403 protein-coding genes, 6 tRNA genes, 26 pseudogenes and 1 riboswitch (2 of these 436 running past the window's edge) are annotated in these 453,620 nt (G+C 71.3%); of the genes and pseudogenes, 256 read left to right on the forward strand and 179 right to left on the reverse strand.

Annotation, left to right across the window (positions count from 1 at the left end; translation table 11 throughout):
• From ACXKR8_RS30000 to ACXKR8_RS30020, 5 genes and pseudogenes are all read right to left on the reverse strand, one after another.
• Window positions 1–545: the start of a Mu transposase C-terminal domain-containing protein gene (locus ACXKR8_RS30000; protein WP_458275111.1), read on the reverse strand. It extends 1,444 nt beyond the left edge of the window; the window shows 545 of its 1,989 coding nt (coding positions 1–545); the start codon lies at window positions 543–545; the stop codon falls past the left edge of the window.
• A 68-nt stretch (window positions 546–613) separates the two neighbouring features.
• Window positions 614–1,366 (reverse strand): TnsA-like heteromeric transposase endonuclease subunit, encoded by a 753-nt coding sequence (locus ACXKR8_RS30005; protein WP_458267694.1) that lies wholly within the window; start codon window positions 1,364–1,366, stop codon window positions 614–616.
• A gap of 479 nt (window positions 1,367–1,845) precedes the next feature.
• Entirely contained in the window at window positions 1,846–2,880 is a 1,035-nt protein-coding gene (locus tag ACXKR8_RS30010) for an IS3 family transposase (protein ID WP_458275112.1), read from the reverse strand.
• On the reverse strand, window positions 2,877–3,275 hold the full coding sequence (locus ACXKR8_RS30015; protein ID WP_458266979.1) for a transposase: 399 nt from the start codon (window positions 3,273–3,275) through the stop codon (window positions 2,877–2,879). Before ACXKR8_RS30015 ends, ACXKR8_RS30010 begins: the two co-directional genes overlap by 4 nt.
• Before the next feature lie 53 nt (window positions 3,276–3,328).
• Window positions 3,329–4,375: pseudogene (locus ACXKR8_RS30020) on the reverse strand (IS630 family transposase).
• A gap of 114 nt (window positions 4,376–4,489) precedes the next feature.
• On the opposite strand from ACXKR8_RS30020, the gene ACXKR8_RS30025 reads away from it, so the two are divergent.
• The gene (locus ACXKR8_RS30025) at window positions 4,490–5,404 is read left to right on the forward strand and encodes a DUF6891 domain-containing protein (RefSeq protein ID WP_458267695.1); all 915 of its coding nucleotides are present in this window, start codon (window positions 4,490–4,492) and stop codon (window positions 5,402–5,404) included.
• A 256-nt stretch (window positions 5,405–5,660) separates the two neighbouring features.
• Here ACXKR8_RS30025 and ACXKR8_RS30030 read toward each other — a convergent pair whose 3' ends face one another.
• A complete protein-coding gene (locus ACXKR8_RS30030) occupies window positions 5,661–6,293 on the reverse strand; it encodes a formyl transferase (RefSeq protein WP_458267696.1) in 633 nt (210 codons plus the stop codon).
• 145 nt (window positions 6,294–6,438) lie between these two features.
• Between ACXKR8_RS30030 and ACXKR8_RS30035 the strand changes: the two genes are divergently transcribed.
• Window positions 6,439–7,641, forward strand: coding sequence for a UDP-N-acetylglucosamine--N-acetylmuramyl-(pentapeptide) pyrophosphoryl-undecaprenol N-acetylglucosamine transferase (locus ACXKR8_RS30035; RefSeq protein WP_458267697.1), 1,203 nt, complete (start codon window positions 6,439–6,441; stop codon window positions 7,639–7,641).
• Here the strand turns inward: ACXKR8_RS30035 and ACXKR8_RS30040 are convergent.
• From ACXKR8_RS30040 to ACXKR8_RS30055, 4 genes and pseudogenes are all read right to left on the reverse strand, one after another.
• Complete coding sequence (locus tag ACXKR8_RS30040; RefSeq protein WP_458267698.1) at window positions 7,569–8,792, reverse strand: DegT/DnrJ/EryC1/StrS family aminotransferase; 1,224 nt, start codon at window positions 8,790–8,792, stop codon at window positions 7,569–7,571. The genes ACXKR8_RS30035 and ACXKR8_RS30040 overlap by 73 nt on opposite strands.
• Before the next feature lie 5 nt (window positions 8,793–8,797).
• Window positions 8,798–9,804: pseudogene (gene rfbB / locus ACXKR8_RS30045) on the reverse strand (dTDP-glucose 4,6-dehydratase).
• Window positions 9,805–9,921: 117 nt separating this feature from the next.
• Window positions 9,922–10,419 (reverse strand): ATP-binding protein, encoded by a 498-nt coding sequence (locus ACXKR8_RS30050; protein ID WP_458267700.1) that lies wholly within the window; start codon window positions 10,417–10,419, stop codon window positions 9,922–9,924.
• Window positions 10,416–10,592, reverse strand: a complete 177-nt coding sequence (locus tag ACXKR8_RS30055) for a hypothetical protein (RefSeq protein WP_458267701.1) — start codon at window positions 10,590–10,592, stop codon at window positions 10,416–10,418. Before ACXKR8_RS30055 ends, ACXKR8_RS30050 begins: the two co-directional genes overlap by 4 nt.
• Before the next feature lie 215 nt (window positions 10,593–10,807).
• On the opposite strand from ACXKR8_RS30055, the gene ACXKR8_RS30060 reads away from it, so the two are divergent.
• Entirely contained in the window at window positions 10,808–12,145 is a 1,338-nt protein-coding gene (locus ACXKR8_RS30060) for a hypothetical protein (protein WP_458267702.1), read from the forward strand.
• Between the two features lie 441 nt (window positions 12,146–12,586).
• Here ACXKR8_RS30060 and ACXKR8_RS30065 read toward each other — a convergent pair whose 3' ends face one another.
• Window positions 12,587–13,087: a hypothetical protein gene (locus ACXKR8_RS30065; protein ID WP_380516577.1), complete on the reverse strand. Its 501-nt coding sequence runs from the start codon at window positions 13,085–13,087 to the stop codon at window positions 12,587–12,589.
• 308 nt (window positions 13,088–13,395) lie between these two features.
• Here ACXKR8_RS30065 and hemL point away from each other — a divergent pair, with 308 nt between their 5' ends.
• From hemL to ccsB, 5 genes are all read left to right on the forward strand, one after another.
• Window positions 13,396–14,727 (forward strand): glutamate-1-semialdehyde 2,1-aminomutase, encoded by a 1,332-nt coding sequence (hemL, locus tag ACXKR8_RS30070; protein WP_458267703.1) that lies wholly within the window; start codon window positions 13,396–13,398, stop codon window positions 14,725–14,727.
• A 221-nt stretch (window positions 14,728–14,948) separates the two neighbouring features.
• Entirely contained in the window at window positions 14,949–15,599 is a 651-nt protein-coding gene (locus ACXKR8_RS30075; protein WP_458275113.1) for a histidine phosphatase family protein, read from the forward strand.
• A gap of 110 nt (window positions 15,600–15,709) precedes the next feature.
• Window positions 15,710–16,366 carry a TlpA family protein disulfide reductase gene (locus ACXKR8_RS30080; protein WP_458267704.1) on the forward strand — a complete coding sequence of 219 codons (657 nt, stop codon included), beginning with the start codon at window positions 15,710–15,712 and terminating at the stop codon, window positions 16,364–16,366.
• Window positions 16,363–18,180 carry a cytochrome c biogenesis protein ResB gene (gene resB / locus ACXKR8_RS30085; RefSeq protein WP_458267705.1) on the forward strand — a complete coding sequence of 606 codons (1,818 nt, stop codon included), beginning with the start codon at window positions 16,363–16,365 and terminating at the stop codon, window positions 18,178–18,180. The genes ACXKR8_RS30080 and resB overlap by 4 nt, the downstream gene beginning before the upstream one ends.
• Before the next feature lie 5 nt (window positions 18,181–18,185).
• Window positions 18,186–19,340, forward strand: a complete 1,155-nt coding sequence (gene ccsB / locus ACXKR8_RS30090) for a c-type cytochrome biogenesis protein CcsB (protein WP_458267706.1) — start codon at window positions 18,186–18,188, stop codon at window positions 19,338–19,340.
• A gap of 33 nt (window positions 19,341–19,373) precedes the next feature.
• Here the strand turns inward: ccsB and ACXKR8_RS30095 are convergent, their stop codons facing one another.
• Complete coding sequence (locus tag ACXKR8_RS30095) at window positions 19,374–19,649, reverse strand: hypothetical protein (protein WP_458267707.1); 276 nt, start codon at window positions 19,647–19,649, stop codon at window positions 19,374–19,376.
• Window positions 19,650–20,061: 412 nt separating this feature from the next.
• Between ACXKR8_RS30095 and ACXKR8_RS30100 the strand changes: the two genes are divergently transcribed.
• From ACXKR8_RS30100 to ACXKR8_RS30115, 4 genes are all read left to right on the forward strand, one after another.
• Window positions 20,062–20,673 (forward strand): hypothetical protein, encoded by a 612-nt coding sequence (locus ACXKR8_RS30100; protein ID WP_458267708.1) that lies wholly within the window; start codon window positions 20,062–20,064, stop codon window positions 20,671–20,673.
• Window positions 20,670–21,704, forward strand: coding sequence for a hypothetical protein (locus ACXKR8_RS30105; protein ID WP_462099914.1), 1,035 nt, complete (start codon window positions 20,670–20,672; stop codon window positions 21,702–21,704). The genes ACXKR8_RS30100 and ACXKR8_RS30105 overlap by 4 nt, the downstream gene beginning before the upstream one ends.
• A 183-nt stretch (window positions 21,705–21,887) precedes the next feature.
• Window positions 21,888–22,967, forward strand: a complete 1,080-nt coding sequence (locus ACXKR8_RS30110; protein ID WP_458275114.1) for an acyltransferase family protein — start codon at window positions 21,888–21,890, stop codon at window positions 22,965–22,967.
• Between the two features lie 117 nt (window positions 22,968–23,084).
• Entirely contained in the window at window positions 23,085–26,432 is a 3,348-nt protein-coding gene (locus ACXKR8_RS30115) for a sacsin N-terminal ATP-binding-like domain-containing protein (protein WP_458267710.1), read from the forward strand.
• A 30-nt stretch (window positions 26,433–26,462) separates the two neighbouring features.
• On the opposite strand, the gene ACXKR8_RS30120 is transcribed toward ACXKR8_RS30115, so the two are convergent.
• The 3 genes from ACXKR8_RS30120 to ACXKR8_RS30130 form a co-directional block, all read right to left on the reverse strand.
• Window positions 26,463–27,926 carry a DUF2079 domain-containing protein gene (locus ACXKR8_RS30120; protein WP_458267711.1) on the reverse strand — a complete coding sequence of 488 codons (1,464 nt, stop codon included), beginning with the start codon at window positions 27,924–27,926 and terminating at the stop codon, window positions 26,463–26,465.
• 102 nt (window positions 27,927–28,028) lie between these two features.
• Window positions 28,029–30,542, reverse strand: coding sequence for an HAD-IC family P-type ATPase (locus ACXKR8_RS30125; protein WP_458267712.1), 2,514 nt, complete (start codon window positions 30,540–30,542; stop codon window positions 28,029–28,031).
• Between the two features lie 42 nt (window positions 30,543–30,584).
• A complete protein-coding gene (locus tag ACXKR8_RS30130) occupies window positions 30,585–30,866 on the reverse strand; it encodes a DUF2530 domain-containing protein (protein WP_458267713.1) in 282 nt (93 codons plus the stop codon).
• A gap of 213 nt (window positions 30,867–31,079) precedes the next feature.
• Between ACXKR8_RS30130 and ACXKR8_RS30135 the strand changes: the two genes are divergently transcribed.
• From ACXKR8_RS30135 to ACXKR8_RS30150, 4 genes are all read left to right on the forward strand, one after another.
• Window positions 31,080–32,543 carry an NCS2 family permease gene (locus tag ACXKR8_RS30135; protein WP_458267714.1) on the forward strand — a complete coding sequence of 488 codons (1,464 nt, stop codon included), beginning with the start codon at window positions 31,080–31,082 and terminating at the stop codon, window positions 32,541–32,543.
• Window positions 32,544–32,693: 150 nt separating this feature from the next.
• On the forward strand, window positions 32,694–34,331 hold the full coding sequence (locus ACXKR8_RS30140; RefSeq protein ID WP_458267715.1) for a COG1361 family protein: 1,638 nt from the start codon (window positions 32,694–32,696) through the stop codon (window positions 34,329–34,331).
• A gap of 169 nt (window positions 34,332–34,500) precedes the next feature.
• Window positions 34,501–34,935, forward strand: coding sequence for a MarR family winged helix-turn-helix transcriptional regulator (locus ACXKR8_RS30145; protein WP_458267716.1), 435 nt, complete (start codon window positions 34,501–34,503; stop codon window positions 34,933–34,935).
• Window positions 34,936–35,042: 107 nt separating this feature from the next.
• Entirely contained in the window at window positions 35,043–36,476 is a 1,434-nt protein-coding gene (locus ACXKR8_RS30150; RefSeq protein ID WP_458275115.1) for an MFS transporter, read from the forward strand.
• A 96-nt stretch (window positions 36,477–36,572) separates the two neighbouring features.
• Here the strand turns inward: ACXKR8_RS30150 and ACXKR8_RS30155 are convergent, their stop codons facing one another.
• Entirely contained in the window at window positions 36,573–37,091 is a 519-nt protein-coding gene (locus ACXKR8_RS30155; protein WP_458267717.1) for a GNAT family N-acetyltransferase, read from the reverse strand.
• A gap of 59 nt (window positions 37,092–37,150) precedes the next feature.
• Here ACXKR8_RS30155 and thpR point away from each other — a divergent pair, with 59 nt between their 5' ends.
• On the forward strand, window positions 37,151–37,738 hold the full coding sequence (thpR, locus tag ACXKR8_RS30160) for an RNA 2',3'-cyclic phosphodiesterase (protein ID WP_458267718.1): 588 nt from the start codon (window positions 37,151–37,153) through the stop codon (window positions 37,736–37,738).
• A 13-nt stretch (window positions 37,739–37,751) separates the two neighbouring features.
• On the opposite strand, the gene ACXKR8_RS30165 is transcribed toward thpR, so the two are convergent.
• Window positions 37,752–38,963, reverse strand: coding sequence for a thiolase C-terminal domain-containing protein (locus tag ACXKR8_RS30165; protein ID WP_458267719.1), 1,212 nt, complete (start codon window positions 38,961–38,963; stop codon window positions 37,752–37,754).
• Window positions 38,964–39,160: 197 nt separating this feature from the next.
• Here ACXKR8_RS30165 and ACXKR8_RS30170 point away from each other — a divergent pair, with 197 nt between their 5' ends.
• Window positions 39,161–40,450, forward strand: a complete 1,290-nt coding sequence (locus ACXKR8_RS30170; RefSeq protein WP_458267720.1) for an acyl-CoA dehydrogenase family protein — start codon at window positions 39,161–39,163, stop codon at window positions 40,448–40,450.
• A 5-nt stretch (window positions 40,451–40,455) separates the two neighbouring features.
• Complete coding sequence (locus ACXKR8_RS30175; protein ID WP_458267721.1) at window positions 40,456–41,103, forward strand: nitroreductase family deazaflavin-dependent oxidoreductase; 648 nt, start codon at window positions 40,456–40,458, stop codon at window positions 41,101–41,103.
• A 134-nt stretch (window positions 41,104–41,237) separates the two neighbouring features.
• Here ACXKR8_RS30175 and ACXKR8_RS30180 read toward each other — a convergent pair.
• Both ACXKR8_RS30180 and ACXKR8_RS30185 read right to left on the reverse strand, forming a co-directional pair.
• Window positions 41,238–41,884, reverse strand: a pseudogene (locus ACXKR8_RS30180) (TetR/AcrR family transcriptional regulator).
• Between the two features lie 152 nt (window positions 41,885–42,036).
• The gene (locus ACXKR8_RS30185) at window positions 42,037–43,371 is read right to left on the reverse strand and encodes a class I SAM-dependent methyltransferase (protein WP_458267723.1); all 1,335 of its coding nucleotides are present in this window, start codon (window positions 43,369–43,371) and stop codon (window positions 42,037–42,039) included.
• 218 nt (window positions 43,372–43,589) lie between these two features.
• On the opposite strand from ACXKR8_RS30185, the gene ACXKR8_RS30190 reads away from it, so the two are divergent.
• The gene (locus ACXKR8_RS30190; RefSeq protein WP_458267724.1) at window positions 43,590–46,013 is read left to right on the forward strand and encodes an outer membrane protein assembly factor BamB family protein; all 2,424 of its coding nucleotides are present in this window, start codon (window positions 43,590–43,592) and stop codon (window positions 46,011–46,013) included.
• 53 nt (window positions 46,014–46,066) lie between these two features.
• On the opposite strand, the gene galE (ACXKR8_RS30195) is transcribed toward ACXKR8_RS30190, so the two are convergent.
• The 3 genes from galE (ACXKR8_RS30195) to ACXKR8_RS30205 are packed head-to-tail and all read right to left on the reverse strand — an operon-like array spanning window position 46,067 to window position 48,729.
• Window positions 46,067–47,047 carry a UDP-glucose 4-epimerase GalE gene (gene galE / locus ACXKR8_RS30195; RefSeq protein ID WP_458267725.1) on the reverse strand — a complete coding sequence of 327 codons (981 nt, stop codon included), beginning with the start codon at window positions 47,045–47,047 and terminating at the stop codon, window positions 46,067–46,069.
• Window positions 47,048–47,088: 41 nt separating this feature from the next.
• Window positions 47,089–47,574, reverse strand: a complete 486-nt coding sequence (locus ACXKR8_RS30200) for a Zn-ribbon domain-containing OB-fold protein (protein ID WP_458267726.1) — start codon at window positions 47,572–47,574, stop codon at window positions 47,089–47,091.
• A gap of 12 nt (window positions 47,575–47,586) precedes the next feature.
• Entirely contained in the window at window positions 47,587–48,729 is a 1,143-nt protein-coding gene (locus ACXKR8_RS30205) for a lipid-transfer protein (protein WP_458267727.1), read from the reverse strand.
• A 148-nt stretch (window positions 48,730–48,877) separates the two neighbouring features.
• Between ACXKR8_RS30205 and ACXKR8_RS30210 the strand changes: the two are divergent.
• From ACXKR8_RS30210 to ACXKR8_RS30250, 9 genes and pseudogenes are all read left to right on the forward strand, one after another.
• A pseudogene (locus tag ACXKR8_RS30210) lies at window positions 48,878–50,508 on the forward strand (FadD3 family acyl-CoA ligase).
• A 275-nt stretch (window positions 50,509–50,783) separates the two neighbouring features.
• Window positions 50,784–52,163, forward strand: a complete 1,380-nt coding sequence (locus tag ACXKR8_RS30215) for a nucleotide sugar dehydrogenase (RefSeq protein WP_458267729.1) — start codon at window positions 50,784–50,786, stop codon at window positions 52,161–52,163.
• Window positions 52,160–54,163 carry a glycosyltransferase family 2 protein gene (locus ACXKR8_RS30220; protein ID WP_458267730.1) on the forward strand — a complete coding sequence of 668 codons (2,004 nt, stop codon included), beginning with the start codon at window positions 52,160–52,162 and terminating at the stop codon, window positions 54,161–54,163. Before ACXKR8_RS30215 ends, ACXKR8_RS30220 begins: the two co-directional genes overlap by 4 nt.
• Window positions 54,164–54,269: 106 nt before the next feature.
• Entirely contained in the window at window positions 54,270–56,387 is a 2,118-nt protein-coding gene (locus ACXKR8_RS30225; protein ID WP_458267731.1) for a polysaccharide deacetylase family protein, read from the forward strand.
• 2 nt (window positions 56,388–56,389) lie between these two features.
• The gene (locus ACXKR8_RS30230) at window positions 56,390–57,217 is read left to right on the forward strand and encodes a hypothetical protein (protein ID WP_458267732.1); all 828 of its coding nucleotides are present in this window, start codon (window positions 56,390–56,392) and stop codon (window positions 57,215–57,217) included.
• Window positions 57,218–57,394: 177 nt separating this feature from the next.
• Window positions 57,395–58,690 carry a bifunctional glycosyltransferase family 2/GtrA family protein gene (locus ACXKR8_RS30235; protein ID WP_458267733.1) on the forward strand — a complete coding sequence of 432 codons (1,296 nt, stop codon included), beginning with the start codon at window positions 57,395–57,397 and terminating at the stop codon, window positions 58,688–58,690.
• A 286-nt stretch (window positions 58,691–58,976) separates the two neighbouring features.
• Window positions 58,977–60,863, forward strand: coding sequence for a phosphocholine-specific phospholipase C (locus tag ACXKR8_RS30240; RefSeq protein WP_462099915.1), 1,887 nt, complete (start codon window positions 58,977–58,979; stop codon window positions 60,861–60,863).
• A gap of 361 nt (window positions 60,864–61,224) precedes the next feature.
• Entirely contained in the window at window positions 61,225–62,196 is a 972-nt protein-coding gene (locus ACXKR8_RS30245) for a sigma-70 family RNA polymerase sigma factor (protein ID WP_458267735.1), read from the forward strand.
• A gap of 20 nt (window positions 62,197–62,216) precedes the next feature.
• Window positions 62,217–62,408 carry a hypothetical protein gene (locus ACXKR8_RS30250; RefSeq protein WP_458267736.1) on the forward strand — a complete coding sequence of 64 codons (192 nt, stop codon included), beginning with the start codon at window positions 62,217–62,219 and terminating at the stop codon, window positions 62,406–62,408.
• A 101-nt stretch (window positions 62,409–62,509) separates the two neighbouring features.
• Here ACXKR8_RS30250 and mscL read toward each other — a convergent pair whose 3' ends face one another.
• The 5 genes from mscL to ACXKR8_RS30275 all read right to left on the reverse strand — a co-directional run bounded on the left by mscL (window position 62,510) and on the right by ACXKR8_RS30275 (window position 66,769).
• Window positions 62,510–62,941: a large conductance mechanosensitive channel protein MscL gene (gene mscL, locus ACXKR8_RS30255; RefSeq protein ID WP_458267737.1), complete on the reverse strand. Its 432-nt coding sequence runs from the start codon at window positions 62,939–62,941 to the stop codon at window positions 62,510–62,512.
• A 195-nt stretch (window positions 62,942–63,136) separates the two neighbouring features.
• Complete coding sequence (locus ACXKR8_RS30260; protein WP_462099916.1) at window positions 63,137–63,526, reverse strand: hypothetical protein; 390 nt, start codon at window positions 63,524–63,526, stop codon at window positions 63,137–63,139.
• Between the two features lie 381 nt (window positions 63,527–63,907).
• On the reverse strand, window positions 63,908–64,759 hold the full coding sequence (locus ACXKR8_RS30265; protein ID WP_458267739.1) for an S-methyl-5'-thioadenosine phosphorylase: 852 nt from the start codon (window positions 64,757–64,759) through the stop codon (window positions 63,908–63,910).
• An 18-nt stretch (window positions 64,760–64,777) separates the two neighbouring features.
• Window positions 64,778–65,146, reverse strand: a complete 369-nt coding sequence (locus tag ACXKR8_RS30270) for an FmdB family zinc ribbon protein (protein WP_458267740.1) — start codon at window positions 65,144–65,146, stop codon at window positions 64,778–64,780.
• A gap of 129 nt (window positions 65,147–65,275) precedes the next feature.
• A complete protein-coding gene (locus ACXKR8_RS30275; protein ID WP_458267741.1) occupies window positions 65,276–66,769 on the reverse strand; it encodes a potassium/proton antiporter in 1,494 nt (497 codons plus the stop codon).
• A 175-nt stretch (window positions 66,770–66,944) separates the two neighbouring features.
• On the opposite strand from ACXKR8_RS30275, the pseudogene ACXKR8_RS30280 reads away from it, so the two are divergent.
• Window positions 66,945–69,754: pseudogene (locus tag ACXKR8_RS30280) on the forward strand (penicillin acylase family protein).
• A gap of 49 nt (window positions 69,755–69,803) precedes the next feature.
• Here ACXKR8_RS30280 and ACXKR8_RS30285 read toward each other — a convergent pair.
• Window positions 69,804–70,409, reverse strand: a complete 606-nt coding sequence (locus ACXKR8_RS30285; protein ID WP_458267743.1) for a 5-formyltetrahydrofolate cyclo-ligase — start codon at window positions 70,407–70,409, stop codon at window positions 69,804–69,806.
• Between the two features lie 89 nt (window positions 70,410–70,498).
• Here ACXKR8_RS30285 and ACXKR8_RS30290 point away from each other — a divergent pair, with 89 nt between their 5' ends.
• The 7 genes and pseudogenes from ACXKR8_RS30290 (at window position 70,499) to ACXKR8_RS30320 (ending at window position 77,170) form a co-directional block, all read left to right on the forward strand.
• Window positions 70,499–71,362, forward strand: a complete 864-nt coding sequence (locus tag ACXKR8_RS30290; RefSeq protein WP_458267744.1) for a GGDEF domain-containing protein — start codon at window positions 70,499–70,501, stop codon at window positions 71,360–71,362.
• A gap of 31 nt (window positions 71,363–71,393) precedes the next feature.
• Window positions 71,394–72,363 (forward strand): annotated as a pseudogene (locus tag ACXKR8_RS30295) (UTP--glucose-1-phosphate uridylyltransferase).
• A gap of 129 nt (window positions 72,364–72,492) precedes the next feature.
• A pseudogene (gene glp, locus ACXKR8_RS30300) lies at window positions 72,493–73,861 on the forward strand (molybdotransferase-like divisome protein Glp).
• A gap of 94 nt (window positions 73,862–73,955) precedes the next feature.
• Window positions 73,956–74,405, forward strand: coding sequence for a cyclic pyranopterin monophosphate synthase MoaC (gene moaC, locus ACXKR8_RS30305; protein WP_458275117.1), 450 nt, complete (start codon window positions 73,956–73,958; stop codon window positions 74,403–74,405).
• Window positions 74,402–74,992 carry a MogA/MoaB family molybdenum cofactor biosynthesis protein gene (locus ACXKR8_RS30310; RefSeq protein ID WP_458267746.1) on the forward strand — a complete coding sequence of 197 codons (591 nt, stop codon included), beginning with the start codon at window positions 74,402–74,404 and terminating at the stop codon, window positions 74,990–74,992. Before moaC ends, ACXKR8_RS30310 begins: the two co-directional genes overlap by 4 nt.
• Window positions 74,989–75,609 (forward strand): GNAT family N-acetyltransferase, encoded by a 621-nt coding sequence (locus ACXKR8_RS30315; RefSeq protein WP_458275118.1) that lies wholly within the window; start codon window positions 74,989–74,991, stop codon window positions 75,607–75,609. Before ACXKR8_RS30310 ends, ACXKR8_RS30315 begins: the two co-directional genes overlap by 4 nt.
• A gap of 1,487 nt (window positions 75,610–77,096) precedes the next feature.
• Window positions 77,097–77,170, forward strand: a tRNA-Ala gene (locus ACXKR8_RS30320).
• Between the two features lie 258 nt (window positions 77,171–77,428).
• Here the strand turns inward: ACXKR8_RS30320 and ACXKR8_RS30325 are convergent.
• Window positions 77,429–77,677: a hypothetical protein gene (locus tag ACXKR8_RS30325; RefSeq protein WP_458267748.1), complete on the reverse strand. Its 249-nt coding sequence runs from the start codon at window positions 77,675–77,677 to the stop codon at window positions 77,429–77,431.
• 164 nt (window positions 77,678–77,841) lie between these two features.
• On the opposite strand from ACXKR8_RS30325, the gene istA reads away from it, so the two are divergent.
• Entirely contained in the window at window positions 77,842–79,482 is a 1,641-nt protein-coding gene (gene istA / locus ACXKR8_RS30330) for an IS21 family transposase (RefSeq protein ID WP_458275119.1), read from the forward strand.
• A gap of 16 nt (window positions 79,483–79,498) precedes the next feature.
• Window positions 79,499–80,299: an IS21-like element helper ATPase IstB gene (gene istB / locus ACXKR8_RS30335; RefSeq protein ID WP_458267749.1), complete on the forward strand. Its 801-nt coding sequence runs from the start codon at window positions 79,499–79,501 to the stop codon at window positions 80,297–80,299.
• Here the strand turns inward: istB and ACXKR8_RS30340 are convergent.
• Window positions 80,284–80,517, reverse strand: a complete 234-nt coding sequence (locus tag ACXKR8_RS30340) for a hypothetical protein (RefSeq protein ID WP_458267750.1) — start codon at window positions 80,515–80,517, stop codon at window positions 80,284–80,286. The two genes, istB and ACXKR8_RS30340, sit on opposite strands and share 16 nt — an antisense overlap.
• A gap of 89 nt (window positions 80,518–80,606) precedes the next feature.
• Between ACXKR8_RS30340 and ACXKR8_RS30345 the strand changes: the two genes are divergently transcribed.
• Complete coding sequence (locus ACXKR8_RS30345; protein ID WP_458267751.1) at window positions 80,607–80,849, forward strand: hypothetical protein; 243 nt, start codon at window positions 80,607–80,609, stop codon at window positions 80,847–80,849.
• Between the two features lie 356 nt (window positions 80,850–81,205).
• Entirely contained in the window at window positions 81,206–81,451 is a 246-nt protein-coding gene (locus ACXKR8_RS30350) for a hypothetical protein (RefSeq protein ID WP_458267752.1), read from the forward strand.
• Window positions 81,452–81,458: 7 nt separating this feature from the next.
• Here ACXKR8_RS30350 and ACXKR8_RS30355 read toward each other — a convergent pair whose 3' ends face one another.
• The 3 genes from ACXKR8_RS30355 to ACXKR8_RS30365 all read right to left on the reverse strand — a co-directional run bounded on the left by ACXKR8_RS30355 (window position 81,459) and on the right by ACXKR8_RS30365 (window position 84,402).
• Window positions 81,459–81,767, reverse strand: a complete 309-nt coding sequence (locus ACXKR8_RS30355; RefSeq protein ID WP_458267753.1) for a hypothetical protein — start codon at window positions 81,765–81,767, stop codon at window positions 81,459–81,461.
• A 62-nt stretch (window positions 81,768–81,829) separates the two neighbouring features.
• A complete protein-coding gene (locus ACXKR8_RS30360; protein WP_458267754.1) occupies window positions 81,830–83,452 on the reverse strand; it encodes a hypothetical protein in 1,623 nt (540 codons plus the stop codon).
• Window positions 83,449–84,402 (reverse strand): hypothetical protein, encoded by a 954-nt coding sequence (locus ACXKR8_RS30365; protein WP_458267755.1) that lies wholly within the window; start codon window positions 84,400–84,402, stop codon window positions 83,449–83,451. The genes ACXKR8_RS30360 and ACXKR8_RS30365 overlap by 4 nt, the downstream gene beginning before the upstream one ends.
• Window positions 84,403–84,417: 15 nt before the next feature.
• On the opposite strand from ACXKR8_RS30365, the gene ACXKR8_RS30370 reads away from it, so the two are divergent.
• Window positions 84,418–84,768 (forward strand): helix-turn-helix domain-containing protein, encoded by a 351-nt coding sequence (locus ACXKR8_RS30370; protein ID WP_458267756.1) that lies wholly within the window; start codon window positions 84,418–84,420, stop codon window positions 84,766–84,768.
• A 179-nt stretch (window positions 84,769–84,947) separates the two neighbouring features.
• On the opposite strand, the gene ACXKR8_RS30375 is transcribed toward ACXKR8_RS30370, so the two are convergent.
• Window positions 84,948–85,436: a hypothetical protein gene (locus tag ACXKR8_RS30375; protein WP_458267757.1), complete on the reverse strand. Its 489-nt coding sequence runs from the start codon at window positions 85,434–85,436 to the stop codon at window positions 84,948–84,950.
• Between the two features lie 320 nt (window positions 85,437–85,756).
• Here ACXKR8_RS30375 and ACXKR8_RS30380 point away from each other — a divergent pair, with 320 nt between their 5' ends.
• Both ACXKR8_RS30380 and ACXKR8_RS30385 read left to right on the forward strand, forming a co-directional pair.
• Window positions 85,757–86,752 (forward strand): DUF6192 family protein, encoded by a 996-nt coding sequence (locus ACXKR8_RS30380; RefSeq protein WP_458267758.1) that lies wholly within the window; start codon window positions 85,757–85,759, stop codon window positions 86,750–86,752.
• Window positions 86,753–86,754: 2 nt separating this feature from the next.
• Window positions 86,755–87,174 (forward strand): RacP protein, encoded by a 420-nt coding sequence (locus ACXKR8_RS30385; RefSeq protein ID WP_458267759.1) that lies wholly within the window; start codon window positions 86,755–86,757, stop codon window positions 87,172–87,174.
• Window positions 87,175–87,198: 24 nt separating this feature from the next.
• On the opposite strand, the gene ACXKR8_RS30390 is transcribed toward ACXKR8_RS30385, so the two are convergent.
• Entirely contained in the window at window positions 87,199–87,825 is a 627-nt protein-coding gene (locus ACXKR8_RS30390; RefSeq protein ID WP_458267760.1) for a hypothetical protein, read from the reverse strand.
• A gap of 469 nt (window positions 87,826–88,294) precedes the next feature.
• Between ACXKR8_RS30390 and ACXKR8_RS30395 the strand changes: the two genes are divergently transcribed.
• Window positions 88,295–88,522, forward strand: coding sequence for a helix-turn-helix transcriptional regulator (locus ACXKR8_RS30395; protein WP_458267761.1), 228 nt, complete (start codon window positions 88,295–88,297; stop codon window positions 88,520–88,522).
• 179 nt (window positions 88,523–88,701) lie between these two features.
• Here the strand turns inward: ACXKR8_RS30395 and ACXKR8_RS30400 are convergent, their stop codons facing one another.
• A complete protein-coding gene (locus tag ACXKR8_RS30400; protein WP_458267762.1) occupies window positions 88,702–88,995 on the reverse strand; it encodes a hypothetical protein in 294 nt (97 codons plus the stop codon).
• A gap of 345 nt (window positions 88,996–89,340) precedes the next feature.
• On the opposite strand from ACXKR8_RS30400, the gene ACXKR8_RS30405 reads away from it, so the two are divergent.
• Entirely contained in the window at window positions 89,341–89,949 is a 609-nt protein-coding gene (locus tag ACXKR8_RS30405) for a DUF6461 domain-containing protein (RefSeq protein WP_458267763.1), read from the forward strand.
• A 90-nt stretch (window positions 89,950–90,039) separates the two neighbouring features.
• Here ACXKR8_RS30405 and ACXKR8_RS30410 read toward each other — a convergent pair whose 3' ends face one another.
• On the reverse strand, window positions 90,040–91,404 hold the full coding sequence (locus ACXKR8_RS30410) for an MFS transporter (protein WP_458267764.1): 1,365 nt from the start codon (window positions 91,402–91,404) through the stop codon (window positions 90,040–90,042).
• Window positions 91,405–91,563: 159 nt separating this feature from the next.
• On the opposite strand from ACXKR8_RS30410, the gene ACXKR8_RS30415 reads away from it, so the two are divergent.
• The 5 genes from ACXKR8_RS30415 to ACXKR8_RS30435 all read left to right on the forward strand — a co-directional run bounded on the left by ACXKR8_RS30415 (window position 91,564) and on the right by ACXKR8_RS30435 (window position 97,254).
• On the forward strand, window positions 91,564–91,953 hold the full coding sequence (locus ACXKR8_RS30415; protein ID WP_458267765.1) for a hypothetical protein: 390 nt from the start codon (window positions 91,564–91,566) through the stop codon (window positions 91,951–91,953).
• A gap of 134 nt (window positions 91,954–92,087) precedes the next feature.
• Window positions 92,088–92,828, forward strand: coding sequence for a DUF5819 family protein (locus tag ACXKR8_RS30420; protein ID WP_458267766.1), 741 nt, complete (start codon window positions 92,088–92,090; stop codon window positions 92,826–92,828).
• Complete coding sequence (locus ACXKR8_RS30425; protein WP_458267767.1) at window positions 92,828–93,841, forward strand: hypothetical protein; 1,014 nt, start codon at window positions 92,828–92,830, stop codon at window positions 93,839–93,841. The genes ACXKR8_RS30420 and ACXKR8_RS30425 overlap by 1 nt, the downstream gene beginning before the upstream one ends.
• 122 nt (window positions 93,842–93,963) lie before the next feature.
• Window positions 93,964–95,148, forward strand: coding sequence for a M23 family metallopeptidase (locus ACXKR8_RS30430; RefSeq protein WP_458267768.1), 1,185 nt, complete (start codon window positions 93,964–93,966; stop codon window positions 95,146–95,148).
• Window positions 95,149–95,277: 129 nt separating this feature from the next.
• Window positions 95,278–97,254, forward strand: coding sequence for a S53 family peptidase (locus ACXKR8_RS30435; protein WP_458267769.1), 1,977 nt, complete (start codon window positions 95,278–95,280; stop codon window positions 97,252–97,254).
• 77 nt (window positions 97,255–97,331) lie between these two features.
• Here the strand turns inward: ACXKR8_RS30435 and ACXKR8_RS30440 are convergent, their stop codons facing one another.
• The 4 genes from ACXKR8_RS30440 to ACXKR8_RS30455 form a co-directional block, all read right to left on the reverse strand.
• Window positions 97,332–98,789, reverse strand: coding sequence for a phytoene desaturase family protein (locus ACXKR8_RS30440; protein ID WP_458267770.1), 1,458 nt, complete (start codon window positions 98,787–98,789; stop codon window positions 97,332–97,334).
• Between the two features lie 35 nt (window positions 98,790–98,824).
• Window positions 98,825–98,971, reverse strand: a complete 147-nt coding sequence (locus ACXKR8_RS30445; RefSeq protein ID WP_458267771.1) for a hypothetical protein — start codon at window positions 98,969–98,971, stop codon at window positions 98,825–98,827.
• Window positions 98,972–99,082: 111 nt separating this feature from the next.
• Window positions 99,083–99,583: a SigE family RNA polymerase sigma factor gene (locus ACXKR8_RS30450; protein WP_458267772.1), complete on the reverse strand. Its 501-nt coding sequence runs from the start codon at window positions 99,581–99,583 to the stop codon at window positions 99,083–99,085.
• A 191-nt stretch (window positions 99,584–99,774) separates the two neighbouring features.
• Window positions 99,775–100,293, reverse strand: coding sequence for an ArsR/SmtB family transcription factor (locus tag ACXKR8_RS30455; RefSeq protein WP_458267773.1), 519 nt, complete (start codon window positions 100,291–100,293; stop codon window positions 99,775–99,777).
• Between the two features lie 88 nt (window positions 100,294–100,381).
• On the opposite strand from ACXKR8_RS30455, the pseudogene ACXKR8_RS30460 reads away from it, so the two are divergent.
• Window positions 100,382–100,480 (forward strand): annotated as a pseudogene (locus ACXKR8_RS30460) (GNAT family N-acetyltransferase); the annotation flags it as partial.
• Between the two features lie 628 nt (window positions 100,481–101,108).
• On the forward strand, window positions 101,109–103,031 hold the full coding sequence (locus ACXKR8_RS30465) for a tetratricopeptide repeat protein (protein ID WP_458267774.1): 1,923 nt from the start codon (window positions 101,109–101,111) through the stop codon (window positions 103,029–103,031).
• Here ACXKR8_RS30465 and ACXKR8_RS30470 read toward each other — a convergent pair.
• Together ACXKR8_RS30470 and ACXKR8_RS30475 are read right to left on the reverse strand one after the other, a co-directional pair.
• Window positions 102,991–104,823 (reverse strand): hypothetical protein, encoded by a 1,833-nt coding sequence (locus tag ACXKR8_RS30470; RefSeq protein ID WP_458267775.1) that lies wholly within the window; start codon window positions 104,821–104,823, stop codon window positions 102,991–102,993. The genes ACXKR8_RS30465 and ACXKR8_RS30470 overlap by 41 nt on opposite strands.
• Window positions 104,824–104,950: 127 nt before the next feature.
• Entirely contained in the window at window positions 104,951–105,157 is a 207-nt protein-coding gene (locus tag ACXKR8_RS30475) for a hypothetical protein (RefSeq protein ID WP_458267776.1), read from the reverse strand.
• Here ACXKR8_RS30475 and ACXKR8_RS30480 point away from each other — a divergent pair.
• From ACXKR8_RS30480 to ACXKR8_RS30495, 4 genes and pseudogenes are all read left to right on the forward strand, one after another.
• The gene (locus ACXKR8_RS30480) at window positions 105,132–105,422 is read left to right on the forward strand and encodes an aldo/keto reductase (RefSeq protein WP_458267777.1); all 291 of its coding nucleotides are present in this window, start codon (window positions 105,132–105,134) and stop codon (window positions 105,420–105,422) included. The two genes, ACXKR8_RS30475 and ACXKR8_RS30480, sit on opposite strands and share 26 nt — an antisense overlap.
• 119 nt (window positions 105,423–105,541) lie before the next feature.
• Entirely contained in the window at window positions 105,542–106,114 is a 573-nt protein-coding gene (locus ACXKR8_RS30485; protein ID WP_458267778.1) for a MarR family winged helix-turn-helix transcriptional regulator, read from the forward strand.
• Window positions 106,111–107,429: pseudogene (locus ACXKR8_RS30490) on the forward strand (aldehyde dehydrogenase family protein). Before ACXKR8_RS30485 ends, ACXKR8_RS30490 begins: the two are co-directional and overlap by 4 nt.
• Window positions 107,430–107,522: 93 nt before the next feature.
• Complete coding sequence (locus ACXKR8_RS30495; RefSeq protein ID WP_458267780.1) at window positions 107,523–108,404, forward strand: SCO6745 family protein; 882 nt, start codon at window positions 107,523–107,525, stop codon at window positions 108,402–108,404.
• A 33-nt stretch (window positions 108,405–108,437) separates the two neighbouring features.
• On the opposite strand, the gene ACXKR8_RS30500 is transcribed toward ACXKR8_RS30495, so the two are convergent.
• The 5 genes from ACXKR8_RS30500 to ACXKR8_RS30520 all read right to left on the reverse strand — a co-directional run bounded on the left by ACXKR8_RS30500 (window position 108,438) and on the right by ACXKR8_RS30520 (window position 112,459).
• Window positions 108,438–108,989: an adenylate kinase gene (locus ACXKR8_RS30500; RefSeq protein ID WP_458267781.1), complete on the reverse strand. Its 552-nt coding sequence runs from the start codon at window positions 108,987–108,989 to the stop codon at window positions 108,438–108,440.
• 170 nt (window positions 108,990–109,159) lie between these two features.
• Window positions 109,160–109,867 (reverse strand): hypothetical protein, encoded by a 708-nt coding sequence (locus ACXKR8_RS30505; protein ID WP_458267782.1) that lies wholly within the window; start codon window positions 109,865–109,867, stop codon window positions 109,160–109,162.
• Window positions 109,868–109,908: 41 nt separating this feature from the next.
• Window positions 109,909–111,813 carry a zinc metalloprotease gene (locus tag ACXKR8_RS30510; RefSeq protein WP_458267783.1) on the reverse strand — a complete coding sequence of 635 codons (1,905 nt, stop codon included), beginning with the start codon at window positions 111,811–111,813 and terminating at the stop codon, window positions 109,909–109,911.
• A 116-nt stretch (window positions 111,814–111,929) separates the two neighbouring features.
• Window positions 111,930–112,148 carry a hypothetical protein gene (locus tag ACXKR8_RS30515; protein ID WP_458267784.1) on the reverse strand — a complete coding sequence of 73 codons (219 nt, stop codon included), beginning with the start codon at window positions 112,146–112,148 and terminating at the stop codon, window positions 111,930–111,932.
• A 95-nt stretch (window positions 112,149–112,243) separates the two neighbouring features.
• On the reverse strand, window positions 112,244–112,459 hold the full coding sequence (locus ACXKR8_RS30520) for a hypothetical protein (RefSeq protein ID WP_458267785.1): 216 nt from the start codon (window positions 112,457–112,459) through the stop codon (window positions 112,244–112,246).
• A gap of 283 nt (window positions 112,460–112,742) precedes the next feature.
• Here ACXKR8_RS30520 and ACXKR8_RS30525 point away from each other — a divergent pair, with 283 nt between their 5' ends.
• From ACXKR8_RS30525 to ACXKR8_RS30580, 12 genes are all read left to right on the forward strand, one after another.
• The gene (locus tag ACXKR8_RS30525) at window positions 112,743–113,156 is read left to right on the forward strand and encodes a helix-turn-helix domain-containing protein (protein ID WP_458267786.1); all 414 of its coding nucleotides are present in this window, start codon (window positions 112,743–112,745) and stop codon (window positions 113,154–113,156) included.
• 172 nt (window positions 113,157–113,328) lie between these two features.
• Window positions 113,329–113,589: a hypothetical protein gene (locus ACXKR8_RS30530; protein WP_458267787.1), complete on the forward strand. Its 261-nt coding sequence runs from the start codon at window positions 113,329–113,331 to the stop codon at window positions 113,587–113,589.
• 46 nt (window positions 113,590–113,635) lie between these two features.
• Window positions 113,636–114,355 carry a response regulator transcription factor gene (locus ACXKR8_RS30535; protein ID WP_458267788.1) on the forward strand — a complete coding sequence of 240 codons (720 nt, stop codon included), beginning with the start codon at window positions 113,636–113,638 and terminating at the stop codon, window positions 114,353–114,355.
• Window positions 114,352–115,866 carry a sensor histidine kinase gene (locus ACXKR8_RS30540; protein WP_458267789.1) on the forward strand — a complete coding sequence of 505 codons (1,515 nt, stop codon included), beginning with the start codon at window positions 114,352–114,354 and terminating at the stop codon, window positions 115,864–115,866. Before ACXKR8_RS30535 ends, ACXKR8_RS30540 begins: the two co-directional genes overlap by 4 nt.
• A gap of 44 nt (window positions 115,867–115,910) precedes the next feature.
• Window positions 115,911–116,402: a DUF1269 domain-containing protein gene (locus ACXKR8_RS30545; protein WP_458267790.1), complete on the forward strand. Its 492-nt coding sequence runs from the start codon at window positions 115,911–115,913 to the stop codon at window positions 116,400–116,402.
• Window positions 116,403–116,634: 232 nt separating this feature from the next.
• Window positions 116,635–118,011, forward strand: coding sequence for an FtsW/RodA/SpoVE family cell cycle protein (locus ACXKR8_RS30550; protein WP_458267791.1), 1,377 nt, complete (start codon window positions 116,635–116,637; stop codon window positions 118,009–118,011).
• Window positions 118,008–119,549 (forward strand): peptidoglycan D,D-transpeptidase FtsI family protein, encoded by a 1,542-nt coding sequence (locus ACXKR8_RS30555; RefSeq protein WP_458267792.1) that lies wholly within the window; start codon window positions 118,008–118,010, stop codon window positions 119,547–119,549. Before ACXKR8_RS30550 ends, ACXKR8_RS30555 begins: the two co-directional genes overlap by 4 nt.
• Before the next feature lie 96 nt (window positions 119,550–119,645).
• Window positions 119,646–120,572, forward strand: a complete 927-nt coding sequence (rbsK, locus tag ACXKR8_RS30560) for a ribokinase (protein WP_458267793.1) — start codon at window positions 119,646–119,648, stop codon at window positions 120,570–120,572.
• A 30-nt stretch (window positions 120,573–120,602) separates the two neighbouring features.
• Window positions 120,603–121,919, forward strand: a complete 1,317-nt coding sequence (locus tag ACXKR8_RS30565; protein ID WP_458267794.1) for a sensor histidine kinase — start codon at window positions 120,603–120,605, stop codon at window positions 121,917–121,919.
• Between the two features lie 103 nt (window positions 121,920–122,022).
• A complete protein-coding gene (locus tag ACXKR8_RS30570; RefSeq protein ID WP_458267795.1) occupies window positions 122,023–122,709 on the forward strand; it encodes a response regulator in 687 nt (228 codons plus the stop codon).
• Window positions 122,710–122,824: 115 nt separating this feature from the next.
• Complete coding sequence (locus ACXKR8_RS30575) at window positions 122,825–124,273, forward strand: glycosyltransferase 87 family protein (RefSeq protein WP_458267796.1); 1,449 nt, start codon at window positions 122,825–122,827, stop codon at window positions 124,271–124,273.
• Window positions 124,230–124,724, forward strand: a complete 495-nt coding sequence (locus ACXKR8_RS30580) for a VOC family protein (RefSeq protein WP_458267797.1) — start codon at window positions 124,230–124,232, stop codon at window positions 124,722–124,724. The genes ACXKR8_RS30575 and ACXKR8_RS30580 overlap by 44 nt, the downstream gene beginning before the upstream one ends.
• Before the next feature lie 16 nt (window positions 124,725–124,740).
• On the opposite strand, the gene ACXKR8_RS30585 is transcribed toward ACXKR8_RS30580, so the two are convergent.
• The 4 genes from ACXKR8_RS30585 to ACXKR8_RS30600 all read right to left on the reverse strand — a co-directional run bounded on the left by ACXKR8_RS30585 (window position 124,741) and on the right by ACXKR8_RS30600 (window position 128,414).
• On the reverse strand, window positions 124,741–126,417 hold the full coding sequence (locus ACXKR8_RS30585; RefSeq protein WP_458267798.1) for a penicillin-binding transpeptidase domain-containing protein: 1,677 nt from the start codon (window positions 126,415–126,417) through the stop codon (window positions 124,741–124,743).
• Between the two features lie 85 nt (window positions 126,418–126,502).
• Entirely contained in the window at window positions 126,503–127,105 is a 603-nt protein-coding gene (locus ACXKR8_RS30590) for a dolichyl-phosphate-mannose--protein mannosyltransferase (RefSeq protein WP_462099917.1), read from the reverse strand.
• Window positions 127,102–127,773 (reverse strand): phospholipid carrier-dependent glycosyltransferase, encoded by a 672-nt coding sequence (locus tag ACXKR8_RS30595; RefSeq protein ID WP_462099918.1) that lies wholly within the window; start codon window positions 127,771–127,773, stop codon window positions 127,102–127,104. The genes ACXKR8_RS30590 and ACXKR8_RS30595 overlap by 4 nt, the downstream gene beginning before the upstream one ends.
• A complete protein-coding gene (locus ACXKR8_RS30600; protein WP_462099919.1) occupies window positions 127,740–128,414 on the reverse strand; it encodes a hypothetical protein in 675 nt (224 codons plus the stop codon). Before ACXKR8_RS30600 ends, ACXKR8_RS30595 begins: the two co-directional genes overlap by 34 nt.
• 66 nt (window positions 128,415–128,480) lie before the next feature.
• On the opposite strand from ACXKR8_RS30600, the gene rsmI reads away from it, so the two are divergent.
• The 3 genes from rsmI to ACXKR8_RS30615 all read left to right on the forward strand — a co-directional run bounded on the left by rsmI (window position 128,481) and on the right by ACXKR8_RS30615 (window position 131,630).
• Window positions 128,481–129,326 carry a 16S rRNA (cytidine(1402)-2'-O)-methyltransferase gene (gene rsmI, locus ACXKR8_RS30605; RefSeq protein WP_458267800.1) on the forward strand — a complete coding sequence of 282 codons (846 nt, stop codon included), beginning with the start codon at window positions 128,481–128,483 and terminating at the stop codon, window positions 129,324–129,326.
• A gap of 122 nt (window positions 129,327–129,448) precedes the next feature.
• Window positions 129,449–130,849, forward strand: a complete 1,401-nt coding sequence (locus ACXKR8_RS30610) for an IS1380 family transposase (RefSeq protein WP_458266600.1) — start codon at window positions 129,449–129,451, stop codon at window positions 130,847–130,849.
• Between the two features lie 382 nt (window positions 130,850–131,231).
• Window positions 131,232–131,630, forward strand: coding sequence for a hypothetical protein (locus ACXKR8_RS30615; protein ID WP_462099920.1), 399 nt, complete (start codon window positions 131,232–131,234; stop codon window positions 131,628–131,630).
• 21 nt (window positions 131,631–131,651) lie between these two features.
• Here the strand turns inward: ACXKR8_RS30615 and ACXKR8_RS30620 are convergent, their stop codons facing one another.
• On the reverse strand, window positions 131,652–133,649 hold the full coding sequence (locus ACXKR8_RS30620) for a serine/threonine-protein kinase (protein WP_462099921.1): 1,998 nt from the start codon (window positions 133,647–133,649) through the stop codon (window positions 131,652–131,654).
• A 188-nt stretch (window positions 133,650–133,837) separates the two neighbouring features.
• Between ACXKR8_RS30620 and metG the strand changes: the two genes are divergently transcribed.
• The 19 genes and pseudogenes from metG (at window position 133,838) to galK (ending at window position 153,423) form a co-directional block, all read left to right on the forward strand.
• On the forward strand, window positions 133,838–135,592 hold the full coding sequence (gene metG / locus ACXKR8_RS30625; RefSeq protein WP_458267803.1) for a methionine--tRNA ligase: 1,755 nt from the start codon (window positions 133,838–133,840) through the stop codon (window positions 135,590–135,592).
• Window positions 135,592–136,490, forward strand: a pseudogene (locus ACXKR8_RS30630) (TatD family hydrolase). The gene metG and the pseudogene ACXKR8_RS30630 overlap by 1 nt, the downstream one beginning before the upstream one ends.
• 498 nt (window positions 136,491–136,988) lie before the next feature.
• Window positions 136,989–137,222 (forward strand): annotated as a pseudogene (locus ACXKR8_RS30635) (transglycosylase family protein); the annotation flags it as partial.
• A gap of 171 nt (window positions 137,223–137,393) precedes the next feature.
• Entirely contained in the window at window positions 137,394–138,248 is an 855-nt protein-coding gene (gene rsmA, locus ACXKR8_RS30640; protein WP_458275120.1) for a 16S rRNA (adenine(1518)-N(6)/adenine(1519)-N(6))-dimethyltransferase RsmA, read from the forward strand.
• A gap of 39 nt (window positions 138,249–138,287) precedes the next feature.
• The gene (locus ACXKR8_RS30645) at window positions 138,288–139,232 is read left to right on the forward strand and encodes a 4-(cytidine 5'-diphospho)-2-C-methyl-D-erythritol kinase (RefSeq protein ID WP_458267805.1); all 945 of its coding nucleotides are present in this window, start codon (window positions 138,288–138,290) and stop codon (window positions 139,230–139,232) included.
• Window positions 139,233–139,382: 150 nt separating this feature from the next.
• Complete coding sequence (locus ACXKR8_RS30650) at window positions 139,383–139,973, forward strand: SUKH-4 family immunity protein (RefSeq protein ID WP_458267806.1); 591 nt, start codon at window positions 139,383–139,385, stop codon at window positions 139,971–139,973.
• Entirely contained in the window at window positions 139,967–140,806 is an 840-nt protein-coding gene (locus ACXKR8_RS30655; protein WP_458267807.1) for a WXG100-like domain-containing protein, read from the forward strand. The genes ACXKR8_RS30650 and ACXKR8_RS30655 overlap by 7 nt, the downstream gene beginning before the upstream one ends.
• Window positions 140,803–141,735, forward strand: a complete 933-nt coding sequence (locus ACXKR8_RS30660) for a nucleic acid/nucleotide deaminase domain-containing protein (protein WP_458267808.1) — start codon at window positions 140,803–140,805, stop codon at window positions 141,733–141,735. The genes ACXKR8_RS30655 and ACXKR8_RS30660 overlap by 4 nt, the downstream gene beginning before the upstream one ends.
• Window positions 141,736–141,793: 58 nt before the next feature.
• Window positions 141,794–142,375 carry an SUKH-4 family immunity protein gene (locus tag ACXKR8_RS30665; protein ID WP_458267809.1) on the forward strand — a complete coding sequence of 194 codons (582 nt, stop codon included), beginning with the start codon at window positions 141,794–141,796 and terminating at the stop codon, window positions 142,373–142,375.
• Window positions 142,376–142,396: 21 nt separating this feature from the next.
• On the forward strand, window positions 142,397–143,284 hold the full coding sequence (locus tag ACXKR8_RS30670; RefSeq protein ID WP_458267810.1) for a nucleic acid/nucleotide deaminase domain-containing protein: 888 nt from the start codon (window positions 142,397–142,399) through the stop codon (window positions 143,282–143,284).
• Window positions 143,281–145,014 (forward strand): ATP-binding protein, encoded by a 1,734-nt coding sequence (locus ACXKR8_RS30675; RefSeq protein ID WP_458267811.1) that lies wholly within the window; start codon window positions 143,281–143,283, stop codon window positions 145,012–145,014. The genes ACXKR8_RS30670 and ACXKR8_RS30675 overlap by 4 nt, the downstream gene beginning before the upstream one ends.
• A 93-nt stretch (window positions 145,015–145,107) precedes the next feature.
• Window positions 145,108–146,898 (forward strand): ABC-F family ATP-binding cassette domain-containing protein, encoded by a 1,791-nt coding sequence (locus ACXKR8_RS30680; protein WP_458267812.1) that lies wholly within the window; start codon window positions 145,108–145,110, stop codon window positions 146,896–146,898.
• A gap of 155 nt (window positions 146,899–147,053) precedes the next feature.
• On the forward strand, window positions 147,054–147,380 hold the full coding sequence (locus tag ACXKR8_RS30685; RefSeq protein WP_458267813.1) for a hypothetical protein: 327 nt from the start codon (window positions 147,054–147,056) through the stop codon (window positions 147,378–147,380).
• Window positions 147,380–149,029 (forward strand): alpha/beta hydrolase, encoded by a 1,650-nt coding sequence (locus ACXKR8_RS30690; protein ID WP_458267814.1) that lies wholly within the window; start codon window positions 147,380–147,382, stop codon window positions 149,027–149,029. The genes ACXKR8_RS30685 and ACXKR8_RS30690 overlap by 1 nt, the downstream gene beginning before the upstream one ends.
• A gap of 82 nt (window positions 149,030–149,111) precedes the next feature.
• A tRNA-Thr gene (locus tag ACXKR8_RS30695) sits at window positions 149,112–149,184 on the forward strand.
• Window positions 149,185–149,330: 146 nt separating this feature from the next.
• Window positions 149,331–149,993, forward strand: coding sequence for a response regulator transcription factor (locus tag ACXKR8_RS30700; protein ID WP_458267815.1), 663 nt, complete (start codon window positions 149,331–149,333; stop codon window positions 149,991–149,993).
• Between the two features lie 95 nt (window positions 149,994–150,088).
• Entirely contained in the window at window positions 150,089–151,198 is a 1,110-nt protein-coding gene (gene galT / locus ACXKR8_RS30705) for a galactose-1-phosphate uridylyltransferase (RefSeq protein WP_458267816.1), read from the forward strand.
• 92 nt (window positions 151,199–151,290) lie between these two features.
• Window positions 151,291–152,262, forward strand: coding sequence for a UDP-glucose 4-epimerase GalE (gene galE / locus ACXKR8_RS30710; protein ID WP_458275121.1), 972 nt, complete (start codon window positions 151,291–151,293; stop codon window positions 152,260–152,262).
• Between the two features lie 3 nt (window positions 152,263–152,265).
• The gene (galK, locus tag ACXKR8_RS30715; RefSeq protein ID WP_458267817.1) at window positions 152,266–153,423 is read left to right on the forward strand and encodes a galactokinase; all 1,158 of its coding nucleotides are present in this window, start codon (window positions 152,266–152,268) and stop codon (window positions 153,421–153,423) included.
• A gap of 63 nt (window positions 153,424–153,486) precedes the next feature.
• Here galK and ACXKR8_RS30720 read toward each other — a convergent pair whose 3' ends face one another.
• A complete protein-coding gene (locus ACXKR8_RS30720) occupies window positions 153,487–153,861 on the reverse strand; it encodes a hypothetical protein (protein ID WP_462100759.1) in 375 nt (124 codons plus the stop codon).
• Window positions 153,862–153,974: 113 nt separating this feature from the next.
• On the opposite strand from ACXKR8_RS30720, the pseudogene ACXKR8_RS30725 reads away from it, so the two are divergent.
• Window positions 153,975–154,511, forward strand: a pseudogene (locus ACXKR8_RS30725) (LuxR C-terminal-related transcriptional regulator); the annotation flags it as partial.
• Here the strand turns inward: ACXKR8_RS30725 and ACXKR8_RS30730 are convergent.
• The 4 genes and pseudogenes from ACXKR8_RS30730 to ACXKR8_RS30745 all read right to left on the reverse strand — a co-directional run bounded on the left by ACXKR8_RS30730 (window position 154,508) and on the right by ACXKR8_RS30745 (window position 158,634).
• The gene (locus ACXKR8_RS30730; RefSeq protein ID WP_462099922.1) at window positions 154,508–155,176 is read right to left on the reverse strand and encodes a hypothetical protein; all 669 of its coding nucleotides are present in this window, start codon (window positions 155,174–155,176) and stop codon (window positions 154,508–154,510) included. The pseudogene ACXKR8_RS30725 and the gene ACXKR8_RS30730 overlap by 4 nt on opposite strands.
• 66 nt (window positions 155,177–155,242) lie before the next feature.
• Window positions 155,243–157,005, reverse strand: a pseudogene (locus ACXKR8_RS30735) (phosphatidylglycerol lysyltransferase domain-containing protein).
• 119 nt (window positions 157,006–157,124) lie between these two features.
• The gene (locus ACXKR8_RS30740) at window positions 157,125–158,015 is read right to left on the reverse strand and encodes an SGNH/GDSL hydrolase family protein (RefSeq protein WP_458267821.1); all 891 of its coding nucleotides are present in this window, start codon (window positions 158,013–158,015) and stop codon (window positions 157,125–157,127) included.
• 121 nt (window positions 158,016–158,136) lie between these two features.
• On the reverse strand, window positions 158,137–158,634 hold the full coding sequence (locus tag ACXKR8_RS30745; RefSeq protein WP_458267822.1) for a MarR family winged helix-turn-helix transcriptional regulator: 498 nt from the start codon (window positions 158,632–158,634) through the stop codon (window positions 158,137–158,139).
• A gap of 107 nt (window positions 158,635–158,741) precedes the next feature.
• Between ACXKR8_RS30745 and ACXKR8_RS30750 the strand changes: the two genes are divergently transcribed.
• Together ACXKR8_RS30750 and ACXKR8_RS30755 are read left to right on the forward strand one after the other, a co-directional pair.
• Window positions 158,742–159,551 (forward strand): trans-aconitate 2-methyltransferase, encoded by an 810-nt coding sequence (locus ACXKR8_RS30750; protein WP_458267823.1) that lies wholly within the window; start codon window positions 158,742–158,744, stop codon window positions 159,549–159,551.
• Window positions 159,548–159,922: a VOC family protein gene (locus ACXKR8_RS30755; RefSeq protein WP_458267824.1), complete on the forward strand. Its 375-nt coding sequence runs from the start codon at window positions 159,548–159,550 to the stop codon at window positions 159,920–159,922. The genes ACXKR8_RS30750 and ACXKR8_RS30755 overlap by 4 nt, the downstream gene beginning before the upstream one ends.
• On the opposite strand, the gene ACXKR8_RS30760 is transcribed toward ACXKR8_RS30755, so the two are convergent.
• Window positions 159,919–160,641, reverse strand: a complete 723-nt coding sequence (locus tag ACXKR8_RS30760; RefSeq protein ID WP_458267825.1) for a TetR family transcriptional regulator — start codon at window positions 160,639–160,641, stop codon at window positions 159,919–159,921. The two genes, ACXKR8_RS30755 and ACXKR8_RS30760, sit on opposite strands and share 4 nt — an antisense overlap.
• A gap of 7 nt (window positions 160,642–160,648) precedes the next feature.
• Window positions 160,649–161,629: an acyl-CoA desaturase gene (locus ACXKR8_RS30765; RefSeq protein WP_458267826.1), complete on the reverse strand. Its 981-nt coding sequence runs from the start codon at window positions 161,627–161,629 to the stop codon at window positions 160,649–160,651.
• 207 nt (window positions 161,630–161,836) lie between these two features.
• Between ACXKR8_RS30765 and ACXKR8_RS30770 the strand changes: the two genes are divergently transcribed.
• From ACXKR8_RS30770 to ACXKR8_RS30800, 7 genes are all read left to right on the forward strand, one after another.
• Entirely contained in the window at window positions 161,837–162,526 is a 690-nt protein-coding gene (locus ACXKR8_RS30770; RefSeq protein ID WP_458267827.1) for a hypothetical protein, read from the forward strand.
• 45 nt (window positions 162,527–162,571) lie between these two features.
• Window positions 162,572–162,644: transfer RNA gene (locus tag ACXKR8_RS30775), tRNA-Gln, on the forward strand.
• Window positions 162,645–162,763: 119 nt separating this feature from the next.
• The gene (gene glmU, locus ACXKR8_RS30780; protein WP_458267828.1) at window positions 162,764–164,215 is read left to right on the forward strand and encodes a bifunctional UDP-N-acetylglucosamine diphosphorylase/glucosamine-1-phosphate N-acetyltransferase GlmU; all 1,452 of its coding nucleotides are present in this window, start codon (window positions 162,764–162,766) and stop codon (window positions 164,213–164,215) included.
• Window positions 164,216–164,421: 206 nt separating this feature from the next.
• Window positions 164,422–165,399, forward strand: a complete 978-nt coding sequence (locus tag ACXKR8_RS30785) for a ribose-phosphate diphosphokinase (protein ID WP_380516239.1) — start codon at window positions 164,422–164,424, stop codon at window positions 165,397–165,399.
• Between the two features lie 257 nt (window positions 165,400–165,656).
• Window positions 165,657–166,241 (forward strand): 50S ribosomal protein L25/general stress protein Ctc, encoded by a 585-nt coding sequence (locus ACXKR8_RS30790; RefSeq protein WP_458267829.1) that lies wholly within the window; start codon window positions 165,657–165,659, stop codon window positions 166,239–166,241.
• Window positions 166,242–166,319: 78 nt separating this feature from the next.
• Entirely contained in the window at window positions 166,320–166,916 is a 597-nt protein-coding gene (pth, locus tag ACXKR8_RS30795; protein WP_458267830.1) for an aminoacyl-tRNA hydrolase, read from the forward strand.
• Between the two features lie 316 nt (window positions 166,917–167,232).
• The gene (locus ACXKR8_RS30800) at window positions 167,233–167,871 is read left to right on the forward strand and encodes a sortase-dependent protein (protein ID WP_458267831.1); all 639 of its coding nucleotides are present in this window, start codon (window positions 167,233–167,235) and stop codon (window positions 167,869–167,871) included.
• Window positions 167,872–167,957: 86 nt separating this feature from the next.
• Here ACXKR8_RS30800 and ppc read toward each other — a convergent pair whose 3' ends face one another.
• Entirely contained in the window at window positions 167,958–170,789 is a 2,832-nt protein-coding gene (gene ppc, locus ACXKR8_RS30805) for a phosphoenolpyruvate carboxylase (RefSeq protein WP_458267832.1), read from the reverse strand.
• A gap of 126 nt (window positions 170,790–170,915) precedes the next feature.
• Here ppc and ACXKR8_RS30810 point away from each other — a divergent pair, with 126 nt between their 5' ends.
• From ACXKR8_RS30810 to ACXKR8_RS30820, 3 genes are all read left to right on the forward strand, one after another.
• A complete protein-coding gene (locus tag ACXKR8_RS30810) occupies window positions 170,916–172,217 on the forward strand; it encodes a sensor histidine kinase (protein ID WP_458275122.1) in 1,302 nt (433 codons plus the stop codon).
• Between the two features lie 84 nt (window positions 172,218–172,301).
• Entirely contained in the window at window positions 172,302–173,255 is a 954-nt protein-coding gene (locus tag ACXKR8_RS30815) for a hypothetical protein (RefSeq protein WP_458267833.1), read from the forward strand.
• A complete protein-coding gene (locus ACXKR8_RS30820) occupies window positions 173,249–173,620 on the forward strand; it encodes a GntR family transcriptional regulator (protein WP_458267834.1) in 372 nt (123 codons plus the stop codon). Before ACXKR8_RS30815 ends, ACXKR8_RS30820 begins: the two co-directional genes overlap by 7 nt.
• Window positions 173,621–173,659: 39 nt before the next feature.
• Here the strand turns inward: ACXKR8_RS30820 and ACXKR8_RS30825 are convergent, their stop codons facing one another.
• Both ACXKR8_RS30825 and ACXKR8_RS30830 read right to left on the reverse strand, forming a co-directional pair.
• Window positions 173,660–174,154, reverse strand: coding sequence for an SUKH-3 domain-containing protein (locus ACXKR8_RS30825; RefSeq protein WP_458275123.1), 495 nt, complete (start codon window positions 174,152–174,154; stop codon window positions 173,660–173,662).
• 5 nt (window positions 174,155–174,159) lie between these two features.
• The gene (locus ACXKR8_RS30830) at window positions 174,160–174,654 is read right to left on the reverse strand and encodes a YwqJ-related putative deaminase (protein WP_458267835.1); all 495 of its coding nucleotides are present in this window, start codon (window positions 174,652–174,654) and stop codon (window positions 174,160–174,162) included.
• A 267-nt stretch (window positions 174,655–174,921) separates the two neighbouring features.
• Here ACXKR8_RS30830 and ACXKR8_RS30835 point away from each other — a divergent pair, with 267 nt between their 5' ends.
• From ACXKR8_RS30835 to ACXKR8_RS30875, 9 genes and pseudogenes are all read left to right on the forward strand, one after another.
• On the forward strand, window positions 174,922–175,917 hold the full coding sequence (locus ACXKR8_RS30835) for an HNH endonuclease (RefSeq protein ID WP_458267836.1): 996 nt from the start codon (window positions 174,922–174,924) through the stop codon (window positions 175,915–175,917).
• Window positions 175,918–176,090: 173 nt separating this feature from the next.
• Window positions 176,091–178,299: pseudogene (locus ACXKR8_RS30840) on the forward strand (SUKH-4 family immunity protein).
• A gap of 109 nt (window positions 178,300–178,408) precedes the next feature.
• A complete protein-coding gene (locus tag ACXKR8_RS30845; RefSeq protein ID WP_458267838.1) occupies window positions 178,409–179,320 on the forward strand; it encodes a hypothetical protein in 912 nt (303 codons plus the stop codon).
• 158 nt (window positions 179,321–179,478) lie between these two features.
• Window positions 179,479–183,057, forward strand: a complete 3,579-nt coding sequence (mfd, locus tag ACXKR8_RS30850; RefSeq protein ID WP_458267839.1) for a transcription-repair coupling factor — start codon at window positions 179,479–179,481, stop codon at window positions 183,055–183,057.
• Window positions 183,058–183,115: 58 nt separating this feature from the next.
• Window positions 183,116–184,003, forward strand: coding sequence for a hypothetical protein (locus ACXKR8_RS30855; protein WP_458267840.1), 888 nt, complete (start codon window positions 183,116–183,118; stop codon window positions 184,001–184,003).
• Window positions 184,004–184,133: 130 nt separating this feature from the next.
• On the forward strand, window positions 184,134–184,766 hold the full coding sequence (locus ACXKR8_RS30860) for a hypothetical protein (RefSeq protein ID WP_458267841.1): 633 nt from the start codon (window positions 184,134–184,136) through the stop codon (window positions 184,764–184,766).
• Between the two features lie 27 nt (window positions 184,767–184,793).
• Window positions 184,794–185,822, forward strand: coding sequence for a nucleoside triphosphate pyrophosphohydrolase (locus ACXKR8_RS30865; protein WP_458267842.1), 1,029 nt, complete (start codon window positions 184,794–184,796; stop codon window positions 185,820–185,822).
• The gene (locus ACXKR8_RS30870; protein ID WP_458267843.1) at window positions 185,822–186,559 is read left to right on the forward strand and encodes an endonuclease V; all 738 of its coding nucleotides are present in this window, start codon (window positions 185,822–185,824) and stop codon (window positions 186,557–186,559) included. The genes ACXKR8_RS30865 and ACXKR8_RS30870 overlap by 1 nt, the downstream gene beginning before the upstream one ends.
• A gap of 48 nt (window positions 186,560–186,607) precedes the next feature.
• Window positions 186,608–187,642, forward strand: a complete 1,035-nt coding sequence (locus ACXKR8_RS30875; protein ID WP_458267844.1) for an LLM class F420-dependent oxidoreductase — start codon at window positions 186,608–186,610, stop codon at window positions 187,640–187,642.
• On the opposite strand, the gene ACXKR8_RS30880 is transcribed toward ACXKR8_RS30875, so the two are convergent.
• The gene (locus ACXKR8_RS30880) at window positions 187,626–188,420 is read right to left on the reverse strand and encodes an SDR family NAD(P)-dependent oxidoreductase (RefSeq protein WP_458275124.1); all 795 of its coding nucleotides are present in this window, start codon (window positions 188,418–188,420) and stop codon (window positions 187,626–187,628) included. The two genes, ACXKR8_RS30875 and ACXKR8_RS30880, sit on opposite strands and share 17 nt — an antisense overlap.
• 123 nt (window positions 188,421–188,543) lie before the next feature.
• Between ACXKR8_RS30880 and ACXKR8_RS30885 the strand changes: the two genes are divergently transcribed.
• Window positions 188,544–189,806 carry a cytochrome P450 family protein gene (locus ACXKR8_RS30885; RefSeq protein WP_458267845.1) on the forward strand — a complete coding sequence of 421 codons (1,263 nt, stop codon included), beginning with the start codon at window positions 188,544–188,546 and terminating at the stop codon, window positions 189,804–189,806.
• On the opposite strand, the gene ACXKR8_RS30890 is transcribed toward ACXKR8_RS30885, so the two are convergent.
• On the reverse strand, window positions 189,803–190,018 hold the full coding sequence (locus ACXKR8_RS30890; protein ID WP_458267846.1) for a hypothetical protein: 216 nt from the start codon (window positions 190,016–190,018) through the stop codon (window positions 189,803–189,805). The two genes, ACXKR8_RS30885 and ACXKR8_RS30890, sit on opposite strands and share 4 nt — an antisense overlap.
• Before the next feature lie 144 nt (window positions 190,019–190,162).
• Between ACXKR8_RS30890 and ACXKR8_RS30895 the strand changes: the two genes are divergently transcribed.
• The 8 genes from ACXKR8_RS30895 to ACXKR8_RS30930 all read left to right on the forward strand — a co-directional run bounded on the left by ACXKR8_RS30895 (window position 190,163) and on the right by ACXKR8_RS30930 (window position 197,978).
• Window positions 190,163–191,047 (forward strand): winged helix-turn-helix domain-containing protein, encoded by an 885-nt coding sequence (locus ACXKR8_RS30895; protein WP_458267847.1) that lies wholly within the window; start codon window positions 190,163–190,165, stop codon window positions 191,045–191,047.
• Between the two features lie 16 nt (window positions 191,048–191,063).
• Window positions 191,064–191,798, forward strand: a complete 735-nt coding sequence (locus tag ACXKR8_RS30900) for an HAD family hydrolase (protein WP_458267848.1) — start codon at window positions 191,064–191,066, stop codon at window positions 191,796–191,798.
• A gap of 106 nt (window positions 191,799–191,904) precedes the next feature.
• Window positions 191,905–192,059: riboswitch (cyclic di-AMP (ydaO/yuaA leader) on the forward strand.
• Between the two features lie 3 nt (window positions 192,060–192,062).
• Window positions 192,063–192,830 carry a transglycosylase family protein gene (locus ACXKR8_RS30905; protein WP_458267849.1) on the forward strand — a complete coding sequence of 256 codons (768 nt, stop codon included), beginning with the start codon at window positions 192,063–192,065 and terminating at the stop codon, window positions 192,828–192,830.
• A 157-nt stretch (window positions 192,831–192,987) separates the two neighbouring features.
• Entirely contained in the window at window positions 192,988–194,277 is a 1,290-nt protein-coding gene (gene eno, locus ACXKR8_RS30910; protein WP_458267850.1) for a phosphopyruvate hydratase, read from the forward strand.
• Window positions 194,278–194,373: 96 nt separating this feature from the next.
• Window positions 194,374–194,808: an FtsB family cell division protein gene (locus ACXKR8_RS30915; protein ID WP_458267851.1), complete on the forward strand. Its 435-nt coding sequence runs from the start codon at window positions 194,374–194,376 to the stop codon at window positions 194,806–194,808.
• Window positions 194,809–194,876: 68 nt separating this feature from the next.
• Window positions 194,877–195,425: a DUF501 domain-containing protein gene (locus tag ACXKR8_RS30920; RefSeq protein WP_458267852.1), complete on the forward strand. Its 549-nt coding sequence runs from the start codon at window positions 194,877–194,879 to the stop codon at window positions 195,423–195,425.
• Window positions 195,422–196,357: a Ppx/GppA phosphatase family protein gene (locus ACXKR8_RS30925; protein ID WP_458267853.1), complete on the forward strand. Its 936-nt coding sequence runs from the start codon at window positions 195,422–195,424 to the stop codon at window positions 196,355–196,357. Before ACXKR8_RS30920 ends, ACXKR8_RS30925 begins: the two co-directional genes overlap by 4 nt.
• A 247-nt stretch (window positions 196,358–196,604) precedes the next feature.
• Entirely contained in the window at window positions 196,605–197,978 is a 1,374-nt protein-coding gene (locus ACXKR8_RS30930) for an NAD(P)/FAD-dependent oxidoreductase (RefSeq protein ID WP_458267854.1), read from the forward strand.
• Window positions 197,979–198,128: 150 nt separating this feature from the next.
• Here ACXKR8_RS30930 and ACXKR8_RS30935 read toward each other — a convergent pair whose 3' ends face one another.
• From ACXKR8_RS30935 to ACXKR8_RS30950, 4 genes are all read right to left on the reverse strand, one after another.
• On the reverse strand, window positions 198,129–200,678 hold the full coding sequence (locus ACXKR8_RS30935) for an ABC transporter permease (RefSeq protein ID WP_458267855.1): 2,550 nt from the start codon (window positions 200,676–200,678) through the stop codon (window positions 198,129–198,131).
• Between the two features lie 16 nt (window positions 200,679–200,694).
• The gene (locus ACXKR8_RS30940) at window positions 200,695–201,489 is read right to left on the reverse strand and encodes an ABC transporter ATP-binding protein (RefSeq protein WP_462099923.1); all 795 of its coding nucleotides are present in this window, start codon (window positions 201,487–201,489) and stop codon (window positions 200,695–200,697) included.
• Window positions 201,490–201,672: 183 nt separating this feature from the next.
• Window positions 201,673–201,906 carry a hypothetical protein gene (locus ACXKR8_RS30945; protein WP_458267857.1) on the reverse strand — a complete coding sequence of 78 codons (234 nt, stop codon included), beginning with the start codon at window positions 201,904–201,906 and terminating at the stop codon, window positions 201,673–201,675.
• A 61-nt stretch (window positions 201,907–201,967) separates the two neighbouring features.
• Window positions 201,968–202,228: a hypothetical protein gene (locus ACXKR8_RS30950; protein ID WP_458267858.1), complete on the reverse strand. Its 261-nt coding sequence runs from the start codon at window positions 202,226–202,228 to the stop codon at window positions 201,968–201,970.
• A 42-nt stretch (window positions 202,229–202,270) separates the two neighbouring features.
• Here ACXKR8_RS30950 and ACXKR8_RS30955 point away from each other — a divergent pair.
• Window positions 202,271–202,363 (forward strand): annotated as a pseudogene (locus ACXKR8_RS30955) (IS982 family transposase); the annotation flags it as partial.
• A 170-nt stretch (window positions 202,364–202,533) separates the two neighbouring features.
• A tRNA-Leu gene (locus ACXKR8_RS30960) sits at window positions 202,534–202,615 on the forward strand.
• A 10-nt stretch (window positions 202,616–202,625) separates the two neighbouring features.
• On the opposite strand, the gene ACXKR8_RS30965 is transcribed toward ACXKR8_RS30960, so the two are convergent.
• The gene (locus tag ACXKR8_RS30965) at window positions 202,626–202,850 is read right to left on the reverse strand and encodes a DUF4287 domain-containing protein (RefSeq protein ID WP_458275125.1); all 225 of its coding nucleotides are present in this window, start codon (window positions 202,848–202,850) and stop codon (window positions 202,626–202,628) included.
• 104 nt (window positions 202,851–202,954) lie between these two features.
• Between ACXKR8_RS30965 and ACXKR8_RS30970 the strand changes: the two genes are divergently transcribed.
• Window positions 202,955–203,353, forward strand: coding sequence for a hypothetical protein (locus ACXKR8_RS30970; protein ID WP_458267859.1), 399 nt, complete (start codon window positions 202,955–202,957; stop codon window positions 203,351–203,353).
• Here the strand turns inward: ACXKR8_RS30970 and ACXKR8_RS30975 are convergent.
• The 3 genes from ACXKR8_RS30975 to ACXKR8_RS30985 all read right to left on the reverse strand — a co-directional run bounded on the left by ACXKR8_RS30975 (window position 203,317) and on the right by ACXKR8_RS30985 (window position 206,765).
• On the reverse strand, window positions 203,317–204,087 hold the full coding sequence (locus ACXKR8_RS30975; protein ID WP_458267860.1) for a hypothetical protein: 771 nt from the start codon (window positions 204,085–204,087) through the stop codon (window positions 203,317–203,319). The genes ACXKR8_RS30970 and ACXKR8_RS30975 overlap by 37 nt on opposite strands.
• A gap of 295 nt (window positions 204,088–204,382) precedes the next feature.
• Window positions 204,383–205,606: an acetyl-CoA C-acetyltransferase gene (locus ACXKR8_RS30980; protein WP_458267861.1), complete on the reverse strand. Its 1,224-nt coding sequence runs from the start codon at window positions 205,604–205,606 to the stop codon at window positions 204,383–204,385.
• A 46-nt stretch (window positions 205,607–205,652) separates the two neighbouring features.
• Complete coding sequence (locus ACXKR8_RS30985) at window positions 205,653–206,765, reverse strand: SGNH/GDSL hydrolase family protein (RefSeq protein WP_458267862.1); 1,113 nt, start codon at window positions 206,763–206,765, stop codon at window positions 205,653–205,655.
• A gap of 121 nt (window positions 206,766–206,886) precedes the next feature.
• Here ACXKR8_RS30985 and ACXKR8_RS30990 point away from each other — a divergent pair, with 121 nt between their 5' ends.
• Window positions 206,887–208,296 (forward strand): cystathionine beta-synthase, encoded by a 1,410-nt coding sequence (locus tag ACXKR8_RS30990; protein WP_458267863.1) that lies wholly within the window; start codon window positions 206,887–206,889, stop codon window positions 208,294–208,296.
• A gap of 436 nt (window positions 208,297–208,732) precedes the next feature.
• On the opposite strand, the gene ACXKR8_RS30995 is transcribed toward ACXKR8_RS30990, so the two are convergent.
• Window positions 208,733–209,011, reverse strand: a complete 279-nt coding sequence (locus ACXKR8_RS30995) for an LPXTG cell wall anchor domain-containing protein (RefSeq protein ID WP_458267864.1) — start codon at window positions 209,009–209,011, stop codon at window positions 208,733–208,735.
• Window positions 209,012–209,083: 72 nt separating this feature from the next.
• Here ACXKR8_RS30995 and ACXKR8_RS31000 point away from each other — a divergent pair, with 72 nt between their 5' ends.
• The 4 genes from ACXKR8_RS31000 to ACXKR8_RS31015 all read left to right on the forward strand — a co-directional run bounded on the left by ACXKR8_RS31000 (window position 209,084) and on the right by ACXKR8_RS31015 (window position 212,448).
• Window positions 209,084–209,419, forward strand: a complete 336-nt coding sequence (locus ACXKR8_RS31000) for a hypothetical protein (protein ID WP_458267865.1) — start codon at window positions 209,084–209,086, stop codon at window positions 209,417–209,419.
• Window positions 209,420–209,669: 250 nt separating this feature from the next.
• Window positions 209,670–210,869: a L,D-transpeptidase gene (locus ACXKR8_RS31005; RefSeq protein ID WP_458275126.1), complete on the forward strand. Its 1,200-nt coding sequence runs from the start codon at window positions 209,670–209,672 to the stop codon at window positions 210,867–210,869.
• Window positions 210,870–210,933: 64 nt separating this feature from the next.
• Window positions 210,934–211,803 carry an alpha/beta fold hydrolase gene (locus ACXKR8_RS31010; RefSeq protein WP_458267866.1) on the forward strand — a complete coding sequence of 290 codons (870 nt, stop codon included), beginning with the start codon at window positions 210,934–210,936 and terminating at the stop codon, window positions 211,801–211,803.
• Between the two features lie 99 nt (window positions 211,804–211,902).
• Entirely contained in the window at window positions 211,903–212,448 is a 546-nt protein-coding gene (locus ACXKR8_RS31015) for an FHA domain-containing protein (RefSeq protein ID WP_458267867.1), read from the forward strand.
• Window positions 212,449–212,522: 74 nt separating this feature from the next.
• On the opposite strand, the gene ACXKR8_RS31020 is transcribed toward ACXKR8_RS31015, so the two are convergent.
• The gene (locus tag ACXKR8_RS31020; RefSeq protein WP_458267868.1) at window positions 212,523–212,957 is read right to left on the reverse strand and encodes a hypothetical protein; all 435 of its coding nucleotides are present in this window, start codon (window positions 212,955–212,957) and stop codon (window positions 212,523–212,525) included.
• A gap of 192 nt (window positions 212,958–213,149) precedes the next feature.
• Between ACXKR8_RS31020 and ACXKR8_RS31025 the strand changes: the two genes are divergently transcribed.
• A complete protein-coding gene (locus ACXKR8_RS31025; RefSeq protein WP_458267869.1) occupies window positions 213,150–213,716 on the forward strand; it encodes a DinB family protein in 567 nt (188 codons plus the stop codon).
• 14 nt (window positions 213,717–213,730) lie between these two features.
• Here the strand turns inward: ACXKR8_RS31025 and ACXKR8_RS31030 are convergent, their stop codons facing one another.
• Window positions 213,731–214,261, reverse strand: coding sequence for a GNAT family N-acetyltransferase (locus ACXKR8_RS31030; protein WP_458267870.1), 531 nt, complete (start codon window positions 214,259–214,261; stop codon window positions 213,731–213,733).
• Between the two features lie 127 nt (window positions 214,262–214,388).
• Here ACXKR8_RS31030 and ACXKR8_RS31035 point away from each other — a divergent pair, with 127 nt between their 5' ends.
• A complete protein-coding gene (locus ACXKR8_RS31035) occupies window positions 214,389–214,838 on the forward strand; it encodes a hypothetical protein (RefSeq protein WP_458267871.1) in 450 nt (149 codons plus the stop codon).
• Between the two features lie 11 nt (window positions 214,839–214,849).
• Here ACXKR8_RS31035 and ACXKR8_RS31040 read toward each other — a convergent pair whose 3' ends face one another.
• From ACXKR8_RS31040 to ACXKR8_RS31060, 5 genes and pseudogenes are all read right to left on the reverse strand, one after another.
• The gene (locus ACXKR8_RS31040) at window positions 214,850–215,590 is read right to left on the reverse strand and encodes an SDR family NAD(P)-dependent oxidoreductase (protein ID WP_458267872.1); all 741 of its coding nucleotides are present in this window, start codon (window positions 215,588–215,590) and stop codon (window positions 214,850–214,852) included.
• A gap of 135 nt (window positions 215,591–215,725) precedes the next feature.
• Window positions 215,726–216,541 (reverse strand): hypothetical protein, encoded by an 816-nt coding sequence (locus ACXKR8_RS31045; RefSeq protein ID WP_458267873.1) that lies wholly within the window; start codon window positions 216,539–216,541, stop codon window positions 215,726–215,728.
• A gap of 100 nt (window positions 216,542–216,641) precedes the next feature.
• Complete coding sequence (msrA, locus tag ACXKR8_RS31050) at window positions 216,642–217,301, reverse strand: peptide-methionine (S)-S-oxide reductase MsrA (RefSeq protein ID WP_458267874.1); 660 nt, start codon at window positions 217,299–217,301, stop codon at window positions 216,642–216,644.
• Window positions 217,302–217,380: 79 nt separating this feature from the next.
• Window positions 217,381–217,866 (reverse strand): hypothetical protein, encoded by a 486-nt coding sequence (locus ACXKR8_RS31055; protein WP_458275291.1) that lies wholly within the window; start codon window positions 217,864–217,866, stop codon window positions 217,381–217,383.
• A 202-nt stretch (window positions 217,867–218,068) separates the two neighbouring features.
• Window positions 218,069–218,722 (reverse strand): annotated as a pseudogene (locus ACXKR8_RS31060) (M48 family metallopeptidase); the annotation flags it as partial.
• A gap of 131 nt (window positions 218,723–218,853) precedes the next feature.
• On the opposite strand from ACXKR8_RS31060, the gene ACXKR8_RS31065 reads away from it, so the two are divergent.
• Window positions 218,854–220,026, forward strand: a complete 1,173-nt coding sequence (locus ACXKR8_RS31065; protein ID WP_458267875.1) for a cystathionine gamma-synthase — start codon at window positions 218,854–218,856, stop codon at window positions 220,024–220,026.
• A 45-nt stretch (window positions 220,027–220,071) separates the two neighbouring features.
• On the opposite strand, the gene ACXKR8_RS31070 is transcribed toward ACXKR8_RS31065, so the two are convergent.
• Window positions 220,072–220,599: a MarR family winged helix-turn-helix transcriptional regulator gene (locus ACXKR8_RS31070; RefSeq protein WP_458267876.1), complete on the reverse strand. Its 528-nt coding sequence runs from the start codon at window positions 220,597–220,599 to the stop codon at window positions 220,072–220,074.
• Window positions 220,600–220,667: 68 nt separating this feature from the next.
• Between ACXKR8_RS31070 and ilvA the strand changes: the two genes are divergently transcribed.
• The 3 genes from ilvA (at window position 220,668) to ACXKR8_RS31085 (ending at window position 223,828) form a co-directional block, all read left to right on the forward strand.
• Window positions 220,668–221,885, forward strand: a complete 1,218-nt coding sequence (ilvA, locus tag ACXKR8_RS31075; RefSeq protein ID WP_458267877.1) for a threonine ammonia-lyase — start codon at window positions 220,668–220,670, stop codon at window positions 221,883–221,885.
• A gap of 96 nt (window positions 221,886–221,981) precedes the next feature.
• A complete protein-coding gene (locus tag ACXKR8_RS31080; RefSeq protein ID WP_458267878.1) occupies window positions 221,982–222,968 on the forward strand; it encodes an ATP-binding cassette domain-containing protein in 987 nt (328 codons plus the stop codon).
• Window positions 222,968–223,828, forward strand: a complete 861-nt coding sequence (locus tag ACXKR8_RS31085; protein WP_458267879.1) for an ABC transporter permease — start codon at window positions 222,968–222,970, stop codon at window positions 223,826–223,828. The genes ACXKR8_RS31080 and ACXKR8_RS31085 overlap by 1 nt, the downstream gene beginning before the upstream one ends.
• 36 nt (window positions 223,829–223,864) lie before the next feature.
• On the opposite strand, the gene greA is transcribed toward ACXKR8_RS31085, so the two are convergent.
• Window positions 223,865–224,362 (reverse strand): transcription elongation factor GreA, encoded by a 498-nt coding sequence (gene greA, locus ACXKR8_RS31090; RefSeq protein ID WP_458267880.1) that lies wholly within the window; start codon window positions 224,360–224,362, stop codon window positions 223,865–223,867.
• Window positions 224,363–224,493: 131 nt separating this feature from the next.
• Window positions 224,494–224,889, reverse strand: coding sequence for a DUF4307 domain-containing protein (locus tag ACXKR8_RS31095; RefSeq protein ID WP_458267881.1), 396 nt, complete (start codon window positions 224,887–224,889; stop codon window positions 224,494–224,496).
• A gap of 116 nt (window positions 224,890–225,005) precedes the next feature.
• On the opposite strand from ACXKR8_RS31095, the gene mca reads away from it, so the two are divergent.
• The 3 genes from mca to nicT all read left to right on the forward strand — a co-directional run bounded on the left by mca (window position 225,006) and on the right by nicT (window position 227,370).
• The gene (gene mca, locus ACXKR8_RS31100; RefSeq protein ID WP_458267882.1) at window positions 225,006–225,890 is read left to right on the forward strand and encodes a mycothiol conjugate amidase Mca; all 885 of its coding nucleotides are present in this window, start codon (window positions 225,006–225,008) and stop codon (window positions 225,888–225,890) included.
• An 80-nt stretch (window positions 225,891–225,970) separates the two neighbouring features.
• Complete coding sequence (locus ACXKR8_RS31105; protein WP_458267883.1) at window positions 225,971–226,183, forward strand: hypothetical protein; 213 nt, start codon at window positions 225,971–225,973, stop codon at window positions 226,181–226,183.
• Between the two features lie 92 nt (window positions 226,184–226,275).
• Window positions 226,276–227,370, forward strand: a complete 1,095-nt coding sequence (gene nicT / locus ACXKR8_RS31110) for a Nickel transporter NicT (RefSeq protein ID WP_458267884.1) — start codon at window positions 226,276–226,278, stop codon at window positions 227,368–227,370.
• A gap of 33 nt (window positions 227,371–227,403) precedes the next feature.
• Here the strand turns inward: nicT and ACXKR8_RS31115 are convergent, their stop codons facing one another.
• The 4 genes and pseudogenes from ACXKR8_RS31115 to ACXKR8_RS31130 all read right to left on the reverse strand — a co-directional run bounded on the left by ACXKR8_RS31115 (window position 227,404) and on the right by ACXKR8_RS31130 (window position 232,353).
• Window positions 227,404–228,120: a PspA/IM30 family protein gene (locus tag ACXKR8_RS31115; protein ID WP_458267885.1), complete on the reverse strand. Its 717-nt coding sequence runs from the start codon at window positions 228,118–228,120 to the stop codon at window positions 227,404–227,406.
• Between the two features lie 59 nt (window positions 228,121–228,179).
• Window positions 228,180–230,280 (reverse strand): annotated as a pseudogene (locus ACXKR8_RS31120) (TPM domain-containing protein).
• Window positions 230,281–230,380: 100 nt separating this feature from the next.
• The gene (locus ACXKR8_RS31125; protein ID WP_458267887.1) at window positions 230,381–231,088 is read right to left on the reverse strand and encodes a response regulator; all 708 of its coding nucleotides are present in this window, start codon (window positions 231,086–231,088) and stop codon (window positions 230,381–230,383) included.
• Window positions 231,085–232,353, reverse strand: coding sequence for a sensor histidine kinase (locus ACXKR8_RS31130; protein WP_458267888.1), 1,269 nt, complete (start codon window positions 232,351–232,353; stop codon window positions 231,085–231,087). Before ACXKR8_RS31130 ends, ACXKR8_RS31125 begins: the two co-directional genes overlap by 4 nt.
• Window positions 232,354–232,498: 145 nt before the next feature.
• Here ACXKR8_RS31130 and ACXKR8_RS31135 point away from each other — a divergent pair, with 145 nt between their 5' ends.
• Genes ACXKR8_RS31135 through ACXKR8_RS31145 form a run of 3 tightly spaced genes read left to right on the forward strand, consistent with a single transcriptional unit; the run spans window position 232,499 to window position 235,805 of the window.
• Window positions 232,499–233,443 carry an ABC transporter ATP-binding protein gene (locus ACXKR8_RS31135; RefSeq protein ID WP_458267889.1) on the forward strand — a complete coding sequence of 315 codons (945 nt, stop codon included), beginning with the start codon at window positions 232,499–232,501 and terminating at the stop codon, window positions 233,441–233,443.
• On the forward strand, window positions 233,440–234,996 hold the full coding sequence (locus tag ACXKR8_RS31140) for an ABC transporter permease subunit (RefSeq protein ID WP_458267890.1): 1,557 nt from the start codon (window positions 233,440–233,442) through the stop codon (window positions 234,994–234,996). Before ACXKR8_RS31135 ends, ACXKR8_RS31140 begins: the two co-directional genes overlap by 4 nt.
• Window positions 234,997–235,028: 32 nt before the next feature.
• On the forward strand, window positions 235,029–235,805 hold the full coding sequence (locus tag ACXKR8_RS31145; RefSeq protein WP_458267891.1) for an ABC transporter permease: 777 nt from the start codon (window positions 235,029–235,031) through the stop codon (window positions 235,803–235,805).
• A 20-nt stretch (window positions 235,806–235,825) separates the two neighbouring features.
• On the opposite strand, the gene ACXKR8_RS31150 is transcribed toward ACXKR8_RS31145, so the two are convergent.
• Window positions 235,826–237,094 carry an RNA polymerase sigma factor gene (locus ACXKR8_RS31150; protein WP_458267892.1) on the reverse strand — a complete coding sequence of 423 codons (1,269 nt, stop codon included), beginning with the start codon at window positions 237,092–237,094 and terminating at the stop codon, window positions 235,826–235,828.
• Between the two features lie 70 nt (window positions 237,095–237,164).
• Entirely contained in the window at window positions 237,165–237,521 is a 357-nt protein-coding gene (locus ACXKR8_RS31155) for a YciI family protein (protein ID WP_458267893.1), read from the reverse strand.
• Window positions 237,522–237,638: 117 nt separating this feature from the next.
• Here ACXKR8_RS31155 and ACXKR8_RS31160 point away from each other — a divergent pair, with 117 nt between their 5' ends.
• From ACXKR8_RS31160 to ACXKR8_RS31175, 4 genes are all read left to right on the forward strand, one after another.
• Window positions 237,639–238,205, forward strand: coding sequence for a DUF4166 domain-containing protein (locus ACXKR8_RS31160; RefSeq protein WP_458267894.1), 567 nt, complete (start codon window positions 237,639–237,641; stop codon window positions 238,203–238,205).
• The gene (locus tag ACXKR8_RS31165; protein WP_458267895.1) at window positions 238,192–238,842 is read left to right on the forward strand and encodes a hypothetical protein; all 651 of its coding nucleotides are present in this window, start codon (window positions 238,192–238,194) and stop codon (window positions 238,840–238,842) included. The genes ACXKR8_RS31160 and ACXKR8_RS31165 overlap by 14 nt, the downstream gene beginning before the upstream one ends.
• 153 nt (window positions 238,843–238,995) lie before the next feature.
• Window positions 238,996–239,250: a hypothetical protein gene (locus ACXKR8_RS31170; RefSeq protein ID WP_462099924.1), complete on the forward strand. Its 255-nt coding sequence runs from the start codon at window positions 238,996–238,998 to the stop codon at window positions 239,248–239,250.
• A 47-nt stretch (window positions 239,251–239,297) separates the two neighbouring features.
• On the forward strand, window positions 239,298–239,891 hold the full coding sequence (locus tag ACXKR8_RS31175; protein ID WP_458267897.1) for a helix-turn-helix domain-containing protein: 594 nt from the start codon (window positions 239,298–239,300) through the stop codon (window positions 239,889–239,891).
• 1 nt (window position 239,892) lies between these two features.
• On the opposite strand, the gene ACXKR8_RS31180 is transcribed toward ACXKR8_RS31175, so the two are convergent.
• Together ACXKR8_RS31180 and ACXKR8_RS31185 are read right to left on the reverse strand one after the other, a co-directional pair.
• A complete protein-coding gene (locus ACXKR8_RS31180) occupies window positions 239,893–240,822 on the reverse strand; it encodes an aldo/keto reductase (RefSeq protein WP_458267898.1) in 930 nt (309 codons plus the stop codon).
• A 213-nt stretch (window positions 240,823–241,035) separates the two neighbouring features.
• Window positions 241,036–241,728, reverse strand: a complete 693-nt coding sequence (locus ACXKR8_RS31185; protein WP_458267899.1) for a TetR family transcriptional regulator — start codon at window positions 241,726–241,728, stop codon at window positions 241,036–241,038.
• 72 nt (window positions 241,729–241,800) lie between these two features.
• Here ACXKR8_RS31185 and ACXKR8_RS31190 point away from each other — a divergent pair, with 72 nt between their 5' ends.
• Window positions 241,801–242,244 carry an SRPBCC family protein gene (locus ACXKR8_RS31190; protein ID WP_458267900.1) on the forward strand — a complete coding sequence of 148 codons (444 nt, stop codon included), beginning with the start codon at window positions 241,801–241,803 and terminating at the stop codon, window positions 242,242–242,244.
• A gap of 32 nt (window positions 242,245–242,276) precedes the next feature.
• Here ACXKR8_RS31190 and ACXKR8_RS31195 read toward each other — a convergent pair whose 3' ends face one another.
• Window positions 242,277–242,654: a MerR family transcriptional regulator gene (locus ACXKR8_RS31195; RefSeq protein WP_458267901.1), complete on the reverse strand. Its 378-nt coding sequence runs from the start codon at window positions 242,652–242,654 to the stop codon at window positions 242,277–242,279.
• 131 nt (window positions 242,655–242,785) lie between these two features.
• Here ACXKR8_RS31195 and ACXKR8_RS31200 point away from each other — a divergent pair, with 131 nt between their 5' ends.
• The gene (locus ACXKR8_RS31200) at window positions 242,786–243,859 is read left to right on the forward strand and encodes an alkene reductase (RefSeq protein WP_458267902.1); all 1,074 of its coding nucleotides are present in this window, start codon (window positions 242,786–242,788) and stop codon (window positions 243,857–243,859) included.
• A gap of 221 nt (window positions 243,860–244,080) precedes the next feature.
• A complete protein-coding gene (locus ACXKR8_RS31205) occupies window positions 244,081–245,244 on the forward strand; it encodes a copper resistance D family protein (RefSeq protein WP_458267903.1) in 1,164 nt (387 codons plus the stop codon).
• A gap of 163 nt (window positions 245,245–245,407) precedes the next feature.
• On the opposite strand, the gene ACXKR8_RS31210 is transcribed toward ACXKR8_RS31205, so the two are convergent.
• Window positions 245,408–245,935 carry a MarR family winged helix-turn-helix transcriptional regulator gene (locus ACXKR8_RS31210; protein ID WP_458267904.1) on the reverse strand — a complete coding sequence of 176 codons (528 nt, stop codon included), beginning with the start codon at window positions 245,933–245,935 and terminating at the stop codon, window positions 245,408–245,410.
• 45 nt (window positions 245,936–245,980) lie between these two features.
• Between ACXKR8_RS31210 and ACXKR8_RS31215 the strand changes: the two genes are divergently transcribed.
• Window positions 245,981–246,706, forward strand: coding sequence for an SDR family NAD(P)-dependent oxidoreductase (locus ACXKR8_RS31215; protein ID WP_458267905.1), 726 nt, complete (start codon window positions 245,981–245,983; stop codon window positions 246,704–246,706).
• Between the two features lie 250 nt (window positions 246,707–246,956).
• Here the strand turns inward: ACXKR8_RS31215 and ACXKR8_RS31220 are convergent, their stop codons facing one another.
• From ACXKR8_RS31220 to ACXKR8_RS31230, 3 genes are all read right to left on the reverse strand, one after another.
• The gene (locus ACXKR8_RS31220; RefSeq protein ID WP_458267906.1) at window positions 246,957–247,499 is read right to left on the reverse strand and encodes an NUDIX hydrolase; all 543 of its coding nucleotides are present in this window, start codon (window positions 247,497–247,499) and stop codon (window positions 246,957–246,959) included.
• A 5-nt stretch (window positions 247,500–247,504) separates the two neighbouring features.
• Window positions 247,505–248,626, reverse strand: coding sequence for an adenosylhomocysteinase (locus tag ACXKR8_RS31225; RefSeq protein WP_458267907.1), 1,122 nt, complete (start codon window positions 248,624–248,626; stop codon window positions 247,505–247,507).
• 153 nt (window positions 248,627–248,779) lie between these two features.
• On the reverse strand, window positions 248,780–249,274 hold the full coding sequence (locus ACXKR8_RS31230) for an ATP-binding protein (RefSeq protein WP_458267908.1): 495 nt from the start codon (window positions 249,272–249,274) through the stop codon (window positions 248,780–248,782).
• A gap of 199 nt (window positions 249,275–249,473) precedes the next feature.
• Here ACXKR8_RS31230 and ACXKR8_RS31235 point away from each other — a divergent pair, with 199 nt between their 5' ends.
• A complete protein-coding gene (locus ACXKR8_RS31235) occupies window positions 249,474–250,784 on the forward strand; it encodes a hypothetical protein (RefSeq protein ID WP_458267909.1) in 1,311 nt (436 codons plus the stop codon).
• Here ACXKR8_RS31235 and ACXKR8_RS31240 read toward each other — a convergent pair.
• Window positions 250,777–251,319, reverse strand: a complete 543-nt coding sequence (locus ACXKR8_RS31240; protein ID WP_458267910.1) for an NUDIX hydrolase — start codon at window positions 251,317–251,319, stop codon at window positions 250,777–250,779. The genes ACXKR8_RS31235 and ACXKR8_RS31240 overlap by 8 nt on opposite strands.
• Before the next feature lie 174 nt (window positions 251,320–251,493).
• Window positions 251,494–252,678, reverse strand: a complete 1,185-nt coding sequence (locus ACXKR8_RS31245) for a hypothetical protein (protein WP_458267911.1) — start codon at window positions 252,676–252,678, stop codon at window positions 251,494–251,496.
• A 174-nt stretch (window positions 252,679–252,852) separates the two neighbouring features.
• On the opposite strand from ACXKR8_RS31245, the gene ACXKR8_RS31250 reads away from it, so the two are divergent.
• Entirely contained in the window at window positions 252,853–253,584 is a 732-nt protein-coding gene (locus ACXKR8_RS31250) for a site-specific integrase (protein WP_458267912.1), read from the forward strand.
• A gap of 12 nt (window positions 253,585–253,596) precedes the next feature.
• Here the strand turns inward: ACXKR8_RS31250 and ACXKR8_RS31255 are convergent, their stop codons facing one another.
• The 3 genes from ACXKR8_RS31255 to ACXKR8_RS31265 all read right to left on the reverse strand — a co-directional run bounded on the left by ACXKR8_RS31255 (window position 253,597) and on the right by ACXKR8_RS31265 (window position 256,091).
• Window positions 253,597–254,250 (reverse strand): vitamin K epoxide reductase family protein, encoded by a 654-nt coding sequence (locus ACXKR8_RS31255; RefSeq protein ID WP_458267913.1) that lies wholly within the window; start codon window positions 254,248–254,250, stop codon window positions 253,597–253,599.
• Window positions 254,251–254,332: 82 nt separating this feature from the next.
• Window positions 254,333–255,136: a thioredoxin domain-containing protein gene (locus ACXKR8_RS31260; protein WP_458267914.1), complete on the reverse strand. Its 804-nt coding sequence runs from the start codon at window positions 255,134–255,136 to the stop codon at window positions 254,333–254,335.
• A gap of 283 nt (window positions 255,137–255,419) precedes the next feature.
• On the reverse strand, window positions 255,420–256,091 hold the full coding sequence (locus tag ACXKR8_RS31265; RefSeq protein WP_458267915.1) for a hypothetical protein: 672 nt from the start codon (window positions 256,089–256,091) through the stop codon (window positions 255,420–255,422).
• Window positions 256,092–256,219: 128 nt separating this feature from the next.
• Between ACXKR8_RS31265 and ACXKR8_RS31270 the strand changes: the two genes are divergently transcribed.
• Window positions 256,220–256,957, forward strand: a complete 738-nt coding sequence (locus tag ACXKR8_RS31270) for a dienelactone hydrolase family protein (protein WP_458267916.1) — start codon at window positions 256,220–256,222, stop codon at window positions 256,955–256,957.
• A gap of 93 nt (window positions 256,958–257,050) precedes the next feature.
• On the opposite strand, the gene ACXKR8_RS31275 is transcribed toward ACXKR8_RS31270, so the two are convergent.
• Window positions 257,051–257,683: an SMI1/KNR4 family protein gene (locus ACXKR8_RS31275; protein WP_458267917.1), complete on the reverse strand. Its 633-nt coding sequence runs from the start codon at window positions 257,681–257,683 to the stop codon at window positions 257,051–257,053.
• A gap of 137 nt (window positions 257,684–257,820) precedes the next feature.
• Window positions 257,821–258,330: a hypothetical protein gene (locus ACXKR8_RS31280; protein ID WP_458267918.1), complete on the reverse strand. Its 510-nt coding sequence runs from the start codon at window positions 258,328–258,330 to the stop codon at window positions 257,821–257,823.
• Window positions 258,331–258,589: 259 nt separating this feature from the next.
• On the opposite strand from ACXKR8_RS31280, the gene ACXKR8_RS31285 reads away from it, so the two are divergent.
• From ACXKR8_RS31285 to ACXKR8_RS31295, 3 genes are all read left to right on the forward strand, one after another.
• Complete coding sequence (locus tag ACXKR8_RS31285) at window positions 258,590–259,852, forward strand: FG-GAP repeat domain-containing protein (protein ID WP_458267919.1); 1,263 nt, start codon at window positions 258,590–258,592, stop codon at window positions 259,850–259,852.
• A gap of 190 nt (window positions 259,853–260,042) precedes the next feature.
• Complete coding sequence (locus ACXKR8_RS31290) at window positions 260,043–262,124, forward strand: thioredoxin domain-containing protein (RefSeq protein ID WP_458267920.1); 2,082 nt, start codon at window positions 260,043–260,045, stop codon at window positions 262,122–262,124.
• A 70-nt stretch (window positions 262,125–262,194) separates the two neighbouring features.
• Window positions 262,195–263,046, forward strand: coding sequence for a GNAT family N-acetyltransferase (locus ACXKR8_RS31295; RefSeq protein WP_458267921.1), 852 nt, complete (start codon window positions 262,195–262,197; stop codon window positions 263,044–263,046).
• 37 nt (window positions 263,047–263,083) lie between these two features.
• On the opposite strand, the gene ACXKR8_RS31300 is transcribed toward ACXKR8_RS31295, so the two are convergent.
• The 3 genes from ACXKR8_RS31300 to trhA form a co-directional block, all read right to left on the reverse strand.
• On the reverse strand, window positions 263,084–263,764 hold the full coding sequence (locus tag ACXKR8_RS31300; protein ID WP_458267922.1) for a TetR family transcriptional regulator: 681 nt from the start codon (window positions 263,762–263,764) through the stop codon (window positions 263,084–263,086).
• Complete coding sequence (locus tag ACXKR8_RS31305) at window positions 263,761–265,320, reverse strand: MFS transporter (protein ID WP_458267923.1); 1,560 nt, start codon at window positions 265,318–265,320, stop codon at window positions 263,761–263,763. The genes ACXKR8_RS31300 and ACXKR8_RS31305 overlap by 4 nt, the downstream gene beginning before the upstream one ends.
• Before the next feature lie 86 nt (window positions 265,321–265,406).
• The gene (gene trhA / locus ACXKR8_RS31310) at window positions 265,407–266,075 is read right to left on the reverse strand and encodes a PAQR family membrane homeostasis protein TrhA (protein ID WP_458267924.1); all 669 of its coding nucleotides are present in this window, start codon (window positions 266,073–266,075) and stop codon (window positions 265,407–265,409) included.
• Window positions 266,076–266,328: 253 nt separating this feature from the next.
• Here trhA and ACXKR8_RS31315 point away from each other — a divergent pair, with 253 nt between their 5' ends.
• Complete coding sequence (locus ACXKR8_RS31315) at window positions 266,329–268,152, forward strand: phosphoenolpyruvate carboxykinase (GTP) (RefSeq protein WP_458267925.1); 1,824 nt, start codon at window positions 266,329–266,331, stop codon at window positions 268,150–268,152.
• Between the two features lie 38 nt (window positions 268,153–268,190).
• Here ACXKR8_RS31315 and ACXKR8_RS31320 read toward each other — a convergent pair whose 3' ends face one another.
• The 3 genes and pseudogenes from ACXKR8_RS31320 to ACXKR8_RS31330 form a co-directional block, all read right to left on the reverse strand.
• Window positions 268,191–268,652, reverse strand: a complete 462-nt coding sequence (locus ACXKR8_RS31320; RefSeq protein WP_458267926.1) for an SCO4983 family protein — start codon at window positions 268,650–268,652, stop codon at window positions 268,191–268,193.
• Between the two features lie 96 nt (window positions 268,653–268,748).
• Window positions 268,749–269,962, reverse strand: a pseudogene (locus ACXKR8_RS31325) (pyridoxal phosphate-dependent aminotransferase).
• Between the two features lie 11 nt (window positions 269,963–269,973).
• Entirely contained in the window at window positions 269,974–270,723 is a 750-nt protein-coding gene (locus ACXKR8_RS31330) for a hypothetical protein (RefSeq protein WP_462099925.1), read from the reverse strand.
• A 166-nt stretch (window positions 270,724–270,889) separates the two neighbouring features.
• Here ACXKR8_RS31330 and ACXKR8_RS31335 point away from each other — a divergent pair, with 166 nt between their 5' ends.
• Window positions 270,890–272,347 carry a cellulase family glycosylhydrolase gene (locus ACXKR8_RS31335; protein WP_458267929.1) on the forward strand — a complete coding sequence of 486 codons (1,458 nt, stop codon included), beginning with the start codon at window positions 270,890–270,892 and terminating at the stop codon, window positions 272,345–272,347.
• Window positions 272,348–272,376: 29 nt separating this feature from the next.
• Here ACXKR8_RS31335 and ACXKR8_RS31340 read toward each other — a convergent pair.
• Together ACXKR8_RS31340 and ACXKR8_RS31345 are read right to left on the reverse strand one after the other, a co-directional pair.
• A pseudogene (locus ACXKR8_RS31340) lies at window positions 272,377–274,040 on the reverse strand (N-acyl-D-amino-acid deacylase family protein).
• Window positions 274,040–275,305, reverse strand: a complete 1,266-nt coding sequence (locus tag ACXKR8_RS31345) for an alanine racemase (RefSeq protein ID WP_458267931.1) — start codon at window positions 275,303–275,305, stop codon at window positions 274,040–274,042. Before ACXKR8_RS31345 ends, ACXKR8_RS31340 begins: the two are co-directional and overlap by 1 nt.
• Before the next feature lie 95 nt (window positions 275,306–275,400).
• On the opposite strand from ACXKR8_RS31345, the gene ACXKR8_RS31350 reads away from it, so the two are divergent.
• On the forward strand, window positions 275,401–275,796 hold the full coding sequence (locus ACXKR8_RS31350) for a RidA family protein (RefSeq protein WP_458267932.1): 396 nt from the start codon (window positions 275,401–275,403) through the stop codon (window positions 275,794–275,796).
• A gap of 41 nt (window positions 275,797–275,837) precedes the next feature.
• Window positions 275,838–276,461: a prepilin peptidase gene (locus tag ACXKR8_RS31355; RefSeq protein WP_458267933.1), complete on the forward strand. Its 624-nt coding sequence runs from the start codon at window positions 275,838–275,840 to the stop codon at window positions 276,459–276,461.
• 18 nt (window positions 276,462–276,479) lie between these two features.
• On the opposite strand, the gene ACXKR8_RS31360 is transcribed toward ACXKR8_RS31355, so the two are convergent.
• The 3 genes from ACXKR8_RS31360 to mgrA form a co-directional block, all read right to left on the reverse strand.
• Complete coding sequence (locus ACXKR8_RS31360) at window positions 276,480–277,379, reverse strand: chitinase (RefSeq protein ID WP_462100707.1); 900 nt, start codon at window positions 277,377–277,379, stop codon at window positions 276,480–276,482.
• Window positions 277,376–278,047, reverse strand: coding sequence for a carbohydrate binding domain-containing protein (locus ACXKR8_RS31365; RefSeq protein ID WP_462099926.1), 672 nt, complete (start codon window positions 278,045–278,047; stop codon window positions 277,376–277,378). The genes ACXKR8_RS31360 and ACXKR8_RS31365 overlap by 4 nt, the downstream gene beginning before the upstream one ends.
• A 220-nt stretch (window positions 278,048–278,267) precedes the next feature.
• On the reverse strand, window positions 278,268–279,323 hold the full coding sequence (gene mgrA, locus ACXKR8_RS31370) for an L-glyceraldehyde 3-phosphate reductase (protein ID WP_458267935.1): 1,056 nt from the start codon (window positions 279,321–279,323) through the stop codon (window positions 278,268–278,270).
• Between the two features lie 151 nt (window positions 279,324–279,474).
• Between mgrA and ACXKR8_RS31375 the strand changes: the two genes are divergently transcribed.
• The 4 genes from ACXKR8_RS31375 to ACXKR8_RS31390 all read left to right on the forward strand — a co-directional run bounded on the left by ACXKR8_RS31375 (window position 279,475) and on the right by ACXKR8_RS31390 (window position 284,593).
• On the forward strand, window positions 279,475–280,269 hold the full coding sequence (locus ACXKR8_RS31375; protein ID WP_458267936.1) for an isoprenyl transferase: 795 nt from the start codon (window positions 279,475–279,477) through the stop codon (window positions 280,267–280,269).
• A gap of 151 nt (window positions 280,270–280,420) precedes the next feature.
• Window positions 280,421–281,752, forward strand: coding sequence for a PhoH family protein (locus tag ACXKR8_RS31380; RefSeq protein WP_458267937.1), 1,332 nt, complete (start codon window positions 280,421–280,423; stop codon window positions 281,750–281,752).
• A 396-nt stretch (window positions 281,753–282,148) separates the two neighbouring features.
• On the forward strand, window positions 282,149–282,838 hold the full coding sequence (locus ACXKR8_RS31385) for an aggregation-promoting factor C-terminal-like domain-containing protein (RefSeq protein WP_458267938.1): 690 nt from the start codon (window positions 282,149–282,151) through the stop codon (window positions 282,836–282,838).
• Window positions 282,839–283,207: 369 nt separating this feature from the next.
• Complete coding sequence (locus tag ACXKR8_RS31390; RefSeq protein WP_458267939.1) at window positions 283,208–284,593, forward strand: AI-2E family transporter; 1,386 nt, start codon at window positions 283,208–283,210, stop codon at window positions 284,591–284,593.
• Between the two features lie 7 nt (window positions 284,594–284,600).
• Here ACXKR8_RS31390 and ACXKR8_RS31395 read toward each other — a convergent pair whose 3' ends face one another.
• Complete coding sequence (locus tag ACXKR8_RS31395; RefSeq protein ID WP_458267940.1) at window positions 284,601–285,131, reverse strand: alkyl hydroperoxide reductase; 531 nt, start codon at window positions 285,129–285,131, stop codon at window positions 284,601–284,603.
• 13 nt (window positions 285,132–285,144) lie between these two features.
• Complete coding sequence (locus ACXKR8_RS31400; RefSeq protein ID WP_458267941.1) at window positions 285,145–285,699, reverse strand: peroxiredoxin; 555 nt, start codon at window positions 285,697–285,699, stop codon at window positions 285,145–285,147.
• A 130-nt stretch (window positions 285,700–285,829) separates the two neighbouring features.
• On the opposite strand from ACXKR8_RS31400, the gene ACXKR8_RS31405 reads away from it, so the two are divergent.
• The 4 genes from ACXKR8_RS31405 to ACXKR8_RS31420 are packed head-to-tail and all read left to right on the forward strand — an operon-like array spanning window position 285,830 to window position 289,833.
• Window positions 285,830–286,759, forward strand: coding sequence for a LysR substrate-binding domain-containing protein (locus ACXKR8_RS31405; protein WP_458267942.1), 930 nt, complete (start codon window positions 285,830–285,832; stop codon window positions 286,757–286,759).
• Between the two features lie 21 nt (window positions 286,760–286,780).
• Window positions 286,781–288,133 (forward strand): AAA family ATPase, encoded by a 1,353-nt coding sequence (locus ACXKR8_RS31410; protein WP_458267943.1) that lies wholly within the window; start codon window positions 286,781–286,783, stop codon window positions 288,131–288,133.
• Complete coding sequence (locus ACXKR8_RS31415) at window positions 288,130–288,858, forward strand: HNH endonuclease family protein (protein ID WP_458267944.1); 729 nt, start codon at window positions 288,130–288,132, stop codon at window positions 288,856–288,858. Before ACXKR8_RS31410 ends, ACXKR8_RS31415 begins: the two co-directional genes overlap by 4 nt.
• 9 nt (window positions 288,859–288,867) lie before the next feature.
• Window positions 288,868–289,833 (forward strand): pirin family protein, encoded by a 966-nt coding sequence (locus ACXKR8_RS31420; RefSeq protein ID WP_458267945.1) that lies wholly within the window; start codon window positions 288,868–288,870, stop codon window positions 289,831–289,833.
• 30 nt (window positions 289,834–289,863) lie between these two features.
• Here the strand turns inward: ACXKR8_RS31420 and ACXKR8_RS31425 are convergent, their stop codons facing one another.
• A complete protein-coding gene (locus ACXKR8_RS31425) occupies window positions 289,864–290,301 on the reverse strand; it encodes a MarR family winged helix-turn-helix transcriptional regulator (protein ID WP_458267946.1) in 438 nt (145 codons plus the stop codon).
• Between the two features lie 100 nt (window positions 290,302–290,401).
• Here ACXKR8_RS31425 and ACXKR8_RS31430 point away from each other — a divergent pair, with 100 nt between their 5' ends.
• Window positions 290,402–291,514: an FAD-dependent oxidoreductase gene (locus ACXKR8_RS31430; protein ID WP_458267947.1), complete on the forward strand. Its 1,113-nt coding sequence runs from the start codon at window positions 290,402–290,404 to the stop codon at window positions 291,512–291,514.
• A gap of 29 nt (window positions 291,515–291,543) precedes the next feature.
• Here ACXKR8_RS31430 and ACXKR8_RS31435 read toward each other — a convergent pair whose 3' ends face one another.
• Entirely contained in the window at window positions 291,544–292,182 is a 639-nt protein-coding gene (locus ACXKR8_RS31435) for a TetR/AcrR family transcriptional regulator (RefSeq protein WP_458267948.1), read from the reverse strand.
• A 75-nt stretch (window positions 292,183–292,257) separates the two neighbouring features.
• Here ACXKR8_RS31435 and ACXKR8_RS31440 point away from each other — a divergent pair, with 75 nt between their 5' ends.
• On the forward strand, window positions 292,258–293,067 hold the full coding sequence (locus ACXKR8_RS31440) for a group II truncated hemoglobin (protein ID WP_458267949.1): 810 nt from the start codon (window positions 292,258–292,260) through the stop codon (window positions 293,065–293,067).
• A gap of 4 nt (window positions 293,068–293,071) precedes the next feature.
• Here ACXKR8_RS31440 and ACXKR8_RS31445 read toward each other — a convergent pair whose 3' ends face one another.
• Window positions 293,072–293,788, reverse strand: coding sequence for a hypothetical protein (locus tag ACXKR8_RS31445; protein ID WP_458267950.1), 717 nt, complete (start codon window positions 293,786–293,788; stop codon window positions 293,072–293,074).
• 47 nt (window positions 293,789–293,835) lie between these two features.
• Entirely contained in the window at window positions 293,836–294,309 is a 474-nt protein-coding gene (locus ACXKR8_RS31450; RefSeq protein ID WP_458267951.1) for a group II truncated hemoglobin, read from the reverse strand.
• Window positions 294,310–294,504: 195 nt separating this feature from the next.
• Here ACXKR8_RS31450 and ACXKR8_RS31455 point away from each other — a divergent pair, with 195 nt between their 5' ends.
• Window positions 294,505–296,184 (forward strand): esterase-like activity of phytase family protein, encoded by a 1,680-nt coding sequence (locus tag ACXKR8_RS31455; protein ID WP_458267952.1) that lies wholly within the window; start codon window positions 294,505–294,507, stop codon window positions 296,182–296,184.
• A 107-nt stretch (window positions 296,185–296,291) separates the two neighbouring features.
• On the opposite strand, the gene ACXKR8_RS31460 is transcribed toward ACXKR8_RS31455, so the two are convergent.
• The 3 genes from ACXKR8_RS31460 to ACXKR8_RS31470 all read right to left on the reverse strand — a co-directional run bounded on the left by ACXKR8_RS31460 (window position 296,292) and on the right by ACXKR8_RS31470 (window position 299,256).
• A complete protein-coding gene (locus tag ACXKR8_RS31460; RefSeq protein WP_458267953.1) occupies window positions 296,292–297,239 on the reverse strand; it encodes a TauD/TfdA dioxygenase family protein in 948 nt (315 codons plus the stop codon).
• A 68-nt stretch (window positions 297,240–297,307) separates the two neighbouring features.
• On the reverse strand, window positions 297,308–298,681 hold the full coding sequence (locus ACXKR8_RS31465) for an LLM class flavin-dependent oxidoreductase (protein ID WP_458267954.1): 1,374 nt from the start codon (window positions 298,679–298,681) through the stop codon (window positions 297,308–297,310).
• Window positions 298,678–299,256, reverse strand: a complete 579-nt coding sequence (locus ACXKR8_RS31470; RefSeq protein WP_458267955.1) for a flavin reductase family protein — start codon at window positions 299,254–299,256, stop codon at window positions 298,678–298,680. The genes ACXKR8_RS31465 and ACXKR8_RS31470 overlap by 4 nt, the downstream gene beginning before the upstream one ends.
• Window positions 299,257–299,770: 514 nt before the next feature.
• On the opposite strand from ACXKR8_RS31470, the gene ACXKR8_RS31475 reads away from it, so the two are divergent.
• The gene (locus tag ACXKR8_RS31475) at window positions 299,771–301,801 is read left to right on the forward strand and encodes a glycosyl hydrolase family 18 protein (RefSeq protein WP_458267956.1); all 2,031 of its coding nucleotides are present in this window, start codon (window positions 299,771–299,773) and stop codon (window positions 301,799–301,801) included.
• A gap of 118 nt (window positions 301,802–301,919) precedes the next feature.
• On the forward strand, window positions 301,920–302,513 hold the full coding sequence (locus tag ACXKR8_RS31480) for a hypothetical protein (RefSeq protein ID WP_458267957.1): 594 nt from the start codon (window positions 301,920–301,922) through the stop codon (window positions 302,511–302,513).
• Window positions 302,514–302,597: 84 nt separating this feature from the next.
• Here the strand turns inward: ACXKR8_RS31480 and ACXKR8_RS31485 are convergent, their stop codons facing one another.
• On the reverse strand, window positions 302,598–303,998 hold the full coding sequence (locus tag ACXKR8_RS31485) for a class II fumarate hydratase (RefSeq protein ID WP_458267958.1): 1,401 nt from the start codon (window positions 303,996–303,998) through the stop codon (window positions 302,598–302,600).
• A gap of 675 nt (window positions 303,999–304,673) precedes the next feature.
• Between ACXKR8_RS31485 and ACXKR8_RS31490 the strand changes: the two genes are divergently transcribed.
• Together ACXKR8_RS31490 and ACXKR8_RS31495 are read left to right on the forward strand one after the other, a co-directional pair.
• Window positions 304,674–305,420: an XRE family transcriptional regulator gene (locus tag ACXKR8_RS31490; protein ID WP_458267959.1), complete on the forward strand. Its 747-nt coding sequence runs from the start codon at window positions 304,674–304,676 to the stop codon at window positions 305,418–305,420.
• A gap of 4 nt (window positions 305,421–305,424) precedes the next feature.
• Complete coding sequence (locus ACXKR8_RS31495; RefSeq protein WP_458267960.1) at window positions 305,425–305,895, forward strand: NUDIX domain-containing protein; 471 nt, start codon at window positions 305,425–305,427, stop codon at window positions 305,893–305,895.
• 128 nt (window positions 305,896–306,023) lie between these two features.
• Here ACXKR8_RS31495 and ACXKR8_RS31500 read toward each other — a convergent pair whose 3' ends face one another.
• Window positions 306,024–307,058, reverse strand: coding sequence for an IS3 family transposase (locus ACXKR8_RS31500; RefSeq protein ID WP_458274906.1), 1,035 nt, complete (start codon window positions 307,056–307,058; stop codon window positions 306,024–306,026).
• On the reverse strand, window positions 307,055–307,453 hold the full coding sequence (locus ACXKR8_RS31505) for a transposase (protein ID WP_458266979.1): 399 nt from the start codon (window positions 307,451–307,453) through the stop codon (window positions 307,055–307,057). The genes ACXKR8_RS31500 and ACXKR8_RS31505 overlap by 4 nt, the downstream gene beginning before the upstream one ends.
• 262 nt (window positions 307,454–307,715) lie before the next feature.
• Here ACXKR8_RS31505 and ACXKR8_RS31510 point away from each other — a divergent pair, with 262 nt between their 5' ends.
• A complete protein-coding gene (locus tag ACXKR8_RS31510) occupies window positions 307,716–309,245 on the forward strand; it encodes a recombinase family protein (RefSeq protein WP_458267961.1) in 1,530 nt (509 codons plus the stop codon).
• 979 nt (window positions 309,246–310,224) lie between these two features.
• On the opposite strand, the gene ACXKR8_RS31515 is transcribed toward ACXKR8_RS31510, so the two are convergent.
• The 3 genes from ACXKR8_RS31515 to ACXKR8_RS31525 form a co-directional block, all read right to left on the reverse strand.
• Complete coding sequence (locus tag ACXKR8_RS31515) at window positions 310,225–310,764, reverse strand: helix-turn-helix domain-containing protein (protein ID WP_458267962.1); 540 nt, start codon at window positions 310,762–310,764, stop codon at window positions 310,225–310,227.
• A 687-nt stretch (window positions 310,765–311,451) separates the two neighbouring features.
• Window positions 311,452–311,811 carry a hypothetical protein gene (locus ACXKR8_RS31520; RefSeq protein ID WP_458267963.1) on the reverse strand — a complete coding sequence of 120 codons (360 nt, stop codon included), beginning with the start codon at window positions 311,809–311,811 and terminating at the stop codon, window positions 311,452–311,454.
• 646 nt (window positions 311,812–312,457) lie between these two features.
• The gene (locus ACXKR8_RS31525; protein WP_458267964.1) at window positions 312,458–313,465 is read right to left on the reverse strand and encodes a hypothetical protein; all 1,008 of its coding nucleotides are present in this window, start codon (window positions 313,463–313,465) and stop codon (window positions 312,458–312,460) included.
• Window positions 313,466–313,739: 274 nt separating this feature from the next.
• Between ACXKR8_RS31525 and ACXKR8_RS31530 the strand changes: the two genes are divergently transcribed.
• From ACXKR8_RS31530 to ACXKR8_RS31540, 3 genes are all read left to right on the forward strand, one after another.
• Entirely contained in the window at window positions 313,740–314,318 is a 579-nt protein-coding gene (locus tag ACXKR8_RS31530; protein ID WP_458267965.1) for a recombinase family protein, read from the forward strand.
• A 590-nt stretch (window positions 314,319–314,908) separates the two neighbouring features.
• Window positions 314,909–315,712, forward strand: coding sequence for a hypothetical protein (locus tag ACXKR8_RS31535; RefSeq protein WP_458267966.1), 804 nt, complete (start codon window positions 314,909–314,911; stop codon window positions 315,710–315,712).
• Entirely contained in the window at window positions 315,703–316,035 is a 333-nt protein-coding gene (locus tag ACXKR8_RS31540) for a PCC domain-containing protein (protein ID WP_458267967.1), read from the forward strand. Before ACXKR8_RS31535 ends, ACXKR8_RS31540 begins: the two co-directional genes overlap by 10 nt.
• A gap of 60 nt (window positions 316,036–316,095) precedes the next feature.
• Here ACXKR8_RS31540 and ACXKR8_RS31545 read toward each other — a convergent pair whose 3' ends face one another.
• The gene (locus ACXKR8_RS31545) at window positions 316,096–317,751 is read right to left on the reverse strand and encodes a fumarate hydratase (RefSeq protein ID WP_458267968.1); all 1,656 of its coding nucleotides are present in this window, start codon (window positions 317,749–317,751) and stop codon (window positions 316,096–316,098) included.
• Window positions 317,752–317,844: 93 nt separating this feature from the next.
• Here ACXKR8_RS31545 and ACXKR8_RS31550 point away from each other — a divergent pair, with 93 nt between their 5' ends.
• The 3 genes and pseudogenes from ACXKR8_RS31550 to ACXKR8_RS31560 all read left to right on the forward strand — a co-directional run bounded on the left by ACXKR8_RS31550 (window position 317,845) and on the right by ACXKR8_RS31560 (window position 320,850).
• Complete coding sequence (locus tag ACXKR8_RS31550; protein WP_458267969.1) at window positions 317,845–318,561, forward strand: DUF1707 SHOCT-like domain-containing protein; 717 nt, start codon at window positions 317,845–317,847, stop codon at window positions 318,559–318,561.
• A 176-nt stretch (window positions 318,562–318,737) separates the two neighbouring features.
• Window positions 318,738–320,138, forward strand: coding sequence for an IS1380 family transposase (locus ACXKR8_RS31555; protein WP_458266600.1), 1,401 nt, complete (start codon window positions 318,738–318,740; stop codon window positions 320,136–320,138).
• 363 nt (window positions 320,139–320,501) lie between these two features.
• Window positions 320,502–320,850: pseudogene (locus ACXKR8_RS31560) on the forward strand (WhiB family transcriptional regulator).
• Between the two features lie 55 nt (window positions 320,851–320,905).
• On the opposite strand, the pseudogene glpX reads toward ACXKR8_RS31560, so the two are convergent.
• A pseudogene (gene glpX / locus ACXKR8_RS31565) lies at window positions 320,906–321,947 on the reverse strand (class II fructose-bisphosphatase).
• A gap of 171 nt (window positions 321,948–322,118) precedes the next feature.
• Here glpX and ACXKR8_RS31570 point away from each other — a divergent pair.
• Complete coding sequence (locus ACXKR8_RS31570; RefSeq protein WP_458267972.1) at window positions 322,119–322,688, forward strand: DUF4245 domain-containing protein; 570 nt, start codon at window positions 322,119–322,121, stop codon at window positions 322,686–322,688.
• 63 nt (window positions 322,689–322,751) lie between these two features.
• Here the strand turns inward: ACXKR8_RS31570 and ACXKR8_RS31575 are convergent, their stop codons facing one another.
• The 3 genes from ACXKR8_RS31575 to xseA all read right to left on the reverse strand — a co-directional run bounded on the left by ACXKR8_RS31575 (window position 322,752) and on the right by xseA (window position 324,995).
• Window positions 322,752–323,348, reverse strand: a complete 597-nt coding sequence (locus ACXKR8_RS31575) for a malonic semialdehyde reductase (RefSeq protein WP_458267973.1) — start codon at window positions 323,346–323,348, stop codon at window positions 322,752–322,754.
• Between the two features lie 113 nt (window positions 323,349–323,461).
• Window positions 323,462–323,743, reverse strand: coding sequence for an exodeoxyribonuclease VII small subunit (locus ACXKR8_RS31580; RefSeq protein WP_458267974.1), 282 nt, complete (start codon window positions 323,741–323,743; stop codon window positions 323,462–323,464).
• A 40-nt stretch (window positions 323,744–323,783) separates the two neighbouring features.
• Window positions 323,784–324,995 (reverse strand): exodeoxyribonuclease VII large subunit, encoded by a 1,212-nt coding sequence (xseA, locus tag ACXKR8_RS31585; protein ID WP_458267975.1) that lies wholly within the window; start codon window positions 324,993–324,995, stop codon window positions 323,784–323,786.
• Between the two features lie 97 nt (window positions 324,996–325,092).
• Here xseA and ACXKR8_RS31590 point away from each other — a divergent pair, with 97 nt between their 5' ends.
• Both ACXKR8_RS31590 and ppgK read left to right on the forward strand, forming a co-directional pair.
• Window positions 325,093–326,082 (forward strand): 4-hydroxy-3-methylbut-2-enyl diphosphate reductase, encoded by a 990-nt coding sequence (locus ACXKR8_RS31590; protein ID WP_458267976.1) that lies wholly within the window; start codon window positions 325,093–325,095, stop codon window positions 326,080–326,082.
• 68 nt (window positions 326,083–326,150) lie between these two features.
• Window positions 326,151–326,891, forward strand: coding sequence for a polyphosphate--glucose phosphotransferase (gene ppgK / locus ACXKR8_RS31595; protein WP_458267977.1), 741 nt, complete (start codon window positions 326,151–326,153; stop codon window positions 326,889–326,891).
• A 24-nt stretch (window positions 326,892–326,915) separates the two neighbouring features.
• Here the strand turns inward: ppgK and ACXKR8_RS31600 are convergent, their stop codons facing one another.
• Window positions 326,916–327,488, reverse strand: coding sequence for a DUF6542 domain-containing protein (locus ACXKR8_RS31600; protein WP_458267978.1), 573 nt, complete (start codon window positions 327,486–327,488; stop codon window positions 326,916–326,918).
• A gap of 230 nt (window positions 327,489–327,718) precedes the next feature.
• Between ACXKR8_RS31600 and ychF the strand changes: the two genes are divergently transcribed.
• Window positions 327,719–328,792, forward strand: a complete 1,074-nt coding sequence (gene ychF / locus ACXKR8_RS31605) for a redox-regulated ATPase YchF (RefSeq protein ID WP_458267979.1) — start codon at window positions 327,719–327,721, stop codon at window positions 328,790–328,792.
• Window positions 328,793–328,853: 61 nt separating this feature from the next.
• Here the strand turns inward: ychF and ACXKR8_RS31610 are convergent, their stop codons facing one another.
• Entirely contained in the window at window positions 328,854–329,861 is a 1,008-nt protein-coding gene (locus ACXKR8_RS31610; RefSeq protein WP_458267980.1) for a methyltransferase domain-containing protein, read from the reverse strand.
• 471 nt (window positions 329,862–330,332) lie between these two features.
• On the opposite strand from ACXKR8_RS31610, the gene ACXKR8_RS31615 reads away from it, so the two are divergent.
• From ACXKR8_RS31615 to ACXKR8_RS31625, 3 genes are all read left to right on the forward strand, one after another.
• On the forward strand, window positions 330,333–331,055 hold the full coding sequence (locus ACXKR8_RS31615) for a GntR family transcriptional regulator (protein ID WP_458267981.1): 723 nt from the start codon (window positions 330,333–330,335) through the stop codon (window positions 331,053–331,055).
• 230 nt (window positions 331,056–331,285) lie between these two features.
• Complete coding sequence (locus ACXKR8_RS31620) at window positions 331,286–331,426, forward strand: hypothetical protein (RefSeq protein WP_458267982.1); 141 nt, start codon at window positions 331,286–331,288, stop codon at window positions 331,424–331,426.
• A gap of 41 nt (window positions 331,427–331,467) precedes the next feature.
• On the forward strand, window positions 331,468–331,830 hold the full coding sequence (locus tag ACXKR8_RS31625; RefSeq protein ID WP_458267983.1) for a VOC family protein: 363 nt from the start codon (window positions 331,468–331,470) through the stop codon (window positions 331,828–331,830).
• Window positions 331,831–331,958: 128 nt separating this feature from the next.
• Here the strand turns inward: ACXKR8_RS31625 and ACXKR8_RS31630 are convergent, their stop codons facing one another.
• From ACXKR8_RS31630 to ACXKR8_RS31645, 4 genes and pseudogenes are all read right to left on the reverse strand, one after another.
• Window positions 331,959–332,381: a hypothetical protein gene (locus ACXKR8_RS31630; RefSeq protein WP_462099927.1), complete on the reverse strand. Its 423-nt coding sequence runs from the start codon at window positions 332,379–332,381 to the stop codon at window positions 331,959–331,961.
• 773 nt (window positions 332,382–333,154) lie between these two features.
• A pseudogene (locus ACXKR8_RS31635) lies at window positions 333,155–333,743 on the reverse strand (Uma2 family endonuclease).
• 26 nt (window positions 333,744–333,769) lie between these two features.
• On the reverse strand, window positions 333,770–335,014 hold the full coding sequence (locus ACXKR8_RS31640; protein ID WP_458267985.1) for an MFS transporter: 1,245 nt from the start codon (window positions 335,012–335,014) through the stop codon (window positions 333,770–333,772).
• 9 nt (window positions 335,015–335,023) lie between these two features.
• Window positions 335,024–335,695, reverse strand: a complete 672-nt coding sequence (locus tag ACXKR8_RS31645) for a helix-turn-helix domain-containing protein (RefSeq protein ID WP_458267986.1) — start codon at window positions 335,693–335,695, stop codon at window positions 335,024–335,026.
• A 202-nt stretch (window positions 335,696–335,897) separates the two neighbouring features.
• On the opposite strand from ACXKR8_RS31645, the gene ACXKR8_RS31650 reads away from it, so the two are divergent.
• The 4 genes from ACXKR8_RS31650 (at window position 335,898) to ACXKR8_RS31665 (ending at window position 343,997) form a co-directional block, all read left to right on the forward strand.
• Window positions 335,898–337,619: a purine-cytosine permease family protein gene (locus ACXKR8_RS31650; protein ID WP_458267987.1), complete on the forward strand. Its 1,722-nt coding sequence runs from the start codon at window positions 335,898–335,900 to the stop codon at window positions 337,617–337,619.
• Between the two features lie 197 nt (window positions 337,620–337,816).
• On the forward strand, window positions 337,817–338,242 hold the full coding sequence (locus ACXKR8_RS31655; protein WP_458267988.1) for a (deoxy)nucleoside triphosphate pyrophosphohydrolase: 426 nt from the start codon (window positions 337,817–337,819) through the stop codon (window positions 338,240–338,242).
• 94 nt (window positions 338,243–338,336) lie between these two features.
• Complete coding sequence (locus ACXKR8_RS31660) at window positions 338,337–341,162, forward strand: SpoIIE family protein phosphatase (protein ID WP_458267989.1); 2,826 nt, start codon at window positions 338,337–338,339, stop codon at window positions 341,160–341,162.
• 333 nt (window positions 341,163–341,495) lie between these two features.
• On the forward strand, window positions 341,496–343,997 hold the full coding sequence (locus tag ACXKR8_RS31665; protein WP_458267990.1) for a SpoIIE family protein phosphatase: 2,502 nt from the start codon (window positions 341,496–341,498) through the stop codon (window positions 343,995–343,997).
• Between the two features lie 66 nt (window positions 343,998–344,063).
• Here ACXKR8_RS31665 and ACXKR8_RS31670 read toward each other — a convergent pair whose 3' ends face one another.
• The 5 genes from ACXKR8_RS31670 to ACXKR8_RS31690 form a co-directional block, all read right to left on the reverse strand.
• Window positions 344,064–344,828: a succinate dehydrogenase/fumarate reductase iron-sulfur subunit gene (locus tag ACXKR8_RS31670; RefSeq protein WP_458267991.1), complete on the reverse strand. Its 765-nt coding sequence runs from the start codon at window positions 344,826–344,828 to the stop codon at window positions 344,064–344,066.
• On the reverse strand, window positions 344,825–346,798 hold the full coding sequence (locus tag ACXKR8_RS31675) for a fumarate reductase/succinate dehydrogenase flavoprotein subunit (RefSeq protein WP_458267992.1): 1,974 nt from the start codon (window positions 346,796–346,798) through the stop codon (window positions 344,825–344,827). Before ACXKR8_RS31675 ends, ACXKR8_RS31670 begins: the two co-directional genes overlap by 4 nt.
• A 12-nt stretch (window positions 346,799–346,810) precedes the next feature.
• On the reverse strand, window positions 346,811–347,596 hold the full coding sequence (locus tag ACXKR8_RS31680) for a hypothetical protein (protein ID WP_458275127.1): 786 nt from the start codon (window positions 347,594–347,596) through the stop codon (window positions 346,811–346,813).
• A 97-nt stretch (window positions 347,597–347,693) separates the two neighbouring features.
• A complete protein-coding gene (locus ACXKR8_RS31685; RefSeq protein WP_458267993.1) occupies window positions 347,694–348,044 on the reverse strand; it encodes a hypothetical protein in 351 nt (116 codons plus the stop codon).
• 335 nt (window positions 348,045–348,379) lie between these two features.
• Window positions 348,380–348,622: a hypothetical protein gene (locus ACXKR8_RS31690; protein WP_462099928.1), complete on the reverse strand. Its 243-nt coding sequence runs from the start codon at window positions 348,620–348,622 to the stop codon at window positions 348,380–348,382.
• A 79-nt stretch (window positions 348,623–348,701) separates the two neighbouring features.
• Between ACXKR8_RS31690 and ACXKR8_RS31695 the strand changes: the two are divergent.
• The 12 genes and pseudogenes from ACXKR8_RS31695 to ACXKR8_RS31750 form a co-directional block, all read left to right on the forward strand.
• Window positions 348,702–349,091, forward strand: a pseudogene (locus ACXKR8_RS31695) (ABC transporter substrate-binding protein); the annotation flags it as partial.
• Window positions 349,092–349,155: 64 nt separating this feature from the next.
• Window positions 349,156–350,205 carry an ABC transporter substrate-binding protein gene (locus ACXKR8_RS31700; protein ID WP_462100708.1) on the forward strand — a complete coding sequence of 350 codons (1,050 nt, stop codon included), beginning with the start codon at window positions 349,156–349,158 and terminating at the stop codon, window positions 350,203–350,205.
• A 258-nt stretch (window positions 350,206–350,463) separates the two neighbouring features.
• Window positions 350,464–352,326: a translational GTPase TypA gene (typA, locus tag ACXKR8_RS31705; RefSeq protein ID WP_458267995.1), complete on the forward strand. Its 1,863-nt coding sequence runs from the start codon at window positions 350,464–350,466 to the stop codon at window positions 352,324–352,326.
• A gap of 336 nt (window positions 352,327–352,662) precedes the next feature.
• On the forward strand, window positions 352,663–354,312 hold the full coding sequence (locus ACXKR8_RS31710; RefSeq protein WP_458267996.1) for a peptide ABC transporter substrate-binding protein: 1,650 nt from the start codon (window positions 352,663–352,665) through the stop codon (window positions 354,310–354,312).
• 96 nt (window positions 354,313–354,408) lie between these two features.
• On the forward strand, window positions 354,409–355,332 hold the full coding sequence (locus ACXKR8_RS31715) for an ABC transporter permease (RefSeq protein ID WP_458267997.1): 924 nt from the start codon (window positions 354,409–354,411) through the stop codon (window positions 355,330–355,332).
• Window positions 355,325–356,353 (forward strand): ABC transporter permease, encoded by a 1,029-nt coding sequence (locus ACXKR8_RS31720; RefSeq protein ID WP_458267998.1) that lies wholly within the window; start codon window positions 355,325–355,327, stop codon window positions 356,351–356,353. The genes ACXKR8_RS31715 and ACXKR8_RS31720 overlap by 8 nt, the downstream gene beginning before the upstream one ends.
• A gap of 11 nt (window positions 356,354–356,364) precedes the next feature.
• The gene (locus ACXKR8_RS31725; RefSeq protein WP_458267999.1) at window positions 356,365–357,411 is read left to right on the forward strand and encodes an ABC transporter ATP-binding protein; all 1,047 of its coding nucleotides are present in this window, start codon (window positions 356,365–356,367) and stop codon (window positions 357,409–357,411) included.
• The gene (locus ACXKR8_RS31730) at window positions 357,404–358,465 is read left to right on the forward strand and encodes an ABC transporter ATP-binding protein (RefSeq protein ID WP_458268000.1); all 1,062 of its coding nucleotides are present in this window, start codon (window positions 357,404–357,406) and stop codon (window positions 358,463–358,465) included. Before ACXKR8_RS31725 ends, ACXKR8_RS31730 begins: the two co-directional genes overlap by 8 nt.
• Before the next feature lie 526 nt (window positions 358,466–358,991).
• Window positions 358,992–359,957, forward strand: coding sequence for an ABC transporter permease (locus ACXKR8_RS31735; RefSeq protein WP_458268001.1), 966 nt, complete (start codon window positions 358,992–358,994; stop codon window positions 359,955–359,957).
• A complete protein-coding gene (locus tag ACXKR8_RS31740) occupies window positions 359,950–361,011 on the forward strand; it encodes an ABC transporter permease (protein WP_458268002.1) in 1,062 nt (353 codons plus the stop codon). Before ACXKR8_RS31735 ends, ACXKR8_RS31740 begins: the two co-directional genes overlap by 8 nt.
• The gene (locus ACXKR8_RS31745) at window positions 361,008–363,080 is read left to right on the forward strand and encodes an ABC transporter ATP-binding protein (protein ID WP_458268003.1); all 2,073 of its coding nucleotides are present in this window, start codon (window positions 361,008–361,010) and stop codon (window positions 363,078–363,080) included. Before ACXKR8_RS31740 ends, ACXKR8_RS31745 begins: the two co-directional genes overlap by 4 nt.
• 202 nt (window positions 363,081–363,282) lie before the next feature.
• Window positions 363,283–364,866, forward strand: a complete 1,584-nt coding sequence (locus ACXKR8_RS31750) for an ABC transporter family substrate-binding protein (protein ID WP_458268004.1) — start codon at window positions 363,283–363,285, stop codon at window positions 364,864–364,866.
• Between the two features lie 74 nt (window positions 364,867–364,940).
• Here ACXKR8_RS31750 and ACXKR8_RS31755 read toward each other — a convergent pair whose 3' ends face one another.
• The 4 genes from ACXKR8_RS31755 to ACXKR8_RS31770 form a co-directional block, all read right to left on the reverse strand.
• Window positions 364,941–367,163, reverse strand: coding sequence for a hypothetical protein (locus tag ACXKR8_RS31755; protein WP_458268005.1), 2,223 nt, complete (start codon window positions 367,161–367,163; stop codon window positions 364,941–364,943).
• Between the two features lie 364 nt (window positions 367,164–367,527).
• Window positions 367,528–367,998: a DUF6113 family protein gene (locus ACXKR8_RS31760; protein WP_458268006.1), complete on the reverse strand. Its 471-nt coding sequence runs from the start codon at window positions 367,996–367,998 to the stop codon at window positions 367,528–367,530.
• Between the two features lie 4 nt (window positions 367,999–368,002).
• Window positions 368,003–368,938 carry an N-acetyl-1-D-myo-inositol-2-amino-2-deoxy-alpha-D-glucopyranoside deacetylase gene (mshB, locus tag ACXKR8_RS31765; protein WP_458268007.1) on the reverse strand — a complete coding sequence of 312 codons (936 nt, stop codon included), beginning with the start codon at window positions 368,936–368,938 and terminating at the stop codon, window positions 368,003–368,005.
• A gap of 83 nt (window positions 368,939–369,021) precedes the next feature.
• Entirely contained in the window at window positions 369,022–369,216 is a 195-nt protein-coding gene (locus tag ACXKR8_RS31770; protein ID WP_458268008.1) for a hypothetical protein, read from the reverse strand.
• A 257-nt stretch (window positions 369,217–369,473) separates the two neighbouring features.
• Between ACXKR8_RS31770 and ACXKR8_RS31775 the strand changes: the two genes are divergently transcribed.
• From ACXKR8_RS31775 to ACXKR8_RS31795, 5 genes are all read left to right on the forward strand, one after another.
• A complete protein-coding gene (locus ACXKR8_RS31775) occupies window positions 369,474–371,600 on the forward strand; it encodes a S9 family peptidase (RefSeq protein WP_458268009.1) in 2,127 nt (708 codons plus the stop codon).
• A gap of 149 nt (window positions 371,601–371,749) precedes the next feature.
• Entirely contained in the window at window positions 371,750–372,739 is a 990-nt protein-coding gene (locus ACXKR8_RS31780) for an ABC transporter ATP-binding protein (protein WP_458268010.1), read from the forward strand.
• Complete coding sequence (locus tag ACXKR8_RS31785; RefSeq protein ID WP_458268011.1) at window positions 372,736–373,458, forward strand: ABC transporter permease; 723 nt, start codon at window positions 372,736–372,738, stop codon at window positions 373,456–373,458. The genes ACXKR8_RS31780 and ACXKR8_RS31785 overlap by 4 nt, the downstream gene beginning before the upstream one ends.
• 93 nt (window positions 373,459–373,551) lie before the next feature.
• A complete protein-coding gene (locus ACXKR8_RS31790; RefSeq protein WP_458268012.1) occupies window positions 373,552–374,781 on the forward strand; it encodes a sensor histidine kinase in 1,230 nt (409 codons plus the stop codon).
• The gene (locus ACXKR8_RS31795; RefSeq protein WP_458268013.1) at window positions 374,778–375,383 is read left to right on the forward strand and encodes a response regulator; all 606 of its coding nucleotides are present in this window, start codon (window positions 374,778–374,780) and stop codon (window positions 375,381–375,383) included. The genes ACXKR8_RS31790 and ACXKR8_RS31795 overlap by 4 nt, the downstream gene beginning before the upstream one ends.
• A gap of 33 nt (window positions 375,384–375,416) precedes the next feature.
• Here the strand turns inward: ACXKR8_RS31795 and ACXKR8_RS31800 are convergent, their stop codons facing one another.
• Window positions 375,417–376,268 (reverse strand): transglutaminase family protein, encoded by an 852-nt coding sequence (locus ACXKR8_RS31800; protein ID WP_458268014.1) that lies wholly within the window; start codon window positions 376,266–376,268, stop codon window positions 375,417–375,419.
• 71 nt (window positions 376,269–376,339) lie between these two features.
• Window positions 376,340–377,353, reverse strand: coding sequence for a GNAT family N-acetyltransferase (locus tag ACXKR8_RS31805; RefSeq protein ID WP_458268015.1), 1,014 nt, complete (start codon window positions 377,351–377,353; stop codon window positions 376,340–376,342).
• 111 nt (window positions 377,354–377,464) lie between these two features.
• Here ACXKR8_RS31805 and fdxA point away from each other — a divergent pair, with 111 nt between their 5' ends.
• Together fdxA and dapC are read left to right on the forward strand one after the other, a co-directional pair.
• Window positions 377,465–377,785, forward strand: a complete 321-nt coding sequence (fdxA, locus tag ACXKR8_RS31810) for a ferredoxin (RefSeq protein WP_370147204.1) — start codon at window positions 377,465–377,467, stop codon at window positions 377,783–377,785.
• Window positions 377,782–378,879, forward strand: a complete 1,098-nt coding sequence (gene dapC / locus ACXKR8_RS31815; RefSeq protein ID WP_458268016.1) for a succinyldiaminopimelate transaminase — start codon at window positions 377,782–377,784, stop codon at window positions 378,877–378,879. Before fdxA ends, dapC begins: the two co-directional genes overlap by 4 nt.
• A gap of 77 nt (window positions 378,880–378,956) precedes the next feature.
• On the opposite strand, the gene ACXKR8_RS31820 is transcribed toward dapC, so the two are convergent.
• A complete protein-coding gene (locus ACXKR8_RS31820; RefSeq protein WP_458268017.1) occupies window positions 378,957–379,682 on the reverse strand; it encodes a hypothetical protein in 726 nt (241 codons plus the stop codon).
• A 279-nt stretch (window positions 379,683–379,961) separates the two neighbouring features.
• A complete protein-coding gene (locus ACXKR8_RS31825) occupies window positions 379,962–380,957 on the reverse strand; it encodes a hypothetical protein (RefSeq protein ID WP_458268018.1) in 996 nt (331 codons plus the stop codon).
• A 98-nt stretch (window positions 380,958–381,055) separates the two neighbouring features.
• Here ACXKR8_RS31825 and dapE point away from each other — a divergent pair, with 98 nt between their 5' ends.
• Both dapE and ACXKR8_RS31835 read left to right on the forward strand, forming a co-directional pair.
• Complete coding sequence (dapE, locus tag ACXKR8_RS31830; protein WP_458268019.1) at window positions 381,056–382,156, forward strand: succinyl-diaminopimelate desuccinylase; 1,101 nt, start codon at window positions 381,056–381,058, stop codon at window positions 382,154–382,156.
• Window positions 382,157–382,199: 43 nt separating this feature from the next.
• Window positions 382,200–382,991, forward strand: coding sequence for an LOG family protein (locus ACXKR8_RS31835; RefSeq protein WP_458268020.1), 792 nt, complete (start codon window positions 382,200–382,202; stop codon window positions 382,989–382,991).
• Between the two features lie 24 nt (window positions 382,992–383,015).
• Here the strand turns inward: ACXKR8_RS31835 and folP are convergent.
• Window positions 383,016–383,878, reverse strand: a pseudogene (folP, locus tag ACXKR8_RS31840) (dihydropteroate synthase).
• A 94-nt stretch (window positions 383,879–383,972) separates the two neighbouring features.
• Here folP and ACXKR8_RS31845 point away from each other — a divergent pair.
• Both ACXKR8_RS31845 and ACXKR8_RS31850 read left to right on the forward strand, forming a co-directional pair.
• Complete coding sequence (locus tag ACXKR8_RS31845; RefSeq protein WP_458268022.1) at window positions 383,973–384,410, forward strand: DivIVA domain-containing protein; 438 nt, start codon at window positions 383,973–383,975, stop codon at window positions 384,408–384,410.
• Window positions 384,407–384,991 carry a DNA-3-methyladenine glycosylase I gene (locus tag ACXKR8_RS31850; RefSeq protein ID WP_458268023.1) on the forward strand — a complete coding sequence of 195 codons (585 nt, stop codon included), beginning with the start codon at window positions 384,407–384,409 and terminating at the stop codon, window positions 384,989–384,991. The genes ACXKR8_RS31845 and ACXKR8_RS31850 overlap by 4 nt, the downstream gene beginning before the upstream one ends.
• A gap of 23 nt (window positions 384,992–385,014) precedes the next feature.
• Here ACXKR8_RS31850 and ACXKR8_RS31855 read toward each other — a convergent pair whose 3' ends face one another.
• Complete coding sequence (locus tag ACXKR8_RS31855) at window positions 385,015–385,815, reverse strand: enoyl-CoA hydratase-related protein (RefSeq protein WP_458268024.1); 801 nt, start codon at window positions 385,813–385,815, stop codon at window positions 385,015–385,017.
• A gap of 331 nt (window positions 385,816–386,146) precedes the next feature.
• On the opposite strand from ACXKR8_RS31855, the gene ACXKR8_RS31860 reads away from it, so the two are divergent.
• Complete coding sequence (locus ACXKR8_RS31860; RefSeq protein ID WP_107101321.1) at window positions 386,147–386,314, forward strand: DUF3117 domain-containing protein; 168 nt, start codon at window positions 386,147–386,149, stop codon at window positions 386,312–386,314.
• 124 nt (window positions 386,315–386,438) lie between these two features.
• Here the strand turns inward: ACXKR8_RS31860 and ACXKR8_RS31865 are convergent, their stop codons facing one another.
• A complete protein-coding gene (locus ACXKR8_RS31865) occupies window positions 386,439–387,062 on the reverse strand; it encodes an O-methyltransferase (RefSeq protein WP_458275128.1) in 624 nt (207 codons plus the stop codon).
• Between the two features lie 328 nt (window positions 387,063–387,390).
• Here ACXKR8_RS31865 and sigE point away from each other — a divergent pair, with 328 nt between their 5' ends.
• The 5 genes from sigE (at window position 387,391) to ACXKR8_RS31890 (ending at window position 391,752) form a co-directional block, all read left to right on the forward strand.
• Window positions 387,391–388,098, forward strand: coding sequence for an RNA polymerase sigma factor SigE (gene sigE, locus ACXKR8_RS31870; RefSeq protein WP_458268025.1), 708 nt, complete (start codon window positions 387,391–387,393; stop codon window positions 388,096–388,098).
• Entirely contained in the window at window positions 388,095–389,147 is a 1,053-nt protein-coding gene (locus ACXKR8_RS31875) for an anti-sigma factor family protein (protein ID WP_458268026.1), read from the forward strand. The genes sigE and ACXKR8_RS31875 overlap by 4 nt, the downstream gene beginning before the upstream one ends.
• A gap of 87 nt (window positions 389,148–389,234) precedes the next feature.
• Window positions 389,235–390,500, forward strand: coding sequence for a S1C family serine protease (locus ACXKR8_RS31880; RefSeq protein ID WP_458268027.1), 1,266 nt, complete (start codon window positions 389,235–389,237; stop codon window positions 390,498–390,500).
• 101 nt (window positions 390,501–390,601) lie between these two features.
• Window positions 390,602–391,060, forward strand: a complete 459-nt coding sequence (locus ACXKR8_RS31885; RefSeq protein ID WP_458268028.1) for a sec-independent translocase — start codon at window positions 390,602–390,604, stop codon at window positions 391,058–391,060.
• Window positions 391,061–391,140: 80 nt separating this feature from the next.
• Window positions 391,141–391,752 carry a hypothetical protein gene (locus ACXKR8_RS31890; protein WP_458268029.1) on the forward strand — a complete coding sequence of 204 codons (612 nt, stop codon included), beginning with the start codon at window positions 391,141–391,143 and terminating at the stop codon, window positions 391,750–391,752.
• A gap of 139 nt (window positions 391,753–391,891) precedes the next feature.
• On the opposite strand, the gene ACXKR8_RS31895 is transcribed toward ACXKR8_RS31890, so the two are convergent.
• From ACXKR8_RS31895 to ACXKR8_RS31910, 4 genes are all read right to left on the reverse strand, one after another.
• Window positions 391,892–393,046, reverse strand: coding sequence for an Mrp/NBP35 family ATP-binding protein (locus ACXKR8_RS31895; protein WP_458268030.1), 1,155 nt, complete (start codon window positions 393,044–393,046; stop codon window positions 391,892–391,894).
• Between the two features lie 32 nt (window positions 393,047–393,078).
• Window positions 393,079–393,594: a DUF1003 domain-containing protein gene (locus tag ACXKR8_RS31900; protein ID WP_458268031.1), complete on the reverse strand. Its 516-nt coding sequence runs from the start codon at window positions 393,592–393,594 to the stop codon at window positions 393,079–393,081.
• Entirely contained in the window at window positions 393,584–394,930 is a 1,347-nt protein-coding gene (locus ACXKR8_RS31905) for a magnesium transporter MgtE N-terminal domain-containing protein (RefSeq protein WP_458268032.1), read from the reverse strand. Before ACXKR8_RS31905 ends, ACXKR8_RS31900 begins: the two co-directional genes overlap by 11 nt.
• 135 nt (window positions 394,931–395,065) lie before the next feature.
• Entirely contained in the window at window positions 395,066–395,623 is a 558-nt protein-coding gene (locus ACXKR8_RS31910) for a hypothetical protein (protein ID WP_458268033.1), read from the reverse strand.
• A 146-nt stretch (window positions 395,624–395,769) separates the two neighbouring features.
• Here ACXKR8_RS31910 and ACXKR8_RS31915 point away from each other — a divergent pair, with 146 nt between their 5' ends.
• Both ACXKR8_RS31915 and ACXKR8_RS31920 read left to right on the forward strand, forming a co-directional pair.
• Window positions 395,770–396,663, forward strand: a complete 894-nt coding sequence (locus ACXKR8_RS31915) for a DMT family transporter (RefSeq protein ID WP_462099929.1) — start codon at window positions 395,770–395,772, stop codon at window positions 396,661–396,663.
• Between the two features lie 55 nt (window positions 396,664–396,718).
• Window positions 396,719–397,305: pseudogene (locus ACXKR8_RS31920) on the forward strand (suppressor of fused domain protein).
• A gap of 35 nt (window positions 397,306–397,340) precedes the next feature.
• Here the strand turns inward: ACXKR8_RS31920 and ACXKR8_RS31925 are convergent.
• Together ACXKR8_RS31925 and ACXKR8_RS31930 are read right to left on the reverse strand one after the other, a co-directional pair.
• On the reverse strand, window positions 397,341–398,186 hold the full coding sequence (locus ACXKR8_RS31925) for a PHP domain-containing protein (protein ID WP_458268036.1): 846 nt from the start codon (window positions 398,184–398,186) through the stop codon (window positions 397,341–397,343).
• Between the two features lie 71 nt (window positions 398,187–398,257).
• On the reverse strand, window positions 398,258–398,896 hold the full coding sequence (locus ACXKR8_RS31930) for a DUF6758 family protein (protein WP_458268037.1): 639 nt from the start codon (window positions 398,894–398,896) through the stop codon (window positions 398,258–398,260).
• A 218-nt stretch (window positions 398,897–399,114) separates the two neighbouring features.
• Here ACXKR8_RS31930 and ACXKR8_RS31935 point away from each other — a divergent pair, with 218 nt between their 5' ends.
• The gene (locus ACXKR8_RS31935) at window positions 399,115–400,296 is read left to right on the forward strand and encodes an MFS transporter (protein ID WP_458275129.1); all 1,182 of its coding nucleotides are present in this window, start codon (window positions 399,115–399,117) and stop codon (window positions 400,294–400,296) included.
• Window positions 400,297–400,786: 490 nt separating this feature from the next.
• Here ACXKR8_RS31935 and ACXKR8_RS31940 read toward each other — a convergent pair whose 3' ends face one another.
• Window positions 400,787–401,689 carry an alpha/beta fold hydrolase gene (locus tag ACXKR8_RS31940; RefSeq protein ID WP_462099930.1) on the reverse strand — a complete coding sequence of 301 codons (903 nt, stop codon included), beginning with the start codon at window positions 401,687–401,689 and terminating at the stop codon, window positions 400,787–400,789.
• A gap of 163 nt (window positions 401,690–401,852) precedes the next feature.
• Window positions 401,853–404,231 (reverse strand): DEAD/DEAH box helicase, encoded by a 2,379-nt coding sequence (locus ACXKR8_RS31945; protein WP_458268040.1) that lies wholly within the window; start codon window positions 404,229–404,231, stop codon window positions 401,853–401,855.
• 372 nt (window positions 404,232–404,603) lie between these two features.
• On the opposite strand from ACXKR8_RS31945, the gene ACXKR8_RS31950 reads away from it, so the two are divergent.
• Window positions 404,604–405,323 carry a ferritin-like fold-containing protein gene (locus tag ACXKR8_RS31950; protein ID WP_458268041.1) on the forward strand — a complete coding sequence of 240 codons (720 nt, stop codon included), beginning with the start codon at window positions 404,604–404,606 and terminating at the stop codon, window positions 405,321–405,323.
• Between the two features lie 36 nt (window positions 405,324–405,359).
• Here ACXKR8_RS31950 and ACXKR8_RS31955 read toward each other — a convergent pair whose 3' ends face one another.
• The 3 genes from ACXKR8_RS31955 to ACXKR8_RS31965 all read right to left on the reverse strand — a co-directional run bounded on the left by ACXKR8_RS31955 (window position 405,360) and on the right by ACXKR8_RS31965 (window position 406,885).
• Entirely contained in the window at window positions 405,360–405,641 is a 282-nt protein-coding gene (locus ACXKR8_RS31955) for a hypothetical protein (RefSeq protein ID WP_458268042.1), read from the reverse strand.
• Window positions 405,642–405,890: 249 nt separating this feature from the next.
• Window positions 405,891–406,118, reverse strand: coding sequence for a DUF3107 domain-containing protein (locus ACXKR8_RS31960; RefSeq protein ID WP_458268043.1), 228 nt, complete (start codon window positions 406,116–406,118; stop codon window positions 405,891–405,893).
• Between the two features lie 107 nt (window positions 406,119–406,225).
• Window positions 406,226–406,885, reverse strand: a complete 660-nt coding sequence (locus ACXKR8_RS31965; RefSeq protein WP_458268044.1) for a TetR/AcrR family transcriptional regulator — start codon at window positions 406,883–406,885, stop codon at window positions 406,226–406,228.
• Between the two features lie 243 nt (window positions 406,886–407,128).
• On the opposite strand from ACXKR8_RS31965, the gene ACXKR8_RS31970 reads away from it, so the two are divergent.
• The 4 genes and pseudogenes from ACXKR8_RS31970 to ACXKR8_RS31985 all read left to right on the forward strand — a co-directional run bounded on the left by ACXKR8_RS31970 (window position 407,129) and on the right by ACXKR8_RS31985 (window position 410,130).
• Window positions 407,129–408,082 carry an alpha/beta fold hydrolase gene (locus tag ACXKR8_RS31970; RefSeq protein ID WP_458268045.1) on the forward strand — a complete coding sequence of 318 codons (954 nt, stop codon included), beginning with the start codon at window positions 407,129–407,131 and terminating at the stop codon, window positions 408,080–408,082.
• 250 nt (window positions 408,083–408,332) lie between these two features.
• Window positions 408,333–408,461, forward strand: a pseudogene (locus ACXKR8_RS31975) (DUF3492 domain-containing protein); the annotation flags it as partial.
• Between the two features lie 134 nt (window positions 408,462–408,595).
• Entirely contained in the window at window positions 408,596–409,153 is a 558-nt protein-coding gene (locus ACXKR8_RS31980; protein WP_462099931.1) for a DUF3492 domain-containing protein, read from the forward strand.
• A gap of 68 nt (window positions 409,154–409,221) precedes the next feature.
• Window positions 409,222–410,130 carry a glycosyltransferase gene (locus ACXKR8_RS31985; protein ID WP_462099932.1) on the forward strand — a complete coding sequence of 303 codons (909 nt, stop codon included), beginning with the start codon at window positions 409,222–409,224 and terminating at the stop codon, window positions 410,128–410,130.
• A gap of 313 nt (window positions 410,131–410,443) precedes the next feature.
• On the opposite strand, the gene ACXKR8_RS31990 is transcribed toward ACXKR8_RS31985, so the two are convergent.
• Window positions 410,444–410,719: a hypothetical protein gene (locus tag ACXKR8_RS31990; protein WP_462099933.1), complete on the reverse strand. Its 276-nt coding sequence runs from the start codon at window positions 410,717–410,719 to the stop codon at window positions 410,444–410,446.
• A gap of 171 nt (window positions 410,720–410,890) precedes the next feature.
• On the opposite strand from ACXKR8_RS31990, the gene ACXKR8_RS31995 reads away from it, so the two are divergent.
• The 3 genes from ACXKR8_RS31995 (at window position 410,891) to moeZ (ending at window position 413,526) form a co-directional block, all read left to right on the forward strand.
• Window positions 410,891–411,217, forward strand: a complete 327-nt coding sequence (locus tag ACXKR8_RS31995; protein ID WP_462099934.1) for a hypothetical protein — start codon at window positions 410,891–410,893, stop codon at window positions 411,215–411,217.
• A gap of 86 nt (window positions 411,218–411,303) precedes the next feature.
• A complete protein-coding gene (locus tag ACXKR8_RS32000) occupies window positions 411,304–412,218 on the forward strand; it encodes an NAD-dependent epimerase/dehydratase family protein (protein ID WP_458268048.1) in 915 nt (304 codons plus the stop codon).
• A gap of 129 nt (window positions 412,219–412,347) precedes the next feature.
• Window positions 412,348–413,526, forward strand: a complete 1,179-nt coding sequence (gene moeZ / locus ACXKR8_RS32005) for an adenylyltransferase/sulfurtransferase MoeZ (RefSeq protein ID WP_458268049.1) — start codon at window positions 412,348–412,350, stop codon at window positions 413,524–413,526.
• Between the two features lie 62 nt (window positions 413,527–413,588).
• Here moeZ and ACXKR8_RS32010 read toward each other — a convergent pair whose 3' ends face one another.
• On the reverse strand, window positions 413,589–414,131 hold the full coding sequence (locus ACXKR8_RS32010; RefSeq protein WP_462099935.1) for a lysylphosphatidylglycerol synthase transmembrane domain-containing protein: 543 nt from the start codon (window positions 414,129–414,131) through the stop codon (window positions 413,589–413,591).
• Entirely contained in the window at window positions 414,044–416,344 is a 2,301-nt protein-coding gene (locus ACXKR8_RS32015; RefSeq protein ID WP_462099936.1) for a lysylphosphatidylglycerol synthase domain-containing protein, read from the reverse strand. The genes ACXKR8_RS32010 and ACXKR8_RS32015 overlap by 88 nt, the downstream gene beginning before the upstream one ends.
• 252 nt (window positions 416,345–416,596) lie before the next feature.
• Between ACXKR8_RS32015 and ACXKR8_RS32020 the strand changes: the two genes are divergently transcribed.
• From ACXKR8_RS32020 to ACXKR8_RS32040, 5 genes are all read left to right on the forward strand, one after another.
• A complete protein-coding gene (locus tag ACXKR8_RS32020; protein ID WP_458268051.1) occupies window positions 416,597–416,971 on the forward strand; it encodes an MGMT family protein in 375 nt (124 codons plus the stop codon).
• Window positions 416,972–417,109: 138 nt separating this feature from the next.
• Complete coding sequence (locus ACXKR8_RS32025) at window positions 417,110–420,547, forward strand: ATP-dependent helicase (RefSeq protein ID WP_458268052.1); 3,438 nt, start codon at window positions 417,110–417,112, stop codon at window positions 420,545–420,547.
• Window positions 420,548–420,640: 93 nt separating this feature from the next.
• Entirely contained in the window at window positions 420,641–421,423 is a 783-nt protein-coding gene (locus ACXKR8_RS32030) for a hypothetical protein (RefSeq protein ID WP_458268053.1), read from the forward strand.
• A gap of 48 nt (window positions 421,424–421,471) precedes the next feature.
• The gene (locus ACXKR8_RS32035) at window positions 421,472–424,825 is read left to right on the forward strand and encodes a UvrD-helicase domain-containing protein (RefSeq protein ID WP_458268054.1); all 3,354 of its coding nucleotides are present in this window, start codon (window positions 421,472–421,474) and stop codon (window positions 424,823–424,825) included.
• Between the two features lie 134 nt (window positions 424,826–424,959).
• Entirely contained in the window at window positions 424,960–426,168 is a 1,209-nt protein-coding gene (locus tag ACXKR8_RS32040) for a PP2C family protein-serine/threonine phosphatase (protein WP_458268055.1), read from the forward strand.
• Window positions 426,169–426,187: 19 nt separating this feature from the next.
• On the opposite strand, the gene ACXKR8_RS32045 is transcribed toward ACXKR8_RS32040, so the two are convergent.
• Window positions 426,188–427,204, reverse strand: coding sequence for an endonuclease/exonuclease/phosphatase family protein (locus tag ACXKR8_RS32045; protein ID WP_458268056.1), 1,017 nt, complete (start codon window positions 427,202–427,204; stop codon window positions 426,188–426,190).
• 88 nt (window positions 427,205–427,292) lie between these two features.
• Here ACXKR8_RS32045 and ACXKR8_RS32050 point away from each other — a divergent pair, with 88 nt between their 5' ends.
• The 5 genes from ACXKR8_RS32050 to nudC all read left to right on the forward strand — a co-directional run bounded on the left by ACXKR8_RS32050 (window position 427,293) and on the right by nudC (window position 433,962).
• On the forward strand, window positions 427,293–427,892 hold the full coding sequence (locus tag ACXKR8_RS32050; protein ID WP_458268057.1) for a PadR family transcriptional regulator: 600 nt from the start codon (window positions 427,293–427,295) through the stop codon (window positions 427,890–427,892).
• On the forward strand, window positions 427,892–428,677 hold the full coding sequence (locus ACXKR8_RS32055) for an ABC transporter ATP-binding protein (protein ID WP_462099937.1): 786 nt from the start codon (window positions 427,892–427,894) through the stop codon (window positions 428,675–428,677). The genes ACXKR8_RS32050 and ACXKR8_RS32055 overlap by 1 nt, the downstream gene beginning before the upstream one ends.
• The gene (locus tag ACXKR8_RS32060; RefSeq protein ID WP_458268059.1) at window positions 428,674–431,517 is read left to right on the forward strand and encodes an FtsX-like permease family protein; all 2,844 of its coding nucleotides are present in this window, start codon (window positions 428,674–428,676) and stop codon (window positions 431,515–431,517) included. The genes ACXKR8_RS32055 and ACXKR8_RS32060 overlap by 4 nt, the downstream gene beginning before the upstream one ends.
• 70 nt (window positions 431,518–431,587) lie before the next feature.
• Window positions 431,588–433,009 (forward strand): dipeptidase, encoded by a 1,422-nt coding sequence (locus tag ACXKR8_RS32065; RefSeq protein ID WP_458268060.1) that lies wholly within the window; start codon window positions 431,588–431,590, stop codon window positions 433,007–433,009.
• A 2-nt stretch (window positions 433,010–433,011) separates the two neighbouring features.
• On the forward strand, window positions 433,012–433,962 hold the full coding sequence (gene nudC / locus ACXKR8_RS32070; RefSeq protein ID WP_458275130.1) for an NAD(+) diphosphatase: 951 nt from the start codon (window positions 433,012–433,014) through the stop codon (window positions 433,960–433,962).
• Between the two features lie 66 nt (window positions 433,963–434,028).
• Here the strand turns inward: nudC and ACXKR8_RS32075 are convergent, their stop codons facing one another.
• Entirely contained in the window at window positions 434,029–434,547 is a 519-nt protein-coding gene (locus tag ACXKR8_RS32075) for an ATP-binding protein (protein ID WP_458268061.1), read from the reverse strand.
• 200 nt (window positions 434,548–434,747) lie between these two features.
• On the opposite strand from ACXKR8_RS32075, the gene ACXKR8_RS32080 reads away from it, so the two are divergent.
• A complete protein-coding gene (locus ACXKR8_RS32080) occupies window positions 434,748–435,530 on the forward strand; it encodes a GntR family transcriptional regulator (protein ID WP_458268062.1) in 783 nt (260 codons plus the stop codon).
• An 80-nt stretch (window positions 435,531–435,610) separates the two neighbouring features.
• On the opposite strand, the gene ACXKR8_RS32085 is transcribed toward ACXKR8_RS32080, so the two are convergent.
• Window positions 435,611–435,868, reverse strand: a complete 258-nt coding sequence (locus tag ACXKR8_RS32085) for a mycoredoxin (protein ID WP_458268063.1) — start codon at window positions 435,866–435,868, stop codon at window positions 435,611–435,613.
• 141 nt (window positions 435,869–436,009) lie between these two features.
• Here ACXKR8_RS32085 and ACXKR8_RS32090 point away from each other — a divergent pair, with 141 nt between their 5' ends.
• From ACXKR8_RS32090 to ACXKR8_RS32105, 4 genes are all read left to right on the forward strand, one after another.
• A complete protein-coding gene (locus ACXKR8_RS32090; RefSeq protein WP_458268064.1) occupies window positions 436,010–438,265 on the forward strand; it encodes an ATP-dependent DNA helicase UvrD2 in 2,256 nt (751 codons plus the stop codon).
• A 180-nt stretch (window positions 438,266–438,445) separates the two neighbouring features.
• Window positions 438,446–438,772: a hypothetical protein gene (locus ACXKR8_RS32095; RefSeq protein ID WP_458268065.1), complete on the forward strand. Its 327-nt coding sequence runs from the start codon at window positions 438,446–438,448 to the stop codon at window positions 438,770–438,772.
• A gap of 128 nt (window positions 438,773–438,900) precedes the next feature.
• Complete coding sequence (locus ACXKR8_RS32100) at window positions 438,901–439,260, forward strand: WhiB family transcriptional regulator (RefSeq protein ID WP_458268066.1); 360 nt, start codon at window positions 438,901–438,903, stop codon at window positions 439,258–439,260.
• Window positions 439,257–439,619: a hypothetical protein gene (locus ACXKR8_RS32105; protein ID WP_458268067.1), complete on the forward strand. Its 363-nt coding sequence runs from the start codon at window positions 439,257–439,259 to the stop codon at window positions 439,617–439,619. The genes ACXKR8_RS32100 and ACXKR8_RS32105 overlap by 4 nt, the downstream gene beginning before the upstream one ends.
• Before the next feature lie 85 nt (window positions 439,620–439,704).
• On the opposite strand, the gene ACXKR8_RS32110 is transcribed toward ACXKR8_RS32105, so the two are convergent.
• Together ACXKR8_RS32110 and ACXKR8_RS32115 are read right to left on the reverse strand one after the other, a co-directional pair.
• A complete protein-coding gene (locus ACXKR8_RS32110; protein WP_458268068.1) occupies window positions 439,705–441,054 on the reverse strand; it encodes an ABC1 kinase family protein in 1,350 nt (449 codons plus the stop codon).
• Window positions 441,051–442,181 carry a ThiF family adenylyltransferase gene (locus tag ACXKR8_RS32115; RefSeq protein ID WP_458268069.1) on the reverse strand — a complete coding sequence of 377 codons (1,131 nt, stop codon included), beginning with the start codon at window positions 442,179–442,181 and terminating at the stop codon, window positions 441,051–441,053. Before ACXKR8_RS32115 ends, ACXKR8_RS32110 begins: the two co-directional genes overlap by 4 nt.
• A 294-nt stretch (window positions 442,182–442,475) precedes the next feature.
• On the opposite strand from ACXKR8_RS32115, the gene ACXKR8_RS32120 reads away from it, so the two are divergent.
• The gene (locus tag ACXKR8_RS32120) at window positions 442,476–443,072 is read left to right on the forward strand and encodes a M48 metallopeptidase family protein (RefSeq protein ID WP_458268070.1); all 597 of its coding nucleotides are present in this window, start codon (window positions 442,476–442,478) and stop codon (window positions 443,070–443,072) included.
• 24 nt (window positions 443,073–443,096) lie between these two features.
• On the opposite strand, the gene ACXKR8_RS32125 is transcribed toward ACXKR8_RS32120, so the two are convergent.
• Window positions 443,097–443,666 carry an NUDIX hydrolase gene (locus ACXKR8_RS32125; RefSeq protein WP_458268071.1) on the reverse strand — a complete coding sequence of 190 codons (570 nt, stop codon included), beginning with the start codon at window positions 443,664–443,666 and terminating at the stop codon, window positions 443,097–443,099.
• Window positions 443,663–445,177, reverse strand: coding sequence for a zinc-dependent metalloprotease (locus ACXKR8_RS32130; protein ID WP_458268072.1), 1,515 nt, complete (start codon window positions 445,175–445,177; stop codon window positions 443,663–443,665). The genes ACXKR8_RS32125 and ACXKR8_RS32130 overlap by 4 nt, the downstream gene beginning before the upstream one ends.
• Before the next feature lie 217 nt (window positions 445,178–445,394).
• Here ACXKR8_RS32130 and ACXKR8_RS32135 point away from each other — a divergent pair, with 217 nt between their 5' ends.
• The 3 genes from ACXKR8_RS32135 (at window position 445,395) to ACXKR8_RS32145 (ending at window position 448,524) form a co-directional block, all read left to right on the forward strand.
• On the forward strand, window positions 445,395–446,579 hold the full coding sequence (locus tag ACXKR8_RS32135) for an NAD-dependent epimerase/dehydratase family protein (RefSeq protein ID WP_458268073.1): 1,185 nt from the start codon (window positions 445,395–445,397) through the stop codon (window positions 446,577–446,579).
• 123 nt (window positions 446,580–446,702) lie between these two features.
• Window positions 446,703–447,137 (forward strand): molybdenum cofactor biosynthesis protein MoaE, encoded by a 435-nt coding sequence (locus tag ACXKR8_RS32140; RefSeq protein ID WP_458268074.1) that lies wholly within the window; start codon window positions 446,703–446,705, stop codon window positions 447,135–447,137.
• 319 nt (window positions 447,138–447,456) lie between these two features.
• Entirely contained in the window at window positions 447,457–448,524 is a 1,068-nt protein-coding gene (locus ACXKR8_RS32145) for a YlbL family protein (protein ID WP_458268076.1), read from the forward strand.
• Window positions 448,525–448,578: 54 nt separating this feature from the next.
• Here the strand turns inward: ACXKR8_RS32145 and ACXKR8_RS32150 are convergent, their stop codons facing one another.
• The gene (locus ACXKR8_RS32150) at window positions 448,579–449,142 is read right to left on the reverse strand and encodes a PPA1309 family protein (protein WP_458268077.1); all 564 of its coding nucleotides are present in this window, start codon (window positions 449,140–449,142) and stop codon (window positions 448,579–448,581) included.
• Window positions 449,143–449,249: 107 nt separating this feature from the next.
• Here ACXKR8_RS32150 and ACXKR8_RS32155 point away from each other — a divergent pair, with 107 nt between their 5' ends.
• From ACXKR8_RS32155 to ACXKR8_RS32170, 4 genes are all read left to right on the forward strand, one after another.
• Window positions 449,250–451,586: a UPF0182 family protein gene (locus ACXKR8_RS32155; protein ID WP_458268078.1), complete on the forward strand. Its 2,337-nt coding sequence runs from the start codon at window positions 449,250–449,252 to the stop codon at window positions 451,584–451,586.
• Between the two features lie 40 nt (window positions 451,587–451,626).
• Window positions 451,627–451,700 (forward strand) — tRNA-Met (locus tag ACXKR8_RS32160).
• Between the two features lie 114 nt (window positions 451,701–451,814).
• A tRNA-Met gene (locus tag ACXKR8_RS32165) sits at window positions 451,815–451,888 on the forward strand.
• A 293-nt stretch (window positions 451,889–452,181) separates the two neighbouring features.
• On the forward strand, window positions 452,182–453,620 hold the 5' portion of the coding sequence (locus tag ACXKR8_RS32170) for a tetratricopeptide repeat protein (protein WP_458268079.1). It continues 460 nt past the right edge of the window; only the first 1,439 of its 1,899 coding nucleotides appear in the window; it begins with the start codon at window positions 452,182–452,184; its stop codon lies beyond the right edge, outside the window.

A 453,620-nucleotide genomic window follows, 5' to 3' on the forward strand; every position in this document is an offset into this window, starting at 1 on the left:
TGCTCAGTGCGCCACAACGCGTGACCGGCGGTGCGCGAGGACGCCTCGGCAGTCTCCGCGATCGCCTCGCGCATCGCCGCCACCACCCGCTCATCGACCCGACCGGCCGGCGACGCCGGCTTGGTCAAACGGCGGTCCACCAGCGCGCGCACCCCGCCGGCCTCGTAGCGCTGCCGCTGACGCTTGACCCGGCTGACGCTCACCTGGTGTCCGGCGTCCGCCAGCTCACGGGCCTTGGCTGCCTCACGCTGGGTCAGCGTGGTGCCAAGCGGATCGTAGCCGGGTCGCGCCGACGCCCCCGGCAGCGCGTCGGGGCCCACCCCGTAGATGACCTCCAGGACGTGACGCTCCCACCACAGCGCCTCCTCGACCAGGTGCGTCGGCAGCTCATCCAGCAGCCCCGACGCCGGAAGCTTCGCGCGCCCGCGCGCCCCGACGATCGAGAAGCTGGCGTCGGCCTGCAGGTCGCTCAGGTGCACGGCCAGGTCGGGACCGCGCCGGAACTCCTCGGCCAACCGCACCAGCGTGCCCGACAAACCCAGCACCGTATAGGAAGCACCCCGGTAGCTGATCCGGTCGCCGCGGTGCAACACCCCCGGCCTGCGCGGCGCGCTCACCGCGCCTGCCCCCGGGCCCCGACGCCCACCGGCGTCGATGCGTCGAGGACCCGCGCGTGCAGGTCCGCGGACAGATGCCCGCACCACAGCAGGTGATAGAGCACCGGGAGGACCAGCAGCCGTTCCCCGACCATCCCCGCCCCCTCGAACAGGGGCTGGGCCTGCGCAAAGACCTCAAGCAGCCGCTCGGCGACGCCCGCCGGGCCCCGGCATCGCGGATGCCGGTAGCGTGAGATCCAGCGCAGATTGCGCACGAATACCGGTGTCATCGTCCCCAACCGACGAAACTCCCAGCCGACCAGCCCGCACGCCCGCCGTGTCGCCTCGAACGCCTGCGCATCGCGGGGCTCGATGCGATCGTCCGCCCGCACGTCGAGCACCACCCCGGTACCGTCCGCCTTGCGGACGAAGTAGTCAGGGGCATGGCGTCGGCGCTCGGCCTCCACCGTCCAGTGCAGCCAAAACGGCTGCGAGGCCAACCCCACCACCTGCGGATCGAAGTCGAGAAGCATCGCGTGATCACGCTCAAGCCACGACTCGAAGCCCACATGACGCCCCGTCGTCACCGCGTAATACCACCCGGGGAAGTGCCGCTGCCCCTTGCGCGAGAAGAACGCTCGCACCGGCCCAACGTCCTCGAACGCCACACTCCAGCAACGCGACAGCCCCTCACGCCGCTCAACACCCTCGGCGTCGAAAAACCCCAGCTCAAACCCCTCGGCGTCCGCAACGGCAAGCACCGCGCTCATCGGCCCCTCCGGATCTCCCCAGGGGCAACTGTAGTGAGACAGAACAGTCAGTAGGGGCAGAACGAGTGGAACCGGGGCACTTCAAGAGGGACAGGACATCAACGAAGGACCCATCTCCCTCGCTCCTGTAAAGCTCCCGATCAATCTCATCGAAAGTTGGCCAAGCGTTGTTCTTCGTGAACCACGACCAGATGGCGTTGAGCAGGCGGAATCCTCGGGGTCCAGAGGGGCTTGGCATTCCGTCCGGCCGGGCTACGGGCAAGTGAAAAGTCATCAACTGTCCTATTGAGAAGTACCGTTCGCGCTAGTGCGAGAGTACGCCGTTCCACTCGCTCCGCCGGGGGATTTGACCCGAGGCCAACTGCTGAGGTTGAAAGTGTGGTGGCCTGCGCTGGTGTCACCGGGGTTCGATGATCAGTCCGGTCTCGGTGAGGCAGCCCTCGACGGAACGTGTCAAGTCAAATGAGACGTTCGTACGGTTATGCGCTCTGTTGTGCTGATTCGGGTTCTCTGCGTTTGGCGGGGTCGTTGATCCACGCCTGATCGGGGATCTTGGGCGGGCGGGGGCGGTGGGCGAAGCGTTCGGGGTGGCGGGCGTATGCCTCGTTGAGCGTGACGGCGCGCTGGTCCTGGACTTGGCCGGCGGTGCCGAAGTGCACGGACGCAGGCGTGTGCAGCCCGATGCCCGAATGGCGATGCTCATGGTTGTAATAGGCAATGAATGAGTCGAACCACTCGCGTGCGTGGTTCAGGGAGTCGAACCGCGCCGGGTAGTCGGCCATGTACTTCGTGGTTTTGAACTGGCTTTCGCTGTACGGGTTGTCATTCGAGACCTTGGGGCGCGAGTGCGAGCGCGTCACGCCCAGATCGATGAGCAACTGCGAGACTTTCTTGCTGGTCATCGAGGTGCCGCGGTCCGCGTGCAGGTGCTCGGGGGCGATGCCGTTGCGTTCGACGGTCTCGCTGATCAACTCCTCGGCGCGCTCGGCCGATTCGGCCATCTCCACGGTGTAGCCGACGACGTAGCGGCTGAAGATGTCGATGATGACGTAGGCGTGGTACCAGATGCCCTTGTCTGGTCCGGCCAGTTTGGTGATGTCCCAACTGAAGACCTGCGAGGGGGCGGTGGCCACGAGTTCGGGGATGGACTTGGCGGCGTGGGTGGCCTGGCGGCGGCGCTCGCCGGTCTGGCCCTGGGCCTCCAGGATCCGGTACATCGTGCGCACTGAGCAGTAGTAGCGGCCCTCGTCCAGTTCGCGCGCCCAGATCTGGGCAGGTGCCAGTTCGGCATAGGCCGGGCTGTTCATCAGTGCCAGGATCCGCGCGCGCTCCGCCGGAGCCAGAGCTGAGGGCGGCGAGGGGCGCGGAGCGCGCTCGCGCGGCGGGGGCGGGTTGAGCCGACGGTAGTGCGTGGCCCGTGAGCGACCGGTCAGCCGGCAGGCCGCAGTGGTGTTCAACTCCCGCTCCAGCGACTGGAAGAGCTCGTCGGCGACCTGCTCGGCCTCGGCTTTCAGCCCGCACTCTTGGAGAGCAGTTCCAAGAGTGCGGAAGCTTTTCCCAGCAGCTCCAGGGCGGCGTCCTTCTGCGCCAGCTCCCGTTCCACGACGGCCAGCCTCTTGCGCAGCCGCTCGGCCTCGGCTGCTTCGGCGGGCCTCTTGGGGCGTGCGGGCGAGGTCCGCCGGTCGGCGAGCGTGGCCATCGCTCCGGCGTCTCGCGCGGCCCGCCACTCGATGATGTGCGAGTGGTACAACCGCTCGCGGCGCAGGACCGCGCCCTTCTCCCCGCTGGGGGCGGCATCGTACTCAGCGACGATCCGCAGCTTGTATTCCGCCGTGAACGTGCGCCGCTTCGGCCGCGGGGCCGGGTCGGGCTCGGGGGCTGTGCGTGAGGTGGTGGTATTGGAAGCCATGCCGGGAATCTCCTGTCTCGCCCATCCAGACTAACCCGGACGAACCGGACGTCTCAGTCGAGACTGTCAGAGAGGGCGATGAGGTGGGGGCGGTACTGGATCTGCTTCAGCTTGCGTTTGACGACCTGGACGAGGTGGTTGAGGTCGGCGGCGGCGAAGTTCGCCAGGCCACGCTTGACCAGCGACCAGATCCCTTCCTGCGGGTTGAGGTCCGGCGCGTAGGAGGGGAACTGGAACACCTCCAGCCACTCGCGGTGCTCGATGGCGTACTCGGTCAGGCCGTCGGTCAGGTGGGTGCTGAGGTTGTCCCGGCACCAGACCACCGGGCCGCCGAGCTGGGTGTGCGTCATCGCGGTGAAGTCGCGGTAGTCCTGCCAGGTGAAGCTCTTCCCCTCGCGCTTGCGGCCCCGGTAGACGTGCAGCTTGTAGAAGAACCGGGGCCGGTGGCCGGGCTTGAAGCAGACCACGCCGGCCATGGTCACCCGGCCCCGGCTGCCGACCACCACCCGCACCTCGGGGGTGCGCCCGCGTGGTGCCCAGGTCCGGCCCCTGGGCGGCCTCATGCCCTGGCCGGCCTCGTCAGCGAAGCAGATCCAGGCGTCACGGGCCCGCCGTCCTTTTGGCTGCGGCCAGACCTCCGCCTTTCAGACCTCGCCCGCCGCGTCGTCGCGCTCCAGCGCCCGACGTACCGGCACCTGCACGGACCAGCCGTGACGCCGCAGCAGGTGCCACACGCCCTGCACGGTGTAGCCGACGTGGAACCGGCGCGCGATCACCAGCCGGATCCGGCCCAGCGTCCAGCACCGGTCCTCACTCCAGCCGTGCGCCATCGGACCGTGCTCCAATTCACGCACCAGCACCAGCCACTGATCCGAGCCCAGCCGCTCCACCGAGTGCGGACCCCTCGACCGCAACGCGTCCGCGCCGCCCTGGCGCCAGGCCTGACGCCACTTGCGCACCTGCCGCTCACCCACCCGCAGCGCGGCCGCGACCACCGCCGTCGACTCCCCGGCAGCGAACCGCTCCGCCGCCTCCAACCGCACCAGCTCCCGCTGCACCTGTCCCTTCGGTGACAGGCCGCCACCCTGCGCGTACCTCATGCAACCGGCGTACCGCAGGGATCAAGAACCGTCAGCCACCGGAACCGGCCAACACGCTTTCAACCTCAGCGAGCGGCGGAATCCACTGTCAGTGGGCTGTGCCAAAGTCTGTACATGGTAGAGATCATGGTGGCGACCAACCAGGAACGGCACGTCCGCCCGTCTGCCGAGAAACTGGCCGAGCTGGTTCACCGCATCGGTGCCCGCGACGACCGGTTCCTGGTGCTCGAGCGGATACCCGATCTGCCCGACGTTTTCGCTCAGGTGCTGCACGAGCCGGGTGACGGATACACCCTGGAGCACCGCGACGGTGCTGCCGACCGGCACTTTGAAACGACAGTCATCGAGCCCGAGGAAGCGGTCAGAGTGCTTACCGCCTGGGCGCGGCAGCAGCCGGGCTGGCAGAACGGGTTGGCCTGGTCGCTGCTGGACCTGGGACCCGTCGTGGAGGCACCCCCGCTCGACCTCGGTGACGCCGAGCGTGCGGAGTTGGAGGCCGAAGTCCGGGAGGTGCTGATCGGTGGCTATGCCTCCCGCGTGGAACTCGCCGAACTGGCGGAGGAGTACCTGGTCACCAAGGACCGCCGACCCGTCTCGCGCCAGCAGGCCCTGGCCTTGGCCGACCGGCTGTGGCTCGAACGCGTCGAGGAGCAGTCCAGCTGGGAGGGCGAGACCGACCCCGAACGCCTCACCCGCGCGTTCGCCCTCCTGGAGGCAGCCGGCATCACGGCCCGCGAGAACTTCACCTGCTGCCGCAACTGCGGACAGACCGAGATCGGCGGCGAAGCCGCCCCCGGCTCCTGCGGCTTCGTCTACTTCCATAACCAGTGCACCGCCGCCGCCGCACGGGGCCAGGGGCTGACGCTCCTCTACGGCGGCTTCGACGACTCGGCGGAAACCACCCGAGCCGTCGGCGACGAGGTCGTGGCGGCCCTTGAGGCAACCGGGCTCCACTCCAACTGGGGCCGCGACCCGAGCCGCGCCATCAGAGTCACTCCGCTGGACTGGCGCCACCGCCTGACACGCTGAACAGAGCGATGCGTTGAGGACGGGAGACGGCGCTACCGCGAGAACCGAAGTCGGCAACTTCAGCGCAGAGCCACTGCCCAGCACCTGGCCGGAGAACCGCTCGCAGACGGCGGCCAGGGTGGGGGGCGAAGTAGCTACCGACGTGCGGCACCATCAAGTCCTCACCGGCAGCTCGGGACTCCAGGTAGCCCAGCGCGGCGTCCGGGTCGGCGAGCAGCTCGCGTGTCCTGCACTTGCGGGCGGACTTCGGGAGTGGTCACCGTGACGTCTGTCGGGTCCAGTCGCTGCGGTCGCCGAGCTGGTAGTTGTCTCGGCTGTGGTGGGTTACTGCGGCGGTCTCGTCCTGGGGGCGGGGGGTGATGTGGTCGAGGTGGACCAGTGTGTGGGTGATGAGGAGGCGGCCGTGTTCCATGGAGCGCTGCCAGACGTCGCACACCTCGTCGGTGTCGGGCCAGATGGAGAACAGGGCTTCGGCGATGACCGGTCCGGTGTCGACGCCGGTCTCGATGGCGTGGATGGTGACGCCGTGGAGGGTCTCCCGGTTGCGAAGGGCCCAGTTGACGGGGCGGACACCTCGGTACTGAGGCAGGCGGCCGGGGTGGAGGTTGATGATGCGCTCGGCGCGATTGATCAGGTCGGGGCCGATGATCTGGTCGTAGAGCACGCTGAAGACGAGGTCGAAGCGGCCGTCGAGGTCGCGCCAGTCGCCTGAGCGCAGGACACGTGTCGCTGGCCAGTTCTTGGTCACGTAACCGGACAAGGGGATGTCCCAATCGGGTTCTTGGGCGACGGGGACCACGGTGTCCAGGGCCATGCCGGGCAGTGCCGCGATGGTTTCGCAGGCGTGGGCGGCGAGGCTGCCCTTCCCGAGTACGGCTGCACGTTTCATGTTCGAGCCTCCTGTTCTCAAGTGCGTTCAGTGGATGGTTGGTTCACTTCATGCGGTGGGTGAAAAGCCTGCTATCGTCCCGTAATCTCCCGATCCTTCGTCGGCCAGGGCTCGGTTCTGGCACCGTCAGACAGGAAGTCCCGCTATGGCCAGCGACCTCGTCAGCGCCCTGCCGTTCGGCCCGGAGCGGGCGTTGCGCCTGATCGTGTCGGGGGGCGGGACCGGTGGGCACACCTATCCCGCGCTGACTGCGGTGCGCGCTCTGGCGGCCCGGCTGGCCGGACACGGTCGGACGCTGGAGGTGCTGTGGGTCGGCACTGCCGGGAGCCTTGAGGAGCGCGTCGCCACCAGCGAGGGCATCGCCTTCGCCCCGGTGGCCACGGGCAAGATCCGGCGTTCCAGCAACCCGCTGAGGATGCTGTCGGTGGCCAACGCGAAGGACATGGGCCGGGTACCGCTGGGTGCGGCCCAGGCGCGGTCGATCGTCGCCGACTTCCGCCCCGACGTGGTGCTGGGCACCGGTGGATATGTCGCCGTCCCCATCGGCCTGGCGGCGAAGGTGTGCCGCGTACCGCTGGTCATTCACGAGCAGACCGTGCGGCTCGGGCTGGCGAACAAAGCGCTGGCCCGTGCGGCGGCGCGGGTGGCGGTCTCTTCGGAGGCTTCGCTGCCGCTGCTGCCCGATTCGGCTCGGCGTACTGCCGTGGTGACCGGCAACCCGGTGCGCCCGCAGGTGCTCGCTGGAAGTGCGGACAAGGCGGTCACGGCTCTGGGTCTGGACGGGTTCGACCGCAGGCTGCCGACTGTCTACGTCACCGGCGGCGCCCAGGGGGCCCGGCAGATCAACCAGGCCGTGGTCGCCATCCTGCCGTGGCTGCTGGAGCAGGCCAACGTGATCCACCAGTGCGGGCCGACCGCCGTGGAGGAACTGGCGGCCCGCGCCGCCGCTCTCCCCGCCCAGTTGGTGGGCCGCTACTTCCTGACTGGGTTCGTCGGATCTGAGCTGCCCGACGTGCTCGCCCTGGCCGACGTGGTGGTCTCGCGCAGCGGCGCGGGCACCATCGCGGAGATCACCGCTCTGGGTAAGGCCTCGGTGCTGGTGCCGCTGGTCACCTCGGCCGGCAACGAGCAGGCCCACAACGCCGCCCACCTGCAGCAGGCCGGGGCCGCTGTGGCACTCCTCGGCGAGGTGACCCCCGAGACGCTGCGGGAGGCGGTCGCCCCGCTGCTTGCCGACCCGGTGCGGCGTGACGAGGTGGCGCGGCAGGCACGTGCTCACGGCCGTCCCGAAGCGGCGGAGCTGCTGGTCGACGTGCTGCTGTCGGTGGTGGCCGAGGGCCGCTCGTAGCAGGGCTGGGAGGGTCGCTCGTCGGCTCGGCTGATGGACAGTGCCTGGCCGAGCACGGTGACGACGTGGACCACGTCCGCGCTGGTCATGGCCGGATGGAAAGGCAGGCTCAGAATTTCCCTGGCCGCCTGCTCGGTGGCGGGCAGGTCCCGGTGCCAGCGGGCGAAGGCCGGCTGGAGGTGGTTGGGCGGGTAGTGCACGCCGACGGCGACGCCCTCGGCGTGCATCAGCTGGAAGACGGCGTCGCGCCTCGGGACGCGGACCACGCAGTTGAACGGGAGCGTGCTGTCGATGCCGACGTCGACCAGGGTTGCGTCGTCGAGGTTGAGCAACGCGGCCTGGTAGGCCCGCCACAGGGACTTGCGGTGGCCCTCCAGCGCCGCGAAGTGACGTAGTTGGACCCGGCCGATCGCGGCGTTGATGCCCGACAGCGGGGCACGCAGACCGGCGCTCTCGACCGTGTACGTGGTGGTGCGCACGCGCTCGTGCTGCGGCTGGACGATGCCCAGCAGCCGCAGGCTCCTGGCCACGTCGGCCGCCTGGTCGGTGCGCGGCACGATCGCTCCGCCCTGGCCGCAGGTCAGTTGCTTGATCGGGCCGAAGGAGAAGCACGTGGTCACCTGAGGGCGGGCTCCGACGCGCTGCGGGCCGCACCAGGAGCCGAACGCCTGGGCGGCGTCCTCCACGATCGCGATGCCCATGGCCGCCAGGGTGTCGTGGACGCCGCCCAGGTCCACGGCACGTCCGCCGTACAGGACCGGCATCACGGCGCGGGTTGCCGGGGTGAGCGCCTCCATGACGGTGCGTTCGGTGACGCACAGGGTGTCCGGGTCGACCTCGGCGAAGTGCGGGACGGCGCCGCACATGAGGATGGCCTGCACGCTCGCGCAGAAGGTCAGCGAGGGCACGACCACCTCATCCCCTGCTCGGATGCCTGCGGCGAGCAGGGCGATGTGGAGCGCGTCGGTACCCGAAGCGACCGCCACGACCTGGGGGACGCCCAGGTACTGCGCCAGCTCCCGCTCGAATGCCTCGGTCTCGCGGCTGTGCCCGTACTGGCCCTCGGCCAGTACCGCAGCCACGGCACCGGCCTCGGGACCGTGGATGAAGGGCTTGGCATTGACGCTCGACTGCATGGTCCGGCTGATCATCCGGCTCAACCCTCCAGAGCTGCGGGGGAGGCCAGTTCGAGCTGGGCGGCGGGCTTGCGCAGCAGCGGCGCCCATCGGTCGGGGTTGGTGCGGTACCACTCGACGGTCTGCGCCAGCCCCTCCTGCAGGTCGTGCTGGGGTCGGTAGCCGAGTGTCTGCACGGCCTTGGAGCAGTCCATCGAGTAGCGCAGGTCGTTGGCGGGCCGGTCGGGGATGTAGGTGACCGCCTCCCAGGTGGCACCGCAGGCTTCCAACAGCATCGAGGTCAGCTCGCGGCCGGTCAGGTCAGTTCCGCCACCGAGGTTGTAGACCTCGCCGGGAGTGCCGTAGCGCAGGACCAACTCGACGCCGGCGCAGTGGTCGGCGACGTGCAGCCAGTTGCGCACGTGCTGGCCCTGGCCGTGCAGGGTGACCGGTTCGCCCTTCAGTAACCGGGTCACGAACAGCGGGATGATCTTCTCGGGGTGCTGGTGGGGGCCGTAGTTGTTGCTGGAGCGGGTCACGCACACCGGCACCCCGCTGGTCTGCCAGTACGAGAGGGCGATCAGGTCGGAGGCGGCCTTGGACGCGGCGTAGGGGACCGACGGTCGCAGCGGAGCGTCCTCGGCGGCCGAGCCGGTCAGCAGTGGACCGTAGACCTCGTCGGTGGAGACGTGGACGAAGCGGTCGACGCCGTGGCGCTGGGCTGCGTCCAGCAGGGTCTGGGTGCCCATGACGTTGGTGGCCAGGAAGGTGCCGGCCGTGTAGAAGCTGCGGTCTACGTGTGACTCGGCGGCGAAGTGCACCACCGCGTCGTGCTGCTGGACCAACTGGTCGACCAGTGGGCGGGCGAGGATGTTGCCTTCGACGAAGGTCAGCTTGGGGAGAGGAACGCTTCGCCCAGGTTGTGGATGTGCCCGGCGTAGGTGAGGGCGTCCAGGACGGTGACCTGGCCGATGTCGTCGGCGGTCAGGAGGCGCTTGACGAAGTGAGAACCGATGAACCCGGCTCCACCGGTGACGAGTACGTCCATGATGGTGAGCCAATCTGACAGGGCCGGAGATCGTCCGGCCGACTGTGGTGCAGCGATAGAAGGTCCGGAGGATGGGCCGGAGTCGGTCCCGCGGGATGTTGGCTCTGGTCTCCTGGCTCAGATCGCGGCGTTGACCCGGTGGGGGTTGGGGCGCGCGGCACGGATCAGAGAGTCGAGCAGTTGGCGGCGTCGGGCAGCTCGCGGTTGGTCGGGCAACGGCAGCGCGCCCCAGACCCGCTTTCCCTTCACGGTTGGGCCTGTGCCCCAACGGCCTGCGGTCAGCGCGTCGACCAGGAACAGGCCCCGACCGCCTTCCGCTTGCTCACCTGCACGGCGCACCGAGGGCTGGTCCCGGTTGCCGTCCAGGACCTTGACCATCACCGTCTGCTCGTTGATTCCGACGTACAGACCCACCGTTACCAGCGGTCCGGGGTCGTGCAGCACCGCGTTGGTGACCAACTCCAAGACCAGCAGCCTGATGCTGTCCTCGCAATCCGGATCCAGGTAGATGCCCCAAAGCCGCAGCGAGGCCACCGCCCGGTCCCGGGCGATGCCCACCGCGGCCGGGGTCGACGGCAGGAGCCACCGGGTCCCGTGCGTCGCCGGGCCGCTCATGAAGTCGGCTCGCTGGCGGCCTCGGATGCCTCGGCTCCCATCCCGTCCGCTGCTTCCGGAGACTCCTCCCAAGGCGACCAGGTGACAGCAGCCAGCCGCTCCCGCGCCTGGCAGACCTGGTCGTTGTGCTCACGTCGCGGCAACGGATCGAGGGAGATGATCGGTGGGTACATGCGCGCTCCTGGCGGACGTCTTTCCTCGGCTTGGGTGCGATGCTGGAAGGGACGAGTCGCTGTCTTCGCCGCTTCCGCACCGCACGCCTGGGGCTGTCGCCCGGCCAGGGGGTTATCCCTCGGAGGGCTGACACCCATTGAACGGGGGTACACAGAGCGGGAGAACGGAGGAGACTGCGGAGATCCTTGAAAGCGTTGAAAGTTCGGGGGTTGTCATGGCAGCACGAACCCGCACGCCCAACACGGGACTGGCCCGCCTCATGTCCGAAGCAGGCTGGGGCAATGGGCAGTTGGCCCGCGCCGTCAACCGCGCCGGACTGGAATCAGGGCTCGACCTCAACTACGACGAGTCGGCCGTCTCGCACTGGCTGACCGGCACCATGCCCCGCCGGCCGGCCCAACCGGTCATCGTGGAAGCCCTCTCCCGCAAACTCGGCCGACCGGTCACCCCCTACGAGGCGGGCTTCGGCAGTCGCGCCGACGCCATGCCTGAGACCGACGCCGTGGCCGGGGTGATGGACCTCGGCCAGGCCGACATGGACCCCTCCCGCCGAAGCGTGCTGGCAGCCGGGATGTACTCGGCAGCGCTCATGGTCCCCGACTACAGCGAGCTCTCCGGCCGCCTGGAGGCGTCGCGGACCGGGCGCACCACCCACATCGGGGCCGGCGAGGTCACCACGGTCCGCACCATGACCGACCGCATCGCCGACATCCTCGACGAGCTCGGCGGTGCCCACGCCCGCCCGATGGCTGCTGCCTTCCTGGTCAACACCGTCGGCCCCTACCTGAAGGCCTCCGCTACCGAGCAGGTCAAGGCCGACATGCTCGCCGCCGCCTCCGACCTGGTCTACCTCACCGGCTGGATGGCCATGTACGAGAAGGCCCACGGCCTGGGCCAGCAGTACTACGTCCAGGCCCTCAAGCTGGCAGCCGCCGCAAAGGACCACGTCACCTACTGCCGCACCCTGCGCGGGATGGCCCTGCAGGCGTCCAACCTCGGCTACGGCAGCAAGGCCCTCCAACTCGCCGACTCCGCCGCCGAAGCAGCTCCCGCCGCCGGTCCCCGCCTCCAAGCGTTCCTGTCCGGACAGCAGGCCCACGGCGCCGCCATGGTCAAGGACCGCCACCAGGCATTCGCCCGGCTCAGCGAAACAGAGACCGCCCTGTCCAAGGCCGACTCCCGGCGCGACGCGGTCGGTGGCTACGACGAGTCCGCCTTCCAGTTCCACACCGCCCACGTGCTGTACGAACTCGGCGACCTCCCCGGCTCCATCACGGCCCTCCAGCAGTCCAACCGGGTCCGCCCCGCCCAGGAGCGCCAAGGCCGGGTCCACGCCAACGGCCTCCTCGCCCAACGCCAGCTCGAACTCGGCCACGTCGAGGCTGCCTGCGCCACCTGGCAGACGTTCCTCGACGACTACGCCTTCGTCTCCTCGGTCCGCGGCGACGACCACTTCCAGACCATGCGCAGCAGCCTGCGGCCGTACCGGCAGAACCGCGCCGTCCGCGACCTCAACGAGCGCGCCCGCACCGTAGCCCAGCAAAAGGCGTAGCAGCCGCTTCTACGTCGGCGGGGGCCTGGGTGTGACTGAGCGGCTTCAGTTGGCGGCTCTGAGCGCCGCGGTTGACGGAGGGTTGCCCACCTTGGAACCCTCAGTCACAGGTGACTCGGGTGCGTTTCAGCTGACGCGTTGAGCATGGGCCGGGCAGGGTGTCTGCAAGGGTCTCCGCGTGGGCGCTCCGCAGGAGGCGTAGCAGAGGCTCCCAGGTCGCAAAGTCGTGAAGCGAGGACAACAGCGGCCTCCGTCGGTGCAGTGATCGTGACGGTGGCGATTATGGCCTCCGCTACCGACAGTCTCGAGAAGCGACCGGGCCAGGCCGAGGGAGAAGGCTCCGTCATCTGCACGCACAGTGCGCCGCGACCTGAGCAGCCCTCCCCGGACGGCCTGCCGGGCGACCCGCTGACGATCATCGCCCGGCAGCGAACCCGCAGCTCAGGGCCACATCAGGCAGTACAGCTGGTGTCCCGCGTCGTGCAGTCGGTTGGCGAAGTCCTGCCACTCGTGGAGCATCTGGTAGATGACGAAGGCGTCCCGCGGCCCGCGGCGGTCGGGGACGGTGGACCAGATGAAGGCGGCGGTGCCGAGTTCGGCCTCGTCGGCCTTGCGGAGGGGTTCGACGACGGTGTGGGGGAGCTGGAAGACCGCGTAGTCCGGGTGGAGCACGATCAGTTCCAGCGGGGGGACGGCGGAGAGCGGGATGCCCTGGATGCCGGTGAGCACCATCGCGCTCATCGTCTCGGGCTTGATCTTGGTGGAGAGCCCGCCGCTGAAGGTCTCCTCGGAGCCCTCGCGGCCGTCCTGGCCGAACAGCTCGCCCAGGCGGCCGAGCGTGCCCAGCTCTCCGGCGTCCAGGCCGAGGCCGTCGCGGCCCAGCGCGGTGGGCACGCGGGCGGCGGTGGCACGGTCGGGAGCGCCGAAGTACTTGTACGTCACCCCCACGCCGCCACCACCTCTGTTTCCACCACGGCCGCTGCCACCACGCCTACGCGAAGCCCTCGCTGCACCCTCGGACCCTTCGCGCGCCTCGGACACCACGACCATCCTTACTGGCAGTCATCGATTTGCCAACAGGCAAAAGGTGCGCGGCCGTCTGATCCCACGCGAAACGCCGTCCGCCGAGTCCCTTCGGCGGGCGGTTGAGCACTGCGGCCCGATCATCGTCCCAGATGATTGGGCGGGACATGCCGAAGGACAGGCTGCGGTTTGGTGAAGATGGCGTTTGAAGATGGTGGTTTGAGACCATGTGCTCTGTGAGCTATCCGTACGAAGCACCCGAGTCCCAGTCGTTGTTCGAGCGCGCCTCCGCGGTGACCCCTGGCGGCGTCAACTCCCCGGTCCGAGCCTTCCGGGCGGTGGGCGGCACCCCCCGCTTCATGGTGTCCGGCCAGGGCCCCTACCTCACCGACGCCGACGGTCGCGAGTACGTCGACCTGGTCTGCTCCTGGGGCCCGATGATCCTCGGCCATGCGCATCCCGACGTGATCGACGCCGTGCAGGCGGCGGTCGTCCGGGGCACTTCCTTCGGCACCCCGGGTCTGGGGGAGGTGGAACTGGCCGAGGAAATTGTGAGCAGGGTCACTCCGGTTGAGCAGGTTCGCCTGGTCTCCTCGGGCACCGAGGCGACCATGTCGGCGATCCGCCTCGCCCGCGGCTTCACCGGGCGCGCCAAGATCGTGAAATTCGCGGGCTGCTACCACGGGCATGTGGACGCACTGCTCGCCGCCGCCGGTTCCGGCCTGGCCACTTTCGCTCTCCCTGACACTCCGGGCGTCACCGGCGCCACCGCCGCCGACACCATTGTCCTGCCCTACAACGACCTGGACGCGGTCCGGGCCGCCTTCGCCGCCCACCCCGGCGAGATCGCCTGCGTGATCACTGAGGCGTCGCCCGGCAACATGGGCGTCGTCCCGCCGCTGCCCGGCTTCAACGGCGGCCTGGCCCGGCTCTGCCAGGACAACGGCGCGCTGTTCATCTCCGACGAGGTGATGACCGGCTTCCGGGTGTCCAGGGCAGGGTGGTACGGCCTCGAGGCAGCCGCCGAGGGCTGGGCCCCCGACCTGCTGACCTTCGGCAAGGTCATGGGTGGCGGCTTCCCGGCCGCGGCCTTCGGCGGACGCGCGGACGTGATGGGCCACCTCGCCCCCGTAGGACCGGTCTACCAGGCCGGGACGCTCTCCGGGAACCCGATCGCGACGGCGGCCGGCCTGGCCCAACTCCGGGGCTGCACCGACGAGGTGTACGCGACCGTGAACCGGGTCGCCGACGAGGTGTCCGGGCTGGTCGGCGCGGCCCTCGCCAAGGAGGGGGTGGCGCACCGGGTGCAGAAGGCCGGAAACATGTTCTCGGTGTTCTTCACCGCCGACGAGGTGACGAACTACGACCTGGCGCGGAGCCAGGAGTCCTTCCGCTTCACCCCCTTCTTCCACGCGATGCTGGCCGCCGGGGTCTACCTGCCGCCGTCGGCGTTCGAGTCCTGGTTCGTGTCGGCGGCGCACGACGCCCGCGCGATCGAGCGGATCGCCGACGCGCTGCCGGCCGCGGCCCGCGCGGCGGCGGAGGCGACGGCTCCGTAAGCAGAGGCAGGCGGAGGCAGGCGGGAGCAGGCGGGAGCAGGCAGAGGCAGGCAGAGTCACGCGGAGGCAGGCAGGACAGACAGAGAGCGGTGTCGCCCGGTCCCGGGAAACCGGGCTGGGCGATACTGGCAGCACGTCCGTCCGAGTCCGAGCGGTCATGCGCAGGGGTACGAAGAGGAGCAGCACAGGTGAGCAGTCCCGAGACCACCGTCGTCCACCTCATGCGGCACGGCGAGGTGCACAACCCGAAGGGCGTGCTCTACGGGCGGCTGCCCGACTACCACCTCTCCGAGCTGGGCCGGAAGATGGCGGACCGGGTCGCCGACCACCTCAGTGGCCGGGACATCACCCATGTCGTGGCCTCCCCGCTGGAGCGCGCCCAGGAGACCGCCGCGCCGATCTCCGCGATCCTGGGCCTGGAGACCGCGACCGACGAGCGGCTGATCGAAGCCGAGAACATCTTCGAGGGCAAGACCTTCGGGGTGGGCGACGGCGCCCTGTACAAGCCCGAGTACTGGAAGTACCTGACCAACCCGTTCCGCCCGTCCTGGGGTGAGCCGTACATCGAGCAGGTGGTGCGGATGATGGGCGCGCTGGGCGCGGCCAGGGACGCGGCGCGCGGGCACGAGGCGGTGTGCGTCAGCCACCAGCTGCCGGTCTGGATCACCCGCAGCTTCGTCGAGCACCGCCGGCTGGCCCACGACCCGCGCAAGCGGCAGTGCTCGCTGGCGAGCCTGACCAGCTTCACCTACCACGGGGACAAGATCGTATCGATCGGCTACAGCGAGCCCGCCCGTGACCTGCTGCCGGCCCACCTCACCGGCAAGGGCCGGAGGGGCGACTTCCCGGTCGCAAAGAGCTACGGCGCCTGACGGTTCGTTCGATTGTGACGGGTTTACTGTCGCGGCAGGTCAGAGGGCCTGCCGCGGCGCGATCTCGGGGCCGGTGAAACCCCTCAAAACACCCATGCGAAACTCTTCACATGCGTCTCCGCCAGAGCCCCCACCGGTCCTCAAGCCGGTCGTCCGGTCGGTCCTCCGACCAGATCTCCCACCGGTCCGCCCGCACCGCGGTCGCCGTGCTGGCCGCCGCCTCGGCTCTCGCCCTGGCCGGCTGCTCCGCCTCGGGGGGCTCCAGCGACAGCGCCAACACCAACTTCGTCAAGGGCACCGGGCTGGTCGACACGGTTCCGGCGAAGGACCGGTCCGCCGCGATCGACCTTTCCGGCAAGGACCTGGACGGCAAGCCGCTCAGCCTCTCCGCGTACAAGGGCCAGGTCGTGGTCCTGAACGTGTGGGGATCGTGGTGTGCGCCCTGCCGTGCCGAGGCGGCCGACTTCGAGTCCGTCTTCAAGGCCAACCAGGCCAAGGGCGTGCAGTTCGTCGGCCTCGACTCCCGGGATCTGCAGATCACCCAGGCGCAGTACTTCGCCAAGGACCACAAGCTGACCTACCCGAGCTTCTATGACTCCTCCGGTGAGCTGCTGCTGAAGTTCCCACCCGGGACGCTGAACCCGCAGAGCATCCCCTCGACGCTGATCCTGGACCGTCAGGGCCGGGTCGCGGTGCGGGCGCTGACCGCGCTGACCGGCGAGCAGCTCACCAAGATCCTCAACCCGGTAGTCGCGGAGAAGCCGTGAGCCACGAGCAGGGCCCGCAGAACGAACAGCACGAGCAGAACGAACAGAACGAGCAGCGGGAGCAGCACGAGCAGCGGGAGCTCGCCGCCGCCGGGCGGCTCAGCAGCGCGCCGATCGAGGAGCGCGGCGACGGGCAGGGCGCGGACGGCGCCCAGCCGGGCGCGGTCGTCGGCATCGGCCTCGTCGGCTGGCTGCGCTGGGGCTGGCGCCAGCTCACCTCCATGCGGATCGCGCTGGTGCTGCTGTTCCTGCTGTCGCTCGCCGCGGTCCCCGGCTCACTGGTGCCGCAGACCTCGGCCTCGCCCGCCAATGTCGAGACCTGGCACAAGGCGCACCCCGGCTGGGCGCCGCTGTTCGACAAGCTCGACATGTTCAACGTCTACAGCTCGTTCTGGTTCTCGGCGATCTACCTGCTGCTGTTCATCTCCCTGGTCGGCTGCATCATCCCGCGCACCTGGCAGTTCGTCGGCGTGCTGCGGGCGAAGCCGCCGACCGCTCCGCGCCACCTCGGCCGGCTCCCGGTGTACGCGACCTGGCGCAGCAGCACGGACGCGGACGCGGTGCTGGCGGAGTCGGGCCGGCTGCTCGGCCGCCGCCGGTTCCGGGTCGCGGCGCAGGGCGGCGCGGTCAGCTCGGAGAAGGGCTATCTGCGCGAGGTCGGCAATCTGCTGTTCCACATCTCGCTGGTGGCGATGCTGATCGCCTTCGCCTTCACCAAGCTGGCCGGCGGCATGGGCACGGTGATCGTGGTGGAGGGGGACAAGTTCAGCAACACCGTCACCCAGTACGACGACTTCGAGCCCAGCGCCTTCTACACCGCCAACGACCTGAAGCCCTTCCAGTTCCGGCTGGACAACTTCCAGGCCACCTGGCAGACCACCGGCAGCCAGCTGGGTACCGCCAGGACCTTCGCCGCGCACGTCACCTACTGGAACGGCAGCGGTGACGGCAACGGGACCAAGGGCACCATCGAGGTCAACCACCCGCTGGAGATCGGCGGCAGCAACGTCTATCTGACCGCGCACGGCTATGCGCCGGTGCTCCAGGTGACCAACGCCAAGGGCGAGGTCATCTTCAACGGGCCGACGCCCTGCCTGCCGCAGGACGCCAACATCACCTCGATGTGCGCCTTCAAGGTGAGCGACGGCTATGTCGACGACAAGGGTGCGTCGACGCAGGTCGGACTCACCGCGATCTTCGCGCCGACGATGGCGGCCGAGTCGACCTTCACCACCCAGGGCCCGCACTCGATCTTCCCCGACCTGCTGAACCCGGAGTTGGCCCTCTCCGCCTTCCACGGCGACCTGGGCAACAACGCGGGTGACCCGCAGAGCGTCTACGCCCTCGACACCACGCATATGAAGCCGTACATGGTGACCAATGCCAGCGGCAAGTCCGAGCAGCTGAAGGTGCTGCTGAAGCCCGGGCAGCACTTCGCGCTGCCGAGCGGCGGCACCGTCACCCTGACCGGCGTCAAGCAGTGGGTGAACTTCACCGTCTCCAGCAACCCCGGGACGACGGAAGCGCTGGTGGCCGCGATGCTGGCGATCCTCGGCCTGGTCGGCTCGCTGTTCGTGCAGCGCCGCCGGATCTGGGTGCGCGCGGTGACCGGCCCGGACGGGGTGACCACCGTCGAGCTGGCCGGACTGGCCCGCAGCGAGTCCTCGCGGATCGCGGAGGAACTGGCCGAGCTGGCCCTGGCCCTCCAGGACGTGGCCCCGGCCGACCACGAAGACGCCGATGCTGACGCTGACGCTGACGAAGCGTCCGACGACCCTGAACTCACCTCCACCTCCCTCTCCAAGGAACGATGAGTGTGATGAACCTCGCAGCCGCAGCGGCGATCAACACCAACCTCGCCACCATCTCCAACGTCCTCATCTACTCCGCGATGGCGGTGTACCTGTTCGCGTTCCTCGCCTACACCACCGAGTGGACCTTCGGCGGTCGCGGCCGGGTCGCCCGTGAGTCGGCCGCGCTGACGGTCGATTCCACCGCGACCGAGACCGCGACCGAGGCCGCGACCGAGACGGCCAAGACGGCCGCCGCGCCCAAGGTCGCGGTCACCGTCACCCGGGCGAACGGCGGCACGGCGACGCTCACCCGCACCGTCGCCGCCAGGGCCGGCAAGGTCGAGGTGCTCGCCCGCGGCGACGAGGCCCCGCCGGTCGACGGCGTGGGCGCGGCCGGCGGCGACGAGCGGGCGGACCGGCTGGGCCGGATCGCGGTCAGCTTCACCGGCCTCGCGGCGCTGCTCCAGTTCGGCGGCGTGGTCGCCCGCGGCGTCTCGGCGGGACGCCCGCCGTGGGGCAACCTCTACGAGTTCACCTGCGCGCTGACCCTGGTCGCGGCGCTGCTCTTCCTCGGCCTGCTGTTCAGCGGACGCGACGTCCGCTGGCTCGGCCTGCCGCTGACCTTCGGCATCCTGCTCGGGCTCGGACTGGCCGTCACCGTCCTCTACACCGCCTCCGAGCAGCTCGTCCCGGCCCTGCACTCGTACTGGCTGTGGATCCACGTCTCCGGGGCGATGATCTGCGGCGGCGCCCTCTACGCGGGCGCGCTCACCACGGTGATGTACCTCTGCCGGGACTTCCACGAGAAGGCCGTCGCCGAGGGCCGCAGCAAGGGCGGCCGCTGGGCCGACATCTGCGAGCGGATGCCCGCGGCGGCGACCCTGGACAAGCTGTCCTACCGGATCAACGCCTTCACCTTCCCGCTGTGGACCTTCACGATCATCGCGGGCGCGATCTGGGCCGAGGCCGCCTGGGGCCACTACTGGCAGTGGGACCCGACCGAGACCTGGGCCTTCATCACCTGGGTCGCCTACGCCTGCTACCTGCACGCGCGGGCGACGGCGGGCTGGAAGGGGCGGAAGGCGGCGGTGCTGGTGCTGATCGCCTTCGCGTGCTTCCTGTTCAACTCCTACGGCGTGAGCATCTTCATCAACGGCATGCACTCGTACGCTGGGCTGTAGCGCCTCTCAGCACGGAGTCAGGGGCTGCGGCGCTCACTGCTGGCGGCCCCGGCTCCGGTGCCGGATCCCGAAGGCCAGCGCGACCCCGGTCGCGGTGAACGCCAGCGCCCCGCCGGCCAACGCCCCGGTGTCCTCCCCGGCATCGCCTCCACGCGCGGTCGGCTGGGCCTCCACCGGGGCCGCGGCATGGGCGCTGCGCGGCTCCGCGGCGTGCGCTGCCGAGGGCAGCAGGGCGGTTCCGCCGGTTATCGCGGCCGTGAGGAGCACGGACGCGACGGTGATGGCACGGGTGCGGGTGCGGGTGGACAAGACGAACCCCCTGGGCCTGGGTGCGGTGAACAGCAGCGTCGGTGCTGAGGTCTGTTGTAGTGGGTTCAAGCACTACAGGAGAAGCCTGTCAGACGAAGATCCTGGGCCGATCCTTCCGCTGTCACGGCCAGGCAACAGCGGAGCGGCCCGGCAGGGGAGCGGTTGGCGTGTTCGAGCCCTGGTGTCGGGCGGCTCGTTCGTGCGACCATTTTTGCGGGACGGCGGAGGCGCGAGGGTGCCGAGTTCCGCCGGTACGGTGGCCCTGGGTCCCAGGGTAGCCGTGTGAAGCACAAGGCTGGTGTGTTCACTCCGCACAGCCGGGGGGAGTAGGCGCCGCAGGCGGTCGTACCGGGGGGTCGACCGTCCGCTGACTGGGCCACCAGCCATACCGGAACCCCTGGTGTGCGACGACATGAGTGCGTTCAGGAACCTCCGCGATCACTTACGACTCCAGGTCCTGAGGGGCCTGGCCACGCTCGCACATGCCGAGATCAGCGATGTGTACGCGCTCGCCTTCCTCGTCGACAACGAGGACGACGATCCGCGCTGCCCTGTTCTGACCGTCCGCCACAACACCCATGCCCAGGTGGGAATCGCCCTGCCCGCGGCCGACGATCCGTTGGACGCCCGCTGGAACCTCGCGTACTGGCTCCCCGGCGAACTCGCGGTGATCGCCGACCGCGCCCGCGACCCGGCCGGAGCCGCCCTGCGCGAGTCCTGGGTCAGGGGGCTCGGGCTCTGGTACGAGGGCGGCCTCGGCGCCGACGGCAACCCCGCCGCCATCGGGCTGCTCGCCCTGGAGATCGAGAGCTGCTTCAACGGGGAATGCGTCCGGCTGGCCCGGGCCCTGCACTCCACCGGCTCGCTGGAGGGCGCGGTGGGGCGGCAGGTGCCCATCCTCGTCCCCGAGTGGGAGCACGCCGCTGGAGGCTCCGGGAAGACCCGGGCCGCCAACCCGGACTGGCTGGTCCGCGACTACCTCGCCTGGACAAGGCTTTCACGAGAGGACGGGTCGGTTCGATGAGGTGGACCTTCGGTCGGTTATGGGGCGTGGGAGTACTGCTGGTGCTCCTGGCGCTGACAGCCGCCGCCTGTACGGGAGTTGCCGGCAAGCAGGCCGGTTGCGGCGGGTCCGACTGCGGCGCCGGCGGCGCCGGCGGAACGGCAACTGCGACCGCGACTGCGACCACGAGCTCGACCGCCGCGCCCGGCCCCAGCGCCGGCCGGCCGGCCCCGGACCTCGCCTCCTGCCACACGCCCACAGCCTGCGGCTTTCCCGACGCGAGCAGCACCGGTCCACGGATCAAGCTGACCCCGCACCGCACCGGGGCGCTCTCCATCGCCAAGGACGGCATGGTGATCAAGGGCTGGGACATCACCGGCTCGCTCGACATCTACGCGAACAACGTCACCGTCATCGACAGCCGGATCACCTCCACCAACTGGTGGGGCATCAACCTCCGGCCCGGCTTCCACGGTCTGCGGATCCTGCACAGCACGGTGACCGGGGTGCCAGGACAGGGCCCGGACAACGGCGGTGAGGACTACGCGGTCTCCAACATGGGCGGCAGTTCCATCGAGGTCGACTCCTGTGACATCTCGGTGTTCAGCGACGCCCTGTCGATGGGTCAGGGAAATCTGCACGACAACTATGTGCACGACCTCGTCCCCTTCGTCGACCTGGGCGGGGAGTGGGCCCACACCGATGCCGTGATCAGCGACGGCGCGGGCTCCGGACAGTTGACCATCCATCACAACACGCTGCTGAACCCGACTCCGGTCGGCAAGGGCGGCACCGCCAGCGTCGGCCTCTACGCGGACACCGGCGCGGTGCTGAACACCGTCGTGGACGACAACTGGCTGGCCGGGGGCGCCTACGCGCTCTACGGCGGCGGCGACGGCGCGAGCGGGATCCAGGTCACCGACAACGTCTTCTCGGCCGAGTACCACCCCGGCAGCGGTTACTACGGGGCGGTCGCGCACTGGAACGCCAAGGGGATCGGGAACATCTGGCGCGGCAACCGGATGTCGAACGGCAAGCCTGTGAAGCCCTGAGAAAGGGACATTTCTGCACCAGGTGACCGACCGGGGGGTTGGCATGACCGAGGCATTGCCTGACACGGGTGCACCATCCACACCATCCAACACACCAACACTGTCCACCACACCACACCAGCACCAACACCGGCGCCGCCGGACTCCGGCCCGCGCCGGGAGCGGCTGCCCTCGCTCACCGGCCTGCGCTTCGCCGCCGCGTTCCTGGTGTTCGGCTTCCATCTGCAGATCGCCCACCTCTTCCCGGCCGGGTCCCGGGGCGACCATGTGCTCTCGCTGCTGTTCGGGCACGGGGCGATCGGGGTGTCGTTCTTCTTCATCCTCAGCGGTTTTGTGCTCACCTGGTCCGCGGACCCCACGGGCCCGGTCCGCCGGGTCTGGCGCAACCGGGCCGCGAAGATCCTGCCGAACCACCTGGTGACGGCGCTGGCCGCGCTGGCCGCCGTGGCGGCCGGTGCGGGGGCGGCGGCGAGCGCGGCGGGCGGCCGGGGCGCGGCCTCGCCTGGGGTGGTCGTCCCCAACCTGCTGCTGGTGCAGTCCTGGAGCCCGAACCCGGACGTCTACTTCGGGCTGAACACCGTCTCCTGGTCGCTGTCCTGCGAGGTGTTCTTCTACCTGCTCTTCCCGTTCCTGCTGCGCGGCCTGACCCGGCTGGACACCCGGGCGCTGTGGCCGGCCGCGATCGCGCTGACCGCGGTGGTCTGGGGCCTGCCGCTGGTCACCACCGGCTGGTCCGGGCCGACCGCCTACTGGTTCCTCTATGTGCTGCCGGCCACCCGGCTGGTGGAATTCTGCCTCGGCATGGCGCTGGCCAGGATCGTCGCCACCGGCCAGTGGGTCCACTTCCCGGCCTGGGCGGCCGGACTGCTGCTGGTCGCGGCGTATGCGTCGATCGGCTACCTCCCGGTGCGCCTCGGCTATGTGGCGGTGACGGTCGCCCCGCTGGCCCTGCTGATCCCCGCGCTCGCCTCGGCCGACGTCTTCGGGCGGCGCACGCTGTGGTCCACCCGCCGGGCGGTGCTGCTCGGCGAGGTCTCCTTCGCCTTCTACATGGTCCACCAACTGGTGATCCGCTTCGCCGTCAAAGCCCTGCACGTTCCCGTCACCGGCGCCCGGGACTGGTCCGTCCCGGTGGCGCTCGCCGTCCAGATCGCGCTCCTGGGCGCGGCCCTGACGGCGGCGGCGCTGCTCTGGCGGATCGTCGAACGGCCGCTCAACAACCGGCTCCGCAGCGCCCCGGCCAGGCCGTCCGCGCAGGTGTAGGAGGGCGCCGACCGGGCCGCGTGGCGCGCGATGTCGGTGGCAGCAGGGAGAATGCCCGCGTACGGTTCACAGCCTCGCCGGTCGGGTGGGGGTGGCGAGAGCGGGGAGACGACGGCCATGGATGCGCGGATTGTGGGGATCGTGGCGGACGGCAGCGGAGCGGCGGACCCGTTCCGGACGACCGGGCTGCGGCGACGGGTGCTGGAGGCCTGGGCGGCGTCACCGGCCCGGTTCCGCGAGGACGCCAACGCCGAGGAGGAGCTGGCGCTCGGCGGCTACCGGGACCGGCTGGTCGTCGAGCTGGCCCAGAACGCCGCCGACGCGGCGGCCCGGGCCGGTGTGCCCGGGCGGCTGCGGCTGACCCTGCGCGACGGGGTGCTCTGCGCCGCGAACACCGGTACCCCGCTGGACGCGCAGGGCGTCGAGTCGCTGTCCACGCTGCGGGCCTCGTCCAAGCGGGAGGAGGCCTCCCAGGTCGGCCGGTTCGGGGTCGGCTTCGCCGCGGTGCTGGCGGTGTCGGACGAGCCCGCGGTGCTCAGCGTGCCCGGCGGGGTGCGCTGGTCGCTGGTGGAGGCCCGCGATCTGGCCGCCGAGCAGCCCGCGCTGGCCGAGGAGCTGCGCCGCCGGGACGGCCATGTGCCGCTGCTGCGGCTGCCGCTGCCCGCCGAGGGCCGGCCGCCGGCCGGCTACGACACGGTCGTGGTGCTGCCGCTGCGCGACGCGGCGGCCGAGGATCTGACCCGCCGTCTGCTGGACGAGGTGGACGACGCGCTGCTGCTGACGCTGTCAGGCCTGGTCGAGGTGGCCGTCGAGACCGACAGCGGGACCAGGACCCTGACCCGGCGTGAGGAACTCGCCGCGCACGACCAGGACGGCCCCGGCGTGGTCGTCATCGCGAGCGAGGCGGGGGAGAGCCGCTGGCAGGTCGCCGCCGCCGGCGGCGCCTTGGCCGCCGAGCTGCTGCAGGACCGGACGGTCGAGGAGCGGCACCGCCCGCAGTGGTCGGTGACCTGGGCCGTCCCGGTGGACCCGGCCGGTCGTCCGACCAGCCCCAGGACCGCCCCGGTGGTGCACGCACCGACGCCGACCGACGAGCCGCTCGGCGTCCCGGCGCTGCTGATCGCCTCCTTCCCGCTGGACTCGACCCGCCGTCATATCGCCCCCGGCGCGCTGACCGACTTCCTGGTCGAGCAGGCGGGGGAGGTCTATGCGACGCTGCTGCGGCAGCGCGGGGCGGATGTCTCCTCGCTCGACCTGGTGCCGGGGCCGCTGGGCCAGGGCGAGATCGACGCCAAGCTGCGCCGCGCGGTCGTCTCCCGGCTCCCGGAGGTCCCCTTCCTGCCGCTGGCAGGACCCGACCGGCTCACCCAGCCGGAGGACGACTTCGGACTGCCTGAGTTGGGCGACGCGGGCCAGGAGCGTGAGGAGCGCACCGCCCTGCGCCCCCGTGACGCGGTGCTGCTGGAGGGGGCGGACGCGGAGATCGTGCGCGCCCTCGCCGACGTCCTGCCGGGTCTGCTGCCCGCAGGGCTGGAGCGGCGGCAGGAGCTGCGGACCCTCGGCGTGCGCCGGATCGCGCTGGCCGAGACCGTCGACCAGCTGGCCAACCTGGAGAAGGAACCCGCCTGGTGGCGCAACCTCTACGGCGCGCTGGCCGGCGCCGAGGCGGAGACGCTGGGCGCACTGCCGGTGCCGCTCGCGGACGGGCGGATGGTGACCGGCCCGCGCCGGGTGCTGGTCCCGGCCGGGGGAGAGGTCGCCGCGGAGGATCTGGCGCTGCTGGGCCTGCGCCTGGTGCACCCGGACGCGGCGCACCCGCTGCTGGAGAAGCTCGGCGCGGGCGTCGCCACCCCGCTCGGGCTGCTGGAGACCGCCGAGCTGCAGGCCGCCGTTCAGCGGTCGACCGACCTGGACGACCTCGACGAGGCCGAGGACGTCGCCGAGGCCGTGCTACGGATCGTCAGGGCGGCGCAGACCAGCCCCGGCGCCTATCCGTGGCTGGCCAGGCTGGCCCTGCCGGACGACGAGGGCGAGCTGGTCGCGGCGGGCGAACTGGTGCTGCCGGGCAGCCCGCTGGCCGCGATCGTGGACGAGGAGGACGCGGTCTTCCTGGACGACGACTGGGTGGAGCGCTGGGGCGCGGACGTGCTCCGCGCGGTCGGCGTCGGCTACGCGCTCGGCCTGGTCCGCGCCGAGGAGGTGGTGCTCGACCCGGACGACCTGGAGCGTCTTGACCCGACCGTCCCGGCCGACCGCGCGGCCGGCGGCGAGCCCACCGGACTGCTGGACGAGGCGCCCGAGGGCCTGGCGGACTGGGCCGAGGAGGTCGCCGAGCTGGTCGGCAAGAACGACGAATCCCGCGACGGCCGCGACCATGAACGGCAGGACTACGACCGCGGGGTGCCCGAGGTCCCGCCGGTCGCCGCCGAGCTGCTGGTCGTACGCGATCTCGACCTGGTCGCGGACGACGCCTGGCCGCAGGCCTTGGCCATGCTGGCCGCCCCGCCGCTGCGCGACGCCGTGGTCAACCCGGTCCGGGTGCTGCTCCCCGACGGCCGCAGCGCGCAGGTCCCCCCGTACGCGGCCTGGTGGCTGCGAGACCACCCGGTGCTGGACGGCCGCCGCCCGGCCGGGCTGCGCGCCGCCGGGGCCGACCCGCTGCTCCGCGGCCTCTACGAGGAGGCGCGGACCCGCCTGGACGCCGTCTTCCTGCACGCCCTGGGCGTGCGGACGACGCTGACCGCGCTGCTCGCCGAGCCCGACGGCCCGGACGAGGTGCTGTACCGGATGACCGACCCGGAGAGCGAGGTGTCGCACCGTCAGCTGCACGGCCTCTACACCGCGCTGGCCTCGGTCGACCTCAGCCGGGTCGCCCTGCCCGAGGAGGTGCGCGCGCTGCCCCCGATGGAGCCCGAATCTCACCGTCGCCCGGCCGGCACGGTCGTGGTCGACGTCTCCGAGGCGGTCGTCGCCGACGCCCCGGACCTGGTCCAGCTGCTGGACGCCTTCCCGCTGATCATCGTCGCTCCGGCGCTGGCCGGGCCGCTGGCCGAGCGGCTGCATGTCTCGCTGGCCAGCGAGGTGGCCGGCGGCCGGGTGCTGAGCGAGGGCACGGTGCACCTGGTGCCCGAGGTGGTCCGGGAGCTGCTGCCCGGCTGCCCCGAGGTCTACGAGGAGCACGACGAGCTGCTGGTGGTCGGCCCGGACGGGCAGGACGCCGCGGTGGACTGGCGCTGGGACGCGGACAGCGAGGCCCCGGAGCACCCGGACCCGGCCGAGCAAGGCAGCGCGGACGAGTTCGCCGCGCCGGTCCCGCACGGTGCGCTGCACGCGGCGACCCCGGAGGGCCTGGCGGCCGGTCTGGCCTGGGCGGCGGGGCAGTGGCACCGCCGGTTCGAGGTCCTGGCCGTGCTCTCCGACCCCGACCGCGCCTATGAGCTGAGCGCGGCCAGGGACTTCGAATAGGCCGTCCAGATCCAGGTGCGGGCCGGCCGGTCAGCCGCTGACCAGCTGGGCCACCTGGAACTGCCCCTCGTTGAAGATCACCTTGTAGGTGGCGTTGGGGTACTGCTGCTTGGCGTACGCGGCCACGTCCGAGGGCGGGTCGGACCAGCCGTAGGAGAGGTCCAGCGCGAAGTACTGGGCCGGCTGGACCGGTCCCGTGCCGACCCAGTACAGCTTGGTGCGGGTGGCCAGGTGGTCCATCAGCGTGATGTTGGCCTCGACCGTCGCCCCGTCCGGGACGGTCGCGGCCGCGCGCTTCAGCATGGCGACGCGGTCGGCGGAGTTGAGCACGGACGGGTCGGTGGCATTGGTGATCGGTAGCGCCCAGACCACACACAGCGTCACCGAGATCGCGGTGACCACGGGGATCACCGCCTTGGTGGCATAGGAGCGCAGCCATTCGATCCTTCCGGCGTCGGCCCGCCCGATGCCGTCGATCACGGCCAGGAACAGGATCGGCATCAGCACCGCGTTGTAGTGCCAGTTGGTGTCCCAGTAGAACTCGACCGAGCCGGTGAAGCGCCAGAACAGCGTCGGCAGCACCACGATCACCAGCGGCGAGCGCAGCGCCATGAAGCCGGTGATGGCGAGCAGGTAGCCGGTGGTGTGCAGCTTGACCACCGGGTTGACCAGCGTGTTCAGGGTGTGCAGCGGCTGGCCGAACAGCGTCTGCACGATCGAGCCGCCGGGCAGGTTCGACGCGTAGTCGTAGTGGTCGTGGATGTTGAAGTGCGGGATCACCACATTGAGGGTGAGCAGGAACATCAGCGGGCCGAAGACCGCCAGCAGCAGCCCGACGGTCCACTGCCGGTTCAGCAGCAGCACCACGCCGATGGCGGCCACGGTCAGCCCCATGTCCTCCTTGACCAGGACCAGCGGCAGCGCCCAGAACGCCGCCGCGTACCAGCGCTTCAGCACCAGGTTGCGCATCACCATGGCCAGCAGCGGCACCCCGAAGGCGATCTCGTGGAAGCCGGCGTCGGCGGCCCGCTGCAGTCCGAAGGACAGCCCGTAGGCGGCGCCGAAGGCCAGGCCCTTGGCGCGGCTGCTGACCTCGGCCACCGTCTTGGAGACGATGCCGACCGACCAGGCGAACAGCGCGGCCTGCCCGATCAGCAGCGTGGTGGTGGAGGGGAACAGCAGGTAGAACGGGCCGAGCAGGGCGATGATCGGGCTGAAGTGGTCGCCGAGGATGTTGTAGCCGACGCCCTTGATGGTGACGATCGGCGCGTGCAGGTGCGCGTACTGCTGCACTTCCTGGACGAAGATCGAGTTGTCCCAGGACATCGACGCGTAGTGGGTGTAGCGCATGATCGAGATCGTCGAGTAGACGACCAGGAACAGCGCCGCGAGCACCAGGTGCGGCCACAGGCCGCTGCCGGGGACGAAGCGCCGGAACCGGGATTCGGCCGGAACGCCGATGTCCGCCGCGGGCGCATCGGTGTCGGTGGTCATGGTCTCCCCTGGGCGCGACTCGTACGGATCTGCCAGCACGGTACAGGGGATAACTGTGCCGCAAGGAGACCCGGGCCGGAATTTGAGACCTGACATGTCAGATCAGTCATGCTCCCCGGTGGGACGCATCAGCCGCCAGGTCAGTTCCAGGGCCAGCCCGGCGGCCAGGGCGATGCCCACTGCCGTCCAGGGGTCGCGGTAGCCGTGCAGGTCGAGCTGGAAGAAGTCCTGGAGCCAGGGGACGACCAGGACGATCCCGAAGCAGACGGCCATCCCGATCACCAGGACCACCCGCCACCAGGTGTAGGGACGCGCGATGATCGCCAGCGCCCACAGCGCCACCAGGAACAGCGTCACCGTGGTCGAGCTGGTGTCGGCGACCTGCCCGGTCGCATGGTCGGCCCGCGCCAGCATGTAACAGGTGAACGAGGCGGCGCCGGCGATCAGCCCGGCCGGGATGGCGAAGCGCAGCACCCGCCGGACGAAGCCCTCCCTGGCCCGCTCGGTGTTGGGCGCCAGCGCCAGGAAGAAGCCGGGGACGCCGATGGTCAGCGCGCTGAGCACGGTGGAGTGCCGGGGCAGGAACGGGTACGGCACCCGGCAGACGATCACCGCCAGCGCCAGCAGCACCGAGTAGACCGTCTTGACCAGGAACAGGTTGGCGACCCGCTCGATGTTGCCGATCACCCGGCGCCCCTCGGCGACCACCAGCGGCAGCGTCGAGAAGCTGTTGTCCAGCAGCACGATCTGGGCCACCGCCCGGGTCGCCTCGCTGCCCGCGCCCATGGCGACGCCGATGTCGGCGTCCTTGAGCGCGAGCACGTCGTTGACGCCGTCGCCGGTCATCGCCACATGGTGGCCGCGCGACTGCAGCGCCCCGACCATGTCCCGCTTCTGCTGCGGGGTGACCCGGCCGAAGACCGAGTGCTGCTCGACCACGTCGGCGAGCAGCTCGGGGTCGGTCGGCAGGGTACGGGCGTCCACCGGGTCGTCGGCGCCGGGCAGGCCCAGCGAGGCGGCGACCGCGCCGACCGAGACTGCGTTGTCGCCGGAGATGACCTTGGCGGCGACGTTCTGCTCCGCGAAGTAGGCCAGGGTCTGCGCTGCGTCCGGACGTAGCCGCTGCCGCAGCACCACCAGCGCCAGCGGGACCAGGCCCAGCGCGGGGTCGGGCGCGTCCAGGGTGGTTCCGCTGCGGCCGAGCAGCAGCACCCGCAGGCCCTGCGCCCCCAGCTGGTCCACCTCGGCCAGGGCCGGGTGCCCGGCCGGCAGCAGCACGTCGGGCGCGCCCAGCAGCCAGGTCGACTCCTGGCCGTCGGAGTCCCCGCCGTCCGAGTCTCCGCCGTCCGACTCTCCACAGGCCGGCCCCTGCAGGGTCGCGCCGGACCACTTGCGGGCGGAGGAGAAGGGGGCGGCCTGCAGCAGCCGCGGGCCGCCCGCGCCGACCGGGTAGGTGTCGATGATCGCCTTCAGGCTGGCGTTGGGCCTGGCATCGGCGGTGCCCAGCACCCCCAGCACCTGCTCCGCCAACGCGCGGTCCGCCGCCCTGCGGTCGGCTGCCCCGGCCTCCGCGTCGGCCTCCGTTCCGGCCACCACGTCTGCTGCTGTGCCGTCCGGCGTCAGGACCCGCAGCTCGGTGATGTCCATGCCGCCCTCGGTGAGGGTGCCGGTCTTGTCCAGGCAGACGGTGTCCACCCGGGCCAGCCCCTCGATCGCGGGCAGCTCCTGGACCAGGCACTGCCGCCGTCCCAGCCGGACCACGCCGATGGCGAAGGCCATCGAGGTCAGCAGCACCAGGCCCTCCGGGACCATCGGGACGATCCCGGCCACCATCCGCCGTACGGCCTCCGCCACGTCCTGCTTGTTGACGTACAGCTGACTGAGGATCAGGCCGATCGCGGTGGGGATCAGCAGCCAGGTGATGTAGCGCAGGATCGTGTCGATGCCGGTGCGCAGCTCCGAGGAGACCAGGGTGAACCTGCTCGCCTCCTCGGCCAGCTGCGCCGCGTACGCCTCGCGGCCGACCCTGGTGGTGGTGAAGGAGCCCGAGCCGGCGACCACGAAGCTGCCGGACAGCGCCGCGTCCCCCGGGTGCTTCAGCACCGGATCGGCCTCGCCGGTCAGCAGCGACTCGTCGATCTCCAGCCCGTCGGCCGCGCTGACCTGGCCGTCCACGCTGATCCGGTCGCCGGAGCCCAGCTCGACCAGGTCGCCGAGGACGATCTCGGCATTGGTCAGCTCCACGCTCACGCCGTCCCGGCGGACCCGGGGGTGGGCCTCGCCGACCACGGCGAGGTTGTCCAGGGTGCGCTTGGCGCGCAGCTCCTGGAAGATCCCGATGCCGGTGTTGGCGACGATGATGAAGCCGAAGAGGCTGTCCTGGAGCGGTCCGACCACCACGATCACGGCGAACAGGCAGCCGATGATGGCGTTGAACCGGGTCAGCACATTGGCCCGGACGATCTCCGTGGTGGAGCGGCTGGAGCGCACCGGAACGTCGTTGACCTCGCCGCGGGCGACCCGTTCGGCGACCTCCGCGCTGGTCAGACCGGTGGGCGGCGCCCCTGCGGCCAGGTCGGATGCGGCGGCTGCTGCGGGTCCGGCCGGTGAGGTCATGCTGCTGAGCCTAGGCGGGCGGCTGCCGCCGTGCTGCCGGGCTTACGCCGACGGGGTCTCCGCGGCCCCGGCGGCTTCCGCCTCCGCCGCCCTGGAACGGGCGATGGCGTCCCGCCGGGCGCGGCAGTACCAGATGCCGATCAGCCCGAGCGCGGTCCCGGTCAGGCAGGTCCAGAGCCACTTGATGTCGTGGTGCGAGGACAGCCGGCTGTGGAAGGGGAGCAGCACCAGGAAGGCGACCAGCCACAGCACGGTGCCGCCGGTCACGATGGCGACGTCATTGGCCTCCATGGGAGGCGCGGCGGGCAGCTTGGTCGTCTTCACGGGGACAAGAGTACGGGGGGTGCTCAGGAGCGGAGGGCGACACCCCTGTTCGAGTGAGTTTTAGAGGATCGCACAGTCTACGCGCGCAGATAGCCGATCTCCTTTAGGCGATTCATACTGACCGTTCCGGATCGAGCGGCGAGCCCTCTTGACGTTTCGTGCTCGGACTTTGATCCATCTGTACGTCCAGCACTGTGCACAAAGGAACTACACATGTCATCCGTGGCCACGGCCAAGGCCGAGCAGTCCGAGCCCGGCGGCGGCAGCACCCCGCCCCGCAACGCCCTCGACCGCTACTTCAGGGTCTCGGAGCGCGGCTCCTCGTTCGCCCGGGAGATCCGCGGCGGTGCCGCCACCTTCTTTACGATGGCGTACATCATCGTGCTGAACCCGATCATCCTGTCCTCGGCTGTGGACAAGTTCGGTCATCACCTGAATGGCGGTCAACTGGTCACTGCCACGGTGATCACAGCGGCCTTCACCACCCTGCTGATGGGGGTCATCGGCAACATCCCGCTCGCCCTCGCGGCCGGCCTCGGCACCAACAGCATCGTCGCCCTGCAGCTCGCGCCCAAGATGAGCTGGCCGGACGCGATGGGCATGGTGGTGCTGGCCGGGCTCGCGATCATGCTGCTGGTCGCCACCGGGCTGCGCGAGCGGGTCATGAGCGCGGTCCCGCTGGGGCTGCGCAAGGCCATCGCCATCGGCATCGGCCTGTTCATCGCGCTGATCGGCCTGGTCGACGGCGGTTTTGTGACCCGGCTGCCGGATGCCGCGCACACCACCGTCCCGCTGCAGCTCGGCAACGACGGCCACCTCAACGGCTGGCCGGTGCTGATCTTCATCGTCGCCGCGCTGCTCACCGTGGTGCTGATGGCCCGCAAGGTCCCCGGCGCCATCCTGATCAGCATCGTCGCCGCGACCGTGCTCGCCGTGGTGATCGACCGGATCGCGCACGTCCCGGCCGCGCAGTGGGGGCTGACCGTCCCGGAGATCCCGCACAGCATCGTCGCCACCCCGGACTTCGGCCTGATCGGCAAGGTCAGCCTGTTCGGCGGCTTCCACCAGGTCGGCGTCCTCACCGGCGTGCTGTTCGTCTTCACGGTGCTGCTGTCCTGCTTCTTCGACGCGATGGGCACCATCCTCGGCGTCAGCGACGAGGCCCACCTGCTGGACAAGCAGGGCAACCTGCCCGGCATGAGCAAGGTGCTGATGGTGGACGGCATCGCCACCGCCGTCGGCGGCGCGACCTCCAGCTCGGCCAACACCTGCTTCGTGGAGTCCACGGCCGGTGTCGGCGAGGGCGCCCGCACCGGTCTGGCCAGCGTCGTCACCGGCCTGTTCTTCGTGGTGGCGCTGTTCCTCACCCCGCTGGCCACCATGGTCCCGACCCAGGCGGCGACCCCGGTCCTGGTCGTGGTCGGCTTCCTGATCCTGTCGAACAGCATCCGCGACATCGACTGGTCCGATTTCACCCTGGCGGTCCCGGCCTTCCTGACCATGGTGATCATGCCGTTCACCTATTCGATCACCAACGGCATCGGCATCGGCTTCCTGGTCTTCTGCGTCCTGAAGATCGCCACCGGCCGCGTCCGCGAGGTCCCGGTCGCCCTCTACGTGGTCGCCGCGGTGTTCGCCTTCTACTACCTGATGCCCGCGCTGGGCCTGGGACAGTAGGCACACCGCTGGCATCAGTTGGATAACGGTTCCCTGGGATTGGTCGGTGAATGTCCGAATCCCGCATGTCTGCACCCTGGTTGACCGGCCCCGGCAATTCACCCGTGTCCTTATGCTCCGCAGGATTACTCCTGTGAACGAAGGATCCTGATGGGACGCATGCACATGCGGCGGGCCGCCGCTGGGGCGGTTGCCGTGCTCACGGCTACGACCGGTCTGTTCGTCGGCCTGACGGTCGCTCCGGCGACGGCGGCCGGGACGCGCTTCGTGGTCGAGCCAGGTTTCGACCGCACGGTGCCGGTCCGGGCGGACGGCAGCGGCGCGGCATACCGCCCGCTGAATGTGTCCATCGCGGCATTCGGCCATGAACTGCTGGGCGTGAAGGTCGCGGTGGACGGTTCGGCGCTGAAGGGCTTCGCCGAACTCGCGCTGCCGCAAGGCTGTGCCTACACCACGGACCACCTGCACGAGCTGTGCTCGCTCGGGGATGCGCAGGCGGGCTTCTACACCCTGGATGTGGGCGTCCGGGCGACGACCGGCGCGGTCGCGGGCCGCCACGGCGACGTGCGGTTCAAGGTGACGGCCGGCAATGCGACCGAGGAGTCGTCCGGTGAGCCCGACAGCGTCGGCGTCACCGTGGGGAACGGGCCGGACCTGGCGATCAACGACCTGGGCAGTGAGATCAAGGCTCCGGCCGGGGCCACCACCGAGCTGCCGATCCAGGTGACCAACCTCGGCAGCAGCGACGCCAAGGGCGTCACCGTGTATGTGCACGACGACTACGAGATCGCGACCGTTCCCGGCAACTTCAACAACTGCACCTACGAGACCGAGGCAGGCGCCCACCGCGGCGTGGAGTGCACCTTCCCCGACGCCGTGGTGAAGCCGGGGGAGAGCTATGCCCTGGCCACTCCCTTCGCGGTGACCGTTCCCGCGGGCGGACACGCCGACGCGATCAGCTACGGCGACGGCCCGCTCAGTGACAGCCCCCCCGGCGACGGGAGCGGGACCAAGGGCACCGGCGGGGTACTGGCGCTGGTCAAGGTCGTCCACCCGCAGGGCAACGCGGCGGTTCCCGACCCCGGCACGGACATTGACGAGTACAACAACTACAACACGACCGGCCTCGACACCGGGATCGTGGCGGACGCTTCGGGCATCGGCGGCACGGTCAACGGGACCGTGGGCAAGGTCAGCAGCGCGACCGTCGGCGTGCGCAACACCGGGACCGTCCCGCTCAGCGTGCTGCGCCAGATCGGCGAGCAGGGCAAGGGCACGGTCGGGGTCTATGTGGACTTCCCCGGCGAGGTGGCGGTCACCAGTGTCCCCAGCGCCTGCAAGACGGTGCAGGCCGGCCCCGATGGCATGGTCGCGTCCGGCGACAGCGTGCCCCACGCCTACGCCTGTCAGACCAGTCGGGTCCTCAAGCCCGGGCAGCAGGCCACCTTCACCTTCGGCATCAAGCCGCTCAAGATTCTGAGCCGGGCGTACGCGGGTGTGGTGGCGCTGGCTGCCGAGGACAACGGCGCCAACTTCGACAACAACGTGACCAAGCTCTACCTCAACGCGGCCAAGGCCGGTGCGAAGCCCACGGCTCCGACGGGCGGCTCGGGTTCCACGGCCACGGCCACGGCCTCTGCCTCCGCCTCGTCCGGAGGGTCGCTGGCCACCACCGGTGGCGGCAGTGACGCGATGCCGATGATGCTGGCCGGCGCGGCGGCGATCGCGCTCGGCGCCGGCGCGGTGGCCGCGGTCCGTCGCCGTAGGGCCGGCGGCAGCCACAGCTGACGACGCCGCCGCATTGCGGCAAGCCGCACCGCAGTAACGCGCGTGGGCGCCCGCCTCACCCCGGTCGGGGGAGGCGGGCGCCCACGCCCGTTTCCCGTGGTGCTGGGGGGCCGGGGGCTCATGGGCAAAGGATTTTACTTAGGCTGGGTAATGAGTTAGGCTAACAATCATGCCTGAGTTCTCCGAGAGCGACGCCGCGGCGGTCAGTACGCTGCGGTCCGCCGTGATGCGACTCTCCCGACGCCTGCGGAACCAGCGGGTCGAGGAGTCGCTGACGCCTACCGAGATGCAGGTGCTGGCGACCCTCGCCCGCTGCGGTAGCGCGTCCCCGGGTGAGCTGGCCCGCAAGGAGCACGTCCAGCCGCCGTCGATGACACGGATCATCGCGATGCTGGAGGAGAAGGGCCTGGTGCGGCGGGAGCCGCACCCCGACGACCGGCGCCAGGTCGTCGTCAGCAGTACCGAGCAGGCTGAGAGCATTCTCGACCAGAGCCGGGCCAAGCGGGACGCCTGGCTCGCCGAGCTCGCCGGGGGCCTCGACGAGGAGGAGTGGGCGCTGCTGCGTGCCGCCGCTCCGGTACTGGAGCGCCTCGCGCAACTGTGAGCCGCTGAACTGCACCACTGATTCACCACAAGCCAGGGGACGAGCTATTGCCTGCACAAACCGGAGACACCACGCGCCGCAACCACAGCACTGACACCACCAGCAACATCAGCCCCGCGACCGAGGCCGACACGGCCGACGCCCCGCTGCTGAACGACACCGTCGTCCCCGGTGACGACGACCCCGACGAACGCAACGGCGAACGCAACGGCGGCCCCGCGGCCGATGCCGCTGCCGAGCCCAAGCGCGGCATGTTCTCCGCGCTGGGCAACCGCAACTACCGCTACTTCTTCATCGGCCAGGTCGTCTCCAACTCCGGCACCTGGGTCCAGCGAATCGCGCAGGACTGGCTCGTCCTCAGCATCACCGGCAGCGCCTTCGCGGTCGGTGTCACCACCGCGATGCAGTTCCTGCCGATGCTGCTGTTCGGGCTGTTCGGCGGAGTCCTCGCCGACCGCTTCCCCAAGCGCCAGCTGCTGATCGCCACCCAGGCCGCGATGGGCCTGCTCGCCGCCGGCCTCGCCGCGCTGACCCTCACCGGCAACATCCAGGTCTGGCACATCTACATGTTCGCCTTCCTGCTCGGCCTGGTGACCGTGGTCGACAACCCGACCCGGCAGACCTTCGTCTCCGAGATGGTCGGCAAGAAGGACCTCGGCAACGCGGTCAGCCTCAACGCCGCCAACTTCCAGACCGCCCGGCTGATCGGCCCGGCCGTGGCCGGCCTGCTGATGGCCGCGGTCGGCGCCGGGTACGCCTTCGCGGTGAACTCGGTCTCCTTCGGCGCGGTGATCCTCGGCCTGCTCGCCATGCGCAGCTCCGAACTCCACCGCACCCCGCGCATCCCGCGTGAGAAGGGCCAGCTCAGAGCGGGTCTGCACTATGTCGCCGGACGGCCCGACCTGATCTGGCCGATCGTGCTGATCGGCTTCATCGGCACCTTCGGCTTCAACTTCGCGACCATCCTGTCCGCCTTCTCGTACTCGGTGTTCCATGTCGGCCCCGGCCTCTACGGGCTGCTGAACACCGCGATGGCGGTCGGCTCACTGGCCGGAGCGCTGCTGGCGGCCCGCCGTAGCAGGCCCCGGCTGCGGCTGCTGGTCGGTGCGGCGCTGGCCTTCGGCGTACTGGAGTCGGTATCGGCGCTCTCGCCCGACTACTGGACCTTCGCGGCGCTGCTCACCCTGGTCGGACTGTTCGGCGTCAGCCTGAACACGGCGGCGAACTCGCTGATCCAGCTGCGTACCGACCCGGCGATGCGGGGCCGGGTGATGAGCCTGTTCATGATGGTCTTCACCGGCGGCACCCCGCTGGGCGCACCGCTGGTCGGCTGGATCACCGAGCAGTACGGGCCCCGGATCGGCCTGCTGGTCTGCGGCCTGGTCTCGGCGGCGGCGGCCGGAGCCATCGGCCTGGTCCTGGCCCGGATCGGCAACCTCCGGCTGCAGCTCGACCTGCACCGCGGGCCTGAGCACCAGCTGGTGACCTTCGTCCCGCGCCAGCGGGTGGGCCTGGACGTCGAGGTCGCCACCGCGGCGTGACGTGATCTCAGAGCGGGGCGGGGCGGGGGCTTGAACGGAACCCCGAGGGGGCCCGCCCCGCCCCGGCCCCCGAGGGGCCCCGCCCCGCTCCGCTGTTCAGTCCAGCCGCTGCGCCAGCAGCATGCCGGGCCAGTCCGGCTCGCCCGGCCTGGACACGGTGAACGGCTCCACCTCGGTGAATCCCTGGCCGCGGTAGTAGGACTTGAGCTTGCCGTCGTCCCCGGCGTAGCAGTCCACCCGCAGCAGGCCGATGCCCCGGCTCCGCGCCTCCGCGCGGGCCCGGTCCAGCAGGGCGCCACCGACACCCTGGCTCCTGAGCCGGCGTTCGGTGGCGAGCAGGTTCACATACAGCTCGGGCTCCCCGGCCGGACGCACATAGGACGCGGCTGCCTCGGACACCGAGACCACCCCGGCGAGTGCCCCGTCCAGCACGGCGACCAGGGCCTCGCCGCGTTCGATCCGTCCGGCCACCCGTTCCACCAGGGCGGGACGGGTGGACCAGGGCTCGCTGCCCCACTGGCCGGTGCGCCCCTGGGCGACCAGCCATTCGACGGTGCCGTCCATCATTGCCAGCACGCCGGGGAGGTCCCCGGGCTCAGCCTTGCGTATCTCCATACGATCTTTCTATCCGTCCGGCCTTCCACTGCGGAAGGGCGATGGCCGAGACTGCCCGGATGAGACTCTTCGCCGCCGTCGTGCCGCCCCAGGCAGCGATCAAGGAACTGGCCGCCGCCGTCACCTCGCTGCAGGCGCTGCCGCAGGCCGCCGCGCTGCGCTGGACCGCCAAGCCGACCTGGCACCTCACCCTCGCCTTCCTCGGCCAGGTGGACGCCGCCGACCTGGACGCCCTGGGCGGACGCCTGGCCGCGGCCGCCGCGACCGTCGACCGGGCCCCCGAGCTGCGGCTGGCGGGCGGCGGGCGCTTCGGCGAGCGCGCGCTCTGGGCCGATGTGCGCGGTGACGTCCGCCCGCTCGGCCGCCTCGCCGAGGAGGTCGCGGACGCCGCCCGGGCGACCGGGATAGCCGTCGACGAGCGGCCGTTCCGGGCCCATCTGACCCTGGCCCGCAGCGGTGCCAGCCGCGCCGGGGGTCCGGCCCCGGCCGGGACGGACCTGGCGCCGCTGGCCGCCGCCCTCGCCGACTTCTCCGGGGTGGCCTGGCCGGCCGGGGAGCTGCGGCTGATGCGGAGTCATCTCGGCGTGGGCCCGGCCCACTACGAGACGGTGGCGTCCTGGCCGCTGGGAGGGCATGAATCCGCCTAGCGGGTGCGACGCCTCAGCGCCCCAGCACCATCGTGGCGGAGGAGCAGAACCAGCCGCCGGTGCCGCTGACCAGCGCAAGCGCGGGTACGGAGCCGTCCGGGCGGCGGACCTGGCGGTCGGCCGGGTACTCGCCGCGCAGCTGGCGGACGGCCTCGGTGATCAGGAAGAGCCCGCGCATCCCGGGGTGGCAGGCGCTGAGGCCGCCGCCGTCGGTGTTGACCGGCAACTCGCCGTCCCGGAGCAGCCGGCCGTGCTTGGCGTCGACGAAGGGGCCGCCGTCCCCCTTGGCGCAGAAGCCCAGGTCTTCCAGGGCGACCAGCGGCATATAGCTGAAGGCGTCGTAGATCTCGGCGAGGTCGATGTCGGCGGGGGTGACCCCGGCCCGTCGGTAGGCGAGGCGGCCGGAGACCGCGGCGGGGGAGACGGTGAAGTCCTCCCACTCGGACATCAGGCTGTGGCTGAGGTGCTCGCCGGTGCCGAGCACCCACACCGGGTCGTGCAGCGTGTCCGGCACGTACTCCTCGGCGGCGAGCAGCACCGCACAGCCGCCGTCCGAGCGGATGCAGCAGTGCAGCTTGGTGAAGGGGGAGGCGATCTCCGGTCCGGCCAGCACCTCGTCCACGGTCAGCGGGCTGCGGTACATCGCCTCGGGGTTGCTCGCCGCGTTGGCCCGGGCCTGGACCGCGACGCCCGCGAGCTGTTCCAGGGTGGTGCCGTACTCGTGCATATGGCGGCGGGCGGCCATCGCGTACTTGGCGATCAGGGTGTGCCCGTACGGGGCCTCGAACTGCTGCGGGCCACGGGCGCCGAGGGCGATGCCGGCGGTGCGGCGGCCGGCCTTGAGGTCGGCGCGGGCGGTGGAGCCGTAGACCAGCAGCACGGCGTTGGCGTGTCCGGCGGCTATCGCGTCGGCGGCGTGGGCGGCCATCACCTCCCAGGTGGAGCCGCCGACCGAGGTGGAGTCGGTCCAGGTGGGGCGCAGTCCGAGGTACTCGGAGACCTCGACCGGGGCGAGGATGCCGAGCCCGGCCGAGGCCACCCCGTCGACGACCGAGCGAGGCAGCCCGGAGTCGGCGAGGGCCCGGCGCGCGGCCTGGGCGTGCAGGTCGAACGGGGTGGCCCGGTCCACCCGTCCGCAGTCGGAGTGGGCGACGCCGACGACGGCCACCCGGCGGCGGCGCGGCGAGTCTTCCGGGACCGGGGAGTGCAGCGACGGTGCGGGCACGGGTGGATCAACTCCCTTGGGGGACTTCGGGGGGCGTCGGGGGGCGTCGGGGGATGTCAGGGGGCGTCGCGGAACAAGAATCTGACGGTACATCAGATTTGCTGTGCTGCGCCCCTGTGCCCGGTCGGCCGGTCCTTCTAGGATGACGATTCGTCAGATCCAAGCAGCAGGCTCGCAAGCAGAAGGCTGGAGACGTCATGGATCCCGCGCTCACCCCGGAACAGGACGCCGTCCGCCGCACCCTTCGCGAGGCCCTGGCGAAGAACTGCGGCACCGAGCAGGTACGTGCGGCGGCGTCAGGCCCCGAGGGCTACGACCGGGCGCTGTGGCAGCAGCTCTCGGAGCAGCTCGGCCTGCCCGGCCTCACCCTCCCCGCCGAGCACGGCGGGGCCGGCCTCGGCCCGGTGGAGCTGGCCCTGGCCTGCGAGGAGACCGGGCGGGTGCTGCTGCCGTCCCCGCTGCTGGCCTCCTCGGTGCTGGCCGCCGCCCTGATCGACGCCCTCGGTACGGACGAGCAGCGGGCCGTCCTGCTGCCCGACCTCGCGGTCGGCGCGCGCACCGCCGCGCTGGTCCTCGCCGCCTCCCCGGCGCTGGCGCTGGGCCTGGCCCCGACCGGCCCGGGCGACGGCCTGCCCGACGGCACCACCGCCGGCGGCGGCCGAGCGGGCGGCATCCAGGCCCGACCGGCCCCGAACAGCGAGGAGGACGGAGCCGACGCCGGCTGGCTGCTCTACGGCGAGGCCGGGCAGGTGCTGGACGGGGCCCGCGCCGACCTGCTGCTCGTCGCCGCCCACACCGGCGGCTTCCCGCGCAGCCGCACCGTCCTGTTCCTGGTCCAGGGGGACGCGGCCGAGGTGCAGCGGAGCAGGCTCGCCGCGCTGGACGACACCCGCGCCCTCGGCCGAATCGAACTGCGCGACGCCCCCGCCGTGCCGCTGGGCGACCCGGCCCGTGACGCCGGGCCCGCGCTGGCCCGCACCGGGCTGCTCGCGGCCCTCGCGGTGGCCGCCGAGGCGGTCGGCGCGGCGGCCCAGTGCCTGGCTAGAACGGTGGAGTATGTGCAGGTCAGAAAGCAGTACGGGCGCGCGATCGGCTCCTTCCAGGCGGTGAAGCACCGGCTCGCGGACGTCTATGTCGCGGTGGAGACGGCGCGCTCGGCGGTCTACTACGCCGCCTGGGCGCTGGAGCAGCAGGCCGAGGACACCGGCGCGGCGGTGCCGCTGGCGCTGGCCCATGCGCTGGACAGCCTCCGTACCGCCGCCGCCGAGGCGATCCAGCTGCACGGCGGGATCGCCATCACCTGGGAGCACGACGCCCACCTCTACTTCAAACGCGCCGCCGCCGACGAGCTGCTGTTCGGGCCGCCGCACCTGCTGCGCGCCCTGGCCGCCGAGCGCGCGGCCCTGTTCGCGCGCCCCCGAACCGGCCCCCAACCCGGCTCCCGACCCCGCCCGCGCGCCCGCGCGCACGCCTCGACGAAGGGATGAGCCCGATGGCCGCGGCACCGACCCCCCGCCCGCCCCGGTCCCGGCAGGAGGCCCTGGTCCAGAGGCTGTCCTCGACCGTGCTCTTCGCCCGGATCGCCCCGCACCTGCTGCCGCCGCTGGACAAGGCGGTGCACCGGCTCAGCGGCGGAAAGGTGATGCTCAGCCAGTACATGCTGCCGTCGGTGTTCCTGACCACCACCGGGCGCCGCAGCGGCGAGCCGAGGGTGGCGCCGCTGGCCTGCCTGCCGGAGCGCGGCGGCAGCTTCCTGGTCGTCGGCAGCAACTTCGGCCGCACCGACCATCCGGCCTGGACCGGCAACCTGATCGCCGAGCCCACCGCGCTGGTCGAGCACCGGGGCCGTACGGTGCAGGTCACCGCGGGGCTGCTGGACGGCGCGGAGCGGGAGGCGGCCTGGGCCGCGCTGCTGCGGATGTGGCCCCCGTACGCCGTCTACCAGGCCCGGATCGACCGGCAGATCCGGGTCTTCCGGCTGACGCCCGCCGACACCGGCACCGACACCGACACCGGCACCGACGCCGAGGCCGAGGCCGCTGACGGTGCCGAGGCCGACGCCGCCGGGCAGGCCGATGACGCCGGGCGGGCCGACGCCGCCGGGCAGAGCGAAGGGCGGTCAGCTCCGGTGAAGGAGTGACCGCCCTTGAGGTGGACGTGGGTGCGGGACTCGAACCGGGGTACCTCCCCCGAGGCACGCCCGGAGGCTCAACCCGGCCGGACAGGCGGCCGGGGCCCGCTGGACCCAGGACTGGTGCTGCGGCCGTCCGAACGCTACTTCGGCGGCTTCTTTCCGGTCATGCCCAGGTAGACCAGGAGCGCCAGGTTGGGCTTGAGCTCCTTGGCCTTCACGCCCAGGAGTCGAATCCCTTCTGGTGCTCGGCGACGGCGGCCAGCATGGCCACCAGGGAGCCGGCGATGGCCGGTGCACTGACCGACTTGTCCGCCTTCCCGGTGTCCTGCATGACCTTGAGGGAGTCCGTGAGTGAGTTGGTCACGGCGTTGAGGATTTTCATGCGGATCTTGAAGAACCGCTTGTCCCCTTCCGCCGATCCCAGGGTCACCACGCGGAGAATGGCCTCGTTGTCGCGCCAGAAGTTGAGGAAGCCTTCTACAAGCTCCTCAGCCGTCTGGTAGCCGGACTTGCCGGCCCACGACTTCTCGGCGACCAGATCCTTGAGGGCGGCGCCTTCCCGAGCCATTCCGTCCGCGATTTCGAGGACAGCGCCCTCGACGTCGGGGAAGTACTGGTAGAACGTTGCGGGGGAGGTACCGGCCATCCGGGCGACGTCGATGACCTTGACGTCCCGGTAGGGCGATGTGCTGAGCATCTCGCTAAGGCATTCGAGCAGCTTCTGCCGCGTCGCCTGCCCGCGTCGCCCGGCGACACGCCCGTCGACGGTGCGAACTTGTCCTGTCATGCCGTCAGTTTACCGTGGCAAGATCCCCGCGCTATTCGGCGGTGTGCCAAATGGTCCGTCAGGCTGACGGGGCGCCGGTTTCCGGGGCCCGAACCGCCCCTGAAAACCGCCGCCCCGTCAGTTCACCAACCGGTCGCCGACCGCCCCGCCCGTCAGCTCACGGCCCCGGCCCGGTCCGCCCCCAGCCACTCCGCCCGGGTCGCCGGGAGCCTGCTGTCGCCGTCGGATCCGGTGCGCACCGCCAGGATCTGGTTCACCCCGATCCGGTTCTCCTCGAATGCCAGCGCCGAGGCCGCCATGTAGAGCCGCCAGACCCGGGCCCGGCCCACGCTGGTCAGTTCCAGCACCCGGTCCCAGTCCTGCTCCAGGTTGTCGACCCAGCAGCGCAGGGTCTTGGCGTAGTGCTCGCGCAGCGACTCCACGTCCCTTATCTCGAAGCCCGCCTCCTCCAGCAGGCTGACGGTGTTCCCGACCGGCGAGAGGTCCCCGTCCGGGAACACATAGGCCTCGATGAAGGGGCTGGTCCGGTAGGGCTCGCCGGGCAGGTTGGGCCGCCGGGCGATCTGGTGGTTCAACAGCCGGCCGCCGGGGGCGAGCAGCCCGTAGAGGTTCTTGCCGTAGCCGCGGAACTGGTCCGGGCCGACGTGCTCGCCCATGCCGATGCTGGAGATCGCGTCGTACGGGCCGTCGTCCACCTCGCGGTAGTCCTGCAGCCTGACCGTGAGCCGGTCGCTGAGCCCGGCCTCGGCGATCCGGGCCCTGGCCCCCTCCGCCTGCTCGGTGGAGAGGGTGATGCCGACCCCCTCGACCCCGTAGTGCCGGGCGGCGTGCAGCAGCATCGAGCCCCAGCCGCAGCCCACGTCCAGCAGCCGCATCCCCGGCTGCAGCCCCAGCTTGCGGCAGACCAGGTCGAGCTTGGCGTCCTGGGCGTCCTCCAGCGTGGTCGTCCCGGTCGGCCAGTAGGCGCAGGAGTAGACCAGGGAGGGGCCGAGGACCAGCCGGTAGAAGTCGTTGCCGACGTCGTAGTGGTGGCTGATCGCCTTGCGGTCCCGGCGCAGCGAGTGCCGGCTGCCGGCCTCCTTGACCTTGACCGCCTCCTCCGGCGGCAGCGGCGGCCGGGGGCCGATCACCCCGGCGCCGGCCACCGTGCGCAGCAGCCTGCGGCCCTGCGGGCCGAAGAGGTCGCGCGGGTTCGGCCGCAGCGTCACCGTGTGGGTCTGCTCGACCAGCCGGGCCAGCGTGGTGAGCAGGTCGTAGAGGTCGCTGCCGGGGTCGAGCTCCAGATCGCCCGCGACATAGGCGCGGGCCAGCCCCAGCTCGTCCGGGCGCCAGAGCAGGTGCCGCAGCGCGCGGCGGTTGCGCAGCACCAGCAGCGGGGCGTCCGGGGGGCCCGCCTCCGTTCCGTCCCAGGTCCGGATTCTGATCGGCAGCTTCGTCCCGAGCAGATCCTCCAGGACCTGGACCAGTTGTTCGGCCGTTCCACTCATACCGTGCCTCCACCTTCGCCGGACAGGTCAATCTAACTCTCTTGCAACGTTTCTCAGATCCGCCGGATGCGTTGCCCGGAAGGTGTCCACACCCATGGGGTACTGGTGCGTACTGGATATCGAGCCTGAATTTGTCCGGCCTGGTTGGCCCTGGCACGGGTCGGCGTTGGACAATCAGGCACAGCGGGCTGCTGACGCACGCGGTACCAAACGGGGAGGTGGCTGACGACGTGGACCAGCTGACGGCGCACGATCCCAGGCGGATCGGCGCCTTCGAGGTGCTAGGGCGCCTCGGCGCGGGCGGAATGGGCCTGGTGTACCTGGCCAGATCCTCCGCGGGGCGGCGCGTCGCGATCAAGACCGTGCGCGCGGAACTGGCCGAGGACCAGCTGTTCCGGGTGCGCTTCGCCCGTGAGATCGCGGCGGCCCGCACCGTCAGCGGCTTCTACACGGCCGCCGTGGTCGACGCCGACGCGGACGCCCCGGTGCCGTGGCTCGCCACCGCCTACATCCCGGCGCCCTCGCTGGAGGACCTGGTCGCCGAGTGCGGCCCGATGCCGGTGGACGCGGTGCGCTGGCTGATCGCCGGGATCGCCGAGGCGCTGCAGTCGATCCACGCCGCCGGGCTGGTCCACCGCGACCTCAAGCCCTCCAATGTCCTGGTCACCGAGGACGGCCCGCGCGTGATCGATTTCGGCATCGCCGCCGGGGTCTCCCACACCAGGCTGACCATGACCAATGTCGCCGTCGGCACCCCCGCCTACATGTCGCCCGAGCAGGCCAGGGACAGCCGCAGCGTGACCGGGGCCAGCGATGTGTTCTCGCTCGGCTCACTGCTGGTCTACTCCTCGACCGGGCACGCGCCGTACCACGGGTCCAACCCGGTGGAGACGGTGTTCATGCTGCTCCGCGAGTCCCCCGACCTGTCCGGGCTGGCACCGGAGCTGGCCCCGCTGGTCAAGGCCTGCATGCGGCCCGCGCCGGAGCGGCGGCCGACCCCGGCCCAGATCCAGGCCGAGCTGGCCCCGCACCTGTTCTCCAACGGGGACGGCGGCGACGACGACCGCGACTGGCTGCCGCCGGTGGCGCTGGAGCTGATCGACCGCAAGCGGGGACGGCGGCCCAGCGGGGGCCTGGTGGGCGCGGCCTCGGCGGCGTTCGTACCGGCGCCGGCTCCCTCGCCCGCTCCGCTGCCCGCGCCGGTCTCCGCGCCGTTCGACCCGCGGACCTCGCACCCGGTCCAGGCGCTGCCCTCCGGTTTCCCCGGTTCCGCAGCCGCGGCCGCGCCCTCGTCGCTGGACGACCATCCGCCGACCCGGCGGGTCCAGCCGGCCGGCGGCGGCGCCCGCCGGCACGCCGGGGCGCCCGACGTCGAGGCCTCCGCCCCGGTGGTGCAGCTGGTCGGCGGCTCGGTCTCGATCGGGCCGGGGGTCAAGGCGGGCGACCCGGCCAACGGCGATCCGGTGCCGCACCCCGGCACCGGCTGGGTCCGCCGCGTCCCGGCGCAGCCCGAGGCCGCGGCGCTGCCGCTGCCGCCCACCGCGGAGGCCCGCTGGCGGCCCTGGCGGTTCCGGATGTCCAACGACGTCTGGGGGGTGCCCCAGGTCAGCGACGGTGTGCTCTACGTCACCAGCTTCGAGGTGCACGCCTTCACCATCGCCACCGGACGCCGCCGCTTCAAGACCCGCGACGTGGCCTGGGCGATGGCCGTCGCCGACGGCCAGGTGCACGCGGCGGACGGCCCGGCCCTGTTCACCCTCTCCGCCGACGAGGGCGCGGAGCGCTGGCGGGTGGCCCTGGACGGCTGGACCTACTCGCTGGACGCGGGCGGCGGCGTGGTGGTCGCGGGCACCCGCGGCGGCGGCGTCCAGGTCCGCTCGGCGATCGACGGCAGCCAGATGTGGCAGGCCGCGGACGCCCAGCAGGACTACGAGAGCCAGCAGTCCGGCCCCTGTGTGGTCGGCGACTCGGTCTACTACTACGGCGGCGGACGGCTCCGGGCCATGGACCTGACCACGGGCCGGCTGCGCTGGACCCACCCGGTCGGCGAGGACGTGCCGTCCCGCCCGGTGCTGCGGCACGGGCTGCTGCACCTCACCTCGGGCAGCCGGATCCTGGCCCTGGACGAGGAGACCGGCGCGGAGCGCTGGCGCTTCGACGCCCCGGTGGTCCTCTTCACCCCGCCGACGCTGGACGAGCAGGGCGGCCTCTACGCCGCCGACTACCTCGGCGCGGTCTTCGCCCTGGACGCGGCCACCGGCACGCAGCGCTGGCGGGCTCGTACCGGCGGACGCCAGGGTGTGGACCCGGTGGTGGTGGTCGACGGCACGGTGCTGGTCGGCAGCGGGGACACGGTCTATGCCTTCGACGCCCGCCAGGGCGAGGAGCGCTGGCGCTACAGCGCCCGCGGGGACCTCGCCGGCGCCCCGGCGGCGGCGGGCAGCCTGGTCCACATCGGCAGCAGGGACCACTCGGTGCACACCCTGGACCTGCTGACCGGGCGGCTCCGCTGGAAGCTGGACACCGGCGGCGAGATCACCGGCTCCCCGGTCGCCGTGGACGGGCGGGTCTTCGCCTGCAGCAAGGACCGCTGCGTCTACGCCCTGGACGCGGCGCTCGGCACCGCCACCTCCACCGGCTGAGGGGGCGGCGCTCGGGCCTGCTCCTGCCCGCTGGGCTCCGGTGGCTGCCGGGGTCAGGCCCGGGCCGGGGGGTGGCGGTGCTGCCAGCCGGACCAGGCGGAGCTGACCATCGACTCCAGGTCGTACTCGGCGGTCCAGCCGAGCTCCTTGGCGATCAGGTCGGCGGAGGCCACCACCCGGGCCGGGTCGCCGGCCCGGCGGGCGACGACCTCGCCGGTCGCGTCCAGCCCGGTGACCCGGCCGATGGCGTCCAGCATCTCCCGGACCGAGACGCCCTCGCCGCGGCCGATGTTGAGCACCAGCTCGGTGCCGTCCGGATCCGCCTCCAGCCGCCGCACCGCGGCCACGTGCGCGGTGGCGACGTCGGCGATGTGGATGTAGTCGCGGACGCAGGTGCCGTCGGGGGTGGGGTAGTCCGCGCCGAAGACCAGCGGGGGCAGCCCGGCCGCCAGCCGTTCGAAGACCATCGGCACCAGGTTGAAGACCCCCGGGTCGCCCAGCTCGGGCGTCGCCGCGCCGGCCACGTTGAAGTAGCGCAGCGACACCGTGCCCATGCCGTGCGCCCGCCCGGTCGCCTTGACCAGCCACTCGCCGGCCAGTTTGGTCTCGCCGTAGGGGCTCATCGGCAGGCAGGGGGTGTCCTCGGTGACCACCTCCACGTCCGGCATGCCGTAGACCGCGGCGGAGGAGGACAGCAGGAAGCGGCGCACCCCCGCCCCGGCCGCGGCCTCCAGCACGGTGCGCAGGCCCTCGACGTTCTCCAGGTAGTAGCGCAGCGGCTGCTGGACCGACTCGCCGACCTGCTTCTTGCCGGCGATGTGCAGCACCCCGGTGATCTGATGCTCCGTCATGAGCCGTTCCAGCAGCGGCCGGTCCAGGGTGGATCCGGTGACCAGCGGGATCCCCGGCGGGAGCCGGGAGGGGTCGCCGGTGCTGAGGTCGTCCAGGACCACGACGGCGCGCCCGTCCGCCGCCATGGCGCGTACGACATGCGCCCCGATGAAGCCTGCACCGCCTGTGATCAGCCACGTCATGCGCCCAGACTAACGGCGGCCGGGCCCGGGGGACCGCCCGCTCACCCCGTGAGGAGGGCCCAGCGGGGAACCGCCACCCCGGGGATCAGGGTCTGGTATACGGCCTGGACCGGGGCTCCGATCCGCAGCCGCGCGGGCGGTACCGCGTTCCAGGGCGCGTCCGGGCGGCGGACCGAGGGGGTGACCGTGCCGACCAGCCGGATGGCCGGGTCGTCGTCCAGCTCGACCAGCACCACCGGGTAGGGGGCGCGCTCCGCGTAGGCGGGGAGGAGTGGCGGATGGGCGATGACAAATGACCATATCCGTCCGCGCCCGGATGTCAGCTGCCAGGTGTCGGCGAAACTGTGGCAGCGCGGGCAGGCGGGCCGGGGCGGGAACCGCCGCAGCCCGCAGTCGGCGCAGGCCTGCACCCGCAGCTCGCCGCGCAGCGCGTACTCCCAGAAGGGCGCCCCGTCGGCGTCCGGCCAGGGCAGCAGCAGGCCCTCGGCGAGCCCGCCGGCGGCGTTCACCGCGTCGGTGACAGACATGGTCCGGTCCTCTCAGTTGCGCAGCAGCAGGGCCGAGGTGGGGACGCCCTCCCCGGCGGTGACCAGGCAGGTCGCGGCGTCGGGCACCTGGGAGGTGGAGCTGCCGCGGAGCTGCCGCACCCCCTCGTTGATCAGGTTGAAGCCGTGCACATAGCCCTCGGAGAGCCCTCCGCCCGCGGTGTTGATGGGGAGCCGCCCGCCCAGCTCCAGGGCGCCGCCCTCGGTGAAGGCGGCGCCCTCGCCGCGTCCGCAGAAGCCGTAGCCCTCCAGCGAGAGCGGGATCAGCGGGGTGAAGGCGTCATAGATCTGGGCGGTGTCCACATCCTGTGGACCGAGGTCGGCGGTCTTCCACAGCTGCCGCGCGGCGGTCCAGGCGGGTCCGGTCAGCGGGTCGTCGTTCCAGTAGTTGACCATCCCGTGGTGCTGGGCCGGCAGCCCCTGCGCGACGGAGTGGATGTAGGCGGGCCGCTGCGGGCAGTCGCGGGCCCGTTCGGCGCTGACGATGACGCAGGCCAGCGCCCCGTCCGTCTCCAGGCAGTTGTCGTAGAGGCAGAGCGGCTCGGAGATCCAGCGGGCGTCCATGTACATCTCCCGGGTCAGCGGGCGGTCGTACATCACCGCGTCGGGGTTCTGGTTGGCGCGGTTGCGGCAGGCCAGGGCGACATTGAAGAGGTGGTCCCGGGTGGCCCCGTACTCGTGCATGTAGCGCCGGGCCAGCATCCCGATCTCGTCGGCCGGTCTGAGCAGCCCGAACGGGCGGGTCCACTGGGCCGGGGTGGGCAGTTGGACGCTGGTGCTGGTCCACGGGCGGATCCCGGAGCCGCGTTTGCGGGAGCGCCAGGCGACGCCGACGCTGGCCTGCCCGGTGGCGACGGCCATGGCGAGGTGGGCCACGGTGGCGCAGGAGCCGCCGCCGCCGAAGCCGGTGCGGCTGAAGAAGGTGATGTCGCCGGCCCCGATGGACTTGGCGAGCTCGACCTCGTCGGTCTCCTCCATGGTGTAGGAGGCGAGGCCGTCCACCTCGGCCGGGTCGATGCCGGCGTCGGCCAGGGCGGCCAGGACGGCCCGGGCGGCGAGGGTCTTCTCGGGTTCGTCCAGGTGTTTGGCGAAGCGGGTCTGTCCGATGCCGACGATCGCCGTGCGGTCCTTGAGCATGGGTTCTCCCGACCGGTCCCAGATCTGACGTCCCGTCAGAATAGGTGGCCGCGGGTCTGGCCGGAAGGCCGCCGTCGATCTAATCTGACGAGGCGTCATAAATGGCTCGGCGGAATCAATTTGGCCGACCGTACGAGCGGAGGATCCGGTGCGCGGAGATCTGGAGTGGGGCACCGTCCCGCGGCTGGTGCGGATCGCGGCCGAGCGGTACGGCGAGCGCGAGGCCGTGGTCGGGCCGCGCACCAGGATCAGCTACCGAGAGCTGGGGGAGCGGGTCGAGCGCGCGGCGGCGGCGGTGCTGGCGGCCGGGATCAGCCCCGGTGACCGGGTGGCGATCTGGGCGCCCAACACCCCCGACTACGTGGTCGCCGCGCTGGGCGCGGTCAGTGCCGGGGGCGTGCTGGTGCCGCTGGGCACCAGGCTCAAGGGGGCCGAGGCGGTGGACCTGCTCCGCCGCACCCGCGCGGCGCTGCTGTTCGTCACCGACGCCTTTCTGGGCGTCAGCTATGTCTCCGCACTGCGGGCGGCGGCCGGGGCGCCGGCCCGAGCGGCTCACGCCCGCTGCGCGACCTGCCGCACCTGCGCACGGCCGTGGTCCTCGGCGACCGGGGCGAGGCGGGGGAGGGGTTCCAGTACTGGCGCGGCTTCCTGGCCGCCGCCGCGCAGGTCCCCGACCGCGCGGTGCGCGAACGGGCCGACGGGATCCGCCCGGAGGACCCGGCCGACATCATGTTCACCTCCGGCACCACCGGGCTGCCCAAGGGCGCCGTCACCACCCACGCCCAGTCCCTGCGGGCCTTCTCCACCTGGGCCGATCTGGCCGGCCTGGCCGAGGGCGACCGCTACCTGGTGGTCAACCCGTTCACCCACACCTTCGGTTGGAAGGCCGGGGTGCTCGCCTCGCTGATGCGCGGCGCGGTGATCCTGCCACAGCCGGTGTTCGACGCCGAGGCGGTACTCGCCAAGATCTCCAGTGAACGGGTCACCGTGCTGCCCGGCGCGCCCACGGTCTACCAGTCGCTGCTGGACCACCCCGGCCGGAGCGGCTACGACCTGGGCTCGCTGCGGCTGGCGGTCACCGGCGCGGCGGTGGTCCCGCTGGAGCTGGTCACCAGGATCCGCGAGGAGCTGGGCTTCGGCACGGTCCTCACCGCCTACGGGCTCACCGAGTCCTGCGGGCTGGTCACCATGGGCCGCCGCGGCGACGACCCGGGGCTGATCGCCGCCACCTCGGGCCGCGCCGTCCCCGGCGTCACCGTCCGGATCGCGGACGCGGAGCCCGGGTCGGGGTCCGGGTCCGATGCGGCGCAGCCGCCCGGCACTCCGGGTGAGGTGCAGGTGCGCGGCTACACCGTGATGCGCGAGTACTTCGAGGATCCGCAGGGCACCGAGGAGACCTTCACCGACGACGGCTGGCTGCGCACCGGGGACATCGGGGTGCTCGACGAGGACGGTAATCTGCGGATCACCGACCGGCTGAAGGACATGTTCACGGTCGGCGGCTTCAACGCCTATCCGGCCGAGATCGAGCAGGTGCTGGCCCGGCATCCACTGGTCGCGGACGTCGCCGTGGTCGGCATGGCCGACCCGAGGCTGGGCGAGGTCGGCAAGGCCTTCGTGGTCGCCTCCGGCAGTCTGGACGGCGCGGAGCTGATCGCCTGGTCGCGGCGGGAGATGGCCAACTACAAGGTCCCGCGCCAGGTCGAGTTCGTCGCCGAGCTGCCCCGGAACGCCTCGGGGAAGGTGCTCAAGGGCGCGCTGCGGGCCGGGTCCTGGTAGACGGATCAACCATCACAACTCCATCACACAATTAGCACGGGTAATTAAGCTTTACGCAGTTCATATCCCGCTGAACCGGGATAAATCGGGCTTCACATGGGGCATTTGTGCCGGTTTCTATTGATCGAACACCAGATTGACCATGTGGGACTTAACGAACAAGCTTGCCCGGCTTGGTGACAGTGCACGGGCGTGCGTCGGCGCATGAGCCGTGAAGACGATGCCCGAGCGCCCGTTGGCCGGCATTCTTCACTTCGTCCGTCTGCGGAGCAATTATGTCACTGCACTATCTCCACCCTGCTGCTGCCCCCGCGCTCGGGATCGAAACGGCTGTCGGGGTCGAGGCCGCTGTCGGCACCGGCCAGGCTGTCGGGACCGAGCCGGCCTTCGGGGCCGATCCGGCTGAGGGGACGGTCGCCGTCGTCGGCCTCGGCTACGTGGGCCTGCCCACCGCCCTGGCCTTGCTGTCCGCCGGCAACGAGGTCATCGGCCTCGATGTGAGCGAGCACCGCCTCGACGCCATCCGCGGCGGTGACGTGGACCTGCTTCCCAGCGACCACGCGCGGCTCGCGGTCCACGCCGAGGACCCGCTGTTCACCCTCACCGCCGACCCGTCCGCACTGGGCCGCGCCAGCACGGTGCTGGTCTGCGTGCCGACCCCGGTCGACAAGCACCTGGTGCCGGACCTCGGGGCCCTCGCCGCGGCCTGCGCCACGGTCGTCCAGCACGCGGTCCCCGGCCAGCTGCTGATGCTGACCTCGACCACCTATGTCGGCACCACCCGCGACCTGCTGGTGGAGCCGCTGACGGCGCGTGGGTTCACCGTCGGCGAGGACATCTTCGTGGCCTTCTCCCCGGAGCGGATCGACCCCGGGAACTCCCGCCACACCCAGGACACCACCCCGCGCGTGGTCGGCGGCACCGGCGAGGAGACCACCCGCAGGGCCGCCGCGGTGCTCAGCCGCACCGCCCCCTCGGTGCACGTGCTGTCCTCGCCGGAGGCCGCCGAGATGACCAAGCTCATGGAGAACACCTTCCGGGCCGTCAACATCGCGCTGGCCAACGAGTTCGCCGAGAACTGCCGCACCCTCGGCCTGGACCCGATCCCGGTGATCGAGGCGGCCGCCACCAAGCCCTACGGCTTCATGCCGTTCTACCCGGGCCCCGGCGTCGGCGGCCACTGCATCCCCTGCGACCCGCACTACCTGCTCTGGCAGCTGCGCGCGGAGCGCACCTCCTCGCCGCTGATCGAGGCCGCGATGACCGCCATCGCCACCCGGCCGCGGCAGGTCGTCCGCCGGGTCCGCGAGCTGCTGGGCGAGCGCGGTCTCGCCACCTCCGGCGCGCGCGTCCTGGTCGTCGGCGTGGCCTACAAGCCGGGCGTCGCCGACCTGCGCGAGTCGCCCGCGCTGGAGATCATCGAGGAGCTGATGGCGGACGGCGCCACGGTCCGCTTCACCGACCCGCTGGTCCGCACCGCGAAGCTGGGCGGGACGGTCCAGGAGAGCGTGGCCGCACCCGAGGACCAGCAGTGGGACCTGGTCCTGGTGCACACCGTCCACCCCGGTCTCGACCTCGGCTGGCTGTCGGGCCTGGACAACGTCCTCGACGCGACCTACCGGCTTGCCTCCGTCCCGACCAAGGCTGTTGTGTGAGCGATCCCTGGTTCAACGAACCGCAGCAGCAGCAGCCGGCGGCACCGGTGCCGGTTCCGGTCCCGGGGCCGGGGCCGGGGCCGGGGCCGTACGACTGGGACTCGGTCGCCGCGTACGGCGCGGAGCCCGAGCCGGTGCAGGCGCCGGTGCAGGCGCCCGAGCTGGCTGAGCCGGTCTACACCCGGCTCGCCCAGGAGCACGACTGGCCGGTCCAGCAGCAGCAGCCCTATCAGCCGCCGCCGCAGCCGCAGTACGCGCAGCCCCAGGCCCACCCCCAGGCCAACCCCCAGCCCCAGTACCAGGAGCAGGGGTACGTCCAGCACGGGTACCTCGCCGAGCCCCAGGTCCCGGCCTGGACCGAGGTCCACGAGCCGGTCGAGATCAGGACCCAGGCCCTGCGCCAGATCCCGTTCCCGGCCGCGTTCCCTGCCGAGTTCCCGGCGGAGCACCCCGTCGAGTACCCGGCGGAACACCCCGCCGATCCCAGCGGGCCTACCCAGCCGACCCAGCCGACCCCGCCGATCCCGCGGGTCCGGACGTCGCGGGTGCCGCGTCCGCTCCCTGACCTGCGTTCGGCCCGGGCCTCGGTCCGTCCGCACGGCCCGCTGCGCCGCGCCCTGGACCGGATGCACCCCTCGGTACGCCACGGCGTCCGCCGGGTGCTGACCCTGCTCTGTCTGCTGCCGCTGCTGCTGGTGCTGGCCCGCGAGGCGCCCCGGCTGTTGCAGAGCCCGCTGATCCTCGGCTACGGCTTCACCGTCCTGGTCGGCACCATCGCCATGCTGTTCATCGCCTACAGCCGGTATGACGACCCGTCGACCCGGGTGCTGCGCAAGCGGCCCCGCGACCTGGACTCGTTCCCCTCGCTGCCGAAGGTCCCCCGGGTGAGCTTCCTGCTCGCGGTCAAGGACGAGGCCGAGTGCATCGAGGACTGCGTCCGGTCGATGGCCGACAGCGACTACCCCGACCTGCAGATCATCGTGGTCGACGACCTCTCGGTGGACGGCACCAGGGAGATCCTGCAGCGGCTGTCGCTGGAGCTCGGCATCACCGTGATCAACCTGGAGAAGAACCTCGGCAAGAAGCACGCCCTGGTCCGGGCCTGCGAGGAAGCCGACGGCGACGTCATCGCCTTCACCGACTCCGACTGCATCCTGGCCCCGGACGCGCTGCGCAAGTGCGTCCAGTCCCTGGTGGACCACCCGGAGCTGGGCGCGGTCAGCGGCCACTGCCGGGCGCTCAACGTCACCGCGTCGATCTTCACCAAGGCGCAGGACGTCTGGTACGAGGGCCAGTTCCGGGTCGCCAAGGCGGCCGAGTCCACCTTCGGCTCGGTGACCTGCGTGTCCGGGCCGCTGGCGGTGTTCCGCCGGGACGCCATCTACAACTACCTCCCGGCCTGGGCCGGCGACCGCTTCATGGGCGCGCCGTTCCGCTTCGCCACCGACCGCCAGCTGACCGGCTACGTGCTGGGCCAGAAGTGGCGCGGCCAGAAGCTGAAGAAGCAGTACGCGACCTCCCCCTTCGTCACCGCGCAGGACTACCCCGAGCGCAAGTGGCGGATCGGCTACGTCCAGTCGGCCAAGGTGTGGACCAACGTCCCCGAGCACTTCAAGCCGTTCATGAAGCAGCAGATCCGGTGGAAGAAGAGCTTCATCCGGAACATGTTCTTCACCGGCTCGTTCATGTGGCGCCGCGGTCCCGGCCCGGCGGCCCTCTACTACGGGCACGCCCTCTGGGTGGTCGCGGCGCCGTTCATGGCGTTCCGTCACATCATCTGGGCCCCGCTGCACGGCGCCGCGTTCCTGACCCTGCTCTACCTCTGCGGCGTGGTGCTCAAGGGCTGCGTCTGGGGCCTGGCTTTCAAGATCGACAACCCTGGTGACACCCGCTGGCGCTACCGGCCGCTGATGAGCCTGCTCTCGGCGCTGCTGCTGGCCTGGCTGCTGCCGTACTCCTTCGCGACCATCCGGCGCGGTGTCTGGTCGAGGACCCTCTGATGATCAATCTGCTGCGCCGGTTCGGCCGGCTGCTCGCCGCCCTGCTGTCCATCGCCGTGGTGTGCGGCGTGTACGCCATCGTCCTCTCCCGGGGGAGCATCCTGCCGTGACCGCCACGCTCGACTCCGTCGTCCCCCTCGGCGGGGGCCCCCGCCGGCGCGCCACCCACTGGCCGGTGCGGATCGGCCTGGTGCTGCTGGCCATGGCGGTGCTCGCGCTGCCGTTCTTCGCGGCGACCGAGTACTACGGCTACCAGAAGTACATGAGCCCGCAGGCCGCGCTGGTCCCCGAGCACATCGACGGCTCCCAGGCGGCGGCGTGGACGAAGTCGGCCGCGGCGCTGCCGGCCACCGGCGCGCCGGTGGTGCTGACCTACCACGACATCAGTCCCATCAGCACCAGCCCCTATGTGGTCACCCCCAAGGCGTTCGACGCCCAGCTGGCCGCCCTGGAGCAGGCCGGGTACCGCACCCTCACTGCCGACGAGTTCGCCACCTACCTCCGCGGCGGGGTCGCCCCGCCGCGCTCGGTGCTGATCACCTTCGACGACGGCACCAACGGCCTGTGGGTCTACGCCGACCGCATCCTGGCCCGGCACCACATGCACGCCACCTCGTTCCTGATCACCGGCCGGGTGGACCACGACCGCCCGTACTACCTGACCTGGAACGAGATCCAGCGGATGGCGGACTCTGGCCGCTGGGACTTCCAGGACCACACCCATGACTCGCACCGCCGCGAGCCGGTGGACGCCGCCGGGCACCTCGGGTCGATGCTCGCCAACCGGCTGTGGCTGCCCGACCAGAACCGCCTGGAGACCCTGGCCGAGTACCAGGCCCGGGTCGAGGGCGACATCACCGAGTCCATCCACGACATCACCAGCCACGGCCTGCCCAAGCCGCTGCTGTTCGCCTTCCCCTTCTCCGAGGCGACCGACCGCGCCAATGTCGCCGCCCCCGGGCCGACCGTGCAGAACATGCTGGAGAAGTACTTCCTCACCACCATGACGGACGTCTCCAGCCGGCCGCTCACGGCCAGCCGCCGGGCCGCCGCCGCACACACCGTGCAGCGCCTCGAGGTCCTCAAGACCACCACCCCGGCCCAGCTGCTCGGCGAGGTCGCGGCCTGGGTGCAGGTGCCTCCCAGCGTCAAGAAGCCGCTGTCGACGCCCAGTCTGTGGGTGAACAACGACCGCAGCCCGGCCACCTCGCTCAGCGCCTTCACCGGCGGGGGTTCCCACCCGGCGGGATCCCGCTACGCCGGAGCCGACTACCGGCCCAACAACAGCCTGGACTGGACCGGCTACCAGGTCACCGCGAAGATCCACGACCTGGGCAACGGCACCAACCAGGGGGCCGTCATCGTCCGCGCGGGCAGCCTGGAACCGGTGACCGCCAGCGTCAGCCAGGGCACCCTGAGCATGCTCGCCGACGGCAAGCACGTGGGCGCCAAGTCCATCCCGGTCAAGGCCGAGCACACCCTCAAGGTGATCGTCAGCGGCCCGACCACCACGGCGATCGTCGACGGCACCACCAAGCTCAGCTGGACCTCCAAGCTGGCCGGCGGGGACCTCACCGGCGGCGTCGGCATCCGGGTCGGCATCAACCAGGCCAAGGCGGCCTGGCCGTCCTTCCAGTCGCTCAGCATCGCCCCGGCGCAGAGCGGTGGCACGAAGGCCGCCGGCAACGCGAACGCGCAGAAGGTCGACGGATCGGTGCTGCTCGACCCCTCCTCGGAGTGGCTCAGCGCCCCCGGCGTCAAGGCGCCGTTCCGGGTCGGCCACAGCGGGATCGAGCCGCAGAACGGCCGCAACCTCGCCGTCTACGGCGCGTACCAGCCGGACACCACCGGGGCCTGGACCGACTACACCGTGAGCGGCACGGTCTCCCGGCTCGCCACGAGCGGGGTCAGCGGTGCCGTCTGGGTCCGGGTGGGCAGCGCGCTGGCGATCAGCGTGCAGGTGTCACGGGGCCAGCTCCAGGTCTTCTCCGGGGACGCCGACGAGCAGGACCTGGTGGGCAAGCGAACGCTGAACCCCAGCTCCTCCCACAAGGTGACGGTCGCGGTGACCGCCGACTCCACCGTGATCACCGTGGACGGCAGCGTGACCATGAGCCTGCTCGCCAAGGGGGAGACCGGCGGGGTGGCCTTCTCCGCGTACCGGGACCTCACCCGGCGGACCTGGCCGGAACTGACCGACGCCGCCGTGACAGCGAGGGACTGACCATGACCACGGCGGACGAGCCACAGCAGCGGAGCATGTCCAGGCGGGTGCTGCTCGGCGGTATCGGCGGCCTGGTGGTCGGGGCCGCCGGAGTCGCCACGGCGCTGGAGCTGTCCCAGCGCGGGGGGCCCGCGCAGCCCCCGGCGGCCCCGTTCGCGGCGCACTTCGGGCAGTCGGGGCTGGTCACCAATGAGTACGCCTACCGCAGCCCGCACGCCGCCGACGCCCGTACCGACCCGGACTGGTCGGTCACCAGCGGCTCGCTGTTCGCCAAGGACGGCGACGGCTGGACCGGTCTCCCGGACAGCGGCGAGACCGGCACCGACTCGCAGCGGTACACCGACTCCGCGGTGTTCCGCCTGGTCACCCACCGCCGCGACTTCGGCGACGCCGAGGTCCGCTGCTCGGTCCTGGTCGGTCGTCCGGTCACCACCGCGCGGACACCGCTGCAGGACTACGACGGCGGCCACGTCTGGCTCCGTTACCACAGCCCCGAGGAGCTGTACGCGCTGAGCTTCCGCCGTCGGGACGGCCTGGTGGTCATCAAGCGCAAGGTTCCCGCCGACGACCCCAGCGCCGCCAACGGCGGCGACTACGCCACGCTGGTCCAGGCCGAACACGCCTTCGCCTACGACACCTGGCACGACATCAGGGCGAGCGCGGAGAACCGGGGCTCGGGCGTGGTGCGGCTGCGGCTGGAGATCGACGGCAGGACCGTCCTCAGCACCGACGACCGCACCCCCGGCCCGCTGCGGGCCCCGGGCGGGGTCGGCCTCCGCGGTGACAACAGCGAGCTGACCTTCAAGGCCTTCACCGCGACCGCGCTGTAGGTCGGCGACCCGCTGTAGGCCTGCGGTCGCGCGGCAGGCCGGCGACCGAGGTGTAGGCCGGCGACTGAGGTGTAGGCCGGCGACCCGCTGTGCGCCGGCGGCCGCGCCGCAGGACTCTCACGCCTGGCCTACGTCCGCCACAGCCTCCGCACATGCCGGTGCCGAACCGTGGGGGACATGAGCCAACCGACAGTGCTGGCAGGGCAGCCCGCAGCCCCGGTCCCGGTCGGGCCCGGGGCGCCGTCAGACCCCGAGGCGCGACCAGGCCCCGACCCGCACGCCGGGGCCGCGCCCGGCACCCGCAGGGTCGAGATCGTCGTCCCGGTCTACAACGAGGAGCGCGTCCTCGCCGACAGCGTCCGGCGGCTGCACGGCTATCTGCTGGCGACCTTCCCCTACCGCTTCAGCATCACCGTCGCCGACAACGCCAGCACCGACGCGACCTGGCAGATCGCCTCCCGACTCAGCACCGAGCTGGCCGAGGTGCAGGCCGTCCACCTGGACCAGAAGGGGCGCGGACGCGCCCTGCGCCACGTCTGGAGCCGCAGCGACGCCGACGTGGTCAGCTACATGGACGTGGACCTCTCCACCGGCCTCGACGCCTTCCTGCCCCTGGTCGCCCCGCTGCTGTCCGGCCACAGCGACCTCGCCATCGGCAGCAGGCTGCACCGCGGCTCGGCCGTGGTCCGCGGCCCCAAGCGCGAACTCATCTCCCGCACCTACAACCTGATGCTGCGCACCACCATGGCCGCCAGGTTCTCCGACGCCCAGTGCGGCTTCAAAGCGGCCAGGACCGAGGTGGTCAAGGCCCTGCTCGACTCGGTCGAGGACCAGACCTGGTTCTTCGACACCGAGCTGCTGCTGCTGGCCGAGCGCAGCGGCCTGCGGATCCACGAGGTCCCGGTCGACTGGGTGGACGACCCGGACAGCCGGGTGGACATCGTCCGCACCGTCAAGGACGACCTCAAGGGCATGTGGCGGGTCGCCAGGAGGACGCTGTCCGGCGCCACCCGGCTGCCGGTGCCGCCGCGGGTCCAGCAGGCCCAGCTGCCGCCGGCCATGCGCTGGCAGCTGTCCAGCTTCGCGGTGATCGGCGTGGTCAGCACGCTCGCCTACCTCGCGCTCTATCTGGTGCTCCGTCAACTGAGCCCGGCCGTGGTGGCCAACGGCCTGGCCCTGTTCGCCACCGCGATCGCCAACACCGCCGCCAACCGCCGCTTCACCTTCGGTGTCACCGGGACCAGGGACGCGCTGAAGCACCAGGTCGAGGGCGGGATCGCCTTTCTGATCGGGCTGGTGCTGAGCACCGCCACCCTCGCCGTGGTCAGGGTCGCCGCCCCGGGCGCCTCGCACCTGGTCGAACTCGGCGCGCTGGTCGGCGCCAACGCCCTGGCCACCGTGGTCCGCTTTCTGCTGATGCGGGTGTGGGTCTTCAACCCCAGGCGCCGTGCCGGGGCCACGCCCGGGAGTTGAGCCACCGGGGTCGGTCCGCCCCGGAACCGCCGGAACCGCCGGAACCGCCGGGACGGCCGTCCAAATGTTACGGAAAGGTAACTGGTACGGACCAAACGTTCAGCCGTGTTCATGCCTACGCCATTCCGCTCGGCCTCCCACGTCACCTGTCCGCCGGAAAGTTGCGAAAGCCCCTTCGCTTCCGTGACTCCGGAGGAACCATGCCTTCGCTCTCCCGCCGCACCTTCCTCGGTGCGGGCGCCGCCGCGACCGCCGCGCGGTCGGCGTCAACGCGCTGCCCGCCTCGGTGATCCGGGCCGCCGCCGCCACGGCGTCCAGCTCCGCCGCCGGCTCGATCAACGACATCGCCCATGTCGTGATCTTCATGCAGGAGAACCGCTCCTTCGACCACTACTTCGGCAAGCTCTCCGGTGTCCGCGGCTTCGGCGACACCTCGCTGCTGCGCTTCCCCAACGGCTCCGACGTGTTCCACCAGACCACCAGCGGTCCGAGCAGCGGCAGTGTGCTCCAGCCCTGGCACCTGGACACCTCGACCACCAACGCGCAGCGGATCGTGGACCTGGACCACTCCTGGTCCGGCACCCACTCGGCCTGGAACGGCGGGCTCTACAACAACTGGATCCCGGCCAAGACCAAGACCACCATGGGCTACTACGCCCGGGCGGACATCCCCTGGCAGTACGCGCTGGCCGACGCCTTCACGGTGTGTGATCAGTATTTCTGCTCGGTGCAGGGCCCGACCAACCCCAACCGGCTCTACCAGTGGTCGGGTTGGATCGACCCCAACGCCACCGCCGGCGGCCCGGTCACCGACAACAGCGAGAAGGGCTACACCTGGACCACCTACCCGGAGCGGCTGCAGTCGGCCGGGCTCAGCTGGAAGGTCTACCAGGAGGCCGACAACTTCGACGACAACCCGCTGGCCTGGTTCACCCAGTTCAAGAACGCCTCCACCAGCTCCCCGCTCTACACCCGCGGCATCGCCCACTCCGCCGACTCGGTCGCCGACTTCAAGGCCGACGTCCTGGCGGGCCGGCTGCCCGCGGTCTCCTGGGTGGTGGCGCCGACCGCGAAGTCCGAGCACCCGGCGAACCCGCCGGCCTACGGCGCGAACTACGTCAACGGCATCCTGGACGCGCTGGCCGCGGACCCGGCGGTCTGGGCCAAGACCGTGGTCTTCCTCAACTTCGACGAGAACGACGGCTTCTTCGATCATGTGGCTCCTCCCGTTCCGCCGACCGGCACGGCCGACGAGTTCATCAGTGGCAATCCGATCGGCCTCGGCCCCCGGGTGCCGATGACCGTGATCTCGCCCTGGAGCAGCGGCGGCAAGGTCTGCTCGCAGACCTTCGACCACACCTCGGTGCTGCAGTTCGTGGAGCGCTGGAGCGGGGTCACCGAACCCAACATCTCCGCCTGGCGCCGCCAGGTCTGCGGCGATCTGACCTCCGCCTTCACCTTCTCGACCACGCCGACCGCCTTTCCGACCACGCTGCCCGACACCGCCGCCCTGGTCGCCGCCTGCGACGCCGAGAAGTCGCTCCCGGCGGCCACCGCGCCGTCCAGCTCCACCACACCCGCCCAGGAGTCCGGGGACCGCCCGGCGCTGCCGATCGGCTACCGCTTCGACAGCACCTCCTGGACCGACACCGCCACCAACCGCTTCTGGTTCAAGACCGTCGCCAACGGCTCGCTCGGCGGAGGCTTCGCCGCCTACGCGGTGAACCACCGCACCTATGCCGACTGGCGCTACACCTGCCCGGCCGGCGGCAGCATCTCCGACTACTTCAGCGCCCTCACCTACGGCGGCGGCCTCTACGACGTGGACCTGCACGGCCCGGACGGCTACCTCCGCGGCTTCCAGGGCGACGTCCGGACGTGGACCAGCACCACCAAGGCGCACCCGGAGGCCTATGTGGTGGACGCCGCCGACGGCGCCACCCAGACCCTGCACCTGACCAACGCGGGCACGGTCGCCGCGATCTTCACCATCGGCGTCAATGTCGCCCAGGGCGCCACCGGCGGCAGTTCCCGCCAGGTCACCGTCGCCGCGGGCGGCAGCTGGACCGGCGCCCTGACCAGCACCGCCGGCCGCTACGACTACACCGTCACCGCCAATGTCGGCGACGGCTTCCTGCGCCGCTTCGCCGGACGGCAGTACGCCGGCAGCTAGGCCCGGTGCCTGGAGCCAGGCCCGGTACTTCGTGGTGTCCGCCGTCCTGTCCCGGCCCCCGTGCCGGGACAGGACGGCGGACGTCTTCGGGGTGCGGATATTCCGCCGACGCGCGCGGAACCAAGGCCGAGCGGAGAATCGTTCCAGTCAGCACAGGGTGCGGTATCGACGTCATCCGATCGTTCTGTGACCGACCGGACACCCTCCGCAGGAATATTCCGCAAAATCGACCAGGGTACTGCACTCGGCGAGAGAAATCCCCGGCTTGGGAATGATGTCCTGATTCTGATCGTTACATCGTTATGAAAGGCAGCCAAGAACGGGTCAGCCAGGCCCGTCCCGCCTCCGAGAGGGAGTAAGCATGGCAACCCGTGCCGTCGTCCGCGACAAGGCGGATCGGACCCGCAACGCGCGTCCCACCGCAGGTGAGGCCGACCGCGACCTCGTCGGCATGTACCTCGACGAGATCGCCCGGACCCCGTTGCTCGACGCCGCCCAGGAAGTCGAGCTCTCCACCCGTATCGAGGCGGGCGTTTTCGCCGAGCACCTGCTGGCGAAGGGCGAGACCGCCGTTGAAGCCAGCGAAGAGGAACTTCGCGCCATGGTCGAGGACGGCGCCCGCGCCAAGGACGTCTTCATTCGTTCCAACCTCCGTCTCGTGGTGGCGGTCGCCCGCCGCTATCCGCGCAGCGGTCTCCCGCTGCTCGACCTCATCCAGGAGGGCAACGCCGGCCTGGTCCGTGCTGTGGAGAAGTTCGACTTCGGCAAGGGATTCAAGTTCTCCACCTATGCCACCTGGTGGATCCGGCAGGCCATCACCCGCTCGATCGCCGACCAGTCCCGCACCATCCGGCTCCCGGTCCACCTGGTCGAGGAGCTCGGCCGGATCCGCCGGGTCCAGCGTGAGAAGTCCAAGGAACTCGGCCGCGACGTCGAGCACTCCGAGGTCGCCGCAGAGCTGGACACCACCGTCGAGCGGATCAAGGACGTGCTGGACTGGGCCCGTGACCCGGTCAGCCTGAACATGACCGTCGACGACGACGGCGAGACCCAGTTCGGCGACCTGGTCGAGGACACCGGGGCGACCTCTCCCGAGGACGCCGTCCTGGTCATGCTGCGCCGCGAGGAGCTCGAGGATCTGATCGGCCGGCTGGACCAGCGCACCGCCTCGATCATCCGCTCCCGCTACGGGATGGAGGACGGACGCGAGCGCACCCTCACCGAGGTCGGCAAGCAGCACGGCCTCACCCGGGAGCGCATCCGGCAGATAGAGAAGCACGCCCTGGCCGAACTGCGAAAGATCGCTGACCACTCGGGATTCGAGGCAGCTTGAGTCCGTCCTATGCTGAGGGAATGGCAGACGACATGACTCCCGAGGCCGAGCCGGGCCAGGCCGAGGAGCGCGAAGAGCGCCCGGCGCTGGTCTTCGACGATCCGCTGAGCCGTCCGAGCCGGGACGACACGGACAGCGGTTGGGGCGGCGGCGAGTCCGACCGCGACGAGGCCTGGTACCGCCGCGAGACCCCGCCGCACCACGGCGGTTGACCGACTGAACGAGCAAGGAACTGAGTAGGGACCGAGCAGGGCCGGGGCGCCGTCGCCCCGGCCCTGCCGCATGCCGGGCGGGTCAGCCCTACGGAGGCGGGTCAGCCCTGGCGGGGGTGGGTCAGCAGGTCGCGGATCTCGCCGAGCAGCCCGAGTTCGGTGATCTCGGCGGCCGCCATGGCGTCCTCCTCCAGCTTCTTCCTGGCCGTGTAGCGCGCCATGAGCTTGCTGGTCGGCAGCACGATGCAGAAGTAGACCACCGCGGCGGTGATCAGGAACTGGAGCAGCGAGCCCAGGACGGTGCCCCAGGCGATCTGGATGCCGGTGGTCCCGCCGTGGCCGTCAGGGGTGCAGGGGCCCTTCAGGCAGGACTTGTAGTCATTGAGGTCGGAGGTGCCGAAGGCGCCCACGATCGGGTTGATCAGGCCGGTGACGACCGAGTTGATGACATTGGTGAACGCTGCGCCGATGACGACCGCGACCGCCAGGTCGAGGACGTTGCCGCGCAGCAGGAATGCCTTGAAGCCCTTCAACGGGTGATTTCCTTATGCTGCCGTGGAGCGAGTGAGGTCCTGCGGAACCTACGGCAGCGGCTCGGCCGTTCGGTGCCCGCGAGGTTCACCCGTACGGGTCAGCGCTGGGCCCTCCCGCGCCCTCGCCGAGCGGCTCCACCTGCGGAGATGTCGGCGCACCCCGCGCCGGGGCACGGGCTGCGGCGGGCTGCGGGTTCACTCGCAGGGTTCACCCGGCAGGAGGGGGGCGCACTGGTGTCCGGTGCTCGCCGCCGCGTGCACCGGCAGCGGTGCGGACAGGCGCAGCGAGCCCGCCGCCAGGGTGGTCGCCGCGACCATCAGCCCGGCGGCGATCGGCCCCGGCCGTCGGCGGACGGCTCTGGGCAGCCGGTGCCGCCCGCCGCCGGCCCGGATCGGCGGGAAGAGCGCCACGGTCCGCCTGGCGGGGACGGCGAGCCCGTCGCAGGGCAGGGCGGCGGGACGCGGCCCCAGCGCGGGGGCGGTGCCGGCGACGGGCACCGGGGCGGGCTGCTCCGCTGCGGGCTCCTCGTCCCAGGCCCGGCCGTCCCAGGCCCTGCCGTCCCACACCTCCTCCGCGGTCCACACCGGCGTCGGATCCGAGCCCGGGGCGGTATCAGCGGCCGACTCGGGGCCGCAGCAGCGGCCGGGGCGTCGCGGCCCGGGGTGGGGCGGAGGGAGTGCGTACGATGCCGGTTCACATAGCGGACCGGGCTGTCGATCATCGCGGACATGGCTGGTCACCACCTGCGGGTCGGGGGAGTGGAGGGGTAGCCCGCACCGGCCGGAGCCGGTGGAACTGCCTCCACTCTGGCCCGTTCCGCAACCGCGATCAGCCCCCGACCCTGAGCCTGTGGACAACTCGGGGGCTGTGCATAACTTCGCCACCCGCAGGGGTGAAAACAACAGCAGCAGGCTGACGGGACGGGCGGATCAGACAGGACGGCCGGATCAGGCAGGATGGGCGGATCAGAACCCCAGCCCGGTCTCCAGGCCGTCCAGCGCGTGCGAGCAGACGCAGTCCCGCTCCGCGGTCGCGGGCAGCCCCGCGACCGCGCCCTGGAGCACCCCGCGCAGCCGGTCGATGCTTCCGGCGAAGACCCGCAGCACCTCGGCGTGGGTCACTCCCTCGCCCGCCTCCACTCCCGCGTCCAGGTCGGTGACCAGGGCGATCGAGGTGTAGCAGAGCCCCAGCTCCCGGGCCAGCACGGCCTCCGGGTGGCCGGTCATGCCCACCACCGACCAGCCCTGGGCCCCGTACCAGCGGGATTCGGCCCGGGTGGAGAAGCGCGGGCCCTCGATGACCACCAGGGTGCCGCCGTCCACCGGCTCCCAGCCCGCCGCTCCGGCGGCCTTCAGCGCGGTGGCGCGGCCGGCCGGGCAGTAGGGGTCGGCGGCGGAGACGTGCACCACCTCGGGGGTCAGTCCGTCCGGGCGCCGCTCGCCGTCGTAGTAGGTCTGGGTGCGGCCGGAGGTGCGGTCCACGAACTGGTCCGGAACCAGCAGCGTGCCGGGGCCGTGCTCGGGCCGCAGGCCGCCGGTGGCGCAGGGGCCGAGCACCTGGCGCACGCCCAGGGAGCGCAGCGCCCAGAGGTTGGCCCGGTAGTTGATCCGGTGCGGGGGGATCCGGTGCTCACGCCCGTGCCGGGGCAGGAAGGCGACCTGCCGCCCGGCCATCGCGCCGACGAAGAGCGAGTCGCTGGGCGGCCCGTACGGGGTGTCCACGGACACCTCGACCAGGTCGTCCACGAGCGCGTACAGGCCGGTGCCGCCGATGACGCCGATCTCGGCGGTCGGCGTGCTCTGCTGAGGGATGGTCATGTCCCGCAGCATACGAAGTCAGGCGGCCGGGCTCGATCCACTGCTCTTCGACCCCGAGGAGGACGACCCCGACGAGGAGGACCCCGACGAGGACGCGGCGGAGGTCGAGGCGGGCGCCGGGGTCGACGACGAGGTGGACGGGGCCGAGGACGACGAGGAGTCACCCGTCGACATGCCCGAGCCGGACGAGCTCACCGTGCTGCTCGACGAGGAGCGGCTGTCGGTGCGGTAGAAGCCGCTGCCCTTGAAGACCACGCCGACGGCGGAGTAGATCTTGCGCAGTCTGCCGTCGCACTGGGGGCAGACCGTGAGGGCGTCGTCGGTGAACTTCTGGACGGCCTCGAGTCCGTTCCCGCACTCGGTGCACTGGTACTGGTACGTCGGCACTGTGTTTCCTCCTGGCACTCTCGCCTGATGAGTGCTAACGACGGTCCATGATGCGGTATTCCACGGCGATAGTCCACCGTGGCCACTGTGAGCTGTGACAACAGCCGGCGGCAAGCAGCCCCGCGGGGGTCAGTACTCACCCCTGCGGTCGAGCCAGCCGGCCAGCTTTCCGGCCCGGTCGACGGCCCGCAGCCGCCGCTCGGCCCGGTCCCGCACCTGGTCGGTGGCGACCACCAGCAGGTCGTCGCCGGGGCGCAGCACGGTCGCAGGCCCCGGCACGAAACTGGCGCCGTCGCGGACCACCAGGGTCACCGCCGCGCCCTTGGGCAGCCGCAGCTCGCTGACCTCGACGCCGGCCAGCCGGGATCCCGGCTCCAGGGTCAGCGACAGCAGGTGCCCGTACAGCCGCTCCAGCGGCGCGGACTCCACGTCCAGCCTGCCTGCCTGGGCCGGGTTGCCGATGCCCAGGGTGCGGGCCACCCAGGGCAGGGTGGGGCCCTGGACCAGGGTGAACATCACCACCAGCAGGAAGACGGTGTTGAACAGCTGGTCGGCCCCCGGGACGTCGCCGACCACCGGGATGGTGGCCAGCACGATGGGCACCGCCCCGCGCAGCCCGGCCCAGGACAGCAGCACCTGTTCCCGCCAGGGGATCCGGAACGGGGTCAGTGTCAGCACCACCGACATCGGTCGGGCCAGGAAGACCAGGACCAGTCCGACCACCAGCGCGGGGACGATCGCGTCGACCATGGTGCGCGGGTTGACCAGCAGTCCGAGCAGCACGAACATGCCGATCTGGGCGATCCAGGCCAGGCCCTCGGCGAAGCCGCGGGTGGCCGGGCCGTGCGGTAGCCGGGAGTTGCCGAGGATCAGCGCGCAGATGTAGACGGCGAGGAATCCGGAGCCGTGCAGCAGCGCCCCGCCGGCGTAGGCGAGCAGGGTCAGCGCGACCACGGCGATGGGGTAGAGCCCGGAGGACGGCAGGGCGACCCCGCGCAGCGCCAGCGCGCCCAGTCTGCCCACCAGCAGCCCGGTGACCAGGCCGATCGCGAGCTGCAGCACGATGGAGCCGAGCAGCAGGTACCAGCTGTCGATGGGTCCGGTGGTGGCGAAGGCGACCACCAGGATGACCACCGGGGCGTCGTTGAAGCCGGACTCGGCCTCCAGCAGGCCGCTGAGCCGGGACGGCAGCGGCACCCGGCGCAGCACCGAGAAGACGGCGGCGGCGTCGGTGGACGAGACGACCGCGCCCAGCAGCAGCGACAGCCGCCAGTCCGCGCCGGTGAGCAGGTGCGCGCCCAGGGCGGTGACCGCGACGCTGACGCCGGTGCCGACGGTGGCCAGCACCGCCGCGGCCGGGGCGGACGGTCTGATCTCGGTCCAGGAGGTGCCGAGGCCGCCCTCGGCGAGGATCACCACCAGCGCCGCGTAGCCGAGGACCTGGGTCAGCGAGGCGTCGTCGAAGGCGATGCCGAGGCCGTCCTGGCCCAGGGCGACACCGATGCCGAGGTAGAGCAGCAGGCTGGGGAGTCCGCTGCGGGAGGCCAGTCGCACCGCGGCGACGGCGACCAGCAGGATGAGGGAGAACGCGAGCAGCAGGGTGTCGAGATGGTGGACGGTCACTCAGTGGCACCTCACGACAGATGAAGGGTCATTGGTCTGTGCAATATTTTACCTGCTCTTGGTATTCCTGATCCGCCGATACCGGTCGTAGCCGGTTCCGGTACAGGTGTTAGCGTCGGCTCCGCCGCATCGCACCGCTCGGCGGCGGACGAGCCCCTGCCCCACAAGGACCCTGATGCCCCGCACCAAGAAGTTCCGGCGGTTCCGACTGCTGGTGATCCTGCTCGCGCTGCTGCTGGTCGTCGGCGCGGCGGTCGGCGGATGGCTGGGGGTGAGGACGGTCAAGTCCTCGTTCCCGCAGACCACCGGCACCCTCCAGCTGAAGGGCCTGTCCGGTCCGGTCACCGTGATCCGTGACAGCAAGGGCATTCCGCAGATCTACGCGAGCACCTCGGCCGACCTCTTCATGGCCCAGGGCTTCGTCCAGGCCCAGGACCGCTTCTGGCAGATGGACGTCGACCGGCACATCACCTCGGGCACGCTGTCCTCGATGTTCGGCAAGTCGCAGGTGCAGACCGACACCTTCGTGCAGACCATGGACTGGGCCGGCACCGCGCAGAAGGAGTACGACACCCAGCTCGACCCCGCCACCAAGCAGTACCTCCAGGCGTACTCGGCCGGGGTCAACGCCTGGCTGGGCGAGCACCCGGGCGGCGCGGGTGCCTCGCTGGAGTACGCGCTGCTGGCACCGCCCACAGCGGCTACAAGCCGGCCCCGTGGACCCCGGTGGACTCGGTGTCCTGGCTCAAGGCCATGGCCTGGGACCTCAGCGGCAACATGCAGCAGGAGGTCGACCGCTCGCTGCTGTCGCAGAGCCTCAGCAAGCAGCAGATCGCCGATCTCTACCCGGCCTACCCGTACAGCGCCAACGGGACCATCCTGAAGACCGGGAAGGTCGGCACCGACGGCGCCTACGTCCCGGCCGACGGCACGGCGTCCCCGAGCCAGGGCGGCAGCACCGGCAGTACCAGCAGCACCGGGACGACCGGCAGCAACGCCTCCTACAAGACCAGCGGCACGGTCCAGGGCCTGAACCAGGCCGCGACCCAGCTCGCCGCCAACATCGACAGCGTCCCGGCGCTGCTCGGCACCCCGGGGCAGGGCATCGGCTCCAACTCCTGGGTGGTCTCCGGGGCGCACACCACCACCGACAAGCCGCTGCTGGCCAACGACCCGCACCTCGGCCCGGGGCTGCCGTCGATCTGGTACCAGATGGGCCTGCACTGCACCACCGTCAGCGCGGCCTGCCCGTACGACGTCACCGGCTACACCTTCGCCGGGATGCCCGGCGTGGTGATCGGCCACAACCAGAGCATCTCCTGGGGCTTCACCAACCTCGGCGCCGACGTCCAGGACCTCTACCTGGAGCAGGTCACCGGCCCCGACACCTATCTGCTCGACGGCAAGGAGCAGAAGTTCACCACCCGTCAGGTGGTGATCAAGGTCGCCGGCGGTCCGGACCAGACCGTCACCGTCCGCAGCACCGCCGACGGTATGCCGATCATCTCCGACCACAGCACCGAGCAGCAGAACGTCGGCCAGGACGCCCCGGTGCCCAATGACGCCACCACCGGCAACGCCCCACCCCGGGGCGGCGGTTACGCCATCGCCCTGAAGTGGACCGCGCTGACCCCCAGCAAGACCATGGACTCGGTGTTCGAGCTGGACCGGGCCACGGACTTCCCCAGCTTCCAGGCCGCCGCCCGGGACTTCGCCGTCCCCGCGCAGAACCTGATCTACGCCGACACCTCCGGCAACATCGGCTACCAGGCGCCGGGCCAGATCCCGATCCGGAACAAGGACAAGAACGACGACGGCACCTACCCGCAGCCCGGCTGGGACTCCTCCTACCAGTGGAAGGGGATGATCCCGCAGAAGGCGCTGCCCTATGTGGAGAACCCCGCGGCCGGCTACATCGTGACCGCCAACCAGGCGGTGGTCGGGCCGAGTTACCCCTACGAGCTGACCGACGACTGGGGCTACGGCGTCCGCTCCAAGCAGATCACCAGCCTGATCAAGTCCAAGCTGGCCAACGGCGGGAAGATCTCGCCGGAGGACATGCAGTCGATGCAGTTGGACGACACCAGCACCATGGCGAAGACCCTGGTGCCGCTGCTGCTCAAGGTGAAGCTGCCGGCCGCCTACGCCAAGCCGTACTACCAGGACGCGCTGAAGCTGCTGCAGGACTGGAACTACCAGCAGGACTCGGGCTCCGCGGCCGCCGCGTACTACAACGCGGTCTGGAGCAATCTGCTGCACCTGGCCTTCGACGAGAAGTTCCCGGCGCAGGTCAGGGCCACCACGGACTGCGTGATGCAACTGCCGCCGGCCAGCGCCAACCTCCCGGCGGACAGCCTCAACGGGCCGCCCAAACCAGTCTCGGTCTGCGGCACCCGCAGCCCCGACCAGGCCCAGCCGGACGGCGGCGACCAGTGGATGACGGCGGTCACCCAGCTGCTGAAGAACCCCGACAGCGACTGGTGGACCTACACCGACAGCCAGAACGTCCAGGTCCAGGGCCTGGACAACCTGCTGGTCAAGGCCATGATCGACGCCCGCAACCAGCTGACCTCGCTGATGGGCAAGGACATCGGCAGCTGGAGCTGGGGCCGGATCCACACCCTGACGCTGAAGGAGCAGACGCTCGGCACGGACAACTCCTCCATCGCCTCCGGGCTGGTCCACAAGCTGCTCAACCGCGGCCCTTACCAGCTCGACGGCGGCAGCGCGGCGGTGGACGCCACCGGCTGGAACGCCTCGGCCGGCTTCCAGGTGGACTGGGCGCCGTCGATGCGGATGGTGGTGGACCTGTCCGACCTGGACAGCTCGCAGTGGATCAATATCGGCGGGGCCTCGGGCCACGCCTATGACGCGCACTACAACGACCAGACCCAGCTGTGGGCCGACGGCCACCTGCTGACCTGGCCGTTCAGCCAGGCGGCGGTCAAGGCCGCGGCGGTCGACACGCTGACGCTGAACCCTTGAGGCTGACGCCCTGACGCTGATGCTCTGACGCCGACGCCCTGACGCTGCGTCAGTCCTCGGTGCGGCCGGTGGCGCCGTCGAAGACATACCTCTTCGACGGCGTCACCGCCGCGTCCACCCGCCGGTCGTGCGGCTCGGCCGGGACGCCGGGCAGCACCTCCTGGTCGTAGAGCAGGGTCACCAGCGGCGCCGCCGAGCCGGCCGCGGCCAGCCGCTCCAGCACCCGGTCGTAGCTCCCGCCGCCGCGGCCCAGCCTGACCCCCCGTCCGTCCACCGCCAGGCCCGGCAGCAGGACCAAGCCGGCCGCGGTCACCGCCGCCGGGCCCAGCCGCGCGCCGTCCGGCTCCCACAGCCCGCGGCGCGCCCGTACCAGTGCCTCCGCGCCCCGGTACACGCCCCAGTCCAGGTCGTTGTCCGGCAGCAGCACCGGCAGCAGCACCCGGACCCCCCGCGCGAGCAGGGCGTCGAGCAGCGCACCGGTCCCGGGTTCGGTCCCCACCGAGACATAGCCCGCCACCACGCCGGGCGGTCCGGGCGGCAGCAGTTCCAGCGCCCGCCGGCCCAGATCGAGGGCGGCCTGCTGCCGCTGCTCGGGTGACATAGCGGCGCGTGCGGCGAGTACCCGTGACCTCAGCGCGGTCTTGTCGTTCACCATCGGATGGGCATCACTTTCGGATCGGATCGGCTTCGAATCTGCTGTGAGCGGTGCATGCCCAGTCTGCACGCAGCGAGAAAGGGGATCCCATGTCGTTGGACCTGTCCGCGGATCTGTCGTGGATCCTCGCCGCGCTGCTGCTGACCGCGCTGCTGGCGGTGGTGCTCACCGCCGCCGCCCTGCGCCGGGCCCGCCGTACCGCCGCCGCGCACACCCTGAGCCTGCAGCAGGAGCTGGAGCGGCTGCGCCGCAGCAGCGCCGAACTGGAGCGCACCTCCTACACCGACGCCCTCACCGGGGTCTGGAACTACCGCTACCTCCAGCTCTCGCTGGACCGCGAGATCGCCCGCAGCGCCCGGCACCCGCTGCCGGACGGCACGGACCGGCTGGCCCTGCTGCTGCTGGAGATCGAGGGCTTCGACGAGATCCGCCGCGAGTACGGCCACCAGCGGGCCGGCGCGGTGCTGCGGGATCTGGCCCAGCGGCTGGCCATGGAGGTCCGCGAGGCCGATGTGTTCGGCCGCTACGGCGGCGAGGAGTTCCTGATCCTGCTGCCCGACACCGACGCGGACGGGGCCGAGCACGTCGCCGAGCGGCTGCGCTGGACCGTCCGCCGCCACCCGCTGGCGCTGCCCTCGGTCCCGGCGCTGTCAGTTCCGGCGCTGTCCGAGGACGGGGCGGCGGCGCCGGTGAACGGGCTCAGCGCCGCCATCGGCATCTCGGTGCTGCCCCGGGACGGCGGGCACGCCACCCTGCTGCTGCGGGCCGCCGACCGGGCGCTCGCCGCCGCCCGTACCCCGGCGACGGAATCCCCGGAGTCGTCGCCGGCGGAGGCCCCGGAGCCGGCACCGGAGGGTGATCTGAAGATCGTGGAAACCTCCACGTCGCAGCCGGTTTACGCGCTGCTCGCCCAAGGCTGTGATCTCACGGTCAAAGCCCGCGACGGGGCCTGATCCGTAACCTGGGATCACTACAGTCATCGGCATGACGAAAGCTCGTACGCGCCAGATCACCAAGGCCGTCATCCCCGCCGCGGGTCTGGGCACGCGATTCCTTCCTGCGACCAAGGCCACTCCGAAGGAAATGCTTCCGGTCGTCGACAAACCGGCCATCCAGTACGTGGTGGAGGAGGCGGCCTCGGCCGGCCTCACCGACGTGCTGATGATCACCGGGCGCAACAAGCGCCCGCTGGAGGACCACTTCGACCGGGCCTACGAGCTCGAGGAGCAGCTGATCCGCAAGGGCGACCAGAGCAGGCTCGACCGGGTCCGCGAGTCCAGCGAACTGGCCACCATGCACTACGTCCGCCAGGGCGACCCCAAGGGCCTCGGCCACGCCGTGCTCTGCGCCGAGCCGCATGTCGCCGACCAGCCCCTTCGCGGTCCTGCTCGGCGACGACCTGATCGACCCGCGCGACCCGCTGCTCGCCAAGATGATCGAGGTCCAGCGGGAGCTGGGCGGCAGCGTGGTCGCCCTGATCGAGGTCGACCCCTCGCAGGCCCACCTCTACGGCTGCGCCGAGATCAAGCCGGCCGAGTGGCACGGCTCGATCGGGGCCGACGACGAGATCGTCCGGATCACCGACCTGGTCGAGAAGCCCGCCCCCGGCGAGGCGCCCAGCAGCTACGCGGTGATCGGCCGCTACGTCCTCGACCCCGCGGTCTTTGAGGTGCTGCAGAACACCAGGCCAGGGGTCGGCGGGGAGATCCAACTCACCGACGCGCTGCGCGTGCTGGCCCAGCGCACCCCCGGCCGGGGCGGCCCGGTGCACGGCGTCATCTTCAAGGGCCGCCGCTACGACACCGGCGACCGCGGCGACTACCTGCGGGCGATCGTCCGGCTGGCCTGCGAGCGCGAGGACCTCGGTCCTGAGTTCCGCAGCTGGCTCAAGGACTTCGTCGGCAACGGCGAACTGGACCGGCTCGGCAGCGGCGCGGAGTCCGATCAGGCATGATCGGACGGGTACGGTCCGTCAGGCACGACCGTGCGGCTCGACGACGAGGCAGCAGGGGGCACCACAGTGAGCGACGGATCCACCACCGCAGAGCACCAGCACGACGCGCCGCATCCGCCCGCGCCGCATCTGCACACTGCGGAGGGTGACCCCTGCGCCGCCGACAGCGACGCGGAGCGGTACTGGACCGTCGACGAGCACCTCGCCGACATCCTCGCCCGGGTGCATCTGCTGCCCCCGCTCAGCCTGCAGCTGCTGGACGCCCAGGGCTGCCTGACCATCGACCGGATCAGCGCCGGCGGCGACCTCCCGCCGTTCGACAACAGCTCGATGGACGGCTACGCGGTCCGGATCGCCGACGTCGCCGGAGCCACCGCCGAGTACCCCTCGGTGCTCACCGTGGTCGGCGACGTCGCGGCCGGGGCGGCGAACCTGCCGGTGGTCGGCCCGGGCCAGTGCGCCCGGATCATGACCGGCGCGCCGCTGCCGCCCGGGGCCGAGGCCGTGGTCCCGGTCGAGTGGACCGACGGCGGCAGCGGCGGTAAGAAGGCCGCCGTGGACATGAAGCCGGTCAGCAGCTCGCCCAAGGGCGCGTCCGGCGAGGTCAAGGTGTTCCGCCCGGCCGCCAACGGCGACTTCGTCCGCCGCCGCGGCGACGACATCAAGGCCGGCCAGGCCGTCCTCCCGGCCGGTACGGTGCTCGGCCCGGCGCAGATCGGGCTGCTCGCCGCGATCGGCCTGGACACGGTGCAGGTGCGGCCCAGGCCGCGGGTGGTGGTGCTCTCCACCGGCAGCGAGCTGGTCCCGCCCGGCACCAAGGTCGGCCCGGGCCAGATCAGCGACTCCAACAGCTTCGCGCTGACGGCGGCCGCCAGGGACGCCGGGGCCAATCGTCTACCGGGTCGGCGGGGTGCCCGACGACCCGGAGCGGCTGCGCGAGGTGATCGAGGACCAGCTGATCCGCGCCGACCTGGTGGTCACCAGCGGCGGTGTCAGCGTCGGCGCGTACGACGTGGTCAAGGAGGCGCTGGCGGCCGAGGACGGCAAGGCGCCGCCGCTGGGGAAGATCGACTTCCGCAAGCTGCGGATGCAGCCGGGCAAGCCGCAGGGCTTCGGGCTGCTCGACGGCCGGGTCCCGCTGTTCGCCCTGCCGGGCAACCCGGTCAGCGCGTACCTCTCCTTCGAGCTGTTCGTGCGCCCCGCCATCCGGACCATGATGGGCCTCGACGAGGTCCACCGCCCGGTCGTCCAGGCCCGGCTGACGCAGGCGCTGGAGTCACCGGCCGGACGCCGGCAGTTCGCCCGGGCCCGCTACGTGCTGGGCAAGCCGGGGGAGACCGGCAGCGTCACCCCGGTCGGCGGCGCGGGCTCGCACCTGGTCGGCCCGCTGGCCCAGGCCAACGCGCTGATCGTGGTCCCGGAGGAGAGCACCTCGGTGTCCGCCGACGAGCTGGTCCAGGTGGTCCTGCTGGAGCCGGTGCCGGTTTCCGAGGGGTAACCTGTGCCCGCACGGCAACGTCCCAGGAGACGACACCTTGAGCAACGCGCAGAGTGACCGGTTGACCCACGTCGACGCGACGGGGGCGGCCCGCATGGTCGACGTCTCCGAGAAGGCCACCACCGTACGGACCGCTCGGGCCACCGGCCGGGTCCTGGTGGCCCCCCGGGTGGTGGAGCTGCTGCGCGGCGAGGGAGTGCCCAAGGGCGACGCCCTGTCGGTGGCCCGGATCGCCGGGATCATGGGCGCCAAGCGCACCCCCGACCTCATCCCGCTGTGCCACCCGATCGCCCTCTCCGGGGTGACCGTCGAGCTGGTGGTCACCGACCAGGCCGTGGAGATCGCCGCGACCGTCCGCACCGCGGACCGGACCGGGGTCGAGATGGAGGCGCTGACCGCGGTCGCGGTGGCCGGGCTCACCGTGATCGACATGGTCAAGGCCGTCGACAAGGGCGCCCGGATCGACGCGGTCCAGGTGGAGTCCAAGACCGGCGGCAAGAGCGGCGACTGGCATCGCGAGGCGCCCGGCGGAGCGGCGCTGTGAGCGGGGTCGGTTCGGCTGCTCCCGGGGCCGCTGCTGCCGGGGTTGCCGGTTCCGGGGTTGCCGGTTCGGCTTCGGCCGGGCGGGCCCTCGCCGTCACCGTCTCCAACCGGGCCTCGGCCGGTGTCTACGCCGACAAGGGCGGCCCGCTGCTGGTGGCCGGCCTCACCGCGATGGGCTTCCGCACCGACGGCCCGCAGGTCGTCCCGGACGGTGAGCCCGTCGCCGCCGCGCTGCGGGCCGCCGTCGCCGCGGGCTACGACGTGGTCCTCACCACCGGCGGCACCGGGGTCACCCCGATGGACCTCACCCCGGAGATGACCGCGCGGGTGATCGACCGCCCGGTCCCGGGCATCGCCGAGGCGATCCGGGCCCAGGGACGCGCTGCCGGAGTGCCCACCGCGGCCCTCTCCCGAGGGCTGTCCGGCCTGGCCGGAACCACCCTGATCGTCAACCTCCCGGGTTCCAGCGGCGGAGTGAAGGACGGCCTGGCCGTGCTGACCCCGCTGCTGGCCCACGCCGTCGACCAGGTCAGGGGCGGCGACCACGCCCGCACCGACCTGGATGCACCGTCAGGAGCAGAGCGCTGAACGCCTTCTGGCCGGTCGAGCTGCACGAGGGCCCGGTGGGGCTGCGTCCGATCCGGGTCCGCGACCGGCGGATCTGGCAGGAGGTCAGCGCCCGTAACCGGCACTGGCTGCGCCGCTGGGAGGCCACCGTCCCGCCGGCCCAGCCCGGCAACAACTCCACCCCGCGCCCGACGTACCGGCAGATGGTGCACTTCCTGCGCTCCGAGGCGCAGGCGGGCCGGATGCTGCCGTTCGTCGTCACCTACCAGGGCGAGCTGGTCGGCCAGCTCACCGTCGGCGGCATCACCTGGGGCTCGATGTGCTCGGCGAACGTCGGCTACTGGGTGGACGAGGCGGTCGCCGGACGCGGCATCATCCCGACCGCGGTGGCCATGGCCGTGGACCACTGCTTCCGGGACATGGGGCTGCACCGGATCGAGGTCTGTATCCGCCCGGAGAACATCCCGAGCCGCCGGGTGGTGGAGAAGCTCGGCTTCCGCGAGGAGGGAATCCGGCCGCGCTACCTCCATATCGACGGGGGCTGGCGGGACCACCTGGTGTTCGCACTGACGGCGGACGAGGTGCCGGAGGGCCTGCTGCACCGATGGCGGGGCAACAGACAGCACCTGGATCAGTAGCCCAGGCCTGATTCATTAATTCATATGCACGTTCGAATATGCACACTTTCTGTCGTTCAAAGCGACAAAAATAGGGTGAGATGAGCGTGATCGTGCGACACACCGGCCGAAATTGCCGCCAGCCACTCCCCAGCCCCCGTACGGTGTGAACCGTGAGCAGTAGCGGCCTCATCTACGCGGTCATCGTGGGGGCCTGGGCTGCCTATCTGGTGCCGATGTGGCTCCGCAGGCAGGACGAGCTCAACGAGGCCCGCCCCACCGAACGTTTCAGCACCGCGATCCGACTGCTGTCCGGACGCGCCGCGATGGAGCGGAAGGCCTCCCGCGGCATCGAGGACGACAGCGCGGAGCAGCAGCCCGCGCAGCAGGCGCAGCCGCGGACCCCGCCCGCCGCTGCGCCCGTACCCGCGCCCACCCGCGAACGCGCCGCCGCGGGGGCGCCTCCGCGCCCGGCCGCCGGGCCGACGACGGGGCAGCCCGCCCAGGTGGGCCCCGGCAACGCCGTAGGTCCTGGCGCCGCTGCGGGCCCCGGCATCGCTGCGGGCCCCGGTGTCGCTCCGAACCCGGGCGGGCCGTCGAACCCCTCCCAGCGGCTGAACCCCTCCCAGCGGCTGAACCCCTCCCAGGGGCTGAACCCCTCCCAGCCTGCGAGCGCCTCCCACCCGGGGGGCCCAGCCCAGCCTTCGAGCCCCGGCCGCCGTCCCGACCAGCGCCGCCGAGCCACCCTGCTGGCCCGCCGCCGCCGTATGGTCATCCTGCTCTTCGCCGTCTTCACCGTCGGCATGATCACCGCGGCGGTCGGCGGCATCGCCCTGCTCTGGCTGCCCGCGATCCCGGCCGTGCTCTTCTCCGTCTACATCGCGCACCTGCGCCGCCAGGAACGCCGCCGCTTCGAGGTCAAGCTCGACCGCCGCCGCGCGGCCGAGGCGGCCCAGCAACTCCGCGAGCGCGAGCGCGAACGCCGCCGCGCCGCGGCCGCCCCGGACACCGCCGCCGCACCGGCCCCGGCCGCGGGCCCCCGCCCGCCCGACTTCGCCCACCCGGCCGGGCGGACCGCCGCCGGCTCCGGCGTGCACCACGTCCAGGCCCTGGTCGAGGCCGCCGACAGCGACGACGCGGACGACTCCGACGAGGGCGCCGACGAGTCCGAGGGCTGGAGCAGCGGCCCGCGCGAGCGCCCGGCCGGCGCCGAGTCCTGGGACCCGGTCCCGGTCCCGCTCCCCACCTATGTCACCGCCCCGGTCGCCCCCCGCAGCGCAGGCGGTGGCATCGACCGCGGCGCCCCGGAGACCTGGAACCCGGCCCGCAGCACGGCCGGCCCACCCCCCGCCCCGGCCGCCAAGCCCCGCCGCCCCCCGGCCACCCCGCTCTTCGACCAGTACGCCGAGGAGACCCCCATCCCCGCGCTGCCAACGAATGACCCGCCCCGACCAGCGCCAAAAGCGTGCAGAACCACTGCCGCCGACCTGCTAGAGTTTTCTCTTGTTGGGGCTGTGGCGCAGTCCGGTAGCGCACCTCGTTCGCATCGAGGGGGCCAGGGGTTCGAATCCCCTCAGCTCCACCCAGCAGCTGTTCTTGAGTTAGCTCGGGAATGGTTGACGAGATCCCGTCGAGAAGATTCTTCTCGACGGGATCTCGTGGTTTTGGGGTCTGTTCGAGCGCTGTTGCAGGCCCGGACCGACTCTGTGGCTCGGTTTCCGGAGCTCAGCGGCGCGGTCTGGGGGTGTTCGGGGTGCGGAGGGCGTACCGGGGCGAACGCCGATCTGTGGAGCATCGGCGGTGTGGGACCTGCCTATCGGGTTCGTCGTTTGACTGCTCTTTAGCCGCTCGGCGGAGGTCGCCCGGTCGCGGTCGGCTCGTTCGGAATCGAACTGCTGGGCGGTGCTTGGCCCTCGGTGTCCGGGGGCGGCTCGGTGGTGCCGGTGGTGTGCTTCCAGTCGTGGAGGATCTGCAGGTTCAGGGTGCAGATCGTCAGGGCGACCAGGACGGTCTGAGCGGTGCGGCCGTGGGCGAGGCGGCGTTTAGGCTCGGCGAGGTCGACCCGGTGTCCCTTGCCACGGCCGTTCAAGCCCTTGGCTTTGTAAGTGAGTCTTGAGGCCAGATGTATGTGAGTTCTGACTCCAGTGGGGTGGGTCGGGATGGAGCCGGTTTTAATGTCGGTGAGATTTGACGCCACTGGGGGCCTTGCGGTGGGAGGATGCCGAGTGCAGTAGGTAGCCCTGGGTGGCCCAAGTGCCGGTCTCCAAGATCGAGTTGTACGCGGCGATACGCCGTGACGCGAAGGTCGAAGGGCTGTCCAGCAGGGCTCTGTCGGCCAAGTACGGGGTGGGCCGGCGGACGGTGGCGACGGCGCTGGAGTCGGTCTTCCCGGCCACGCGCAAGGAGCTTCCGGCCCGGGTCTCGCGCCTGGACCCGTTCAAGGTGGTCATCGACCAGATCCTGCGGGAGGACCTGGACGCGCCGCGCAAGCAGCGGCACACCGTCAAGCGGGTCTTCGACCGACTGATCGACGAGCACCAGGCCAAGGGCGTGTCCTACGCGATGGTCCGCGCCTACATCGCGGTGCGCGCCCCGGAGATCCGGATCGAGGAGGGCCGCGGACCGCCGCAGGCGTTCATCCCCCAGACCCACCGCCCCGGTGACGAGGCTGAGGTCGACTTCGGCGACGTGTGGATCCAGCTGAACGGCGTGCCCACCAAGGTGTTCCTGTTCTCGCTGCGACTCTCGTTCAGCGGCAAAAGCGCCCACAAGATCTTCGCCTCGTGCGGCCAGGAGGCCTTCCTGGAAGGCCACGTCCACGCGCTGCAGGTGCTGGGCGGCGTCCCCCGCAGCAAGATCCGCTACGACAACCTGCGGGCCGCGGTCAGCCAGGTGCTGGGCCGCACCCGCGGACGGGTGGAGTCCGAGCGCTGGACCGCGTTCCGGTCACACTTCGGAATCGAGAGTTTCTATTGCAATCCGGGCATCGAGGGCGCCCATGAGAAGGGAGGCGTCGAAGGGCAGATCGGCTGGTTCCGCAGAAACCACCTGGTCCCCGTCCCGAAAGTCGAGTCTCTGGCGGAGCTGAACGCGATGGTCGAGCAGTGGGACCGGGACGATGACGGGCGCCGGATCCTGCAGCGGGCGATGACGGTCGGGGAGATGTTCGCCATCGAGCGCCCGCTGCTGGTGCCGCTGCCCGAGGAGGACTTCGAGACCGGCCTGGTCTCCTCCCTGCGCGTCAACAGGTATGGGCAGGTCAGCGTCCGGACGAACCACTACTCGGTGCCGGTGCGGTTGATCGGGCGGATGGTCCGGGTCGTGCTGCACGCCTCCGAGCTGGTGGTCTACGAGAACCACAAGGAGGTCGCCCGGCACGAGCGGCTGATCGCCAAGGGCGGCTCGCGCCTGGAGCTGGACCACTACCTGGAAGCCCTGCTGCGCAAGCCCGGCGCGCTGCCCGGGGCCACCGCCCTGGACCAGGCCCGCTCCGCGGGCAAGTTCACCCCGGTCCACGACGCCTGGTGGCAGGCCGCCTGCAAGGCCCACGGGGATGCGGCCGGCACCCGGGCGCTGATCGCGGTGCTGCTGCTGCACCGGCACATGCCCCACGAACACGTCGTCGCCGGGATCGCCACCGCGCTGCGGGCCGGCGCGCTGACCGCCGACGCCGTCGCCCTGGAAGCACGCAAGTGGGGCGAGGCCGACCAGGGCACCGAACCCCTGTCCGAGCAGGACACCCGGCGGCTGCGGATGGACGCCGGGGCGACGGTGACCTCACTGACCGAACGGCGCCTGGCCGCCCTTCCCCCGGACCCAAGGCCCCTGCCGTCGGTGGCCGCCTACGACCAATTGCTGCGATTGCGCCGGCGTCCTGCCGACGGACCGGCGTGAACTGAGAAGAGGGACCATGACCGCCAAGCGCGCACTGACCGAGCAGGCCGCCGACACCGCCGTCGACGCCTCGTGCCGGATGCTGCGACTGCCGACCGTCCGCTCGCAGTACCAGGAGCAGGCCCTGGCCGCGGTGCGGGACCAGATGACCTACCGCGGGTTCCTGGCCGAGCTGCTGCTGTCGGAGTGCGATGACCGGGCCAGGCGCCGTTCCGAGCGTCGGATCAAGGCAGCGGGCTTCCCGCGCGACAAGTCCATCCGCCAGTTCGACTTCGAGGCCAACCCGGCGATCAACGCGGCCCAGATCCACACCCTGGCTTCCTGCGACTGGGTCAAGAAGGGCCTGCCGCTGTGCTTGATCGGCGACTCGGGGACCGGCAAGTCGCACCTGCTGATCGCGCTGGGCACCGAGGCCGCGATGCACGAGTACCGGGTGAAGTACGTGCTGGCGACCAAGCTCGTCAACGAGCTGGTGGAGGCCGCCGACGAGAAGGTCCTGGCCAAGACCATCGCCCGCTACGGGCGCGTCGATCTCCTTTGTATCGACGAGCTTGGATATATGGAACTGGATCGTCGCGGGGCGGAGCTGCTGTTCCAGGTGTTGACGGAGCGTGAGGAAAAGAACTCTGTGGCGATCGCCTCCAACGAATCCTTTGGAGGGTGGACCAAGACGTTCACGGATCCAAGGCTCTGCGCGGCTATTGTCGACCGTTTGACGTTCGGCGGGAACATCATCGAGACCGGCACCGATTCCTACCGGCTGGCCGCGACCCGGGCCCGGGCCGAACAGATGACCGCCGCTCAGGCCGGCGGCTGACCCAGCCGCGCCGCTTCCAGGTCCAAGGTGAGCGCGTCGCGCAGGGCGAACAACGTGTCGACGTCGGCATACTGGGCCAGCGCCCGCAGCAGGTCACGGATATGGCCGTCATCACCGTCGCGCACCGCCGCCACTATGGCGGCGATCACAGGATCGCCGACGCAGCCGTCGAGTCGTCTTGTCATACCGGCACAACGACCGAAGGTCCAGGCGGTCACGCGGTCCGCGCCCGAGCGACCCGGTGGAGTGAAGTGCGGGACCAGGCGATTGCCCCTGCGGCCATCACCTCGTTGACCCGGATGTGACAGTGCCTGACCAGGCGGCGGACGCCCCAGCAGGGCGGCGCCGCAGGGCCGCGACCGGGGACGGCGAATCGATTCTGCACCTCGACGACACCCCGATCTTCACCACGCTCGCCGAGCAGTGGCGGCGCGAGGGGCGCATGCTGCCGGGGCAACGCGACCGCGTCTGGTCACTCCTGGTCATGATGCCCTCCGATCGTGGAGCGGTGCCGGACTTCCCCCCGGCACCGCACCCCGCCAGGACCTGATCAGCCATCCTCCGCATCCCCAGCACAAGCCGGATCGGACGCTTTCGGGCCCGGCCCCTGCGATCGGGCCCCGCGGGGCGGCACTTCGGCGACCGCATGCAGGCCGGCGGCCTGGCGCCGCAGCGACGCGATGGCCGACGCGGTCTCCGCGACCAGCCGATCCATCACCTCCTCCGGTGACGCCGGGCCACCACTCTGGCCGCCGTCTCCAGCTCCACATCCGTCCATGTCCCGCTCGTTCCCGAGCGCAGCCTGCGGCACGCAACCAGTACTGCGTCCGGGTGACCTGCACACCTCGGGCACGTTTCTGCGCGAACACGGCATGTCCGGGACCAGACACCGGGCACTCTTGAACAATGACCTCATCCCACGCCGTCAGCAGAGTCCAGGCCCCGGGGAAGGTCACCGTCACCACGCCTGCGCACCCCGACCAGGGCCGCCAGGTGCGGCACCGCCCCGACGGCCGCACCGGCACGATCACCGGCCAGCTGGTGGAACACCTCAGCTTCGACGCCACGTTCTGGCGCTGCCGCGTCTTCGTGCGACCCGCCGGCGGCGGCACCGAGTTCGAGGCCGACCCCCAGGACCTCGACCTCATCTGAGACCCTGTCAGCCGACCGGCGGCAGATGACCTCGCACCGTCAGTCCCTCATCAGCGTCGAAGACACAGTCCAGGCCGACCCTCTCCAGCAGCGACGCCAACGCGAGCACGGCGATCGCCTCACGGCTGCCCTCCGGCCCTGACCAGGTCCCCGGACCACCTTCCCCAGCCCCGGGCAGGCGCGGCGATCGCCAGTCGACCCGCACGCCCTGCGGCCGATGGCCTACATGCAGACCCTCCTGGCCAACCGGCGCAGCCTCGAACCCCGCCCCCGCCAGCACCGCGCACACTTCCTCGAACAGCGCCCGATGATCCACGTCTGGAGCCTACCGAGAGCCACCTCCACCAAGCCTCCGACGCCAGCAGGTGGAGTCAAATCTCAGTTACACAACGCGGAGCTCACAGCCGCGGGTGGAGTCAGAACTGACTGACAAGTGGAGTCCGACTTCACATACGAAGCCAAGCCCTCGTTATTCGCTCGGACGGGCTTGAAGACGTTGTGCCAGGCGTCGCTGAGGTAGGGCTTGTCCTGCCGGAACTTGTCGAGTTTCCCCAGGTCACCGGGGTGGACGGTGATCGTGGTCTGCTGGCAGATCCTCGGCAGTTCCTTCACTGGGGGTGGACGCAGTCGTTCGTCGGGGGTGACCTGGGCGGCGGGCTTCGCGGCGGGGTGGGCGGCGACGGCCCGCCGGTCGGTCAGGTCGACGACGACGGGCGCGGGGCGCGAGGGTGGGCGGAGTCGGTTGAAGCGCGGGCAGGTGATCGAGGGCGAGGGCCCGGCGGCGGGGCACTGCAGCCGGATCGTCCCGGCCTGGTCGGGCCCCTGCTTGTGCTTGAGGTGGAACGGATCACGGGCGGCGATCCGCTTCTTCAGTTCCTCGTCGGTGTCGATCTCGCGGATCTGCTTGTCGTCCAGACCGGTGGTGGCGGTCGCTGCCCGGAGCGGGGTGAGTGGGCAGGCGAGGGTGCCGTCGATCAGCAGGGCGCCGTGGTGGGTGCCCTGGATGCCGCGGTGTTCCTTCTTGTAGTCCAGGGCGAGCTGGTAGCCGAGCTTCCGGGCGTGGGTCTGGAAGTGTTCGCTGGTCTGGTCGGTGTAGGCGCGGTCTGCGGCAAGGACGCCGGCCGGGAGTCCGAGATGCTGCAGCTGCTTCAGAGTGTGGACGGCGTTGGGACCGGGGCGTTTGCCGCCGGTGTCCAGGACGGCACCGAGGGCGAGCTGTGGGTGGCGGCTGATCCGCTGGCCGTTGCTGCGGCGGCTGGCGGCGACGGCCAGGGTCAGGCTGTGTCCGAAGACGCCTTCGGTGTCGCCGGCGCTGAAGTGCCAGCCGGCGGTGGTCTCGATGGAGCCCAGGTCGCGGCGGTCGCTGGGCGGGTGGTGCCAGGCGGGGACGCCGGTCATGTCGACGCCGACGTCGCCGGGCCAGCCTTTGAGCCAGCCGCGGTCGCGGGCGTGGCGGACCGGGGCGAGGACGAACGCGTCGCTGACCTGCTGCAGGACGGCCCGTCTGCGCTGGTGTTCGGAGTCGGTGTCCTCCCAGGTGGCGGCGTGCGCGTCGGCCTGGTCGCGGGGCAGGCGCTGGCGGCGGTCGATGCGTTCGGGGTCCAGGGCGGTGGTGAGGCGGTCGAAGGTCCGGTAGACGCGCTTGGCGAACGCGATCCGCTGGTGGAGGTCGGCGGCTTCCACGGCCTCGATGCCGAGCCAGGTCCTGGCGGTGTCGGTGAGCTCGTCGAGCAGGACCCGGCAGGCGACGGCCAGTTGGGCGCTGTCGTGGTAGTGCAGACCCAGCAGCAGGGCGGTCAGCACGGTCTCGACGGGCAGGCCCTGGGGGCCGGGGCGTCCGGCCAGCTCGGGTTCGACCAGTTCCAGGGCTCCGCTGGCGCGGACCAGGTGCAGGAGTTGGCCGACTTTGGAGTCGGCGAGGGTGGCGGGGGCGTCGGTGGCGGGCTTGGGGCGGCAGGCCCGGATTTTCGCGGGGTCGCGCCAGGAGCGGGGCAGGGTCACCGGTTGGGCCCGTGCAGGAGCCGGATCGCGGTGGCGTCGTCGAGCGGGGGCACGTGGTGCTGGTAGCGGTGCAGGGATGCGGACGAGGCCAGGCCGGCGGCTTTGGCGATCAGGTCGTGGTCTATGCGGGCGGCCATCAGCTCCACGATCCACGTCGCCCGCAGCCGGCCGGCCGACAGGTCGGGCAGTGGGTCGGGCGGCCGATGGACCTGGGGCCAGGAGTTGACGAGGTTCTTGGCGAACTCCTTCGTGCGCCGGGGGCGGAAGAGGTAGCCGGATCCGGCGTCCGCGGCCAGTTCACCCAGGAGCTCGTCCCAGGCGGCGCGGGCGGCCAGGGGGACCGGGCGGCGGACTCCGGTGTGCAGGAGCGGACCGCCGCCGGGGGATCTGCGCAGGTGGCAGCCGGTACTGGCGGCTGCCTCGCGGGGTGTGAGTCCGAAGCCGGCGCCCAGGGCCATCAGGGCCAGGCCGTCGGCGCGCTGCTGGCGCGGCAGGTGCGCCGCCCAGTGCCGCAGTCCGGCCAGCTCGGCTGGGGTGTAGGGCTGGTGGGGGTTGGGCGGTGCGTGCAGCCGCGCCGGGGCTGCCTCGCCGCGCTCGGCGAACGCCAGCGCGTCGCGTACCCGCAGCAGCCAGGTGCGGTAGGTGCGGACGGTGGAGGCGCCGACCTCGCCGAGCAGGGAGAGCACGAACGCGTCGATGACCTCGTTGCGCAGCCAGCGGTCCGGGTCCCGCTCCAGCCCGGATGCCTCGGCCCACAGGGCGAGGCGCCCGGTGATGTGCAGCAATCGCTCCACCGTGTAGGGCACTGCGGTGACGGTGGCGGCGACCACCGAGCGCACCAGCGGTGCGACCTGGTCCCAGGCGGCGGGCGGATTCCTGGGCCGATAGCGGGTGATCTTCGCGGACGTCTGCGGGTCGAGGGCCACGGTCCATACATACCGGCTGGACAAGCAGCCATTCCACATTTGATCGACTTCTATGGACAGGACGGTGCGCAGATGGTCGGTGGACGCTCCCGTGCACGCCCCCCGCGGCAGTTCGCCGGTGATCCGGAAGCCTGGCCCCAGGAGTCCTGCGCCGATCCCGCCGCCGAGGCCGTTCGGCACATTGCCCGCACCCTCGCCCAGGTCCTGGACGGGCGGGGGTTGAGCCTGCGGGCGGCGGCGGAGGGCTCGGGGGTCAACCGGCAGGCCATCGCGGACCTGCTCGCCGGACTGTCCTGGCCCGACGTGGCCACCGTCGCCCGGCTGGACGCCTTCACCGGTGCCGGACTGTGGCCCCCGCCGGGCGGGAGCGATCGTGACGGGAAGCATTGAGCCTCGATTCGCACCCGGAACCGCCAAAAGGCGACCGGGCGCGCTGATTTCGCGGCTCCGGGCTTCGAGCGCCGTGCACGACCACTACGCTCGAATGCGCGTGAGCCACCGCTGAACGGGACCTCCGCATCCGGTGCCGCCGAGCTGAACCCTCGACGGCACCGCCCCGGCCTTGTTCCTCAGGCCGCGTCCTCTCCCTCCGCGTTCTGCGGGCGGGGGCGCGGGGCGGCGGGCGCGATTGCGAACCACGCCGGGGAGACCTCGACGACCAGGCCCTCCTTCGCCAGCTTCTTCAGCCGGGCCCGGGTGGTCTCCACCCGGTCGGCCTGCTCGCCGATCGCATCCCCGATGTCCTGCACCTTCATCGCCCGGTTCGCCCCGGCCAGCAGCACCAGGATGCCCTCCCTGGCCACTTCCAAGTCCAGCGGCCCCGAGGAGGCAGACGGTTCCGCCGCGACCGCGGGGTCCGGCTCCAGGAGCCGGGCCTGCGGCGGGCCGCTGATGATGCGCCCGCGTCCGCGTCCCTGCAGCGACGCCAGGATCTCCCGGGTGATCGCCAAGTGCGCGAGCCGCTCCTCCAGGGCGGCCGCCTTCTCCCGCAGTGCGGCCAACTCGCCGCGCACCACGGCCTCTTCCTCGTCCAGCCGCTCGAACAACGGCGTCGTCATCATCCGCCTCCCACCCGCAGAACCCACCGGCTGATCCCGGGCCGGCCCATCCGGCCCGAAAGCTCACGCCACCGTAGGAGCACGCGGGCGTGGGCACCGACGCTGACCGCCAATGCCGCCAACTGACCGCAAATGCCTGCACGCCGGTCCAAGCCAGCACCGAATAAGCGCATCTGACACCCGATTTCGTACAGATATAGCCATTTGCAGTTATTCATTGTGATCTTATGACTTATGGGCGGACGCTCGTCATGAAGCGGACCCCGTCCCGTCACGGACACAAGCGCCGTGCCCTGGCCCGCAGTTGGTGGTGACACACCATGACCCAGGAGACCGAGAAGGTCGGCAGCGTCAGCCAGACCCGATACGAGCAGATCGTCGCCGAACTGCGCGACGTCGTGGAACAGCAGACCCAAGGCGCCTTCACGATTGGCGACCGCGCGTTGGAGATCGAACCGCTCAGGCCCTCCGGCGGAATCCCGGACGCGCAGTGGACGGTCGGACAGTCCCTGATGCGCTTGGCCGAGGACATCGGGTTGAAGTTCAGCACAGTGAAGAACGCCAGGTGGACCGCCTCTCACTGGCCGATGGAACGCCGCCAGGCAGGCGTTTCGTTCACCGTTCACCGCACCTTGGCGCGGATCGAGGACGAAGAGGAGCGCTTCGCCGCGATCAAGACACCGCCGCAGGGCACGACGCGGTGGTCATCGGACGACGCTCACCGACGGGTGGGATGGACGGTCGAGAACCCGCAGACACCGCAGGAGAAGGTCACCGCGATCCACCAACTGGCCCGCGACGAGGAGGTTGCCGCGACGGTGACCACCGACTTCCTGCAGCGTCCGCAGGTCACGGCCAGAGTCTCCACGGAGAACAAGGCCCGGGTGGTCGAGGAGTTCACCCGCGACGAGGCAGCCGCTACCAGCGCCGCTACCAGCCTGCTGCGTAGGCCGGAGGTCGCGTTCAAGGCGATGGGCGATGAGACCGCCCGCTTCCACGTCAACAACGCTCAGGTCGAACGTAGCCGCCAGGCCCGCGAGAACTTCGACCGCACCAGCCCCGTCGCCCCGGCCGTGCGGCACATCGACCGCACGGTGGAGTTCCTGGACCTGGTCACCGCCTGCCACACCTTCGTCGCCGCAGCCGGCCGCGCCGTCCCCGGCCTGCGAGACCGCACCCTGGGCCAGGACGAACGCACCATCGTCCACGAGAACATCGCCCGGGTCCGCGCGACCCTCGACTGGATCGAGACCGCCGTCGACACCGGCAAGGTCGACGTGGACGAGGAACTGGCCCGTCTGTTGAAGGGCGAGTAGCCGTGTCGAAACGCTCCTCCGCCACGGCGGAGCGTCACGCCGACCTGGTCCGCACCCAGCTCCTGGCAGTCGCACCCGACGGGCTCGCCCTCCTCGTGCTCGCCGCAGCCTGCGGCCTCAGCCCCTGGCAGACACGCCGCGCACTGGCCGCGCTCAGAGACATCTGCGGGGAAGAGGAATGGCCACCCGTGCTGTGGACGCGCGAGCTCGGCTACCACTTCTGCGCAACCGAACCCGAACTGGAGGCATGGGAACTGGCTTGGGTCAGCAGAGAGCTCACCGCGTTCCGACGCATGCTCACCGGCACCCTCGGCCCTCATCTCAAGCTCTTCCCCAACAGCGCCTGGGCCGAATACCTCACCGCCCAGTTCCGGGCGATCGAGTCCAACCTGGAGATGGCCGCCAGCTACGGGGCCCGCTGAACTGCCGTATCGCCCGGCGCGGCTTCATACCTCGCGGAGCAGTAGGAAGTCGTCCCGCTGACGGGTGACGCCGCCCAGGTCGGTACTCGCGCCGGGCTTGGCCCGGCAGATCAGGCTCACCCGCTCACCGGCACCGACTTCGACCGGCACTTCCCCACTGGAGCACCAGGAAATCCTCACCTGGACGGTATGCGAGCCCACGGCGACGGGGATGTTGACCAACTCCCCGCGCCGCAGCCGGCCGACGCGCCTGCCGTCGATGTAGACCTCATAACGCCGCAACTGCGCATAGGAGTCCACGTCATCTCGATAGACGGACACCCCGGTGCCCGCCGAGGCAGGATCACCCGACCCGGCGGACCGCGGTCTCGCCCCCATGGCCTTCTCCCGCGCCAGCAGGAAGGCCGGCTGTCCGGAGACCGCCACCATCACCTGGGCAGCGCAGCCGAGGCAAAAAACCACCAACCCCGCCAAGGCCACGGCGAAGGCCGCCACCGGCCCCGCACGGTGCCCGGCCCCATCGGCGGGCAGCCAGGCACCGCCTAGAAGCATCACCGACAGACCACTCAAGCAAGCCGCATTGAGCAGCGAGGCACGTTCGAGCCTGTCCTGCTGCTTGGGTCCGGCGAGGCGGCGCGCGAACGCCGCCACCGGTACTGCGGGCGCGTAGGGATCCGACCAGCGCCGGATACCCCTCGCCCAGGATCGAGCCGCCAGCACCCCCAAGATGAAGGCTCCCCCCAATGCGGCCCAGGAAGGCATCACGAGAACCAACTTCCACTATCGGCGATGACATCGTTCGTCACATTACTGGTCGCGCATCCGACGGCGAGTCCAGCGACCGCCCCGACCCCTGCTCCGGGAAACGATCACCCTCCAAACGGGAAGCGATCACCAGCGGCCCCCTACTTCGCTGGCCAGACCTACTCGTCAACACCCCACCCAGCAGCTGTTCACGACTCGCCTCGTGAACGGTTGACGAGATCCCGTCCGATCCAAGTGATCGGGCGGGATTTCGTGGTTTCCGGGTCTGCAGAGGGCCGTCGCCGGAGTGGTGGCGCCCCAGGGAGTGTTCCGATGATCCGGAAGCCTGGTCCGATCGGCCCAGGCCGAGCCCGGGATGGAGGGGGTCCGGCGGATCTCCGCCGCCCTGGCCGCCGCTCTGACCGAGCGGGGATGGAGCCTGCGGCAGGCTGCCGCGGCCTCCGGGGTCAACCGGCAGGCCATCGCGAACCTGCTGGCCGGCGACTCGTGGCCCGACGTGGCCACCGTCGCCCGCCTGGGTGCCGCGCTGGAGAGCGGGCTGTGGCCGGACGTGCCCGTGGTTGACCGATCGGTGGGGCATTGAGCCTCGATTCCGCCCCGATCCGCTTCGATTCGGACCGGGCGTGACGAACTCGCGGCACCACCCCTCCGAGTCGGGCTCCGCCCGTTAGCCTCGAAGACGCGTAAGCCGCTTCGCGGTTGCTGACGCACCTTCGGCGCCGTCGAGTTGAAGCCTCGGCGGCGCCCTCTCGTCTCTCTCGATCAGCCGGTCCCGGGCGCCTCCTCGGCAGTGCGTGCGGCAGGGGCGATCCGGAAGTAGCCCGGCTTCCTCTCGACGACCTTCCCCTGCTTGACCAGGCGCTTGAGTCGCGAACGCGTCGTCTCCACCCGCGTCGGCAGCGAAGCGTCCTCGCCGAGCAACTGCCGGGCGGTCTGACGGGTGATGGTCAGCCGGGCCAGACGCTCCTCACTGGCCGCCACCTCCTCCCGCAACGCGTCCAACTCCCCGCGCACGATGGCTTCTTCCTCGTCCAACCGCTGGAACAACGACGCCATCACCCGCACCCGCCCTCCGCGCCAACAGGCCCGGTTGCCAGACGAAGCAGAACCCCTGGCAACCGTAGGGCCAAGCCCCAAACCACCGCAGGCCGTGACCACCACTGCCCCAAACGGGACACCTCCGGCCCGAATCCGCACCGCAGCCCGATCAGTGGCGGCCGAATCCGTTCTCGAAGCGAAACCGGCAAGCGCCACGATCGGCGCATGAGCGGGTACTCCTGGCCCCAGCCCGGAACAGGGCCCGGACGGCACAGACGGCGACCTGCCAAGCCCCAGCCCGCCAGGCGGGCATGACTGGGGCCCCGAGCTTCGGGGTCGGAGGGGCATGCTATCCATGCAGGCATGGATGTTCAGGAGAACAGATTCGCCTGGGTCGATGAGGAAGACGGCTTCTATCCGATCTTCACCTTGGTTGAGGGGGCCACCGAAGACGAGGTCATCCAGTGTCTCGGCGGCGACCTGCGAGCCGTCCGCCCGCTTACGGCTGACGAGATCTACGAACTCCAGCCCAGCCATGGGCACCGCCCCTTCGTGTCGGTTGGGACAGCCGGCGGCGTGGTCTTCGCGCTGGAGCTCGTCGGATCGACCGGAGCAGTGCCGGGCGTCTTGCGCGATCTTTCCCGGGGCGGGAGGTGCTTCGGGCTTAGCCTCGACATCAATGGCGGAGACAGGGTGCACTACGCCGTTGACGGTCACCTTGTCGTGTACCAGGAGCCGTGGGGAGCGATCACACCGCTGCGAGATGGTGACTCCCGGTGGAATCCGGCATGGTGCGAGGAGCTGATCGATGTCGCCGATCCAACGGAGTCCTGGGGCTTGGAGCTGTTCCTCCTCGCCGAACGCGTCATGGGAACCGTGATCGAGCAGGCCTGGTTCACCCAGCCGCTGAGGACGGTCGATCTCCCTGACGCGGTCAGATTCAGCAACACCCCGCACTGGGACATTCCCTGAAACTTCGCCCCGAGGTGGTCTGGCTCCGGGAAACGATCAACAGCCATTCGGGAAGCGATCTCCAACCTCCGTCTTGCGACCCTGGTCAGCTCAACTCGTCAACACCCCACCCAACAGCTGTTCCTGAGTTAGCTCAGGAATGGTTGACGAGATCCCGTCGAGAAGATTCTTCTCGGCGGGATCTCGTGGTTTCGGGGCCCGGCTCTCGGCTTCATCGTCTGAACGCGCGTTCCAGGTCATCCGGCTGCAGTCACCCTCCAGGCGGCGGTGACGCGCCCTTCCTCTTCGGCGACCGCAACCGCGACGAGCTGACGGCTGCCACGCCCGGCAGCGTTGTACTGGGACCAGCGGCTCACCAAAGGCTGGCCCACGACCGGCCCCAGGCATGCCGCTCCTTCCTCGACCATGACCGCCGTCAACCGAGTCGGCGGACGTGGGTCTGGAAGTGCTCGGTGGTCTGGTCGGTGTAGGCGCGGTCGGCGGCCAGCACTCCGGCGGGAAGTCCGAGTTCGGCCAGGGTGGTGAGGGTGTGGACGGCGTTGGGGCCGTGGTGTTTGCCGCCGGTGTCCAGCGCGGCCCCGAGTGCGAGCTGCGGGTGTCGGCTGATCCGCTTCCCGCCGCTCCGAGCAGCACCGCCCCCAGGCCCCACAGGCGGACCGCGTGGAAGCGGCTGCCGATCAACGCGACGACCAGCCCGCCCGCGATGCCCCCGACCGCCTGCGCGGACACCACCGTCCCATAGGCCGAACGGCTGCCGTGGAGGTTGTCGACGACGAACGGTGCGAACAGCGTGCTCATGATCCCCTGGCCGACGCCGGTGACCGGGGTGAAGGCGAGGACGACCCGCAGCGGCAGCCGCTGCCAGGTCAGGTGGAGACTGGCGGCGTAGCGCGAGAACTGGCGGCGGCCCGGTTTCTCGGGCGGGTGACGGGGAGCAACTGCGGTTGTACCGGCGGTGGCGCGCACCTGGGCCAGCAGCAATGCGGACAGTGCGAAGCTGGAGAGGTCGAGCAGGGTGATCGTGCCGATCCCGCCAGCGGCGGCCGCCACACCGCCGAGCGCGCCGCCCACCAGCCGGGCGACGTCGGCGGTCTGCCCGTTCGGAGCATTGGCGGAGATCAGCTGACGGGGGTTCACCAACAACGGCAGGAGGGCCTTTTCGGCCGGATCGAAGAAGATCTGGACGCTGCCTTCCCACAGCATGACGGCATAGACGATCCAGATGCGGTCCGGCCCGTCGGCAAGCAGCAGCGGCAGCAGGCCGACTGCGAGCAGCACATCGGCGGCGATCATCGTCCGGCGCCGATCCCACCGGTCGACCAGTGCGCCGGCCAGCGATCCGAACAGGATCTGCGGCAGATAGGACGCCAGGAGCATCGCGCCCGAGGCGAGCGTCGAGCCGGTGAGCAGTCGAAAGAGGTATGCAACCCCCGGCCCGGTCAGTGTCGTGTCCATCGCGAGGTGTGCAAGACCTCAGACAGACACCGACCGGTCGTGGAGCCCAGGGGCCGTCGGCCGTCCTGGGTGCGGATCCACGCACAGCATAGGCGGCCCGAACCCCGGTGATGCGATCCGCGTCGGTACATCCGTTCCGCAGCCCCGAAAGGGAAATGAATGAAGGTCAACCGTATTGTCGCGCTGGCGCTCATCGCGCCCCTCGCCGCCGGCGGAGCGCTGGTGCTCGGCGGTACCAGCGCTTCGGCCAGCACCCTGCCCAAGGCCGCCCCCGCGGCCACCCCGGCGCTGACCGCGACCGTGCTCACCAACGCCGCCCAGCCCCAGTTCCTGGGCGCCTGGGCGAACGCCGCGGGAAAGGCGGTGGCGGCCGGGGTCGGTGCGGCCGCCGGGGCCGCGGCCTACGACAAGCTGATCTCGGCCGCGGAGGAGGCCTCCTCGTCGTCCAGCAGCGAGTCCTCCTCGTCGAGCAGCGGCACCCCGGCCGGGAACGTGCTGTTCACCGGGGCGACCAACAACCTCGACTCCCAGTTCGACGCCGCCAACTGACCCTGCGCAGCTGCGCCGGGTCCAGGCCGTAGCGCCGGGGCGGCCGTCGGTCAGACAGCCGCCTCGGCGTGGTCCCGGTCGCCGGAACCGTCTTCCGTCATCATCCGAACCTGCTGACAGGACCATCACCTGCCATGTCAATCGATCTTGACAAGCCTCCTGTGCCGGAGCTGGTGCTCGACGAGGAACAGCCGGTCGCCCGCAGCACCGCTACGGTGCGGGTGAGCGTCCGGCACCGTGTCCTCGTCCTGCTGCTCCTGGTACCGGCCGTCTTCTACTCCTACTGCTGCCTCGTCTACAACGCCCCGTCCTCCCCGGCCCGGGTACGTCTCGCCGGGTCGACGACCCAGCTGATGAACCCCTACTTCGGACAGGACTGGATGCTCTTCGCACCCACTCCGGCCACCGTGAACGACCTGATCCTGATGGACGTGAAACTGAAGCCCGCCGGTTCGACGCAGGTCGTGACGACCGCGCAGACCGACATCGAGGCAGCCATCGACGCGATGCCGCGCGGCAACCGGCTGTTCCCCAGCAAGCTGCCCGGAGTCATGCTGGCCTTCAACGAGACCTTCTCCAACCTGGCGAACCAGATGAACCAGGTCTCCAAGTCAGCCCCCAAGGACAAGCAGGCCGCGGCGATCGTGGCGCTGGACAAGAAGTGGGCCGGTGAGTTCACCGAACTCCAGCGCTTCCTCTCGGTCCGGGCAGCGTCCATGTACCCGGGGGCGACGATCATCTCGGTCCGGGGGACGTTCGAGACCCAGGCGATCCTTCCCTTCTCGTCCAGGTACCAGAACCCGGCTCCCAAGGAACCGGTCAAGGGTGTCATCCAGACCGACTGGATGCCTTACACGGCGGGGGTCGCCAACTGATGTCCGGTATCCGCGCACTGCCCGCTGCCGGGCTCCGCGTCCTCGACTCGGCACTGGTGCGCATGATGCGCACCGAGCACCGACTCATCGGCCTGGCGCTGCTGCGCATCGTGATCGGTGCGGCAACCATCCTCTACTGCCTGTCCGACTACAGCTCCCGGCAGTTCTTCTGGGGGCCGGACTCGTACAACTCCGCGCACACCGCCTCGGCGGCGCTGCCGGCCAGAGGGTTCTCGCTCTTTCTCCTGAGCAATTCCCAGCTCTGGTTCGAACTTCTCTTCCACCTGGTCATCCTGGTCTCCGCGCTGTTCATGGTCTTCGGCGGCCGGGCGCTCACCATCGCCCAGGCGGTTCTGATGTGGTCGCTGCACAACCGCAACCAGGACATCCTGGAGGGCGGCGACAACCTCGCCCAGATCCTCATCATCTTCATGGTCCTGACGGTCACCAACGGCTACTTCGCCCCCGGCGCCAAGGCCCGACGGGCCCGGCTGCTGAGCTCCGACCAGCCGCAGCTCAGCACCGCGGTGCACAACCTGGGGGCCTATCTGATCGTCTTCCAGGTCGCGATCGTCTACTTCGTCTCCGGGTACTGGAAGATCGCCGGGACCATCTGGCAGCAGGGGACGGCGATGTACTACATCAGCCGGATCAGCGGGTTCGACATGTCGGGCACCTATGCCCACCTGATGGGGAACGCCTTCATCGGCACGGGCGTCTGCTACGTCACGATCTTCATCGAACTGGCCTTCCCCTTCGCGATCCTCAGCGGACGCGCCTGGATCCGAAAGGCCCAGGCCGTCTCCCTGGAGGGCATGCACCTAGGGATCATGCTCTTCATGGGCCTGGTCTGCTTCGGCCTCATCATGATCGGCGCGGACTGCACCGGCCTGCGCGACGAGGACTACCGCTCACTGTGGCGGCAGTCGATCCCGCTGCGCCGACGCATCGGTGGTCTCCTCCGCCCGGACAGGGCCCTGGCGGTCCGCTCGCCGCTGGCGGACGGAGACTGACCGGCCCGGCACCCCGGCCCCGTCGCAGCCACCGCGGCGGGGCGGTGCCGCGTCCTGAGGCACCCCGCAGCCGCGGCACCAATGCGCCATCGCACCACATCGAGACACTGGAGGTTGTCGGCGTGACCATCAACGCACTCACGGAATTCCTGGCCGCCACGTCGGACGAACGACACGCTCTGGCACCGGAGTTGGTTGACGGAGTCGGAGCGGAGCGGATGGAGGCGATCCTTGCCGCGACCTGGCAGCGGGTGGGCCCGTTCGAGTCCGTCGCCGAGGGCAGCACCGGTCTGCTGATCGTCGGCTCACGGGGACGGGTGCCGGTGCTCGCCCAGACCCGGCCCGATGGCAGGCTCGCCAGTCTCTACATCGCGGCACGGCCGCTCTCGGTGCTGAGCCCCCTGCGCAACGCGGTCGCCCAGTCCTGGATCGTGCTGATCGCCTGGCCGCTGGCCCTGGCTGTCACCGTGCTCTCGGTGTGGACCGCGGCCTCGGTGTCCTCCTGGCTGTCCGGCCTGGCCGTGCTGGGTGTCTTCCTGAACTCCTGCCTGGGGTTCGGCGCACCCTCGACCACGGACTTCCCGCAGCCGGTCCGCTGGCTGCTCGGGCTGGCCGCGGTCTCCGGGATCGCCTCGGCGCTGAGGCTCGGCGGTCTGCCGACCGGCTCGCCCGGACTCTGGACGGTCGCGCCCTGGGCAGCCCTGCTGCTGCTGGTGGGCGCGGTGGTCCAGGGGCGACGGCACCGGCTCGACACCCAGGTGTCCGCCCCGCTGCACCTCCCGGTCGACGACGGCACCTGGTACATCGGCCAGGGCGGTGGCCGCTGGCTCAACCACCACTTCCAGGTCCCCGACCAGCGCGGCGCGATCGACCTGGTCAAGCTCAGGCCGAACGGCACCCGCGCCACCGGTGTGGGCCCGCAGCGCGATCCGGCCGCCTACGCCGCCTACGGCACGCCGCTGTTCGCTCCCTGCGACGGCACCGTGCTGCAGGCCGTCGACGGCCATGTGGACCAGATTCCCGGACGCCAGCGCTATGCGCCGCCCGCCGGCAACTTCGTGAGCATCGACACCGGCCGGGAGCGGGTGCTCCTCGCCCATCTGCGACCGGGCAGCCTGCGGGTCGGCCCGGGGGACCGGGTCCGGGTCGGCGATCTGCTCGGCGAGGTCGGCAACTCGGGCAACACCTCGGAACCCCATCTGCACCTGCAGGCGGACCGTGACGGCCTGGGTCTCGAACTGCGATTCACCGGCGTCGAAGGAGGGCTGTGGCGCGGCAGGCGCCTGGTCCCGCCCGCCCGCCGGTAGCCGTACCTCCTCCTACGCCCTGTTCGTACGGGTCACCCCGCACGCCCTGTTCGTACGGGTCACCCCCCACGGAAGGTTCCACCGATCATGCCCACGCTGATACCACGCCCACGCGGCAGAGCGCGCGGAGTGGCACTCAAGGCCGTTCCGGTCGCCGTCGCCTCCGCTCTGGCGCTGGCGGCACTCACCGTGCCGGCCCAGGCCGCACCGGCGCAGCCGCAGACCCCGCTGACCCCGCTGACCGGCTCGGTCCCCTCCTATGCCACGCCCTCGGCCGACCGCGGGCCGGTGCCCGCTGCACAGCGCGTCACCACCCGGGTGTACCTGGCCGGTCGGGACGGTGCCGGGCTGACCACCCTCGCCAAGCAGCTCTCGGATCCGAACGACCCCCGGCACGGCGCGTTCCTCACCCCCGCGCAGTACCACTCCAGGTTCGACCCGAGCGCCGCCGAGACCCGCGAGGTGACCTCCTGGCTGACGTCCGCCGGGCTGGCCGTCACCCGGGTGACCGCGAACTACGTCGAGACCGCGGGCAGCGCGGCAGAGACCGGAGCGGCCTTCGGCACCTCGCTGCACGAGTACAGCACCGGAACCGGCCGCCAGCAGGCACCCGACGCCTCGATACGCGTTCCGCGCAGCCTGGACACCGCCGTGCTGGGCGTCACCGGGCTGGCCTCCGCGCCCGTGTACGCCCAGCCCGCCGGGGAGCGGCAGGACACCGCGCCGACGCCGGCCTGTTCCCAGTACTACGGGCAGCACACCGCCGCAGGGCTGCCGGCCGGCTACCTGCCGAGCACGCCGCTGGCGCCGTGCCCCTACCTCCCCGCGCAACTGCGCAAGGCCTACGGCGTCAGCGCCTCCGGCCTCACCGGGAAGAGCGTGACCATCGCCGTCGTGGACGCCTACGGCTCGGCCACCATGCCCGCCGACGCCGACCGGTACGCCACGGGCCACGGCGACCGGGCGTTCCGCTCCGGGCAGTACGCCGAACAGGTCACACCGGCCCAGTGGGGCGGCTACACAGCCTGCGGCACCCCGGCGTCCTGGGCGGGCGAGGAGTCGCTCGACATCGAGATGGCCCACGGCCTGGCCCCCGACGCGTCCGTCCGCTACGTCGGAGCGAACTCCTGCCTCGACCAGGATCTGATGGACGCCGAGCTGTCGATCATCGACGCCCGCAGCGCCGACATCGTCTCCAACTCCTGGGACGAGGTCGTGCACACCGCCGACGGCCATCTGACGCCCGGCCTGGTCGCCGCCTGGGAGCAGGTCTTCGAGCAGGCCGCGGTGGAGGGGATCGGCATGTACTTCGCCTCGGGGGACTGCGGCGACAACTCCCCGCAGGCCGCAGCGACCGGAGCCAACTGCAATCACGCCACCCTCCAGGCCCAGGCCGCCTTCCCGAGCGAGTCGCCCTGGGTCACCTCCGTGGGCGGCAGCACCCTGGCCCTGCGCAAGGACGGCGGCTACGGCTGGGAGACCGACATGGGCGATGCCCGCTCAGTCCTGTCCCCGGACGCCACCGCCTGGCAGTCGATGCCCGGCAGCTTCTACTTCGGCGGCGGCGGCGGCGCGGGCCAGGACTTCGCCGAACCGTGGTTCCAGGCGGGCACGGTGCCCCGCGCCCTGGCCGGTACCCTGCTGAGCGGCGACCCGGCACCCTCCCCGCGGCGGGTGACCCCTGACGTGGCCATGCACGGCGACCTGGCCCTTTCCACCCTGGTCGGCTACTCCGACGGGGCCCCGTACAGCGAACTCGGCTACGGCGGGACCTCCGTCGCGACGCCGGCCTTCGCCGGCATCCAGGCCGATGCCCAGCAGGCCGCGGGGCGCCGGCTGGGCTTCGCCGACCCCGAGCTCTACCTGCGGGCCCGCCCCGGCCTGTTCCACGACGTCGGGGCGACCCCGACGGTCCCGGGGCCGACCGGTCCCGGCCTGCTCTCGGACGTGGTCGACCTCGGCCTGAACCCCGACGGCACCCGCAAGGCGCGCCTGTACGCCATCGGCCAGGACTACGGACTGGACGCCGGGTCAGGATATGACGCTGCGACAGGTCTGGGGTCTCCCACCACTGCCTACCTCGACTCCTTCCGTCGGCACGGCTGACCGCCGAGCCGCGACGGGGTGCTCCCCAGCTCGGGAGCACCCCGTCGCGGCGGCGTCGTCGGCCGGTCGCGGGCCGGTCAGAGCCGCTGCGTGTCCAACCGCTTCGGCTCGAGGCCGAAGACGCCCCGGAGCGCCGCGCCCGCCGCGTGATACCCGCACATGCCGTGCACCCCCGGTCCCGGCGACGTCGCGGAGGAGCAGAGGTAGAGCGCCCGGTTCCCGGTGGCGTACGGGATGCGGGCCGTCATCCAGGGCCTCGCCATCCCGTGCAGTCCGTTGCCGCGCCCGACCGTGATGTTCCCCCCGACGTTGTTGGGGTTGCGGGCCTCCAGATCCTTGGGCGCGCTGATGTGGCGGGCCAGTACCAGGTCGCGGAACCCCGGTGCGTGGCGCTCCAGTTGGTCCTCGACGGCGCCGAGCAGGTCCTGGTCCCAGCCGTTCGGCACATGGGCGTAGGCCCAGAAGGTGTGGCCGCCGGCCGGAGCCCTCGTAGGGTCGAACACGGTCGGCTGCGAGGTGATCAGAAAGGGCCGGGTCGGCGCCCTGCCGCTGTTGGCGGCGCGCAGCGACTCCGCGATCTCCGCGGACGAGCCGGCGACATGCACCGTCCCGGCCCTTCGGCAGGACTCGTCCAGCCAGGGCATCGGGCCGGAGAGGGCGTAGTCCACCTTGTAGACGCCGGGGCCGTAGCGGTAACGCCCGGCGTGCTCGGTCCAGCGCCGCGGCAGCCTGCTCCCCGCGATCGCGGCGAGGGCCTGCGGGGACACGTCGAAGAGGTACGCCCTGGCCGCCGGCAGGTCCTCGATGTGGCGGACCGTGCGGTCGAGTTCGATCTCACCGCCCAGGGAGACCAGGTAGGACGCCAGCGCGTCCGAGAGCGACTGCGCACCGCCGAGCGGAAAGGGCCAGCCCACCTCGTGCGCGGCCAGGGCGAACATCAGCGCTACTCCGCCGGTGAGCGGTGAGCCGAGCGGGGCCAGTACGTGGGCGGCGAGCCCGGACAGCAGCGTCCGTGCGGGGCGGTCACGGAATCCGCGGACCAGCAGCCCGGCCGGCAGCACGGCCGGCACCCCGAACGCCGCCAGCAGCAGCGGCGACCGGGGCAGCGCCTGCCCCGGGGGACGGAGCACCTCGGCGGCCAGCTCCTCCCAGCGTCCGAGGAAGGGGCCCAGCAGCCGCTGGTACCGGCCGGCGTCGCGGCCGAGACTGCGTCCGGTTTCCGCCGGATCCCTGGCGAGCACCGCGGCCGGCCCGTCGGCGACGGTCTGCGCCAGAGCCAGTTCCGGCTCGACCCAGCGCAGTCCGTGCGCGCCCAGCGGCATGTTCAGGAACGCGGGGGACCCGGCCCCGAGAGGGTGCACCGCGGAACAGGGGTCGTGCCGGTATCCGGGGAGAGTGAGCTCCTCGGTCACGGCGCCGCCCCCGACGCTCGACCGGGCCTCGTAGACCCGGACCGACAGGCCTGCCTCGGCCAGAGTGACCGCCGCTGTCAGGCCGTTGGGGCCGGCGCCGACCACTATCGCATCCACAACCATGTCGAAGTGCTCCGTCCGTTCAAAGACCGCGTCGATCAGGACAGCTGCCAGCACAGGAGAGCCGTCACCAGGATCGCCGCGCCGAGGACGGCCGCGCCGACGGCGCGCCTGCGGCGCTGACGGGCGAAGAACCCCTGGAGGAGTTCGTGATCCGTCAGAGCGGGCGGGGGTGCTTGTTCCACTGCCCGCTGGAAAAGCCGATGAAGATACCCGCTGATGATCCACTTCCTCCCGGTGCCCATGAATGCGTGACCAGGAAAAGCGTAGCGGAAAAGGTAATTTCAGGACAGTGTTCAGTCCCATTGGTCGACTGGGCTCTTCAATATCTCGCGGAGTGTGCTGAGCGCTCTGGAGGATTGACTCTTCACCGTCCCCGGGTCGCACTCCAGCAGTTTCGCGGTCTCGTCCACGCTGAGATCCTCGAAGAACCGGAGCACGACGACGGCGCGCTGTCGCGGTCCCAGCTTTCTCAGTGCGTCCACGACCAGCGTGCGATTCTCGACGGTGTCGTCGAGTTCTACGGAGAGGTCGGGGGTCACGGTGTGCGTCTCCCTGTGTCGCCAGGCCCGGCGCTGCTCGCTCGCGAAGAGGCTGACCAGGACGCGACGGGCGTACGGGAAGAGCAGCGTTCGGTCCTGGAGCCGGCCCCAGCGGCAGTACACCTTCCACAGTGTGCTCTGGGCCAGGTCGTCGGCGGCGTACCAGTCGCCGCAGAGCAGGAACGCGGTTGCCCGCAGTCTGGGCCGTACGGAGATCACAAAGTGCTCAAAATCGATCTTGCTGTCCGTCTCCATCGTCACAACTCCCCCGTGCTGACCTGGTCGAAATCGGACCTCGGCTGTTCCCATTCGGAGTGTCGGGGTCAATTGTGGCACCGGTTGCTATCGTTCGCTCACTTATTTGAGCGCTTCTTGAGGTTCGATCCATTAATTCTCAAAGAATTAAGTCTTATACGAACTCATAAGTCATGATCATGCGCGTCTATTCAGCGCCGGGTAATTGCGAGTGCCACCAGCAGCGGTACCACCCGGTCCGCGGGTACGGAATAGTTGCCACGGGATGCGGAGTGCAGCCAGCCTGCCGTGGTCAATTGGCGCAGGTGGTGGTAGATCTGCCCGGCGCTGCCGAGGTCGACGACCTCGGTGAGCGCGCTGACGGTGCATCGTCCGAGCAGGACCTCATGGAGCATCAGCAGCCGCACCGGGTTCCCCAGGGCGGCGAGGGTCTCCGCCGCGTTGCCGAGGTCCCCGCCCAGAAGGCTCTCGGTGTCGAAGCCGATCTGCCACTCGTAGTGCTTGCCCGACGGGATGCGCACCGAACCGGTGTAGAGCACGCCGCCGCTGCCCATGCCCGCGTCGGCCAGCTGCTGCTTCCACGCTGTGAGGGCCCAGAATCCGTTCTGCGCCACGCCCGTCACCCTCGCCGGCTCGCCTGCCGCGCCGATGACGGACTCCAGCTCGGCGATGCGGCGCTCCAGCTCGGCGAAGCGCTCCTCGTACTCCATGTAGCAATAATACGTATCTCCGGAGTATTGGCAATAACCTCCGCCCGGCCCGGCCCGGCCCGGCCGGCATCGACGTCAGTCGGCTTCACTGGGATATTGGCGCGCCCGCGTGCCGGCGTCCCGGCGGGTCGCGCTCGCCCTGGGCTTCCGCGAGCTTGGCGTCCAACTCAGCATCGAGCTAGCGTAGTTGCGGTTTTCGCCGGGGTAGCCGAGTCGCTTCTGGGCGCCCACCCGAGGGAAGCAACGGACGATGTCGTACTGCCGGCGGGCCGGCGGAGGGGAAGTGATCCGGACACGACTCTGCCCGTGCCGGCCGGCCCCACTCGTCAACGCCTCCCCAACCGCGGCGCACCTCGCCACCGATCGAGTCGGCCATCGAGTCGGCCATCGAGTCGGCGATCGCGTCGGCCATCGAGGCGGACTGGTCCCCTGCACCGCAGAGGTTTGGCCGTCGCTCTGGAGCACGCTCTGCTCAGTTCCCGGCTCAGTTCCCGGTTCGCTGACGGCGAGTCATCAGGCCAAGGGGCCAGCAAAGATCGTGTCGTGGCGCTAGTTTTGTCGCGGAGGGTTCAAGTCGAAGGATCCGGGCGATGCCTGGTCCGAGCGAACCGGGGGACGTGGTTGTGGATCCGATGTCATTGTCCGAGATCGCCGCGTTGTTCCTGGCGTCGGGCGGCACATCCTTCGGCAGTGAGGTGGGGAAGTCGGCCTGGCAGTTCCTGGGCGGGATCGTAGGACGGCAGGCCGGGCATCCTGTTGCTGCGCCTCGCACGGGTGCCGAACGGCTCGTGTTGGCCGAAGGCCTTCAGGCTCAGATGGCGTCCGAACCCCGCCTCACCGGTGTCCTTGCCGCCGTCGCCGAGGCGGTCCCCCGGGTGCGGCTGGGCGAATCCCTGCAACTGCTGCCGATGGGACCCGACCACTTCACCGACCGGCGGGACCTGATCAAGGAACTCGACCGGGAGCACGGCCGCAAGCCGGACGGAAGCGGCCGCTGCGTACAGCTCCACGGCCCGTCCGGCATCGGGGCGACCGCACTGGCCCTGCACTGGGGCTGGAGCTCACCGGGCCGCTTCCCCGACGGGCAGATCTATCTGTCGCTGCGCCGCGAGCCGGCCGATCTCGTCGAAACCCCCAGCGAGGTCCTGGCCGCGGCACTGCGAAAGCTGGGAGTCCACCCCGAGCAGATGCCAGTCGGCGAAGCCGAACGATCGAACCTGTTCCGCTCTCTGGTGACGGGTCGGCGCATGCTCTTCATCGTGGACAATGTGCGGCACGCCGGGCAGATCAGCGCCCTGCTCACGCCGGAACCGGACATCTTCCTGATCGCGGTCGCCAACGCCCGGTTGACCGGCCTGAACGCCCCGGCGCTGCTGGTCGGGCCGCTTCCCCGTGCGGATGCGAGGAAGTTGCTCACAAGGATCGCCGGCAAGCAGGCCGTTGCGGCGGCGCGCGCCACGATGCCCTCGCTGCTGGACGACTGCGCCGGGCTGCCCTGGGCGGTCCGTACCGCCGCAGCGGCCTTGTCGGCTGCGGCCCCTGCGCCTTCCGCGCCACCGACCATAGGGTCCGGCTTCCTCGACAGCCTGCTCGCGGGTCTGGATCCGGCCGCGGCCCAGGTGCTGCTGCTGACCGCGCTGTGCCCCTGGCCGACGATCACTCCCGCACTGGCGTCCGCTGCCACCGGCCTCCCGGCAGCCGACGCCGAACGGACGCTCTCCGCGCTGGCAGTGGCCACCCTGCTGCGGCCTGTCGGCGACGGCGCCTATACCTGTGCGCCGGCCCTGCGTGATCAGGCCAAGCAGGCAGCCCGGCGTCGTTACGGGGTCGCCGCGTGCAACGAGGCAGTCCTGCGGTCCGTCGAGCACCTGCGCGATTTCGCAGTGAGCGCTGACGTGGCAGCCACCCCGAAGCGGTGGTGGCTGGGCCTGACTTCGGAGGAGATCGAAAGGGCCCTCGGCGCCGGCATCGCCGAGGGCGACGCCCTGGCCCTCCTGGTGGGCGCGTTGGACAACGTACTGGAGGCACTGTGCATCGCGGCTGAGCACGGCCGGGCCGAGACGGTCTTCGCGCTGCAGCAGGCCCTGTGGTCCGTCCAGCTCAAGGCGGGCCACGTGGGCCGGATCCTGCCAGTGCTGCGAATCGCCCTGCGGGTCGTCAGCGCTGACCTTCCGGGCCCGCCTGCCGCACGCACGCACGTCCAGATCGCCTTCGCTCTGATGGACACCCAGGAATGGGTCGAGGCCGAAGAGCACCTGCGGGCAGCGGCGGACATCGACCGCAGGGTCGAACACTGGCGCGGGCTGGCCGCGGCGCAGGAATCGCTCGGGCTGCTGATGATGCGCCAGTGGCTCTGGGCGGATGCGGAGCCGCTCTTCGAGCAGGCGAAGGTCTCGCTCGCCCGGATCAGCCGCGGCGGTCCGGGCTGGGCGGACGTCCCCCGGGCCACCGCCCTGAACGATCGCCACCTTGCTCGCGCGCTCGGCGGCCAGGGGAAATGGAGCGAAGCAGATCAGCGGCGTGACCTGGCACTCGCCTACTTCCGACAGGTGGGCGACACCTTCAACGAGGCGCGCACACTGACCGACCATGCCGAGGCGCTCATCCTGCAGGGCGACCTGGCGGCCGCGTCCGTTCTGGTCGAGACAGCGACCGACATGATCACCCGCAAGGGCGCCGCGGCTCACCTGCCCTACCTCAGCGTCCTGCGTGCGGCCTGCCGCCCTGCACCGGCCTGACCGCGACAGCATGCCGGAACGCACCAGTGCGTACGGTCAAGCCGTTGGCACACAGAGCTGACACGTCGTCGCCTGCGGCCAGACAGGCGAACAGCGCGGAGGCGGCGGCGACCGGGTCCACCGACCCGTACGGCGCCGACAATTGCAGGAGTACGCCCGCGGCGGTCACGACGGCACAGCTGTCGGTCGTGGTGGCGAATACCGCCATCGCGCAGTGGGGGAACCGTGACAAGGTCTCCGCTGCCCAGAGCTGCGGCGAGCCGAACCGCGGATCGTTCGCTTCCCCGACCCGGTAGATCAGGTCCGCCAGCTCCAGCCGCCCGGGATCCAGCGTGTCTTCGTTCACCGCTGTGTGCACCGCTCCCTCCACGGCGGGCGGTTTGGCAAGGTCGGGATACCGGTGGAGCTCCACGTCCCCCAGGTCGAGCCGGTGCGTGAAGACCCGCAGCGGCGCGCTGACCTGCGCGGACTCATAGGCAGGGAGCGGGAGCGGGTCCAGCAGCGCCGGCCCCTCGGGCTCGGGCAGCTCGGCCAGGTCGTAGAAGATGCGGCGGAGCAGTTCCCCGGCTCTGCCCGGCACCGAGGTGGTGAACTCGGCGGGGCCCGGCATGGGGACGTGACTGTCCAGGAGCTGCTCCAACTGCGGACGCAACAGTGCGAAGGGGTCCAGCCGCGGCGCCTCCTGGACGAACCGGCCCACCGGGGAGTCGGGATCCAGGACCGACGACGTGTCGTTCACCCCGAGCAGCACGGGAGTGCCCAGGGCGGCCGCCATGTAGCTGACGGACCCGAAGTCACCCAGGACCACGTCCGCGGCCACCAGGGCCTGCCGCCAGCTGTCCAGCGGATCGATCAGCGTCAGGCCGGCCCGGCGGGCGCGGTCCAGCCAGGTGCGGATCTGCCCGGCCCCGTGGCCGTGCCAGATGTTCGGATGAAGTACCGCCGTCACCCGGAACTCGTCCAGGGGCAGCTCCGCGATGATCTGCTCCAGTAGCAGCGGCAGTATGTCCCCGCCCTCGTCGCCGAACAGCGACTGCGGATTCCACGTCGAGTTGAGGACCACCAGGCGCTGCCCTTCCCGGACGCCGAGGGCCCGCCGGTAGCGTTCTCGAAGGGGGCGCGCGGCAAGGATCCGGTCGAAGCACGGGTCCCCGCCCAGGACGGCTGTCGGCAAGGCCTGCACGCAGGCCTGGGCCAGACGCTCGAACTGCTCCGGGTGGGAGAGCACCATCGCATCCGGCACAAGCTCGCCGTCGACCACGAGCCATGGCTCGGAGAGGCCGAACACCGGCTCCCGGCTGTTGGCTGTTGGCTGTTGGCTGTTGGCTGTTGGCTGTTGGCTGTTGGCTGTTGGCTGTTGGCTGTTGGCTGTTGGCTGTTGGCTGTTGGCTGTTGGCTGTTGGCTGTTGGCTGTTGCCAGTCTCTTATTGTATCCAACCCCGTGTGAGAGAACGGCCAATTTGCCTGGTATTTCATGGATTTGACCACCCAGGCTCGCGGAGAGCGCGAGGTCGACGGATGTCTCCAGCGCCTGCTCCCACGGCAGGACGGGCAGGGCGAGGCGCGCGAAGAGTTCGGAGATGCCGGCCTGGAAGGGGGAAGATCCCGTACAGGTCGCCAGGAGTTGGATGCGCAGATCGTCACGGAACAGCGGTACCACGTCCAGCAGCCGCGTCGCCGAGGTCACGTTGTGGACGACCAGCAGCACGGTCGTCAGGCCGCCGCGGGTGGACCAGCGGGCCGCGTCGACTCCGACGGGTACCCGAAGTGGGGCGGCACCGGCTGTGGTCATCGGACTTCCCCGCCCGCCTGTCGGATGTGTGATCGCCAACCATATCCACGTGCGGCTGCTCGCTGCGAGAAGCTGAAGGCCGTCGACGGCGAACTGCTCAGGCGTGGGGTCGACAGCTGAGGCCGGGTCAGCCCGCCTGCTCGGCGTCGGCGGCGCCAGTGGCGTCCGCGAGCGGGTGCGGATCAGCACCAAGGTGGGTCAGCAGCCGCTGGTGGCGGGCCGGTGGCCGGAGTCCGCCGAGGGGCTGTCGGCGGCGGCGATCCACAAGGCCGTGGCGGGCAGCCTGGACCGGATGGGCGGAGTTGGCGATGTGGGCGTACACCGCGCTGCTCAACGGCGGCTACACCCGGGCGGACCGGCCGCTGCCGGACCACTATCTCCACCCCGGGAACTCCCGCCGGATCGCCGCGCTCGCCGGGATCGCCGAGGAGCTGGGCGCGACGCGCAACCAGGTGGTGCTGGCCTGGCTCCGCGACGGCCGCCCGTCGATCACGCCGATCGTCGGCGTCAGCACCGCGGCGCAGCTGGACGAGGCGCTCGCTGCCGAAGCGGTGGTTCTCACCGCCGACCAGCGGGCCCGACTGGACGCCGCTGCGTAGGGCCTGCCCCTGCGTGGTGCCGGCCGTGCCCGCTCGGCGGGCTGCCGTTGACCGCTCCGCAGTCTCGACGTACCGTTGCAGAACGAAACGAGTTGTTTTATACAACGAAAAGGGGACGCATGTCGGCCACCCCGGACGAGATCCCGGCCCTGGTGATCCAGCTGGTCAATCTGAGCCGACGCTTCCGGAGCAACGGTGAGCGGCTGCATCCGGAGCTGACCTTCGCGGCGTACTCGCTGCTGGCCCAGCTGCAGCAGCTGGGCGGTGCGCGGGCGGGCGATCTGGTGGGCCTTTCCGGGCTCAACAAGTCGACCATCAGCCGTCAGCTGGCCGACCTGCAGCGCGAGGACCTGGTGGTCCGCGCCCTGGACCCGGCCGACAACCGGGTTCAGGTGATCAAGGTCAGCGAACGCGGGTTGCGGCTGCTGACCGCCGCCGATGCCGCGATGCGCCGCGAGACCGCACGGCGCACGGTGGGATGGACACCGCAGGAGATCGCAGCCTTCCACGGCCTACTGGCCCGCTACAACCAGCCCCCGGGCCGGGAGGACGACGCACTGTCCGCTGCCACCGATCCGGACGCCAGCCAACTGCACGCAACCGACGCGGACGCCACCGACCCGCACGCCACCGCCTCGCACGCCACCCAGCCGACCGACCCGCACGCCACCGAGCAAGGAGAACCCTCATGACCACCACCCTCGCCACCCCCGGCGCCGTCGTCGCCCGGCTGCGCGCAAGCTTCAACACCGGCGGCACCAAGCCCCTCGCCTGGCGCCTCAGCCAGCTCGCCGCCCTGCGCAAGCTGCTGGCCGAGCAGACCGAGGCCCTGCAGGAGGCCCTGCTCGCCGACCTGGGCAAGAACCCGGCCGAGGCGTACCGGACCGAGATCGGCTTCACCATCAACGAGATCGACCACACCGTCGCGCACCTGGAGGAGTGGCTGCGCCCCAAGCCCGCCGCCGTCCCCGAGGCGTTCCTGCCGGCGCGGGCGCAGGTGGTGCGCGACCCGCTCGGGGTGGTGCTGATCATCGCTCCGTGGAACTACCCGGTGCAGCTCGCCCTGGCCCCGCTGGTCGGCGCGCTCGCGGCCGGCAACACGGCCGTCCTCAAGCCGAGCGAGCTGGCTCCGGCGACCTCCGCCGCGCTGGCCCGGCTGCTGCCCCAGTACCTGGACGCCGAGACCGTCGCCGTGGTCGAGGGCGCGGTCCCGGAGACCACCGCCCTGCTGGAGCAGCGCTTCGACCACATCTTCTACACCGGCAACGGGGTGGTGGGACGGATCGTCATGACGGCCGCCGCCAAGCACCTGACCCCGGTCACCCTGGAGCTCGGCGGCAAGAGCCCGGTGGTGGTCGATCCCGGCGTGGACCTGACCGTGACCGCGCAGCGCATCGCCCGGGGCAAGTTCCAGAACGCGGGCCAGACCTGCGTGGCACCGGACTATGTGCTGGCCATCGGTGACACCGCGGCCGAGCTCGAGGCGCAGCTGGCCGCCGCCGTCACCGCCGCGTACGGGGACGACCCGGCGGACAACCCGAACTACGGGAAGATCGTGAACGGTCGGCACTTCGACCGCCTCGCGGCCCTGCTGGACAGCGGGCGCGCGGTCACCGGCGGCGGCCACGACCGTACCGCTCTGCACATCGACCCCACCGTGCTGGCGGACGTCGCCCCGGACGCCCCGGTGATGCGCGAGGAGATCTTCGGCCCGATCCTGCCGGTGATCGAGGTCCCGGACCTGGACGCGGCGATCGCCTTCATCAACGCCCGGGAGAAGCCGCTGGCGCTGTATGCGTTCACCGACTCCGAGGACACCAAAGCAGCGGGCTGGCGGTGGAGACCTCCTCCGGTGCGCTCACCTTCGGGATCCCGGTCTCCCACCTCGCGGTCCCGGAGCTGCCCTTCGGCGGCGTCGGCGAGAGCGGCATGGGCAACTACCACGGCGAGTACTCGATCGACACCTTCAGCCACAGCAAGGCGGTGCTGGACAAGCCGCTGAGCTGACCTGAACCTTCCGTGCCACCGCCCCCGCTGCTACCGTACCGACCAGACGGTATGTCGTCCGCCACCTGATCCGACGATGTCTGGGGACGCCCCATGGGCCACAGCGAGGACCACCGCAAGGACGCACGGGCCACCTGGCAGGTGCTGGAGTCCTACCACGGGGCGGTGTACTTCTCACCCGAGGCGCACGCCGCGTACGCGGAGCTCGGCGTCGACAGCAGAGTCGGCTATTTCGCCTCGCGGGCGGCGGCGCTCGGGCCGGTCAGCGCCGAGGTGGTGATCGCCGCCTTCTACAACTTCAACCCCGAGGTGGTGCGCCGCGCGATCCCCGGGGCCTGGCAGGCCGCGTCACCGGAGCGCTTCCAGGCGGCGCGGCGGGCGGGCATGGACGCCACCCTGCGCCGCGTCCTGGGCCAGGAGGTCGAGTCCACGCACATGAAGCGTGCCGCCGAACTGGCCAGGGAAGCGGCCCTGGCGGCGGTCCCGCACCTGCAGGGCCGCCCGCTGTTCGCCGCGCATACCGCGCTGCCGTGGCCCGAGGAGCCGCACCTGGTGCTCTGGCACGCCCAGACGTTGCTGCGCGAGTTCCGCGGCGACGGCCACCTCGCGGCGCTGCTGATCGCCGGACTGAACGGGATCGAGGCCCTGGTCACGCATGCCGCCGCTGGTCAGATCGGTGCGGAGGCGCTGCGCGGCTCACGGGCCTGGTCCCCTGAGCAGTGGTCCGCGGCGGTCGACGAGTTGCGTGAGCGCGACTGGCTGGCGGAGGGGCCCGAGCTGGCGCTGAGCGAGGCCGGGCGCGAGCGCCGGGAAACCGTCGAACGCACCACCGACGAACTGAGCGTCCTGCCGTACGCCGCCCTCGGCGCCGCCGACTGCGCCGAACTGCGGTGCCTGGTCAGGCCGTACAGCCTGGCCCTGGCCCAGGAGCTGATGCCCTGGGCCGTCGGACGCCTGGTCAGCGCTGACGAATAACCACACCACCAGTCGTCCAGCGGCCCACTGCCGCTACCGGCGCGGTTCGAGCATCCCCAGAGTCTTCTCGGCGATGTCCGCCGCCGCGCCGGTGGCGTCGACCGTCAGCAGGATGTCGGCGTAGAACTCCAGCAGCGGAGCGGTCTGGGTGCGGTAGACCTCCTGCCGGTTCCGGATGGTCTCGGGGGTGTCGTCGGCCCGGCCCCGGCTCAGCAGACGCTCCGTCAGCACCTCGTCGGGGACCGCGAACTCCACCGCCGCGTCCAGCTCGTGGCCGTCCGCCCGGAGCAGCTCGGCCAGTGTCCTGGCCTGCGGCAGGGTGCGCGGGAAGCCGTCGAGCAGGAACCCGCGTTGCGCGTCCGGCTCGGCCAGCCGCTGGTGCACCATGTCGGCGGTGACCTGGTCCGGCACCAGATCCCCGACCCCCAGATAGCCACTGGCCTGCCGACCGAGCGGGGTCCTCGCGTCGATGTGCCGGCGGAACAACGCACCCGTGGAGATGTGCGGCACGCCCAGCTCGCCGTGGAGGATGTCGGCCTGGGTGCCTTTGCCCGCACCCGGCGGCCCGATCAGGACGATGCGCATCAGTGGGGCCCGCTTCCCTGTGAACCTCGGTTGATCGCTGCTGGGGGAAAGATGCTAGGGCCGCCGGACGGCGCCCCGCAAACGGCGCGCCGCTGCCGTCGTGGCCTGGTCGGGACCACGACGGCAGCGGGGGCGCCGGCAGGCGCGGGGGTGGAGCGGCTGTGGGACGGTCAGCTGGTGTACATCCGGTGGACCGTGACGGTGGGGGTCATCGCGGCCAGGGCGTCGATGCCCGGGCCCTTGGGGGCGGTCGCGGCGGCGGCCTTGAGGATGCCGGTCACCTGGGCGGCCAGCGCGTCGGCCTGGCTCTTCACCGTGGCGATCGGCGCCTTGGAGCTGCCCAGGGCGTCCAACCTGCGGTGGATGTCCGCGAGCTGGCGCAGCGCGGTCGGGCTGAGCGTCAAGGGCCGCGGCGTGGAGACGATGAACTGGTAGGCCCCGGCCAGGGTCTGGCAGCCGGCGCAGTGGTGGTTCGCCGCGTTGCTGGTGTTCACCGCGTTGAGGTGGATGTTCTCCCCGGCCATGGTGACGATCTGGAAGGACAGCGCCACCGAACGGCAGGGCTTGGCGGCGGTGCAGGCCGCCGAGTCCGCCTCGGCCTGGTTTTGCGCGGCGGCCGCGAAAACGGTGCCCTCCTGGTGCACGGTGAAGGAGTCGTCGAAGCGGACCCGGTGGCCCGGGTTGGCCAGCGCGTGGGCGCTGTCGCTGGCGATGGCCACCCCGTGGCCGGTGCCCGCGGTGGAGCTGGTGCCCGCCGCCTGCGCGGTCGCGGCGGTGGCGACGGCGGTGAGGCTCGCGGTGGCGAGCAGCCCGAACCGGACGGCCTTGCGGCCCGCCCCGACCCTGGCGGTCGCTCTGCGGTGGTGGTTGAGGTTCATTGGTTCTCCTGAGGGAACGGATCACGGCGTGGCACGGATCACTACGGGGTCGCGGCCGCCGAGGCGGGAGCCGTGCTGACGGGGGGCGAGGTGGGGGGTTGCGTCGTCGGCGGGGGAGTCGTCGGCGGGCTGGTACTGGCCGGGGGACTGGTGGGCGGGACGGTCGCCGGTCGCGAGGACGAGACCGGCGGCGGAACGGCCGCATGGCCTGCGGAGGAGACGGGCGGCCGACCGGGCGGCGGGGTGGCCGGCGGGACGGTCGGGGTGCTGCTCGGCGGCGGGGTGAGGCCGGGAGCGGCGGCGCCGCCGTTGGCCGGTGCGCTCGATCCGTTCAGTGGGCTGCTGCTGGCGCTCGCGCTGGGCTTGGGCACCAGCACCGGGGCGGTGGTCGCCGGTGGGGCGGTCACCCCCGGCTGGAGCACCGGGACGATCGGCGCGGACGGCGGCAGCGGCTTGGGCGTCATCCCGACGGCCCAGGCGCAGCCGAGCGCGGTGACCCCGGCCAGGCCGAGCACGCAGAACCCGAGCCGCAGTCCGCGGCTGCCGCTGGTGGCCCGCAGCGCGGTCCGCAGCAGCCGGCCGCCGAGCCGGATCGAGAGGTAGGACATTCCGGCGAGCGGGCAGATCAGCATCGCGCTGCCGAGCACGCCGACCAGGCCGGCGGCGAGGTGCCCGTCCGCGAAGGCGGAGCCGGTGCCGGCCAGTTGCGAGGTCAGCGAGCGGATGCCGGTGCTGAGGATCCGCGGCAGGTTCCACAGCGCGTAGCCGAGGTCGCCCAGCAGCAGCGGCACCATGGTCACCACCCAGGTGGTGACGATGATCCGGGCCGAGCGCTTCAGGTCGGCGACCTCCGGGCGGACCGGCCGGCCCCGGCGCAGCACCGAGTCCAGTCCGCTGAGCAGGATCGGTTTGATCTTGCCGAAGAGGTCGGGCACCCCGGCCAGGTCGCCCAGGATGTAGTAGCCGTCCAGGCGGACGGCCGGCATCAGCTGCTCCAGCACCTCGAAGTGCCCGAGGTAGACGGCACTGAGGAAGAACGGCTGGCCGGTCAGGAAGTAGCAGCCGCCCATGCCGAGCATGAAGACGATGTTGAAGTAGACCCCGCCGAGGTCGGTCCTGATCCGCCCGGCCCGGCCGATCCGGTAGACGTCGGTGACGTCGGTGTACATGGACGGCCAGATCAGGAACAGCCCGCAGCCGATGCAGCCGGGGCGGGCGCCGCCGTAGCGGCAGGCGGAGGCGTGGCCGAACTCGTGGAACACCACCGAGGCCACCGTCAGTGCGAACACCACCAGCAGCAGCACCGGCTGGTTCAGCACTTCCAGCACCGGGGTCATCGCGCCGTAGAAGCCGAACAGCCAGACGTCCATGGCGACCATGGAGCCCAGCACCAGGACCACCATCAGCGGCCGGTGCAACCAGGCCAGCGAGCGGCCGATCCGGTTGACCCGGGCCTCGTTGAACATCACCTTGTGGCCCTTGAGGGCCAGCAGCAGGTCGGACCGCGGGGCCTCGGTGACCTCGTCGTCCTCCTGCCCGTAGGGGACGGTGACGCCGAGCGGCTGGAGCTTCTGCTCGACCAGGTAGGCGATGTTCTCCTCGCTCACCTCCCGCCCGTACAGCCCGCTGACCCGGTGCGAGATGCGCTCGGTGTCGCTGACCCCGTCGATGCAGCCGGCGACCAGGTGGAGCAGCCGGGAGAGCTGCACCACCTGGCCGTCCCCACGGCGGGCGATGTACTTGGCCTCGGTGAAGCCCGAGCCCTGGTACTCGCCGTGCAGGCGCAGCCCGGCGGCCAGCCTGGGAATCGGGAAGGCCTGGCGGCTGAAGGCCTCCGCATACTGTTCGAGCTGATCGAGCTGATCCAGCTGGTCGAACTGCTGGATCGTGGTGGCGAATCCCCCCGGACCTGGAACCAGTGCCCCCGGTTCCACACTCACGGTCATGCTGTGTCCTCCCCCGGCGCGGGCCGCGCCCTCCCCTGGCGCGGCCCGCGCCCCTGATACCTCGGTACTGCGTTGCTGCGGTGCTGCCGGCGGTCCTCCGGCAAGCGGTGCGGCTGCTACTGGTGGATGCTGATCGACTGCGAGGCGTCGGAGCCGGCCGCGGCACCGATCGAGCCCCAGTTGCCAGCCAGCGACTGGTTGCTGGCCTCGACGTTGGCGACGTGCTTGGTGACGTTCACGGTCTTGGTGAAGCTGAACTTCAGCTTGCTCAGGGCCTCGCGGCCGGGGAGCAGCTCGGCGGACTCGGCGTCGAGCTCATTCATGTTCATGCTCATGGTGGTGCCTTTCTTCGGGGTGCTGCGGAAGGTGTGTGTGAGTACTGCCGTCGAGCAACTGCGGTGCTGCGGTGTTGCGGTGGGACTTGGGACTACTACTGGCTGATGCTGATCGACTGGCTGGCGCTGGAGGAGGCCTCGGCGCCCAGCGAGCCCCAGTTGCCGGCGGAGGAGGTGTTGGCCGCCTCGACGTTGGCAACGTGCTTGGTGACGTTGACGGTCTTCGCGAAGCTGAACTTCAGCTTGCTCAGGGCCTCGCGGCCGGGCAGCAGCTCCGCGGACTCGGCGTCCAGCTCGTGCATTTCAAGCATGGTCAATTCCCCCTAAGGAATGGACAGTTGGCAGATCGGTCAGGAGTAGGGATCCCCCCCAGCTCCCGTCCAACCCGGTCGGACGTTCTGTCCAACGAGATTGGACACTAGTAGCCTCCGGGCTGTCCCCGCAAGCGATTCGGGGCCACGTTCTGCAACGGACTGGTAACAGAGAGAAACCACCAGGTGGGAGCCCCTTTATCGGTTTCGGCGGGGGTGATCGCCGTAGAATCGGACCGTCGCAGGCAGCCGAAGGGGCAGCCGACAGGGAGGCGTCAGCCAGGTGTCCAACGCCCTGCAGCAGTTGATGAGAGAGCGTTTGGACCGGCAGGGCTGGTCCTACGGCGAGGCAGCTCGCCGGGGCGGTATCCCGCGTTCCACGGTGCACCACCTCGCCACCACCGAACGGCTGGTCAGAATGCCGCAGCCGGCCACCCTGGAGGGCCTGGCCCGGGCGCTGGAGCTGCCGCTGGACGCCATCCGCCGGGCCGCGGCCGAGGCCTGCGGGATCCATCTCTACGCGTCCGGACCGACCGCGGCCGACGCGGACGGGGCCGCCGCGGGCGGTCCGTCCGACCCCGAGGTGGACATGCTGATCGCCAGCCTGCAGAAGCTGTCGGTGGACGACCGCCGCCATGTCGCCGCGCTGGTCGAGTCGCTCCTTGACCGCCGGGACGGCCCGGAAGCGGACAATTAGCACGCACGCGGTGCTCGTTCCGGTTCCCTGATTGCCCGGAGATGACCGGATCAGGCGAATATCGGCACAGCCCCCGTTCGGACCCATGTCTGGGACTAGCGTCTGCGATGGGAGGGGCGGGTGAGCCGCACGTCGCCCCCCGTGCAAGCGCGGGCACTGCCCAGGGGGATATGTGCTGGTCGTTCAGGGAGGGCCCACCACCGCTGTCGTCCGGGGCAGCAGCGGCGAATCCGTCGTACTGCTCTCCGGGGAGCTTCCGGCCGAGCTCACCGACGCCAATCTCGCGGAGGTGATCGACCTCGCCGCGGCCGTCCTCGACGGCGCGGAGATGCTGCTGTTCCGGCGCTGCCTGGCCGCGCTGCGCCGGGGCGACCTGGCCGGCACCCGCCGGATCGAGATCGACGGCGCCGTGCTCACCGTCTACGGCGACTGACCCGACCTCTTACCCGGCTCTCACGAGTTCCGTGGACAATCGGTGTGTGACGTCGACAGTACTTCTGGCCGAGGACGACCGGGCCATCCGCGATTCCGTAGTGCGCCTGCTGACCCTGGAGGGCTACCAGGTGACCGCCGTGGCCGACGGCATCCAGGCGCTGGCCGCGATCCATCGCGAGCGCCCGGACGTCATCGTCCTGGACGTGATGATGCCCGGCATCGACGGACTCGCCGTCTGCAGCGTGCTGCGCGCGGAGAACGACCGCACCCCCATCCTGATGCTCACCGCCAGGGTGGAGACCTCGGACCGGGTGGCCGGGCTGGACGCCGGCGCCGACGACTACATGGTCAAGCCCTTCGAGGCGGACGAGCTGATGGCCCGGCTGCGGGCGCTGCTGCGCCGGGCCGTGCCGGTGCCGGTCCCGGCCGACCCGCCGTCCAGCCAGACCGCCCCGGCCGGGGACGACCTGATCGAGGTCGCCGACCTGCGGATCGACCCGACCGCCCGCCGGGTGTGGCGCCGGGAGGCCGAGATCGCGCTGTCCCGCACCGAGTACGACCTGCTGGAACTGCTGGCCCGGAACGCCGGGATCGTGCTCGACCACAGCACCGTCTACGACCGGATCTGGGGCTACGACTTCGGCCCCGGCTCCAAGAACCTCGCTGTCTACATCGGCTACCTGCGGCGCAAGCTGGAGATCGGTGACGCCCCGGCCCTGATCCACACGGTCAGGGGCGTCGGCTACACCCTGCGCGAGCCGTGACCGGCCCGATCGGGTCGCCGACGCCGCCGATCCCGCCCGTTCCGCCGTCCCCCGCACCGCCGACCCGGGCCGACGCCCGCGCGCCGCGCCGGATACCGGTTCCGGCCGGTCTGCGGGTGCGCTTCTCGGTGGCCTTCGCCGGGGTCGCGGCCCTGGTCGCGGTGCTGGTCGGCGGCCTGGGCTACGACGCTGCGGCCAATCTGATCCGGCACGACCGGGCCAGCGACTTCACCCAGTCGCTGGAGGCGCTGACCGCGGCGGTGGAGCAGTCGCCGCTCTATCCGTCCGACTTCCAGCCCTCCAACCAGAACCACGACCAGCTCGAGGACCGGCTGACCCAGTCCGGGGACATCGGCATCCAGGTGCTCGGTCCCGACAGCAGCGTGGTCGAGAAGGGCCAGCCCGACCCGCTCCCGGTCACCGCGGCCGACCGCGCCCTGGCCACCGGCCGCAAGGCGGGCCAGGTCCACGACGTGACCGAGGACACCGGCGGCGACCGCTACCGGGTGGTCACCGTCTCGCTCGGCGGCGGCCGCGGCGCGGTGCAGCTCTCCGAGCGGCTCAGCTCCACCGACGACCTGCTCGACCTGCTGCTCGAACGCACCGCACTGCTGGCCACGGCCGTGGTGCTGGCGGCCGGGGCGGCCGGCTGGTGGCTGGCCGGAAGGATCACCAGGCGGCTGGTCCGGCTGACCGGCGCGGCCGAGCACGTGGCCTCCACCGGCCAGCTGGACGTGGACGTGCCGCGCCGCGGCGGGGACGAGATCGGCCGGCTCGGCCGGGCCTTCGACGACATGCTGGGCCGGCTGGCCCGCTCCAAGGACGACCAGCGCCGGCTGGTCCAGGACGCCGGGCACGAGCTGCGTACCCCGCTGACCTCGCTGCGCACCAATATCGCCGCGCTGCCGCACCTGGACCGGCTGCCCCCGGAGTCCAGGGAGGCGCTGCTCGACGACCTGGCCACGGAGACCCGGGAGCTGAGCGTGCTGGTGAACGAGCTGGTGGAGCTGGCCGCCGACCGCAGGGAGACCGAGGAGTCGGCCGAGGTCGAGCTGGACCTGCTGGCCGAACGGGTCGCCGACCTGGCCCGGCGCCGTACCGGCCGGGAGATCCTGGTCGACGCCGCGCCGGTCAGCCTGGTCGGCCGGCCCGGGGCGCTGCAGCGGGCGCTGACCAACCTGGTGGAGAACGCCGCCAAGTTCTCCCCGGAACCGGCCGGGATCCTGCTGCGGGTGACCGCCGAGCGGGTCACCGTGCTGGACCGGGGCCCGGGGATCGACGAGGGCGACCTGGCCCGGATCTTCGACCGCTTCTACCGGGCGACCAGCGCCCGCAGCCTGCCCGGGTCGGGTCTCGGCCTGGCCATCGTCAAGGAGGTGGCGGAGAGCCACGGCGGCGGGGTCTTCGCCCGCAACCGCGTGGGGGCGGCCGGGGGCGCCGAGATCGGCTTCACGCTGGCCGCGGGGCAGGTCACGACACGCCGCCCCGCAAATCGGACAAATGACTCATAGCTGATTAGATTTCCTGGTAGTTCCAGCCAGGAAAGGGAATCCCTGTGAGCAACCTGATCGCTGTCGCCTATCCCGACGTCGCCACCGCGGAGCAGGTCAGAGCGCTCCTCGCCGACCTCCAGAAGCAGAAGCTCATCCAGCTCGAGGACGCCGTCATCGTCGAGCGCAAGGAGGACGGCAAGGTCAAGCTGCACCAGTCCGTCAGCACCACCGGCGCCGGCGCGGCCGGCGGCGCGCTCTGGGGCGGGCTGATCGGCCTGCTCTTCTTCATGCCGTTCCTCGGCGCGGCGATCGGCGGTGCCACCGGCGCGGCCGTCGGCGCGGCTCAGAACTTCGGCGTCGACGACGACTTCATGCGCCGGGTCGGCGAGAACCTGACCCCGGGTGCGGCGGCGCTGTTCGTCCTGGTCCAGAACGCGGTCCAGGAGAAGGTCATCCCGCAGCTCGCGCCGTTCGGCGGCCAGCTGATCCAGACCTCGCTCAGCGACGAGGACGAGACCCACCTGCGTGAGGCCGTCAAGGCCGCACAGGGGTGATCGCGGCGCCGGACTGAGAGGGCCGGCCGGCCCCGGCCGGACCCTCTGAGCGCCGTTCGGCCGGCCGCCGTGCCTGGCGGGCCCGGTACCCGGTCGCTGCCCGGCCCGACCGCACTCTCCGGCGGACGGGCCGGGCAGCGGCCTCCGCGCCTCCTGCCCGCATACCCCCTTGCCCCCTTGCCCCCCTGCCCGCCTGCCCCCTGCCCGTCCGCCCCGCGCCCCGAGGACGCCGATGGCCGCCGCGACCGCCCCCGCGCCTCCCGCCGCCCCGCTGCCGCGGGTCCCCACCCGCCGCCCCACCGAGCTGCTCCTGGTCGTCCTCGCCGTGCTCATCGCGGCCTTCGGCTACGCGGACGTGGGCTGCGCCATCGACGGCAGGGTCCCCGAGGACACCCTCCAGTACAGCGCGGGCCTGGGCGTGCTCGCCCTGCTTGCGCACCTGGCGATCAGATTCGGGGCGCGCTACGCCGACCCGCTGCTGCTGCCGTTCGCGGTGCTGCTGAACGGTCTCGGCCTGGTCGTCATCTACCGGCTGGACCGGGCCACCGGCACCTCCTCCGCGCCCTCCCAGCTGGTCTGGTCGACGCTGGGGGTGGCCCTGTTCGTCGCCGTGGTGCTGCTGCTGCGGGACTACCGGAGGCTCCAGCGCTACGCCTATCTGCTGGCCCTCGGCGCGATCGTGCTCATGATCGTCCCGATCTTCCTGCCGGCGGTCTACGGCGCCAAGATCTGGATCAAGATCGGCCCGCTGTCCTTCCAGCCCGGCGAGATCGCCAAGATCGCGCTGGCGATCTTCTTCGCCTCCTACCTGGCCGTCAACCGGGACGCCCTGGCGCTGACCGGCCGCCGGGTGTGGAAGCTGGAACTGCCGCGCGGCCGGGACCTGGGTCCGATCATGGTGGTCTGGCTGCTCAGCACGGCCGTGCTGTTCCTGGAGCAGGACCTGGGCACCTGCCTGATCTTCTTCGGCTTGTTCCTGGTGATGCTGTACGCGGCCACCGGGCGGATCGGCTGGATCGCGGTCGGCCTGGTCCTGGTCGGCTTCGCGATCGTCCCGGTGGCGCTGTGGGAGCCCCATGTGCACAGCCGCTTCGAGGACTGGCTGCATCCGATGGCCAGCATCGACGCAGGTCAGGGCGCAGGACAGCTGGCCCAGTCGCTGTTCGCCTTCGCGGCCGGCGGCCTGCTCGGCACCGGTCTCGGCCAGGGCCACTCCTATCTGATCGGCTTCGCGGCCAAGTCGGACTGGATCCTGGCCACCTTCGGCGAGGAGCTCGGCCTGGTCGGCCTGACCGCGCTGCTGCTGGTCTACGCGGTGCTCGCGGTCCGCGGCTTCCGGACCGGGATGTCGCTGCGGGACCCGTTCGGCCGACTGCTGGCGATCGGCCTGGCCTCGCTGCTGGCGCTCCAGGTCTTCGTGGTCGCGGGTGGGGTCACCGACCTGATTCCACTCACCGGGATGACCATGCCGTTCCTGGCCCAGGGCGGCTCCTCGCTGGTGACCAACTGGGTGCTGGTGGCCCTGCTGGTGCGGATGAGCGACGCCGCCCGCCGCCCCGACCCCCCGCTGCCCGACGACGAGCAGATCCAGGCGGTGCCCGAGGTATGAGCCCCTTCGGCCGCAAGCGCAGTCCAGGTTCCGACCCCGAGCCGCACGCCGGCGCGGTCCGGCTCTCGCTCAGCCGCACCGCGCGCCGGGCCGGCGAGTTCTGCCTGCTGCTGGTCCTGGTGCTGCTGGTCAACTGCACCCGGGTGCAGGTGCTGCAGGCGAAGAAGTACCACGACAACCCCGCCAACCAGCGGGCCGTGATCGCCCGCTACGCCGAGCCGCGCGGCAACATCCTGGTCGGCGCCAAGGCGGTCACCGGCAACAGCAGGACCACCAGCGGCGCCTTCGCGTACCGGCGCAGCTACACCGAAGGACCGCTGTACGCGCCGGTCACCGGCTTCTCCTCGCAGACCTACGGCAACTCGCTGCTGGAGGGCGTCAAGGACGGGGTGCTGGCCGGGACGGACAGCGATCTGGCGACCCACCCGCTGCTCAACGCCATCAGCAGGGACCAGGTGCCCGGCGGCGACGTCCGCACCACCATCAACGCCAAGGCCCAGCAGGCCGCCTTCGCCGGTCTCGGCAGCAAGCGCGGCGCGGTCGCGGCGATCGACCCGGCCACCGGGAGGATCCTGGTGCTGGCCAGCACCCCCTCCTACGACCCGGGGAGCATCACCGGCACCGGCAGCGCGGTCACCGCCAACTGGAACCGGCTGACCGCCGCCGCCACCCAGCCGATGCTCAACCGGGCGCTGCGGCAGACCTACCCGCCCGGCTCCACCTTCAAGGTGGTGACGCTGTCGGCGGGGCTGATGAACGGCGTCTACAGCGGCATCACCGTGCCCACGGACTCGCCCGACCCGTTCACCCCGGCGGACACCAGCACCGCGATCACCAATGAGAGCGCCAGTGACGCCTGCGCCGACGCCACCCTGCTCTACGCGCTGCAGGTCTCCTGCAACACCGTCTTCGGCAAGCTGGGCGACGACGTGGGGCAGGCCGGCATGGTGAAGGCGGCCCAGGCGTTCGGCTTCAACCAGACCGGTCAGACCATCCCGGTGGGGGTGGTGCCGAGCGTCTTCGACACCGGGATGACCAGCAAGGCGCTGCTGGCGCTGTCCTCGATCGGCCAGTACAACACCGCGGCGACCCCGCTGGAGATGGCCTCGGTGGCGGCCGCGATCGCCAATGGCGGGGTGCTGATGAAGCCGCAACTGGTGGCGGCCACGACCAGGGCCGACGGCAAGCAGCTCACCGGGTTCAGCCCGGAGGAGTTCGGGCGGCCGATCAGCTCCGCGGTGGCGGACCAGGTCCAGCAGGCGATGGTGGGCGTGGTCACCTCCGGCACCGGCGGCAACGCGGCGATCCCGGGGGTCACCGTCGGCGGCAAGACCGGCACGGCGCAGAACGGGGTCGGCAACAGCGGCACCCCCTACGCCTGGTTCATCTCCTGGGCGAAACCGGCCGGCTCCTCGACCTCCCCGGTCGCGGTCGCGGTGGTGATCGAGGACAGCAACGCCAACCGCGCCGACGTCAGCGGGGGAGGCCTGGCCGCACCGATCGCCAGGGCCGTGATGCAGGCCGTGCTCAACGGCTGAAGCCGGCGGTCGGGCTCAGTGATGAGCCCAGTGGTTGGGTCTATGGCTGGGCCCGACCATGGAGCCAGGGGTTGACCTGCTGCTTAGAGTGTCCCCATGCCGATGATCGCAGTGGTGGGGAGCATCAATCTCGACCTGGTCGTCCGGGTGCCGCACCATCCCCTGCCGGGTGAGACCGTCCTCGGCGGGGAACTGGCCGAGCATCCAGGCGGCAAGGGTGCCAACCAGGCGGTGGCCGCCGCCCGGCTGGGGGCGCAGGTCGCCATGGTCGGACGGGTCGGCGCGGACCAGGACGGAACCCGGCTGCGGGCCGCGCTGGAGCGGGAGGGGGTGAACGTCCGCTGGGTGCTTTCCGAGCCGGTGGCCAGGACCGGACGGGCGCTGGTCGCCGTCGACCGGGAGAGCGGTGAGAACTCGATCATCGTCAGCCCCGGCGCGAACACTGCTCTCGCTCCGGAGCACTGCGCTGCTTCGGGAACAGTGCTCCGCGACGCGAGCGTCACTCTGCTGCAGCAGGAGATCCCCGCCGCCACCGTCGAGGCCGCCGCCCGGCTGGCCGGCGGCACGGTGCTGCTCAACCCGGCCCCGGCCCGCGAGCACCCGGCCGAGCGCGCCGACCTGCTGGACCTGCTGGACATGGTGGACGTGCTGGTCCCCAACCGGGCCGAACTCGCCGCGCTGGTCGGCCACCCGCTGCCGGACCTGCACGCCGTCGCCGACGCCGCCCGTACCCTGCGCGGCCCGTCCGCCGTGGTGGTCACCCTGGGTGGAGACGGAGCACTGCTCTGCGAAGAGGGCAATGTTCTCCTCGTCCCCGCCCTCAGCGTCATCCCGGTCGACACCACCGCCGCGGGCGACGCCTTCTGCGGCGCCCTGGCCTGCGCCCTGGCCGAGAGCCGCCCGCTGCATGAGGCGGTCCGCCACGCCAACGCGGCCGCCGCCCTGGCCACCACCCTCCCCGGCGCCCAGCCCTCGCTGCCGACCAGGAGCGAGGTCGAGAAACTGCTCGGGCACAGCTTCTGAACCTCCCCCAAGGCATATGCTCAAGCCACCATGGACGGAGCCCCGCAGCGCAGCGCCCCCGCCCTGATCCGCGTACGCCGTGTCGCGCAGCTGATACGACAGGCTGCCTGGGCCGCCCCCGACCAACGGGTGTTCCTGCTGCGCTCGCTGTCCAACCCGCGGCTGCGCACCGCCCTCGCGGTGGTCTGCGGCGCCGGGGTCTTCTTGCTCACCGTGACCGCCGACACCCAGCTGAACCAGCTCGTCCCCGGCAGCCTGGCCTGGGCGCTGGCCGGGCTGCAGGTGCTGCCGCTGCTGCTGGTCGCGCACCGGCCGCTGGCAGCCTGGCGGATCTCCGCGGTCGGGCTCACCCTCACCACCTTCGCCGAGGTCGGCCACGCCCCGACCCCGTTCTGGCCCTGGCCGGTCAGCGGCTGCGTCGCCTATGTCGCGCTGCTGTTCGTCACCGCCCAGGTGTACGGACGGGACGTCGCGGTCGGCGTCGACCTGCTGACCGCCCTGGCGGTGCTGCTCCCGGCCGTCTTCCTGGTCGGCCTGCCGCCGGTGGTGCTCGCGGTCTCGGCCGTGGTGGCGACCCTGGTGCTGGTCCTCGGCGAGTCGATCCACTCCCGGCAGGAGGCCGAACGGCACCTGGTCGCCGCCGAGGAGCAGCGCCGCGCCGGGCTCGCCCGCCAGGCCGTGCTGGAGGAGCGCTCCCGGATCGCCCGTGAGCTGCACGACGTGGTCGCGCACCATATGTCGATGATCGCGATCCAGGCCGAGGCCGCCCCCTACAAGGAGCCGGGACTGCCCGAGCAGACCCTGCGCACCTTCGGCGCCATCCGTGAGGCGTCCACCACCGCGCTCACCGAGATGCGCCGGGTGATCGGACTGCTCCGCGAGGAGGACGAGAACGCCGAGCGCGCTCCGCAGCCCGGCATCGACCGGATCCCGGAGATGGTCAGGGCGGCCCGGCAGGCCGGGATGCAGGTCGACCTCACCCTGGCCGGCGGCCCCGAGCGGGCGCCCGCGGTGGTGGACGTCTCGGTCTACCGGATCGTCCAGGAGGCGCTGAGCAACGCGGGCCGGCACGCGCCGGGGGCCCGGGTCGAGATCGAGGTGCTCCGCACCAGGGACGCGGTCCAGGTCCATGTCGCCGACGACGGCCGCACCAGCGGCGGCCCCGCCCCCGGCGGCAACGGCGGCCACGGCCTGACCGGGATGCGCGAGCGCGCGGCGATGCTCGGCGGCACGCTCCGCGCGGTCCCGCGCGAGCACGGCGGCTTCGAGGTCACCGCCCGACTGCCGCTGGACGGGGTGCCGTCGCCGCGTGCGGGAGAATCGTCCACGGCCGCCGAAGTCGACTGACACCGCATCAGTACCGACGACTGCATGAGCACCAACGACTGCTTCAGCACCAACGACTGCTTCAGCACCGACGACTGCATCGGCATCAACGGGGAGCCAGCGCATGGGAGACAGCATCAGGGTCCTCCTGGTCGACGACCAGGAGATGGTCAGGGACGGCCTCGGCGCGCTGCTGTCCTCCGCCCCGGACATCGAGCTGGTCGGCGAGGCCGGGGACGGCCTGCGCGCGGTCCAGCTCGCCGCCGAACTCCGCCCGGACGTCGTGGTCATGGACATCCGGATGCCGGGCATGGACGGTCTCGCCGCCACCGGCCGCATCGTCGGCAACCCCGACCCCGCCGGCGTGGTGCCCCGGGTCCTCATCCTCACCACCTTCGACCTCGACGAATATGTGTACGAGGCGCTGGCCCGGGGCGCCAGCGGCTTCCTGCTCAAGGACGCGCCGGCCCGGGACCTGATCAACGCGGTCCGGGTGATCGCCGCGGGCGAGGCCCTGCTCGCCCCCTCGGTCACCCGCCGGCTGATCGACGACGTGGCCCGCCGCCGCCGCTCCGGGAACCTCCGTCCGGAGGCGGTGTCCACGCTCACCGTGCGGGAGTTGGACGTGCTGCGCCAGGTCGCCCGCGGGCTTTCCAACGCGGAGATCGCCGAGGAGTTGTTCCTCTCCGAACAGACCATCAAGACCCATGTCGGCCGCATCCTCGCCAAGCTGGAGATCCGCGACCGCACCCAGGCCGTCGTCTTCGCCTACGAGAACGGCCTGGCCGGCGCCGTGGGCGAAGAGCACTGACGCAGGGGTCATTGACGCAGGGTCAGGAACCACGTGTCCCACCCTCCAGGGTGATACCTGTTCCACCCTCCAGCGTGACGACACCAGCGACCCCCGCTTCCTACGGTTGGCTACCGTGACCACGACGCATGCCCCGACGAGCACGGACCGGTCCACCAGCGCCGCCGCCAAGCCCGCCGCGCCGCCGCGCCGCCTCCCGTGGATCCTCGGCTGGCTCGGCTGCGCGATCTGGGCGGGCTGCTTCCCGCTGGTCTCCGGGCTCTCGCCGCAGCGCACCTGGGGCATCGCCGCCGCCATCGGCTACGCCCTCGCCCTCGCCGCCGCGGCCTTCCTGCCGCGGCAGCGGATGGCCCGGGTCTCCACAGCCCTGGCCCTGCTCGGCGCGGTGGCGGTCCCGCTCCTGGTGATGGTGGCCGAGGGCTGGTCGCAGTCGGAGGTGCTGGTGGTCCAGAACTCCGCCGTGCAACTCCTGCACACCGGCAGCCCGTACCTGCCCGACCCGCAGCAGGTCATCGGCTACAACCCCTATCTACCGGCGATGGCGTTCTTCGGCCTGCCGCGCGCGCTGTTCGGCGACCGGACGCTGCTGCTGCGGATGATCGGCGACCCCAGGATCTGGTTCCTCGCCGCCTTCGCCGGCTGCCTGCTGTGCAGCTGGCGCCTGCTCCAGCCACCCACCCGCACCGCAACGTCGAAAGCCACCCACACAGCAGCCGCCCCCGCCCGCCCCTGGGGAACCGCCCTCGCCGCCCTCACCGCCTCCCCCCTGGTCGCCCTGGTCGCCGTCACCGGCGGGGTGGACCTCCCGCTCATCGGGTGCTGCTGCCTCGCCCTCGCTCTCGCCGGACGCGGCCACGCCGCCCGCGCCGGCCTGGTCCTCGCCCTGGCCTGCGCCATCAAGTGGACCGCCTGGCCCGCGCTCCCGGTCGCCGCCGCGCTGCTGCTCCAGCTGTACGGGCCCAGGGCGGCGCTCCGCTGCTCGGCGGTCACGCTGGCCCTGGGCGCCGCGCTGGTGGTCCCGTTCGTGCTGGTCACCCCGGGTGCGGTGGTCGAACAGGTGGTCCGCTTCCCGCTCGGCCTGTCCGGGATGCGCACCCCGGCCGCCAGCCCGCTGCCGGGCCACCTCCTCGCCGAGCTGGGCCCTGGCGGCAGCACCGCCTGCTTCGTCCTGCTGGCCCTGGGCGGCGCGGCCGTCGCCGGGTGGGTGGTGCTCCGCCCCCCGCGCACGGTGATCCAGGCGGCCGACCGGCTGGCCGTGGGCGTCAGCGTCGCCTTTCTGCTCGCTCCGGCCGGCCGTTTCGGCTATCTGGAGCTCCCGGTGCTGCTTCTGCTCTGGCCCCGGCTGGCCGCGGCCCACGCCCCGGCGCTGCGGCTGCCACGGGTCCTGGCCCGGGTCGGCCGCCGCGGCTCCGCAGTAGTCGGCAGGAGATTGGCGTCCGAGGGAATACTTTCCTGGGAAAGTAAGCTGTCAGCAGTGACGAGCGGCGACAGCGCCGCGCAGCCGAACCCGGGAGCCCTCCATGTCCGTCCGTCGCCTCAACCACGCCGTGCTCTACGTCCGTGACGTCCGCCGTTCCGTCGGTTTCTACACCGACGTCTTCGGCTTCGAGGTCGCCGTGGAGATCGGCGACCGGGCCGCCTTCCTCCGGGCCCCCGGAACCCTCAACGACCACGACCTCGGCCTGTTCTCGGTCGGCGCGCAGGCGGCCGGACCGGTCCCCGGGCAGGTCGGCCTCTACCACCTGGCCTGGGAGGTCGGGACGCTCGGCGAGCTGGTCGAGGCCGGCGCCAAGCTGCGGCAGCGCGACGCGCTGGTCGGGGCGACCGACCACGGGGTCAGCAAGTCGTTCTACGCCAAGGACCCCGACGGCATCGAGTTCGAGGTGATGTGGCGGGTTCCGCGCGAGGAGTGGCCGGTGGACGGCGGCGGCCTGGACCGGCTCGACCTGGACGCGGCCGTGGCCCGCTGGGGCGCGGACCTGGCGACCGGAGCTGCCGCCGGGTCCGCGACCTGAGACCTGCGGCGGTCGCTCAGTCGTTCTTGAGGATGTCCGCCACCACGTAGCCGGCCGTCTCGGTGCCCGAGTGGGCGTCGACGACCTCGGCCGCGATCGACAGGGTGTTGTCGTAGGCGACGAACCAGCCGTTGTTCGGCTTGCCCTGGCCGACCTCGGCGGTGCCGGTCTTCGCGCCCACGGAGCTGCCCATCCCGCCGAGGCGGGGTGCGGCGGTGCCGCCCTGCGCGGTGGCGACCATCATCTGTCGCAGTTGCTGCGCGGTCGACTGGTTGATCGGTGAGGCCGCCTGCTGCTGGGCCAGGCCCGGGATCAGGATCGGCTGCTTGAAGCCGCCGTGGGCCACCGTCGCGCCGATCGAGGCGATCACCAGCGGGCTGGCCGCGATGTCGCCCTGGCCGATGGCGTCCCCGGCCCGTTCGATGCGCAGCGTGCCCTGGTCCGTGCCGGCCGGCGGGTCCATCTTCGGGTCCTGGGTGGGGACCCCGATCGACCAGTCGCCGATGCCGAAGACGTTCTTGGCCTCGTCGCTCTGCTTGGTGAAGCTCTCGGGGCCGTTGCCCCAGGCGTTGTCCATCAGCCGGATGAAAGCGGTGTTGCAGGACTGCGCGAACGCCTGCTTCATGGTGGGGGCGTTGATGCTGCCCTCCATGTTCTGGAAGGTGCGGCCGCCGACCAGCACCGTGGGGGTGCAATCCGCGGCGGTCCCGGGGCTCTTGCCGCCCTTGTCGATCAGGGCCGCCGCCGTGATGATCTTCATTGTCGAGCCCGGGGCCGAGTAGCCCTGGAGCGCGATGTCGCCGTCCTCGCCGCTGAAGGCGATGGCCCGGATCCCGCCGCTGGCGTGGTCGATCGCGACCACGCCGACCGACTTGCCGGCGATGTGCGAGTCCTTGACCGCGCGCTCGGCCTGGGCCTGGATCTTGGCGTCCAAGGTGGTGTAGAGCTTCGCGCCGACCGGGGCGGTGAACGTCGTGACATTGGCGACGTGCGTCCCGCTGGAGTCCACCACGTCCACGCCGGTTCCGGCGCCGCCCGCGCCGCCGCCAGTCGCCTTGGCGGCGTACTTGGTCTTCAGCTGGTTGACGATGTCGGTCAGGGAGGGGTACTTGGCCGCGGTCAGCGGGACGCCCTTGCGGTCCACCACGGTGACGTTGGTGCCGGCGGCCACGGATATCGCTCCCGCCGCCAGGGTCTGCCCCTTCTCCAACTTGGGATAGAGCACACTGGGCGCCCAGTCCACCGAGGTGAGGCCGCCGGTGTTCTGCAGCACGTCCAGCGCGTCCGAGTAGGTCCAGGTGCCCCCGGCCACCTTGGCCGTGACGGTGAAGGTGACCTGGGTCGCCTCTCCGGTCCCGGCCGCGGAGGAGGACGACACGGTCGAGGACGACACCGCAAGGCCGCTGAAGGCCACCGAGGCCAGCTTCAGTCCGCTGCCGTACGCGGTGAGACCGGCCTGCGCATCCGTGGGGTCGTTGGTCTGGCTCGCCGCGCCGGCGTAGTGGGACGGCCCCTGTTTCCAGCTGTCGAGGAACGACTGGGCCCGTTTCAGTGCCTCCGCGCTGCTCGGTGGCGTGGTCGAGATCGCGGTCGCGGCCGCCGCCGGGGTGCCGGAGACATGGGTGACGGCGTGCACGAAGTTGTACGCCCCGTAACCACCTGCTCCGAGCAGCGCGACGCAGGTGGTTATCACTCCGGCTTTGATACCGCGGTTCATGTGGTCCCCGTAAATGCAAGTGGATGGACAGGCTCCACGGGGATGCTACGTGCCCAGCTGATCAGATCCAGGTGGACCACCACATTCTGTCGTTCCATTGTTGGTAGGTCGTGATCTGCGCGTCGTAAAGGGGTAGGAAGTACAGGAATGTCGCCATGATCGCCACCACCAGCACCCCGGCGCCGATGCCGCCGAAGAGCCGCCGGTCCCGCGAGGCCGACACCTTGCCGAGGATCCCGCCGACCATCAGCGCCAGCGCCAGGCACAGGTAGGGCTCGAAGGCGATCGAGTAGAAGTAGAAGATGGTCCGCTGCTGCCACGCGAACCACGGCAGGTACCCGGCGACGACGCCCACGCAGATCGCGGCGGCCCGCCAGTCCCTGGCGAAGAACCACCGGTACACCGCGTAGACCAGCGCGAAGCAGGCCGCCCACCACAGCAGCGGGGTGCCGAGCGCCAGCACCTCGCTGGAGCACTGGGCCGCGCCGCCGCACTGCGAGGGCTTCAGTCCGCCCGGGTAGTAGAAGGACACCGGACGGGCGTCGACCATCCAGCTCCACGGATTGGACTGGTAGATGTGCGGGGAGCTCAGCGTGGTGTTGAAGTTCCAGATCTCCGCGTGGTAGTGCCACAGGCTGCGCAGCGGCGCGGGCACCCAGCTCATGTCGACCTGCGGCAGGTGGCTGAGGTGCAGCAGCTTCCAGTTGCTCGGGAGAGCCCGCCCCGGTGGTCGGCCCAGTGCCGGTCGTAGGCGCCGTTGCTGCCGCCGACCTTGGCGTTGCTGAACAGCCAGCCGGACCAGGACGCCAGGTAGGTGAAGAAGCCGACCACGACCATGGAGAAGACGGCCCAGGGACCGTCCTTGACGACCGCGGTGACATAGGGGTGCCGGGCCCCCGCGGTCTTCCGCGCGCCGGCGTCCCACCACACGCTCATCAGCCCGAACGCGGCCAGGAAGTACACGCCGCTCCACTTGGTGGCGCAGCACAGGCCGAGGCAGACGCCGGCCAGCAGTCGCAGCCAGCGCCAGCCCAGCCAGGCCCTGGACGCCAGTTCGTGGTCCGGCACCGCGTCCGGGTTGTCGGCGGTGGCGCCGATCGCGTCGGCGAGCCTGGTCCTGGCGTGGTCGCGGTCCACCAGCAGCAGTCCGAAGGCGGCCAGCGCCCAGAACATCACGCAGAGGTCGAGCAGCCCGGTCCGGCTCATCACCAGGTGCAGGCCGTCCACGCACATCATCAGCCCGGCGATGCAGCCGATCAGGGTCGACCGGAACATCCGCCGCCCGATCCGACAGACCATCAGCACGGCCAGGCTGCCCAGCACCGCGACCATGAAGCGCCAGCCGAACGGGTCAGCCCGAAGATCATCTCGCCGATGCCGATGACCCACTTCCCGGCCGGCGGGTGCGCGATGAACGCGGCCCCGGTCGGGGCGGGCAGCTTGTGCGGGTCGGCCAGGATCAGCGCGTTGGCGTTGTCCGGCCAGTTGACCTCGAAGCCGTAGTGCCAGAGCGCCCAGGAGTCCTTGGCGTAGTAGGTCTCGTCGAAGATGATGTCGTGCGGCGTCCCCAGGCGGGTGAACACCAGGATCGCGCCGAACAGGGTCACCGCGAGCGGCCCGAGCCAGCCGGACCAGCGGCACAGCCAGGTCCACAGCCCGGGCGGGAGCCGCAGGCCGAGCCGGGCCAGCACCGCGGACGGCGCCCCGGTGTCGACACCCGTGCCGTCCGGCATCGGCGGCACCAGCCGCTCCCGCAGCGGACGCAGGTCCGGCGCGCGGTAGCCGAGCCGTGCCAACCGCTGCTGCCAGGCGCTCTCCGGCCGGCGCGGCGGCTGGTTCCGGCGCGAACCGAGCCCGGACGCACCCGTGCCGGGGCCCGGATCCGACTCGGTCGGATCGTCCCCCCGCACGCCGGTCAAGAGATCCGCGTCGCCGCCGGCCGGCGCTGCCCCTGTCGCCCTGTCTCCGCTCACCCGTGCATCGTAGGGGTCGGGCCTGTCAGTGGTACGGGCACCTCGCCATCCTGGGAGGATAAGCGGGTGACTGGTCTACTCGTACTCGCAGGAACCCCGATCGGCGAGGTCTCCGACGCGCCGCCCCGACTCGCCGAGGAACTCCTCGCCGCCGACGTCGTGGCCGCCGAGGACACCCGGCGGATGTGGCGGCTGGCGAACGCCCTGGGCGTGAAGCCCAAGGGCCGCGTCGTCTCCTACTTCGAGGGCAACGAGGTGGGCCGCACCCCGGAACTGGTGCAGGCGCTGCTCGGCGGCGCCCGGGTGCTGTTGGTGACGGACGCCGGGATGCCCTCGGTCTCCGACCCCGGCTACCGCCTGGTCGCGGCGGCCGTGGAGCAGGGCGTCCGGATCACCGCGGTGCCCGGGCCCTCGGCCGTGCTGACCGCGCTGGCGCTGTCCGGGCTGCCGGTGGACCGCTTCTGCTTCGAGGGCTTCCTGCCGCGCAAGGGCGGCGAGCGCGGCTCCCGCCTCCAGGAGCTGGCGGCCGAGCCGCGCACCATGGTCTTCTTCGAGTCCCCGCACCGGATCGAGGACTCGCTGCGCTCCATGGCCGAGGCCTTCGGCGGCGACCGCCCGGCGGCGGTCTGCCGGGAGATGACCAAGACCTACGAGGAGGTCAGGCGCGGCCCGCTGGCCGACCTCGCGGTCTGGGCGGCGGACGGCGTACGCGGCGAGATCACCGTCGTGGTCCAGGGCGCGCCCCCGCTGGACCCCTCCGCACTGACCCCCGCCGAGCTGGCCCGCAGGGTCGCGGTGCGGGAGGAGGCGGGGGAGCGGCGCAAGGAGGCGATCGCGGAGGTCGCCGCCGAGACCGGCGTCCCCAAGCGCGCGGTGTTCGACGCGGTGGTGGCCGCGAAGAACGCGGGCTGAGCCCGAATCCACCGATGAATGACCTGTCCGAGGCCTGGACATAACGACGCGGATGCCCTCTGACCTGGGACGATGGGACTTCCTACAGAACCAAGTCGCCAGAACGAGAGAACATCCGCGAGATGCAATCCTGCCATGCCGCCACAGCGGTTTCCGCCGTCTTCGACGAGCCGAACCTGATCGCCGATGCCGGGCTGCTGTCGCTGGTCCGGCTGGCCGAGCGGGCCGGCCTGCGGCAACTGGCCGCGTCCGCGCTCCGCATCGAGGGCGCCGACAACAGCGGCGGAGCCAACCCGGCCGCCAAAGTGATGTCGCTGATCAGCGCGATGTGCGCGGGCGCGGACAGCATCGACGACGCGGCGCGGCTGCGGCACGGCGCGATGGACCGCGCCTTCACCTCGGTCCGCGCGCCCTCCACCCTGGGCACCTTCCTGCGCTCCTTCACCCACGGCCACAACCGCCAGCTCCACCGCGTTCACCGCGACTTCCTGGCCCGACTGGCCCGCAGCACCCCACTGCTGCCCGGCGCCGACACACTGATGTTCATCGACATCGACCCCACCCACCGCCGCGTGTACGGCCACGCCAAGCAGGGCGCGCAGGTCGGCCGCCTCAAGGGCCAGCGCACCCTGCACCCGATCCTGGCCACCCTGTCCACCCCGATCGCCCGGCCCGTGATCGGCGCGGTCCGCCTGCGCCGCGGCAAGGCCGCCGACGTCCGCGGAGCCGAGAGCTTCGTGAGCGAGGCCCTGGCCATAGCGAAGGAGACCGGCGGCACCGGGATCCGCCTGGTCCGCGCGGACAGCAAGTTCTACACCGCCGACGTGGTCGCCGCCTGCCGCCGGGCCGGCGCCCGATTCTCCCTGACCACCGGCATGAACCCCTCCATCGCGGGCGCGATCTCCCGCATCCCGCAGGAGTCCTGGACGGCGATCCGCTACCCGGACGCCTTCGTCGACCCCGACACCGGCGAGATGGTCTCCGACGCCGAGGTCGCCGAGATCCCCTACACCGCCTTCACCGGCCGAAGGAAGTCCGAGCACGTCACCGCCCGGCTGATCGTGCGCCGGGTCCGCCGATTGAACGCCGAAGTGGCCCAGGGTCAGGGCGAGTTGTTCACCGCCTGGCGTTACCACCCCGTCTTCACCGACAGCTCCTTCGCGGTGCTGCAGGCGGAACTGCACCACCGGCAGCACGCCGTGGTGGAGCAGGTGATCGCGGACGGGAAGTCCGGGCCTCTGGCCCACCTGCCGTCCGGGAACTTCCAGGCCAACGCCGCGTGGCTGACCCTGTGGGCGATGTCGCACAACCTGCTGCGGGCCGCCGGTGCGCTGACCTCGGTCTTCCACGCCAAGGCCACCACAGCGACCCTGCGCGCCCACCTGGTCCACGTCCCGGCCCGGCTCGCGCGCACCGCGCGCACCAAATTGACGGTGCATCTGCCCGAGCACTGGCCCTGGCGCGACGCCTTCACCGCCCTGTTCGAGGCCGTCCACTCCCCACCGCCGCGCCCGGCGGCCTGACCGCCACAAGATCCCGCACCGCGACGGCCCGACGGCCACCGGCGACAGCGCCACCAACCGCTCCCGACCCCGCACAACCCCTCGGACAGGCCGCGACCCGCGCACGGCGGCTACCGCACACCCTCAACCTGTTGCCCCCAGCGGCCGACCGTCCACGGGCAGGAGAGCAACCCCGAAATGATCAGCCGGTGGATTCGGGCTGAGTGACGGGTTCACCAAGGAAAGCCCAAGTCAGGCCCGGTTTTGGTAGGCGCAGCCCCAAGAACGTCCAACTCTGTTCCAAGAAATATCCGGAACTGAATCCAGGGCGTTCCGGAGGGGAATTCTGGGGGTGAGCAAAGACCCGCGCGGACGGACGTCCGCAGGGCACCGGGAGAACGTCATGAGCGAATCCGCCCCCGTCGAGGACCCGATCCGTGAGGCCTACGCCTTCGTCTGCCTGAACTGCGGCTTCGGCTGGGAGCAGGCGTACGAGATCACCCACGAGGTCGGCACCGACGGTCGGCCGAAGGCCCGCTACCGGGCCAACGGCGTCCCCGTCCCCTCCCCGCTGACCAAGCCCGGCTGCCCCGGCTGCGCCGGGGAGCACGTCCGGATCATGCGGGCCGGGCGGGTGGCCGAGGCCGCCTCGTACTGGCACCCGGGCCCCGAGTTCCACCCGGCACCCGGCCGCCCCGGCCGAGCTGGCCACGCCCCGGCCCGCCCCCGCCGGCAGCGCCGGCTGCACCTGCCCTTCCACCTGCACCTGCGCCGCAACCACCACGGCACCCCGGAGGCCTGAGTCTGCGTCTTCCGGCGTCCGCTACGGCGTGGCCGTGGCGGACGCGGACGCCGACGCGCTGCCGCAGCTGCTGTTCTGCACGGTGAGGGTGATCGGCTGGCTCGGCGGATAGGACGCCTCCGCCGTGGCGGCGGGCGACTGGGCCAGCACGGTGCCCGCCGCCCCACCGGAGCAGGTGTACTTCACCGAGACATGGCTGAAGCCCTTGAGGTCGGCCTGCGCGGTCGTCAGCGGCAGCCCCACCTCGCTCTGGTAGGCGACGCAGTCGTCCTCCGAGGCGGTCAGCTTGATCAGGGTGTCGGCGGACACCCGGCTGCCCGCGTACGGCGACTGCGCGTACACCCCGGGGCCGGCCTCCGTGCAGTGGTAGGTGACCTTGATGTCACCGGCCGGGAAGCCCTTGTCGGTCAGCAACTGCTTGGCGTAGTCCACCGGCTGCCCGGTCACCGGCGGGACGGTGAGGTACACCGTGTTCGCGGTGGTGTTCGTCCCGGTCGCCGCCGAGTCGCTGCTGGTGGCGCTCGCGCTGGTGCTGTCGCTGGCGCCGGCACTGGCCGAGGCCGACGCACTGGCGCTCGCCAGCGGGATGCCCCCGTCCTGGCTCTGCCCCGACGGGCTCTTGGTGTGCTGACCGGCCAGCACCACCCCGGTCGCGCCGCCCGCCGCGAGCAGCAGGGCCGCCGCGAGGATCAGCGGCGCCTTCCGCCGGGGCGGGCGGGACGCGCTTGCCGCGGTGGTCCGCAGCGGCGCGGTGGGCGTCCCGCCCTCCGAGGCGAAGCCCGCTGCGGCGGGTGCGGTGGGCGTCCTGCCCTCCGAAGCGAAGCCCGCTGCGGCGGCGGGTGCGGGCCCGAACCCGGCCGGAGCCGGCCCGAACCCCATCGGCGGCGTCGCCGCTTCCCCGGGGGAGGCCACCGCCAACGGCACCGTCTCTGCCGTCTCCCCGGCAGCGGAGACTCCCGCAGCTCCGGTGCCGGTTCCCGCACCAGCGGTGCCCGGAGGTGCTCCCGAACCGGCCAGAGCTTCCGCGCCTGCTGCCGCCCCGAACCCCGCCAGAGCCGCCCCCGCCGCCCCGGCCCCGGAACCCGCCTCCGCCCCCGCGTCCGCCGACCCCGCCGCCCCCGCGTTCAACGCGCTGGGGCGTTCCGCCTCGACCCGGGCGATCATGCCGGTCAGCTCGGCGGGCAGCCACATCTCGGTGGGGGCATGGGGCTCCGCCTCCTCCTCCGCTTCCAGCCGGTCCAGCAGGGCGTCCGGGCTGGGCCGGGCCGCGGCGTCCTTGGCCAGGCAGGAGCCGACCAATCCGCGCAGCTGCTCCGGCACCGCGTCCAGCCGCGGCGCGCTGTGGACCACCCGGTACAGCAGGGCGGGGGTCGCCCCCTCGCCGAAGGGCCCGGCCCCGGTCGCCGCGTACGCCAGTACCGCGCCCAGTGAGAAGACGTCAGTGGCCGGGGTCACCGGCAGGCCCTCGATCTGCTCCGGGGACATGAAGCCGGGGGAGCCGACGATCACCCCGGTCCTGGTCAGCTCGGTGGCCTCGACCGCCCGGGAGATGCCGAAGTCGATGACCCGGGGCCCGTCCGCCGCGAGCAGCACATTGGAGGGCTTGAGGTCGCGGTGGATCACCCCGGCGCGGTGGATCGCCATCAGCGCCTCGGCCAGCCCCGCCGCCAGCGCCCGTACCGAGTCCACCGGCAGCGGCCCGTGCTCGCGGACCGCCTCGCTCAGCGCCGGTCCTGCCACGTACTCGGTGGCCAGCCAGGGCGTCTCCGCCTGCGGGTCCGCGTCCAGCACGGCCACCGTGAAGGCCCCGCCCACAGCCTTGGCGGAGGCCACCTCGCGGGCGAATCGAGCCCGGAAGTCCTGGTCGTCCGCGAGTTCGGCCCTGATCACCTTCAGTGCCACCCGGCGTCCGCCCCGGGAGCGGGCCAGGTAGACCCGGCCCATCCCGCCCGCGCCCAGTCTGGCCAGCAGCCGGTAGCCGCCGAGCTGCTGCGGATCGCCTGATTCCAACGCCTGCACAGTTCCCCCTGTCGATGCCCCGAGTCCAAGGGAACACCGCCTCCGGGCCCCTTGCATAGACTTCCCGCTGTCCATTCGTAACAGTCCGTAATCGAATCGACCGGGCAGTTGCCTTCGGTAGGATGACGCACGGCTTCCGGCAACGGTTCAACCCCCTTGCGACACCTTCTCAAAGGAGCATCTCCGAGATGACCCGCCAGTTGATCACCAGCGCGCTTCCCTACATCAACGGGATCAAGCACCTGGGCAACATGGTCGGGTCGATGCTCCCGGCGGACGTGTACTCCCGGTACCTGCGGGACCGCGGCCACGAGGTGCTGTACATCTGCGCCACCGACGAGCACGGCACCCCGGCCGAGCTGGCCGCCAAGGAGGCCGGCCTGCCGGTCGCCGAGTACTGCGCCCAGCAGCACGACGTGCAGAAGGCGATCTACGAGGGCTTCGGCCTCTCTTTCGACTACTTCGGCCGCAGCTCCTCGCCGCAGAACCGGGAGATCACCCAGACCATCGCGCGCCAGCTGCAGGCGAACGGCTTCATCGAGGAGCGGGCGATCCGCCAGGTGTACTCGGTCGAGGACGCCCGCTTCCTGCCGGACCGCTACATCGTCGGCACCTGCCCGCACTGCGGCTACGACAAGGCCCGCGGCGACCAGTGCGAGAACTGCACCCGGGTGCTCGACCCCACCGACCTGATCAACCCGCGCTCGGCCATCAGCGGCAGCAGCGAGCTGGAGGTCCGCGAGACCAAGCACCTGTTCCTGCTGCAGTCCAAACTGGCCGACGAGGTCGAGGGCTGGGTGGACGAGCACGGCAAGGACTGGCCGGTGCTGGCCTCCTCGATCGCCCGCAAGTGGCTCACCGAGGGCCTGCACGACCGCGCGATCACCCGCGACCTGGAGTGGGGCGTCCCGGTCCCGGCCGACACCTGGCCGGAGCTGGCCGCCGAGGGCAAGGTCTTCTACGTCTGGTTCGACGCCCCGATCGAGTACATCGGCGCCACCAACGAGTGGGCCGACGCCGCCCCGGCCGGCGAGACCCGGGACTGGCGGTCCTGGTGGTACCAGGCCGACGACACCGTCAACTACACCCAGTTCATGGGCAAGGACAACGTCCCCTTCCACTCGGTGATGTTCCCGGCGACCCAGCTGGGCACCCGGGACGCCTGGAAGAAGGTCGACTACCTCAAGCCCTTCAACTGGCTGAACTACTACGGCGGCAAGTTCTCCACCAGCCAGCAGCGCGGCGTCTTCACCGACACCGCGCTGGAACTGCTGCCGGCCGACTACTGGCGCTACTTCCTGATGGCCAACGCCCCGGAGTCGGACGACACCAACTTCACCTGGGAGCTGTTCGCCTCCTCGGTGAACAAGGACCTGGCCGACACCCTCGGCAACTTCGTCAACCGGGTGCTGTCCTTCTCCCGCAAGCGCTTCGGCGACGAGGTTCCGGTCGGCCGCGAGGCCGGCGAGGCCGAGCGGCAGCTGGGCGAGCAGACCGCCGAACTGCTGGCCGAGTACGAGGCCCAGCTGGACGCGCTGCAGTTCCGCAAGGCCGCCCAGGCCCTGCGCGCGCTGTGGAGCGCGGGCAACTCCTACCTGGAGACCAAGGCCCCCTGGCTGGAGGCCAAGACCGACCTGGACGGCGCGGCGCTCACGCTGCGCACCGCGATGAACCTGATCCACCTCTACGCGGTGGTCTCCGAGCCGTTCATCCCGACCAGCAGTGCGGCGATGCGGGCGGCCTTCGCGCTGGCCGACGACACCCGCACCTGGGTCGGCCCGGAGGAGGCCCGTGCGCTGGCGTCCGTTCCGGCCGGGACCCCGTTCACCGTCCCCCCGGTGCTCTTCGCGAAGATCACCGAGGACGACCTGGACGCCTACCGCACCCGCTTCGGCGGCGCCGAGGCCGAGGCCGGCGCCGAGGCCGAGGCCGAGCAGAGCTGATGGCCCAGTCCAAGAAGTCGCAGTCCAGGTCGCAGTCCGAGAAGAACGTCGCCCCGCCGCTGCCGGAGCCGCTGCGGGTCGCGGTCGCGGATTCGCACACCCATCTGGACATGCAGTCCGGCACCCCCGAGGACGGCCTGGCCAAGGCCGCCTCGGTGGGGGTGACCACGGTGGTCCAGGTGGGCTGCGACCTGCCCGGATCGCGCTGGGCCGCCGAGCTGGCGGCCCGTCACCAGTCCGTCCACGCCACGGTCTCGCTGCATCCCAACGAGGCGCCGCGGCTGGTGCTCGGGGATCCGGACGGCTGGTCCGGGCAGAAGCGCGGCCCCGGCGGGATGAAGGCGCTGGACGACGCCCTCGCCGAGATCGACGCCCTCGCCGCGCTGCCGCAGGTGCGCGGGGTGGGCGAGACCGGCCTCGACTACTTCAGGACCGGGCCCGAGGGGTGGAGGTCCAGCAGGAGTCCTTCCGCCGCCACATCGCCCTGGCGAAGAAGCACGGCAAGGCCCTGGTGATCCACGACCGGGACGCCCACGAGGACGTGCTGCGGATCCTCACCGAGGAGGGCGCGCCCGAGCGCACCGTCTTCCACTGCTACTCGGGCGACGGCGACATGGCCAAGGTCTGCGCCGAGGCCGGCTACTACCTGTCCTTCGCCGGACCGGTCACCTTCCCGGCCAACCAGAACCTGCGGGACGCCCTGGCGCTCACCCCGCTGGACCGGGTCCTGGTCGAGACCGACGCCCCGTTCCTCACCCCGGCCCCCTACCGGGGCCGCCCCAACGCCCCCTATCTGATCCCGGTCACGCTGCGGGCGATGGCGGCGGTCCGGGGCCTGGACGAGGACGCCATGGCCGCCGCCCTCGCCGCGAACACCGCTCGCGCGTTCGACTACTGAAGGTCACTGCCGTGACCCGGCACCCCCTGGGTCGTTGATCCCGGGGCAGGTGTCCGGTCGGACGGCGAGAGGCTTCTTCAGGTGAACGTGCCCTCTGGGATCAAGGGCGGGCCGGGCAGGCTGCCCAAGGCGCTGGTGCTGGCCCTGCTGGTGGGCGGGACCGGCGGGTTCGTGGCCCAGCAGGCGCATTCGGACGCCGTCCCGGTCTCGCACACCGAGGCGGACTCCGACCCGGACGCGGAGCTGCCGGCCGCCACCCCGCTCTACGCGCCCACCGTGGTCGATGTGATGCCGCAGGTCACCGCGGGCCCGGCGCTGGTCCGGGTGGCCCAGGAGCCGTCGCGCTCGATCGGCCAGGCCCGGCACGCGCTGCCCCGCGCCGCCGTCGTCGAGCAGCACCGCGAGCGCCGGCCGGCGTCCACCGGACGCCACCGCCGTGACGGCTCGCCGGGGCAGTACGGTGATCTTGTGGCGCCCACCCACCACACCACCGGCGAGCTGAACTGGTCCGCGCTGGCCCGCTGCGAGGCCGGCGGCAACCCGCACGCGGTGGACCCCAGCGGGCGCTACGGCGGCCTCTACCAGTTCGACAGCGGGACCTGGCACCACCTCGGCGGTTCCGGCCGTCCGCAGGACGCGTCCCCCTCCGAGCAGACCGCCCGCGCCCGCAAGCTCTACCGCCAGCGCGGCACCTCCCCCTGGCCCAGCTGCGGCCACCGCGCCACCGGCTGACCGCCCGCCCGGAGCCCGCCCACCCACCTCCCTCCCGCTGCGCGGGGGCCTGCGCCTGCGGGGGAGCCTTAGGCTTGGGGGGTGAGTACCAAGCCCGCGGCCGCCCCCGCCGAGACTGCCGAGACATCCGCGCCCCAGGCCACCGCCCCCGCCCCCGCCGAAGGCGGCCCCCTGCTCGGGGCCGCCGACATCCGGAGCCTCGCCGCCGCCCTCGGCGTCCGGCCGACCAAGCAGCGCGGGCAGAACTTCGTGATCGACGCCAACACCGTGCGCCGGATCGTCCGCGCGGCCGGGGTCGGCCCGGACGACGTGGTGGTGGAGGTCGGCCCCGGCCTCGGCTCGCTCACCCTCGGGCTGCTGGAGGTCGCCGACCGGGTCACCGCGGTGGAGATCGACCCGCTCCTCGCCCGGCACCTGCCGACCACCGTCGCCGCCCGGATGCCGGACCGGGCCGACCGATTCGCGCTGGTCGAGGCCGACGCCATGACCGTCACCGAGCTCCCCGGCCGCCCGCCCACCGCGCTGGTCGCCAACCTCCCCTACAACGTCGCCGTGCCGGTGCTGCTGCACATGCTGGAGACCTTCCCCAGTATCGAGCGCACGTTGGTCATGGTGCAGTCCGAGGTCGCCGACCGGCTCGCCGCCGGGCCCGGCAACAAGGTCTACGGCGTGCCCTCGGTCAAGGCCAACTGGTACGCCGAGGTGAAGCGCGCGGGCGCGATCGGCCGCAATGTGTTCTGGCCCGCCCCCAATGTGGACTCCGGCCTGGTGTCCCTGGTCCGGCACGACCCGCCGGAGACCACGGCGACCCGGCGGGAGGTCTTCGCCGTCGTCGACGCCGCCTTCGCCCAGCGCCGCAAGACGCTCCGCGCCGCGCTGGCCGGCTGGGCCGGCTCGGCCGCCGCCGCCGAGCAGGCGCTGACCACCGCGGGCATCGACTACACCCGGCGCGGCGAGACCCTGACGGTCGAGCAGTTCGCCCGCATCGCCGAGGCGAAACCCGCCGCCTCCGGTACGGCAGAATGACCGGGACCTCGTCCGCGCAGCGCTGGGAGTAGCAAGGCCGTGCAGTCCTCCATCACCGTCAGGGTCCCGGCCAAGGTCAACGCCCAGCTCTCGGTCGGCGGCCGTCGCGCCGACGGCTACCACGGCGTCGCCTCGGTCTTCTTCACCGTCGGCCTCTACGACACGGTGACCGCCACCCCCGCCGACGAGCTGCGGATCACCGTCACCGGCGCGGACGCCGCCCAGGTCCCGACCGACCGCAGCAACCTCGCCGCCAAGGCCGCCGAGCTGCTGGGCGCGCGCTTCGGCGTCGAGCCCCGCGTGCACCTGCACATCGACAAGGGCATCCCGGTCGCCGGGGGCATGGCCGGTGGCAGCGCCGACGGGGCCGCCGCCCTGGTGGCCTGCGATGCCCTGTGGGGGACCGGGGCCACCCAGGCCGACCTGCTGGAGCTCTCCGCCCAGCTCGGCAGCGACGTCTCGTTCAGCCTGCTGGGCGGCGTGGCGCTGGGGGAGGGGCGCGGCGAGTTCCTGACCCCGCTGCCGGTCGCCGGAAGCTTCCACTGGGTCTTCGCCATCGCCGACGGCGGGCTCTCCACCCCGGCCGTCTACGGCGAGTGCGACCGCCTCCGCGACCTGGACGGCGGCTCCGCGGACACCCACGTCCCGGTCCCCGTCGCCGACCCGGCCCTGCTGGAGGCGCTCCGCACGGGGGACGCCATCGCGCTGGGCGCGGCCCTCAGCAACGACCTCCAGCAGGCGGCGCTGTCGCTGCGCCCCGCCCTCGCCGACACCCTCCGGGCCGGCACCGACGCCGGCGCCATCGGCGCCCTGGTCTCCGGCTCCGGCCCCACCTGCGCCTTCGTCGCCAAGGACGCCGACGCCGCCGCCGCCCTCGCCGCCGCCCTCACCGCCTCCGGCACCTGCCGCGTGGCCCGCCCCGCCGAGGGCCCGGTCCCGGGCGCGGTGGTCGTCCCCAACTCCCCTGAGACACAGCCCCGATAGCCTGTCCGCCAGGAGGAGCGACCGGGCAGAGGGCCTGGTCCCCGATGCGGTGGTCGTCCCCAACCACAGCTTCGAGTACGGGTCCGGGAGAGCATCCCAGGCGGCCGGAAACAGAGGCTTGAGGACGTTCCTGGAAGGGGTCGGGTTGTCGTGGTGGACGCACGGACGGTACTGGAGCAGTTCGGCGAGGCGAAGGTGCGCCGGATCAGCGACCCCGCATTCCTGGCCCGGATCGGCGACGCGACCAGCAGGGCTCTGCTCGAACATGTTGGTCTTCCGATTGCGGCACTCAAGATCTTCGCTCTGGCCGAGCACTTCGTCGAGGGGATGCGTACCTGGTCGGAGCAACTGGAGACGGAACCGGACAGCATTCCCCCTGACGTGGACGAGGTGCCCGGCAGCGGTGACTGGTTCGTCGTCGGCGACCTGCTCCAGGCCACGGTCCTCCTGGACGGGGCAACCGGCGCGGTGTACCAGCTTTCCGAGATCGGTGGCGCCCCCGAGCAGCTGAACAGGGATCTGAACGCCTTCCTCGGCTACCTCTGCGCCTTCGAGGCCGCGACAGCGGAGTGCAGCCGTGAGGCGAAGGCCCGCACACCCGGGGTCGACTACTACGACTTCTGCGCGGCGGTCGGTGAGCACCTGAAACGTGATCTCCTGGCCATCGACGCCGAAGCGCTCGCGGACGAGGACGGGCACTGGGGGAACACCCTCTTTGAGGTCTCCGAGGCCATGTGGTGACGCCTTCGTCGCCGGAGGCTCGGTCGCTGGCGCCGCCGATTGGTAGCTGGTCGCTCGGCTCGGTCATATGTTTGACTGTCCGCCAGATCCAAGGCCTGGGGGATGCGATGGCGATAGAACTGCCCGGCGAGCTCGTCTGGGTGATGAACTTGCTGGGCCTCAACTGGCCGCAGGCGAACGAGGACAAGGTCCGCCAGTTCGGCGGCCACATCCGGGACTTCGGTCGCAATCTGGACAGCGTCCACCAGGCCGTAAGCACGACCGTCCAGCAGGTGGGCGAGCACTACCAGGCTGACTCGTACTCGATGCTCGCGGCGAACTGGGCACGGATGTCGAACGACCACATGCGCGAACTGGTCGAGGTCTGCGAGGTCGCCGCCGTTGCCATGGAGGTCGCCGCGGACGGGATCATCGCGGCCAAGCTCTCCGTGATCACCGAACTCGGGATCATGGCAGCCGAGTTCGTCGCCGACCAGGCAGCGGCTGTGGTGACCCTGGGCGCGGCGGAGGCCGCCGAGGTGCTGCTGGTGGAGGCGACCAAGAAGATCGTCAACGCGCTGCTGAAGCAGTTGGAGCAGCAACTCATCGGCGCACTCGTCGAGCAGACGCTCGGTCCGCTGGAGGGCGCCGTCGAGCGCGCGGTCTCGGGTCTTGTGTTCAAAGCGGTGGAAGGCGCCCTGGAGAGTTCGTCGAGCGGTTCCGGAAGTGGCGGGTACATGATCCACCCCGATGAGCTGCTGACCCACTCCGCGACCATGCACGGCCATGCGGAGGACCTGGCCGGCCACACGGCGACCTTCCTCTCAGCGACGGAAGGATATTCCTTCACATGAGCGACCCGCTGCTCAAACCACTGGAGCAGTTCGGCGAACGCACCGTCAAGGCCCTCGGCCACGACGCTGGAAAGGCTGGCGAGAAGGTCGTCCACGAGATGGGCGACGGACTGGAGAAGGTATCGACGAACGCTGTCGAGACCGAGGCGAAGCATGCCGGGGAAATGGATGCCATCGGCAAGGCCCGCCAGGAAATCCACGGCGACATCGGCGACACCCCGGTCTACCGGATGCGCGACGACGGCACCGTCGAGCGGCTGACCAGGGACGGTCCCCAACCGCTGGAGGCCGCCGATCGAGACCGGTTGAACCTCGATCTCGACGGTGATGACAAGGCCCCGTCCCGGCAGACCCCCAAGGGCACGCCGAATCCGCACAACCTGCCCAAGGTGAGGAAGGGCACGGCCCGGCCCCGAGTGACGTCCACCAAGACCCCGCTGGGTGAGGGCGATCTGGCGAAGGCGACCCAGCTGGCCCGGCACGAGGACGGTAGCTACGGGAACTACAAGAAGGACGTGGAAAGCGGCGGGTACGACTTCGAGAGCAACAACTACGCTGCGGTCCGACACGGGGAGAAGGGCGCGGACGGCAGCTACATCATGGTGGGACGGAGCGACAATCCGGTCCACTCGGAACGCGTCCTCGGCGTGCCCTACCTCAGGTCCGGCTCCGAGCACGGAATAACCGAGGTATACACAGAACGGGAGCCCTGTACGAACGATCCGCACGTCCCAGGGACTCCCCGGGCGACCACTACCCCCAACTGTGCCGCCTGGATGCACCACTTCCTGCCGAAGAACGTGCAGGTCTCGCACAGCGTCGAGTACGGCGCGACCGATGCCTCCAAGGCTGCGGGCAACAGCGCGATGGAGAACTACCTCAACGGTCTGAACCCCCGCCCCAGTAAGCACGCTCCGGCCGCTCCGTGAGCCAGCGATAGCATGACTCGCCGCTGTTGGGCACCTGCGCACACAAAGGAAACAGATCATGCCTCCCTCTGTCGACCGTTCCGCCTTTGAGGCCGTCCTCTCTCCGGATGCCATGGTCACCCTGGGCGACGAGGCGCTTCGCGTGGTGTCCCATCTGCCGTCCCGGGCCGCCCTGCACGATGTCGGTCTGCCGGACCGCCCGGCTGCCGGATGGCTGGACGTGGCCCAGGCGGTCTGCGACGGGGAGCTGACGGTGGGGGTGGGCCGGGAGTACGTGGTTGCTCCCGAGGACGACCTCCCGGCGTCGTTCGTCCTGGACCACTGGGCACTACTGGGGGGAATCGGCGAGAACTACGTGTACCTGGACGTGCACACCGGTGTGGTCCACTGCGTTCCCGAGGACGACGAGGCGCACGTCCTGAACACCAGCCTCGAACTCTTCCTCTACTTCCTCTACCTGCTGGAGGTCGAGCGGCCTCACTACGATCTGAAGTTCGTCGGCGGGGACATCGAGACCGGCGGGTCCGAGCAGCGACTGCCGCCGCTGATGCGGGCCGCGGACTCTGAGGCCATGGCCTACGAGGGCTCGTTCTGGTACCAGGTCCTGGACTCGGTGGCCCACGGCGCGACCGGCTACTAGGCACGATTCGGAGGAGATCCTGTGAGCCACCCCACCGACGCCCTGGCCGCACGCTTCGGCGAGGGCGGGCTGCGTCGCTTCGGCGGCGACGCGGCGGCGGTCGACCCGGCCGCGCCCGAGGCGGCCGCGCTCGCGCGGATCGCCGCGCTGGCCGTCCCGCTGCAGGTCGGACCGTACTTCCGGACCGTTGCGGACGAGCCTGCCTCGGTCCGCGGCTTTGCCGTGGAGACCGAGCAGTCGGTGAGCGACGCGGAGTACTTCGGCTGGTCCCGGCTGGGCTCCGACCGCGGCTACGAGATCGTGGCCACCCCCGAGGGCGGTGTGCACGCGCTGCTGCTGAACTACGACGAGCCGCCGCGCTTCGTCAACTCGGCCGTGGAGGAGTTCGCTTCGGGGCTGCTGGGCCTGGACGTCCTGCTCGGCCTCCTCGGCGAAACCGACAGTCCGGCCGAGGCGAAGGCCGCGTTCCTGGCCTTCGAGCGGCAGTTGCAGGAGGCCGACCCGGTCGCCTTCGCGGACCGGGAGAGCTGGTGGCCGCTGGTCCTCGACGACCTGCGGGACACCTCCGGTGTCGAGAACTACGCCGCGTTCGAGGTCCTCGACGCGGCGGGCGAGAAGAGGATCTTCACCAGCTCCGGCGGCATCGCGCTGCACCCGGAGGAGCGGCTGTGGGCCGCGCTCCAAGGAGCCGGCGTCGGCCCCGAACAGGTCAAGGGAGTGCACACCGACCTGCAGTCCTGCTACCTGCCCGGGCACTACTGCTCGATGTGGCTGGCCGGGACCTTCCCCGACGCGGTGTTCACCCACAGCTACGACTACGGCGAGACTGCCGCGTCCCGCGCCGAGGGTCTCGCCGCCCTCCGCGCCGCCACCGCGAACCGCCCCGGCCGGGCGGACGGACCCCGATGACCGGCTCGGACTCCGGTGACGACTCCGGTGACGTCGGCGGATTGCCGGCGGCCCCGCTCCTGCTCGACTGGGCGGCCCGTACCGACGCGGGCTGTCCCCGGCTCTGCCTGGTCACCGGGGGACGCGGCAGCGGCAAGAGCCGGCTGCTGGCCTGGCTGCTCGCCAGTTCGGTGAACCACCCGCTCACCACGATCCACGCCACCGTTCCCGCGAGCGGGCAGACCGCCCGGACGCTGGCCTGGGAGATCGGCCGCCAACTCGGCTACGGGCCGCTCGACCCGGCCGCGCTGCTGGCCCGCCTCGCCGCGGACCCCCGCCCGGTCCGGATGCTGATACCGGACCTGCACCGCTCCGGCCGGGGCCCCGCCGACCTGCCCGCGGCGCGGCCGGAGACCGCCTTCACCGAGCTCGTGCTGCCGATGCTGGCGCTGCCGCAGGTCAGGATCGCGGTCGAGGTGGACCGCCGCGACCTGCTGCCGAGCACGGACGGGGCCGCCGAGGCGCTGCTACTGGAACTCCCCGCGGGGCCTTCGGCCGACGCCGGCCACGACGAGAGCCTCGACGCTGAGCCCCTCCCGCCCACCGGCGACTGGCGGACGGCCGGCGCCCGACTCCGGGAGAACGCCCTCGACCAGGCGCTCGCGCACGGCACCGCGGCCCGGCTCCTGGCCGACCCGGGCTTCCTGGTGCACGGCTCGGCCGTCGCCATCACCGCCGTCCTGGCCGACGAACGGATCACCGCACCCAGGCGGCTGCGCGAGGTCTGGGAGTCCGCCGGACCCGTTCTGGCCGGCGGCGGACTCGACGACCGCTCCCGTGCCGCGGTCCTGCACGCCGCCGCCCTCGGCCACGACCCGCTGCTGGCGGAGTTCCTGCGTCCGCTCGCCGAGACCAGTGCCTGGACCGCCGTCTGGTCGCACCCCGCGCTGCACACCGCGGCCGCCACCCTGCTCGGCGACGACCTGGTCCTGGCCGACCCGGCCGGCCGGCTCCAGCGGCACGACCCGGCGACCGGCGCCCTGATCGCCCGGATCAGCACCGATCCGCTGCACCCCGTCACCCGGATGACCGCCGTCAGCGAGAACTCCCTGCTCACCGCCGACGCCCAGGGACGCCTGGCGGTTCTCTGCACCGACCCGCAGGGAACCCTTCCCATCGCCGTTTCGCGCCTGGCGCAGCGGCACAACGCCGCCGCCCTGGCCGACCCCGAGGCTGCGGCCACCGCGGTGGCCTGCTCCCTGGCCGACGACAGCCGTCCGCTGGCCGTGGCCGACGCCCGCGGCGGATTCCAGCTCCGCAGCACCGGACCCGCCGCCCCGGAAGCCGCGGAGCCGCGCGGCGGCCAACTGCACCGGAGCCCGGTGTCCGCCGTTGCCGTGCTCTCCGACCCCGGCTCCTCCATGCCCGACCTGGTGCTCACCGGCGGCCTGGACGGCAGCGTCCGGCTCTGGGACTCCCGCTCGGGCTCGGCCATGCCCGAGCCGGTCGAACGCCGCAACGCGGTCCCCACCGCCCTCGCGATCACCGACTCGAAGGCCGGCCCGGTCCTCGCCGTCGCCTGGTCGGACCGGCTGCTGCACCTCTGGCAGCTGTTCGAGGGCCGGCTCGTCGTGCTCCCGCTGCTCCAGGACGCCCACACGCTCACCCTCACCAGCGGCGGCCTGCTCAGCCACGGCGGCCCGCAGGGCACCGGCGCCCTGCGACTCGACCTCGAAGCCCTCTGGGGCTGAGCGCGCGGCGGGCCGCTCGCCGCGGCGACTAGGCTGGAGGGCGGTAGGCGCGTACGCCTGCATCCCCCCAGCACCCGCAGGAGCGCAGCACCCGTGGCCGTCAACCTTGTCACTGTCGAATCCGTAGTGAAGGTGTACGGCACGCGCGCCGTCCTCAACGGTGTGTCCATCGGGGTCAGCGAGGGCGACCGGATCGGCGTGGTCGGGCGGAACGGCGACGGCAAGACCACCCTGACCCGGATCATGGCCAAGCTGGAGGAGGCCGACTCCGGCCGGGTCACCCACGTCGGCGGCCTGCAGGTCGGCGCGCTCACCCAGAGCGACACCCTCGACCCCAGGGCCACCATCAGGCACGAGGTCATCCGCGACATGGACGACCACGAGTGGGCCGGCAACGCCAAGGTCCGCGATGTGCTCACCGGCCTGTTCGGCGGCCTTGACCTGCTCGGTTTCGAGCACGGCCTGGACACCGTGATCGGCCCGCTGTCCGGTGGCGAGCGCCGCCGGATCGCCCTCGCCAAGCTGCTGATCGCCGAGCCCGACCTGCTGGTGCTGGACGAGCCCACCAACCACCTGGACGTCGAGGGCATCTCCTGGCTGGCCGGACACCTGCGGGTGCGCCGCTCCGCGCTCGTCGTGGTCACCCACGACCGGTGGTTCCTGGACCAGGTCTGCACCCGGATGTGGGACGTCCAGGACGGCACCGTGCACGAGTACGAGGGCGGCTACTCGGACTACGTCTTCTCCCGCGCCGAGCGCGAGCGCCGGGCCTCCACCGAGGAGACCAAGCGGCAGAACCTGATGCGCAAGGAGCTGGCCTGGCTGCGCCGCGGCGCCCCGGCCCGTACCTCCAAGCCCCGGTTCCGGATCGAGGCCGCCAACGAGCTGATCGCGGACGTGCCGCCGCCGCGCGACCGGGCCGAGCTGATGAAGTTCGCCAACTCCCGCCTCGGCCGCACCGTGTTCGAGCTGGAGGACGTGACCGTCCAGGCCGGCCCCAAGGTGCTGCTGAAGCACCTCACCTGGAACCTCGGCCCGGGCGACCGGATCGGCCTGGTCGGCGTCAACGGCGCCGGCAAGACCTCGCTGATGCGGGCCATGCAGGCGGCCTGGGACAGCGACGGCGACGTCCAGCCGCAGGCCGGCCGGGTGGTGGTCGGCAAGACCGTCAAGCTGGCCTACCTCTCCCAGGAGGTCGTCGAACTGCCGCCGACGCTGCGGGTGCTGGAGTCGGTCGAGCAGATCCGCGGCCGGGTCGACCTGGGCAAGGGCCGGGAGATGTCGGCCAGCCAGCTCTGCGAGACCTTCGGCTTCAGCAAGGAGAAGCAGTGGACGCCGGTCGGCGACCTCTCCGGCGGTGAGCGCCGCCGGCTGCAGCTGCTCCGGCTGCTGATGGACGAGCCCAACGTGCTGTTCATGGACGAACCGACCAACGACCTGGACATCGAGACCCTCAGCCAGCTGGAGGACCTGCTCGACGGCTGGCCCGGCTCGCTGGTGATCGTCAGCCACGACCGGTACTTCATCGAGCGCACCACCGACCAGGTGTTCGCCCTGCTCGGGGACCAGGCGCTGCGGATGCTGCCGAAGGGCATCGACGAGTACCTGGACCGCCGGCACGCCATCGCCGAGCGGATCGCGGCGACCATGCCCACCGCGACCTTCGCCAAGAAGAGCGGCGACACCAGGGCCGCGAAGAAGGAGCTGCAGCGGATCGAGCGGCAGATCCAGAAGATGGACAAGGAGGAGGCTAAGCTGCACGAGCAGCTGGCCGCCCACGCCGCGGACTTCGCCAAGGTCGCCGAGCTCGACGCCACCCTCCGGACGCTCAAGGAGCAGCGCGACGTGCTGGAACTGGAGTGGCTGGAGCTCGCGGACGTGTAGGCGCCACCCCCATGTCCGCCACCCCCCCCGCGCACGCGCGCCCCGCACTCCTGTTCCACTCCATCGGGTGGATCTGCCCGGATCGGTTTTGCTGACGCTGCGTGAGCTTCTAGCCTGATCCGGTAGCTCAGTGCGACAGGGGCAGGTGCAGGGGGGTGGGGTCCGTGGTGGGGTTCTCCGACGGTTCCGGGGTGCTGGTGCACCCCGAGGCGCTGGACGCGGAGGCGGGGGTGTTCAACGCCGCCGCCCTCGCCGTCGAGTCCGGCGCGCAACGCGCCCGCGCGGCGCTGGCCGAGACCGGTGCCGCGCTGGCCGGGTGGAGCAGCGGGGCGGCCCTGGCCGACTGCGCCGCGGCCTGGGCGCAGTGCCTCTCCGGGCTCTCCGCCGCCCTGGACCGGGACGCCGACGGCCTGCGCGCCACCGCCAGGAACTACCGCGAGGCGGACGCCGGGGCGGCCCGGCAGTTCGCCCCCTTCCGCTGATGGCGCCGCTGACCGCGCAGCAGGTCGCGGCGGCCGACACCGCGTCACTCATCGCTGCGGGCAAGGCCTGTGACGCCCTGTCGGACCTGCTGACCGCCCGGACCGCCGCGCTCACCGCCTCCCGCGGCAAGGGCCGGGCGGGCTGGCAGGGGGTGGCCGCGGACCGCGCCGATATGACGCTGGTGGTCGAACACGATCGGCTCACCGCCGCCGCCGAGCAGTTCCGGGCGCTGGCCTCGGTGCTGGTCGAGACCGCCGAGGAACTGCTCCCGGTCCGGGCCGAGGTCCGCGCGGTGCTGGCCGAGGCGAAAGCGGCCGGCTGCGCGGTCCGGGGCGCCGAGGTCACCGGTGGCCGGGCCGCCGGCCGCGCCGCACCGCTCTCGGCCCAGCTCTCGGCCCAGCTCTCGGCCCGGCTGGAGGCCCGGCTGACCGCCGCGCTCGCCGCCGCCACCAGGGCCGACGCCCGCTGCGCCGCCGCGCTGTCCGGTTCGGCCGGGCAGGCGCGGGGCGGCCAGGGCCTGGATCCCGCCGTCGCCCGGACCGCGCTGTTCGCCGCCGCGGCCCTGGTGGCCGGACGGCTGCCCGGGCCCGGCAGCAGCCCGGCCCAGGTCCACGCCTGGTGGCAGCGGCTGGGCCCGGACGAGCGGCGGATGCTGCTCAAGGACCAGCCGCAGCTGGTCGGCAGCCTGGACGGGGTGCCCGCCATGGCCAGGGACCGGGCCAACCGGACCCTGCTGGACCAGCTGCTGGCCGTCGGCGGCGACGCGCTGCCGATGCCCGGGCTGCTCGCCATCAGCGACCGGCTGGCCCGGCAGCAGGGGACCTCCCCGCCGGCGCTGCTGCTGTCGCTCGGTCTGGAGGGGCAGGGCCGGGCGGTGCTCTCCTTCGGCGACCCGGACCGGGCCGCCCATGTCTGCGTCTACGTCCCGGGGATGGGCACCAAACTGGCCGATGTCGGCGGCAAGGACGGGGACCGCGCGCTGGCCCTGCACGACGCCGCGGTGGCGGCCGACCCCACCGCCCGTCCCGGCGCGACCGCGAGCATGGTGTGGCTCGGCTACGACGCCCCGCAGGGCCTGGCCGCGGTGGCCGACAGCGAGCGCGCCGCCGCCGGCGCAGGCCCGTACGAGCACTTCATCGAGGGGCTGCGGGCGACCCACAGCGGGCCCCCGGCCCAGGTCACCGCGCTCGGCCACAGCTACGGCTCGCTGTTGGTCGGCCTCGCCGCCCGCCGCCCCGGCGGCACCCACGCCGACAACGTGGTGCTGATCGGCAGCCCGGGGACGGGGGCCGAGCACGCCTCGGAGCTGGGGGTGGGCCCAGGCCGGGTCTGGGTCGGCCGGGCGGTGGACGACCCGGTGGCCAATATGATCCCGGGGCCCAGACAGGCCGCTCTTCTGGCGGTCGGGGCGGTGCTGTCCGGGGTGGTCCCCCCGCTGCAGTATCCGGTGGGAAAGCTGGAGCAGGACCACCACGGGGTCTGGTTCGGCACGGATCCGGCCACCCCGGGATTCGGCGCCCGGCTGCTCCCGGTCGACAGCGGCCGGGGGCCCGGCGGCGGCTTCGCCGGGGCGCACTCCCACTACCTCGACCGGGGCAGCAGCACCCTCGCGGCCATCGGTCGGATCGTCGGCGGAACCCAGCGCTGAAACCAGCACTGAAACCAGCACTGAAAGGTGCTCGCGGGGATTTTACGTTTGGGCCGATGACCAGGTATTGTCTTCCTCGTTCGCCCCTATAGCTCAGTCGGTAGAGCGTCTCCATGGTAAGGAGAAGGTCTGCGGTTCGATTCCGCATGGGGGCTCGTACAGACCGAAGGCCCCCGTCATCGACGGGGGCCTTCGGCGTTTCCCTGGTGTTCCTGCTGGCGGTGCGGCCCCGGCATGCGTTGTGATGGTGCGTCACCGGAGTGCCGCGGTGGCATACGGACGACAGGGGAGCGCTGTGGGCGTGAGGCTCGTGGTGGCGGACGACCATCGGCTGCTGGCGGAGGCGCTGGCCACAGCGCTGCAACTGCGGGGACACCGGGTGCTCGCGGTGGGCACGCCGGTGGGCGCCGCGGCCGAGCTGGTGCTGCAGCGGCGTCCGGAGGTGTGCCTGCTGGGGATCGCGCACCCGGAGGATCCGGCCGCCTTCGACGCGGTGCGGCGGATCCGCAGGGAGCGTCCCGAGGTCGGTGTGGTGGTGATGGGCGCGGTCGGCGCGCTGGCCGGGGTGGCGGCCGCGTTCGGCGCGGGCGCGGCCGGCTATGTCCGCCAGGACGAGCGGATCGAGGTGGTCGAGCGCGCGCTGACCAGGGTCCGCGCGGGGGAGGCCGCGGTGGCCCCCGAACTGCTGCACGCGGTGTTCCAGCATCTGCTGCGCCCCTCGGCCGAGTCCGACGACGAGGCGTTGCGGCTGCTGCGGCTGCTGACCCGGCGTGAGGTGCAGGTGCTGATGCGGATCGCCGAGGGGGAGGACACCAGGGAGATCGCCGAGGGGATGGCCATCGCACCCAGCACCGCGCGCACCCATGTGCAGCGGGTGCTGATGAAACTGGGGGCGAGGACCAGGTTGGAGGCCGCCGCGGTGGCCGCCAGGACCGGGTTGCTGGAGCGTGCCGCGCAGAAGTGACCGAACACTCCCATACGACCTGTTGACTGCTGAGCCTTTGTGTTTGAATATGTTTACATAAGGTTCGCTGCGCAGTGGTGAGGGTGGAGTTCGTAGTGAAGAAGACCAGTACTCGGTTGGCCGACGGCCGCGAGTTGATCTACTACGACTCCCGCGACGACGTGGTCCGCGACGACCCCGACCTGCGGCCGCTGGAGGCGACCAGCACCGCGTCGGAGATCCGCTACGACCCGCTGCTGGACGAGTGGGTGGCCGTGGCCTCGCACCGCCAGGGCCGGATCTACCACCCCCCGGCGGACGAGTGCCCGCTCTGCCCCTCGCGGGACGGGCGGCTCAGCGAGATCCCGGCCCCGGACTACGAGGTGGTCGTCTTCGAGAACCGCTTCCCCTCGCTCACCACCGCCGCGGCCGACGCCCCCGACCGCGAGGTCGGCTCGCTGCCGCACCACGCCCGTCCCGGCAACGGCCGCTGCGAGGTGGTCTGCTTCACCTCCGACCACGACGCCTCCTTCGCCGATCTGACCCCGGCCCAGGTCGGCCTGGTGCTGGAGGCGTGGACCGACCGCACCGCGGAGCTCTCCGCGATCCCCGGTGTCGAGCAGGTGTTCTGCTTCGAGAACCGCGGCAAGGAGATCGGGGTCACCCTCGGCCACCCGCACGGCCAGATCTACGCCTACCCCTTCGTCACCCCGCGCACCGAGCGGATGCTCGCCTCCGCCGCGGCGCACCGCAGGCGCACCGGACGCAACCTCTTCGACGACCTGCTCGCCGCCGAACGCGCCGACGGCGAGCGGATCGTGATCGCGGGGGAGTACTGGACCGCCTTCGTCCCCTTCGCCGCGCACTGGCCGTACGAGGTGCACCTCTACCCGAACCGCCGGGTGGGCGACCTGCTCGCCCTCAATGACGCCGAGCGCGCCGAGTTCTGCACCATCTACCTCGATCTGCTGGGCCGCTTCGACCGGCTGTTCGAGGGTCAGGAGGGGGGCAGGACCCCGTACATCGCCGGCTGGCACCAGGCGCCGCTGCGTTCCGCCGCGCCCGGCACCAGCGGTGAGCTGGCGCTTCACATGGAACTCTTCACCATCCGTCGTACGGTGGGCAAGCTCAAGTTCCTGGCCGGATCGGAATCCGGCATGGACGTGTTCATCAACGACGTGTCGCCCGAGAAGGCGGCGCAGCGCCTACGAGAGGTCGCTCCTTGACTCCGCCGCAGACCCCGCAGCCTCGGCAGACCCCGCAGCCTGGACAGGCTCCGCAGCCTCGGCAGACCCCGCAGACCCAGCAGCGCAAGTACCTGGTCACCGGCGGAGCCGGTTACGTCGGCGGCGTGGTCGCCGCGCACCTGATCGAGGCGGGCCACCAGGTGGTCGTCCTCGACGACCTCTCCACCGGGCACCGCGCCTCGGTCCCGGCCGGGGCGCAGTTCGTCCAGGGCCGGATCCAGGAGGCCGCCGACGTGCTCGACGGCTCCTTCGACGGGGTGCTGCACTTCGCCGCCAGCTCCCAGGTCGGCGAGTCGGTGGCCGACCCGGAGAAGTACTGGCGCAACAATGTCGCCGGGTCGATGGAACTGCTCGCCGCGATGCGCAAGGCCGGGGTCGGCCGGCTGGTGTTCTCCTCCACCGCCGCCGTCTACGGGGAGCCCGAGCGCAGCCCGATCGAGGAGACCGCCAGGACCGCCCCGACCAACCCCTACGGCGCGACCAAGCTCGCCGTCGACCACATGATCACCAGTGAGGCGAACGCCCACGGCCTGGCCGCGGTCTCGCTGCGCTACTTCAACGTGGCCGGGGCCTACGCCGGACTGCACGGGGTGCAGGGAGAGCGGCACGACCCCGAGACGCACCTGATCCCGCTGGTGATCCAGGCCGCCCAGGGCCGGCGCCCGCACATCGCGGTCTACGGCGAGGACTACCCGACCCCGGACGGCACCTGCGTCCGCGACTACATCCATGTCGCCGACCTGGCCGAGGCGCACCTGCTGGCCGTGGCCGCCGCCGAACCCGGCAAGCACCTGATCTGCAACCTCGGCAACGGCAGCGGCTTCTCGGTCCGCCAGGTGATCGACACCGTCCGCCGGGTCACCGGCCGCGAGATCACCGCGATCACGGCCGAGCGCCGCCCCGGGGACCCGGCCGTCCTGGTCGCCTCGGCCGAGCGCGCCCGCACCCTCCTCGGCTGGACCCCCAGCCGCACCGACCTCGACGGCATCGTCGCCGACGCCTGGGACTTCGCCAACGCGGTCCAGGCCCTGGAGAAGGAGTAAGCAGTGACCCAAGCGGAGGCTGTGCGGAAGGGCTTCACCGCCCTGTACGGCGCCGACCCGGAGGGCGTCTGGCAGGCGCCGGGCCGGGTCAACGTCATCGGTGAGCACACCGACTACAACGACGGTTTCATGCTCCCGATCGCCCTTCCGCACGCCGCCCGCGTCGCCGCCTCCCGGCGCGAGGACGGACGGCTGCGGCTGCACAGCGACCAGTACCCGGACGGCGGGGTGACCGAGCTCCGGCTCGCCGACCTCGTCCCCGGCTCGGTCGACGGCTGGGCCGCCTACCCCGCCGCCGTGGTCTGGACCCTCCGCGACGCCGGCTACCAGGTCGCAGGAGCGGATCTGTACCTGGACAGCGACGTCCCCACCGGGGCCGGGCTCTCCTCCTCCGCGGCCCTGGAATGCGCGGTCGCCACCGCCTACAACGACCTCTACCGGCTCGGCCTGACGCCGCCTCAGCTGGCGAAGCTGTGCCAGCGCGCCGAGAACGAGTTCGTCGGCGTCCCCTGCGGCATCCTGGACCAGCTCGCCTCGGCCTGCTGCGCCGAGGGCCACGCCCTGTTCGTGGACGCCCGCAGCCTGGACACCCGGCAGGTGCCCTTCGACCTGGCCGCCCACGGCCTGGTGCTGCTGGTCATCGACACCCAGGTCAAGCACGCCCACGCGGACGGCGCCTACGCCGAGCGCCGCCGGGGCTGCGAACGCGCCGCCGAACTGCTCGGCGTCCCCGCCCTGCGCGACGTCCCCTACGCCGGTCTCGACCAGGCGCTGGCTCGGCTGCCCGAGGCCGAGCTGCGCGCGCTGACCAGGCACATCGTCACCGAGGACGCCCGGGTCGAACAGGTGATGGCGCTGCTGGACGCGGGCGACCTGCGCGGGATAGGCCCGATCCTCACCGAGGGCCATGCCTCCATGCGGGACGACTTCGCCATCTCCTGTGCCGAGACCGACCTCGCGGTGGACACCGCGGTCGCCGCCGGCGCCCTCGGCGCCCGGATGACCGGCGGCGGCTTCGGCGGCTCGATCATCGCCCTGGCCGACACCGCCGACGCGGACGGCATCACCGCCGCCGTCACCGCGGCCTTCGCCGACCGCGGCTGGACCGAGCCCCGGGCCTTCACCGCGGTGCCGGGACCGGGGGCCCGCCGACTGGCCTGACCGCCGCCGGCCGACCCGGCGATCTCCCGTACGCGTTCGCGTTCCGCGCCGCCCCCGCAGGCCCTACCCTGATCCCCTAAAGGTCGGCGGGGGGCCGCAGGGACCGGGGGAGGGGACGACTGTGGCGCGTATCCGGGTCCTGGTCGCGGACGGCCATCGGATCTTCGCCGAGGCGCTGGCCACCGCGCTCGCCGCCGAACCCGACGTGGAGGTCGCCGCGGCGGGCAGTGCGCAGGCGGCCGAACGGGCGCTGGAGCGCGCCGCCGCGGAGAACCGCCCGTTCCAGGTGCTGCTGGTGGACGCCGACCTCACCCCGGGCGTCCCGGTCGCGTCGCCCCCCGCGAACTCCGCGACCGCCAACTCCGCGCCGCGGCGGGTGCTGCCGCCGCCGCCCCAGCGCGCCCCGCTGGTGCTGCCCGCCCAACGCCAGTTCTCCACGCCGCCCGGCACCGCTCCCCCGGGGGCTCCGCCCCGGGGCCCCCGACCCGCATACCCGCTCCCCGCGCCCCCGCCACGGGCAGTCCCCCGCCGCCGCGGGCAGTCCCTCCGCAGCGGGCGAGCCCCCCGCCGTCGCCGCCCCGCCCGGCGGAGGGCTCGCGGCGGACGACGACGGCATCGCCCTGGCCGCCCGGGCCCGGGCCGCGCACCCCGGGCTCCAGGTGGTCGTCCTCGCCGCCGCCGACGAACCGGCCCGGGTGGTCCGGGCGCTGCACGCGGGGGCCTCGGCCTGGGTCGCCAAGGAGAGTTCACTGGGCCGGCTGATGGCCGTGGTCCGCGGGGTGATGCGGGAGGAGACCCACATCCCGCCGCTGCTGCTGACCGGGGTGATCAGGGAACTGACCGCGGCCCGCCGCGACCGCACCGAGAGCGAGCGGCTGGTCGAGTCGCTCACCCCGCGCGAGAAGCAGGTGCTGCGCTGCATGGTCGCCGGACTCGGCCGGCAGGCCGTCGCCGACCGGCTCTACCTCTCCCCGCACACCGTCCGCACCCATATGCAGAACGTGCTCGGCAAGCTCGGGGTGCACTCCACCCTCGCCGCCGTCGCGGTGGCCCGCCGGGCCGGCGTGGGGCCGGCCGAGCAGACCTAAACCCCCGCCGGGGGCAGCAGCGGGCGCCAGGCGTCCGCGGTGCGGACCAGGCGGCGGGCGATCAGTTCGCCGCCGCCGGCCAGGGCCAGGGCGCAGAGGACGGCCGCCAGGTGCTCCGCCCCGGCCAGGTTGGGGAACAGCGCCTGCTCCAGGATCATCGCGGCGACGGTGATCCCGCCGGTCAGCCAGGCCCGGTAGCGCCAGGTGACGTAGACGGCCAGGGCGACCACGGCCGCCGAGGGCCCGGTGTCGCGGATGAAGGCGTCGTCCCAGGGCAGCGCGAACAGGTGGTCCGCCCCCCGCGCGCCGACATGGACGCCGTGCCGGGCGTAGAGGGTGCCGGCCAGGGTCCCGGCATAGGCGACGAACAGCGTCGCCCAGCGGCCGACGGTGAGTTCGGCGATCCCGAAGACCAGCAGGACCTGCAGCGCCGCGCCCCAGACCGGGAGGTCGGGCGCGGGCACGAACAGCGACAGCGGGGTGCGCAGCAGCGACTCCCACAGCGGCAGCGAGGCCCGGACCACGCCGAGCCGCTCCACCAGCTGCGCCCCGCCGGGCGTGTGCTGGAGCAGTTGCAGCAGCAGGATGGCGGCGGTGGCGCTCAGGGTCAGGGACAGCGCCGAGAGGCGGTCCCTGGCGAGACTGCGGCGTGCTGTGCGGAGCAACCCGTCACCAAGCAACAGATCTCTCATTCATCCAAAAATAGAACATAGATGGATAAATATCCCCTTTTACGACTCCAGTGCGCTCGCGTGCCGCCGCTTGAACAGGCTCGGCAGGCTCGGTGCGGTGATGAACCCCTCGGCCGTGGCCGAGGCCACCCCGATCCTGGGCAGGTCGCTGCTGCGGTCGAACAGCAGGTAGCGGGGCTCCCAGATCGGCCGGTACTTGGCGTTCGCCCGGTAGAGCGACTCGATCTGCCACCAGCGGGAGAGGAAGATCAGCACCGAGCGCCACATCCGCAGCACCGGCCCGGCCCCGAGCCGGCCGCCGCGTTCGAACACCGCTCGGAACATCGCGAAGTTCAGCGAGACCCGCTTGACCCCGACCGCCTCGGCCTGGCCGATCAGCTCGATCACCATGAACTCCAGCAGCCCGTTGTCGGAGTCCCGGTCACGCCGCATCAGGTCCAGCGACAGGCCGTCCCGGCCCCAGGGCACAAAGCTCAGCAGCGCCCGCAGCTCGCCCTGCCCGTCATGGCACTCCAGCATCACGCATGCGCCGTCGTCCGGGTCGCCGAGCCGGCCCAGCGCCATCGAGAAGCCCCGCTCGGTCTGCCCGTCGCGCCAGTGGTCGGCGCGCTGCAGCAGGGTGCCCATCTCCTCGTCGGGATGTCGGCATGTCGACGCACCCGCACGGTGTACCCGGCGCGTCCGACCTTCTTGTGCGCCTGGCGGACGCCGCGCATGGCGCGCCCCTCCAGGGTGAACTCGTCGACCTCGACGATCGCCTCGTCACCCAGCTCCAGGGCGTTCAGACCGTGCCGGGCGTAGACGGTGCCGCCCTCCTCGCTGGCGCCCATCACCGCCGGGATCCAGGCGTGCTCACGGGCCTGCTCCAGCCAGCGGTCGATCGCCCCCGGCCAGGCCTCCAGGTCGCCGATCGGATCGCCCGAGGCCAGCGACACCCCGCCGACGACGCGGTAGGCCACCGCCGCCTTGCCGGACGGGGAGAAGACCACCGACTTGTCCCGGCGCAGCGCGAAGTAGCCCAGCGAGTCGCGCTCGCCGTGCTGCTCCAGCAGGCCGCGCAGCTGCCGCTCGTCCTGCGGGCAGAGGTACTCCTTGCCCTTGGGGGAGCGGGCCAGCGCGTACACCACCAGCACCAGGATCAGCGCGCTCATCACATTGATGGCGATGTCCACCCAGTGCGGGGTGCGGATGTTCAGCTGGTCGGTGTTCGAGGGGGCCAGGGTGTAGACCCGGAGCAGGGCGTAGTGCAGCTGGCTGCCCAGGGAGGATCCGGGAGCGGTGTTGGTGAGCGCCACCAGGACCGTGCCGATGGCCACGCTGATCGCCCCGCCGCCGAACAGCACGCCGAGGGCCAGCCGGGGGTTGGAGCGGTCGCCCTTGGCCCGGAACTCCTTGCGGCCGACCAGCAGCGCGACCAGCAGCAGCAGGGTGAGCCCGGTGGAGACCCAGTTGAACCAGTGCCCGCGGACGTCGGGGTCGAGCGCCACCACGGAGACCGTCAGCACCGAGTACAGGGCCACCACGACCAGGTTCCAGATCCACGCCGCGCGCTTGCGGCGGCGCATCATCATCGCCAGGAACAGGGCCAGCGCACCCGAGGTGTAGCCCACGGTGACCATGTACGGGGTGAAGAAGTCGCCCGAGTTGTGCCGGGAGACCTGCCCGTGGAACGGGGAGGAGACGGCTCCGAGGAAGTTGAGCACTGCGGCGATCCGCAGGTACCAGACGGCGAAACCAGCGGCGCGGGGCCGCCAGGCGGACAACCGTTTGGGCGGTGTATCGGATGACACGTCCCTTCTCACCCCTTTCCAGGCGAATCTTCATAATTGCATAACATTTTGACAACGACGTCCGCCGACAAGGCGAGAGCCCGCCCCCCGAACGGCGGGGGCGGGCTCTCCCATGGGTCTACGCGGAGGTGTCAGCGGCGGTACTTCAGGGTCTTCTCGAAGGCCGCGGCGAGCACTCCGTACCCGGTCGGGTTGGCGTGGATGTCGTGGTACGGCGTGCACTCCCAGGTCCAGGCGCAGATCCTGGCCACGTTCAGCGGAACCGTGCCCACCCCCGGCAGGGTCGCCTGGTCGGTGAAGTCGTCGGTGGAGAACGCCCGCGACACGTCCGCCACCGCGAAGCCGTTGCGGTGGAAGCCCTTGGCGATCACCCCGTTCAGCTCCTTGGACAGCACGGTCGACTGCTGCGCCAGCCCCTGTCCGGCCGGGCCGGTCAGCCACACCGCCAGGAACGGGTCGTAGTAGTTCATCCCGGCGTACTGCGGGGTGTTGCCGCCGGCCCGGTGCAGCGCCTTGGCGATCTGCGGCAGCTGGGTGGCGACCGTGGCCACGCCCGCGGCGGTGCAGGCCTGGTCGATGCTGCCGCCGGCCAGGCAGCTGTCCACGTTGTTGGCGCCGATGTCCAGGGTCACGTAGCGCACCTCGCCGCGGTGCGCCCGGAGGAACTTCACCGCTGCGTCCAACTGTGAGGTCGCCCCCGGGTAGGTGCAGATCCCGCCGTTGATCAACGTCCCGGTGGTCTCGCCGCTGCAGCCGAGCTTGATGTGCACCAGCCGCGGATCGTGCTTCTTGAGCTGGGCGTACAGCTGGTCCGTGTACGACAGCGAGGTGTTGGTGTGCACGTCCGGCTGGTAGCCGGCCGCCAGCGAGTCGCCGAGCGAGACGTAGTACCGCGGCGGGGCCGGGTGGTGGTGCCGGCCGCCGCCGTCGTGCGCGGAGGCGGTGCCGGTCATCGTCGCGGCGGCGAGCGCGGCGACCGCGAGCACGGTGAGCCCGCGGCGGAGCCTGGAACTGCTGGGCATGGGTGGTGGCCCCCTTCTGAGGGGGACGCGACACTGCGGCCCCCGATCACCGGGAGTATCCCAACTGGTGAGTAGGTTCTGGCAAGACTCCGGCGGAACCAGTGCGGGATCTCTTCCGGAGCTATTCCGGAAGGTTGTCGAACGGGGCGACCAGCTGCCGCAGCAGCCCGGCCAGATCCTCGCGCTGACCTGCGGAGAGTTCCTTGAGCAGGGCCCGCTCGTGGGCCAGCAGCCCGGCCAGCGCCTGATCGGCGAGATCCCGTCCCGACTCGCTCAGCCGCACCAGCACGCCGCGCCGGTCGCCCGGGTCGGGGAGCCGCTGCACCAGGTCCCGGCCGGCCAGCCGGTCGATCCGGTTGGTCATGGTGCCCGAGGTGACCAGAGTCTGCGTCAGCAACTGGCCGGGGGAGAGCTGGTAGGGAGCCCCGGCCCGGCGCAGCGCGGTCAGCACGTCGAACTCCCACGGCTCCAGGCTGTGCTCGGCGAAGGCGGTGCGCCGGGCCCGGTCGAGATGACGGGCGAGGCGGCTGATCCGGCTCAGCACCTCGAGCGGTTCCACGTCGAGGTCGGGGCGCTCTCGGCGCCATGCAGCGACCAACCGGTCGACCTCGTCCTCCATGGTTGATCAGTGTAGTGGCCGATGTGTCGATATGAAGTCTCTTGACATCAAGAAACAGTATCGGCCAGAATCAAACTATCTTGACGTCGAGATACTTGGAGCGCCAGATGACCCGCAGCACCCCGGCGACCCCCGCCGTGACCTGGGACCCCGCGCAGTACCTGAAGCACGCGGACCACCGCAGCCGCCCCTTCCACGACCTGGTCGACCGGGTCCCGGGCACCCCCGCACACGTCGTGGACCTCGGCTGCGGACCCGGCAACACCACCGCCACCCTCACCGACCGCTGGCCCGGCGCCAGGATCACCGGCATCGACAACTCCCCGGCGATGATCAGCCAGGCCGACCGGGCCACCCGGGACCACCTGGGGATCGCCTTCCGGGACGGCGACATCACCGCCTACGACCCGGCCGAGGACGGCCGCCCCGACCTCATCCTCTCCAACGCCGCACTGCAGTGGGTCCCCGGCCACGCCGACCTCTTCGCCCGCTGGACCGAGGCGCTGCCGGCCGGCGGCACCCTCGCCTTCCAGGTCCCCGGCAACTTCGACGAGCCCAGCCACACCCTGCTCACCGCACTGCGGACCAGCCCGCGCTGGGCCTCCCGGCTCGGCGAGCTGCACCGCCCGGCCGTGCTCCACCCCGCCGAGTACCTGAGCCGGCTCACCGCCCTCGGCTGCGCGGTCGACGCCTGGGAGACCACCTACTACCAGATCCTCACCGGCGCCGACCCGGTCCTCGACTGGATGCTGGGCACCGGGCTGCGCCCCGTCCTCGCCGCGCTCACCGACCCGGCCGACCGCGAGGCCTTCCTCGCCGAGTACGCCGCGCAGCTCGCCGAGGCCTACCCGGCCACCCCGCACGGCACGGTCCTCCCGTACCGCCGGATCTTCGTCGTCGCCACCAAGCGGTCATGATCACTTCTTTCGACCATGTCCAGCTCGCCGCCCCGCCCGGCAGCGAGGCGCGGCTCCGGGCCTACTACGCGGGCGTGCTGGGGATGACCGAGATCCCCAAGCCCCCGGTCCTCGCCGCCCGCGGCGGCTGCTGGTTCCAGGCCGGCCCGGTCCAGCTGCACCTGGGCATCGAGGAGCCGTTCACCCCGGCCCGGAAGGCCCACCCGGCCCTCCGGATCCAGGGCATCCACGCCTACGCCGAACGGATCGCCGCCCTCGGCGCCCCGGTGGGCTGGGACGACGACCTCCCCGGACACCACCGCTTCTACTCCATCGACCCGGTCGGCAACCGCCTGGAGTTCCTCGAACCCATCGGCCCCCCGGCGGGCTAGTTCTTCCGGCGTCCCACCAGCTGCGGGCGCCGCTCCATCCCCTCCAGGCCGTGCCAGGCCAGGTTCACCAGGTGGGCGACCACCTCGGCCTTCTTCGGCTTCCGCACGTCCAGCCACCACTGGCCGGTCAGCGCGACCATCCCCACCAGCATCTGCGCGTACATCGGCGCCAGCTTGGCGTCGTACCCGCGCGACTTGAACTCATGGCCGAGGATGTCCTCGACCTGGGTGGCGATGTCATTGATCAGCGAGGCGAAGGTCCCGGTCGACTGCGCCACCGGGGAGTCCCTGACCAGGATCCGGAAGCCGTCGGTCGAGGTCTCGATGTAGTCCAGCAGCGCGAACGCCGCCTCCTCGCACAGCTCACGCGGATGGCCACCGGTCAGCGACCCGGTGACCATGTCCAGCAGCAGCTGCATCTCCCGGTCCACCACGACCGCGTACAGCCCCTCCTTGCCGCCGAAGTGCTCGTACACCACCGGTTTGGAGACCCCGGCCTTCGCCGCGATCTCCTCCACCGAGGTCGCTTCGTAGCCGCGTTCGGCGAACAGGGCGCGGCCCACGTCCAGCAGCTGCTCCCGCCGCTGCTTGCCGCTCATCCGTACGCGCCCGGCCCGGCCCCCCGTCGCAGTCGGCTTTCGTGCCCGCCCCGCGCGCGCGGCCCGTGCGGGTGCGGGTGGATCGCCCGCCCCGTCTGACCCACTGCTGCTTTCGTTCACGGGACCATCATGCCGCGCGCCGGGCGGCGATCCGCTCCGGGCTGGGCCAGCGGACGTCCTTCGCCCACCCGGCCAGCTCGAACCAGCGGATCAGCCGCGCGGAGGAGTCCACCTGTCCGCGCAGCACACCGTGCCGCGCCGAGGTCGGCTCCGCGTGGTGCAGGTTGTGCCAGGACTCGCCGCAGGACAGGATCGCCAGCCAGGCCACGTTGCCGGAGCGGTCCCGCGACTTGAACGGGTGCTTGCCCACCGCGTGGCAGATCGAGTTGATCGACCAGGTGACGTGGTGCAGCAGTGCGACCCGGACCAGCGAACCCCAGAAGAACGCCGTCAGCGCACCCTGCCAGGACCACGACCACAGTCCGCCGACCAGCGGCGGGAGCAGCACCGAGGTCAGCGTGAAGAAGGCGAACTGGCGCGAGATCCAGGAGATGTCGCGGTCCTTGAGCAGGTCGGGGGCGTAGGTCTGCTGCGGGGTCTGCTCCTCGTCGAACAGCCAGCCCATGTGGGCCCACCACAGGCCCTTGAGCAGGGCCGGGACGGACTCGCCGTAGCGCCAGGGGGAGTGCGGGTCGCCGTCCTTGTCGGAGAACTTGTGGTGCTTGCGGTGGTCCGCCACCCAGCGCACGATCGGGCCCTCGATGGCCAGGCTGCCGGCCACGGCGAGGGCGATCTTCAGCGGCCGGGTGGCCTTGAAGGAGCCGTGGGTGAAGAAGCGGTGGAAGCCGACGGTGATGCCGTGGCAGGCGGTGAAGTACATCACCGTCATGATCACCACGTCGTGCCAGCCGATGCCCCAGCCCCAGGCGAACGGGACCGCGGCGAGGACTGCGAGGAACGGGACCCCGATGAACGCCCCCAGCGCGAACCGTTCGGCCGCCCCCTGCCGTTCGCCCCCGCGGGTGGCCAACGGTGTCGCCTCCGGCCGGGGCAGCACGGCTGTCGCGGCGGCGGAGGCGGCAGTCTGCTCAGTGGGCTCAATGCTCATGCGGCTACCTCGGAAGGTGGGGTGAGGGGATGCGGAAACGGAGCACCGTTCCTACGGTTCCGTAACCTACGGCATCGTAGGTTGAATGCCCCGCTCTGCACAGCCCCAACCTCGACGGGCGCGTCGAGCATGGTCGCATTCCCTCGAACGTATGGTCCTCACCGGTTTCCCGGCGTTCGCCCACGCGGCACGACCAGGGTTGACCCCATGGACGCAAAGGAAGACCTCCGTGCGGCAGCGCGGGTGCTCCGCACCGAGGGGAAGACGTACGACGAGATCCGGGAGGCGTTGGGCGTCTCGAAGAGTTCCGTCTCGCTGTGGGTACGGGACCTGCCGCATCCGCCGCGACGGCAGTCGCCCCAGGAGCGACGGGACCATATGCAGCGGATCTGCTGGGGTCCGCTGCGCGAGCGGCGTGACGGGGAACGCAGGGCCGCCAAGCAGGCTGCGGCGTCCGAGATCGGCGAGCTCTCGGACCGCGAACTCTTCGTCCTCGGCGTCGGGATCTACTGGTCCGAGGGGACGAAGGACAAGGAGTACGCCCGCCGGGAGAGCGTGACCCTGATCAACAGTGACGCCGGGCTGATCGCTGTCTACCTTGCCTGGCTCGACCTGCTGGCCGTGGAGCGGTCGAGGTTGCGCTTCCGGGTGTCGATCCATGAATCGGCGGACGTCGACGCGGCGCAGCGGACCTGGGCCGAACTGATCGGTCTGCCGGTCGAGGCGCTGCAGCGGGTGAACCTGAAGCAGCACAATCCGAGGACGACCCGCCACAACACGGGAGCCGACTACAAGGGCTGCCTGATCGTCAAGGTGCTGGACGGCGCCGACCTCTATCGCCGAATCGAGGGCTGGTGGTCGGGATTGGTAGTGGAGGCGAAGCGCCGAAACCCGTAGGCTGTGGTGGTGCCAAGGGGGCGGAAGATTCCTCTTGACAAATGATCCGCTGTAGTGTAATTGGCAGCACGGCATCCTTTGGAGATGTTCGGTCTAGGTTCGAGTCCTAGCAGCGGAGCTTCGCGTTCTGATCGTTTTTGTTACCCGGCTATCCTCGAACAGTCCGGGTACGCCTGTGCGGAACCCTTGGTGGCCCGGCGTTCCCTCATTTCCTGTGACGCCGAGGAGCCTCCCGCTGTGAGCTTCAAACCGCCGGCCGCCGTCGTTGTTCTCGCCGCTGGCGGGGGTACCCGCATGAAGTCGGCGGTGCTGCCGAAGGTGCTGCACCCGATCTGCGGCCGCACCCTCGTCGGCCACGCCGCCGCCGCCGCCCGCGAACTCCACCCCGAGCACCTGGTGGTCGTCATCGGCCACATGCGGGAGAAGGTCGCCGCCCACCTCGCCGAGGTGGACCCGGAGGCCAGGACCGTCGTGCAGGAGCAGCAGAACGGCACCGGCCACGCGGTCCGGGTCGCGCTGGAGGCGCTCGCCGCGGACGGGGTGTCCCTGGACGGCACCGTCGTGGTCAGCACCGGCGACACCCCCCTGCTCACCGGAGCCACCCTGCGCCGCCTGGTCGAGGCGCACGCCGCCGACGGCAACGCCGCGACCGTGCTGACCGCCGAGGTCCCGGACGCGACCGGCTACGGCCGGATCCTCCGCGGGCCGAGCCACGAGGTGCGGCGGATCGTGGAGCACAAGGACGCCACCGAGGCGCAGCTCCGGATCGCCGAGATCAACTCCGGGGTGTTCGCCTTCGACGGCAAGCTGCTCGGCGAGGCGCTGGCCGAGGTCCGTACCGACAACAGCCAGGGTGAGGAGTACCTCACCGACGTGCTCGGCATCCTCCGTGAGGAGGGCCACCGGGTGGGCGCGCTGGTCGCCGGGGACTTCCGGGACATCCTGGGGATCAACGACCGGGTCCAGCTGGCCCAGGCCCGGCGGATCATGAACGACCGGTTGGTGGAGAACGCGATGCGGGCCGGGGTGACCGTGGTGGACCCGGCCTCGACCTGGCTGGACGTCCAGGTGACGTACCAGCAGGACGCGCTGATCCTGCCGAACACCCAGCTCCAGGGTGCGACCTCGATCGGCGAGGGCGCCGAGGTGGGTCCGAACTGCACGCTGCGGGATACCGAGGTGGGTGCCGGGGCCCATGTGAGCAACACCACAGCCACCAGCGCGGTGGTCGGCCCGGAGGCGACCGTCGGCCCGTACGCGTACCTGCGTCCGGGCACGGTGCTGGGCGCCAAGGGCAAGATCGGGACCTATGTCGAGACCAAGAACGCGGTCATCGGCGAGGGCAGCAAGGTGCCGCACCTCAGCTATGTGGGGGACGCCACAATCGGCGAGGGCAGCAACATCGGCGCGGCCTCGGTCTTTGTCAACTACGACGGGGTGAACAAGCACCGGACCACGATCGGCAGCCACTGTCGCACCGGTTCCGACAATATGTTCGTCGCTCCGGTGACGGTCGGGGACGGGGCCTACACGGCCGCAGGGTCCGTGATCTACAAGGACGTTCCGGCCGGCGCCCTCGGTGTCACCCGCCCGCAGCAGCGCAATGTCGAGGGCTGGGTGGAGCGCAAGCGCCCGGGCACGGCGGCGGCGACAGCGGCGGTCGAGGCACGGGCGCGGGGCGAGGAGTAGGGCGCACAGGGGTTCGACAAGGGTCTCGCAGGGGTCTCGTCTGCTGACCCGGAGGCGACGGGAGCTGTTCCCGGCGCGTAACCTGGGTGTCATCCAGGCGCCGCGGACGCATGTCCTTGTCGGCGCTCCAGCCAAACCCCCAGCAGCCACGCCGCGGCATGCGGCCGGCGAAGCGCGCGTCCATGACGCAATGAGGAGACGGTGCAGTGACCGGGATCAAAACGTCCGGTGAGAAGAACTTGATGCTCTTCTCCGGCCGCGCCCACCCCGAGTTGGCCCGGGAGGTGGCAGAGCAGCTGGGTGTGGACCTGGTTCCCACGAAAGCCCTGGATTTCGCCAACGGTGAGATCTACGTGCGTTACGAGGAGTCGGTGCGCGGCGCGGACGCGTTCGTGCTGCAGAGCCACACCGCGCCGATCAACCAGTGGATCATGGAGCAGTTGATCATGATCGACGCCCTGAAACGGGCCTCGGTCAAGAGCATCACTGTGATCATGCCGTTCTACGGCTATGCGCGGCAGGACAAGAAGCACCTCGGCCGGGAGCCGATCTCGGCCCGGCTGGTCGCCGACCTGCTGAAGCAGGCCGGCGCGCACCGGCTGATGTCGGTGGACCTGCACACCGCGCAGATCCAGGGCTTCTTCGACGGCCCGGTGGACCACCTCTTCGCGCTGCCGCTGCTGGCGGACTACGTGGGCGGCAAGGTCGACCGCGACCGGCTGACCATCGTCTCCCCGGACGCGGGCCGGGTCCGGGTCGCGGACCAGTGGTCGGACCGGCTCGGCGCCCCGCTGGCGATCATCCACAAGCGCCGCGACCCCAATGTCGCCAACAAGGTGCTGTCGGCCGACGTGGTCGGTGACGTCAGGGGCCGGGTCTGCGTCCTGGTCGACGACATGATCGACACCGGTGGCACCATCTGCGCCGCCGCCGACGCGCTGTTCGAACAGGGTGCGGCGGACGTGATCGTGGCGGCGACGCACGGTGTGCTGTCCGGCCCGGCCGCGGACCGGCTGAAGAACTCGCGGGCCAGCGAGTTCGTGTTCACCAACACCCTGCCGACGCCGGGTGAGCTGCAGATGGACAAGGTGACCACGCTGTCGATCGCCCCGCTGATCGCCCGGGCGATCCGCGAGGTCTTCGACGACGGCTCGGTCACCAGCCTGTTCGAGGGCGCGCACTAGCCCCGCTACGGGTGATCGTTTTGGGTCCCTCGCCGGGCTTCGGCTAGACTGCTGGAATTGCCCGGCGAGGGAGTCCCCACTCCGTGATCGACGCGCTGCTCCGCCATAGCTGGCTGGTCGTGCGAGATGCCGCCGGGCGACTCATCCCTGATTCTTCGGGTGAGGTTCTGCCGGTGGCTTTTTCTTTTGCGGAGATCCTTCTGCTCGGAGAGCTGCGCCGGACGGCGCCCGCCCCCCGTGTACCGAGGAGTGCCGTCATGGCCGCCGAGATCCGCCTTGAAGCCCAGCCCCGCAACGAGTTCGGCAAGGGTGCCGCCCGCCGCGCCCGCCGTGAGGGCCTGGTCCCCGCGGTGGTCTACGGCCACGGCACGACCCCGGTCCACATCAACCTTCCGGGCCACGCCCTGATGCTGGCGCTGAAGACCCCCAACGCGCTGTTCACCCTGCCGATCGACGGCAAGGACGAGTTCGTGCTGCCGAAGGCCGTGCAGCGTGACGCGATCAAGCGCAACGTGAAGCACATCGACCTGCTGCTGGTGAAGCGCGGCGAGAAGGTCACCGTCGAGATCCAGATCAACGTCGAGGGCGACCTGGCCCCCGGTGGCAACCTGCTGGAGCACCTGCTCAACACCCTCCCGCTGGAGGCCGAGGCGACCCACCTCCCCGAGTCGGTCACCATCTCCGTCGAGGGCCTGACCGCCGGTGACTCCGTGCTGGCCAAGGACATCACCCTGCCCCAGGGCGCCACCCTGGCCGTGGACCCGGAGACCCCCGTGCTGCACGTCGTCACCGCCCACGTCGAGGCCGTCGCCGACGACGCCGAGGCCCCCGCGGAGGCCTGAGCCCCCCGGTAGTTTCGTCCGGTCCGCTGCCCCGGTTCCTGTTCGAACAGGAACCGGGGCAGCGGCGTATCCATATCCATGGAGAGGATCCAGCAGGTGAGTGACGAGTACACCGGCCCCTGGCTCGTGGTCGGCCTGGGCAACCCGGGCCCGGAGTACGCGGGGAACCGCCACAACGTCGGTGCGATGGTGGTGGACCTGCTGGGCTCCCGGGTCGGCGCGAAGTTCAAGCTGCACAAGAGCCGCAACCAGGTGGTCGAGGGCCGGCTGTCGGGGCAGCGGGTGGTGCTGGCGAAGCCGACCTCGTACATGAACGTCTCCGGCGGGCCGGTGACGGCGCTGCGGGACTTCTACAAGACGCCGGTGGACCGGATCGTGGTGGTGCACGACGAACTGGACATCGACTACGCCACGCTGCGGCTGAAGCTGGGCGGCGGCGACAACGGGCACAACGGGCTGAAGTCGCTGACGAAGTCGCTGGGCCCGGACTACTACCGGATCCGGGCGGGGGTGGGGCGTCCGCCGGGGCGGATGGAGGTCGCCGACTTCGTGCTGAAGGACTTCTCCTCGGCGGAGCGGAAGGAGCTGGACTGGTTCGTGGACCGCGCGGCGGACGCGGTGGAGTCGCTCATCTCGGACGGGCTGGAGCGGGCGCAGTCGGCGTACAACTCCTGAGCCGGATGTTGATCTCATCTATCGGATTGTTACCGTTCGGCCTTTCGGGGCGTTTGGTCGTTGATGGGTGATTTGTTCGAGCGAAACCGCTGGGAATGGGATGCATTGCCGGGTTTGAAGTGAATTGACAAGCCGGGCTGGTGAAATGACGATGTGTGATGCTCATGGGGGAGGCGTGCATGTCATTTGCCGCTCTTCCCGGCTCCGAGATCCGCGATGTTCCCTGCGGGTCGTGCTGGTCATCCCCTGTGGCTCCAACCGCTCTGGTTTTGTCCAGTTAGGGGAAGAAGTGTCCATATCCCGTCGCACCAGCACGATGGTGCGCACCATCGGCGTCGCCTCCGCCGCAGCCGCGCTCTCGCTCGGCGTCGCAGGCAACGCGTTCGCGTGCAACATCACTGACTTCACCGCCACCGTTTCGTGCAACACGTCGGACTACACCGCCACGGTGAAGGTCCACGACAAGGACTCAAGCTACGCAGTGCTGACGCTGCAGAAGAACGGCGTCGACGTTCCCTCGGTGAAGCCGATCGGCATCTCCGGTGGTGGCGACCGCTCGGACACGGCGACCTTCACGGGCATCACGTGGAGTGAGGTGACCTCCTACGACGTGCACATCGTCGTCGACGGCCAGCTCAACACCACCTTGGCGTTCCCCGCCGGCTCGGGCGACTGCTCGAAGCCGACGACGCCGCCGACCAAGACGCCCCCCACCACGGCGCCTCCAACGACCAAGCCGCCGACCACGCCGCCGGCGACCACCCCCGCGCCCACCCCCACCACCAGCAGCACGGTCGACGCGACCGCGTCGCCCTCGCCGACCGGGCCGGTCCTCGCGACCACCGGTGGCGGCAGTGACTCCGGGCTGATCGCCGGCCTGGCCGGCGCGTTCGTGATCGTCGGCGCCGGTGCGGTGTTCGCGCTGCGTCGCCGCTCCTCGGGCACGCACAGCTGACAGCAGCGGTAACCAGTACAAAGGCCGAGGCCCGCTCCGGAAGTTCGGAGCGGGCCTCGACTGCTGTGCGGCGACGACCTGACGGGTCAGCCGGTGTTGCGCAGGCCGGCTGCGATGCCGTTGACGGTGAGCAGCAGCGCGCGCGAGCGCAGCGGGTCCTCCGGCAACCCGTTGGCCACGTCCTCCCGCTGACGGCGCAGCAGGGCGACCTGGAGGTAGGAGATCGGGTCCAGGTAGGCGTCGCGGATGGTGAAGGTCTGCTTGAGCACCGGGGTGTGGTCGAGCAGTTCGTTCTCACCGGTGATCCGCAGCACCTCCTTGAGGGTGAGCGCGTGTTCGGCCTCGATCAGGTCGAACACGTGCTTGAGGTGGGCGGGGACGAGTTGGTCCACGTAGTGGCGGGCGATCCGCAGGTCGGTCTTGGCCAGCGTCATCGCGACGTTGGACAGGAAGTTGCGGAAGAAGTGCCACTCGTTCTGCATCTCGTCGAGGATGTCGCCGAGCCCGGCGTCCCGCGCCGCGGCGAGGCCTGAGCCGACGCCGTACCAGCCGGGGACGATCTGCCGGGACTGGGTCCAGCCGAACACCCAGGGGATGGCCCGCAGCCCGTCCAGGCCCGCGCCGCTGTCGGGGCGGCGGCTGGGGCGGGAGCCGAGGTGCAGCGAGGCGAGCTGGTCGACCGGGGTGGCGGCGAAGAAGTAGGACGGCAGGTCCGGGTCCTCGACCAGGCGGCGGTAGGCGGTGTGGGCGCCGTCGGAGACGGTGTCCATGGTGGCGTCCCAGCGGGCCAGCGCCTCCTCGGACTGCCGCGGTGCGGTGTGCAGGGCGCTGGCCTCCAGCGTGGCGGAGACCGTGAGCTCGAGGTTCTCCCGTGCCAGGGCCGGGATCAGGTACTTGTCGGAGATCACCTCGCCCTGCTCGGTGACCTTGATCTCGCCCTCCAGCGTCCCGTACGGCTGGGCCAGGATCGCCTCGTGCGAGGGGCCGCCGCCGCGGCCGACGGTGCCGCCGCGGCCGTGGAACAGCCGCAGCCGGATGCCGTAGCGGTGGGCCACGTCGCGGAGCCGGCGCTGGGCCCGGTGGATCTCCCACTGCGAGGTGGTGATGCCGCCGAACTTGGAGGAGTCGGAGTAGCCGAGCATGACCTCCTGGATGTCCCCGCGCAGCGAGACCAGCAGCCGGTAGGAGGGGTCGCGCAGCATCTCGTCGAGGATGGTGTCGGCCGCGCGCAGCTCGTCGGTGGTCTCCAGCAGCGGGACGATGCCGACCTTGGCGATGCCCGCGTGCAGGTCGATCAGACCGGCCTCGCGGGCCAGCACGGCGGCGGCGAAGACGTCGTCGGCGCCCTGGCACATGGAGATGATGTAACTCTCCACGATCTCGTCGCCGAAGCGCTCGAAGCTGTCCCGCACGGTCTCGAACACGCCCAGGGTCTTGGCCCCGGCGGCGTCCAGCGGGGCGGGCGTGGGGGCCAGCGGGCGGCGGGACTTGAGCTCCTTGGCGAGCAGCCGCTGCCGGTACTCGCGCGGCATGTCGGTGTAGCGCCAGGCCTCCTCGCCGAGCCGGTCGAACAGCTGGCCGAGGGCGTGGTGGTGGGCGTCGGCGTGCTCGCGGACGTCCATGGTGGCCAGCTGCAGGCCGAACGCGGAGACGGTGCGGATGGCGCGGGAGAGCCGGCCGTTGGCGATCAGCTCGCCGCGGTGGGCCCGCAGCGAGTCCTGGATCACCTGGAGGTCGGCCAGCAGCGGCGCGGTGCCGAGGTAGTCGCGGCCCTCGACGTGCGGGGTGCTGTGGGCCAGCCGCTCGCGGGTGTTGACCAGCTTCTGCCGGATGCAGGTGGCCTTGAGCCGGTACGGCTCCTCGGCGTTCATCCGCTTGTAGCGGGGGCTGATCTCGGGCAGCGCGGCCAGGTCGGCCTCCAGCGAGCCGAGCAGTTCCTCGGTGGCGCCGGAGAGCCGGACCGAGGAGGAGAGCTGGTCCCGCAGCTCGTTGACGACGTCCAGCGCGTCCTTGATGCCGTACTCGTGCTGGAGCAGCAGCACGTCCAGGGTGACCGCGGGGGTGACGTTGGGGTTGCCGTCCCGGTCGCCGCCGATCCAGGTGCCGAAGCTGAGCGGGCGGACGCCCTCGGGGATGCTGATGCCGACCCGGGCCAGCTCCTCGTTCAGCTCCTCCAGCACGTCGGGGACGGCGCGCTTGTAGAGCTCGTCCAGGTAGTAGACGGCGTTGCGGGCCTCGTCGGCGGGCTCGGGACGGGCGATCCGCAGCTCGTCGGTCTGCCAGAGCAGGTCGATCACCTCGGCCAGCCTGCGGTCGGCCTGACGCCGTCCGCTGGGCCGGGTCGGGGTGTCGGTCTGCTCCAGCAGCTCGGCGATCCGGCGCAGCTTGGTGAGGACGCTGCGGCGGGCGGCCTCGGTGGGGTGCGCGGTGAACACCGGGCGCACCGCGAGGTGCGCGAGCGCGTCGCTGACCTGCTGCTGGTCGGCGCCCGCGAGCTTGTCCGCGGTGCGGGCGAGCAGCGAGCCCTCCTGGGCGCGGTGCACGCCCAGCTCCCGGCCGCGGTGCACCTGCTCGGTGACGTTGGCGAGGTGGAAGTAGGTGGAGAAGGCGCGGACCAGCTTGGCGGCGGTCTCCAGGTCGGTCTCCTCCAGCAGCGCGGCGGCGGCCTCGCCGTCGCTGCGGGTGAGGGCGCGGACCTCTTCCACCAGGTCGAGCAGCTCCTGGCCCTCCTGCCTGACCAGGGTCTCGCCGAGCAGCTCGCCGAGGCGGCGGATGTCGGCCCGCAGGGCGGTGTTGTCCGGCTCGGCCGGGGTGGTGGCCGGGGTGGTGGCCTCGCGTGCGTCGCTCACGCTGGTGCTCCCTGTTGCAGGTGGGTGGGCGGGGGGCTCCCGGACGGCGCTGTCCGACGCGACCAGCATAGGTGTGCGGGTGCCGCCGACAACGGCTGCGGTCGAATGCCGGACACCGGGGCTGGACCGGCGACATAGGCTGACCCCATGAGCGTGGCGACGCCCGGGGTGGGCGCGGAAGACACAGCGGGGCCGATGGCCCTGCTGTGGACAGGGTTCCGGACGGGGGTCTGGGCGCGGCGACGAAGCATGTGGTTCGACCTGGGGGTGACGGCTCTCGCTGCGGCGGAGTGCATGGTGAGTTCGATGTCGTTCGCGAGCAAGCAGGGGGTGGGCCTGCCCGGGGTGCTGCTGCTCGGGCTGTTCGGGCTGCTGGCCGGCTCGACGCTGCTGGTCCGGCGCCGCTGGCCGCTGGTGCCGGTGGCGGCGGCGCTGGCGACGATCCCGCTGCAGGCGGGGTACCTGCTGCTGATGGTCGGCCTCTACACGCTCGGCGCGTACCGGCCGGAGGGGATGGCCCGGCGGTTCGCCGACCGGCGTCCGATGTCGCTGCTGTGCGCCTGGGCGATCGTGGAGACCACGGTGGTGTCCGCGCTCACCATCGGCACCCAGCAGGCGGACGCGCTGCGCAACGGCGTCCCGATGTACGCGCTGATGATCATGTCGGTGCTGGTGGCGGTGGGGATCACCGTCGCGCCGACCATGCTGGGCCTCTACATCGGGGCCAGGCGGCGGCTCTGGGAGACGCTGTCCGAGCGCGCCGAGGGCCTGGAGACCGAGCTGGCGCTGCTCGCCGAGCAGGCTTCGGAGCGGGCCCGCCGGGCGCGGATGGAGGAGCGGACCAGGATCGCCCGGGAGATGCACGACGTGGTGGCGCACCGGGTCAGCCTGATGGTGGTGCACGCCGGCGCGCTGGAGCGGGTGGTGCACAAGGACGCCGGACGGGCGGCGGAGAGCGCCAAGATGATGGGCGACATCGGCCGGCAGGCACTGGACGAGCTGCGGCAGATCCTCGGGGTGCTGCGCACGGTGGAGACCGACGCGGTCAGCGGCGAGGTCGCGGCCGCGGTGCTGGCCGTCCCCTCCTCGGACGGCCCTGGGCTGGCGGACGTGCCGCGGCTGGTGGACGAGTCGCGGGCGGCCGGGCTGCGGGTCCGGCTGACGGTCGGCGGCGCGCGGCGGTCGCTGACCGCGGAGACCGAGCGGACCGCCTACCGGGTGGTGCAGGAGGCGCTGACCAATGTGCTGAAGCACGCGGCCGGGGCCGAGGCCGAGGTCGTGGTCGCGTACGTGCCCGGCGGGGTGGCGCTGGCGGTCTCCAACAGCTGCCCGAACAGCGGTGGCGAGGCCCGGCGGGAGCTGCCCAGCGGCGGGAACGGCCTGGTCGGCATGCGCGAGCGGGTCACCGCGCTGGGCGGGAGTTTCACCGCGGGGGCGACCGCCGCCGGCGGGTTCCGGGTCGAGGCCAGGATGACGGTGGGGGTGGCTCCGGGGTAGTGACCGGGCCGGTGGGGGCGGCTCCGGCTGGTCGGCATTCCGGTGCGATGATGCGCTCGGTTCGGTACTCGGGGGGTTGGCGTCATGAGCGGTGCGCTGGTTGTCGGATTGATCGTGGCCGGGGTGGTGCTGGCCGGGCTGGGGGCGGGGGCGCTGAGCACGCTCCGGGACACCCCCAGGCTCAGGCGGCTGCGGGCGGTCCGCTGGGCCAAGGACGTCGACCTCGCGCTGCCGCCGGAGCTGGTGGACCCACTGGCGCTGCGGCTGCGGCGGGTGGCGCTGACCGGGTTTCTGCTGGCAGCCCTGCTGGAGACCCCGGCCGCCGGTTTCATGGGCTGGCGGGCCGCCCTGGAGTTCGGGAACTCGCAGAACGACGGACCCGCGCACGGTCCGTTGGTCGTGCTGCTCCTGTTGACGGCCACGAGCCTGACGGTCTCGCTGGCCCAGCTGCGGGAGATCTCCCGGCAGCGGCGTGCGGACAGCCTGAGCGGCTTGCGGGAGGTTCACATCGGTCTGCGCGACGTGGTTCCGGCCTGGCTGGTGTGGACCGCCCGCGGCATCACCGCGGCGGTGCCGGTGCTGGCGGCCGCCCTGCTCTGGCACATGCGCCGGCAGGGCTACGGGCAGGGGGCCAGCCCCTACGCCTTCGGGGCGCTGCTGCTGTGCGGGCTGCTGGCGCAGCGGGGCGTCGAGAACCGGCAGCTGGTCGTCCTGAACGGCCGGCAGTCGGCCGGCTCCCCGCAGGGGCGCGCCTTCGACGACGCCTTCCGGGTCCGTACCGCGCTGGGCCTGGTCACCCTGGTGCCGACGCTGGTCTATCTGGCCGCCTGCGCGCTGCTGCAGCCGGCCTTCGCCGAGACGGCCGTGCACAGTCACACGGCGGCGCGGGACTTCGTGGACCTGTGGATGCCGCTGGGCCTCGCGCTGGTGTTCTTCACCATGGCGCAGAGCCTGCCCGCGGTCCGCCGGCACTACCGTGGCGGTAGGCGGCAACCACCGGCTGCCGAGCCCCCGACGACGGAGACCGCACCGTGCTGATCGCCCTCGACCCCGAATCGTCCGTCCCGCCGTACGAGCAGGTCAGGGCGCAGATCGCCGAGCTGGCGCGGTCCGGGGCGGCCCCGGTCGGGACGAAGCTGCCGACCGTGCGCGGGCTGGCCGAGCAGCTGGGCCTGGCGGTGAACACCGTGGCCAAGGCCTACCGGGAGCTGGAGGCCGCCGGGGTGGTCGAGACCCGGGGCCGGCTCGGCACCGTGGTCGCCTCCTCCGGCGACGCCTCCCGCAGCGCCGCCGCGCAGGCCGCGGCGGGGTACGCGGCGCGGGTGCACGGCCTCGGCATCCCGCTGGCGGAGGCCCGTGCGGTGGCCGAGGCGGCGCTGCGGAGCGCCTACGGCGAGGCCTGATCCAGCGCCTTCGCGGTCGTCCGGCCCGCGCGGGCCCGGTCACATGGTGTCGGCGACGAAGCGCAGCCGTTCCGGCGCGGTGCCCAGGATCAGCGTGCTCAGGGCCTGGCCCATGGTCGCGCCGAGGAACCACTCGCCGGCGTGGTCCAGGCTGTGCACCCGGCCCAGCGAGTCGATGGCGAGCAGGGCCTGCCCGTCCCGCTCCACGCCCAGCGGGGCCAGCGGCACCTCCAGGCAGCGGCCCAGGTCGGCCAGGGTCCGCGGCTGGTACAGCCCGGCCATCGGGTCGAGCACGAAGGCGGTACGGGCCTGTGCGCGCCCCGCGCCCTCCAGGGCGACCGCGAGGCCGCCGAACTCGGCCCAGGCCTCGACCGCCGCCGGGAACAGCGCGTGCCGGTGCCCCTCGGGCGAGGTGTACCCGGCCAGGGCGTCGGCCCAGCGCTCGGCCTGCGGCAGCATCCTGCGGCCGGGGAACCACCCGGCCTCGGCCAGCACCGAGGCCACCTCCGCGGGAAATCTGGTCTCCGGAGCCATCGCGCTCACGTCCCCTTCGCCGGGGACGGCGCCAGCGCCACGATCTGGACCCCGAAGTGCGCCAGCAGCGGTCCGCAGGAGCGGCAGGGCGGCTGGTGGGTGCCGTGCGCCGGATCGCCCTCCTCGCGTATCCGAACCGTCGTCAACCGGGCCCCGCGCAGCGACTTCCGGGCGTCGCCCTCGGTGAAGGTCCGGCGGGCGGCCCGCTTGCCGCGCTCGCTCTCGGCGGTGCTGAAGTACTGGGACAGCAGCACCGCCTCGGGACAGCGCCCGATGAAGCGCTCGCGCTCCGCCGAGGGCAGTCCGTCCAGGAACGCGGAGACCAGCGGGTGCAGTTCCGGCGCGCGGTCGCTCTTCTCCCCGGCGCAGGTGTGGGTCTCGCCGCCGCGCAGCGACAGCGCCGCGGCCACGATCGGCATCAGGCTGTCGCGTCGCTCCCGCAGCAGCGGCGCGGCGGTGGCGATGATCGCCGGGCGGCGGTCATCGGTGATGTGGTCCACGTACGGTCGTTCCTTCCCTGTTCTCGCGCACGGCGGAAAAGGGACACTTGCCGCGCGGCAGCCCCCGTTGGCGGGCCATGGCCCGCCGCTGCTGCAGTCCTCAGCCTGCCAAATGCCCACAGGTCGGGGGAAGTCGGGGGGTCATTGAGGCACTGTAACTCCACATGTTCGAATCAGCGGCGAGCAGTGCGGACGGTGGAGATCCGCTCGGCGCGGCCAGCCCCTAGGCTGGGGCCCGGCAATCAGTTCCAGCAGGGGGCAATCTTCATGACGACAGGTCGGCCCAACGCCGCCTATGCCGGGCAGGTCGTGCACTTCCCTGATCCGCTGCGATCCGAGAAGTACCCCGCCGGGGTGCGGATCGACGGACAGGGACACCCTGACTTCGGCCCCTACGTCCGTGCCGCGGCCGAGGTCGCCGACCCGCCGGACGGCTTCGGCGTGGACGAGCTGCGGCTCACCGACTACGTGTCGGCGAACGCCGCGCTCTACGCCGCCGGGCACGAGCTGTGGGCGGACGTCGACAGCCCCGTGTCCACCCCCAGGGGCTGGACCTGGCACCACGCGGTCGGCGGGGCGCGTCCCGGCAGCCGGCGGATGGAACTGGTCCCGGTGGAGGTGAAGGCGCTGCTGCGGCACCACGCCGGGCTCGCCGCGTCCGGCGCGGACCACGGCAAGCGCGGCACCCGGCCGCTGCAGGAGCGCCGTCCGGTGCACTTCGCGCTCGGCGAGGGCGGCGACGCCCCGGACGACGCGGGGACCGACGAGCAGCGGGTGCAGGCGGCCGAGGAGGGGCTCGGCTACGGACTGCCGGGCGCCTACCGGACCTTCCTGAAGGCGGCCGGCGGACGCGCGCCCAAGGGCGTGGCGCTGGACACCGAGCTGGGCGTCCTGGTCGACCAGCCGTTCCTGACGCTGCGTGAGGAACGCACCCTGGACGACCTGGTCTACGTCAACAAGTGCCTGCGCGACCATCTGACCAAGGACTACCTGGCCGTCGGCTACGCCCAGGGCGGGCTGATCGTGCTGAAGACCAAGGGCGCGGCGACCGGCACGGTCTGGTTCCTGCCCTACGACGACGCGCGGGACACCGGCGAGGCCGCGGTGCCGCCGAAGCAGCGCTGCGAGCAGCTGCTGCTGCCCTGCGGCGAGGACTTCGACGCGTTCCTGCTGCGGCTCGCGGGCAGCCCGCCCGAACTGCAGACAGTGGCCGAGCTGATGGTGGACGGCGGCTTCGCCCGTGCCGTCCCGGTGGAGGGGTGAGCGGGGCCGTGGTGACATACGCGGAGGCGCAGCAGCGCGCCGAGGAGTGGATCAACGAGGGGGTCTCCTCCTACCAGCGCCGCGAGGTGCGGGTGCGGGAGTTCGACCTGGGCTTCGTGGCCTGGGCGGTGGACCGCGCGGACGGCCCCTCCTCGGACGGCGGTGCGGTGCGGATGGTGATCGCCCGCGACAGCGGGGTGACCACGCTGTGGCCGGCCCTGCCGATCAACGACGTGGTCCGCCGCTACGAGGAGGCCTACGGCCGGCCGGCCGGCGCCACCCCGACCAGCACTCCGGCCGGGGCCGGCCGCGACCTGGCCGAGGCGACCTCGTTCCTGCTCAGCCCGCCGCAGTGGCTGGAGGAGGGGCGGCCGGACTCGGCCGGCCTCGGCCTGGTCGGTGCGGGTGCGGCCGCCGGCGCTGGTTCCGGTGCCGGCGCGCGGCCGGTCGCGGGGCCGGAGACGCCGCCGTCGCTGCTGGTGGCCCCGCCGGTGCCCGAGGGGCCGCCGGGCGAGGTGCCGACCATGCTCTCGCCCCCGCCCGACTGGGCCGGCCCCGGCCGCCAACGGCCCGCCGCCCAACCGGGCAGCTCCTACGGCGCGGGACAGGCTGCCCCCGGCACGCCCCCGCCCCCGCCGCCCTACGGCGCGGGACCCGGCACCCCGCCGCAGCCCCGCGGGTCGGGCCAGGGCACCCCGCCGCCGCCTCCGGACTGGGCCGGAGGCCCGTCCCAGCAGCGCCCCGGTTCGCCGGCCGGCGGGCCGCCTCCGCCTCCGCCCTACGGCTTCGCCCAGGGCGCCCCGGCGCCCGCTCCGGCCGGGGACTCGCTGGACTACGCGCCGACCATGCTGTCCCGGCCCGGAGGGCCGCCGCCGGTGGTGCCGGGGCCGCCGCCCCCGCCGTCCGGTCCGGTCGGGGGCCCCCCGCCCCCGCCCCCGTCGAGCCTGGTGGGTGGCGCGAGCGCGCCCCCGCCGCCGCCCGGTGCTCCGGCCGGAGGCCCCCGCCGCCTCCGCCGGGCCTCCCCGGCACACCGCTGCCGCCGCCGACCGGACCGCCCAGGAGCCCCGGCCTGCCGCCGCCCCCGCCGCCGGGGCTGGTCGGCGCCTCAGGCGCCCCCGCGCCTGGGCCCGCCGCGCAGCCCGGTGCCGCCCCGGCGTCCCGGGGATGCCGCCGCCCCCGCCCCCGGCCGGGCTCCGCGGAGGCTCCCCGCTGCCGCCCCCGCCGCCCGGCGGACCGGGTGCGTCCGGCGCGGCCGGCGACGACAGCTATGTGGCGACCCAGCTCGCCCCCGCGCTGAACCTCGGCCTCGGCCGAGGCCCCGCCGCTGCCCCGCCGCCCCCGCCCCCGCAGGCGCCGCAGCCGCCGTCGCAGCCCGGCAGCCCCGGCACGCCCACGGTCGGCCCCGGCTACATGGCCGTGCTCCGCTACCGCGGTCCTGACGGCTCCGAGCAGCAGCTGATCCAGCGCTCCACCCTCGGCCTGCCGCACCCGGAGTGGCAGATCCTGCAGGAGGTGCGCCGGCTGAACGTGCCGCCCGAGCAGGTGCTCGAACTGCACACCGAACTGGAGAGCTGCGACCTGCCCGGCGGCTACTGCCAGCGGATGGTCAAGGAGGCCTGGCCGAACGTCCGGGTCAGCAGCATCGCCCCGTACGGGCGGGACCGGGCGGCGCGTCAGCGCGGCGTCCAGCACCTGTTCGAGCACCACGGCGAGCTGCACACCCATGCCGCGGGCCCGGCCCCGCAGCGCCCGTTCCGGGTGCCGCTGCCGGCGCCCGGGTCGGTCCCGGCCGCCCCCGCGGTGCCGCCGCAGGCGCTGGCCGAGGAGCTGCAGCAGGCCTTCGGCGACCAGAACCTGTTCCGGTACGAGCCGCAGGCGGTGTCCAGGCAGGGCGTCCCCGAGGCCGTGTCCGGGTCGCTGACCTGGGCCGGGCTGCCGGTCGAGTTCGGTCCGTTCTTCTGGGCCCAGGCCCAGCCGGGCCGTCCGCTGCCGACCCTGGCCGAGCTGGCCACCGAGCGCGGCATCGCGCCGCAGCCGGACGCCGGCACCTACCTGGTGCTCGGCAACGACTACGGGCGCCAGCTCTGCGTCCAGTACGGGACGGCGGCGATCGTCGCGGTCGACCTGGGCACGCCGACCCAGCCGCCGGGCCCGGAGGCCCAGCAGCCGCGCTTCGTCAACAGCGGACTGCCGGAGTTCCTGCGCTGCATGGCCCTGCTGGGCCGGATGTGGCGGTTCCGGTACGGGCTGACCCCGGAGCAGGCGGGCCACTGGACCACCGACTTCCAGGCCCAGCTGGCCGCGCTCGACCCGGCCGCGCTGCAGTCCCCGGAGACCTGGTGGGCGGTGCTGCTCGAACAGTTGTGGGACGGACTGCTGTAGCCCTGGCGGGTGTCGGATTGTCCGATCGGGTAGTGGATCTGTGCAAAATGGGTCAATTAGTGACCGTTTGCTGATGCGATCCCACCCGATCGGATGAGAGGACCAGCCGATGAGCGACGCCGTCTCTCCGCACGGCTTCACCGTGACCCGGCGCGGCTACGACTCCGCGCAGGTCGACCAGGCGCTGATCCGGTTCACCGCCGAGCGCGACGCGGCCTGGGAGCGGCTGTCCGGGCTCGGCAACCGGATGCGCGCGCTGGAGCAGAAGCTGATCGACGCCGCCGCGGCGGAGCAGGCCGCGGCCGAGGCCGCCCCGCCCACCTACGCCGAGCTGAGCGAGCGCGCCGCCCGGCTGCTGGTGCTGGCCCAGGAGGAGTCGGTCCAGCTCAGGACCGAGACCGAGGCCTGGACCGAGGCGCTGGACACCGAGGCCCGCGCCGACGCCAGGAGGCAGCTGGAGGACGGCGAGAACTACGCCGCCCGGCTGCGCGGCGCCGCCGACGACTCCTTCCGCCGCGACCTCGACCGGGCCCGCGCCACGGCCGAGGCCGAGCGCGGCGAGGCCGACCGGGAGGCCCGGGCCGCCCGCGAGGACGCCGCCGGGTACGCCGCGGAGCTGCGGGCCCGCGCCGAGGAGGCCGCCGAGTCGGTCCGGCTCCGGCTGGCCGCGCTGCAGCACACCGCCGACCAGGCCCAGGCCGCCGCGGACGCCGAGCACGCCGCGGCCGAGGCCGCGCTGACGGCCAGGGCCGAGCGCCGGCAGAGCGAGGCCGAGCGGCACCTCAAGGCGATGAAGGCCACCGCCGCGGGCACCGAGGCCGAGGCGGCCACCACGGCCGAGCGCCTGCTCGGGGCGGCCCGGCGGGAGGCCGAACGGATCGCCGCCGGGGTGGAGCGGGAGCGGCTGGCCTACGCCGAGCAGCAGGAGGAGCTCAAGGCCCACCTGGACCACATCAGGACCACCCTGGTCACCCTGACCGGTGCCGCCGACCCGGCCGACTCGGACCGCGGCGAAACCTGAGGCGCTTCAGGACTGGAGTGGTTCAGGTCGCGGCAGTGACCGGGTCGGGACCCGCGCCGGGGCGTACGCTGGGAACCCCCCGGTGCGCGCTGCGTTCCGGGTGCTTCGCGTTGCCCCCGGCCCCCAGCCGTCGGCCGAGAACCGCCTGAGAGAAGTCCATGAGCCTGACCGGCCTGCTTGACGTCGTCGTCGCCGACCCGGCCCTGGTCGAGGCGGCGCAGTCCGCCCTCACCGGGGACCGCCGCCACCTTGACCTCGTCGGCCCGCCCGCCGCCCGCCCGTTCGCGGTCGCGGCGCTGGCCCGCGCCCTCGCGGCGGCCGCGGCGAAGGAGAAGGACCCGCGCGGCCGGCCGGTGCTCGCGGTCACCGCCACCGGCCGGGAGGCCGAGGACCTGGCGGCCGCGCTGGCCTCGCTGCTGCCGCCGGACAGCGTCGCCGAGTTCCCGGCCTGGGAGACCCTGCCGCACGAGCGGCTCTCCCCACGCTCGGACACCGTCGGCCGCCGGCTCGCGGTGCTGCGCCGGATCGTCCACCCCAGCGCCGACGACCCGGCCGCCGGCCCGCTGCAGGTGATTGTCGCGCCGATCCGCAGCGTGCTCCAGCCGCAGGTCAAGGGCTTGGCCGAGCTGGAACCGGTCAGCCTGCGGGTGCGCCAGGACGTCGATCTGGAGGACCTCGTCCGCCGCCTCGCCGCCGCCGCGTACCAGCGGGTCGAGCTGGTCGAGAAGCGCGGCGAGTTCGCCGTCCGCGGCGGCATCCTGGACGTCTTCCCACCGACCGAGGAGCACCCGCTGCGGGTGGAGTTCTGGGGCGACGAGGTCGAGGAGATCCGCTACTTCAAGGTCGCCGACCAGCGCTCGCTGGAGGTGGCCCAGCACGGCCTGTGGGCCCCGCCCTGCCGTGAGCTGCTGCTCACCGAGCCGGTGATGGCCCGTGCCGCCGAGCTGTCCCAGCAGCACCCCGAGCTGGCCGACATCCTGGACCGGATCGCCCAGGGCATCGCGGTGGAGGGCATGGAGTCGCTCGCCCCGGTCCTGGTCGACGACATGGAACTGCTGGTGGACGTGCTGCCGAAGGGCAGCCTGGCCGTGGTCTGCGACCCCGAGCGGGTCCGGACCAGGGCCGCCGACCTGGTGCGCACCAGCGAGGAGTTCCTGCACGCCTCCTGGGTCGCCGCGGCCTCCGGCGGCGACCGGCCGCTGGACGTGGGCGCGGCCTCGCTGTGGTCCATCGCCGACATCCGCGAGCACGCCGCCGACATCGGCCTGCCCTGGTGGTCGGTCAGCCCCTTCGCCGCCGACGACGAGGCGCTGACCGGCCCCGACGTGCTCCACCTCGACCTGCACCCGGCCGAGGCCTACCGCGGCGACACCGCCCGGGCCATCGCCGACGCCAAGGGCAGGCTCGCCGAGGGCTGGCGGGTGGTGCTGGTGACGGAGGGTCAGGGCCCCGCCTCCCGGATCGCCGAGATGCTGTCCGGCGAGGGCATCGGCGCCCGGCTCAGCCCCGACCTGGTCGGCCGGCCCTCCGCCGACATCGTCCATGTCGCCTGCGGCTCCATCGAGTACGGGCTGTACTCCGAGGGCCTGAAGCTGCACGTGGTCACCGAGACCGACCTGGCCGGGCAGAAGTCCTCCACCAAGGACATGCGCCGGATGCCCTCCCGCCGCCGCAACGGCATCGACCCGCTGGCCCTGCAGGCCGGCGACTACGTGGTGCACGAGGCGCACGGCGTCGGCCGCTACATCGAGATGGTGCAGCGCACCGTCCAGGGCGCGACCCGCGAGTACCTGGTGCTGGAGTACGCCCCGGCCAAGAAGGGCCAGCCGGGGGACCGCCTCTTCGTCCCCACCGACCAGCTGGAGCAGGTCACCAAGTACGTCGGCGGCGAGGCCCCCTCGCTGCACCGGCTCGGCGGCGCGGACTGGACCAAGACCAAGTCCCGGGCCAAGAAGGCGGTCAAGGAGATCGCCGGGGACCTGATCCGGCTCTACTCGGCCCGGATGGCCGCCCCGGGCCACGCCTTCGCGCCGGACACCCCCTGGCAGCGCGAGCTGGAGGACGCCTTCCCCTACGCCGAGACCCCGGACCAGCTCAGCACCATCGCCGAGGTCAAGGCCGACATGGAGAAGACCGTCCCGATGGACCGGCTGGTCTGCGGCGACGTCGGCTACGGCAAGACCGAGATCGCGGTCCGCGCCGCCTTCAAGGCGGTCCAGGACGGCAAGCAGGTGGCGGTGCTGGTGCCGACCACACTGCTGGTGCAGCAGCACTTCTCCACCTTCTCCGAGCGCTACGCCAACTTCCCGGTGGTGGTGAAGGCGCTGTCCCGGTTCCAGTCCGACGCCGAGGCCAAGGCGGTGCTGGAGGGCCTGCGCGAGGGCAGCGTGGACCTGGTCATCGGCACCCACCGGCTGTTCTCCGCCGAGACCCGGTTCAAGGACCTGGGCCTGGTCATCGTGGACGAGGAGCAGCGCTTCGGCGTCGAGCACAAGGAGCAGCTGAAGAAGCTCCGCGCCAACGTCGACGTGCTCACCATGTCGGCGACCCCGATCCCGCGCACCCTGGAGATGGCGGTCACCGGCATCCGTGAGATGTCCACCATCACCACCCCGCCGGAGGAGCGGCACCCGGTGCTGACCTTTGTCGGCGCCTACGACGAGAAGCAGATCTCGGCGGCGATCCGACGCGAGCTGCTGCGCGAGGGCCAGGTCTTCTACATCCACAACCGGGTCGAGTCGATCGACAAGGCGGCGGCCAAGCTCAAGGAGCTGGTCCCGGAGGCCAGGATCGCCACCGCGCACGGGCAGATGGGGGAGTCGGCGCTGGAGAAGGTCGTGGTCGACTTCTGGGAGAACCAGTTCGACGTGCTGGTCTCCACCACCATCGTGGAGTCCGGCATCGACATCTCCAACGCCAACACCCTGATCGTGGAGCGCGGCGACACCTTCGGCCTGTCCCAGCTGCACCAGCTGCGCGGACGGGTCGGCCGCGGCCGCGAGCGCGGCTACGCCTACATGCTCTACCCGCCGGAGAAGCCGCTCACCGAGACCGCGCACGAGCGGCTCGCCACCATCGCCCAGCACACCGAGATGGGCGCGGGCATGTATGTGGCGATGAAGGACCTGGAGATCCGCGGCGCGGGCAACCTGCTCGGCGGCGAGCAGTCCGGGCACATCGCCGGGGTCGGCTTCGACCTCTACATCCGGATGGTCGGCGAGGCCGTGGCCGAATACCGGGAAAATATGGGCGGTGGCGGCATCGGCGAGGACTCGGCCGAGGAGCCGCTGGACGTCAAGATCGAGCTGCCGGTGGACGCCCACGTCCCGCACGACTACGCGCCCGGCGAGCGGCTGCGGCTGCAGGCGTACCGGTCCATCGCCTCGGTGAACTCCGAGGAGGACATCGCCGCGGTCCGGGCCGAGCTGGTCGACCGCTACGGCAAGCTGCCGGAGCCGGTGGAGAACCTGCTGCTGGTGGCCGGGCTGCGGCTGTTCGCCCGGCGCTGCGGGATCTCCGACATCACCCTGCAGGGCCAGAACATCCGCTTCGGCCCGGTGGAACTGCGGGAGTCGCAGGAGCTGCGGCTCCAGCGGATCTACCCGCGCAGCCAGATCAAGGCCTCCACCAAGCTGCTCCTGGTGCCCCGGCCGGGGTCGGGCAAGATCGGCGCCAAGCCGGTGGTCGGCCGCGACCTCCTCGTCTGGTGCACCGAATTCCTGACCACCCTGTTCTGACCGGGACGAAAAAACCGCGCAGACCTGCACCGTTCCCACCAACCCATAGACTCGGAGCATGCTCCTAGGTCTGCTGATGGCCCTCGCCGCCGCCCTCTTCTTCGGCGTCGCCATGGTCCTGCAGGCCCTGGGGGCCCAGCGCCACAAGCCCACCCCCGGTGAGGGGGTCTTCGGCACAGCGAAAGCGATGCTGAACCTCCCCTTCGCCGCAGGCCTCCTCCTGGACGGCCTCGGCTTCATCGCCCAGCTGATCGCGCTGCGCTCGCTGCCGCTCTACGTGGTGCAGGCGGCGCTCGCCGGCGCCCTCGCGGTGACGGCCGTCCTCGGCGCGGCGCTGCTGAAGATCCGGCTGGGCCGGGGCGAGTGGCTGGGCGTGGCCGGGGTCTGCGTCGGCCTGGCCGTCCTCGGCGCGACCGCGGGGGAGGAGGGCCACAAGCAGCCCGGGCAGGCGTTCCACTGGATCCTGCTGGCCGCGGTTGCCCTGATCGCCGCGCTCGGCGGGGTGGCCTGGAAGCTGAGCGAGCCCCGCCGCGCCGCGGTGATGGGCAGTCTCTGCGGACTGGGCTTCGGCGTGGTCGGCCTGGCCGTCCGGGTGCTGCCGAGCACCCACGGGCTCGACCTGCTGCCGCTGCTGTCCGACCCGGCGACGTACGCGCTGCTCGCGGGCGGTGCGGTCTCCTTCGTCTTCATGACCGAGGGGGTCAGGGGCGGCAAGGTCACCACCGCCACCGCCAGCATGGTGCTCGGCGAGACCGCGCTGCCGGCCGTCCTCGGCGTGGTGTTGCTCGGCGACGGCACCCGGCCCGGCATGCTGCCGCTGGCCCTGGCCGGTTTCGCGCTGGCCGTGGCCGGCGCGCTGGCGCTGGCCCGCTTCGGCGAGGTGGGCCCGGCGGAGCCGGCCGCGGTCGAGGCGTCCGCCGCGGAGACCCGCACCCCGGTCAGCTGATCCACCGCGGCGCGGTTCGCCTGCGCCGACCTGGTGACACGGGACAGTTCGGCTGCCTATCCTCGGTCCTCGGAGCAGTAACAGACGTATCGTCGAGCCCCGTAGGTCCGTTGAGTCGCCGGGAGGCCCCGTGAACCGCCGTCGCACCGCTGCTGTCGCACTCGCTGTGAGCGCGGTGGCTGCTCTGTCGGCCTGCTCGTCGACCGCGCACCCCGGCGCCGCCGCGGTGGTGGGTGACCAGCGGATCACGGTGTCGACGCTCCAGGCGCATGTCGCCGCCTACCAGGCCGCGGCCGGCGCCACCGGCGCCCAGCAGGCCCCCGGCGCCTCGGCGAATCTGCTGTCGCTGCTGGTGAACGCGAAGCTGGTGGACCAGGCACTGGCCGCGCAGGGCAAGTCGGTCTCGACCGGAGAGGTCCAGCAGACCGAGGAGGCGTACGCGCAGCAGCTGGGCAGCGCGCAGGCGCTGCAGCAGGCGATCATCACTCAGCTGCACATCGCCCCCTCCGACTTCGCCACCTTCGCCCGCTACCAGGTGGGCCAGCAGATGCTGATCCAGCTGTCGGGCGTGGACCCGAGCTCGAACCAGGCCCCGGCGGCCTTCCAGAAGATCCTGCAGAAGTCGGCGACGAGCCTCGGGGTCACGGTCAACCCGCGCTACGGCAGCTGGAGCGCGAAGGCCACCGCCGACAGCCCCTGGCCCCCGCTCACCGGGTCCAAGCAGCCGTGGCTCAAGGCGGAGCCCGCCGCCGCGACGAGTTGAGCCGCCGCGTCACGGTAGGTTCGTCCCGTGGCAGATCACCTCGACACCTCAGCGGCTGAGGCCGGGCCGGGACGGCTCGTCCTCCTCTCCAGCACCCACCGGGTCGCCCCCGGCCTGCTGTCCTGGCCGGCCTGGGCCGCGCTGCGGGACGCGGACCGGGTGCTGGCCGGCGACCCCGGCCACCCGCAGCTGCCCTACGTCCGCCAGGCCGGGGTCACCGTCGAGCTGCTGGACGACGTCCCGGCGTTCGCGCTGGCCCGTACCCTGGCCGAGGCGGCGTCCGGCCGCACCGTGCTGTGGATCGGCGGGGTGGACGGCGACCCGGGCCTGACCGACTCGCTGGCCCGGATCGCGGTCGAGGGCGGCCTCGCGGCCGGGCCGGTGCCGGAGATCGAACTGCTGCCCGGCTCCTACGACCTGCCCGGGGCCCGGCTGCTGGACCTGGTCGCGGTGATGGACCGGCTGCGCGCGCCGGGCGGCTGCCCCTGGGACGCCGAGCAGACCCATGAGTCGCTGGTGAAGTACCTGGTCGAGGAGTCCTTCGAGCTGATCGAGGCGATCGAGGACGGCGACCGGGAGATGCTCCAGGAGGAGCTGGGCGACGTCCTGCTCCAGGTGATGTTCCACGCCAGGATCGCGGAGGAGCACCCGGAGCAGCCGTTCAGCATCGACGATGTCGCGGGCGGCATCATCGACAAACTGACCTATCGTCATCCCCATGTCTTCGGTGATGTGCACGCCCCCACCGCGGAGCATGTAGAGGCCAATTGGGATCAGCTGAAGGCGGCCGAGAAGCAGCGCGACTCCATCGTCGAGGGTGTGCCGCTGGCGCAGCCCGCGCTGGCGCTGGCCGCGAAGCTGCACTCACGGGTGGCCAAGGCCGGCCTCGACGTGCCGCTCCCGGTCGGCGAGGCCGGCGAGAGCGGTGCTCTCGGTGCCGAGCTGCTGGCGCTCGCGATCCTGGCCCAGCAGCAGGGTCTCGACCCCGAGGCCGAGCTGCGGGCCGCCGCCCGCCGCTACCGGGACGCCATCCAGCAGGTGGAGCAGGGCAGCTGATGGAGCTTCAGCTCAGTCATGACTGGCCGTCAACCCCGGAGCAGGCGTACCGGATCCAGCAGGAGCTGCGGCCGCTGGTCCGTACCGCGCCGCTGGCCGCCCCGCCGCGCACCCTGGCCGGTCTGGACGTCGCCTACGGCGGCAGCCACGGCAGCGCCGAGGACCGGGTCGCCGCCGCGGTGGTGGTCCTGGACGCGGACACGATGGAGCTGCTGGACAGCGCCACCGCGGTCGGCACCGCCGGATTCCCTTACCTGCCGGGGCTGTTCGCCTTCCGTGAGCTGCCGGTGCTGATCGCCGCGCTGCGCGGGCTGGCCACCACCCCGGACGTACTGCTCTGCGACGGCCAGGGCCTCGCTCACCCGCGCCGCTTCGGCCTGGCCTGCCACCTGGGCGTGCTCGCCGGGCTGCCGACGCTGGGCGTCGCCAAGACCCCGCTGCTCGGCAGCTGGGACGAGCCGGGCCCGGCCCGCGGCGACAGCAGCGACGTCCACGACGGCGGCGAGACCGTCGCCCGGGTGCTGCGCACCCAGGACGGGGTCAAGCCGCTGACTGTCTCCACCGGCCACCTGATCACCCTGGACGAGGCCTGCGCCCTGGTGCTGCGGGCCGCACCGCGCTACCGGCTCCCGGAGACCACCCGGCTGGCCGACCGCCTCTGCCGCGACGCCCTCGCCGGGCAGGCCGCCGCCGACGAGGCCCGCGCCACCGCCGTGCTGACCACCGACGCCGACTGAGGCTGCCTCCCCTTGCCGACCGGGCGGTCGGCGTGGTGGCATCGCTGGATGACCCCCTCACCCGCCGCCGTACCTGCCGCCGCCCGCTGGGGCCTCACCTTTCCGCTCGAGGGCATCCCGCTGACCGACCAGCGCAAGCTGGTCGAGGCGCTGCCGGACCTCGGTTTCACCGACCTCTGGTCCAGCGAGACCACCGGCGCCGACGCCTTCACCCCGCTCGCACTGGCCTCGGTCTGGGCCCCTCAGCTGAACCTCGGCACCGCGATCGTGCCGGTGCACACCCGTGGCCCGGCGCTGCTGGCGATGCAGACCGCCGCCCTGGCCGAGGCCGCCCCCGGCCGGTTCACGCTCGGGATCGGCTCCTCCTCACCGGTGATCGTCAAGGACTGGAACGCGGTCCCGCACGAGCAGCCCTACGCGCGCTGCCGGGACACCCTCCGCTTCCTCAGGACCGCCCTCACCGGGCAGGTCGTGGACGAGCAGTACGAGACCTTCGCGGTCCGCCGCTTCCGGCTGGACCGGGTCCCCGCGTCCACCCCGCCGGTGCTGCTCGCCGCCCTGCGTCCGGGCATGCTGAAGCTGGCCGCGCGGGAGGCCGACGGCACCATCCTGAACTGGCTCTCCGCCGAGGACGTGACCACCGCCGTGGACGAGTTCCACCGGGCCGGCGGCACCGGCAAGACCGTCGCCGCCAGGATCTTCGTCTGCCCCACCGCCGACGCCGACTACGCGCGGGCCCTCGGCCGCCGGCTGATCGCCGGCTACCTCACCGTCCCGGCCTATGCCGCGTTCCACCGCTGGCTCGGCCGGGAGGAGCAGCTCAAGCCGATGTGGGACGCCTGGGCGGCCGGCGACCGCAAGGGCGCGGCGGCGTCGGTGCCGGACCAGGTGGTGGACGCGCTGATCGTGCACGGCGACCCGGTCCGGGTCCGCGAGCAGCTGCGGCGCTACGCCGCCAACGGCGTGACCGTGCCGGTCCCGGCGATCCTGCCGACCCCGGAGATGGCGGACTCCACCGCCGAGCCCCGCGACCGCCGCCGGGCCGTCGCGGCGGCGGTCCTCGCGGTCAGCCCGTCCGCCTGATCGCCTTCCGCATCCCGGCCAGCCAGCCGTCCCGGTCGGCGGCCCGGCTCTGCTCGTACTGGGCCACCTCCGGGTGCGGCAGGATCAGGAAGCGCTCCTCGGCCAGGCCCTCCACCACCGCGTCCGCGACCTGCTCCGGGGTCAGCAGCGGCGCGAACAGGCTCAGCCGCGCCGCGACGGAGGGGTCGGAGGTCATCGCCGTGTGCACGCCCTGCGGGCACAGCGCGCTGACCTTGATCCCCTGGTCGCCGTAGGTGACCGCGAGCGACTCGGCGAAGGCCACCGCCGCGTGCTTGGTCGCCGTGTACGCCGCGTCGCCGGGCATCTGCAGCAGCCCGGCGGCGGAGGCGGTGTTCAGCAGGTAGCCCTGCCCGCGCTTCAGCATTCCCGGCAGGACCGCCCGGGCCGCGTAGACATGGGCCATGACGTTGAGGTCCCAGCAGGACTGCCAGATCTCATTGGCCGCCTCGAAGCCCGCGCTCTCGCCGACCAGCGAGCCGCGCCCGGCGTTGCTGCAGAACAGGTCCACCGGGCCCAGATGCTTCTCCGCGGTCTCCACCAGCGCCCGGACGTCGCTCTCCCTGGTCACGTCGCTGCCGACACCCACGGTGTGACAACCCTCACGGTCCAGTTCCAGCGCCAGGTCCTCGACCCGGCCGCCGTCCAGGTCCGCGAGCAGCAGCCCGCGCGCGCCCTCGGCGGCGAATCGCCGGGCCAGTGCGGCCCCGATTCCCCCGGCCGCACCGGTCACCACTACGACGGATCCGCGTATCTGCATGTCCCGCTCCTCCCGGCGGGCCTCCGCACTGGCCCGCGCACTGCCGGTGATCGTAGGCATCCGACCTGCCACCGCAACAGTGCCCGTCCGGAATGCAAGCCAACCTCCGGCTACCGTCAAGGAGTGCACAAGCCGCCAGCCGCCGTCCCCGCCGCCCCGGAACTCTTCACCTGGGAGTTCGCCACCGACCCCTACCCGGCCTACGCCTGGCTGCGCGAGCACGCCCCGGTGCACCGCACCACCCTGCCCAGCGGCGTCGAGGCCTGGCTGGTCACCCGCTACGCCGACGCCCGGCAGGCGCTGGCCGACCCCAGGCTGAGCAAGAACCCGGGCCACCACGGGCAGAGCAGCGGCCGGACCGGCATCCCGGGGGAGCGCGGCGCCGACCTGATGACCCACCTGTTGAACATCGACCCTCCCGACCACACCCGGCTGCGCCGGCTGGTCGCCAAGGCCTTCACCCCGCGCACGGTGGCCGGCTTCGAACCCAGGGTGCGGGAGATCACCGACCGGCTGATCGACGGCTTCGCCGCGAACGGGTCGGCGGACCTGATCCATGAGTTCGCGTTCCCGCTGCCCATCTATGCCATCTGCGACCTGCTCGGCGTCCCGCCCGAGGACCAGGACGACTTCCGGGACTGGGCCGGCATGATGATTCGCCACGGCGGGGGCCCGCGTGGAGGGGTCGCCCGCTCGGTGAAGAAGATGCGGACCTACCTCGCCGAGCTGATCCACCGCAAGCGCGCCGACCTCGCCTCGGGACAGGCAGGCGACGACCTGATCTCCGGGCTGATCCGGGCCAGCGACCACGGCGAGCACCTCACCGAGAACGAGGCCGCGGCGATGGCCTTCATCCTGCTCTTCGCCGGCTTCGAGACCACGGTCAACCTGATCGGCAACGGGCTCTACGCCCTGCTCACCCACCCCGAGCAGCGAGCCAGGCTTCAGGCCTCGCTGGACCGCGGCGAGACCGGGCTGCTGGGCACCGCGGTGGAGGAACTGCTGCGCTACGACGGGCCGGTGGAGCTCGCCACCTGGCGCTACGCCACCACCCCGGTCAGCATCGGCGGCCAGGACATCGCCACCGGCGACCCGGTGCTGGTGGTCCTCGCCGCCGCCGACCGCGATCCGTCCCGCTTCGACCAGCCGGAGCTGCTCGACCTCGCCCGCCGGGACAATCCGCACCTCGGCTTCGGCCACGGCATCCACTACTGCATCGGCGCCCCGCTGGCCCGCCTGGAGGCCCAGTACGCCCTGGCGGCCCTGCTGCGCCGGCTCCCCGACCTCACCCTCGCCGCCGCCCCCGCAGACCTGCGCTGGCGCGGCGGCCTCATCATGCGGGGTCTCCGCCGACTCCCGGTGTCCTTCACTCCCGAGAAGGGCTAGGACGGCCCGTTCGGCATGGTGATCCGGATGGCCAGGTGGCCGCCGAAGAGCAGGACCAGGCCGAAGGCGAGCACCAGGCGGCCGAAGGAGCGGCGCTCACCGAAGGCGAACAGCATCACACCGGCGAGCAGCAGGGCCGAGAGGTCCAGGCGGGGGTGTGACTGGAGCAGCATGCTGAACATCCATTGAGTGACCTTCTCAGAGACTTCCATGGCCTGCCTCCCTGTACGGAAACCTTCTCTGTATTCAGGGGACCAGATAACCTGACCAGGTGACAACTAGGCAGGTGCATAAGCTTTTTAGAGGAGTAGGCTGCGCTGGGTAGTGCCTGGTCGAGGGGTGGGAGGTACTGGCTCATGGTGTCGAAGGGAGCCAAGGAGGCTCTGGAACGCAGAATCGCCGCGGGCAGGTGGCGGCCCGGGGAGAGCCTGCCGTCGGGGAAGAGCCTGGCCGACGAGATAGGGGTGTCCCGGGCGACGATGCAGAAGGCGCTGCAGGAGCTGTCCGACGAGGGGCTGATCATCACCTCGCCGGGGAAGCGCGCGGTGCTGGCCCCGGCGGAGGGCGAGCCGCCGCTGGAGGAGCCGGAGGGCCACAGCCATGGGCCCAGCCGGACCATCGAGACCCTGCAGAACCGCATCGCGCTGGCCACCAGGTCCGGAAAGCTGACCATCGACGCCTTCTGTGTGACCTCGGAGTCCCTGGTCGCGGCGATACAGCTGCAGATGCTGGCGCTGCGCGCCTCCCGGACGGTGCTCAGCGAGTTCCGGATCCGGCTGCTGGTCTCCAACTACTCGGCCACGCCCACCTTTCCGCGGGTCATCGGCCATCCCGACGACCACCGTCCGCTGGCCCGGCTGCAGCTCATCACGCAGACCCAGGTGGCCAGCCTGCAGGCGGCGGTGGACAACCTGCGCACCTTCCAGTTGGTCGAAGGCAACCCGAAGGTGGAGGTTCGAGCCGTACCCTTTCCGCCGATGACCAAGTTGTACGTGCTGAACGGGAACGAGGTGCTGGAGGGCTTCTACCAGCTGACGGAGCGGTCGGTCGACATCGGTGGCGAGGAGTACCGGATCGACGACCTGGCCGGCCTGGACAGTAAGCTTTTCTGGCGTACTCGACACGCCCTGCCCAACCATGTCGACTCCAAGTTCGTCCGCACGGTCCAGGCGTTCTTCGAGTCCTGGTGGGTAAAGGCCGAACGCTATGGCGTCCAACTGCACCGAGACCCCAGAGACTGAGAGCGAGCCATCCGTCGTGTCACCGCAACGAGCCCCGGCAGCAGCGAAGGTGGAGCGGGCGAAGGTGGTCCTGCTGGACTTCGACGGTCCGGTCTGCTCGGTGTTCGCCGGGCACCCGGCGCCGGGGGTGGCCCGGAAGCTGCTGCGCGAGCTCGACGCGCAGGGCGTCCGGCTCCCCGGCGAGCTGGCGGGCACCGAGGATCCGCACGGCCTGCTGGACGGCCTGGCCAAGGCGCTCGGCGGCCAGGGCCTGTCCGAGCCGGAGATCAAGGCGCTCACCCGGCAGTTGGACGGCCGGCTGGCCGAGGCCGAGCAGGAGGCCGTCGGCACCGCCGCGGAGACGCCGGACGCCGTGGACGCGGTGCTGCGGCTGCTGCGCTCGGGCCGGTCGGTGGCCGTGGTCAGCAATAACGCGACCGCCGCGGTGGAAGCGTACCTGCGGCGCCGGGAGCCGCTGGCGGAGCTGCTGCGGGGGCGGGTCTTCGGCCGCCCCGCGGACCCGGCGCTGATGAAGCCCCGCCCCTATCTGCTGGACCGGGCGGTGGCCGCGGTGCGGGGCAGCGCCGCTGACGCGGTGCTGATCGGGGACGCGGTCACCGATGTCGAGGCGGCGGCCGGCGCCGGGGTGGATTTCGTCGGATTCGCGGGCGGGGACGAGCGGCGGCGGAAGCGCCTGGTGGGTGCGGGAGTTGCGGACGACTGCGTGATCGACCACTGGAGTGAATTGGGAGCTTTCTCCCTACTTCAGTGAAGGGACGGGGCTTGTGGTTATGCAGTTCATATGTCTAGCCTTCCGGCACGCCCGCATGCGCGGGCGACTGCCCTTCGGGACGCCGAGTCCTGTCCAGCCGGGGGGCGGAACCCACACTCTTTGATTGGGCAGGAGCGGGGGACCCAGGTAAGTCGCCGCAGTTCACAAGGCTGCGGCTCGGGGTGAAGACGCGTCAAGCGTCCGGGCTACCTACCGGCCCGAACCCGACAGCTCACCTCGCAGGCGTCGGAGAGGGACCCTGCCATGCTCTTCACCACCCCTGTCGCCGGTCGCCATCGCAAGCCCCGCAGCAGCAGCACCGCGCGTCTGGTGGCCACCGCGAGTCTCGGCACCGCCGGGATAGCGCTGCCGCTGATCGGCGCGACCAGCGCCTCCGCCGCATCCGTGTCCACCTGGGACAAGGTCGCCAGTTGCGAGAGCGGGGGCGACTGGTCCATCAACACCGGCAACGGCTACTACGGCGGGCTGCAGTTCTCGGCCTCGACCTGGGCCGGGTACGGCGGCACCGCGTACGCCTCCACCGCCAACCACGCCAGCAAGGGCCAGCAGATCACCATCGCCGAGAAGGTGCTGGCCGCGCAGGGCCCCGGCGCCTGGCCGGTCTGCGGACCCCGGGCCGGACTGAGCCAGGGCGGCGGCGCGCCGGTGGTGAGCACCACACCGACCAAGAAGGCCCCCGCCAAGAAGGCCCCGGCCAAGAAGACCACCACCACGCACAGCACCACCAAGCAGACCAGCACCGGCAAGCACAGCGGCGCCGGCAGCAGCACGCACAGCGTGAAGACCACCCCCAGCACCCCGAAGCACGCCGCCCCCTCGGTGCAGCAGGCGTCCCCGACGCACAGCACCGGCCACGGCGACTACACCGTCAAGCCGGGCGACACCCTCTCCGGCATCGCCGCCTCCGCGCACCTCGGCGGCGGCTGGAAGGCGCTGTACCAGGAGAACCGCTCCACCGTCGGCGGCAACCCGGACCTGATCTTCCCGGGCCAGCGGCTCGACGTCGGCTGACTCCGACTGCCCCGCCCGCGGCCCCTGCCCGCCAGGTGAACTACTGGTGGGTAGGGGCTCCGGCTGGTGAGACACCCGCGCGGTCCGGGTGGCCACGCCCTCTGCTGCGGCTAGGCTCTTGGGGTAAGCACCCCAGTATTCCCCCAAGGAGATGCCTGTGCCGTCCATCGACGTCGTCGTAGCCCGGGAGATCCTCGACTCACGAGGCAACCCCACGGTCGAGGTCGAGGTCGGCCTCGACGACGGCAGCACCGGGCGTGCCGCCGTTCCGTCCGGCGCCTCGACCGGTGCCTTCGAAGCCCTTGAGCTGCGTGACGGTGACAAGTCCCGTTACGGCGGCAAGGGCGTCGAGAAGGCCGTCCTCGCCGTCATCGAGCAGATCGGCCCGGAGCTGATCGGCTACGACGCCACCGAGCAGCGCCTGATCGACCAGGCGATGCTGGACCTGGACGCGACCCCGGACAAGTCCTCGCTCGGCGCCAACGCCATCCTCGGCGTCTCGCTCGCCGTGGCGCACGCCGCCTCCGAGGCCAGCGACCTGCCGCTGTTCCGCTACCTGGGCGGCCCCAACGCCCATGTGCTGCCGGTCCCGATGATGAACATCCTCAACGGCGGCTCGCACGCGGACTCCAACGTCGACATCCAGGAGTTCATGATCGCTCCGATCGGCGCGCCCTCGTTCTCCGAGGCCGTCCGCTGGGGCGTCGAGGTCTACCACACCCTCAAGGGTGTGCTGAAGGAGCGCGGCCTCTCCACCGGTCTCGGCGACGAGGGCGGCTTCGCCCCGAACCTGGACAGCAACCGCGAGGCGCTCGACCTCATCGTCGAGGCCATCAAGAAGGCCGGCTACACCCCCGGCAAGGACGTCGCGCTGGCCCTGGACGTGGCCGCGTCCGAGTTCTACAAGGACGGCGCCTACCAGTTCGAGGGCAAGGCGCTCTCCGCCTCCGAGCTGACCGACTACTACGCCGAGCTGGTCGCCGCGTACCCGCTGGTCTCCATCGAGGACCCGCTGTTCGAGGACGACTGGGACGGCTGGAAGACCCTCACCGCCAAGCTGGGCGACAAGGTGCAGATCGTCGGTGACGACCTGTTCGTCACCAACCCGGTCCGCCTCGCCCGCGGCATCAAGGAGGGCGCGGCCAACGCGCTGCTGGTGAAGGTCAACCAGATCGGCTCGCTGACCGAGACCCTGGACGCGGTGGAGCTGGCCCAGCGCAGCGGCTTCCGCTGCATGATGTCGCACCGCTCCGGCGAGACCGAGGACGTCACCATCGCCGACCTCGCCGTCGCCACCAACTGCGGCCAGATCAAGACCGGCGCCCCGGCCCGCTCCGAGCGCGTCGCCAAGTACAACCAGCTGCTGCGCATCGAGGAGATCCTCGACGAGGCCGCCGAGTACGCCGGCCGCGGCGCGTTCCCGCGCTTCCAGCCCGCCGCCGACTGACGACTCGTCGTGCTGGACCGGTGCCCCGCCGCGATCACCCTCTAGGGTGGGCGGCGGGGCACCGGCGCATCCACAGGGACACGGGAGGGCGAGAACGTGAGCAGCAAGGCAGGCAGTCGCAGGCCGCGTTTCACCGGCCGCGCCGCGGTGCTCGCCCTGGTGCTCTGCTCGCTGATCGCCGCGCTGGCCTACCCGACCCGGCAGTTCATCGCCCAGCGCTCGCAGATCGCCCAGCAGCGCGCCGCCGCCGAGCAGGCCCAGGCCCAGGTGGACGAGCTGCGCCGGGAGCGGGCCCGCTGGCAGGATCCGGCCTATGTGACGGCCCAGGCCCGCGAGCGGCTGCACTACGGTTTCCCCGGCGAGACCCCGTTCACCGCGGTCGATCCCACCCCGAGCGCCTCGGCCCAGGCCTCGGCCCAGGCCCAGGCCCAGGCGGGCGCGGCCGGCCAGCCCTGGTACGACAACCTGTTCGAGTCCCTGGACGCCGCCGACGCGGCCTCCCCGACGGACGCCGCCACACCCCCGCACTGAAGCCGGACCCCGCACTGAAGCCGGACCCCGCACTGAAGCCGCACCCCGTACTGAAGAAGGCCCAGAAGATGACCTCGCACAACCCCGTCTCCGACGACGACGTGGCGGCCATCGCGGCCCAGCTCGGCCGGGTGCCGCGCGGGCTGCGCGCCGTCGCCCACCGCTGCCCCTGCGGCCTCCCCGACGTGGTGGAGACCCAGCCGCGGCTGGAGGACGGCTCGCCGTTCCCGACGCTGTACTACCTGACCTGCCCCCGGGCCGCCTCCGCGATCGGCACGCTGGAGGCCGACGGCCTGATGAAGGAGCAGACGGCGCGGCTCGCCGAGGATCCCGAGCTGGCCGCCGCCTACCAGCGGGCGCACGAGGACTACATCGCCAAGCGCGACGCCATCGAGGTGCTGGAGGGCTTCCCCAGCGCCGGCGGGATGCCCGACCGGGTGAAGTGCCTGCACGTCCTGGTGGGCCACTCGCTGGCCGCGGGCCCCGGGGTGAACCCGCTGGGAGACGAGGCCCTGGCGAAGCTGCCGCAGTGGTGGCGCAAGGGCTGCTGCGTCACTGTCCCCGGCACCACCGAGGACGACACCGCCCCCATCGACGACGAGGACGACAGCAAGTGAGCCCCCAGCGCGTGGCCGCGATCGACTGCGGCACCAACTCGATCCGGCTGCTGGTCGCCGACCTCGACCCTGCCACCGGCGAGCTGCGCGACCTGGACCGGCGGATGACCATCGTCCGTCTCGGCCAGGACGTGGACCGCACCGGACGGCTCGCCCCGGAGGCGCTGGAGCGCACCTTCGCCGCCTGCCGCGAGTACGCCGCCGTCATCGCCGAGCACGGCGCGAAGCGCGTCCGCTTCGTCGCCACCAGCGCCTCCCGCGACGCCGAGAACCGGGCCGAGTTCGTGGACGGCGTCCGGGAGATCCTGGGCGTCGAGCCCGAGGTGATCAGCGGCGACGAGGAGGCCCAGCTGTCCTTCGCCGGCGCCACCCGGGAGCTGGGCGCAGCCGACGGCCTGGTGCCTCCCTACCTGGTGTTCGACCTGGGCGGCGGCTCCACCGAGTTCGTGCTCGGCTCGGACCGGGTCGAGGCGGCCCGCTCGGTGGACATCGGCTGCGTCCGGTTGACGGAGCGTCATGGCGAGGACACCCTCTCCATGCGCGCCGACATCAAGCAGGCGCTGGACCTGGCCGCCGAGGCGGTCCCGCTGACCACCGCGGCCACCCTGGTCGGCCTGGCCGGGACGGTCACCACGGTGGCCGCCATCGCGCTGGAGCTGCCCGCCTACGACCCGGTGGCGATCCACCACTCCAGGATCCCGCTGGCCCGGGTCCGCGAGGTCGCCGAACTGCTGCTGACCAGCACCGCGGAGCAGCGCGCGGCCATCCCGGTGATGCACCCGGGCCGGGTGGACGTGATCGGCGCGGGGGCGCTGGTGCTGCTGGCGATCATGGAGCGCAGCGGGGCCCAGGAGCTGGTGGTGAGCGAGCACGACATCCTCGACGGCATCGCCTGGAGTGCGGCACGGCCTGCCGTCCCGGAAACTTTGTGAATTTCTTCACGTGGGGTTCCCGGATCTTCTGTGGTCCTGAGGGAGTGTTCGTCCGGATTTTGAGGTCCGGGCCCTGATCGGGTTCCGGTACGGGGTCGCCGGTGCGGCGGCGAGCTGCGGTTATGCCAGCCGGGGTGAACCCGGGGGCCGGGGGCCACACGTGGGCGGGCAGTGTAGCAGTGCCTGTCCAGTGGTCGGTGAGTAGGCCCGCTACATGTGGTCCCCAGGGTGCTGGATACTTTCGGATATGAGCACCACGGAGCGTCCTCGCATTCTTATCGTCGGCGGTGGATACGTCGGCCTGTATGCCGCGATGCGCATCCTCAAGAAGATGCGCTATGGGGAGGCGACCGTCACGGTCGTCGACCCGCGGTCGTACATGACCTATCTGCCCTTCCTTCCCGAGGCGGCGGCCGGCAACGTCGCGCCGCGCAACCTCGTCGCCCCCCTGCGCAGCATCCTGAAGACCGCGGAGGTCCTCACGGGCCACGTCACCTCCGTGGACCAGGTGCGCAAGGTGGCCGTCATCCACCCTGCCGCAGGAGACCCCTACGAGCTGCCCTTCGACTACATGGTCGTGGCGATGGGCTCGGTCTCCCGCACCTTCCCGATCCCCGGCCTGGCCGAGCACGGCATCGGCATGAAGTCGGTCGAGGAGGCCATCAGCCTCCGGAACCACGTCATCGCCCAGCTCGACAAGGCGGAGTCCACCACCGACGAGAAGGTGCGCAAGCAGGCGCTCACCTTCGTCATCGTCGGCGGCGGCTTCGCCGGTGTGGAGACCATCGCCGAGGTCGAGGACATGGCCCGCGACGCGGCGAAGCTCTACCACAACGTCAAGCGGGAGGACATGCGCTTCCTGCTGGTCGAGGCGGCCAACCGGATCCTTCCGGAGATGGGCCCCGACCTCGGTCTGTGGACCAAGGAGAAGCTCGAAGAGCGCGGCATCGAGATCTACATCGAGACCTCGATGGACTCCTGCGTCGACAAGCACGTGGTGCTGAAGAACGGCGTCGAGGTCGACGCCTCCACCATCGTCTGGACGGCCGGCGTCAAGCCGAACCCGGCGCTGGCGAACTTCGGCCTGCCGCTCGGCCCGCGCGGCCACGTCGACACCGCCGCGACCCTGCAGGTCCAGGGCTTCGACAACGTCTGGTCCGCCGGCGACAACGCCCAGGTCCCCGACCTGGCCGCGGGCGAGGGCGCCTGGTGCCCCCCGAACGCCCAGCACGCCGTGCGGCAGGCGATCGTCCTCGGCGACAACGTCATCTCCGGCATGCGGGGCTTCCCGCAGGCCGAGTACAAGCACAAGAACCTCGGCGCGGTCGCCGGTCTGGGCCTCCACAAGGGTGTGGCGATCCTCTTCGGCAAGTACAAGCTGAAGGGCCGTCCAGCCTGGTGGTTCCACCGCCTGTACCACGGCAGCCGGGTGCCCACGATGAACCGCAAGGTCCGCGTGTTCGCCGACTGGACCCTGGCCGTGTTCCTCAAGCGCGAGACCGTCTCCCTGGTGGAGATGGAGCGTCCCCGTGAGACCTTCGTCGAGGCGGCGGCCCCCGCCCCGAAGCCGGTCCTGGCAGCACCCGCTGCCGACAAGGCATCCGAGAAGGTCCCCGCGTAGCACGTAGTACGCCGTACCCCTCATGCCCGGCAGCGTCGCCGGACCACACCCGTGGTGCTCATACCGGCACCGCTGCCGTAAGTGCCCCGGTCCTGTTCACAGGACCGGGGCACTGGCGTTTCCGGGGCGGCGCGCCCCGGGTGAGGGCGGTCAGTCGGTCTTGATGCTGCCCAGGATGTCGAGCTTGGCGGCCCTGCGGGCCGGCCACATCGCGGCCAGCAGGCCCACCAGGGCCGCGCCGACCACATAGGCGGCGAGCTGCCCGTACGGGGGCGTGGTGGTCAGCCCGACCAGGCTGTGCTTGAGCAGCTGCACCGCGGCCCAGGCCAGGAACCCGCCGATGGCCACGCCCATCAGGGCGCCGAAGGCGGCGATCACCACCGACTCCAGCCGGACCATCCGCTTCACCGCGTAGCGGTCCAGGCCGATCGCCCGCAGCATCCCGATCTCGCGCTTGCGCTCGAACACCGACATCGCCAGCGTGTTGACCACGCCCAGCACCGCGATCACCACGGCCATGCCGAGCAGCCCGTACATGATGTTGAGGATCGTGCTGATGATCGAGCTGAACTGGTCCCTGATCTGCTGCTGGGTCTTCACGGTGACCAGCGGGTTGTCACCGGTGGAGTCCTTCAGCGCCTGCTGCAGCTGAGGGCTGGCCCCGTTCTCGCCCTTGACCAGGATGTCGTTGTAGTAGGGCGAGGTGGTGTGCGGGGCGAGCACCGACTCGCTCATCAGGATCGGGCCGAGCATGTCGCTCTCCTGGTAGATCCCGCCGATCCGCACCGAGCCCTTGCTCTTGTCCGGGTAGGTCACCTTGGCGGTGGAGCCGACCGTCCAGTTGTTGGCCGTGGCCACGTGCTGGTCCACCAGCACCGAGCCCTGCTGCAGCGAGGCGGTCGCGCCGGACACCATCTGCGGGGCGAGCAGCTGGTCGAAGGCCTTGGCGTCCACGCCGTTCACCGAGTGCTCATAGCTGCCGATGGTGACGTACTGCGAGTCCAGCACGCTGATGGCGGCGACGCCCGGGGTCGCCGTGATCTTGGGGAGCAGCGCGGGGGAGACCGGCTGCCCCAGCATCACCGAGATGTCGTAGTCCGCCTTCAGGTTCTGGGTGACCTGCGTGTCGATGGCGTGGCTGACCGAGGCGCCGATCACCGTGAGCGAGCTGATCAGGGTCAGCCCGATGGTCAGCGCCGAGGCGGTGGCGGCGGTGCGGCGCGGGTTGCGCACCGCGTTCTGCTTGGCCAGCTTGCCCGGGGTGCCGAACAGCCCGCTCAGCAGCGGTCCGACCAGCGCGATCACCGGACGGGACAGCAGCGGCGTCAGCACGAACACGCCGATCAGGATCAGCCCCGCGCCCAGGCCCACCGGCGCCCGGCCGTCCGTGCCGCTCAGCGTGGTCCCGTAGAGCACCGAGGCCAGGCCCAGGCCGAAGAAGGCGGCGCCGATGGAGTTGCGCACCACCAGGCTCTTCTGGGTGGCCGGCTGGTCGTTGCTGTTCATCGCCGCGACCGGGGCCACCCGGGAGGCCCGGAGGCTCGGCAGCAGCGCGGCCAGCACGGTCACCACCACCCCGGTGACCACGGTGGCGATCACGGTGGTGCCGGAGAGCACCAGCGAACCGGCCGGTACGCCGCTGCCGCCCATCAGCGTCTTCAGCAGTGCCCCGATGCCGATGCCCGCGGCCAGCCCGCCGAGCGAGGCCACCAGGCCCACGAACAGCGCCTCCAGCAGCACCGAGTTGGTGATCTGGCGCCGGCTCGCCCCGATGGCGCGCATCAGCGCCAGCTCCCGGGTGCGCTGGGCGATCAGCATGGTGAAGGTGTTGGCGATCAGGAAGATGCCGACGAACAGGGCGATCCCGGCGAAGGCCAGCAGCGCGGTGCGCAGCCCCGAGACGGACTGCTCGACGTTGCGGGTCTCGTCGGCGGTGAGCTGTGCGCCGGTCTTGACCACGATGTTGGTGCTGTGCGGCACCACCTGCATGACCTCGTCCTGCAGCTGGGTCTGGCTGACGCCGGGCTTGGCGGTGACGTTGATCGCGTCGTACTGGCCCGGCTTGAGGTAGGTCTGCTGGGCGGTGGCGTTGTCGAACAGCACCAGTGAGCCGCCCGCCGCGACCTGCGGGTCGTCGGTGCTGAAGATCCCGGTGACGGTCATCCGCGTGACCGGGCCGTTCACGGCGAGCCGGACCGTGTCGCCGACCTTGAAGCCGTTGTCCTGCGCGGTCTTCCGGTCGATGGCGATCCCGTGCGCGTCGGTCGGTCCGGCGCCCTGGGTCATCGGGTACAGCGCGTCCTGGCCGCCGCTGCCGGGCAGCCAGTTGCTGCCGTAGGTCTGGCCCTGATGGCCGATCAGGTTCCCGCTCGGGTCGGAGAGCCCGGCGAAGCCGGTGACCGAGCCGGCCGCCGAGGCGGCGCCGGGGAGCGCGGCTATCTTCCTGCTGGTGGCCTCGGTCAGCGGCTTGTCGCTGCGGTCGGTGTCACCGGGGCTGGAGTAGGGGCCGGCGTCGTTGTTGCTGACCTGGACCGAGACATGGGCGTAGTTGTTGGAGACGCTGTTCTTGAAGGCCTGCCCGACCGAGTCGGAGAAGACCATGGTGCCGGCCACGAAGGCGGTGCCGAGCAGCACGGCCAGCATGGTCATCAGCAGGCGGCCCTTGTGGGCCACGACATTGCGGAACGCGGTGCGATACACGGTGTGTCAGGCCCTTTCAGCTGGTCCGGCCGGCGCCGTCGAAGCGGCGCATGCGGTCGAGGACGCTGTCGGCGGTCGGGCCCTGCATCTCGTCGACGATCCTGCCGTCGGCCAGGAACACCACGCGGTCCGCGTAGGAGGCGGCGGCCGGGTCGTGGGTCACCATCACCACGGTCTGGCCGAGCTCCCGCACGGTGTTGCGGAGGAAGCCGAGGATCTCCGCGCCGGAGCGGGAGTCCAGGTTGCCGGTGGGCTCGTCCGCGAAGATGATCTCCGGCCGGGAGGCCAGGGCGCGGGCGCAGGCCACCCGCTGCTGCTGCCCGCCGGACAGCTGGGACGGGCGGTGGCCGAGCCGGTCGGCCAGGCCCACCGTCCGCACCACCTGATCCAGCCAGGCCTTGTCGGGCTTGCGCCCGGCGATGTCCATCGGGAGGGTGATGTTCTCCAGCGCGGTCAGCGTCGGCAGCAGGTTGAACGACTGGAACACAAAACCGATCTGATCCCGGCGCAGCTTGGTCAGCTGCCGGTCCTTCAGCCCGACCAGTTCGGTGTCGCCGATCCTGGCCGAGCCGGAACTGACCGTGTCGAGCCCGGCCATGCAGTGCATCAGCGTGGACTTACCGGAGCCGGACGGGCCCATGATCGCGGTGAACTGCCCGCGCAGGAAGTCCACGGAGACGTCGTCCAGGGCGGTGACGCGGGTGTCGCCTTCGCCGTAGACCTTGCTGAGGCCGACGGCGCGGGCCGCGGCGGTGAGCAGGGGGTGGTCACGGGGCGACTCCAGGAGTGAGGCGATGGGATCGTGTCCCATCCTCCTGGCGCGATCACGCTCTGCAGTCGGCCGCCCGAACGGTTGACCCCACCGCCTTCCGTCGTACGGGCCGCCCCGAACTCTCCTCCGATGGGATGACCCGCCCCTTAGGCGAAAGGGCGGGTGGTCGGTGGCGCGTCCAGTCACACGGGACCTGCCGGGAGTGGCCGGTCGTGAGGGGATTCAGATCCCTGTCCACTCGCCTGGACGGTCGACCCAGTACACCTGCGTCGGGTCGTGCAGGTCCGTCCCGGGCCGGTACTGCTCGACGAGGGTCTCGAACTGCTTTTCGTCGGCGCAGGGCTCGGTGATCGCCGCACCGTCGTGACGGACGACGCGCACGTGCCGGAACCGCCCTTCGGGCTCGTACTCGCTGACATGGACAGGGGCTGCGGCGGCGTTCGGTTCGCTGGTCATGCTTTCAGCGTTGCCCCGGATTCGACGGTTCGCACGTCTGGACCGGTCACCACCTTCGTGGCTACTGCGCCAGGTCGGTGAGTTCCATGTCCACGTCGCCGGCGTGCCGCCCGTGTCCGGGTTCGCATTGCCCCACTCGGTGCAGCGCCTCGGGCTGGACTCCGACAGCGGTGGCGTCCGCGATGGCCGCGTCCAGGGCACGGCGGGTGCGGGCGTGTTCGGTGGTGGCGTCCTGGACGGCGCGCAGGGCTGTGCTCTGGGTGGTCGTGTGGGTGAGTTCGCTGTTCATGGACAGCGCCTGCCCGGGATCTTCGGCGGCCATGCGTCACTCGTTCGGGCATGGTGAAGCACCGCCGGGCGCAGGGGCGTGGGAGCTGACCTGGGCACCTGCACGGTCTGGCACAACCGCACCGCGGGCCACCCCGGCACCCGCTCACTGATCGCCTACGACCACTGACCGACCCACGTCGGAACAACTCATCCAGGCTTCCGCCGGGCCTTCCGCAGTCGCTCGAATACGTACGATCTACGCCGACGATGCGTCAAGTAGCGGTGAAATGAGACAACTTCCTATCAACCGGGCAGCAGACAGGGGCAGTCTGCGGCTAGGCTCAGGGGTGCGGAAGGGCCCGGATGGTGGAACGCAGACACGGCGAGCTTAAACCTCGCTGGCCGCCAGGCCGTGCCGGTTCAAATCCGGCTCCGGGCACCTATCGCCGTTACATTGACATGCGCGCGGCAGCGCGGCGCAGGTCGTACTCGTGCACGAGGGCCTTGGCATAGCCGTAGGAGAGGCCGTACTCACGGCGCAGCCAGTCGATCTTCTCCTGGCAGCGGAGCAGGCCGGGACCGTCGTCGACGGCCTTGAGCCATTCCTCCAGCGGGCGACCGGTGACGGCGGGGATCCGGGAGAGCAGGTTCTGATGGGTTTCCATGGAGTACATGAGGGACACGCGGCGCCTCCAGAGACAGACGGAACCGATCCGACTTCTGACTCTGCCTGAGCCTGCACACCTTGGCAATGCTGCTCGGAAGATACGCTCGAACCATGTCCGATCCCACCGCACTGCTCGCCGCCGCCGACCGTCTGGCGGACCGCTTCCGGTCGATGCCGCAGGGCCGGCTGGCCCAGCTGGCGCCCGACGGCCTGCTGCTCGCGCGCCGGCTGGCGCGGCGGGCCGAGCAGATCGAGGGCGGGGCGCGGCGTCCCGAGCTGCCCGAGGCGGGGATCTTCGCGGTGGGGGACCAGATCGCCCTGGCCGCCCACGATCTGGCGACGGCCCTGGCCGGGGGGTCAGAGGCCGCGGGGCCCGCGGGCGAAGCGGGCGACGAGGCGGCTGAGGAGGAGGCGGCCGGGACCGACGGCGCCGGCCCGCTCCTCAGTGAGTCACTGCGGGAACTGGAGGCCGCCTACAGGCTGGCCACCACCCGGTCGGCCAGGATGTAGATGGTGTCCTCGTCGCTGCCCAGGGCGAAGGTCAGCGCATGGGCGCCGGAGAGCCGGGAGTTGCCGAGCAGCCGGACCTCGGTGCCGTTGACCACGGCCTCGCGCAGCCGGGCGCCGGCGGCGGGGTCGCCGGGGGCGATGCAGAGCGTGGTCTCGTCCTCGAACACATAGACGTCCAGGGTGCCCATCGGGCCGGGGCGCACATCGCGGAGCACCACGCCGACGTCGACCAGCTCGGTCAGCCGCAGGTCGGTCCACTCGGGGGTGGGCGTGGGCTGCGGAATGAAGCCGGGCAGCGAGGGGTGCGACGGGGTGCGCGGCGCGACCGGGGCCGCGGGCGCGGCCGGCGCGGGGTGGCCCGCGGTGCCGGTGCCCTCGGAGATCATCTCCTCCAGCACCGAGCGCAGGGCGTCGGCGAACTCCGGGTCCATCTCGCCCTCGTCGTCGACGTAGCCGCGCGGCGCGGGGAGCAGCACCAGGTTCTCGCTGTCGAACACGGACTCCTCACCGAAGGCGTCTTCGGAGGCGCGGGCCTCCTGCTCGGCCCAGAAGGCGCGGGCCTCGGTCATCTCCCGCTCGCGGTCCTCCGCGAGGGCAGCGCCGACGGCCTCCCTGACGGCCGCGTCGAAGCGCCGGGTGAGGGCGCGCACGGAGAGCAGCGTTGCTCCCGCGACGACGGCGGTGGCGATCAGGGCGGCGCCGAGGAGGACAAGGACGGTGGTGAGGACGGTCATGGGAAGCACCCCTAGGGATGGGTCGAACTGGCTGTCAACCCAACAGTGCCCCACGGCGAGAGCCGATGGGAGTCCGTCATGTCCTTCTCATCTGGGACCAACGGCAGCGGCGAACCCACAAAAGGCCCGATTGTCAACACGCTGCATTCGCCGCATCACGGTCCGTCGATAATTTGTGCCCTCCGGATAAGGAAAAAGGCCCGAATCGCACCAAAGTGTGATCCGGACCTTACCCAATCGATGCAGGGCCAAACGGGTTATTATGAAAATTCTATGAGAGCCGCAGCGGCCGTGGCTAGGAGAGCCGCTCGATGACCATGGCCATGCCCTGGCCGCCGCCGACGCACATGGTCTCCAGGCCGAACTGCTTGTCGTGCCACTGGAGCGAGTTGATCAGCGTGGTGGTGATCCGGGCGCCGGTCATGCCGAAGGGGTGGCCGACCGCGATGCCGCCGCCGTTGACGTTGAGCCGGTCCAGGTCCACGCCCAGATCCCGGTAGGAGGGGATGACCTGGGCGGCGAAGGCCTCGTTGATCTCGACCAGGTCGATGTCGCCGATGCCCAGACCGGCCCGCTTCAGCGCCTGCTTGGACGCCTCGACCGGCCCGTAGCCCATGATCTCGGGGGAGAGCCCGGAGACGCCGGTGGAGACGATCCGGGCCAGCGGGGTCAGGCCCAGCTCGGCGGCCTTGGTGTCCGACATGATCACCAGGGCGGCCGCGCCGTCGTTCAGCGGGCAGCAGTTGCCAGCGTTGACCGTGCCGTCCGGGCGGAACACCGGCTTCAGGCCGGAGACGGCCTCCAGGGTGACCCCCGCGCGCGGGCCGTCGTCCTTGCTGACCACGGTACCGTCGGGGGTGGTGACCGGGGTGATCTCGCGGGCCCAGAAGCCGTCCGCGATGGCCTTCTCGGCCAGGTTCTGCGAGCGCACGCCGAACTCGTCCTGCTCGGCCCGGCTGACGCCCTTGAGCTTGGCGAGGTTCTCGGCGGTCTGGCCCATGGCGATGTAGACGTCCGGGGCCAGGCCGTTCTCGCGCGGGTCGGTCCAGACCGGCGCGCCGGTCTGCGCCGCGGTGGCCAGGGTGCGCGCCTCGGCGTCGGCGAACAGCGGGTTCTTGGTGTCCGGCAGGCCGTCCGAGGAGCCCTTGATGCTGCGCGACACGGTCTCGACGCCGGCCGAGATGAAGACGTCGCCCTCGCCGGCCTTGATCGCGTGCAGCGCCATCCGGCTGGTCTGCAGCGAGGAGGAGCAGTAGCGGGTGACCGTACAGCCCGGCAGGTGGTCCATGCCGAGCTGGACCGCGACCACGCGGCCCAGGTTGTAGCCCTGCTCGCCGCCGGGCAGGCCGCAGCCCAGCATCAGGTCGTCGATGTCGTGCGGGTCCAGCTCGGGGACCTTGGCCAGCGCGGCCTGGATGATGTGCGCGGTCAGGTCGTCCGGGCGGACGTCCTTCAGCGAGCCCTTGAACGCCCGGCCGATCGGCGAGCGGGCAGTGCTGACGATGACGGCTTCGGGCATGGGTGTCTCCAGGGGGTGGACTGGGCAGCTGCGCTTCCGGCCAAAGTTACTCTCTGGTACAAGCGGAGTCAGCGCCGACGGCGTGTGAATTACCTGACCTTGCGTCACCGGCCGAAGGCGCGCTTGCGCTGCCGGTCGTGCTCTCGTCGGCAGCGCTCGTGACAGCGCCCGCCTCCGGCAGCACCCGGCGGCGGCGGTGCTTGAGCAGCGCCCAGCGGCCCCTGGGCCCGGACTCCGCGCCCAGCACGGCCGCGCCGACCACCTCGGTGCCGCCCCGGCCCGCAGCCGCGGCCGCCGCCTGGGCGACCGGGAGCACGCCCTCGCCGCGGAAGGCGTCCGGACGCTCCTCGACCAGTCCGTCCGGCCACAGGTCGAGCACCGCGCACAGCGACGGCATCAGCGCCATCGCCGCGGTCGCGTAGCCCTGGGCGGAGGGGTGGTAGCGGTCGGCGGCGAACATCTCCGGGCGGCCGCGGAACTCGGGGCCGAGCAGGGCGCCCAGCGACACGCTGCGGCCCCCGGCCTCGACCACCGCGATCGTCTGCGCGGCGGCGAGCTGGCGGCTGGCGCGCCGGGCCAGCCAGCGCAGCGGCGGCCGGACCGGCTCGATGGTGCCCAGGTCCGGGCAGGTGCCGACGACCACCTTGATCCCCGCGGCCTGCATCCGCCGGACCGCGTCGCCGAGCTTCCGCACCGCGTGCGTCACCTTGATCCGCTGGGTGACGTCATTGGCGCCGATCATGATCAGGACCACGTCCGGCCGCTCCGGCAGGATCTGCCCGACCTGCCGTTCCAGGTCCTCCGAGGTGGCGCCGTTGACGGCGGCCACCGACAGCCGGACCGGGCGCTCGGCCACCGAGGCGATCCCGCCCGCCAGCAGCGCCCCCAGCGTCTCCCGGCCGCGGTCGACGCCGAACCCGGCGGCGGTGGAGTCCCCGAGCACGCCGAGCACCAGCGGAGCCGCGTCGCCCTCGGCGACGTCCAGGCCGTAGACGCCGTCGGCCCTCGGCGGCTCGCCCTGCAGGGTGTTCAGGGTGTGCTCGGCCAGCTTCGCCTCGGTCAGCAGCACCCCGGCGAAGCCCACCCCGACCAGCCCGATCCCCCCGCCGCCGTAGGCCGCCGCGGCAGCGATCCGCCGTGCCACTCGCGCTCTGGACATGAGCGACCCCCAGCTCCTTCTGCACCGTCCTTACTCAGGCAGTCTGCCCCACTACGCTGATCCCAACAGGGCGACAATCCGTGCGTCCCGGAGAATTCAGACGAACCGCGGAGGAGATCCCGTGCGGTACCACGAATCGATCATCGACCTGGTCGGTAACACCCCTCTGGTCCGGCTCAACCGGGTCACCGAGGGAATCAGTGCCACCGTCCTGGCCAAGGTCGAGTACTTCAACCCGGGCGGGTCGGTGAAGGACCGCATCGCGATGCGGATGATCGAGGCCGCGGAGGCGTCGGGCGCGCTCAAGCCGGGCGGCACCATCGTCGAACCGACCTCGGGCAACACCGGCGTGGGCCTGGCCATCGTGGCGCAGCAGAAGGGCTACCACTGCATCTTCGTCTGCCCCGACAAGGTCTCCAGCGACAAGATCAACGTGCTGCGGGCGTACGGGGCCGAGGTCGTGGTCTGCCCCACCGCGGTCGCCCCGGAGCACCCGGACTCGTACTACAACGTCAGCGACCGCCTCGTCCGGGAGACCCCCGGCGCGTGGAAGCCGGACCAGTACTCGAACCCGGAGAACCCGGCCAGCCACTACCACTCCACCGGCCCCGAGTTGTGGGACCAGACCGAGGGCCGGATCACCCACTTCGTGGCCGGCGTCGGCACCGGCGGGACGATCTCCGGCACCGGCCGCTACCTCAAGGACGCCTCGAACGGCGCAGTGCAGGTCGTCGGCGCGGACCCGGAGGGCTCGGTGTACTCCGGCGGCACCGGCCGCCCCTACCTGGTCGAGGGCGTCGGTGAGGACTTCTGGCCGACCGCCTACGACCGCTCGGTCGCGGACGAGATCGTCGCGGTCTCCGACAAGGACTCCTTCCAGATGACCCGCCGGCTGGCCAAGGAGGAGGGCCTGCTGGTCGGCGGCTCCTGCGGGATGGCGGTCGTGGCGGCGCTGCGGGTGGCCGAACGGCTGGGCCCGGACGACGTGGTGGTGGTGCTGCTGCCGGACTCCGGCCGCGGCTACCTGAGCAAGATCTTCAACGACGACTGGATGCAGGACTACGGCTTCCTGGACGAGGGCGGCACCGAGGCCGTGGCCGCCGACGTCCTCGCCCGGAAGGACGCGCTGGAGCACGGCGGCATTCCCCAGTTCGTGCACATTCACCCGAACGAGTCGGTGGGTGAGGCCGTGCACATCCTGCGCGAGTACGGCGTCTCGCAGATGCCGGTGGTCTCACCGGGCGCGGGCCACCCGGATGTGATGGCGGGTGAGGTGATCGGCTCCATCGTGGAGCGCGACCTCCTCGACGGTCTGTTCGCGAAGCGGTTCCAGCTGGACGAGCCGATCGAGAGTCATATGTCGGCCCCGCTCCCGGTGGTCGGCTCCGGCGAATCGGTGACCCGGCTGATGGGGGTCCTGGAGAAGGCGGACGCGGCGGTGGTCCTGGTCGACGGCAAGCCGCAGGGCATCGTCACCCGGCAGGACCTGCTGGCCTTCATGACCGCCCACGGGGTGCACGGCCCGCACTGATCCCGGTCCGGCTTTGCCCCGGCCTTCACCGAAACCCACCCGGGCTGGTACACCAGCGACATGTACCGGCAGCACGCGGTTAACAACGGTCGTGCATCGTTGTCATCACGGCAAGAAGCCGAGCGTGGTGGCAGCGAAGGTTCGGAGCGGCTCCCGGATCCGCAGTCACCTCCAGGACGCGTCGGACGGCCCTGACCCGGCCGGCCGCGTCCGCTCGCGGGGATCGCCGTCGTCCCGCCCCTGTCGGTCCCGACCGATCAACAGGGTGCGGCGGTCCCTGCGGCACCAGCTCCGCGTTCCCGGGTGGGGGACACAGCGGAGACAGTAGGGCCGGTCCTTCGCGGACCGGCCCTACTGGTGTTTCCGGAGGCTTCCGGCCCCTTGCGGGGCTGGGCCTCTCGTCGGTTCGGCTGTAGGCCCGGTGCGGCGTGCGGCTTCAGCGCGCGAAGCGCCGGCTCCGGCTCACAAAGACCATGCCGACCCCGGCGACCAGGAACCCGGCCCCGCCCAGGGCGTACGGCGCGGTGTCCACACCGGTGTCCGCCAGCTGCGTGCCGTGCCCGCTGCCGCTCGGCTGCGACACGGCCGCGGGACGTACGTCACGCTGGCCCGCCTGCGTGGTGGCGGCGGACGCGATCGGGCCCAGCGCCAGCGCGGCGACCGTGCCGATGCCTGCGGCGATCGCGGTGGTGGCGAGTGGGTGGCGGGTGCTCAATGTCGCTCCCCAGTGCGGTGTGTGGTCCGGACGATGCTAATGAGCCGGAGCTCTCTTGGATAGGGTCAATCCATGACAAGTGAAACCAGTGGGACCGAGGGCACCGAGACCGAGTCTCGCTATGTCCGACTGCAGATCGAGCTGATCGTGGAGATCGTGGACGTCAAGGCGCTGCAGGTGGCGGCGCTCGAGCAGGTCCGCGGCGACGAGTTCCTCGAGGAGGAGGAACGGGCCGAGGCCATCGCCGCCATTGAGATCGACCCGGCCGGCGCCATCGCCCACTTTGTCGACCCGGTCGCCATGCTGGGCGACGTCCCCGGCGTGGAGCTGGCCGAGGCCACCTGGGAGTCGCAGCCGGTCGACTACGACCCCGAGAACGCGGACTGGGACGTCTACGACACCGAGTAGTCCACCGCGGGTCAGGGCGGGCGTTCCCGAGGGGCTGGGGGCGCCTGCCCTTTTCTTTGGATTGGATTAACCCAGTTGTCTGGGTTTAGGTTCATATCACCACCAGTGCGAGAGGAAGCGTGGCGACGTGACAGAACCGGACCAGCAGACTCCAGGCAGCCTGCCGACTCCAGGCGGTCGAAGCGGCGGCGGGCAGACCGGCAGTGGCCCGAGCGGCGGCGGCGGGGGACGGGCCTGGGGGCGCCGTTCGGTGGTGGCCGGGCTGGCCGCGGCCCCGGTGCTGGTGGTCGCCGCCTGCAGCGGCTCAGGATCGGGTTCCGGTTCGGGCTCCGACTCGGGGTCAGGAGCCGGGTCGGGATCGGGGACGCCCAAGACCTCCAAGGCGGTGCTCACGGTCACCCCGGCGAACGGGGCCAAGCAGGTCGACTTCACCGCCCCGGTCAAGGTCGCCGTCAGCAGCGGCACGCTCAGCGAGGTCACCCTCACCGGCTCCGACGGCAAGCCGGTGGCCGGGACGCTGTCCGCGGACAAGCTCAGTTGGACCAGTACCGGCAAGCTCGGTTCGGGCACCAGCTACAAGCTCACCGCCACCGCGGCCGACTCGGACAAGGTCGCCGCGGTCAAGGACAGCGCCTTCGCCACCAGCACCCCCGCCAAGACCTTCGTGGGAGTCTTCACTCCCGACGACGGCACCACCGTGGGCGTCGGCATGCCGGTCTCGATCAACTTCAACAAGCCGGTCAGCAACCGGGCGGCGGTCCAGAAGGGCATCACCGTCACCGCCTCGCCCGCGGTGGAGGTGGTCGGCCACTGGTTCAGCGACACCAGGCTCGACTTCCGTCCCGAGGCCTACTGGGCGGCCGGCACCAAGGTCACCCTCAGCCTGGCGCTCAAGGACGTCGAGGGTTCCCCCGGCGTCTACGGCACCCAGTCCAAGCAGGTCGGCTTCACCATCGGCCGCAGCCAGACGAGTGTCGCCGACCTGAAGACCAAGAAGCTCACCGTCACCAGGGACGGCGTGGTCACCCAGACCTGGCCGATCTCCGGCGGCAGCCCGGAGCACACCACCTGGGCCGGCAAGATGGTGATCTCGGAGAAGCTGCTGCAGACCAGGATGAACTCGCAGAGCGTGAACCTCGGCGGGGAGTACGACATCCCCGACGTCCCGCACGCTCAGCGGCTCACCACCTCGGGAACCTTCGTCCACGGCAACTACTGGGGCAGCACCTCGCTCTTCGGCAACCAGAACACCAGCCACGGCTGCGTCGGCATGCACGACGCCCAGGGCGCCGGCGACCCCAGCACCCCGGCCGCCAAGTTCTACAACAGCTCCATCACCGGGGACGTGGTCGAGGTGGTCAACTCCGGTGACCGGATCGTCGATCCGGCGAACGGGCTCAACGGCTGGAACATGGACTGGGCCAGCTGGAAGGCCGGCAGCTCGGCCTGACGCCGGGTCAGCAGGCTTGTGCTGGTTGGGTTTAGGCGCTTCGGGCGGGGATAGCCTGGGCACCATGGCAGTCTTCGAGACCCACGTCGTCGATATCCCCGCCGGAACCCTGGAGTACATCGACACCGCGGGCGAGGGCCCGGTCGTGGTCCTCGTCCACGGCCTGGCCATGGACGGCACGGTCTGGCGCTATGTCGTGGACGAGCTGTCCGGCGAGCACCGGGTGCTGGCGCCCACCCTGCCGTTCGGCTCGCACCAGGCCCCGATCCGGCCCGGCACCGACCTCTCGCCGGACGGGATGGCCCGGCTGCTCGGCGACTTCCTGGACGCGCTCGACCTCACCGAGGTCACCCTGGTGCAGAACGACGCCGCGGTGGGGATGCTGCTGGCCGTCTCGGACGCTCCGGCCGCGGCCAGGATCGCCCGGCTGGTGCTGGCCTCGATCGAGGCCTTCGACAACTTCCCGCCCGGGCTGCCGGGACGCTCCCTCTGGCTGGCGGCCAAGCTGCCGGGCGGCGTCAACGCCACCGTCCAGCCGCTGCGGATCCCCGCGCTGCGCCGGCTGCCGATGGCGTTCGGGCTGATGACCAAGCGTCCGGTGCCGCGCGCGGTCACCAACCGCTGGGTGCGGCCGCTGGTCGGCAGCGCGGCCGCGCGGCGGGACCTGACCGCGTACCTGCGCGGGGCCCGTCCGGGCCGGCTGATCCAGGCGGCGGAGCAGGCGGCCGGGTTCGACCGTCCGGTGCTGGTGGTCTGGGCTGCCGAGGACCGGGTGATGCCGCTCGCCCACGGGCGGCGACTCGCCGCGCTGTTCCCGCAGGGCAGCTACCTGGAGATCGCCGACAGCCGCACCCTGATCCCGGAGGACCAGCCCACCGAACTCGCGGACGCCATCCGCGACTTCGTCGCGGAGAAGCCCGGTCCTTCCGCCTAGCCAGGACCGGTCGCCCAGCCCGAACCGGTCGCGGGTCCAGCCTGGACCGGTCGCCGGCCTAGCCTGGACGTGCCCGAAGCAAAGCCTGACAATCACTTCATGACGACTCCCGAGCCCCTGACGCACGTGGTGCGGCTCTCGGACGCCGAGCGCGACCGGGCGATCGACGTCCTGCGCGACCACGCGGCCCAGGGGCGGTTGTCGCCGGACACCTTCATGCGCCGGATCGAGATCGCCCTCACCGCGCGGGAACGCGGTGAACTGGACGAACTCACGGCCGACCTGCCCGGTCAGGGACGGCTCTCCCAGTTCGCGGTGCGGGTGGTCGGCCGGGTCTCCACCCTGGGCGTGCGGCTGCGCGACGCCTGGCGCACCCCGTGGCTGCCGGCCCTGGTGCTGCCCTCGGCCGGAAGCCCGACCCTGCGGATCGGCCGGCTGCCGGGCTCCGACCTCAAGCTCACCCATGACTCGGTCTCCCGCGCCCACGCCGAACTGCGCCGCGACGGCGCCGCCTGGACCCTGCTCGACCTGGGCTCCACCAACGGCACCCATGTCAACGGCTCCCGCATCATCGGCTCGGTGACCGTCCGCCCCGGCGACCGGGTCGCCTTCGGCCACACCGTCTTCCGCCTCAGCACGCGCTGACCGCCTCTGCGGCTGGCGGTCTGCGTTTCGGGTCGGCCCGCTGACGCTCCGTCGGCGGCCCGGCTGACGTTCCGTCAGGCAACGCCCTCGCCCGAGACCAGCCAGCGACCACCCGGCACCCGGACCAGGAAGTAGCCCCACAGCATCGGCCCGTTCGACACACTGTCGTCGTCGGACCACCAGTGCTTCTGGTAGGTGAAGTTCACCTCGACCTGCACTGCCTGGGTGTACGGTTCGCCCGGCGCCCTCCAGTCGCTCAGGTCGTCGTCGTTGTCCGCGGTGACGCTGGTGACGGTCCGGTCGCGGACACCCGCGGTGTGGCTGATCCAGAGCTTGGCCTCACCCTTGTGGTCCGGCGTCGAGAGGGCGAGGGCCGTGCCCTGGTCCCCGCCGTCCAGCGCACGCATGTACGCCATCGCCACCTGCTGCGGCGTCGCGTCCGCCGGCGGCATCGGTACCTGGTACCGGGGCACGAACAACAGCCACCAGAGCCCCGCGACGAGCGCCACGCACCCGATGACCGCTCTGCTCCTGGTCCCGACCCTGCCCATGTCCTCGCCCCTCCGGAAAACGCCCGCGCGCAAAGTTCCGGCGAAGCGTATCGGGCCTGGTGGGGCTCGCGAACCCCCCTATCGGCGGGCCTGGTCCACTACCGTCGATGTCCCGATGACTCCTGCCCTGTCAGCGAACCTGGAGCAGCCATGACCCCGCCCGGCCCGGTGACCCGCGACGTGCTCACCACCTTCGACGACGTGCGGGACAGAACCCTGGCCCGGCTGGAAGGTCTCAGCGACGCCGAGTACCTCTGGGAGCCGGTCGGCGGCTGCCTGACCGTCCGGGCGTCCGAGGACGGGGCGTTCCGCGCCGACCCTGGGCCCGAGCCCGACGTCGTCCCGGCCCCGTTCACCACGATCGGCTGGCGGATCTGGCACATCGGCGCGGACTGCCTGCGCAGCTACGGCCGCTTCTTCGGGGACGGGCCGGGTGGTGACGACATTCATCGCTGGCCGGGCACGGCGGCCGAAGGCGTCCAAGCACTGGCCGAGGACTGGTCCGTCTTCCGAGCCCGCATCGATTCTCTCGGCTCCCTCGGTGACGACCACCTGCTCCAGCCCATGGGCCCCCGTGCCGGCGCCTACAGCCAGGACAGCTACCTGCTGCTGGCCCTCCACGCCCTGGACGAAGCCGCCCACCACGGCGCCGAGATCGGCGTCCTCCGCGACCTCTACCTCCACGGCGGCCAGGCCTCCGCGCAGGCGTCGAACTGACGCGGCCTACTGGCCTACTGCGGGGCTGCCACCCGGTCGACCCCGTCGCGACCACGGGTCAGCAGGCAGGTCGTGCTGCCGTCGTCCTCCGCGATGTCCCGGACGTGCTGGAACCCGATCTTGCCGAGCAGCGCCAGCGAGGCACGGTTCGGCTCCGCCACCGTCGCGTGCACCTCGGCCAGCCCCAGGGTGTCGAAGCCGTAGCCGACGATCGCGTCCGCCAACTCCGTGCCGAGGCCGCAGCCCCAGGCGTCCGCGGCAAGCGCGTAGATGATCTCGTGACCCTCGACGACCGAGGCCGGCTTGATCTCGGCATGACCCACCAGGCGCCCGTCGCGCCGCACGGCCCAGACGTCGAACAGACCCTGGGCGTACACCTTGCTGAAGATCCGCCCGAACAGCGCGCGGTCCTCCGCCTCGGGCTCAGGCCCGTCACCCATCCACTGGGACACCCGCGTGTCCTGGAACAGCGCGACGAAGCCTTCTTCGTCGCTGGGGTGATACGGCTCAAGAAGCAGTCGCTCGGTACGCAGAGTCGGGGTCATGCCGGGTGACGCTACCCACCCCTCGCCCCGCCAGCAACACCTTTTATGCAGGTCAACCCACTGATCGGACGGCAGCACAGATACCACCCCTGCGCCTGCCGCCGAACGGCGCGTACCGTGTTCGAGCATGACGCCACCGCCGGACCTGCCGCAGAACACGGTGCTGCTCGACCTGCTGCGGAAACAGGGCTTTGCGTGCGAGCAGGGTGACTTCGTCTACGAGGGGTGGGAACTGCACACCCACCCCGATCTCGTCGAGCGGCTTGAGAGCCTTGCTCCCCACTGGCCGGTCCTGGCGACCTTCGGCATGCCGGTGCTGGCAGCCAAGGGCGTCGCCGCGGTCGTCGCCTGGGGGACGGACACGCTGCTGCTGCGCCTTCCCGAAGGGCCGCCCGAGGTGTTGAAGGCCGCGGCGCCCTGCCCGCCGCTGACGGATCCGGGCCAGGGCTGGTACTCGGTCCGCCCCTGGCAGAGCGAACTCGGCTCGGCGAAGTCCAAGCGCCTGCTGTCACTGCTGGTCCAGCATGCGCTCGCCCATGCAGCGAGCCTGTCGGAGGACGGCAGCGTCGACCGGTAGGGGCAACCGGTTCAGATGGCGAAGCCTCCGTCGACGCTGATCGTGGTGCCGGTGATGTAGCGGGCGTCGGTGCTGGTCAGATAGGCGACGGTGGCGGCGATGTCGTCCGGGTCGGCGTAGTGCCCCAGTGCGGTCAGGCCACTGATCATGTCGGCGTCGGGTCCGTCGGCGGGGTTGGCGTCCGTGTCGGTCGGGCCCGGGTGTACGAGGTTGACGGTGATGCCCCGCGGCCCCAGATCGCGGGCCAGGCCCTTGGTCATGCCGATGAGCGCGGTCTTGCTCATCGCGTACAGGCTGAACCCGGGAAACACCGTCCGCTCAGCGACGTTGCTGCCGATGCTGACGATCCGGCCCCCGTCGCCCATGTACCGCGCCGCCACCTGCGAGGCGATGAACGGCGCCCGTACGTTCACTGCCATGGTTCGGTCGAACTCCGCCGGCCCGAGGTCCTCCGCCGATCCGACCAGGAACACGCCCGCGTTGTTGACGAGAATGTCGAGGGTGCCGAAGGCCGCGGCCGCCTCGTCCACGGCCCCGGTCACTGCGGCGACGTCGGCACTGTCCGCCTTGATCGCGAGAGCCCGACGACCCTCCGCCCTGATCTGATCGACCACCTTGGCCGCGCTCTTCGCGTCGCGCTCATAGGTCAGCACCACATCGGCACCCTCCCGAGCCAGCCTCACCGCCACCGCCGCACCGATGCCGCGGCTTCCGCCGGTGACCAGGGCTACTTTGCCTTCGTTCTTGTCCATGGCTCCAGTGTGGTCGCGAGCGGACAACATGTCTGGCGGCCATACGCCATGACGTTCCGTCACCTTCTCGTCCGCCGGGGCTCCAGAGGGGTCAACGGGTGGCGGCAGCACGCCAGTTCGCCCGCACCGGGTCCATCAGGCAGCGGGCTGGAGCCGCTGTATCCGGTCCAGGTCACCGGTGAGGAGATCGTCGTGGGTGATGGCGAAATCCCCGTTGGGGAGGGATCGGCCGCCGAAGTAGGTCCCGACGACGGTGTCGGGAAGAAAGGAACGCAGCCCGTGGCGCATGTCTCCGGGGTGGCTGACCGGCTTGCCCCAGCCTGTCGGCGCCTGGTCTGTGGAGAACAGCACCCAGTGGTCGACGGGCACGTCCGAGTCGAGGTCGGGCGCCTTGCCCGTGTGGCAGTCCAGCGCCGGTAGGGTCAACCGGTCCGGTTCGACGGGTGGGTACCACATCAGGAGGGGCTTGGCCTGCTGGGCCTCGGTGTTGTCGAAGCAGCAGACAGCAATGGTGTGGCCCGGATATCGGTCGGCGTAGAACGTCAGCAGGTCCGGATCGAGCTCCGGCCGCTTGTGCGGCGGTATCTGGTGCAGTGCTGCTGGGATCAGAGCGGGGTCTGCTGCGAGCAGCACGGTGTAGATGTCGTGCTCGAAGATCTCGACCGTGGGGGTGTCCCAGCCCATCCACGCGATGCCCGTGTCTCTGGAGACCGGCCGGACTGCATCGACCATGCGGCCGAGGACGTCGACGTCCCGCCCCACCGGGATGAAGTTCTCCCGGGTCATCCCCACCGTGGGAAGGTGCAGCAGCATGGCGTTGGGCCCGCCGGCGAGATTGACCGCGGTGTTCTGGTAGCCCAGGACATGGATCAGGCCGTGGACCGGATGCTGGAGACGTCCCGCGTACAAGGTGGTGCCGGAGAAATCGGCCCGGTCCATGGAGATGCACATGGGGGCAAGCTACCGGCTCTCCTGATGCGGAGCGGGAGGATCGTCCGCGCCCATGGGCCCTCCCGGACGGTGAGAGCCCATGATCCAACCAATCTCCTGCTCAGCCGTTGGTCTTGGCCACGCCGACCGGGCAGCTCTGCCCGGTGCCGCCGAGGCCGCAGTAGCCGTCGGGGTTCTTGTCGAGGTACTGCTGGTGGTAGGGCTCGGCCGGGTAGAAGGGGCCGGCCGGGAGGATCTCGGTGGTGATGGGGGAGAAGCCGACGCGGGTGAGCACCGACTGGAAGGAGTCGCGGGTGGCGGTGGCCGTGGCGAGCTGGGCGGGGGAGTGGGTGTGGACGGCGGAGCGGTACTGGCTGCCGCGGTCGTTGCCCTGGGCGAAGCCCTGGGTGGGGTTGTGCGCCTCCCAGAAGACCTTCAGCAGGTCCTCGTAGCTCAGCAGGGCCGGGTCGAAGACCACGCGGACGGCCTCGGTGTGGCCGGTGCGTCCGCTGCAGACCTCCTCGTACGTCGGGTTGGGCGTGTGGCCGCCCTGGTAGCCGACGAGGGTGGTCCAGACGCCCGGGACGGTCCAGAACGCGCGCTCAGCGCCCCAGAAGCAGCCGAGGCCGAAGTCCGCGACCTCCAGGTCGGCGGGGTACGGCCCGCTGAGCGGCTTGCCCAGCACGGTGTGCTGCAGCGGCAGGCTGAAGGCGGGCACGGAACGGCCCTGCAGGGCTTCGTCCGCGGTGGGGAGTCGGTTCTTGAAGCGCTGGAACATCATGTCCGGAAAACGTACGGGGGAGGTGGGGAATTCCGGCGGGAGCCACGGGCGGAAGGCTCGGACGTCAGCCGGTCGAACGTCAGCCAGGTTGCGGTCCGGCCAGCAGCGCCCGCAGCGGCCCGGTGTTCGGCGGGCTCGCGACCAGGGCGTCGAGGGCCTCGGTGAGGGCCTCGGTCAAGGCCGGCGGGGTGAAGTCGAGGTGGAGCGGTTCGTCCCAGGAGTGGACGAAGCGGGCCCGGCCGGAGTCGACCAGGGCCAGCAGCACCAGTGGGCGGACGGCGTGGCGGGCCGCGGTGCGGGCGATCTCCCGGGCGGCGCGGCCGGTCGCGCCGGTGGCCGCCTCGGTCGTGGGCAGCTGGGCGGCGATCGCGTCCAGCTGGCCCGCGTCGATGCCGTCGAGCAGGTCGGGGAGGCCGGTCAGCGGGCGGCCCCAGGCCTGCTGCACCGCCTCGGTCAGGAAGGACGAGCGGGCGACCAGCGCGGCCTGCCCCGCGGCGACGGTGAGCTCGTTCCAGCCGACCGTCCGCTTGCCCGCCGCCTGCGGCGGCAGCGCGGTCGCGGCCACCGCGGCGAACAGCTGGTCCAGGTCGCGGACCAGGGCCGAGGCCGGGAGTTCGGCACCGGTGACGGTGCGCCCGTCGGCGGGCAGCGCCTCCAGCGCGGTAGTCGTACGCCGCGTCCAGCGCCGGCACCTGGCGCAGCGCGCCGGCCGCGTGGTCGCGGCCGGCTATCCGGGCGGCGGCCAGGTCGGCGGCGAGCTCCTGCCGGCGGCCGACCGACTCGGAGACCCGGATGTAGAGGTTGGCGTAGGAGGCGAACAGCGCCGCGGTGATGCCCCGCCCGCTGGCCCTGGCGTGCTCGACCACAGTGATCAGGCTCTGCCGGCCGCGGACGGTGATCCCGGCGAGCCGGGTGTCGCGGTTGCTGTAGTGGCCGAGTTCGTGCGCCAGCACCGCGTCCAGCTGCGGCTCGGTCAGCCCGAGCAGCAGCGGCACGCCGATCAGCATCCGGCGGTGGCCCGGGATCAGTCCCAGCAGCCGGGGGTTCTCGCTGACCGCGGCGTTGACGGCGGAGATCATCCGGATCTCGTCCGGCGCCCTGGTGCCGACCTGCTCCGCGAGACCGCGCATCCGCTGCCACAGCTCGGGCTGCCGCTGCTCGCTGACGGTGACTCCGGGCGGGGCCTCGTCCTTGGGACGGCGGACCAGGAACACCCCGCGGACCAGCGGGATCGCGACCAGGACGCTGAGCCCGACCAGCTTCAGCGCACCGAAGCTCGACGCGCCGAAGCTGGAGCCGTCGCCGAGGTGGGTCAGCACCAGCACGTCGAAGCCGACGAGCAGGGTGAGCGCCCCCAGGGCGATCAGATAGAAACCGGCCAGCAGGCCGAGCGCCTGGACGGCGCGTATCGACGTACGCATCGAAGAACGAGCCCCCCTCGGGCTGATGTGCGAGGACCACACACAGAAGCCATACGGTCACTGCGGAGGGCTGGATCGTACCGGTCGACCCTCCACGCCCGACAGGAGGTTTCGGACTACGCTCGGGACTCATGAGCACCGAGCACCCTCACGAGCAGCACCAGCAGCACTACGACTTCGAAACCCTGGCCATCCATGCCGGGCAGGAGGCCGATCCGCAGACCGGGGCCGTGGTCACCCCCATCTACCAGGTCTCCACCTACAAGCAGGACGGCGTCGGCGGCCTCCGCGGCGGCTACGAGTACAGCCGCTCCGCCAACCCGACCAGGACCGCGCTGGAGCAGAACCTCGCCGCCCTGGACGGCGGCCGCCGCGGCCTGGCCTTCGCCTCGGGCCTCGCCGCCGAGGACTGCCTGCTGCGGACGGTCACCAAGCCCGGCGACCACATCGTCATCCCCAACGACGCCTACGGCGGCACCTTCCGGCTGTTCGACAAGGTGCTGTCGCGCTGGGGCGTGGAGTGGTCGGTCGCCGACACCCAGCACCCGGAGTCGGTACGGGCCGCGATCCGCCCGAACACCAAGGTGATCTGGGTGGAGACCCCGAGCAACCCGCTGCTCGGCATCACCGACATCGCCGCGATCGCGCACATCGCGCAGGAGGCCGGCGCCACCTTCGTCGTCGACAACACCTTCGCCAGCCCCTACCTGCAGCAGCCGCTGGCACTGGGCGCGGACGTGGTCGTCTACTCCACCACCAAGTACATGGGCGGCCACTCCGACGTCGTGGGCGGCGCGCTGGTGACCGACGACGCCACGCTGGGCGACGAACTCGCTTACCACCAGAACGCGATGGGGGCCATCGCCGGCCCGTTCGACGCCTGGCTGGTGCTGCGCGGCATCAAGACCCTGGGCGTGCGGATGGACCGTCACAGCGAGAACGCCACCCGGGTCGCCGCGTTCCTGGCCGAGCACCCCAAGGTGTCCCAGGTGCTCTACCCGGGGCTGCCCTCGCACGCGGGCCACGACATCGCGGTCAAGCAGATGAAGGCCTTCGGCGGCATGGTCTCGTTCCGGCACCGGGGCGGCGAGGAGGCGGCGGTCGGGGTCTGCAACCGGGCCAAGCTGTTCACCCTGGGCGAGTCGCTCGGCGGCGTGGAATCGCTGATCGAGCACCCCGGACGGATGACCCACGCCTCGGTGGCGGGCTCCGCGCTGGAGGTCCCGGCCGACCTGGTCCGGCTCTCGGTGGGCATCGAGTCCGCGGACGACCTGCTCGCCGACCTGTCCGAGGCGCTGCGCTGAACCTCTCCGAGGCGCTGAAGCAGCCGGCACACAAGGGGGCGGCACTCAGGGCGCGGGCGCGGCCTCCTGCGGACGGTAGGTCTGCATCGCCTCGTTGAACCTGGTCAGCAGGGCGCAGAACTGCGACTGGTCCGCGTCGGGCCAGTCCGCGACCAGGTTGCGCATCAGCGCCCGCCGGGAGGCGCGCACCTCCTCGAGCCGTTCCCTGCCGTGCGGGGACAGTTCGAGGAGGACCGCGCGCCCGTCGTCCGGGTTCGGCACCCGGTCCACCAGGCCGCCGTCCACCAGCGGCGCCACCTGCCGGGTCACCGTGGAGGAGTCGATCCCCATCGCCGCGGCCAGGGCCTTCACCCCCACCGCGCCGGTCCGGTCGAGTCGGTGCAGCAGCAGGAAGGCCGCCCGGTCCATCGAGTTCCGCTGGTCGCCGACCCCGCCGATGCGCACCTGCTCGACCCGGCGCGCGAGGATCGCGACCTGGTACTGGAGCTGGTCGAGCAGGACCGCCCCGTCGTCTCCGCCGTCCGCGGGCACTCTGCCGGGGACGCTGTCGTCCGGGGTCTCTGGTGTGGTCATCGCCGTCGCGTTCTGTCGTTGTGCTGAGCCGCTCCGAGGGTATCGGTGCCACGCCCTAGGCTGAACCCATGAACTCCTGGCCGATCACGCTCGACGACATCCGCGGGGCCCACAAGATGCTGTCCGGGGTGGCCAGGGTCACTCCTATGGAGGGGAGCCGCCACCTCTCCGCCATGATCGGCTCCCCGGTCCACCTCAAGTGCGAGAACCTGCAGCGCACCGGCTCCTTCAAGCTGCGCGGCGCGTACGTCCGGATCGCCGGGCTCAACCCGGTGGAGCGGGCCGCCGGGGTGGTCGCCGCCAGCGCCGGGAACCACGCCCAGGGCGTGGCCCTGGCCGCCACCACGCTGGGGGTGCGCTCCACCGTGTTCATGCCGGTCGCCGCCCCGCTGCCCAAGGTCGCCGCCACCCGCGACTACGGCGCCCAGGTCCGGCTGCACGGCGAGAACTTCGACGCCACCCTGGCCGCCGCGCTGGAGTACGCCGAGACCACCGGCGCCGTGGTGATCCACCCCTTCGACCACCAGGACGTGGTGGCCGGGCAGGGCACCGTCGGCCTGGAGATCCTGGAGCAGTGCCCCGAGGTCCGCACCATCCTGGTCGGCGTCGGCGGCGGCGGACTGCTGGCCGGGATCGCCACCGCGGTCAAGCAGCTGCGCCCGGACGTCCGGGTGGTCGGCGTGCAGGCGGCGGGCGCGGCGGCGTACCCGCCCTCGCTGCGGGCCGGGCGGCCGGTCACCCTGGACGGCTTCTCCACCATGGCCGACGGCATCCAGGTGGGCCGTCCGGGGGACATCCCGTTCGAGATCATCAACAAGCTCGCCGACGGGGTGCTGACGGTCAGCGAGAACAACCTCGCCCGCGCCCTGCTGATCTGCCTGGAGCGCTGCAAGATGGTGGTCGAACCGGCCGGGGCCAGCACCGTCGCCGCGCTGCTGGAGCACGGGGACGAGCTGGAGGGCCCGGTGGTCGCGGTGCTCTCCGGCGGCAATGTGGACCCGCTGCTGATGCAGCGGGTGCTGCGGCACGGCATGGTCGCCGCCGGGCGCTACCTGTCGCTGCGGCTGCGGATCACCGACCGCCCCGGCGCGCTGGCCTCGCTGCTCGCCGCGCTCTCCAGGGTGGACGCCAATGTCGTGGACGTCGCCCACGTCAGGACCGATCCCAAGCTGGACCTGGGCGAGGCCGAGGTCGACCTCCATCTGGAAACCAAGGGCCCCGAGCACTGCGACGCCGTAGTGTCTGAGCTTCGAGAAGCGGGTTACACCATCCTCCAGCAGAGCTGACGCCCGGGCGGGCCGGGTTCGGGCCCGGTCCGGCCGGGTCGCGGACCGTTCCGATCCCGTCCACGCTGGTGGCAGTGGCAACGGGAGGAGCAGCAGATGGCGGGAGCCATTGAGGCCGAGGACCTGGTGAAGACCTTCGGCGACGTGCGCGCCCTGGACGGGGTCAGCCTGGACGTGCCGGAGGGCACGGTGCTCGGGCTGCTCGGTCCGAACGGGGCCGGCAAGACCACCACCGTCCGGGTGCTCACGACCCTGCTCAAGCCCGACTCGGGCCGGGCCGTGGTGGCCGGGGTGGACGTGCTCAAGCACCCCAACAAGGTTCGCAGCCTGATCGGCCTCTCCGGCCAGTACGCGGCGGTGGACGAGTATCTGACGGGTCGTGAGAACCTGCAGATGGTCGGTGAGCTGTACCAGATGAGCGCCCGCGAGGCCAAGGCCAGGGCGCTGGAACTGCTGGAGTGGTTCAACCTCTCCGAGGCCGCCAACCGCACCGCCAAGACCTACTCCGGCGGTATGCGCCGCCGGCTCGACCTCGCCGCCGCCCTGGTGGTCCGGCCCCCGGTGATGTTCCTGGACGAGCCCACCACCGGGCTCGACCCGCGCAACCGGATGGCGCTGTGGGAGGTCATCGAGACCCTGGTGGGCCAGGGCACCACCTTCCTGCTGACCACCCAGTACCTGGAGGAGGCGGACCGGCTGGCCCATGACATCGCCGTGGTGGACCACGGCCGGGTCATCGCCCGCGGCACCGCCGACCAGCTCAAGGCCCAGATCGGCGGCGAGCGGATCGAGGTGGTGCTCCAGGACGCCGGCTCGCTCACCGACGCGCTCTCCGCGCTCGCCCCGTACGCCAAGGGCGAGCCCACCGTGGAGCAGCACACCCGCCGGATCACCGTCCCGGTCAGCGGCGGCGCCAGGGTGCTGGCCGACGTGATCCGGGAGCTGGACGGGCTCGGCATCGTGATCAACGACATCGGGCTGCGCCGCCCCACCCTCGACGACGTGTTCCTCTCGCTCACCGGCCACGCGACCCTGGGCGACGACGACGAGGCCAAGGACGCGAACCAGGAAGTGAGTGCCTGATGACGTCGACGACTACCGGCGCGATCGGCGCCGGCGTCCCCGTGCAGCGCGGCGGCGCCGGACAGGTGCTCCGGGACTCCTGGGTGGTCGCCAAGCGCAATCTGCGGCGGATGACCAGGATTCCCGAGATCGTCGTGTTCGGCATGCTGCAGCCGGTCATGTTCGTGCTGCTGTTCACCTATGTCATGGGCGGCGCCATCGCCATCCCCGGCATGAGCAGCAACCCCAACGCCTACAAGCAGTACCTGATGGCGGGCATCTTCGCGCAGACGGTGACCTTCGCGGTGGCCGGCGCCTCGGCCGGCATCGCCGAGGACATGAACAAGGGCCTGGTGGACCGGTTCCGCTCGCTGCCGATGGCCCGCTCCGCGGTGCTGGTCGGCCGGACCATGGCCGACCTGGTGCAGACCGCGCTGACGCTGGTGGTGCTCGCCCTGGTGGCGTTCCTGATCGGCTGGCGGATCCACAAGGGGGTGCTGGAGGCGCTGGGCGGCTTCGGGCTGCTGCTCCTGCTCGGCTACGCCTTCTCCTGGATCGGCGCGCTGATCGGCCTCTCCGTGCGCAGCCCGGAGGCGGCCACCTCGGCCGGGCTGGTCTGGCTGTTCCCGCTGACCTTCATCTCCAACGCCTTCGTCCCGGTCAGCAGCATGCCGGGCTGGCTGCAGGCGGTGGCGTACTGGAACCCCTTCAGCGCGACCGTGCAGGCGGCTCGCGACCTGTTCGGCAACCTGCCGCCGGGCCCGGGGCCGAGCGCCTGGCCGATGGTGCACGCGATCGGGGTGTCCGTCGGCTGGTCGCTGCTGATCGCGGTGCTGTTCTCCTGGCTGTCGGTACGCAAGTACCGCTCCGCCGTGGGCTGACCCAGGACGGAGCGGTACAAGGCAGTGCGCGGCAGGTCAGCCCTGGTGCGGCTTGGCCGAGAGGATCTTGACGGTGGTCTTGCGGCCGTTGGGCAGCTCATAGGTGGAGCTCTCGCCGACCTTGCGCCCGTCGATGGCCCGGCCCAGCGGGGACTGCGGGGAGTACGTCTCCAGATCGTCGGAGGACGCCTCGCGCGAGCCCAGCAGGAAGTTGGTGACGTCGCTGTCGTCGCCGTCCCAGGCGACGGAGACGACCATGCCGGGGCCGACCACGCCGTTGTCGGCGGGAGCCGCCCCGACCTGGGCGCGTTCCAGCAGCTGGGTCAGCTGGCGGATGCGGAGCTCCATCTTGCCCTGCTCCTCGCGCGCAGCGTGGTAGCCGGCGTTCTCCTTGAGATCGCCCTCCTCGCTGGCCGCCGCGATCTTCTGGGTGATCTCGGCGCGCGCAGGGCCCGACAGGTGCTCCAGCTCGGCACGAAGCTGGTCGTGCGCCTCCTGGGTCAGCCAGGTGACGTTTTCGCTGGTCTGGGCCACGGGTGCTCCTCGTAGGTACATGGAATCGATGCGTCTGACAGAAAAGGGCGAAACCAGCAGCCTAACAATTTCCGCCGCAATCCGGGAGCTATCGCGTTCTGTCCGTACACCTGTACCCACACATCGCCGGCTCAGCCGCAGCTGACCAGCTCACCGGTGGTGCCGAGGCCGGAGGTGCGCAGCGTCACCACGGTGTCGTAGCTGCTGGGCTGCTTCGGCACCGGGACGGTGATCCGGCCGACCTCGTTGCCGTTGACGTCGCGGGAGCGGAGGGTGCAGTTGCCGGCCTCGCCGCCGGGCTTGTCGACCTGGAGCCTGATCTGCACCTTCGAGGCGGAGACCACGGTGAAGGAGACCACCTGGCCGTTGAAGGTGGACTTGGTCAGGTAGTGAAAGCCCAGCACGGCGCAGATCACCAGCACCACCCCGATCGCGGCCAGGTAGACCCGCCGCACCCGGCGCTCGGTCTCGGCCGGATCCGTGCCGTAGCGGCCTGCGGGGACTGCGACCTTGGTCGGAGCACTCATCGGCCTTGCGCCGCCTCTCAGGGACTTTTGGACCAACTCTTCAGGATCGCGGAATGTCCGCGGGCCCCAGTCCGTCACTATAGAAGCAGGCAATAACGACGAAGGGCTTTGGGGCGTTGACTGAGCAGCTGCGACTGATGGCGGTACACGCGCACCCGGACGACGAGTCCAGCAAGGGTGCGGCGACCATGGCCTCGTACGTGGCGCGGGGCGTCGACGTACTGGTGGCCACCTGTACAGGGGGGGAGCGCGGCTCGATCCTCAATCCCAAGCTCCAGGGCGACCCCTGGATCGAGGAGAACATCCACGAGGTGCGGGCCAAGGAGATGGAGGCGGCCCGCGAGATCCTGGGTGTGAAGCAGGCGTGGCTGGGCTTCGTCGACTCCGGGCTGCCCGAGGGCGACCCGCTGCCGCCGCTGCCGGAGGGCTGCTTCGCGCTGCAGCCGCTGGAGACGGCGGTGGAGCCGCTGGTGCGGCTGATCCGCTCGTTCCGTCCGCAGGTGATCACCACCTACGACGAGAACGGCGGCTACCCGCACCCGGACCACATCATGACCCACACCATCTCGATGGCGGCGTTCGAGGCGGCCGGGGATCCGGACGCCTACCCGGAGGCCGGCGACCCCTGGCAGCCGCTGAAGCTCTACTACAACCAGGGCATCTCGCTGGAGCGGATCAAGGCGCTGGACGCGGCGATGAAGGAGCGCGGCCTGGAGTCCCCCTACGCGGAGTGGATCGCGCGCTGGGACGAGAGCGACCGCAAGCCCCGGGAGATCACCACCCGGGTCCCCTGCGGCGAGTACTTCGAGCTGCGGGACCGGGCGCTGCTGGCGCACGCCACCCAGATCGACCCGGAGGGGCCCTGGTTCCGGATCCCGCTGGAGATCCAGCGGGCGGTCTGGCCGACCGAGGACTACGAGCTGGCGCGCTCGCTGGTGGACACCTCGCTGCCGGAGAACGACCTGTTCGCGGGCATCACCGCGGACATCGTGCACGCCTGACCCGCCCGATCGTGCAGGCCTGACCGGCCCGGACCGACCCCGGTCCCCCCGCCGCCCGGCGGTGGGGGGACCATAGGGGCATGAGCTCCCTCGCAACCGCGCATTTCGCCACCACCCTGCTGGCCGTGGACGACGCCAAGGTCACTCCGGGCCTGCTCGGCTTCCTGGTCTTCGCCGCGCTCGGCATCGGCACCTGGTGGATCCTCAAGGCGATGAACCACTCCCTCAAGAAGGTGGACTTCATCGAGGAGCCCGAGCAGCCGAAGCAGCCGAAGAAGCAGCAGCAGCCGTAAATCCCACCCGTTCGCTATTGCGTACTATTTGCAACTGCGCATCCCCAGCCCCTAACGTGGGCAGGTCTTCACTGACCAGGGAGGGGTGTGCCATGGCGGGTACGTTCGCGCGGATTCGCGGGGCGCTGACCGGGCGCGAGTGGGCCCGGATGGGCGGTATGACGGCGTTCATCGCGGCGCTGCACCTGGTGGGGTGGTTCACCCTGCTCGCGATCATCGCCCCGGCGCACTACACCATCGGCACCCAGGTCTTCGGGGCCGGGACCGGCATCCTCGCCTACACCCTGGGGATGCGGCACGCCTTCGACGCGGACCACATCGCGGCGATCGACAACACCACCCGCAAGCTGATGTCGGACGGGCAGCGCCCGCTCTCCGTCGGCTTCTGGTTCTCGCTCGGCCACTCCTCGGTGGTCTTCGGACTGTGCGCGCTGCTGTCGGTCGGGGTCAGGTCCCTGGCCGGTCAGGTCGAGAACAGCGCGAGCACTCTCCAGACCTGGACCGGTCTGATCGGCACCACCGTGTCCGGCACCTTTCTGATGCTCATCGCGGCGCTGAACACGGTGGTGCTGTGGGGGATCCTCAAGGTCTTCCGGCAGATGCGCACCGGGGTCTTCAACGAGGTCGAGCTGGAGGAGCACCTCGCCAAGCGCGGCCTGATGAACCGGATCCTCGGCCCGGTCATGCGGATGGTCACCAAGCCCTGGCACATGTATCTGGTCGGCCTGCTGTTCGGCCTCGGCTTCGACACCGCGACCGAGGTGTCGCTGCTGGTCCTGGCCGGCGGCGCGTCCGCGTTCGCGCTGCCCTGGTACGCGATCCTGGTGCTGCCGATCCTCTTCGCCGCCGGGATGTCGCTGCTCGACACCATCGACGGCTCGTTCATGAACTTCGCCTATGAGTGGGCCTTCTCCCAGCCGGTCCGCAAGGTGTACTACAACCTGACCATCACCGCGCTGAGCGTGGTGGTGGCCGTCCTGATCGGCGGCATCGAGATCACCCAGCTGGTCTCCGAGCGGCTGAAGATCACCAGCGGACCCATCGGCTGGGTCGCCGGCCTGGACCTCAACAACATCGGCTACGCCATCGTCGGCCTCTTCGTGGTCACCTGGGCCGTCGCCCTGCTGGTCTGGCGCTACGGCCGGGTCGAGGAGAAGTGGTCCCAGGGCCTGCGCGACGCGGGCTGACCCGGCGCGACGTCGGCCGACCCGGCCTGCGGTTCAGCTGCCGCCGGCCTTGAGGGCGGCCAGGCGGGCGTCGACCTCGGCGCTGTCGCCGAAGGCGTCCAGGCTCTCGAACTGGGCGTCCAGCGAGGAGGCGGCGAGCTCCTCCTTGCCGCGGGCCCTGGCCTCCTCGCGGCGCACCTTCTGCTCGAAGCGGCCGATCTCGCTGCTCGGGTCGAGCACATTGATCGTCTTCACCGCGTCCAGCATGGTGTTCTGGGCCTGCGCCGACTTGGCCCGGGCCACCAGCGAGTCGCGCTTCGCCTGCAGTTCGGCCAGCTTGGCCTTCATCTGGTCCAGGCCGGTCCTGAGCTTGTCGACGATCTCGGTCTGACTGGCGATCACCGGCTCCGCGGTCTTCGCCTCCTTCTCGGACTGGACCTGCCGTCCCAGCGCCACCTTGGCCAGGTTGTCGAAGCGGTCCGCCTCGGCGGCGTTGCCGGCCGCGCGCAGTTCGTCGGCCTTGCGGCTGGCGGCCAGGGCCTTGCCGCCCCACTCCTTGGCCGCGGTGACGTCCTCGGCGTGGTCCTCCTCCATCAGCCTGAGGTTGCCGATGGTGGCCGCGACCGCGTCCTCGGCCTCGGCGATGTTGTTGCTGTAGTCGCGGATCAGCTGGTCGAGCATCTTCTGCGGATCCTCGGCCTGGTCGATCAACGCGTTGATGTTGGCCTTCGCGAGCTGGGTGACCCGGCCGAGGATGGTCTGCTTGGACATGCGCTGGAGTCCTTTCGAAGGGGTTTTCGTTCGAGGTCGATGAGTGGTGGCGGCCGGGGTCAGAACCTTCCGCCGCCGCCCATCCGGCCGCGGGTGCCGCCGCCGCCGAAGCTTCCCGGGCCGCCCCCGAACCCGCCGCCGCCCCCGTAACCGCCGCGGCCTCGGCCGCCGCCCCCGCCGCCGCCGAGCATGCCGCCGAGGATGATGCCGCCGAGCACCGCGCCGCCCATCCCGCCGCCGCCGCGCCCCCGGCCGCCGCCCCCGTACGGGCTGCCGAAGCCGCCGACGTCCTGCTGGGCCAGCCGCTGGGCCTCCCGGGCCAGCGCGTCGGCCTGCTGGGCCTGCGCCAGCGCGGCCGCGGCGTCGCCGGGTCCGGCCGCCCTGGCCTGCTGCAGCCGGCGTTCGGCCTCGGCGAGCCGGGTCCTGGCCTCGCTGCCGACCGCGCCCCGGTGCGTCGCGATCACGTCCTGGGCCGCCGCCACCTCGCTGCCGGCGGTCAGCAGCGCCTGGTCGAGCAGGGCTCGGGCGCGCTGGTCGCCCACCGCGCGCTCGCGGGCGCCGGCCAGCGCCTCGTCCAGCACTCCGTCGGCCTCCTCCAGCCGCCGCAGCGCCGAGACCGGGTCGAACCTGCCCGCCGCCTGCTCCTGCCGGACGTCGGCGAGGACCTGCTCCACCCGGGCGGTACGGCCGTGCAGCTCGCCGGCCTGGCCCGCCTGCGGCGTCCCCTCGATCATGCCGCGGGCCTCGGCCAGATCGGCCTCGGTCTCGGCGATCGCCGCCGGCAGCCTGGCCGCCGCCTGCTCCAGCTCCTGCTCCCGCCGGGACACCGCGTCGACCAGCGTCCCGGCCTGGTCCAGGGCGCCCTCCACGGCGCGGACGAAGACGGCCGCGGAGGCGGAGTCGCCGCTTTTCGAGTCGCCGCCTTTCGAGTTGCCGCCCGCCGAATCGCCGCCGGTCAGGGCCTGGCGGGCCTGGGTCAGCGCGTCGCGGGCGAAGTCCAGGCGCTCTCCGGCCTCGCGGGGGTAGCTGTGGACCGGGTCCACCGCCGACTCCGGGTACTGCCGCAGCATGGACTCGACGGTCTGCTCCGCCGCGCCGATCCGCACCGCCAGCGCGCCGGTGGTGGCCTCGGCCTGCTCGACCGCCTGCGGCGCGGTCGCCTCCAGGGCCCGGAGCCGGTCGAAGGCGTCGGCCTCGGCGTCCAGCCGGGTGTTGGCGGTCTCGCAGCGGGTCAGGATCTCCGCCAGCATCCGGCGCCGGGTGGCGTCGTCCTCCGGGAAGGCGTCGTCGAGCTGCTGCCGCAGTCGGAAGGCCGCGGTCAGCTCGTTCCTGGCCAGGTCGAGGGCCTCGGTGAAGGGGTGGGCGGCCTCCTCGCCGAACTGGGCCGAGGCGAAGCCCAGCTCCTCCTGGCTGGTGCGGACGGCGTCGTCGGTCTGCACCAGGGCGTGCCGGGCCTGCTGGTCCAGTTCGGCGAGCGGGACCGGCGGCGGTGCCATCGGCTGCCCCGCGGCCCGGCCCTGGGTCCCGGGGCCGGCGGCGGCGCGCCTGCGCCGGTTGAAGAGGAACACCCCGGCGACCCCGGCCGCCCCCACCACGGCGACCGGGACCCAGAGCTCGGAGTTGGCCCCGGCGGCCGAGCCACCGGGATCGGCCGGCCCGGGGACGATCGCCGGGGCGGTGACCGGAGCGCCGCTGAGCACGGCCCGGTAGCCGTCGGCGGCGCCGATGGCCGCGCCGGCCCAGTCGTTCTGCCGCAGCGCGGGCTCGATCGCGATCGTGTTCACCTGGTTGAGCTGGCTCTGGGTGAAGCCGACGCCCTGGTCGGCGGAGACGGCGTACTGCCGGTCATGGGTGGCCACCGCGAGCAGCACGTCGTTCCTGGCCCAGTCCGTTGCGCTGCGCGGTGCTCTGGGCCCAAGTTGTCGCGCTCTGGCCGGAGAAGCTGTTCACATAGGCCACGAACAGCTGGATGTGCTGGGCGGCGTCCAGTTTCTGCAGGGCGGCGGTCACCTCGGACTGCCGTCCGTTGAGCGCGCCGACCTTGTCGGTGATCTGCCCGGTGCGGTTCAGCGTGATCGGGCTGTCGGCCCGTGCGCCGCCGGGGCCGGCCAACAGCACGACCAGGCCCAGCACTGCCGCTATCGCGCCCAGCCGTCGCATACCCACCGACTCTCAGCCGCCCCGCGCCCGGCCGGCACGGTCCTGAGCCGCAGCGTATGCGTGGAATGTCCGGTTCGCACCCGGGGCGACGGCTCGGTCGCTAGGCGCGGGAACCCGGTACGACCAGCCCCGATTCATAGGCGGTGACCACCGCCTGGGTCCGGTCGCGCAGCCCGAGTTTGCCCAGCACCCGGCTGACATGGGTCTTCACGGTCTCCTCGGTGACGACCAGCCGGACCGCGATCTCCGGATTGGACAGGCCCTCGGCGACGAGCCGGAGCACCTGGGTCTCGCGCGGGGTGAGCGTGCTCAGGCCGGGGGCGGACGGGACGCCTGATCCGCCAGGCCCGGTCGGCCTGGGTCGCTGCTTGGCGAACTCGCTGATCAGGCGGCGGGTGACGGAGGGAGCGAGCAGGGCCTCGCCGGCCGCCACCACCCGGACCGCGTCGAACAGCCGCTCGGCGGTGACGTCCTTGAGCAGAAAGCCGCTGGCCCCGGCGCAGAGCGCGTCATAGACGTACTCGTCCAGGTCGAAGGTGGTGAGGATGAGTACCCGGGGGCCGCCGGGGGCTGAGGCGGCCAGCTGCCTGGTGGCCTCGATCCCGTCCAGCACCGGCATCCGGACGTCCATCAGCACCACGTCGGGGGAGTGCTCGCGGCAGACCCGGACGGCCTCGGCGCCGTCGCGGGCGGTGCCGAGGACGGTGAAGTCCGGCTGGGTGTCGAGCAGCGCGGCGAAGCCGGCCCGGACGACCTCGTGGTCGTCGGCGACGACGATCCGTACCGGCGGGGGCGCAGCGTCGGTCATCCGGACTCCTCGGCCCTGACGGGCAGTGCGGCGGCGGGCGGGGTGACGGCGGGTGGAGTGGTGATGGGCGCGGTGGCGGCGGGGAGGACGGCCTCGACCAGGTAGCCGGTGCCGGCTGTGGGGCCGGTCCGCAGGGTGCCGCCGACGGCCGCCGCCCGCTCGGCCATCCCGAGCAGCCCGTGCCCGCCGGCCTGCGTCGCGGGCGGTCCGCCGCCGGGTCCGTTGTCGCGGATGCGCAGCCGCAGAGCGTCCTGGTCGTAGTGCAGTTCCACGTCCACCGCGGCGCCCGGTGCGTGCCGCCGGGCGTTGGTGAGGGCCTCCTGGACGATCCGGAAGGCGGCCAGTTCCACGCCGGGGTCGAGCGGGACCGGCGCCCCGCGCAGGATCAGCCGGGTCCCGGTCCCCGCCGCCTCCCTGGCCGTGTCCAGCAGGTCGGCGAGCTGGCCGAGACCGGGCTGGGGCTGCCGTTCCACGGCCGACGTGCCGGTGTCCTCGCGCAGCACCCCGAGCAGTCGCCGCATCTCGGTCAGCGCGGCCCGCGCGGTGTCGCCGATCGCGGAGAGCCGCTGCGCCCCGGCGGCGGGCATGCCCGGGGTGGTCAGCCGGGCGGTCTCCGCCTGCACCGCGACCATGGAGATGTGATGGGCCACCACATCGTGCAGTTCCCGGGCGATCCGGGCCCGTTCGGTCCGCGCGGTGTGCTCCAGCAGGGTCCCGGCGACGGCCTGCCGCGCCGCGCTGTGCAGCGCCGCCTCGGCGCGGGCCCGCCGGCCCATCCCGGCCCAGGCGGCGGCCGGGGCCAGCGCCGCCAGCAGCACGGTCAGCACCGCCGCCTCGGAGCCGGCCGGCCGGGGGCCGACCAGCGCCAGCACCAGAAAGGGCAGGGTCAGCCCGGTGGCCGGCAAGGCCGCGCCGCGCTGCTCCTGGCGGTCGAGGCCGAACCGGAACAGTGCGATCAGCAGCGCGGCCAGACCGGCCACGGTCAGGGTGTGGAACAGGGCCAGCGACAGCACGCTCATGACACAGACAGCGACGGCGGCCCCGGTCGGGCGGAGGAAGGCCGGCGGCAGGGTGGTGGCCGGCGCCAGCAGGCAGAGCACCAGGGCGAACTGCGCGGTGGCCCCGGTGGCTGCGGCCCGTCCGACCGCCTCGGCCAACGCCAGCAGCCCCAGCAGCGCGCCGAGCACGACCGGAGCCTGCGGGCCCGTGCCGATCCGGCGTGCCGCGGCGAGCCGGCCGCTGTCGGTGTCCTCCGCTCGGGCCATGGGCACCATTGTTGCCCCTGGCCCCGCGGCTCGGCGTCCCGCTGGTCAGGGATGCCGATGTCCCCCGTGCGGGGGATGCCGGGGCGGCGAAGATGGCTGCCCGGCGTGACGCCAACGGCCCGTTGTGCTCCCTAGCCTTTCGGCCATGGACGCCATGGAAGCAACCATCGAAGTGAACGGGCTGCGCAAACGGTTCGGGACGCACACCGCCCTGGACGGGATGACCTTCACCGTCTCGCCCGGGACGGTCACCGGCTTCGTCGGCCCCAACGGTGCGGGGAAGACCACCACCATGCGGGTGATCCTCGGCCTGGACGCGGTCGACCAGGGCAGCGCGCTGATCGGTGGCCGCCCCTACCGCGGCCTGCGGAACCCGCTGAACCAGGTCGGGTCGATGCTGGACGCGGCGGCCCTGCAACCGGCCCGCACCGCCCGCAACCATCTGCTGTGGCTGGCCCACTCGCAGGGGCTGAGCGCCAAGCGGGTCGACCAGGTGGTCGCCCAGGCCGGGCTGGAGGCGGTGATCCGGCGCAAGGCGGGCGGCTACTCGCTCGGTATGCGGCAGCGGCTCGGCATCGCGGCGGCGCTGCTCGGCGACCCCCCGGTGCTGCTGCTGGACGAGCCGTTCAACGGCCTCGACCCGGAGGGCATCGTCTGGGTCCGCGGCTTTCTGCGGTCGCTGGCGGCCGAGGGCCGCGCGGTGCTGGTGTCCAGCCATCTGATGAGCGAACTTCAGGACACCGCAGGGAAGTTGGTGGTGGTCGGCCGGGGGCGCGTACTCGCCGACACCAGTGTGGCGGAGCTGATCGCCGCCGCGTCCGGCGGCCGGGTGCTGCTGCGCACCTCCGCGCGGTCGGCGGCGATGACGGCGCTGGCGCAGGCCGGGGCCACCGTGGCGGCCACGGGCGCGGAGACGCTGACGGTGTCCGGACTGGCTCCGGAGCAGGTCGTGGCGCTGCTCGGGGCGGCCGCGGTGCCGTTCGCGGAGGTGTCGGCGCACCGGGCGACGCTGGAGGAGGCCTATATGGAACTCACCAGGGACGCGGTCGAGTTCCGCGCCGCCGCCGCCGACCCGGCGGTCATCCGATGAGCGCCACTGTCACGCCGTACCGCTCCCAGCAGGCCGGGCGGGACGGCTTCGCGCAGCTGCTGCGGGCCGAGTGGACCAAGTTCAGGACGGTGCGCGGCTGGGTGGTCGGGATGGCCGCGGCCGCGCTGGCCATGGTGCTGGTCTCGCTGCTCGGCGTGGCCGGCGACCACTCCGGCTGCGGCGGGGGGCGGGGCGCCGGCGGGACCTGCACGGGTCCGGTCGGGCCCGGCGGCGAGGCCGTGAACGACAGCTTCTACTTGGTGAACCAGCCGCTGCTGGGGGACGGCAGCATCACCGCCCGGCTGACCTCACTGACCGGCCAGGTCCCGGCCGAGGGCGGCACCGGGTCAACCCCGGGCGTCCAGCCGTGGGCCAAGGCCGGGATCATCGTCAAGGAGAACGACCGGCAGGGGTCCGCCTATGCGGCGGTCATGGTCACCGGCGCGCACGGGGTGCGGATGCAGGACGACTTCACCCGCGACACGGCCGGCCTGCCGGGCGCGGTCTCCGCGCAGTCCCCGCGCTGGCTGCGGCTGACCCGCTCCGGCGACACCCTGACCGGTTACCAGTCGACCGACGGCATGCACTGGAGCACGGTCGGCACGGCCCACCTGGCCGGTCTTCCGACCACCGTGCAGGCGGGTCTCTTCGTCACCTCCCCGGACCACATGGACGTCACGGACCACCTCGGCGGCGCCAGCGCGACCGGCGGCCCGACCCAGGCCACCGGGGTGTTCGACCAGGTCGAGCTGCGCGGCGGCCCGACCGGTATCGGATGGCGCGGCACGAGTGTGGGCGACCGCGGCCCGATGACCGCGTCCCTCGGGGGGTTCAAGGAGTCCGGCGGGAGCTTCACCGTCAGCGGGTCCGGCGACATCGCGCCGTCCGTGGACAGCGGCGGCGGCCAGACCCTTCAGCGGCGACTGGTCGGCACCTTCGCCGGGCTGATCGCGGTGATCGTCGTGGCGACGCTGTCCATCACCGCCGAGTACCGGCGCGGCCTGATCCGGACCACCCTCACCGCGACCCCGCGCCGGGGCCGGGTGCTGGCGGCGAAGGCCCTGGTGATCGGCTCGGTCGCCTTCGGCACCGGGCTGGTCGCCGCAGCGGTCGCGGTCGCGCTCGGCGGCCGCATCCTGAGCGCGGCCGGCGCGGTCGTCTATCCGATCAGCACGCTCACCGAGCTGCGGGTGGTGCTGGGCACCGCGGCCCTGCTCGCGGTCACCGCCGTGCTCGCCCTGGCGACGGGCTCGGTGCTGCGGCGCAGCGCGGGGGCGGTGATGGGCGTGGTGCTGGCGATCGTCCTTCCGTACATGCTGGCGATGGCCTCGGTGCTGCCCACCGGGCCCGCGGACTGGCTGCTGCGGATCACCCCGGCGGCGGCCTTCGCGGTCCAGCAGAGCCTTCCGCAGTACGCGCAGGTCAGCAATCCCTACACGCCGCCGAACGGCTACTTCCCGCTGGCGCCGTGGGCCGGGTTCGGTGTGCTGTGCGGCTACGCGGCGCTGATGCTGGCACTCGCCACTTACCTGCTCCGGCGGAGGGACGTATGAACGGGGCGGGACGTATGAGAGCCGGGGGAAGCATGAGGCAGGCACTGCACGCGGAGTGGACCAAGCTGCGCACCCTGCCGGGGCCGGTCTGGCTGCTGCTCGCCGTGGTCGGACTGACCGTGGCCCTGGGCGCCGGCGTGGCCGCCGCGGTGACCTGCCCGTCCGCGGGCTGCGGCCAGGATCCGACGAAGCTCAGCCTGACCGGGGTCGAGTTCGGCCAGGCGGTGGTCGCGGTGCTGGCGGTGCTGGTCATCAGCGGCGAGTACAGCACCGGAATGATCCGGATCAGTCTCTCCGCGACACCGAGCCGGACCACCGTGCTGGCCGCCAAGGCCGCCCTCCTCACCGGAGTGGTGCTGGCCGCGGGGACGGTGGCGGTGCTCGGCTCGGTGCTGGCCGGACGGCTGCTGCTCCCCGGCAGCGGCTTCACCGCGGCGCACGGCTTCCCGCCGCTGTCGCTGACCGACGGGCCCACGCTGCGGGCGGCGGCCGGCTCGGTGCTCTACCTCGCGCTGATCGCCCTGCTCAGCCTGGGCGTGGCCACGGCGGTACGGGACTCCGCGGTGGCCGTCGCGGTGGTGCTGGCCCTGCTCTACCTGTTCCCGGTGCTGGCCCAGGTGGTCACCGATCCGCACTGGCAGCGGCACCTGCAGCAGATCGGCCCGATGACGGCCGGGCTCGCCGTGCAGACCACCACCGGTCTGCACGCCCTGCCGATCGGGCCCTGGGCGGGCCTCGGAGTCCTCGGCTGCTGGGCCGCCGCGGCGCTGCTCGGCGGGGGACTGCTGCTGGAGCTGCGCGACGCGTGAGGGGCTTGAGCCCCGGGGAATCAGCCGTCGCAGGCGGCGGCGCGGTGCAGCAGCAGGGTGCGTTCGGCGCCGTTGCGGGTGAGGGCGGCGGCGCGCTGGAACTCCTGGCGCGCCTCCGCCTGCCGTCCGAGCTGGGCCAGCAGGTCGCCGCGCACGCTCGGCAGCAGGTGGTAGCCCTTCAGCGCGTCGGTCGCGGCCAGCGCGTCGACCAGGGCCAGCCCGGCGGCCGGGCCGTGCGCCTTGGCCACGGCGACCGCCCGGTTCAGCTCGACCACCGGGGACGGCGCGATCGCGGCGAGGGCCGCGTACAGCTCGGCGATCCGGTGCCAGTCGGTCTCGTCCGCGGTCACCGCCCGGGCGTGGCAGGCCGCGATGGCCGCCTGCAGGGCGTAGGGCCCCGGGGCGGAGCCGAGCGACTCGGCCCGGGCGAGCGCGGCGAAACCACGGCGGATCAGCAGCTGGTCCCAGCGCGAGCGGTCCTGGTCGAGCAGCAGCACCGGGGCGCCGGACGGGTCGGTCCTGGCGGCCGAACGCGAGGCCTGGATCTCCAGCAGCGCCACCAGCCCGTGCACCTCGGGCTCGCGGCCCATCAGCCCGGCCAGGATCCGGCCCAGCCGCAGCGCGTCCTCGCACAGGCCGGGCCGCATCCAGTCGTCCCCGGCGGTGGCCGAGTAGCCCTCGTTGAACACCAGGTAGACGACCTCGAGGACGGACCCCAGCCGCTCCGCGAGCTCCGGCCCGTACGGGACCTCGAAGGGGACGTCCGCCTTGGCCAGGGTGCGTTTGGCGCGGACGATCCGCTGCGCCACGGTGGACTCCGGCACCAGGAACGCGCGGGCGATCTCCTCGCTGGTCAGGCCGCCGAGCAGGCGGAGGGTGAGGGCCGCCCTGGCCTCCCGGGACAGCACCGGGTGGCAGGCGGTGAAGACCAGCCGCAGCAGGTCGTCCTGGATGTCGTCCGGCTCGGTGCCGTCCGGGCCCGCCTTCTGCTGCTCCTGCTCGATCTCCTGTTCGCGGCCCAGGAGTTGGAGCTTGCGGGCCAGCGTCTCATTGCGGCGCAGCAGGTCGATGGCGCGGTGCTTGGCCGTGGCCATCAGCCAGGCGCCCGGGTTTCGCGGGACTCCCGACTGCGGCCACTGCTCCAGCGCCGCGACCAGGGCGTCCTGGGCGAGCTCCTCGGCGGTGTCGATGTCGCGGACGATCCGGGTGAGCCCGGCGATGAGCCGGGGCGACTCGATCCGCCACACCGCGTCGACGGTGCGCCGGGCCTGCTCGTCGTCAGGGGTCACGACGAACCATCAGAGCAGCCGGGGGGTGCCCGCGCCAAACGGACACCCCGGGCAGGGAAGCAGAAGGAGGCTAGGAGGGCTCCTCCACCTGGCGGATCTCCGCCTCCATCTCCCATGCGTCGCCGTGGATCGCGAGGAAGCGCGAAGCCCATTCGGTGGCCTCGTCCTGGGACTTCGCCTGGATCAGCACATAGCCGCCGATGACCTCCTTGGCCTCGGCGAACGGCCCGTCGACCACGGTCTGCTTGCCGCCGGAGAGGCGGATCCGGCGGCTGTCCTCCAGCGGCCGGAAGCCCCCGGTGTCCAGCATGACCCCGGCCCTGGTCATCTCCTCGATCAGCTTGCCCATCTCGTCCATCAACTCTTCACTGGGACCGGTCTCCGGAACCTGGCTCGGGTCGAGCTTCAGCAGCATCATGAATCGCATGTCGGCGTCCTCTCTCAGTACGGGCTTCTTCTTCAGCCCCTGCCTATGCGTCGAACGGCCGGCGCAGGGTTCGACACTCGGGCTGAGAAAGTTTTTCACCCTTCGGAGGGGAGCCTGATGATCGTCGATGGGGCGGGCCCGAGAACCGACTGGCTGTACCGGTTTCACCTGGGCGATGCCTCGGTCCAGGGAGTGGGGGCGGCGGACGTGCGGCGCGGGGCGTCGAGGCGGGCCCGGTGGGCCGGTGTGCTGCTGCGGCTGCCGGCGGGTGGCGAGGCGGTGCCCCTGCGGGTCCGGATAGCGCGCTTCCCGGGGGCTGGGGCCGAGCTGTGGAGCCGGCAGTTCGGGTCCCGGCGATTGATGACCCGTCAGGTCCGTGCCGGGCTGTGGGTCCGGGAGCGGACGGGTCCGCTGGAGCTGCGGATGCGGATCGCCTGCCAGGGCCCGGCGCTGGAGATCGCGACGCTGGGCGCGTACCTCGGCCTCGGCCGCCTGCGGATCCCGCTGCCCCGGCCGGTGGCGCCGCAGGTCACCGCCCGGGCCTGGGACGATGCGCTGGTGTTGCGGTCCTTCCGGTTCGACGTGCGGATCAGCGTCCCGCTGTTGGGACTGCTGCTCTCCTACACCGGGTACTTGGCGGAGGAGTCGGATCAGCTCAGGAATCTCAACGGTGGGGGACAGTGACGTGGACAAGGTGCTGTGGCTGCTGGGAACGCTCGGACTGCTGGGCGGGTTCGACACCGTCTACTTCCATGAATGGCGCGGCCGCCTCCCGGCCCGGCTGCCCAGCCTGCGACCGGAGCTACGGCTGCACGCCCTGCGCAGCCTGATCTACGTCGCCGTCTTCGGCACCCTGCCGTGGCTGGCCTGGCGCGGCGGCTGGGCCGTGCTGTTCGCCCTGCTGCTGCTCGCCGAGATCGTCATCACCCTGGCCGACTTCGTGATCGAGGACCAGGTCCGCAAGCCGCTGGGCGGGCTGTTCCCCGGCGAGCGGGTGACCCACTCGCTGATGGCGATCGTCTACGGCGCGATGCTGGCGAACCTGCTGCCGGTCCTGCTGCGCTGGTGGCGGCAGCCGACCGGGATCACCGGCGACTCACCGGCGGTGCCGCTGCTGCTCCGGCTGGTGCTGACCGCGCTCGCCTTCGGCACCCTGGCGTCCGCCCTCCGCGACGGCTACGCCGTCCTCGGCTTCCCGCGCGGGTCGGCCCGCTGGCCGTGGAGCCCGGTCCGGCTGGACGGCCCGGCTCGGTTGGACGACGCGGCCCTGCTGGACGACGCGGCCCTGCTGGACGGTGCGGCTCGGTTGGACGGCGAGTGAGGCGGCGCGGCCTGCACCGCCGGGTGTTCCTCGCGGCCGGTGCGTACAACATCCTCTGGGGCTGCTACGCGGTGCTCGACCCGCAGTGGTTCTTCCGGCTGACCGGCCTGCCGCTGTCCAACAGCCCGCAGATCTTCGCCTGCCTGGGCATTGGTGCTCGGGCTCTACGGCCTGCTGTACCTGGAGGTCGCCCGGGTGCCCGAGCGCGGCTGGCCGGTGGCCGCGGTCGGGCTGACCGGCAAGATCCTGGGGCCGGTCGGGCTGGCCTGGCTGATCCTCACCGGCACCTGGCCGGCCGCCACCCTCATCCTGATCTCGACCAATGACGTGATCTGGTGGATCCCCTTCGCCCTCTACACCCTCGATGCCTGGCCCCTCTTCCGTGCCGACCTGGCCGCCCAGCGGTAGTGGCAAGCCCTGTTGCCCATTCCGGGACGGCAGGGTGGAATGCCCGCATGGATGAACCACCGCCCTACCAAGCAGTCCTCGACGAGATCGCCCCCAGGCTCAGACGGCTGCGGGCCAAGCGCGGCCTCACCCTGGCCGCGCTCGCCGAGGCGACCGGCATCTCCACCAGCACCCTGTCCCGGTTGGAGTCGGGACAGCGCCGGCCGAGCCTGGAACTGCTGCTGCCGCTCGCCGGGGTGTACCGGGTGCCGCTGGACGACCTGGTGGGCGCGCCCGAGGTGGGCGACCCGCGAGTGCGGCTGACCCCCCACACCCTGCCGAACGGCGGCGGCACGGTCGTCCCGCTCACCCGGAGCCCGGGCCCGCTCCAGGCGTACAAGATGGTCATCTCGGACCGGGGCAGCGAGGTGGATCTCCGCACCCATGAGGGCTACGAGTGGCTGTATGTGCTGGACGGCCGGCTGCGGCTGGTCCTCGCCGAGCGCGATCTGGTCCTCGGCCCCGGCGAGGCCGCCGAGTTCGACACCCGGCTGCCGCACTGGTTCAGCAGCGCGGACGGCAAGCCGGTCGAGGTCCTCAGCCTGTTCGGACGGCAGGGCGAGCGGATGCACGTCCGCGCGAAGCCTGCGGCCGAGCGGTAGGTCAGCCGAGCGGTAGATCCGCGGAGCGCGACCGGACCTTGTCGAGGGTGGCGAGCGTCGCGTCGTCGAGCACGATCGCGCCCGCCGCGACATTCGCCTCCAGGTGGCCGGCGTCGGCGGTGCCCGGGATGAGGAGGGTGTTCGGGCTGTGGTGCAGCAGCCAGGCGAGGCCGATCTGCGACGGGGTGCGGCCGAGGGACTCCGCCGCGGCGCGGACGGCCGGCTCGTCGGTCACCTTCGGCAGGCCGGGGAACGCACTGCCGAGCGGGAAGTACGGCACCCAGGCGATGCCCTCGGCGAGGCAGAGCTCCAGCAGGTCCTCGTCGCCGCGGGTCACCAGGCTGTAGGCGTTCTGCACGCAGGCGATGCCCACCGGGAGCGCCCGGCGCAGCCCGTCCAGGGTCACGCTGCTCAGCCCGATCGCGCCGATCTTGCCCTCGTCGCGCAGCGCGGTCATCACCGCGAGCTGGTCGTCGAGGTCCACCACCTGGTCGCCCTCGGCCCGCAGGCCGGGACCGGCGTCCAGGCGGCGCAGGTTCACCAGTGGGATCCGGTCGACGCCGAGGGCGGCCAGGTTGTCCTCGACGCTCGCCCGCAGCTCCTCGGGACGCTGCGCCGGACGAAGCGGGATCGGGCCGGCCGGGTTGGGGTCGGCGCCGACCTTGCTGGCGACCAGGACGCCGTCCTCGGGCCGGATCGCCTCCCGGATCAGCCCGTTGACCAGGCCGTCGCCGTAGAACTGCGCGGTGTCGATGTGATCGACGCCGAGCTCCACCGCGCGGCGCAGCAGCGCGAGGGCGGCAGGGCGGTCGTCGTGCAACCGCTCGAGCTGCATCGCGCCGTACCCGACCCGGGAGACGAGGCGTCCGGCGAGGGGGCCGGTGAGTGGGCGGGCGGTGTGGCCGGCGGGGTGGCCGCTGCTGGGTGTCATGGGATCCCGTCCTCGTGTGTGGCGGAGCACTAACCGGAGGAACCTCCGATAGCTCGACCCTAACACTGCCGGAGGCTCCTCCGTTTTTCGGTTACTCGCCGTGCTAAAATAATTTAGCAGCAGTAAAGTTAGTGCATAAGTAAGTTTTCACCCGTCCGCGTTCGTCGCCCGCTGGGGGCGGAACGCCGGTCGTGGCGCCGGCGCCCCTGAGGGTCAGAGCGAGTTCAGGCCGGTGGCGATGAGCCAGGCTGCGCGTTCGACGTCGGCGGTGATCACCCGGTGCAGCCGTTTGGGGGTGAGGTCGCGGCCGAGGTGCCGGCGCAGGGCCTGGAACTGGACCGGCCACAGGCCGAGCAGGGCGGTCGCGGCGATCTGCGGTTCGGGGTCGTCCGGGCTCATGTCGCCGCGCCCGGCCAGGATCTCGGCCACCGCGGCGACCAGCCGGTCGGCCATGTCCCGCTGGTAGGCCCGCAGGGAGGGGGTGGATCTGATGAGCATCCCGAAGCGCATCAGCGCGGCCTTGGCCCGGGCCGGGTCGTCCTGGGCGGCGAGCCAGGAGGTGATGCCGTCCAGCTCCTGGGAGAGGATCGTCAGCGCCGCCTCGACCGGCGGCCTGCCCGGGTCGGCCAGCGTCGTGCGCAGCGAGGCCAGGGTGTTCTCGCCCAGGTCCAGGACCAGGGACTCCTTGGTGGGGAAGTAGTTGAAGACCGTCTTCTCCGACACCCCGCAGGCCTCGGCGATCTCGGCGACGCGGACCGCGTCGAAGCCTCGCTCCAGGAACATCTCGGTTGCGGTGTCGGACAGTTGCTGACGCATCAGCCGCTTCTTCCGCTCCCGCAGCCCCTCGGCCACGGGCTCCTCGACCGGGCGGCGCAGGCCGGTCCAGTCCACTGTGCGCATGCTCATGGGTCCCATCGTAGTCCAGCCGCCAAATCTTTTCTGCTACAGTAATTTTTCAGTTGATGTAAGGAGGCCATGATGAGCGAGATTCATATCGTCCGCGACTACCCGCACTCCCCGGAGCGGGTCTGGCGCGCCGTCACCGATCCGCAGCTGGTCCCGCGGTGGACCGCGACCGGCGCCGGCGCCCGTCCGGAGGGCTTCGCCGCCATCGTGGGCACCCGGTTCAGGTTCGTCGCGAAGCCCAAGCCCGGCTGGAGCGGCGTCGTGCTCTGCGAGGTGCTGGAGGTGCGCGAGCCCTCGCTGCTGCGCTTCTCCTGGCAGGACGAGGGCGGTGGCGCCGTGACCCAGGTCGCCTACCGGATCGAGGCGCGCGGCCACGGAACCCGCTTCAGCTACGACCACACCGGCTTCACCGGTCCCGGCGGCTTCATGATGGCCAGGATCCTGGGCCGCGTCCGCACCAGGATGCTCACCGAGGGCCTGCCCGCGGTGCTGGACGACCTCGACGACGCCCGGTAGTCGACGACGACGCCCTCTAGCTGGTAAGCCGGTCAGCCGCTCGCCGGCAGGCCCAGCAGTTCCCGGTGCGCGCGGGCCGTGGCCATCAGGCCGTCGAGCGCGTCCCGGGTCCGCCGCAGGTCGGCGATATGGGCCGAGAGCCGCTCGCGTTCCTGCGCCATCCGCTGGAGCGCGGAGTCGGAGTTCTCCTCGCTGGGCGAGTCGACGCAGGGCAGCACGTCGGCGATGGTGCGACTGGACAGGCCCGCGGCGTACAGCCGTTGGATGAACTCGACCCGCTCCACCTCCTCGTCCGTGTAGTGCCGCTGCCCGCTGGAGCTGCGGGTGCTGGTGAGCAGCCGCTGCTCCTCGTAGTAGCGCACGGACCGGACGCTGACGCCGGACCGTGCTGCCAGTTCCCCGATCCGCACGGAATCCTCCTGCTGTCTCCTGTGGCACGGGGCAGGCCTGCGTGTCCGGCTTGCCTCTGACACCCATGTGAGGTTTTAGCGTAGCCGCAGTGCCCGATGCCCGGGCACCGCACAGCGCGAAGGAGCCTCCCATGACGACCCTCTTCACCAGCTATCGGCTCGGCGGCCTGACCCTGCCCAACCGGGTGGTCATGGCCCCGATGACCCGGGTCCGGGCCGCCGCCGGCGGTCTGGCCACACCGTCGATGGCGGCCTACTACGCCCAGCGGGCCACCGCCGGGCTGATCGTCACCGAGGGGGTGCAGCCGAACGCGATCGGCCAGTCCAACCCGGGAACGCCGGGGCTGCACACGGACGAGCAGGTCGGCTCCTGGCGTCCGGTGACCGCCGCCGTCCACGCCAACGGCGGACGGATCTTCGCCCAGCTGATGCACGGCGGCCGGGTCTCGCATCCCGACACCACCGGGCTGCAGCCGGTCGGACCCTCGGCCGTCCCCGCCACGGGCGAGGTGTTCACCCCGACCGGGCCGCAGCCCGCCCCGATGCCGCGGGCCCTGGGCATCGACGAGATCCCCGAGCAGGCACACTCCTACGCCCGGGCCGCCCGCGGTGCCGTCGAGGCCGGCTTCGACGGGGTGGAACTGCACGGCGCCAACGGCTACTTGATCTCTCAGTTCCTCTCCTCCAATGCCAACCTGCGTACGGACGGCTACGGAGGCCCGATCGCCCACCGGATCCGGTTCGCGGTCGAGGCGGTGGCCGCCACCGTCGACGCGGTCGGCGGGGCCAGGACCGGGATCCGGCTCTCGCCCGGCGCGGCGTTCTGGGGGGTCGAGGACAGCGAGGTCCGCGCGCTCTACACCGCGCTGCTGACCGAACTGGCGCGGCTCGACCTGGCGTATGTGCACATCGAGGCCACCAGTGACGAAGAGACCCTGGTCGCCCTGCGCCGGGCCTGGCCGGGCGCGCTGGTGATGAACCCCGTGCTGCCGATGGGACCGAAGCAGACCGGCCGGGACGACGCCGACCACTGGCTCGGGCTGGGCGCCGACCTGATCAGCTTCGGCCGTGCTTTCCTCGCCAACCCCGACCTGGTCGAGCGGCTGCGCGGCGGACTCCCGATCGCCCCCGTCGACGAGGCCACGTACTACCAGGGCGGCGACGCAGGCTACTTGACCTACTCGGCGTACCAGTACGGAGCCTGAGGGCGATCTGCGGCAGTTGGGCATGATTGCCCTGTAGCTTAGGTATGGCTAACCTAAGTTCGCCTGATGTTCCTGCCCTTCAGCGAGGACGGTTAGCCGTGTCCCTTCCGCAGTTGCTCCCTGCCCTGCCGTCTCCGACTGTCCTGCCGTCGACAGTTGACCTGCCGTATACAGCGGCCGCGGCGCCATCAACTCCTCTGGGTCCCTTTGTCGACAGCGCCGTGGCCTGGGCGACCTGGCTGACACTGATGGGATTCGTCGGCCTGGTCGCCCTCGCGGCCGTGGCCGTCGGACCGGTCGCCCGCCGGGCCGGATCGGACGCGCTCGCCACCGCGACCACCAGGCTGTCCCGGGCGGCGGTCGTCCTCGGGCTGCTGGCCGTCCCGGCGGTGCTCACCGACCTCGCCCACGGGGCGTCGGCGAGCAAGGGCTATGACTACGGCGCCGCCTGGAACTCCCTCTACGACGGCAGCAACGACGGCCGGCTGTCCGGGCTGGAGCTGACGCTCCTCCTGGTCGGCGTGCTGCTGATCGCACCGCTCACCGTCCGCGGACCCGCCGCGAGCCGGTGGCGCAGTTGGCTGCTCGGGACCGGGCTCGGTGCCGGGGCGGTCGCCCTCGGCACCACCAAGTTCCCGGACAAGACGCCCGACGACTGGGGCCGCACCAGCTTCGACACCCTGATGTGGATGCTGCACCTGATCGGCGGCGCGGTCTGGATAGGCGGGCTGCTGGGCCTGGTGCTGCTCGCCCTCCCCGGCGCGGTCGCCCCGGCCGACCGGGGCGGGTTCTGGTCCCCGGTGATCCGCCGCTTCTCGGTGGTCGCGATGGGCTGCGTCGGCGCCATCACCCTGTCCGGACTGTTCCTCTACTGGGAGCACGTCGACGGCCCGACTCAGCTGGTCACCACCATGTACGGACGGGTGCTCGGCGTGAAGATCCTGATCTTCGGCGCCATGCTGCTGTTCGGCGTCTTCAACCAGTTCTGGCTGCACCCGCGGATCGAAGCGCTGCGCACCGCCGGTGACCAGCGCCCGCTGCACACCGTCCTGGCCCGGCAGTTCCCGGTGGTGGTCGCCGCCGAGGTCCTGCTCGGCCTGGCGGTGCTGTTCGTCGCCCCGTTCCTGCACGGCTCGGCCCGCAACCAGGCCTTCCAGGCGGACGCGGCCAAGCACTCGCCCGTCGCACTCGACCACGACCACCTCCCCAAGCTCGCGCCCAAGCAGGCCAGCGGGTCCACCTGGGCGCTGGGCAGCCTGGAGACCGTGGCCGTCATCGCCGTGATGGTGGCCGGGTACCGGGTCTCCGGGAACGTCGCCCGCCGGCGTTCCCTCGCCGTGACCCCGGTCGGCGCGGGCGAGCCGGGCGACCTGGTCCAGGCCTGACCCTCCATCAGTTCCATTGGTCGGCGGCGGCGGTCTCGGTGACGTAGTCCTCGAACGGCCTGGGCGGCCGTCCGAGGGCTCGTTCGACGCCGTCGGAGAGAGAGCGGAGCCCTCGCCGTCACGGATGGCCACGAAGAGACGCGCGTGGTGATGCGGTTCAGGTTCAGGTGTGGTGGTGGCCGCGGTCGTTGAGGTCCTGCAGCAGCACGGCCAGGAGGCGGGCCAGTTCCTGCTGTTCCTGGGGTGACAGGACCTCGATGAGGCCCTGCTCGTAGTTCAGGAGGCCGTCGACGGCGTTCTCCACTGCGTGGTGTCCCGCGGAGGTCAGTTCCACGGGCACGGCGCGGGTTCCGGGGTCCGCGGCCAGCCTGCGGACGAGTCCCTCGTGCTGGGCCCGGTCCACCCGTTGGGTCACGGCCCCCGGCGTGATCAGGCAGCGGGTGGCGAGCTCCCGGGTGGACAGGCAGTAGGGCGGGCCGGAGCGGCGCAGGGTGCTGAGCAGGTCGAGGGTGGCGGCGTCCATGCCGACCCGGGCCAGGGCACGCCGGCGTTCGTCGGCCAGCAGTTTCGCGGCGTGGTGGATCCGGGTGAGGATGCCGATCGAGTCGACCGGGAGTCCGGGCTGCTCGCGTCGCCAGGCTCGGGAGATCTCCTCGGCCCGGTCGATGCGGGGCTGGTCCGGCGTGTTCATGGTGCTAGTGTCCCACATACGTTTAGCGCTAAACGAGGAGTGGGCATGCGTCAGATCGTGGTGACCGGTGGCGGCACCGGGATAGGCCGGGCCGTCGCCGAGGCCTTTGCCGAACAGGGCGACCGGGTAGTGATCACCGGGCGCCGCAAGGACGTGCTGGAAGAGACCGCCGCACACCTGGGCCCGAACGTACGCGCCGTCGCCTTCGATGCGAGCGACCCCGAGCAGGTCCTGACCGCACTCGACGCCCTGCCCGCGAAGGTGGACGTGCTGGTCAACAACGCCGGGGGCAACACCGACATCGGCACCGAGCCACCGGGCGGCCTGGCCGGCGTGGCGGTGGCCTGGCGCGCGAACCTCGACGCCAATGTGCTCTCCGCGGTCCTGGTCACCACCGCCCTGCGACCGCGCCTGACAGCGGCGGGAGCCGTGGTGAGCATCAGCTCCATCGCGGCCCACCGCGGCGGCTCCGGCTCCTACGGATCCGCCAAGGCCGCCGTCGAGGCCTGGAACCTCACGCTGGCCCAGGACCTCGGCAAAGACCGGATCACGGCCAACGTCATCGCCCCGGGCTACATCGAGTCCACCGACTTCTTCCAGGGTGGCATGACCGAGCAGCGCCGTGCCGCCCTGCTCGCGCAGACCGCCAACGGCCGGGCCGGCACCCCGGCCGACATCGCAGGCACCGTGCTGTTCCTCGCCTCACCGGCCGCCGGACACATCACCGGCCAGACCCTGCACATCAACGGCGGCGCCCTGTCGGGGCGCTGAACAACAGGCCGCTGAACAACGGCCCCCGGAGCCACTCCTGACGCACCGACGGCTCAGGAGCGGCTCCGGAGGTAGCGTCAGTGCAGGTCAGAGCAGGGTCTGCCAGTAGTACCAGTACTGCGGGAGCATCGCTCTGACCTGCTCGTTTACCCCTCATTATGGCGCTGACCTGGGGAAACTCACTTCATGAGTTTCCGCTGGTCAGCGCCATTTCTCGCGCGCGTGTGCCCTCGTTGTGCCCTGGTGTGGATCAGTGCAGGGCTGCGACGACGCGCCCCCGAAGGCGTTCGTCGGCGATGGTCTCGGGGCTGCGCCAGGCGGCGTCGGTGACTTCTTCGGCCTGGAGTTGGGTGACGTCGGCGGAGGTGGTGAAGAGGAAGCGGAAGTCGATGTGCTGGTGGGCTTCCTCGCCCTTGGAGGGGTTGGCTGGGATGGGGTGGAGGTCGATGTGGACGGGCTCATCGCCGAGGGGTGCAACGTGCTCGGGTCGAATGCCGGTCTCTTCGGCGAGTTCGCGCAGGGCGGCGGCGATCAGGGTGGTGTCGTGGGGTTCGAGGTGTCCGCCGGGCAGGAGCCACTTGTCCAGGGCGAGGTGGTGGATGAACAGGACCTGTCCGGAGGGCTGGACCAGGATGGCGCCGGCGGTGGCATGGCCGCGGAACTCCTTGCGGTTGGTCAGGTCGGCGTCGATGTCCAGGAGGGCCAGGGTGGGGGCGAGGTCGTGCTTCTCCTCGGGGTGCTGGTCGAGGTAGGCGCTGAGGGTGGCGAGGATGTGGTCTGCCGTGATGGCCAAGATGATCACCTGTTGAAGTAGTTGAGCCAGGTCGCAGCGATGGCGGCCCGGTGGGCGGGGTCAACCTCATGGATACCGGGTGTGAGGTCGGCGCGGGCGAGGATGTGGAGTGCGGCGAGGAGTTCTGCCTGAACGAGGAAGATGAACGGGCCGACGCTGGCGCCGTGCAGGAAGTTGACGGCATTGCCGTTGTTCATCAGATAGAAGTAGTGGCCGGTGGTCTGGTAGCGGGTGATCGACTCTCCGGTGCGGGCGCGGGTGTAGACCTCGGGCAATCCGGCGAGTTCGAGTTCGTCCTCGCTGCTGGTGACGGTGGCCACGTAGGCGCCGTTGCGCAGGTGGGGGAAGTCCTCACCGCGCAGGGATATCGAGCCGGTGGCGCAGAGCACCAGCCCGGCTCCGGTCAGAGCGCTCTCCCGGTCGCGAGCCACCGCGAAGCCCTGGGACAGGGCCTGGGTGCGCCGCACGGGGTCGATGTCGTAGACGGTGACCTGGACGCCCTTGGCGTGGAGCAGGCGGGCGATGGACGAGCCGAGCTTGCCGAAGCCGATGACCAGGGCGGTCCTGCCGTGCAGGATGTCGCCTCGGCCTCGCATCAGGGCCTCGGTGGAGAAGACCACGGACTGGCCGACCAGGAAGTCCTCGGGATCCTTCAGCGGGGAGCGGGCCACCGACAGGACCGGGCAGGGGAGCTTGTCCAGGTCGGCGTAGCGGCGGTGGCCGTTCTCGGTGTCCTCTACCACGCCCAGGATCCGCCCCGAGAAGCGCTCGCAGAGTGTGGCCAGGGCGGGGGCGAAGTACCCGCCGACGTCGAGCAGGACCAGGTCCTGGCCGGCGGCGCGAGTCTCGAAGTAGTCCAGGGCGCCGGCGGGGTCGGTGAAGAGTTCACGGGTCAGATCGTCGCAGGGGGCGGTCTGCTCGACCTCGCGGAGCGCGGCCGGGTCGATGGACTTGGGCTTGGGCAGCACAGCCTGCAGCCGAGCCAGGGCAGCGACTGCGCGTACGAACGCAGGGCGCTCGGGCAGCAGGTGGGTGACCAGGAAGGCCGTGGGGCAGGAAGTCGGACCGAACTGTGTGGTGATCTTGGCGAAGTAGGCATCGAGGCGTGCACGTTCGAAGGTCTCCATCGCGGCGCTCCTTCTCGCTCGGGCGTGGTCGGTGGCGCTCGCCGCCTCCGCTCCGTGGGGGCGGGTGTGCGGCGAGCGTCCGGCGGCAGGCGATACGCCGCCGTTGCCCTCCTGGGCCGTGCTGCTGGGTCGGCTGGGAGGGAGTCTCGGGGGTTATGAGGCGGCTCGGAAGTGCAGGACGGTGACCTGCGGGTCGGGGCGCGCGGCCAGTACGGCGCGCTGCAGCAGGCGGGTTCTGGCGCTGGGTTCGGGCGGCTCGGGGACGAGCAGTTCGGCCCAGACGCGCTTGCCGTGGCGGGTGGGTTCCCAGCCGTGCCGGTGGGCGAGGGCCGCGACCAGTTCCATGCCGCGCCCGAACTCGTCCTGGTCGGACGCGGTGAGGCGGTCACGAGGCATGTGGGCCGAGCCGTCCAGGACCTCCAGGAGCAGGCGGCCCTGGTCCAGGTGCAGGCCGATAGTGATCAGCAGGCCATCGGCGTGCAGGACGGCGTTGGTCACCAGTTCGCTGACCACCAGCTCCAGGCTGCTGCGGGCGTCGGCGTCCAGAGCGGAACCCCAGACCAGGACCTGGGCGAGGATCCGGTGGCGCACCGGGGCGACGATCGAGGGTCGGCGGGTGACGAGGAACCGGGCGTGGAGCACGGGCATGGCGCAGGACCTCCTGGCGCGGAGCGGGGAGCATGCCGGGGGCCGGCGCCCATTTCCTGATCGGCTTGGGTAGCAACGATGGTGACGCGCCATGAGCATGCGGAATCAGGCCAGGATGGTTACCCAACGTGGGTAACTTCGTTGAACAGCAGGGCGCGTAGCGTTGGAGCGCCGAGCCCGGGGGAGGGAAGCAACGGACATGGCGTACAAAGCCGATGCGGTGCCCGGACTGCCCGCTGTGCTGCTGGGCGACCCACGGATGCGGCAGGCCTGCCGGGAGCGGGACTTCGCGGTGGTGTTCCAGTTGGCCAAGTCGCGCGGCGGGTTCTACCCCTCGCGCATCGCCCAGTTGTGCGGCATGACGCCCAGCCGGGTCGGCGAGATCATGTCCGGGAGCAGGCGCCTTGCGCACATCGACGTCATCGAGCGCGTCGCCGACGGCCTGCGAATCCCCGGCGCCATGCTCGGCCTGGCCCACCGCCCCTGGGAGACCCTGCCCAGACCGGAGGACCACCTGCGCCCCGACGACCGCCCGGCTGCCGACCCCGACCCTGAAGACCAGCAGTACGGACGAGGACTCAACGACCTGCTGGCCCTGGTCGACGGGAAGATCACCCGGCCGATGCTGACCGTGCTCCAGTCCTCGGTCCAGGACTACTGGAAGCGCGACGACCAGCACGGCGGAGCCTCCCTGCGCCCGGCCGTCATCGGACATCTGCGCTACGTCACCGAGCTGATCACCGGTACTCGGCCCGGCGCGCTGTCCCACGACCTACAGGCCCTGGCCGCCGAACTGGCCCGCCTCGCCGGGTGGGCATGCTTCGACGCCCGCCAGTACAGCACCGCACGGGTCTACTTCCGCCAGGCCCTGACCTATGCCCGCGACCTGGAGGACCGCTCCTTCACCGCCAACGTCCTGTCCTGCATGAGCCTGCAGGCCACCTACGAGGGCAGCGCCACCGACGCCGTAGCTCTGGCCTGCGCGGCACAGGACGCTGCCCGGCAGGGCCCTGGCTCCTCACTGGTGGATGCGATGCTCCACATGCGCGAAGCCTTCGCCCACGCCGCCCTGCACGACGCTGCCGCCTGCCACCAGGCCATCGGCCGCGCCACCACGGCCTTCACCCGCTCCACTGGAGAGAGCGGTGCTCCAGCCTGGGTGCACTACTTCGACGAGACCAAGCTCATCGTGGACACCGGCATCGCCCTGGCCCGCCTCGGCGAGGCCCCGCGCGCCGAGCCCCTGATCGCCGAGGGTCTGCGCCGCGAGCACATCGAGCAGCAGCGCGGCCGGGCCTTCCACGCCATCTGGCTCGCCGACGCCCAGCTCCAGCAGGGCAAGGTCGACCAGGCCTGCCACAGCGCCGACCTCGCCCTGGACATGGCCGCCACCATCGACTCTCCCCGCGTGGCCGGCCATGTCCGCGACTTCCACCGCCGCCTGGCCCCCTACGCCCGCGAGGCCCCGGTGATCGCCTTCGAGGAACGGATGCGCACCGCCTTCACTTGAGACTCTTGGCACCCTCGTCCAGCAGCAGGTACAGCAGCCCGACCAGGCTGCCGCTGCTGACGATCTCGCGCCGGTCGATCATCGCGCGCACCTCGCGCAGCGGAATCCACTCGATCCGGTCGGCCTCGTTCACCTCAGTCGGCGGCCCGGTGTACGTCGCGCCGTCGCCCCGGAACACGAAGTGCTCCGAGTCGGTGATGCCGTTCGCCGGCTGGGCGTAGATCAGCGGCTTCATCGCCTCCACCCGCCACCCGGTCTCCTCCTCCACCTCGCGCGCCGCTGCCTGCTCGGGCGTCTCGTCCGCCTCGATCAGGCCCATCGGCAGCTCCCACCCCCAGGTGTCGGTGATGAACCGGTGCCGCCACATCATCAGCACCCGCTGCTCGTCGTCCACCACGGCTGCCACCGCCAAGTGCCGCATCCGCACCACGTGGTGCTCCCAGCGCCGCCCGTCGGGCTGCTGCACGTCGACCAGCCAGAGGTTGACCCACGGGTTCTCGTAGATCGGCCGCTCTCCATGGATCTGCCACTGCATGAGTCAACTCCCTGTCGTCGGCTCCCTTCAGGATGTCATCTGAACACCACGGGGTACGGTCGGGTACAAGATGTCTTTCTGCCGGGGACGATCCTTCTGCGCTCATCCGGGCATCGATACCGCGGTGCTAACGGGCCTGGAGTTGCGAAGCGCAGGCGTCGACCTCTCCTCACGTCACAATGGCTTAGGAGCGTCCGACGGAAGGGCGAAGGGGTCTTCAGGGAGGAAGCAGCCGTAGTCTTGCAGCGGCTGCGGATCATTGAGCACGACTTGCCTGAGTTCGCCCGCCGGGGAGAGGCCATCCGAGCGGCCCAGCTCTCGTTGGCCGGGAAGACCGACCAACGAGAGCGGTGTATCTGCCACCAGCCGGCCGAAGCGCTCCAGCAGGACGAATACGGCGTCATGGACATCGTGAACGTTCTGAGCCGCGCTCTCCTCGGTGGCATCGGGGTCGAGTTCGCGGTAGGCATCGCGGGCCGAAGCCAGAAATCGCTCCGGATCGACGATCACCACATCCTGGCGCGTCCGCACGCTGATCGTCATACCCGTGGTCGGAGCCGTCAGTTCATCCACCCCGTCAAGGTACTCCGGTGGCTGCATCAGCCACGATCCGGAGTCACGCCCGAGTATTTCAGCGGCGGCGAGTGCGATCGGGGACCGCTGCTCGTGCTTGCGGTGACACCGCAGTTGTTCCGGGTGCAGTGGTGGCGCCTCGGCTGCGGGCGAGGGCTGCCTGGGTGCGTTCGGTGATCTGGTCGGTGGCGGTGTCTCGTAGCCGCCAGAGTAGGAGGGCTGCGGGGCGGGAGCCTTGATGGTGATGCGGGCCAGGGGCCCGGCGGCGGTTTGCCCGTAGGCCGGCCGGAGGTGGGTGAGGGTCTGTTGTGTGGCGTCCACCTGCTGGTGGTGGTGGCGGGCGTTGTGCCAGCGGGCTATCGCGACGACGGCGGCGATGACGGTGCACAGGAGCCAGGCGACGACGTCCCCGGAGCCTGAGTCGCCGGTCTGTGTGAGCTGGTAGGCGAGTTCGCGCAGTGCGCGACCCGCCTGGTAGTCGGCTTCCTTGCTGGAGCGGGTGGCGCGTTCGAACGCGGCGGCGGCTTGGCGGAGCTCTGCCCGGCTGGCGTGGGGTGCGGTCTGGGCGGCGGCGTCGAGGAGTGTGCCGACGGCGTGGATACGGTCGGCGGCCTGCTGCTCGTCGGCTCGGGCGAGTACGGCCGGTAACTGGTCGAGGGCGCGGGCTGCGTCCCGCCATGGATCGCCTGGCCGGTAGCCGGTGGTGAAGTGTTCGGCCGCGATGAGCTGGTTGAGGATCTTCGGCAGGGAGAGGTCGGGAGCCAGGCGGCTGCCAGAGAACCACACCGGCTCATCGCCGTCGGCGGGTTGGTGGGCGAAGGGGGAGTCCTTCCGAGAGGTCGGCGAGCGCTGGCGCGAGGCAGCGGCCCATGGGCTGACGACTGTCGAATCAACCTCTGCAAGGGCGTCAAACTCCCTACCTCCCGCAGGAGGGAGGTCGTTCCGCTCGCCGTGTCGGTGGTGGCGGCAGGCTGGTACCGAACGCTCCTCCTGCTGGCGGCTGCCTCCGGGCTGCGACAGGGCGAGATATTCGGCCTGGAGGTCAAGCACATCGACTTCAAGAACGGGACGGTCCGGGTCGAGCAGCAACTCATCACGCCGGACAAGGGCGTGCCCTATCTCGGGGCACCCAAGACCCACGAGAGCTACCGCACCGTACCGCTGGCCAAGGCGGCCATGGCAGCGCTCATCGCCCATCTCGACGAGCACCCGGCCACCCGAGTCGAGGTCGAGGATCGCACCGACCCCCGGCCGGACCGGTGGAAGGCGCGCAAGGCGGTGTTCGTGTTCTCCACCGAGCGACGCGAGGCGATCCCCCGCCGCAACTGGTCAACCATCTGGGCCGGCTTCGTCGCGGAGGCGAACCGCTCCCTCGCCGAGCAGCACCAGGCCCAACTCGTCCGCTGGGAACGGCTTGGAAAGCAGGGCCGTTCTCGAGGAGACAAGCCGGAGCTAGTCCAGGTGCCCGAGGACGCGACCATGCATGACCTGCGCCACTTCTACGCCTCCGTGCTGATCAAGCACCGCGAGAGCGTCAAGACAGTCCAGCGCCGCCTCGGCCACTCCAAGCCGTCGATCACCCTCGACACCTACACGCACCTGTGGCCGGACGAGGAGGACACGACGAGGGCAGCGATCGACGCCGTGTTCAGCAGTGTGCCCTCAATGTGCCCTCCTAGCCGCCAGAAGTAGCGTTGCCGCAGGTCAGAGCAATGTCTGCCAGTAGTACCAGAACCGGTTGAGGATCATCAGGGCGATCACCAGGTACCACAGGGCGGGGACCACCCAGTGGTAGCGGGCGAGGGCAGCCACAGTGGTTCGGCCGCGCGCGGGCACGGTTATGACGCCGCGGGTGAGGTTGTGCAGGGTGGTGTACCAGAACAGCGGGATCATCGCCGTCCAGACGGCGATGCAGTAGGGGCACACCGCCCCGATCCGGTACAGCGTCTGGCCGATGAGCCAGTGCACGAACACGATCCCGAAGAGCGTGCCGGCCTGGAGCCCGAGCCAGAACCAGCGCGGCAGCCGCACTCCGGTCAGGGCGATGACGCCGATGGTGACCACGACGGCGAATCCGCCCAGCCCGATCAGGGAGTTGGGGAAGCCGAAGGCCTCGGCCTGGGCGGTGCGCATCACCGATCCGCAGCTGATGATCGGGTTCAGGTTGCAGCTCGGGACGTAGTGCGGGTCCTCCAGGAGGCGGATCTTCTCCAGGGTCAGCGTGATCGAGGCGCCCAGGCCCAGGGCGCCGGCGAGCACGAGCAGCAGCGCGAACGCGCGGCCGGCGCCGACCGGAGCCGCCAGGCGGCGCGCCACCGGAGGCGCGGAGGTTGGTGCGGGGGAGACGGCGGCGCTCATCGGCGGTCCTTCGGTGGGAATGTCACAGGCAATGGCGCAGTCAATGGCACAGGAGTCGGTACGGGCAGCAGCACAGGACGGCTCACTTCTTGGTCGCGGTGATGGTCTGCTGCACCAGCGCCGTGTACTGGGCCGCGGTGATGGGAGTGCCCGCGTTGTCGAAGACCGTCAGCGGCGTGCCGTTGAGCTTGAGGGTCGGGGTGCCGGTGACGCCGCTGGCGTTGAAGGCGTCGGTGACCTTGGCGGCCCAGGGCGCGTACAGACCGGACTTGACGGCCTGAACGAAGGCCGCGGTCTTCAGTCCTGGCACCTTCGCGGCCAGGTCGAGCAGGTGGTTGACGTCGCTGAAGCCGTCGGTCTGCTCGTCGGGCTGGTTGGCGTAGAGCACGTCGTGGAACTGCTTGAACTTCGCCGGGCTCTCGTTCAGTGCCGCGCCCGCCGCCGCCAGCGCGGCGTGGGAGCCGGAGCCGCCGAGGTTGCTGTCCAGGAAAGTGCCCATGTGGTACTGGATCTTGTAGGTGCCGTTGTCGGCCAGCGCCTGGATGGTCTTGCCGTCCGCCTGCTCCAGCTTGTCGCAGATCGGGCAGCGGAAGTCCTCGTAGACGTCCAGGGTGTTGGGGGCGTCGGCCTTGCCGTAGACGATCACCGTGCCGTCGCTGCCCGAGCTGTTCGCGGGGGCGACGAGTGGCTTGCCGGCCGTGGACGTCGGCGAGCTGCTCCCGGCCAGGGCGATGCTGGCGCCGGCCCCGCCGCCGACCACCACGACCACGGCCGCGGCTATGAACAGGGCCTTGCGACGGGACGTGGACCGCTCCTGGCGGCGGCGCTCGGCGGCCAGGTGCTCGCGGGCGGATTCCTTGGCCTGGTGGGAGTTCTTCTGGCTCATGGTGGTGCTCGCTCTCTGGGTGTGGTGCACGTGGGGAAGGGGCCCCGTCGCACAGCCCGGCACACCGCCACGCGTCCCCCGAGGTGGGGACGGGGCAGGAGGGAAGGGGACGTCCGCGCACCCCGCAGGGCCGGCCCAGCTCAACGGCGCTTCGGCGCGACGGTGTTACGTCGCGACGGCGCTTCGGCGCGACAGCGCTACGGCGTCAGGACGTGGCAGGGCAGTGGCAGTGGCAGGGCGGTGGACGTGTGCCTCTGGTCCGGGCTGAGGAGGGGAGTGCAGCTCAGCAGGCAGGGGCGCAGGCGGGCGGACCGCGGCGGCGCGCGGTGCGCACCCGCACGTCCTGCGGGCCGGGCTGGCTGCGCCGGGGTGTCGGCGGCAGGACCGGGGTCGCGCGCGGGAGCGGGGCCACCAGGAACAGCAGCAGGCTCCGCAGCGGGCCCCGGGCGAAGGCCGCGACCGCGTGCAGCGTGCGGTGGATCGCCGCCTCGCCGCGGCGCAGCCACCAGGCGGTGGCCAGCGCGAGGAGCAGGTGCAGGGCGAGAAGCAGCACGACCTGACCGGTGGTCAGCGAGACCAACGCCCGGGGGACCCCGGCGGTCGCACCGATCAGCCCGGGGCGGATCGAACCTCCGCCGCAGGCCAGCACCCCGGGCCAACCGCTGACACCGACGCCGACGCCGGTGCCCGTGCCGGGAGGGCAACTCTGCTGGCCCGCGTTGAACAGGGCGTTCAAGCTCATCTGGAGCGGGACCAGCACCGCCGCGATGCACCAGAAACCGCGTTCGGCGGCGGTCAGCAGGATTGCCGCGCCGAGGCTTCCGGCGAACGCGATCAACACCGTGTCGACCGGCAGCGGCTGCCCGGTCACCACCAGCCGGACCCCGGAGGACAGCAGCACGGACAGCGCGGCGAACACCGCCGCGCGCATCATCCGAAGACCGTAGCCGTCCATCGAACGGAGTATGCCAGGCGCGGATAAAGGCCACATCAGTACGGAGTCACCTCTGGCTGTGCAGGTGAGTTCTGCCAGCGGCAGAACGCTGGCCGGACCGGGCTCGACGATCACTACAGTCCAGTCTCATGACGACGATTACGACGCGTACGGTCGAGTACCCGGCCGACGGTTTGACGATGATCGGGCACCTCGCGCTCCCGGCCGGTGTCGACCGCCGACCCGCGGTGCTGCTCGGACCGGAGGGCATGGGGCTCAGCGACGTCGAGCGCCGCCGGGCCGATGCTCTCGCCGAACTGGGATACGTAGTGCTGGCCTTCGACCTCCACGGCGGACGCTATTTGGGCGACCCCGGGGAGATGCTGGCCCGTTGCCTACCACTGCTCTCTGATCCCGACCGGATGCGGGGCATCGGCCATGCGGCGCTCGACGTGTTGCGCACCGAATCGCGGGCCGACCCCGACCGGATCGCCGTCATCGGCTACGGCACCGGAGGCGCCGTCGGGCTGGAACTCGGGCGCGACGGCGTCAACCTGCGCGCGATCGGGACAGTCAACGCACTGACCACAGGCCGACCGGGCGAGGCAGCGCGCATTCGATGCCCGGTGTGGGCCGGGGTCGGATCGGAAGACCCGATCATGCCGCCCGCACAACGGAAGGCGTTCACCGCCGAGATGCAGGCCGCAGGCGTCGACTGGCGCCTCGTGGTCTACGGCGGCGCCTTGCACGCCTTCCACCACCCGCCGGTCGACCACCCCACGGTCCCCGGCGTCGGCTACCACCCACAGCACGCGCAGCGAGCCTGGCACGACGTCATCGACCTGCTCGCCGAGTGCCTGCCCCTGACGGAAGATCTGCGGGCATGACCCTGCCTCACTGTGCTGACCACCTGCGAAGTCGCATCAAGATCAACTCATTGCCCCTTTGGCGCGTATCTCGACTGGACCCCTGGACGGTCCTCAGGGCAGTCCGATGGGGGCTGCCCTCAGCGGGCCGCCGTTGAGCTTGTGGCAGTTCTCTTCGTCCCACCACAGCTCGCCTTGCGTGGTGAGGTAGGGGTGCAGTCCGCGGACGCCTCCGCCTTGGTGGAGTGCGTGCGCGACTGCGTGGAGAAGGCTCGCCAGATCGGGCCAGGAGTCGGTGAAGTCACCGCCGCTGCTGTGGCCTGCCCAGCCGAGACGCCCCGCGTGCGGGCCGGGACGTTGGTCGATCACCTGTGCGGTGCCGTCGGCGCTCTCGGCCCAGGGCACCCAGAGTGGATGCCACCAAGGCTCGTCGTCCCAGGGACGAGCAGTCAGACCGTCGTTCTCCGCCGCGACGTCCATGCAGGTCTTCCAGCGGTCGGCGATGTCGCCCACGGCGAGCGGTGACTGCTCGGGCAGGAGAGTGGCCCAGGCGCTCAGTCCGTTGTGGCAGCGCACGGAAGCGGCGAGATCGCTGGGCAACGGAGTGCCCAGGATCTGCTCCACTTCCCGGACCTCGTCCGGTGTTGCCGGCGGGTTGAGCAGCGCGAGGCCGGAAGGCGAGTGCGTCGCCAGCCAGGCTTCTATGTGACGCCACGACTCCGACAGCGGCTGGATCTCTTGTGCCATGGCGGCATCCTGCCTTCCGTAGACCCGGATGCTCTCACCACTCATCAACAAACGCTGCCGCTACCCACCTACAAAGCCATACCTCAGTACGGAGGCACATCAGTGCAGGAGCCACAGCAGCCCGGCGCCGACCCGGGTCAGCCGCCGAGAGCCGGGCCCGCCGGCTGCAGACAGGTCTCGACGTCGGCAGGCGTATCAAGCCTGCTGACGACCTGGCCGTTGGTGCGGGTCAGTTGCACCTGGTAGCAGATGGGCAGGGCCTCGGTGCTGTCCCCGAAGAGGAAATCCGGTCGGTTGTACTGGGCACTCCCCATGAAGACGACCTGAGCGCCATCGGCGTCCACCTGGAGGACGGTGACCTCCACCATGGCGTCGGACTCGCTTCCCCACGGCGGCAGATGGCCCTTGACCAGGGAACCGGCCCGGAAACGTGAGGCCAGGACGGCCGCGTAGCCCTCGGCGCGGCCGTGCGCGGCCGCAGCCGCCACCGACCGGTTGTGGGCCTCGTGCCCGGACTGCACCTTCAGGCTCACCAGAAGCGTGATCACCAGGAGCCAGAGAACACCGCCGACGACGCCGAATACCACCAGAACGACTCTCCCGGCCGATCGCCTACGCGCAGCAGGGCGTTCCTGACTCACCACCATGGATTCCGTCCCCTCCCAGCAATGACGCCGGTGCCGTCAGCGTGTTGCCCACGGGCACCCCCGTATCCCAACACACCCGAAGCCTCCCCGGGAGCGAACGCAGCGGAGGAGAACGGCCGCCGCTGGGAGCGGCGTGAGAAGGTGATTGCTGTGAACCGATTGGCTGATCTGAGGCAGCCTCGGTGATCAAAACGGTGGCCCTCTGTCAGTGCTGACCCGTAGCCTCGCGGGTGCGAACACCGACACCAGGGGGACCATCTTGCGCACCACCACGTCACGCCGCCTCACGCTTGTCACCGCGGTCACGGTCGCGGCCGGCTTCGCGCTGGCCTCGGGCGCACACGCCAGCGATGTACTGCCAGCGCCGAGCGTCAGTTCCACCTACTTCCCCAGCGTGGGATCGGGCGGCACCGTCCCGCTCATGCGCACCCCCGGAACGGTGACGTTCACCGTGGGCGCGGGCACCACCGGGGATCCCGTCCGCTTCCAGTACGACCTCAACAGCGAGCTGCCGAACGTCGATGGCTCCACCGCCTCGCCGACCATGGCGGGCTCCGGCTCCGGGTGGGTTCCGATCGCCGCGGACGGCACCGCGACCGTCACCTTGGACCCCACCGAGTGGGACAACTGGATCGATGTTCGCACCGAGAACGCAGACGGCCAAACGTCCCAGTCCACCCGCTACACGTTCTTTACGACGTGGAACGGACCCGACGCCCGCAGCGACCTCAACGGTGACAAGCTCCCTGACCTGGTCGCCACCGGTAAGGACGGCAAGCTCTACGTCCTCTACGGTCGTGGCGGCGGTGCCCTGCAAGCCGCCGCCACCTACGCCGACTCCGGAACCGACGGGGCCTCCACCCTCATCGCTCAGAACGGTGACCTGGCAGCCGGCGACGGCTTCCAGGACATCCTGCGCATCAACTCCGCAGGGTACGCCGGCACCATGGTCAACAACGGCCTTGGCGACTTCAACCGTAGCTCCACCGGCTGGTACCGAAGTGACGGCAACACGTGGGCCGGTACCACCCAGATCGCGCTCCTCGGCCCGGACGCCGTCAGTGCCGGATCCGGCGGCGGAACCCTGCTCAGCGTGGAAAACGGGCAACTGCTCGACTGGCCCGGTTCACGAAACGGCATCCTGGGCACCTCCACCGTCATCGACCCCCATTTCGGCACCGGTGCCACTCTGGTCGCCCCCGGCGACATGAACGGCGATGGTCACGGCGACTTCCTGGTGCGCCAGAACAACAACGGCAAGCTGTTCCTGGCGCCCAGCAACGCAGACGGCACCTTCGGCAGCTCCAGCACCTGGAAGGAAATCGGCAAGCACTTCAAGGCTTCCGACTACCCGCTGCTGACCTCGCTCGGAGACGTCAACGGCGACGGACTGCCCGACCTGTACGCCGTCACCCGCGGCACCCTCGTACTGTTCCCCGGCACCGCAACCGGCGGCTTCGGCCCCGCACAACCCATCGCCACCTCAGGCATCGACTGGAAGCAGATCACCGCGATTGCCTGATCGTCCCGCCTGACGGTGGGACGCGCTCCAAAGAAGCGCGTCCCACCGCGCATTCCAGCCCGCCGCTCTGCGGTCTCGGTCCCAGCGGGGCCCTGCCTCTGGAGGAGCCGTTGGAGGTATGCAGTGGGTGCAGGGGCAGGTATCGCGTGCTTCGCCGCCGGGGGCGGGGCGGCGTGAGAGAGTGGGACGCATGAACCGGTTGGCTGGTGTGACCTCGCCTTATCTGCTGCAGCACGCTGAGAATCCGGTCGACTGGTGGCCCTGGGGGCCGGAGGCCTTCGCGGAGGCGAGGCGGCGGGATGTGCCGGTGCTGCTGAGCGTCGGGTACGCGGCGTGCCACTGGTGCCATGTGATGGCGCACGAGAGCTTTGAGGACGCCGAGCTCGCCGCGTATCTGAATGAGCGGTTCCTGCCGGTCAAGGTGGACCGGGAGGAGCGGCCGGACGTCGATGCCGTCTATATGGAGGCGGTGCAGGCGGCGACCGGGCACGGCGGGTGGCCGATGACGGTGTTCCTGACACCGGCGGCGGAGCCGTTCTACTTCGGGACCTACTACCCGCCCGAGCCCCGGCACGGGCTGTCCTCGTTCCGGCAGGTGCTGGAGGGGGTGCATGCCGCCTGGCGGGACCGGCGGGACGAGGTGGGCCAGGTGTCGGCGCAGATCACCGCCGACCTCGCCGCGCGCGGGGACGTCTACGGGGCGTCGGGGCAGCAGCCGCCGGACGAGGCGCTGCTGCACCAGGCCGTGGTGGAGCTCGGTCGGACGTTCGACGAGGAACGGGGCGGGTTCGGCGGGGCGCCGAAGTTCCCGCCGTCGATGGTGCTGGAGTTCCTGCTGCGGCACCATGCCGCCAGCGGCTCCGAGGCCGCGCTGCGGATGGCCGAGGAGACCTGCGCGGCGATGGCGCGCGGCGGGATCTACGACCAGCTCGGCGGTGGCTTCGCCCGTTACGCGGTGGATGCGGAATGGGTTGTTCCGCACTTTGAGAAGATGCTGTCGGACAACGCGCTGCTGCTCAGGGTGTATCTGCACCTCTGGCGGGCCACCGGCTCCGCCCTGGCCCGGCGGGTGGCGCTGGAGACGGCGGACTTCCTGCTCGCCGAACTGCGCACCCCCGAGGGCGGTTTCGCCTCCGCGCTGGACGCCGACAGCCCGGGCCCGGACGGCCACAACCACGAGGGCGTCTTCTACGCCTGGACGCCGGCCCAACTCGCCGAGGTGCTGGGCCCGGAGGACGGCGCCCGGGCCGCGTCGCTGTTCGCGGTGACGGCACAGGGGACGTTCGAGGGCGGGACCTCCGTCCTGCAACTGCCCGAAGACGCGGAGGACGCCGAGAACGCCGAGGACGCGGAGTGGTTCGCCGGGGTCCGGGCCAGGCTGTTCACGGCGCGTGCGGCCAGGCCGCGTCCGGCGCGGGACGACAAGGTCGTCGCCGCATGGAACGGACTCGCCGTCGCCGCGCTCGCCGAGGCCGGCGCGCTGCTCGACCGCCCGGCGTACGTGGAGGCGGCGCTGGCGGCCGCCGATCTGCTGGTCTCGGTCCATCTCACCCCGGAGGGAAGGCTGTTGCGCACCTCGCGGGACGGTCGGCCTGGCCTCAACGCGGGGGTGCTGGAGGACTACGCCGACACGGCGGAGGGCTTCCTCGCGCTCTACTCGGTGACCGGGGAGGTGAGTTGGCTGACCCTCGGCGGTCTGCTGCTGGACACCGTGCTCGATCAGTTCGCCGATGCTGCGTCAGGAGCCCTGTATGACACGGCAACTGACGCTGAGAAACTGATCCGGCGGCCGCAGGATCCGACCGACAACGCCTCTCCCTCCGGCTGGACGGCCGCCGCCGGGGCGCTGCTCAGCTATGCCGCGCTGACCGGTTCGGCGAAGCACCGAGCTGCCGCCGAGGGGGCGTTGGGCATTGTCAGCGCGCTGGGTCCCCGTGCACCGCGCTTCATCGGGTGGGGTCTCGCCGTCGCCGAGGCGTACCTGGACGGCCCCCGCGAGATCGCCGTGGTGGGACCGAGTTCGAGCCCGGACCTCGTGGTCGAAGCTGGAGCCGACCCCGCCACCGCCGCCCTGCACCGGGTGGCGCTGATGGCGACCGCCCCCGGCGCGGTCGTCGCCGTCGGTCGGCCGGACACCCCGGGCGTCCCGTTGCTCGCCGACCGCCCGCTGCGCGGGGGGCTGCCCACGGCGTATGTCTGCCGCCACTTCACCTGCGAGGCCCCGGTCACCGACCCGGCGGAGCTGGCCGGGAAGGTGGGGAGGGTCGGTTAGCCGGCGGCCACGGCGTCCGCGGTCCCGGCGGGGTCTGGCGCGGACGCCGTGCGTGTAGGAACATCACGCCATGGCCTGGGAGATCACGCACGACGCCGAGCTGTTCCACGCCGCCGCGGGGGACTACCTGGCGGCGGACCCGCTGCGCAATACGGTCCTGATCGGTCTGGCCGAACGGGTCCGGCAGCAGGGCCCGTTCGCGTTCGGCGGCGAGCTGCCGGCCCGTTTCGGCTGGTGGCGCGCCGAGGCCGGCGGACCGGTCGAGGGCGCGTTTGTGCACACCCCGCCGAACCGCCCCAACCTCGGGCCGATGCCGCGGGTCGCGGCCCGGGCGCTGGCGCTGAAGTGGCGCAGCAGCGGGGTCGACATCGCCGGTGTGGCCGGCGGCACAGAGGAGGCCAGGACCCTGGCCGCGGAGTGGACGGTGCGGGAGGGGCGCTGGTCGGTGTTCCGCAAGCAGCGGCTCTACCGGCTGGGCGAACTGCTGCTGCCGCCGATGGACGAGGACGCCGAGCCCAGGCTGGCGACCCTGCGCGACGTGCTGCTGGTGGCGCACTGGTACGCCGAGTTCGCGGTCGACATCCGCGAGCAGCGCCGGGACTACAGCGCGGTGGCCGCCCGCCGGGTGGGCGCGAGGGAGGTGGCGCTGTGGCAGGTCGCCGGGGAGCCGGTGTCCATGGCCGGGTTCTCCGCCGTGGTGCTGGGGCAGGGCCGGGTGGCGCCCGTCTACACCCCGCCGGAGCTGCGCGGACGCGGCTACGCGGCGGGGGCGACGGCGGCGGCGAGCGCGGCCCTGATGACCGCGGGGGCGAAGGACGTGCTGCTGTTCACCGACCTGGCGAACCCCACCAGCAACGCCCTCTACCAGCGGCTCGGCTACCGCGCGGTCGACGACTGGGTGACCCTGGACTTCCGCCCCTGAGGCCAGTGAGGCCGCTCAGGCCGCTCAAACCGCGAGGTCACTGCCGGAACGCCGTCGCCACCGAGTCCAGGGCGTGTTCCACCAGGTCGGCGATCTCGCCCTCGCCGTCGTTCTGGGCCCAGTACTCCACCGCCTCGCTGCACGCGGCGAGGACCGCGGCGACGGTGGCGCGCAGCGCCAGCAGGTCCGCCTGCTCGCCCGCGCGCTCGGCCAGGATCTCGACGATGAGGTCACGGGTCCGCAGCAGCTCGCCCGCACTGCGGTTCCTGATCGCCAGGTTGGAGTGCAGCATCCGCATCCGGAACAGTAGTTCCTCGCGCTCGGCGACCATCACCGTGCGCAGCGCCGGCATCACCATCTGCCGGATGGACTCCAGCAGCGGTTCGCCGAGCGGGCGGCCCCGGAGCACCGACACCATCAGCGGGTCGTAGTCGTCCGTGATGATCAGGTCTTCCTTGGTGGGGAAGTACCGGAAGAAGGTGCTCGGGGAGACGTCGGCCGCAGCGGCGATCTGGTCGACGGTGGTGCTCTCGTAGCCCTGGTCGGCGAACAGCCGGAAGGCCGCCGCGCGGATGACGCGGCGGGTCTTCAGCTTCTTGCGCTCCCGCAGCCCGAGCGGCGCCGCCAGCAGGGCCTCGATCTCGGCCGGGCCCCCGTCGGCCGCAGGGCCAGAAGCGGCGGCGGCGGCGACGGGGGCGGGGGTGATACCGGTGCTCATGCCTCTGATTGTGCGTGATCACCCGCCGCCTTGGCGATGCGGCCGGGCATCCGGAGTGCGACCAGCAGCGCGGACAGCACCGCCGCGATCCCGCAGACCAGCAGCACCGTGCTCATCCCGTGCAGGAAGGCGCTGTGCGCGGACGCGGCCAGCGCGGTGTCGTGGGTGGCGTCGGCGACGGCCTGGGCGGCGGAGACCGAGCCGCGCGCGGTGGCGGCCACCGGGGCGGGCAGTCCGTCGGTGTCGAGGTGGTCGGTGTAGACGCCGGCCAGCAGGCTGCCGAGCAGGGCCACGCCGATGGCGCTGGCAGACTGACGGAGCGTCTGCAGCAGCCCGGAGCCGACGCCGGCCCGGTCCTCGGGCAGCGCGGCCATCGCCGCGCCCATGGCCGGCACCATGGTGAGGCCCATGCCCAGGCCGAGCACGCTGAGCCACAGCGCGGTCCAGCCGTAGCCGTCGCCGACCCCGGTGCCGCTGCCGAGGAACAGCGCGGCGGAGACCAGCAGCAGCCCGGCGGTGACCACCCAGCGGACCGAGACCTTGGCGACCAGCGGCTCGGACAGCCGGGCGGCCACCAGCAGTCCGCCCATCAGCGGCATGATCCGGACCCCGGTGCCGAGGGCGTCGTTGCCGAGCACCGACTGCAGGTACTGCGGCAGCACGAACAGCGCGCCCATCAGCACGAAGGTGACCAGCACCGCGGCCAGGGTGTTCCACCGGTAGGCCCGGTCGGCGAGCAGGGTGAGGTCCAGCATCGGGTGCGGCTGGGACCGCTCGCGGAGCACCAGGCCGGTCAGCAGCAGCACCGAGCCGACCAGGCTGACCAGCACCGTCGCGCTGCCCCAGCCGTCGCTGGGCCCCTGGATGATGCCGAAGGTGAGCGCCCCGAGGCCGGTCACCCCGAGCACCGCGCTGGGCAGGTCCACCCGCGGCACGGCCGGGTTGCGGGATTCGGGCACGAGCAGCACCAGGGCGAGGATGCCGACCGCGATCAGCGGGATGTTGATCAGGAAGATCGAGCCCCACCAGAAGTGGTTCAGCAGCGCGCCGCCGATGATCGGGCCGAGCGGCATGCCCAGGGCCATCCCCGAGGTCATCACGGCGACCGCGCGGGCCCGTTCGTTCGGCGGGAACAGGCTGGGGATGATCGCCATGCCCAGCAGCGGCATGATCAGCGCCCCGCCGAGGCCCATCAGCGCGCGGACCGCGATCAGGGTGTCGGGGGAGTCGGCGAAGGTGCCGACCAGCGAGGCCGCGCCGAACAGCACCAGGCCGCCGATCAGCATCCGGCGCCGCCCGAAGCGGTCGCCGAGCAGCCCGGCCGGGAGCATCGCGGCGGCGAAGACCACCAGGTAGGCGTCCACGATCCACTGCAGCTGGCCGGTGTCGGCGTGCAGCTGGACGGCCAGGTCGGGCAGGGCGACGTTGAGGATGGTCCCGTCGAAGCCGAGGACCAGGACGCTGAGGCAGACCGCCCCCAGCGCCCACCAGCGGCGGGGGACCGGCGCGGCCGGTTCGGCCGGGGCGGCGAGGTGCGCAGTCGTGGATGCGCTCATGGCAGACTCCGTCTTCTGATTGATACTGTCTTATGACAGTAACTCTCAAAAGACGGTGACCGTCAAGGAGCTAGAGCGAGAGGGCCCTAGGCGACCGCCGTGTAGGCGATCAGCGAGACGCCGATGTACTGGACGATGAAGGCCGCCAGCGTGCAGAGGTGGAAAACCTCGTGGAAGCCGAACCAGTTGGGGGAGGGGTTCGGCCGCTTGATGCCGTAGATGACCCCGCCGGCGCTGTAGAGCAGGCCGCCGACCACCAGCAGGACCACCACGGCGATGCCGCCGGTCCGCAGGAAGTCGGGCAGGAAGAACACCGCGGCCCAGCCCAGGGCGATGTAGCAGGGGGTGTAGAGCCAGCGCGGGGCGCCGACCCAGAAGACCCGGAAGGCGATGCCAGCCAGGGCGCCGATCCAGACCAGCCAGAGCAGCAGCTGCTGCCGTCCGCCGGTCAGCAGCAGGATGGTGAAGGGGGTGTAGCTCCCGGCGATGATCAGGAAGATGTTGCTGTGGTCCAGCCGCCGCAGGATCGCCTCGCCGCGCGGGCCCCAGGTGAAGCGGTGGTAGAGCGCGCTGATGCCGAACAGCATCCAGGCCGAGGCGGAGTAGACGGCGCAGGCGATCCGCGCCTGGTTCGAGTTCGCCAGGCAGATCAGGACGATCCCGGCGGCGAGGGACGCGGGGAACATCCCGGCGTGCAGCCAGCCGCGCAGTTTGGGCTTGACGGGCTCGAGGAGGGAGCTCACGGCGTCGGTCATGGGCCCACTCTACCTACGGGACCGTAGGTTACTTGTGAGTAGATCACTGCTCAAAGGTGTGAATCATCACGTGAACGCGTCGCGCATGCCGCTGATGTCGGCATTCGTCACCCACTGACAACGTCATCCTGTGGCCTGGGTCACTTTCGCCGCTCGGGGGCGGTATGTCGCTTTAGGAATATCGGCGTTACGCTGCCAAGACCCTCAAACACACCACCGGATCAAGGACGATTCGGTGGGAAACGGAGCGATCGTGTCGTACGAGAACTCTGCCCTGTCCACCTCCGCGCCCACGCAGCACAAACGGTTGCTCGCCTGGGTCCAGGAGATCGCAGAGCTCACCCAGCCCGACCATATCGAGTGGTGCGACGGCTCCGAAGCCGAGTACCAGCGCCTGTGCGAACTTCTGGTCGACAAGGGAACGTTCACCCGGCTCAACCCCGACAAGCGACCCAACTCCTACTACGCTGCCTCCGACCCGAGCGACGTCGCCCGGGTCGAGGACCGGACCTTCATCTGCTCCGAGCGGGAGCAGGACGCCGGGCCCACCAACCACTGGAAGGCCCCCGCCGAGATGCGGGCCGTCTTCGGTGAACTCTTCGAGGGTTCGATGCGCGGGCGGACGATGTACGTCGTCCCCTTCAGCATGGGCCCCGTGGGATCCCCTCTCGCCGCGTGCGGCGTCGAGATCACGGATTCCGCGTATGTCGCCGTGTCGATGCGGGTGATGACCCGGATGGGACAGGCCGTCCTGGACTTCCTCGGCGAGGACGGCGACTTCGTCAAGGCGGTGCACAGCCTGGGCGCACCGCTCAGCGAAGGGCAGCAGGACGTCTCCTGGCCCTGCAACGACACCAAGTACATCTCGCACTTCCCGGAGACCCGCGAGATCTGGTCGTACGGCTCCGGCTACGGCGGCAACGCGCTGCTCGGCAAGAAGTGCTACGCCCTGCGGATCGCGTCGACCATGGCGCGGGACGAGGGCTGGCTCGCCGAGCACATGCTGATCCTCAAGCTCACCCCGCCGACGGGTGACCACAAGCCGGTCTATGTCACCGCCGCCTTCCCCAGCGCCTGCGGCAAGACCAACCTGGCGATGCTCCAGCCCACGATCCCGGGCTGGAAGGTCGAGACCATCGGCGACGACATCGCCTGGATGCGCTTCGCCGCCGACGGCCGGCTGCACGCGATCAACCCGGAGTACGGCTTCTTCGGCGTCGCACCCGGCACCGGCGCGGACACCAACGCCAACGCGGTCGAGTCGATGTGGGGCAACACGGTCTTCACCAATGTCGCGCTGACCGACGACGGCGACGTGTGGTGGGAGGGCCTCACCGAGGAGCCCCCGGCGCACCTCACCGACTGGCGCGGCAACGACTGGACCCCCGCGAGCGGAACCCCGGCCGCGCACCCCAACGCGCGGTTCACCGTCCCCGCCTCGCAGTGCCCGATCATCGCCCCGGAGTGGGAGGACCCGGCCGGGGTGCCGATCTCGGCGATCCTCTTCGGCGGACGCCGCGCCAGCGCGGTGCCGCTGGTCACCGAGTCCTTCGACTGGCAGCACGGCGTCTTCCTCGGCGCCAACGTCGCCAGCGAGAAGACCGCGGCGGCCGAGGGCACGGTCGGCGAGCTGCGTCGCGATCCCTTCGCGATGCTGCCGTTCTGCGGCTACAACATGGGCGACTACTTCGCCCACTGGGTGAAGCTGGGGCAGCAGGCGGACGCCGCCAAGCTGCCGAAGATCTACTACGTGAACTGGTTCCGCAAGAACGCCGACGGCAAGTTCGTCTGGCCGGGCTTCGGCGAGAACAGCCGCGTGCTCAAGTGGATCGTGGAGCGGCTGCAGGGCGGCGCCGAGGGCGTCGACACCCCGATCGGGGTGCTGCCGACCCGCGCGGCGCTGGACCTGGACGGCCTCGACATCGCCGAGGCCGACCTGGACCTGCTGCTCAGCGTGGACCCGGAGATCTGGCGGCAGGAGGCCGCACTGATCCCCGAGCACCTGGAGCTGTTCGGCGAGCACACGCCGAAGGAGCTGTGGGACGAGTACGAGAAGCTGGTGGTCCGGCTCAGCTGAAGGGTCTCAGCTGAGGGCGCTCCCGGCCGGGAGGGCCCTCAGCTGAGGGCCGGGCGGGCCGCCGCGTGGGCATCCATGCGGCGGCACGCCAGCATCGCGGTGACCGTGTCCTGCCGGGCCGCCGCGACCACGAGCAGCCGTCCGGCCAGGGCGTGGGCGTGTTCGTGCAGCTCGGCCAGTGGCTTCGACTGCTCCTGGCCGGCCTCGGAACGGATCACCGCGGCGGTGGGGGACAGCGCGCTGATCCTGGCGGCGATCTGCTCCAGCGCGGCGTCGAGCTCGGCCTGCCGGGCAGGCTCTTCGGTGGCCCGGCGGACGGCCGCGGTGGCCGCGTGCAGCGCGGCCAGGTGGTGGCCGGTGAGCTGCGCGCCGGGCGTGCTCGGAACCCCGCCCGGAAGCTTGGCGGCGGACTTCGACCGGTCCTGCGCGTGCAGGCTGCTGTTGTGGGCCCGGGCCGGTGCGTGCCGGTGGGCCGGGACGGTCTTGGGCTGCTCGTACATGGGGGCGCCCTCAAGGCAGGCGGAAAACGGTGATGGGTTCCTATCCTAACTTAGACAGAGTCCAAACTGGGTAGGTCCCGGCACTCTCACGTCGGATCAGGGCTGGGTGTAGCCGTCCAGGAAGCTGCCGATCCTGGTGACCGCATCCGTCAGGTCCTCCGCGCGGGGCAGGGTCACCAGGCGGAAGTGGTCCGGCTCCGGCCAGTTGAAGCCGGTGCCCTGGACCACGAAGATGTGCTCCTGCTTCAGCAGGTCCAGCACCAGTTGGGCGTCGTCCTTGATCTTGTGGACCTTGGGGTCGAGCCGGGGGAAGGCGTAGAGCGCGCCCTTCGGCTTGACGCAGGAGACGCCGGGATGTCGTTGAGCAGCTTCCAGGCCGCGTCGCGCTGCTCCAGCAGCCGGCCGCCGGGGAGGATCAGGTCCTTGATGGACTGCCGGCCGCCGAGCGCGGCGGCGATGGCGTGCTGGGCCGGCATATTGGCGCAGAGCCGCATATTGGCGAGGATGCTGAGGCCCTCGATATAGCTGCGGGCGTGCTCCCTGGGGCCGGAGAGGGTCATCCAGCCGGAGCGGAACCCGGCCACCCGGTAGGCCTTGGACAGGCCGTTGAAGGTGAGGCAGAGCAGATCGGGGGCGAACAGCGCGGTGGGGGTGTGCGTGGTGTCGTCGTAGAGGATCTTGTCGTAGATCTCGTCCGAGTAGATGATCAGATTGTGCCGACGGGCGATATCGGTGAGGCCGCGCAGCAGTTCGTCGTCGTACACCGCGCCGGTCGGATTGTTCGGATTGATGACCACGATGCCGCGGGTGCGGTCGGTGACCTTGGCCTCGATGTCGGCCAGATCCGGGTACCAGTCCGCCTGCTCGTCGCAGCGGTAGTGCACGGCGGTGCCGCCGGCCAGGCTCACCGAGGCGGTCCACAGCGGGTAGTCGGGGGAGGGGACGAGCATCTCGTCGCCGTCGTCCAGCAGCGCCTGCATCGACATCTGGATCAGCTCGGACACGCCGTTGCCGATGTAGACGTCGTCGACGGTCAGATCCTCGAAGCCGCGGTCCTCGTAGTGCATCACCACGGCGCGGCGGGCCGCCAGCAGGCCCTTGGAGTCGCCGTAGCCGTGTGCGGTGGAGAGGTTGCGCAGGATGTCCTGCAGGATCTCCGGCGGTGCCTCGAAGCCGAAGGGTGCCGGGTTCCCGGTGTTCAGCTTGAGGATCCGGTGGCCCTGCTCCTCGAGCCGCATGGCCTCGTCGAGGATGGGTCCGCGGATGTCGTAGCAGACATTGGCGAGCTTGCTGGACTGGATTACCTGCATGGATCGGTACCCTACGGGGCCGCGTTCCCTGATGCCCTGTGATTTTCGTCCTGCGGCAGGTCGAGTCCTCCGGCCTGCCGTTCCGACCGTCCGCCGCGCCAGCTGCGGATCTGCTCGGCGGCGGGTTCGACCAGGTACACCAGGACCAGCCGGCCGCTCTCGGCCCACCACTCCCTGGCCCGGTCCACCGCGGCGCTGGGCAGCACCGCGAAGACCGCGGCCAGCCCGGGTATCCAGCCGAGCAGCAGGCACCACAGGGCGCCGAAGGCGGCGCCGAGCGCCGGGTAGCCGAAGTAGGCCAGCGGGCCGCCGTCCACCGTCCGGGCCACCACGATGCCGCGGAAGGCGCCCGCCAGCAGGCCGCCGGCCATCAGCGCGGCCCAGCCGACGAAGAAGCGGTGCAGCCGGCCCGAGCCGGTGTAGATGCGGCGGTGCCGGGCCAGGATCCGGACCACGGTGCCGACCATCAGCAGCGCGGCGAAGTCCTCGCAGCCGAGCGCGGCCCAGCTCTCGTCGGCGAAGGGGCTGAAGCGGAACCCCGGCAGCAGGAAGGGGACCCCGAGCGAACTGGGTATCAGCAGGTAGCTGTGGTGGGAGGTGGCCCAGAACAGCAGCGGGTCGAGCCCGAACAGCAGCACCATCAGCAGCGTCACCAGACCGCCTGCGAAGGCGACCCGACGGCCCGTCAGGATCGCCGTGGCGGCGCCTCTGAGGGTGCGCACCAGGGCGCCGCGTATGCGGGCAGGCTGAAGCTGGATCATGGCCATGAGCGGACTCTAGCGCCGTGACCCGCCATCTGGACAGTAAATCCCAGGGAATCCCCAGGCAGGGGATTCCGGTACAGAATCCGGACATGGAAAGTCTGGGATGTAGGGTTCCCGCGATCTAGGATCTCCCAGATCAGCACGATGGGGGCAGGGTATGGGTATGGCGGCGCGGCTGCGGCGATGGCTGGTGAACCTGGTGGTTCTGGCCTGCGCGGTGGGACTGCTGGCGGCCGTGGGGCCCAAGGGCTCGGTGACCGGGACGGGCTCCGGTCCGTGGCATGAACGATTCATCACGGACGCCCAGGGTCGCGCACTGATCCTGTACGGACTGAACACCTCGAGCAGCGCGGAGAAGTCGGCCGACGGAATGCCGTGGATCACCCAGGCCGATGTCGGCAAGGAATACGCCTCCCTCGGTACCGACTTCGTGCGCTATCTGATCCAGTGGCGCCAGGTGGAGCCCTCGCCCGGGGTCTTCGACGACCACTACCTCGCCGAGGTCGCCGCCCGGGTCGCCTGGTACAACGCCAAGGGCTACCAGGTGGTGCTGGACATGCACCAGGACGTCTACGGCCCCGCCGTCGGCGGCGAGGGCGCCCCGGCCTGGGCCACCGACGACGGCGGACTGCCGGTCAAGTCGCAGAGCCCCTGGGCGCTGACCTACGCCCAGCCCGGCGTGGTCCACGCCTTCGACGAGTTCTGGGGCACCCGCCCGGACCACCCCGACTACCAGCAGCAGTACATCGCCGCCTGGACCCATGTCGCCACCCGCTTCGCCGGCAACGCCGGCATCCTGGGCTACGACCTGATGAACGAGCCCTGGGGCGGCTCGGTGCAGGGCCCGGCCTTCGAGACCGGGCCGCTGGCGACCTTCTACCAGCGCACCATCGACAGCATCCGCTCGGTGGACCCGGTCCACTGGCTCTTCGTCGAGCCCGCGGCGGCCTCCGCCGACCTGGCCATGCCCAGCGCGCTGCCCAAGCTCAACGACCCGCGCCCCGGCGAGGCCAGGATCGGCTACGCGCCGCACCTCTACCCGGGACCGCTGGACAACGGCGGCAGCTACCAGAGCACCAGCGCCTTTCTGACGGACCGTTCGATCGCCTCCTGGACCATCCAGGTGGAGCGCACCGCGCAACGGCTGGACGCCCCGGTGCTGCTGGGCGAGTGGGGTCTGGACGCCGGAAAGCCGGAGGCGCACCTCTACGTCGACAAGGTCCAGACCGTGCTGGACCAGATGATGATCGGCGAGGCGTACTGGTCCAGCGACCCCGGGAGCACCTGGTCGCCCTGGACCAAGCCGGGCACGCCCTCCCCGATCGCCGCGGTGCTCGACACCGCGTACCCGCGGGCCATCGCGGGTGAGCCGGTGTCCTTCTCCTACGACAAGTCCACCCTGCAGCTGACGGTGAGCTGGACCGACAAGGTGGGGGTCACCGGCAGCACCGACCTCTACCTGCCGCCCTCGGACTTCCCGCACGGCGCCGACATCGACCTCAACGGCACCGGCAGCCCGCTGACCCACTGGAATCCGTCCACCCACATCCTGTCGGTGACCGTGCCCAAGCAGGCGGGCCTGGTCCACACCCTGGTGGTCACCCCGTCCAGCCAGGCCTGAGAGCTCAAGAGGCCTGGCCCCGAAAAGCCTCAAGAGGCCCGGGCCGGGGTCCTTCTGACGGACCGTCCGGGGGTGGCGTCGGTGCGCCGGTGGTCGTCGATCACCGGGGTGCCGGCCACCAGGACGAAGGGGATGCCGCTCGGCGGCGTCCGCGGCTGCTCGTAGGTCGCCCCGGCGGCGACCGTGTCCGGGTCGAGCAGCACCAGGTCGGCCCGGTAGCCGGTGCGGACCAGGCCCCGGTCCGGCAGCCGCAGCCGCCGGGCCGGGCGGGCGCTGAGGTGCTGCACGCACTCGGCCAGGCCGAGCACCCCGGCCTCGCGGACGTAGTGGCCCAGGTAGCGGGGGAAGGTGCCCCAGGCCCGGGGGTGCGGCCGGTCCCCGACCAGCAGGCCGTCGCTGCCCCCGGTGTGGGCCGGGTGCCGCATGATGGTCCGGACGTTCTGCTCATGGCCGACGTGCTGCAGGATGGTGGTCCCCAACTCGTCGTCGCGCAGCAGCCCGGCGTAGGCGGTGAAGGGGTCCACCCGGTCCCGGTGCGCCAGTTGACTGATCGTCAGACCGACCGCGGAACGCAGCAGCGGATTGCGCACCCCGCTGATCTGCACGGTGTCCCAGTCGGCGACCACCCCGTGGCAGCCGTCCGAGCCGTGCTGCTCCAGCGCGGTGCGGATCGCGGCCAGCGCGGCCGGGTCGGCCAGTCGGGCCAGGGTCTGCTCCGGGCCGCCCGCGGTGGCCCAGCCGGGCAGCAGCGCGGCCAGTGTGGTGGAGCCCGGGAGGTAGGGGTAGCTGTCCAGGGTCAGCTCCACCCCGCTCGCCAGCGCCTGGTCCAGCAGTTGCACCAGCTCGCCCGCGCGGCCCGCGTTGACCTGGAAGTTCATGGTGGCGTGGGCCAGGTGCAGGGCGCAGCCGGAGCGGCGCGCCACGTCGATCATCTCGGCGTAGGCGTCCAGCGCGCCGGCGCCGTAGGAGCGGTGGTGCGGGGAGAAGTAGCCGTCGAAGGCCGCGACGGTGCGGCAGAGCGCGACCAGTTCCTCGGTGTCCGCGTACATCCCGGGGGAGTAGGTGAGCCCGGCGGAGAGGCCGACCGCGCCCTCGGCGAGGGCGCGGGCCAGCTGCTGCACCATCCGCGCGGTCTCGTCGGCGGTGGCCGGACGGTCCGCCCAGCCCAGGACCAGAGCGCGCAGGGTGCCGTGCGGCACCAGGTAGGCGGCGTTGACGGCCATGCCCCGGCCGTGCGGGCCCGCGTCCAGCCGGTCCAGGTATTCGCCGACCCCGCGCCAGGACCAGTCCAGGCCCGGCGGTTCGCCGTTCCAGCCCGCCAGCTGCCGCCGCAGCCCGGCCAGGGTGGTGCTGTCGACCGGGGCGTAGGACAGGCCGTCCTGGCCGAGCACCTCCAGGGTCACCCCCTGGGCCGCCTTGGCCTCGTGCCCGGGGTCGGTGAGCAGGGCGAGGTCGGAGTGGGCGTGCATGTCGATGAAGCCCGGGGTCAGCGCGAGGCCGTCGGCGTCGATGCCGCGGGCGGCGGCCGGGCGGGGCCCTGGGTCGCCCTCGCGGTGGATCGCCTGGATCAGGCCGTCCCGAGCAGCACATCGGCCCGGTACGGCGTGCCGCCGGAGCCGTCGACCACCAGCGCGCCGCGGATGACCAGGCTCCCGGCCGCCGGCGGCTGGTCAGGGGGTGTCGAAGGCTGCATCAGAAGAAGGTGCGGATGTAGGCGGCGACCGTGCCGTCCGCCTCGACCTCGGGGATGAGCTGCCACTTCTCCAGCACGGTGCAGGGGTGGGAGAGGCCCAGCCCGACCCAGTCGCCCACCGCGACCTCGGCCCCGGGTGCGACCTCCACGAACGCGTGCTGGTCGGAGAGCTTGCTGACGGTCAGTCCGGTCGCCTCGCGCTCCGCGCCGGTCGCCGGGTCGCGGACCAGGGTGGGCACCGGCAGGCCCAGGTCGTAGGAGAGATCCCGCTTTCCGGCGTTCAGCAGGGCGAGGCCCGGCTCGGGGCGGGAGACCACCTGCGCCCACAGCCGCAGCGCCGGACGCAGGGTCTCGGCCGGGGCGTGCAGCGGGGTGATCCTGGCGTAGTGGACATGGTCGTGGGTGACGTACGCGCCGCTGCGCAGCAGTCGCAGCACCGGCCGGGAGAGCCGCAGCGCCGACTCGGTCAGCGCCTCGGCGACCAGGTCGAAGTGCTCGCTGCCGCCCGCGCTGACGATGATCTCGTCGGTGTCCCCGAAGTGGCCCGCCGCGTCGGCCAGGCGGGCCAGCTCGACCAGGTCGGCCAGCCAGGCCCGGATCGGGGCCCGGTTGTCGCTGCCGGGGTCGATGGTGCCCTCGTAGCCGGCCACGCCGACCAGGCGCAGCCGACGGCTGGAAGCGACGCGTGCGGCCAGTTCGAGCGCCGCCGGCACCCCCCGTACGCCGGTGCGCGCGCCCTCCGCGCCCAGCTCGACCACCACGTCGATCGGCCGGGCGCCGGGGGTCCGCTCCATCAGCTCGATGCCGCGCACCGAGTCGACGTAGCAGACGAAGCGGAACTCGGGATCGCGGTCCAGCTCGGCCGAGAGCCAGCCCAGCGCGGCGGCGTCCACCAGCTCATTGGCGAGGAAGATCCGCTGGACCCCGAAAGCCCGGTACATCCGTACGTGCGAGGGGACGGCGGCGGTGATGCCCCAGGCCCCGAGGGCCAGCTGGCGCTGGTAGAGCTGGGGGGCGAGCGGGGTCTTGCCGTGCGGGGCGAAGGCCAGGCCGTGCGCCGCGGTCCAGTCGGCCATCAGCGCCAGGTTGTGCCGCAGCGCGTCCGCGTCCAGGGTGAGCAGCGGGGTGGTGAAGCCGTCCTGGAACAGGTTCACCCGCGCCGCTGTGAGCTCGGCGAGGGTGGCCCCCTCGTAGCCTGGCGGCAGTCCCTTGAAGTGCCAGTCGACAATGGTGCTGCCGAGGTCCTGGAGGGCGGCGAGGTCCATGGGGCTCCTGGTATTGCGCGTGATGCAACGGTCATTGCATATCCTGCCGCACAGGGGTTCGCCAGTACAGCCCCATGATCATGAGGAGCAGCACCATGAGCAAGACCGTCGTTCGCACCGACCAGGCCCCGACGCCGATCGCCAGTTTCTCCCAGGGGGTCGCCAAGGGCGGGCTGCTCCAGGTGGCCGGCCAGGTCGGCTTCGACCCGGCGACCAGCATCCCGGTCGGCCCCGGACTGCGCGAGCAGATCGACCAGACCCTGCGCAATGTCGAGTCCGTCCTGGTCGCCGGCGGGTCCGGCTGGGCGGACGTGATCATGGTGCGGGTCTACCTCACCGACACCGCGCACTTCGCCGAGCTCAACGCCGCCTACGACGAGTGGTTCGCCAAGGCCCTGCCCGAGGGCGGCTACCCGGCCCGGACCACGGTCTACGTGGGCCTCCCGGCCGGCCTGCTGGTCGAGATCGACGCCCTGGCCGTCACCGGCTGAGAGTACGTTGGTCCCGTATCCGTCGAAGGGGGTCTGTCGACATGGTGGGGACCTATCTGTTCGTCGTGCTGACGGGGAGCGGCGCCGGCGCCGCCGTGCACCAGCGGGCCAGGATCGAGGCCGGCCGGTTCACCGAGGCGCTGCCCCCGCGCAGCCGGGTGCTGCTGCTCTCCGTCGCCGCGCTCGGCGCCACCGCCGCCGCCTGCGGCTACCACTGGCACGTGCTGGCGCTGCTCTGGGCCGCGGCCTTCGCGGTCCCGCTGGCGCTGGTCGACGTCGCCGAGCACCGGCTGCCGCGCCGCTTCACCTATCCGTCAGCTGCGGGAACGCTGCTGCTGCTCGCCGCCGCGAGGCTCGCGGGCGACAGCACCGGATCCGTCCTGCACGCGCTCTACGGCGCGCTCGGGGTCGGCGCGGTGTTCTGGCTGATGGCGTTCATACTCCCGTTCGGCCAGGGGGACGCGGCCCTCGGCCTCACGGTCGGGGCCGCCCTCGGCTGGTACGGCTTCCGCACCCTCTTCGAGGGGGTGTTCCTCGGCTTCCTGCTCGCCGGGCTCTATGGAATGGGAAAGCTCGCCGCGCGCCGAGCCGGGCGTCGCGACGAGCTTCCCTTCGGTCCGTTCCTGCTGCTGGGCACGCTCCTTGCGGTCGCGCTCAGCCACTAGCCTTACGGCAGTGGGCAGTTACGGCATCGCGTGGACGAACGCACCCTCGTTCAGGGCGAACTGGTTGCCGTTCTTGGCATCCCAGGCGGTCGACCAGGTCATCACGCCGCCGATCGTCGGCCACAGGGTGGTCGGCTTGTAGGTACCGCAGTTGGTGCCCTTGGCGATGCAGTTGAGGGCGTTCTCGACCACGCTCGGCGCGACATAGCCGCTGCCCGCCGCGCTGGACGAGGCCGGGACGCCGATGCCGACCTGGGCGGGCTTGAGCCCGGCCTGGATGGCGGTGCAGACCATCGAGGTGATGAAGTCCACGGTGCCCTGGTTGTAGACGCCGCCGTCGCAGCCGTTCATCGAACCCGAGTTGTAGTACTGGGTGTTGACGATCGTCAGCACATCCTTGACCTGCACCGCGGTGGCCAGGTAGTCGGAGCTGGCGGACAGCATGTCGATGGTCTGCGGGGCCATGGTGAGCACGAAGCCGGAGCCGGCCTTGCTCGCCAGGGAGTGCAGGGCCTGCGACATGTAGGTCGGATTGAGGCCGTTCTCCAGGTCGATGTCGACGCCGTCGAAGCCGTAGGTCTGCATCAGCGCGTAGGCGCTGTTGGCGAAGTTGGTCGCGGCGGCGGAGCTGGCGACGGTGATGGTGCCGTTCTGGCCGCCGACCGAGATGACCACCTTCTTGCCCGCGGCGTGCTTGGCGGCGATGTCGGCCTTGAACTGGGCGTCGGTGTAGCCGCCCAGCTTGCTCTGCAGGGTCGGGTCGAGCGAGAAGGTGATGCCGCCGGTGCTGCTGGGGTCGGCGGTGGCGAAGGAGACCGCGATGATGTCGTACGCCGAGTTGACGTCACTGATCTTCTGGTCGGTGGCGCCGTTGTCGAAGTCCTGCCAGTAGCCGGTGACCAGGTGCTTCCCGGTCAGCGGCGGCGCGGTGGTGGGCGGCGCGGTGGTCGGCGGGGTGGTGGTGGGGGCGCCGTGGTCGGCGGCTTGGTGGTGGTGGGCGGCGCCGTGGTGGGGGGAGCGGTGGTGGGCGGGGTGGTCGTCGGCGGGGCGGTGGTGGGCGGCGCGGTGGTCGCACCGGCCGCGCCGCTCAGCGTCACGTCGTCGGCCTGGTAGGCGCCCTGGCCGTACCAGCCGTGCAGGTAGATGGTCACGCTGGTGGTCGAGGCACCGGTCTTGAAGGTGGTGCTGAGCTGGTTCCAGGAACTGCTGTTGGACCAGGTGCTGACATCCGTGGTGCCGTCCCCGCTGGTGCCCAGGTAGACGTACGGGCCCTGGACCCAGGCGCTGAGCGAGTACGAGGAGTTGGGCTGCACGCTGATGGTCTGGGTGCACTGCGCCGTGTCGCCGCTGGTGGGGGCCGCGGAGAGGGCGTGGGTGCCGGAGTGGACCGGGCTGGAGACGACGGACGCCGTCCCGGCGCTACAGCTCCAGTTGGCGAGCGAACCGGTCTCGAAGCCGGGGTTCGCCACCAGGTTGGTGGTGTCCGCGCTGGCAGAGCCGGTGAAGGCGGCCAGTCCGGTCAGGCCGAGGCCGATGACGGTCGCGCAGGCGGTGACTGCGCCGATGGCGCGGCGAGGGGATGCCATGGATTTCTGTCCTCAATGTGGGGGAGGGGAAGACAGCAGATGACGCTTGACCCACAAGTTGGACTAGACCAGTAGTCGTGTCAAGAGCGCCCACTCGCCCTTAAGGTCCTCTTAAAACAACTCCCACCAGGCATGTTGATCGGCAAAATGGTACAGACCGCACCTGGAAGGGATCTTCCACATGCGGTCTGTACCAATCAAAACGGCGAGAAGGCGGGAATCAGCCCTCGCTGGACGCCGACCAGATGTTGATGTCGGCCTCGGTCGCATAGCGGTCGATCTCGGCCAGCTCCTGCTCCGTCAGCTCCGGCCCCTGCACCGCGGCCACATTGGTCTCCAGCTGCGCCACCGAGGAGGCCCCGATCAGCGCGGAGGTCATCCGCGGGTCGCGCAGCAGCCAGCTCAGCGCCAGCTGCGCCAGCGACTGGCCGCGCTTGGCGGCGATGTCGTTCAGCGCCCGCAGCTTGAACAGGGTCTGCTCGTTCAGCGCCTTAGGGTCGAGCGACTTGCCCTGGGCGGCCCGCGAGTCCTCCGGGATGCCGTGCAGGTAGCGGTCGGTGAGCAGCCCCTGCGCCAGCGGTGCGAAGCCGATGCAGCCGGCGCCCTCCGCCTCCAGCACGTCCAGCAGGCCGTCCTCCTCGGTCCAGCGGTTCAGCATGGAGTAGGAGGGCTGGTGGATCAGCAGCGGGACGCCGAGGTCGCGCAGGATCGCCGAGGCCTTGAGGGTGTTCTCCGCGCTGTAGGAGGAGATGCCCGCGTACAGGGCCTTGCCCTGCTTGACGGCGGTCGCCAGCGCGCCCATCGTCTCCTCGAGCGGGGTCTCCGGGTCGAAGCGGTGCGAGTAGAAGATGTCGACGTAGTCGAGCCCCATCCGCTGCAGCGACTGGTCCAGGCTCGCGGTCAGGTACTTGCGGGAGCCCCACTCGCCGTACGGGCCCGGCCACATGTCGTATCCGGCCTTGGTGGAGATGACCAGTTCGTCCCGGTACGGGCGGAAGTCCGCCGCCATGTGCCGGCCGAAGTTGGTCTCCGCGCCGCCGTACGGCGGTCCGTAGTTGTTGGCCAGGTCGAAGTGGGTGATGCCGAGGTCGAAGGCCCGGCGGAGGATCGCCCGCTGGGTCTCGAACGGCTTGTCGTCGCCGAAGTTGTGCCACAGGCCGAGCGAGATCTCGGGCAGCTTCAGTCCGCTGCGGCCGGTCCTGCGGTAGGCCATCGATCCGTCGTCGGAAAGCGGCGCATAGCGGGTCTCGGCGGCCCGGTACGGAGCTGGGATCATCGGGGTGGTACCTCTCATGCGGGTCACGGACGGGTGTTTTTGTGTCAGCTGGTTGAACAATAGTCGCGCACCCCATGCGGGTGTACGACCTGTACCGCGCCCGGAGTAGGGTGACACCCCGGGGGCGAGCACCGGAGGGGCGACGAAATACATGGATCTGGGCAGGCTGGTTCGCCGAACGCCGGTGCTCCGGCAACTCACTTACGGCCTGTACGGACGGCGCGTCGAAGCACATCTCGACCATGACCACGTCCCCCGCCACGTCGGCGTGATGCTGGACGGGAACCGCCGCTGGGCCCGGGCCGCCGGGATGTCCACGGTGGACGGCCACCAGAGCGGCGCGGACAAGATCCCCGACTTCCTCGGCTGGTGCGAGGAGGTCGGCGTCGAGGTGGTGACGCTGTGGATGCTGTCCACCGACAACCTCAGCCGTCCCGCGGAGGAGCTGGTCCCGCTCCTCGGCATCATCGAGGAGGCCGTCCGCGGCCTCGCCGAGACCGGCAGCAACTGGAAGGTGCACCCGGTCGGCGCCCTCGACCTGCTGCCCGCGCAGACCGCCTCGGTGCTCAAGGACGCCGAGCAGGCGACCGCGGACCACACCGGGATCCTGGTCAATGTCGCGGTCGGCTACGGCGGCCGGCACGAGATCGCCGACGCCGTCCGCAAGCTGCTCCAGGAGCAGGCCGCGCTCGGCACCTCGGTGGAGCAGCTGGCCGAGATGATCGACGTCGAGCACATCGCCCGGCACCTCTACACCAGCGGCCAGCCCGACCCCGACCTGGTCATCCGCACCTCCGGTGAGCAGCGGCTCTCCGGGTTCCTGCTGTGGCAGAGCGCGCACTCCGAGTTCTACTTCTGCGAGGCCTACTGGCCGGCCTTCCGCAAGGTCGACTTCCTCCGCGCGCTCCGCGACTACGCCGCCCGGAACCGCCGTTACGGCGGCTGAACAGCTGATGACGATGAAGCGTCAGTTCGTTTCTGGTGGCATGGGTTCGCCGGAGCGTGGGAATAACCGCCTCAGACCGTGACCTCGGCCATCGGGGCCCGAGGGATCGGTGAGCTGCGGATGACAGCAGGTCGTCCGCCCGGGAGGCTTCGTGGTCAGTTCCAAGAGCCGCCGGAGTTTGCATGACCGGCGCACGTACGTCCTCGACACCAGCGTGCTGCTGGCCGACCCGAACGCGATGACCCGTTTCGAGGAGCACGAAGTCGTACTCCCCGTGGTCGTGGTCACCGAGTTGGAGGCCAAGCGGCATCATCCGGAGCTCGGGTACTTCGCCCGGCAGGCCCTGCGCCTGCTGGACGACTTCCGGGTCCGGTACGGCCGGCTCGACGCCCCCATTCCGGTGGGCGACGTGGGCGGCACGATCCGGGTCGAGCTGAACCACACCGATCCTTCCGTCCTCCCCGCCGGTTACCGGCTGGGCGACAGCGACAGCCGGATCCTGGCGGTCGCCCGGAATCTGCAGGCCGAGGGGTACGACGTCACCGTCGTCTCCAAGGATCTGCCGATGCGGGTGAAGGCCAGCTCGGTGGGCCTGCTCGCGGAGGAGTACCGCGCCGAACTCGCGATCACCTCCGGCTGGACCGGTATGCACGAGCTCGCGGTGGGAAGCGACCAGGTGGACGCTCTCTTCGAGGCCGAGCGCAGCGAGACCGTCGACATCCCCGAGGTGCGGGACCTGCCGGTGCACACCGGCCTGGTGCTGACCTCGGAGCGCGGCAAGGCCCTGGGACGGGTCACCGCGGACGGCCGGGTGCGCCTGGTGCGGGGAGACCGGGAGGTCTTCGGGCTTCGCGGCCGCAGCGCGGAACAGCGCATCGCGCTGGACCTGCTGCAGGACCCGGACATCGGGATCGTCTCCATGGGCGGCAGGGCCGGCACCGGCAAGTCCGCGCTGGCGCTCTGCGCCGGCCTGGACGCGGTGCTGGAGCGGAGGCAGCACCGCAAGGTGATGGTCTTCCGGCCGCTGTACGCCGTGGGCGGCCAGGATCTCGGCTATCTGCCGGGTTCCGAGTCGGACAAGATGAGCCCCTGGGCTCAGGCGGTGTTCGACACCCTGTCCGCGGTGACCACACCGGACGTGATCGAGGAGGTGCTCTCCCGGGGCATGCTCGAGGTGCTGCCGCTGACCCACATCAGGGGGCGCTCGCTGCACGACGCCTTTGTGATCGTGGACGAGGCGCAGTCGCTGGAACGCAACGTGCTGCTCACGGTGCTGTCCAGGATCGGCCAGGGGTCGCGGGTGGTGCTCACCCACGACGTGGCGCAGCGCGACAACCTGCGGGTGGGCCGGTACGACGGGGTGGTCGCGGTGGTGGAGAAGCTCAAGGGGCATCCGCTGTTCGCGCACATCACGCTGACCCGCTCGGAGCGTTCGCCGATCGCGGCGCTGGTCACCGAGCTGCTGGAGGACATCCAGCTCTGACCGGACCCCCGCACAAGTGCGCCGCCGCCCTGATGGCTCCTGGGCGGCGGCGTCCTTTTGGCAAAGTTGTCCGATCGTAACCATGGGCTCAGCCGTCTCACAGGGGAACAGCGGAACTTTCTGCTGCTTCGGCCATGTGAGTTTCGACACGTTGGTAAGAATTGCGTCGGCGGGTCCGTCTCGGGCAAGGTGTGGGTTCTGTCAGGCCCCGCTTGCGGTATGACTGGGCACGTGTGAGACACAGTCAGCCGTGAGCCGCCCGAGCACCACGGCGCCCCGCTCGCACCGGGACGCTCCGGGCCCGTGTCTCCCGTGACCAGTTCAGGGGGAGGCCAGCGTCAGGGGCGGAGTTCGCCCGTGCGGTCACCTACATGGGCGGCGCTGGAAGGAAACCGTGTGAACCGGATCTCGGTACGGGGTGTGGCCGTAGCCTCAGCCACCGCCGTCACTGCCGTCGGAGCCGTGGTCGGAGCCGCCTCCGGCAGCGCCGCCCAGCCGACCGCTCAGGTCGCCGACGTCGCAGGATCCACTCTTCTCGCGGACATCCCGTCCGGGGACAGCGCGCAGACGGTCGTCGACAACCTCGGCCGCCAGGCCGACGCCCAGCAGGCCGACGCCGACGCCGCCGCCCAGAAGGCCGCCGACGAGGCGGCCCGGGTCAAGGCTGCGAACGCCGCCAAGGCCAAGGCCGATGCGGACAAGGCTGCGAAGGCGGCCAAGGCCGCCGCGAAGGCCCACGCCGCCGAGGTGGCCGCAAGCCGCGCCGCGACCCGCGCCACGCTCACCAAGAACTACAGCCCGGGCTCGGTCCAGGCGATAGCGCTGTCGATCGTGGGTCAGGCCCAGTTCTCCTGCTTCAGCAACATCGTCACCCGTGAGAGCGGCTGGGACTACACCGCGACCAACCCCAGCTCGGGTGCGTACGGCCTGGTCCAGTCGCTGCCGGGGGACAAGATGGCCTCGGCCGGCGCGGACTGGCGGACCAACCCGGCGACCCAGATCAAGTGGGGTCTGAACTACATGAACTCCCGCTACGGCAGCCCCTGCGGCGCCTGGAGCTACTGGCAGGTACACCACTCGTACTGATGCACCGGCCCGGTCCGTGAACGGCCTCAGGGCAAGTTGAAGCCCCCGATCCCTGTCCGATCGGGGGCTTCGTGTACTTCTCCCACGGAACCGGCCGCTGTGTGCGTGGCGGCCTCGGACTGGTCGTCCCCGGGACTGCTGTCGGCTAAACCCATATCGGTCGAAAATGACCTGATTTTCCGATATTCGTCCGAGGGGCGCTCGGACCTGCCCCGGCCCGCCGCCGGCCCGCCCCCGGTGGGCCGCCCCGAAAGCCGCTCGTCCCACCAGGTAGCGTTCGTAGCGGACGCACACGGGCGGGAAGGGGCGGGGTCAGCGATGAAGCGAGACGGCAGAGGGGGACGGCCGGGAGCTGCGCTGGCCTCCGTCGTGTCACGGGCCACCGCGCGGATGGAGCGCCGCCGCCGCGAGGCCGAGCTCGCCGTCGAGCACGCCGAGCACCGCAACGACCCGCCGCCGCTGCCGACCGGCCCGCCGCCGGTCGATCCCGGCTTCGGCGACAGCCCGCCCTACCCGGCCCGGTCGAGCAGCCCGGTCGAGGCGGTGCCGTGGAGCCTGCGGGTCAGCGCCGAGGTGGTCTGGCGGCTGCTGGTGGTCGGCGCGGGCCTGTACGTCCTGTTCCAGGTGGTGCAGACGCTGCGGATCGTCGCGCTGGCCTTTGTCGCCTCGCTGCTGATCACCGCACTGCTGCAGCCCACGGTGACCTGGCTGCACCGGCACGGGGTGCCCAGGGCGCTGGCTGCGGTGCTGACCTTCCTCAGCGGGCTGATCGGCATCGGCCTGGTCGGCTGGTTCGTCGGCTGGCAGGTCAGCACCAATCTGAACCAGGTCACCGACCACATCCAGACCGCCATCACCCAGATCCGGAACTGGCTGACGCACGGTCCGATGCATCTGACGGACAAGCAGATCAACCAGTTCGCCCAGACGCTGTCCAAGGCGGTCGGCAACAACAGCGACCAGATCACCTCCTACGGCTTCTCCACCGTCAGCATCGTCATCGAGATCCTGACCGGGGTGTTCCTGGCCGCCTTCTGCACCTTCTTCCTGATCTACGACGGCGAGCGGATCTGGGGCTGGGTGCTCCGGCTGTTCCCGCCGGCGGCGCGGCTGGCCATGGCCGGGGCCGGGCCGCGGGCCTGGTCCACGCTCACCGCGTACGTCCGCGGGACGGTGCTGGTGGCCTTCATCGACTCGGCGTCGATCGGCATCGGCATCTACCTGCTCGGGGTGCCGCTGGCGGTGCCGATCTCGGTGCTGATCTTCCTCGGGGCGTTCGTGCCGCTGGTCGGCGCGCTGGTGACCGGGACGATCGCGGTGCTGGTCGGGCTGGTCACGCACGGGGTCTTCACCGCCGGGATGGTGCTGGTGGTGCTGCTCGCGGTGCAGCAGATCGAGGGCCATCTGCTGCAGCCGCTGATCCTCGGCCGCGCGGTCCGGGTGCACCCGATCGCGGTGGTGCTCTCGGTGACCGTCGGCTCGGTGGTCGGCGGCATCGGCGGCGCGATCGTGGCCGTCCCGCTGGTCGCGGTGACCAACAGCACCGTCGGCTACCTCAAGGCCCGCCAGCACGCGGGCGAGGACGTCAGGGCGGCGCTGGTCGCCGCGCAGCACGGGCAGCTGGTCGCCGCCCCGCCGCCGCAGCACGCCACCGAGCCCCCGCCGGGTTCCGGCGGGGGCTCGGGTGGGGGCTCAAGCAGCGGCTCGGGCGGCGGCGGGGCGGCGGTCGCGGACCGGCCGGCCGGGGAGTCCTAGCAGTCTGCTAGGAGATCCGGCCCTCGGCCTCCAGGGTGACGCCGACGGCCTGGACCACGGCGGCGATCCGGATCGCGGCCTGGATCGTCTCCCGGTCCACGCCGGCCTTGCGCAGCACCTGCTCGTGCGAGTCCAGGCACTGGCCGCAGCCGTTGATCGCGGAGACCGCGAGGCACCACAGCTCGTAGTCGACCTTGTCCACGCCCGGGTTGCCGAGGACGTTCATCCGCAGCCCGGCCCGCAGCGTCCCGTACTCCTTGTCGGAGAGCAGGTGCAGGGTGCGGTAGTAGACGTTGTTCATCGCCATGATCGCGGCGGCGGACTTGGCGGCGGTGTACGCCTCCGGGCCCAGCTCCGCCTTGGCCTGCGGCTCCAGCTCGGCCAGCACCTGCGCGCTGCGCGAGGCGATCGCGCAGGCCAGCACCGTGCCCCAGAGCTGCTGCGGCGGGAGGTCGGAGTTGCCGATCACCGAGCCCAGGTTCAGCTTCAGGTCCTTGGCGTAGTCGGGCAGGGCGGCCTTGAGTTCGTCGAGTGCCATGTCGTCGGCCCCGTCACTCGCCCGCGAGCAGGGCGACCGGGTCGAGCGTGGTCTCGCCCTTGGTCCAGTTGCACGGGCACAGTTCGTCGGTCTGCAGCGCGTCGAGGACCCGGAGGACCTCCTTGGGGTTACGGCCGACGGACCCGGCGGTGACCATGGTGAACTGGATCTCGTTGTTGGGGTCCACGATGAACACGGCCCGCTGCGCGGTCCCGTCCTCGGCCTCGACGCCGCAGTCCCGCATCAGCTCGTGCTTGACGTCAGCCAGCATCGGGAAGGGCAGGTCGCGCAGGTCCTTGTGGTCCTTGCGCCAGGCGTGGTGCACGTACTCGGAGTCGCCGGAGACGCCCAGCACCTGCGCGTCGCGGTCGGCGAACTCCTCGTTCAGCTTGCCGAAGGCGGCGATCTCGGTGGGGCAGACAAAGGTGAAGTCCATCGGCCAGAAGAAGACGATCCGCCACTTGCCCTCGTAGGACTTGTGGTTGATCGGGGCGAACGCCTTGTCCGCGTCGAGGTCGACACAGGCGTTCAGGTCGTACGCGGGGAACTTGTCACCGATGGTGAGCACGTTCGCTCCTTCGTGGCTGAGGGTGAGGGTGTTACGTCCGGGTTGCGCAGGGTTCGCCTGCCCCCTGGACAAGATCCACGGTGACACAGCGCGCACTGATCAGGGAAATAGCTACACTCGAATCCGTTGATTGGAGCCAGCTATCAGTAAGACCCGCCTCCCCACCCTGTCCCAGCTCCGGGCCTTCGCCGCGGTGGCCGAGTACCGGCACTTCAGGGATGCCGCGGCGGCCATCGGGATGAGCCAGCCGGCGCTGTCCGGGGCGGTCGCCGCGCTGGAGGAGGGGCTGGGTGCCCAGCTGGTCGAGCGGACCACCCGGAAGGTCATCATCACCCCGCTGGGGGAGCGCGTGGCCGAACACGCGCGCGGCGTACTCGCCGGGCTGCACGCCCTCACCGACGAGGTGGAGGCCTCCCGCCGGCCCTTCACCGGCCCGCTGCACCTCGGCGTGATCCCCACCGTCGCCCCGTACCTGCTCCCGGTGGTGCTCCGGCTGGCCCGCGACAGCTACCCCGACCTGGAGCTCAACATCCACGAGGAGCGCACCCCGCAGCTGCTCGACGGCCTCGGCTCCGGTCGGCTGGACGTGCTGCTGCTGGCCCTCCCCGGCGGCCAGGGCATGGCCGACATCCCGCTCTACGACGAGGACTTCGTGCTGGTCACCCCGCCCGAGCACCCGCTCGCCGGGCGGACAGGCGTCCCCCGCGACGTGCTGCTCGACCTGGAGATCCTGCTGCTGGAGGAGGGCCACTGCCTCCGCGACCAGGCCCTCGACCTCTGCCGGGAGACCCCCGGCGGCACCCGGGCGGCCGGGCTGCCCACCCTGGTCCAGCTGGTGGCCGGCGGCCTCGGCGTCACCCTGCTCCCGGCCACCGCGCTGGACGTCGAGACCAGCCGCTCCCCGCAGCTCGCGGTCACCCGCTTCAGCACCCCGGCCCCCGGCCGCCGGATCGGCCTCACCCACCGCCCGGCCTCCGCCCGCACCCCCGAGTACCACCGCTTCGCCGCGGCGCTGCGCGCGGCGCTGGAGCCGCTGCCGGTGCGGCTAGTCTCGCCGTAGCGAGCAGGAGGTGGGTCACAGGTGTATGTGTCACGGGTACGGGTGGACGGCGTCCTCGGGTTCCACGGCGACCGCGCCGTCGACCTGGAACTGACCCGGCCGGACGGCAGCCACGCCGGCTGGACCGTCCTGGCCGGCCGCAACGGCTCCGGCAAGACCACGCTGCTGCGCGCCGTCGCCGTCGCGCTCAACGCCCCGGCCCAGGCCTACCCGCTGGCCCCCGACCTGCAGAGCTGGCAGTCGGCGGAGCCGGGGCGGATCGAGCTGACGGTCGCTCTGGACGAGACGGACGCGGACTACCTGCCGGGCGAGGCGTCCGGGGCGCGCTCGGTGGCCGTGGCCTGCGCCTGGAGCCCGGCCGAGGGGCGTGGTTCGGCCGAGGGACGGAGCCCGGCCGAGGGGCGCGGCCGCTCGGCCCGGGCACAGGTGCGGTGGTCCTGGACGCCGACGAGCGGGGCACCTGGGGCGCCGGGGCTCACCGAGTCGGACTGGGGCAACGCGTCCGCCGGTTTTCACGCCGGCTACGGACCGTTCCGCCGCCTCGCCCGCCGGTTCCAACCCGAGGTCACCGCGTTCACCACGCTGTTCGACGACGACGCGGCGCTCGCGGAGGGCATCCCCTGGCTGGTCGCCGAGCACCACCGCGGCCTGGAGGGCCGGCCCGGCGCGGCCGAGAACGTCGCCAACGTCCTGCGCTTCCTCGGGGACGGCCTGCTGCCGGACGGCATCGAGGTGCTGCGGGTCGACTCGGAGGGGCTCTGGGTCGAGCAGGACGGCCGGGAGTTCTCGCTGAACGAGCTGAGCGGCGGCCACCGCACGGCGGTGGCGCTGGTGCTGAACCTGCTCTGGGAGAGCTCGCTCCGGGGCATGGAGCCCGAGCTGGACCGGCGCAACGGACTGATCGTCATGCCGTACCCGGGGATCGTCCTGATCGACGAGGTCGACGCCCATCTGCACGTCACCTGGCAGCAGCGCCTGGGCGGCTGGCTGAAGGCCCACTTCCCCGAGGTGCAGTTCATCGTCACCACCCACAGCCCCTACATCTGCCAGGCGGCGGACCCCGGCGGCCTGATCCGGCTCGGCGCCGCGGGGGACGGCACCGCGCCGGAGGTGGTCTCCGAGGAGCTGTACCAGCGGGTGGTCTACGGCAGCGGCGACGACGCGGTGCTGTCCGAGCTGTTCGGGCTGGAGAGCCCCTACTCGGCCGAGGCGCAGGCGGGCCGGCGCCGGATCGGGGACCTGGAGGGGCGGGTGCTGCAGGGCGACGCGACCACCGCCGAGCTCGCCGAGTACGAGGCGCTGAGCCAGAAGCTCACCAGCTCGCTCAGTGCCCGGGTGGACGAGGTGGCCGCGCGACTGGCGCGATCCGAGTGATCCCGCTGCAACGGCCCGGCCTGGACCAGGCGGTGCAGCGCCGGCTCGCGGCCCGGACGGCCGCGCTGGCCCGCGGCGGCGCCACCACCGCGCGGGCCCGGCAGGAGTGGTCCAACGCGGCGACGGTGCGACGGCAGCTCCGGGCCGCGCTGGAGGGGATGGCACCCGGCGTCCAGCGCTGCATGTACTGCGGTGACAGCCAGGGCTCCTCGATCGACCACTTCGAACCGCTGGCGCGCAGCCCGCTCAAGGCCTTCGCCTGGGTGAACCACCTGCTGGCCTGCACCCACTGCAACAGCAACCACAAGCGGGACCGCTTCCCGGTGGATCCCGACGGCCACTGCCTGCTGGTCGACCCGACCAGCGAGGATCCGGCCGATCACCTGCTGCTGGTGCTCAGCACGGGGGAGTACCGGGCCCGAACGGCCAAGGGGGAGGCGACCATTGACGTCTTCGGCCTCTACCGTCCGGAGCTGGAGCGCGGACGCGCCGCGGCCTTCGTCCGCTGCCGGTCGATGCTCCGCGACCTGCACGGCCTGACCGGTCCCGGGGCCGAGCCGGGGGACGCCGCGGAGGCCCGCGCGGTCGCGGCCTCGCTCGGCGTCCAGCCGTTCGCGGACGTGCTGCACGCGATGCGGGCGATCATGGGTTCGCCGGGGGCGGCGATCGTCATCGGCCGACGGGAGTTGGAGAGCCTGCGCAGGCTTTCCGGCCGTCCCGGTTAGGGTGCGGGCATGAGCAACCTGGAGACCGAGCCGCAGGCGCGGGTGTGCGGCGGGCGGGAAGACGTGTCGGCGCAGCCGGTGCGGGAGCTGCTGACGCCGAAGCTGGTGCCGCTCGGCAGCAGCACCGTGGTCCGCCGGCTGCTGCCGAACCTGGGCCGGCGGATGGTCGGCGCCTGGTGCTTCGTCGACCACTACGGCCCCGACGACATCCAGCAGTCGCCCGGGATGCAGGTCGCCCCGCACCCGCACACCGGCCTGCAGACCGTGAGCTGGCTGCACGACGGCGAGGTCACCCACCGCGACAGCCTCGGCAGCCTGGCCACCGTCCGGCCGCGTGAGCTGGGCCTGATGACGGCGGGCCAGGCCATCTCGCATGCCGAGCAGTCACCGCTGGAGCACGGGCCCCGACTGCACGGCGCGCAGCTCTGGGTCGCGCTCCCCGACGCGCACCGACACACCGAGCCGCACTTCGAACACCACCCGGCGCTCCCCGAGGTCACCGCGTCCGGCGTGCACGCCACCGTGATCATGGGCGAGCTGGACGGCGCCCGCTCCCCGGGGCAGACCTACAGCCCGCTGGTCGGCGCCGACCTCAGCCTCGCCGCCGGCTCCTCGGCCCGGCTGCCGCTGGACCCCGACTTCGAGTACGCGGTGCTGTCCATGTCCGGCGCGGCCGAGGTGGACGGCGTACCGGTCGAGCGCGGCTCGATGCTCTACCTGGGCTGCGGCCGCCACGACCTGCCGCTGCGCGCGGCGGTGGACAGCAGCCTGCTGCTGCTCGGCGGCGAGCCCTTCGAGGAGAAGATCGTGATGTGGTGGAACTTCGTCGCCCGCACCGGCGAGGAGATCACCGAGGCCCGCGCGGACTGGATGAACGGCGACCGTTTCGGCACCGTGCGCGGCTACGACGGTGCGCCGATCCCCGCGCCGGCGCTGCCTCCCGTGCCGCTGAAGCCCCGGGGACGCGAGCGCTGAGCTGCGTGCTGGAACGAAGGCGGTGGGGGCTCAGTCCTGGCCGAGCATCAGGGTGAGGACGGACAGGGCGTGGGCCCGGTCGCCCGGGGGCACGTCGGCGGCTCGGGCTGACAGTCGGGCTGCGACGTCGTCGTAGGCGGAGGCGCAGATCTGTTGGCCCTGGTCGGTCAGGGCGATGCGGCTGGCTCGGCGGTCCGCCGGGTCGGGTTGGCGTTCGACCAGGCCCTGCCGGGCGACGCGGTCGACCAGGCCGGTGATGCTGGACTTGTCCAGGTGCAGTTGCCGGCTGAGGGCAGTCATCCCGGTGGGGCCGTCGAGCAGGGCGCACATCAGCTGGGCCTGCTGCTGGGTGAGGCCGTAGCCGCGGGCGACCTCGGTCAGCTCGTGCAGCACGACGTTCGACATCCGCAGCAGGGTCGCGGTGAAGTCGGTGCCCGGCCGGGGCGCGCTGCGGTCTGTGGTGGTCATCATGTCCTCCTCCCGGAATGGTAGTTGACGATCGGCCGTACTCCCAACTACTTTGGTTTGTAGTACGCATAGTCGTTACTACAAACTAAATGGGGGATCCATGAGTCCGACTGTCGTGGTGATCGGTGGCGGGTATGGCGGCGCCACTGTGGCCAAGGCCCTGGACCAGGTGGCTGAGGTGGTGCTGGTCGAGCAGCGGGACGCCTTCTTCCACAACGTCGCCGCGCTGCGTGGGGTGGTCGACCCGCAGTGGGCCGACCGGATGTTCCTGCCCTATGACGCGCTGCTGTCCCGCGGTCGCGTGGTGCACGCCCGGGCGGAACGGGTGGAGCCCGATGCCGTGTTCCTGGCCTCGGGGGAGCGGATCGAGGCCGACTTCCTGGTGCTGGCGACCGGCTCCAACTACCCCTTCCCGGCCGGGATCGACCTCCTGGACGCAGCGTCGGCCAGGTCCAGGCTGGACGGGACGCGCGAGGCGCTGGCGGCGGCCGGCTCGGTGCTGCTGCTGGGCGCCGGCCCGGTGGGGCTGGAGTTCGCCGGGGAGATCAGGGCGGCATGGCCGGACAAGCGCATTACCGTGGTCGACCCGCGCGAGGACGTCCTCGGCGGCGACCTGCCGCAGGAACTGCGCGTCGAGATGCGCCGTCAGCTGGCCGAGGCGGGGGTCGACCTCGTCCTCGGCACCAGGCTGACGCGGGAGCCGCCGAGCGCGCCCGGGCAGGCCGAGACCTTCACCGCGGTCCTGGATTCGGGGGCGGAGCTGAAGGCCGACATCTGGTTCCGCTGCTACGGCAGCGCTCCGGTCACCGGGTTTCTGGGGTCGGGGCTGTCCGCGGCGCGGCAGCCGAGCGGGCTGCTTGAAGTGCTGCCCACGCTGCAACTGCCGGGACACGAGCGCGTGTTCGCGCTCGGTGACGTCACCGCGATCGCGGAGGCGAAGAAGGCCAAGGCCGCCGAGGACCACGCCCAGGTGGTCGCGGCCAACATCAGCACCCTGATCGCGGGCGGCGGCGGCGAGCTTGTCGCGTACCGGCCGGGCGGCCCGATGATGGCGCTGTCCTTCGGGCCCTCCGGCGGCGCCGGGTACACGCCCGCCACGGGTCTGCTGGGTCCGGCGATGGTCGCCCGCGCCAAGAGCGGCGACCTGCGGACCGCGGTCTACGAGGAACTGTTCGGTCTGAGCCCGGCCGCCGCCCCTGCCCAGGACGGGTAGCAGGTAGCGGGTAGCAGTCAGCGGGGGGCCTATGCCCCTGGTGTGCCGCCCAGCGATCGCCACACCAGCGCGGCGGTGCGTTCCGGCCAGCCCTCGGGCACCGGGTCGCCGGCCAGTGCCCGGCCGTACCAGCTGCCGGTGCACAGGCTCACGGCGATGGTCAGGTCCGCGTCCGCATCGATCAGTCCGCGGTCCCGGGCGGTTTCCAGGATGGTCGTGATCCTGCGGCGGCGGGGCTGGATGATCTTTTCCCGGTAGGCCTGCAGGACCTCGGGCTCGGTGGTCTCCTGGAGCATCGTGCCGACCAGGGACAGGCGTCCGGGCTTGGAGATTCCACGCTGGAAGTCCGCCAACTCGGCGACGAGTGCCCGAAAGGGGTCCCGTTCCTGCTTCCGCGCCTGCTCCTGCGTCTGCGGGGCGCTGGTCGCGTCGTCCATGGCGGCCACGGCGTCGCCGGCCAGCGCGGCCTTGTTCGCCCAGCGCCGGTACAGCGCCTGGCGGGTCGTGCCGGCTTCCTCGGCCACGGCCGCCAGCGACATGCCCTCGTAGCCGAGGGTGGACAGCTGGCGCTTGGCCGCCGCGAGGATCCGGGCGTCGATGGCGGCGTCCCGGGACCGGCCTTGACCGCTCGTGGCGGCTCCGACCTGCGGATCCTTTTTCTGGTGCACTCCTGGATGGTAACAATTCAATGCAATCCTGTATCGTATTGAAAATAGGGCACATGGACCCCTGAAGGGCACCTCATGATCACCGAATACATCCGCTACCGAATCCCGGCCAAGACCGAGGTCGAGGCAGGGGCCGAATCCGGACCCGAGGCGTTCGAGGCGGCGTACGCCCGGGCGGCGGCCTCGCTGGCGGCAGCGCCCCAGTGTGTCGAGTACGAACTGACGCGCTGCGTGGACGAGCCGGAGCACTACGTCCTGCGCATCGTGTGGACCTCGGCGGCCGACCACACCGCCGGGTTCCGCGGCGGCCCGCACTTCCGCGCGTTCTTCGCCGCGATCAAGCCGTATGTCTCCGACATCGAGGAGATGCGCCACTACGCGCACACCGCGGTGCGCGGGCCGGGCGGCTCCACGCCGACCTTGTACGAGTGGCTCGGCGGCGCCGAGGCGCTGGAACGCCTGACGACCGTCTTCTACGCCCACGTCCTGGCCGACGACCTGGTCGGCCCGCTGTTCGCGCGGATGGATCCGGCGCACCCGCGGCATGTCGCGATCTGGCTGGGCGAGGTGTTCGGCGGGCCGGACCGCTACACCCAGGAGCGCGGCGGCTACCGCCACATGGTCACCCGGCATCTGGGCAAGGCCATCACCGAGGCCCAACGCCGCCGCTGGGCCGGCCTGCTGCTGGACGCGGCCGACGAAGCCGGCCTTCCCGCCGACCCCGAGTTCAGGGCGGTCTTCGCCGGCTACATCGAATGGGGCACCCGGCTGGCCCTGGCCAACTCCCAGCCCGGCGCCACCCCCAACACCGACTCCCCGGTCCCGCGCTGGGGCTGGGGCGTCACCCCGCCTTACCACCACGCTCCGACCCAGGACGCCGGATGAATCCTCAGCCGGTGTCCGGGCATTCCTCGGCGAAGCCCGGTGCGACCGGCCTCCACACGCCCTGGTCCTGACGCACATCCAACCGGTCCGCCGCCCTGACGGCCTCGATCAGTTGCTCGGTCGCCAGGGGGACGGCCGCCATGAAAATCCGGCCCAGATGGTGGCAGTGGATCGCCACGCCGGGGCGTTCCGAGAACGGTTCGTCGGCGACGGCCAGCAGATCGGGGAGCCTCCAGCCCAGTGGCCCGGCCAGCCGGCTGAGCCGGAACCACCGGTGTTCGTCGGGCCGGTCGAAGGTCAACGCGCCGTAGATCGTGCTCAGCGCCAGGCCGAGGAACGGCAGCTCGCGGGGCCCGAAACCGCGGTTGCGCAGCAGCCCGGCCAGGACGGCGGCAAAGGGGCCGGCGTCCGGCCGGGCGAGCGGCACCCTCGATGCAGCGGAAGGCGGTGAGGTGTCCTGGCCGCCGCGTGGCAAGGCTTCGACAAAGCTCTCCAAGGCAGCCAGCTGCGCGTGATCGCAGTAGCTGGCGCGGTAGGCCAACTCCTTCAGGACCCGGGCATCGCGCTCCGGCGGGAGCAGCTCAGCCGGAACCGGCTGCCCCGCGACGACCAGCAGATCGGAGGTGAGGATGCCGAGCCGCTCCGAGAGGTCGGCCAAGTGCTGCGGAGCGGTGTCAGCACCCTTCGCTGTCAGGTCTCTGAGAATGTCAGCGCGTTCCACGCGGCCACTGTAGGCGGCAACCGAACCTGAGGGCCCAGCAGTCGCCGTCATGGCCGCTCCTGGGCCTTGACCAGGCCGTCCCAGCTCCAGCGGGGGGTGGGGCCCGGTTCGCCGAGGTCCTCGCCGACCGGGGCGGTGGAGACGTCGCGGGCGATGCGGGTGCCCCAGTCGAAGTACTCGACCACGCGGCGGCGCAGCAGTTCGTCGTCGGGGAGTTCCTGGTCGACCGCGTCGGTCATCAGCTCCATCCAGCGCAGGCGCTGCTCCTCGGTGATCGACAGTCCCAAGTGGGCCCGCAGCAGCGCCTGGTGGCCGCCGAGCTGCTCGGTGAAGTGTTCCGGGCCGCCGAAGACCTCGGCGAGCCAGACGGCGACGTGCTCCACGTGGGCCGTGGTGAAGTCGGCGAAGACCGGTGCGAGCAACGGGTCGGCCAAGACCCCCTGGTAGAACGTGCTGCTCAGCCGGCGCAGGGCCTCGACTCCGCCGACGGCCTCGATCAGGGGCTGGGAACGGTCGCTCATGCTGCTCCTCCGGTGGTTGGTGCCAGGGTCCGCTGTCGGTAGTTGTCGGCGCGTCCATCCTGCCGTGTCCGTAGGCGAGGAGCGTTCCTTCGTTGAATGCCGGGTGTTCACTGGATCCGGGCTCGGCGTTCACCGCTGACCGGCAGGTTCATGAGGGTGACGACCTCAGGACTCCTTTCTCGTAGACGCATCCGGGTGGCTCTCGCGCTCAGTGCCGCGGTCGCCCTCGCGGGCACCGGCACCGCTGTGGCCCAAGGCGCCGGCTGGCTGTCGGCGCCCACGCACGACTTCGGCGTGTCCGCCGACTCCTTCTCCGGCCATGGCACGGTGACCGGCAGTGTTCTGCGCAACGACCACGGCGCGACCGCGGTGGTGCGGAACACCAACCCGGCCGACGGCACGGTGAAGGTCAATCCGGACGGCACGTTCACCTACACGCCGCAGGCCGGCTTCAAGGGCACGGACACCTTCACCTATACTGCGACCGACGCCGTGCAGCTGTTCCGGGACGCCTCGGCCAACGGGTCTCCGCTGCCGTCGCTCGGCACGGTGGCCGGCCCGAACGGCAGCACCACCTCGATCTCCGGCGAGGGTTTCGGCTCGTCACTGGCTCCCGTGCCGGGCGAGGCGGGCTGGTTCTACGGGCTGACCGACCGCGGTCCCAACGCCGACGACCCGGTCGGCAACAAGTCCGAGCCGCTGCCCGACTTCACGCCGCAGATCGGCGAGTTCAAGCTGGTCAAGGGTAAGGCCGAGCTGCAGAAGACGGTCACCCTGAAGGGGCCGAAGGCCGTCAAGGGCCCGGCCGGCAGCTACGGGCAGCCCTACAGCGGACGTCCCCCGCTGGCGCCCGACACCAAGGAGACCATCGACAGCGTCGCCGCCAGCCACGGCACGGTGGGCGTGCCGATCCCCAACGACCCGGACGGCTACGACCCCGAGGGCCTGGTGGCGCTGCCGGACGGAACGTTCTGGGTGTCGGACGAGTACGGCCCTTACGTCACGCACTTCGACGCCAAGGGTTACGAGCTCGGCCGGCTCACTCCCGACCGGACCAGCCCGAACAACGCGTTCCACACCATCGTCGGTTATCTGCCGGCCGAACTCGCCTCCCGGGCCAACAACAAGGGTATGGAGGGCCTGACGGTCACCCCGGACGGCTCGACCCTGGTCGGCGCGATGCAGGCCGCGCTGCAGCTGCCGGACCTGGGTAGCACCAAGTACTCCAAGGTCGCCGCCACCCGCATCATCACCATCAACCTGCACACGCTGCAGACCAAGCAGTACCTCTACCTGCTGGACAACCCGGCCAGCACCGGTGACGCCAACAGCGAGATCACTGCTCTCTCCAACACCAAGTTCCTGGTGGACGAGCGCGACGGCAACTTCGAGCCGTTCGCGGGCAAGACGCTCTACGAGGTGGACCTCAACGGCGCCACCGACGTCAGCGGCCTGACCATCGGCGGCAAGTCGCCGGAGGCCCTGATCGGGACGGACACCACCAACGCCGCGCTCGCCGCGCTCACGGCGGCGGGCGTCCAGGTGGCGCAGAAGCAGCCGTACCTCCAGGTCGGCACGCTGGTGAGCCAGCTCGACCCGACCGGCAAGCTGTTCGGCCACGACAAGGTCGAGGGGGTCGCCACCACGGACGCGGGCCGGACGCTCTACCTCTCCAACGATGACGACTTCGGCATCGACTACATCGGCGACAACGGTGACAGCAGCCCCACCGCCGACCCGGACGGGACCTGGGGGGTGCACCAGAAGACCCTGCCCGCCACCGGTGAGCAGGACCAGGGGGAGATCCTCAAGGTCGACACCACCAAGCTGCCGGCCGTCCTCAAGACCGTCACCGTGACGATCCACGTGCGCTGACGCCGCCCTCCACGGTCTCGGGCCTGTCCCAGAGCTGGGATTAGCGCCCGAGCAGAAAGCAGCCCCCGAACACATGGCTCGGGGGCTGCTTGCCGGGGTGGGTGGGGTCAGGCCAGCGGGGTGTAGTGGGACGCGTCGCCCTTGACCGAGCGGCTGGTGCCGCCGTCGATGCCGACCGGGATGTCGCCGGCGACAGTGACCCGGTTCAGCCGGCGCGGCTGGTCGTCGTAGTTGTCGACGGCGTAGTGCTGGGTGATCCGGTTGTCGAAGAGCACCAGCTGGTTCGGGGCCCAGCGCCAGCGCAGCACGTTCTCCGGGCGGGTCACATAGGACTGGAGCAGCCGCAGGATGTCCCGGGACTCGCCGCCGGACAGGCCGACGATGCGCTGCGCGAAGCCGCCGATGTAGAGGCCGCGCTCGCCGGTGAGCGGGTGCACCCGCACCACGGGGTGCTCGGTCTCGTAGGTGGTCGAGGTGAACACCGCGCGGCGCCGCTGCGTCTCCTCGTCGAGGGACTCCGGCGGCACGGCGTAGTCGTAGTCGTTGGTGTGCACAGCCCGCAGCGTGTCCGCGAAGGCCCGCAGCGGGGCGGGCAGATCGCGGTACGCCGCAGCGGAGTTGGCGATCAGCGTCTCGCCGCCGTAGGGCGGGATGACGATGCTGCGCAGGGTGCTGAGCTGCGGGGGGTTGAGGACGAAGGTGACGTCGGTGTGCCACTGGTTCGCCCGGCCGTCCTCGCTGTCCACCGGGAGCACGTTCGGGGCGCCCGGCTGCGAGGGGACGGTCGGGTGGGCGGTGGTGAGCGGGCCGAAGCTGCGGGCGAAGCGCTCCTGCCCGGCGTCGTCGAGGTCCACGTCGCGGAAGACCAGGGCCTTGTGCTCATTGACGGCGGCCCGCAGCGCGGCGACCGTGGCCGGGTCGAGTTCCCGGTTCAGGTCGACGCCGGTGACCTCGGCGCCGATGCGCGCGGTGACCTTGCGGACGGTGATCGCGGCGCTGGTGTGGGCGCCAGCGGCGGTGTCGGTGGTGGTGGTGTCGGTGGTGGTGACGGTCATGACGGTTCCTCCTCAGTGGGTTCGTGCGTCCAGCGGGGTCGGCGTGCCCAGGTTGCGGTAGGCGGTCATCAGGCACCCACCAGCGCCGAGGGGAGCCGGGTCAGGGCGGACCGGGTCGAGGCGAACTGGTTGGCGGGCCGGGGCAGGCCGTAGTGCTCGCGCAGGGTCCGGCCGGTGTAGTCGGTGCGGAACAGACCGCGCTCCTGCAGGATCGGCACCACCCGCTGCACGAACACCTCAAGCCCCGAGGGCAGCACGGCGGGCATGATGTTGAATCCGTCCGCCGCCCCGTTCCGGAACCAGTGCTCGATGGTGTCCGCGACCTGGACCGGTGTTCCGGCGAAGGTCCGGTGACCGCGGCCGCCGCCGAGCCGGCCGATCAGTTGACGGACCGTCAAGTGCTCCCGCCGGGCCAGTTCCACCACCAGGGTGTACCGGCTCTTGGAGCCCTCGATCTCGTCCTCGTGCGGCAGGTCCTGCGGCAGTTCCTGGTCCAGGGCGAACCGGTCGGGGTCCAGCCCCAGCAGGGTGGCGAGTTGGAGCTTGGCGTACTCCGGCTGGATCAGCCGGTCCAGCTCCGCGTCCAGTTCCCGGGCCTCGGCCTCGGTGTCGCCGATCACCGGCACGATGCCCGGCAGGATCTTCACCCCGTCCGGGCCCCGGCCGGCCGCCGCGGCCCGCCGTTTGACGTCGGCGTAGAACGCCTGCCCCTCCTCGAACGTCGGCTGGGCGGTGAACACCGCCTCGGCGTAGCGGGCCGCGAAGTCCTTGCCGTCCTCGCTGGATCCGGCCTGCACCAGCAGCGGGTGCGCCTGCGGCGAGCGCGGCACGTTCAGCGGACCGTCCACCTGGAAGTGCTTGCCGGCATGGCCGAACCGGTGCACCCGGTCCGCCTCGGCGTGCACCCCGCGGTCCTTGTCGGCGACGATCGCGTCGTCCTCCCAGCTGTCCCAGAGCTTGGTGGACACCTGGATGAACTCGGCGGCCCGCTCGTAGCGGTCGGCGTGGGCGGGCTGGGCGTCGAGGCCGAAGTTGCGGGCCGCGGCGTCGCCGGCCGTGGTGACGATGTTCCAGCCGGCCCGGCCGCCGGAGACATGGTCGAGCGAGGCGAACCGCCGGGCCAGGTTGTAGGGCTCGTTGTAGCTGGTGGACGCGGTGGCGATCAGCCCGATCCGGCTGGTCACGGCGGCCAGCGCGGTCAGCAGGACGGTCGGCTCCAGCCGTCCGCTGGGACGTCGGCCCGGGTCGCCCCAGAGCGCGGGGCTGTCCGCCAGGAACAGCGAGTCGAACTTGGCGTCCTCGGCGATCCGGGCCAGCCGTTGGTGGTAGGCCACGTCGATGTGCGCCAGCGGCTCGGACTCGGGCAGCCGCCAGGACGCCTCGTGATGGCCGGTGTCGTGGATGAACAGATTGAAGTGCAGACGGCGATCGGTGCTGCTCATGCTTCGTCGGCTCCAGGGAGGAGGTCGTCCGGGTGCGGGGCGGGGCGGAGCGAGTGGTAGCGGCCGTCGTGGTAGACCAGCGGCCGGTGCAGGTCGGCGAGCCAGGAGGCTTCGACCCGGGCGATGACGATGCGGTGGTCGCCCGCGGTCACCAGGTCCTCGATCCGGACCTGCAGCCACCCCGGCGCCTGGTCCAGCACCGGCTCGCCGCCGGGCAGCCGGCTCCAACGGGTCGGCCCGCCGAAGCGGTCGATCCCACTGGTGGCGAACTGCCGGGCCAGCGGCTCCTGTTCGGCGCCGAGGAAGTTCACCACGGCGGTTTCGGCATCACGGATGTGGGGCCAGCTCGACGCGGTCGAGGCGATGCCGAAGGACACCAGCGGGGGCTCCAGCGACAGCGAGGCGAGGGAGGTCGCGGTGAATCCGGCAGGACCGCGACCGGCGTCGGTGGTGATCACCACCACGCCCGCCGGGTGCCTGCGGAACACCTCTTTGAACCGGTCGGGCGCGAACCGGTCGGACGCGACCGGACCAGGTGCGACCGGACCGGGTGCGGCGGTCAGGGTGTCGGCCATCAGTTCTCCTTCACGTCGCAGGGGGAGGGGGAGGGGGAGGGGCAGGCCGAGGCGTCCGAGAGCGGCACCGATCCCGGGCAGGGGTTTCGGGCACGCCGTCGGACAGCGATCAAGGTGGCGGCGGGGCGTCACAAGGCCCGATCACGGGCCGGGCAGAGTCGTCTCAGGCGAGGGTGAGCCGACAGCGTCGGCTACATCGCGGTGCACCGAGGCAGGCGCAACGCACCTGCTCGTCAAGGTGCCGCATCGATCTCATACCAGAAGGCTAGCCAGGCTCCACCGGGGACGGCAATGTTTGTCTCCGCCCTGGAAGAAACTCGGGTGCGCCGGCCCGATCCAGGGGCGTTGAGGCGGAAAGCGCTCTCTGCACAAGGGAACTGACCAGCCGTCATCTCATATTGGTCCAGACCCTTGACGTAAGGATTGGTCTGTACCAAAGTCAATGGCAGGTACCTGCTCAAGTATGTGCGCATGCGCTCTCGTCCCCTCAACCCCCACTCCGGGAGGACGCTCCATGCAACGTTCCCGACGTCTCGGTATGGCTGCCGCCACCTGCGCGGCAGCCCTGCTCGGGTTGTCCGCGTCCCTGATCGGCACTGCCGCAGGGGCAGCGACACCCGCCACCAACACCACCGGGGCCGCCGCGACCAGCGGCGGCCTCAAGATCGGCTACTTCGACCAGTGGTCGATCTACGCCAATGCCTTCTATCCCAAGAACCTCAACACCGAGGGCATCGCGAGCAAGCTCAACTACCTGATCTACGACTTCGAGAACATCGACCCGTCGACGCACAAGTGTTTCGAGGCCAACTCCGCCGCCTCCCAGGACGAGACCAACCCCAACGCCGGCGACGGCGCGGGCGACTCCTTCGCCGACTACGGCAAGTCCTACGGCTCGGACATCAGCGTCGACGGCACCGCGGACGCCTACAACATGCCGATCGTGGGCAACTTCCACCAGCTGCAGGAACTCAAGGCCAAGAACCCCAACCTCAAGATCCTGCTCTCGATCGGCGGCTGGACCTACTCCAAGTACTTCTCGGACGCGGCCGCGACCGACGCCTCCCGCAAGGCTCTGGTCTCCTCCTGCATCGACATGTTCATCAAGGGCAATCTGCCCTCGCAGAACGGCTACGGCGGCGCGGGCACCGGCAAGGGCATCTTCGACGGCTTCGACATCGACTGGGAGTACCCGGGCGGCGGCGGCCACACCGGCAACCACTCCAGCACCGCCGACAAGGCGAACTTCACCGCGCTGCTCGCCGAGTTCCGCAGCGAGCTCAACACCCAGGGCACGGCGGACGGCAAGACCTACGCGCTGAGCGCCGCGCTGCCGGCCGGCCAGGACAAGATCAAGAACGTCGAGACCAACAACATCGGCCAGTACCTGACCTTCGGCGATGCCATGACCTATGACATGCACGGGGGTTGGGAGACCACCGGTCCCACCAACCACCAGGCGCCGATCTACTCCGGGCCCAGCGATCCGATGACCCCGATCGCCCCCGGCACCGGCAAGTACTCGATCGACGCGGCGGTGAAGGCGTACACCGTCGGTGATTCGCAGTACGGCATCCCAGGCGGCTTCCCAGCAGGGAAACTGACGCTGGGCATCCCCTTCTACTACCGCGGCTGGACCGGGGTGGCGGCCGGTGCCAACCACGGGCTGTTCCAGCCCGCCAGCGGCCCGGCGACAGGGGCTGCGGACTCCGGCAATGTGGCCGGCATCCGGATGTACAAGGAACTCGGCGGCGTGGTCGACAACGCGGCCGACACCTTCTGGGATCCGACCGCCCAGGCGGCGTACTTCTACGACGGAACCACCTTCTGGAGCGGTGAGGACGCCCGTTCGATCCAGGCCACGACCGACTACCTGCACTGCAACGGCCTCGGCGGAACGATGATGTTCTCGATGTACGACCTGGACCCGGCGGCCACGCTGTTCAACACCACGGTGACCGACACCAACGGCTCCGCCGCCAGCTGCGCGGCACCGCCGACCACGGCTCCGCCCACCACCGCGCCCCCGACGACGGCACCCCCGACCACTGCCCCGCCGACCACGGCTCCGCCCACCACGGCTCCGCCCACGACGGCTCCGCCCACCACCGCCCCGCCGACCACGGCTCCGCCCACCACCCAGCCTCCCGGCTCCGGCGCGGTCGTCAACGGCGGCTTCGAGACCGGTTCGCTCGCCCCTTGGACCTGCGCCGCGGCAGGCAACGCCACGGTCCAGAGCAGCCCGGTCCACTCCGGCAGCCACGCGCTGACGGCCACCCCCACCTCCAGTGACACCGCGCAGTGCCAGCAGGTGCTCACCCTGAAGGCCAACACCGCCTACACCCTGACCGGCTGGGTCCAGGGCAGCTACGTCTACCTCGGCGTCAGCGGCGGGGCCACCGCGAGCACCTGGGCCAGCCCCGGTGCCAGCTGGCAGAAGCTCACGGTTCCGTTCACCACCGGCTCGTCCGGCACCGTGACCCTCTACCTGCACGGCTGGTACGGACAGGGGGTCTACTCGGCCGACGACATCGCCGTCGCCTGAGTCGCCCGAGGTCACAGCCTGACGCTCGATGAGGCAAAAGAGCGGGTGTCGGTCGAAGGAGGCACACTATCCTTCGACCGACACCCGTCTGCCTGCCTGCACGATAAGGACCGAGCCCGTGACAACGCCGCCTCCCTGGAACGGGCCGAACCCGCAGCAGCCCTCCGGCTGGGACAAGCCCACCCCGCCGCCGGCCCCGCAGTACCCGCCGCAGTCCGGCTGGGACCCGCAGACCGCGCCGCAGACCCCGCCGCCGATGCCGCACTACGCGCCGCCGACGCCCCCGCCCGGCATGTACGGGACCCCGGGGCAGCCGGGCATGTCCGGCATGCAGCCGATGCTGCAGCTGCCCGCCGAGACCCTGGTCACCATCGGCGACATCATCTGCACCCAGCACGAGGTGATCACCCCCAGCGGGCGCCGTCCGATCGGCCAGGTGAACTGGTCGTTCACCGACCTCTCGCGGACCACCAAGGCCATTCCCACCTGGGCGATCGTCTGCGCGATCGTGTTCTTCTTCGTCTGCTTCCTCGGCCTGCTGTTCCTGCTGGCCAAGGAGGAGCGCACCGAGGGCAGCGTCCAGGTCGTGGTGCAGGGGCCCGGGCTGCTGCACCAGCTCCAGGTCCCGGTGTACTCGGTGATGCAGGTGCAGGACTACAACGCCCGGGTCGGCTACGCCCGCTCGCTGACCGCGGCGGCCGCAGGCATGTGAGAAACCCGGTGGACCCGGGGGCCGGTCCGCCGGTGGATCCGGTCCCAGGCCCGACGGGCCCGGGCCCCGGTCCGACAGGCTCGCTCAGGGCCGGGTCATCCGCAGCACGTCGAGGGCCTGGTCCAGCTGCTCCTCGGTCAGCTTCCCCTGCTCGACGCAGCCCCGTTCCAGCACCACCTGGCGGATCGTCTTCCGCTCCGCCACCGCCTGCTTGGCGACCTTCGCGGCCTCCTCGTAGCCGAGGTAGCGGTTCAGCGGGGTCACCACCGAGGGCGAGGACTCGGCGTACTCGCGCAGCCGCTCCACGTTGGCGGTGATCCCGTCCACGGTGCGGTCGGCCAGCAGTCGGGCGACGTTGCCGAGCAGCCGGATCGACTCCAGCAGGTTGCGGGCGATCACCGGCAGCATCACATTGAGCTCGAAGTTGCCGGCCGCGCCCGCCATCGCCACCGTGGCGTCGTTGCCGACCACCTGGGCGGCGACCATCACCACGGCCTCCGGGATCACCGGGTTGACCTTCCCCGGCATGATCGAGGAGCCCGGCTGCAGGTCGGGCAGATTGATCTCGCCGAGGCCGGTCCGCGGCCCGGAGCCCATCCAGCGCAGATCATTGGCGATCTTGGTGAAGCCGACCGCGACGGTCCTGAGCTGACCGCTCAGCTCGACCAGGCCGTCCCGCGCGCCCTGCGCCTCGAAGTGGTTCCTGGCCTCGGTCAGCGGCAGCCCGGTCGCCCGCGCCACCTCCTCGATCACGGCGGCGGAGAAGCCCGCCGGGGTGTTGATCCCGGTCCCCACCGCGGTCCCGCCCAGCGGCAGCTCCGCCACCCGCGGCAAGGTCGCCCGCAGCCGCTCCACCCCGTACCTGACCTGCGCCGCGTAGCCGCCGAACTCCTGGCCGAGGGTGACCGGGGTGGCGTCCATCAGATGGGTCCGGCCCGATTTCACCACCTCGGCGAACTCGACGGCCTTCCGCTCCAGCGCCTCCGCGAGGTGCTCCAGCGCCGGGACCAGGTCACGGGTGACGGCCGCGGTGGCCGCGATGTGGATCGAGCTGGGGAACACGTCGTTGGACGACTGGCTCGCGTTCACATGGTCATTGGGGTGGACCGGCGCGCCCAGCCGCTCGCTCGCGAGGGCGGCGATCACCTCGTTGGCGTTCATATTGGACGAGGTCCCGGAGCCGGTCTGGAACACGTCGATCGGGAACTCCCGGTCCCAGCGCCCCTCGGCCACCTCGTCCGCGGCCTCGGCGACGGCCTTCGCCATCGCCCCGTCCAGCACCCCGAGCCCGGCGTTCACCCGGGCGGCGGCCGCCTTGATCCGCGCCAGCGCCTCGATGTGCGCCCGCTCCAGCCGCTGACCCGAGATCGGGAAGTTCTCCACCGCCCGCTGGGTCTGCGCCCCCCACTTGGCGTCCACCGGGACGCGCACCTCACCCATCGAGTCGTGCTCGATGCGGTACTCACTGCCGTGCTGCTCACCCATGTCCATGACCTCCACCTACCCACAGCGGCGGAGGCCCCACAGCTGTTCCCGCCTACGACACCCGAACGGGGGCGGCTCTACGGTTGGGAGAACCTGCGGGCTCTCGGGCCGGCGATGAACGGGGAGCGGCCATGGAACTGATCAGCTTGCGCGACAAGGGCGACCTGATCGGCGGACCCTACGTCGTGAACGTGTACCTGCACCGCCTCTGACGCAGAAGACCCCGCTCACGGGTGCCTCCGCTCTGCGTCAGTTGGTACGGCGGCTCGTTCTTCCTCGGCCGAGTGAACCGCTGTGATGTGTCGATGCCACATGACTCGAACGTCCGTGCGACGCGAGTAGTCGGCGGTCAACATCGCTGCCTGCTCCTGCTCGGCCAGCCTCAGGCACTCTGCGCAGTCCTCTTCCCTGGCGATCACTTCTCTGCCTCGCAGTCCCCGCAACGCTGCGTGCGTGCCAGGAGGATTGCCGACTTGCCGCATCCCGCGCACGTCTCCTCCCGCGCGGTACAGAGCCAACCGCCCATGCCTTACGCTCCCTCGCGCTTGTGCCGGTCCTTCGACGATCTTCGAGGTGACGCGCGGGACGGAGGAACCTCCCATGAATCCCACTTCGGGACGTCCTGCATGGGTTAGAACGTCCCTTAGAACGTCCGGAAGTTGAGAGCGAGCGTCCATGCAGAACGAACGACTCCGCGCGGCCATGGCAGCCGGCGGATGGACTCAGAACAGCCTTGCGGAGCACGTCCAGGTAGACACCAAATCGGTAGAGCGCTGGGTCAACCTCGGACGGACACCCCGTCGAGCGACGGCTCTACTCGCCGCCGAAGCCCTCGCGGAGGATGCCCATGCGTTGTGGCCGGCTCTGCGTCAGGCGCGTCCCGCCCGTGCGGTCAGCCCCGAACTGATAGCGCTGTACGACCAGCGCGCCGACGTACCCGTGTCGGCCTACGTTGATCTGCTGTCCGTGGCCCGGCGCCGAATCGACGTGCTCGTGTACGCCGCCGTGTTCCTGCACGAGGCCTACCCCCGACTGAACGACCTGCTTCGTGAACGCGCCGCTGATGGTTGTGCCGTGTGGATCGCAGTTGGAAATGCCGACAGCCAGAACGTCCAACAGCGTGGCCGGGAAGAGAAGTTCGGGCACGGGATCGACTCGCGCTGCCGTCTGGCGCTGCTCCACTATCAGCCACTCCTCGGTGTGCCGGGGGTCGAGATCCGCACGCACGGGACGACCCTCTACAACAGCCTTTACCGGGCCGACGAACAGATGCTGGTCAACGCCCACGTGTGGGGCCTGAACGCCTACGGTGCACCGATGTGGCACCTGCGCCGGGTCGGCGACGGCGGGATATTCGACACGTACTCTCAGAGCTTCGAAGCCGTTTGGGCAACAGCGGCACCGGTCGAGCAGGAAGGCTGAGCCCATGGCGCGAACAGAGTTCTACGATGACCCGCACGCCCCGGAGCCGAACAGTCTTGTGGTGGCGGCCTCTGCCGTCGTCATGGACGAGGGTGGGCGCATCCTGCTCCAACGCCGGACCGACAACGGCCTGTGGTCGCTGCCGGGCGGCGGGATGGAGATGGACGACTCACTACCGGGCACTGCTGTCCGGGAGGTGAAGGAGGAGACCGGCCTGGACGTCGAGATCACCGGCCTTGTCGGTACGTACACCGACCCTCGGCACGTGATCGCCTACAGCGACGGGGAAGTGCGCCGACAGTTCAACATCTGCTTCGCGGCGCGCATCGTCGGCGGGCAGTTGGCCATCTCCGACGAGTCGACAGAGCTGCGCTTTGTCGCGCCCGAGGACTTGCCGACGTTGCCCATGCACCACACCCAGCGGCTGAGGCTCGATCACTTCCTGGACCAGCGGACGACGCCCTACCTCGGGTAGGCGGTGCGCAGAGGTGGGTGGACCCTACGTCGTGAACGTGTACCTGCACCGTCTGTGACGCAGAAGACCCCGCTCACAGGGAACGGGGCCTTCCGGAACGTGTCAAGTCAAATGAGACGTTCGTACGGTTATGCGCTCTGTTGTGCTGATTCGGGTTCTCTGCGTTTGGCGGGGTCGTTGATCCACGCCTGATCGGGGATCTTGGGCGGGCGGGGGCGGCGGGCGAAGCGTTCGGGGTGGCGGGCGTATGCCTCGTTGAGCGTGACGGCGCGCTGGTCCTGGACTTGGCCGGCGGTGCCGAAGTGCACGGACGCAGGCGTGTGCAGCCCGATGCCCGAATGGCGATGCTCATGGTTGTAATAGGCAATGAATGAGTCGAACCACTCGCGTGCGTGGTTCAGGGAGTCGAACCGCGCCGGGTAGTCGGCCATGTACTTCGTGGTTTTGAACTGGCTTTCGCTGTACGGGTTGTCATTCGAGACCTTGGGGCGCGAGTGCGAGCGCGTCACGCCCAGATCGATGAGCAACTGCGAGACTTTCTTGCTGGTCATCGAGGTGCCGCGGTCCGCGTGCAGGTGCTCGGGGGCGATGCCGTTGCGTTCGACGGTCTCGCTGATCAACTCCTCGGCGCGCTCGGCCGATTCGGCCATCTCCACGGTGTAGCCGACGACGTAGCGGCTGAAGATGTCGATGATGACGTAGGCGTGGTACCAGATGCCCTTGTCTGGTCCGGCCAGTTTGGTGATGTCCCAACTGAAGACCTGCGAGGGGGCGGTGGCCACGAGTTCGGGGATGGACTTGGCGGCGTGGGTGGCCTGGCGGCGGCGCTCGCCGGTCTGGCCCTGGGCCTCCAGGATCCGGTACATCGTGCGCACTGAGCAGTAGTAGCGGCCCTCGTCCAGTTCGCGCGCCCAGATCTGGGCAGGTGCCAGTTCGGCATAGGCCGGGCTGTTCATCAGTGCCAGGATCCGCGCGCGCTCCGCCGGAGCCAGAGCTGAGGGCGGCGAGGGGCGCGGAGCGCGCTCGCGCGGCGGGGGCGGGTTGAGCCGACGGTAGTGCGTGGCCCGTGAGCGACCGGTCAGCCGGCAGGCCGCAGTGGTGTTCAACTCCCGCTCCAGCGACTGGAAGAGCTCGTCGGCGACCTGCTCGGCCTCGGCTTTCAGCCCGCACTCTTGGAGAGCAGTTCCAAGAGTGCGGAAGCTTTTCCCAGCAGCTCCAGGGCGGCGTCCTTCTGCGCCAGCTCCCGTTCCACGACGGCCAGCCTCTTGCGCAGCCGCTCGGCCTCGGCTGCTTCGGCGGGCCTCTTGGGGCGTGCGGGCGAGGTCCGCCGGTCGGCGAGCGTGGCCATCGCTCCGGCGTCTCGCGCGGCCCGCCACTCGATGATGTGCGAGTGGTACAACCGCTCGCGGCGCAGGACCGCGCCCTTCTCCCCGCTGGGGGCGGCATCGTACTCAGCGACGATCCGCAGCTTGTATTCCGCCGTGAACGTGCGCCGCTTCGGCCGCGGGGCCGGGTCGGGCTCGGGGGCTGTGCGTGAGGTGGTGGTATTGGAAGCCATGCCGGGAATCTCCTGTCTCGCCCATCCAGACTAACCCGGACGAACCGGACGTCTCAGTCGAGACTGTCAGAGAGGGTTCGAGGGAAGCAGCAGGTCAGAGACTCACTCTGCCGTGCGTACCGGGATCCTGGTGATCAGCGGCTGGGCATCCGCGGCCGGGTCGGTGAAGAAGTCGTTGGGCTTGTTTGGCTCACGGCAACCCCAGTAGCTTGACGCTGTGACCACACCGCAGAGAGTCCTAGCCGTAGAGCGCCTGAGCATCATGACCGAGGACACCACGTCTCCGGAGAAGCAGCGCGAGTCCATAGAGCACTGGGCGAACGTGCCCGGAACGGACCGCAAGATCGTCGGCCACGCGGAAGACCTGGACATCTCCGGTGGGATGGACCCCTTCAAGCGTCCGCAGCTCGGACCCTGGCTCACGGAGCGCGCCGACGAATTCGACGTGATCGCGGTATGGAAGCTGGACAGGCTGACCCGACGCTCAGCCCACTTCGCACAGCTCCATGAGTGGTGTGAGAAGAACGGGAAGACGATCGTCTCGACCACAGAGGCAATCGACATGAGCACAGCCATGGGCAAGATGTTCGCCGCGATCATCGCTGCTTTCGCCGAGGGCGAGTTGGACACCATCCGTGCCCGTGCTGAGTCAGGGGCTCTGGCAAGGCTCAGGAAGGGTGTATGGGTCGGGGGCGTCCTCCCGTTCGGCTACCAGTTCCAGAGGCAGGCAGACGGCGGAAAGAAGCTCATACAGGACCGTGTCTATGCGCCGCTGCTCCTGGACATCGTGCAGAGACTCAAGGACGACGTGTCGCCGTACAAGATCGCCGTGGATCTCAACAAGAGCGGCGTACTGGCGTGGAGCGATCATCTGCGGGTCTTGAAGGGTGAGGAGCCGCGCGGGGTCAAGTGGGTCACGGGAACCATCCTGGCAATCCTCAAGAATCCCACTGTCGGCGGGCTCTACAGGTACAAGGGTCGGATCGTTGAGGACGACCAGGGCAACCCTGTGCCGATCACGGACGAACCGATCCTTCCCTACGCGCAGTGGGCTGAGATCGTCGCTGGCCTCACGTCCAACCGAACCACTACGCGGGCTACGCCTTCCCGGACCATGCTCGGGGGAGTCGCGATCTGCGGTAGCTGCGGGGCGAAGATGTCCTCTGCGAAGAAGACCAAGCCGAACCGCGTCTACCACTACTACGCGTGCAACTCCCTTCAAACGGGGACGTGTTCGGCTCCTGGGCGTACCAGGAAGGAAGACCTTGACGGAGCCGTGGAGAAGTTCATAGACGAGATCCTGGGCAACAAGCCGGTCATGGAGAAGGTCCAGGATCTCAGTGCGGAGACGCGCACGGAGCTGGACGCCGCAGTCGCACGTTTGAAGCGTCTTGAAGATGACTTCATTGCTGGTCGATACGACGGTGAAGCACAGGAAGAGTCCTACTGGCGGTTGCAGGGTGGTGTGACTGCCAAGGTGGCGACGCTGCGCACTGTCCTCGCTGAGCAGCAGGGCGGACCTGAGTATGTGGACACGGGCAAGACCTACCGTCAGGAGTGGGCGGGCAAGGACGACGACCAGAAGCGTGTCTTTCTCCAGCGCCACGGGATCGAAGTCAAGGTGAGCCCGCTGGAAGGCAAGGGGGGAGCGATGGTCTTCCTCCGTGCCACTGACCTTCCGGGTATCGGGAAGGCGGAAGGGCTCCAGGTGAGCACTGGACTCTTCCCGGACGGGATCAAGATGGACGTCCTTCCGTTGCGGAAGCGGGAGACGGCCAAGGCTGCCCAGTAGCCCCTAGAACGCCCCTGAGCGGCCCTCTGAGCGCCTACTGCGCCCTGCCTGGACCCAAAGTCCATCCAGCCATCCAGGGCGCTTAGAGAGCCACCCAGGCTGTTGGCTGATCCAGGGGAGAAAGGCGCAACTCTCAATAGGTTTCTTAAATAGCTATAGGTTATATAGGTAGTAAGTTCTCTATCTATATAACCTATTGTTTTATCTATCTGTTTACCTATTGATTTACCAGGAGGAATTCCCTCCGCCTAGCCATTGGTCTTCCGTCCGGGTTTCCCAAGGTGTAAGAACTAAGGGGTAAAGGCATTTTAGCGACCAGGCCGATCGGTGTCAGGGGGTTTGAACACGAGTAACTTGACCGTTCGTACCCAGTGCTAAGGGGTTTACCGAGAAACGGAGAGAAGGAGTTGGTGGTGTCTCCGCTTGAGGTAGGACTAGCCAGGCGGAGAGCCCTTGTGCCCCTTGGGTTTTCGGTACAGGAGTAACTGGTCTAAAGGCATATTGGTAGGAATTCCAGGAATTGTCGACAGAATATGAATTCACCTATTCATAAAGTATTCAATTCGACCCCCCGTACCTTTAATAAAGGTATTCATATATCGACTATGCCTAGTTTTCCGAATAGGATTTCCTTTATGCTGAGAATGCAGTATCTGAATTCGCGGAATTAGGGTAATCCAGCGCGTTGATGGGTAAACCAAAGGAGTGATTAGCGAAGCGAAGCGAGCGGGCACGTTGGTTGATCCAGAGGGATTCCCCAAGGGCTTTCCTGGTTAATCCAAGGGATATCCCTTTCCTTTGCCTGGCAGGGGCGCAGCCCCCTGTCCGGCAATTCTTTAGATCTGTTTCCTTAGTTCTATTTATTTCTATCTGTTTCTTTAGTAGCCAGTCCACCGGCTAGGGGGTAGCCAGTCCACCGGCTAGGGGGTAGCCAGTCCACCGGCTAGGGGGTAGCCAGTCCACCGGCTACCCCCCTTGCCTATTCCAGTTCTAGCGGCCCTGGATATCCCTCGGATTTCACCACATTGGGCATGTATCCGGTTGATGGGTCGAATATTTCGCCATAGATCCCAGGGACAATACACCAGTAGAAATTGGACGTTCCCATTCTCGGCTCGCTTCTCAGCCAGCCTTTCTCTTCCAATTCTGCTAGATATTCCTTAATCGTACTGACGCTCTTTCCCATATCTTTGGCTAATGCTTTGTGTGATGGGAAAGCTAGCCTGTTGTCTCCAGCGTAGTCATTGATGATCAGCCATAACATTCTGAGTTGCAGTGGCAGTCCGGCTTCTCTCAGGATGAGCTTCGGGGCTGTGAAGAAATATCCTGGTCCGTACTGAACAGTGGGATTGCGCAATTCGAGGGAAACACCCTCCCCTTTCGGGTTGGGCTTGATTTCTCCCTTTCTTGGCTTTCTCGGGCTGCTCCCCATAACTAGGCCCGATGGGCGAGGTATCTCAACGACGCCTGACGGTACCTGTAGCGCCGTGGCAGGGTCCGGCTTAGTGATCCTAGCCATTGGCTCTCTCCGACTCTCCAGGGCGGCCTACAACGGCGACCAGTGGTCCACGACGTCTACCGCTCTTAGGTCTCCCTCTCTCGAACCACCCCAGTGACTCCAGCTCTGCTACGTACGGGCTACGTACCTGGTCTCGTAGTTCTTGTATTGCATCCCAGAGCTTGCCGGAATACCCGCCTCGGATATCTGCGCCATAGGCTAGGCAAATCCAGATCAGCTTAGCCTCTAGACTGATCCCTGGTACTGTCCATATTTCTGTCTCTCTTGGGTCCATCTGATATCCTTAACATATTGGGTTGATGATTGAATTTCCTAAAGCGGCCTGCTTTAGATGAACTGCCGTGTAGTCCTTTCGTTTCCCGCCAAGGCTCCCTAGCCCTGCTACCTCTCGCTGAGCAGCAGCTAGGGAGCCTTTGGCGTTAGAAGACGCGTAACGGCATCGCGCTGCGCTCGGTGAAAGCTATCCGTCTTGGCTCTGTGTGCCATTCCGGTTCTTCATCCTCGGGCATCTCGTCTATGAGTCCGGCATCCCGTAATTCCTGTACCGCGTCTTCGTAGCTGACCTCGGGGAAGGCCCTGGCGAACAGCTCTCGGATGTCGTTCGGATCGTCTCCGTCTTGTAGCGGTCTGACCAGGGCTAGAGCTGCCTCGCTTAGTCTTCTGTGTGGAGTAATCTTTTCCATTGGCTTACCCCAGCAGGTGAAGGTGTCTGGTCTGCGTTCCCATAAATCCCTGAGTGCTGGAAACAAGCTCGTGCACTATGCCCTCTGCCTTTAGGGCTTCAAGTGCAGAGCGGTAGTCCGCACCTGGGAAAGCGCTCTGAAAGTCGACTGCCACTTGATCCAAGACAGCCGGCTGATTCTGGTCAGCATATCTCTTGATGATCTGGATTAATCCAGATCCTGTGAAGCGCAGCACCTCTCTGCGCTGAACCTGCTGCTCCTGTGCTGCTGCTTGCACTGCTAACTCCTGCTGTCTCTGTGCTTCCTGAGCCATCTTCTCCGGGTCGAGAGCATCAACCCACCAATTCTCGCTATTTCTATTCATGATTGATTCTTTCCTTATCGGTTGACGTTGTAATTGACGGTGTACTGAGTCGGTCTGCGGTTGCGGTCTACAGTGATCCACCCTGCACCTACGGCCTCATTGACTGCCCGCGTGATGGTGTCCCCGCTCCTGTTTCCTCCGATTACCTTGTTCAAGGTGCTCTGAGGAATCCCTACGGGACCTACCCAACCGCTTAGGTAAATGACCAGAACCTTCGCTCTCGCGCTCAGTCTCTCGTCATTCAAGAGTTGGTCTAGATTCATTTCTTCGTATCCTCCGTGTATAGATATCCGGCTTTCCTGCTTTACTTCTATTATATCTGGTTATCCAGGAAATGTGTTAATGACAAAGCCCCCAGAATCCCTATAAGGGAAACTGAGGGCTTTCTCTTTGCTTTGACTGCTATGCGGCCTCTGAGGAACCTCCGACAACGTCAGAGGTCATTCCGTTGCGGGCAGAGTGAAATCCATGTAAGAACTCCTCGGTGTGGGTCCGTACGGGTTCTCTCATGTCCTCGAAGATGTTTGCGTTGCCTACAGTGGCGGCCATTTCATCAATAGCACCTAGGTTGGGCATTGGAGTTGGGTAACTCATGTGTGTTCCTCTCGTAGTTATGTCCTTAGCTTCCATTATCCCTTAGCGTGGCTTATTTTCCGCGAGCGATATCGTCATCTAGTTGCATCTGTCTGTCGATCTGGGTTACTGCCGACTCCACCATGACCTCCAAGGGCTCGAAGTCGTCCTCAATGGCCGCGTACGCGGTGAACATCGCTGCCTTGTCGTCAATGGAATCCAAGCCTGCGGACTCGGTCCGCCACCGCTGGAGATCGGCTTTCCCGTAGCGGTATTTGCGACTCCGGACCTGTTCCAGAGTGGGAAGTCCGCTCAGATCGGCTTGAACGATACGCAGCGCATCACCAGGGACTAGGCCCGGCGCACCGAGATTATCCTCGATGAACTTTAGGTGCTTATCGAGATCGTCCAAACGTGCAATCAGGTGCGCACTCAGAGCCTGCCGTGTCCCCTCGATATCCAGGCCAACCTCCTTGCGGAGTTGCTTCGCGATTTTTTTAGCAAGGTCAACGCCGAACAGAGATATCGGTCCAGCCTCTGTCTGGAACCGCTCCACTTCAGGACCGAGCACTGTATTGCTGCTGTACGACAGCATGCCCTGTGAGTAGTAGCCGAGCATTGAACAGATCACATCGAAGTAGATCAGCACGGCAGGTCGAATAAGCTCCCGCCGGAGAGTATCCCGATGGTATGTCTCATTGCGGTACTTATGCAGCTTGGCGAGTACGGGAGCTAGCTCTCCTGGCAATTGGTCCCGCGAAACCATGAACTCCACCTTGGCATCGAAGTTTCGTTCGATTTCCTTGAGTCTTCTCTTGGGTACGATTGACTTTTCAAGCGATTCCATCTGCTCGCGCATCCAGTCGTTAGAGTGACCGGCAGCCTCCATCTCTTTGAGGCGTGTCAGCAGACCTTCTTCTGTCGCCTGGAAGAAGAGCGCGGATTCCGTCGACCGGTGGAGGATCACCTCAGCCGCGTTGTCAAGCAGGATGAAGGCAAGCCGCAACTGCGGGACGCGGTCCACCTCGATCAGCCGTTTGGTCTCTTCGAGCTGGACAACCAGCAATTCCAGGCGCTCCATGGCTTACCCGTCTTCCGTCTCTGCACGTCGCTGCGTGATGGCCATGATGACCCACCCGCAGTAGGCAGCACCCGGGATTTTCCAGCCTGCCCCTGTGGGACTGCTGGCGGAGATTGCCTCACCGTCTGTGACCGGTTCCAAGGCGTCCAACAAACGAAGGATTGTGAGACACCCCGCCGATACGTCCCATGGAGCCGTTTCGGCGTTCAAAACCCGTCTCACAACCTGGCTCAACCCCTTGATGTTTTGAGACGAGTTATGAGACGATCCATGCATGACGAAGACGAGCGAGACCACGGGCCACCTGATCGGCTACGCACGCGTCTCCACTGAGGACCAGGACGCACAGCTCCAGCGCGACTCACTCAACGCGGCAGGCTGCTCCCGGATCTTTGAGGACAAGGCGTCCGGCAAGAACACGAATCGACCGGAGCTGTCGGCGGCTCTGGACTACCTCCGCCCCGGAGATACGTTGGTCGTCTGGAAGCTCGACAGGTTCGCCCGCTCGCTCATCGACCTTGTTACGACCGTGGACGCTCTGCGGGTACGGGGGATCGGCTTCAAGGTGCTGACTGGCGCTCTTGCCAACATCGACACCAGCACCCCGGATGGCCGGCTCATGCTCCAGGTGATCGGAGCCATGGCGGAGTTTGAGCGCTCCCTGATCGTGGAGCGCACCCGTGCTGGTCTCGACGCCGCGAAAGCGCAGGGGCGTACGGGTGGACGGCCTTCTGTCGTCAGTGACGACGTGCTCACGGTGGCGCGTGCCCGTAAGGAGAAGGGCGAGAGCATTACCAGCATTGCCAAGGCGCTCGGCGTATCCAGGGCGACCCTGTACCGCCACCTTGGCTAAAGGTCTGCCACCTTGGCGAGTAGGGAGCAGCACGACAGAGATAGGTCCCTCCGGGGGCCTATTTTGCTGTCAACTCGCTTGCTGGGAAGGAGAGTTGTGCAACTCCACTGCGGCGGGTCGGCAGCGAGGGCAGGAGCACGGTGGCAGAGCCAGCGACAGTGAGTAGATGTCGTTCTTCGTGCTCGGCTCGTATGCCTTCACCTGCAACTCCTGCTGCTCCCCGGTGTCGGCGTTGACCACGTAGACGCGGAGACGGATCACGGGTGCCTCCGAGCGTCCTCGGTCGGCGCGTCCGTTCGTTCTTCCTCGGCCGAGTGAATCGCTGTGATGTGTCGATGCCACATGACTCGAATATCTGTTCGACGCGAGTAGTCGGCGGTCAGCATCGCTGCCTGCTCTTGCTCGGCCAGTCTCAGGCACTCTGCGCAGTCCTCATCCTTGGGAGTCACTTCTCTGCCCCGCCTCTCTCGACTGGCTTCCATGCGTTCAGGTTGTCCTGTCGGATACGGCCACGTCGGGGGCAAGTTAGGGGGCATCCTGGAGATATGGCGATTGGGGAAGTCATCCGTGACCTGCGCTTAAGTCGCGGCATGACACAGGTTGAGCTAGCGGCGCGACTGTGCGAAGTGGACGGCAACGATGCCGGAGTGCCCTCCCGTGACCAGGTGAAGCGGTGGGAGTCCGAGAAGGTCATTCCCGGTGGCCGTTGGATCACTGCACTGTCCCAAGTCTTCGATGGCTCAGGGGAGTTGCTTAACAGTGAAGCCAGGAGCAGCAGAGTGAAGCGGCGAACCTTCCTCGCTGCTACCGGGGTAGTCGTCACTGCCCCGCGCAAGGCTGAGCTACTGGACATGCTCGCTTCTGTGGCTGGTGGAGATGAAGGTTGGCTCTCCCGCAACATCGGCCCGTATGACTTCTCCGTCTCCCTGGCCAACCTTGCGAACCGCGACCAGGGGACGAAGCGGCGGCTTGTCCGGTGGCTGGAAGACGGCTCAACGTCGCTGCTCCGTGGCAACGCTCAGGGGACTCTCTTCAAGACCCAGCACACTGACTTGGTGGAACGCGCAGAGCTGTCCATGCGGCACGACGCAGAGACCCGTGCGCGCTGTATGCGCTGCTTCACCCGCAGGACGTTCGGTCTGCCGTGGCCGGAAGCGTCCCGATACACCGCCCGTGCTGCTCCCGATACAGAGGTGCAGGCTCTCGGCCGTCTGCTCCATGACCCTCTGGACGCTTCCAACAGATGGTGCGCCGCTGTCTACCTGGGAGAGGCTGTTGAGGGTGGCTCTACGGTTGCCAGGAGCCTTCTGGGAGAGGCGTTGCGTACGGAGTCGAGTAGGGAGAACCTGCGGGCTCTCGGACTAGCGATGAACGGAGAGCGGCCGTGGAACTGATCAGCTTGCGCGACAAGGGCGACATGATCGAAGCGCTCACCAGGATCGCGGAGCAGCAGGGGATCAAGAACGCTGCTGTCGTCTCCGTGGTGGGAGCGGTCCGGACGTTCACCCTGTCCAACATGAAGGCTGACAACCCGCGCGAACCTGTCCTCACGTCCGGGCGACTGGCAGAGGTGTCCGGGAACGGCGAGATCATCGACGGGGTTCCCAACCTGCATGTGACCTGCGGCCTGGAAGGCGGGCAGGCTCTCGCTGGTCATCTCCATGCCGCAGAGGTGGGCGGACCCTACTTCGTGAACCTGTACCTGCACCGCCTGTGACGCAAGGAACCCCGCTCACAGGGAACGGGGTCCTTAAGAGGGAAGCAGCAGGTCAGAGGTTCACTCGGCTGTGCGGACCGGGATGCTGGTGAAAACTGCGGCAGGTTGCTGCGGAGCAAAGAAGTCGTTGCCCTTGTCGTCGACGACGACGAAGGCGGGGAAGTCCACGACCTCGATCCGCCAGACGGCTTCCATGCCCAGCTCGGCGTACTCCAGGACCTCGACCTTCTTGATGCAGTCCAGCGCCAGCCGGGCGGCCGGGCCGCCGATGGAGCCGAGGTAGAAGCCGCCGTGCTTGGCGCAGGCATTCGTGACCTGCTGCGAGCGGTTGCCCTTGGCCAGCATCACCATCGAGCCGCCCGCGGCCTGGAACTGGTCGACGTAGGAGTCCATCCGCCCCGCCGTGGTCGGGCCGAAGGAGCCGGAGGCGTAGCCCTCCGGGGTCTTGGCCGGGCCGGCGTAGTAGACCGGGTGGTCCTTGAGGTACTGCGGCATGCCCTCGCCCGCGTCCAGTCGCTCCTTGATCTTGGCGTGGGCGATGTCCCGCGCCACCACCAGCGTCCCGGTGAGCGAGAGCCGGGTCTTCACCGGGTGCTTGGACAGCTCTGCGCGGATCTCGGCCATCGGCTGGTCCAGGTCGATCCGGACCACCGAGTCGTCCAGGTGCTCGTCCGTGGTCTCCGGCAGGTACTTGGCCGGGTCGGTCTCCAGCTGCTCCAGGAAGACCCCCTCCGCGGTGATCTTGCCCAGCGCCTGCCGGTCGGCCGAGCAGGACACCGCCATGGCCACCGGCAGCGAGGCGCCGTGCCGCGGCAGCCGGATCACCCGGACGTCGTGGCAGAAGTACTTGCCGCCGAACTGGGCGCCGATGCCGATCTTCTGGGTCAGCTCCTGGACCTTCGCCTCCAGCTCCAGGTCGCGGAAGCCGTGGCCGGTGGCCGAGCCCTCGGTCGGCAGCGAGTCCAGGTAGTGCGCGGAGGCGTACTTGGCGGTCTTCAGCGCGAACTCCGCGCTGGTCCCGCCGACCACGATGGCCAGGTGGTACGGCGGGCAGGCCGCCGTCCCCAGCGAGCGGATCTTCGCCTCCAGGAAGGCCATCATCGACGACTCATTGAGGATCGCCTTGGTCTCCTGGTACAGGTACGACTTGTTGGCGCTGCCGCCGCCCTTCGCCATGAACAGGAACTTGTACGCGCCGCCGTCCGTCGCGTAGAGCTCGATCTGCGCGGGCAGGTTGCTACCGGTGTTCTTCTCGTCCCACATGGTCAGCGGGGCCATCTGCGAGTAGCGCAGATTGAGCTTGGTGTAGGCGTCGTAGATGCCCTGCGACAGCGCCGACTCGTCGGTCCCGCTGGTCAGCACGTTCTGGCCGCGCTTGCCCATCACGATCGCGGTGCCGGTGTCCTGGCACATCGGCAGCACGCCGCCGACCGCGATACTGGCGTTCTTCAGCAGGTCCAGGGCCACGAAGCGGTCGTTGGGGCTGGCCTCGGGGTCGTCCAGGATCCGGCGCAGCTGCGCCAGGTGCGCCGGGCGCAGCATGTGCGAGATGTCGTGCATCGCCTCGGCCGCGAGCAGCCGCATCGCCTCCGGCTCGACCTGCAGGAACGTCCGCCCGTTCGCCTCGAAGGTGCTGACCCCCTCGCTGCTGAGCAGCCGGTACGGAGTCGGGTCCGCGCCGAGCGGCAGCAGGTCGGTGTAGGCGAATTCGGGCATGGCGGGATCCTCAATCATCGGCGATCTGAGCTCGTCCACCAGGGTACTGATCGGGGCTGTCATGGACGGCGGCCGGGTGACTATCCTCACTCTGTGGACAACTCTTCCCTTCCGGACCCTTTGAAGAAGCCCTACGCCGACCCGGTGCAGGCCGAACTCCGCGCCTCCGACGCCGATCGCGAGCGGGTGGCCGAGGCGCTGCGCGAGGCGTACGCGGAGGGGCGGCTCACCGCCGAGGAGCACTCGGACCGGGTGGACGCCGTGTACGCGGCGAAGACGCTCGGCGAGCTCGTCCCGCTGACCAGGGATCTTCCCTCGCACGCCGCGACCCACGCCGCGACCCACGGGGACGTCCGCCAGTCCGCCGCGGTGCCGCGGCCGGCGTCCAAGCAGGCCCAGTCCTCGCTGTCGGCCCGCAACGAGCCGGAGACCATGGTCGCGGTGTTCGGCGGGGCGCAGCGCAAGGGCCGGTTCCGCGCCGGGCGCTCGCTGAAGGCGGTGGCGGTGTTCGGCGGGGTGGAGATCGACCTGACCGAGGCGGTCTTCGACGCCCCCGAGCTGGTGATCCACTGCACCGCGGTGTTCGGCGGCGTCGAGATCAGGGTCCCGGACCATGTCACCCTGCGCGGCGGCGGGGCCGGCGTCTTCGGCGGCTTCGACGTGAAGCACCAGGAGGGCACCGATCCGCACGGCCCGGTGGTGACCATCAAGGGCGCCGCGGTCTTCGGCGGGGTCGAGGCGAAGTGGCGCAAGCCGAGCAAGCTCGCCGCGAAGGCACGGGAGAAGGCCCGCAAGTTCCTGGAGGACTAGACCTGCCGCACGTTCCTGGAGGCCTGGAGCTGACGGTCTGTCCGGCCAACCTGACCCCGAATCCACCGATGAATGACCTGTCCGAGGCCTGGACATAACGACGCGGATGCCCTCTGACCTGGGACGATGGGACTTCCTACAGAACCAAGTCGCCAGAACGAGAGAACATCCGCGAGATGCAATCCTGCCATGCCGCCACAGCGGTTTCCGCCGTCTTCGACGAGCCGAACCTGATCGCCGATGCCGGGCTGCTGTCGCTGGTCCGGCTGGCCGAGCGGGCCGGCCTGCGGCAACTGGCCGCGTCCGCGCTCCGCATCGAGGGCGCCGACAACAGCGGCGGAGCCAACCCGGCCGCCAAAGTGATGTCGCTGATCAGCGCGATGTGCGCGGGCGCGGACAGCATCGACGACGCGGCGCGGCTGCGGCACGGCGCGATGGACCGCGCCTTCACCTCGGTCCGCGCGCCCTCCACCCTGGGCACCTTCCTGCGCTCCTTCACCCACGGCCACAACCGCCAGCTCCACCGCGTTCACCGCGACTTCCTGGCCCGACTGGCCCGCAGCACCCCACTGCTGCCCGGCGCCGACACACTGATGTTCATCGACATCGACCCCACCCACCGCCGCGTGTACGGCCACGCCAAGCAGGGCGCGCAGGTCGGCCGCCTCAAGGGCCAGCGCACCCTGCACCCGATCCTGGCCACCCTGTCCACCCCGATCGCCCGGCCCGTGATCGGCGCGGTCCGCCTGCGCCGCGGCAAGGCCGCCGACGTCCGCGGAGCCGAGAGCTTCGTGAGCGAGGCCCTGGCCATAGCGAAGGAGACCGGCGGCACCGGGATCCGCCTGGTCCGCGCGGACAGCAAGTTCTACACCGCCGACGTGGTCGCCGCCTGCCGCCGGGCCGGCGCCCGATTCTCCCTGACCACCGGCATGAACCCCTCCATCGCGGGCGCGATCTCCCGCATCCCGCAGGAGTCCTGGACGGCGATCCGCTACCCGGACGCCTTCGTCGACCCCGACACCGGCGAGATGGTCTCCGACGCCGAGGTCGCCGAGATCCCCTACACCGCCTTCACCGGCCGAAGGAAGTCCGAGCACGTCACCGCCCGGCTGATCGTGCGCCGGGTCCGCCGATTGAACGCCGAAGTGGCCCAGGGTCAGGGCGAGTTGTTCACCGCCTGGCGTTACCACCCCGTCTTCACCGACAGCTCCTTCGCGGTGCTGCAGGCGGAACTGCACCACCGGCAGCACGCCGTGGTGGAGCAGGTGATCGCGGACGGGAAGTCCGGGCCTCTGGCCCACCTGCCGTCCGGGAACTTCCAGGCCAACGCCGCGTGGCTGACCCTGTGGGCGATGTCGCACAACCTGCTGCGGGCCGCCGGTGCGCTGACCTCGGTCTTCCACGCCAAGGCCACCACAGCGACCCTGCGCGCCCACCTGGTCCACGTCCCGGCCCGGCTCGCGCGCACCGCGCGCACCAAATTGACGGTGCATCTGCCCGAGCACTGGCCCTGGCGCGACGCCTTCACCGCCCTGTTCGAGGCCGTCCACTCCCCACCGCCGCGCCCGGCGGCCTGACCGCCACAAGATCCCGCACCGCGACGGCCCGACGGCCACCGGCGACAGCGCCACCAACCGCTCCCGACCCCGCACAACCCCTCGGACAGGCCGCGACCCGCGCACGGCGGCTACCGCACACCCTCAACCTGTTGCCCCCAGCGGCCGACCGTCCACGGGCAGGAGAGCAACCCCGAAATGATCAGCCGGTGGATTCGGGCTGACTGTCTGTTGGTCGGATTGTGTGCGCAATGCATGAATTGGTGTGCAGGAGGGTACATCTGGCCTCACACCGCCTGGCTCGCACGGCGGTGTGCGGTACCCCTCACCGTGCTCTCATCGCTGCGTCAGGAGTGTGTCGTGCTTCATCCGATAGAAGCCCGTATGGCCGAGTCCGGAACTCATGTCCCGGTGCAACGCGGGTCCACGGATGACACCCCCTGGCATTCCAATGCCGCCTGTCGCCGGGACGAGGCGGGGCTGTTCTTCGCGCCCTCCAAGGAGCCCGACCGCGGCCCGGCTGGCGCGCGAGGAGCACGCCAAGCGGGTCTGCGCGCGCTGCCCGGTGCTGCTGGCCTGCCGGGAGCACGCCCTGCTCCAGCCCGAGCCGTACGGCGTCTGGGGCGGCCTGACCGCCGCTGAGCGCCGGGTGGTGCTGGCCCGGCGCCGCCGCCGGGAGCAGGAGCTCCGAGAGGCGGCGCGGGCCACCCAGCCGGTCGCCGCGGCGGGCTAGCCGCCGCGACCTGACCGGCCGGGCTGATCAGCGCCGGGCTGATCAGCCGCAGGCGTCAGCGGGCGCGGTCGAAGTCGATCGCGCTGTAGGCCCTGAGCTTGGACAGCCGGTGGGTGCTCTCGATCCTGCGGATCGTGCCGCTCTTGGACCGCAATCACCAGCGAGCTGGTGGTCGCGGTCTCCGGGCCGTAGTGCACCCCGCGCAGCAGCTCCCCGTCGGTGATCCCGGTGGCGACGAAGAACACGTTCTCGCCGCTGACCAGGTCGTCGGTGTGCAGGATCCGGTCCAGGTCGTGCCCGGCGTCCAGGGCCTTGCGGCGCTCGGCCTCGTCCTTGGGCCAGAGCCGGCCCTGGATCACGCCGCCGAGGCACTTTATGGCGCAGGCCGCGATGATGCCCTCGGGCGTCCCGCCGACGCCGAGCAGCAGGTCGACGCCGGTGCCCTCGCGCACCGCCATGACCGCGCCGGCCACGTCGCCGTCCGAGATGAACTTGATCCTGGCCCCGGTGGCCCGGATCTCCTCGGCCAGCTTCTCGTGCCGCGGCCGGTCCAGCAGGACCACGGTGACGTCCTCCGGGGTGCCGCCCTTGGCCCGGGCGACCGCCCGGACGTTGTGCTCGACCGGGGCCGAGATGTCGACGAGACCGGCTGCCTCCGGGCCCGCGACCAGCTTGTCCATGTAGAAGACGGCGCTGGGGTCGAACATGGTGCCCCGGTCGGCGACGGCGAGCACCGCCACCGCGTTGGGCATGCCCTTGGCGGCCAGCGTGGTGCCGTCCACCGGGTCGACGGCGACGTCGCACTCGGGGCCGGTCCCGTCGCCGATCCGCTCGCCGTTGAAGAGCATCGGCGCGTCGTCCTTCTCGCCCTCGCCGATGACGACGATGCCGTTCATCGAGACGGTGTGGACGAGCGTGCGCATGGCGCGTACGGCGGCGCCGTCGGCGCCGTTCTTGTCGCCGCGGCCGACCCAGCGGCCGGCCGCCATCGCGGCGGCTTCGGTCACCCGGACCAGTTCCAGGGCCAGGTTGCGGTCGGGCGCCTCGGGGGCGACCTCGAGGGAGGAGGGAAGACTGTGTGACTGTGGTTCGGTCATCGGTTGCGTACCTCTCTGTACGACGACGGCCGGATGAGGGTGTGCCGATGGTACCGGCGACCTGCGGAGATGTCTGTGGCGTGCGGCACTGGTACCGCAGGGTGACCGGGCGCGCCGGGGTTCAGGACCCCGGTGCCGGGCCGGGCACCGGCCATGGTTCACCATGGAGGGGTGGCAACTCAGAGCGCGCCGGCGCAGACCGGGACAGCAGCAGCCCCCGCCCCGAAGCGGCGCGGGATGGCCAACAAGTCCGCCCGGGACATGATTCTCTCGATGGTCCTGGTGATGGCCGCGGGCGTGGTCATCTACCTGTTCATCCCGCACAGCGGCGGCAGCGGCGTGCACCCGGTCGAGTACGACACGGCGGTGCTGTCGGCACGCCGGGCCGCCCCGTACCCGGTGCTGGCGCCGGAGGGCCTGCCGAAGGGCTGGAACGCGACCGCGGTCGAGTACGACGGCTCGGACGCCAAGGACGCGCAGTGGACGCTGGGCTTCATCGACCCGGCCGGCCAGTACGTCGCGGTGCGCCAGAGCAACGGCCCGGCGGGGGCCTTCCTCGCCGACGCGACCACCAACGGGGTCAAGCAGGCCGGCACCAGCACGGTCGACGGCACCGTCTGGAGCCACTACCAGGGCGACCGCTACCGGGCCCTGGTGCTGAAGACGGCCACCGGCACCACGGCGGTCACCGGGACCGAGTCCTACGCGGACCTGGCGGCGTTCGCCGCGAAGCTCAAGTAGACAGCACGGCAGAGGGCCCCACCGGCGGTTGCCGGTGGGGCCCTCTGCCGTGCTGTCCGGGGCTCAGACGGTGGTGACGACCTCGTCGAAGGACAGCCGCGGGTTGCGCGGGTACCAGGCGTCGGCGCCGGGCTTGCCGATGTTGACGACAGTCAGCACCGAGTGGTCGCCGTCGAGGAACTCCTTGTTGATGCCGGCCGCGTCGAAGCCGGTCATCGGGCCCGCGGCCAGGCCGGCCGCGCGGACGCCCAGCACGAAGTAGCCGGCCTGCAGGGTGGCGTTGAAGTTGCTGGAGTGCTCACGGGCCGGACGCTCGGAGAAGAAGAGGTCCTTGGCCTGCGGGAAGGCGGGGAACTGGGCCGGGAGCTCCTCGTGGAACTCGTGGTCCGCGGCCAGGATGGCGACCAGCGGGGCAGTGGCGGTCTTGGCCTTGTTGCCGTCGGCCATGTGGGCGACCAGGCGCTCGCGGGCCTCGGCGGAGCGGACCAGGACGACCCGCAGCGGCTGCTGGTTGAACGCGGTCGGCGCGTACTTGACCAGGTCGTAGATCGCCTGGATCTGCTCGTCGGTCACCGGCTCGTCGGTGAAGGTGTTCGCGGTGCGGGCCTCGCGGAACAGCAGGTCCTGGGCGGCGGCGTCGAGTACCAGGGCGTCAGACATTGGTTCACCTTTAGGGTCGGTGCTGAGGGCGGCAGGAGCGCCGCGTCCACAACCGCCAATGTAGGTGAAGTTTCAACCATTTGCCAAACAGATGATGTGAGGAGTGATCGACCTCACTCGGCCGCGGGCTCCTCCTCGCCCTCCGCCAGCGCCGCGTCCAGCCGCGCCCTGGCCCCGTCCAGCCAGCGCTCGCACACCTTCGCCAGCTGCTCGCCCCGCTCCCACAGCGCCAGCGACTCCTCCAGCGAGGTCCCGCCCGTCTCCAGGGTCCGGACGACCTCGAGCAGCGCGTCCCGCGCCTGCTCATAGCCCAGGGCGTCGTCCACGGTGCGGTCGGATCGCTGGCCGGCCGACTGCTTGCTGTCCGACTGCTTGATGTCCGACTGCTTCGTCATGCCGCCCAGCCTACGGGTGGCGACTGACAATTCGGACGCGTCAGTTCTGATCCACCGTCACGCCGAAGCCGCCTTCGGCGACCCGGGCCCGCAGGGCCTCGCCCGGGGCGACCTGGGCCGGGTCGCGGACCACCGAGCCGTCCTCGCGCTGGAGCACCGCGTAGCCGCGCTGGAGCGTCGCCGCGGGGGAGAGCGCCACCACCCGGGCCAGGGTGTGCGACAGCTCGGAGGCGGCCCGGTCCAGCCGGTGGTCCAGGGTCCGCCGGGAGCGGTCCAGCAGCGCGGCCAGCTCCCGGGCGCGCTCGTCCACCATCCGGTGCGGGGCCGCCAGTACCGGGCGGCTCCGGACCGCGGCCAGCCCGCCGCGCTCCCGCTCCAGCCGGGCGCGGATGCCGTGCCGGGCCCGGTCCCGCAGCCCGTGCACCCGGGCCAGCTCCTCCCGTACGTCCGGCACGACCCGCTTGGCGGCGTCGGTCGGGGTGGAGGCGCGCAGGTCGGCGACATAGTCCAGCAGCGGCTGGTCCGGCTCGTGCCCGATGGCGCTGACCACCGGGGTCCGGGCCGCCGCGACCGCGCGGACCAGCTGCTCGTCCGAGAACGGCAGCAGGTCCTCGACGCTGCCGCCGCCCCGGGCGACGATGATCACGTCCACGTCGGGGTGCTCGTCCAGCTCCTTCACCGCCGCGATCACCTCGGGCACCGCGTGCACCCCCTGCACCGGGACGTTGCGCACCTCGAAGCGCACGGCCGGCCAGCGCCGGCGCGCGTTCTGCAGCACATCGCGCTCTGCGGCGGACGCGCGCCCGGTCACCAGCCCGACGCAGCGCGGCAGGAACGGCATCGGCTTCTTCCGCTCGGCGGCGAACAGCCCCTCCGCACCGAGGGTGCGCTTCAGCAGCTCGAGCCGGGCCAGCAGATCGCCCAGGCCGACCAGCCGGATCTCGGCGGCGCGCAGCGACAGCGTGCCGCGCGGTCCGTACCACTCGGGCTTGGCGTGCACCACGACCCGCGAGCCCTGGGTGACCAGCTCCGCGACCGGGTCGAAGACCGTGCGGTAGCAGGTGACCGAGAGCGAGACGTTCTCGGAGGTGTCACGCAGCGTCAGGAAGACCACCCCGGCGCCGGGACGCCGGCTCAGTTCGGTGATCTGCCCCTCCACCCAGACCGCGCCGAGGCGGCTGATCCAGCCGCCGATGAGCTGGGAGACCCGGCCGACCGGGATCGGGGCGTCCGGCGAGTTGTCGAGGGCCATGCCCCGAGCCTAGCGGCGGGGTCCGACATCGACGGGTACGGACGCCGGGTCGGCGGTCACCCCCGGTGCCGGCGGTGCCTGCCGGTAGGCTTGCGCTATGCCTGCTACCGCTTCCCGTCGTGTCCTGCTCGCCGCCCCGCGCGGCTACTGCGCGGGTGTCGACCGCGCTGTCATCGCTGTGGAGAAGGCCCTGGAGCAGTACGGGTCTCCCATCTACGTCCGCAAGGAGATCGTCCACAACAAGTACGTGGTGCAGACCCTGGAGCGGAAGGGGGCCGTCTTCGTCGACGAGACCGAGGAGGTGCCCGAGGGCTCCATCGTGGTCTTCTCCGCGCACGGCGTCGCGCCCTCGGTCCACGACGAGGCGAAGCGCGGCAAGCTGGCGACCATCGACGCGACCTGCCCGCTGGTCACCAAGGTCCACAAGGAAGCGGTGCGCTACGCCGAGGAGGACTACGACATCCTGCTCATCGGCCACGAGGGCCATGAGGAGGTCGTCGGCACCATGGGCGAGGCGCCCGAGCGCACCCATCTGGTGGACGGTGCCGAGGACGTCGCCAACGTCCAGGTCCGCGACGAGTCCAAGGTGGTCTGGCTGTCCCAGACCACTCTTTCGGTGGACGAGACCATGGCCACCGTCGGCGCACTCCAGCAGCGCTTCCCGCTGCTGACCAGCCCGCCCAGCGACGACATCTGCTACGCCACCTCCAACCGCCAGGTCGCGATCAAGAAGATCGCCGCCGACTCGGACCTGGTCATCGTGGTCGGCTCGCGCAACTCCTCCAACTCGGTCCGGCTGGTCGAGGTCGCCCTGGACGCCGGCGCCAAGGCCGCGTACCTGGTGGACTTCGCCGACGAGATCGACGAGGCCTGGCTGGAGGGCGTCGGCACGGTCGGCCTGACCAGCGGCGCCTCCGTCCCGGAGATCCTGGTCGAGGGCGTGCTGGAGTGGCTGGCCGAGCGCGGCTACGCCGACGTGGAGCAGGTCCGCACCAGCGAGGAGCATCTGCTGTTCTCGCTCCCCAAGGAGCTGCGCCGCGACCTCAGGGCCGAAGCCGCGGGTAAGGCCGAAGCCGCAGGTAAGTAAGGCACGCGGACGGGGTAGGCCCTACGTTGTCAGCAGGTCAGTTCAACGACGAACAGGGGAATCCCAGCGTGAACGTCTTCGGCGTGGACATCGGTGGATCCGGGATCAAGGGCGCTCCGGCGGACCTTGACCGCGGCGAGCTCGCCCAGGAACGGCACAAGGTGCTCACCCCGCAGCCGTCCGAGCCCAAAGCGGTGGTGCAGGCCGTCCAGGAGGTGGTCAAGCACTTCGACTGGAAGGGCCCGGTCGGTCTGACCTTCCCCGGCGTGGTGGTGGACGGGACGACCCGTACCGCCGCCAATGTCGACAAGGGCTGGATCGACCTGGACGCCCGCGCGCTGTTCTCGGAGGCCCTGGAGCTGCCGGTGGCCCTGGTCAACGACGCCGACGCGGCCGGTCTGGCCGAGGTCGCCTACGGCGCGGGCAAGGGCCGCAAGGGCGTGGTGCTGCTGCTCACCCTGGGCACCGGCATCGGCAGCGCGCTGTTCATCGACGGCGCGCTGGTGCCCAACACCGAGCTGGGCCACATGGAGCTGCACGGCAAGGACGCGGAGAAGCACGCCTCCTCCGCCGCCAAGGAGCACCACGACTGGAACTGGTCGGAGTGGGCCGAGCGGCTCGACGACTACTTCGCCAAGATCGAGCAGCTGTTCTCGCCGCAGCTGATCATCATCGGCGGCGGGGTGAGCCGCAAGGCGGACAAGTTCCTGCCGCTGCTGAAGCCGCTGCGGGCGGAGATCGTCCCGGCCCAGCTGCAGAACGACGCCGGCATCGTCGGCGCGGCGATGGCCGCCTCGAAGCTGACGTAGTCGGCCGCTTGGCCGCCTCGTCGGTCAGGAGCTCTTCCGCCTGGCCCGGTTCAGCGCGATGTGCCGGGCCAGGACGATCAGCAGCGACACCGCCGTGCCGGTGAACAGCCAGCCGGCCTGCAGGGCGAGCGAGGTGGCCAGCCCGACGACGTGTCCCAGGAAGCTGCCGTCGGGCGCCGAGCCCAGCAGCACCAGGGTCACCGCGAAGGCGATCGGCCCGCAGATCGGCGCGATCGCCAGGTCCGCGGCCCGGACCCGGACCGCGACCTGGAAGCAGGTCGCGACATAGACCAGGCCCATCAGGATCCCGGCGCCGTCGAACAGCCAGAAGTCGGCGGCCCCGCCGAGCAGGGTGGCGCCCAGCGTCACCACCGCCCCGCCCACGGCGGTCAGCCGGTGCGGGGTGCTGGAGCCGCCGGCCCGCGGCGTCGGCCGGGCGCCGGGCCGCTGCCCGCCGCCGGCCCGGGGTTCCGGGGCGCGCGTGGCGGGCTCCGGCTCGGGGCCGGTCTTCGGAGAGCGTGCGGGTCCGGGCACGGCTGCGGTCCGCCGGGGGACTGCCGCGACACCGGGGCGGTCGGTCGTGCGCGCGTCAGGCATGCGTCGGTACTCCACGAGACCAACGTACGGTCGGATGAACGCCACCTGCCGTCACGGACACGCCGGGGACTTCCACTGTCACCCAGTGTGCCTATCGGCGGACGGCTCCGCGCCTGCTGCTTCCGCTGTCCAGGCTGTCCCGGTCGCCCCCGCGCGCTCTATAGACTGGGAAGCCGTTCCCGTCGTCCCGTCACGCCTCCGGGCTGCCTCCTCCACCAGGATCTCGCCACATGTCGCTCTCCATCGGAATCGTCGGCCTGCCGAACGTCGGCAAGTCCACGCTCTTCAACGCCCTGACCAAGAACGACGTGCTGGCGGCCAACTACCCGTTCGCGACCATCGAGCCCAACATCGGCGTGGTCGGGGTGCCGGACCCGCGCCTGGCCGTCCTCGCCAAGATCTTCGGCTCGCAGCGGATCCTCCCGGCGACGGTCGACTTCGTGGACATCGCCGGCATCGTCCGCGGCGCGAGCGTCGGCGAGGGCCTGGGCAACAAGTTCCTCGCGAACATCCGCGAGTCGGACGCGATCTGCCAGGTCATCCGGGCCTTCGAGGACCCGGACGTGGTGCACGTCGACGGCAAGGTCTCGCCCAAGGACGACATCGAGACCATCAACACCGAGCTGATCCTGGCGGACCTGCAGTCCATCGAGAAGGTCGTCCCGCGGCTGCAGAAGGAGTCCCGGCTCAAGAAGGAGTCGGCGGTGCTGCTGGCCGCCGCCGAGGCCGCCCAGAAGATCCTGGAGGCGGGCACCACCCTCTTCGAGGCCGGCTTCGACCGCGACTCCGTCCGCGAGCTGCACCTGCTCACCGTCAAGCCCTTCCTCTACGTCTTCAACGTGGACGAGGACGAGCTGACCGACGAGGACTTCAAGGAGGCGCAGCGCGCCCTGGTCGCCCCCGCCGAGGCCATCTTCCTCAACGCCAAGATCGAGTCCGAGCTGATCGGCATGGACGAGGACGAGGCCCTGGAGCTGCTCCAGTCCATGGGCCAGGAGGAGGCCGGCATGGCCACCCTCGGCCGGGTCGGCTTCGAGACCCTCGGCCTGCAGACCTACCTCACGGCCGGCCCCAAGGAGGTCCGCGCCTGGACCATCAAGAAGGGCGCCACCGCCCCGGAGGCCGCCGGCGTGATCCACACCGACTTCCAGAAGGGCTTCATCAAGGCCGAGATCGTCTCCTACGACGACCTGGTCGAATGCGGCTCCATCCCCGACGCCCGCGCCAAGGGCAAGGCCCGCATCGAGGGCAAGGAATACATCATGCAGGACGGCGACGTGGTCGAGTTCCGCTTCAACGTCTGACACGGGGGAGAGCCCCGACCACCCGCACGGGAGCGGGAGGCCGGGGCGGTCCGGGGGAGGGTCAGTTGAACCGGGGGACCACGTTGTCCGGGTCGGCGAGCCAGATGCGTTGCTCCCCGCTGGCCGACACAGAGAGGCCGAAGCGTTCGAGCGGTGGCCGTCCCTGGTCACTCCACCACTGGAGCGTGCGCTCCACCTCGGTCCAGAGTCGGCGGGGGCCGCTCTGGTGCACGGTGGCGAAGGGCTCGCCGGTACGGAATTCGACCGCAGCCCACGACACCGGGCCGAGCAGGCTGAAGAACCACGCCGTAGCGCCGCCCTCGGTGGGGTTGAGCACGTGGGCCACCTGGGGGACGCACATGCCCAGAACCATGCGGGCCGGGTGGAACCGGCCCCCGAGGTCATCCATGCTGAGAAGGGTTGATGACCGCTCAGCATCACCGGGATACTCCCGGACGTGCTCACGGAAACGGTCCCAGTCCAGCCGGTGATCCCGCAGCTTCATGAACTCGACGGGCCGCAGGAAGGGTCCGGACGCGTAGCCGTCCTCGCCCACGGTGAGCTTCACCAGCGCGTCGTCATTGGCGTAGTGCGTCCCCCAAGGGGCCAGGATGACGCCGCCCGGACGGGTCTGCCGCAGCCATGCCAGGGGCACCCTGCGCACCCCTGCTGTGGCGATGACACGGTCGTACGGGGCTGCCTTGGCATACCCGTCCGCGCCGTCCCCCCGGATCACGTCGGGGTGCAGCCCGTGAGCCCTCAGCGTGGTGCGGGCCGTCACGCACACGTCAGGGTCGATCTCCACGCTGACGACGTTCTCGCCGCCGAGTCGCCGGGTCAGTAGTCCCGCGTTCCAACCCGTGCCCGTGCCGATCTCCAGCACCTTCATCCCCTCGGACACGTCAAGGTCGCGCAGCATCTCAAGAACCACGCTGGGCATGGACGCCGAACTGGTCGGCACCTTGCCCGGCTCGATACCGGCGTGTGCTCCGTCGTCCCACTGGGTGATCAGCGGGACATTGGCGCAGGCCTGAGCTTCCCACTCGTCAGGATCGGTCGCGATATCCACAGGATGGTTCGTTCCTGTGGACATGTCGTGCGACCAGTACAGCCCCGGTAGAAACCATGACCTGGGCACAGACTCGAAGCTCTCGGCCCAGTCGGGCGTCATGGAGCGGACGTTGAGGAGGAACCGCGCCAACTCGTCGCTGGCGCGGCCTCCCTGCTTCGGTTCGGTGCTCACGGCTTGCGGTGGTCTCCGTCTCCGGGAGGCGGTCCGCCGTCCGGGGAAGGCGGTTCCGGGGGCGGAGTCCATGGGGTACCGGACGTGCTCATTTTGGCCTCTCCAATCGAGTAGTTAGCTCTCGACGCTCACCGGCCTCCCGGTCGATCAGGTACACGCGCATCCTCGTCACGGCTTGCCACCCTCTCACTCAGTGCTCTAGTTCACTGTGGCAGTGGCCGAAGCACTCCCGCTACGGTTCCGAGTGCACTAGTGTGCTCTTTGACGAAACGTCACATCGGTGGAGAGGCGCGGCATATGGCCAGCTCGAAAACGTTTACGGTGATCGCAGATCACTTCCGCCAGCGCATCCTGTCCGGTGAGTTGGAGCCAGGCGCGAAGCTCCCCACGAACCGGGAGATCAGCGGTTCGTGGCAGGTGGCCGCCGCAACCGTCTCCCGAGCGCTTCAAGCCCTACAGGTCGAGGGGTTCATTCGCACCACACCGCGGGGCACGTTCGTTTCGGATGAACCCCACGTCGGCCTCAGCAGCCGCGACAGGCTCGCCAGAGTCCAGAGGGTCAAGAGCATCCTTGCGGACGGTGAGACAAGCCGCGTAACCGCCGCAGGGCTGGTTGTGCCACCTCCCTACGTGGCGGAGCTGTTCGACCTTGACGCCGGGGACCAGGTGGTGCGCCGGGAGCGGATCAGTGGACGAGGCACTATCCGCACGTGCTTTGCCGTCACTTGGTATCCCGCACAGTTCGCCGCCCTGGTCCCGGACCTGCTCAGTACGTCGCCAGGGAAGAACGCCGGACTGACGGCACGGGTACTCGAAGCCACCGGCCGACAGATCACGCACGCCCGCGACGACATGCACGGACGGGCCGCCGACGCACGCGAGGCATCCGGACTCGGTATCCCTGTGGGTTCCGCGATCCTGGCCGGCGCGCACCGATGGAGTGACGAGAACGGCGTCGTGGAGTACGGGGAGTGGGTTCTCCCACCCCGCTTCGTCATTGGGTACGAGTACACGCCATGAGCGCCTGACACGACGTGTGGGGTGTGGCTTCTTCCCGGGGTGGGGAAGGGTTGACAGGACGAGGTCCGGTTGCAGCGACGTCGAGGGGGTCCGACCGTGCATGAGCCGTGGAGCGTGATGCTGGCCGGTGGCAATGAGCCTGTTCAAGCCGCGTTCCTGGAACGGGTGAAGGGCCGCCGTGAGTCGATTCAATACTGATCCTGATCGAGGGCTTCGCCGGGGAGTTCAGGTTGACGGACGCCGAGAGCATCGCCGTTCATCTGCGGGCCTTCGAGGCGCTGGGGCAGAGCGCGATATACGGTGAGGCCGCACGGAGTCTGCTGGGTGAGGCCGAACGCTACTGGGGCTCCGGCTCTCACACCGGCCCCTGACCGTTGATGACCGCTCCTGACGGTCCGTAGGAGGTATCTCGATGTCCGCAGCCCGCTTCAAGGACCTGGCGCTGGACGCCGTCGACCACCAAGGACTGGCCGACTGGTGGTGCACCGCCCTCGGGTATCAGCGTCGCCCCGTGCACGGGGGTGAGGAGACGCGGGAGGCGGCGTGGCCGGTGCCGATCGAGGATCCGGCCGGGGCCGGGCCGCTGATCTGGATCAACCCGGTCCCGGAGGCGAAGGTGCTCAAGAACCGGATGCACCTGGACGTATGGGGCAGCGTCGACGAGTTGGTCGCCCTGGGCGCCACGGTGGTCCGCCCCCTCGGTGACGACATCGACTGGCATGTTCTCGCGGACCCCGAGGGCAATGAGTTCTGCGTCTTCGCACCCCGGGACTGACCCCGCTCGCTGGGGTTCGGTGAGGGCTTCGCAGGGTGGCCGTTCGCGCTGCCGCGGTGCGCCTGCGGCTCACATGGGCTGGTCAGGGCGTCTCCATAACCGCGGCGTTGCGTGAGGGGTGAGGGCTCCTACCTGCTGCGCTCTCCGAGCAGCCTGAGCATCGGCTCGAAGGCGGAGTCCTCGTCATCGGGAACGTAGGGGAGGAAGCCGTCGGGGACGGTACGGGCGGCGGTGGCGAGGAGACGGTCCAGGACTTCCCGGTCGGCGGCCGGTGGGAGTTGAAGGGCGGCGAGCAGGCGGTCGCGGACGGCGGGGTGGTCCGGGTGGTCGTCGAGGTAGTCGGAGTTGAGGGCCGGGGGCCGAAAGCCGGCCAGGGCGTCGTGCCAGGACGGGAGGACGATGGCGAGGGTGAGGGCCTCGGCGAGGGACTCGGCGATCAGGGAGGCCCGGCCCTCGGAGTCGGTGTAGAGGACGGGGCGGGGGCCGCCGGGGAAAGCCGGGCCGCAGAGGTAGTGGGTGCCGCCCGCGTTGCAACCGGCGACGGGCTCCACCGGGAGGCCGCTGGGCAGGGCGATCGGCTCGATCGGGTCGGTGCGGGCGAGGTCGAACTCGCCGTCGCAGGCCAGGTAGGAGGCGGCCTCCGGATGTGCGGCGATCCTGCGGAGCAGGGCGTCGTCCGAGAGGACGGCCTGGTTGAGGGCCGCGGTGATCGCAGGGGTGAGCGGGTGCCCGGCGAGGACGTGGCGGACGGCGTCGAGGGGACGGGGCGCTCGTAGTAGTCCTCGAAGTGGGTCTGGACGGCCTCGGGGGAGCGGTCGACGAGGAGACGGAACAGGAAGCCGGAGCCGTCCGGGTCCTCGTTGCCGGACGGGAAGGCGATGGTCGAGCCGGCGTGCCAGGCGGCGTCACCGGTCGCCCGCCACAGGCAGGCGGTGACGCGGAGGGCGTCCATGCCCTGGTCGCGGAAGGCGGGTCGTCTAGGAGTCGGCGCAGCGGCGCTGGTACGTCGTCGATGACACCGGGCCAGACCTGCTCGTCGTCCGTCGCGTAGGGGCTTGTCTCCGACTCGTGGTCGAAGCCGCGGATGAGTACGCCGGCCGGGGTGAAGTGGACGGAGAAGTCGTCCCCCGAGCCGTTCTCCATCAGGGCGGCCTCCTCGCCAAGGCCCCGGGCGGAGTCGAAGGTGTAGCAGCAGAACTGCGGATCGCCACCGATCGTGCTGTCCAGGACGGCCAGGGCGCGTAGATGAGCGCGGAGTTCGGCGGGGTCGGGGAGGAGGGCGGCGATCTCGTGCACAGTGCTCATGACGCCATGGAAGCAGGCGTCACTGACACTTGGTCGGTCGGGGCGGGGCGAACTTCTGCAGGTCGAGGCTGATCTCGAAGGGCACCGGACGGTGGAGCGAACCCTGAAGATCCCGGCGGGCGCGTAGGAGGCCGTCGGCTCGTCGAGTTCGTAGACGTGGACGACAGGTGCCCCGTCCTCGTTCTCGATGCACCAGTAGTGCGGGATGCCGGCTTCCGCGTACTTGCGAAGCTTGACTGTGCGGTCCCGGTGGGCGGACTCGGGGGAGACCACCTCGATGGCGAGTCGTACCTCGTCCGGCGCGAACCAGGTGCGGTCACCGTCGAAACTGGCCGTCGTCACCAGCAGATCCGGCTCGGGGCGGTTGCGGGCATCGAGGCGGATCGTCATCTCCCGCTCGACCTCGAAGCCGGCTGGCGCCTGCGCCATGAGCGTGGTGGTCAGGGCGGTGACGAGGCGGTTGTGCCGGCACGTCTGTGGGACAGCACAAAGACGAGCGCTCCGTCGATCAGCTCGGTGTGGCGGGGCGCCTCGGGGAGGTGGTCCAGGTCCTCCGCGAACCAGCCTTCTGCGCGTGGTGGGCGCATCCAGTCGGGCAGTGCGGTCATGAGTCGATCTTAGCGATCGTGGCCGCTCAGGGGTGTTGTGCTGGGGTTCCTTCGAGGGTGGATATCGAGTCGCTGGACGGGGTCGGTGTCGGCTGTCGGCGCTGTTCTGGGCGGGTGACCAGGTAGGCGGTGGCGAGGGCGAGTACCGCCGCGGCGAGGTAGCACAGGTCGCGGTACGGCCATACGGCGATCAGGGCGGCGCCGGTCGCGATGCCGAGGGACTGGCCGGCGGTGATCACGAAGTTGTCGGCGCCGGAGACCCGGCCCATCAGTTCGTTCGGGGTGTTCAGCTGCATCGCGGTCATCGTGCCGACCACGATGAACGGCAGTCCGAGCCCGAGCAGCAGGGCGCCGAGGACGACCACCGCGTCCATCGGCACGGCCATCACCAGCGCGGAGACGCCGACGGTGGCCAGGCCGAGCGCGGTCAGCCGTCCCGGGCCGAGCCGGTTCAGCACGGCCCCGGCCGAGAGTCCGCCGAGGATTCCGGTGATGCCCATCGCCGTGACGATGACGCCGGTCCAGGAGGGGGAGTGGTGCAGCCCCTTGGTCGCGATCGCGATGCCGAGCGTCTCGAAGAAGCCCATGACGAAGATCCCCACGGTCAGCGCGACGGTCAACTGGCGCAGGACGGGGGTCCGCAGCAGGAAGGCGAAGCCCGCGGTGGTCTCCCGCCACCAGTGCGCCGCCGCGGGCGTCGGCTGCTGCTCCTCGATCCTGATGAAGGCCCAGCAGACCAGCCCGCCCGCGAACGTGGCCGCGTCCAGCACGGCCACCGTGCCGCCGCCGAAGGCGGACAGCAGCCCGACCCCGATCGCGGGGGTGATCAGCCGCTGGCCCTGGGTCAGCGCCTGGGAGAGCCCGTTCGCCGAGCCGAGCAGCTCCTCGGGCACCATCCTCGGCAGCAGCGCGGACATGGCCGACTCGGTGATCGAGCCGGCCAGTCCGTAGAGGAACATGACGCCGTAGATCAGCCAGACCTGGCTCGCGTGGTGGACCTGGGTCAGCGACAGCACGAGCAGACCGGTCAACGCGTTGGTGGTCAGGATCAGCGGCTTGCGGCGGACCCGGTCGACGAGCAACCCGGCCAGCGGGGACAGCAAGGTGCCCAGGGTCAGGCAGAGGATGCACAGAGCCGCTTTCGAGGTCGAGCCGGTCAGCTCCTTGACCCAGATCCCGGCGGCCAGCCAGAGCGCGTAGTCGCCGATCTCGCTGAGGCTGTTGCCGAGGTAGTAGAGGCGCATGCGGGGTATCGCGAGCAGCTCGCGCATGACGTGGGGTCACCCTTCCTGGGAAGTCGCGGAGTTGGGGCCAACCGGGCCGGCGGGGTCGGCGCGGACGACCGTTTCGAACGGGTGGGTGAACAGCAGCATTTCGAAGGGAACCGCCCCCTCCGGACGGGCCGTCGCATCCGCGACCCGGTGGGTGAACCGCATCAGGATGCTGCCGATCTCGGCCTGCGCCTGCTCGACCTCCGCGGCTGTGCCGAAGACCACGAACTGGCTGCTGCCACTCGCCGCGCGCACCTCCTCGGGGTACTCGTCGCGGTGGTCCCGGTAGTGGCGCAGCCGACCCTGCCAGCGCTCCGACACGACGTCGCCCAGGGCGCGGGAGGCATGGCTCACGGCCGGATCAGGGCTGTCGGGGTCGATCCTCATGCCGACCGCGCCGATCTTCCACGGCCGGTCCCGGCCGGTCCCGCCCTCCGCCTCGACGACGTAGTCGTACTTCGCCAGCGTCCGCAGGTGGTACGAGACGTTGGAGACGGTGCCCCCGACGATCCGCGCCGCCTCGGTCGCGGTGAGCGGCCCGCTCACGCCGACCGCCTCCAGCAGGGCGATGCGGATCGGGTGGGCGAGGGCACGCAGCGCCCGCGCGTCGGTCATCCCGCGGAAGTCGGAGTACGGGTCGGCGCTGTCCGCCGTGCGGTCGTCACGCTCTGTCTGGCTCACAGCAGCGAGCGTAGCTTCGAAAGCACCTTTGCGAAAGAGTCATTGCGAAAGAACTGTTGTGCGTCATGTCATCGGATGGAAACGCCGTGTGTACAGCGGGCTTTACACGGGTTACCTAGCGTGTCGGCCACGAGTCCAGCGTCGTACTCGGGGCTTTCCGCACTGCGCACCACGACTTCCACTCCCAGCCCCAGGAGCCGTGATGACCGACACCGCAGCAACGACCACGGAGCAGCCGGAGGCCCCCAAGGCCCATCGCTCCTACGCGAAGTCCGCCGCCGACGAGTCCCTTGAGGACTACTCACTCCGCTACGCGCCGCACTCGTTCCGCCGCTGGTCCCCCTTCGCCGTCGCCACCACCGCCCTCGGCGGCATCGCCTACCTCGCGGACTACGCGATCGGTGCCGGCATCGTGATGTCCTACGGCTTCAGCAACGCGCTCGCCGCGATCCTGGCCGCCGCCGTCGTCATCTTCCTGACCGGCATCCCGATCGCCCGCGCCTGTGCCGCCAATGGCGTCGACATGGACCTGCTGACCCGGGGTTCCGGCTTCGGCTACTTCGGCAGCACCCTCACCTCGCTCGTCTACGCCAGCTTCACCTTCATCTTCTTCGCCCTCGAGGGCTCGATCATGGCGCAGGCCTTCCATCAGGTCCTGCACATCCCGACCCCGATCGGCTACCTGCTCACCACGCTGATCGTGATCCCGATCGTGTTCAAGGGGATGGCCTGGATCGCCAAGATGCAGGCCTGGACCCAGCCGCTGTGGATCCTCGGCCTGATCGTCCCGTTCATCATCCTGGCCGTGCACAGCCCGCACACCTTCTCGGCGTTCACCCACTTCGGCGGCACCCACGGGGTCGGCTCCGGCTTCACGGTGATGGGCTTCGGGCTCGGCACCGGCATCGCCCTGTCGCTGATCGCCCAGATCGGCGAGCAGGCCGACTACCTGCGCTTCATGCCGCAGAAGACGGCCGAGAACTCCCGCCGTTGGAACTTCGCCGTGCTCGCGGCCGGCCCCGGCTGGGTCGTCATCGGCGCGGCCAAGCAGCTCGGCGGCGCGCTGCTCGCCTTCAGCGCGCTCGGCGTGGTCGGCAACGCCAAGGCGCTGGAGCCGATCGCCCCGTACGTGGAGTCGCTGCGCCCCTGGTTCGGGGCGGCGGCGCTGCCGCTGGCGGGACTGTTCGTCATCGTCTCCCAGGTGAAGATCAACTCGACCAACGCCTACTCGGGATCGCTGTCCTGGTCGAACTTCTTCTCCCGGCTGACCCACCGTCACCCGGGCCGGGTCTGGTACATCTTCCTCAACTGCGGCATCTCGCTGCTGCTGATGGAACTCAACATGTTCAGCGCCCTGAACTCGCTGCTCGGCTTCTACTCCAATGTGGCCATCGCCTGGATCGGCGCGGTCACCGCCGACCTGGTGATCAACAAGCCGCTGGGCCTCAGCCCCAAGTACATCGAGTTCAAGCGCGCCTACCTGTACGGGGTCAACCCGGTCGGCTTCGGGGCGATGTGCATCGCGGCGGGGGTGTCGATCTTCGCCTTCTACGGCTTCTTCGGCGACTACGCCAAGGCGTTCTCGCCGTTCATCGCGCTCGCCCTGGCGATGGTCTGCAGCCCGCTGATCGCCTGGGCCACCAAGGGCCGCTACTACGTGGCCCGGCCGAACCCGGGCGCCCTCGCCGCCGAGGAGAGCGTCGAGCCCGGCGCGGAGATCACCACGCACACCTGCGTGGTCTGCGACGGCGCCTACGAGACCCCGGACACGGCCGACTGCCCCTTCCACGACGGGACCATCTGCTCGCTGTGCTGCAGCCTGGACGCCGACTGCCACGACGCCTGCACCAAGGGCGGCGGCGGCCGGGGCGGCGGCGCGGGCCCGGTGCCGCTGGGGATGCCGTCGGTGCCGTCAGTACCGTAGCGACCTGCGGTCAGGACGCCTGAACCGTTCCACGCGCCACCCCCACGTACCAACCGTCACCGCGCCACCCCCACGTACCAACCCTCACCGCACCACCCCACGTACCAACCCTCACCGCACCACCCCCGCAAGCGTCGGACCCGCCTTCATCCCCCACGGAGGCGGGCCCGACTGTTTTCGCCGCCTACGCTCGTCCCATGACGCAGCCCACCCCACGCCCGGCCTCGCCTTCAGCCCCCCGCATCGTCGTCGGCGGGGCCCTGCTCGCCCGCGGCCAGGTGCTGGCCGCCCGGCGCAGCGCCCCGGCCGAGGTGGCCGGGCGCTGGGAGTTCCCCGGCGGGAAGGTCGAGGCGGGCGAGACCCCGGCGCAGGCCCTGGTCCGGGAGCTGCGGGAGGAGCTCGGGGTGGAGGCGCGGGCGCTGGCCCGGATCCCGGGCGCCTGGCCGGTCCGGGCCGGGCTTGAGCTGCACATCTGGACCGCCGAGCTGGTGTCCGGCACCCCGGCCCCGCTGCAGGACCACTCCGAGCTGCGCTGGCTCTCCGCCGCCGAGTTGGACGACGTCGACTGGCTGGACCAGGACCGCTTCGCCCTGCCCGCCGTCGCGAAGCGACTTGCAACTTGACCCGTACGGCGGGGTAGAGCCATGTTTGAACGGGTATGTCAGTATTCGGCTGCCCCTGAGCGGTGGCCCGCGCCGCGATTCGGACGGGAAGTACGTGAGGGAGCCACGCCGCAGGCCCAGCACCGCAGCCGCTCGCGCACGTCTGCGCAGGCGTGCGCTCTCCCCCCGGTCGCGCCCGGACGAGTCGGCCACAGCATCCCCCGTCCCGCCGTCCGCCACACCTGCGCCCACCCCGACCGAGCTCCGGTCCCGCCGTCCTGAGCCCTTCCCGGTCGGACCGCCGCCGGACCCGTCCCAGTCGCCGACCCCCGCCGCAGGCCTGAACCCGGGAGAGACCCAGGGCGAAAGCCAGGGCCAGAACCAGGCCCAGAACCAGGCCCAGAACCAGACCCAGAGCCCGACGGACAAGGCCCTGGGCAGCCTCCCCGGCGGCCTGCTCGACGAGGTCCGGGTGGCCATCGCCATGATGGACACCGCCGGCACCATCGTGCTGTGGAGCCCAGCCGCCGAGGAGCTCCTCGGCTGGCGCAGCGACACCCTGGTCGGACGGGGTCTGGACGTCCTGGCCGGGGACGACGCCGACCTGCTCCGCCGGGGTCAGGAGATCATCGCCCTGGTGGTCCGCGAGGGCGGCTGGCGCGGTCCCGTGGTGCTGCGGCACCGGGACGGCGCCAAGGTGGTGCTCGACGCCCGTGTTTCCCTGCTGCACGACGGTGCTGCCGTCTCCTACCTGCTGGTGCGCCTCGCCGACGCCAAGCGGCTCAGCGCGGTCGAGCACGACCTCGCCCTCCAGGACGCGCTGTTCGAGCAGTCCCCGCTGGGTATCGCGGTGTTCGACCAGCAGCTCCGCTACGTCCGGGTGAATGAGACGCTGGCCCGGATGAACGGCATCCCGGTCGCCGACCACCTGGGCCGGACCACCGGCGAGACCCTGCCGGAGGGCGCGGCCGACGAGGTGACCGCGATCCAGCGGCAGGTCCTGGCCACCGGCGAACCGGTGATCGACCTGACCGTGGCCGGGCCCAATCCGCGCCGGGCCGGCTACCGCTCCATCTCCTACTCCCGGCTGCAGGACCGGGCCGGCCGGGTGCTCGGCGTCACCGGCATGATCATGGACGTCACCGACCGCTACCGCGCGGTCGCCAAGGTGGAGCACGCCCGCCGCAGGCTCGCCCTGCTGAACGAGCTGGGCACCCGCATCGGCGATCTGCTGGACGTCCGCCGGATCGCCGAGGAGCTGGCCGCGGCCCTGGTCCCCGCGCTCGCCGACTACGCCGGGGTGGTGCTGCTGCAGGCCGTCGCCGACGGTGACGACCTGCCCCGGCACACCCACACCAGGCTCACCCCGCTGGTGATGACCGGCACCGCGGCGATCGAGCCCAGCGCCACCGTCGACGCCATGATGACCCCGGGGGCCGGCATCGAGATGGCCGAGAGCTCGCTGTTCGCCCGGGTGCTGCGCAGCGGCCTGGCCGAGCAGCTGGAGTCGCCGGCCCTGCTGGAGGAGACCACCAACCAGGCGGACCCCCGGGTCAGGGCGGCGTACGAGCTGGGCGTGCACTCGATGCTGGTGGTGCCGCTGCGGGCGCGCGGCATCGTGCTCGGACTGATGGTGCTGAGCCGGGCCGGCCGGCGCGAGGGCTTCGACCGGGACGAGCTGGCCTTCGCCGGGGAGCTGGCCGACCGGGCCGGGTCCTCGCTGGACAACGCCCGGCTCTACGCCAGGGAGCGGGCCGCCGCGCTGATGCTGCAGCGCAGCCTGCTGCCGCAGACCGTGCCTCAGCCGCCGGGGGTGGAGATCGGCTACCGCTACGTGCCCGGCAGCAGCGGGACCGAGGTCGGCGGGGACTGGTTCGACGTGATCCCGCTGCCGCGCGACCGGGTGGCGCTGGTGGTCGGCGATGTGATGGGCCACGGGCTGCGGGCGGCGGCGACGATGGGACGGCTGCGTACCGCCGTCCGTACCCTGGCCATGCTGGACCTGCCGCCCGACGTGCTGCTGCAGCACGTCCACGACCTGGCCGACGACCTGGCCCAGGGCCCGGAGGAGGCGCTCATCGCCACCTGCGTCTACGCGGTCTACGACCCGGCCACCCGACGGCTGGTGCTGGCCAAGGCCGGGCACACCTCGCCGCTGCTGATCGTGCCCGGCGAGCCGGCCCAGGTGCTCGACCTGCCCTCGGGCACGCCGCTGGGCGTCGGCGGGGTGCCGTTCGCCTCGGTGGAACTGACGGTGGTCGAGGGCAGCCTGCTGGTCCTCTACACGGACGGCCTGGTCGAGTCGCGGACCGAGGACATCGACGTGGGCATCAAGCGGCTGTGCACCCTGTTGGAGCAACCGTTCGATTCGGTGGAGCAGGCCTGCGACCGGGTGGTCAGCACCCTGGAGCGCGGGCAGGAGCCGGACGACGTGGCACTGCTGCTGGCCCGGCTCGGCAGCTCGCTCCCGGCAGCGGCCGGGGGGACGGGCGCAGAGACGGGCCGGGAGCCGGGCGCGGGAACGGGCGCGGGCGCGGAGACCGGCACGGAGAGCGTCTCCTGGATCCTCACCGCCGTGCCCACCGCCGCCTCGCGCTCCCGTCGGCTGATCCGTTCGGTCCTGGTCGAGTGGGGCCTGCCGGCCCTGCTGGACACCACCGAGCTGCTGGTCAGCGAGCTGGTCACCAATGCCGTCCGCTACTCGGAGGCCCCGATCGGGCTACGGCTGAGCCGGACCGGGCGGGTGCTGCTGGTCGAGGTCTCCGACCCGCTGCCGGACCCGCCGCTGGAGCGGGTCTCGGCCGGGACGGACGAGGGCGGGCGCGGTCTGCAGCTGGTCCACCAACTGGCCGACAGCTGGGGCACCAGGGCGGAAGGGGCAGGAAAGGTGGTCTGGTTCGAACAGGTGCTACCCGCAGCCCCTCCCGTTCCGGTTGACTGAGGCGTAGGGTTCCGGTCCCGTAGCCGTCCCAACCCCGCGCCACCAGTTCTTGCCCCCGGATGAGCGCACTTAGACAGATATGGCAATTCCTTACCTCGATTTGATGTTGTGTACCCCTGAGACGTGTGCTGCCGTGCCGAGATGATGAATACTCGGACCAGCGACATCCAGGTGCCGATGGCTGGAGGAGTCGGGCAGTTGAGCGAAATGCCGACACGCGGGGCGTCTCTGGGCAGCGGAACGGGCCCAGGGCCCGCGAAGCATGACCGGGAACAGCGGGAGCCTGCGCGGGGCGGAGTTCCGCACCCGGCAGCCGAAGGCCGATCGGATGCCATGGACCACGAGATCTCCACGGTCGAGACCCCCAGCATCGAGACCCCGAACATCGAAGACTGGGGCCACGGCGAGCCCGGCTCGATCTACGACTACATACGGGTCGCGGCCTTCTCCATCGGCGCCGACGGCCTGATCAGCCAGTGGAGCGACCGCGCCGCCGAGTTCTTCGGCATCCCGGCCGAGGAGGCGGTCGGCCACGACCCGGTGACCAGCTTCGCCCCGCGCGAGCTGTGGCGGCGCGGCCGGGAGCGGATGGCCGAGATCCTGGCCGGACAGGAGTGGGTGGGCACCGCCCCCTACCGCGACAGCGACGGCCACGACAGCGTCGCCGAGCTCTACCTGATGCCGGCCCGGGGTGAGGACGGCCGCAACGGCGTGGTCTGCATGGCCGTGGACCTGCGCAAGCTGCGTCGGATCGAGACCGATCTGGCCGCTTCCGAGGCGGTCTTCGGCCAGGCTCCGACCGGTTTTGTCCTGTTCGACCAGGACTTCACGGTGCAGCGGGTGAACGAGAGCTTCGCCGAGGGCCTCGGGATGACCCCGGACACGCTCCAGGGCCTCACCATCCACGACCTGCTGCCGCGCCCCGAGGCGGACCGGCTGCACCAGGCGCTGACCTCGGTGATGGAGTCCGGCGACCCGGTGGTCGACCTGCGCTTCAACGGCACCGTGCCGACCAAGCCGGGCCGCCGCCGCTGGTCCATCTCGCTCTACCGGCTGCTCAGCGCCAGCAACCGGCCGATGGGCGTGGCCGGACAGGTCACCGACGTCACCGGCCGCCAGCGGGCCGAGCGCGAGGCCGCCAGCGCCCGCCGCAGCCTGGCCCTGCTGAACGAGGCCGGGGCGCACATCGGCTCCACCCTGGATCTGGAGACCACCGCCCGCGAGCTGCTGGACGTCACCGTCCCCGGCTTCTGCGACGTGGCCTCGGTGGACCTCTACCAGGGCGTCCTGGCCGCCGACACCGACCCAGGCCTCGGGCTGCAGCTGGGACGGGCGGACGGGGCCGGCGAGCTGCGCCGGGTGGCCTCGGCCAGCACCGTCTCGCACACCTCGCTGCTCAACCCCGGCACCGGGCAGCAGGGGCCGCGCGCGGAGATCGGCGGCAACTTCTGCTACCCGCCGCGCTCCCCGTACGCCAAGGCGCTGCGCACCGGCCGCAGCGTCACCCTGACCAGCACCGGAACCCCCGACCCTGACCCGATGATCGCCAGCACGGTGATCGTGCCGATGGTGGCCAGGGACACCGTGCTCGGCCTGGTCCAGCTGTCCCGGGCCAAGGGCAGCGAGCCCTTCGACGCCAGGGACGTGGCCATCGCCACCGAGCTGGTCGCCCGCGCCGCCGTCTGCATCGACAACGCCCGGCTCTACCGCCGGGAGCACGAGCGGGCGCTGATCCTGCAGCGCAGCCTGCTGCCCCCGGGCAGCCCGGCCGCGTCCGGTCTTGAGATCGCCTGCCGCTACCGCCCCGGCAGCAGCGGCACCGAGGTCGGCGGCGACTGGTTCGACATCATCCAGCTGCCGGGCAACCGCACCGCGCTGGTGATCGGCGACGTGATGGGCCGCGGCCTGCGCGCCGCCGTCGCCATGGGCCAGCTGCGGACCGCCGTCCGCACCCTGGCCATGCTCGACCTGGACCCGGCCGAGGTGCTGACCGCCCTGGACGAGATCGCCCGCGGACTCGGCGACGGGGACGACGACACGGACGACTCCGACCGGGTCGAGCTCTACCTCGCCACCTGCGTCTACGCCGTCTACGACGCGGTCACCCAGCGATGTACCTTCGCCAACGCGGGCCACCTCCCGCCGGTGCTGGTCATCCCGGGCGAGGAGGCGCTGATGCTGGACGTCCCGCCGGGGCTGCCGCTCGGCGTCGGCGGCGAGCCCTTCGAGGAGGTGACCGTCGACATCCCGGACGGCGCCCTGCTCGGCCTCTACACCGACGGCCTGGTCGAATCCCGCAAGCACCAGCTGGAGGAGGGCCTCTCCGCGCTGCGGGAGACCCTGTCCGGGCCGCCGCGCGAGCTGGAGAACCTCTGCGACCACCTGCTCACCGCGCTCGACCCGCACCACGGCGAGGACGACATCGCGCTGCTGATGGCCAGGGTGCACGCGCTGCCCGCCGACGCGGTCGGCGACTGGACCCTGCCGTCCGAGCCCACCTCGGTGGCCCGCGCCCGCGAACTCGCCTGCGGCTGGCTGCTGGCCCGGGGCCTGGACGATCTGATCGACACCACCGAGCTGCTGGTCAGCGAGCTGGCCACGAACGCGCTGCGGCACGGCCGGGGCGACATCCGGCTGCGGCTGCTCCGGGACACCAAGCTGGTCTGCGAGGTCTGGGACAACGGCTACGCCCAGCCCCGGCAGCGGCGCGCCCGGGACACCGACGAGGGCGGCCGCGGCCTGCAACTGGTCAGCATGCTCGCCGACCGCTGGGGCAGCCGCCGGACGCCCTCCGGCAAAACCGTCTGGTTCGAACTCGGCCTGCCCCGGACCTAGCCCAGGGGCGCGGGGAACTGCGCGAACGGCAACCCCCACCGCCGTGCAGCTCCCCGCAGACAGCAACTACTTCCGACGCGAGATCTTCGACCCCAACCACACCAGCGGATCGTACTTCCGGTCGACCGCCCGTTCCTTCAGCGGAATCAGCGCATTGTCCGTGATCTTGATGTGCTCCGGGCACACCTCGGTGCAGCACTTGGTGATGTTGCACATCCCCAGCCCGTGCTCCTCCTGCGCCGTCCGCTTCCGGTCCAGACCGGCCTCCTCCGCCGCGTCCAGCGGGTGCATGTCCAGCTCTGCCACCCGCATGAGGAACCGCGGACCGGAGAAGGACGGCTTGTTCTCCTCGTGGTCCCGGACCACATGGCAGGTGTTCTGGCAGAGGAAGCACTCGATGCACTTCCGGAACTCCTGCGAGCGGTTCACGTCCGCCTGCTGCATCCGGTACTCGCCCGGCTTCAGGCCGGCCGGCGGGATGAAGCTCGGGACCTCCCTGGCCTTGGTGTAGTTGAAGGACACGTCCGTCACCAGGTCCCGCAGCACCGGGAAGGTGCGCATCGGGGTGATGGTGACCGGCTCGTCCGGCGGCAGGGTGGACATCCGGGTCATGCACAGCAGCCGGGGCCGCCCGTTGACCTCGGCGCTGCACGACCCGCACTTGCCGGCCTTGCAGTTCCAGCGGACCGCGAGGTCCGGCGTCTGGGTGGCCTGGAGCCGGTGCACGATGTCCAGCACCACCTCGCCCTCGTTCACCTCGACCTCGTACGGTTCGAGTCCGCCGCCGGATGAGTCGCCGCGCCACACGCGGAAGTTGGCCTGGTAGCTCACTGCTCGGCTCCGTCCGGGACGTCGGCGTCTGTGGTGGTGCGCTGCTCGGGAACGTCCGCCGAGGGCAGTTCCGGCTCGGTGAGGTACTTCTTCAGTTCGCTGCTCTCGAACAGGTTGAGCAGGTCGGCCCTGATCGGCGGGTTGTCCTTGTGCTGCAGGCTGATCTGGCCCTCGGCCGAGGGCTTGTCGGCGATCGAGCAGATCAGGTTGACCTTGCGCCAACTGCTGTCCATCGCCGGGTGGTCCTCGCGGGTGTGGCCGCCCCGGCTCTCGGTGCGCTCCAGGGCCGCCCGGGCCACGCACTCCGAGACCAGCAGCATGTTGCGCAGGTCCAGGGCCAGGTGCCAGCCGGGGTTGAACTGCCGGTGCCCCTCGACCACGGCCCGTTCGGCCCGCTCCCGCAGCCCGGCCAGCCGCTGCAGCGCCTCCGCCATCTCGCCCTCCCGGCGGATGATGCCGACCAGGTCGTTCATGGTCTGCTGGAGCTCCTGGTGCAGGGTGTAGGGGTTCTCCACCGGGCCCTCGCCGTCCACCCCCTCGAACGGCGCCAGCGCCTCCGCCGCGGCGGCGTCGATCTGCTCCTGGTCGAGCTCGGGACGCTCGGCCAGCGCCGCCGCGTAGAGGGCCGCGTGCAGTCCGGCCCGGCGGCCGAAGACCAGCAGGTCGGAGAGCGAGTTGCCGCCCAGCCGGTTGGAGCCGTGCATCCCGCCGGCCACCTCGCCGGCCGCGTAGAGGCCGGGGACGGACGCGGCGGCGGTGTCGGGGTCGACCTCGACCCCGCCCATCACGTAGTGGCAGGTCGGGCCGACCTCCATCGGCTCGGCGGTGATGTCGACGTCCGCCAGTTCCTTGAACTGGTGGTGCATCGACGGCAGCCGGCGCCGGATCTCCTCGGCCGGGAGCCGGGTGGAGACGTCCAGGTAGACGCCGCCGTGCGGGGTGCCGCGGCCGGCCTTGACCTCGGAGTTGATGGCGCGGGCCACCTCGTCCCTGGGCAGCAGCTCGGGGGGCCGCCGGTTGTTGGCCTGGTCGGCGTACCAGCGGTCGCCCTCGGCCTCGGTCTCGGCGTACTGGGCCCGGAACACGTCGGGGATGTAGTCGAACATGAAGCGCTTGCCGTCGCTGTTGCGCAGCACCCCGCCGTCGCCGCGGACCGACTCGGTGACCAGGATGCCCTTCACCGAGGGCGGCCAGACCATGCCGGTCGGGTGGAACTGCACGAACTCCATGTTCAGCAGGTTGGCCCCGGCCAGCAGCGCCAGGGCGTGCCCGTCGCCGGTGTACTCCCAGGAGTTGGAGGTCACCTTGAAGGACTTGCCGATGCCGCCGGTGGCCAGGATCACCGAGGGCGCCTCGATGGTGAAGAACCGCCCCGACTCCCGCTGGTAGCCGAAGACCCCGCTGACCCGGTCGGCGCCCTTGGGGCTGCGATCCTTCAGCACCCGGGTGACGGTGTACTCCTGGAAGACCCGGATCCGGGCCTCGTAGTCGTCGTACTCCTTGAAGTCCTCCTGCTGCAGGCTGACGATCTTCTGCTGCAGGGTGCGGATCAGTTCGAGCCCGGTCCGGTCCCCGACGTGCGCCAGCCGGGGGTACTCGTGCCCGCCGAAGTTGCGCTGGGAGATCCGGCCGTCCTTGGTGCGGTCGAACAGCGCGCCCCAGGTCTCCAGCTCCCAGACCCGGTCCGGGGCCTCCTGGGCGTGCAGCTCGGCCATCCGCCAGTGGTTCAGGAACTTCCCTCCGCGCATGGTGTCGCGGAAGTGCGTCTGCCAGTTGTCGTCGGAGTTGACGTTGCCCATGCTGGCGGCGATGCCGCCCTCGGCCATCACCGTGTGGGCCTTGCCGAACAGCGACTTGCAGATGATCGCGGTGCGCATGCCCTGCTCGCGGGCCTCGATCGCGGCCCGCAGCCCCGCGCCTCCGGCACCCACCACGACCACGTCGTACGTGTGGCGCTCCACCTCAGTCATTCAGTTCAGTCCTTAGAAGAAGCGGGGGTCGGTGAAAGCACCGCTGGAGACCAGGTACACATAGAAGTCGGCGACCCCGACGCTGATCAGCGAGGCCCAGGCCAGCTGCATGTGGCGGGCGTTCAGCTTCCCCACGAAGTTCCACGCCCGGTACCGGACCGGGTGCTTGGAGAAGTGCTTCAGCCGGCCGCCGACGATGTGCCGGCAGGAATGGCAGGAGAGGGTGTACGCCCAGATCAGCACGATGTTGACGAGCAGCACCAGGGTGCCGAGGCCGGCGTGCCCCCACTGCCCGGCGGCGTTGCGGAAGCCCAGCACCGCGTCGAAGGTCAGGATCCCGGCGACCACGATGGCGAAGTAGAAGAAGTAGCGGTGGATGTTCTGCAGCACCAGCGGGAAGCGGGTCTCCCCGCTGTACTTGGCGTGCGGCTCGGCCACCGCGCAGGCGGGCGGGGAGGACCAGAAGGCCCGGTAGTAGGCCTTGCGGTAGTAGTAGCAGGTCATCCGGAAGCCGAGCGGGAAGATCAGCACGATCAGCGCCGGGGAGAGCCGCCACCAGCTGCCGAACAGCGCCCAGTCCGCGCCGCCCGGCATGGACGGGCAGTTGGCCGCGAGGCAGGGCGAGTAGAACGGCGAGACGTACGGGGCCGCGTAGGAGGTGTGCAGGCCCCAGAAGGCCCGCCAGGTGGAGTAGACGACGAACGCCAGCAGCCCCAGCCCTGTGGCGAGTTGGGGTACCCACCAGCGGTCGGTGCGCAGATGTCGCGCGGCGATGGACGCCCGCCCGGGGGAGTGGATCCCCCGTCCCGGCGGTTCTGGGCTGGACGGGGTCTCCGGTGGCCGGATCTCGGTCGTCACTCTGCTCTCTTCCTCCTGCTGGTAGCTGCCCGACCGCTCAGCGGTGACGGCAGCCGATTCCTTCGTCGTCGGCGTCGGTCCACATCGCCGGGTCGTACGGGGTGTCGGGGACGTCGACCATGGCCTGCGGCCGCGGCGCCCAGGCCGAAGCCGGCACGGCCGAAACCGGCACGGCCGAGGCCTGGGCCGGGACGGGCGCTGCCGCCACCGCGTCGCAGAGCAGGGCCAGGCTCTCCCGCAGGTGCACCAGGTCGGTCCTGACCCGTCGTACGTCGAGCCCGCTGCCGAGTCCGTCCTGCGCCGCGAGCAGCGCACGGTCCAGTGCCTCGAGGCAGCGCCCGGCCTCGACCAGGGGCGCGCCGTCCGGTGTAGAAGGAGTCGAGGGCATGACGATGCCACCTCCGCACGTACGTACTGATCAACATTTCTGATGTGCCGTCAGGCAGTGGTGCGGAAGCGAGTGTGTCCCCGATCACAGGCCGCTGGGAAGGGCTAGCGCAGGATTGGCGGGATTTCCCGGGCCCGCGGGGCCCCCGCGCGCCCTGCCCGCACCGCGACCGCTGCCCCGAACGGGTGACGCTGTCGGCCCCTGCAGCCGTGTCGGGCGCCCTGGGTTCGAGCGGTGCACTTCAGTGGTGGGGCGTCCCGTCCTAATAACCAGCAGATGTGCCTATATGTGCGCACGCGAAGGTATGAGGTCACTGTGTCCCGTCGCCCCCGCCCCTACGGCACGCTCGCCGTCGTCGCCTGCGCCGCCCTCGGGGTGACCCTCGCGGCCTGCTCCGGCGGCGGCGGTCCCAGCGCCAGGGCCGCCGACCTGGTCAAGGCCGACCGGGCCGCAGTGGTCCAGGGCGGGACCCTGCGCTGGGCCGTCGACGCCGTGCCGACCACCTTCAACGCCTTCCAGGCGGACGCCACCGACGACACCGCACTGGTCGCCTCGGCGGTGCTGCCGACCCTGTTCACCCAGGACGAGCACGCCGTCGCCAGCCCCGACCCGGACTACCTCAGCGGGGTCGAACAGACGTCCAAGAGCCCGCAGACCGTGGTCTACCACCTCAACCCCAAGGCGGTCTGGAGCGACGGCAAGCCGCTCTCCGCCGCCGACTTCACCGCCCAGTGGCACGCGCTCAGCGGCCAGGACCAGGCGTACTGGACCGCCCGCACGGCCGGCTACGACAGCATCGCCTCGATCAGCCAGGGGGCCACCCCGGCCGACGTCCAGGTGGTCTTCGCCAAGCCCTACGGGCCCTGGAAGGGCCTCTTCGCCCCGCTCTACCCGGCCGCCGCCACCAGCACCGCCACCGCCTTCAACGAGGGCTCGCGGACCCGGCTGGCGGCCGACGCGGGCCCGTTCACGCTGAAGTCCGCCGCGGCCGGCACGGTCACCGTGGTCCGCAATCCGCACTGGTGGGGCGCCCCGGCCAAGCTGGACGCCATCGACTTCACCGCGGTCGCCCCGGACGCCCGCACCGCCGCGCTGCGGGCCGGCAAGCAAGCTGGACGTCGCCGACCTCAGCCGCGCGGTCGAGGACGGCGGGGCGCCCGCCGAGGCGCAGGCCCGGGCCGTCCCCGGGATCGCCCTGCACACCGCCTCCGCCCCCGCCTACGTCCAGCTCACCCTGAACGGCGGCCGCGGCCCGCTGGCCGACCCGGACCTGCGCCGGGCCGTGGCCCAGGCGGTCGACCGGACCCAGATCGCCGACGCCGTGCTCACCCCGCTCGGCCTGCCTGCGGTGGCGCTCGGCAGCCATCTGGTGATGGCCGACCAGCAGGGCTACGAGGACGACAGCTCCGCCCTCGCCGCGGGCCCCGACAACGCGAGCCGGCACTTGGACGCGGCCGGCTGGAGCCTCGGCGGCGCCGTCACCGCCGCCAAGGGCGACGCGGCACTGCCGTCCGCCGGCGCCGGCGGCTCGCCGACATCGGGCTCGACCGCCGGCCCGACCGCGACCGCGACCGCGACCGCAGCCCAGAGCGCGGTCCCGAGCGCCGTCCCGGCCCTGGCGGCCCGTACCGTCCGGGCCAAGGACGGCCACCCGCTGGCGCTCACCCTGCTCACCCGGTCCGGCTCCGCCCTGGACGCCCAGGTGGCCGGGCTGCTCACGGCGCAGCTGGCGAAGGTCGGCGTCCCGGTCCAGGTCCGCGCGGTCTCCGGGGACTCCTTCTTCGCCGACCATGTCAGTTCGGGAGACTTCGATCTGGCCCTGTTCTCCTGGCCGGCCTCGCGCTTCCCGGTCGCCGACGAGGCGGCGCTGTTCAGCAAGCCCCAGGTGGGCCCGGACGGTGCGGCGGTGAACGGCCAGAACCTGTCCGGCACCGGCACCGACGAGGTGGACCGGCTGCTGGCCCAGGCGGCCTCCTCGCTGGACCCGGCGAAGGCATCGCAGCTGGTCAGCGCGGCGGACACGCGGATCTGGCAGGAGGCTCCCTCGCTGCCGCTGTTCCAGCGCCCGGAGCTGGTCGCGGTCCGCGCCGGCGTCGCCAATGCCGGGGCCTTCGGCTTCGCCGCCCCGCGCTTCCAGGACCTCGGCTTCACCCGCCAGTAGCCCCGACCGCACCCGTCGAAAGCCCCGAACCGGGCGGTAATGTGACGCGGGTCGCACGGTTGCGGAGGGTTGCGGCACCGGCGCGGGCGGTGCCGGTGCGCGCGGCCCCGTACCATGGAGGTAAGCCGTGGCATGTGGTGCCCGGCAGGTGGACCGGCGGCAGGTGGCGCGGAACGACTCGGGAGGGTCGGCGCATCGAGGCGGCCCACGCCTGAAAGTCGCCGACCACGCCCCACGACCCGGGAGATTCACCCCCGTATGCCCACGCGTAATGACATCCGAAACGTCGCCATCGTCGCCCACGTCGACCACGGCAAGACCACGCTGGTCGATGCCATGCTGAAGCAGGCGGGCGCTTTTGCCGCTCACCAGCACCTCGACGAGCGAATGATGGACTCGAACGACCTGGAGCGCGAGAAGGGCATCACCATTCTCGCGAAGAACACGGCCGTCAAATACCACCCCAAGGGTGGTGGCGACGTCGTGACCATCAACATCATCGACACCCCCGGCCACGCCGACTTCGGCGGTGAGGTCGAGCGCGGCCTGTCCATGGTCGACGCCGTCGTGCTGCTGGTCGACGCCTCCGAGGGTCCGCTGCCGCAGACCCGCTTCGTCCTCCGCAAGGCGCTGGACGCCGAGCTGCCGGTCATCCTCTGTATCAACAAGACGGACCGTCCGGACGCCCGGATCGACGAGGTCATCAACGAGACCTATGACCTGTTCCTCGATCTGGACGCCACCGAGGAGCAGATCGAGTTCCCCATCGTCTACGCCTGCGCGCGTGACGGTGTGGCCTCGCTCACCAAGCCCGAGAACGGCACCGTCCCCGCGGACAGCGACTCGCTCGAGCCGTTCTTCTCCACCATCCTGTCGGCCGTCCCGGCCCCGACGTACACCGAGGGCGCTCCGCTCCAGGCGCACGTCACCAACCTGGACGCGGACAACTTCCTCGGCCGGATCGCGCTCTGCCGGGTCGAGGAGGGCGAGCTCCGCAAGGGCCAGCAGGTCGCCTGGATCCAGCGCGACGGCACGATCAAGCAGGTCAAGGTCACCGAGCTGCTGATGACCGAGGCGCTCACCCGCAAGCCGGCCGAGTGGGCGGGCCCCGGTGACATCTGCGCGATCGCCGGCATCCCGGACATCATGATCGGCGAGACCCTGGCCGACCTGGAGAACCCGGTCGCGCTGCCGCTGATCACGGTCGACGAGCCGGCCATCTCGATGACCATCGGCACCAACACCTCGCCGATCGTCGGCAAGCACGGCAAGGGCCACAAGCTCACCGCCCGCATGGTGAAGGACCGCCTGGACCGCGAGCTGATCGGCAACGTCTCGCTCCGGGTGCTGCCGACCGAGCGTCCCGACACCTGGGAGGTCCAGGGCCGTGGCGAGCTGGCGCTGGCGATCCTGGTCGAGACCATGCGCCGGGAGATGTTCGAGCTGACCGTCGGCAAGCCGCAGGTGGTCACCAAGGAGATCAACGGCAAGCTGCACGAGCCGGTCGAGCGGATGACGATCGACGCCCCCGAGGAGTACCTGGGCGCGATCACCCAGCTCATGGCGGTCCGCAAGGGCCGCATGGAGACCATGACGAACCACGGCTCCGGCTGGGTCCGCATGGAGTTCGTCGTCCCGGCCCGAGGCCTGATCGGCTTCCGCACCCAGTTCCTCACCGACACCCGCGGCACCGGTATCGCGCACAGCATCTTCGAGGGCCACGAGCCGTGGTTCGGCGAGCTGCGGATGCGCAACAACGGCTCCCTGGTGGCCGACCGCGCGGGCGTCGTGACGCCGTTCGCGATGATGGGCCTGCAGGAGCGCGGCGTGATCTTCGTCGAGCCCACCACCGAGGTGTACGAGGGCATGATCATCGGCGAGAACTCCCGCGCCGACGACATGGACGTCAACATCACCAAGGAGAAGAAGCTCACCAACATGCGTGCTGCTTCCTCCGACACCACCGAGAACCTGGTGCCGCCGCGCAAGCTCTCGCTGGAGCAGTCGCTGGAGTTCTGCCGCGAGGACGAGTGCATCGAGGTCACCCCGGAGACCGTGCGGATCCGCAAGGTCATCCTGGACGCGCAGACCCGTGGCCGTAACCGCGGCCGCAACAAGTAGCACGTAGCAGGTAGGTCGCAGCAAGCGGGCCTGCTGCTCGTAGCCCGAACGCCGCTGGGCGGCACCCTTCCGGGGGTGCCGCCCAGCGGCGTTCGCGCGTTCGGAGCACATCACGCTGGGTAGGGGGCGACCGGTCGAGTGTCAGAGGCGGGTGATACGAATATCGGTGACAGGATGTCCGGTGACAGATCACTCTGTCCGTTTGATAATATTTGCACCCACCTGGCTACGTCCGGGTTGCGAGATATCTGTCGCGGGCGTGAGATCAAGCTGAGAAAGTCATTTGGTCATGAGCATCGTCGATGGTGACAGTCAGTAGTCTGAGGAGGCACGTCCATGCGTGGAGCCACGCACGCCAAGTTCGCCGTCGGAGCGATCGTCATCGCCCTTGCGGCCACTGCCTGCAGCAGCGGTAGCAGCAGTTCCGGCTCGGGCAGCTCCGGCGCCGCCAACGCCAGTGGTGTCGTGAACGCATGGTGGGGTGACCCGCAGAACCCGCTGATCCCGACCGACACCAACGAGGTGAACGGCGGGGCGGTGCTCAACATGATCTTCACGGGTCTGAAGTCCTACGACCCCAAGACCGCCAAGGCCGAGAACGCCAACGCCGAGTCGGTCACCTCCACCGACCAGCAGAACTTCACCATCAAGCTGAAGCCGGGATGGAAGTTCAGCGACGGCACCCCGGTGACCGCCAGCTCCTACGTGGACGCCTGGAACTGGGGCACCTACCTGCCCAACGCCCAGAACAACACCGACCCGTTCTTCACGGCGATCAAGGGCTACACCGACGTGCACCCGGCCACCGGCGCGCCGACGGCGAAGACCATGTCCGGGCTGAAGGTCGTCGACGACAACACCTTCACGGTGGCGCTCACCCACAAGTTCTCCACCTGGCCGGACACCCTCGGCTACTCGGCGTTCTACCCGCTGCCCAAGTCCTTCTTCTCCAACAAGGCCGCCTGGGAGAACAAGCCGATCGGCAACGGCCCATACGTGATCAGCTCCTGGGCCAGGAGCCAGCAGATGCAGCTGCGCCCCAACCCCACCTACTCGGGCGACCAGAAGCCCAAGAACGGCGGGATCAACCTCAAGGTCTACACCGACGCCAACGCCGCCTACGCGGACCTGCAGTCGGGGAACCTTGACGTCGACAACGGGCTGCCGAACGCCGCGCTGAAGACCGTCAAGACCGACCTGAACGGCCGTTACATCAACCAGCCGGCCGGCATCAACCAGACCATCTCCTTCCCGATGTACCAGGCCGCCTGGAACACCGCGGGGGCGAAGCTGGTCCGGCAGGGCCTGTCGATGGCGATCGACCGGCCGACGATCACCAAGCAGATCTTCAACGACACCCGCACCCCCGCCACCGACTGGACCTCCCCGGTCCTCGGCGACGCCGGCGGCTACAAGGAGGGGCTGTGCGGTGAGGCCTGCATCTACAACCCCACCAAGGCCAAGCAGCTGGTCACCCAGGGCGGCGGCATCCCCGGCGGCCAGCTGACCATCAGCTACAACGCCGACGGTCCGCACAAGGAGTGGGTGGACGCGGTCTGCAACAGCATCAACAACACCCTGGGCAACACCAAGGCCTGCGTCGGCAAGCCGGTGGGCACCTTCGCCGACTTCCGCAACCAGATCACCAAGAAGCAGGAGACCGGCGCCTTCCGTACCGGCTGGCAGATGGACTACCCGCTGATCCAGGACTTCCTGCAGCCGCTGTACTACACCGGCGCCGCGTCCAACGACTCGCACTGGACCAACAAGACCTTCGACTCGCTGGTCGACCAGGCCAACGCCGAGGGCGACACCACCAAGGCCGTCTCCGACTTCCGTACCGCGGAGCAGCAGCTGGTCACCGACATGCCGGTGATCCCGCTGTGGTACCAGAACGGCACCGCGGGCTGGTCCGCCAAGGTCAGCAACGTGACCCTGGACCCGTTCAGCGTCCCGGTCTACACCGACATCACCGTCAACAAGTAGTCGTCCGAACGCTGGCTGCTGTTAGACGACGCAGGGCGGCAGCCGGGAGCCCCACCGGGGCCCCGGCTGCCGCCCGGCCGACTCCCTGGAGGTTCCATGGGGCGCTACGTCATCAGACGACTGCTCCAGATGATCCCGGTCTTCATCGGGACCACATTCATCATCTTCGCGATGGTGCACGCTCTCGGTGACCCCGTGAGCGCGCTGTTCGGCGACAAGGCGCCCGACCCGGCCGTCGCCGCGCAGCTCCGGCAGTCACTCGGGCTCAACGACCCGTTGTGGGTGCAGTACCTGCACTACATGAAGGGGATCTTCACCGGGGACCTCGGCAACACCTTCAGCGGGCAGACCGTCACCAGCCTGCTGGCGTCGGCCTATCCGACCACGCTCAAGCTCACCGCGGTGGCCTTCACCATCGAGGTGGTGCTCGGCATCGGCCTCGGCCTGATCAGCGGGCTGCGCCGGGGGAAGTCCGTGGACACCCTGGTGATGCTGTTCACCCTGACCGTCATCTCGATCCCGGTCTTCGTGATCGGCTATGTGCTGCAGTACCTGCTGGGCGTGAAGTGGGGCATCGTCAACGCCACGGCGGGCTACGGCGCGCCGATCGGCGACCTGATCCTGCCCGGCTTCGTGCTGGCCTCGGTGTCGCTGGCCTACGTGGCCCGGCTCACCCGCACCACGGTCGCCGAGAACAGCAAGGCCGACTACGTGCGCACGGCGACCGCCAAGGGCCTGCCGCGGCGCCGGGTGGTCACCAACCACCTGCTGCGGAACTCGCTGATCCCGGTGATCACCTTCCTCGGCACCGACCTCGGCGCCCTGATGGGCGGCGCGCTGGTGACCGAGCGCATCTTCAACATCCAGGGTGTCGGCTACTGGCTCTACCAGGGCATCGTCCGGCAGAACACCCCGACCGTGGTGGGCTTCGTGACCATCCTGGTCGTGGTCTACCTCCTGGCCAACCTGCTCGTCGACCTGCTCTACGCGGTCCTGGACCCGAGGATTCGCTATGCATGACCAGCAGCCGGACAAGCCCGCCGGCGTCCCCGACGACTCCAACACCGAGCTCTCCAGCGCCTTCCCGGAGACCCCCACGCTGGGGGCGATGGGCGCGCAGCCGCTGCTCGACAAGGAGGACCTCAGCCGCACCCCGCCGCAGTCCGCCGAGGCCGTCGGGGTCACCGACCGCGAGGTCGCCCGCAGCCTGTGGCAGGACGCCTGGCGCGAGCTCCGCCGCAACCCGATCTTCCTGATCTCGGGCGTGCTGATCATCTTCCTGGTGCTGGTCGCGGTGTGGCCCGGTCTGTTCGACTCGACCGACCCGCTGAAGTGCGATCTGTCGAAGTCCCAGATGGGGTCGGCCTCCGGGCACCCCTTCGGCTTCGACACCCAGGGCTGCGACGTCTACGCCCGCACCGTCCACGGCGCCCGCGCCTCGATCACCGTCGGCGTGTTCGCCACGCTGGGCGCGTCGCTGCTGGGAACGGTGATGGGCGGCCTGGCCGGCTTCTTCGGCGGCTGGGTCGACGCGATCGTGTCCCGGATCGCCGACATCTTCTTCGGCATCCCGATCCTGCTCGGCGGCCTGGTCTTCCTCTCGGTCATCCCGAGCCAGTCGATCTGGGTGGTGGTCGGCTTCATCGTGGTGCTGGGCTGGCCGCAGATCGCCCGTATCGCCCGCGGCGCGGTGATCACCGCCAAGCAGCAGGACTACGTCACCGCGGCCCGCGCGCTGGGGGCGGGGAACAGCCGGCTGATGCTGCGCCACATCCTGCCCAACGCGCTGGCGCCGATCATCGTGGTGGCGACCATCGCCCTGGGCACCTACATCTCGCTGGAAGCGACGCTGTCGTACCTCGGCGTCGGCCTGAAGCCGCCGACGGTCTCCTGGGGCATCGACATCTCCGCCGCGGCGGACACCTTCCGCAACGCGCCGCACATGCTGCTCTTCCCGGCCGGCGCGCTGTGCATCACCATCCTGGCGTTCATCATGCTCGGCGACGCCGTCCGCGACGCCCTCGACCCCAAACTGCGCTGAGAGGCGGAAACGTGAGTACAGCAGTCTCCGCACGCGCGAGGACCGGCGACACCGAGGCGGCGCCGCTGCTGCAGGTCCGCGACCTGCACGTGGAGTTCCGCACCAGGGACGGCGTGGCCAAGGCCGTCAACGGGGTCAACTACAGCGTCAGGGCCGGTGAGACCCTGGCCATCCTGGGCGAGTCCGGCTCCGGCAAGTCGGTGTCCTCGCAGGCCGTGATGGGCATCCTGGACAGCCCGCCCGGGTTCGTCACCGGCGGCGAGATCATCTTCAAGGGCCGCGACCTGCTCACGCTCAACAACGAGGAGCGGCGCAAGGTCCGCGGCGCACAGATGGCGATGGTCTTCCAGGACGCCCTCTCCTCGCTGAACCCGGTCCACACCGTGGGCACCCAGCTCGGCGAGATGTACCGGGTGCACCGGGGCAGCAGCCGGAAGGACGCCAAGCTCAAGGCGATCGAGCTGATGGAGCGGGTCGGCATCCCGGCCGCCAAGGAGCGGGTGAACCAGTACCCGCACCAGTTCTCCGGCGGTATGCGGCAGCGCGTCATGATCGCGATGGCGCTGGCCCTGGAGCCCGACCTGATCATCGCGGACGAGCCCACCACCGCGCTGGACGTCACCGTCCAGGCCCAGGTGATGGAGCTGCTGCAGGATCTGCAGCGCGAGTACAACATGGGCCTGATCCTGATCACCCACGACCTCGGCGTGGTCGCCGACGTCGCGGACAAGATCGCGGTGATGTACGCCGGGCGGATCGTGGAGACCGCGCCGGTGCACGAGCTGTACGCGCGTCCGGCCCACCCCTACACCCGGGGCCTGCTGGACTCGATCCCGCGGCTCGACCAGAAGGGCCAGGAGCTCTACGCGATCAAGGGCCTGCCGCCCAACCTGCTGCGGATCCCGTCCGGCTGCGCCTTCAACCCCCGCTGCCCCAAGGCGCAGGAGATCTGCCGCGTCGAGGTGCCGCCGCTGCACGCGGTGACCGAGGACGACGGGCGCGTGCTGCCCGGCCGCGGCAGCGCCTGCCACTTCTGGAAGGAGACCCTCCATGGCTGACCTGCTGGTACCAGGTGGGAACACGCATGGTGAGCCGATCCTCCAGGTGCGGGATCTGGAGAAGCACTTCCCGCTGCACCAGGGCATCGTCTTCAAGAAGCAGGTCGGCGCGGTCAAGGCGGTCGACGGGGTCTCCTTCGACCTGAACCGGGGCGAGACCCTGGGCATCGTGGGGGAGTCCGGCTGCGGCAAGTCCACCCTGGCCCGGGTGCTGATGAACCTGGACCGGGCCACCGCCGGGCAGGTGCTCTACAAGGGCGAGGACATCTCCAAGGCGTCCGGCAAGGCGCTGAAGACCATCCGCCGCAACATCCAGATGGTCTTCCAGGATCCGTACACCTCGCTGAACCCGCGGATGACCGTGGGCGACATCATCGGCGAGCCGTACGAGATCCATCCGGAGGTGGCCCCCAGGGGCGACCGCCGCAAGGCGGTGCAGGACCTGCTGGACGTGGTCGGGCTCAACCCCGAGTACATCAACCGGTATCCGCACCAGTTCTCCGGCGGCCAGCGCCAGCGCATCGGCATCGCCCGCGGCCTGGCGCTCAAGCCGGAGATCATCATCGCGGACGAGCCGGTCTCGGCGCTGGACGTGTCGGTGCAGGCCCAGGTGATCAACCTGCTGGAGCAGCTGCAGGAGGAGTTCGACCTCTCCTACATGTTCATCGCGCACGACCTCTCCATCGTCCGGCACATCTCCGACCGGGTCGGGGTGATGTACCTCGGCCGGATGGTCGAGATCGGCAGCGACGAGGAGATCTACGAGCACCCGACCCATCCCTACACCCAGGCGCTGCTGTCCGCGGTGCCGGTGCCGGACCCGTCCGGGCGCGAGGGCCGGGAGCGGATCCTGCTCTCCGGCGACATCCCCTCGCCGGCCAACCCGCCGTCAGGATGCCGCTTCCGCACCCGCTGCTGGAAGGCGCAGGAGAAGTGCGCGACCGATGTGCCGCTGCTGGCCGTCCCCGAGGTCTTCCGGGGCCGGCCGACCCCGGCCGCACACGAGTCGGCCTGCCACTTCGCCGAGGACGTGGACATCGTCGGCGCGAGCTGACCCTCGCGGACAGCAGCGAGCCCCGTACACCCCGAGGGTGTGCGGGGCTCGCTGCTTGCCCATTCCCATGTGGTTCCTGAGGCATGCTCGCGTGTGGCGGAGGGGAAGCCTGGGGAAGATTCGCGTGCATTGTTGGGCCGCGGGGCGAGAATCTTCCTTTCTGGCACCACTGGACGGGGTGACGTGGCCCACGAGTTTTGCCCGGATCTCGTGACGCAGCGTAAAGTGTCCGCTGCGCGAGGGCACAATGCTCATATAGCGGACGGCTGAACCCGGACATAAGCGGGCGAAGCGGTCTCCGTAAAAGCACTGTCTCAAATAACGACTCGGCCCACTCCAGGGTCTGCGTTACGGAAACTTCATCAATGAGCCATAGTCACGCCGTCCATTGGACGTCATGATTTGGGTGCAAGTCGGCCTACAGGTCGACAGGCTTCGACGACTTCGCAAACCAGCTTGCGAACGGGCGGGACTGTCGCCACGGCACCTCCGGGGACCGGGCGCCTGAATGGACAAGGATGCGGGCATGGGGCGGTTTCTACTGCGGCGAGCGATCAACTATCTGATCCTCACCTTCCTCGCCGCGAGCGCCGTGTACTTCCTGGCCTCGTTCTACCTCAAGCCGGAGCTGAACTACATCAGCAAGCACCCGGCCCCGCCGATGAGCGCGGTGTACAACATCCTGCACGCGCAGAACCTGGACCCCCGGGTTCCGGTCTACGAGCGCTACTGGCACTGGCTGGGCAACATCGTGCTGCACGGCAACTTCGGGACCACCTACAACGGCGGCTCGGTCGCCACCGAGATGGGCCAGCGGATCTTCGTCAGCACCGAACTGCTGCTGGTGGCCACCATCCTGGGCTCGGTCAGCGGCGTCGGCGTCGGGGCCTGGAACGCGCTCCGGCAGTACCGCGCCTCGGACCGGTTCTCCACGATCGCCTCCTACACGATCATGGCGACCCCGACCGTGGTCATCGCGATCAGCCTGATGACCATCGACCAGTGGATCGGGACGCCGATCAAGTACATCGGGATGTACGACCCCAAGGTGCACGGTGTCTTCCCGATCATCCTGAACAACATGCAGCACCTGATCCTCCCGACCATCACGCTGTGGCTGATCCAGGTGACCCTGTTCAGCCGCTACCAGCGCAGCACCATGCTGGACGTGCTCGGCAGTGACTTCCTCCGCACTGCCAGGGCCAAGGGCCTGACGAGGCGCCAGGCGGTGGTCAAGCACGGTCTGCGCACCGCGGTCATCCCGGTGATGCCGCTGCTGGTCTACAACGTCGTCCTGCTCTTCACCGGGGCCACCTTCACCGAAAAGATCTTCGGTTGGCACGGCATGGGCGAGTGGCTGGTCGACTCGATCGGACAGAACGACGTCAACTCCGTCGCCGCGATCGGCATCTTCACGGCGGGCGTGGTGCTGGTCGCCGGTCTGCTCTCCGACATCATCTTCGCGGCCCTCGATCCTCGGGTGCGTGTCTGATCGCACGGAGACCGACCCCGACCGCCTGCCCCTTCCCGAGGAGAAGACCGAGATGACCACCCAAGCCCCGCCCGCAGCGCCCAAGGCGCGCAGGAGTCGCGGCCGCGGCGCGCTGGTGCTGCGACGCTTCCTGCGCAACCGGACCTCCATCGCCGGTATCACCATCCTGGTTCTGATGATCATCGGCGCCTATGTGCTGCCGCACTTCATGACCTGGAACTACACCGACAACGACTGGAACGCTCTGGGCACGGGGCCGGACTCGACCCACTGGTTCGGGACCAACCACCCGGGCCAGGACGTGTTCGCGCTGACCATGCGCGGTCTGCAGAAGTCGCTGATCATCGGCCTCATCGGCGGCCCGCTGACCACGGTGATCGCGGCTCTGGTCGGGGCCTTCGCCGGCTACTTCGGCGGCTGGATCGACCGGGTGCTGATGTGGGGCCTGGAGCTGCTGCTGGTCATCCCCTCGTTCCTGCTCCTGGCGATCGTCGCCCCCAAGCTCACCAGCGGCACCTGGCTGTTCTTCGTGCTGCTGCTGGCGATCTTCGGCTGGATGATCACCGCCCGGGTGGTCCGCAGCATGACGCAGACCCTCAAGGACCGCGAGTACGTGCTGGCGGCGAAGTACATGGGCGTCAGCCCGCTGGTGATCATCGTTCGGCATATCCTGCCGAACGTCGCCTCGATCCTGATCGTGGACGCGACGGTGCAGGTCGGCACGGTCGTCCTCGGCGAGACCTCGCTCTCCTACTTCGGCTTCGGCATCCAGGCCCCGGACATCTCGCTGGGCACGCTGATCGCCGACGGAACGCCGGACGCCACCACCTCGCCGTGGATGTTCTTCTTTCCGGCCGGCTTCCTGGTGCTGATCGGTCTGTGCGTGGCCTTCGTCGGCGACGGTCTGCGCGACGCCTTCGACCCCACCGCCGCCGGGGCCAAAGCCCGGGTGAAGGCGATCAAGGTGACCCTGCCCAACCAGGTCGAGGACAACTCGCCCGCAGACACAATCAGCAACACCGGCGTCCGTGCCGAGGAAGGCCTCCCCTCATGAGCTACACCACCCCGCCAGTTCTTGAGGTCAGTGACCTGCGGGTGTCCTTCCCCAGCGAGGCCGGCATGGTCCAGGCCGTGCGCGGGATCGACTTCTCGCTGCGGGCCGGGGAGACCCTGGCCATCGTCGGTGAGTCCGGCTCGGGCAAGTCGGTGACCGCGACCGCGGTGCTCGGCCTGCTGCCGGAGAGCGCCCAGGTGAGCGGCTCGATCCGGCTCGAGGGCAGCGAGCTGATCGGCCGTACCGACGCGGAGATGTCCAAGATCCGCGGCAAGGACCTGGGCATGATCTTCCAGGACCCGCTGTCCGCGCTGACCCCGGTCTACGCCATCGGCACCCAGATCATCGAGGCGCTGCAGATCCACCAGCGGGGCCTCAGCGACGGCGACGCCCGCAAGCGCGCCCTGGAGCTGATGGACCTGGTCGGCATCCCCGACGCCAAGCGCAGGATCGACGGCTTCCCGCACGAGTTCTCCGGCGGTATGCGGCAGCGCGCGGTGATCGCCATGGCGATCGCCAACGACCCCAAGGTGCTCATCGCCGACGAGCCCACCACTGCCCTGGACGTGACCATCCAGGCGCAGGTGCTGGAGGTGATGAAGACCGCTCAGGAGGTCACCGGGGCCGCGATCCTGATGATCACTCATGACCTGGGCGTGGTGGCCGGTGTGGCCGATCGGGTGACCGTGATGTATGCGGGCAAGCCGGTCGAGGCCGGGACCGCGGACGAGATCTTCTACCAGCCGCGGATGCCCTACACCATCGGTCTGCTGAGCGCCGTGCCGCGCCTGGACATCGGCGGCAGGAAGGCGCTCACCCCGGTGGAGGGCAACCCGCCCTCGATGGTCGAACTGCCCACCGGCTGCCCCTTCCAGGCTCGCTGCCCGATTGCCATTGACATCTGCCGGACCGTCGAGCCCGAGCTTGTCCAGGTCACCGGTGCCGGCGAGCTGCGCAGCGCCTGCCACCGCTCCGGTGAGATCGGCGCGGGGCTGCCCCGCGAGGAGATGTTCCCGACCCCGGTCATCCCCACGTGGGAGGGCGAGGCCGACCGCAACCTGCGGCCCGAGGTGCTCCGGGTGGACAACCTGGTCAAGCACTTCCCGCTGATGAAGGGCGCGGTGTTCAAGCGCAACGTGGGCACGGTCAAGGCGGTTGACGGTCTGACCTTCGACATCCGCGAGGGCGAGACCTTCGCCCTGGTCGGCGAGTCCGGCTGTGGCAAGACCACGACCCTGCTGGAGATCCTGGAGCTGCCCACCAAGCAGGTCGGCTCGGTCACCGTGCTCGGCAAGGAGACCAAGAGCCTCAACGGGCGGAGCCGCCGCGCGATCCGCCGTGACCTCCAGGTCGTCTTCCAGGACCCGATGGCCTCGCTGGACTCCCGGATGCCGATCGGCGACATCCTGGCCGAGCCGATGCGGACCCACGGCTGGAAGCGGGACCGGGTCCAGGCCCGCACCCCCGAGCTGCTCAAGCTGGTCGGACTGCTGCCCGAGCACGCCGAGCGCTACCCGACGGAGTTCTCCGGCGGCCAGCGCCAGCGCATCGGCATCGCCCGCGCCCTGGCCCTCGACCCCAAGCTGATCGTCCTGGACGAGCCGGTCTCGGCCCTGGACGTCTCCATCCAGGCAGGTGTGATCAACCTGCTCGACGAACTGAAGGCCAAGCTCGGCCTCAGCTACCTGTTCGTCGCCCACGACCTCTCGGTGATCCGGCACATCGCAGACCGCGTCGCGGTCATGTACCTCGGCCGGATCGTCGAGTTGGGTGAGGCCGAGGCTGTCTTCGAGCAGCCCTCGCACCCGTACACCCAGGCACTGCTGTCGGCAGTGCCGCTTCCCGATCCGCACAAGGAGCGGGAGCGGCGAAGGATCCTGCTCACCGGCGATCTGCCCAGCCCGGCGGACGTCCCCTCGGGGTGCAGGTTCCGGACCCGTTGCCCCAAGTACATCGGGCTCTCCGAAGGGGAGGCCGAGCGGTGCCGGACCGAGGACCCGGAGTCCCAGGCCATGGCAGCCGACCACACGGCCGCCTGCCACTACGCGGCGGCGCTCGAAGTCGTCTGACCCCCATCGGTCCGCCGACCACGGCGGCCGCACGGCAACACGCAGTCATTGATTACTGACACTCACGGGAGGACCCGCCTTGTCTCGCAACTCCGTCAAGATCGCCACAGCTATAGCGCTGTCCGCAGGTCTGGTTCTCAGTGCCTCGGCTTGCAGCAGCAGCGGTGGCAGCAAGAAGAGCGCGCCCCCGGCCAAGCAGCTCGTGGCCACGAACAACCAGATCAACCCGGTTGATGTGAGCAAGCTCAAGCAGGGCGGCACTCTGAACTTCCCGGTGGACCAGTACTCCACCCAGTGGAACCTGCTGAACGCCGACTCCCAGAACGAGCTGTCGATCCTCAACACCCTGCAGCCGATGATGCCGCAGCTGTTCAATGTCTCGGCCGACAACAAGCTGACGCCGAACCCGGACTACCTGGCCGGCGTCACCAACAGCACGGTGGACGGCAAGCAGGTCACCAAGTACGAGCTCAACCCCAAGGCGAAGTGGTCCGACGGCACACCGATCACCTGGAACGACTTCAAGGCCAACTGGACGGTCCAGAGCGGCAAGAACTCCAAGTACAACGCGACCACCACCTCCGGGTACTCGCAGATCGCCAGTGTCGTTCAGGGCAAGGACCAGTTCGAGGCCATCGTCACCTACACCTCGCCCTACGCCGACTGGCAGGGGCTGTTCCTGCCGTTCTACCCGGCCTCGCAGATGACCTCGGTCGACGCCTTCAACAACTCCTACAAGGGCAAGATCCCGCTCACCGCCGGCCCGTTCAAGCTCGGCTCGATGAACCCGACCACCAAGGTCGTCTCCGAGGTTCCCGACCCCAACTGGTGGGGCGCCAAGCCGGTCCTCTCCGGGATCAACTTCCGTACGCTGGATGCGGCTTCCGAGCCCGGCGCGTTCGCCTCCGGTGAGATCGACCTGACCGACATCGGCCCGCAGCCGTCTGCCTACAAGGCTGCCAAGGGCGTGGCCGGCTCCTCCATCCGCATCGCCGGCGCACCCAACCTGCGCCAGATGCTGCTCAACGGCCAGAGCCCGCTGCTGACCGACCAGAACGTGCGCCAGGCGATCTTCAGCGCCATCAACCGCACCGCCATGGGCCAGTCCGACCTGAGCGGCCTGCCCTGGGCGATCAAGCCGCTGAACAACCACTTCCTGGTCAACAACGCCAACGGCTACAAGGACAACGCGGGCGCCCTCGGCACCTACGACCTGGCCGGCGCCAAGGCGAAGCTGGCCGCGGCCGGCTGGACCGCCGGCTCCGACGGCATCCTGGCCAAGGGCGGCAAGAAGCTCGAGCTGAGCATGGTCATCCCGGCCGGTACGCCGATCGCAACCAACGAGGCCAACCTCACCACCTCGATGCTGAAGGCTGTCGGCATCAAGGTCGACACGGTGGTCAAGGACTCGGACAGCTTCTTCCCCGACGTCAACGCCGGCAAGTTCGACATCACGGTGTTCAGCGGCATCGGCGCCATCCCGTACTTCCCGATCAGCAACTCGCAGGCCAGCTTCCAGTCGCCGGTCAAGGGCAACATCGGGCAGAACTTCTCGCGTCTCGGCAGCCCCGAGGTCGACAGCGACATGGCGAAGGCCGCGACGGACCTGGACCCGACCCAGTACCTGACCGACGTCAACGCCGCGGACACGGCGCTGTGGCAGCTCGCGGTGAACCTGCCGCTGTTCCAGCGTCCGCAGATCGTGGGCACCAAGGCGACGCTCGCCAACTACGGCGCCTTCGGCTTCCAGAGCACTGACTGGACGAAGGTCGGCTTCACCAAGTAGCACCTGACACAACCGGAAGGACCCCCGAGCCAGTGGCTCGGGGGTCCTTTCTTCGTGCCGGCCCGGAGGTGGAGTCAGTCGAGGGTGATGGTGCGGTCGCCGTTGGGCTTGCTGATCAGCTTGGTCAGCGCCGCGGCCACGTCCTTGGCGGTGACCGGGCCGAGGACGCCGTTGTGCTTGGTCTCGACGTGGTCGAAGGCGGTGCCGTAGGCCTGCTTGAGCTGGGTCAGGTCGAAGACCGGGACCAGCTTGCCGGTGGCGTCGGGACGCAGGGTCAGCGCCTTGCTGAAGGTGATCTTGCCGAAGAGCTGGCTGGCGCCCTGGACCCGGACGGTGAAGGTGCTCTTCTCCGCCCACTTGCCGATCGACTTCGCGGCGGCGCTCACCGCGGCCGCGGAGGCCTTGGGCTCGCTGGTGGTCACCGGGAGGGTGATCGGGTGGTCCGGCAGGCCCGCGGCACGCTCGTTGTAGGCGTTGTTGACCATCGCGACCGAGGTGGTGACGTCCAGTGACTTGCCGGGCTGCGGAGCCACCGTGAGCACATTGCCGTCCGCGTCGAAGTGGACGTAGCCCTCCTTGGCGCTGCCGGCGCCGCTGCCGGCCAGCATCTGCAGCGCGGAGCGGAGCTTGTCCTGGTCGATCCGCACCACCGGGGCGACCGGGTGGTCGCCGCCGAACAGCGAGCCGACCACGTCAACCGGGTTGTAGCTGTGGTGGGCGACACCCTGCACGGTCTCGTTGGTGTCGATGCTGAGACCGGCCACGGAGGTCTTGAGCAGCACGGTACGGCCGCCGATCACCAGCTGCAGCGGCTTGGTGGCCTCCACCCCGACGGTGCTGTCCAGGGCGTGCACGGCGGCGTCACGGGTGTCGCCGCCGATGTTCTGGCCGAGCACGGTGGTGCCCTTGGGCACGTCCGCCTGATTGAGCATCAGGCCGGCGCCGTAGCTGACCCCGGCCACCAGGGTCAGCAGCACCAGGCCGCTGACCAGCATCTTGCGGCTCTTGGCGGCGGCGCCGCCCTTGCGCTTGGCGGCCGCGGCGGGCTTGGCGGCGGCCTGGGCCTCCGCTCCGCCCTCCTTGCGCGGGGGCGCGCCGACGCCGCCGGTGCCCCCGGCGAAGCCGTCGCTGACCTGCGGTCCGACCGGACGCGGCCGGGGCGGGGTCGCCTGCGCGGCGGCCTGTGCGGCAGCGGGGCCGCCGCGCGGGCTGGGACGGGGGGCCCGGGGCGGGCGCGGGGCGGTGGGGGCCTGCTGCGCGGCTGCCTGAGCGGCGGCGGCCTGAGCGGCGGCCGGGCCCTGGGGCCCTGCCTGCTGTCCGGCCTGGGTCGGGGCGGGCCTGACCGAGCCGGGGGCCTGCTGGGCCTGGGCCTGGGGCATGGTCTGGGGTGCCGGGTCGCGGACCGGGGCGAGCGGCATGGTGGTGTCCAGCGGGTCCAGCGGCGGGGCGAGGTCGGGGCCGCCGACGATCAGGCCGCTGTTCATCCCGGTGGGACGTCCGCCGCTGCCGCCTGCTGGGCGGGGCGGGGCCGCGGGCGGCTGGAACTGCTGCTCGGGCTCGACCACACCGTAGGGCTGCTGCTGGTAGACCGGCTGGCTGTAGGGCTGCTCGTAACCGGGCTGCTGGTCGTAGGCGGGCTGCTCGAAGCCGGGCTGGGGCTGCTGCTCGTAGCCCTGCTGCTGGTAGCCGGGCTGCGGGTAAGCGGGCTGCTCGTAGGCCGGCGGTGCGACCGGTGCGACCGGTGCGACCGGCGGGGGCGTGGGAGCGGGCGCCGGGGCAGGCGCGGGCGCGGGTCGGGGCGTCGGCGCGGGCTCGGCGACGGGGGCCGGGGCCGCGGCGGCCGCGGGCTGGCCCTTGCGGCGCGGGGCGAACCAGGTGCTGGGCGGCTCGGCCTCGGCGCCGGCCGGCTCGGCGGCCTCGGCGGACGGCCCTGGGCCGCCCTGCTCCGCGGTCCGCCACTCCATCGGCAGGTCCGGCATCGGCGCGGTGCTGTTGGCCGAGTCCATGACCCCGATCACCGGCGAACTGCCGGTGCCGGAGCGGTGCCTCGGCCCGCTCGGGGCGGGCGGTTCGGCCCCGGCGGCCTGGTCCTCGGCCATCTCGGCGGCCTGGGCCCCGCTGCCCTCGGCCCCTGGCATGGGGCTGCGGACCACGACCGGCGGGATCGGCCGGGAGCCGGGGATGTTGATCCTGATGCGCGTGGTGAGCGTGGTCTCGGTACGGGGTTCCTCCGCCGGTGGCTCCTGCGGGGTGCCGCCCTGCTGGCCGGCGCGGGAGAACGCGGGATCGCTCGGCATCCCGTAGGGGGGAGTCCCCGAGGGATACGCGTCCGCACCCGGGCGGGGCGGGTTCGGCGAAGAACTGTCAGTTTCTCGGCTCACTACGTCTGCTCCGGTTCGCCCCTTCGCCCCGAGGGCGAGGGTGCGGTTGTGGATCGTCGGTCCCGCGCCGGGAGCGCGGTGGGCGGACAGCGCCTCAGGAGGTCATGCCTGGCCATGCCCGACATGCCTCAGGAAGACAATGGAGCCTCCGCCACCTGGGGCAGGTGCCTGCGGGCATCCTCGCGCCGCCGACACCACCCCCGTGTGTTGGGGCACCACCTTACTGGCCCGTGGATGCCGCGGGTATGCCCCCCGTAAAGCAGGGTTCTGTCCTGCTTCGTCACGTTCTGGTCATGGTCGCGCGGTTGTTCTTGACGGCGCGATAGGCGCTCTCCGAGGGCATCATGGTGCAGATCACAGCGAGGGCGAGGCCGCCGAGCATGAACACCAGGCTGCCGAGGGTCCCCGCGACCAGGAAGTCGCCCTCGGGGCGCTGCGAGTTCCCGGTCAGCAGCATCGCGAACCAGCCCAGGGCGGGCAGGCCCGCGCCCAGCTTGGTGCGGGTCAGCGTCCGGCCGCCGTAGAAGACCGCGCAGGTGCCGGCCAACGCCAGCAGCAGGCCCCCGGGGAACCACAGCGCCTGGACCAGGCAGCCGGCCAGGCCGACCGCCGCGCCGAGCACCGTGAGCAGCACATAGGCGATGATCCGCCCGGCCGAGGCGAAGGCCGGCGGGGCCGGCTCGGGCCGCGGCGAGGAGGAGCGCGGCGCGGGTACGGTCGCCCGTCCGGTCCGGTCCTGGGGTCGGCTCATCGGGTCAGGCTCCATCCGTGGGCGGGGTCTCCGGGTCGAGGCCGGCGAACAGGTCGTCCTCCCGGCCCGAGCTGCCGCGCGGTCCGGCCTCGCCCCGGACCAGCTGGTAGTACTCGGTGGCCGGCATCGGCTGGCCCAGGTCGTTGGAGAGCGAGAAGAAGGGGCCGTCCACCGCGATCTGGGTGTGGTGGGCCCGCATCGCCGCGGTCTTCCGGTCGGTGTAGGCGGTGCCGTCGACCGCCGCGGTGACCAGTTCGTCGGCCAGTACACCGGGGACGTCCTCGGGACCGGCGATGCCGGGAAAGGGGAACTCCTTCCCGGCGGCCCGCAGGGCGGCGAAGCCGGCCTCCAGCACCGAGTACGGCATGCAGTTCCAGTAGACCTTGGCGATGTCGTGGGCCGGGCCCAGGTCGGGGCGGAAGTCGGGATCGGCGGCCAGCTCGTAGGCGCGCATGGCCACCCGGTGCGCCTGGATGTGGTCGGGGTGGCCGTAGCCGCCGTTCTCGTCGTACGTCGCCAGCACGTCCGGGCGGGTCTCCCGGACCACGGCGACCAGGTGCGCGGCGGCCTCGTCCAGGTCGGCCTGCCAGAAGCAGTCGGGCCGCTTGTTGCTCGCCACGCCCATCATCCCGGAGTCCCGGTAGCGGCCGGGGCCGCCGAGGAAGCGGTGGTCGGTCACGCCGAGGGCGGCCATCGCCGCGGCGAGTTCGCCGATGCGGTGCTCGCCGAGGGTGTCGTCGCGGTCGGCGGCGAGGTGCTGGAGCTCGTCGCCGATCACTTCGCCCTCCTCACCCAGGGTGCAGGTGACCAGGGTGACCAGGGCGCCCTCGGCGGCGTAGCGGGCCATGGTGGCTCCGTTGCCGATCGTCTCGTCGTCGGGATGGGCATGGACGAGGAGCAGGCGGCGAGCCGCCGAGGGGGCGTCAGGCAGGGCAGTCATGGGGATCAGCCTAGGCGACCGGTCCGACAAAGGCCTTTGGCGGGCTGTCAGGTCCGGTCGACGCGTCGGATCCGAACGACCTGTCAGATGCGGATGCCGGAGATCATTCCGGCCACATTGGTGGTGAGGGTGTGGATCGGGTCCGCGATCGAGGTGGACGCCAGGTAGAACCCGAGCAGGGTGCAGGCCAGGGCGTGCCACATCTTGAGTCCGGAGCGCCTGATCAGCAGGACAACGATGATCAGCATCAGGACAGCGGCGGAAATCGGCAGAACCATCGCGACTCACCTCTCAGCAGTGGCACGGCTGGGACGGCCGTACCGACGGTCGGGGCGGGTAGTGGCTACCCAGTGAGTGACCTGTCGATCACTTTCCGTCATCATGCATATGCCGGAGCAAAGGTGCACGTCAGGGGCGCACGCGTCGCGGCGGCGCGACCCGCCCACCGGGTCCGAACGGGCTATCGACAAGGCTGGGACGTTTGCGAACGATCGGCCTGCTCCCCCTGGCCGACCGGCCCGCATAGGGTCGTGGGATGACCACGGAGATCAGCTTTCCCCGCCAGTACTCCCGGACCCTGCGCTTCACCCTCGGCGCCCCGCGCTCCTTCACCGTCTCCCCGGACGGCAGTCGTGTCGTCTTCCTGCGCTCCGCCGGAGGGGCCGAACGGGCGAACCTGCTGCAGGTCGTCGATCTTCCGCACGGCGGTGCTCCATCCGAGCGAGTCGCCGCCGATCCGCTCGCCCTGCTCGGCGCGGGGGAGGAGGAACTGACCCAGGAGGAACGGGCCCGCCGCGAGCGCAGCCGGGAGGGCTCGTCCGGGGTGGTCGGCTATGCCACCGACGCCGCCGTGACCATGGCGGCGTTCGCCCTCTCCGGCCGTCTCTTCGTCGCCGACCTGGCCACCGGGGAGACCCGGGAGCTGCCCGCCCGCGGTCCTGTGCTCGACCCGCGGCCCTCGCCGGGCGGGGACCACATCGCCTATGCCACCGTCGGCGGCGAACTGCGCGCCATCGCCGCCGACGGCAGCGGCGACCACGCCCTGGCCGGACCGTCCGGGGCCGAGGACGGCGAGGTCGCCTGGGGGCAGGCCGAGTTCATCGCCCAGGAGGAGATGGACCGCAGCCGCGGCTTCTGGTGGGCCCCCGAGGGCGACCGGCTGCTCGCCGCCCGGGTCGACAACTCCCCGGTGCAGCGCTGGTGGATCGCCGACCCGGCGAACCCCGAGCGTCCCGCGAACGAGATCGCCTACCCCCGGGCGGGCAGCGCCAACGCCGAGGTCACCCTGGCCGTGCTCAGCCTGGACGGGGCCAGGACCGAGGTGGACTGGGACCGCGCGGCGTACCCGTACCTGGCCCGGGTGCACTGGTCGGCCGGCGGCCCGCCGCTGCTGCTGGTGCAGTCCCGGGACCAGCGCCGGCAGCTGGTGCTGGGCGTGGACCCGGAGACCGGCGCGACCGCGGTGGTCGCCGAGGAGCAGGACCCGGTGTGGCTGGAGCCGCACTCCGGCGTCCCGGCCTGGACCCCGGACGGGCGTCTGGTGCGGATCGCCGATGTGGCCGGCGCGCGGGTGGTACTGCTCGACGGGCAGCCGGTGACCACGGCGTCGCTGCAGGTCAGGGCGGTGCTGGAGGTCGGCGACCAGGAGCTGCTGGTGGCCGCCTCGGCGGGGGAGGCCGCCGCCGAACCCGAGATCGGCGAGGTGCACGTCTACCGGGTGTCCGCGGCCGGGGCGAGCCGGGTCAGCGAGCACCCCGGCTACCACTCCGCGGTGGGCGGCGGCGCGGTCACCGTGCTGTCCTCCACCGCGCTGGACCGCTTCGGCGCGTCCGTCCGGGTACTGCGCGACGGCGCCGAGGCGGCGGTGATCGCCTCGCTCGCCGAGACCCCGGTGCTGCGGGCCGCGCCGGTGCTGTCGCTGGCCGGAGAGCGCCGGATCCCCTCCGCCGTGCTGCTGCCCACCGGCTACGACCGGGACCGGGACGGCCTGCTGCCGGTGCTGATGAACCCCTACGGCGGCCCGCACGGCCAGATGGTGCTGGCGGCGCAGAACGCCCACCTCACCTCGCAGTGGTTCGCCGACCAGGGCTTCGCCGTGGTCGTCGCCGACGGCCGGGGCACCCCCGGGCGCAGCCCGGCCTGGGAGCAGGCGATCGCCTTCGACTTCGCCGGAGCCACCCTGGACGACCAGGTCGAGGCGCTGCAGGCGCTGGCCCAGGAGCACCCGCTGGACCTGGACCGGGTCGGCATCCGCGGCTGGTCCTACGGCGGCTACCTGGCCGCCCTCGCCGTGCTGCGCCGCCCCGACGTCTTCCACGCCGCCGTGGCCGGCGCCCCGGTCACCGACTGGGGCCTCTACGACACCCACTACACCGAGCGCTACCTCGGCCACCCGGATGAGCGGCCCGAGGTCTACGCGGCCAACTCGCTGCTCGCCGACGCGCCGAAGCTGAGCCGGCCGCTGCAGCTGATCCACGGCCTGGCCGACGACAACGTGGTGGTGGCGCACACCCTGCGGCTCTCCTCGGCGCTGCTGGCGGCAGGACGCCCGCACGAGCTGCTGCCGCTGTCCGGGGTCACCCACATGACCACCCAGGAGGAGGTCGCGGAGAACCTGCTGCTGCTCCAGGTGGCCTTCCTGAAGCGGTCGCTCGGCCGCTGATCCGCGGCTTCTGACCCTCGTCCCGATCCCGGCATGACATCTGTCATGCCGGGATCGGGAGCGCCGGCACTGCCCGCGGGCACCCTCGCTCGGCCAGTCTTGGGACTGTCAGCAGGAACGGCGAGCAGGACGAGGGAGCGAAGCCAGCGATGAGTACTTCCGTAGAGCGGAGCACGGGGGCGGGACGAAAGGGTCCCGGCTCGGGGGAGGTCGCGGCCTTCCGCAACGTCAGCAAGAACTTCGGCGCGGTGCAGGCCGTCAAGGACATCAGCCTCACCCTGCACCCGGGTGAGACGGTGGCCTTCCTCGGCCCCAACGGCGCCGGCAAGTCCACCAGCATCGACATGCTGCTGGGCCTGCGGGATCCCAGCGCGGGCAGCGTCACCCTGTTCGGCGGCACCCCGCGCCAGGCCATCCTGGACGGCCGGGTCGGCGTGATGCTGCAGAGCGGCGGCCTGATGCCGGACGTGAAGGTCCGCGAGCTGGTCAAGTTCGCCTGCGAGATCCACCCCCGCGGCTACGACGTCGAGCAGGTGCTGAAGACCGCGGGGATCGCCGACATCGCGGACCGCCTGGTCGACAAGCTCTCCGGCGGCCAGGAGCAGCGGGTCCGCTTCGCCATCGCCACCGCGGGCGACAGCGACCTGATCGTCCTGGACGAGCCCACCACCGGCATGGACGTCTCGGCCCGGCAGGCCTTCTGGGCCGTGATGCGGGCCCAGGCCGACGCCGGCCGCACCGTCCTCTTCGCCACCCACTACCTGGAGGAGGCGGACTCCATCGCCGACCGGGTACTGGTGGTGCACAAGGGCCGGCTGATCGCCGACGGCACCGCCGCCGAGATCAAGGCCAGGGCCGGGCTGCGCAAGATCTCCTTCGACCTGCACCCCGAGGACGGCACGGACCTGGCGCTGCTGCGGAACATCCCCGGCGTCACCTCGCTGGACATCAGCGGCCACACCGTCCGGATCAACAGCAACGACGCCGACGCCGCCGTCGCCGCGATCTACCGCTCCGGCTTCTACCCGCGCGGCCTGGAGGTCACCGGGGTGGGCCTGGAGCAGGCCTTCCTCACCATCACCGGCGAGCAGGACGCCGCCGACGAATCCGCCTCGCTCGACAAGGAGACTGTGCGATGACCACGTTGATCAAGCTCGAGGTGCTGCGGATCCTCCGCAACCGGCGCTACCTGATCTTCAGCATCGCCCTCCCGGCCGGCCTGTACCTGCTGATGATCAGCGCCTACAAGGGCCTGGACACGCTGGGCGGGGTGTCGATCAAGTCGTACTTCATGGTCTCCATGGCCACCCTGGGCACCGTCTCGGCGTCGATGAACACCAACGCCATGCGGATCGCCCTGGAGCGCAAGAGCGGCTGGGCCCGCCAACTGCGGCTGACCGCCCTGCCCAGCTACGGCTACCTCATCGCCAAGGTGGCCTCCACCGCGGTCTCCACCCTGCCGGCGATCCTGGTGACCTTCGCGATCGGCTACGCGGAGGGGGTCAAGCTCTCCGGCTCCGAGTGGCTGTTCCTCTTCCTGACCCTGTGGTTCGGCGGCTTCATCTTCGCCGCGCTGGGGGTGGCCCTCGGCTACGCGGCCTCGCCGGACTCGCTGCAGCCGATCGTGATGATCTTCTACATGGTCCTGCTGATGCTCGGCGGCACCTACTTCCAGATCAGCGGCAGCTTCGGGGACTTCGCCAAGTGGACGCCGATGGCGCTCTACAACCAGCTCGGCCGGGTGGCCCAGAGCGGTTCCTCGCTCGGGATGGGCGCGCTCAGCGCGATCATTGCCTACGCGGCGGTCTTCGCGGCCCTGGCGGCCTTCCTCTACCAGCGGGACCGCAAGGAAGCCTGACCTGCAGTCAGCACCGCGCCGCCGGGGACGAACCGTCCCCGGCGGCATCCCCGTACCGCGGCAGCCGAGGAAGTCATGGAAGGAGACGCCGCTGTGAAGGAGTCGCAAGGCGTACGCATCGGGCAGGCTCCGGAGAACCGCCGGCAGATGTTCGTCAAGCTCTGCTGGATGTTCCTGTGGCTGACCTACCTGGCCTATCCGGTCAGCGACCTGCTGGACGGAGGCCACTCGGCGCCGGCGGTGGTGGCCGGCTGGATCGTCCTGGTGGTCTTCCTCGCCGGCTACGCCACCCTGGTGCTGCGCCGGCAGGCCCTCGGCCAGGCCGGCCGCTGGAACCGGCTGACGGGCTCGGCGCTGGGGCTGATGCTGGTGATCTCGGTGGTCGCCTGCTTCACCCTGGGCGACAACTGGCTCGCGCTGTTCAGCTACACCGCGATCTGCGCCGGGGTGATCCTGCCGCCCAGCGTCGCCATCTTCGGGGTGGCCGGGGTCTCGGCCATGGTGGTGGGGACCGGGCTGCTGCTGAACTTCTCCGAGTCCGCGCTGATCCCGATCACGGTCTCCTCCTTCCTCGGCGGCGCGGCGATGACCGGGCTGCAGCGGATGGTCCGCACCATGCAGGAGCTGCGCGAGGCCCGGCAGGCCGTGGCCGCCCTCGCCGCCTCCGACGAGCGGCTGCGGATGGCCCGCGACCTGCACGACCTGCTCGGCCACTCGCTGTCGCTGATCACCCTGAAGACCGAGCTGACCTCCCGTTTCCTGGACCAGGAGCGGTACGAGGAGGCCAGGGCCCAGGTCAAGGACATCGAGAAGGTCAGCAGGCAGTCGCTGGTGGACGTCCGCGAGGCCATCGGCGGCTACCGCCGTCCCAAGCTGGCGGTCGAGGTCGCGGCGGCCAGGACCGCGCTGCAGGCGGCCGACATCGAGGCCGACACCGACCCGGCGATCGCCGACCCGCACCCCGGGCTCGGCCCGGACCAGGAGGGCGCGCTCGGCTGGGCGCTGCGCGAGGCGGTCACCAATGTGGTGCGGCACAGCGGGGCGCAGCTCTGCACCGTGCGGCTGGCCGAGTTCATGGAACCGGACGGCGGCCGCTCACTGCGGCTGGAGGTCGCCGACGACGGGGTGGGCGCCAAGCGGGCCGGGCAGATCCGCCACGGCAACGGCCTGACCGGCCTGGCCGAGCGGCTGGCCCTGGCCGACGGCCGGCTCGACGCGGGCCCGGGACCACGCGGACGCGGCTTCGCGGTGCGGGCCTCGGTGCCGTTGCGTGCGGTGATCACTCCCACCGAGGAAGCTGTGGCCGGTACCGTTCAGCAGTGATCAGAATTCTCCTCGCCGAGGACCAGGGCATGGTCCGTGAAGCCATCGCCGCGCTGCTGAGCCTGGAGGGCGACATCGACGTCGTCGCCCAGGTGTCCCGCGGCGACGAGGTCGTGGCCGCGGCCGTGGCCCACGACGTCGAGGTCGCGGTGCTCGACATCGAGATGCCCGGGCTGACCGGCATCGAGGCCGCCGCACTGCTGCGCCGCGAGCGCCCCGACATCAAGATCGTGATCGTGACCACCTTCGGCCGCCCCGGCTATCTGCGCCGGGCGATGGAGTCGGGGGCGGACGCCTTCCTGGTCAAGGACGCCCCGGCGGCCCAGCTGGCCGAGGCGGTCCGCCGGGTGCTGCGCGGCGAGCGGGTGATCGACCCGACCCTGGCCGCCGCCGCCCTCGCCGACGGCGCCAACCCGCTGACCTCGCGCGAACGGGACGTCCTGGCCGCGGCGGCGGACGGCTCCGCCAACTCCGAGGTGGCCAGCCGGCTGCACCTCTCCGAGGGCACGGTCCGCAACTACCTCTCCGCCGCGATCCAGAAGACCACCGCCCGCAACCGGACGGAGGCCGTTCGGATCGCCCGCGAGAAGGGCTGGCTGTGAGTCCGCCCCGGGTGCGGGCCCTGGGCACGGGTCCTAGTTGAGGCGGTGGCGGGCGGCCTTGGCCTCCAGCCGGACGCGGGTGGCGGAGTCCGGGTCGAAGGCGTCCAGGATCTCGGCGTAGGAGTCCATCTCGCGGGCGCCCTCGGTGAAGCGGCCGGTCTTGACCAGCAGTTCGGCGCGCTCCAGCCGGAGCTGGGCCGGGTGGCGGGGGAGCAGCAGCGACAGTTCGGCGGCCCAGAGCTGGGTGCGGGCGTGCTCCGGGCGGGCGGCGGCCCAGGCGCGGATGTTGCCGAGCACCCGGAGCACTATGTCCAGCGGCTCGGCCGGCCGCAGCAGGTCCCCGGTCAGCGGGTGTCCGCCGTCGGCGGCGATCGCCGCGGCGTCGTCGAGGGTGAGCAGCCGCCCGCCGTGGAACGGGTCGGCGAGGACGAAGTCGCGGTCCGGGTCGCCGACGCCGATGACGAAGTGGCCCGGCAGGGCGACCCCGTACACCGGGAGGCCGAGGGCCTGCGCCACGCTGATCCAGACCACGGAGACGGTGATCGGCAGCCCGCGTCCGCGCCGCAGCACCTGGTGCAGCAGCGAGGACTCCAGCCGCAGGTACGCCCCGGGGCCGCCGCGGAGGTCGGCGGAGCCGGCCAGCGCGCCCGCCAGCAGCGCCGCGGTCTCGGTCGGCGAGGGGTGGCGTCCGGCCGCGCGGAACGAGGTCGCGGCGAGGGTGGTGAGCCGGTCCAGGGCGCGTCTGGCGGGGGCCAGGCAGGCGTCGAGGTCGCCGTCCTGGGGTTCGAGGTCGACCTCGAACCCCATCAGCAGGCACAGCAGAGCGAGGTCCGGCGTTCCGCCTCGCGCCTCGGCGGCGAACCGCTCTCTGCTGTCCTCGGTCATCGCGGGGGATTCTATGCGGCAGCGGGGAGGTGAGGGCGCATCAGCGCGGCACGCCGTTCCCCGGTGGGCCGCTACGGCGCCAGCCGGGCGTACTGGTAGCGGTGGCTGGTGCGGAAACCGAGCTTGTCGTAGAGCGCGATCGCCCGTTCGTTCTCGCCCTCGACCTGGAGGTATCCGCCGGTGGCGCCCTCCTCCGCGGCGCGGCGGGCGAGCGCGGCCATCACCTCGGTGCCCAGTCCGCGCCGGCGCAGTTCCGGAACCACCTCGATGGCGGCGAAACCGGCCCACTCGCCGTCCACCGCGCAGCGTCCGATCGCGGCCGGGCCCGGCTGCCCCGGCAGGGTGAGGGTGGCGAACCAGACCGAGCGGCCGCCGTGGATCACGGTCTGGGCGATCCGCTCCAGCTCCGGGTCGCCGCCGACCCGGCGGTAGCGGGACATCCAGTCGGCGTCGGCCCGGCGCGCCAGCCGTACGTCCAGCGTGGTGGGGAGCCTGGCGAGGGGCGCCAGCGGGGTGGTGCGGAACAGGGTCGCGGCCTCGGTCGCCCCGCGCTCGGCGAGCGCGGCGGCCAGGCCCTCGGGGGAGCCGGGGGTGGTCACCTCGATGAACGCGGGCAGACCGCGCCGGGCGTACCAGCCCTGCGCCAGATCCAGCGCCTCGGCCAGCGGGAGCCCCGGATCGCCGAGCGTCTGCACCGAGTTGGCGCGGCGGGTGAAGCCGCCCGAGGCCCGGAGCAGCCACTCGCCCAGCGGCTCGGTCTCCACCGCGGGCCAGCCGCGGGCGGCGATCCGCTGCAGCGCGACCGGGCCGGGATCGGCCGGCGCGGCGGTCGACCGCCGGACCGGCGCCGGGGGCACCGGCTTGCCCGCGACCAGCACGTCCTGGCTGATCTCGACCGGTTCTCCGGCACGGTTGACGACAGTGAGTCGCCCGTTGTCCCACGATGTGAGCACCCCGATCACGTCGCCGAACACCGGGCGCCCCTCAGAAGCAGCCAAAATTCTTCGAACGGAAACACGTTTCCCCAGGTCGGACGGGGTGATGTGGATCTCTGCCCGTGCATGTCCGATAGTGTTGTCCGCCATACCCGCCACCTCCGGTGCAACCGCCGTCCTGAAACGGCGATACTAGGGGCGGGCATCGACGACGCCGCGCTCCCCTGCGCGAATGCAGCCCCTACGAGGAGGAACGTCAGCGTGACCTACGTCATCGCGCAGCCTTGTGTCGACGTCAAGGACAAGGCATGTATCGAAGAATGCCCCGTCGACTGCATCTACGAGGGCAAGCGGTCCTTGTACATCCACCCCGACGAGTGCGTGGACTGCGGAGCCTGTGAGCCCGTCTGCCCGGTCGAGGCGATCTTCTACGAGGACGACACCCCCGACGAGTGGAAGGACTACTACAAGGCGAATGTCGACTTCTTCGACGACCTCGGTTCGCCCGGTGGTGCCTCCAAGCTCGGCCTGATCGACAAGGACCACCCGTTCATCGCGGCCCTCCCGCCGCAGAACCAGTGAGTTCTGTGTCGCAGCTGTTGCCGGTGTTCCCCTGGGACCGGTTGGAGCCGTACAAGGCCACCGCGGCCGGTCACCCGGACGGCATCGTCGACCTGTCGGTCGGCACGCCGGTCGACCCGGTGCCGGAGCTGGTCCGGGCCGCCCTCGCGGCGGCCGCGGACAGCCCCGGCTATCCGACCGTCTGGGGGACGCCCGCGCTGCGGGACGCCCTGGTCGGCTGGTCCGAGCGGCGGCTGGGCGCGGGCGGTCTGACCCACCGCCATGTGCTGCCGCTGGTCGGCTCCAAGGAACTGGTCGCCTCGCTGCCGACGCAGCTGGGCCTCGGCCCGGGCGACCGGGTGGCCTACCCCCGGCTGGCCTATCCGACCTATGAGGTCGGCGCGCGGCTGGCCCGGGCGGACTACGTGGTCTATGACGACCCGTGGGATCTCGACCCGGCCGGGCTGAAGCTGCTCTGGCTGAACTCCCCGTCCAACCCCACCGGCCGGGTGCTGACCGTCGCCGAACTGCGCCGCACCGTGGCCTGGGCCAGGGAGCACGGGGTGCTGCTGGTCAGCGACGAGTGCTATCTGGAGCTGGGCTGGGACGCGGAGCCGGTCTCGGTGCTGCACCCGGACGTCTGCGACGGGGTGTACGACGGCCTGGTCGCGGTGCACTCGCTCTCCAAGCGCTCCAACCTGGCCGGCTACCGGGCGGCCTTCCTGGTCGGCGACCCGGCGGTGCTGGGCGAGCTGCTGGAGATCAGGAAGCACAGCGGCCTGATGGTCCCCGCTCCGGTGCAGGCGGCGACGGTGGCCGCGCTCGCGGACACCGCTCACGTCGCAGAGCAGCGCTCTCGCTACGCCGCCCGGCGGACCGCGCTGCGCGGCGCGCTGGAGGCGTACGGCTTCCGGATCGAGCACTCCGAGGCCAGCCTCTACCTCTGGGCCACCCGGGACGAGCCCTGCTGGGACACCGTCGCCGACCTGGCCAAGCACGGCGTGCTGGTCGCGCCGGGCGAGTTCTACGGCGCGGCCGGGGCGCACTTCGTCCGGGTCGCCCTCACCGCCACCGACGAGCGGATCCGCGCGGCGGTCCAGCGGCTGGGCGGCTGAACCGCACGACGGTACACATGAGCAGGGCCCGGAAGCCGACAGCTTCCGGGCCCTGCTCATGTCCGCGGGACGGGTGCTCAGCCGACCGGCAGGCCGCCGAGCGGCAGCATCTGGGTGACATTGCCCAGGCTGGAGGTGTCGCCCAGGCCGGGCAGCCCGCCGAGCCGCTGCGCGGGCGAGTCGGCCGGAACGGCGGCCGCGGGCGCCGCGGCCGGGGCGGCGGCAGGAGCGGCGGCCGGGGCGGCCGCCCCGGTGACGCTGCTCAGGGTGGACTGCGCGTCGTTCAGCGGCAGCGAGTTCAGCGGCAGCGAGGAGAGCGCGCCGGTCGGTGCGGCGGCGGGGGCCACGGACTGCACCGTGCTGGTGGCGGAGTCGGCGGCGGGCAGGCCGCCCCTGGTGGTCGGGATCGACCGGGTCGCCGGGGAGGCGGCGCCGGCCAGGCCGCTGGTGCTCCCGGCGGTGGAGCCGGCCACCTCGGCCAGCTGGCCGGTGGTGCTGCCGAGCATCCGGTTGGCCTCGGGAAGGGCCTTGGCGGCGGTCTGGCCGGTGGCGTCGGCCGCGGCGGGCACGGCGGTGCCCACCGCCTTGCCGGCGCTGCTGCCGGCCAGCTGGCCGGTCTGGTGCGTGGCGCCCTGGAGGTCGCCGCCGAGGGCGCCGGCGTCCAGCTGGCTGACCCCGCCCAGGTCGGGGACGGCAGGCAGCGCGGGCGCCGCGGAGGCCACGCCGGTCATCATGGCGGGGACCGCACCTGCGGCGACGACGAGCGCGGCCTGGGCGATCCGGCGCGAGAGGGGGAGAGACATGGTGCTCCTCGTGGAGATGGGGTCAGGACCTGCCCGCCGGGCGGACGTGGTGATTACCGCCTGAGCAGCAAGAAGGTTGCGGCCGGTCCAGGCAAAGAGTTCCTAAACATCGCATTATCTTTTTCGGTGCAAATGCTGACATTTTGATTGCCTGTCAGCGCACCGGGAGAAGGTTTCTGCGCTGTATTCCAAGGCGTGAAAGGCCCACACGCGTTCTTCGCAAATCAGCCGGGCGTTAGGCCGTCCGGCGAGCCCCCGCGTCAACCCGCCACACCGGTGTTAACCCGCCACGGTGATCTGGACCGAGCTGCTCGGCGCGGCCGTCTGCCACCCCTTGGCCGAGTCCCGGCCGCTGTGCCAGCTCTTGCCGGCGTAGGACACCGAGGAGATGTGCAGCTGCTGGCAGTGCGCCACGGCCCACTGCGCCACCGCCCAGCCGTGCTGGGTCGTGACACTCAGGCTCAGCCCCGGCTGCGCGGCGGCGGAGTGGGAGGTGGAGTTCGAGGCGGAGCTGGAGGTGGAGGTGGAGCCGGCGCCGGTCGGCGGGACCGCGGCCGCCACCGGCTGCACCGTCCGGCCGAAGTCCTTGGTCAGTGCGTTCGCCACGGCCGTCGCGCCCGGCTGCAGGCCGTCCGCGCCGACCGCCCCCGCCGCCGCGGTGCCGACGCCGTTCACGGTGCAGTTCAGGGTGGCCGGCAGCCGCCCGGTCAGGGTGGCCGCCAGGGTGGTCGCGTCGTCCTCGTGCTGGGCGTAGGCGTCCGGGTAGCCGCTGTGCTGGACGTCCTGGGCGGCGACGGTCAGCGGGAGTTGGGCGTAGCCGGGGATCTTCACCAGCTTGTCCAGGAACTTGTCGGTCGCGTAGACCGGGTCGCCGATCTGGGCCGGGGTGCCCCAGCCCTGCGAGGGGCGCTGCTGGAACAGGCCGATCGAGTCCCGGTCGCCGGCCGGCAGGTTCACCAGCCGGGACTCCTGCATGGCGGTGGCCAGCGAGATCGCCACCGCCCGCTCGGGCAGGTTGCGGGAGACGGCCACGGCGCTGATGGTCCCGGCGTTGCCCATCTGCTCGACGCTGAGGTCGACGATGCCGTTGGCGGTGTCCACTTCGCAGCCTTCGGAGAGCGCCGGCGCGGGCAGCAGGTCCCGGTGCCGGTTGAGGTAGAGGCCTCCGGTGACGAGCAGTCCGACCACCAGGAGGAAGGGAAGGCACCCGAGCCAACGCCGCCGGCGGCGCACCGGAGCGCTCTCCGCGGAGTCCATGATCGACTTCAGGCTCACCCGTTTGCTCCTCCTTGCGGTGTTCGATGCACCCTACAGACTCGGACGACTCCTTGGTCAGCCCCGTTCCCCGCACCCACGCCGTAGGCTGGCTGCTCATGACCCGTTCCCCGGCCGCCGAGGCCGCCGCTGCTGCCGTGCCCGTGCTCGATCTCACCCGCTCCGGCGGTGAACTCACCGCCCAGCTGGTCGACATCCCGTCCGTCAGCGCGGACGAGAGAGTACTCGCCGACGCCGTCGAAGCCGCTCTGCGCGCCCTGCCGCACCTCACCGTGGACCGGGACGGCGACGCCGTCGTCGCCAGGACCAACCTGGGCCGGGCCGAGCGGATCGTCCTCGCCGGACACCTGGACACCGTGCCGATCGCCGACAACCTCCCGTCCCGGGTGGAGGGCGACCTGCTCTACGGCTGCGGCACCTCCGACATGAAGGCCGGCGTCGCGGTCCAGCTCCGGATCGCCGCGACCGTCCTCGACCCCAACCGTGACCTCACCTTCGTCTTCTACGACTGCGAGGAGATCGAGGCCCCGCGGAACGGTCTGCTGCGCCTCGCCCGCAACCACCCCGACTGGCTGGCCGCGGACTTCGCGGTGCTGATGGAGCCGAGCAACGCCCAGGTCGAGGGCGGCTGCCAGGGCACCATGCGGGCCACCGTCAGCACCGGCGGCCACCGGGCCCACTCGGCCAGGAGCTGGCTCGGCGACAACGCCATCCACAAGGCCGCGCCGATCCTGCAGCGGCTCGCCGACTACCGGCCGCGGCTGGTCGAGATCGACGGCCTCGAGTACCACGAGGGCCTGAACGCGGTGCGGATCGAGGGCGGGGTGGCCGGCAACGTCATCCCCGACGCCTGCGCCGTCACGGTCAACTTCCGCTTCGCGCCGGACCTGGACGAGACCCGGGCCGAGGCGCACATCCGCGAGGTCTTCGAGGGGTACGAGGTCGCCGTCACCGACTCCGCGCCCGGCGCGCTGCCCGGCCTGTCCCACCCGGCCGCCGCCGCCTTCGTGGCCGCCACCGCGGCCACGCCGCAGGCCAAGTTCGGCTGGACCGACGTCGCCCGCTTCTCCGCGCTGGGCGTCCCGGCCGTCAACTACGGCCCCGGCGACCCGAATCTGGCCCACACCAGGGAGGAGCACTGCTCGCTCTCCGCGGTCACCGAGTGCGAGAAGCGGATCCGCGCCTGGCTGCAGGATTAAAGATCCCACCCAGGACCCGGTGCGCGTCGTAGTCTGCGTAGGTATGACGAACGACGAGCGGTCAACGGGCGCGAAGAAGTCTGCGGAGAAGCGGCGCGGCCCCGTGCTGCTCCGCGGCGAGCAGGTCGACAGCAGCACCACCGACCAGCGGCTGCTGGACTCGGCACAGAACTCGGACTGGCTGCACACCGATCCCTGGCGGGTGATGCGGATCCAGTCCGAGTTCGTCGAGGGCTTCGGCACCCTCGCCGAACTCGGTCCTGCCATCAGTGTGTTCGGCTCGGCCCGGACCCCGGTGGGCTCGCCCGAGTATGAGGCCGGGGTCAGGATCGGCCGGGCCCTGGTCCAGGCCGGCTACGCGGTGATCACCGGCGGCGGCCCCGGCGCGATGGAGTCGGCGAACAAGGGCGCGCACGAGGCCGGCGGCACCTCCGTCGGCCTCGGCATCGAGCTCCCCTTCGAGCAGGGCCTGAACCAGTACGTGGACCTGGGCCTGAACTTCCGCTACTTCTTCGTGCGGAAGACCATGTTCGTGAAGTACAGCCAGGGCTTCATCGTGCTCCCGGGCGGCTTCGGCACCCTGGACGAGCTGTTCGAGGCGCTGACGCTGGTGCAGACCCACAAGGTCACCCGCTTCCCGGTGGTGCTGTTCGGGGTCGAGTACTGGTCCGGCCTGATCGACTGGGTGAAGCGGACGGTGATCGCCGAGGGCAAGGCGTCCCCCGCCGACCTGGAGCTGATCCAGCTCACCGACTCGGTGGACGAGGCCATGAAGATCCTGGACGACGCCGCCCGCCGCAACGGCGTCCAGAACCCGGCCCACAACCCGGAGTAACCGGGACCCGGAGTGAGCTGACCCCTACGCCAGCCCGCGCCGGGCCACCGCCGGCGGCCTGCTGCCGCGGATCGAGGCGACCATGTCCAGCACCTGCCTGGTCTCGGCCACCTGGTGCACCCGGTAGACCTGCGCACCGAGCCAGGCCGAGACGGCGGTGGTGGCCAGGGTGCCGAGCAGCCGCTCGCCGACCGGCTTGTCCAGGGTCTCGCCGACGAAGTCCTTGTTGGACAGCGACACCAGTACCGGCCAGCCGGTCGCGGTCATCTCCGGCAGCCGCCGGGTGGCCTCCAGCGAGTGCCGGGTGTTCTTGCCGAAGTCGTGCCCGGGGTCGATCAGCACCGCCTCCCTGGGCACGCCCAGCGCCACCGCCCGCTCGGCCAGGGCCAGCGTCCGCTCCAGGATGTCCGCCATCACGTCCTGGTAGGCGACCCGGTGCGGACGGGTCCGCGGCTCCGCGCCGCCGGCGTGGGTGCAGACGATGCCGACGCCGTAGCGCCCGGCCACCACCGCCAGCTCCGGGTCCACCCCGCCCCAGGCGTCGTTCAGCAGGTCGGCGCCGACCTCGCAGACCGCCTCGCCGACCTCGTGCCGCCAGGTGTCCACGCTGATCACGGTGTCCGGGTGGCGCTTCCGCAGCTCGGCCACGAAGGGGACGATCCGGCGCAGCTCCTCCTCGGTGCTGACCTCCTCGCCGGGGCCCGCCTTGACCCCGCCGATGTCCAGGATCGCCGCGCCCTCGGCCACCGCCCGGTCGGCCGCGGCGAAGGCCGCGTCGTCGGTGAAGGTCGCCCCTGGTCGAAGAAGGAGTCGGGGGTGCGGTTGACGATGGCCATGATCACCGGCTCGTCCTCCCCGAAAATCCGCGATCCGAGCGCGAGAGCCATGCGTCCTCCAAGGTCCGTACGCCATGATGAGCAGCATTCACTGCTGTGGGGGCCCATCCATGATCCCCCACCGGGAGCCGGGAGTCGTGGGCTTGTGTTCTGGTTGATCGTCGTCGTCATGGTGCTGGTGGTCGGCGCCGCAGCACTGGTCGCCCTCGGCAGCGGCGGGTCGCTGCCGGACGTGGAGCGCGACCGCCTGGCCGCCCGTCTGCCGCTGGACCGCCCGGCGGGCCGTTCCGACGTCGACTCGCTGCGCTTCCCGATGGCCCTGCGCGGCTACCGGATGGACGCGGTGGACGACGTGCTGGACCGCCTCGGCGCCGAGCTGACCCACCGCGACGTGCGGGTCGCCGAGCTGGAGGCGGCCCTGAGCGCCGCGCTCGCGGCCGGCAGCCCGGCGAACGGTGAGCCGGGCACCGCCGAGTTCGAGGCGCTGCGGATGCGCTTCGCCACCCTGGGCGGCCCGCAGCCGCCGCAGGACGCGCTGCCCGGCCTGGACCCGGCGTCCGCCGACCGCGAGGACGGCCAGTGACCGCTGCCGTGCCCGGCGCCGCCGTGGCCGGCCCGGACGGGCTGCTGCGCTGCCCCTGGGGGCTCTCCACGCCCGACTACGTCGACTACCACGACACCGAGTGGGGGCGGCCGGTCCACGGCGACCAGGCCCTCTACGAGCGGGTCTGCCTGGAGGCGTTCCAGTCCGGGCTTTCCTGGATCACCATCCTGCGCCGCCGGGAGACCTTCCGTAAGGCCTTCGCCGGCTTCGCCTCGGCGGTGGTGGCCGAGTACGGGGACGCCGACGTGGAGCGGCTGATGGCCGACCCCGGCATCATCCGGAACCGGGCCAAGGTGCTCGCCACCATCGCCAACGCCCGGGCGCTGCTGGCCCTGCCGGACACCACCCTGGACGCGCTGGTCTGGTCCTTCGCCCCGGCGAAGCCGGGAAAGGCCCCGCGGGTCCTGGGCGACGTCCCGGCGGTCACTCCGGAGTCCACGGCGCTCGCCAAGGAGCTCAAGCGCCGCGGCTTCCGTTTTGTCGGTCCGACCACCGCCTATGCGCTGATGCAGGCCTGCGGCCTGGTCAACGACCATCTGGCGGACTGTCACGCCCGGTAGCAGGCACGGTTGCTGGCGAAGCGTCAGCGTCCGAGGTAGACCGGCTTCTGCTTGGCGAGGAAGGCCTGCACCGCGATCCAGTGGTCCTCCGCGGCCCCGGCCCGGGTCTGCAGCACGTCCTCCTGCTCCAGGGTCTCCAGCAGCGAGTGCGACGCGCCGTAGGCGAGCGACTCCTTGATCGCGCCGTAGGCGACGGTCGGTCCGGCCGCCAGGGTCCTGGCGAAGGCCAGCGCGGTCGCGGCCAGCTCGGCGGCCGGGACCACTCGGTGGGCCAGGCCCAGCGCCAGCGCCTCGGCGGCCGGCACGGTCTGCGGGAACATCAGCAGCTCGGCGGCCTTGGCCGGGCCGACCAGCCGCGGCAGGGTCCAGGACGCCCCGGAGTCGGCGGTCAGCGCGACCCCGGCGAAGGAGGTGTTGAACCCGCCGTGGTCGGCCAGGATCCGGAAGTCGCAGGCCCAGGCCAGGCCTGCGCCCGCGCCCGCGGCCACGCCGTTGATCGCGGCCACCACCGGCTTGGGCATCGTGGCGATGGCGGTGACCAGCGGGTTGTAGTGGTCCCTGACCGTCGACAGCGGGGCCTCGCCGCCGTTCCTCGCCTCCACCAGCTTGCCCAGGTGCTCCTTGAGGTCCTGGCCGACGCAGAAGGCCCGCTCGCCGGCCCCGGTGAGCAGTACGGCCCGGACCGCCGGGTCCTCCTTGGCCGTGGTCATCGCGTCGCGCAGGGCCACCTTGGTCGGTGTGTCGAGGGCGTTCATCGCCTCCGGCCGGTTGATGGTGACGGTCGCGAGCCCCTCGTCGAGCTCGTAGAGCACGGTGTCGGCCATGCGGATCTCCTATTACTTGTCAGTAGTCCCATGCCAGCATGACGGATCGACAGGCGCATCGCCGATGTGACGTGGACCACTGTCAGCCCGCTTCCCCGCCCTGTCCAGGGGAGCTGCCAACGGTGGGCGGGCCGGTGGGCGTACGGGAACTGATTTGCGATCGGAGCTGTGTCGGAAGCGTGTCGCAGAGGCCATCGGGGCAGGAGAGAGCAGTGATGTTGGTCATCAGGCCCTCCGATGCGGGATACTGGACTCCGATCAATGCGTTCGATACCTGCGGTGGACGGGCCGTGGGTGCGTCGGTGTGCAGGTTGCAGGAAGGGGAACGAGCATGGCGGCCATGAAGCCGCGGACGGGCGACGGCCCGCTCGAGGTGACCAAGGAGGGGCGGGGCATCGTCATGCGAGTACCGCTCGAAGGCGGCGGACGGCTGGTGGTCGAACTGACCCCCGACGAAGCCGACGCGCTGGGCGAGGCGCTGAAGAAGGCCTGCGGCTGACGACCTCCTTGTCGCGAAGAGTGTGAAGACTGTGGCCCTGGCCTCGGACCCCTGAATCAGAGGGCCGGTACCAGGGCCACAGTCGCGCCCGCGGCCGCTTCAGCCGCTTCGGTCCCTGACGGCTTCAGTGCTTGACCGCGCAGAGCAGCCCGTCGCCGATCGGCAGCAGCGCGCTGAACAGCCCGGGGTGCTCCCGGACGGTGCGCACCAGCTCCCGCGCGGCCTGGCTCTGCGCCTCGAACGCGGCCGCGTCCAGCGCGCTGACCGCCCCCTCGAAGCAGACCATTCCCCCTGGTCGGAGCAGGCGCAACGATTCAGCGAGGTACTCCGGGGTCTCGGCCGGGTCGCCGTCGCAGAACACCAGGTCGTACTGGCCGTCGGCGAGCCGCGGCAGCACGTCCAGGGCCGCGCCGGGGATGCAGCGGGCCCGGCCGGTGGCGAAGCCCGCGTCGGCGAAGACCTCCCTGGCCTGGCGCTGCAGCCCGGGCTGGATGTCGACGGTGGTGAGCACGCCGTCCGGGCGCATCCCGCGCAGCAGGCAGATCCCGGACACCCCGGCGCCGGTGCCGATCTCGGCGATGGCGCGCGCGCCCAGCGCGGCGGTGAGCACGGTCAGCGCCGCGCCGCTGGCGGGGGAGACCGGGCGGACCGTGGCGAGTTCCGACTGCCTGCGGGCATGCAGCAGCACCTCGTCCTCCACCGCGTAGGCGTCGGCGAGGCCGGCGTCCGACTGCCCGTAGCCGGTGATGGGTGCTCCCTCTCGTGCGGACTCTCGTGCGAGATCGTTGGGTCGACGGTGCTGGCCACAGGTTAGTGGGTCTTGGAGGAACCCGAGCGGGGCGCGGCCCGTTGGAGAGGTGGGTCATAGCGACGGGCGCCGACCGCGTTGCTCCGACCCGGCGAATCGCCGCAGGTGAAGTCGTATGGTGATTGGCTTTTATCCGGTACTAACGGGTGAGGCGGATATGGTGGTAGCCCTGCTTGGCAGAAGAGCCGAACGAGGAGGTGTGGCTGAGGGGGGCGCCGGTTCGCGGCACGTTCGCGGCCATGCGTCGGCCCTGATGCCAAAGCCCGTGATGAGTGAGTCGAAGCCCGAGCACGCGCAGAGCACGCAGACCGCCTCCTTCGACGAGGGGGGCGCGGTTCCTGCCTGGACCCCGCCCAGCTGGGAGGAGATCGTCCAGACGCACAGCGCCCGGGTGTACCGACTCGCCTACCGGTTGACCGGTAACCAGCACGACGCCGAGGACCTCACCCAGGAGGTCTTCGTCCGGGTGTTCCGATCCCTGTCCACGTACACGCCCGGCACTTTCGAGGGCTGGCTGCACCGGATCACCACCAACCTGTTCCTGGACATGGTCCGCCGCAAGCAGCGGATCCGCTTCGACGCGCTGGCCGAGGACGCCGCCGAGCGCCTGCCCAGCCGCGAGCCCTCGCCCGCGCAGCACTTCCACGACACCCACTTCGACGCGGACGTCCAGCAGGCGCTGGACACCCTTGCGCCCGAATTCCGGGCCGCCGTGGTGCTCTGCGACATCGAGGGCCTCTCCTACGAGGAGATCGCCGCGACCCTGGGCGTCAAGCTCGGCACCGTCCGCAGCCGGATCCACCGGGGCCGCGCGCACCTGCGCAACGCCCTGCAGCACCGCGCGCCGGGTGCGGCCGAGGGCCGCGAGCGCCGGGCCGGCGCCAGCGCCGAGCCGGCCGAGGCCGCGCTGACCGGGGCGGGACAGGTGGGTGCCGAACCCCGCGACGAGCTCGCGGAACGGAGGCGGTCGCTGTGAGTGAGCAGCCCCGCCGCGCCAGACCGCAGGACATCGCGGTCGAGGTGGTCGAACTACGGGTGGACCGCACCGCGCTCAGCACCGCGCCCCCGGCCGCGGAGAACCACCTGGGCGACCGGTTGGCCGCCTTCGTGGACGGCGAGCTGGACCACGACGCCCGCGAGCGGGTCCAGTCGCACCTGGCGACCTGTGACGGATGTCTCGCCCGCGCCGAGGACGAGCGCCGGGTCAAGAGCCGGGTCTCGGCCGCCCTGCCGCCCGATCCCAGCGCCCTGTTCCTCTCCAAGCTGATGTCCATCGCCGGCGACCAGGACGAGCAGCCCCCGGGCGGCTCCGCCCCCGGGCCGCAGTCCCGCCGCGGTTTCGGCGGCAGCGTGTTCGGCGGCTCCGGCGGCGCTTTCGGTGGCGGTTTCGGCAGCATGGACGGCGGCTCCGGCGGCTGGGGCTCGCACGGCCTCGGCAACGGCCGGTTCGGCAGCGGCGCGCTGGGCGCGGAACACCCGCTCCCCGGGGTCGACCCGCGGGCCGAGCGCGGCCTGCCGTTCCTCGGTGAGGCACGTCCGATCGCGGCCCGGCTGCGCTCCGGCTTCGCCCCCTCGGGCTCCTCCGCGGCCTCGGGCCCGGTCAGCGCCCGTGCGGACGCCTTCGCGGACCAGGAGCGCGGCTCCGCGCCCCGCCCGCCGCAGAGCCGCCCCTCGGCGGCCCGCGGCCGACGCTTCGCCTTCGCGGCCGCCGGGGCCTTCTCGGTCGCCGCGGTGGCCCTCGGCAGCGCCATCACCGGCGTCACCGCCGCCGAGCCGACGGTGGACGAGCCCTACGGCAGCGTCACCCCGGCCGCGGAGACCCCCGGCAGCACCGTCGGCGGCGACTACGGCCGCGGCACCGGCCAGCTCGCCTTCGGCGTCCCGGTCAACGCCCCGGTCAACGCCCCCGCCGAGAACGCGCCGTACGGCACCCAGTTCGGCAACGGGGCGCTCGCCCCGGCCGCGGCGTCGGCGACCTCCCTGCCCACCACCGGCTACCACCCGGGCCTGTCCGCCCTGAGGTAGCCCGCCGAGGTTGCCCTGCGGAGGTTGCCCCGCCGTTCACCCGAACCTGGTTGAATCGTGCCCTCCAACTGGAGGGCGGTGCGGCAGATGGGTGAAGAAGGCGACGGCAGTGCCGGTCCGCCCTGCTGGTGGAGCCATCCGGACGGGCCCACCGGCCGGGGTCCCGGGTTCCGGCTGCCGCAGGGCTGCGCCCCGTCGGTCGGCCGGATCGTGCCACTGGCCCCGCCCGGGCCCGCTCGGCGGCGCTTCGGCCGCCTGCGGCAGCACCTGCGGATCGCGGTGCTGGCCGTCCTCGCGGTGCTCTGCGCCGGTCTGCTCGGCGGCGGGGTCGGCGCGGTGGTGCAGGGCACCCGCCAGGGCGGCCGGATCACCCTGCAGCCGGTCACCGACGTCAATGTCGCCCGCCCGCCCGGCACCACCGCGGACCTGGTGAAGACCGTCCTGCCCGGCGTGGTCTACCTGAGCGTCCGCACGGCCGGGGCGGTCACCACCGGGACCGGCATCGTGCTGGACGGGGCCGGGCACATCCTCACCAACAACCATGTGGTGGCCCCGGAGGGGAAGCCGGGCCAGGTCACCGTCACCTTCAGCACCGGCCAGAACCACCCGGCCGAGCTGGTCGGCCGGGACGTCGACGCGGACCTGGCGGTGATCCAGGTCAAGGGCGTCCGGGGGCTGCGCCCGCTGGCCCTGGGCAGCGCCGCGCACCTGGAGGTCGGCGACCCGGTGGTGGCCATCGGCGCCCCGTTCGGCCTGGTCGGCACGGTCACCTCGGGCATCCTCAGCGCCAAGGACCGCCCGCTCACCTCCGGCAGCGCCGGCCCGGGCGCCGGCCTGGCCCACCTCGACGCGCTGCAGACCGACGCCCCGATCAACCCCGGCAACTCCGGCGGCCCGCTGCTGGACGCGACCGGGGCCGTGGTCGGCGTCAACACCGTGATCCGTTCCGCCGACCCCGACAGCGAGGACCCCTTCGGCGCGGAGGAGGACAGCGGCAGCATCGGCCTGGGCTTCGCGATACCCGTGGACCGGGCGGTGCTGGTCGCCGAGCAGCTGATCAACAGCGGCCGCGCGGCCCGCGCCACCACCGGCGCGACGGTGGACCTGCGCTACCAGGGCGGCGCCAGGGTCACCTCGGCCCGCCCGGCCGGCCGCACCGGGCTGAGGGCCCGCGACGTGGTCACCGCGGTCGACGGCACCCCGGTGACCAGCGGGGACGACCTGGTCTCGCTGGTCCGCGGACGCAATCCCGGCAGTACGGTGGTCCTCACCGTCCGGCGCGGCGGCACCGGCCTCCAGCTCCCGGCCGTACTCCGTTCAGCCCAGGGACCCGCGCCCGCCGACAGCGCGTAGCCCCGTGACCATTCGATTGGGTCGCCGGGCCGACTAGGCTGGGGCCAGGTACACCGCTCTGTCCACGAGCGGGAGACTTCACCTCCCAGGGGAGCCGCACGGTGTTCGACATAAGTCCATTCAAGCTGGTGGCGCTGGTCGTCCTCGCCGTGATCATCTTTGGCCCCGACAAGCTGCCCAAGCTGGTCTCCGAGGTGATGGGCTTCATCCGCAAGGTGCGGGCGTTCTCCGAGACGGCCAAGGAGGACATCCGCAAGGAGCTGGGACCCGAGTTCAAGGACTTCGAGTTCGAGGACCTCAACCCGAAGACCTTCGTCCGCAAGCAGATGGCCACCCACGGCGAGGACTTCGGCCTCAGCGACCTCAAGGAGCTGCGGAACGGCTTCACCAAGGACGCGGCGGACGCCACGGCCGCGGTCCGGGCCGTCCGCGCCGACCCGCTGGCCAAGGTCGCCGTCGACGGCGACAGCGGCGCGGCCGACACGGCCGGGCCCTCACTGAGCAAGAGCACTGCTCTCGCCCCGGACGAGCGGCCCCCGTACGACCTCGACGCGACCTGACCCCGCGCCACCTGACGTTGCGTCGGGTGGCTCGGGGCGGCCCCCGCTATTGTTCTGATCCGACAGAACAGGAGGCCGAGATGGACACCACGAGCCGCACCGAACCCAACATCGAGGCGTATCTGCGCGCGGACTTCCCCTGGTACAGCCTGGACGAGGGCTGGACCGGGCGCCGCTGGCTGGCCCCCGCCGGCACCTCCCCGGACGGCGCGGTGGACTACGGCTCCATCGGCCACGGCGACGAGCCGGTCCGCAGCTACGGCAAGCAGGAGCCGGAGACCCGCCGCTACGCCGTGGTGGTCACCGTGGCCCGGCGGCCGGGACGCCGGCTCGGCGACGGCACCGGAACCCTGGACGCCACGTCGGTGGCCTCAGCGGCGTGGCTGGCCGGCGCGGGGCTGCTGGCCGCGACCGAGCAGTCGCCGCTGGCGCGGGACATACGGCAGAACTGGATGGACCAGCAGTCCGCGCTGGCCTGGGACCTCGCCGACGACCTGCAGGGGCCCGGCTGGTCCTCACTGACCCTCCCGGTGAACGGCACCCCGCAGCCGTTCCGCTACCGCGAGTCCGAATACGGCTGGGTCCTCGCGGGAGACGCCCCCGGGGTGCACCTGGGCGCCTACGGCCGCGGCGTCAGCGCCTACGCCTTGGGCTTCACGACAGTGACGGACCTGGCTGTGTACGCGGAGTAGTCAGCTGCAGGTAGGTGGGGGTGACCGTTCGCGCAGTTCCCCGCGCCCCCAGGTTGTGCAACTGGCCCAGTTGCAGACCCCCAGGGGCGCGGGGAACTGCGCGAACAGAAACCCCACCCACGTGCACGCTAAGAACAGGTCAGAACTTGTTCCGCGGCGTGATCCCCAGCGACAGCCCCGCCAGCCCCCGCTGCCGCGCCCCCAGCTTCGAAGCAATCGCGCGCAACGCGCGCCCCGCGGGGGAGTCGGGGTCCGTCAGGACCACCGGCTTGCCCTCGTCGCCGCCCTCCCGCAGCCGCAGGTCGATCGGGATGCTGCCCAGCACCGGCACGCTCGCCCCGGTCGCCTTGGTCAGCGCGTCGGAGACGGTCTTCCCGCCGCCGGTGCCGAAGACGTCCACCATCTCGCCGCAGTGCGGGCACGGCATGCCGGACATGTTCTCGATCACGCCGACGATGGTCTGGTGCGTCTGCAGTGCGATCGTCCCGGCCCGCTCGGCCACCTCCGCGGCGGCCTGCTGCGGGGTGGTGACGATCAGGATCTCGGCGTTGGGCACCAGCTGCGCCACCGAGATGGCGATGTCCCCGGTGCCGGGCGGCAGGTCCAGCAGCAGCACGTCCAGATCGCCCCAGTAGACGTCGGCGAGGAACTGCTGCAGCGCCCGGTGCAGCATCGGGCCGCGCCAGACCACCGGGGCGTTGCCCGGGGTGAACATGCCGATCGAGATGACCTTCACGCCGTGCGCCGAGGGCGGCATGATCATGTTGTCGACCTGGGTCGGACGGCCGTCCGCGCCCAGCATCCGGGGGATGCTGTGGCCGTAGATGTCGGCGTCGACGATGGCCACCTTCAGCCCGTCCGCGGCCAGCGCCGCGGCGAGGTTGACGGTCACCGAGGACTTGCCGACCCCGCCCTTGCCGGAGGCCACCGCGTAGACCCTGGTCAGCGACCCGGGCTTGGCGAAGGGGATCTCCTTCTCGGCCTGGCCGCCGCGCAGCATCGAGGTCAGCTCCTGGCGCTGCTCGGTGCTCATCACGTCCAGCTCGACCTCGACCGAGGTGATGCCGGGGACGGCGCCGACCGCTTCGGTGACGCTGTTGGTGATGGTCTCCCGCATCGGGCAGCCGGAGACGGTGAGGAAGACGGCGACCCTGGCCGCGCCGGTGGGGTCGATCTCCACCGATTTGACCATCCCCAGCTCGGTGATGGGACGGTGGATCTCCGGGTCCTGCACCGTACCGAGGGCCGCGCGTACGGACTCCTCGAGAACGGTTGCCTGCGTGTCAGAAGCCATGGACTGAATGGTACGGCGCGCGGGCCGCCACCCTACGCAGGGGGATCGTCGTGGTCCGCCCCGGGTTTGCGCTGTTCCAGCTCCTTGAGCAGCGCCTGCAGCTCGGAGCGGAGGAAGTCGCGGGTGGCCACCTCGCCCAGGCCCTGCCGCAGCGCGGCGACCTCCCTGGTCAGGTACTCGGTGTCGGCGACATTGCGCTCGCCCCTGGCCCGGTCCTGCTCCATGTTGACCTTGTCCCGGTCGTCCTGCCGGTTCTGCGCCAGCAGGATCAGCGGGGCGGCGTAGGAGGCCTGCAGCGACAGCGCCAGGGTCAGGAAGATGAAGGGGTACTCGTCGAAGCGCCAGGCGTGCGGGGCCAGGAAGTTCCAGCCCACCCACAGCAGCACGATCAGGGTCATCCAGACCAGGAACCGGCCGGTGCCCAGGAACCGGGCGATCCGCTCGGAGAACCGCCCGAAGGCGTCCGAGTCCGGGTTGGGCAGCGTGACGAAGCTGCGGCGGCGCTGCTTCGGCTGGTCCAGCCGGTTGCGCCGACGGTCATCGGCCATCTGCGGCCACCTCCTCCGGGATGTCGGCGCCGTGCAGCGCGGACTCGCGCCAGTCCTCCGGCAGGATGTGGTCGAGCACGTCGTCCACGGTGACCGCGCCCAGCAGGTGGTCGTGCACGTCCACGATCGGCGCGGCGACCATGTTGTAGGTGGCCAGGTAGCTGGTGATCCGGGGTAGCTCGGTGTCCGGCGACAGCGGGTCCAGATCGCCGTCCACGATCGCGCCGAGCAGGGTGTACGGGGGCTCCCGCAGCAGCCGCTGGAAGTGCACCAGGCCCAGGTAGGTGCCGGTCGGGGTCTCGGTCGGCGGGCGGCAGACGTAGACCTGGGCGGCCTGGGCCGGTTTCAGGTCGGCGTTGCGGACCCGGGCCAGCGCCTCGGCCACGGTGGCGTCCGGCTCCAGCACGATCGGCTCGGTGGTCATCAGCCCGCCCGCGGTGTGCTCCTCGTAGCTGAGCAGCCGGCGGACCGGGGCGGCCTCGTCCGGCTCCATCAGCTGCAGCAGCCGCTCCGCGTCCTCGGGTGGCAGCTCGGACAGCAGGTCGGCGGCGTCGTCCGGGTCCATCGCCTCCAGCACGTCGGCGGCCCGCTCCTGGTGCAGCCCGGCCAGGATCGCCACCTGGTCGTCCTCGGGCAGTTCCTCCATCACGTCGGCGAGCCGCTCGTCGTCCAGCGCGGCGGCGACCTCGGAGCGGCGCTTGGGGGAGAGGTGGTGCAGCACGTTCGCCAGGTCGGCCGGGCGCAGCTGCTCGAAGGTGGCCAGCAGGTTGGCCGCGCCCTGGTCCTCCTCGCGCAGCGCGAAGCCGCTGACGGAGGACCAGTGCACGGTCAGCGTCTCGCCCTTGCGGCGCAGCCGGCCGCCGGTGGCCCGCCACCAGCCCTGGGCCGAGGTGCTGCCGGCGGCGCCCGCCCTGCCCTTCTCCACGAAGACCTTGTCGATCTCCCAGTCGCGGCTGCGGGTCTGCACCATCGACACGTCCAGCACGGTGACGGTCTCCTCCGCGGAGCCGTGCGCACCGCCGAGCAGGGTGACCCTGCGGTCCAGCAGCTCGGCCAGCACCAGGGTCTCGGTGGGCCGCTGCTCGAACCGGCGCATGTTTATCACCCCGGTGGTGATCACCTGTCCGGACTCCAGGCTGGTCACCCGGTTCATCGGCAGGAACACCCGGCGCTTGCTGACCACCTCCACGGCGAAGCCCAGCACCTTCGGCGGCCGGCCTCCGAGCCGCAGGCTGACCACGAGGTCGCGGATCCGCCCGACCTGGTCGCCGCTGGGGTCGAAGACCGCCATCCCGGCCAGGTGCGAGATGAACACGCGGGAGGACGCTCCGGTCATCGCGGGACTTCCTGCCTGTCTGTCGGTGGACTCCGGGTAGTGCGAGGTCACGAGCCGGGTAGGGCCAGATTAGCGGGGTGCGGGGACTGCCGCTGTCCCAATCCGGGGCGGGGGGCGGCGGTCACACCGCGCTTCTTACCTCTGCCCGCCTTTGCCCTTCCTGCCCCTGTTCCTGCCGCGCCCGAACAGCAGCCGGGGCAGGGCGGCCGGGACCGGCAGCCGGGTGGTCGCCGGGGTCGGCACCGGGGCGGCGGCGTGGGAGCCGGTCGGCAGCGCGTCCGGGCCGGTGACCGGCCCCTCGACGGGGACCAGCCGGAGCAGCCGGGACTCGCGGGCCCAGCGCTCGGTCACCGTGGCGTGGTCGGGGGAGTTCAGCCGCTTGCCCTTCAGCTCCTCGGCGGCGGCGGTCCAGGCCTCGCTGCCGGGGACCAGCTGCTCCACCCGCACCGGCCAGGAGACCAGCCGTCCGCCCTTGTCCTTGCTGCGGGCGGTCAGCACGGTCAGCTGGCCGTCGGCCAGCCCGTGCAGCGGCTGCTCCGCGCCCTCGCCGAGCACCAGCACCGCCCCGTCGTGCCACACCTGCCACACCGGCCGGTCCGTCTGGTCGGCGATCCGGACCCACAGCAGCCCGGACTTCTTCGCCGACTCCTCCACCAGGGCCCGGTCCAGCAGCTCCACGCTCAGCTCAGTCATGGGCGGAAGCGTACGGCGTCCGACCCTCGGAACAGTCTCGCCCGCCCCGCGTCAGTCTCGTACCATCAGGACACCCCTTACAGGGGTCTGAGTTCGAGGAGCCCCGTGCAGACGTCCCCCACCACGACCGCCGCCGCGCCCCGCCGGTGGCCGGGCACCCGGACCTCTCCACCGTGCCGAGGATCGACTTCCTGCTGCTGGCGCTCGCCGTCAGCGGCGTCGCCTTCTCGGCCCCGCTGATCACCGCGACCGCCGCGCCGGTGCTGGCCATCGCGTTCTGGCGGAACTGCCTCGCCTCCGGCGTGCTCTCGCCGATCGCGCTGCTGCGGCACCGCGCCGAGCTGCGGGCGATGAGCCGGCGGACGGTGCTGCTCTGCCTCGCCGCGGGCGCGTTCCTGGCGGTGCACTTCGCGATGTGGCTGCCCAGCCTGCGGATGACCTCGATCGCCTCCTCCACCGCGCTGTGCACCATCACCCCGCTGTGGACCACGCTGTTCCTGCGGCTGCGCGGGCAGCAGGTGCCGCGGACGGTCTGGATCGGCACCGCCATCTCCTTCGGCGGGGTGCTGGTGCTGACCGGCGTCGACTTCACCCTCTCCGCCCGCGCCCTGGCCGGGGACGGCCTCGCGCTGGGCGCGGGGATCGCCGCGTCCGGCTACTTCCTGCTCGGCAGCGAGGTCCGCAGGAACACCAGCACCACGGTCTACACCTTCGTCTGCTACACCACCACGGCCGTGCTGCTGCTGGTCGGCTGCCTGGCCTCGGGGCAGGCGCTGACCGGCTACAGCGCGGACACCTGGCTGAAGATCCTGCTGCTCACGGTGGCCGCGCAGTTCCTCGGACACTCCCTCAGCAACCGGGTGGTGCGCACCCTCGGGCCCTCGCTGGTGTCCACCGCGATCCTGCTGGAGACCCCCGGCGCGGCCCTGATCGCCGCGGTCTGGCTGGGCCAGCTGCCCCCGGTCGCGGTCTATCCGGCGGTGGCGATGGTCCTGGTCGGTCTGGTGGTGGTGATCCGCGGCCAGCAGCGCAGGTCCTAGGCGGCGGGTCCGCGCCCGCAGGTCCTAGGCTGCTGAGCCCGTAGGCTGCTGAGCCATGCACAACGACCAAGTCCTGAGCGCCGTCGAGGCCCGCCTGATCACCACCTTCGGGGAGCCGGACGCCCGCGCCGCGGTCACCTTCCTCGGCACGGACCGGATCGAGGTGCTGCGGTTCCTCGGCGACGAGGGGCTGGTCCGCTACGCCACCCTGGGGATGTCCGCCGCGCCGATGGGCGACCCCACCAGCGTGGTCGCCGATCCGGTCCGCGGCCCCCGGGCCGAACTGCTGCTGACCGTGCGCGGGGGCCGCGACGAGGTGCTCAGGCCGCTGGCCACGCTCGCCGCGTCGCCGCAGGTCGAGGGCCTGGTGGTGGCCCCGGGGGCCTCGCTGGACCTGGGCGGCCCGCTCTGGGCCGGGGCCCCTTCACCGCCTTCCTGGTGGCGGAGCCCGGCGGCCTGGTCGAGGATCTGGAGCTGCCCGAGCCGATCGACCCGGTGCGGTTCCTGCCGCTGCTGCCGATGACCCCCAACGAGGCCGCCCACAAGCGGGTGCACGGCGCGGCGGAACTGCAGGAACGCTGGCTCCGCCACGGCACCGACCTGCGCGACCCGCACCGGCGCGGCGTCCCGCTGGGGGACTAGCAGGGTCGAGGGACCAGGAGGTCCGGGGCCGGCCGTCAGTTGCTGACCGGCTTGGCGCCGGTGGCCTGGGCCAGCAGGGCCTGGTAGACCTCGGGGGCGGTGGTGTTGGCACCGAGCCGGACCGCTTTGCGGTCGCCGTGGTAGTCGCTGGAGCCGGTGGCCAGCAGGCCGAGGTCGGCGGCGAGGCCGCGCAGGTGGGCCCTGGTCGGCTCGTCGTGGTCGATGTGGTCCACCTCGACCCCGCCCAGCCCGGCCGCCGCGAGGTCGGCGATCACCTGGTCGGAGACGGTACGCCCGCGCTTGTGCGCGCCGGGGTGCGCGAAGACCGGGACGCCGCCGGCCGCGCGGACCAGCCGGACCGCCTCGAAAGGGTCGAACTCGCGCTTCCTGACGTCGGCCCGGCCGCCGTTGGCGAGCCAGTCGGCGCTGAACGCCGCGTCCACGCTCGGCACCACCCCGGCCTCCACCAGCGCGCTCGCCACATGCGGACGCCCCACCGCGCCGTCGCCGGCGATCCGCTGGACCTGGGCCCAGCTGATCGGCGCCCCCAGCGCCCGGCAGCGCTCGACCATCGCCTCGGCCCGCCGGAACCGGTCGGTGCGGACCAGCTCCCGCTCCCGGGTGAACTCCGGGTGCTCGGGGTCGAACAGGTAGGCGAGCAGATGCATCGAGATGCCGTCGACATGGCAGGACAGCTCGGCCCCGGTCACCAGGGTCAGCCCGGCCGGCAGCGCGGCCAGGGCCTCCGGGTACCCGGTCACGGTGTCGTGGTCGGTCAGCGCCACCACGTCCAGTCCTGCGGCGGCGGCGTTGCGCAGCAGCTCGGCGGGGGTGTCGGTGCCGTCCGAGGCATTGCTGTGGGTGTGCAGGTCGATGCGCACGGGTGCGGGCTCCAAGGCGTCGGCGGTGATGCCCCGAGCCTAGAGCTTGTCTCTGCCGTGTCGGCGGCCGGTCAGCCGAGCAGGCGGGGGGAGAGGGCGCCGCAGGGGAGCAGGTCCAGTTCGGCGCCGGCGTCGCGGAGGTCGGTGAGCACCAGTTCCTCGTACATCAGCAGTCCGCTGCGCTCGGGCCAGACGATGGCCCAGAGCCACAGCCCGCGGGCCTCGCCGACGAAGACGGCGCGGTCGTCGGCGGCGCCGGGGACGTGCCAGAGCGCGGTCGGCCGTCCGGCCGCGAGCACCTTGGCGTGCGGGGGGCGGTCGACGGCGATCGCGTCGCCGGGGTCCGGCCCTGGCAGCCCGGCGAAGCGGGCGCCGAGCCCGACGCCCAGCTCCTCGGCCACCAGCACCAGCTCGCCGGGACCGCCGAGCGGTCCTGGCCCTGAGCAGGCCACGGCGGTGGCACGGCCGCCGGACAGGTCGTCACCCGCGTGGGCGATGCCGGTGAACAGCCAGCCGACCGGCAGCGGCCAGGGCATCCAGACCGGGACCTCGGCGCGGGCCACGGCGACGGTGAGCGCCTCCACGCTGGGAGGGACCACAGGCTGGAGCGGATGAACGGTGCCGTGTGCGTCGCACTGCCATGCGTCGGTGAACAGGCCGGGAGCGCGGACACGGCCCCCGCACCTCGGGCAACTGGGCTCGCCCCTCATGGGGCACAACGGTCCTCCCTCCCGACCGCGTCGTCAAGGACGATCACCCGGTCGGTGGGGGATAGGTGTATTTAGCAACTAGGTAGATGTATGATGCATCTATATCGCGCAAGCGGACACAGCAGCAGAGTCGAAGGAGGCAGGTCGTGGGCAGTCCACAGACACTGACCGGATTCCAGGAGCACGAGCAGGAGCGAGGCAGCATCCTGCACCAGCCCATGGCGGTCTGGGCGACCGCGGGAGCGGCCGTCGTGGCCTTCATGGGCATCGGTCTGGTCGACCCGATCCTCCCCTCCATCGCCAAGGGCCTGAACGCCGACGCCGGGCAGGTCTCGCTCCTGTTCACCAGCTACTTCCTGGTCACCGCGGTGGCGATGCTGGTCACCGGCTGGGTCTCCAGCCGCATCGGCGGCAAGAAGACGCTGCTGATCGGGCTGGCCCTGGTGGTCGCCTTCGCCGCGCTGGCCGGCACCTCCAGCAGCGTCGGCGAGCTGGTCGGCTTCCGGGCCGGCTGGGGCCTCGGCAACGCGCTCTTCGTCTCCACCTCGCTGGCGGTCATCGTCGGCGCGGCCACCGGCGGCAGCGAAGCCGCCATCCTGCTCTACGAGTCGGCCCTCGGCCTGGGCATGGCCTGCGGCCCGCTGCTCGGCGCGGTGCTCGGCAACATGAAGTGGCGCTACCCCTTCTTCGGGACCGCGACGCTGATGGCGATCGGCTTTGTGGCGATCACCTTCCTGCTCAAGCCGCAGCCCAAGCCGGTCAGGAAGGTCGGCCTCTCCGAACCCCTGCGCGCGCTCGGTCACAAGGGCCTCGCCTCCACCGCGGCCAGCGCCTTCTTCTACAACTACGCGTTCTTCACCGTGCTCGCGTTCTCCCCGTTCGTGCTGGACATGAGCCCGTACCGGAGCGGCGGGGTGTTCTTCGCCTGGGGGCTGCTGCTCGCGGTCTGCTCGGTGTTCGCCGCGCCCCGACTGCAGGACCGCTTCGGTTCGCTCACGGTGCTGGGCTCCTCACTGGTGCTGCTCGCCGCCGACCTGCTGCTGCTCGGCTACGGCTCGCACACCCAGGCGGTGGTCGCCACCGTGCTGTCCGGGGCCTTCATCGGGATGAACAACACCATCTACACCGAACTGGCCCTGGAGATCTCCGACGCCCCGCGTCCGGTGGCCTCGGCCGGCTACAACTTCGTGCGCTGGTTCGCGGCCGCGGCGGCGCCGTTCGTCGCGCCCAAGCTCGCCGACCATGTGAACATCCATATGCCGTTCGTGGTCGCGTCCGGGACCGCGCTGCTGGCGATGCTGGTGGTCGTGGTGCAGCGGAAGCACCTGCGGCACGACGCGGCCGAGCTGGCGCCGGCGGGCGAGGCGCTCGCCGACGAACTCGCCACCGCGCGGGCCTGACATCGAGCGGGGGCCTGAGGACCGGAACGCGGAAGGGCCCGGCAGGCGTGTGCCTGCCGGGCCCTTCGGTCGGTTGCGCTGTCAGTCGTTCGTCGTGCCCGTTCAGGAAGCCTGGTACGGGCGGATGTAGAGCCGTTCTCCGGTCGCGGCGGCGTGCTCCACCATGGTTGCGCACGGTTTCCGCATCGGCGATGAGTCGGTCCGTGGTGCTGCCGTCGATCTCGCTCAGACGCATGATCTCAAATCGCATGGGCGTCTCCCCTTCCAAATCCACTGCCCACTCTGCAGCACGGCTGCGTCGTGGTGATTGCCCATCCGTTAATGCCGGGTATCGGCTGTTCGACGGATGGGGAAGTGATGGGCACGCAAGGCGTGCACTCAGGTGAACAGCCACGATCGGCATCTTTATTCCGCTCTCGGTAAGTTTACCGAAAGCAGTGGCGGATGTCCTCGCGATAAACAGATATGACGGTGCGTCCGATATCGGCGACTAGCTGACGCCGGACCAGAACTCGTTCAGCGCCGCGGCGGTGGCCGCGGGCTGCTCCGCGTTGGGGGAGTGCGCGGCGCCCGGGACGGCCACGTGCCGTGCGCCCAGCCGCAGTGCCATCTGCGCCTGCTCCGGCACCGGCCAGGCGTAGTCGCGCTCCCCGGACAGCACCAGGGCCGGCAGCCCGGCCTTGGCCAGCGCGTCCACCCGGTCCGGTTCCACGGTCAGCTGCCGGCCCATCGCGGCCAGCGCCTCGGGGACGTTGGCCAGCCAGCGGCGGTGCAGGAACTCGGCGATCTCGGGGCGCAGCGACTGCGCGGTCTCGGACGCCGCCTCCAGCTCCTTCATCGCCTCCCAGATGGCCTCCATGTCCATCACCGGCGGCAGCACCGAGACCAGCAGCAGCTCGGCCCGCCCGGCCTCCTCCGGGCTGACCGCGCCGGGCCCGGTGCCCATCAGCGTCAGCGAGTCCCAGGGCAGGGCGTCCGGGCCCTGCGCCACACAGCGCAACACGGCCTCGCGGACCACATAGCCGCCGAAGGAGTGCCCCAGCAGGTGGACCGGTCCCGCGACGGCGGGCACCAGGCCGGCCACGGCCCGGTCCACCGCCAGCAGGTCCAGCGCCAGCGGTTCGAGCCCGTAGGCGGCCTCGTCGGCGGGGCCGCCGGTCTCGTACTGCCCGCGCTGGTCCACCGCGACCACCTGGAACCCGGCCGCGGCCAGCGGCTCCAGCAGGGCGATGAAGTCCTCCTTGCTGCCGGTGAAGCCGGGGACCAGCAGCGCGGTGCCCCGGATCGGCCCGGACGGCGGCAGCGCGTGCAGCGCCGCGAACTCCCCCCGCGCGGTCGCCAGCCGGATGCTCCGGGCCAAGGCCGGCAGGGAGAGGAACGGGGGCGTGCTCATGGCGTACTCCATCCTGGGCGCGACCGGATACCGCTGATCAGACCCTAACCGGCCGAGATGACGGTGGTGTGGCGCGGGCGGGACACGGCGGGAACGGCGGAGGGCGCGGGCGGGGCGACCGGTGGTCGTCCTGCCCGCGCCCTCCGCAACTGCTCCTTGTTGCTCAGCGCAGGCCGCGGGCCTCGGCTGCGGCGGTGGCCGCCGCGGCGTCGGCGAGGCGCTCGCTGCGGCGGCGACGGCGCGGCACGGCGTCGCCGGTCGCGGTCGCTGCCGTAGCGGTCACCGCGGCCGCGGTGCGGCGCTGGCGCGGAGCCGGGACCTCGGCCGGGGTGGGCATGGCCGAGGCCGCGCCCTCCGGACGTCCGGCCCGGCGCCGCCCGCGCGGGGCGGGGGTGCTCGGCGCGGTCTGGGTGGGGCTGCTGACCTGGCTGTTCACCGCGGTCGCGGTGGCGGCTGCCTCCACCACGGTGGCGGCCGGGCGGCTGCTGCGACGGCGGCTGCGCGGCGCGGCGGCCTCGGTCGGGGCCTCGGCCCCGGCGGCGGGAGCCGCCTCGACCAGGGTGTCGACCTGCGCCTCGACGGTGGCCCTGGGGGCGCGGCGGCGGCGCGGGGCCGGAGCGGCCTCGGTCTCCGTCACCTGCTCCGTCACGTTCTCCAGGACGGTCTCCGCGGCGGCGTCCGGCGCGGTGTCGGCCGGAACGGCCGGCACCTCGGCGCTGACTCCGCCACGACGGCGGCGGCTGCGCGGGGCGGGGGCCTCGACCGGCTCCACCGTCTCGGTCACCGCGACCGGGGCGAAGGCCGGGGTCTCGTCGACGTCCGCAGTGACCTCGGTCACCAGCACCGGAGCCTCGGCCGCGCCACGACGGCGGCGACGGCTGCGCGGGGCCGACTCCTCGGCGCCGCTGTCGGCCTGCGCCTCGGCGGTGATCTCCACCGGGTCGGTGCCGGCCGTCTCGGCGGCCACGACCAGCTGCTCGCCGTCACCGGCCCGGGTACGGCGGCGCTGGCGCTCGCGACGCGGGCGCTGCTCCTCGGCCGGGGCCTCGGCGGCGGGCGCCGGACGGCGACCGTCCCCGCGTCCGGCGTCGGTGCGGACGGCGTCCGGGCGACCGGCGTCGCGTCCACCGCGTCCGCCGGTGGCGGGACGGGCGTCCCGGCCGCCGGCGCCGCGGGCGGCGCGTCCACCGGGCTCGCCCAGGTCCTCGATGACCTCGGCGCCGAGACCCGCACGGGTGCGGTCGGCGCGCGGCAGCACGCCCTTGGTGCCGGGGGCGATGTTCAGCAGCTCGAAGAGGTGCGCCGAGGTGGAGTAGGTCTCCTCGGGCTCGGCCAGGCCGAGCTCCAGCGCCTTGTTGATCAGGCCCCAGCGGGGGACGTCGTCCCAGTCGACCAGGGTGACGGCGGTGCCCGACGCGCCCGCGCGGCCGGTGCGGCCGATGCGGTGCAGGTAGGTCTTCTCGTCCTCGGGGCACTGGTAGTTGATGACATGCGTCACACCGTCGACGTCGATGCCGCGGGCGGCCACGTCGGTGCAGACCAGCACGTCCACCTTGCCGTTGCGGAAGGCGCGCAGCGCCTGCTCGCGGGCGCCCTGGCCGAGGTCGCCGTGCACCGCGCCGGCCGCGAAGCCGCGGGTGGTGAGCTGCTCGGCGACATCGGCGGCGGTGCGCTTGGTGCGGCAGAAGATCATGGCCAGGCCGTGGCCCTCGGCCTGCAGGATCCGGGAGACCAGCTCGACCTTGTCCATGTTGTGGGCACGGAAGGCGTGCTGCTTGACCGAGGCGACGGTGTGTCCGGTGTCGTCCGGAGCGGCGGCCCTGATGTGGGTGGGCTGGGTCATGTAGCGCCGGGCCAGGCTGATCACCTGGCCGGGCATGGTGGCCGAGAACAGCATGGCCTGCCGCTTGGCCGGCAGCATGGTCATGATCTTCTCGACGTCGGGCAGGAAGCCCAGGTCGAGCATCTCGTCCGCCTCGTCCAGCACCAGGATGCGGACGGCGGAGAGGTCCAGCTTGTGCTGGCGGGCCAGGTCGAGCAGCCGGCCGGGGGTGCCGACGACCACGTCGACGCCCTTCTGCAGCGCCTCGACCTGCGGCTCGTACGCCCGGCCGCCGTAGATGGCGAGCACCCGGACGTTGCGGACCTTGCCGGCCGTCTGCAGGTCGTTGGTGACCTGGGTGCACAGCTCGCGGGTCGGGACGACGACCAGGGCCTGCGGCGTCGACGGCAGGTCCGCGGGGGTGCAGCGGCCGGCGTCCACGTCGGCGGAGACCCGCACGCGGTCGATGATGGGGAGCCCGAAGCCCAGGGTCTTGCCAGTGCCGGTCTTGGCCTGGCCGATGACGTCGTGGCCGCTCATGGCGACCGGGAGCGTCATCTCCTGGATCGGGAACGCGTTGATGATGCCGACGGCCTCGAGGGCCTCTGCGGTCTCGGGGAGTACCCCGAGCTCTCGGAACGTAGTCAGGACGATGCCTCTTCCGGTGTGTGCGGCCTGGCGGGGGGCGGCCGGGCGTCCGTACGTCGCGTACGTGCGCATTGACCGCAACCGGCTACCTCGCGGCCGTCCCGCGTGCCGGCTCGTCCTCGCGCGGACTCGTTCGTCACGCGCGGTCGGGCGGCACTGCGGACGGCCATTGATGGGAGGATCCGGCGCGGGACCGCTGAGGTGCGGTCTGCGGCGGCCCTCGCTCGGCCACTGCGGGCCCTTCGTGTGTCCGTCCCCGGATCGGAAGGGCTGGGTCGGTCGGAGCCGATCGTTCCACCGACCGGGCATCCGCATTCGTGAGGGCCGGGTGGGCTGCCAGAGCAGCGCATACGCCGGTCCTCACTACCACTGTACCCTCAAGCGAATGATCGAACATCTGACGCGGACGACAGTCTGGCAACTGTGACGGATAAAGTGCCGCATATGGAGACTCCTGAGGACGGCACGGGCGACACCATCGGCGACTGGGAGAGCTGCGCGGCGAACCCGGAGTACCGCGCCGCCGTCCTCGATCTGCTCGGCGCGCTGGCGTACGGGGAGCTCAGCGCGTTCGAGCGGCTGGCCGAGGACGCCAAGCTGGCGCCGACCCTGGAGGACAAGGCGGCGCTGGCCGGGATGGCCGCCGCCGAGTTCCAGCACTACCGGCTGCTGCGGGACCGGCTGGCCGAGGTCGGCGCGGACCCCACCTCGGCGATGCAGCCCTTCGCCGAGCCGCTGGACGCCTTCCACCGGCTGACCGCCCCGGCCGACTGGCCGGAGAGCCTGGTCAAGGCCTATGTCGGGGATTCCATCGCGTCCGACTTCTACCGCGAGGTCGCGGTCCGGCTGGACAGCGACACCCGGGATCTGGTGCTGAGCGTCATGGCCGACACCGGCCACGCCGGATTCGCGGTGGAGAAGGTGCACCAGGCGATCGAGGCCGACCCCAGGATCGGCGGACGGCTGGCGCTGTGGGGCCGGCGGCTTATGGGCGAGGCGCTGAGCCAGGCCCAGCGGGTGGTCGCCGAGCGCGACGCGCTGTCCAACCTGCTGGTCGGCGGGGTCGAGGTGCGCGGCTTCGACCTGGTGGAGGTCGGCAAGATGTTCAACCGGATCACCGAGGCGCACACCCGCCGGATGGCGGCGCTGGGCCTGGCCTCCTGAGCAGCGCTGCTGGCCTCCTGAACAGCGCTGATGACGTCAGAGCGCGTGGTGCGGGTGCTGGACCGACGGTGATCGCCGGTCCGGGCGGGCCAGCAGCGAGACCAGCAGGCAGGAGCCGACGGCCGAGATCGGGACGGTCGCGTACAGGTGCCCCGCGCCGATGACGGCGTGCCCGAGGCTGCCGGTCAGCAGCGCCGCGCACAGCCCGGTCAGCACGGTGACGCCCCGGTGGGCGGTGAAGAGACGTGGCAGCAGCAGCGTGGCGGCTGCCCCGACGGCCAGTCCGACCAGGGCGAACGCGAGCAGTTCCAGCGGCATCAGGTTGGCTCCTCCCGGGTTGTGCGGCTTCCTCCCAGGGAGTACCCAGGGACGGCCCGGGGCATGCGGAACGTACCGATCTGCGCCGGTTGCTGGCCGGAATCCACCCACAGGACGGACCTGTCGTGCGACTCGCGCGGGCGTCGGATATGCGTCCCGTGTGCGGCGGACCCGGCCGGCCGGGAACGAGCGGTGCCCCGCCCCCGCCGAGGCGGGAACGGGGCACTGTCGAAGGGCGGTGCGACGACGTCAGATCGCGCCGAAGCCGACCTTGCGCGCCGTCTGCTCGCCGATCTCCACGTAGGCGAGGCGCTCGGCCGGAACCAGGACCTTGCGGCCGTGCTCGTCCGTGAGCTTCAGCAGCTTGGCGCTGCCGTCGAGCGCTGCGGCAACCGCGCTCTCGACCTCATCGGCAGTCTGCGAGCTCTCGAGAACGATCTCCCGAGCCGCGTTCTGCACGCCGATCTTGACCTCCACGGCTACGTCCCTCCGGCCCCTCAAGGCGTTGCTTGTCATTCCATGCGCGGATGATCGCGCCGTACGGGGCCAACCTTAGACCGAGTGGCAGTGGCTCCGGGCCCGGCTCAGTGCGGAGCCGTGTCGCCGCCGTGCATCGGGAAGCCCTTGAGGCCGCGCCAGGACAGGCTGGAGACCAGGCGGACGGCCTCGTCCTTGGGGATGGTCCGGCCCTGGGCCAGCCAGAACCGGGCGGTGATCTGGCACAGGCCGCAGACGCCGACGGCGAGCAGCATGGCCTCCTCCTCGGGGAGGTCGGTGTCCTCCGCGATCACCTTGCTGACCAGGGTCGCGGTCGCCCGGGTCACCGCCTCGACCCGCTCGCGCACCGCGGTCTCATTGGTCAGGTCCGACTCGAAGACCAGCCGGAAGGCGCCGGACTCGGCCGCGACATAGGCGAAGTACGCCTCGGTGGTGGCCAGCACCCGGAGCTTGTTGTCCGTGGTGGCCTCCAGCGCGGTGCGGATGGCCTCGACCAGGGCGTCGCAGTGCTTGTCCAGCAGCGCCAGGTAGAGCTCCAGCTTGCCGGGGAAGTGCTGGTACAGCACGGGCTTGCTGACACCGGCGCGCTCGGCGATGTCGTCCATGGCAGCGGCGTGGTAGCCCTGGGCGACGAACACCTCCTCGGCGGCACCGAGCAGCTGGTTGCGTCGGGCGCTGCGCGGCAGGCGACCGGTCGCGGTCTTGCCTGTGCGCGGGCGCTCGTCCGTGTCCTGAACAGCCGTCACGGTGCTCCCCTCTCACGGTAGGGCGGGTGGTGCTTCCGGGCGTCATCCTACTTGTCGGTAATCCCGTACGCCCCAGGTCGCCGAAAGAAAGTCCGGCCGATGTGTTGTGGATATCCCACAACACAGGTCATCTTAGACCCTCCGTTATTGGTGCATAGTTCTTAAATCACCCGGATATCGGGGGCGACGCGCTGGAGGTCGGCGGTGTCGGCAGCGGCCGCCTCCGCTCGTAGCATCGTGGTCATGAGCAGCGGACTGAGTGAGATGCCCGAGACAGTGATCCCCTCGGCGGCCGACGCGCGGCGGCCGGGTGTCCGGCCCCTGCGGGACCTGGTGGTGCCGGGGTGCGGACTGCACGTCGCCGCGGCCGAGCCGGAGCGGGACGGGCTGCCGCCCGCGGTCTTCGTGCACGGGCTCGGCGGCTCCACCCAGAACTGGACGCTGCTGATGGACCGGCTCGCCGGTGACGTCGACGGCCACGCGGTCGACCTGCCCGGTTTCGGGCAGTCCCCGCCGCCCGACGACGCCGACCTCTCGGTCACCGCCCATATGCGGGCCGTCGTCGACTACCTGGAACTCGCCGGGCGCGGTCCGGTGCACCTCTTCGGCAACTCGCTGGGCGGCGCGGTGGCGACCCGGCTGGCGGCGCTGCGTCCCGACCTGGTGCGGACGCTCACCCTGATCTCGCCGGCCCTGCCGGAAGTGCCGCCGCAGCGCACCGCGCTGCCGACCGGGCTGCTGGCGATGCCCGGCGTCCCGGCCGTCTTCGGCCGGCTGACCCGGGGGCAGCCGGTGGAGCGGCAGACCGAGGCCGTGCTCGACCTCTGCTACGGCGACCCCGGCCTGATCGACGCGGAGCGGCGGCAGCAGCTGGCGGACGAGTACCAGCGCCGGATGGCGCTGCCGTACTCCATGGACGTGCTGGCCAGGACCGCGCGCGGGATCGTCAGGGCCTACACCGAGCGCGGGCCGCAGGCGCTGTGGCGGCAGGCCGAGCAGGTCGCCGTACCGGTGCTGCTGGTGTACGGGCTGCGGGACAAGCTGGTGTCCTACCGGATGGCCAGGCGGGCCGGGCTCGCCTTCCGGGACTCGCGGCTGCTGGTGCTGCCGGAGGCCGGGCACGTGGCGATGATGGAGTACCCCGAGCTGGTGGCGGCGCAGTTCCGGGAGCTGCTGGCGGGGGTGGCCAAGGCCTGAGGCCCCAGGCCCGGCTCCGGCCGGGTTCGCAGGACGGGCAAGCACAACGCCGCAGCAAGCCGGGGGTTTCGGGGGTTCACTCCTTCGGGTGGCATGCGGCCGGATGGTCGAGTGGGTGTCAGTCCCTGCACGTAGTTTCGTCCCGTCGGGCCGAACAGACGTCGGGGGAGTGCCGGTCGAAAGCGACCGCCACACAGTGATCGTCGGCTCCGCCCCACCCACCACCGTCCTGCGGCTCCTGGAGGTCTCCATGCGCGTTGCCCTGCTCACCGAGAGTGGCTTCCCGACTGCCGAGAGTGCCGAAGGCGGCTGGTGCGACCGGCTCACCCGAGGCCTTCCCGAGCACGAGTTCGAGATGTACGCGCTGGGGGCCTCCCGGCGGGAAGCCCGGCCCGAACCGCTGCCGGCCCGGATCTCCGCCCTGCTGCCCAGCACCCCGGTCGCCGCGGTGCTGCACGGACGGGCCCGCCGCCGCGCGCGCTGCGGGCCTATCGGGCGCTGGTCCGCTCGCTGGTGGTGCCGGGGGCGGCGACCGAGTTCGGCCCGGCCCTCTACGCGCTGGCCGACGCCGGCCGCGGCGGCGGCCTGCCGGCGCTGCTGCGCTCGGGCGCCGCGTTACGGGTGCTGGAGAGCACCTGGCAGGCGCCCGGGGCGATCGGCGCCCCCGGCTCGGGTGCGGCGGTGGAGCCGCAGGTCAGGGACGTCCTGGTGGCGGCCGATCTGCTGGCCCAGCAGCTTCGGGCGCTGTCCGCGCCCTGGTACGGCGCCGAGCAGCAGCCCACCAGGGAACGTCGGTGGTCGGCGGTCCGGCTGCCGGGGCGGGCCGCCGCCCCGGCCGGCCTCGGCGCGGCCGACATCTGCCACGCCGTCGGCGGGGGCCCGGCGGCGCTGCCGGGGCTGCTCGCGAAGCACTTCTACGGAATACCCCTGGTCATCACCGAACACAGCCTCCACCTGCGGGAACGCGCCCGCGGCTACCGGGACGCGCCGTACCGGCGGCCGGTCCGCGCGCGCTGCTGCTCACCTTCTTCCGGCTGCTGGCCCGCGAGGCCTACCAGCAGGCCGGGCTGATCACCCCCGGCAGCTCCTACGACCAGCGCTGGCAGATCCACTGCGGCGCGGATCCGGCCACGGTACGGGTGGTCTACGAAGGCGCCGAGCACGCCGACCGCCCCGCGGCCGGGGCCGAGCCCGCCGTCCCCACCCTGGTCTGGACCGGGCCGATCGAGCCGCACAGCGGCCTGGAGACCATGCTGCGGGCCCTCGCCGAGCTGCGGGAGACCCGGCACTCGGTCCTGCTCCGGGTGCACGGCACCGCCCCGGCCGGCGCCGAGGGCTACCTCCGGCACTGCCGTGAGCTGGTCGGGAAGCTGTTCCCGGAGGAGCCGGAGGCCGTGGTCTTCGAACCGGCCGACGAGCGGCTCGGTGCGGTCCACGATCGCGGCAGCGTGATCGTCTTCTCCGGCACCCAGGGGGCCCGGCCCCGGCTGGTCGCCGAGGCGATGCTCAGCGGACGCCCGGTCGTCACCACCGACGTCGGCGCGGCCAGGGAGGTGGTCGGCCCGACCGGGCTGCTGGTCCCGGCCGACGATCCGCGGGCGCTGGCCACGGCCTGCGCCGCACTGCTCGGGGACGACGAGCGGCGGGCCAGGCTGGGCAACGCCGGACGGCTCCGGGCCCGCGAGCTGTACGCGGTGGAGCCTTCCGCCACCGCCTTCCGGGGGCTCTACCTGGAGCTGGTCTCCCGCTGGCCGCAGTCGGAGGTCGCCCAGGGCTCGCCCGCCGCGCGGCGTCCCTTCGGCCGCACGGCCGAGGCCTGGGTGGCGGCCGAGAGCCGGCTGGCGGCGGAGACCCGGGTCGCGCCGGAGGCGCGGGTGGCGGCGGACGCCCGGGCGGTGCTGGAAACCCGGGTGGAGCCCGCCGCCGAGCCGCCCCGCCGGGCACCCGGACGGCTCGCCGACCTGCACCGCACCGCCGCCCCGGCGCGCGCGGAGGCCAGGACCGCCGTCCCGGTCGGGGCCGGGGCCGAAGAGGCGGGCACCGGATGAGCGGACCCCGCGGCGCAGCCCCGTCCGCCCCCGCCGCGGGTCAGCCGCCGCCGACCGCGGACCCGGTGCACGACCTGTTGATCCGTCACCTCCCGCTGTGCGAGGCCGCGGTACACCCCTTGGAGATCGCGGCCGAGCTGGAGGCGTACGGGATAGGGCCCGGCACGGCCGGGCGCTACCGGCACGCCGATGTGTTCTCGCTGGCCGAGGAGCTCTACGCCCGGGTGCCGCGCCGCTCCTCCGGGCTGCGGACGCCGTCGGTGGAGAGCCCCTGGCGGCGGCGGGCCGCCCCGGCGCTGGCTGTCGCGCTGCTCTATCTGCTGCCCTGCGCCGCGCTGTGGCTGGCCCGGGCCACCGGCGGCGAGCAGCGCGGGATCGGGGTCTGCCTGACCGTGGTCGGGCTGCTGGCCCTGGTCGCGGCCGGCACCTCGGGCCGGGAGCACCCGTTCCGGGCCAGGTTCGGCTTCGCCCTGGGCCTGGCCGCGCTGCTCGGGCTGAGCGTGACCGGCGGCGCCAGCCTGCCCGTCGCCGCCGCGCTGGCCTGCGCGATCGGTCCGGCCGACTGGTGCGCCCGCTGGTTCCGGCACATCGGCTGGGGCCATCTCGGCGCGGCCCGCTCACAGGCCGAGTTCCGAGAACGGATGCGGCCGGTGCTCCCGGTCGCCGTCGCCCTGCAGCTCACCGCCCTGTCCGCGCTGACCTTCGGCGCACTGGCGCTCCAGCGCGAGCGCGCGGCGCCGACGGCGGCCTGGCCGCGGCGGTGGTCGGCGCGGACGGCACCGCCTGGGCCGCCCAGGAGTGCACCGGGGTGGTGCTGCTGCTGGTGCTGCTGCTCTGGCGCTGCGGACGGCACCAGGACGCGCTGGCCGCGATGCTCTGCGCGCTGGCCGCGGTGGGGGTGGCGGCGGCCGCGGTCGGGGCGGTCGCGCCCTGGCAGCTGCCGACCGCGGCCCCGGGCAGCCCGGCGCCCGCGGTCTTCAGCAGCGCCCTGCTCTGGGGCTTCGGCGCCACGGCCGCGCTGCTGCTGCCCTACGCCTGGGTGGTGCTGCGCCGCCCCGAGTCGCACCGGGGCACCCCTCTCGACTGACCCCCCTTCAGTTCCACGTATCCCGACTCTTCCCACATTCTGCAGATCGCGGACCCTTCGGGGCCCGCTCAAGGAAGGACCGCACCATGAGGGTGCTGCTGCTGGGCGCCGATGGATTCATCGGCCGCCGCGTCGCCGACCGCCTTTTCGCCGACCCCGAGTTGCAGGTGACCGTGCTGGGCCGGCGGGATTCCGCCGACATCCGCTTCGACCTCGCCGCCGGCAGCCCCGGCGCGCTGGCCCGGTTCCTGGACGCGGTGATGCCGCGGGTGGTGGTGAACTGCGCCGGGGCCACCTACGGCAGCCCGCGCGACCTGGTCCGGGCCAACACCCAGGCCGTGGCCACCGTCTGCGAGGCGATCCGGCGCAGCCACGACCCGGCCAGGCTGGTCCATGTCGGCTCGGCCGCGGAGTACGGCCCGGTGCCGATCGGCACCTCCACCGCGGAGGGGGCGGAACCCCGTCCGCTCGGCCCCTACGGCGTCACCAAGCTCGCCGGGACGGAGCTGGCGCTTTCCTCAGGGCTTGACGCGGTGGTGCTGCGGATCTTCGACGCGGTCGGCCCGGGAGTGCCCGCCGGATCGCTGTTCGGACGGCTCTCGGAGAGCCTGCGCCGGGCGCTGGAGCGGGGCGAGCCACAGGTCCGCTCGGCGGACCTGTCCGCCTTCCGCGACTTCGTGGACGTCCGCGACGTGGCCAGGGCGGTGCAGGCGGCGGCGGTGTCGGCGGCCACCGGGGTGATCAACATCGGCGGCGGCAACGGCGTCAGGATGCGGGACGCGGCGCATCTGCTGGTCCGCGCCTCCGGCTTCGACGGACGGCTGATGGAGGAGACCCGCAGCCCGATCCCCGGCGCGGACGGCGGGACCGAGCGCCCCGGCGAGGTGCTGTGGCGGCAGGCGGACATCCGCACCGCGCGCGAGCGGCTCGGCTGGCGTCCCCGGGTGCCGCTGGAGGAGTCGCTCGCGGACATCTGGATGGAGACCGCCTGCCGGGTGTGACCTGTGGTTCCCAAGGTGCCCGCCCGTCTCAGGCCCTGTCTCGTACCTCGGACCAGGGGTCTGGAATAGCGGCGGGCGTGGCACTGTTGGCGGGAGAACCGTACAGAAACCCGATCACCGGAGTCCCCCGTGTCGCTGCCACCCCTGGTCGAGCCGGCCGCTGAGCTCACCGTGGACGAGGTCCGCAGGTACTCCCGCCACCTGATCATCCCCGATGTCGGGATGGACGGGCAGAAGCGGTTGAAGAACGCCAAGGTGCTCTGTGTGGGCGCCGGCGGCCTCGGCTCTCCCGCGCTGATGTACCTCGCCGCGGCGGGCGTCGGCACCCTCGGCATCGTCGAGTTCGACACTGTCGACGAGTCCAACCTCCAGCGTCAGATCATCCACGGCCAGTCCGACATCGACCGGTCCAAGGCCGAGTCCGCGCGGGACTCGGTCAAGGAGATCAACCCCTACGTCAACGTCGTCCTGCACGAGACCCGCCTGGACGTGGACAACGTCAAGGAGATCTTCGCCCAGTACGACCTGATCGTCGACGGCACCGACAACTTCGCCACCCGCTACCTGGTGAACGACGCCGCGGTGCTGCTCGGCAAGCCCTACGTCTGGGGCTCGATCTACCGCTTCGACGGCCAGGCCAGCGTGTTCTGGGCCGAGCACGGCCCCTGCTACCGCTGCCTCTACCCCGAGGCCCCGCCGGCCGGCATGGTCCCCTCCTGCGCGGAGGGCGGCGTGCTCGGCGTGCTGTGCGCCTCGATCGGCTCGATCCAGGTCACCGAGGCGATCAAGCTGCTGGCCGGGATCGGCGAGCCGCTGGTCGGCCGACTGATGATCTACGACGCCCTGGAGATGCAGTACCGCCAGGTCAAGGTCCGCAAGGACCCCGACTGCGCGCTCTGCGGCGAGAACCCGACGGTCACCGACCTGATCGACTACGAGGCCTTCTGCGGCGTCGTCAGCGACGAGGCCCAGGCCGCGGCCGTCGGCTCCACCATCACGCCCAAGCAGCTCAAGCAGTGGCAGGACGACAACGAGGACATCTTCCTCATCGACGTCCGCGAGCCCGGCGAGTACGAGATCGTCAACATCCCGGGCGCGACCCTGATCCCCAAGGGTGAGTTCCTGATGGGCAACGCCCTGGAGCGGATGCCCCAGGACAGGAAGATCGTGCTGCACTGCAAGACCGGCGTCCGCTCGGCCGAGGTGCTGGCCGTGCTGCACGCGGCCGGCTTCGCCGACTCGGTGCACGTCGGAGGCGGGGTCATCGGCTGGGTCAACCAGATCGAGCCCGCCAAGCCCACGTACTAGGTCTCGTTCGGCAGGCAGAAGGCCCCCGCACCGGTTTCGGTGCGGGGGCCTTCTCGATCTCGCTACAGGGCCTGTTTGCGCTGGAGGTAGGTGAAGGAGATCCAGCCCGGCAGCACCGGCAGCCAGAAGGTCAGCACCCGGAAGACCAGCACCGCCGGGGTGGCCACCGCCAGCGGCAGCCCGAAGCCGGTGAGCAGACCGGTCAGCGCCAGCTCGATCGGACCGATGCCGCCCGGCACCGGGACGGCCGATCCGGCCGCGTTGCCGGCCAGGTAGACCACCGCGACGGTGGCGAAGGGCAGCGAGCCGCCGAAGGCGCGGATGCTGGCGTCCAGGCAGGCCACGAAGGCGAGCGAGACCAGCACGATCCCGCCGAAGCCGGTGAGCAGCTTCACGGGGGAGCGCAGCAGGTCCAGCATCCGCGGCACCACGCCCAGGAACAGGCTGCGCACATGCGAGGTGAGCCAGCGCCGCAGCGGCGGGATCGCCGCCGCCACCAGGATCAGCACGGCCGCTATCAGCAGCCCGGCGATGACGCTCCGGGACGAGGGGATGTCGGAGCTCTGGCCGGTCCCGGCGATGAAGCCGAAGCCCAGCAGCAGCACGATGTGCATCCCCAGCCCGACCAGCTGCGACGCCCCACGCTGGCCACGGCCTGGCCGGAACGGATGCCGGCCCGCTGCAGGAAGCGGGCGTTCAGCGCCACCCCGCCGACCGCGGCCGGCGCCACCAGCTTGACGAAGGATCCCGCCACCTGGGCCATGAAGGTGCGCCAGAACGGCAGTTGCTCCGGCACGAAGCCGGCCAGGCTCATCGAGGCGCCGACATAGCTGAGCACCGAGGCCACCAGGGCGATCAGCACCCAGAGGTAGTCGGCGTGGGAGAGCGCGGTGACCGGGTTGTTGGCGATCAGCTGGCCCAGCAGCAGATACGCGGCAAAGGCCCCGGCGATCATGGTGATCAGGGTCTTCGGCTTGAGCCGCTGCAGCCTGGCCGGGTGGACCGGGGCCTCCGGGACCACCTCCAGGATCTGCTCGCGGATCTGCGCCAGGAAGTCCTCGGCGTCCGGGACGGAGCTCAGCGCCTCCTCGACCTTGACCCCGGAGCGGATCTGCTCCTCCCGGGCGGCGGAGACCTCGGCCTTGCGGTCGCGGTTGTGGTGCTTGAGCGCGATCCGGGTGGAGCGGTGCAGCCCGACCGGTTGCAGCAGCGGCAGCGCGCTGGCGGTCCGGGCCGACCCGAGGGCGGCGTTGGCCGAGGCGACGGCCCGCTCGGGGCCGACCCGCAGCGCCAGCGTGGTCAGCATCTGCGCCAGGTCCATGCGCAGCGTGAGCTCGCCGGAGGCGATGTCGCCGCCGGCCAGGTTGATCAGGCAGATGCTGCCGTTCCTGGTGACCAGCAGGGATTCGGCGGTGAGCCTGCGGTGCGCGATCCGGCGGTCGTGCAGCGCCTTGACCGAGGCCCAGGCGTCGGCGAGGACCGGGTCGGTCAGCTCGGCGTCCGCGGCGTGGTCGAAGGAGTGGCCCTCGACCCGTTCGTAGACCAGGATCACCGCGTCCGGGCCCAGCTCGGAGGTGGCGATCAGCTTGGGGGAGTGCGCGCCCGCGGCGTTGGCCGCGTAGGCGATCAGCGCCTCCTGTTCCAGGGCCTGGCGCAGCGACTGCGGGCTGGAGCGCACCGCGACGGTACGCAGCTGCAGCCGCCGCCACAGCCGGTAGAAGAAGCCGGAGGCCTGCTGCTCCCGGTCGATCACATGGACGTCGAGCGGCGAGGCCGAGTCCTGGATCACCAGGTAGCGGCGGGTGCCCTCGGGGCCGTCCGAGGAGCGGTGCGCGCTGAGCGGTGCGAAGCCGACCTTCCGCAGCCCCGCCAGCAGGTGCTCGCCGGTCGGGCGGACGTTGGGGGTGCCGACCGCGTACAGGGTGCCGTAGGCGACGGTGAGGCCGAGCAGGATCGTTGCTGCAATGGAGAGCGGTGTGGTGTGCCCGCTGATCAGCTCGGAGAGGCTGTCCAGCAGCACCACGCCCCACAGCGCCACCCGCCAGCGCGGGCGGCTGGCCATGCCCACCGCGGTCATATAGGCGATGACCGGGGTCAGGTAGCCGTGCACCGGGTCGGTGACCGAGGTGGTGCCGGTGATCGGCACGGTCAGCGCCGCCGTGATCGACTCGGGGGCGGACTTCACCACCCAGAGGTCGACCGCCAGCGAGATGCCGTGGGCCAGGACCGCCGCGAGCACCCCGTCCGCGACCCGTAGGCCGTCCCGCTTGATCAGCCGCTCCACGGCGAAGGCGAGCGGCACGATCAGCACCGCGGCGGTGGAGACCACCCCGGTGAGGGTGGTCAGGAAGTCGGGGACCTTGGTGACGCCGCTGGCGATGTCGAGCTGCAGGCCGCTGGTGGTGGAGGTGGCGATATTGGCGAGCACGAAGACCGCGGCGACGCCGAGGATGCCGAGCAGGAAGCGGATCAGGTCGGCCGGGCGGTGCACCCGGGCGGCCAGCAGCGGCTCGTCCACGGAGATGATGTGCGAACCCGCCCGGGTCTCCGCCGAGACGGTGGCGCAGGGCTGCTTGACCAGGTCGACGGCGGGCGGAGGCTCGGGCTCGGAAACGGCCGCCGGCTCGGGAACGGCCGCGTGCTCGGGGGCGACCTCGGGGAGGGCCTGGACCTCGGGGAGGGCCTGGGTGAGGGCCTCCGGGGCGGTCTCGGCGCTGAGCGCGGCGGTGGCCTCGCCGTTGAGACGCTGCAGGCTGTCGTCGGGCACGGCTCCGGAGGCGTCCGCTGCCTGGTCGGCGCTCGCGCTTGATCCGGTCATCTGAAGTGTGTGCCTTCTGGTTGCCTGTCACCGACCCTTCAAGGGTGGCATGGGTGGGGGACGCGCGTCGGACCGCGGTCCTCCTGTGGTGCGGTCCTCCTGTGGGAGATGTTCCTGTGCGGGCCCTGGCCGGATGCTACATTCCTCCGCCCGGGTGAGCGAGGAGGTTCCTGGACCGCGCCGCCCGGACGTGTCGGCCCTCGGGGCCCGGTCCGGCCGCCGGTGTCAGTGGGGTGGGACACAATCTGTCGGGTGAGTGATGACGACGGGTCGGATGTGGAACCGGGCGAGCTGCCGCCGTTCGCCGAGCGGGTGCTGGAGCTGATCGAGCGGATTCCGGCCGGGCGGGTGATGACCTACGGTGACGTCGCCGAGTTCCTGGAAGAGGGAGGACCGCGCCAGGTCGGCCGGGTGCTGGCGCTCTACGGCGCGGCCGTGCCCTGGTGGCGGGTGGTGCGGGCGGACGGCGCGCTGCTGCCGGGCCATGAGCTGCGGGCGATGGAGCAGTACCGGGTGGAGGGCACCCCGTTGCGCAGCGTGCGCGGCCGGGGCCCGGCCCGGGGCTCGGCGGCGGCCGGGGACCTGCCCCGGGTGGACCTGTCCAGCGCCCGCTGGGACGGCCGGTGACGGGGCCGGGGGGATTCCAGGGAACCGGGGACAGCAGGGGGAATGACGGGGGAGGATCGTAGGCTCGCGGTAGCGGGAGGCACCTGAGATCCCGTTCACCCCCTGCGTGTCCCCCTGCACCTCCCCTGGACCGGCCCCATGACCTCGCAGCCCGCCACCACCGTGCGCGGGGGCGCGTACCGTTTGGTGCGCGACCCGCTCGCGACTCCAGCGCCCCCCGTGCTTGACGCCTTTCAGCAGGCTGTCGTGGACCATCGGGGCGGCCCGCTACTGGTCCTGGCCGGACCTGGCACCGGCAAGACCACCACGCTGGTGGAGGCGGTCACCCGGCGGATCGCCGAGGGGGTGGCGCCGGAGGAGATCCTGGTGCTGACCTTCAGCCGCAAGGCAGCCGTGGAGCTGCGGGACCGGATGACCGCGCGCAGTGGGGCCGGCGCCGGGGAGGCCGGCGGCGGAGGCGGCGTGCCGCAGGCCACCACTTTTCACTCCTTCTGCTACGCCCTGGTCCGGGCCCACCAGGACGCCGAGCTGTTCGCCGACCCGATCCGGCTGCTCTCAGGGCCCGAGCAGGACGTCATGGTCCGCGAGCTGCTGGCCGGCGGCGCGGAGGACGCCCGCGAGGGCCACGGGATCCGCTGGCCGGACGAGCTGCGGGCCTGCCTGACCACCCGCGGCTTCGCCGACGAGGTGCGTGCGGTGCTGGCCCGGGCCCGTGAGCTGGGCCTCGGCGAGGACGCGCTGCGCCGCTTCGCCGAGGGCGTCGGCCGCCCCGACTGGTACGCCGCCGCCGACTTCCTGGCCCAGTACCTGGACGTCCTGGACGCCCAGGGCGTGCTGGACTACTCCGAGCTGGTGCACCGCGCGGTGCTGCTGGCCGAGCGCCCCGAGGTCCGCGAGCAGCTGCGCCGGCAGTACCGGGTGGTCTATGTCGACGAGTACCAGGACACCGACCCGGCCCAGGTCAGGCTGCTGCACGCGCTGGCAGGGGACGGCCGGGAGCTGGTCGCGGTCGGCGACCCGGACCAGTCGATCTACGCCTTCCGCGGCGCCGACATCAACGGCATCCTCGACTTCCCCCAGGACTTCCCGCAGGCGGACGGCCGTCCGGCGGAGATCCGGGTGCTGCGGGTGTCCCGCCGCTCCGGCGGGCTGCTGCTGGCGGCGACCCGCACGGTGACCCGGCGGATGCCGATGGGACGGCTCCCGGCCGCCGCGCTGGAGCAGCACCGCCGGCTGATCCCGTCCCGCGAGGGAGGCCGCGTCGAGGTGTACACCTATCCGACGCCCGGGTCCGAGATCGACAACATCGCCGACCTGCTGCGCCGCGCCCATCTGGAGGAGGGGGTGCCCTGGAGCGAGATGGCGGTGCTGGTCCGGGCCGGCGGCCGCTCCATCCCCGGCTTCCGGCGGGCGCTGAGCTCGGCCGGGGTGCCGCTGGAGATCGACGGGGACGACCTCCCGCTGCATGCCGAACCGGCGGTCGCGCCGCTGCTGGCCGCGCTCCGGGTGTGCGCGATCGGCGCGGTGCGGGAGCGCAGCCGGGCCGACGGCGCCGACCACCCGTACCAGGAGGACCCGCTGACCACCGAGGTCGCGCACACCCTGCTCACCGGCCCGCTCGGCGGTCTGGACGGCGCCGACCTGCGCCGGCTCGGCCGGGCCCTGCGCGAGGAGGAGCGGGCCGCGCTGCGCCCGGCCGCCGAGGGCGCCGAGGCCGCTCAGGCCGCTCTGGCCGCCGAGGGCGCGGCCGAGGGCGACGTCGCGGCGGAGGCCGTGCCCCGTACCGTCCGGCCCGGCGAGGTGCTGATCCGGGAGGCGCTGGCGGAGCCGGAGCGACTGGTCACCCTGGACCGCTCCTTCGCCGGACGCGCGCTGCAGCTGGGCCAGCTGCTGCGCAAGGTCCGGGAGATGATCGCCGGCGGCGCCTCCGCCGAGGACGCGCTCTGGGCGCTCTGGGACGGCTCCGAACGCTGGCGCCGCCGGCTGGAGACCGCCGCGCTGCGTCCCGGCACCGGCGGCCGCAACGCGGACCGGGACCTGGATGCGGTCTGCGCCCTGTTCGAAACGGCGGCCCGGGCCGAGGAGCGGGTGACCGGGGCCCGCGGCGCGCTCAACTTCCTGGCCGAGCTGGAGCAGCAGGACATCGCCGCGGACACCCTCTCCGGACGCACGGTCCGCCCGGACGCGGTGCGGCTGCTCACCGCGCACCGCTCCAAGGGCCTGGAGTGGAGGGTGGTCGTGGTGGCCGGGGTGCAGGAGGGGCTGTGGCCCGACCTGCGCCGCCGCGGCTCGCTGCTGGAGGCGGACCGGATCGGCCGGGACGGCCTGGCCGAGCCGCTCAGCCCCGGCGCGCTGCTGGGGGAGGAGCGGCGGCTGTTCTATGTCGCGGCGACCCGGGCCAAGGAGCGGCTGATCGTCACCGCGGTGAAGGCTCCGGCCGAGGACGGCGACGAGCCCTCCCGCTTCCTGCGCGAGCTCTACCGGGAGGACAAGGACGGCCACCGGATCCCCGAGGTGGTGGTCGAGGACGTGACCCACCGCCCGCGCCGCCCGCTGGCCGTCGCCGCCCTGGTCGCCGAGCTGCGGGCGGTCACCGTGGACCCGGCGCGGACCCCGGAGCTGCGCGAGGCCGCGGCCGAGCGACTGGTCCGGCTGGCGGCGCTGAGCGACGACGACGGCTTCCCGCTGGTGCCGTCGGCGCATCCGCGGCGCTGGTGGGGGATGTCCGACCCGACCGAGAACGCCGTCCCGGTCCGCGACCCGGAGCAGCCGCTGCAGCTGTCGGGGAGTGCGCTGGAGTCGGTCAACTCCTGCGGCCTGCAGTGGTTCCTCGGCCGCGAGGTGCACGCCGAGCAGGCCTCCAGCGGGGCGCAGGGCTTCGGCAATGTGGTGCACGTGCTGGCCGAGGAGGTCGGCTCCGGGCGCACCCCGGCCGATCTGGGGGTGCTGATGGAGCGCCTGGACACGGTCTGGGACGCGCTGGCCTTCGACGCCCCGTGGAAGTCCGAGCAGGAGAAGGGCGAGGCCAGGGCCGCCCTGGAGCGCTTTCTGACCTGGCACGCGAGCGAGCGCGGACGGGTGCCGGCGGCCACCGAGCACCCCTTCGAGGTGGAGCTGAAGGTCGGCGACCACCTGGTCAGGATCCGCGGCAGCATGGACCGGGTGGAGCGGGACACCGCGACCGGAGCGGCCTTCGTGGTCGACTTCAAGACCGGCAAGCGGGTGGTCTCCGGACCCGACCTGCTGACGCACCCTCAGCTGGGGGTGTATCAGCTGGCGGTGGCCGAGGGCGCGGTGGACGAGCTGGAGGCCTTCGCGGGCGAGCGCCCCGAGCCGGGCGGCGCGGAGCTGGTGCAGCTGCGGCAGATCGCCGGCAAGGGCAGCGAGGATCGGCCCAAGGTCCAGCCCCAGCCCTCGCTGCGGGAGGACCCGGCCTGGATCGAGGGACTGCTCGCCGAGGCCGCCGACCGGATCGTCAATGAGCGCTTCACCCCGACCGTCGGCCCCGGCTGCGACCACTGCTCCTTCCGCCGCAGCTGTACAGGGCATGCCGAGGGCCGCCAGGTCGTGGACTGAGCGGTAGCGGTGGATTGCCTGTCGGTTCCCTGTGCCACCATGTGCATCTCGTGCGAACAAATGTGCGCACGTCATGGGGATGGGAACGATCTGATGAATGCCACTCGGCGGGCGGCCTCCGCCGCGCTCCTGTGCGCCGCACTCACGCTCGGAGTCACGGCCTGCGGCAGCAGCACCGCGAAAACCGCTGCGGCTGACCCGGCGCTGCAGACCGGAGCAGCTGCTCCGAGCACCGCACCGGCAGCGACGTCGGCACCGGCCGCGGCGGTGAGCGCGGACGCGCTGGCGGTCAAGGCCGCCGCCGATCTGCGCGCCGCCGCCTCAGTCCACATGACGGGTAAGGGCAAGGACTCGGGATCGACCGTCCGCTTCGATCTCTACCTGGTTCCCGGACACGGCTGCAAGGGGACCATATCCATGGGCGGCAAGGGCTCCCTCGAGCTGGTGCTGATCGGGAAGAAGGTCTGGGTCAAACCTGACACGGCGTTCTGGCATTCCGCCGGAGGCAACGACCCGGCCGTGCTGAATCACCTCGTCGGCAAGTACCTGGCCAGCACTGCCGCCAGCAAGGGCCTGGGTTCCAGCTTCTCGGACATGTGCGACGTCACCGGCAGCAAGGGCCCGTTCAGTGTGGACGGCCTGACCGGTCTGACCCGAAGCGCCGGGACCCTGCACGGCAAGAAGGTGGTCAAGCTCCACAGCGCCGCCGACTCAGTGACCATGATCGTCTCCGACGCCGCCAAACCGCAGATCCTGCAGGTCGTCACCACCGGCAGCGACGCCAGCACGCTCGACTTCTCCGCCTACAACGCCAAGGTCACCCTGACCGCGCCGCCCAAGAGCCAGACCCTGGACGCGGCCAAGTACGGCATGTGACGCCCTGCGGCGGCGCGGCTGTCGGTGCCGCCCGCTAGCGTTCCTGGGGTGAGCCCTGCCATCACCCACCCCGACCAGCTCAAGCTGCTCCTCGGTATCCCCTTCACCGCGGAGCAGCTCGGCGCGATCACCGCGCCGCTGGCGCCCGCGGTGATCGTGGCCGGGGCGGGTTCCGGCAAGACCACGGTGATGGCGGCCCGGGTGGTCTGGCTGGTCGGCACCGGGCAGGTGCGTCCGGAGCAGGTGCTGGGGCTGACCTTCACCAACAAGGCGGCCGGCGAGCTGGCCGAGCGGGTGCGCCGGGCGCTGGTGCAGGCCGGGGTGGTCGACCTGGATCCGCTGACCGCCGAGGACGTCCTCGGCGAGCCGGAGATCTCCACGTACCACGCCTTCGCCGGGCGGCTGCTCAAGGACCACGGCCTGCGGATCGGCCTGGAGCCGGATGTCCGGCTGCTCGCCGACGCCACCCGCTTCCAGCTCGCGGCCCGGGTGCTGCGCGCGGCCCCCGGCCCGTATCCGGCGCTGACCAGCGGTTTCTCCACGCTGATCGCCGAGCTGCTGACCCTGGACGGCGAACTGGCCGAGCACCTGGTCGACCCGGACCGGCTGCAGGCCTACGACACCGCGCTGATCGCCGACCTGGCCCGGGCGAAGCTCAGCAATGACGAGCTGCGCAAGGTCCCGCAGGCCGCCGCCGCCCGTCTTGAGCTCGCCGACCTGGTCCGCCGCTACCGCCGCCGCAAGCAGGAGGCCGGGCTGATGGACTTCGGCGACCAGATCGCCGCCTGCGCCCGGCTGGCCCAGGGCAGCCCCGAGGTCGGCCGGCTGCTCCGGGAGCAGTTCCGGGTGGTGCTGCTGGACGAGTACCAGGACACCTCGGTCGCCCAGCGGCTGCTGCTCGCGGGTCTCTTCGGTAAAAGCGAGCACAACCCCGGCGGCCACCCGGTCACCGCGGTCGGCGACCCCTGCCAGGCGATCTACGGCTGGCGCGGCGCCTCCGTGGCCAACCTGGACGACTTCCCCCGGCACTTCCCGGCCGCCGACGGCAGCCCCGCCGCCCGCTACTCGCTCAGCGAGAACCGCCGCAGCGGGGGCAGGCTGCTGGAGTTCGCCAACACCGTGGCCGAGCCGCTGCGGGCGATGCACGAGGGCGTGGAGGCGCTGCGCCCCGCCCCGGGCGCGGAGCGGGACGGCTTTCTGCGCTGTGCCCTGCTGGACACTTACGACCAGGAGGTGGTCTGGCTCGCCGACTCCATCGCGCACCTGGTCCACCAGGGCGGGGTGGCGCCGGGCCGGATCGCGGTGCTCTGCCGGGCCGGGCGCGAGCTGTTCCCCGACATCCACGCCGCGCTGGTGGCCCGGGACGTCCCGGTGGAGGTGGTCGGCCTGTCCGGGCTGCTCAACCTGCCCGAGGTCGCCGACCTGGTCTCCACCTGCGAGGTGCTGCAGGATCCGACCGCCAACGCGGCGCTGGTCCGGCTGCTGGTGGGCCCGCGCTGGCGGATCGGCCCGCGCGACCTGGCGCTGCTGGGCCGCCGCGCCGCCGACCTGGTCCGGGTCGGCCGCGGCGGCGAGGGCCAGGACCGGCTGGCCGGGGCGGTCCAGGGCACCGACCCGACCGAGGTGGTCTCGCTCGCCGACGCCCTGGAGACCTTCCTGTACCCGGACCAGGCCGGCGGCCCCGGCCTGCCCTTCTCGGACGAGGCCAGGGCCCGCTTCGCCCAGCTCGCCGCGGAGATACGCGAGCTGCGCCGGGCCCTGGCCGAACCGCTGATGGACGTGCTGCACCGGGTGCTGGCCGTCACCGGTCTCGAGGTCGAGCTCTCGGCCTCCCCGCATGCGCTGGCCGCGCGGCGCAAGGAGACCCTGCATGCCTTCCTCGATGTCGCGGCGGGCTTCGCCGACCTGGACGGCGATCCGTCGCTGTCCGCCTTCCTCGGCTTCCTGCGGGCGGCCCAGGAGTTCGACCGGGGCCTGGACAACACCCTCCCCGGCGGGGACGACACCGTGAAGGTGCTCACCGCGCACAAGTCCAAGGGCCTGGAATGGGATGTGGTCGCGGTTCCAGGGCTGGTCAAGGGGGTGTTCCCGGGCGAGAAGGGCCGCGAGCGGTGGACCAGCCGCCCCGAGGCGCTGCCGCACGAGCTGCGCGGGGACGGGGCCACCCTGCCCGGCACGCCGCCGTGGACCGGCCCGGGGATGAAGGCCTTCGCGGCCGAGATGAAGGAGCACGCCGCCACCGAGGAACGTCGGCTCGGTTATGTCGCCTTCACCCGGCCCCGCAATCTGCTGCTGGCCTCCGGGCACTGGTGGGGGCCATCGCAGAAGCGTCCGCGCGGGCCTTCGGTCTTTCTGGAGCAACTGCGCGAGTACTGCGAGAGCGGGATCGGCGGCGAGATCGAGGTCTGGGCGGACGCCCCGGAGCAGGGCGCGGAGAACCCCTCGCTGGCCCGTACCGCCGACCAGGTCTGGCCGCTGCCGCTGGACCCGGCCGCGCAGGCGGCCCGCCGCGAGGCCGGAATCCGGGTCCTCACCGGCCTCGCCGCGGCCGTGGCCGAGCCCACGTCGGGGGAGGAGCAGGAGGAGCAGGAGCCTCCGCCGGACGACCTGTGGGACGAGGGCCCCTACGACGAGGCCTTCGACGACGCCGGGCCGCAGGCAACTGCGCTGATCCCGGAGGACGCCCGCGCCGTGGCCTCCTGGGACCGTGATCTGGAGGCCCTCTCCGGCGAGCTGCTGCGGGCCCGCCGTACGGTCAGGGACGTCCCGCTGCCGGCCGCGCTGACCGCCTCGCAGGTGCTTCGGCTGGCCGCCGACCCTGAGGGCTTCGCCCGGGAGCTGGCCCGGCCGATGCCGCGTCCGCCGCAGCCGGCCGCCCGGCGCGGTACCCGCTTCCACGCCTGGGTGGAGGCCAGGTTCGAGCCGCTGATGCTGCTCGGCGAGGACGAACTGCCGGGGACGGAGGACGACGGGATCGAGGACGAACGGGATCTCGGCCGCCTCAAGGAGGCATTTCTGCGCACCCCCTACGCCACCCTCACCCCGTACCGGGTGGAGGCCCCGTTCCAGCTGCTGCTGGCCGGGCGGGTGGTGCGTGGCCGGATCGACGCGGTCTACCGCACCGGGGACGGGAGTACCGGGGAGGGCGGTTTCGAGGTGGTCGACTGGAAGACCAACCGGCAGGAGACCGCCGATCCGCTCCAGCTCGCCGTCTACCGATTGGCCTGGGCCGAGCAGGCCGGCGTGCCGCTGGAGCAGGTCTCGGCCGCTTTCCTCTATGTGCGCAGCGGGAGCATCGTGCGGCCTGAGGCACTGCCGGGACGGGAGGAACTGGAGCGACTGGTGACCGGCATTACTCCGAACGGGCAATCCATGGGTGGAGAGGCCACGCAAGATTTGTGAAAGGACTGTGCAGCATGTCCTTTTCGTGCCTAATGTGGAGTCAGTAACCAGTCAACTTCGGCCTACTGAAAGAAGTGACGTTGAGAGTTGCCGCACGGTTCGGTCGTCCGACCAGTTGGAGCCGCGTCATATGGGTGCTGCCCTTTCTGGGTATCGCGCTGGTTCTCGTATTCGACCTCTCCAGCGGCAATCCCGATGTGACCTTCGAGCCCGCACTGACCGCCGGGCCCGCGCTCGCCGCCGTCGTCACCAATCGGACCTGGTACCCGCTCGCCGTCGGCGGGGTCACCGTCGGGGCGGCCTTCGGCCTCGCCGCCTACGACCACACCCTCGGCCAGTCGGTCCACTCCGCCAGCGTCTTCGCCATCGTCCTGATCGCGGTGATCGGCGCGACCAGCGTGCTGCTGCGCAACCGCCAGCAGAAGGCCCTGGCCGACGCCCGGCTGGTCTCCGAGGTGGCCCAGCGGGTGCTGCTGCGCTCCATCCCGGCCCGGATCGGCCCGGTGCGCACGGCGGTGCACTACGCGGCCGCGGCGGCGCACGCCAGGATCGGCGGCGACCTCTACGAGGTGGTGCAGACCCGCTACGGCGTCCGTGCGGTGATCGGCGACGTGCGCGGCAAGGGCCTGGGCGCGGTGGAGACCGCCGCCGCCGTGCTCGGCGCCTTCCGTGAGGCCGCGCACCAGGAGCCGCAGCTGGACCGGGTGGCCGGCTGGCTCGCCGACAGCCTGCACCGCGCGCTGCACGAGAACGACCACGAGGGCACCGAGGAGGAGTTCGTCACCCTGGCCCTGGTCAGCGTGCGCCCGGACCGGGTGGCCGAGATCGTCAACTGCGGCCACCCCTCCCCGCTGCTGCTGCGCCGCGGCCGACCGGTGCTGGCCCTGGACCCGGCCTGGCCGGTGCCCCCGCTCGGGGTGCTGGAGCCGGACGAGGTCCGCCCGCCGGTGCTGGAGCTGCCGCTGCAGGAGGGGGACCGGATGCTGCTGTTCACCGACGGGGTGATCGAGGCCCGCGACCGCTGGGGCAGCTTCTACCCGCTGGCCGAGCGGCTGCCGGACTGCGCCACCAGCGACGATCCGGCCCAGCTGCTGGACCGGCTGCACCAGGACGTCCGCCGCCATGTCGGCCGCCAGCTCGGCGACGACGCCGCGATGCTGCTGCTCCAGTACGCGCCGCTGCTGCCGCGCCCGGCCGGGGAGGCGGCCGCCGAGCGGGCGGCGGAGCTCGGCCCGCCGCCGCCGGACCGTCCGCCGCGCCCCGACCGACCGCCGCGCAACGGCGACGGCCGGTTCGGCTTCATCGGCCATCCCCGCCGCAGCACGGTCGGCCGGCCGCACTGAAGGTCTTGGGCAAACCGGCTCAGAGGTCGACCTGCACCAGCAGCGGACGGTGGTCGGACACCCCCAGCACCGGGGTGCCGGTGCCCAGCACCGCGCTGCGCGGCACGCCGACCGCCAGCACATGGTCGAACTGCACCGAGGGGCGGTGCGCCGGGTAGGTGGGGGTCCTGGCCAGATCCCGCCAGCCCTGCAGCAGCGCCCGCCGCGGCAGCTGGGTGCGCTGCGCCGCCGGGCGCGGCCGCAGGTGCACGCCCCGGCGTGCGCGCAGCCTGCGCAGCTCGCGCCGGGCCTCGCGCGCCTCCCGTCCGTGCGGCACGCCGCGCCAGCGCTCCGGGCCGAGCCCGTCCACCAGGGCCGCCCCGCCGAGGACGGTCCGCGGCACCGGGCCGATCAGGTTGAAGTCCCCGAGCAGCAGGTACGGCGCGGGCAGGTCGGCGATCCAGCGGCGGATGCCGGCCAGCTGGCCCATGTTCCAGCCGGGCACGAACGACAGGTGCGCCGCGACCACGGTGAACGGTCCGTTCGCCCCCTCCAGCACGGCGGCGATCGCGGCCCGGGGCTCGTCCGGCACGGGGGTGAGCCCGCGGCGTCCGGCGACCTTCAGCGGCAGGCCGAACGGCGCGGGGGCGAACCGCCGGGCCCGCCAGTGCCGCACCGGCAGCCGGGTGATCAGGGCGGTGCCGTAGGAGGGCAGCGCGAGGCCGGCGTCGGCCTCGTCCGGTCCGTAGACCTGGAAGCCGGGGACGCCGGGCTCGGGGATCCAGCCCGCGCCGGGCGCAGGGCGTCCGTGCAGCGCGGCGGCGAAGCGCCAGTCGCCGGCCCCGAGCGCCTTGGCGGCGACGGCGGTCTGGTCGACCAGGCCGGAACGCTCCTGGTATCTGTCGACCTCCTGCATCGCCAGGACGTCCGCGTCGAGTGCGGCGACGGCCTCGGCGAGCGGGGCCGCCGGGTCGGCGGGATAGGGGAGCGGGCTGCCGTCCGGGCCGAGCGGCTGACCGTGCAGCAGATTGAAGGTGGCGATGCGGAGTTGGCTCACCCTCTGAACCTATAGCGCCCGGATGAGCGCCCGTGCCAGGAAAAGCAGAGCTTGAAGCACAGGTGCATACCGGGTATACATACTCGGTATGTCTATCCGCCACGGTCTGCTCGCGCTGCTCGAACAGGGGCCGCGCTACGGCTATCAGCTGCGAACCGAGTTCGAGGCCAGGACCGGCTCCACCTGGCCGCTGAACGTCGGCCAGGTGTACACCACGCTCGGTCGGCTCGAACGGGACGGTCTGGTCAAGCCGCACGGCGAGGACCCCGAGGGCCATGTCTTCTACGCCCTCACCGACGCCGGGCGGATCGAGCTGCGCGACTGGTTCGAGACCCCGGTCGACCGGAAGAACCCGCCGCGCGACGAGCTCGCGATCAAGCTCGCCATGGCCGTGACCGTCAGCGCCGTGGAGGACTCGGACGTCGACGTCGGCGCCGTGATCCAGGCCCAGCGGCAGCACACCATGGCCGCGCTCCAGGGCTGTACCCGGCTGAAGGCCAAGGCGCTGGCGGCGATGGAGGGGCCGTCTGCCGGCAGCCACGACCTGGCCTGGCTGCTGGTGCTGGACCAGCTGATCTTCCAGGCCGAGGCCGAGATCCACTGGTTGAACAACTGCGAGACCCGCCTGACCAGGCACGCCGCAAGAATCGCCGCCAGGGCGACCGTACGAGGGGAGCAGCCGGAGTGATGAGCAGCAGCACAGAGCAGCAGCAGCGGGCGGGGGTCGCCGACAAGGCGATCCTGAGGTTGCGGGGCGTGTCCCGGGTGCACGGGCAGGGGGCCGCCGAGGTGCACGCGCTGAGCGCGGTCGACCTGGCGGTGCTGCCGGGTGAGTTCGTCGCGGTGATGGGACCCAGCGGTTCCGGCAAGTCCACCCTGCTCACCCTGGCCGGCGGCCTGGACAGCGCGACCTCGGGCCAGGTCCTGGTCGAGGGGCAGGAGCTGGGCGCGCTCTCCCGGAAGAGCCTGGCCGCGGTGCGCCGCCGTTCGATCGGCTATGTGTTCCAGGACTTCAACCTGATCCCGGCGCTGACGGCGGCCGAGAACGTCGCTTTGCCGCGCGAGCTGGACGGCCTGTCGGCCCGCAAGGCCCGGGTCGAGGCGCTCGCCGCCCTCACCGAGGTCGGCATCGTCGATCTCGCCGACCGCTTCCCCGACGAGATGTCCGGCGGCCAGCAGCAGCGGGTGGCCATCGCCCGCGCCCTGATCGGCGACCGCCGGCTGGTCCTCGCCGACGAGCCCACCGGCGCCCTGGACTCCAGCACCGGCGAGTCGGTGCTGGCCGTGCTCCGGGCCCGCTGCGACGCGGGCGCCGCCGCCGTCATGGTCACCCATGAGGCCGGCCACGCCGGCTGGGCCGACCGCGTGGTGTTCCTCCGCGACGGCAAGCTGGTGGACGAGTCGGGACCGGCCCCGGTTGGCGCCCTGTTCGGCAGCCTCGGCGCCGGCGCCGACAGCGGTGACCAGCTGTGAATCTCTCCGCCTGGCGGGTGGCGCTGCGCATAGCCCGCCGTGACGCGCTGCGGGCCAAGGGGCGCAGCGCCCTGGTCATCGCCATGATCGCGGTCCCGGTGCTCGGGGTCGCCACCGCCGACATCACCTTCCGCAGCACCGAGCTCAGCTCCCAGCAGGCCGCCGACCGGCGGATGGGCGCGGCCGTCGCCTATGTCAGCGCCGACGAGGTCGGCGTCCCGCTGCTGCAGGGCCCCGACCCGGACGCGGGCACGTCCCAGAACGACGGGAAACTCACCGCGGCGCAGAAGGCGCGGACCCAGGAGCCGGTCGACCAGCTGCTCAAGGAGGCGCTGCCGCCCGGCGCCACCACCGTCCCGGTCGGCCAGGTGAACTTCGTCCGGGTCAGCACCGAGTACGGCGTGACCAACGCGAACGTGGTCGGCCTGGACCTGGCGGAACCGCTGTTCCGCGGCATGGTGACAGTCCGTCGGGGCGCTGTGCCGAGCGCTCCCTTCCAGGTCGCCGCGACCTCGGCGTTCCTCGCCGACAGCGGTCTGCGGCTGGGCAGCACCACCACCGTGTCCGGCTCCACCCAGCCGCTGACGATCACCGCCGAGATCGAGTTCCCCGACGACCTCAAGAACGACCAGCTGGTCGGACGGCCGCAGGACCTCGCCTCGGTCCTGCCCCAGCAGTCCACGGACCGCAACTACAGCGGGAACTGGCTGGTCACCCTCCCCGGCGGGGCGGCCTTCAGTTGGACCGACGTCCAGCGGACCAACCAGTACGGCTTCACCGTCGCCTCCCGCGCGGTGCTGGCCGACCCGCCGCCCGACAGCCAGGTCCCCTACTACGCGCACGGGAGGGAGAGCGGCGGCGGCTTCAACTCCGAGACGGTGACCATCCTGGCCACCGTGGTCGGGATGGCGCTGCTGGAGATCGTGCTGCTGGCAGGACCCGCCTTCGCGGTCGGTGCCCGGCGCTCGCGGCGGCAGCTCGGGCTGCTCGCGGCGGCCGGCGGCAACCGGGCCCACATCCGGAACGTGGTCCTCGGCGGCGGCGTGGTGCTGGGCGCCACCGGGGCGCTGATCGGCATCGTGGTGGCGGCGGCCGCCGTCGCCCTCGGCCGAGGCAGTCTGGAGCAGCTGGTCGGCAAGCGGTTCGGGGCCTTCACCCTGCAACCGCTGGACCTGGTCGGAATCGTGGCGGTGGGCCTGGTCACCGGGCTGCTCGCGGCGATCGTCCCGGCGGTGCAGGCGTCCCGGCAGAACGTGCTGGCGTCGCTGACCGGCCGCGGCGACGTCAAGGCGCCGTCCAAGCGGCTCACCGTGGTCGGCGCGGTCGTGGTCGCCCTGGGCACCGCGCTGGCGCTGCTCGGCGCGAGCGCCGGCGGCCAGACCGCCGCCATCATGGGCGGCTCGATGATCGCCGAACTCGGACTGGTCGCCTGCATCCCGTTCCTGGTCGGACTGTTCGGCCGGCTGAGCCGCTGGCTGCCGCTCGGCCCCCGGCTCGCCCTGCGGGACTCCACCCGGCACCGGGGGCGCACCGCGCCCGCCGTCGCCGCGGTGATGGCGGCGGTGGCCGGGGCGATCGCGGTGACCGCCTACCAGGGGAGCGCGGACATCGAGAACCGGGCCCAGTACCAGGCGGCGGCCCCGCGCAACGCGGTCGTCCTGCAGTTGGTGACGAACGGCGCCGGCTCCGGCACCCCCGACCAGATCAGCGCCCTGGGGCGGCAGGCCGCCGCGGTGGAGCAGAGCATCGCCGGCCTCGGCCCGCGCGGTGACGTCTTCGCGGTGGGCGTCTCCGGCGCGGACTGCGTGGGCGACCACAGCTGCGGCTATGTCGGGATCACCCTCCCGGCCGACCGGGTCTGCCCGGTCGATGCGGTGGACGCCAAGGGCGACCCTCTGAAGAAGTACAGCTCCGCCGAGATCAGGGCCATGGTCAAGGACGACCCCCGCTGCAAGCAGGACCGGGGTTCGGTCTCCTACTCGTCCTTCGGCTCCGTCGTGGCCGGCGACGCCACGCTGCTGCACAACCTGGGCGGGAGCAGCGAACCGGCCGCCGTCGCGGCCCTAGCGGCGGGCAAGGTCCTGGTGGCCGACCCGCGCTACATCGAGAACGGCAGGGTGACGCTCAGCATCGAGGTCAGCGGCGGCGCCTCGGGCGCCGGGAGCGCCGGGGGCGACACCACCAGGACGATCACCGCCCCGGCAGCGGCTTACCACACCGGGGAGGGCTCGCCCAGCACGCTGATGAGCCCGGCGACCGCCCGGGCGCTGGGGCTGACGGCGGTGCGGGCCGGGTCGGTCTGGCTGCCGGACCGGACCACGGACTCCGCCGCCCAGCAGCGGGCGGCCGCGGCGGTGACCCGGATCGGCGACGCCTCGGTGGACGTGGAGCGCGGCTACCAGAGCACCAACAGCGCGATCGCGATCATCCTCGCCCTGGTCGCCTCGGTGGTCGCGGTCGCGGCGGCCGGCATCGCCACCGGACTGGCGGCGGCGGACTCCCAGGCCGACCTGGCGACCCTGGCCGCGGTGGGGGCGGCGCCCCGGATCCGGCGCACCCTCTCCGGCTTCCAGTGCGCGGTGATCGCGACCATGGGGGCGATCCTGGGGGCGGCGGCGGGTCTTGTGCCGGCCGCGGCGCTGTGGGGGGTCCACTCCTCCAACATGTCCAGCAGCTACTCGGCCACGGACGGCACGGTCACCATCTCGGCGCCGACCACCCCGCTGGACGTGCCCTGGGGGACGATGGCGCTGGTCGTGATCGGGCTGCCGCTGATGGCCTGGCTGCTCGCGGCCGGCCTCACCCGCTCCCGGGTGGTGCTGACCCGCCGCACCGGCTGAGCCTCCGCCGGTGTCCCTCCCGCCGGGGGGCGGGAGGGACACCGGCCGGGTTCGAACTAGAGTCGTCACCATGACGACTACCCCGGACAGCGCGGTCCGCGAGTTCATCGCCGAGCACCGCCCTGCCTTCCTCGACGGGCTCGCGGACTGGCTCCGCATCCCCTCCGTCTCCGCCGACCCCGGTCGGGCCGGGGATGTGCGCCGCTCCGCCGAGTGGCTGGCCGACCGGCTGCGGGCGACCGGCTTCCCGGTCGCCGAGGTGTGGGAGACCGCGAACGGCGGCCTCCCCGCCGTCTTCGCCGAATGGCCCTCCGGCGACCCGGACGCGCCCACGGTGCTGGTCTACGGCCACCACGACGTCCAGCCCGCCGACCGGGCCGACGGCTGGGCCACCGACCCGTTCGAGCCGGTGGTGACCGAGGGCCGGATGTACGCGCGCGGCGCCGCCGACGACAAGGGCCAGGTGCTCTTCCACACCCTGGGCGTCCAGGCGCACCTCGCGGCCACCGGCCGTACCGCGCCCGCCGTCAACCTCAAACTGCTGGTCGAGGGCGAGGAGGAGTCGGGCTCGCCGAACTTCGGGGAGCTGATCCGCGCGCACGCCGACCGGCTGGCGGCGGATGTGGTGATGATCTCGGACACCGGGATGTGGGCCGAGCGGACCCCGACCGTCTGCACCGGCATGCGCGGCCTGGTGGCGCTGCAGATCGACCTGGCCGGCCCGGCCCAGGACATCCACTCCGGATCCTTCGGCGGCGCCGTGCCCAACCCGGCCACCGAGGCGGCCCGGCTGGCCGCGGGGCTGCACGACGCCGACCGGCGGGTGGCGGTCCCCGGCTTCTACGACGGGGTGGTCGAACTCACCGCGCGGGAGCGCGAGCTGTTCGCCGAGCTGCCCTTCGACGAGGCCGAGTGGCTGGGCGTGGCCAAGTCCCGGGCCGCCCTGGGCGAGCAGGGCTTCAGCACCCTGGAGCGGATCTGGGCCAGGCCCACCGCCGAGGTCAACGGCATCTGGGGCGGCTACACCGGGGCCGGCGGCAAGACCATCGTCCCGGCCACCGCCCACCTCAAGCTGTCCTTCCGGCTGGTCGCGGGACAGGACGTGGAGAAGGTCGAGCAGGCCGTGGCGGACTGGGTGACTGCCACGCTGCCGGCCGGGATCGAGCACACGCTCACCTTCCAGGGCAGCACCCGGCCCTGTCTGACCCCGCTGGACCACCCGGCGCTGCAGTCGGTGGTCCGCGCCATGGGGCGGGCGTTCGAACAGAAGATCCGCTTCACCCGCGAGGGCGGCTCAGGACCTGCGGCCGATCTGCAGGACGTCCTCGGCGCACCGGTGCTCTTCCTGGGCATCTCGGTCCCGTCGGACGGCTGGCACTCGGTCAACGAGAAGGTCGAGCTCGACCTGCTGGCCAAGGGCGTGGAGACCTCGGCCTACCTCTGGGGCGACCTGGCGGCGAACTGGAACAACGGGGAGATGGGAAGCGCGTGAGCGTGCAGTCGCAGAACACCGGGGCCGAGCCGTACCCGCCGCTGGCGCTGTCCCGCGCGGGTGTGGACCGGGCGGCGGAGCACCGGCAGGACGAGCCCTGGCTCGCCGCCGCCTGGAGCCACCCGGACACCCGGGTGCTGGCGGTGGCCGAGGGGCAGGCGTTCGTGATGGACACCGCCGCGGGCAGCGAGCTGGTGCTGCTGGCCAGCTTCGAGGTCCCCGAGGGCGGCGAGCGCTACTTCCTGGGCACGGACCGGGACGGTGTCGCCTTCTTCGCGCTGGCCCTGTCCTCGCTGCCGGGGCGGCTGGACGGCGAGGCCAGGCCGGCCGGGCTGCGCGAGGTCGGCGCCCTGCTCCAGGACCGGGACGCCGGCCTGCTGGTGCACGCGGTGGCGCTGGAGAACTGGCACCGCTCGCACCGCTTCTGCTCGCGCTGCGGGCACGCCACCGTCCCGGCCGCGGCCGGACACGTCCGGCGCTGCACCTCCTGCGCGCACGAGCACTACCCGCGGACCGACGGCGCGGTGATCATGATGGTCACCGACGACCGGGACCGGGCGCTGCTCGGCCGGCAGGCGCTGTGGCCGGAGGGGCGCTACTCGACCCTGGCCGGGTTCGTGGAGCCGGGCGAGTCGCTGGAGCAGGCGGTGGCCCGCGAGGTCGCCGAGGAGGCCGGCGTCGGGGTCGACCTGGCCACGGTCGAGTACGTCGCCAGCCAGCCCTGGCCGTTCCCGTCCAGCCTGATGCTGGGCTTCACGGCCCGGGCCGAGCGGGGCGCGACGGAGATCACCGTCGACGGCGAGGAGCTCTCCGAGGCCCGCTGGTTCAGCCGCGAGGAGCTGAAGGCGGGGATGGAGAGCGGCGAGGTGCTCCCGCCCTCGGGGATCTCCATCGCCCGCCGGCTGGTGGAACTCTGGTACGGCGGTCCGCTCCCGGAGTCCGCCCGCTGGTAGTGCGGGCGGACCGGTAGTGCGGGCGGGCAGGTAGTGCGGGCCGTCTCCGCGCGCCCCCCTTGTGCTTCAGACGCCGTGTTCACCCGAAGGGCGGACACGGCGTCGGCGTGTCCCGGCCTCCACCGGCCCGGCCGCGGCCCCGGCCGGCTCCTCGGCCGGCTCCTCGGCGGTGCTGCTCCACTGCGGGTCGGGAGCGGTCGGCTGGAGGGTCAGCACACAGGTCACCGTCTTCCCGGTGAGCCGGACCACCACCTCCCAGCTCTCGGCGAGCAGCTCGACGATCGCCAGTCCGCGACCGCCCTGGGCGTCCGTTCCGGCCTCCCTGGGGGCGGGCAGCGAGGTGCCCTCGTCGGTGACCGCGATCCGCAGGCTGCGGCCGGTCAGGGCCAGGGTCAGGTCGACCGGCCCCCGGCCGTACAGCAGCGCGTTGGTGACCAGTTCGGAGACCAGCATCTCCGCGCTGTCGATGAGGTCGGGCGCACCCCAGGCCGCCAGCGCGGTCCTGGTGATCCGCCGGGCGTGGCGGACGTTCTGCGGGTGCGGCGGGAAGGAGGCGATCGCGGCCCAGGCTCTCCGGTTGGTCATCGTGGCTGCTCCGGCCGTGCGAGATGGCTGACATACGGGTCTACCCCGATGCGGTCGTCGCGATGGCGACGACATTGCTGCATTCAGGGCATGGAAAGCGGTAGCATGCAAGTGGTTGGAATAGTTGGGATTGCGCCAATCTTGACTTATGTTGGCTGGTTTCTCGGATGCTCCGCAAGTGAAATGGCTACATTCACTGGGTGAACATTTCTCGTGGCCCGGGACAGGCCCCCAAATACCAGCGACTGGCCGCGGATCTACGTCGTCGGATCATGGCAGGTGAATGGCAGGCGGGCGAGGCCCTGCCGGTCGAGAGCGAACTGGAAAGCCAATACGGCGTTGCTCGTAATACTGTCCGACTTGCCGTGGACGTGCTGGTCAATGAGGGGCTGCTGGTCCGGGTCCAGGGCAAGGGGACCTACCTCAAGGACCACCCGGTCCTCGACCACCACGCGTATCTGTCCCCGGCGGTCGGCGCCGCGGGAACGCCGCTGACACCCCCTTCCCTCTCGTATGCCCAGGAGGCGGAACAGGCGGGCCGGAAGCTCACGGCGGACTTCCAGATGCTGATCGTACGAGCGACCACCGACATCACCGACCGGCTGCGGATCAAGGCGGGTGAGGCGGTGGTGCTGCGCCGGGTGCTGCGCCACATGGACGGCGAGCCCTGGTCCATCGAGGAGAGCCACTACCCGGTGGCGCTGGCGGCGAACACCGCGCTGATGGACCCCGACCCGGTCGCCGGCGGCGACGAGGTCGCGCTCGGGGCGGCCGGGTACGTCGAGATCGGCTGCGTGGACGAGCTCGCCGCCCGGATGCCGAATCCGGAGGAGGCGCAGTGGTTCCAGGCCGGCCCGGGCGTCCCGCTGCTGGTGCAGCTGCGGACCGGATTCACCGGGAAGGGCCCGATCCGGGTCACCGAGACCCGCTACTGCGCGGACCGCAACCGGCTGGTCTACGGCCTCGGTGAGCGAAAGGATTGAATTCCTGACAGAAAATGCCCCCGCCGGACCGAATTTGTCCGAAGGGGGCATTTCTTGTCAGGAATTGATCAGGAATTGATTCAGACGCCGGCGGCCTTCTTGACCTGGGCCAGGCTCGGGTTGGTCATCACGACCTGCTCGCCGCCGCCCTCGGGGACCACCAGCACGGTCGGCACGGTCTGGTTGCCGCCGTTGGCCTTCTCGACGAACTCCGCCGACGCCGGGTCGTGCTCGATGTTGACCTCGGTGTAGCCGATGCCCTCGCGGTCCAACTGGGACTTCAGCCGACGGCAGTAGCCGCACCAGGTGGTGCTGTACATCGTGATCGTGGCGGGCATCGGGGTCACTCCTAGGGTCGGTCGGTCCGGCGGTCATTCCTGGAACGCGGGGCCGCGCTGCGGCATTCCGAGTGGATATTTACACACCGGGGCTGTGGACAACCGGGTCGGGCCGACCTCCGGGCTTGAGAGGATGGGGCCATGCAGGTTGAGCTCCCGGGCGCACAGCCCTTCCCCACCGACGCCACGCGTTACGCCGACGCCGACGCCGTGCTCGCCGGGCTCGACCCGGAGCAGCGTGCCGTCGCCACCGCCCTCAGCGGCCCCGTCTGCGTCCTCGCCGGCGCGGGGACGGGCAAGACCAGGGCGATCACCCACCGGATCGCCTACGGGGTGCGCAGCGGCGTGATGCAGCCGCAGCGGGTGCTCGCGGTCACCTTCACCGCGCGGGCCGCCGGGGAGATGCGCGGACGGCTGCGCCAGCTCGGCGCCGAGGGGGTCCAGGCCAGGACCTTCCACTCGGCCGCGCTGCGCCAGCTCCAGTACTTCTGGCCGCGGGTGGTCGGCGGCGAGCTGCCACGGCTGGTGGAGCGCAAGATCCAGCTGGTGGGCGAGGCCGCCGCGCGCTGCCGGATCCGGGTCGAGCGGACCGAGCTGCGGGATCTCACCAGCGAGATCGAGTGGGCCAAGGTCACCCAGACCGTCCCCGAGGACTACCCCGCCGCGGTCCGCAGGGCCGGCCGCGAGGCGCCCCGGGATCCGGCCGAGATCCGCCAGGTCTACAAGGTCTACGAGGAGCTGAAGCGCGACCGCGGGGTGATCGACTTCGAGGACGTGCTGCTGCTGGCGGTGGGCGTGCTGGAGGACCGGGTCGAGGCCGCCGAGCAGGTCAGGGCCCAGTACCAGCACTTCGTGGTGGACGAGTACCAGGACGTCTCGCCGCTCCAGCAGCGGCTGCTCGACCTCTGGCTCGGCCCGCGCTCCAGCCTCTGCGTGGTCGGCGACGCCAGCCAGACCATCTACTCCTTCACCGGCGCCACCCCCTCGTACCTGCTGGACTTCCGGCTGAAGCACCCGGACGCCACGGTGGTGAAGCTGGTCCGCGACTACCGCTCCACCCCGCAGGTGGTGCACCTCGCCAACGGGCTGCTGGCCCAGGCCAAGGGCCAGGCCGCGCAGCACCGGCTGGAACTGGTCTCCCAGCGGGAGCCGGGCCCCGACCCCGGCTACACCGAGTACCAGGACGAGCCGGCCGAGGCCGAGGGCACCGCCAAGCGGATCCAGGCGCTGCTCGGCTCCGGGGTCCGCGCCAGCGAGATCGCGGTGCTGTTCCGCACCAACGGCCAGTCCGCCGTCTACGAGCAGGCCCTGGCCGACCTCGGCATCGCCTACCAGCTCAAGGGCGCCGAGCGCTTCTTCGAGCGGCGCGAGGTCACCAACGCGGTGACGCTGCTCCGCGGCGCGGCCCGCGGCAGCAGCGACCCGACCCTCGACAACGCCCCGGAGGCGCTGGCCGGGCAGGTCCGCGCGGTGCTGTCGACCGAGGGCTTCAGCGCGCTGCCGCCGGCGGGCTCCGGCGCGGTCAGGGAGCGCTGGGAGTCGCTGGCCGCCCTGGTCCGGCTCGCCGAGGAGTTCGAGGCCGGGCAGCACGCCGCCGGGCTGCGCGCCGACCTCGCCGCCTATGTCGCCGAGCTGGGCGCCCGCGCGGCCGCCCAGCACGCCCCCGTGGTCGAGGGGGTCACCCTGGCCTCGCTGCACTCCGCCAAGGGGCTGGAGTGGGACGCGGTCTTCCTGGTCGGCCTCACCGAGGGCATGCTGCCGATCACCTACGCCAAGACCGACGAGCAGGTCGAGGAGGAACGCCGGCTGCTCTACGTGGGGGTGACCCGGGCCCGGGTCCGGCTGAGCCTCTCCTGGGCCCTCTCCCGCTCTCCCGGCGGCCGGGCCTCCCGGCGGCCCTCCCGCTTCCTGGACGGCCTGCGTCCGGGCTCCCCGACGGTCGGCCGCGGGGTCGCCGGGCGCGGCCCGGCCGCCCCGGGCCGGGCCGCGGCCAGGGAGAACAAGGCGCCGCTGGTCTGCCGGGTCTGCGGGCGGGTGCTCACCGGAGCGGTGGAGCGCAAGCTGCGCCGCTGCGAGAGCTGCCCCTCGCGGATGGACAAGGACCTCTACGAGCGGCTGCTCGACTGGCGCACCGGGCAGGCCAGGGCCCAGGGGCTCCCCGGCTACTGCGTGTTCACCGACGCCACCTTGATCGCCATCGCCGAGGCCGCCCCCACCTCGGTCGCGGAACTGTCCGGAATCGCTGTCGTCGGCCGAGCGAAGCTGGACAAGTACGGCGGTGCCGTGCTGTCGTTGTGTCGTGGCGAGTCCCCTGCCGACTCCGCCCCGGACGAATCGGACGACATTCCGGACGACTGGGACGAGAACGACGCTCCTGAGAACTCGTTGGAAAAATAGTTTGCGCCCGCAGCGCGCCGCACACTAGCGTGCCGGAGACGGTCGAGGGAACGAGACCGCGCAGCACCACCAGCCCCACCAGTCACACCGCAGCACCAGTCACATCGCACCACCAAGACAACTGACCATTGAGGCTCCCGGTCCGCCGGGTTCCGAGCACGCCGAGAGGAGGCGGACATTGTGAAGACAACCCTGATCAAAACGACTGGTCAGCCCATGACCGCCGCCTGCCTCGGCATGCCCGCCGCCGCTCTGTCCTTTGTCGCCCCCACCACCTCCGGTCTTGGTGGCTTTGAAGGCAGCGATCTGTCCGCCGTCTGGACGATCATGCGCGACGAGCGACCGATGTCGGCACTCGTAGCAGCAGGCGGAGCCAATTACGGCCACGTCTATGCAGCGAGTGCCGGAAACACCCAGCAGGCCCTGCCGCAGCAGCACAGCAGGACGTCGCAGCACCACGCAGAGCGGGCCTTCCGCGGTCCTGAACCCTGGAGAGAACGAACCTGATCACGCATCAGGTCGCCTCCAGGGCCGCGGAATCCCGTTCAGGGAACCGCGGCCCTTCTGTTTTGCCCGAACAGGTACGCGCAGTCAGTCCACGACCAGCAGGACCCCAGAGAGAGCACGAGGACAACGTGTCATCGGTGACCGCCCCGCCCAGCCCGATCGCTCCGCCCACCCCACCCACCGAGCAGGCCCACCCCCCGGAGGTATCCCTTATGCAGATCACCGCGTTCGACGACGCCGAGACCCTCGGCGCCCCCATCCCGTGTCGTTCCCTCGACCCCGAGGTCTTCTTCGCCGAGACCCCGGCCGACGTCGAGTACGCGAAGTCCCTCTGCGGGACCTGCCCGGTCAAGGAGTCCTGCCTCCAGGGCGCGCTGGAGCGCCGGGAGCCCTGGGGCGTCTGGGGCGGCGAGCTCTTCGTCCAGGGTGTCGTGGTCGCCCGGAAGCGGCCCCGCGGCCGTCCGCGCAAGAACGAGGTCGTCGCATGACCGCCCGGCACACCCCGGCGAGCGCCCTCCTCCGGTCCGTGCGGGAAGCCGCAGCCGCGACCGACCGGGCCGCCCACGCAGCCTTCCACCCCACCGTCGATCACCCGTCCGACAAGCAGGCCCTGATGTCACTCAGCACCAACACCCCCGAAGCCCGCCGCGGTACCGACTCCGCGAGCAACCCCAGTAGGAGCCTCCACATGCAACTCATGCCTGAAGCCCTGGCCCGTGTCCATATGCAAGAACGCCTCCAGGAGGCGGAGCACGAACGGCTGATCCGTGCGCTCCGGCTCAAGAGCAAGGCCGAGCGGATGACCCTGCGCGCGCGCAGGGCGCTCGCCAGCGCCGTCATGCAGTAATCGACACCGGCAGCAACCGACACACCGTCAGTTTCATTCACGTGCGAGCAGGCCCGGGACCTTCAGGTTCCGGGCCTGCGGGCTGTCAGGCCTCGACCCAGTCCTCGGACTCGGCGAAGCCGGGCAGCCAGGCCAGCAGCTCCGCGCGCAGCTCGGCGTGCGCGTCCAGCTGGCAGAGCACGCCGATGGTGCTCAGCGTCACCCGGTGTATCAGCAGGTAGGCCGGGGGCAGGTTCAGCTGCCGGCCCAGCGCGTAGGCGGGGGAGCGGGGGTCGCCGATCCTGGCGGCCTGGGAGCGCATCCAGCTCCTGGTGAAGTGGAACTCGTCCACCGCGGCGGGCTCGATGATCGGCACCAGGTAGTCCAGCACCGCCGCCGGGTCCAGCTGGATCGACGGTTTCACGAAGCCCTCCTGCCGGAGCATCTCCAGCACACCCGCGGCGTCGCCGGCCAGCGCCATCCGCAGGGCGCTGCCGATCGGCAGCGGCAGCCCCTCCGGCAGCCGGTCGACCGTGCCGAAGTCCAGCACGCCGAGCCGCCAGCCCTCGGCCGGGCCCTCGTCCACCAGCAGCCGGAAGTTCCCCGGGTGCGGGTCGGCGTGCAGCAGCCCGGTCCGGGCCGGTCCGGCGAAGAGGAAGCGGGCGAGCAGCTGGCCGGCGCGGTCCCGCTGCTCCCTGCTGCCGGCGCTGATCACCTCGGACAGCGGGATGCCCTCCATCCACTCGGTGACCAGCACCTGGTCGCCCTGGGCCACCACGGCCGGGACCGAGATGTCCCAGTCGTCGGCGAACTCCTGGGCGTGCACCCGCTGGGACTGCGCCTCCAGGGCGTAGTCCAGCTCCTCGGTGACCCGGTTGCGCAGTTCGTTGATCAGCGGCTTCACATCGAGCCCGGGGACCAGCGGGCCGATCAGCCGGGCCACCCGGCCGAGCTGGGTCAGGTCGGAGAGCAGGGCGGCCCCGGCCCCCGGGTACTGCACCTTGACCGCGACCGTCCGGCCGTCGTGCCAGACCGCGCGGTGCACCTGGCCGATCGAGGCGGCCGCGGCGGGCTTGTCCTCGAACTCCTGGAAGAGGTCGCGCCAGTCCGAGCCGAGGCGTTCGGCGAGGGCGGTGTGCACCGAGGCGGCCGGCATCGGCGGCGCGGCCTCCTGCAGTTTGGTGAGGGCGGCCCGGTAGGGTCCGGCGACCTCCTCCGGCAGCGCGGCCTCGAACACCGACAGGGCCTGGCCGAACTTCATCGCCCCGCCCTTCAGCGACCCCAGGGTCGCGAACAGCTGGTCGGCCGTGCGCTGCTGCAGTTCGGCGGTGACCTCCTCGGCCGGTCGGCCACCGAGGCGCTTGCCGAGCCCGAGCGTGGCCCGGCCGGCGAAACCCAGCGGAAGGGCGGCGAGTTTGGCCGTGCGGACGACGGCCTTGCGCGGAAGATCGCTCACGCTTGCCTCCCAGTCGGTGGATCAAGGGTTGCCATCATTGTCCTCCCCGGGGCCGGGCTCCAGCAGCAGCCGCAGTCCGGGTGGGCTTCGAGCGGTCGGCGCCGCATCGAACCGTCCAGCATGGACACCTCGGCCCACGCGCCCAGGCTAGGGGGTGATCCCCCGTCCAGGAACATCAGGCTGTGCAGGGCGGCCAGACCGGCCACCGTGGTGGCCAGGGCGCTGTCGCAGGCGGCCGTCCCCGGCCCGCCGCCGGTACGCCCCGAGCGGCCCGAGCAGTGTTGGGCCAGCAGCCGGGGCCAGGCCGGATCCTCGTCCGCGCGGTGGTGCGAGAGGCAGCCGCCGCAGGCCGAGCGGCCGGGCAGGACGAACGGGCCGACCGTGCCCAGGGTCTCCAGCACCCCGGCGTAGAGGTGCGGGACCCCGGCGTGCAGCAGCTCGCGGCTGAGCCCCGGATCGGCCAGCAGCCCGGCCGAGTCGCCGCGCGGGGCGATCACCACCAGGTCGGGGACGCGCTGCCGGCCGGCCTTGTCGTCGGGACGCCCCGGCGCCGCGCGGCGGACGGCGGCGCGGGCCGCGGCGGCCCTGGGCCGGCCGGTGTCGGCGACCAGCAGGCCGCAGGGGGAGGTGTCCTGCTCCAGCACGCTGCCGCTGTCGACCACCTCGACCCGGCCCACCCCGGCCGCGGCGAGCACCGAGGCGACCGCGGCGCCGACCCGTCCGGCGCCCCTGACCTGGACCCTGGCCCGGCGCCTGGCCAGCAGCAGCGCGGGCGCGCTGCCCGGCTCCGGATGGGCCAGCGAGAGCGCGGCCAGATCAGGACCGAGCCGGGCCAGCTCGGCCGGCGGCAGTTCCAGCAGCGGCCGCCGCGCGGTGGAGTCGTCCAGGGCGCCGACCTGCTCCAACTGCTCCAGCAGCCGGTCGACCCGCTCGGCGGGCAGGCCGAGGCCCGCCGCCTCGGCGGCGAGCGCGTCGCGCTCCCTGGTCCCGTCCAGCAGGTCCAGGAAGGCGGCGTCATGGGGACCGGCGGACTCGACCACGGCCGCGTGCGCCCGGCCGACGCCGAACTGCAGCGTGTCGCGGTCGCGCCAGGCCCGTCGCAGGGCGGGTTTCAGACAGGGGCGCATGGTGTTCCTCCCTTGGTGCCGGGCGGGTGCCGGAACGGGTGCCGAAGAGGTCATCACCGAGCATGCCGCCAATGCCGCCGAGGTGCGGAAAGTTATCCACAGGCTTGGGATGACGATCGTACGAATCCCGCCGCCGGAGGGCTTCCACTCTGCCCGGCTTGCCCGAACATATCCCTATATCCGGCTGCGGAAGCGGCTGTTGGGAGATTTCAATTCAGCCAGGAATCAGGACTTCTGTCCGTGCCAGCAGGTAACGTCTGGCGCGTGGCAGCCGGACCGGATTCCCGTCCCTCTGTGCCGCGTCGACCTGTCCCGGAACCATCCGGTGGCGGCTCGGCGGCGCAGCCCGTCGAGGTGCGCCGCAGCGCCCGCCGCAGCCGCACCGTCTCCGCCTACCGCGAGGGCGACCGCACCGTGGTGCTCATTCCGGCCCGGATGTCCGCGGCCGAGGAGAAGCGCTGGGTCGCGCAGATGCTGGACAAGCTCGCCGCGCAGGAGAGTCGCCAGGTCCTCGGCGACGACGCCCTGGTCGCCCGGGGCGCCGACCTCTCCGCCCGCTACCTGGGCGGCCGCGCCGTCCCGGTCAGCATCCGCTGGGTCACCAACCAGAACACCCGCTGGGGCTCCTGCACCCCGGTCGAGGGCACCATCCGGCTGTCCCACCGGCTCCAGGGCATGCCCGAGTACGTGGTCGACTACGTGCTGCTGCACGAGCTGGCCCATCTGCTGGTGGCCGACCACGGGCCGCGCTTCTGGGAGCTGCTGGCCGGCTACCCGCGGACCGAGCGGGCCCGCGGCTACCTGGAGGGCGTGGTCGCGGCGGCCCGGCTGCCGCATGTGCCGGGCCCCCGGACCGAGTCCGAGCCGGAGAGCCTCGGCGACTGCGGCTGAGCGGCAGTGCGCCGGCCGACCCGCTCAGCCCAGCAGCTTCCGGGCCCGCGCGGTGAGTTCCCGGACCGAGTCGTCGGTCGGCGTCGGCAGCCCCTCGAAGTCGAACCAGCGCAGGTCCAGCGACTCCTCGCTGATCTGCGCCACGGCGTCGGCCGGGGCCAGCACCAGGTACTGGACGTCCAGGTGGGTGTTCTCCGGCTGGTCCGGGCCGGCGCAGCGGACCGCGTGCCGGTCCAACTTCACCGGGGTCGGCGACTCGGCCGGATACAGCGTCAGCCCCTCGCTGATCCCCGACTCCTCGACCGCCTCCCGCAGCGCGGCCGCGGCCAGCGTGACGTCCTCCGGCTCGCAGTGGCCGCCGAGCTGCAGCCACAGGCCCACCTTGGGGTGCAGCGTCAGCAGCACCCGCCCGCGCTCGGCGTCCACCACCAGCGCGCTGGCGGTGATGTGCGCCGGGCGGCAGGAGCGCCACACGCCGTCCTGCCGCGCCTCCAGGTGGTCGAGGTAGTCCCGCCGCAGCAGGTCCTCCTCGTCGTCGGGTGCGGCCCAGGCCCGCAGGGTGCGGACGACGTCCTGATGCAGCGGGTCGCTCACGCCTTGCCCTCGTCGTCGTCCTTGGAGTCGTCCTTTTCGGACGTGTCGTCCTTTTCGGGCTTTCCGTCCTCGGCTGCCGCGGCGCGGCCCAGCATCTCGTCCAGCTTGGAGAAGTCGATCACGTCCCCGTCCGCCACGGCGTCCGCGCCGTGCACGAAGCCGTCCGGGTCGTCCAGGTCCTTGGCGGTGGGCAGCATGTCCGGGTGCTCCCAGAGCGCGTCGCGGCCGTCGGCGCCGCGGGCGTCGCTGAGCGAGGCCCAGAGCCGGGAGGCGTCCCGCAGGCGGCGCGGGCGCAGCTCCAGGCCGACCAGGGTGGCGAAGGTCTGCTCGGCCGGGCCGCCGGAGGCGCGGCGACGGCGCAGCGTCTCGCGGAGCGCCGGGGCGTGCGGCAGGTGCGGGGCCGCCGCGGCGTGCACCACCGCGTCCACCCAGCCCTCGACCAGCGCCAGCGCGGTCTCCAGCCGGGCCAGCGCGGCCTTCTGCTCGGGGGTGTCCTCGGGCTGGAACAGGCCGCCGGCCATGGCCTCCTGCATCGACTCCGGGTTGCTCGGGTCGATCTGGCCGACCAGGTCCTCCAGTCGGCTCGCGTCGACCTTGATGCCCCGCGCATAGGCCTCGACCGCCCCGAAGAGGTGCTGCCGCAGCCACGGCACATGGCTGAACAGCCGCTGGTGGGCGGCCTCGCGCAGGGCCAGGTAGAGCCGGACCTCGTCGGTGGGCACGGACAGGCCCTCGCCGAACGCCTCGATGTTCTGCGGCAGCAGCGCGGCCTTGCCGGCCGGACCCAGCGGCAGCCCGACGTCGGTGGAGCCGACCACCTCGGCCGCCAGCGCGCCCAGCGCCTGCCCGATCTGGGTGCCGAACATGGCACCGCCCATGCTGCGCATCACGCCGAGCAGCGGGCCGGCCATGGCCTGCATCTCCTCGGGGACGACGCCGCCCATCGCGGTGGCGACCCGCTCGGCCACCGGGTCGACCAGTTCCTTCCAGGCCGGCAGGGTGGCCTCGATCCACTCGGCCCGGCTCCAGGCGACCGCGCTGCCGCCCCCGGCCGCGAGCGAGGTGGCGGAATCAAGCCACAGATCGGCCAGCCGGACCGCCTCGGCGACGGCGGTCCGCTCCGACTCACCTACCGAACGGTCCTTCGACCCGCCCTCGACCTCCTGGACCACGGCCTGCCGGGCGATGTCCTTGGCGAGGTCCCAGTTGACCGGGCCGCCGTCGAAGGACAGCATCTGGCCGAGCTGCTGGAAGGCCGCCCCCAGGTCGCCCGGGTTCATCGCCCCGAACAGGCCCTCCAGCGGGTTTCCCGAACCGCCCGCGCCGCCGGGCATCCCCGGCAGGTTGCCGAAGCCGAAGTTGAAGGGGTTCGCCGGGCCGCCCGAGCCGGAACCCGAGCCCGAGCCGGAACCCGAACCCGAGCCGGAGTCCGCGCCGCCGGACGTGCCGTCCTCCTTGCCGTCCCCCGGCTCCTCAGGGGGCGGGCCGAAGCCGAAGGGGAAGTCGCTCACGAGTTGCCTCGATCTCGTCGGCCGTCGCTCCGAGCGGCGGGAGGGTGCGCCCGAGGGGCGGGGGAACGGGGCAGTCGGACAGGCGGTTTCCGGCCGTGGCCGGGTACCACCCGTGCCGGGTGCACCGCCACACCCTCGCCTCGGGCAGGATGGTCGATACGTGACACGTGCGTACGCATCACACGTACGCATCAAAATTAACCGTGAAGGAGAGCCGGTGAGTTCCCCACCTTCGCACGTTCGCTCTGGGCTGACCGCTGAGCAGGGCGGTCCGGAGGGCGCGGAGGAGGCCGTCCCCAGCCCCGAGACGGCCGCCCCCGCGCCTGCCGGTCCCGAGTACGACGGTCCGCCGCTGGTCGTCGCCGTGACCGGAGCCGCCTCCGGCGTCGGCGCGATGCTGGCCGCCCGGCTGGCCGGCTCCTCCGCCGTGAAGCGGGTGCTGGCGATCGACGAGCGCCGCGGGGACATCCCCGGGGTGCAGTGGAGGGTGCTGGACGTCCGGGATCCGGCCGTGGCCGAACGGCTGGCCGGGGTGGACGTGGTGGTCCACCTCGCCCAGGACCTGGGCATGACCGCCGACCCGAAGACCCGCAGCGCCTACAACGTGCGCGGCACCCAGACCGTGCTCACCGCCGCCGCCGCGGCCGGGGTGCACCGGGTGGTGCTGTGCACCTCGGCGATGGTCTACGGCGCCCTGGACGACAACGAGGTGCCGCTGGCCGAGGACGCGCCGCTGCGCGCGACCGAGGAGGCGTCCCTGGTCGGCGACCTGCTGGAGATCGAACGGCTGGGACGGCGCGCGCCGATGGCGCACCCCGGCCTCTCGGTGACCGTGCTGCGCCCGGCCGTGGTGGTGGGACCCGACGTCGACACCGTGCTGACCAGGCACTTCGAGGCCCCCCGGGTGCTGGTGGTGGCCGGTTCGCGGCCCTGCTGGCAGTTCTGCCACGTGGACGACCTGACCACGGCGCTGGAGTACGCGGCGCTCGGCCTGGTCGAGGGCGAGGTCACCGTGGGCTGCGACGGCTGGCTGGAGCAGGAGGAGGTGGAGGACATCACCGGCATCCGCCGGATGGAGCTCCCCGCCTCCCTGGCGCTGGGCACCGCGGCCCGGCTGCACCGGCTCGGGCTGACCCCGGCCCCGGCCGGCGACCTGGCCTACACCATGTACCCCTGGGTGGTCTCCGGCAGCCGGCTGCACGAGGCCGGCTGGCGTCCGGTGCACACCAACGAGGAGGTGTTGGGCGAACTGCTGGCCCAGGTGGCCGGCAACCACGCGGTGGCCGGACGGCGCCTCGGCGGCAAGGACGCGGCGACCACGCTGGGCGCGGCCGGCGCCACGGTGGCCCTGGTCGGCACGGCGGCCCTGGTCCGCCGGGCCCGCAAGCGGCGGCGGATCTGAACGGCGGCGGATCTGAACGGCGGCCGATCCGAGCAGGCCCGCAGGACGAGCAGAATGGAATGTGATCTCCACGATGCGAAATCGTGGGTTGACCTGCCGCTGTCGTCGGCCATCATGGATTGCATGATGGAAGCCGACGACCCGATCCGCCTGCTCGCCCTGCGCGAGACTCCGCTCTCCCTTGACGAGGTCCACGCCGCCGTCGGCGACGCCCACGCCGGGGGGACGGTGCTCTTCGTCGGCACCGTGCGGGACCACGACAGCGGCAAGGCCGTCACCACTCTGGAGTACAGCGCCCACCCCAGTGCGGAGGAGGAGCTGCGCCGGGTGGCCGAGAAGGTCGTCGCGGACTTCCCGGTGACCGCGCTGGCCGCGGTGCACCGGGTGGGCGAGCTCAAGGTCACCGAGACCGCGGTGATCGTGGCGGTGTCCTGCGCGCACCGGGCCGAGGCCTTCGAGGCCTGCCGCCGACTGATCGACGACCTCAAGCACACCGTGCCGATCTGGAAGCACCAGCGGTTCGCCGACGGCGAGGAGGAGTGGGTCGCCTCCTGCTGAGGGCCCTGCTGCTGCGAAGGCCCACTGTTGCGAAGGCGTGACCGCCGAGGCTCTGTGATCGTTGAACCTATGGGCGGATAGTCTGCTCATAGGCACGATGAGCTGGAGCAAAGATGAGTGTGCTCGCCTGGGGCTTCGTCCCCTGGTCGCAGGTGTGTTCGCCGCCGCCTGGGTGACCTGGTCCGCGCGGACCCGTACGACCGGTGACAACGACTCGCTCGCCGGGCACCAGCGCTTCCGTGAGGCAATGGAGCGAAGCAGCCTCCCGAAGCAGTAGTCCGGCGGGCGGGGCTGCGATCACGTCCCGTACTGTCGTGCCATGCCACGCCGGTCAGCGACGATGCTCGCTTCCACGATCCTGCTGATAGCGCTGCTCTGCGCCGCCGCGCTGATCAAGGTGCCCTACGCGGAGATGAGTCCGGGGCCGACCTACAACACGCTCGGCACCCAGAACGGCAAGCAGGTGATCACCATCAGCGGCCGCACCACGTATCCGACCAGCGGAAACCTCAATATGACCACGGTCGAGGTGACCAGTGCGGACTACGAGCTGAACCTGGTCGAGGCGGTCACCGGATGGCTGCGGCACGACGACGCGGTCATCCCGCACGCCAACCTCTACCCGGACAACCAGACCGAGCAGCAGTCCGAGCAGCAGAACGCCGAGGACTTCACCGCCTCCCAGGACAGTGCCAAGGCCGCCGCGCTGAAGCAGCTGGGCATCCCGGTGGGCACCGTGGTGGTGGTCTCCGCGGTGGTCGCTGGCAGCCCCTCGGTGGGCAAGCTGCACGCCGGTGACGTGATCGTGGCCGTGGACGGCACCGCGGTGACCGGCTCGGACCAGGTGGCCACCCTGGTCACCAAGCACGCGCCGGGTCAGGACGTGGTCTTCACGGTCGAGCCGCCGAAGAAGGACGGCACGCCCAGCAGCACCCGGCAGCAGGTCACGGTGACCACGGCGAAGAACCCGGACACCGGAAAGGCGATGGTCGGCATCCAGCCCGGGACCGAGCACACTTTCCCGTTCACCATCGACATCAACCTGGGCGACGTCGGGGGCCCGAGCGCCGGGCTGATGTTCTCGCTCGGCATCATCGACAAGCTGCAGTCGACCAATCTGACCGCCGGCAAGTTCATCGCGGGTACCGGCACCATCGACGACACCGGCAAGGTCGGCCCGATCGGCGGTATCTCGCTGAAGATCATCGCAGCACGCAAGGCGGGGGCCCAGTACTTCTTCACCCCGTCGGACAACTGTGCGGAGGCCGCCGCGGACACCCCCAAGGGGCTGCGGCTGATCAAGGTCGACACCCTGGCCCAGGCCGTGACCGACCTCGCCGACGTCCGGTCCGGGAACGTCGCGGCGCTGCCCGTCTGCAGCAAGTAGCAAGTAGCAAGTAGCGGGCAGCGCCGGAAGCCGAGGAGTCAAGGAGTTCGGGGCTCAGGCGAAGGTGGTCAGCAGGGCCTCGGCCAGCCCCGGCACCAGCGCGGGGCCGGTCAGCACCTCGCGGGCGGAGTCCTTCTGACGCAGCCGCAGGGCGGTCTCCCTGGTGCCGTCCCGCAGCACGGCGACGGTCATCCTGACCTCCTGCCGCTCGGGGTGCTTGGCGACCCACGCGGTCAGCTCCTGCTCGGAGACGCCCTCGGGCAGCTTGGCCTCGGCGGTCGGCGGCAGGATCAGCCGCTCCACCACCAGCGCACAGCCGGCCACCGCGTCCGGCCAGGCGATGGTGCCGAGGAACTTGTCCAGGGGAGTGCCCTTGGGCACCTCGTCCTGCTCGATCGGGGTGAACTCGTTCCCGGTGCTGCCGGGCTCGAGGCCGAGCTGACGGGCCAGGCCCGGTTCGGTCTTCAGCAGCGCGGCCGTGTCCACCAGGGCGAACAGGCGTGCGGGCTGGTCCCAGCCGAGACCGGAGGCGTACTCGTCGATCTCGAGCACGGCGCGGGTGATCGGGCGGGCGGCAGGAGGAAGGCTCTCCTGGAGGGGTTCGGACATGGCATCCATCCTCACACGTCCGGCCCGGGAACTCGGAAGAGGGCTTATCAAGTTGCATCTCCGGGGAACCGGCCTCGGCGCTCCCTCGAAAGATCCACTCCCTTGAGGTGCGTGCGGTGGTATTCCAGATGCCGGATCGCGGCGGCTCCCAGCCGCCCCGTGGTCCACGCCTCCGCGCCCGCCTGCCGGTCAGCCGCCGCGGGCTGCTGCTGCGGAGCTGCTTCGCGGCCCTGCTGCTGTGCGCGGTGGTGATCGCCGGCTCGGCGGTCAGGAGCGACCAGGCCTGGTACAGCACGGTCGGCTACGCCGGTGTCTGGAGCACGGTGCTGCGGACCAGGCTGGTCCTCTTCGCTGGCTTCGGCCTGCTGACCGCCCTGCTGGTGGGCCTGAACGCCTGGTTGGCGTACCGGCTGCGCTCGCCGCTGAGCGCGATGTCCGAGGAGCAGCAGAGCCTGGAGCGCTACCGGGCGGCCATCGGCCGCCACCGCGGGCGCACCCTGGCGGTGACCGCGCTGGTCCCCGGCCTGGTCGGCGGAGCGACCGCGAGCGGCGCCTGGGAGACCTGGCTGGCCTTCGACCACAGCACCGGCTTCGGCACCGCCGACCCGCAGTTCCACCGGGACGTGTCCTTCTATGTGTTCCGGCTGCCCTGGTACCGCTTCCTGGTCGACTTCGGCTTCACCGCCATGGTGGTGACCCTGGCCAGTACCGCCCTGGTCCACTACCTGTTCGGGAGCATCCAGGCGCAGGCGAGGGGGCGCCGGTTCTCCTGCGCGGCCAAGAGCCACCTGGGGGTGCTGCTGGGGCTGTTCGTGGGCCTCAAGGCGGTCGCCTACTGGCTGGACCGCTACGGGCTCGCGGTGCAGGGCGGCAGCCTCGGCGCCGCCGACAACTGGACCGGCCTGCGCTTCACCGACGTCGACGCGGTGCTTCCGGCGAAGACCATCCTGTGCTGCGTCGCGGTGATCTGCGCGCTGCTGTTCCTGCTGACCCCGCTCCGCCGGAGCTGGACCGTGCCGATGATCGGCCTCGGGCTGCTGGCGCTGTCGTCGGTGCTGGTCGGCGCGGTATATCCGGCCTTTGTGCAGCAGCTCCAGGTCAGGCCGGACGAGAAGGCCAAGGAGCGGCCCTACATCCAACGCAACATCGCCGCGACCAGGGCCGCCTTCGGCATCGCCGGGACCGAGACCACGGCCTACCCGGCCGCCCCTGCCACCGACAGCGACAGCAAGACGGCGAACGGCGCCAAGACGGCGAACGACACCAAGGCGGCGAACGGCGCCAGGGCGGCCTCGGACGCGACCTCGCTGGCCGAGCTGCAGCTGCCGGCGCCCGCCGCGGCGACGCCCAGCTCCGCCGCCCGCACGGCGCGGGAGCAGGTGGAGGCGGTGGCCCCCTGGCTCACCGTGGACGGCGACCCCTACCGGGTCTCGCTGGACGGCCGGACCGAGTGGGTCGTGGACGGCTACACCACCAGCGACGACTACCCCGACGCCGCACGGACCACCCTGGGCTCGGCCGCCGACGGCCAGGTCAACTACGTCCGGGACTCGGTCAAGGCCACCGTGGACGCGGTCACCGGCGCGGTCGCGCTGTACCAGTGGGACCGGGCCGACCCGGTGCTCAGCACCTGGATGAAGGTGTTCCCGGGGTCGGTCCGCCCCTATGCGGCGATCGGCGCCGACCTGATGGCCCGGCTGCGCTACCCCCAGGACCTGTTCACGGTCCAGCAGCGGATGCTGGCGACCTACCACGTCACCGACCCCTCGGCCTTCTACCGGGGCAGCGACGTCTGGCAGGTCCCGGCCGATCCCACCGCCCCCGCCGCCCCGGTCGGCACGGGCGAGCCGGTGGCGGCCGGCGCCCAGCCGCCGTCCTATCTGACCCTGCGGATGCCGGACCAGGCGTCCGCCGGGCTCGCCCTGACCGGCAGCTTCGTGCTGAACGGGAAGAAGGGCCTGGCCGCGCTGATGGCGGTGGACTCCACCCCCGGCGCCGACTACGGCACGATCCGGGTGCTCGACCTGCCGCCCGGCGACAGCACCCCGGGACCGGCCCAGGTGCAGGCGGCCTTCGGCTCGCTGCTCCAGGGCGCCGGCGGGACGGCTCCCGCGTACGGCCGGCTGCTGGCGCTGCCGGTCGGCGGCGGGGTGCTCTACCTGGAGCCGGTGTACGCGCGCGGCGCGGTCGGGGCCCATCCGCTGCCGCAGAAGGTGCTGGCGATGTTCGGCACCAAGAAGGTGGTCGCCGCCGACCTGCCCACCGCGCTGTCCGAGGTGCTCGGCACCCCCGGCGGCGGCGCGGCGCTCGGCGCCAGCCTGCAGCAGGCCCAGCAGGCGTACCAGGACGGCCAGGCCGACCTCAGCAGCGGCGACAGCGCCGCCTACGGCGCGGACCAGGCCCGGCTGGAGGCGGCGCTGAAGGCGGCGCTCGCGGCCCAGACGAACCGGTGATTTCCCAGCTCAGAACCGTGCTACGGTAAGGACACAACGACGCGGGGTGGAGCAGCTCGGTAGCTCGCTGGGCTCATAACCCAGAGGTCGCAGGTTCAAATCCTGTCCCCGCTACTCGAAGTCGGAAGGCCCGGTGCGATCGCACCGGGCCTTCTGTGTTGCGGGATGTTGAGGGATCTAAGGATTTGCTTCGCTTGTCCTTTCTGATCTACAGTGAAGACACAACGACGCGGGGTGGAGCAGCTCGGTAGCTCGCTGGGCTCATAACCCAGAGGTCGCAGGTTCAAATCCTGTCCCCGCTACTCGAAGTCGGAAGGCCCGGTGCAACTGCACCGGGCCTTCCGCATGCGTGTCGTGCACCGAATCCTGGTGCCAGTGGGGAGACTGGGGCGCAGGAAGCTGCGTTGCAAGGTTGATGTGTCGCGAAATCGACAAAGCGCTGAAGTAACCCCGGCAGCTGGGGTATACCAGGTGTACGCGGGTTGCGGGTGGTGCGACGATGAATCCCATGGGGGACGGTGCGAGGCCGAAAAGCGGCCTGGAGCTCCGATGCGTAGCAGGGATGCCCAGGAATCCGGCGGACGCAGGAGTCGACATGTCGGTAGTCGCTGGAGGAGTGGCGGGGGTCGATCAGGACGCCCCGCAGGTGGGACGACTGCCGCTGCAACGCGTCCCGAACGAGGGCGTCGCCGCCGCTGACGCCCCCGGCAGCACCCCTGGCAGTGCCGCCGCCGACCTGGTCGCCGACGCCGACGCGACCGACCCCGGCATCTCCGACGACGTCACCGAGGCCGACCAGCCCGCGTTCCGCAGCTTCGAGTCCGCGCTGGAGGCGCAGGAGGAAGCCGCGCTGGAGGCGCGCTACCGGCTGGCCGCCGAGGAGGACCCGCAGGCCGGCAGCCTGCTCGGGGCGCTGCTGCTGCGCCGCGGCGACCTGGACGACGCCGAGCCCTACCTCCGCCGCGCCGCCGCGTCCGGGCTGCGGGCCGGCGCCAACAACCTCGGGGTGCTGCTGCACCAGCGCGGCCACCGCGAGGAGGCCGCCCAGTGGTGGCGTACCGCGGCCGTCGCGGGGAGTGCGCCGGCCGCGCACGCCCTCGGTCTGCACCTGCGCGACCACGGCGACGAGCCGGGCTCCGAGTACTGGCTGCACCAGGCCGCCGAGCAGGGCCACACCGGGGGCGCCTACGCCCTCGCCGACCTGCTGGAGCACCGCCGCGACCCGGCCCGCGCCGAGCGCTGGTTCCGTACCGCCGCCGAGGCGGGGCACCGCGAGGCCGCGTACCGGCTCGGCCGGCTCCGGGAGGCGGCCAACGACGGCGACGGCGCCGAGCCCTGGTACCACCAGGCGGCGGCCCGCGGCCACGCCAGGGCCGCGCTGCGGCTCGGCGTCCACTTGGAGCGGCGCGGCGAGCGGGAGGGGGCCGCCCGCTGGTACCGGCAGTCCGCGCAGGGCGGCGAGCCCCGGGCCGCCTGCGCCCTGGGCTTCCTGCTGCGCGACGCCGGCGACGAGGTCGGCGCGGCCGACTGGTGGCGCGAGGCCGCCGACGCGGGCGACGGCAACGCCGCCAACGCGCTGGGCGCGCTGCACGCCTCCTGGGGCGAGGGCGAGATGGCCGAGCAGTGGTACCGCACCGCGCTGGAGGCCGGGGACCACAACGGGGCCTTCAACCTCGGCCTGCTCTGCGCGGTGGACGGCCGCGAGGCCCAGGCCGAGCAGTGGTACCGGCGTGCCGCCTACGCCGGCCACCGGGAGGCCAGCAACGCGCTGGCGGTGCTGCTGCTCCAGCGCGGGGACACCCCCGGCGCCGAGCCCTGGTTCTCCAAGGCGGCCGAGGCCGGCAGTGTGGACGCCGCCTTCAACCTGGGCATCCTGCACGCCGGCCGCGGCGAGCAGCACGACGCCCAGGAGTGGTACGCCCGCGCGGCCGGACAGGGCCACGCCGAGGCGGCGCTGCAGCTCGCCGTCGCCAAGGAGCGCAGGGGCGACACCGACTCGGCCGCGGTGCGCTACCGCCAGGCGGCCGAACGCGG

Source organism: Streptacidiphilus sp. PAMC 29251, assembly GCF_054208735.2.

Bases quoted from the DNA above. Each gene is read 5' to 3' on its own strand.
- ACXKR8_RS30005 (WP_458267694.1), bottom strand. From the start codon at position 1,366: ATGAGCGCGGTGCTTGCCGTTGCGGACGCCGAGGGGTTTGAGCTGGGG.
- ACXKR8_RS30015 (WP_458266979.1), bottom strand. From the start codon at position 3,275: ATGGCTTCCAATACCACCACCTCACGCACAGCCCCCGAGCCCGACCCG.
- ACXKR8_RS30025 (WP_458267695.1), top strand. From the start codon at position 4,490: ATGGTAGAGATCATGGTGGCGACCAACCAGGAACGGCACGTCCGCCCG.
- ACXKR8_RS30030 (WP_458267696.1), bottom strand. From the start codon at position 6,293: ATGAAACGTGCAGCCGTACTCGGGAAGGGCAGCCTCGCCGCCCACGCC.
- ACXKR8_RS30035 (WP_458267697.1), top strand. From the start codon at position 6,439: ATGGCCAGCGACCTCGTCAGCGCCCTGCCGTTCGGCCCGGAGCGGGCG.
- ACXKR8_RS30040 (WP_458267698.1), bottom strand. From the start codon at position 8,792: ATGATCAGCCGGACCATGCAGTCGAGCGTCAATGCCAAGCCCTTCATC.
- ACXKR8_RS30050 (WP_458267700.1), bottom strand. From the start codon at position 10,419: ATGAGCGGCCCGGCGACGCACGGGACCCGGTGGCTCCTGCCGTCGACC.
- ACXKR8_RS30055 (WP_458267701.1), bottom strand. From the start codon at position 10,592: ATGTACCCACCGATCATCTCCCTCGATCCGTTGCCGCGACGTGAGCAC.
- ACXKR8_RS30060 (WP_458267702.1), top strand. From the start codon at position 10,808: ATGGCAGCACGAACCCGCACGCCCAACACGGGACTGGCCCGCCTCATG.
- hemL (WP_458267703.1), top strand. From the start codon at position 13,396: ATGTGCTCTGTGAGCTATCCGTACGAAGCACCCGAGTCCCAGTCGTTG.
- ACXKR8_RS30075 (WP_458275113.1), top strand. From the start codon at position 14,949: ATGCGGCACGGCGAGGTGCACAACCCGAAGGGCGTGCTCTACGGGCGG.
- ACXKR8_RS30080 (WP_458267704.1), top strand. From the start codon at position 15,710: ATGCGTCTCCGCCAGAGCCCCCACCGGTCCTCAAGCCGGTCGTCCGGT.
- ccsB (WP_458267706.1), top strand. From the start codon at position 18,186: ATGAACCTCGCAGCCGCAGCGGCGATCAACACCAACCTCGCCACCATC.
- ACXKR8_RS30100 (WP_458267708.1), top strand. From the start codon at position 20,062: ATGAGTGCGTTCAGGAACCTCCGCGATCACTTACGACTCCAGGTCCTG.
- ACXKR8_RS30105 (WP_462099914.1), top strand. From the start codon at position 20,670: ATGAGGTGGACCTTCGGTCGGTTATGGGGCGTGGGAGTACTGCTGGTG.
- ACXKR8_RS30115 (WP_458267710.1), top strand. From the start codon at position 23,085: ATGGATGCGCGGATTGTGGGGATCGTGGCGGACGGCAGCGGAGCGGCG.
- ACXKR8_RS30120 (WP_458267711.1), bottom strand. From the start codon at position 27,926: ATGACCACCGACACCGATGCGCCCGCGGCGGACATCGGCGTTCCGGCC.
- ACXKR8_RS30125 (WP_458267712.1), bottom strand. From the start codon at position 30,542: ATGACCTCACCGGCCGGACCCGCAGCAGCCGCCGCATCCGACCTGGCC.
- ACXKR8_RS30135 (WP_458267714.1), top strand. From the start codon at position 31,080: ATGTCATCCGTGGCCACGGCCAAGGCCGAGCAGTCCGAGCCCGGCGGC.
- ACXKR8_RS30140 (WP_458267715.1), top strand. From the start codon at position 32,694: ATGGGACGCATGCACATGCGGCGGGCCGCCGCTGGGGCGGTTGCCGTG.
- ACXKR8_RS30145 (WP_458267716.1), top strand. From the start codon at position 34,501: ATGCCTGAGTTCTCCGAGAGCGACGCCGCGGCGGTCAGTACGCTGCGG.
- ACXKR8_RS30155 (WP_458267717.1), bottom strand. From the start codon at position 37,091: ATGGAGATACGCAAGGCTGAGCCCGGGGACCTCCCCGGCGTGCTGGCA.
- thpR (WP_458267718.1), top strand. From the start codon at position 37,151: ATGAGACTCTTCGCCGCCGTCGTGCCGCCCCAGGCAGCGATCAAGGAA.
- ACXKR8_RS30170 (WP_458267720.1), top strand. From the start codon at position 39,161: ATGGATCCCGCGCTCACCCCGGAACAGGACGCCGTCCGCCGCACCCTT.
- ACXKR8_RS30175 (WP_458267721.1), top strand. From the start codon at position 40,456: ATGGCCGCGGCACCGACCCCCCGCCCGCCCCGGTCCCGGCAGGAGGCC.
- ACXKR8_RS30185 (WP_458267723.1), bottom strand. From the start codon at position 43,371: ATGAGTGGAACGGCCGAACAACTGGTCCAGGTCCTGGAGGATCTGCTC.
- galE (WP_458267725.1), bottom strand. From the start codon at position 47,047: ATGACGTGGCTGATCACAGGCGGTGCAGGCTTCATCGGGGCGCATGTC.
- ACXKR8_RS30200 (WP_458267726.1), bottom strand. From the start codon at position 47,574: ATGTCTGTCACCGACGCGGTGAACGCCGCCGGCGGGCTCGCCGAGGGC.
- ACXKR8_RS30205 (WP_458267727.1), bottom strand. From the start codon at position 48,729: ATGCTCAAGGACCGCACGGCGATCGTCGGCATCGGACAGACCCGCTTC.
- ACXKR8_RS30215 (WP_458267729.1), top strand. From the start codon at position 50,784: ATGTCACTGCACTATCTCCACCCTGCTGCTGCCCCCGCGCTCGGGATC.
- ACXKR8_RS30230 (WP_458267732.1), top strand. From the start codon at position 56,390: ATGACCACGGCGGACGAGCCACAGCAGCGGAGCATGTCCAGGCGGGTG.
- ACXKR8_RS30235 (WP_458267733.1), top strand. From the start codon at position 57,395: ATGAGCCAACCGACAGTGCTGGCAGGGCAGCCCGCAGCCCCGGTCCCG.
- ACXKR8_RS30245 (WP_458267735.1), top strand. From the start codon at position 61,225: ATGGCAACCCGTGCCGTCGTCCGCGACAAGGCGGATCGGACCCGCAAC.
- ACXKR8_RS30250 (WP_458267736.1), top strand. From the start codon at position 62,217: ATGGCAGACGACATGACTCCCGAGGCCGAGCCGGGCCAGGCCGAGGAG.
- ACXKR8_RS30265 (WP_458267739.1), bottom strand. From the start codon at position 64,759: ATGACCATCCCTCAGCAGAGCACGCCGACCGCCGAGATCGGCGTCATC.
- ACXKR8_RS30285 (WP_458267743.1), bottom strand. From the start codon at position 70,409: ATGGTGAACGACAAGACCGCGCTGAGGTCACGGGTACTCGCCGCACGC.
- ACXKR8_RS30290 (WP_458267744.1), top strand. From the start codon at position 70,499: ATGTCGTTGGACCTGTCCGCGGATCTGTCGTGGATCCTCGCCGCGCTG.
- moaC (WP_458275117.1), top strand. From the start codon at position 73,956: ATGGTCGACGTCTCCGAGAAGGCCACCACCGTACGGACCGCTCGGGCC.
- istB (WP_458267749.1), top strand. From the start codon at position 79,499: ATGACCGCCAAGCGCGCACTGACCGAGCAGGCCGCCGACACCGCCGTC.
- ACXKR8_RS30350 (WP_458267752.1), top strand. From the start codon at position 81,206: ATGACCTCATCCCACGCCGTCAGCAGAGTCCAGGCCCCGGGGAAGGTC.
- ACXKR8_RS30375 (WP_458267757.1), bottom strand. From the start codon at position 85,436: ATGACGACGCCGTTGTTCGAGCGGCTGGACGAGGAAGAGGCCGTGGTG.
- ACXKR8_RS30380 (WP_458267758.1), top strand. From the start codon at position 85,757: ATGACCCAGGAGACCGAGAAGGTCGGCAGCGTCAGCCAGACCCGATAC.
- ACXKR8_RS30395 (WP_458267761.1), top strand. From the start codon at position 88,295: ATGGAGGGGGTCCGGCGGATCTCCGCCGCCCTGGCCGCCGCTCTGACC.
- ACXKR8_RS30400 (WP_458267762.1), bottom strand. From the start codon at position 88,995: ATGGCGTCGTTGTTCCAGCGGTTGGACGAGGAAGAAGCCATCGTGCGC.
- ACXKR8_RS30405 (WP_458267763.1), top strand. From the start codon at position 89,341: ATGGATGTTCAGGAGAACAGATTCGCCTGGGTCGATGAGGAAGACGGC.
- ACXKR8_RS30410 (WP_458267764.1), bottom strand. From the start codon at position 91,404: ATGGACACGACACTGACCGGGCCGGGGGTTGCATACCTCTTTCGACTG.
- ACXKR8_RS30415 (WP_458267765.1), top strand. From the start codon at position 91,564: ATGAAGGTCAACCGTATTGTCGCGCTGGCGCTCATCGCGCCCCTCGCC.
- ACXKR8_RS30420 (WP_458267766.1), top strand. From the start codon at position 92,088: ATGTCAATCGATCTTGACAAGCCTCCTGTGCCGGAGCTGGTGCTCGAC.
- ACXKR8_RS30425 (WP_458267767.1), top strand. From the start codon at position 92,828: ATGTCCGGTATCCGCGCACTGCCCGCTGCCGGGCTCCGCGTCCTCGAC.
- ACXKR8_RS30440 (WP_458267770.1), bottom strand. From the start codon at position 98,789: ATGGTTGTGGATGCGATAGTGGTCGGCGCCGGCCCCAACGGCCTGACA.
- ACXKR8_RS30450 (WP_458267772.1), bottom strand. From the start codon at position 99,583: ATGGAGACGGACAGCAAGATCGATTTTGAGCACTTTGTGATCTCCGTA.
- ACXKR8_RS30455 (WP_458267773.1), bottom strand. From the start codon at position 100,293: ATGGAGTACGAGGAGCGCTTCGCCGAGCTGGAGCGCCGCATCGCCGAG.
- ACXKR8_RS30465 (WP_458267774.1), top strand. From the start codon at position 101,109: ATGGCGTCCGAACCCCGCCTCACCGGTGTCCTTGCCGCCGTCGCCGAG.
- ACXKR8_RS30470 (WP_458267775.1), bottom strand. From the start codon at position 104,823: ATGACCACAGCCGGTGCCGCCCCACTTCGGGTACCCGTCGGAGTCGAC.
- ACXKR8_RS30480 (WP_458267777.1), top strand. From the start codon at position 105,132: ATGTGGGCGTACACCGCGCTGCTCAACGGCGGCTACACCCGGGCGGAC.
- ACXKR8_RS30485 (WP_458267778.1), top strand. From the start codon at position 105,542: ATGTCGGCCACCCCGGACGAGATCCCGGCCCTGGTGATCCAGCTGGTC.
- ACXKR8_RS30495 (WP_458267780.1), top strand. From the start codon at position 107,523: ATGGGCCACAGCGAGGACCACCGCAAGGACGCACGGGCCACCTGGCAG.
- ACXKR8_RS30500 (WP_458267781.1), bottom strand. From the start codon at position 108,989: ATGCGCATCGTCCTGATCGGGCCGCCGGGTGCGGGCAAAGGCACCCAG.
- ACXKR8_RS30505 (WP_458267782.1), bottom strand. From the start codon at position 109,867: ATGAACCTCAACCACCACCGCAGAGCGACCGCCAGGGTCGGGGCGGGC.
- ACXKR8_RS30510 (WP_458267783.1), bottom strand. From the start codon at position 111,813: ATGACCGTGAGTGTGGAACCGGGGGCACTGGTTCCAGGTCCGGGGGGA.
- ACXKR8_RS30515 (WP_458267784.1), bottom strand. From the start codon at position 112,148: ATGAGCATGAACATGAATGAGCTCGACGCCGAGTCCGCCGAGCTGCTC.
- ACXKR8_RS30520 (WP_458267785.1), bottom strand. From the start codon at position 112,459: ATGCTTGAAATGCACGAGCTGGACGCCGAGTCCGCGGAGCTGCTGCCC.
- ACXKR8_RS30550 (WP_458267791.1), top strand. From the start codon at position 116,635: ATGGCCGCCGCGACCGCCCCCGCGCCTCCCGCCGCCCCGCTGCCGCGG.
- ACXKR8_RS30555 (WP_458267792.1), top strand. From the start codon at position 118,008: ATGAGCCCCTTCGGCCGCAAGCGCAGTCCAGGTTCCGACCCCGAGCCG.
- rbsK (WP_458267793.1), top strand. From the start codon at position 119,646: ATGCCGATGATCGCAGTGGTGGGGAGCATCAATCTCGACCTGGTCGTC.
- ACXKR8_RS30565 (WP_458267794.1), top strand. From the start codon at position 120,603: ATGGACGGAGCCCCGCAGCGCAGCGCCCCCGCCCTGATCCGCGTACGC.
- ACXKR8_RS30570 (WP_458267795.1), top strand. From the start codon at position 122,023: ATGGGAGACAGCATCAGGGTCCTCCTGGTCGACGACCAGGAGATGGTC.
- ACXKR8_RS30580 (WP_458267797.1), top strand. From the start codon at position 124,230: ATGTCCGTCCGTCGCCTCAACCACGCCGTGCTCTACGTCCGTGACGTC.
- ACXKR8_RS30590 (WP_462099917.1), bottom strand. From the start codon at position 127,105: ATGAGCTGGGTGCCCGCGCCGCTGCGCAGCCTGTGGCACTACCACGCG.
- ACXKR8_RS30595 (WP_462099918.1), bottom strand. From the start codon at position 127,773: ATGGTCGCGGTGCTGGGCAGCCTGGCCGTGCTGATGGTCTGTCGGATC.
- ACXKR8_RS30610 (WP_458266600.1), top strand. From the start codon at position 129,449: ATGCAATCCTGCCATGCCGCCACAGCGGTTTCCGCCGTCTTCGACGAG.
- ACXKR8_RS30615 (WP_462099920.1), top strand. From the start codon at position 131,232: ATGAGCGAATCCGCCCCCGTCGAGGACCCGATCCGTGAGGCCTACGCC.
- metG (WP_458267803.1), top strand. From the start codon at position 133,838: ATGACCCGCCAGTTGATCACCAGCGCGCTTCCCTACATCAACGGGATC.
- ACXKR8_RS30660 (WP_458267808.1), top strand. From the start codon at position 140,803: ATGAGCGACCCGCTGCTCAAACCACTGGAGCAGTTCGGCGAACGCACC.
- ACXKR8_RS30665 (WP_458267809.1), top strand. From the start codon at position 141,794: ATGCCTCCCTCTGTCGACCGTTCCGCCTTTGAGGCCGTCCTCTCTCCG.
- ACXKR8_RS30675 (WP_458267811.1), top strand. From the start codon at position 143,281: ATGACCGGCTCGGACTCCGGTGACGACTCCGGTGACGTCGGCGGATTG.
- ACXKR8_RS30690 (WP_458267814.1), top strand. From the start codon at position 147,380: ATGGCGCCGCTGACCGCGCAGCAGGTCGCGGCGGCCGACACCGCGTCA.
- ACXKR8_RS30740 (WP_458267821.1), bottom strand. From the start codon at position 158,015: ATGCCCAGCAGTTCCAGGCTCCGCCGCGGGCTCACCGTGCTCGCGGTC.
- ACXKR8_RS30745 (WP_458267822.1), bottom strand. From the start codon at position 158,634: ATGGAGGACGAGGTCGACCGGTTGGTCGCTGCATGGCGCCGAGAGCGC.
- ACXKR8_RS30750 (WP_458267823.1), top strand. From the start codon at position 158,742: ATGACCCGCAGCACCCCGGCGACCCCCGCCGTGACCTGGGACCCCGCG.
- ACXKR8_RS30755 (WP_458267824.1), top strand. From the start codon at position 159,548: ATGATCACTTCTTTCGACCATGTCCAGCTCGCCGCCCCGCCCGGCAGC.
- ACXKR8_RS30765 (WP_458267826.1), bottom strand. From the start codon at position 161,629: ATGAGCATTGAGCCCACTGAGCAGACTGCCGCCTCCGCCGCCGCGACA.
- ACXKR8_RS30770 (WP_458267827.1), top strand. From the start codon at position 161,837: ATGGACGCAAAGGAAGACCTCCGTGCGGCAGCGCGGGTGCTCCGCACC.
- ACXKR8_RS30790 (WP_458267829.1), top strand. From the start codon at position 165,657: ATGGCCGCCGAGATCCGCCTTGAAGCCCAGCCCCGCAACGAGTTCGGC.
- pth (WP_458267830.1), top strand. From the start codon at position 166,320: ATGGAGAGGATCCAGCAGGTGAGTGACGAGTACACCGGCCCCTGGCTC.
- ACXKR8_RS30800 (WP_458267831.1), top strand. From the start codon at position 167,233: ATGGTGCGCACCATCGGCGTCGCCTCCGCCGCAGCCGCGCTCTCGCTC.
- ppc (WP_458267832.1), bottom strand. From the start codon at position 170,789: ATGCTGGTCGCGTCGGACAGCGCCGTCCGGGAGCCCCCCGCCCACCCA.
- ACXKR8_RS30810 (WP_458275122.1), top strand. From the start codon at position 170,916: ATGGCCCTGCTGTGGACAGGGTTCCGGACGGGGGTCTGGGCGCGGCGA.
- ACXKR8_RS30815 (WP_458267833.1), top strand. From the start codon at position 172,302: ATGAGCGGTGCGCTGGTTGTCGGATTGATCGTGGCCGGGGTGGTGCTG.
- ACXKR8_RS30825 (WP_458275123.1), bottom strand. From the start codon at position 174,154: ATGGCTCCGGAGACCAGATTTCCCGCGGAGGTGGCCTCGGTGCTGGCC.
- ACXKR8_RS30835 (WP_458267836.1), top strand. From the start codon at position 174,922: ATGACGACAGGTCGGCCCAACGCCGCCTATGCCGGGCAGGTCGTGCAC.
- ACXKR8_RS30845 (WP_458267838.1), top strand. From the start codon at position 178,409: ATGAGCGACGCCGTCTCTCCGCACGGCTTCACCGTGACCCGGCGCGGC.
- mfd (WP_458267839.1), top strand. From the start codon at position 179,479: ATGAGCCTGACCGGCCTGCTTGACGTCGTCGTCGCCGACCCGGCCCTG.
- ACXKR8_RS30855 (WP_458267840.1), top strand. From the start codon at position 183,116: ATGCTCCTAGGTCTGCTGATGGCCCTCGCCGCCGCCCTCTTCTTCGGC.
- ACXKR8_RS30870 (WP_458267843.1), top strand. From the start codon at position 185,822: ATGGAGCTTCAGCTCAGTCATGACTGGCCGTCAACCCCGGAGCAGGCG.
- ACXKR8_RS30875 (WP_458267844.1), top strand. From the start codon at position 186,608: ATGACCCCCTCACCCGCCGCCGTACCTGCCGCCGCCCGCTGGGGCCTC.
- ACXKR8_RS30880 (WP_458275124.1), bottom strand. From the start codon at position 188,420: ATGCAGATACGCGGATCCGTCGTAGTGGTGACCGGTGCGGCCGGGGGA.
- ACXKR8_RS30890 (WP_458267846.1), bottom strand. From the start codon at position 190,018: ATGGAAGTCTCTGAGAAGGTCACTCAATGGATGTTCAGCATGCTGCTC.
- ACXKR8_RS30895 (WP_458267847.1), top strand. From the start codon at position 190,163: ATGGTGTCGAAGGGAGCCAAGGAGGCTCTGGAACGCAGAATCGCCGCG.
- ACXKR8_RS30905 (WP_458267849.1), top strand. From the start codon at position 192,063: ATGCTCTTCACCACCCCTGTCGCCGGTCGCCATCGCAAGCCCCGCAGC.
- ACXKR8_RS30920 (WP_458267852.1), top strand. From the start codon at position 194,877: ATGACCTCGCACAACCCCGTCTCCGACGACGACGTGGCGGCCATCGCG.
- ACXKR8_RS30930 (WP_458267854.1), top strand. From the start codon at position 196,605: ATGAGCACCACGGAGCGTCCTCGCATTCTTATCGTCGGCGGTGGATAC.
- ACXKR8_RS30940 (WP_462099923.1), bottom strand. From the start codon at position 201,489: ATGGGACACGATCCCATCGCCTCACTCCTGGAGTCGCCCCGTGACCAC.
- ACXKR8_RS30945 (WP_458267857.1), bottom strand. From the start codon at position 201,906: ATGACCAGCGAACCGAACGCCGCCGCAGCCCCTGTCCATGTCAGCGAG.
- ACXKR8_RS30950 (WP_458267858.1), bottom strand. From the start codon at position 202,228: ATGGCCGCCGAAGATCCCGGGCAGGCGCTGTCCATGAACAGCGAACTC.
- ACXKR8_RS30965 (WP_458275125.1), bottom strand. From the start codon at position 202,850: ATGTACTCCATGGAAACCCATCAGAACCTGCTCTCCCGGATCCCCGCC.
- ACXKR8_RS30970 (WP_458267859.1), top strand. From the start codon at position 202,955: ATGTCCGATCCCACCGCACTGCTCGCCGCCGCCGACCGTCTGGCGGAC.
- ACXKR8_RS30975 (WP_458267860.1), bottom strand. From the start codon at position 204,087: ATGACCGTCCTCACCACCGTCCTTGTCCTCCTCGGCGCCGCCCTGATC.
- ACXKR8_RS30980 (WP_458267861.1), bottom strand. From the start codon at position 205,606: ATGCCCGAAGCCGTCATCGTCAGCACTGCCCGCTCGCCGATCGGCCGG.
- ACXKR8_RS30985 (WP_458267862.1), bottom strand. From the start codon at position 206,765: ATGTCCAGAGCGCGAGTGGCACGGCGGATCGCTGCCGCGGCGGCCTAC.
- ACXKR8_RS31000 (WP_458267865.1), top strand. From the start codon at position 209,084: ATGACAAGTGAAACCAGTGGGACCGAGGGCACCGAGACCGAGTCTCGC.
- ACXKR8_RS31010 (WP_458267866.1), top strand. From the start codon at position 210,934: ATGGCAGTCTTCGAGACCCACGTCGTCGATATCCCCGCCGGAACCCTG.
- ACXKR8_RS31015 (WP_458267867.1), top strand. From the start codon at position 211,903: ATGACGACTCCCGAGCCCCTGACGCACGTGGTGCGGCTCTCGGACGCC.
- ACXKR8_RS31025 (WP_458267869.1), top strand. From the start codon at position 213,150: ATGACCCCGCCCGGCCCGGTGACCCGCGACGTGCTCACCACCTTCGAC.
- ACXKR8_RS31030 (WP_458267870.1), bottom strand. From the start codon at position 214,261: ATGACCCCGACTCTGCGTACCGAGCGACTGCTTCTTGAGCCGTATCAC.
- ACXKR8_RS31035 (WP_458267871.1), top strand. From the start codon at position 214,389: ATGACGCCACCGCCGGACCTGCCGCAGAACACGGTGCTGCTCGACCTG.
- ACXKR8_RS31040 (WP_458267872.1), bottom strand. From the start codon at position 215,590: ATGGACAAGAACGAAGGCAAAGTAGCCCTGGTCACCGGCGGAAGCCGC.
- ACXKR8_RS31045 (WP_458267873.1), bottom strand. From the start codon at position 216,541: ATGTGCATCTCCATGGACCGGGCCGATTTCTCCGGCACCACCTTGTAC.
- msrA (WP_458267874.1), bottom strand. From the start codon at position 217,301: ATGATGTTCCAGCGCTTCAAGAACCGACTCCCCACCGCGGACGAAGCC.
- ACXKR8_RS31065 (WP_458267875.1), top strand. From the start codon at position 218,854: ATGAGCACCGAGCACCCTCACGAGCAGCACCAGCAGCACTACGACTTC.
- ACXKR8_RS31070 (WP_458267876.1), bottom strand. From the start codon at position 220,599: ATGACCACACCAGAGACCCCGGACGACAGCGTCCCCGGCAGAGTGCCC.
- ilvA (WP_458267877.1), top strand. From the start codon at position 220,668: ATGAACTCCTGGCCGATCACGCTCGACGACATCCGCGGGGCCCACAAG.
- ACXKR8_RS31080 (WP_458267878.1), top strand. From the start codon at position 221,982: ATGGCGGGAGCCATTGAGGCCGAGGACCTGGTGAAGACCTTCGGCGAC.
- ACXKR8_RS31085 (WP_458267879.1), top strand. From the start codon at position 222,968: ATGACGTCGACGACTACCGGCGCGATCGGCGCCGGCGTCCCCGTGCAG.
- ACXKR8_RS31095 (WP_458267881.1), bottom strand. From the start codon at position 224,889: ATGAGTGCTCCGACCAAGGTCGCAGTCCCCGCAGGCCGCTACGGCACG.
- ACXKR8_RS31105 (WP_458267883.1), top strand. From the start codon at position 225,971: ATGAGCTCCCTCGCAACCGCGCATTTCGCCACCACCCTGCTGGCCGTG.
- nicT (WP_458267884.1), top strand. From the start codon at position 226,276: ATGGCGGGTACGTTCGCGCGGATTCGCGGGGCGCTGACCGGGCGCGAG.
- ACXKR8_RS31115 (WP_458267885.1), bottom strand. From the start codon at position 228,120: ATGTCCAAGCAGACCATCCTCGGCCGGGTCACCCAGCTCGCGAAGGCC.
- ACXKR8_RS31125 (WP_458267887.1), bottom strand. From the start codon at position 231,088: ATGACCGACGCTGCGCCCCCGCCGGTACGGATCGTCGTCGCCGACGAC.
- ACXKR8_RS31130 (WP_458267888.1), bottom strand. From the start codon at position 232,353: ATGGCCCGAGCGGAGGACACCGACAGCGGCCGGCTCGCCGCGGCACGC.
- ACXKR8_RS31135 (WP_458267889.1), top strand. From the start codon at position 232,499: ATGGACGCCATGGAAGCAACCATCGAAGTGAACGGGCTGCGCAAACGG.
- ACXKR8_RS31140 (WP_458267890.1), top strand. From the start codon at position 233,440: ATGAGCGCCACTGTCACGCCGTACCGCTCCCAGCAGGCCGGGCGGGAC.
- ACXKR8_RS31145 (WP_458267891.1), top strand. From the start codon at position 235,029: ATGAGGCAGGCACTGCACGCGGAGTGGACCAAGCTGCGCACCCTGCCG.
- ACXKR8_RS31155 (WP_458267893.1), bottom strand. From the start codon at position 237,521: ATGCGATTCATGATGCTGCTGAAGCTCGACCCGAGCCAGGTTCCGGAG.
- ACXKR8_RS31160 (WP_458267894.1), top strand. From the start codon at position 237,639: ATGATCGTCGATGGGGCGGGCCCGAGAACCGACTGGCTGTACCGGTTT.
- ACXKR8_RS31175 (WP_458267897.1), top strand. From the start codon at position 239,298: ATGGATGAACCACCGCCCTACCAAGCAGTCCTCGACGAGATCGCCCCC.
- ACXKR8_RS31180 (WP_458267898.1), bottom strand. From the start codon at position 240,822: ATGACACCCAGCAGCGGCCACCCCGCCGGCCACACCGCCCGCCCACTC.
- ACXKR8_RS31185 (WP_458267899.1), bottom strand. From the start codon at position 241,728: ATGAGCATGCGCACAGTGGACTGGACCGGCCTGCGCCGCCCGGTCGAG.
- ACXKR8_RS31190 (WP_458267900.1), top strand. From the start codon at position 241,801: ATGAGCGAGATTCATATCGTCCGCGACTACCCGCACTCCCCGGAGCGG.
- ACXKR8_RS31200 (WP_458267902.1), top strand. From the start codon at position 242,786: ATGACGACCCTCTTCACCAGCTATCGGCTCGGCGGCCTGACCCTGCCC.
- ACXKR8_RS31210 (WP_458267904.1), bottom strand. From the start codon at position 245,935: ATGAACACGCCGGACCAGCCCCGCATCGACCGGGCCGAGGAGATCTCC.
- ACXKR8_RS31215 (WP_458267905.1), top strand. From the start codon at position 245,981: ATGCGTCAGATCGTGGTGACCGGTGGCGGCACCGGGATAGGCCGGGCC.
- ACXKR8_RS31225 (WP_458267907.1), bottom strand. From the start codon at position 248,626: ATGGAGACCTTCGAACGTGCACGCCTCGATGCCTACTTCGCCAAGATC.
- ACXKR8_RS31230 (WP_458267908.1), bottom strand. From the start codon at position 249,274: ATGCCCGTGCTCCACGCCCGGTTCCTCGTCACCCGCCGACCCTCGATC.
- ACXKR8_RS31235 (WP_458267909.1), top strand. From the start codon at position 249,474: ATGGCGTACAAAGCCGATGCGGTGCCCGGACTGCCCGCTGTGCTGCTG.
- ACXKR8_RS31240 (WP_458267910.1), bottom strand. From the start codon at position 251,319: ATGCAGTGGCAGATCCATGGAGAGCGGCCGATCTACGAGAACCCGTGG.
- ACXKR8_RS31255 (WP_458267913.1), bottom strand. From the start codon at position 254,250: ATGAGCGCCGCCGTCTCCCCCGCACCAACCTCCGCGCCTCCGGTGGCG.
- ACXKR8_RS31260 (WP_458267914.1), bottom strand. From the start codon at position 255,136: ATGAGCCAGAAGAACTCCCACCAGGCCAAGGAATCCGCCCGCGAGCAC.
- ACXKR8_RS31265 (WP_458267915.1), bottom strand. From the start codon at position 256,091: ATGGACGGCTACGGTCTTCGGATGATGCGCGCGGCGGTGTTCGCCGCG.
- ACXKR8_RS31270 (WP_458267916.1), top strand. From the start codon at position 256,220: ATGACGACGATTACGACGCGTACGGTCGAGTACCCGGCCGACGGTTTG.
- ACXKR8_RS31275 (WP_458267917.1), bottom strand. From the start codon at position 257,683: ATGGCACAAGAGATCCAGCCGCTGTCGGAGTCGTGGCGTCACATAGAA.
- ACXKR8_RS31280 (WP_458267918.1), bottom strand. From the start codon at position 258,330: ATGGTGGTGAGTCAGGAACGCCCTGCTGCGCGTAGGCGATCGGCCGGG.
- ACXKR8_RS31290 (WP_458267920.1), top strand. From the start codon at position 260,043: ATGAACCGGTTGGCTGGTGTGACCTCGCCTTATCTGCTGCAGCACGCT.
- ACXKR8_RS31295 (WP_458267921.1), top strand. From the start codon at position 262,195: ATGGCCTGGGAGATCACGCACGACGCCGAGCTGTTCCACGCCGCCGCG.
- ACXKR8_RS31300 (WP_458267922.1), bottom strand. From the start codon at position 263,764: ATGAGCACCGGTATCACCCCCGCCCCCGTCGCCGCCGCCGCCGCTTCT.
- ACXKR8_RS31305 (WP_458267923.1), bottom strand. From the start codon at position 265,320: ATGAGCGCATCCACGACTGCGCACCTCGCCGCCCCGGCCGAACCGGCC.
- trhA (WP_458267924.1), bottom strand. From the start codon at position 266,075: ATGACCGACGCCGTGAGCTCCCTCCTCGAGCCCGTCAAGCCCAAACTG.
- ACXKR8_RS31320 (WP_458267926.1), bottom strand. From the start codon at position 268,652: ATGTACGAGCAGCCCAAGACCGTCCCGGCCCACCGGCACGCACCGGCC.
- ACXKR8_RS31330 (WP_462099925.1), bottom strand. From the start codon at position 270,723: ATGATCCAGCTTCAGCCTGCCCGCATACGCGGCGCCCTGGTGCGCACC.
- ACXKR8_RS31335 (WP_458267929.1), top strand. From the start codon at position 270,890: ATGGCGGCGCGGCTGCGGCGATGGCTGGTGAACCTGGTGGTTCTGGCC.
- ACXKR8_RS31345 (WP_458267931.1), bottom strand. From the start codon at position 275,305: ATGGACCTCGCCGCCCTCCAGGACCTCGGCAGCACCATTGTCGACTGG.
- ACXKR8_RS31350 (WP_458267932.1), top strand. From the start codon at position 275,401: ATGAGCAAGACCGTCGTTCGCACCGACCAGGCCCCGACGCCGATCGCC.
- ACXKR8_RS31355 (WP_458267933.1), top strand. From the start codon at position 275,838: ATGGTGGGGACCTATCTGTTCGTCGTGCTGACGGGGAGCGGCGCCGGC.
- ACXKR8_RS31365 (WP_462099926.1), bottom strand. From the start codon at position 278,047: ATGGCATCCCCTCGCCGCGCCATCGGCGCAGTCACCGCCTGCGCGACC.
- mgrA (WP_458267935.1), bottom strand. From the start codon at position 279,323: ATGATCCCAGCTCCGTACCGGGCCGCCGAGACCCGCTATGCGCCGCTT.
- ACXKR8_RS31375 (WP_458267936.1), top strand. From the start codon at position 279,475: ATGGATCTGGGCAGGCTGGTTCGCCGAACGCCGGTGCTCCGGCAACTC.
- ACXKR8_RS31395 (WP_458267940.1), bottom strand. From the start codon at position 285,131: ATGGCACTCGACGAACTCAAGGCCGCCCTGCCCGACTACGCCAAGGAC.
- ACXKR8_RS31420 (WP_458267945.1), top strand. From the start codon at position 288,868: ATGAGCAACCTGGAGACCGAGCCGCAGGCGCGGGTGTGCGGCGGGCGG.
- ACXKR8_RS31425 (WP_458267946.1), bottom strand. From the start codon at position 290,301: ATGACCACCACAGACCGCAGCGCGCCCCGGCCGGGCACCGACTTCACC.
- ACXKR8_RS31430 (WP_458267947.1), top strand. From the start codon at position 290,402: ATGAGTCCGACTGTCGTGGTGATCGGTGGCGGGTATGGCGGCGCCACT.
- ACXKR8_RS31440 (WP_458267949.1), top strand. From the start codon at position 292,258: ATGATCACCGAATACATCCGCTACCGAATCCCGGCCAAGACCGAGGTC.
- ACXKR8_RS31450 (WP_458267951.1), bottom strand. From the start codon at position 294,309: ATGAGCGACCGTTCCCAGCCCCTGATCGAGGCCGTCGGCGGAGTCGAG.
- ACXKR8_RS31460 (WP_458267953.1), bottom strand. From the start codon at position 297,239: ATGACCGTCACCACCACCGACACCACCACCACCGACACCGCCGCTGGC.
- ACXKR8_RS31465 (WP_458267954.1), bottom strand. From the start codon at position 298,681: ATGAGCAGCACCGATCGCCGTCTGCACTTCAATCTGTTCATCCACGAC.
- ACXKR8_RS31470 (WP_458267955.1), bottom strand. From the start codon at position 299,256: ATGGCCGACACCCTGACCGCCGCACCCGGTCCGGTCGCACCTGGTCCG.
- ACXKR8_RS31475 (WP_458267956.1), top strand. From the start codon at position 299,771: ATGCAACGTTCCCGACGTCTCGGTATGGCTGCCGCCACCTGCGCGGCA.
- ACXKR8_RS31485 (WP_458267958.1), bottom strand. From the start codon at position 303,998: ATGGGTGAGCAGCACGGCAGTGAGTACCGCATCGAGCACGACTCGATG.
- ACXKR8_RS31490 (WP_458267959.1), top strand. From the start codon at position 304,674: ATGCAGAACGAACGACTCCGCGCGGCCATGGCAGCCGGCGGATGGACT.
- ACXKR8_RS31495 (WP_458267960.1), top strand. From the start codon at position 305,425: ATGGCGCGAACAGAGTTCTACGATGACCCGCACGCCCCGGAGCCGAAC.
- ACXKR8_RS31505 (WP_458266979.1), bottom strand. From the start codon at position 307,453: ATGGCTTCCAATACCACCACCTCACGCACAGCCCCCGAGCCCGACCCG.
- ACXKR8_RS31510 (WP_458267961.1), top strand. From the start codon at position 307,716: ATGACCGAGGACACCACGTCTCCGGAGAAGCAGCGCGAGTCCATAGAG.
- ACXKR8_RS31515 (WP_458267962.1), bottom strand. From the start codon at position 310,764: ATGGCTAGGATCACTAAGCCGGACCCTGCCACGGCGCTACAGGTACCG.
- ACXKR8_RS31520 (WP_458267963.1), bottom strand. From the start codon at position 311,811: ATGAATAGAAATAGCGAGAATTGGTGGGTTGATGCTCTCGACCCGGAG.
- ACXKR8_RS31525 (WP_458267964.1), bottom strand. From the start codon at position 313,465: ATGGAGCGCCTGGAATTGCTGGTTGTCCAGCTCGAAGAGACCAAACGG.
- ACXKR8_RS31530 (WP_458267965.1), top strand. From the start codon at position 313,740: ATGACGAAGACGAGCGAGACCACGGGCCACCTGATCGGCTACGCACGC.
- ACXKR8_RS31535 (WP_458267966.1), top strand. From the start codon at position 314,909: ATGACACAGGTTGAGCTAGCGGCGCGACTGTGCGAAGTGGACGGCAAC.
- ACXKR8_RS31545 (WP_458267968.1), bottom strand. From the start codon at position 317,751: ATGCCCGAATTCGCCTACACCGACCTGCTGCCGCTCGGCGCGGACCCG.
- ACXKR8_RS31555 (WP_458266600.1), top strand. From the start codon at position 318,738: ATGCAATCCTGCCATGCCGCCACAGCGGTTTCCGCCGTCTTCGACGAG.
- ACXKR8_RS31575 (WP_458267973.1), bottom strand. From the start codon at position 323,348: ATGTCTGACGCCCTGGTACTCGACGCCGCCGCCCAGGACCTGCTGTTC.
- ACXKR8_RS31580 (WP_458267974.1), bottom strand. From the start codon at position 323,743: ATGACGAAGCAGTCGGACATCAAGCAGTCGGACAGCAAGCAGTCGGCC.
- xseA (WP_458267975.1), bottom strand. From the start codon at position 324,995: ATGGCCCTCGACAACTCGCCGGACGCCCCGATCCCGGTCGGCCGGGTC.
- ACXKR8_RS31590 (WP_458267976.1), top strand. From the start codon at position 325,093: ATGCCTGCTACCGCTTCCCGTCGTGTCCTGCTCGCCGCCCCGCGCGGC.
- ACXKR8_RS31600 (WP_458267978.1), bottom strand. From the start codon at position 327,488: ATGCCTGACGCGCGCACGACCGACCGCCCCGGTGTCGCGGCAGTCCCC.
- ychF (WP_458267979.1), top strand. From the start codon at position 327,719: ATGTCGCTCTCCATCGGAATCGTCGGCCTGCCGAACGTCGGCAAGTCC.
- ACXKR8_RS31615 (WP_458267981.1), top strand. From the start codon at position 330,333: ATGGCCAGCTCGAAAACGTTTACGGTGATCGCAGATCACTTCCGCCAG.
- ACXKR8_RS31625 (WP_458267983.1), top strand. From the start codon at position 331,468: ATGTCCGCAGCCCGCTTCAAGGACCTGGCGCTGGACGCCGTCGACCAC.
- ACXKR8_RS31640 (WP_458267985.1), bottom strand. From the start codon at position 335,014: ATGCGCGAGCTGCTCGCGATACCCCGCATGCGCCTCTACTACCTCGGC.
- ACXKR8_RS31650 (WP_458267987.1), top strand. From the start codon at position 335,898: ATGACCGACACCGCAGCAACGACCACGGAGCAGCCGGAGGCCCCCAAG.
- ACXKR8_RS31655 (WP_458267988.1), top strand. From the start codon at position 337,817: ATGACGCAGCCCACCCCACGCCCGGCCTCGCCTTCAGCCCCCCGCATC.
- ACXKR8_RS31665 (WP_458267990.1), top strand. From the start codon at position 341,496: ATGGACCACGAGATCTCCACGGTCGAGACCCCCAGCATCGAGACCCCG.
- ACXKR8_RS31675 (WP_458267992.1), bottom strand. From the start codon at position 346,798: ATGACTGAGGTGGAGCGCCACACGTACGACGTGGTCGTGGTGGGTGCC.
- ACXKR8_RS31685 (WP_458267993.1), bottom strand. From the start codon at position 348,044: ATGCCCTCGACTCCTTCTACACCGGACGGCGCGCCCCTGGTCGAGGCC.
- typA (WP_458267995.1), top strand. From the start codon at position 350,464: ATGCCCACGCGTAATGACATCCGAAACGTCGCCATCGTCGCCCACGTC.
- ACXKR8_RS31710 (WP_458267996.1), top strand. From the start codon at position 352,663: ATGCGTGGAGCCACGCACGCCAAGTTCGCCGTCGGAGCGATCGTCATC.
- ACXKR8_RS31715 (WP_458267997.1), top strand. From the start codon at position 354,409: ATGGGGCGCTACGTCATCAGACGACTGCTCCAGATGATCCCGGTCTTC.
- ACXKR8_RS31720 (WP_458267998.1), top strand. From the start codon at position 355,325: ATGCATGACCAGCAGCCGGACAAGCCCGCCGGCGTCCCCGACGACTCC.
- ACXKR8_RS31730 (WP_458268000.1), top strand. From the start codon at position 357,404: ATGGCTGACCTGCTGGTACCAGGTGGGAACACGCATGGTGAGCCGATC.
- ACXKR8_RS31735 (WP_458268001.1), top strand. From the start codon at position 358,992: ATGGGGCGGTTTCTACTGCGGCGAGCGATCAACTATCTGATCCTCACC.
- ACXKR8_RS31745 (WP_458268003.1), top strand. From the start codon at position 361,008: ATGAGCTACACCACCCCGCCAGTTCTTGAGGTCAGTGACCTGCGGGTG.
- ACXKR8_RS31755 (WP_458268005.1), bottom strand. From the start codon at position 367,163: ATGCCGAGCGATCCCGCGTTCTCCCGCGCCGGCCAGCAGGGCGGCACC.
- ACXKR8_RS31760 (WP_458268006.1), bottom strand. From the start codon at position 367,998: ATGAGCCGACCCCAGGACCGGACCGGACGGGCGACCGTACCCGCGCCG.
- mshB (WP_458268007.1), bottom strand. From the start codon at position 368,938: ATGACTGCCCTGCCTGACGCCCCCTCGGCGGCTCGCCGCCTGCTCCTC.
- ACXKR8_RS31770 (WP_458268008.1), bottom strand. From the start codon at position 369,216: ATGGTTCTGCCGATTTCCGCCGCTGTCCTGATGCTGATCATCGTTGTC.
- ACXKR8_RS31775 (WP_458268009.1), top strand. From the start codon at position 369,474: ATGACCACGGAGATCAGCTTTCCCCGCCAGTACTCCCGGACCCTGCGC.
- ACXKR8_RS31780 (WP_458268010.1), top strand. From the start codon at position 371,750: ATGAGTACTTCCGTAGAGCGGAGCACGGGGGCGGGACGAAAGGGTCCC.
- ACXKR8_RS31785 (WP_458268011.1), top strand. From the start codon at position 372,736: ATGACCACGTTGATCAAGCTCGAGGTGCTGCGGATCCTCCGCAACCGG.
- ACXKR8_RS31800 (WP_458268014.1), bottom strand. From the start codon at position 376,268: ATGACCGAGGACAGCAGAGAGCGGTTCGCCGCCGAGGCGCGAGGCGGA.
- ACXKR8_RS31805 (WP_458268015.1), bottom strand. From the start codon at position 377,353: ATGGCGGACAACACTATCGGACATGCACGGGCAGAGATCCACATCACC.
- ACXKR8_RS31820 (WP_458268017.1), bottom strand. From the start codon at position 379,682: ATGTCTCTCCCCCTCTCGCGCCGGATCGCCCAGGCCGCGCTCGTCGTC.
- dapE (WP_458268019.1), top strand. From the start codon at position 381,056: ATGACCCGTTCCCCGGCCGCCGAGGCCGCCGCTGCTGCCGTGCCCGTG.
- ACXKR8_RS31835 (WP_458268020.1), top strand. From the start codon at position 382,200: ATGACGAACGACGAGCGGTCAACGGGCGCGAAGAAGTCTGCGGAGAAG.
- ACXKR8_RS31855 (WP_458268024.1), bottom strand. From the start codon at position 385,815: ATGGCCGACACCGTGCTCTACGAGCTCGACGAGGGGCTCGCGACCGTC.
- ACXKR8_RS31860 (WP_107101321.1), top strand. From the start codon at position 386,147: ATGGCGGCCATGAAGCCGCGGACGGGCGACGGCCCGCTCGAGGTGACC.
- sigE (WP_458268025.1), top strand. From the start codon at position 387,391: ATGAGTGAGTCGAAGCCCGAGCACGCGCAGAGCACGCAGACCGCCTCC.
- ACXKR8_RS31880 (WP_458268027.1), top strand. From the start codon at position 389,235: ATGGGTGAAGAAGGCGACGGCAGTGCCGGTCCGCCCTGCTGGTGGAGC.
- ACXKR8_RS31890 (WP_458268029.1), top strand. From the start codon at position 391,141: ATGGACACCACGAGCCGCACCGAACCCAACATCGAGGCGTATCTGCGC.
- ACXKR8_RS31895 (WP_458268030.1), bottom strand. From the start codon at position 393,046: ATGGCTTCTGACACGCAGGCAACCGTTCTCGAGGAGTCCGTACGCGCG.
- ACXKR8_RS31900 (WP_458268031.1), bottom strand. From the start codon at position 393,594: ATGGCCGATGACCGTCGGCGCAACCGGCTGGACCAGCCGAAGCAGCGC.
- ACXKR8_RS31905 (WP_458268032.1), bottom strand. From the start codon at position 394,930: ATGACCGGAGCGTCCTCCCGCGTGTTCATCTCGCACCTGGCCGGGATG.
- ACXKR8_RS31910 (WP_458268033.1), bottom strand. From the start codon at position 395,623: ATGACTGAGCTGAGCGTGGAGCTGCTGGACCGGGCCCTGGTGGAGGAG.
- ACXKR8_RS31930 (WP_458268037.1), bottom strand. From the start codon at position 398,896: ATGAGGGGCGAGCCCAGTTGCCCGAGGTGCGGGGGCCGTGTCCGCGCT.
- ACXKR8_RS31935 (WP_458275129.1), top strand. From the start codon at position 399,115: ATGGCGGTCTGGGCGACCGCGGGAGCGGCCGTCGTGGCCTTCATGGGC.
- ACXKR8_RS31940 (WP_462099930.1), bottom strand. From the start codon at position 401,689: ATGAGCACGCCCCCGTTCCTCTCCCTGCCGGCCTTGGCCCGGAGCATC.
- ACXKR8_RS31945 (WP_458268040.1), bottom strand. From the start codon at position 404,231: ATGCGCACGTACGCGACGTACGGACGCCCGGCCGCCCCCCGCCAGGCC.
- ACXKR8_RS31950 (WP_458268041.1), top strand. From the start codon at position 404,604: ATGGAGACTCCTGAGGACGGCACGGGCGACACCATCGGCGACTGGGAG.
- ACXKR8_RS31955 (WP_458268042.1), bottom strand. From the start codon at position 405,641: ATGCCGCTGGAACTGCTCGCGTTCGCCCTGGTCGGACTGGCCGTCGGG.
- ACXKR8_RS31970 (WP_458268045.1), top strand. From the start codon at position 407,129: ATGAGCAGCGGACTGAGTGAGATGCCCGAGACAGTGATCCCCTCGGCG.
- ACXKR8_RS31990 (WP_462099933.1), bottom strand. From the start codon at position 410,719: ATGTGCCGGAACCAGCGGGCGCACCAGTCGGCCGGACCGATCGCGCAG.
- ACXKR8_RS32000 (WP_458268048.1), top strand. From the start codon at position 411,304: ATGAGGGTGCTGCTGCTGGGCGCCGATGGATTCATCGGCCGCCGCGTC.
- ACXKR8_RS32015 (WP_462099936.1), bottom strand. From the start codon at position 416,344: ATGACCGGATCAAGCGCGAGCGCCGACCAGGCAGCGGACGCCTCCGGA.
- ACXKR8_RS32025 (WP_458268052.1), top strand. From the start codon at position 417,110: ATGACCTCGCAGCCCGCCACCACCGTGCGCGGGGGCGCGTACCGTTTG.
- ACXKR8_RS32030 (WP_458268053.1), top strand. From the start codon at position 420,641: ATGAATGCCACTCGGCGGGCGGCCTCCGCCGCGCTCCTGTGCGCCGCA.
- ACXKR8_RS32050 (WP_458268057.1), top strand. From the start codon at position 427,293: ATGTCTATCCGCCACGGTCTGCTCGCGCTGCTCGAACAGGGGCCGCGC.
- ACXKR8_RS32055 (WP_462099937.1), top strand. From the start codon at position 427,892: ATGAGCAGCAGCACAGAGCAGCAGCAGCGGGCGGGGGTCGCCGACAAG.
- ACXKR8_RS32065 (WP_458268060.1), top strand. From the start codon at position 431,588: ATGACGACTACCCCGGACAGCGCGGTCCGCGAGTTCATCGCCGAGCAC.
- ACXKR8_RS32075 (WP_458268061.1), bottom strand. From the start codon at position 434,547: ATGACCAACCGGAGAGCCTGGGCCGCGATCGCCTCCTTCCCGCCGCAC.
- ACXKR8_RS32085 (WP_458268063.1), bottom strand. From the start codon at position 435,868: ATGCCCGCCACGATCACGATGTACAGCACCACCTGGTGCGGCTACTGC.
- ACXKR8_RS32090 (WP_458268064.1), top strand. From the start codon at position 436,010: ATGCAGGTTGAGCTCCCGGGCGCACAGCCCTTCCCCACCGACGCCACG.
- ACXKR8_RS32105 (WP_458268067.1), top strand. From the start codon at position 439,257: ATGACCGCCCGGCACACCCCGGCGAGCGCCCTCCTCCGGTCCGTGCGG.
- ACXKR8_RS32115 (WP_458268069.1), bottom strand. From the start codon at position 442,181: ATGCGCCCCTGTCTGAAACCCGCCCTGCGACGGGCCTGGCGCGACCGC.
- ACXKR8_RS32140 (WP_458268074.1), top strand. From the start codon at position 446,703: ATGATGGAAGCCGACGACCCGATCCGCCTGCTCGCCCTGCGCGAGACT.
- ACXKR8_RS32145 (WP_458268076.1), top strand. From the start codon at position 447,457: ATGCCACGCCGGTCAGCGACGATGCTCGCTTCCACGATCCTGCTGATA.
- ACXKR8_RS32150 (WP_458268077.1), bottom strand. From the start codon at position 449,142: ATGGATGCCATGTCCGAACCCCTCCAGGAGAGCCTTCCTCCTGCCGCC.